Genomic DNA, 426299 nt, shown 5'->3' with positions numbered 1-426299 from the left:
TCTGTGCGTTCAGGTCGGGTTCGTCGACCTCCTGCACGTCGATCTGCGGGTCCTCGAGGTCGAATCGCTCCTCGAGTTCCGTCGTGATTTTCCGGATGTTCTTCCCGCCCTTCCCGATGACCATCCCGGGCTTCTCGGCCTTGAGGACGATCTGGATTCCCATCGGGGTGGGCGCGAGTTCCATACCACCGTAGCCAGCGCGCGCGAGCTCTTCACCGAAGAACTCGTCAATCTGAGAGCGCTGGAGGCCCTGTTCGATGAATTCGACTTCGTCTGCCATTATTCACTCACCTCTTCGAGGACGAGTTCGACGTCGACCTCGGGCGTGTTCCACGCGGTCGCACGCCCCATCGCGCGGGGCTTGCGGCCCTGCGTCTCCCCGACCTTGTGCGGGGCGACGTGGGAGATGACCATCGTGTCCGCGTCGAAGCCCTGCTGGTCGGCGTTGTTCTTCGCGTTCCCGATGAGGCGAAGGAACGCCTTCGACGCCTTCTCCGGGTAGCGACCGGCGTCCCAGCCGTCGATGTCGCTTCGGTGGCCGACGCCGCTGTTGTGCTGCTTGAACGGCACGGACTGTTCCTCCGCGATGACGGCGTCGAGGAAGTCTTCGGCCTCGCTCGCCGTCTTGCCCTTGATAGCCTTCGAGATGGCCTTCGAGTGCTTCAGGCTGATCGGCTCCTCGCGGAGCATCGCTTTCGAGGTCGTCTCCGGGTCCGTGTCGACGCTGTAGTTGATACCCATTGTTATTTGAGCGGCACGAACTTCGAGGAGCGGGTCGCGCCGATACCCGCCTGCCCGTGCTCGACCGAGGAGCGCGTGAGCTGGAACTCGCCGAGGTAGTGCCCGATCATCTCGGGCTCCACTTCGACGCGTTCGAACTCGTGTCCGTCGTAGACGGAGAACGTCAGTCCGACGAACTCCGGGAGGACGGGGAGGTCGCGGAGGTGCGTGCGAATCGGATTGTTCGCGGTTTCCTCCGGCGACTTCTCGCGCGCCTTCTCGACGACTTTCTCCTGTTCGTCGGTCAGGCCACGGGTGATACTTCGCCGCGTACGCGCGGGCAGCAGTTCCGCGACTTCGTCCAGGCTCATGTCCTGGAGTTCGTCGAGGTCGTAGCCGCGGTAGGTGAACTCACCCTCGCGGCCGGTGCGGTATTCCGTACTCATGTTAGTTGCCTCCTCGGCCGGTGCGCTTCGACGCGATGTCCCCGACCTTCCGTCCCGGCGGGGCGTCCCGCGAGACGGACTTCGGACGACCGGGGTGCTGGCGGCCACCGCCACCGAACGGGTGGTCGACGGCGTTCATCGCGACACCGCGGACGCGCGGCCACTTCGTGCCACGCGCCTTCATCTTGTGGTGCTTGTTCCCGGCTTTCACGAACGGCTTTTCCGTTCGACCGCCACCGGCGACCACGCCGATGGTGGCGCGGCAGTCCGGGGAGAGCCGCTTCATTTCGCCGCTCGGAAGCTGAACGACCGCGGCGTCACGCTCGTGCGTGATGAGGTCCGCGTTCACGCCGCTGGAGCGCGCGAACTTCCCGCCGTCGCCGGGCTGACGCTCGACGTTGCACACCGGAACCCCTTCCGGGATTTCGGCGAGCGGGAGCGTGTTCCCGGGTTCGACGGCCGCGGAGACACCGACTTCGAGGGTGTCACCGACGCCGACGCCCTCGCTCGCGAGGACGAGGCGCTGGTCGCCGTCGTCGAACTCGACGCGAGCGACCGGCGCACTGCGTGCGGGGTCGTGCTCGACGTCGACGACTTCACCGGACAGCACGTCGCTCTCGGGTTTCTTGTGCGACAGTTCGGCCTTGTATCGGTGCGACGGCGCGCGGAAGGTCGACCCGCCGCGCCCGCGTCGCTGACCCTGGATTCTTCGTCCCATTCTTAGAACACCCCGATGCGGGAGGCGACGTCCTGCGCGTCGTCCTCCTCGGAGAGCCGGACGATGGCTTTCTTCGTGCCTTCCATCGTCACTTGCGTGTTGACGGACTCGACGGTGACGTCGTACTGCTCCTCGACTTCCTCGCGAACGTCGGGCTTGGAGGCGTCGACGTCCACGATGAACTGGAGCTTGTTGTCGAAGTCCATGTCGTTCATCGCCTTCTCAGTGACGAGGGGGTAGTCGATGATGCCGCTCATCGGTCGGCCACCTCCTCGACCGCGCTCTCGGTCCAGACCGTCAGGCGACCGGGCTCCGTGCCGGGCGCGAGGTCTTCCGCGTTCACTTCACGCGCGGTTGCGACGTCGACGCCCGCGAGGTTACGCGCCGCCTTCGACGGCCCGTGCTCGCTGGACGTGACGAACAGGACGGACGTGGGTTCGCGGTACTTGCGGCCGCGGAGTTTCCCCTGACCGGCCCGCACCGTCTTCCCGTCGTCCGCGCGTTCGACGTCCGCGTACGCGCCGACAGCTTCGAGGAAACTCACGACCTCCTTGGTCTTCACGAGGTCCTCGAAGTCGTCGGAGACAACGAGCGGCAGTTCGAGGTCGTCGTCGAACGCGTGACCGCGCTCGGCGACGGTGTCGGCGTCCGTGGTCGCCGCGATGGCGCTCCGGACGGCCGACTTCCGCTCCTTGTCGTTCACGGAGAGCGAGTGGTCTTTCTCCGCCTTCGGCGGGTGTGCGCGTCGCCCACCGACCGCGAACGGAACGCGGGCGGCGCGACCGTTCGTCTGGGGGACGTGCGCCATCCCGCGACCGCTACCGGGCGACTCCGCGGACGTTCGCAGTCCAGCGAACTCGTCCGCTCCATACGACTGCTTTCGGTTGGCTTGGGCGGCGAGCACCGCACGCTTGATGAGGTCCGGCCGGTACGGCGTCTCGAAGACCTCCGGAAGGTCGAGCGTGCCGGCGTCCTCGCCGTCCAGGCCGCGTACTGTTGCCTGTGTCATCCTTGGTTCGAGCTATTGGAAACGTACCGAACCTCGGGGTCGAGGCGCGGTGATTCGTTCGGCCGGACGGCCGGACGGAAGCGCAGGACGCGCTTGTCCGGGCCCGGGAGCGACCCCTTTACGAGGGCGTACGGTCCGCTGACTTCGCCGTAGTTGACGAATCCGCCGTCAGCGTTGATGTCGTCTGCCGCGGCGTCGTCGCCGAAGTCGAGCAGACGCTTGTTGAGTTCCGTGCGCTGGTGGTAACCGGTCTGGCCCTGCTGGGGAACCGTCGAGCGAACGCGGCTCGGATTCCACGGGCCGAGGTTACCGATGCGACGCCGCCATCCCTGGCGGGCGTGCTTGCCCTTGCGCTTCTGGACGCCCCAGCGCTTGACGGGGCCCTGGGTGCCCTTGCCCTTCGTGACGCCCGCGGCGTCGAGGAACTCGCCGGCGCGGAACACGTCGCCGAGTTCGTGGCTGCCGTCGTCGAGGAGGGAGAGCGCGAAGTCGGCGCGGTCCTGAATGGAACCGCCGCCGACGCGCGTCTCCATCACGTCGGGGTCTTTCTTCGGGACGCTCGCGACCTCGGACGGCACGGTGTGCGTGATGACACGCACGTCCGCGATGTCGTTGGCTTCGAGCGCCTGCGTGAGTTCGTCCTCGTCGCCGGGTTCGTCCGGCGTCGAGAGCACGCGGTCGAGGTCCTCGTGGAGGTCACTCGCCCACACTTCCGTGAGCGGCTTCTGGCCGTACGGCGTGTCCTCGTAGAGGCGCACCGCGGCCGCGTGCATCGGTGGTGTTTCAACGAGCGTGACGGGGACGGACTGCTCCATGCCCTCCGTAGGAGAGTTGGCTTTGTCGTCAACCGTCACGACGTGAGTCATGCCTGCCTTGTATCCGGCGAAGCCCTGCAGGGCCGGCTGCCCGTCGTCGCTCGGCCAGCTGTTGAAGCGCGGCACTTCACTTGCTGCCCGCTTACGGGGTCCGTAGCCCATCGAGCCTTTTCGTGGTCGACTTGGTTGTGGCATCGTATCACTCCGTGAGCGTGAGACAGCTGAGAGCGGCGAACAGAGCTTCTTCCGTTCGCACTACCTCGCTGCCCTGACGCGGGATGACGTTGAGCCAGGTGTCGAACCCACCGGGGGCGTGGGTGGCTGAGTCGGCGGACGCCTCCTCGACCGTCGATTCGTCGATCCCGAGCATCGGGGGGAGGCCCCGAGCGGGAGCGCCGAACGCGACGGTCAGTCCGTCCTCGGTGACGCGGCGCGTGACGTCCGGCATCGACGACGCCGAGAGTGGCGTGCCGTGCCGTGATGTCGCCACGCGGTAGCCCGCGTCGGGACGGTCGAGTTCGTCGCCGAGGTTCGAGCGAACCACTTGAAACCCGGGTGGGGTTTCGTCGAGGAGTTTCGCTCGGACCGGTCGTCGCGAAGAGACCCTGATGGTCACGCGCTCTCCCTCACGGACCTCCATACCGGGAGGAGCGTGGAGGGAGATCGGGTGTTGCATGCCGCAATTGACCCGGACGCGCCCTTCAGGTCCGACCTGGGTCACGATTCCCTGTCGTTTCGACCCCGAACCGCTCGATTCGGAGCCGGTCCATGCCGACACGAGGAGCGGCGGCAAGATGCCAGCGTACTCCAGTTCGCTCCGCGTCCCGAACGCCTCCTTTCGGAGGTATGGCGGGGTCGCGGCGTACCGGAGAACGGTTTCGACGAACCCGCCGCCCCAGTTGTTCTCCCCCTCGGGGTCATCGAAGACCACGAGGCGGTCAGCCCGGAAGACCGCGGCCGCGCGGGCCACGTAGCCGAGTTTGCGAGTTGCCTCGCGTTTGTCCTCGGCTTCCCGGACGAGGGACGACGGCACGAGTACGCTGACTGTCATGCCGTATCGCTTCTTCGTCTCGACACGAGACTGTATCACGACTACCGACGGGATGCTTAAAAGGATGGCGTTCTCCCGGACAGGCTGAGACGCCTTCACACGGCCCCGTGCGACCGTTTCGACTGCTATCGAGCGCTGAAGTCGCCGCCCCCACCGGGTTCGGTTCGCAAGTCTTATTTGTAGCGCCCCCATCGATTGGAATGCGAAGAACGCGCGCTGGTAGTGTAGTGGTATCACGTGACCTTGCCATGGTCACAACCTGGGTTCAAATCCCAGCCAGCGCACTTCTACTGCGAACAAAGTGAGCAGTGAAATCGCTCACGGGATTCTGAACTAAGGAACGAAGCGAGCGACCGCGAGCGGAGTGACTGAAGTCCAAATCCCAGCCAGCGCACTTCTCTCTAACTCACGCCGCGAAGCGACTGCTGTGTTGCTTCGCGTGTGATTGCGGTCGTGAATGCGGCAGGTGGGCGTTGAGCCAGTCAGGCGACCAGCGGGAGTGGGACTGAGAAACCATTTAGGCGAGACGGGCGAACTCGCGGTGTATGGAGAGCGTCAATCGGATGGCCATCGAACTGGCGGACGAGGCTCTTGATTTCGCGGACGAACTCGATATCGGCGCGTTCGACTTGGAGAACGGCGCGACCGTCCTCGACTTCGGTGTGGACTTCGAGGGCGGGATGGAGGCCGGACTCCTGCTGGCGGAACTCCAGACCGCGGGGCTGGCGACGGTGCAGACGCGGATAGACGAGGTCGCGGGCGCGGCGTTCCCGCACGTCGAACTCACGTGCGACCGCCCGGGGCTCGGGCTGTTGTGCTCGCAGAAGGCGGGCTGGCAGCTCTCCCTCGACGGCTTCGAGGGGCTGGGGTCGGGGCCGGCGCGCGCGCTGGTCGCTGACGAGGCGGAGTTCCGCGCGCTCGGGTACACGGACGCGTTCGACCTCACCGTGCTCGCTATCGAGTCCGACGCCCTCCCGACGGAGGCGGTGGCGGAGCGTATCGCGAGCGAGGCGGGGGTGAACACGGACGGCGTCTACCTGCCCGTGTACGCGACGGCGAGCATCTCGGGGAGCGTCTCCGCGGCCGCGCGCCCGGCGGAGATGGCGCTGTTCCGATTGTTCGAGGCGGGCTACGACCCGCAGGACGTGCTGTCCGCGACGGGGAGCGCGCCGGTGGCGCCGGTCGCGGGCGACGAGCAGGAAGCCATCGCGCGCACGACCGACAGCGTCGTCCACGGCGGACAGGCGCACTTCACGGTGCGCGAGGACAGCGACGCGTTCGACGCGCTGCCGTCGACGGCGAGCGAGTACGACGCGCCCTCCGCGGACGTGTTCGCGGACGCGGACTGGGAGATGAGCGAGGTCGCGGAGGGCTACTTCGCGCCCGCGCAGGTGACCGTGAACGTCGTCGGCGGGCCGACGTACGCGCTCGGCGACACGCGCGAGGACGTGCTGGCGGAGAGCTTCCTGTAGTGCGACACAAACCCGTTCCGCCCGCGCCGGACGCGCTCGACGGACTGTGGGCGGTGCACGCGGCCGTGCCGGACGACCCGCGGACGGAGAGCGACTGCTGTGCGCGCGTCGTCGCGCGGACGAACGTCACGGAACGCGGGGACGCGTCCGATTGGCTCACCTTCCTGCGCGCGCTCTCGCTCGCGCGGGCGACCGACGAGGGGTTCGAGCGCGTGGACGACGACCCAAGTCGCGCCGCCCTCTCGCGGCGGTTCCGGGAGAACGTGTACGGTGCGCAAGAAGTACTCGAAGTGCTCGGTGAGCGCCCACAGAGCGCGGACGCGGTGTTCGCGGCGTTCGACGCGGTGCCGCGGTGGGAGCGGGAGACCGAGGGCTGGGCGGACGAGTGGCGCGAGCGCGTCCGCCGGCTGTTGGACTGGGCCGTCTTGTTCGGTCTGGCGGAAACGGAGTCCGGTGGTTATCGGGTGACGGCGACGAGCGACCCGGAGAGGTAGGTCGCGCCGACGACCGCCGGAACGCGCATCGAGTTGGGGACGAACCCGACGAGCACGGCGGCAAGGACGCCGACGACGAGCGCGGTCGTCGCGGTCTCCAGTCGGTCTCTAGGGGAGGGGTCGGTGAGTTCCGCGCCGGCGGCGAAGAAGGGGAGGCCAAGTGCAAGGCCGGCGGCGAGCGCGAACACGGCGGGTGCGACGATGGAGACGCCCGCGGCCACGGCGGCGGTGAGGACGAGTCCGGCGACGAGTTCGGCCGCGTCGAACGTGAACTCCATCAGCGGACGCTGGTGACGGTGCCGACGCCCTTGCTCGACCCCTCGCGGAAGACGAAGCGCTGGCCTTCCTCTACCAGGTAGGGCCGGAACTTGAATCGGACGCGCGCGCTCCCGGAGTCGCCGGGGAGGAGTTGGCCGTCTTCGGGTTCGACGCGCACGGCCTCGCTGACGGTTTCGAGGTGGACGACGGGTTCGTAGCCGGCGTCGATGCGCGTCGGGTGATTGAGCACCATCACGTCCGCGTCGAACTCGCGGACTGGAGCGGGGTCGGCGTCCCGCGGCAGGAGCACCATCCCGCGTTCGATGTCCGCTTCCTGCACGCCCTTCAGCGCGATGCCGACGATTCGCCCGGCTTCCGCGCGGTCGACGCGGTGGTAGTGCATCTCGATGCTCCGAACCTCGACTTCGGTGAAGGAGCCGTCGGGGAGCGGGCCGAGGAGGAGTTCGTCGCCGGCCTCGACGGTCCCGGACTTCACGGTCCCGGACGCGACCGCACCAACGCCCGTGACGCTGTACGTCCGGTCGATGTACATCCGGAAGTCCTCGCCGCCGTCGTTGGTCTTCGGGAGGTGTTCGAACAGGCTGTCGAGGGTGTCGAGGCCGTCCATCGTCACCGCGCTCGTCCGCACGAGCGGAACGACCGTGTCACTGATTTCGTCCACGGCGGCGGCGACGCCGTGGCGCGCGACGAGCAGCGGACTGCGACCTGCGTTCCGGAGGAGGCGTTCGACCTCGCGCTCGACCTCCAAGAGCCGGTCGTCGCTCACGAGGTCAGATTTCGTGATAGCGACGATGGTCGGGAGGTCGGTGGCGAGCAGGACGCCGAGGTGTTCGCGCGTGGTCTTCGTCGGGCCGTCGTCCGCCGCGACGGTGAGGAGTCCGTAGTCTATCTTCTGTCCGACCAGGCCCCGGATGGTCGTGCGGAGCCACGGTTCGTGGCCGACCGTGTCGACGAAGGAGACGACGCGGTCCGCGGACTCCACGACGGCCGCGCGGTCGGACTTCCGACTCGGGTTGTCCACGCGGAGCGGGCCCTCGGCGTCGAACCCGTACACGGCGTAGGAGAGGTCGGCGGACAGCCCGCGCTCAATCTCGTGCGGCTGTACGTCGAGGAAGCTCCGGGTGTCGCCGTCGCCGTCGTCCGCTCGTCCGGTGACGAGACTGCCGACGAGCGTGGATTTCCCGTGGTCGACGTGGCCGGCGGTGCCGACGATGATGTGGTCGTCGCCGCCGTCGAGCTGGCTGCCGTCGCGAATCGTCGCAACGCCGACGAGGCCGCCGTCGTCGGTGCCGCGCGTCACCACGTCGTCGATGTGGGCGTTCGCCTCCTCGGCGAGGAGGCTGAGTACGTCGAGCGACTCGGAGAAGGACTCCGGTGGGATTCCCGCGACGCCGCCGGCGTCGGTGACGCCGACGACGTAGAGGGCTTCGCCGTCCCCGGAGAGCACGCGGTGGCGAAGTTGCGCCACGAGGCTCTCCATTCGACCGTCCGCGAGGTGGACGTCGCGCGCGAGCCGTTCTTTGAACTCGACGTTCCCGCCCTCCTCCTCGCCGTGCTCGATGGCGCGGTCGAGGAGGGGCTGGTCGAGACCCATGAGAACGGATTAGGGACAACAGCTTATAAACTTTCTTCGCGGTAGAGCGCTCCTATCCCGCTTTCATAGGGACGGTACAGTATGTCACACAATCCGTTCGGGCCGGGGGTTGAAACCGGTGCGTTCCGTAGTTCGCGTATGAGCGTCACCGGCGTCTGTCAAGTATGTGAGAGCGCGGACGCGCGCCACGCCTGCGGCCAGTGCGGCCGCGTCGTCTGCAGCGACCACTACGACCGCGAGACCGGGCTCTGCACGGAGTGCGCGAGACAGTACGGTGACGGCCGCAAGCAGCCGGAAGCGAGCGACCGCGGCGGGTCGCCGGACGACTGGGATGAACCGCGCTAGCGGTACTCGTTCAAGCGGTTCTTGAGGCGTTTCGCGGCCTGGCCGGCGGCGGCCGCCCACTCGTCGGTGTTCTCGCCGGCGAAGATGATGCTGCGCGTGGAGTTCACGAGGCCGACGCCGTCGTCGTTCAGGCCGAACTCGACCGCCGCTTCGGGGTCGCCGCCCTGCGCGCCGACACCGGGAACGAGAAAGGGGAGGTCGGGGACGAGGCCGCGAACGGCTTCGAGTTCGTCAGTGCTGGTCGCGCCGACGACGAGGCCGACATTGTCGTTCTCGTTCCACTCGCTCGCGCGGCGCGCGACGTGCTCGTAGAGGTACTCGTCGAACCCCGCGAGTTCGAGGTTCTGGAAGTCCCGGCCGCCCTGATTGGAGGTTCGGCAGAGAACGAACACGCCCGCGTCCTCCCGCGAGAGGAACGGCTGGAGGCTGTCCTGTCCGAGGTAGGGGTTGACCGTGATGGCGTCCGCGTAGTCGAGGATGTCGGCGTACTGGCGGGCGGTGTTCCCGATGTCGCCGCGCTTCGCGTCCACGATGACGGGGACGCCCTTTCCGTGTGCGTACTCGACTGTTTCGCGGAGGCTCCGCCACCCGTTCGAATCCTCGTAGAAGGCCGCGTTCGGCTTGTAGCACGCCGCGTGTTCGTGCGTCGCGTCGATGATGCGGCGGTTGAACGCCCAGCGCGGCAACTCCTTCTCGCGCACGTCGTCGGGGAGGCGGTCGCGGTCGGGGTCGAGGCCGACGCAGACGACGCTGTCCGTGGCGTCGATGCGGGCGGCGATGTCGTCGAAGAAACCCATCACGCGCTACTCTCGCAGCAGTCGGGAAAAGCGTTCTTCCACAAGGGCAAAACTACTTTGCGTTCTGACTGTCTCGTTCGGGTATGACGGACGGCACGAACACCCAGGGGGGTGAGACGGGTGGCTGACGACGAGGACTGGTTCGAGCGAGCGTTCGCGGACGACGAAACCGAAGACGAACCCGAAGAGCCGTCCGAATCCACGGAATCCACAGAATCGTCCGACGAAGACAGCGCGGGGGACGCGGCCGGAACCGAGGAGTTTGAGGCCGCGTTCGGCAGCAGTGGCGAGGACGAAACTGACGAAACGGAGGAGGGGCCGAGCGCGTCGGACGCGTCGAGCGAATCGGCGGGCGGGTTTGAGGACACGTTCGGCGCAAGCGACTCGGAGACGGACAACGAGACCGAGGCCGAGACTGAGCCGACCACGGACGACTTCGAGGCCGCGTTCGGCAGCGGGGACGCCGCCGAAGCGGACGCCGACGACTTCGAAGGTGCCTTCGGCGGTGGTGGTGGCGGCGGTACCGCGGACGCCGACACGGACACGACGGACGACTTCGAAGCGGCGTTTGGCGGCGGCGGTGGCGGCGGTGGCGGTGGTGATTTCGGATTCGACCTCGAGAGCGGTGGCAGTGAGACGGACTTCGAGGAAGAAGAGTTCGAATCCGACATCCCCCGGGTCGAACTCGGCATCGAAGGCTTGGACAACATGGTCCAGGGCGGCGTCCCCGAACGCAGCCTCATCGTCGCCATCGGGAGCGCCGGGACCGGAAAAACCACGTTCGGACTCCAGTTCCTCAACCGCGCGCTCGAAAACGGCGAACGCGCCGTCTTCATCACGCTCGAAGAAACCCAGGACCGAATCGTCGACAGCGCGAACGAGAAAGGCTGGAACTTCGCCGAACACATCGCGAACGACGACCTCGCCGTCATCGACCTCGACCCCATCGAGATGGCGAACTCGCTCACCAGCATCCGGAACGAACTCCCGCGGCTCGTCGAGGACTTCGGCGCGACCCGCCTCGTCTTGGACTCCGTCAGCCTCCTCGAGATGATGTACGACGACCAGGCCACCCGCCGCACCGAAATCTACGACTTCACCAAAGCCCTCAAGAACGCCGGTGTCACCACTATGCTCACCAGCGAAGCCGCCGAAAACAACCCTTACGCGTCCCGCCACGGCATCATCGAATACCTCACCGACGCCGTCTTCGTCCTCCGCTACATCCGCCCCGAAGACTTCCGCGAAACCCGGCTCGCCGTCGAAATCCAGAAAATCCGGGACGCCAACCACTCCCGCGAAACCAAGCCCTACGAAATCACCGGCCAGGGAATCAGCGTGTACCGGCAGGCGAACATCTTCTAAGCGACTCACTGCGTTCGTCGCGGCGAACCGCTTCGCTCGCGCTCTCCGAGCGTCTCGCTCGCGGATGCTAGCGACGTGGACTGTGCAAAGTGACGTGAATGTTCAAATACGAGAACGGGACCAGTCGGTGGCGTGCTGTGAGAACGGCCACGGGGTTCGCGCGGTTGTGCGGCCCAGACTCCGTGGAAGGCGGCGGGTCGCCTGTACGCAAGAAAGAGCCGAGAAAGCCTATCGATCGAAGAGCGGCGTTATCGGACGATAGTGACGGGGACGGGGGAGCGTCGGACGATGGATTCGGCGACGCTGCCGAGGAGGATTCGGCTGACGCCGCTACGGCCGTGACTCCCCATCACGATGTGGTCGAATCCGTTCTCCTCCGCGTACTCCACGACGGTCCGGGACGGTCGGCCGACTTCGGTGACGGTGTCGAGGGTGACGCCGTACTCGTCGGCGGTCTCTTGGGCTTGCTCGAAGAGCGTGTCCGCGTCCTCCTGCGCCTGCTCGTACCACTCCTCGCTGTAGCCGGGAACCGTCGCCTGCGCGGTGTATCCGGCTTCGATTGGGTCGATGACGTGGATGAGCGTGATTTCGTCGCTCTGGAACTCCTCCAGTGCGTATTCGAGCGCTTCAGTGGATTGTTCGGAGCTATCGATAGGGACGAGTATCTTCGACATGTCCGGCGATTCGGCGGACGCCGGCAAAAAGATAGGGGCCGACTCAGTCCCGGCCGTGCCGGGTGAGACACGTGGGAAGACCGACAATTTCGACGGGTTCGGAGTTGTCGGGGGAGTAGACGACCATCTGTCCCTTCTCCATGTAGGGGACTTTTCCTTCCAGGTTGCTCGGGATGTTTACGCTCTTGATGGCGTCCTCGTCCCCGAGGTTGAGCACGACCGTCGTGTTCACCTGCTTGAACACGGGGTCCGCGATGTCCTGCGGGTCCTGCGTGATGAGGAACAGGCCGAGGCGTTCCTTCCGGCCCTGTTTCGCGGCTTCGGTGAACTTCCCGATGACGTTTCGCGCCTGCACGCTGTCGGCGTCCGCGAGGAAGTTGTGCGCCTCGTCCATCCCCACCAAGAGGGGCGTTTCCTTGATGCGGTCGAAGTCGGGGTCGTTCGAGAGCTTCTGGTCGACGAGGAGGCTCGCGAGCGCCAACACGACGGTTTCGGTCGCCCGGGTGTCGTTCACGTGGTAGGTCGGAACCACCGACAGGCCGCCCGGCCGCACGAACTCGTGCACGAGGTCCGTAATCGGCGGCGCGTCTTGGTCGAAGACGCCGCTCGGCATCCCGAGGACGCGCCGCAGCACGGCCTCGTAGGTGGCTTCGTGCACGCGTCCGGACTCGTCGAGTTCCTCCTTCAGCGCGGGGTCGTCGAGGAAGGACGTGAACTCCTCGTACGTTCCCTCGTTCCCGTACTGGCGGAAGAACCGCTTCAGGAGGAGGGTGAGCGCGCTGTACTGGTTGTCGTTCAGGTCGCTGGACGCGACGAGCCACGGCCGCGAGCGCACCATAGAGAACGGCACGGTGAACGCGCGCTGTTCGGCGTGGTGGTGGCTCGCCGCGTACGTGGCGTCCCCGACTTTCGGGACGAACGCGACGGTGTCGTCGTGCCCGCCGTGCGCGAGGCCTTCGGCCTCCCAGCGCCGCTCGTCGTCCCGGTCGGCGGCGGGGTTGTCGTCGTGCATCTGCGCGTACTCGTCCTGCGGGTCGAACTGCACGACCGCCATCCGCCGCTCCGCGCCGTCCGCCATCTCGTATCGGCGTTCCTCGTGGAGGTACTGTCGGAGGACGTTCTTCGACGTGTGCGTCTTCCCGGACCCCGTTCCGCCGGCGACCAAGGTGTGGCGGAAGGCGAGCGGGTCGCCGTCGGCGTAGTCGTCCTTCACGCGGTAGTCGATCGTCGGTGGCTCGGCGGCCGTCCGCACCTTCTCCCCGCCGACGGAGAGATGCCCTAGGAAGACGCCGTCTTCGGGAATCTTGAGTCCGGTCTTGATCTGTTCGGTCTCGGTGGCTTCGCTGACGACGGTCTCGGGTTTCGGGACGCGGTCGGGCATCCGGCGTTTCAGGTCGCCGTCGTCGGGGTAGAGGACGGCGAGCGGGTCGAGGTCGGCGAGGAATCGGTAGTCGTCCTCCTCGATTCCCTCCGAGCGCATCGCGCGGCGGGCGTGAATCTCGTTCGCGTCGTCCCCGTGGAACCGCTGTGCGTACTCCAAGCCCTTGATGCGACAGAACAGGGTTTCGGGGCCGGGGTAGTCCGCGAGCACGTACTTCCCGATGCGGATGTCCGAGCGGTTCTCGGCGGTGACGTACGCCCGCACGGTCGTCTCACCTTCCTCCTCGCTGATGCGGAGGCCCTGAGAGACGGCGAGCATCCCGATGCCGTCCCCGCTGCCAGCGGTATCGAGGTCGGGACGCTCGAACCCGTCGTCCGCGTCAGCGGTCGCGTTCGCGTCGTCACCGCGGTTCGCGGTCCGGTCGTCCGCTGACCGGTCGTCCGCGGTGCCGGACGGCGAGAAGTCCCCGAGGTCCTGGTCGCTCATGTCTCGGCGGTGGGCGGCCACGGGCTAAAACCTTCCCTGCCACGCGGTTTTTATCGCTCCCCCGCGTTCGTTCGCGTATGTTGCTCGTCGAAGGCTCCGCGGGCGGGACGACGTTGACCGGGACGCTCTACGAGCGCGGCGAGGACGCGCCGTCGTTCGAGGGGGCGCCGGACGAGGACGCCGCGTACGTCTGGGTGTGCGACGAGTTCTACACCGTGGAGAGCGGTGGCGTCACCCAGAAGATCGGCGGTGACGAGGTGCAGGTCGCGTTCGAGTCGCCGATGCCGCGCGGATTCGACACCCGGGAGCGCGCCTTGGACGCGGCCCGCGAGCACATCCGGACGCAGTTCGCGCGCGTCGGCGTCGACCCGGACACGGTCGAAATCTCGGTCATGCGGGAGTACAAGGCCTAACCCCAGCGTTCGTCGTCGTAGGTCGAGCGGCAGTCGGTGTCGAGCGTGTCTTCGAGCGCGCCGACGAGTTCGGTCTTCTCCTGCATGCCGATGCGCGCGAGTTCGTCTGCTTTCCCGATGGCTTCGGGCGGCCCGACTTCGCGCGCGACCTCGGCAAGTACGTGGTTCGTCACGCGTTCGCGGCAGTCGTCGTTCTCGGCGAACGCGCGCGGGAGTTCGGCCTTGAACAGCACGTCCGTCCGGGGGTCGTAGACGACGAAGAACGCGACCTCGTAGGATGCTGGGTCGAGATCGAGGTCGAGGCTGAGGCGGTCGCCGAGCGTGGAGAACTCGCGGTCGTAGCCGGTGCGGGAGACGAACCAGTTCGTGTACGTGAGGTCGTCCGTGTTCCGGTCGCGGCCGTCGCGGCGTTCGAGCAACTGCGTGAAGAACGCGGCGTCGTCCGTCCAAGGCGCGTTCGTCTTCTCCGAGAGCGTGGCGACGATGCCGCGGGATTGGACGTTCTTCACGAACCCGGCGAGCGGGACGCCGCGGTCGACGAATCGCTCGACGAGGTCGACGTAGTTCCCGATGACGGACTGAACGAGCGGGTCTTCGAGCGGGAGGTCGGAGAGCGGGCGGGCCTGGTCGAGCCAGTTCGCGATTATCTTCGGGTAGAGCGGGCCGTCGAGGACGAGGAGGTCGCCCACGCGGTCGGCGTGTTCGAGCGCGTGCTCGGACTCGGCGAGGTAGAGCGCGAGGCCGTGGACGACGGCGGTTTCGTCGCGTTCGACGCGCGGGGCTTCGAATATCTGGCCGCGCCAGTAGCCCTCGTCCTGTTTCTGCCAGTCGTCGGTCGTGCTGATGGCGACGCTGTCGTCGGTCGGGTGGACGGTGGTGATGACGGTGCGCGCGCGGTGGGTGTCGGTGTCGCTCGGGCAGACGCCCATCGCGGCCTGCGCGATGTCGAGCACGAGGCCGTTCTTGAACGTCCGCGGGTTCACCGTCCCCGAGTCGAGGCCGTGGACGGTGTCGAACTGGGCTGGCTGGTCGCCGGCGGCCGTGATGTCGACGGCGTACCGCCGGCGGTCGGAGAGCGGGGTGAGCACTTCCTCGCCGTCGCGGTAGAGCGGGTCGAAGTAGGCGTTCCACGCCCGGACGGCCTGGTCGCGGTGTTCGTCCTCGTCGATGTCGTGGCTGACGCGCCGGACGAGGTCCGTAATCCCGTCGAAGTGGACGGGGTCGAGGGTCATACTCGCGTTCCGTTCCTCGACGGCAAAAACCCCGCCGGTGCGCGGAAGGGAAAGACACGTGCCCGGGGAACGCGACTATCAGGTATGGATGCGGCGCTCGTCATTCTGGACGGCTGGGGGCTCGGCGACCACGACCGACTGGACGCCGTGAAGTCGGCGGACACGCCGAACTTCGACCGATTGGCCGATGCGGGAGCGTACGGGACGCTGGAGACGCACGGCCGGAACGTCGGGCTTCCCGGCGGCCAGATGGGGAACTCGGAGGTCGGCCACCTCACCATCGGCGCGGGCCGCGTGGTTCTCCAGGAGTACACGAAAATCAACGACGCCGTCGAGTCCGGTGAACTCGGCGAGAACGACGCCATCGCGAGTGCGTTCGACCACGTTGCAGAGCAGGGCTCTGCTCGCAGCCGGACATCGTCCGGCGACGTGGAGGAGACGGGCGGCCGCGTGCACTTCATGGGCCTCGTCTCCGACGGCGGCGTCCACTCGGACCACGAGCACCTGCACGCGCTCATCGAGGCCGCGGCATCTCGGGACATTCCGGCGACGACGCACGCGTTCACGGACGGCCGGGACACGAAACCCAAATCCGGCGAGTCCGTCCTCCACTCGCTCCAAGAGGCCGTTACGGAGTACGGAACGGGCGACGTAGCGACGGTGTCGGGGCGGTACTACGCGATGGACCGCGACCAGAACTGGGAGCGCACGAAGACGGCGTACGACGCCATCGTCGACCGCCAGGGGATGCATCGCGCGGAGTCGGCGGTGGCGGCAGTCCGCGAGTCGTACGACCGCGGCGACACGGACGAGTTCGTGGAACCCACGGTCGTCCGCGGCGGGGACGCGCTGAGCGAACGGGACGCGGTGGTGTTCTTCAACTTCCGCGCGGACCGCGCGCGCCAGCTCGTGCGGATGCTCGGCGACGTGAACCCCGAGTGGCCAGTGGAGACGAATCCGCCCGACGTGCCGATCGTGACGATGACGTCGTACGACGAGACGTTCGACTTCCCGGTGGCGTTCGAGGCGCACGAGCCGCACGACACGCTCGGCGAGGTCGTCGCGCACAACGGCCTGACCCAGCATCGGGTCGCGGAGTCGGAGAAGTACCCGCACGTGACGTACTTCCTGAACGGCGGCCGGGAGGTCGAGTTCGAGGGCGAGACCCGCGAAATCGTCCCGAGCCCGGACGTACCGACGTACGACCGCCAGCCGGAGATGAGCGCCGCGGGCGTGACGGACGCGGCGCTCGACCGACTGGACGCGGACGTGCTCGTCGTGAACTACGCGAACGCGGATATGGTCGGACATACGGGCGACTTCGACGCCGCCGTGGCGGCGGTCGAAGCCGTCGACGCCGAACTCGGACGGCTCGCGGCCGAACTCAACGACGCGGACGCGGACGTGCTGGTGACCGCTGACCACGGGAACGCCGACGACATGGGAACCCCGGGCGACCCGCACACCGCGCACACGTTCAACCCCGTGCCGTTCGTCTACCTCTCCCCGGACGGCGACGACGGCGGCCACGACGTGCGCGACGGGGGCGCGCTCGAAGATGTCGCGCCGACGCTGCTCTCGCTGCTCGATATCGATACGCCGGCGGAGATGACGGGCGAGTCGCTGCTTCGGTAGTCAGTGCGCGGGCGTGTAGGCGTCCGAGAACAATGCGAGGACGACGACACCCGCGATGATGAACGTGATTCCGGCGACGCCCGGGAGGTCGAGCGTCTCGTCGAACACGAGGACGCCGACGGTCGCGGTTGCGACGATGCCGAGCGCGGCCCACGTCGCGTACACGACGCCGACGGGGAGGTCGGTGAGGACGAGCGAGAGTGCGTAGAATGACGCACCGTAACCGAGGACGACGACGAGCGACGGTAGGGGGTCGGTGAATCCGTCCGAGAGCTTGAGCGCCGTCGTTCCAACGACTTCTGAGGCGATGGCGGCTACGAGGAGGAGCGGGGCACGCATACGTCGTTGTGCGACTGACTGGATAAAATCGGTTTCCGAACGCCGCACCACTTCCGGTTCGTTCATTGACACCGCCACCTACTTCGCGGCGGCGTAGAGTAGCGTGAACCATGTCACGGCTCACGGCGCTCGGCCTGTCCGCGTACGAGGAGAAAGCGTACCGCGGCCTGCTCGGACGCGGACCGCTCGTCGCCCGCGACGTCTCCGAGACGAGCGGCGTGCCGATGGGGCGCGTGTACGACGTGCTGAACGGACTCGTCGCCCGCGACCTCGTGACGACGCGCGGCGACGACCCGACGCGGTACGCCGCGGTGGACCCGGAGACGGCGGCCGACCGACTGCTCGCTGAGCGAACGCGGGAGTTAGACGAGCGCGCGGCGCGCTACGAACGCCTCGCGACTGAACTGGGGAACGAACTCACGGCGGTGCCGCCGTCGGGGGGCCAGTTCTGGCTCGCGCCACTGGGGAGTGACGCCGCGGTCTCCCTGGCGCGGAGCGTGTTCGGCGACGCGAACGAAACCGTTCGCTCCGCGATGGGGGAACCGTACGCGGGCGCGCCCTGGGAGCGGTATGCGCCCGAGATAGGCGCGTTCGACGAAACGCTGCCGAGCGACCACGACGTTCGCGTGCTCATCGACGAGCGCGTGCTCGCGGACGCACCGCAGGAAGTCCGCGAACGCTACCGCGACCGAGCGGGCGTCGACGTTCGCGTGACGACCGAGCTCACGGCCACGTTCGACCTCGTGGACGAGACGCGCGCGTACGTCCACATCCCCCATCCGCTCGACGACGGCGAACGACTCGGCGCGGTGGAGGTGCGGGACGACGACCTGCTCACGCGGCTCTCCGAACTGTACGAGCGGGCGTGGGAGAACGCGGACTCGCTCGACTGACCTACGCCTCGTAGACGGCCTCGCCGTCGACGATGGTGTGCGTCACGTCGATGTCCGCGATGGACGCGGGGTTCTCCCAGGGCGATTCGTCGAGGACGGCGAAATCCGCCTTTTTGCCGACTTCGATGGTGCCGAGCCGGCCCTCGTCGAACCCGGCGTACGCCGCGCCGCTCGTGTACGCGCGCAGCGCCTCCGTAACCGAGAGTTCCTGGGTGTCTTCGGGTGGGTTGACGGTCTGGTGGACGCCGAACAGGGGGTCGATGGGCATGGAGTCCGAGGAGAACGCGAGCGGGACGCCGGCGTCGAGGTAGGCGGGGAAGCGGTTATTCTCGTCGCGGCGCTCGGGGCCGAGTCGGGAGTCGTAGAGCCCGCCCTCGCGGGACCACTTGAGGAAGTTCGGCTGCATCGACGCGACGAGTCCGAGGTCGGCCATTCGCTCGATTTGGTCGTCGGTGGCGAGTTCGAGGTGTTCGATGCGGTGGCGCGCCCCCGCGGGGTCGTCGGTGCCGGCGAGCGCGTCGATAGTCTCCTCGATGGCTTCGTCGCCGATGGCGTGCACGGCGAGCTGGAACCCCGCGTCGTCGGCCTCGGGGACGATGTCGCGGAGTTCCTGCGGCGGGACGACCCACTGGCCGGAGCCGTCGCCGTCGGCGTACTCGTCACTGAGTTTGGCGGTTCGGCCGCCGAGGCTGCCGTCGGTGAAGGTCTTGATGGCGCCCGTGCGGACGAACTCGCTGCCGTGGTTGGTGCGGAGGCCGACCTCGCGGGCGGCGTCGAGGTGGTCGCTCCAGTAGTTCAGGCGCACTCGAAGACGGAGGTCGCCGGACGCGTCGAGTTCGCGGTAGATGCGGGGGGCGTGCGAGCGCCGCACCATGTCGTGGACGCTGGTCACGCCCGTCTCGTGGGCGTCGCGCTGGGCGGCCACGAGGAGCTCCGCGGTCTCCGCGGGCCCGGGTTCGACGGCCTCCCGAACGACCTCCGCGGCGTCCTCGACGACGACGCCGGTGGGGTCGCCGTTCTCGGTTTGCACGTCGCCGTCGGGGAGGTCGTCGCGGAGGCGGGAGAGGGCGACGCCGTTGAGCGCGGCGGTGTGGAGGTCTTCGCGGAACGCGACGACCGGTCGCTCCGTGCTCACCTGGTCGAGGTCGTCGCGGGTGAGGTAGCGCGACTCCGCCCAGGTGGATTCGTCGAACCCGAAGCCGAGAATCCAGTCGTCGTCACTATCGGAGTCACGGAGGATGTCGACGGCGTCGCTGGGGGAGGTCGCGTCGCGGAGGTCGGCGCGGAGGCGGTGGCGGCCGACGGTCTCCATGTGGACGTGCGCGTCGACGAATCCGGGGAGGAGGACGCGGCCGTCGAGGTCGATTTCGCGGGTTTCGACGCCGTTCAGGAAGTCGATTTCGTAGTCGGAGTCGACGCGGACGATGCGGCCGTCGCGGACGGCGACGGCGTCGTAGGTCTCGTCGGGGTCGGTGAGCGTGTGCACCTCGCCGTTCGTGAGGACGAGGTCGGCGGCGGCGGTCATACCTCGGAGTCGGGCGGCCGCGGGCAAAGACGTTCGGGAAGGCCGGCTACTCGCCGCCGCGCGCGGGCCGGCCGAGGTGGTGTTCGACGCGGTCGACTTTCTCCGCGGCCGCGAGCGATTCCTCTCGGTAGTGGTCGATTTTCAGCGTAGTGCCGACGCGGCTCGCGTCCACCGCTTCGTGCGCGGCCTGCGCGGCCGCGAACACCTCACTGAGCGAGTCGGACTCGATGGTGGTCTCCATCGGGTGCGTCTCGTAGCGCACGTCGAAGTCGTCGAGGGCGTCGACGGCTTTCGCTATCTCCGCGTCGAAGTCAACGTCGGGGCTGTCGACGGGCGACACCGATAGCATCGCGGTCACGGTCATACTAATACCGTGCAATTACCCGGTGATATACGTCACTGTTTAGGTGCGGAGTCCACGGGCGACAACGACGCCGGCGCTGACTGCGGTGACCGCGAGGTAGGCGACGCCCCACGCGAGCGCGCTCCAGTTCGGGTCGGCGGAAAACGCGGCGTCCATCGCGGCGACGCCCGCGTACCGACCGGGAAAGGCAGCCGCCCAGATCGGGGGGTCGGTGGCAAGCGGCGAGTGGAACAAGAACAGGTCGATAGCGGGCCCAAACAGCATCACGTAGACGCCCGCGGGCCGGCTCGTGAGGACGCCGACGACCGCGCCGAGAAGACCGTACGTGACGGCGAGCACGACGACGCTCGCGACGAACACGACCGGCTGATCCGGGACGACGTGGAGGCCGAGAACCGCGGACGCGCCCGCGGCGGCGAGCACCGCGGCGCCGGCGAGCGCGAGGGCGCGCGCGACGAACAGGGTTCGGGCGGGGAGACCGGCGAGCGAGAGCCATCCGTCCGCGTCAAGGGTGTCGACGGTGAGGAAGAGCCCGGCGATACCGGCGACCATCGCGGCCGCGAGCGCCGCCAGCATCGGGAGTGTTCCGTTCACGAGGGTCGTCCGGACGGTCATCCCCGGAACTTGAACCGTGATAGGCGCGTCGGGCAGGACGTAGCCGAGGAGGCCGACGAAGTACGCGGGGAGGGCGATGAGGAGCGCGAGCAGGACGGGCGTGCGGCCGAACTGCTTGACCGTCGCGGAGAGCGCGGTGGTGGTTCGGGTCACGCCGACCACCCCTGGCCGGTCGCGGCCGCGTAGCCGACGCCCGCGGCGGCGAACAGGATCGCAAGCGCGGCGAGCGCGCCGAGGGCGTTGTCGGTCACGATCGTACCGTCGCTGACCGCGGACGTGAACAGCGCGTGCGGGTAGTGGAGCGGCATCGCCTGAACGAGGGCGGTGTTCACCTCGAGGACATCGCCGGAGAGGAAGGAGTCCATGTCGGCGAGGAAGACGAGGACGAGCGATCCCTCGAGTTCGCGCGGAACGATGGCGCCGACGACGACGCCGAGGAGGCTGTAGAGCACGCCGGCGAGCACGAGCACGGCGAACGCGACGAGGGGCGCTGCTACCGTGGTTCCGAACGCGACTAATGCGGTGAGGGAGACGGCGGCCGCGGCCGCCGCGATGCCGACGGAGACGAGTACGCGCGTGCCGAACAGGACGGCCGGCGAGTAGCCGGAGAACGCCAGGTATCGGTCGGCTCGCGCGGCGCTGACGGTGCCGAACAGGCCGACGAGCCCGGAGAGGAACGCGGTGGCGAACAGCGCGCCGCCGATGCGACCGTAGGACGTCGCCGAACCATGGAGGAACGCGACATCGGGGAACGACGACATCGCGGCGCCGTAGACGTAGACGACGAACGGCGGTAAGAGTACGAGGAGCGCGAGCGTCGTCGGCTCCCGAACCGCCGTCTTCCCGTTCGCGCTCGCGCCGACGCGGAGACTACGCATGCTCGCCCTCCGTTCGCTCGCGCTCGCGTTCCGTCGAGTCGGCCGCATCGTCGACCTCCGTGAGTCGGCCGTCGGCGAGTTCGTAGATGCGGTCGAAGCGGTCCTGTTCGCTCACGAGATGGGAGATGACGGCGACCGCGGTGCCGCGCTCGGAGAGGTCGGCGGCGAGGTCCCAGAACGCGAGGTAGGTCTCCCAGTCGAAGCCCGTGTAGGGTTCGTCGAGAAGGAGCACGTCGGGGTCGTGCATCAGGGAGACAGAGAGCGTGAGTTTTCGGCGGTTACCGCCGGAGAGACGGTCGACGCGGCGGTCGCGGAACCGCTCGAAGTCGAGGCGGGCGGTGAGGCGGTCGGCCGCGTCCGCGATCTCGGCATCGGTCATGCCGTGGGCTTCCCCGAACAGGCGGAAGGTTTCGTCGACGGTGAGGCGGTCGTAGAGCCGGTCGTCCTGTGGGCACCAGCCGACCCCGCCGGGCCGGGACACCTCGCCGGCGTCGGGGTCGAGTGCGCCGACGAGGCACTGCATCAGCGTGGACTTCCCGCTACCGTTCTCGCCGACGATGCCGACGATTTCGCCCGCGTGGAGTTGGAGGCTCGCACCGGTCAGGACGTCGACCGACGGCTCCCAGGGGAGTCGAGAGTCGTACGTCTTCTCCAGGCCGTTCGCGTGTAGTACGACGTCGTCGTCCGCGTCACTTGCGGCCCCATCCAATATATTCGGCATATACCGAATATTCCGAAGGTTGTGATTTATGCGTTTTGGGAGCGTATCGATAGGTATGACTGACGCCGATCCGGACGCCGCCCGCGAGCGCGTCATCGAAGGCTTCGAGCGCTCCGCGGAAATATACGGTCTCAGCCGGAGCTACGGCCGTCTCTACGGACTTCTCTTCTTCGCGCACGAACCGCTCTCCCTGGACGACCTCGCCGAGGAGAGCGAGTTCGCGAAGTCAACCGTGAGCACGAAAATGCAGGACTTAGAACGCCTCCACATGGTTCATCGGCGCTCGCTTCCCGGTGAAGGGAAGCGAGCGTTCTTCGAGGCCGAACGCGACTTCTGGCGGATCGTCCAGGAGTTTCTCAACCGCGAAGTGCGACGGGAAATCGAGACGATGACCCGCAGGCTCGCGGACGCCGAAACCACCCTCGAGAACGCCGACACCGAGCGCGCCCAGCAGGATCTCGAACGCGTCCGCGAACTCAAACGCGTCTACGATCAATCCAAGCGGTTCGTCGACCTCGTCACCTCGATGTCGGGTAGCCGCCTCCAGACCGCGCTCTCGAAGTTCCTCGACGTCGTCCGCGGCTAACCACCGCCGACCGCGTGCGGGAGTTACTCGACGGGCAGAAGCGTTCAGTCCCAGTCCACGGAGAACGGCAACCTTGAGGGGGTTCGCCGTGGACTCGTGGGTATGAGTGACGTTTCCGACCTCGCGGACCGCGTGCAGTCCGGCGAGCTCCGGCTGTACGAACTCGAAGACCACGCGGACGAGGCGACCGCGGCGGCCGCTCGCCGCGAACTCCTCCGCCGGGAGACGGCGAGCGACCCGGACGCAATCGGCGAGTTCGCGTTCGACGCGGCGGACGTGCACGGCTCGAACATCGAGAACCTCGTCGGCGGCGTGCAGGTGCCCATGGGAGTCGCCGGGCCGGTGTTGGTGAACGGCGAGGCCGCGACCGGCGAGTACTATCTCCCGCTCGCCACGTCCGAGGGCGCGCTCGTCGCGTCCGTGAACCGGGGCTGTTCGGCGATTCGGGCGGGCGGCGGCGCGACCGCTCGCGTCCTGAAGAACGGGATGACGCGCGCGCCGGTGTTCCGCGTCGCGGACGTGGCGGAGGCGAAGACCGTCGCGGAGTGGGTGCGCGCGAACGAGGACGCTCTCGCCGAGGCCGCCGAATCCACGACGAGCCACGGCGAACTCCAGTCCGTCACGCCCTACGTCGTCGGCGACTCCGTCTTCCTCCGCTTTTCCTACGACACGAAGGACGCGATGGGGATGAACATGGCCACCATCGCCACCGGCGAGGCCGCCGACCTCGTGGAGGCCGAGACGCCCGCGGAACTGGTCGCGCTCTCCGGGAACCTCTGCTCGGACAAGAAGCCCGCCGCCATCAACGCCGTCGAGGGCCGCGGCCGCACCGTCTCCGCGGACGTGCGCATCCCCCGGGAGGTCGTGGAGGAGCGGTTCAACACGACGCCGGAGGCCATCGAGGAGGCGAACACGCGGAAGAACCTCGTCGGGTCGGCGAAGGCGGGCGCGCTCGGGTTCAACGCGCACGCCGCGAACGTCGTCGCCGCGATGTTCCTCGCGACCGGTCAGGACATCGCGCAGGTCGTCGAGGGCTCGAACACCATCACGACCGTCAAGGCGCGCGAGGACGAACTGTACGCGAGCGTGAACCTCGCGAGCCTCGAAGTCGGCACCGTCGGCGGCGGGACGAAACTCCCGACGCAGGCCGAGGCCCTGGACGTGCTCGGCGTGCGTGGCGGCGGCGACCCCGCCGGCGCGAACGCGGACGCGCTCGCCGAGATAATCGCGACCGGCGTACTCGCCGGCGAACTCTCGCTCGTCTCCGCGCTCGCCTCCCGCCACCTCTCCTCCGCGCACGAGGAGCTCGGCCGTTAAGTTTCACTTTCACCGCGCGTCCGGCGCGACTTTATTTCCCTGACGCGGCTAGCGGACGGTATGCCGGAGAAGCCACCCACCGACAGCGGCGGCACACCGCTCCCGGACACGCCGAGCGTCCGCTACCTCCGCGTGCTCAAACTCCTCCTCACCGTGCTCTTGCTCGCCGTGACGCTCTATCAGGCGGTCACCGGCGCGCTCCTATAGCAGCCGATAGACGCCGCGGCTCTCGGAGACCTCGCCCGTCCGCGCGAGCTTTTCGAGCGTCCGGCGCGCGTAGTCGGCGCTCACGCCGTGCTCGGCGCAGTACGCCACGATGTCGTCCTCCGTGGGTTGGTCGAGCGTGCGGACGGCCTCCCGGACGCGCTCTTTCTTGCTCACGGACCCGCCGCTCGACTCGGCGCGCTCGCCCGCCTCCGCGACCGCGTCGGGGTCGACGCCGACGGAGTCGAGGTACTCGTCGTCGGACACGACCGCCTCGTCGGTCGCGGCCTCCATCTCGCTGAACGAGTCGAGGTCCGCGAACGCGTCGCCGTACCCCGAGCGCGCCGCAAGCATCGAGGAGCGGACCTCGCGGGCGTGGTCCTCGTCCTCCGTGGTGACGAACTTCCGGCGTTTCGAAAACTGTCGCTGGGAGCCACAGCGCGGACACTCCGTGGTCTCGGGGCGTCCCTCGAGTATCCAGAGCGCGCTGCACTCGCTGCAGCCGACGACGGCGTACACACACCGCACTCCGCCCGCTCGGGATTTGAAGGTTAGGAGTCCCGTCGACGGCGGCGATGGGCGTCCACGGCCTCGATGTAGTTTGCGGTGAACGCGGGCGCGTCCGGGTGGTCGCGCACCTCGTCGGGCGTGAGCCAGTGCACGGCCGCGACCTCCTCGGGGTCGCGGACGCGCGCGGTGCCGGCGTCGTGTTCCGCGAGGAACACGGTGTTGACGACCTGGTCGTCCGGCGTCTCGAACGCGCTGCTCGTCACGTAGTCGAGACGCCCGAGGGCGACGCCGACCTCCTCCTCGACTTCGCGGCGGACCGTCGCTTCGAGCACGTCCCGGCCCTCAGTGATTTCGACCTTCCCGCCGACGAGCGCGAGCGCGCCCGCCGCGTGCTCCTCGCCGGCCGCGCGTTCGACGAGCAGGTACTCGCCGTCGCGGTGGACGGCCGCCTCCGCGTTCACGACGTAGTGGGGTGCGTCCATACGCGACACCGAGCGGGCGGGGACGTTAAACTGTTTAGTGCGTCGCGCGGCGAACCCGAGTATGGAGACACACGACCTGTCCGCCGAACGCATCGTCGAGGCCGTCGACGGCGTCTACCTCGCGGAACTCTCCGTCGGGGCGAACATGAGCGTCCAGCACTTCCACATCCAACCGGGCGCGAGCGTGCCCGAACACAGCCATCCCCACGAGCAGGTGGGGTTCGTGTACGACGGCGCGCTCACGTTCGAGGTGGACGGCGAGGAGCACGTCGTGACGACCGGCGAGTCCTACGTGATTCCCGCGGACGAACCGCACGCCGCGCACAACGTCGGCGATACGCCCGTGGACGGAATCGACGTGTTCAGCCCGCCGCGGGAGAACCCGGACTGGCAGGAGTAGCGGGCCGACAACGTTAACCGAGTATCAGTAGTCATCCGTCGTAATGCCGGACCTGCGGGGCGTCCCCGACGGGACGCCGACGTGAACCACGATGCGCGTAGTCACGAGCGATAGGAGGGAGTTAGCAGTATGATACGAATCCAACCGCTCATCGACGACGATGGGAACCGGAACTCGCTGGCGTCACTGCTCAGCCAACGCTATACCGTCGTCGGACGCGACGACCCGGATAGCATCGACGACGACGCGGACGCCGTCATCGTCGACGACCGCTCGCTCCCGAACCATCGCGGAGAGGTCGTCTCGTACAAGCAGGACGCCGACCCGGTGTTCGTTCCGGTCGTCCTCCTGCAGCGCGAGGACACCCCGAGTACCATCGAACTCCCGGACCCCCAGTCGGCCGACGACACGACCGTCGTGGACGACATCGTCTCCGCGCCCGTGGACGCGACCGTGCTCTTCCAGCGGCTGTCGAACCTGCTCGTGCGCCGCGAGCAGTCGCTCTCGCTCGCGCAACGCTACCGCCAGACCGAGGCCGAGTTCCGCGGACTGTTCCAGGCGATTCCGGACCCGGCGTTCGTCGTGGACGACGACGGCGTCGTCGCCGAGGCGAACGAGGAGTTCTGCGGGCTCACCCCTGAACCGCGGTCGGACATCGTTGGAACGGACCCGCTCGACCTCGACGTGTTCGCGGCGACGGACACGGACGCGCTCGCCGCCGCCATCGAGGGAACGGGGGACGAGCGGGCGGAGACGCGGTTCGCGTTCGAGGACGCGGGTGGAAGCGAGCGCTACGCCGAACTCCGGCGGCGCGAGCAGACCGTGGACGACACCACGCGCACCATCGTCGTGATGCAGGACGTCACCGACCTCGTGAAGAAGAACCAGCAACTGGAGGACTTCGCGAGCATCGTCACTCACGACCTCCGGAATCCATTGAGCGTGGCGTCTGCCCGCCTCCCCATCGTGGAAGATCGCCTCCCGGAGAACGCCGACGTGGACGAACACCTCGAGGTCATCGACCAGTCTCTCGACCGCATGAACGACCTCATCGAAGGCGTGCGCACGCTCGTCCGGGAGACCGGCGTAGACGACACTGACCCGGTCGGACTCGCCGCCGTCGCCCGGGACGCCTGGGAGAACGTCGAAACGGCGGACGCCACCCTCAGCATCGAAGTCAGCGACGACGTGGAGTTCCTCGCGGACCGCCAGCGCGCCCTCCAGTTGTTCGAGAACCTCTTTCGGAACGCCCGCGAGCACGCCGGCGACGACGCGCAGGTCGAGCTCGGCGCGTTCTCGGAGAACGCGTTCTACGTCGCCGACGACGGCCCCGGCATCCCCGAATCCGAACGCAGCCGCGTGTTCGACTCCGGCTACACCACGTCCCAGGACGGCACCGGTTTGGGCCTGCGAATCGTCCGCGAAATCGCGACCGCCCACGACTGGGGCATCGCCGTCACCGAGAGCGAATCGGGCGGCGCGCGCTTCGAAATCACCGGCATCCGACTCGTCTAATCCTCGACCGAGAACCCGCGCTCGGCCAATAGCTCGCGCACCCGCTCCGCGTGGTCGCCCTGCACTTCGATAGCGCCGTCGTTCACCGTGCCGCCCGCGCCCAGACTCGACTTCAACTCGGACGCGAGGTCGGTGAGGTCCACCGACTCGTCCTCGAACCCCTCCACTATCGTCACCGGCTTATCGTACGTCCGGCGCTCCACGCGCACCGTCAACCGCTGTTCGGCGCGCGCCAAATCCTCCTCGATACCCGGCACGCCCTCGAAGACATCATCGTCGCTCACACTCACAGCTACGCGAGCGAGACTCAAGAAAAACGGGGCCATCGTGTTCGACGCCGCTACGACGAGCGACCTACGAATCGATTATGCGAGCTCGTGGATTGCGCCGGAAGCGAGTTCCAGCTAACCCCCGAGTCGCTTACGCGAGCTCGTGGATCCGCTCGATGATTTCCTCTGCGTACTCGCTGGCCGCGAGTTTCTCGCCGCCTTCGACCTGGCGTTCGAGGTCGTAGGTGACGCGCTTCGAGGAGATCTGCTGTTCGACGGCGTCGTGGACGAGGTCCGCGGCGTCCTGCCAGCCGATGTGTTCGAGCATGATCTTCCCGGAGAGGATTATCGCGCTCGGGTTCGCCTTGTCCTTGCCGGCGTGCTTCGGCGCGCTGCCGTGCACGGGCTCCGCGAGGAAGCGACCGTCGCCGATGTTCGCGCCGGGCGCGATGCCGAGGCCGCCGATCTGGGCGCCCGCGGCGTCGCTGAGGTAGTCGCCGTTGAGGTTCGGCATCGCGAGCACGTCGTAGTTCGTCGTGCGCGTGAGGAGCTGCTGGAGCATGTTGTCCGCGATGCGGTCCTTGACGACGACCTTGTCCTCGGGCGCTTCGCCGTCGTACTCCTCCCAGAGGGTGTCCTCGTCGATGGTCTGCTCGGGGAACTCTTCGTCGGCGAGTTCGTAGCCCCAGTCGCGGAACGCGCCCTCGGTGAACTTCATGATGTTGCCCTTGTGGACGAGCGTGACGGAGTCACGGTCGTTCTCGATGGCGTACTCGATAGCCTGTCGGACGAGGCGCTTGGTGCCGAACTCGCTGATGGGCTTCACGCCGATGCCGACGGGGCCGTCGTGGATGGTGGAGTCGAAGCCCATCTGGTCCTCGACGAACTCGCGGACCTCTTCGACTTCGTCGGTGCCGGCTTCCCACTCGATGCCGGCGTAGACGTCCTCCGTGTTCTCGCGGAAGTTCACCATGTCCATCTCCTCGGGGTCGGAGACAGGGGAGGGAACGCCGTCGAGGTAGTACGTCGGCCGCATGTTCGTGTAGAGGTCGAGTTTCTTGCGGAGCGCGACGTTCAGGCTGCGGAAGCCCGCGCCGACGGGCGTCGTGAGCGGGCCCTTGATGGAGACGCGGTAGTCCTTGAGGGCCTGCACGGTGTCGTCGGGGAGGTTCTCGTCGTACTTCTCGCGAGCGGACTCGCCGGCGTACAGTCGGAACCAGTTGATGTCGCGGCCGGTCGCTTCCGCGGCGGCGCTCAGTACGTCCTGCGCGACGGGCGCGACGTCCTTCCCGATGCCGTCTCCGTAAATAATGGGGATGACGGGGTTGTCGGGGACTTCGAGACCGGATTCCTCGTCGTACGTGATCTTCTCTCCCTCAGTGGGAGCGTCGATCTGGTCGTAGCTCATCTCGCCTGAAATCTCCCGCGGAGCGCGTAAAAGGACTGCTGTTTCCGCGCGACACAGGGCTGTTCCGGAAGCCGACGGTTTATGCGGATGCTCGGGAAACCACCCCGCATGAAGGTCATCGTACACGGCGGCGCGGGCGGCGCACCCGACGACCCCGAGCCTCGGCAGGCGGTGCTGGACGACGCGGCGGCCGCGGGCGCGAGCGAGGACGACCCCGTGGACGCGGTGGAGGCGGCGGTTCGCGTCCTCGAATCCGACGAGCGATTCAACGCTGGTGTCGGTGGCGCGGTCCAGTCGGACGGCATCGTCCGCACCGACGCGGGCGTCATGAACAGCGAGAGAGAGGCGGGCGCGGCGGCGGGGATGCCGGGCGTCGAGCACGCGGTGTCGGTCGCGCGCGGCGTGATGGAGCGCACGCCCCACGTGTTCCTGAACGGCGTGCACGCCGTGGACTTCGCCGAGGATATCGGCGTCGAAACCGAGGTCGACCTCTGGACGGAGCGCTCGCGCGAGCAGTGGGACGACCTCGACAGCCATCCGGAGGGCAGCCCGCTGGAGCACGTCGAGTGGTTGGAAGACCGATTCGGCGGCGACCCCGACGAGCACGACCACGACACGGTGGGTGCGGTCGCGTTCGATGGAGAATGCTTCGCGACAGCGACGTCCACGGGCGGGCGGTGGCTCGCGCTCGCCGGACGCGTCGGCGACGTGCCCCAAATCGGGTCCGGGTTCTACGCCGCGCCCGCTGGCGCGGCGTCCGCCACGGGCGCTGGCGAGGACATCGCGAAGACGACGCTCACCCGGCGCGCCGTCCGCCACCTCGAATCCGGACTGGACGCGCAGGCGGCCGCCGACCGCGCCATCGAGGAGTTCGCGGAACTCACTGACAGCAGCGCCGGCGTCATCGTCCTCGACGCCGACGGCAACGCCGGCGACGCATACAACTCAGAAGCGATGCAGACGGCGAGCGATTCGGATTAGTCGGTGGTTTCGGGGTCGGGGTTGGCGTCGTCGACCATGTCGGTGATGGCGTCGAGAATTGCGTCGTCGAGAATCGCGTCGGCGCGCTCGTCGCCGTGAGTGTTCTCGGAGTCGAAGAGCGGGTCTTCGTAGTCGGCGATTGGGCCGGAGTCGGCGGGGTTGGGGGCGTTGCGGCGCGCGCGATCCATGAGCGCGGTCTGGGCGTCGACCTCGTCGCCGTCGGGGTGTTGTTGGACGTACGTGCCGTCGGATTGGAGTTCCCAGGCGCGGCGGTTGTCCGCGAAGAGCACGTCGAGGACGCTGTCGAGGTAGTCGCGGAGGCCGGGGTTGGTGACAGGCGCGATGGCTTCGACGCGGTTGTCGAGGTTGCGCTGCATCCAGTCCGCGGACCCGATGAAGTAGGCGGGCGTGGGGTCGTCGATGTCGCCGGCGCCGTTCTCGAAGTAGAAGACGCGGGAGTGTTCGAGGAACCGACCGACGATGCTGCGGACGGTGATGGTCTCGCTGACGCCGTCCAATCCGGGGCGGAGGCGGCAGATGTCGCGGACGACGAGGTCGATGTCGACGCCGGCCTGGGACGCCTCGTAGAGCCGGGAGATGATTTCGGGGTCTTCGAGGCGGTTCATCTTCGCGACGATGCGCGCGGTATGGCCGGCGTCGGCGCGTTCGATTTCGCGGTCGATGAGGTCGTGGAAGCGCTCGCGCATCGTGGTGGGGGCGACGAGGAGCGAGCGGTACTCGGTCGGCATCGAGTGGCCGGTGAAGAAGTTGAAGAGCGTGACGAGGTCGTAGCCGATGTCGGGGTCGGCGGTGAGGAGGCCGAGGTCCTCGTAGCGTTTCGCGGTCTCGGAGTGGTAGTTTCCGGTGCCGACGTGCGAGTAGAGGCGGACGCCGTCGTCTTCCTCGCGAACGACGAGGCTGGTCTTCGTGTGGGCCTTGTAGCCGAGCGTGCCGTACGCGACGTGGATGCCTTCCTCTTCGAGGCGGTCGACCCAGCGGAGGTTGTTCTCCTCGTCGAAGCGCGCCTTGAGTTCGACGGTGACGGCGACCTGTTTGCCGTTCCGCGCGGCCTCGATGAGTGATTCGATGACGCGGGAGTCGCGGGCGGTCCGGTAGATAGCGGCCTTGATGGCGAGTACGTCGGGGTCGTGTGCGGCCTCGTCGAAGAACCGCTGGACGGTCCCGGAGAAGGAGTGATAGGGGTGGTGGACGAGCACGTCGCCGTCGCGGATTTCGGCGAACACGTCGTCGGTGCCGTCGTGAATCCGAGGGTGTGAGTGGGGCGTCCACTCCTCGCGTTTGAGGGCGGGGCGGTCCAGGTCGAGGAGGCGGGTGAGCGCGCGGAAGTCGAGCGGCGCGGGCAGCGAGAACACTTCGCGGTCGTCGAGGCCGAGTTGGTCCGTGAGCACGTCGAGGATGGCGTCGGGCGCGCCGGATTCGACTTCGAGGCGGACGACGGTGGCGAACCGGCGCTGGCGGAGGACGCGCTGCATCTGGTTCACGAGGTCCTCCGCGACCTCCTGGTTCCGCCGGACTTCGGCGTTCCGGGTGACGCGGAAGGACGCGTAGTCGACGACCGTGGTGTCGGGGAAGAGGAGGTCGAGGTTCGTGGCGATGACGTCTTCGAGGAGGACGAACCGACCGTCGTCGTCGAGTTCGACCAGTCGCGGGCGGTTCCCGGGGACTTTCACGCGGGAGAACGTCGTCTCGTCGTCCGCCTCGTCCTTGGTGAGAACGGCGAGGGAGAGGCTCTGGTTCGAGATGAAGGGAAACGGGTGCGCGGGGTCGAACGTCAGTGGAGTGAGCGTCGGGAGGACGGACGACTGGAAGTACTCGCGGAGGTCGTCGCGTTCCGCGGGCGTGAGGTCGTCGCAGTCGAGGATTTCGACGCCGGCGTCCGCGAGCGCGCGCCGCACGTCGTCGTGATAGCACCGGGCCTGTTGTTCGAGGAGGGGGCGCGCGGTCTCCATCACGGTCTCCCACTGCTCGCGGGGCGTGAGGCCGTCGACGGACGGTTCGGTGAACCCGGCGTCTATCTGTTGTTTGAGGCCGCCGACGCGCTTCATGAAGAACTCGTCCATGTTCTGGGTGACGATGGCGAGGAACTTCGCGCGTTCGAGGACGGGGTTGCGGTCGTCCACGGCCTCGTTGAGGACGCGGCGCTGGAACGCGAGTTCGCTGAGTTCGCGGTTCAGGTAGCGGTCGGGGTCCGTGAGTTCCGTCATGTGACGATTTTCTCGTCGCTCCGGGATTGGTGGGTTTCCGCGGCGGGCACGCTCGCGAAGGAGTCGTCGCGGACGCTGTACGCGGTGAGGGTGCCGCCGTACACGCAGCCGGTGTCGAGGCCGACCGCCCACTCGCCCGCGACGGGGTCGTCGTGGACGGTGTGCCCGAAGAACACGCGGGGCGGGCCCTGGTAGTCGTCGTACCAGAACGGGCCGGCGTAGCCGTCGCCCTCGGGTGCGCGCATCGTCATGAGTTCGCCGGCGTGGTGGTCGGCGAGCGACCGGTCCGGGTGGACGCCGCCGTGCACGACGAGCGCGTCATCCCAGGAGATGGCGACGGGGAGCGACGTGAGGTAGTCGGTGGCGTCCGCGTCGAGTTCGGGGAGGTGGGCGTCGCCCGTCCGGAGTTTCTCCTCGTTGTTCCCGCGGACGCTCAGGAAGTTCTCTCGACGCCGGACGAGATCGACGACGCCCGCGCTGTCGGGGCCTTTCCGGACGAGGTCGCCGACGAACACGACGAGGTCGCGCTCGCCGGGGGCGATGCGGTCGAGGAGTCGGTCGAGGCTGGCGCGACAGCCGTGAACGTCGCCGACGACGTACATGTCGTCGTACGCCGTCGCGTCGACGCGGTGGTGGTGCGGTTCGACGTCGTCGCTGAGCTGGATTCCCGTTGACATGGCTGCGCGCACGCGGCGAGCGGCGTGCGTCACGAGAGAAAAGACGCTCACGCACGTAAGCGATTTATAATAGGTGTCGTGAGCGGTATATAGGCCTCAGTGGAAGCCGCGAGCGAGACCTCGGGACTGCGGTCGCGGCAGCGGAGGCGGCGTGGTGACAGTTCCGAGGCCGTACCGAGCGGCGAAGCCGCTCGGCTTTTTCCCTCCAGGTTTTTGCTCAAGCGGTCGCGCTCCGCGCGACCCGCAGAGTAAAAAGGTGGAGGCGCAACCTCTTTTCCCGTGTCACGCGAAGACGGAGGTATGACTGATTCCGTCGAGCGCGGGTCGGAGGCGTACGAGAAGTATCAGGAAGCGGGCGACATCCTCGCGGACGTGATGGCGGAGGCCGCTGAAATGGTGGAACCGGGCGCGACGCACCTCGAGGTGGCGGAGTTCGCGGAGTCCGAGATTCGGGAGCGCGGCGCGAAGCCGGCGTTCCCCGTGAACATCAGCGTGAACGAGGAGGCGAGCCACGCGAGTCCGGGCGCGGACGACGACACGGAGTTCTCGGAGGGTGATGTGGTGTGTCTGGACGTGGGCGTGCACGTGGACGGACACATCGCGGACTCGGCGACGACGGTGGACCTCGGGGAGAACCGCGAGCTCGTGGAGGCCGCGGAGGAGGCGCTGGACGCGGCGCTGGACGCCGTGGAACCGGGCGTGCACACGGGCGAGGTCGGCGCTGAGGTCGAGGACGTCATCGAGGCGTACGGCTTCAAGCCCATCGTGAACCTCACCGGGCACGGCCTGGAGGTGTACGACGCGCACACGGGGCCGAACGTCCCGAACCGCGGCGTCGACACCGGCGTGGAACTGCAGGAGGGCGACGTGCTCGCCATCGAGCCGTTCGCCACGACGGGCAACGGGAAGGTCTCCGAGGGGCAGGCGACCGAAATCTACGAGGTCGTCGCGGAGAAGTCCGTGCGGAACCGACAGGCCCGCCAGGTGCTTGACGCCGCCGACGAGTTCGAGAGACTGCCGTTCGCGGCGCGCTGGCTGGACACGCCGCGCGCGGAGATGGGGCTGCGCCGCCTGGAGATGAACGACATCGTCCGGAGCTATCCCGTGCTCAAGGAACAGGAGGGCGAACTCGTGAGTCAGGCCGAACACACCGTCATCGTCACGGAGGACGGCTGCGAGCGCACGACGGAGTAGGGACTATCCGTCGACTCGGTATGAATAATAAATGAGGGGGCTGCTGGGAGTTAAACGACGCCGTTAGGCGTTGTTCATTCGCTGGCTACTCGTTTCGCCACACGAACGGCATTCGGAAACCCGGTAGGGTTCGCGCGAGAACTCGGAGTTCTCGGACTTCGAACTTTCCGTTCGAAGTTCGATGGAGACCTCGTGAGGGGTCTCCTGCCCACAGCTCTCGCACAGTTCCGTCATGCCGTCGGAATGAGGTGTTTTACTCGCCATCGGAACCACCCTCTATTCCAAAGAATTCCCCGAGGAACTTAAAAACACACCCTTAGTATCGAACCACGGCGTCTTTCCGTCGTGACCCGACGGGCCGCTGGGAGCCGAATTGTTCTTCCCGACGGCGGCGAACTCTCGGGTATGGACCGTATGTTCGCGCCGTGGCGCATCGAGTGGGTGGAGCGCGAGGACAAGAACCCGGACGTCGAAGAGTGCGTGTTCTGCGAACTCCCCGAGCAAGAAACGGACCGCGAGAACCGCATCGTCGCGCGGTCCGAGCACGCGTTCTGTCTGCTGAACAACGCGCCCTACAATCCGGGGCACGCGATGGTGATTCCGTACGACCACGGCGGCGACTACGGCGCGCTCTCGGACGCCGAGTTGCTCGACCACGCGCGCCTGAAGCAGGCGACGTTCGACGCGCTCGACGCGGCGATGGGGCCGGACGCGTACAACGCCGGGCTCAATCTCGGGGGCGGGCCGGCGGGCGGGTCCATCGAGGACCACCTGCACACGCACGTCGTCCCGCGCTGGGAGGGTGACACGAACTTCATGCCGGTCGTCAGCGACACGAAGGTCGTCGTCGAAGCGCTCTCCGACACCTACGACGCTCTCCACGACGCCTTCGCGGGGCACGACGCGGCGTCGGGCGTGAGCGAGTCGGGCGCGGTCACGCTCTCATTCTAGGAGGTCGTACTCCCGCGGTTCGTTCTGCACGGAGATCCACTTCGGTTCGGTGAGTTCGTCGACGATCCACTCGCCGTTGTACCGGCCGAGGCCGGACGCCTTCATGCCGCCGAAGGGCGCGTTCGGTTCGTCCTGAATCGGGTGGTCGTTCACGTGCACCATCCCGGCGTCGATACGGTCGGCGAGGCTGCGGCCGTACTCGGTGTCGTCGGCGAACACGCCCGCGGAGAGGCCGTACTCGGTGTCGTTCGCGAGTTCGACGGCTTCGTCGTCGCTCTCGACGGGGATGACGGGTGCGATGGGGCCGAAGTGTTCGTTGCACGCGGCGGCGATGTCGTTGGTCGCGCCGGAGAGCACGGTCGGTTCGAAGAACAGCTCGTCGTAGTCGCCGCCGGTCTCCAGGGTCGCGCCCTCGTCGACGGAGTCCGCGACGAACGCGGCGAGGTCGTCGCGCTGACTCTCGTTCACGATCGGGCCGAAGTCCGTGTCGGGGTCGGTCGGGTCGCCCACGGTGAGGGACTCCGCGTGGTCGACCAGTCGCTCGACGTACTCGTCGTAGACGGACTCGTGGACGATGTGGCGGTTGACGGAGATGCAGACCTGTCCCTGGTGGGTGAACGAGCCGACCGCGCCCGCGGCCGCGGCCTGCTCCACGTCCGCGGACTCAGTGACGACGAACGGGCCGTTCCCGCCGAGTTCGAGCGCGGGCATCGCGATGTTCTCGCCCGCGTTCTTCCCGACCGACCGCCCGACGGCCGTGCTTCCGGTGAAGGAGAGCACGCGCGGCGTCGGGTGGTCGGAGAGCCGGTCGCCGATGTCGCTCCCGCGGCCGGTGACGACGTTCAGGACGCCGTCGGGGAGACCGACCTCGTCCGCGATGTCCGCGAGCAGGAGGCCGCCCGTGACGGGCGTGTCGCTCGCGGGTTTCACGACGACGGTGTTCCCGAGCGCGAGCGCCGGCGCGAGCGCGCGCGTCGTCAAGTGTAGTGGGTAGTTCCAGGGGCTGATGATGCCGACGACGCCCACCGGTTCCTGCACGATGTGGTGGTCTTTCCCGGAGACGAACTGGGAGTCGCGGACGTCCTCGCCCTCGGGTTCGACGTTCAGGGCGGTGCCGAAGTCCGCGAGGCTGATGCCGACCTCGCCGGTCGCCTTCCCCATCGCGCTCCCGCTCTCTCGCGCGAGCAGTCCCGCGACCTCCTCGTAGCGCTCCTGGAGTTCGTCCCGCATCGCCTCGACGTACTCAAGGCGTTCCTCGCGGGAGCGCGCCGCCCACGCGTCCTGCGCGGCGTCCGCGGCCTCGTACGCGGCGTCCACGTCCGCGACGGTGCCCGCTGGGACTTCCGCGAACTCCTCGCGGGTCGCGGGGTTCTCGACCAGGATTGTGTCGCCGCTCTCGGCCTCGCGCCACTCGCCGTCGACGTAGAGTCGGTTCCACGCGTCCGCGTTCGTCTGAGCCATGCGCGGAGATACGGAAGCTGGCAGTAAAGAGGTGGTGTCCGTCCTACACGGGGTCGGCGAACGCGTACACCGTCGAGTGCCCCGTCACTTCGACCGTCGCGAAGTCACCTGGTTCGAGGCCGTGGTCGGACGCGTTCTGCACGATTATCTGGCGGTACGCGCCGTCGTAGCACTTCACGGAGTCGCCCGTCCCGTGCTCGGTGACGAGCACGTCGCGCTCGGTGCCGACCATCGACTCGTACGCCTCCCCGACGACCTCCATCTTCGCGTCCGTCATCTCCTTCGAGCGGTCCTTCTTCACCTGCCCGCCGAGCCCCTTCATGTCGGCGGCGTCGGTGCCGGGGCGCTTCGAGAACCGCGTGACGTTGATCTTCTCGGGTCGAGTTTCGCGGAGGAGCGCCATCGACATCGCGTGGTCCTCCGGTTCCTCCGTCGGGAAACCGACGATGAAGTCCGTGGAGAGCGTCCACTCCCCGAGGGAGTCGTCGAACGTCTCGACGATGTCGAGGTACTGCTCGACGCGGTGCTGGCGGCGCATCTCTTCGAGCACGTCGTCCGACCCTGACTGCACGGGCGCGTGCAGGAAGTTGTATATTTCGTCGTGCTCGGCGAACACGCCCGCGAGTTCCTCCCGGATGCCGTGGACGCCGCCGGGGTTCGCCATCCCCACGCGAACGCGGAAGTCGCCCTCGATTTCGGTGCAGATTCGTTCGAGGAGTTCGGGGAGTTTGCGCTCGCCGTCGTCCCAGCCGTAGACGCCCGTGTCCTGGCCGGTGATGCGGATTTCCTTCGCGCCGGCGTGGACGAGCGACCGGGCCTTCCGAACGTTCTCCTCGACGGGCGGCGAATCGACGCGCCCGGTCGCCTGCTTCGTGATGCAGTACGAGCAGTTGCTCATACAGCCGCGGGCGATGGGGAGGATGCCGATGACGCCGTCCAGAATCGGTTCGGCGTCCGGCGTCGTCGTCGGACACTCGCCGTTCGTCACCGCCTCCGGCACCTCGTCCCAGTGCAGTACCTGGGCGTCCACGTCCGCCTCCCGGAACTCCTCGCCCTGCGCGAGCGCCATACAGCCCGTGACGAACAAGTCCGCGGTCTCCTCACTGAGTTCTTCCGCCCGGCGGAGCATGTTTCGCTCCGTTTTCTCGACGACCGTACAGGTGTTGAGGATGGAGACGTCCGCCGCTTTCGGCCCGTCGACCTTGTGGTGGCCGGCGTCCCGAAGCCGCTTCTCTATCTCCCGGCTCTCACCCCGATTCGACGTGCACCCGTAGGTCTCGATATGGTACCGGGCCATCACACACGAGTACTGTCGGAATCGTCAAAAGCCCCGCGCTTCGGGTCCCCGACGGAGACACGACTTTCTCGAATCCATCTACCCTCAAAATTATAATAGAATACTGGGACGTCCAGACATGAGCAATCCTCCCACGACGCGGTCCTGGTCGTTCTCCATCCTTGGATTGGTCGGGTCGGTCGCGAGTGTCCTGTTCAACCTCGGTTTCACCGTCTTCCTCATGGGTGTCGTAATGATTCTCGGCGGCGTCGTACTGGCCGTCGCACAGCGACTCGGAGCATCTCGAACCGTGCTGTCCGGGTTACTCAGCGGCAGTTTTCTTGCTCTCGCGGCAGTCACGTTCTGGGGGTGGACCGAAAACGGAATTGGAGGGTTTTGGTGGCTCACGGTCGTGTTCGTCACCGGAGCGGTTCTGCTTCCGCTCCAAAACCGCTATCCGATGCTACCCGGTGTACTCATCCCGGCCAGTTTCGGTCTCATTGTAGTGTACGCCGTCCTCCAGCAGTCTTGGCTTCTGGCGGCGGTTTCCGCTGTCGTGACCGCCGTGTTGGCCTGGCAGACGGTTCAGCAACGCCGCGAGCGCGCTGGATAGGACCCCCGGTTCACGGCGGGTCTGCGCCCATGTCCTCGGCGGTGTTCACGTCGCCCGTGACTTCGTCGCCGAAGACGAGCGGTTTGAGGAGGATGCGGACGGCCTGGACGGAGAGCACGAGGACGAGCGGGCCGAGGAACAATCCGTACCAGCCGAACACCATGGAGCCGACGATGTAGGCGAACATGACGAGGCCGACGTGGGTGCCGCGGCCGGCGATTTCGGGGAGGACGAACGTCATCGGGATGAAGTCGAGGAAGAGGAAGCAGACGACGAGCAGTCCGACGGGGAAGAGCAGGCTGAGTTCGGGCGTGGTGGCGGCGGTGTACCCGAGGTAGCCGACGAGCGGGAGGTAGACGATCTTCCCGACGACGAGCGGAATCAGTGCTGCGAGTCCGGTGGCGACGGCGAGCACGGTCGGGAACGGGATGCCGAGTGCGTGCGGTGCGAGCATGTTGTAGCCGTGGTAGACGACTTCGGCGGCGACGGCGATGACGAACACCATCAGGACGGTGCTGAAGTACATCGTTTCGAGGTCGCGGTCGACGGCGGTGGCGTACGCATAGGTCGCGGAGCCGTCGCCCGCGAACCCCGCGAACCACTCGCGGAGGCGTTTGCCGTCCTTGAGGAGGTAGAACGCGAACAGGGTCGCGAGCACGAGGTTCATCAGGATGCTGGAGAACAGGCCGAAGAACCGCTGGGCCTGGTCGATGATGCTGGTCACGGAGTACCGCGAGGGGTTCTGGAGGTACGCGACGAACTCGTCGACTGGCTGCTGGAGGAGCGCGTCCACGTTCACGTACGGCTGGAGGAGTGCCTGGTAGCTGCGGAGCCGCGGGAGGAGTTCGTGGAACCCCATGAGGGCGAAGTAGCCCGCGACGGCGAAGAACGGGAGCGCGGTGAGGAGGAGCGTGAGGATGGCCGCGGCGGTCTCGGGGAGAACGCGGTCGAGCCGCCGGAAGACGGGGCGGACGCCGTAGTAGATGAAGACGCCGAGGACGAACGTCCCGATGAAGGAGTAGACGGCGAACCCGACGACGGCGGCGAGTACGAGCACGACGCCCCAGAGCGGCACGCGCTCTCCACGGGACGGAATCCACTCGCGCGAACTCACGGCGGCCACCCGTGCATACGGACTGGGTCGGGAGCCGGCGAGAAAAAAGGAGGTGGCCGAACCCACCCGAAACGTTTAGTCGGAAGCCAGACAGGTTCCGCTATGCCCTCCCGCAGACGGTTCCTCGCCGCGACTGGTGCGAGCGCGCTCGCCGCGACGGCCGGATGCTCGCTGGGAGACGACGGAGACGAACTCGGGAACGACTATCCGGGCGTCGAGTTCGAGGACGGCTGGCGGTCGTTCGGCCACGACCACGCGAACACGCGGTTCGCGCGGGACGCCTCCCCGCTCGCCGACCCCGAGGCGGCGAGCGTTACGGAGCGTCCGCCGTCGTGGACCGGGACGACAGTGGCCGACGACCGCGTGTTCGTCTCGGACGACGAGTGGGTTCGCGCGTTCGACACCGCGTCGGGCGAACTCGCGTGGCGCGCGGAGACGGCGGGACGGTTCCCGCCAACGGTGCTCGACGGCGTGGCGTACGCGCCCCTCGGCTCCGAACTTCGGGGGTTCGACGTGAGTTCGGGCGAACTGGTCGCGTCGATGCAGTTCCCCGCAGAGGTGGTGACGCCGCCCGCGGTCTCCAACGAGCGGCGACGGCTCATCGTCGCGCTCGCGGATGGCCGACTCGCCGGAATCGGGCGATACGACCGCGATGTCTGGACGCAGTCGGTCTGGGGGAACGTACGGACGATGCCGGCAACACACATCGTCGTGACCGCCGTGGCGACCGTGACGGGCGAGGTATACATGTTCACGACGGACGGGACGCCCGTCTGGCGGACGAACCTCGGCGCGCGCGACCTCCAACCGCCGGTCATCGGGGACGAACGCGTCTACGTCAACGGCCACTACGGGACGCTCGCGGCGCTCGACCGCCGCACGGGCGAGGTCGTTTGGGAGCGCGACGACGTCTCGGGGTGGCGAGCGCTCGCGTTGGACGGCCCCCGCCTGTACAGCGGCACAGGCATACTCGACGCGCACAACGTCGAGACGGGCGAGGTGGTGTGGTCGTACAATCCGGAGAACGCGACCGTCCGGTGCGCGCCGGCGGTCGCCGGGGACACGGTGTTCGTCGGACGGGAGGACGGCGTGCTCGCGGCGCTCGACCGTGAGTCGGGCGACGAGAAGTGGACGCTCCCGCTCGGCGGCTACCTCGGGCCGTCAGTCGTCGCGACCGACGGCCTCGTCGTCGCGACCGGACAGGACGACGGCGGGACGCGAACGACGTTCGTGGTTCAGTCGTAGTCCTCGACGATTTCGACACCGGAGCTCGCGCCGATGCGGGTCGCGCCGGCGTCGAGCATCGCGAGCGCATCGTCCGCGGTGCCGATGCCGCCGCTGGCTTTCACGGGCAGGTACTCGCTGAGGAGTTCCACGTCGGGGACGGTCGCGCCGCCGTCCGCGAACCCGGTGGAGGTCTTGAGGTAGTCCGCGCCGGCTTCCTCGGTGAGTTTGCCGGCGGCGTGTTTCTCGGCGTCGGTGAGGAGCGCGGCTTCGACGATGACCTTCACGGGGAGCGGTGTGGCGGCGACGACGCCCTCGATGTCCGCGCGGACGGCGTCGTGTTCGCCGTTCTTCAGGCGGCCGACGTTGAGCACCATGTCGAGTTCGTCCGCGCCGTCGTCCCACGCCTGCTCGGCTTCGGCGCGCTTCGCCGCGGGGTGGTGCTGGCCGTGCGGGAACCCGACGACGGTGGCGAGCGTCACCTCGGGCGCGTACGCGGCGGCTTCCTCGACGTAGCACGGCGGGATGCAGGCGTTCATGCCGTACTCGCTGGCGTCGTCGAGCACGCGCTCCACGTCGCCGACGGTGGTCTCGGGGCCGAGAACGGTGTGGTCAATGGCGGCGGCGAGGTCCTCGCGGTTCATGGCTGGACGTTGCGGCCGCGAGCCATAAACTGCCGGTGTTCATTCGGACACGAGCGCGCGCCGGCTACGCCGTGTCGAACGTCCTGTCGCCCCTGCTCTTTTTCCGCTCGCGCCGCGAACGCTCAGTATGGTTAGCGACGCGGTCGCGGACACTGCGGAACGCATCGCGTCGATGGAGGTACGGGGCGCGGCGACCATCGCGCGCGCCGCGGCGGACGCGCTCGCCGTCGAAGCGCGCGAGAGCGACGCGGACACGCCCGCCGCCTTCCGAGCGGACGTGACCGCGGCGGCCGAACGCCTCCGGGAGACCCGGCCGACCGCCGTCTCCCTCCCGAACGCCCTCCGCCTCGTGCTCGGCGGAATGCACGGCGAGACCGTTCCCGAACTCCGCGAGAGTGTCATCACCGCGGTCGAGTCGTTCCGCGCGGAGTTGGACGCGGCGCAGGACGACCTCGGCCGCGTGGGCGGCCGGCGGTTCGCGGACGGCGACACCGTGATGACGCACTGCCACTCGACGGACGCGCTCGCGTGCGTCGAACACGCCGTCGACGCCGGGAAGTCCCTCTCCGCGTACGTGAAGGAGACCCGCCCCCGCAAGCAGGGCCACATCACCGCCGAGCGCCTGCGCGACCTCGGCGTGGACGTGACGCTCGTCGTGGACTCCGCCGCGCACCACTTCCTCCCCGCGGTCGACCACGTGCTCGTCGGCGCGGACGCCGTGCGCTCGGACGGCGCGGTCGTGAACAAGATCGGCACCGCCGGACTCGCCGCGAGCGCGAGCGAACGCGACGTTCCCGTGACGGTCGCCGCGCAGACCCTGAAACTCGCGCCCCGGACGCTCGCCGGCCACCCAATCGAAATCGAGGAACGCGACCCCACCGAGGTCCTCGACGCCGACCTCGACGTCTCGGTGGCGAACCCCGCGTTCGACGTGACCCCGTCGCGCTACATTGACGCCGTCGTCACCGAGCGCGGCCAGTACGCCCCCGAGAGCCTCGTCACACTCATGCGCGAGCGCTACGGCGACCAGCCGGACGACGTGTTCTCGGAGTAAGTCGTCCGGACCGAACAAGGGAGGGGTCCGGTCTTCGGGGGTCGGCGTGGAGCGGCAACGTTTTCCGGTCGGGCCGCGGGCGTCCGGTATGGTGTTGCCCGCAGGAGTCGAGGTTCCGCCGCTCCCCCACTTGCTGGTGGTCGTGGTGGGTGTGGCGGCGGTGGCGTACGGGCTTCGGGCGGCCCGAGTTCGCGTGACGCCGCGGAGCATCGTCGCGCTCGCGCCGTGGATGGCGGTCGGGTCGACGCTGTACGTCACCTATCAGCTAGAGGTGTTGCCGGAACTGGTCGCGCCGTTCGCGAGTTCGCCGGTCGTGTACGCGTCGACGTTCGTGCTCGCGGGCCTCTGCTGGATCGGCGCGAGTCGGACGGACGCGCCGTTACGGGTGCTCGCGGGAACCGGATTTCTCGCGCTCGCGGCCCCCGTTGGCGTGGCGCTCCAGTACGGGTCGACGCACGGCGGCCTGACGCTCGCGTGGCCCGCGGTGGGGCTGGCGGTCGGCGTGGTCGCGGCCGCGGTCGTGTGGACGGTGCTGCGGCGCGTCCGCCCGGGTGCGGCCCGGGTGACGTGGCCGGCGGGCGCGCTCGTGGTGCTCGGGCACGCGCTCGACGGCGCGACGACCGCGGTCGGCGTGGACGTGCTCGAGTTCGGGGAGCGCACGCCGCTCTCCCGACTCATCATGGAGTTCGCGGCGAGCCTCCCGACCGCGCAGTACCTCGGGAGCGGCTGGCTGTTCGTGCTCGTGAAGCTCACGCTCGCCGCGGCAATCACGGTCCTGCTCGCGGACTACGTCCGGGAGGCGGAAGTCGAGGGGTCGCTCCTCCTCGGCCTCGTGGCAGCGGTCGGACTGGGGCCGGGAATGCACAACTTCCTCCTGTTCGTGGTGACCGCGCCGTGACCCGGCGCGTGCTCGCGGCCGGGCACGTAAACTGGGACGTAACGCTGCGCGTGGACGCTCTCCCCGACCCGGACGGTGAGGCACGAATCGAGAGTCAGCACACCGCCGGCGGCGGGAGCGCGGCGAACGTCGCGGCGTCGCTCGTGGGCCACGACGTGGACGCGAGCATCCTCGGGAGCGTCGGCGACGACGAGAACGGCCTGCTCGTCCGGCGCGAACTCGCCGAGGTCGGCGTGGATACCGACCGCTTGCGCGTCGTCGACGACGGCGAGACGAGCGTGAAGTACCTCGTCGTCGCGGCGAGCGGCCAGGTGATGGTGCTCGGGAACGACGGCGCGAACGAAGCCGTCCACCCCGACGACGTCGACGCGGGGACGGTCGCGGACGTGGACCACGTCCACTTGACGAGCCAGCGCCCCGAAACCGCGGCGCGACTCGCGCGGTTGGCCGCGGACGTGGACGCCACGGTGAGCTTCGACCCCGGTCGCCGCCTCGATTCGCGGGACTTCTCCGCGACCATCGAGCGCGCGGACGTGTTGTTCCTGAACGGCCGGGAGGCCGCGTCCGTCCTCGGGTCGGAGTACGCGAACGCGCCGCCGACCCGCGGCGGCCTCGTGGTCGTGAAACACGGCGCGCGCGGCGCGACCGTCCACAAATCCACTGGAAGCTACGAGCACCCGGGGTTCGACGTGGACGCGGTGGACACCACCGGCGCGGGCGACGCGTTCGCCGCGGGCTTCCTCGCGGTCGTCCTCGGCGACGCCGGCATCAACGCCGACCGCATCGAGCGCGCGTTGGAGTACGCGAACGCCTGCGGCGCGCTCGCCGCCACCTCCGAGGGCGCACGCACCGCGCCGACCCGCCCCGAAGTCGAGGCCTTTCTCGAACAACGCTACTGACGCGAGGGGACGCACCCCGCTGTCGCGAACCGTTTTGGTGGATGCGTCCGTCTCTCCCGTATGTTCGCCGCACTCTCGGACCGCGTGCTCTCGCTCTCGAACGGCGTGACCGAGTTCCTCGTCAGCGAGGACGTGCAGTGCGTCGCGACCGGAGAACTCGGGGCGTTCGCGGGAACCGACGACGCTGTCTACCGGATTCGAGACGGCGAGACGGAGCGCGTCTTCGAACCCGACGCCGAGTTCGTCACCGCGCTCTGCGTCACGCCCGAGTTCGTGTTCGCGGGCACGGAACCGAGTCGCGTCTACCGGTCGCGCGACGGCACGACGTGGACGGAGTGCACGGGGCTCACCGCGCTCGATTCGAGCGGCGAGTGGTCGTTCCCGCCGCGACCCGACACCCACCACGTCCGCTGGATACAATCCGTCCCCGGCTCCGAGCTGCTGTACGTCGCCGTCGAGGCCGGCGCGCTCGTCCGCACGCCGGACGCGGGCGAGTCGTGGACCGACCGCGTCTCCGAACACCCGTTCGACACGCACACGATGGCCGTCCCCGCGAGCAACCCCGAGCGGGCGTACGCCGCCGCAGGCGACGGGTTCTACGTGACGCCGGACGGCGGCGAGTCGTGGATGCCGCGAGAGTCGGGACTGTCGAAGACGTACTGCTGGAGCGTCGCCGTCCGGGACGACGACGGGAACGCGCTCGCCGTCTCCTCCGCGAACGGTCCGCGGAGCGCGCACACGCCGGAAACCGCGGACTCGACCGTCTCGTTCTGGGACGACGGCTGGCACGAGTGGACTGACGGCCTCCCCGACCGCCTGCTCGCGCCCTCCCTGCTCGCCACGTCCGACGGCTGGTACGCGCTCACCGACGGCGCGCTCTACACCGCCGCGGCGCGCGGCGACCGCTGGCAGGCCGTCCGCGAGTGGGACGCGCCACGACAGCGCCCGAACGGCCTCGTTCACTGAGAACGCGGTACTTTTCTCTCCCCCCGCTGAACTCGGGATATGGCGAAGCAGCCCCACTTGCTCGTGGCACCGGGCGACGTGAACGACATCGCGCTGATTCCGGGCGACCCCGGTCGCGTCGACCGCATCGCGAGCCAGTGCGAGGACGCGGAAGTCGTCTCGGAGAACCGCGAGTACAAGGTCGTGAACGCGACCTACGAGGGAACGCCCCTCACCATCTGCTCGACCGGTATCGGCTGTCCGTCCGCCGCCATCGCCGTCGAGGAACTGGACGCGGTCGGCGTCGACACCGTCATCCGCGTCGGCACGACGGGCGCGCTCCAGGAAGGCATCGAAATCGGCGACATGATCGTCGCGACGGGCGCGGCGAAGGACGAGGGCACGTCGAAGCGCTACGAGTCCGAGACGCTGCCCGCAGTCCCGGACTACACCGTGCTGTCGGCGCTCGTCGACGCCGCAGAGGCGAACGACGAGGACGTGCACGTCGGCCCCATCGCGTCCGACGACGCGTTCTACGCGGAGACCGACGAGTACGTCTCCGCGTGGGAGGACGCGAACATCCTCTCCGTCGAGATGGAGGCCGCGGCCGTGTTCTCGCTCGCGCGCCGGAAGGGCATGCGCGCCGGCGCCATCTGCACCGTCGACGGCAACCTCGTCGAGGGCACGCAGAAGGGCGCGACCGAGGACGAGGAACTCCCGGAGAAGGCGAAGGACAACGTCGAGCGAGCCATCTCGCTCAGCCTAGACGCGGTCGCCGACCTCGCCTGACGCGAACGCGAAAGACGCAAAACCCCCGAGGAAATGGTGGGGTGTATGCTCGACCGGCTCCGTGAGCGCATCCGCGCGGCGCGCCGCCGAGCCGGCCGTATCGAACGCCGCGAGGTGAACGAGTTCCGGCGGTGGCTCGAAACGACGAGCAACCTCACCCGCGCCTCCGTCCTCCTCTTCGTCCCCGTCCTCATGGGGTTCGTCACGCTGCTCTCACAGCTCGTGCCGAACATCTCCTTCCTGCTCTTCCCGCCGCTCGCGTCCAGCACGTACACGCTGTTCGCGGACCCCGAGGGCCGGTACGCCGAACCCCGGCGGTTCGTCGGCGGCCTGACGCTCGGTGCGTTCTGTGGCTGGCTCGCGCTCGAAGCCACCGCGTTCGCGTACGGCGTCTCCCCGACGACGATGGACGTGCACGCGAGCGGCGCGGCGCTCGCCATCCTCTTCACGGGCATGTCGACGTGGCTGCTCGACCTCGAACTCCCGACCGCGTTCTCCACCGCGCTCCTCGTGCTCCTCACCGGGAACGCGCAGCTCGCGTACCTGGCGGGCGTGCTCGTCTCCTCGCTCGTGGTCGCGGGCGTGTTCGTCGCGTGGCGACGCCAGTTCTACAAGCAGCGCGCGCGCTACCTCTACCAGACGACGCAGGGCGACGACCACGTGCTCGTGCCGATGCGCGGCGAGCACGTGACTGAGACCGCGATGTTCGGCGCGCGCGTCGCCGCCGCGCACGACGCCGCGAAGGTCGTGTTGCTCGACGTGATGGACGAGCGGACGCTGGCGCGAGCGACTCGCGCGCGCCTCGACGAGGACGTGGAGAACCCCGATGAGTGTACGCGAGAGGAGGCCGCGGCGGAGGCGGCGCGCGAACTCGAACGGCACGCCGGCCACATCGAGACCCGGGTCGGCGTGCCCGTCGAAGTCGTCGTCGCTGTGGACCGCCAGTCGCCCGCGGAGACCGTCTTCGACACTGCAGAACGCACGAACTGCGACCTCGTCGTCACGCCGTACGAGGAGGAGGACGACGCCACGTCGCCGTTCGTCCGCACCATCCTCCGCGGCCCCGTGGACGCCATCGCGTTCCGGTCCGCGACCGGGAGTACGACGTGGAAGCGCGTGATGGTTCCCGTGCGAACGGCGAACGACATCGCGCACGCGATGATAGATTACGCGGGCCGCCTCGCCGGCCACGCCGGTATCGTAAGCGTCTGCACGTGCATCGACCACGAGCGCGAGCGCCGGGGCGCGGAGTCGATGCTCGCGAACCTCGTCGAGACCACTGACTGCCGCTCGGAGACGCGGGTGTCGCGCTCCAGCATCGAGTCGTTCATCGAGCGCAACGACGCCCACTACGACCTCGTGGTGCTCGGCGCGAGTTCGAACCGGTCAGCGGCGTCCCGAGTGGTGTCGCCCCCGACGTTCAGCCGCATCGACGACGTGGAGACCGACGTGGCGATCGCCCACCGCGCGTAACGTCAGTCGTCCTCGAGGAGTTCCTCGGCGACGCGCTCCGAATCGTCGTCCCCGAACGCGGAGCGGAGGAGGAGGTGGCCGCCGATGACGGCGGGACTGATGACGGCGTCCGCGCCGGCGCGGCGTAGTTTCGGTTCGTTCTCCTTCTCGGTGGCGGCGGCGACGATGCGCACGTCCGCGTTCATCTGCCGGGCGGTCAGGACGACGAGCGCGTCCTCGCCGTCGTTGTTGGTGGCGGCGACGACGGCGCGCGCGTGGTCGATGCCGGCGCGGTCGAGGACGGCTTCGTCGCTCGGGTCCGCGACCAGCACCGTCTCGTCGGGGAGTTTGTCCGAGACGGACGCGTTCGGCGTGACGACGACGAACGGCGTTCCGGTCTCGCGGAGTTCGACGATGAGCGGTTCTGTGAGGTCGCCGTAGCCCGCGACGATGACGTGGTTGTCGAGGGCTTCGAGTTGTGATTGAGTCATGCGTCCGAGTGCGTTCGCGAACCGGGCTTCGATGGCGGGACCGAGGAGCGCGCCGAGCGCGATGGCGAAGCTCGCGGTCCCGAGAACCAGCACGCTCAGCCCGAACAGGCGGCCGGTCTGGGTAGTCGGCGTAATGTCGCCATATCCGACGGTGGAGGACGTGACGAGCGTGAACCAGAAGGCGTCGAGAACGGTGTCGATGGCGGGGAAGTGCTCGCGGAGCGCGTACGCGCCGACCGTGCCGTAGATCTGGATGCCGGTGAGCGCGATGCCCGCGGAGAGTTGGGTGGTGGAGAGGGAGAGCGCGCGGTCGAAGCGCTCGCGGGTGAGGAGGACGACCGGGAGGGCGAGGAGAGAGAGCGCGATGAGTGGCGTGGAGTAGATGCTGGTCTGGACGACGCCCTGGACCGCCGTGAACGGGAGGAGGACGGCGGTGGAGTACCAGGCGGCGCGGAGGCCGCGGCGCATCCCGAGCGCGCTGAACACCATCAGGAACCCGGTGAGCGCGCCGGTGAAGCCGGCGGCTTGCTTCACGCTCTCCGGGAGGTAGGGCGCGAGCGGGCCGAACTGCCCGGGCTGGCTGATTTCGACGACGCCGGTGACGACCGAGAGTACGGCGACGAGCATCGTCAGCCCGACCGCGATACGCCCGGTCGCCACGGAGTCGCGCGAGACGACCATACCCGGGTACGCGAGTTCCGCGAGTATAAGCGGGGCGGTACTGGTAAGGCGACCGCGCGTCACCTCCCCCTATGGCAGTGGAGTCAGGGTTCGCGGTGCAGGTGCTCCGCGGCATCTACCTCGGTCTGTTGGCGGGCGTCGTGCCAGTGCTGGTGTCGTTCGGGTTCGGGTTCGCGTTCAAGTACATCACTGGGTTGACGATTCCCGGGCTCGGTGTCGTCGTGCTCGCGGTCGCCGTCGCGGGCATCAACGGCGGCCTGCTGGCGTTCAACGACCAGACTATCCTCCAGTCCGCGAACAGCACCACGATACTCACCGCGCTCATGGTCATTCTGTTGATGAGTTTTTACGCCCACGCGCAGGGGGACAGACTCGGCACTACGCTCCCGAAGCGCATCAGTCTCAAATCACTCCGCGAACGCACGTTCAGCAGGGATGTCATCGAACTCGTCGGGACGCGCGGCCAAGTCCGCGTCGAAATCGTCGGCGACCTCGCGGACATGGAGGGCTACCCGCCGCTCCCCGACGCCCTCCGCGCCGACATCCGGGAGACGGAGTGGACGTTCCCCGCGGACTTGCCGGTCGGCGAGATAGAGACGCGGTTCGAGGACCGCCTGCGGAGCGAGTTCGACCTCGCGGCGGCGGACGTGACGCTCGACGAGCAGGCGCGCGCGACCGTCGTCGCCGCACCGCCGGTGTCGGGCGTGTCGAAACGCGTTCCCTCGGGGAAGCGCGCGGTGTCCGTGCAGGCGCTCGTTCCGACCGGCGTCGCCCGCGGTGACACTGTGACCGTGTTCGCGGGCGCGACGGCCGCCACCGGAACCGTCGTGAGCGCGAAGTCGGGCGGCGAGAAGAGCGAGAAGAAACCGGACGCGGCGACGGACGGCGGCGCGGTGGCAGACGGCGGCGCGGTGGCAGACGGCGGCACGGACGCGGGCGGCGGGACGGCCGCGGGAACGACCGTCGGAACGACGTCCGGCGGCGCGGGCCGGGTGACGGTCGCCGTGGACCGCACGGACGCGACGGCACTCCTCGCTGCGGACGGCGGGACGGTCGTCGTTCGGTCGCGGGGCACCCGCCGCGAGTTCGAGCTCGTGAGCCTCCTGCGGCGTGCCGGCCACCGCCTCCGCCGCGTCACTGTCGGCGCGGAGAGCTCTCTCGCGGGCCAGACGCTCGCCGAGAGCGACCTCCGCGCCGAACACGGGGTCGTGGTGCTCGCGATACAGCACGACGGCGACTGGACAATGGCGCCCAGGGGAACCGCGAGCCTGACCGCGGGCGACGACGCGTTCGTCGTCGGGTCGCGGGACGCCCTCGACGCGTTCGCGGGGGTGGTGGCGTGATAGCCCAGACGACGCTGTTCGGGGTGTCCGCGGTCGCCGCCGTCCGGCTGTTCGGCCTCACCGTGCTCGCGGGCATCACCGCCGCATTCGTCTCGGTCGGCTACCGCTGGTACTTCCGGGACCGCGTTCCGGTCGGCCTCGCGATACTCGCCGCGGTCTCCGCGGTCGCGCTCTACCTGAACACGAAAACCGCCGTCACGCAGGTTCTCGCCGGGCAGTCGGAGCTGTTCGAGATGAACGCCGTGCTGTTCAACAGCGCGGCGTTCGCGCTCGCCACCGCCGTCGGCCCCCTCGGCCAGCGGACGGGCGACCGCGTCGCCATCTCCGCGTTCGCCGCGGCCGGCGCGCGAGAGGTGACTGGCGAGGTGAGCCAGCTCGTTCAGGCGGTCGGGCGCGTCGTCGCCGTCACGCTCCCCGAGGACGTGGCGGACATCGAGGAGTACGAGCGCGTCGAGGCGTCCGTGAAGGACGACATCGCGGGGAAGACGCTCATCTTTCCGCGACGGCTGACCGTCGAAGACCTCCGCGAGCGCGTGGTGAACCGCCTGAAGGACGACCACGATGTCGGATACGTGGACGTGGAGATGGAGCCGGACGGCACCGTCACCTACCTCGCGGTCGGCCGCCGACTCGCCGGCATCGGGCCGACGCTCGGCCCCGGAACCGCCGCCGTCGCCGTCACCGCGGACCCGCCGAACTCCGCGAGCGCGGGCGACGTGGTGCAAGTATGGACGACCGGCGAGGACCCCGAGCGCGTCGCGACCGCGGAACTCCGCGCGGCCGCCGGCGACACCGTCACGCTCGCGCTCGACGAGGCGGACGCCGAGCGGGTCGCGGGCGGACAGTACCGCCTCCTCACGCTCCCGTCGACGCCGAGCGCGGACCGCGAGTTCGCGACGCTCCTCCGCGCCGCCGACGAGACGATGGCCGTCATCCGCGTCGCGCCCGACGGCCCGCTCGACGGCACGCGCCTCGGCGACGTTGACGCCACTGTCGTCGCCGTCCGCCCCCAGGACGCCCCCATGGAGCCGATTCCGTCCCGGGACCGCCTGCTCGCCGCGAACGACTGGCTGTACGTCGTCGCGCGCCCCGAAACCCTCCGCCGCATCGAATCGGACGCCAGCGCGGGGTCGCCGGAGTCGGGAGGCTCTTACGCCTCGCCGTCCGACGGCCCGACATGAACGCCGAGTGGAAGCTGTTCGCGGACCTCGCGGAAGTCGCGGGCGACCGCCACCTCACCGTGACAGTCGACGGCGACACCGTCGGAGACGCCCTCAACGCCCTCCTCGACGACCATCCCGCGCTCGAAGACAGAGTGCTCGACGACGACGGCGACCTCCACGACCACATCAACGTCCTCCGGAACGGCCAGCAGGTCGACGACCTCGACACCCCGGTCGAACCGGGCGACGAACTCGCGCTGTTCCCGCCCGTGAGCGGCGGCTCAGAAGTCAGTAGTCGGCGGTGAGGTCGGCGGCGGTGACGAAGTCCGGTTCGTCGCCGATGTCGACGCGGGCGTACGCGGCGTCGCTGACGAACTGGGCGTCCTCGGGGATGAGCACGCGCACGCGGTCGATGTCGTTGGCGGCGGCGTCGCGGCTGACGGCGGCGAGGAGCGCCTCGCAGGCTTGGGCGTCGTGCCAGACGCCGACGCCGTAGTCCGCCCAGGTGGCGGTGTCGCCGTCGTCGGTCTCGCGGTCGTAGTCGCGGACGGGGTAGGCGGCGGCGCGCGCGCCCCGGTCGTCCGTGAGCGCGATGGTCCGCGGGGCGTCGCGGAGCGTCCCCGGCGTTATCTCCGTGAGCGCCCACGCCTCGTTCAGGTCGAGGCCGAGACCCGCGAGTTCGTCGAACGCGCGACTCGACTGGATGGCGCGCCACGCCGTGTTCACGTCGTCGGTCTCCGCGTAATCGTGGGTTGCGTCGGGGTCGGGCTCGGGGTGCACCCAGCGGAACTCCGTCTCGGGTTCGAAGCCCGCGGCGCGGGAGAGGCCGAGCCCCATGACGTTCCACGAGAACACCATGTTTCGAGCGACGGTCGCGCCGCGCTCGCGCGCCCAGTCGAAGCCCGCGTGCGTCATCCGTGTGCCGAGGGACTTCCCGCGGTGGTCGGGGTCGACGCGCATCCCCTGCGCCCACGCCTCGTGGTCGCTCAAGAGGACGATCTGGAAGACGCCGGCGGCGGTGCCGTCCACGTCCGCGACGAACGTGCGCTGGGCGTCGTCGTCCGATTCGACCCAGTCCTCGAAGACTCGCGGGATGTAGTCGCCGCTGTCCCGCTGGTCGCTCCACGTGTCCTGCGTGAACGCCGCGACCGCCTCGTGGTCGTCAAGGCGGGCCTGTCGTATCTCTACTGCCATGGCGTCGAGCGCTCGGTGAGTTCGCCGGCGACGGGCGCGCGGAACGCCTCGTCCACGCTCTCCTCGCTCGCGTTCGCGAGCGACCACATCAGTTTCACCTTCGCCGTGCCGGGGAGGGTGTCCTCGCCCTCGATGACGCCGGCGTCGAGGAGGTCGCGGCCGGTGTCGTACACGCGGTCGCAGACGCGGCCCTCGACGCACTGACTCGTCATCACGACCGCCGTGCCGTCGCTCGTGAGGGCGTCGATGCGGTCCACGAGATCCGAGTGAACGTGGCCGAGGCCCGTTCCCTCGATGACGACGCCGGCCTTCCCCTCGCAGAGGTCGAGGAAGCCCGGGTCCATGTTCGGCGTGAACTTCACGAGTTCCACGTCCTCCTCGATGTCGGGCGCGATGTCGAGGTCGACGCCATCGCGGTCGGCGGTCTCGCGGTTGAACTCGACCGTTTCGGTGTCGTAGTCGACGTATCCGAGCGGCTCCGCGCCGACCGTCTCGAACGCGTCGCGACGGCTCGTGTGGTTCTTGCGGACGCGCGTGCCGCGGTGGAGCGCGCAGCGGTCGTCGCTCTCGGAGGCGTGCATACACACCATCACCTCGGCGGCGTCGGACTTCGCGGCCTCCACCGAGCACACGGCGTTCATCACGTTGTCCGACGACGGCCGGTCGGCGGAGCGCTGACTGCCGGTGAAGACGACGGGAACGGGCGTGTCGAGCATGAACGCGAGCGCGGACGCCGAGAACTGCATCGTGTCCGTGCCGTGCATCACGACGACGCCGTCCGCGCCGGCCTCGATTTCGTCGTGCACCGCGTGCGCGAGATCCTGCCAGATGGACGGCTCCATGTTCTCAGAGAGGATGTTCGCGACGACCCGGCCCCGGTAGTTCGCGCGCCCGGCGAGGTCGGGGACGGCGCGCAGCACGTCCTCGGCGTCGAACTGCGCGGTCACCGCGCCCGTCCGGTAGTCGACGGTGGACGCGATGGTCCCCCCAGTTGAGATGAGCGAAATCGTCGGCAGGTCGTCGTCGAACTCGACCTCGGAGGCGCTGCCGGTGTCGCTCTGCTCGCGGTCCAGTTCGTAGGCGTCGGACTCGACGACCGACACGTCGGCGTCCTCGCGGCTGATGCCGACGTTGTAGCCGCTGTCGAGTTTCAGGACGAGCGTCTCCGGCGACGACGAGGGGAGGACGACACCCTCCGTCTCCTCGCCCGCGCGGTCGACGCGAACGCGATCCCCAGTGTTCATACCCGAACCCATCGGTGGCGCGGACTAAAAGGATTCTACTCCGTGATCTGCCAGCCGTCGCCGTCCTCCTCCACGATGCCGCGCTCGCGGAGGCGGACGAGCGTGCTCTCCACCACGGACGGCGGCGCATTCACGCGGTCCGCGAGCGTCCGCGTGTCGATCGGCCCGTCCACGATTTCCGCGAGCAGGTCCGGGACGAGATGGTCGTCGTCCTCCATCGCGGCGTCCGCGATGTCGGACTGCACGTCCGCCAGTCGGCCCTGCACCCAGCGCTGCGCCATCGAGAGTTCGCGCTCTAACTCTCGGAGGTCGCGGAGTTCCGCGGCGAGCCCGCCAACGTCGGACTCCTCCCCGATGTCGAGGTCGATGCTGAGGTGCGTACACCGCCCCAGGTCGAGCGTGGTGCTCGCGGGGTACGCGCTCTTCGCGCCGAACTGGTAGGGGCTGACGCTGACTTCGAGGCGGAGGTTGCGCGCGATGTGGAAGTACTTCCGGCGGCGGTCGTCGGTGTGACTCTCCACGAGCCCGGCGTCGTCGAGGCGGCGCAAGTGGTCGATGACGGCCTTCGGACTGACGCCGATGTACTCGCTTATCTCCGTGACGTAGCACGGCTTCTGCGCTAGCAGCCGCAGGATGCGGCGGCGGTTGGCGTTACCGAGCAGGTCGAGAAGCGCCCCGGAGTCCATTACCGCGCGAGGGTTAGGGACTCGCGTTCAAAAGGGTGACTCCCCGCGAGCGTCGACCGCCAACGTAGCGGACCGACCGCTCCCGCGGTCGCTCCCGCGTTCTCGCTCGGTTCCGTCCCCCGAAGCGGTGTTCCCGGCGTCCCCGCGAGTCGTCGTGGACTCACTCGCGTTCCCGGACCCGCCCTGGGTCGTTTCACCGCCCGACCCGCCAGCCGTCCGGTTCTCCGATGGGCCAGTCGTGTGGTTCTGCGGCGGGCCAGTCGTGTGGTTGTCGGGTGGTCCGCTCGTCCTATTCTGGGGTGGTCCAGTAGTCTTGTTCTCGGGGGGGCCGGTCGTGCGATTGTCGGGCGGACCGCGTGGCGCGTCGAGGCCGCGGCCGGGGATATCGCCGGGCGGGCCGCGGGTCCGGGCTGCGGCGGCAGATGCGTTCTCGACGAGGCGTTGGAGGCCGGGCGGGGTCGTGTTGTGGGCGTGGGCGACGGTCGCGGTGTCGTTCGCGGACGCGGCGAGTTGCTGGTACTGCGCGGACAGTTCGGCCATTCGCGCGCGGAACGCGAGCGGTGAGAGGGAGCCGTTCTGGCGGGCGTCGACGAGTGCCTGTCGACGGTCCTGAAGACGGTCGAGGCGCTCCTGGAGGGTGGTGACGCGGCGCGTCACGTCGTTGGTCGCGTTCTCGGAGCGGTTCACGGACGCCGCCCAGAGGCCCTGGTCGACGGTGCCGTTCGCGTCGGCGGCGTTCGACGCCATGAACGCGGAGACGCTCGCGCCGTAGCTCGCGTTCTCGGTCGTGTTGTTCGCCGCGGTGTCGTTCACGGCGGGTGCGACACCGGCCGCGCCGCCAGCCGCGACGACGGCAGCGAGGGCCGCGACAGCGCCGACGGCGACGACGAGGGCACGAGTCATCACTTGCGTGTTGGGCAGCCAGGGTAAAAACCCGGTCGTTCGTTCGAACCGTTTTCGTCCCGTGAACGGTCGTGTAGTCCTTCGATAAGAGGCTTCGCCGATGCGCTTAACTACTACCGTGGTAAATGGTAACATGTATGTTCGAGGTGTTTTCGAACGGCTACTACCTCGGTCGGCTCGTGGTCGAGCCGCACGATGGTGACTGCGCGGCGATGCAGCGCCGCCAACACGAGCGCGTGAACGAACAGCTCTACGCGTCCGGCGAGGGCGTGGAGCGAACCGACTACCCGCTCGTGATGAAACTCGACACCGCCCACCTCCGTGTCCACGGGAGCACCGACGTGCCCGCGGACACGCTCGCCATCCCCAGCGACCTCCTCGAACGCCTCTCCGTCGACAATCCGCCCGCGCTCCGCGAAGTCCTGCTCGCGAAGGCCGACCACGCCGAGCGCCTCGTTCGCACGGGCGCAGTTTGAAGGAGGAAGCCGGCGCAAACCGGGGGCGTGACGTGAGAGCGACGGGCGCGCGACCCGCGAAACCGACAGCCCACCGCGCGCCCCCAGCGAGGGCTGTCTGTTCGCCCATTCGCTACGTTTTTCCGGCCAGCGAGCGCGATTCCCACCGATGCTGGACAGAGTCCTCGGTCGCGCGCGCCTGAAAGACCGCATCGCGGAGCTCGAAGACGAGGTCGAGAGCCTGCAGGCGCAACTCGACGCCGAGAGCGAGCGGCGGCGGGACGCGGTCGCGGCGAAACAGGAGGCAGAGGAGGCGGTCAACCGGCTGGAGGACCGCGTCGAGGAGCTTCGCGACCGCGTCGAGCGCGCGGAATCGGGCGAGGAGGAACTCGACGTCCGCGGGACCGCGAACGTGTTCGGGGAGAGACTCGACCGCCTGCTCACTCGATTCGAAACCGTCGAAGCGCCCGGGGACGGCGCGCTGACCGCGATGATCGACGACCGCGTTCCCGAGTCCGTGAGCGACGCGTTCGGCGAGCGAACGCCGCTCGTGGCGAGCGGACGTCCCTGCCTCGCGGTCCGGGACGCCGACGGCGTGGTGAGCGCGACGCTCCGCCCGCCGGTTTCCCCGGAGCCGTTCGACGCGTGGAGCGACCGATTCAGAATCGACCGGGAGTGGTTCGAGCCGACCGGCGAGTTCGCGCTGGCGGTCGTGCGCGCGGACCTGTTCGCGCTCGGCACGTACGACGGCCGCGAGCGCACCGGCTTCGAGGGGTTCGAGAGCGACGTGAAGTCCACGCACTCGAAAGGCGGGTTCAGTCAGGGCCGGTTCGAACGCCGCCGGGACGAACAGGTCGCCGACCACTTGGAGAAGTGCGAGGACGCGCTCGACGCGCTCGACACCGACACGCTGTACGTGGTCGGGGAGCGCACGCTCCTCCCTGAGTTCGCGTCGCGGGCGGACGAAACCGCGCCATCCGACGCGACCGGCGACCCGGAGGACGCGCTGGCCGAGGCGTTCCGCGACTTCTGGACGGTGCGCCTCCGGTTGATTTAGGACGGGTGGCGTCCACGTGACGAGTATGCGTATCGCACTCCTCGCACACGAGAAGTTCCCGGACCGCGCGAAAACCGCGGTCGGCGTGCTCCGGTACGGCGACCACGACGTCGTCGCCGTCGTCGACCGCGACAACGCGGGCAAGCGCGTGAACGACCTCATCGACGACGTGCCGGACGCGCCCATCGTCGCGTCGATGAGCGACGTCGCGGACGAGGTCGATGGGTTGCTCATCGGTATCGCGCCCATCGGCGGCGGGTTCGACGAGTCGTGGCGGCCGGACGTCCGGAACGCGCTCGAACGCGGGCTCGAAGTGATTTCGGGCCTGCACTACTTCCTCGCGGAGGACGACGAGTTCGCGGACCTCGCGGCCGAACACGGCGGCGAACTCTGGGATGTCCGCAAGCCATCGCCCGACCTCACCGTCGCGGACGGCGTCGCTGACGAGGTGAGCGCGGAGGTCGTGCTCACCGTCGGCACGGACTGCTCGGTGGGGAAGATGACGACGACGCTCGAACTCGTCGCGGCCGCGGAGGACGCGGGGTACGACGCGGCGTTCGTTCCGACCGGCCAGACCGGTATTATGATCGCTGGCTGGGGGAACCCGATCGACCGCGTGGTGTCTGACTTCACCGCGGGCGCGGTGGAGGAGATGATCCTCGAAGTCGGCGACGACCACGACGTGGTGTTCGTCGAGGGGCAGGGAAGCATCGTCCATCCGGCGTACTCCGCGGTGACCTGCGGCATCCTCCACGGCTCGATGGCGGACAAACTCGTGCTCTGCCACGAACACGGCCGGGACTCCGTCCACGGCTACGACCAGGACCTTCCGCCGCTCCCCGAGTACGTCTCGCTCTACGAGTCGCTCGCCGCGCCCGTCAGCGAAACCGAGGTCGTCGCCGGCGCGCTGAACACGCGCGACGTTGCGGGCGACGACGCGGCTCGGGACGCCGTCGAGTCGTATTCGGAAGCCATCGGCGTGCCGGCGACCGACCCGGTTCGGTTCGGCATGGACGAGGTGCTCGGGGACGTCCTATGACGCTCACGACCGAGTTCGACCGGGTGGGCCTCCCGCTCGAACACGCGTTCACCATCGCGCGCGGCACCACGGCGACCGCGGAGAACGTCGTCGTCCGCATCGAGGACGGCGACGGCACCACGGGCGTCGGGGCGGCCGCGCCGTCCGCGCACTACGGCGAGACCGCGGGCACCGTCGAAGCCGTGCTCCCCGACCTTCTCTCGGTCGTCGAGGCGGTCGGCGACCCGCACGCGCTCGCCCGAATCGAGACGGGGATGCGGGAGACCATCGAGGGGAATCCGGCGGCGCGGTGTGCGGTGAGCATCGCGCTCCACGACCTCGCCGCGAAGCGCGCCGACCTCCCGCTCTACCGATACTGGGGGCTCGACCCCGAGCGGTCCGTGACCTCGTCGTTCACCATCGGGCTGGACGACACGGAGACGATGCGGGAGAAGACGCGAGAGGCGGTCGCGGCGGGCTACGGGACGCTGAAGGTGAAACTTGGCACGCCGCGCGACGAGGAAATCGTCGAGGCGGTGCGGGACGCCGCGCCGGACGCGACCATCCGCGTGGACGCGAACGAGGCGTGGACGCCCCGCGAAGCCGTCGCGAACACCGAGTGGCTCGCCGACTACGGCGTCGAGTTCGTCGAACAGCCCGTGCCCGCGGAGAACACCGACGGCCTGGAGTTCGTGTACGAGCGCAGCGCGCTCCCAATCGCGGCCGACGAGTCCTGTGTCACGCTCGCGGACGTCCCCGAACTCGCGGGGCGCGCGGACATCGCGAACATCAAACTCATGAAGTGCGGCGGGCTGCGGGAGGCGAAGCGGATGATTCACGCCGCGCGCGCCCACGGCCTCGAAGTGATGTTGGGCTGTATGGTGGAGACGAACGCCGCTATCGCCGCGGCCTGCCACCTCGCGCCCCTGCTCGACTACGCCGACCTGGACGGGTCGCTGTTGCTCGCGGACGACCCATACGAGGGCGTTCCGCTCCCCGGCGGGTACGTCGACCTCGCCGCCGTCGAGCGCTCCGGCACGGGCGCGCGGTCGGTCGAGTAAGCGGCATCACGTCACGCTTATGTGGGCTGTTGGCCGTATTCGGCCCATGAGCGAACTCACGGTCACGCTCCCCGACGGCTCCACGCTCAGCGCGGACGCCGGGGAGACGGTCGAGGACATCGCGTACCGAATCGGCGAAGGCCTCGGCCGGGACACCGTCGCCGGCGTCGTGGACGGCGACCTCGTCGCGAAGGAAGAACCGCTCTTCGAGGACTGCCGCATCGAAATCGTCACGGACAGCAGCGAGGAGTACCTCGACGTGCTCCGGCACTCCGCCGCGCACGTGTTCGCGCAGGCGCTCCAGCGCCTCCACCCCGACGCGAAACTCACCATCGGCCCCTCGACGGACGAGGGGTTCTACTACGACGTGGCGGGCGTGGACTTAGACGAGTCCGACCTCGACGACATCGAGGAGGAGATGACGGACATCGTCGAGGCCGACTACCCCATCGAGCGCGTCGAAGTCCCGCGCGAGGAGGCGTTCGAGTTCTTCGAGGACAACGAGTTCAAGCGCGAAATCCTCGACTCGGAAGCCGCGGGCGAGGACCCCGTGTCGTTCTACGAGCAGGGCGACTGGCGCGACCTTTGCCAGGGCCCCCACGTCGACTCCACCGGCGAAATCGGTGGATTCGAACTCCTCAGCGTCTCCGCGGCGTACTGGCGTGGCGACGAGGAGAGGGAGACGCTGACGCGCGTCCACGGCACCGCGTTCCCCAGCGAGTCCGAACTGGAGGACTTCCTGGAGATGCGCGAGGAGGCGAAGGAGCGCGACCACCGGAAAATCGGCCAAGAGATGGACCTCTTCAGTGTGCCCGAGCACAGTCCGGGCTGCCCGCACTACCACCCGAACGGGATGGCGATCCGCCGCCAGCTCGAGGACTACGTGCGGAAGAAGAACGACGACCTCGGGTTCGACGAGGTTCGGACGCCGGAACTGAACAAGGCTGAACTCTGGAAGCCCACGGGCCACTACGAGACGTTCATGGAGAACGACGAGATGTTCGCGTGGGAGCAGGACGACACCGAGTACGGCCTGAAGCCGATGAACTGCGCGAACCACGCGCACATCTACTCGGAGTCCACGCACTCCTACCGCGACCTCCCCGTGCGCTTCTCGGAGTTCGGGAACGACTACCGGAACGAGCAGTCCGGCGAACTCTCCGGGCTCCTGCGCGTCCGCGGGTTCACGCAGGACGACGGGCACGCGTTCGTGCGCCCCGACCAGATTCAGGGCGAAATCCTCGACATCCTCCAGGCCATCGAGGAGATTTACGGTCACTTCGGCCTCGAAGTGCTCTACAAACTGGAGACGCGTGGCGAGGGCGCGATGGGGTCCGAGGAGATCTGGGAGCAGGCGACGGACGCGCTCGTCGACGCGCTCCGCGAGGAAGACCTCGACTACGACGTCGAGGAGGGTGAGGCGGCGTTCTACGGCCCGAAGATCGGCATCAATGCGCGGGACGCGCTGGGCCGCGAGTGGACCATCGGGACGGTCCAGGTGGACTTCAACATCCCGCGAAACCTCGACCTCACCTACATCGGCGAGGACAACGAGGAGCACCATCCCGTGATGATTCACCGCGCGCTCCTCGGGAGCTTCGAGCGGTTCATGGGCGTCATCATCGAGCACTTCAAGGGCCAGTTCCCGCTCTGGCTCGCGCCCGAGCAAGTGCGCGTCCTGCCGGTCACGGACGACAACATCCCGTACGCTCGCGAGGTCGCGAGCGAACTCGGCGACTTCCGCGTGGAGGTCGAGGACCGCTCGTGGACGGTCGGGAAGAAGATTCAGCAGGCGCACGACGACAACGTCCCCTACATGCTCATCATCGGCGACGACGAGGAGGAGGCCGACACGGTCTCCGTCCGGGACCGCAAGGAGCGCCAGGAGGGCGACGTGGCGCTCTCGTCGTTCCGCGACCACCTCGAACTCGAAGAGGAACAGAAGCGCCGCGCCGTCACGTTCCTCGTCTAACTGCCGCAGCCGAGGTGGACGGCGTCGTCGGGCGCGTGGACGTAGATATCGTCCACCAGTCCGGGTTCGGCGAACGGGTACTCGCCGGCCATTCGCTCGGGCGTCGTCGGCGCGTACGGCAGTCCGGTCGGGGGTGCGAACTCGCCGAGCGGGTCGTCGGGTCCGGCGTCGTGCGCGTCGAAGAACTCGCTGTACTTCTCGCGGTAGGCGTCGCGTTCGTCGGGCGGGAATTCGAGGAGTTCGCCCCAGCCGTGGTTCTGGAAGTCCCAGGCGGCCATCACGTGCGTTATCTCGCGGGCTTCCGCCTCGGGGTAGCCCTCGTCGAGCGCGCGGAGGTAGACGTCGACTGTCGCGCCGAAGAGCGCCTCGAGGTGGGCGCGGCGCGCGTCGCCATCCGGCTCGGAGGCGTCGACCAAGAAATCGGTGTGGAGCGAGACGAGCCACGACCGCATCGCGTCGGTGAGGAGCGGGATGTCGCGTTCGAGCACGACCTGCGCGACGTAGTTCTTCGGCGTCTGGTAGAGCCGCATACCGGTACCTGCGGCGGCGCGGGTTAGTTCGTGGTGGCCGTGAGCAAGGGTTTTGGGTGCGGCGGGCGGACTGGGAGCGTGAACAGGGCGTTCGTGACGGGCGTGCACGCCGCGGGGTTGTTCTGCGTGCTCGGCGTGCTCGCGTGGGTGTCGGGCGAGCCGTTCGTGTTCCCGAGTCTCGGACCGACGGCGTTCGTGCTGGCGTTCGGCGGCGTCGACCGGGCGCGCAGGCGCGTCGTCGGCGGGCACGCGGTCGGCGCAGTCGCGGGCCTCCTCGCGTACACGGTGCTCGCTGGGGACGCGACGCTCACCGCCGGATTCGCGTCCGCCTCGGTCGATGGCGCGCGACTCGCCGCGAGCGGAACGCTCTCCGTCGCGCTGACGGCGTGGGGGATGCTCGCGCTGGACGCCGTCCACCCGCCCGCGTGCGCGACGACGCTCATCGTCTCCCTCGGCCTCCTCGCGACGCCGCTCGCGGTCGCCATCATCGTCGCGAGCGTCGCCGTCCTGCTCGGCGCGCACGAACTCGCGAACGCCTACCGGAAACCCGAGACTTAACCCGGTTCTCCGTGTTCTCCCGTCCGTGAATCGGAACGACCGGGCCATCGTCGGCGTCGCGATGCTCGCGCACGCCCTGGTCCACACGTACGAACTCTCCATTCCCATCCTCGTCACCATCTGGCTCACCGAGTTCTCCACGACGACGGCGGAACTCGGTCTCGTGGTGACGGTCGGGATGGGCTTGTTCGGGTTGGGCGCGCTCCCCGCGGGCGTGCTCGCCGACCACGTCGGGTCGAAACCGCTCATCGCCGCGTGCGTCGCGGGGATGGGCGCGTCATTCCTCCTGCTCAGCGTCGCGCCGAGCGTGCTCGTCATCGCGCTCGCGCTCGTCTGCTGGGGGGTCGCCGCGAGCGTCTACCACCCCGCCGGCCTCTCCCTCATCAGCACCGGCGTCACCGAGCGCGGACGCGGCCTCGCGTTCCACGGCATCGCCGGGAACGTCGGTATCGCCGCCGGCCCGCTCGCGACCAGCCTCCTCCTCTTGGCGTTCGACTGGCGGACCGTCGCCGTCGTGCTCGGCGTGCCCGCGCTCGTCGCCGCCGGCCTCGTCCTCCTCGTCTCCGTGGACGAGTCCGCGCACGAGGCCGGCGGGAAAGCGAGCGGCCCGCCGTCGTCGTGGAGAGCGTTCCTCGACACCTCGAAAACCCTGTTCGCCGGCGCGTTCGTCCTCGTGTTCGGTATCGTGATGATGAGCGGTCTCTACTACCGCGGCGTCCTCACGTTCCTCCCCGAACTGCTCTCCGACCTCGACTTCGTCCAGTCGTTCGCGGCCGACTCCGGCATCGACTCGCCCGCGCGCTACGTCTACTCCGGCCTGCTCGCGGTCGGCGTGCTCGGCCAGTACGCGGGCGGCCGCCTCACAGACCGGATGCCGCCCGAGCGCGGCATCGCCATCGCGTTCGGCGTGCTCGCGGTGCTCGCGGTCGCCTTCATGCCGCTCGCCGGCATCGGCGCGGTACCGCTGCTCGCGGTGAGCGCGGTGCTCGGGTTCTTCCTGTTCGTCGTCCAGCCGATGTATCAGGCGCTCGTCGCGGAGTACTCGCCGCCCGAGACACGCGGTATCTCGTACGGATTCACCTACCTCGGCGTGTTCGGCGTCGGCGCGCTCGGCGCGGCGGTCGCGGGCGGCCTCCTCACGTACGCCACGCCGTTCGCGCTCTTCCTCGCGCTCGCCGCGTTCGCCGCAATCGCGAGCGTGCTCGGGTTCCGACTCGTCACGAACTAACCCCCGCGTTTTCACGAGCGGGCCATCTTTTGGCGGCTTAGAGGTCGCGGGAGCGCTCCGTCTCTCGGAGGATGAACGGGCCGATGGAGAGCGTACGCTTTGTCACGGTGATGATGCGGAGGATGTACGCGAGCAGGATGGCGAACGGCGCGATGGCCACGGTGGCGGCGGCGGCGACGACGAGCACGAGCGATTCGACGCCGCCGACCGTACCGGGGAACAGCCGGGGTTCGAGGTAGAGGAGGGTGGCGATGGCGGTGGTGAGCGCGGGGACGGCGGCGTAGATGAGGGTGCGGGAGAGGTTCACCAGTTCCCACTGGAAGTAGAGCGTCTTGAAGTGCTCGCGCGCCGGCCCGAACAGTTCGAGGGACTCCACGAGGTCGTCGAACGCCGTCTCGGCGTCGGCGGTGAGGCTGTCGGCGTACTCGGCCTGGAGCTTCTTCGCGGCGTAAATCTTCCACGAGTAGTTGTAGTTCAGCGCCGCCCACACCACGTCGAACTCGCCGAACTGCGCGCCGTCGAGTTGGGACTCCACGGCCTGCGCGTTCCCGCGGAGGTTCGCGGCGTACTCGGAGACGGCGTCCTGAAGGTCGTCGTTCTCGATGTCCTCCACGGCGGCTTCGAGCGCGTCGACGCGGTCCTCGGTGAGGGAGACGAGCGCGCGGAGGAACGCGGAGGGCATCGCGGGGCTGACGGGTTCGTCGAGCAGATCGGAGACGTCCTCGCGGAAGTCGGTCGCGCCCTGCATGCGCTCGCGCTGGTCGCCGACCGCGCCGAGTTCCTGGCTGAGCACGAGCTGGCTGAGCGTCAGCACGAGCGTGACGCCCGTGATGATGGAGGTGAGGAGCCCCTGGAACAGCGTCTCCACGGGGTCTGCCTTCGTGAGGAGTTTCGGCGTGCCGACGGGGTGGAAGTGGCCGACGAGGACGAGCGCGACGAACACGATAGCGGCGATGCCGATGGCGAGCGCCCACCGGTTCGCGTCGAGGAGCAGCCAGAACTTCCAACTGCTCTCGGGGACGCGCTCGCGCATCGTGTCGCTCGGCCCCTCCTGGCCGGTTCGTTCGTCGGCCGAGTCGCTCATACGGGACGGTTCTACGGCCACCGTGAAAGGGGCGACGGCCTTATGTGACGGCGGTCGGACGTGTCCCGCATGCAGGCACGCGCCCTCCTCGCCGTCCTCCTTCTGCTGGTCGCGGGCTGTTCGGCCCCCACCGCGGACACCACCGTCACGACGACGAGCGGCCCGGCGGACACGACGGACGTGCCGCCGGACGGCCCGCTCGCGTACGAGGACGCGACCATCCCCTACGACGGCCCGCGCGTCTTGGAACGCGTCGAACGCCTCCGCGACCTGAACGCGACCGGGACGATTCGCGTCGAGGAAGCCATGCTGAGGTCCGGCGGCGAGCGCGACATTCGGGATAGCGCGCTCGGCATCGACCCCGCGGGCGCGGTGGCGCTCGGCCTCAAAACGAACGCGAGCGTCCCCGCCGGGAACGTGCTCGGCGTGACGTACAGCGGGCCGCGCGTCGTCCTGCGCGAGAACGTGGACGCCTACCCGCAGGAGTTGGTGCTCGCGCACGAACTCACGCACGCCCTCCAGTACCAGCACGACTTCACCGCCGTGCAGATCGGGACCTCGGGCTTGCTCGACACCGACCGCGCGCTCGCCGTTCGCGCCGTCATCGAGGGCGACGCGCAGGCGACCGCAGTCGCCTACCGGAACCGCTCCCTCTCGAACGCGTCCCTCCCGGTGGTTCCGTTCGGGTCGGTGACGCGCGAGCGCTGGCAGGCCGCGTTCTCGGGGGCCTACTACCACTACGGCTACGAATACATCCGTGAACGGGCGACCACGACCGCCGAGCGGAACGCGGTGCTCCGGTCACCCCCGAACAGCACGCGCGCGCTCCTCCATCCGGGCGTGAACGCGACGAAACCCGCGGTCGCGGACCCGCCGCGCACGAGCGATCTGACGCCGGTCCAGTACGACACCGTGGGTGAACTCGGGATTCGGCTCGCGCTCCGCGCGAACGGCGTCCAGACGGAAGACGCGGCGAGCGCGGCGTTCGGCTGGCGGAACGACCGCATGACGTACTACGACGGTCCGGACGCGCCGGTGCACTGGCGGACGGCGTGGCAGAACGAGAGCGAAGCCGGCGCGTTCGCGGCCGCGTGGCACGGACTGCTCGACTCCCGGAACGCAACGGAAAAAGACGGACTGCTCGTCGTTCCCGCGACGGACACGACCCCGCGGTTCTACACCGCCATCGCGAGCGAGGGCGAGACGGTGACGGTGGTCTCAGGCGTGAACGAAACGTCCGTGCGGGCGCTCGTTCAGGCGTCGTCCTCGCGCAACTCTTCGAGTTCCTCCTCGACCGCTTCCTCGGACACCTCGGATTCGGCGTCCTCCTCCGCCTCGCTCACGCTGCGTTCGCCCTGAACTTCCTCGCGGAGCGTCGCCAGTTCCGCGTCCACCTCGTTCTCGCTTCGCTCCGCGCGGAGTTCCGTCGTGATTTCGTCCTCGCCGGTCGTCGCTTCGAGCGCTCCCCGGTCTTCGAGTTCGTCCAGCGCGGCGGCGCGCGCCTCCATCTCCTCGGTGCGCTCGGTCGCGCGCTCGACCGCCCGATTCACTTCGCCCATCTCCCCGCCGACGCCCGTCAACGCCTCGTTCACCCGGCTCTGCGCTTCCGCGGCGTCGTGGCGCGCCTTCATCGTCTCCTTCTTCGTGCGGAACTCCTCGATGCGCTGGTCGAGCTGTTCTTTCTTCTCCTCCACGTCCGCCTGCGTGCGCTCCAGTTCCGCGAGCTGTTCGTCCAACTCCTTCATCTGCTGGACCTTCGCCTGCTTCTTCTCCAGCGCGCGGCGCGCGAGGTCCTCCCGGTCCTGCCGCATCGCCTCCTCCGCCTGCTGTGCGTGCTTCTCCACGTTCTCGTTCAATCGCGAGCGCTGGGCTTCGAGTCGTTTCTTCTGCGCGGTGAGGTCGGCGAGGCTCTCCCGGACGTTCTGGCGTTCGTCCCGCATCCGCTCGTAGGAGTAATCGAGGGCGTCCTGCGGGTTCTCCGTCCGCCCGACGAGCGCGTTCAGTTTCGACCGGACCGCGTACGAGAGTCGCGAGAGCAGTCCCATACCCCCTCGTTCGTCCTCCACGGTTAAAATTCTCGCCGGCGAACACCACCGCTAACCGTCCGGCCGTCGAGACCCCGCGTATGGGAGAAACCGTGTTCGTACCGGGCGCTCGGCGCGTCGAAGCCACGCTCGACGGCTCGCGGGACGCGGACGCGTGCGTGGTCGCGTGCCCGCCGCATCCACAGCACCGCGGCCACCGCGGCGACGCCCGCCTCAGCGCCGTCAGCGACTACCTCACCGAACGCGACATCGCGTGCCTCCGGTTCGACTACGGGCCCTGGGACGAGGGGCGGGGCGAGCGCGAGGACGCCCGGAACGCGCTCCGATGGGCCGCTGACGGGTACGAGCGCGTGGGCGTGTTCGGGTTCAGTTTCGGCGGCTCGATAGCCGCGCTCGCCGCCGCGACGACCGAAATCGAGGTGTTCGCGGTGAGCCTGCTCGCGCCGACCGCGGAACTCGAATGCGGCCTGAGCGCTGCGGACGCGCTCGACGACATCGTCGTGCCGACGCAGGTCGTGTACGGCGAACGCGACACCACGGCGGACTGGCGGCCGGTCGTCGAGCGCGCCCGCGAAAACGGAATGACCGTCGTCGAACTGTCCGCAGACCACTTCTTCGTCGGGAAGACCGACCAGGTCGCCGAGGCCGCGGGGGAGTTCCTGGTGGCGAGCGTTAGGGCGTGAGGACGGCGCGGAACCTGACCTCGCTCGCGAGCATCCGCTCGTAGGCGTCGCTCGCGTCCGCGAGGTCGAACGTCTCGATTTCGGGCGTCACGTCGCGGAGCGCGCTGAACTCAAGGGTGTCCTGGGAGTCGCGGGCGGTGCCGGACGCCCAGCCGGAGACCGACCCGCGCGTGCCGACGAGCGTGTTCACGTCCACGCCGACCGTCTCCGGCGGGATGCCGACCGCGACGACCTCGCCGTCCGTGCCGAGACCGCCGACCACGGACTCGATGGCGTCCGCGGACGGCGCGGTGGCGAGCACGACGCGCGCACCGCCGAGTTCCTGGAGTGCCGCGGCGGCGTCCTCGCTCTCGGTGTCGACGTAGTGGTCCGCGCCGAGGTCGAGCGCGCGCTCCTTCTTGTCGGTGCCGCGGGAGAGCGCGACGACCTCGAACCCGGCCTCGCGGGCGTACTGAATGCCGAGGTGGCCGAGGCCGCCGACGCCCTGCACGGCGACCAAATCGCCGGGGCGGGCGTCGCTGTTCCGGAGGGCGTTGTAGGTCGTGATACCCGCGCAGAGGAGGGGGGCGGCGTCGGTCGCGTCGAGGCCGTCCGGGACGGCGGCGAGCGCTTCGCGGGGCGCGACCGTGTACTCGGCGTACCCGCCGTCGAAGTCGAGGCCGGTCACGTCGGCGTTCTCGCAGTTGATGAAGTCGCCGCGGCGACACGCCTCGCACGTGAAGCAGTGGCCGCCGTGCCAGCCGACGCCGACGCGGTCGCCCTCGCTCCACTCGGTCACGTCGTCGCCGACCGCGTCGACGCGCCCGACGACCTCGTGGCCGGGCACTCGCGGGTAGTCGATACCGGGCGCGAGGCCTTCCTTCGCCATCGCGTCGCTGTGGCAGACGCCGCACGCGTCCACCGCGACCCGGACCTCGTCGGCGTCCGGGTCTGGCACGGCGGTTTCGACGACGTCGAACTCGCCGCCCGCCTCCGGCACCTGCACCGCGCGCATGGTGTTTTCTGACATCACTCCGAACGTTGTGCGGGCGACACAAAACCCTCCGCGTACCGGCGGCCGCGGTGTCGGCCCGAACCACTAACCGGGGGGCGCTCGCACGCCCGAGTGATGGTCTCGCTCGTGGCGCGCGCGACCGAGTGGCTCGTGTACCGGGGGAACCGGCTGACGGTCACGACCATCGCGGTCGTCCTGCTGTTCTTGCTGTTCGGCCCGGTCGGCCACCTGGTGACGGGCGGTCTCGGGCAGACGCTCTCCCGGCACCAGACGGTGGTGCCGCTCGTGACGACGCTGTTGAGCGGGAACTTCCTCCTCGTCTCCATCGTCGTCTCCGTGAACAGCCTCTTCGTCTCCGGCGAGCAGAACCCGCTCGGCCAGCAGTTCGGCCGCATCCGCTCCGTCTCCCAGTTCCGCCACCGCTTGGAGGACGTGACGGAGTTCGACCACGTGCCCGGGGAGCCGTCGGCGTTCCTGCGCGTGCTCACCGGCGACATCGTGGAGCGCGCGCAGTACCTCGAAGAGCGCATCCCCGCGACCGACCTCGAATTCCGGGAGGACTTCGACGCCTACCTCGACGACCTCGGCCGCGCGACCGCCGACCTGAACGCGAAACTGGACGACGCGGCCGGCCCGCTCGACGTGGTGCTCGCGACGCTCGCGTACGACTACGAGCGCCAAGTGAACGACCTCCAGCGGTTGCGGGCGGAGGGCGACGGCGACCTCCCGGAGTCCGTGGACGAAACCATCGGGGACATGCTCGACCTCCTGCAGTACCTCGCGACCACGAGAGAGTACTTCAAGACGCTCTACTTCCGCCGGGAGTTCGCGAACCTCTCCCGCGACCTCTTCCTCGTCGCGCTTCCCGCCATCGTCGCGATGTCCTTCGTCCTCCTGCACATCGACCAGCTCCCGCGGTCGCACTGGCTGGTCGTCGGCGTGCACGTCGCGTCGCTCGCGCCCATCGTCCTGCTCGGCACGTACATCATGCGCGTGGTCGCCATCGCGAAGCGCACGGAATCCGCGGGCCAGTTCGTCATCTACGACAACTCGAACACGCTCCAAGGAATCCCCCGGGACGCCGAGTAGGCTGTCAACACGGCCCAATCGCCCGGTCTCCGAAACGGTTTAGAGCGGGGATTGCGGACAGACAGTATGCCGACGGAGACCGGATACGACCCATCACTGGGCAACAAATTCGTGTTCGTTACCGGGGGCGTGATGTCCGGCCTGGGGAAGGGTATCACGGCCGCGAGTCTCGGACGACTTCTCTCGAACGCCGGTTTCGACGTGACCGCTGTCAAGGTGGACCCCTACCTGAACGTCGACGCCGGGACGATGAACCCATACCAGCACGGCGAGGTGTACGTCCTGAAGGACGGGGGCGAGGTCGACCTCGACCTCGGGAACTACGAGCGTTTCCTCGACGTGGACATGACCTCCGACCACAACGTCACCACGGGAAAGGTGTACCAGGAGGTCATCGAGCGCGAGCGTGCCGGCGACTACCTCGGGAAGACCGTGCAAGTGATTCCGCACGTGACCGACGACATCAAGCGCCGCATCCGGGAGGCGGCCGAGGGGAGCGACGTGTGCCTCGTCGAAATCGGCGGCACCGTCGGGGACATCGAGGGGATGCCGTACCTCGAAGCGCTCCGGCAGTTCAGTCACGAGCAGGACGACGACGACCTCCTGTTCACGCACGTCACGCTCGTCCCCGATTCGAAGAACGGCGAGCAGAAGACGAAGCCGACCCAGCACTCCGTGAAGGAACTGCGGAGTATCGGTCTCCAGCCCGACATCCTCGTCGGACGGAACCCGAACCGGTTGGAGGAGAGCGTAAAGGAGAAGATCGCGCTGTTCTGCGACGTGCCGACGGACGCCGTGTTCTCGAACCCGGACGTGGAGGACATCTACCACGTTCCGCTGATGCTCGAAGAGGAGGGACTGGACGAGTACGTGATGAGCGAACTCGCCATCGACGGCGACGCGCTTCCCGCGAGCGAGCGGTCGACCGAGTGGCGCGACCTCGTCACGCGCGACACCGAGGGCGACGTCGACATCGCGCTCGTCGGGAAGTACGCGCTGGAGGACGCCTACATCTCGATTCACGAGTCCCTCAAGCACGCCGGCCTGCACGAGCGCGTGGACGTGAACGTCCAGTGGGTGGACTCGGAGAAGATGAACGACGAACACCGCGAACGCCTCGAATCCGCGGACGGCATCGTCGTCCCCGGCGGCTTCGGGAGCCGCGGAATCAAGGGGAAGCTCGAGGCCGTGCGGTACGCCCGCGAGAACGGCGTGCCCTTCCTCGGCCTCTGTCTGGGGTTCCAGCTCGCGGTCGTGGAGTACGCGCGGAACGTCCTCGGACTGGAGGGCGCGCACTCCGCCGAAATCGAGGAGGACACGCCGTATCCGGTCATCGACCTGCTGCCCGAGCAGTACGACATGGAGGACCTCGGCGGGACGATGCGGCTCGGCGCGCACGAGACCGACATCGACCCCGGGACGCTCGCGCACGACGTGTACGGCGAAACCTCCTGTACGGAACGCCACCGCCACCGCTACGAGGTCAATCCCGAGTACATCGACGACCTCACGAGCGACGGCTTGACGTTCAGCGGGCACGCGAATAACCGCATGGAGATTGTCGAACTCGACTCGCACCCGTACTTCCTCGGGACGCAGTTCCACCCCGAGTTCCGGAGTCGCCCCGGCCGCGCCAGCCCGCCGTTCGTCGGGCTGCTGCAGGCGGTGCTCGCGGAGACGGAGGTGACCGCCTGATGGTGGACGTAGACGAGTTCATCGAGGAGGCCAAAGCCGAGATCAGCGACGAACTCGGTGACAGCACGGCCATCATCGCGCTCTCGGGCGGCGTCGACTCGTCGACGGCGGCGGCGCTCGCGTACGAGGCCGTCGGCGAACAGCTCGTGCCCGTCTACGTCGATACCGGCCTGATGCGGAAGGGCGAGACGGAGGAGATCGCGGACGTGTTCGGGTACATGGACAGTCTGCGCGTCGTCGACGCCGCGGACCGCTTCCTCGGCGCGCTCGAGGGCGTCACCGACCCCGAGGAGAAGCGGAAGGTCATCGGCGAGCAGTTCATTCGAGAGTTCGAGACCGTCGCGGGCGAGACGGACGCGGACTACCTCGTGCAGGGCACCATCTACCCCGACCGCATCGAGAGCGAGGGGAACATCAAGAGCCACCACAACGTCGGCGGTCTCCCCGACGCCGTGGACTTCGAGGGTATCGTCGAACCGCTGCGCGACCTCTACAAGGACGAGGTGCGGTCGGTCGCACGCGAACTCGGCCTCGAAGAAGTCATCTCGGAGCGCATGCCGTTCCCCGGCCCCGGACTCGCCGTGCGCGTCGTCGGCGAAGTCACCGCGGAGAAGGTCCGGGTCGCCCGCGAGGCGACGCACATCGTGGAGGACGAACTGGAGGAGTACGAGCCGTGGCAGGCGTTCGCCGCCGTGCTCGGCCGCGCGACCGGCGTGAAGGGCGACAACCGCGTGCACGGCCACGTCGTCGCGGTTCGCTCCGTCGAGAGCCGGGACGGCATGACCGCGCGCGCCCAGGAACTCGACTGGGAGACCCTCCAGCGGTTGCAGAGTCGAATCACGGGCACCGTCGAGGACGTGAGTCGCGTCGTCTACGACGTGACGCACAAGCCGCCCGCCACCATCGAGTACGAATAACAGCGCGGCCGAACCTTCTTCTCGCGGGGCGTTCGAGGCGGCGTATGGACGACCACACGCAGTCGAACCGTCGGCTGTGGAACGAGTGGAGCGACGCCTTCCAAGCGGCGTGGAACGCGGACACGGACGAGGACTTGCCGCCCGCGCCGTCGCCGTTCGAACCGGACGCCCCCGGGTTCGCCGAGCAGTCCCTCGTCGACGTGACCGACATCGAGGACGCGGACTACGTCGAACTCGGCTGCGGCGGCGGCCAGGGAACCGTCGGCGCCGCACGGATGGGTGCGGAGTCCACCGGTTTGGATCTCTCTGAGGAACAGCTCGGGCACGCGCGCCGCCTCCGCGACTTCTACGGCGTCGACGCCGGATTCGTGCAGGGCGACCTGACCGACCTTCCGTTCCCGGACGACAGCTTCGACCTCGCGTCCTCGGAGGCGGCGTTCCAGATGGTCGAAGACCTCGGCCGCGCGCTCGCGGAAGCCCACCGCGTCCTCCGGCCCGGCGGCGTGTTCGTGCTCAGCGTCCCCCACCCGCTGTACGAGGCGTTCGACGCCGAGACCGCGACCGTCGAGGACGACTACCTCGACCCCGGGCCGCGCGAACTCACCATCGACGAGGAGTACGCGACCCCGCTCACGGTGTTCAACCGCCCGATAGACGCCCGGTACAACGCGTTGGTCGACGCCGGGTTCAACGTGCATCGGTTGGTCGAACACCAGCACCCGCACGTCGCGGAGAACGAACCGGGCGCTCGCGACCTGCCGGAGGCGCTCTGGCGGATTCCGCGGAGCGTGCGGTTCTGGGCGGTCGCGTAGTCGACGCCAGATTCATATCTACCGGGCGCTGACTCCCGAGTATGAAGGCAATTCTCGTTGGCCCCGACCGCGGACTCGGCGACGCGCTCGCCGAACAGGGCGTGTCGGTCGAACGCATCGACCTCGGGAGTGCCGCGGAACTGGAGTCGGCGGGCGTCGCGGACGCGGACATGCTGATTCTCACCGACGTGGGCGAGTCGACCGCGGTGTCGGTCGCGCTGGAGCTGAACGACCGCTTGAAGACCGTCGTCTACTCGCCGGACACGATTCCGGAGTTCGTACGCGGCCAGCTCGACCTCGCGCTCGACACCGAACTCCTCGACGCGGACCTCGTCGCGGAGGAACTCGTCGGCGGCGTCGAAGCCTAAGTAGCTCCGCGCCCACGCGCCGGTATGGACGTACACGACCTCGACTTCGCGCCCGACGCGGGCGAAGTGAAGACCACGGAACTGTATTACTCAGAGGACGTTCTCGTGAAGGCGTTCGCGCTCGGCCCCGGTGGCGAACTCAGTCCGCACGAGCATCCCGGGCAGACAAACTCATTTCACGTCGTCGAGGGGTCGGTCGTCGTCGTACAGGGCGACGACGAGCAGTCCGTGGACGCGCCGAGCGTCGTCGTCCACGAACCGGGCGTTCCGCACGGCGCGCGCAACGAGAGCGACGACATCGCGGTGTTCACGGCGACGATGGCGCCGATGGGTTAGAGTCGGACCGCCGTCGGCCGGTCCTCTCCGGGTTCGTCCACGGCCGCGGCGTACGGGCTGACGTGCTCCCAGCAGACGAACTTGCTCACGCGTTCGGGTTCGTAGAGGAAGAAGTCGGCGTCGCTCGAACACATCTCGCAGGTCGGCGTCGCCTCGCGCTCCTCGAGGATTCCGGCGAGCACGGACTCGGCCTCCCGCGGCATACCACAGTGTTCGCCGCCACCTCCTATAAACGCTCGTCCGAGCGCAGGCGCTCCAGCACGGGAATTTCCGCGATTCGCTCCTCGCCCAGTTCGTCCCAGTCCACGCCCGCGGGCCGCTCGTAGGGCGTCTCGGTATCGAGGGTGCGCTCGGGCGTCACCACGAGGTCCATCGGCACGTCGTGCTCGTCGGGCGTGACGGCGTCGACCACCTGAAGTTCGTGGACGGTGGTGACGACGGTCGTCTCGTCGGCTGTGCTCGCGGTTTCACCGCTCGCCGTTCGGTCGCACCCGACGGGAGCCACCAGCCCTAGCTCGCGCAGTATCGCGTATTCGAGGTCGCTGTACCCCTCCCCTTTTCCGATGCGTGCGCCGTCCTCGGTGACGGCGACGCTCCCGGACACCACGAGGTCGATTTCGGGTACTTCGTCCGGGCCGACCTGGTCGGCGTAGTCGTCCACGTTCGAGAGTGCGGGCGCGCTGTCGTAGTTCTCGGGGTCGATGGCGTCGGGGTCGAGTTCGAGGAAACACTGCTCGTCCCGGAGTCGGGGGACGGCCATGTAGACGGTTTTGCCGTCGCGGAGCGCGCGCCGCCGAACGGGGAGCTGTGGGGCGTCCGGGTTCGCCTTCACCACGTCGGCGTCCCGCCACGCGTCGGTGTCGGCGAGGCGGTCGGCGGCGGTCTCCGCGCCCGCGAAGTTCGGGATGCGGCCGTGCGGCGGGAACGGGAAGCGCGCCACCCCCTGCTCGTCGAGGGCGTCCCAGACGCGCTCGCGAATCGCTTGCTTGTCGGTCACTCCTCGCCCTCCGCTTCGCCTTCCACCTCACCCTCGTCCTCCTTTGCGAGACCCGCGAGGTGCGGGGTTTCGGGGACGATGATTTCCTCCGCGCCGAGCGTGGCGGCGTTCTCGCTTCCGGGAAGACAGAAGACCGGGACGCCGTCCGCGACGCCGGCGAGCGCGCGCGTGCCGACGACTCGGGTGCCGATGTCGTCGTAGGAGAGTCGGCGGAACAGTTCCCCGAACCCGGGGAGGCGTTTCTCGAGGAGCGGCCGCACCGCCTCGACGGTCCGGTCGTCGGGCGTGACGCCCGTGCCGCCCGTGGTGACGACCACGTTCACGTCATCGCGGCCGACCAAGCGGTTCACGATGGCCTGCACGCGGTCGTAGTCGTCGCGCACCAGTTCACGGGTGACGACCTCGTGCCCGTCGGCCTCGAACGCCGCCGCGATGGCGTCCCCGCTCGGGTCGTCGTCCAGACTCCGCGACGACGACACCGTCACGACGCCCACGCCGACCGCGGCGAGGTCCCCGGCGTGATGGTGCCCGTGGTCGTGATGTTCGTGGTTGTCGCCGTGGTCGTCCTGTCCGTGCCCGTGGTCGTCGTGATGGTCGTTCTGTTCGCCATCGCCGTCTGTCGGTTCGGCGTCGTCCGCGTCGGTCGTGTCGGGGGACTGGGAGTCGGCCATACGGGCCGTGGGGGCGGGCGCGGCATAATACGTGCCATAGAGTTTTGATGCGATGGCGCGAAGACGCCGGGTGTGAAAGCAGTTCAGTTCGCGGAGCACGGCGATAGGGACGTCATCGAGTACCGCGACTTCCCCGACCCGGAGGCAGGCCGGGGCGAGATCGTGGTGGACGTGAAGGCGGGCGCGCTGAACCACCTCGATATCTGGACGCGAAAGGGGATGCCGGGCCTGGACCTCGACATGCCACACATCCCGGGGAGCGACTGCGCGGGCGTCGTCGCGGAGGTCGGGGAGGGCGTGACACGCTTTTCCGAGGGCGACCGGGTCGCGTTGCTCGCGGGCGTGAGTTGCGGGGAGTGCGAGTTCTGTCGGGACGGCGAGCACTCGCTGTGTTCGTCCTACCACATCATCGGCGAGCACGTCCGCGGCGTCCACTCAGAACAGACAGTCGTGCCGGAGGAGAACCTCGTGCCGGTGCCCGAGCACGTGGACTGGGAGACGGCGGCGGCCGCGCCGCTCGTGTTCCAGACGGCGTGGCGGATGCTGCTCACGCGCGGCGAGGTCAGTCCGGGCGAGAAAGTGCTCGTGCTCGGCGCGAGCGGCGGCGTCGGCCACGCGGCCGTGCAGGTCGCGAAGCACGCGGGCGCGGAGGTGTACGCCACCGCGTCCAGCGAGGAGAAACTCACGTACGCCGAGGAGATCGGCGCGGACCACACCATCGACTACGAGGCGAACGACTTCGCGAGTCGGATTCGAGACCTGACCGGGAAGCGCGGCGTGGACGTGGTAGTGGACCACGTGGGCGCGGCGACCTGGCAGGACAGCCTGAAGTCGCTCGCGAAGGGCGGGCGCGTCGTCACCTGCGGCGCGACGACCGGCGGCCGCCCGGAGACGGACATCAACCGCATCTTCTGGAACCAACTGAAAGTCATCGGCTCGACGATGGCGACCCTCGGTGAGGCCGACGACGCCCTCGAAAAAGTGTGGGACGGAACGTTCGAACCGCGGGTTCGGGAGGTCTTGCCGATGAGCGAGACGGCGCGCGCGCACGAACTGCTGGAGAACCGCGAAGGCTTTGGGAAGGTGGTGGTAAAACCCGATAGCGAATACTGATGGCGCACGAACCACAGGAGGCGCAGGCCGAGACGCCGCTCACGGACCGACAGTCGTGGGCGATAATCGCGATGCTCGTGTTCTGCCTGCTCGTTATACCCGGGGCCATACTGCTCGGCGGGACGCTCAGCCCGCTCGGACTGACGTGGATAGATTCGCTGGTCGCACTCCCGATGATTCCCGCGGTCTTGTTCGCGCTCGTGGGCGTCTGGACCGCCGTGCGGCGATAGCTACCAGTCGATGCGTTCTTTGTCCCGCCAGAACGCGCCCGACGGACCCTCGGGTTCGAGCGACGCGAGCCACACCGGCGTCTCCGCGCCCTTCTCGACGGACCGGTCGGCGTCCTCGCCGCCCATGTCGGTCCGGACGTAGCCGGGGCAGACAGAGTTTGCCAGCAAGCCGTTCTCGTTGTACTCGCCGTGCAAGTACGTGGTGAGGCCGTTCAGTCCCGTCTTCGAGACGCGGTAGGCGGGACTGGAGCCGTCCATGTCCGAGAGCGCACCCATTCCCGAGGAGATGTTGACGACGCGCCCGCCGTCGTTCTGGATGAGGAGCGGGACGGCGTGCTTGCAGACGACCATCGGCCCGCGGAGGTTCACCGCGAGCGTGCGGTCGATTTCGGGGGTCGGTTCCGCGACGATGTCGTTCCCGAACTCGCCGACGCCCGCGTTGTTCACGAGGATGTCGAGGCGGCCGACCTCGGAGTAGATGCCGTCGACGGCGGCCTCGATGTCGCCCTCCTGCGTCACGTCGAGGAGGACGCGTTCGGTGTTCTCCGGCGTTTCATTACCTGAACTCCGGGAGCCGGCGTACACTGTCGCGCCCTTCTCCGCGAGACGGCGCGCGATTTCCGCGCCGAGCCCGCGGTTCGCGCCGGTGACGAGCGCGACCTGTCCCGAGAGGTCGTCGTACGTATCGACCATACGGGAGGAGGGGCGGGCGGACACTACTCAGTTTTGGACTGTGACGGTCTCGCGCTCGAAGGCGTCGCCGGTCCACGTCCACGCGCCCACGAAGGGCGGGCGGCCGGCGAGCGACACGAGGAGATACCGATAGTCGGGCCACGCGGCCGCCTCGCGGTCCCGGTCGCTCATCTCGGCGGGACCGGCGGGATGCGAGTGGTAGAACCCCACGACCTCCCGGTCGTGGTCGGCGGCGGTCTCGAAGACGCGGAGCTGTTCGGTCGGATCCATCTCGTACGCGACGCGGGGTGCGTCGGCGACGTTGCGAACGCGGTGGGCGACCGACGCGGTCGCGGTGTCCTCTTCGACGGTGCCGACAAGGATGCCGCAGGCCTCGCGCGGAGCGTCCTCGCGGGCGTGCGCGAGCACGTCGTCGTAGACGCCGCCGCCGAGGACGAGCATACCCAAAGTAGGGGGTGTGGGTGGAAAAGCCTACTCGAAGTCGCGGCGCATCGCGATTTCGAACCACGGACAGAGGTCGATCTGGCGGTACTGTCGGGGGTTCTGGTGGAGGTCCTCGTAGTTCGCCCAGAGGATGCCGCCGACCTCGTCGGGGTCGGGGTCGAGGGTGGTGTCCGAGAGGGTTGCCTGAAGGACGGCGCAGACCTCCCACTCGACGCCGTCGTTCATGTAGTGGCGCTTGTACTCGAATCGGTCGGTGACTTCGAGGTCGTCGTACTGGTCGGGCGAAATCCCCAACTCCTCTTCGAGGCGTTCGCGCGTCGCCTCCTTCTGGCTCTGGCCGTCGACGGGGTGACTGGCGACGGTGCCGTCCCAGCAGGTGTCCCAGAGGCGTTTGCGGGCGGCACGCTGCGCGAGGAGGACGCGGCCCTGTTCGTCGAAGAGGATGCAGGTGAAGGCGCGGTGGCGGATGCCGTCGCCGGTGTGTGCGTCGAGCCGGTTCGCGAGGCCAGTTCGTTCGTCGTCGGGCGTGACCGTGACGACGTCTTGTTCCGCGTTCTCGACTTCCTCCGGCGTGCGTACGTCCGCGTCGGCCGCTGTGTCGCTCATACAGGGGACAGGGAGGGCAGCGGGAATAGAACTTCGGATGTTCAGCCGAGTTTCTCGTCGAGTATCAGGCGCGTCTTCGTCTCCACGACCTCGTCCTGCTCGCGGGCTTTCGTGATGAGTTGGTTCACGCGCGTGGTGTCCGCGGCGTCGACGACGAGGACGATGTCGAGTTCGCCGGAGACCTGCCAGACGAAGTCGACTTCGTCCCAGTCGGTCATGCGGTCGCCGACGGAGTGCGTGTCCACGTCCATCGCGACGGAAACCTCTATCATCGCCTTCACGTTCCCGGTGCGGGTGGAGACGGTGAATCGTTCGATGACGCCGTCGTCGCGGAGTCGGTCGACGCGGTTCCGGACGGTGCCCTCGCTCACGTCGAGCGTGCTCGCGATTTCCGTGTAGGGCGTTCGGGCGTCCCGTCGGAGGATGTCGAGTATCTCCCGGTCGAGGTCGTCCATACGAACGGAACCATCCCCACACCCAATAGATTTGCGAATTTCGTAACTGAGTTACGAAGGTAAGGACTAAGTGCCGTTGGTTCGTTTGAATCTCGTAATGCCGGACGCATACCTCGCGCTCGAAACGGGGGACATCGTCGAAGCCCGCGCCCGCTCACCGGGCCGCGCGCAGGGTGAACTCGTGTTCACCACCGCGTACACGGGCTACGAGGAGTCCCTGACCGACCCCTCCTACGAGGAACAGGTTCTCACGTTCGCCTACCCGCTCATCGGAAACTACGGGGTCCGAGCCGAGCGATTCGAGTCCGACCGCGTCCACCCGAGTTCCGTCGTCGCGCGCGAACTCACCGACGACGTGGCCGAGTGGCTTCAGTCCGAGAACGTGCCCGCCGTCGACCACGTCGACACCCGCGACCTCGTGCTCGACATCCGCGAGGGCGGCGCGATGAAAGTCGGTATCGCCGCCGGTCCCGACGCCAGCCCCGAGGCCGCGAAGGAGGAGCTCGCCGACTGCCCCGGGATGTCCGACATCACGGACATCGGCGCGCAGGTCAGCGTCACCGAACCCGAACACCACCCGGGAAGCGGGCCGAGCGTCGCGCTCGTCGACTGCGGCGCGAAGGGCTCCATCGTGGACTCGCTCGCCGCGCGGAACGCAGAGGTCCACGTCCTCCCCTACGACACGACGCCCGCGGAGGTCCGCGACCTCGACCCCGACATCGTCTTCGTCTCGAACGGCCCCGGCGACCCCGAGAACTTCGAGGCCGCCGAACACCTCGTGGACGACCTCGTCGGCGAGTACCCGTTCGCGGGCATCTGCCTCGGCCAGCAGGTCGTCGCGAACGCCCTCGGCGGGAGCACGGAGAAGATGGCGTTCGGCCACCGCGGCGTGAACCAGCCCGTGCGCGACCTCCGGACGGACAAGGTCGTGATGACGACGCAGAACCACGGCTACACGGTCGCCGAACCCGGCGACCTCGACGTGACCCAGGTGAACGTCAACGACGACACCCCGGAAGGCCTCGAATCGGACGAACTCGACGTCATCACGCGCCAGTACCACCCCGAAGCCCACCCCGGCCCCCACGACTCCCTGGGCTTCTTCGACGACGTGCTCGACCTCGCGGAATCCCGCGCGCCCGTCAGCGCCGACTGACTCGTTATTCGCCGTCGAGCGGGTCGCCGCGCCGGTCGATTCGCGTGGCCGGCAGTCCCGCGCGGTCGGCGTGTTCGCGAACTGCTGCTTCGTTCTCGGCCCGGTAGTGACAGAACGTTCCGGCGACGTTGCCGTCCTCGGTTTTCATCACTTCCGAGTCGACCCATTCGATGCCGACGCCTTCGTCGCGGAGCGCCTGCAGTGCCTCGCCGGACTGTTCGCCGGCCGCGTCGAGTTCTGCGTCCGTGATCGGTTCGTCGAGTTCGCGGAGGATGAGGAAGTCCTCTAGCTCCTGTTCATTCGCGGACATCCCATCGGATGGTGAAAAACGAGATATATAAATTGTCGGGTGGGTCCGGGCGGCAGGTCGTGAAAACGCGCCCAACACGACCGCACGCCGCTCGGAGCGGGGTCGTTGCTGTGGCGCGTCGAATCGTGAATCGGAGGACGCGGGGCGTTACTCGCGTGCGCCCCAGTCGGTGTGGGTGATGGGGCGGTCCGAGACGGGGAGGACGTCGAGGTCGTCGTCGCGGTGTGCGAGCGCCTCCACAGCGGCCGCGGCGGACGCGACCGTGGAGAAGTAGGGAACGTCCTCGCGGACCGCGGTGCGGAGGTGGTCGGGGTCGTCCGTGACGAGCAGGTCGATTTCGCCCGTGCGGAGCGCCTCGTTCACGTCCGCGAACGCGGTGACCTCGTAGTACTCCTCGAAGCCGTCGAGGTCGAGGTCGACGACGGCCGTCGCACCGGGAGCGGGGAGCGTGTTCCCGGCTGCCGACTGAGCCTTCTCGTAGGCCTTCCCGAAGGACCGCGCGGTCCCCATGACTTCGCCCGTGCTCTTCATTTCGGGGCCGAGGCGGGGGTCGCTGCCTTCGAGGCGGTCGAAGGGCAACACGACCTCCTTCACGCTGTACTGCTCGGGGACGCCCTCGTCGACGCCGAGGTCGCTGAGGGAGTGCCCGGCCATCACCTTCGCCGCGAGTTTCGCGATTGGGACGCCGGTCGCCTTCGAGACGAACGGCACCGTGCGCGAACTCCGCGGGTTCGCCTCCAGGACGTAGACTTCGCCGTCCTGAACTGCGAGCTGGACGTTCAGCAGGCCCACGGTGTCGAGGGCGTCCGCGATGTCCTCCGTGACCTCGCGGACGCGGGCGAGCGTGTCGGCGTCGAGGCTGCGGGGCGGAATCACACAGGAGGAGTCGCCGGAGTGCACGCCGGCCTCCTCGACGTGCTCCATCACGCCGCCGATGAGCACGTCCTCGCCGTCCGATACTGCATCGACGTCGAGTTCGACGGCGTCCGCGAGGAACTCGTCCACGAGAATCGGTTTCTCGGGGCTGACACGGACGGCTTCCTCGATGTACTCGATGAGTTCGTCGTCGTCGTACACGACCTCCATCGCGCGTCCGCCGAGCACGTACGACGGCCGGACGAGCACCGGATAGCCGATGTCGTGTGCGAGGTCGAGCGCCTCGTCTTTCGACGTGGCGCTCCCGCCGGTCGGCTGGCTGATGCCGTACTCGTCCATCAGCGCGTTGAACCGGTCGCGGTCCTCGGCGAGGTCCATCGCGTCCACGCTCGTCCCGACGATATCCGCATCCAATCCGCGGCGGTCGATTTCGTCCTGGAGCGGGTCCGCGATGTTGACGGAGGTCTGGCCGCCGAACTGCACCATCACGCCGTCCGCGTTCGTCGCTTCCACCACGTCCGCGACTTCCTCCGCGGTGATGGGTTCGAAGAACAGGCCGTCGCTCGTGTCGTAGTCGGTGGAGACGGTTTCGGGGTTGTTGTTCACGACGTGCGCGTCGATTCCCTCCTCGCGGAGCGCGCGCACCGCGTGCACCGAACAGTAGTCGAACTCGACGCCCTGGCCGATGCGGATGGGGCCGCCGCCGACCACCACGACGCTGCGCTCGTCCTCATCCACGACGAGTTCGCCCGCGGCCGCGTCGCCCTCGAACGGTCCGCTGAACCACTCGGGCTTCCGCGACGAGTAGTAGTACGGCGTCTGCGCGGCGAACTCCCCCGCGCACGTGTCCACCTGCTTGTAGGTGCGGCCGGGGACGTCCTGTTCGACGCTGTCGATGGTCGCGCCCGCGCCGTCCGTGACGGCGTCGTTCTCCTCCGCGGGAAGCCAGGACGCGTTCGCGTCCGCGAACTCGCCGCCCGCGAGCGCTTCGATTTCGTGGTTCGTGAACCCGGCGGTGGCGGCGCTCGTGAAGTCGCCGTTCTGCGCGTCCGCGGCGGCGTCCGCGATGTTCGCGTAGCGCTCCACGTACCACTCCGCGATGTCCGTCAGTTCCACGACGTCCGCGACGGTGTATCCGCGGTCGAACGCCTCAAACATCGCGTACGGCCGGTCGGGCGTCGGACGTTCGAGGTAGTCGACTTCGAGCGCGTCGTCGGAGAGGTCGGCCCAGTCCACGGCGGGGTCGTACTCCGAACTCCGCAGGGCCTTGAGGAGGCTCTCCTCGAACGTTCGTCCGATGGACATCGCCTCCCCCGTGGACTTCATGGCGGTGCCGAGTTCGAAGTCCACTTCGGGGAACTTGTCCTTGGGCCACCGCGGAACCTTCGTGACCACGTAGTCGATGGCGGGTTCGAACGCGGCCGTGGTCTGGCCCGTGATTTCGTTCGTGATTTCGTGGAGGCGCTTGCCGAGCGCGACCTTCGCGGTGACGCGCGCGATGGGGTAGCCGGTCGCTTTCGACGCCAGCGCGGACGACCGGGAGACGCGCGGGTTCACTTCCACGACCCGGTACTCGCCGCCCGGCGTGCCGTTGTCGTGCCACGCGAACTGGATGTTACACCCGCCTTCGATGCCGAGGTCGCGGATGACTTCGAGCGCGGCGTCCCGCATCTCCTGGTGGCCCTCGTCCGGGATGACCTGACTGGGCGTGACGACCGTGGATTCGCCGGTGTGGATGCCCATCGGGTCGATGTTCTCCATGTTGCAGATGATGATGCAGGAGTCGCCGGCGTCCCGCATCACCTCGTACTCCAGTTCCACCCAGCCCGAGATGGATTCCGTGATAAGGACCTCGGAGTTCCGGGAGAGGCGGAGGCCGCTGCGCACGCGCTTCTTGAGCTCCTCCATCTCCTGGACGACGCCGGACCCGCTCCCGCCGAGCGTGTACGTGGTGCGGGAGATGACCGGAAGCCCGCCGACTGCGTCCACGGCGTCCTCCACGCGGTCAGCGATGTCGTCCTCGTTCAGGGCTTGGAGGGATTCGCCCTCGTCGAGGCTGATGGTCGTTGATTTCGGGACTGGCTGGCCGAGGTCGTGCATACGCTGACGGAAGAGGTCGCGGTCCTCCGTCGCGTAGATGGTGTCGAGCGGCGTTCCCATGACGTCCACGTCGTACTCGTCGAGCACTCCCTCCTCCGCGAGTTCGGCGGTGACGTTCAGGCCCGTCTGTCCGCCGAGTCCCGCGATGACGCCATCGGGGTTCTCCTTGGCGATAACCTCCGCGATGGCCTCCGTCGTGATGGGTTCGATGTACACCGCGTCCGCCATCTCGGGGTCGGTCATGATGGTCGCGGGATTGGAGTTCACGAGGACGACTCGGGCGCCCTCCTCCTGAAGCGCGCGGCACGCCTGCGCGCCGGAGTAGTCGAACTCAGCCGCCTGTCCGATCTGTATCGGGCCGCTCCCGATGAGGAGCACGGTCCGGTCGTCACTCATACTACCCAAATTCAGTTCGGTCATCGTAATAAGTCCGACGAAAAACTACGCCACTCGAAATTCGATTACGAAAATCGAAACCGTTGGCGGAGCCGACGGTCGCACGGCTCTCCAACACGCGACCATCGAGAGAAGAACGCCGCGTTACGCCTCCCAGTCCCGCTCCGCCCGGTATTCGTCCACGAACGCGGCCACGTCGAACGACGCCATCTCCGCTTCGAACTCCGCTTCAGCCCCCTCGCTCTCGGCGTGGCTCACCGCGTGATCCATCAGTTCCACGACGAGTTCGACCACGTACTCGTGGAGCGTCCGGGAGTCGAAGTCGAACACCCAGAGCAGCGCGTACCCGACTTCGCCCTCCGCGCTCGCGTCGTACGTCGCCACCTCGTCCGGCACCTGCTCCATCACCGCGCCCATCAAGTGCGGAGTGCCGAACTCCTCGAACGCGTCGTCCTCGGCGGGTTCGACCGCGGTTTCGAGCACGTCGACGATGGACTCGGGGAGGAACCGGCCCGGCGGATGCATGTCCATCACGACCGCGTGCGAGTCGCCACAGGCGCAGTCGTACTCGCGCATCCCGAGGTCGAACGCCGTCGGCGGCACGCGCTCCCCACAGGGGAGCTCGACCAGTCCGTCGCTCGCGCCGCCGTCGCCCCCATCGCCGCCGTCGTCGTCCGGTACGCGGGGTTCAGCCATACGGGAGTGTGGCGCGCGAACGCGGGTAAGCCCTCCGCATGGCGGGCCGGGACAACCTTCATCCGCGCGTGCGGTGTCCTCCGAGTATGGCCGCCATCGAGATAGACCAACTGACCAAGCGGTACGGCGACCTCGCCGCCGTCTCCGACCTCACGCTCAGCATCGACTCCGGGGAGGTGTTCGGCTACCTCGGACCGAACGGCGCGGGGAAGACCACGACCATCCGCATCCTGCTCGGTCTCCAGTCCCCGACGACGGGCACGGCGTCCGTGCTCGGCCACGACATGACCGTCGAGTCCCAGCGCCTCGACGCCCTCGAACGCGTCGGCTACCTCCCGTCGAACCCGCGATTCGACGAGCAGAGCACCGGCCGCGAGGTGCTCGACCTCCACGAATCCATCAAAGGCGGGGAGCGCCGCGACGAACTCCTCGACCTCTTCACGCCGCCGGTCGAGCGCGAGATACGCGAGTACTCGACGGGGAACGTCCAGAAACTCGGACTGGTGCAGGCGTTCATGCACGACCCGGACGTGGTCGTGATGGACGAACCCACGTCCGGCCTCGACCCGCTTCTCCAGGAGCGGTTCAACGAGTTCGTCCGGGACGAGCGCGAGCGAGGGACGACGATGCTGTTCTCCAGTCACGTCCTCAGCGAAGTGCGGCGGGTGTGCGACCGCGTGGGCGTGCTCCGCGAGGGCGAACTCGTCACCGTGGAGGACGTGCACGACCTGCTCGACCGCAGCGGGAAGCACATCCGACTGCGGGTGGCGGGCGACCCGCCCGAGGACGCCTTCGACTTGGACGGCGCCTCCGAGGTGTCCCGGTGGCGGGACGGCGGAGAGACCGCGTTCTCCTTCACGTTCACGGGGGACGTGAACGACCTCGTCGCCGAGTTCGGGGCGTACGACCTCCGCGAACTCGACGTGGAGGAAGCACCCCTGGAGGACGTGTTCCTGACGTTCTACGGTGAGAGCGATGCTTGAGCTCGCGCGGTACGGCGCGCGAAAGCGCGTCCGCGGAGCGCTCGCACTCTCCGTCGGATTGTCGGCGTTCAGCGTGCTGTACGCCGCGTTCTACCCCTCCATCGCGACCGGGTTCGACGTGTCGGAGTACGTGGATGCGCTCCCGCCCGTGTTCGTGGAGGCGTTCGGCCTGCGCGCGTTCGGCACCATCGAGGGCTTCCTCGCGACCGAACTCTACCACTTCGCGTGGATAATACTGCTCGGCGTCTACCTCGCGTACAGCGCCGCCGGCCTCGTCGCGGGCGACGTGGAATCGGAGCGCATGGACATTTTGCTCGCGCTTCCGGTGTCCCGGGGGCGCGTCGTCACCGAGAAGTACCTCGCGGTCGTTCCCGATATCCTCCTCGTGAACGCCGTCGTCGCCGCCGTTACGTGGCTCGCGACGCACGCCATCGGCTACCCGGTCGCCGCGACAGACCTCATCGCCGTCCACCTGCTCTCAATCCCGTACCTCCTCACGTGCGCGGCTATCGGGCTGGCGTTCAGCGTCGCCGCGAGTCGCGCGAGCGTCGCCCAGCGCGGCGCGATGGCGACCGTGTTCGGCCTGTTCCTGTTCGAAACCGTGGTCTCCGCGACGGACTACGCGTGGCTCGGCGCGGTCGCGCCGATGCGGTACTTCGACCCGACCGCGATACTCGCAGAGAACACGTACGACTTCCTCGCGGCCGCCATCCTGCTCGCAGCCACCGTCGTCTTGGTCGCCGCGAGCGCCCAGTACTTCCGCCGGCGCGACGTCTAAGGCCAGTCGTCGCGCTCCTCGGCCTCGAACACGTCCTCCGATTCCTCCTCGTCAGCGAGCTCCCAGTCCGCGGCCGACGCGGCGTCCTCGACGGCGAGGTACTCCCAGCCGACCTCGGCGGCAAGCGCCTCGTCCGCGTCGCTCGTGCCGACGAACACGTGGCGTTCGGTGTCGAACTGGTCTTTCACGGACGCGAGGCTCTCCTCCTTGCCCTTCGGGCCGCTGAAGAAGTCCTGGCGGATGCGGCGTTTGCGCGTGAAGTTCGTGACGACGTACGTCGGTTCGTCGCTCACGACGCCGACGTACTCCGTCCACTGCCGGGCGTCCGCGAACGCCGTCCCGGGCTTCGCGAGTGCCTGGAGCGCGGACAGTTCGAAGGCGAGCGTCATGTCCCCGCTGCCGCCGCTCATGCTCATGGCGAAAACGTGGGGGGAGCGCGGGGAAAACGCCTTCGTTTCACTCCGCGACGGAGATGCGGTAGTAGCCGGTGTACTTCACGATTTCGCCGTCCTCCAGCGCGGTCGGGGCGTCGAGTGTGACCGGGTCGCCGTCGACCGCGCCGGGGAGTGCGTGCTGTACGTCGGAGTCGAGTTCGTCGAAGTCGCGGACGCGAGCGTCCTGCGGGACGCCGTCCGCGCGTTCGAGTCGCACTGTCGGATTCATGTTGGTACACCAGCCACCACGGGCTATGCTAGTCAATGACAGACAAGAATATAAGGATTACTGTAGTCGCAAAACCCGACCATAGACTCGAAGGACCGAACGCGAGAACTGAACCGTCGACAGCGCGGGAGAACGGAAGATAACGGAACGACAGAGCAGGGACGTTAGAAGTCGAGGTCGTCGAGGTCGAAGTTCTCCTCGAGGAGAACGTCCTTCTGGTCTGCGACCTGCGCTTCCTCGCGGATGAGCTGTTTGTACTTCGACTGCGGAGCGAGGTTGCCGATGAGGACGCCGCCGATGAGCTTGCCGTCCTTGAACGTGAGGCGGCGCCACTCCTGGTCGTCGTACGTGCGCTCGCACTCGTCGTCACCGAGTGCGGGGAAGCCGAAGGAGAGGAAGGGGAAGTCGAAGTGCGTGATGGAGTACGAGGACACCCAGCGGAACTCGTCGACGTCTTCTTCCACGTCGTTGGCGGCCATCGCCTTCGCCGCGACGGAGCCCTGCTGTTTCGCGGAGCCCCAGGAGCCGTTCTGCGCGTGGTCTTCCAGCACCACGTCGTAGAACTCCGTGATGTCGCCCGCGGCGAACACGTCCTCGACGCCGGTGCGCATGTACTCGTCCACGATGATGCCGGTCTCGATGTCGAACCCGGCGTTCTGGATGAACTCCACGTTGAAGTCCAGGCCGATGGCGACGCCCGCGAACTCGGAGTCGTAGCGCTCGCCGTTCGAGTCGATAGTTTCGACGACGTTCCCGTCGTCGTCCGTGACGAACTCGCTCGCGCCGGAGTCGAAGACGGGCGTGACGCCCTTCTCGTCGAGGGCGTCGTGGATGATGTCCGCGCCGTCCTGGCTGAGCGCGTACCGCCACCAGCGGTCGCCGCGCATCAGGTAGTGGGCGTCCACGCCCTGCGCGGCGCAGATGGCGGCGAGGTCGATGCCGAGCAGGCCCGCGCCGACGATGACGCCGGTGTCCGCTTCCTCGGCGTCCTCGCGGATGCGGCGCGCGTCCTGGAACGTCCAGAAGTGGTGGACGCCGTCCGCGTCACTCCCCGGAACGGGGAGCTGGACGGGCGTGCCGCCGGCGGCGACGAGGAGTTTGTCGTACGCCAGCGTCTCGCTCTCGTGCGTGTACACCTCGTGAGCGTCGGTGTCGATGTCCGTGACGAGCGTGTTCAGCTTCAGGTCGATGTCGCGCTCGTCGTACCACTCCTCGTCGTGGATAGAAATCGGTGCTTCCGGGAGTTTTCCCTTCGCGAACTCCTTGATGAGAATGCGATTGTAGAGGGGTTCGCCCTCGTCCGTGACGACAGTGATGTCGGCGTCCGGATCCGCCTCGCGGAGTGTCTCGGCGGCGGAACTCCCCGAAATCCCGTCCCCGATTATCACGTACGACTCGGTCATACCGAGAGTGTCGTATTCGGGGTTAAAGTGGGTTGCTATCCGCCTACGATGCCGGCACGAGTTGCCGGATACGGCCGTGCGTGGCGCGGAACCCCGCGATTTAGGTGTGCGTGCGTCCATGAGGGAAACATGAAGATAGCGCAGAACGTCCGGCACTTCGCGACGAAGCAAGCGCTCACGCTCCCCGTCGTCTCCGAGCGGATGCACGACTGGCTCGTCGACCTGCACGTCGACGTGTTCTTGGAGAAGGCGGACGACGACCGCACGGAGGAGCGCCGTGCGCACCTGGAGGCGTTCTTCGACGCGACCATCGACATGTACCTCGCGGCGCTGAACGCGGGCTACGCGGAGGCCGAGGCCCGCGAAATCACGCACGTCGTCGGGTCGTTCGACTTCTACACGAAGGGCTGGACGGAGATGATGGAGTTCCCGGCGAGCGAGGTCGAGGACCACTACGCGCGCTACAGGGAGTTCTTCGACGCGCACGACATCACGGTGGAGGACCCGCTCGGCGAGTTCGCGCCCGCGGACGGCCTGCCGGACGCGCCCGCGACGCCGGAGAAACTGGAGGGCGGCGAGTTCTCGAACGCCGAGGCCGGGTACGCTGACGACGTGTACGTGAAGACGGCGGACGGCGACGTGAAGAAGGGCGACCGAAGCGACGAGATAGACGCCTAGGCGAGTCGGCGGAGGGCGTCGCTTCCGCCGTCGACGAGCGGCGTGCCGTGGCCGGTGCAGGCGACGGCGAAGTCGGGAGCGCGGGCGGCGAGGTCGCGGATGCTCGCGCGAACGTCGTCCGTGTCGTGGCTGAGATACCACGGGCTCGGGTCGAGTTCGCCCCCGGATTCCCGGACGAGGTCGCCGAGGAACGCGACGTCGAGCGTTTCGCCGACGTACGCGACGTGGCCCGGGGTGTGGCCGGGCGTGTGGTAGGCGGTGAAACTACCGATTGTATCCCCATCCCGGATGGGTTCGACGTGCGCCGACGGCGGCGCGGTGAGCACGCCGGCGAGCCGCTGGAACGCCCCCTTCCGGTCGAGGAGGCTCGGTTTCTCGCGGCCCGCGACGAGGTCGGCGTCGCGTTCGCCCGCGTAAATGGTGGCGTCGAGGCCCTTGAGGTTCGGGAGACCGCCGACGTGGTCGATATCGTAGTGCGTGACGAGGACGTGGTCGATGTCGGTCACGGCGTGTCCGGCGTCCGCGACGGCGGTTGCGATGTCGTCGGCGTGCCACGGCATTCCCGCGTCGACCAGCGTGAGTTCGTCGTCCGCGACGAGGTAGGCGTTCGTGCCGGAGAGGTCGATGTGCCAGACGCCGTCCGCGAGTTCGCGCACCATACCACGGCTGGGGGCGCGAGGAGGAAAAGCCGTTCGCGCGTCCTACTCGACGCGGAGGTCGCTGAGGACGTGGTCGTCGAGGGCGTCCCGGACGACTTCGCGGGTGTCGTCGCCGAGCGTGATGTGCTGGGAGCGCGCGCCGTCCATCGTCGCGCGCAGGAGGCGCGCGGTGCGCTCGGGGTCGACGTCGTGGAAGACGCCCTGTTCGATGCCGTCCTCGATGGTGTCGGCGAGGACGGCGCGGAGGAACTCCTCGTTCGCCGCGAGCTGGTCGCGGTACGCGGGTTCGTGCGGGGCTTGCGCGCGGAGTTCGAGGAACGCGCGGCCGAAGTCGGTCTGGTCGCTGTCGTTCTGTCCGAAAAGGAGGCGGTCGACGATGAGGTCGAGGCGTTCGGCGGGGTCGTCGGCGTCGAGCGCGTCGAGTTTGTCCTCGAATCGCTCGGTGAACGTCCCGAGGAAGGACGTGATGAGGTCCTGTTTGGTGTCGTAGTGGTAGTGGAGGAGGGACTTGCTGACGCCGGCCTCGTCGGCGATGGCCTGCATGGTGAGGTCGGCGAAGCCGTGGTCGCAGAGCGCGTGGTAGGTCGCCCGCAGTATCTCCTCCTTCGTCTCACTCATTGACTGACCAGTTAGTCAGCCAGCGGGAAAAGTCCACCGGTCCGACCGCTATTTCTCGCCCACAATTCGGTCCGCGCATTCGTAGCCGGCAACGATACCGCCGTTGAGGCTGCGTTCAGGGTACTGGGCGCGACTCGCCATCCCCGCGTAGTAGACGCCGTCCGCGACCGCCTCGGAGAGGTCGTAGGGAACGACCATGTCGAGGTAGCCGCGCTCGTACACGGGTGCCGTCCGCGGGTTCCTCGTGGTTCGAATCCAGTTCACGGAGTCACGGTCGAACTCCGGGAACAGCTCCTCGATGCCGGAGAGCCAGCGCTCCTCGACCTCGTCGTCATCCATTCCCCAAATGTCTTCCTCGGGGCTCTGAATGTACTTCGGGACGTAGAGGAGGTGTTCGCCGCCGTAGTTCGACGCGGGGATGAAGTTCGTGTGCTCGATGAGCGCGCCGAAGGGCGCGTCGTCGCCGATGTTCAGCCAGTACGTGTCGGTGAGGGACTCGTCCATCGAAATCACCGAGCAGACGGTGCCCTGGAACTCGATATTGCACTCGTAGCCGGTGAGCGCTTCGAGCACGTTCGGCATCGCTGCCACGACCACGTCGTCCACGTCGTGCGTCTCCGCCTCGCCCGCGACGTCGACGGAGAGCGAGTCGACCGCGCCGTCCGCGAACTCGACGCCGGTGACGCGCGCGTTCGTCGCGATGTTCTCCCGTCCGACGTCCGCGACGAGGCGGTCGAGTAGTTGCCCGAATCCGCCGTCGAGGTAGCCGAGCGGTTCGCCGCGGAGGAGGTCGCGTTCGCCCCGGAATTTGATGCGGCCGAGCAGCCACGCGGCGGACACGTCCTCCTTGCGACTGCCGAACTTCGCGTTCAGGAGGGGTTCGAAGAAGTTCTCGTAAACGCCGCGAGTGGTGTGTTCGAGCAGGAACTCCTTTATCGGGACGTCCTCGAAGTCCTCCAGGTTCTCGTACGAGTCGAACGAGGGGATGCCGCCGCGCACGTCGACTTCGAGCGTGAGCATCGCGAGGCGGAACGTGTCGTAGAGGCTGAGGTGGGGATACGCGAGTATCTCCCATGGCTTGTCGAGCGGGTGGACGGTGCCGTCCATGTAGTAGGCGTTCTTCCCGATTGGCCAGTGGAGGTCGTCGGAGAGCCCGAGGTCGTCGATGAGGTCGACGATGGTCTCCTCGCTCGCGGAGAGGTGGTGGTAGTACTTCTCGATTGGGTCGCCGGCCGTTTCGTAGGTCGCGGCCAGCCCGCCGAGCGCGTCCGACGCCTCAAACACGCGCACGTCCTCGCCGTGCTTCTGGAGCCGTCGGGCGGCCGCGAGACCCGCGATACCGCCGCCGACGATACCGATCATGCCCCGTACTCCGCGAGGGGCGCGGTTTACGGTTACGGTTGGACCGGCGCGCCCGCCGCCCTGGAACACCCGCTAGTCTTTTCCCCCCGCCTTCGCTACTCCGTGCCATGATTACGGTACGGGCGCCCGCGACGAGCGCGAACTTGGGGAGTGGCTTCGACGTGTTCGGGGTGGCGCTCGACCGGCCCGCAGACCGCGTCACCGTCGAGCGCGCGGAGACGACGACGCTCGAAGTCGAGGGGTACGGGAGCGACTACATCCCGACCGACCCCGCGCGGAACACGGCGGGCGTGGTCGCGCGGGAACTCGACGCCCCCGCCCATATCACCATCCAGAAGGGCGTGCGCCCCTCCTCCGGACTGGGGTCGTCCGCCGCGAGCGCCGCCGCCGCCGCCGTCGCATTGAACGAACTCTACGACTGCGGGCTCAGCCAGGAGGAACTCGTCCGCGTCGCCGCCGAAGGGGAAGCCGCCGTCTCCGGCGAAGCGCACGCGGACAACGTCGCGCCCGCCATCCTCGGCGGATTCACCATCGTCCGCGACGACGGAATCACCAGCATCCCCACGGACGTGTCGCTCGTCGCCTGCCTCCCCGAAATCGTCGTCTCGACCCGGGACGCCCGGCGCGTCGTCCCCGACTCCGTCGCCATCGAAGACCTCGTCGACACCGTCGGGAGCGCCGCGACCCTCACCGCCGGCTTCGAGCAGGACGACCCCGTGCTCGTCGGCCGCGGCATGCGCGAACACGTCGTCACGCCCGCCCGGGCCGCGCTCATCGACGGCTACGCGCGCGCCGTCGACCACGCCAAAAAAGCCGGCGCGACCGGCGCGACCATCTCCGGGTCCGGCCCGAGCGTCCTCGCCGTCTGCTATCCCGGCCGCCAGCGCGAGGTCGCGTCAGCGCTCGTCGATGGCTTCGAGAGAGAAGGTGTGGACGCCCGTGCCTACCAGTCCGGCGTCGGCACCGGCGCGGAAATCTTGTAACCAAACCGACTCGACGTTTTTTATGCAGAGGTTTCGTATTCGGATTCATGTCCCTCCAGCGACGGGAACTACTCGCAACCGGACTGCTCACACTCGCCGGGTGTAGCGCGCTCGGCCGAACCGACGACGCCAGTGACGGAGTCGACGGAGCAGCAATGTGGGAGTCGTACGGCCGAACAGCGACGCATCGGGCGAGCTACGCCGCGGGTTCCGTTCCGTCACGTCCACCCGAAACTGAGCAGTCGTACAGCCTTCAGGGGTCGGTCGCCACGTCGCCGGTCGCCGACGAGAACCGTCTCGTCGTCGGTGACGAGGCAGGCGTGCGTCTCGTTCCATTCGAGGGAGGCGCGTTCGCGCGGCGAATCGAGACAGCGAGTGCGGTCGCCGCGACGCCGTGTCTCGACGGTGAAACAGTGTACGTCCCGACGGAAGGCAGGCAGGACGAGACGGATACGGCTCGCGTTTCAGCGATGACGGAGAGCGAGGGAACGCTGTGGGAGACGCCGCTCTCCGCTGACAGCGTGACGATGCCGGCGCTCGGGGATGACACGGTGTTCGTGCGGTCCGCGGAGGCGTACCTCGCGCTCGACGCCGACTCGGGCGAGGTGCGCTGGCGGAACACGGACGCCGACCGCATGCCGAAGGACAGCTTTCTGGAGTTCGAGAACGTCGGGCCGGCGGTCGGCGACGGCGTCGTGGTGTTCCCCGACGCGGCCGGGATTACCGCCGTGGACTCAACGAACGGGAACATCACCTGGCGGCAAACACTCCAGAAAGTCAGGTCGTGTCCCGTAATCGTCGACGAAACCGTCTACGTCTCCGACGTGCGGTCGGGCGTGCACGCGTTCGACGCCGCGACCGGCGACCGGGAGTGGCAGTGGCCGGCGACGGGGTGTTGGTCGCCGCCGGCGGTGGCGCACGGCCGCGCGTACGTGACAGACCCCTCCGACATCGTTGCGCTCGACGCGAGTACCGGCGATGTCGCGTGGCGGATGGGCGAACACGGACTGCACGGCTCGGTGCACTCGGGAATCAGCGTCGTCGGAGACGCGATTCTCGCGAGTTCTCGGGGATTCGGGCTGGCGAGCGTTCGAACGGAATCGAGCGACCGGGACGCCGGCACGATAGCGTGGTCGCTCGCGGGGGACGGCTTCAATACGCCGATAGCGGTCGGTGACCGACTCGCGTTCGTCGACTACGCCGAGGGAGAGCCGTCGCTCCGCGTGCTGCGGTGAACGCCGTCGCGAAAAGAAATTCGACCGCGTTAGTTCCCGCGGCCCTGCAGCTTCTCCTCCTCGGGGAGGTCGACGTTCGCCTCGCCCTTCATCCCGCTCCCGATGTTGGAGGCGATTTCCATGAGGCGTTCAGGGTCGTCGTAGTTGTTGACGGCGTCGACGATTGCGCGCCCCATCTTCTCGGGGTCCTCTGCGCCGAAGATTCCGCTGCCGACGAAGATACCGTCGCACTCGTGGTGCATCATCAGCGCGGCGTCCGCGGGCGTCGCGATGCCGCCCGCGGCGAAGTTCACGACGGGAAGCCGCCCCATTTCGGCGGTCTCGTGCACGAGGTCGTTCGGGGCTTCGTGCTCGCGCGCCCACATCTCGCGCTCCTCGTAGTTCATGCCCTCCAGCTTCCGAATCGCGCTCTTGATGGTGCGCTGGTGGTGGACGGCCTGATTCACGTCGCCCGTCCCCGCTTCGCCCTTCGTGCGAATCATCGCCGCGCCCTCGTGGATGCGGCGCAGCGCTTCGCCGAGGTTGCGCGCGCCGCAGACGAACGGCGCGGTGAAGTCGCGCTTGTCGATATGATACTTGTCGTCCGCGGGCGTGAGCACCTCGGACTCGTCGATCATGTCCGCGCCCGCGACCTCCATGATTTCGGCTTCCTTCCGGTGGCCGATGCGGACCTTCCCCATCACCGGGATGGACACCTCGTCGATGACCTCCTGAATCCCGCTCGGGTCGGCCATCCGCGCGACGCCGCCGCGCTTCCGGATGTCCGCCGGCACCGCTTCGAGGTGCATCACCGCGACCGCGCCCGCGTCCTCCGCGATGCGCGCCTGTTCGCGGTTCACCACGTCCATGATGACGCCGCCCTTCTGCATCCGCGCGAACCCGCGCTTCACGAGGTCGGTTCCTCGCTTCAACTCCTCGATGTCGGTCTCTTCGCTCATACACGGGACTTCCGCCGGGAGTGCCTTAACGAGTCTGGTTGCCCACACCACGGACCGCAAACCCACCACTTCGCTGGGCGCAGCCTCACGGCTGAACCAACGCAAACTAACGTTCGCTGGGTTCAGTCTGGCAACTGAACCGCAGATGCTTTGATGGCGTCCGCCGATTCCCCGGTATGACGATTCCGGCGCGCAACGACCTCCCGTGGTACGTCGCGCCACTCCCGGACGCCCTGGAGGATCTCGCGTTCCGCCTGCTCCCGGTTATCGTGCTCGTGAACCTCGTCGGGACCGCGTTCGGGTTCTGGTACTACCGCTTCCAGCTCGAAACCACGCCGCTGCTCGCGTGGGTAGTCGTCCCCGACAGCCCCGTCGCCACGCTCTTCATCGGGCTGTCGCTCGCCGCGTATCGGCTGGACTGGGACGCGGAGTGGCTGCACGCGCTCGCCTTCTTCGGCTGCATCAAACTCGGCCTGTGGACGCCGTTCGTCCAGTTGGTCGTGAACGGCCAGGGCGAACTCTGGTGGGCGATGTACTGGTTCCTCGTCCTGAGCCACGCCGCGATGGCCGTCGAGGCGTTCGCCATCCACCGCTACGCGTCCTTCTCGGTGCCCGCGGTCGCGGTCGCCGCGGGCTGGTACTGGTTCAACGACGTGGTGGATTACGTCGCACCCCTCGTGGGCGACTTCCACCACACGACGCTCCGCGCGGAGTACGTCGCCGGCGCTATCGACCACTCGGTTCGCGCGCACGACCTCGCCGCCGTCGCCGCCGTCACCCTCACGCTGCTCGCGACCTTCCTCGCGCTCGCGACGAGAGCCGAGAAGCTGAAACGGCGGAACTGAAACGAAGAAGCTGAATGAGAGAGTACCCGCGGAATCAGTCGTTTTCGTGGGCGCGCACCCAGAGTTCGCCGATGCGGGAGAGGCGAGTGCGGTGGGATTTGCCTTCGCGTTCCTGTTCGATGTAGCCCTTCCCGCCCGGCCCCAAGCGGTCGACGTTGTAGATGACTTTCGAGCGGAAGGAGTCCGTGTACTCCTCTCCTAGGTCGCTCGCGAGGGTTTCTGCGAGGTCGCTGACGCTCGCGAACTCGCCGTGTTCGCCGAGGGTGAACAGGACGAGTTCCTCGAACGGCTTGACGTTCGAGAACGACGCGACGGGGATTTCGACGACGTGCCGGCCGTCGATTTCCTTCGCGCCGATGGTGGTTCCGCGTTCGTCGAACTCGTCGAGGAGGGCGCGCGCGCTCTCCACGCGCTCCGCGATTCGACCGTCGTCCACGTCGCCGGCGTCGAGGTCGGAGAGCAGGTCGATTTCCTTCCGGAGTTCCTCCGCGAGTTCGGTTTCGAGGTACTTCTCGGGGGCCGTGTAGTAGGTGTGGATGCGCGAGCGGTCCTCCTCGCGTTCGACCGCGAGCGAGTGCGCGGCGGTCGCGAACGCGAAACTCACGGTCCGCGGCATCGACGCGATGTTCACCCAGACCTCGCCGCCGGCGTCGAGTTCGTCGGCGATGAGGTCGAACGCCTGCGCGAACGCGGCGTCGTAGTCGTACACGTCGCGCACCGACACGCGGTCGGTCTCGGCGCCGAGGAGGTTCTCGAAGTCCTGTTCGAGTTTCTCCGCGAGGTGCTGGGAGTACTCGACGTTCGCCTCGCTCCCGACCGCGCCCTCCAAGAGCACCACTCGGTCCACGTCAAGGCGGTCGCGGACGAGCGGCGCGATGAGCCGGTCGTAGTCGAACCCGACCGGGATGACGTGCGTCTGCATACTCTCGAGTGGGGTCGTGAACGGCAAAAGACTACTCGTCGGCGCTCGACGAGTGGGGTATGTCTCGGTGGTTGCAGTCGGGGTTGCGGCGGGACGTATGCATTACAATCGCCAGCCTGGACGACCCGACGGTGAGCGGGGTGAAGCGAGCGCTCGAAAAGCAGTACGAGACCCGGGTGCGGCCGAAGACGTTCCACGGCGCTATCGACGGTCTGGAGTCGCAGGGCGTAGTGGTGCGGACGGCGGACGGGGCGCGCGAGCGCATCCGTCTGACGGAGACCGGAGAGAACGGTATCCGCGAACAGTTCGAGTGGATGTCCGACGCACTCACGGATTGAAGAAAATTATTCTCCGACATCGACTATCGAACGTATAGACACAATCTTTTTGAGGTATTGAATCGTCGGGGTCGAGTACACGGATGTCCGAAAAGCGAAGTATCCCAGTATCGTCGGTGTTAGACAGGATTCCCGTCGGCAGGTTCCACCGCCGCCTCCTCGCCATCTGCGGGACGGCGTGGGCGTTCGACGGCATGGAAGTCATCCTCATCAGCTTCACCCTCCCCGTCCTCCTCGACGCGTGGAGCCTCAGCGGCCTCGCTGCCGGCTTCCTCGGCTCCGCGAGCCTCATGGGCATGGTCGTCGGGAACTGGGGCTGGGGATACATCGCCGACCAGTACGGCCGCAAACCCGCGTTCCAGTGGACCGTGCTCACCTACACGGTGTTCGCCGGCCTCACCGCGCTCGCCGTCGGTTTCTACAGCGGGTTCGCCCTCCGCTTCCTCACCGGCGTCGGGTTGGGCGGCGCGCTCGCCGTCGACACCTCCTACCTCTCCGAACACCTCCCGACCAACCGCCGCGGCCGCTACCTCGTCTACCTCGACGCGTTCTGGCCGCTCGGCTACGGGCTCGCCGTCGGCCTCGCGTGGTTCTTCCTCGCGTTCCTCCCGACGGGCGGCACCGTCTCGGTGCCCGTCTTCGGCGCCGTCGAGGGCTGGCGGCTGCTGTTCGTCGCCTCGGCGGTGCCCGGCCTGCTCGTCTTCGTCATCCGCACCCAGCTCTCGGAGACGCCGTACTACCTCGCACGCACGGGGAACGTCGACGCCGCGAACGACCGCCTGCGCGCCATCGCTGAAGAGAACGGTGAGGAGGTCGAACTCATCGACGCGGACGACGTGACGCCGATGGAGTCCCCCGGGTTCGGGCGGCTGTTCGAGGCCGACATCCGCGTGCAGACGGTGATGATTTCGGCGGCGTGGTTCGCTATCAACTTCGGGTACTACGGCGTGTTCATCTGGCTCCCGCAGACGTTCGGCGCGAGCGGCACCGTCCCCTCGTTCTCCGTCGGGGGTCTGACGTTCGGCAGCGTCTACGTCTACTTCCTCCTCATCGCGATTGTCCAATTCCCCGGCTACCTGAGCGCCGCCTACCTCGTCGAGAAAATCGGCCGAAAGCTCACGCTGGGGAGCTACCTGGTCGCGTCCGGCGTGTTCACGTTCGTGTTCGCGAGCGCGATGCCGGGCGCGGGCTTCGGCCTCGGCCTCAGCGGGTTCTGGCCTTTCTTCCTCGCGCTCCTCGCCTCCTCCTTCTTCACGCTCGGCGCGTGGGGCGCGATCTACGCGTACACGCCCGAACTCTTCCCCACCGAAGCGCGCGCGACCGGGAACGGGTTCGCGGGCGGCGTCGGGAAGATAGCGGCCGTCATCGGCCCGATTCTCGCGGGCGCGCTCGTCGACATCGGCTACCTCGTCGCGCTCGCGCCGCTCGCCGTGGCGTTCGTGCTCGGCGGCCTCGTCGTCCTCGCGTTCGGCCGTGAGACGAAGGGCGAACCCCTGACCTAGCGCCGACGACAGGTATTTCCATCGCCGACACAAATTTTTTCCCGACACTGCCGATGGAAGACACCTCGAAATACCTCATCCACGCCGAGTTCACCGCCGACGGCGTCATCGAACGCAGCGACGTGGTCGGCGCGGCCTTCGGGCAGACAGAGGGCTTGCTCGGGGACGGCCTCGATATCCCCGACCTCCAGAGCTCCTCGAAACTCGGCCGCATCGACGTGAGCGTCGAGCACACCGAGGGTCGCTCCACCGGCACCATCACCATCGCGTCCAGTATGGACCGCGTCGAAACCGCCGTGCTCGCCGCCGCCCTGGAGGCCGTCGAGCGCATCGGTCCCTGCCGTGCGAACGTCCACGTCGCCGACATCGAGGACGTGCGCGCGGCGAAGCGCCGCGAGGTGAAGGAACGCGCGAAGGAACTGCTCGCGACCGCGTTCGACGACGGCGTGCTGGACAGCGACGAACTCCTGGAGGAAGTCCGGGAGTCCGCGAAGGAAGCCGACATCACGGAGTACGAGGGATTGCCGGCGGGCCCGCACGTCGCGTCCTCGGACGCGGTCGTGGTCGTGGAGGGCCGCGCGGACGTGAAGCGCCTCCTCCGGTACGGCGTGAAGAACGCCATCGCGGTCGAGGGAACGAACGTCCCCGACGCCGTCGCCGACCTCACCCGCGAGCGCACGACGACCGTCTTCCTCGACGGCGACCGCGGCGGCGACCTCATCCGCCGCGAACTCGCGCAGGTCGGGAACATCGACTACGTCGCCCGCGCACCCGACGACGAATCCGTCGAGGACCTCTCGCGGGCGCAGGTGGACGCCGCGCTCCGGAACAAGACGCCGTACGCGAGCGGCGACACACCCACCGCGGTGACCGACGGCAGCACCGAAACCGTCCCCACACCCACCGACGGCGAACCCACTCCCTCCGACGACAGCGAGGACGCTGATGGCGAGGGAGATGTGGCGGGCGCATCCGCGGTGTCCACAACGGCCGGTAGCGAGACAGCCACAGAGGCTGCTGAAACGGCGACGGAGGCAGCGGAGACGGCAGCGGAAGCAGCGGATACCCGGAAAGAGTCAGCGGAAACGACGGGGAGCACCGAGGCAGCGGTGGCGGTCGAGTCGGTCGAGCCGGCGTCGCTCGCGGACCTCGCGGCGGACGTGGTGGAGTCCGGCGAGGCGCGGTTCCTCGACGGCGAACGCGTGGAACTGGAGGCCGTCGCCGCCGCCGAGGCGTTCGACGCGCTCGTCGACGCGGACCCGGTGCCGGCGGTCGTGCTGCTGGACGGCGCGGTGACGCAGCGGCTTCTCGACGTGGCGGCGCAGCGCGGGGTCGGCCGGGTCGTCGGAACGGAGCGCGGCGAGTACGTGAAACAGCCCGCAGCGGTCCGCGTGCACACTGTTTCTGAGTTAGAGTAAGAGAAGCGCGAGGACGGCGGCCGCGAAGCCGCCGCTCGCGGTGGCGGTGAAGTTCACCGACTGATTGCCGAACAGGCCGCCTTCGAGGGTCGCGCCGACGATGCTGTCGACCGTCATGCCGACGAGGCCGCCGGCGACGACGAGCAGCACGCCGAGCGGCGGGAGGGAGAACGCGACGAGGCCGATGAGCGCGATGAGTGCCGCGCCCGCGACGCCGGCGAGTTCGCCCTGCCAGGTGACGCCGCCGTCCGTTCCGGGTTCGACGGGTTCGAGCGTTGTGAGGAGGCGGGGCGGTCCGTAGAGGCCGCCGATTTCGCTGGAGAGCGTGTCGGCGAGTGCGGTGGCGACGCTGCCGAGGTAGGCGTAGAGGAACACCTGCGCGCTCCACGGGAGGTGGGCGGCGGACGCGAACAGGAGGAGCGCGACGAGCGCCGCGGCGGAGTTTCCGAGGACGTTCCCGCTCCCGCGTGCGCCCTCGTTCTCCTCGGCGACGCCGCGGGATTTCTTCTCCTCGTAGCGGTACTTGGTGGCGAAGCTCCCGAGGCCGAAGAACGTGATGAGCACGGCGAACCAGCCGTAGCCGCCGAGAACGACCGCGAGCAGGCCAAGGAAGACGCCGGTGAGGAGGCCCGGGATGGAGCTGGAGCCGACGACGAAGGAGAGCGCGCCGAATCCGAGGGTGAGCGCGAGCGCGACGGCGATGCGCGTCCAGGAAACGGGGTCGGCGACGGTCCAGAACAGCCAGAGGAGGAGGGCGATGACGGCGAGGAGGAGGGGGGAGTCGCGTTCGGTGAAGACGGCTCGGAGGAGCGCCGCGAGCAATGCCGCAGCAGTTGCGAAGAACGCGTACGTCGGCGGAGTGGCGGCGGTCGCACCGGCTTCCACGACCGCGAGCTGGCCGAGGAATGCAGCGAGTGTGCCGAGCACAGCGAACCCAGCGGTCGCGTACACGCGGGACTCTCGATAGTCGAGGACGGCGCGGTAGCCGAGGTCGCCGAACGCGAGCGCGAGCACGGTCGCGACGTACACGACGACGGGCAGCTCGAGCGCGGGCACGAGGACGGCGAGGCCGGCCGCGCCGCCCGCGAATCCGATGAACGTCCGGAGGCGTTCCGCGTGTTCGTCCCACGGGAACGCGAGCAATCGGAAGACGACGCCGTCCCGGACGACGTAGGCCGCGGCCGCCACCGCGGCGAACGGCGCGGCGGCGTACGGGCCGAGGAAGGGGGCGGTGAGCGCGAGGAGACTACAGAGCGCGTACGCCGCCGCCCGCCGAAGCGGGAGAGTCACGGTAACGCCGTTGCTTCACTTGCGCCGCACTTAAGGCTCCCGAACAGCGGAGGGGTTTAGGCCGCGCGTCGAGGAGACGGACTGTGGGCGTTTACGACTACTACCTCGCGCTTCGCGTGCGCCGGGACGACACGCCGACTCCCGACCACGTCGCGCTCGTCATCACGGAACGCGACCTCCTCGAGCAGGGCGCGTACGGCACGCTCAGCGACGCGTTCCGGTGGGCGTTCGACTACGGCGCCGAGCGCGTCACCGTGTACGTGAGCGTGCTCGACGAGACCGTCGTTCCGACGCTCGAACGCGAACTCGCCACCGTCGACGCGCCCCGCGAGGTCGCCGTGCGCGGCCCCAGCGACACCGAGCGCGCCGACGAACCCATCCAGATTTCGGTGGGGCTCGGCGGAAAGCACGAGTTCGCGGACGCCGTCCAGTCCATCGCCGAATCCGTCGACGCCGGCGACCTCTCGCCGGACGACGTGGACGAGTCCGAAATCGAATCCCGCCTCGTCTTCCCCGACGAACCCGACCTCGTCGTCAAAACCGGCGCGGAACGCCTCAGCGACTTCATGATCTGGCAGTCCGTCTACGCCGAACTCTACTTCACCGACGTGAACTGGCGGGACTTCCGGAAGCGCGACTACCTCCGCGCTATTCGGGATTATCAGAACCGTCAGCGGAGATTCGGGCGATAGCCCGAATTCAGTGACTCCTCGAATCGCGAGATTTCGGTTGGTAGGACAGCAGTCCGTCTAGTCCGCGGGTTCTTCGTCGGGGAGGTCAGCGGTGTGGCGGGGGCGGAGGCGGTCGATGATGGCGCGGGCGTCATCGAGTTCGGCGCTGCCGAACGCGCGGACGAGGGCGACGGCGCGTTCGAGGCGGGCGCGTTGCCAGGATTTCTCGCGGGCTTGGTAGGTGCGGATGCCGCGGAGGAAGTCGATTTTGGAGAATTCGGGCCAGTAGGGTGCGCAGAAGTAGACGGCTGCTTCGCTGCCGTTGGCGTGCCAGGGGAGGAAGTTGGAGGTGCGTTCGTCGCCGCCGGTGCGGATGATGAGGTCGACGTCGCGGACGCGGTCGGGGTGGAGGCGGGCCTGGATTTCGTCCACGGTCACGTCGTCGGGGTCGAGGTCGCCGGCGTCGACTGCGTGGGCGACGTCGCGGGCGGCGCCAAGGAGTTCGGCGCGTCCGCCGTACGCGAGCGCGACGTTGAGCGTGAAGCCGTCGTAGCCGCGGGTGCGGCGGTCGGCGTACGCGATTGCGTCCCGGACGCGGGGCGGGAGGCGGTCAGTTTCCCCGATGGCGCGCACGCGGACGTGGCGGTCGTGGACGCGTTCGGCGTCCGCGAACTCGTGGAGTTTCTCGGTGAGGAGGTCGAAGAGGTGTTCCTGTTGTTCCTCGGGGCGTTCGAAGTTCTCCGTGGAGAACGCGTAGAGCGTGAGTTCCTCGACGCCGAGGTCGGCGCACCAGTCCAGCATCTCCTCCGTGGTTCGTGCGCCGGCCTGGTAGCCGTCGGTAGCTTCGCCGCCGCGTTCGCGGGCGTATCGGCGGTTGCCGTCCTGGATGACGGCGACGTGTTCGGGTGCGCCGTCGACTTCGCGGGAGAGCAGTCGCTCGTAGCCCGCGCGGACGCGGCGGCGAAGCCAGTCTCGCATCACCAGTCCGTGGGCAGTGGAGGGGTATCAGCCTTCTGGAGTACGGGACGGGACCGTGAGACGTATGGTGCGCTCTATCCGAGTACGGGGTATGACGGAGACGCTGAACGCGGACCTCTATCGGCGCGCGGTCGAACTCCTCAAGCCCGGCGACATCGAGCTTCACGGCGCGGTCGTGCACACGAGCCTCGACGGCGAGGAGGAGAGCATGATGCATCAGCTCACGCTCGACGCGGGCGACGTCATCGCCGCCCATGTCACCGACGAGGACACGTACGTGTACTCGGGGAACGACAGCGACGAGTTCGGTGTGAACCAGCACCACGGCCGCACCATCGACGGCGACGAGTTCGTCTGGGAGTGCCAGCAGCTCATGCGGGACGGCGCGTACGACGTGGTGTTGTACTGGGAGGCGACGGACGACCACGAGGCCGTCCTCGACGACCTCCGTGACGTGGAGAACGCGGACGAGGTCGTGGGCGTGACGGAAGACGAGTACTTCGCGTAAGCGGAATTGGGACGGCGGAGCGGGGAACGGGTGGTCTTATCTGTACCCAACCCCCAATCGGATGTATGACTGAGACGGACCTCGACGACCGGGAGCGCGCGGTGATAAACGCGTTCCAGGGGGGGTTTCCGGTCGTTCGTCATCCGTTCGAACCGGCCGCGGAAGCGCTTCGCGGACGGGGTATCGACGTGGACGCCGCGGACCTCGTGGACCTCGTTCGGGAGTTGGACGAGGACGGCGTGCTGACGCGGTTCGGCGCGCTCATCAACGCCGAGGAGATCGGCGGGCAGGCGACGCTCGTGGCGATGCACGCGCCCGAGGAGGAGTACGAGGAGATCGCTGAGTTGGTGAACGACCACCGGGAGGTCGCGCACAACTACGAGCGCGAGCACCCGCATCTCAACATGTGGTTCGTGCTGTCGGTCGCGGACGAGGACCGCGTGGACGAGGTGCTCGCGGAAATCGAGGAGGAGACGGGGCAGGAGACGTACAATCTGCCGAAGCAACAGGAGTTCCGGGTGGAGGCGAAGTTCCTTCTGGACGGTCCGGTGCAGGACGGTGACGTGGACCTCTCGCACCTCGGGCCGAGTCCCGACCGGACCGACCGGGACGTGCTGACGCCGGCGGAGCGCGACCTCGTGCTCGCGATTCAGGACGGCCTCCCGGTCACGGCGACGCCGTACGCGGACGTGGCCGAGGACATCGGGCAGGACGCGGAGTGGGTCGTGGAGACGCTCCGACGGTTCAACGAGGAGGGGAAGGTGCGGCGAGTCGGCGTGATTCCGAACCACTACTCGCTCGGGTACACGGAGAACGGGATGACCGTCTGGGACGTGCCCGACGACGTGGTGGGCGAGGTCGGGCCGGCGGTCGCGAGCCTCGACTTCGTGACGCACTGTTACGAGCGGCCGCGCCACGACGACGTGTGGTCGTACAACTTCTTCGCGATGACGCACGGCCGCAGCGAGGACGAAAGCAAGGAGCGCATCCGGCAGGTGCGGGACGTGATGAGCGAGTACTGGGACGTGGGCGACGACGACTGGGACACGCTGTTCTCGACGCGAATCCTGAAGAAGACGGGGCTGCGGATGGCGGAGCGCGCGGACGCGAACACGGAGTCGGACTCGGAGGCGTAGATGGCGCTGCTGGCGCACGATTTCACGGGCGAGACCGTGCTGGTGTTCGGCGGCGGACGGGTCGGCGCGCGGAAGGCGCGCGGGTTCGCGAGCGAAGCCGACGTGATAGTGGTGAGTCCCGAGTTCGCGGACACCGAGTTCGGTACCGCTGAACTCGTTCGGGACGCACCCGACCCGGACGGCGTCCGTGCGTGGGTGGCGCGCGCCGACCCGGTGCTCGTCGTGGCCGCGACGGATTCCGCGGATGTGAACGACGCCGCGGCGGATGCGGCGCGCGAGCACGGCGCGCTCGTGAACCGCGCGGACGAATCGGGGAGTCGGCCGGCGGGGAGCGTGACCGTGCCCGCGACCGTCGAGGACGACCCGGTGACGGTGGCGGTTTCGACGGGCGGGTCGAGTCCCGCGCTCGCGAAACACCTCCGGGAGCGAATCGAGGACGAACTCGCGGGCGCGGGCGGGATGGCCGACCTCTCCGGGGCGGTGCGCGAGGACCTGAAGGCGGCGGGCGTCCCGCCGCCGGACCGACGGAGGGCGGTGCGTCGGCTGGTGCGAGCGCCGTCGGTTTGGAAGGCTTTACGTACGCGCGGGGTCAATCCTCGCCGAGAAGCCGAGGTCGTCCTGCGGGACGAACTCGGGGAGCAGTACACACCGTGAAGACGAACATGGGCGTCATCGCGGGCGTGCGGGTCTCGCACGACCACGCGACCCTAGACGACATCGAGTCCGCGCGGCTCGGGAGCGACGCGGACGCGGTGACCGCGTTGCTCGACGAGCCCGGCATCCGGGAGGCGTTCGTCGTGCAGACGTGTCACCGCGTGGAAGCGTACGTGGTGGCGGACGACGAGTCCACGGGCGACCGCGCGCTCGCCGCCGTCTTCGAGGATTCGCCCGTCGTCGGCATGAACCACGAGGCGAGCCTCCGCCACCTCCTCCGGGTCGCCGCCGGCCTCGAATCCGTCGTCGTCGGCGAGGACCAGATTATGGGGCAGCTCCGGGACGCGTTCGAGGCGGCGCGCGGCGCGGACGCCATCGGAACCGTGCTCCGGGAGGCCGTGACGAAGGCGCTGCACGTGGGTGAGCGTGCGCGAAACGAGACGAGCATCAACGAGGGCGTGGTGAGTCTCGGGAGCGCGGCGACCCGGCTCGCGGACCGGGAGACCGGACTCGACGGTGCGAGCGCGCTCGTCGTCGGCGCGGGCGAGATGGGCGCGCTCGCCGCGAAGGCGTTCGACGCGAGCGACGCGGAGAACCTCGTCGTCGCGAACCGCACCGTCACGCACGCCGAGTGGGTGCTCGAAGAGCTGGAGACCGCGAGCGCGGCGGTGAGCCTGGACGCGCTCTCGGAGCACGTCGCGTCCGCGGACGTGGTCGTCACCGCGACCGGGAGCGACGACCCGGTCGTGACGAAGAAGACCGTGCAGGGCGCGGGCGAGACGTTCCTCGTGGACCTCGGACAGCCGCGGGACGTCGCGCCCGCCGCTACGGCGGTCGAGGGCGTGTCGGTGCGCGACCTCGACGACATCGAGGCGGTGACGGACGCGACCCGGGACCGGCGCGCGGACGCCGCCCGCGAGGTCGAGCGCATCGTCACGGAGGAGTTCGAGCGGTTGCTCGCGCAGTACAAGCGAAAGCGCGCGGACGAGGTCATCGCGACGATGTACGAGAGCGCGGAGCGCCTGAAGGCGCGCGAACTCGATACCGCGTTCTCGAAACTCGAATCAGAGGGCGAGCTCAGCGAGTCCCAGCGCGAGAGCGTGGAGGCGCTCGCGGACTCCCTCGTCTCCCAGATTCTCGCCGCGCCCACGCGGAGCCTGCGCGACGCGGCGGAGGAGGACGACTGGCAGACCATCGCGACCGCGCTCGAACTGTTCGACCCCGACCTCGACGGCAGCAGTCCGCTCGTGGACGCCGACCCGAGCGCGTGGGCGGCCGCCGAAAGCGAAGACGACTAGCGGATACTGTTTTGAGGCTGGCGCGGAATTTTGACGTATGGCTGAACTACTCGACGACGAGGAGATAGCGGAACAGCTTCCGTCGGGCTGGACGCGTGACGGCGACGAAATCGTGCGCGTGTTCGAGTTCGACGACTACCTCGCGGGCGTCGCGTTCGCGTCCGAGGTCGGCGAGCTCGCGGAGGAGGAGTTCCACCATCCCGAAATCGTGATTCGGTACAAGGAGGTCGAGGTGCGTTTCACGAGCCACGAGGAGGGCGGTATCACGGGCAAGGACGTCGAACTCGCCGACGCGGCGAACGCGCTCCGATAGATGGACGCGCGCTACGTCTTCCACGTGCGGTTCCGCCTCGACACCGCCGAAGAGCTGTCCGTGGAGCCGGACGAGTTCGAGACGCGGCTGTATCGGGACGCGGCCGCCCCCAGCGAGCCGGAGTGGCTGTTCTTCCGAGACACCCTCTGGCGGGGCGAACTGGAGGATAGAAAGCACTTCCGAGAACGCACGGAGGACGCGCTGGGCGTGCCCGTGCTCTCCGTCGAGTACCGGGGGTTCGAGACGGACGACGAGTACTGGAGCGCGCTCACGGACGAAATCGAGCGCGACCTCGACGCGTTCAACGCGGACGACGTCTCCGAAGTCGTGAACAAGTACTTCGGAAGTAGCGTGGAGATGCAGTGACGGCTTCTTCCGTGTTCGCGCCCTCTCTCGGGTAGATGGCGGGTTCGGAGTACGAGTTCTGGCTGTTCGACCTCGACGGGACGCTGGTGGACGTGGAGTGGTCGTACGCACGCGGCGTGTTGGACGACGTTGGCGACCGCCTCGGCGTCGAGTTCTCGGACCGCGAGGCGGAAGTGCTGTGGCACGGTCTCGGCGGGAGTCGCGACGCACAGTTGGCGGCGTGGGGATACGACGCGGACGCGTTCTGGACGGCGCTCGACGACGTCGAGGACCCGGTGGCGCGCGCCGAAGCGACGTACCTGCACGAGGACGCCGCCGCGCTCGCGGACCTCGACCGGCCGACGGGACTCGTGACGCACTGCGCCGCGTTCCTCGCGGAACCGGTGCTCGACCACCTCGACATCGCGGACTGGTTCGACACCCGGCTGTGCTGTTCGCCCGAAACGGGCTACAAGCCGGACGCGCGACCCCTCGAACTCGCGATGACTGACCTCGGCGTTACTTCACGAGAGCGCGGCGTCTACGTCGGTGACGGACAGAGCGACATCGAAGCGGCGGCGAACGCCGGCCTGCACGGCGTGCACGTCGAGCGCCACGACCCCGAGGTTCGCGGGCGCTGCGTGCTCGGCGACCGCCGAACTCGTCGCGTCGACACGCTTCTACAGGACGCGGCGGAGTAGCCGCGCCCAGTTCTCCCCCAGTATTTTCGAGAGGTCAGCCTCGTCGAATCCCTCGTCGCGGAGCGCGTCAACGAGCAGCGGGAGGTCCGTCACGTCGTCGAGTTCGTCGACGAGCGATGCGCCGTCGAAATCGGAGCCGAGCGCGACGTGTTCGACGCCGACGGTGTCGGCGATGTGCGCGGCGTGCGCGGCGATGTCGTGGACGCTCGCGGACGCGTGCGGGTCGGGCCGGTCGGCGTAGCTGCTCGCGCCGAACGTCAGTCCGACGACGCCGCCGGCGTCGGCGACGGCATGGAGCTGGTCGTCCGTGAGGTTCCGCGAGTGCGGGCTGACGGCGTGCGCGGCGGTGTGCGTGACCGCCATCGGCGAGGCGAGTTCGGTGAGGGTGTCCGCGAGGGTCGCAGCGTTCATGTGCGCGCCGTCCACGAGGATGTCGCGGTCGTCGCACGCGCGGACGAGGCGGCGGCCGGCGTCGGTCAGGCCGTCGCCGGTGTCGGTGTCGCTCGGGTACTGGAAGGGGACGCCGTGGCCGAAGTCGTTCGGGCGGCTCCAGACGGGGCCGAGTGACCGGAGGCCCGCGGCGTAGAGGAAGTCGAGGTTCGCGAGGTCGGGGCTGACGGCTTCCGCGCCTTCCAAGTGGGGAATCGCGCCGACTACGGCCGAGTCAGCGCAGGCGTCGAGGTCTTCGGGCGTGGTGACGACGCGGAGGCCGTCGAGAGCGCGGTCGGCGCGGTGGAGGAGCGCGAACATTCGGTGGACGCTGTCGCGCGCGCTCTCGAAGCCGGGCGTCGGCGCGAACGGATACCGGTAGGAGTCGCCGTCCACGACCGGGTCGGGCATCTCGGGGCTCGGCGGGAACACGGCGAAGAAGGCGGCGTCGACGCCGGCGGCGCGTGCGCGTTCGATGTCGAGGTGGCCGCCGTCGCGGGCGCGGAGCGCGGCGACGGGGTCGTCCGCGTCCACGCACTGGAGGAGGACGTCGGTGTGGCCGTCTATCGTCATCGGTCGTACCCGGGCAGGTCGGCGAGCACGGCGTCGAGGTCGGCGAGCGCGGACGTGAGCGCCGCGACGCCTGGTTTCTCGCGGCGTTCGGGGTTCGCGAAGACGCGTACCGGTTCCTTGCTGAGCGGGACGAAGTCGAGGCCGAGGTCGTCGGCTGTCGCGCGCAGGCCGAGGCCGGCGTCAGCGCGGCCCTCCAGGACTTTCCGTGGGGGGCTGGCGTGTGCCTTCACGGTGAAGTCGTAGCCGTCGACGTCGTCGGTGAGCGAGTCGGTGTCGCGGTCGACGGCGAGGTCGGAGAGCGCGGCGTCGAAGGACGTGCGGAGGCCTGAGCCGGTGTCACGGTTGGCGAACTGATAGTCACTGTCCACGAGGTCCGCGAGGCTGTCGGGGCCGTCGGGGGCAGTGACGAGCCCCCACTCGCGGGTCCACGAGGCGAGTTCGTCGCCGGCGACGTCGCGGTCGAGCGGGCCGCTGGTGACGGCGATGTCCGGAAGGCCGTCTCGGAGCCGTCGGACGCCCTCGCGCGTGCCGAAGGAGAGGTAGCGCGGTCCTCGAACCCGGTCGAGGACGCGGGAGAGCGCGGGGTCGTCCTCGCCGACGCCGAGCAGCGCGGGTGGGCGCACGTCCGGCGAGAACAACTGCACGTCGACGTGTTCGCCCTCGTCGAGATAGTCGGTGTCGGCGTCAACGGTGACGACGCCGTCGGCCTCCACGAGACTGGTGGTCGCGCCGCTTCCCTTGTCCACCGGATACACCAGCGTCTCGCCGTCACCGTTCTCGACCAACCCGACCGGCATGAGGCGGGTTCGGCCCTCGCCGTAGCGCTCGCGCGCGCTCATCCGGCCCGTGACGGTCGCGGACGGCGGCGTGGGTTGTCCGGCGGCGTCCCGGATTTTCGGGGCGACGAACGTGCGGAAGATGGTGAGCGCGCTCACGGGATAGCCGGGGAGGCCGACGTACGCGCTCCCGCCGAGTTCGCCGACGAGCATCGGCTTCCCGGGTTTGACGGCGACGCCGTGCAGGAGGAGGCTGCCGCGGTCCTCGACGACGCGGTACACCACGTCGACGGCGCTCGCGCTCGTGGAGCCGGAGGAGAGGACGAGGTCGCACTCGTCGGCGGCCTCGCGGAGCTGGCGCTCCATCTCGGCCTCGCTGTCGCCGGCGTGCGGGTAGAGCACGGCCTCGCCGCCCGCCTCCTCGACGCCGGCGGCGATGGTGTACGTGTTCACGTCGTGGATTTCGCCGCGCGAGGAGTCGAGGGGTTCGCCGGGGCGGACGAGTTCGTCGCCCGTGGAGACGATGCCGACGCGGGGTTTCGCTCGGACGGGGACTTCGGCGACGCCGAGCGCGGACAGAAGGCCGATTTCACGTGACGTGAGTCGGGTTCCGGGGCCGAGCGCGCGTTCGCCCGCCGCCACGTCCGCGCCCGCGACCATCACGTCCTCGCCGGGCGCGACCGCCGTCCGAACCTCGATTCGCTCGCCGGACTCGACTTCGGCGGTGCGTTCGACCATCACGACGGCGTCCGCGCCGTCGGGGACGACCGCGCCCGTCGACACCTCCGCGCACTCGCCCGGGGAGACGGCTACGTCGGGTGTCTCGCCGGCGTGCACGATTCCCGCGCGGTCGAGGACGACGGGGTCGGCTTCGGTCGCGCCGAACGTGTCGCGAGCGCGCACGGCGTAGCCGTCCATGGATGCGCGGTCGAACCCGGGGACGTCGAGGTCGGCGTCAACGCGCTCGGCGAGTACGCGGCCGCGGGCGTCCGCGAGCGAGACGAGTTCGGTGCCGGGCGCGACGTCGAGGTCGTTCACGACCTCGCGAGCCTCCGTGAGGGAGGAGAGGTCGCGGAACTCCTTGCGGGTCATCGCTCGCCCTCCCAGAACTCGACGGTGACAGTCTCGCCCGCCGCGTACCCCTCCACGTCCTCGGGGACGGCGACCCAGCCGTCGGAGAGCGCGACCGACGAGAGGATGCCCGACCCGGAGGTTCGGACGGGCGTCGCGGTGCCGTCGTCGACGGTGACGCGCGCGAACGTCCGCGTGCCGGGTTCGCTCGCGAGTTTCCCGTCGAGCGTCGCTTGCCGGGTCGGGTGGGGCGCGGGGTCGAACCCGCCGAGAGCGGCGATGGCGGGGCGGAGGAACTGGACGGCGTTGACGATGCACGCGACCGGATAGCCCGGGAGCATCACGACGAGCGTTCCGTCGACGCGGCCGAACGCGACCGGGTGGCCGGGTTTGAGCGCGACGCCGTGCACGAGCACGTCGCCGATGTCCGCGACGACGTCGGGGACGAGGTCGCGTTCGCCGACCGACGACCCGCCCGTCGTCACCACCACGTCGGCGTCGAGGTCGCGCTCGATTGCCGCGCGGAGTTCGTCCGCGTCGTCCGTCACCACGTCGCGGTAGCGGCTTCTGGCGCCCCAGCGCTCGGCGAGTCGAGAGACCGTGAGGCCGTTCGTCTCCACCATCTCGCCCGGTCCCGGGTCGGCGTCCACGAGTTCCTCGCCCGTCGGTATCACGGCGACGGACGGGCGCTCGAACACGGAGACGGCGTCGACGCCGGTGCCGCGGAGGAGGCCTAAATCGCTCGGACGGAGGCGGTGGCCGGGGTCGAACAGCGCGGTTCCGGCGGCCACGTCCTCGCCCGCGGGCCCGACGTTCTCGCCCTCCGCGACGGCGTCGAACACCTCGATTTCGCTCCCGACCTCGGTGAGGTGTTCGATCATCACGACGGCGTCCGCGCCGTCTGGCATGGCGCTCCCGGTGTGGACGCGCGCGGCCTCGCCCGCCCCCACGTCGCCCTCGGTCTCCCGGAGGACGGCGGGCGAGCGGTCGCCCGCGCCGAAGGTGTCGCTGGCCTGCACGGCGTACCCGTCCATCGCGGCGCGGTCGTAGTGCGGCACGTCGCGGGCCGCGGTGACGGATTCAGCGAGCGCGCGGCCGTCCGCGTCGGCGAGCGGGACGCGCTCGACCCGACCGTGTGGCTCGACGACGCCCCGGAGGGTGTCGACGGCGTCCGCGAGGCGGGTGCGGTTCTTGAACCCGGCCTCGTGGCGGTCTGCGTTCATACCCACGGATTGGGTCGGTGGCCGTCTAAAGCCAGCGGGTCTCAGAAGCCAGCGAGCCACATAGCGCCCGTCGGTTTTTTCGACCCGGCGCGCGAATACGTGAGTATGACTGGCTTCCGTGACGCGCTCCGCGACCTGCCCGACGCCGTCTCCGTGGACCTCCTCGAAGGCGAGGACGCGTACCGTGTCGTCGTCGACGTTCCGGGCGCGACCGCCGACACCACGGACGTGCGCGTCGAGGACGGCGTGCTCCGCGTGGAGGCGCGCCGCGAGAAGGACGTGCCGGCGGGCTTCTCCTACCACCGGGAGGACCGCGCGCTCTTTCTCGACGCGGAACTCCCGCTACCCCCGGACGCAACGGACGCGGACGCGACCGCATCAATCGACGAGAGCGTGCTGACGGTGACGCTCCCGAAGGCCGGCCGCGGTCGTGAGATAGAGATCGAGGGCTGACGGTGGCGGTACTGCGCGCGTACCGACGGTTCGTCGTCGTGCTCTGGCAGTTCCTCCCGCTCATCGTCGCGTACCTCCGCGACCGCCGGAAGTACTTCTTCTTCGGCGGCCGACGGCGGGTGTCGAGCGAGATGCGAGTGCGCCGCGCGCGACGGTTGCTCGATAGCCTGCTCACGCTCGGCCCGACGTTCATCAAACTCGGCCAGCTGCTCTCCACCCGTCCCGACATCCTACCGCCGGAGTACGTGGACGTGCTGGAGGGACTTCAAGACCAGGTGCCGCCCGCGGACTGGGAGGACGCGCGCGCGGTGCTCGAAGCGGATGTGGGTGACGTAGACGAGGCGTTCGACGACTTCGACGCGGACGCCATCAGCGGCGCGAGTCTCGGACAGGTGTACACGGCCGAAGTCGACGGCGAACCGGTCGCAGTGAAGGTTCGGCGGCCGGGCATCGAGGACCTCGTGGAGGCCGACCTGCGCGTGATTCGGTGGTCGATTCCGCTCGTCGAGCGGTTCGTCGGGCAGGCGCGGGCGTTCAGCCTCGACAACCTCGCGGACGAGTTCGCGAAGACGATTCGCGAGGAGATGGACTACGCGCGGGAGGCCGAGATGCTCGCGGAGATTCAGGGGAACTTCGCGGAGAACGACAGTATCGCCATCCCCGACGTGTACGACGAGTACTCGACCGAGCGCGTGCTCACAATGGAGTACATTTCGGGCACGAAAATCTCGAACGTCGACGAACTCGACCGGCGGGGCGTGGACCGGCACGCGGTCGCGGAGACGCTGGAGCGCGCGTACCTCCAGATGATAATCGAGGACGGCGTGTTCCACGCCGACCCGCATCCCGGGAACCTCGCGGTGCAGGACGACGGCACCATCGTCTTCTACGACTTCGGGATGAGCGGGCGCGCGGACGAGTTCGTCCAGCGGAAGATAGTGGACTTCTACATCGCGGTGGCGAACCAGGATATCGAAGCCATCCTCGACACGCTCGTCGAACTGGGGACGCTGAGTCCGGAAGCCGACCGCGCGACGATGGCGGAAGTGATGGAACTCGCGATTCGGGACGCTCGGGGCGAGTCCATCGAAACCTATCGCGTCCAGCAAATCGTGGGGAAGGTCGAGGACACCATCTACGACTTCCCGCTGCGCCTGCCCGCGAACCTCGCGCTCGTCCTCCGCGTCGCGACAGTCGTGGAGGGCGTGTGCGTGACGCTCGACCCCGACTTCGACTTCATCTCGGTCGCGACCGACTACCTCGGGGACTCGGGCTACCGCGAGGAGGGCGCGCGCCAGTTCGTCGAGGAGACCGGCGAGGAGTTCGCGCGGGCCGCACAGTCCGCCGTCCGCGTCCCGCCGAAACTCGAACGCGCGCTCGACCGCATCGACCGCGACGACCTCTACGTCCGCGCCGACATCGAAGACTCGAACGACGTCATCGACCGCCTCGGCAGACGCATCGTCTTCGGACTGCTGCTCGCGGTGTCCGTGCTCTCCACGTCCTACCTGTACGCGGACGCCCACCTACAGGCGGCCGCCGTAACCGGCGGTCTCGCGGTCGTCACGGCGTTCTACCTGTATCGGTCGTTCCGGAAACGGAAGCGCCTGCAGGCGACCCCGCAGTTCACGCGGCAGAGCCTCCGCGAGCGCCGCGAGAAGTGACACCACCTCACCTTTGGGGTGGGTGCGCGTAGTCCGGATATGGACATCGCTTCGTTCGACCTCGAACGCTGGTTCGACGAGTACGAACACGACGCGGACATCATGCTCGCCGAATCGGGTATCCGGAGCCTCGACAGCGAGCGCTTCGACACCGATCCGGGCGAACTCGGGTACGTCATCCCGACGGACGGCGACCCCGACCTGCGCGCGGAGGTAGCGGGCCGACACGACCGCACGGCGGACGAACTCGCGTTCACGTGTGGCGCGCAGGAGGCGAACTTCCTCGCGTACCACGCGCTGATGGACGAGGGCGGACACGCGGTCGTCGTCACGCCGACGTACCAGGCGCTCACCGCCGTGCCCGACGCCATCGGCGACGTGACCGAGGTGTCGCTCAATCCGGCGACGTGGGAGTTGGACGTGGACGCGGTGCGTGAGGCGATTCGTCCGGAGACGGACGTGGTGGCGTTCGTGAACCCGAACAATCCCACGGGTCGCCACCACGACGCGGAGACGGTCGAAGAACTGTACGAGGTCGCCGCCTCGCACGACGCCTACCTGCTCGGGGACGAAGTGTATCGGCTCCTGGCCGAGAATCCGACGCCGCCGGTCGCGAGCCTGGGCGAGTACGGCGTCAGCACGTCCAGCCTCTCGAAATCCTACGGGCTGGCGGGTCTGCGGTTCGGCTGGCTCTGCGGCCCGCGGGAGGTCGTGGACGCGGCGGTCGAGTGGAAGGACTACACCACCATCTCGCCCGGCGTCTTCGGTCAGCACGTCGCGCGGCAGGCGCTCGGCGAGCAGGAGGCCGAGATTCTCGCGGAGAATCACGAGATAGCGACGAGGAATCACGACATCGTCGCTGACTGGCTGGACGAGCACGGCCTCGACTGGCACGACCCGACCGGCGTGAACGGCTTCGTCACCGTGCCCGATGCGTTCGCGGGGTCGCGGGAGTTCTGCCGCACCGTCGTCGAGGACGCGGGCGTCGTGCTCGCGCCCGGGGACTGCTTCGGGTACGACGACTACTTCCGCATCGGATTCGGGCTGCCGACCGAGAAACTGGAAGCGGGGTTGGAGCGCGTGAGCGCCGTCCTCCGCGCGTAGGGCGGTCGTCGCGTTCCAAACGGTTTATACTCGCACGTCGAGAATCCGGGTGCATGGCGAAAGAGCAGAAGCAGGTTCGCGAACTCCAGGAAGGGAACTACGTCATTATCGACGACGCGGCGTGCAAGATCGACGCGTACTCCACCGCGAAGCCCGGGAAGCACGGGAGCGCGAAGGCACGCGTCGAGGCTCGTGGCGTCTTCGACGAGAAGAAGCGGAGTTTCAGCCAGCCTGTCGACGCGAAGGTCTGGGTGCCTATCGTCAACCGAAAGCAGGGCCAAGTCGTCGCGAAGGAATCCGACAACGTCGTGCAGGTGATGGACCTCGACACGTACGAGACGATCACTATCGAACTCCCCGACGACGTGTCCGTCGACCCGGACGACGAGATCGAGTTCCTGGAGTGGGAAGGCAAGCGGAAGGTTCTCGAATAGATGTTCGCCGGTGCGACCGCCGACCGCGAGGACGCGGATTACGTGGTCGTCGGCGCACCGCTCGACGTTTCGACGTCTTTTCAGCCGGGGACGCGGTTCGGGCCGGACCGCGTCCGTCAGTTCGCGCGGACGTTCGAGGACTACGACCACCGGACTGACCAGTCGTTCTCCGTGCTCGGGGTGCACGACCAGGGTGACGTGCACGCGTGGGACGACACCGAGGAGTACCTCGACTACCTCCGGGGGACGCTCACGGATGTCCTGTGGGACGACGCGGTGCCGTTGCTCGTCGGGGGCGAGCACACGGTCTCTGTGGCGGGCGTCCGAGCGGTCGAGCCGGACGTGTTCGTCGCGCTGGACGCCCACCTCGACCTCCGCGAGTCGTACGACGGGAACCCGTTGAGTCACTCGACGGTGACGCGGCACGCGCTCGACATTGCGGACGAGGCGTACGTCGTCGGTGCGCGCTCGGGGAGCGACGCGGAGTGGGCGCGCGCTCGCGAGGCGGACGTGACCGTGGTGGAGCCGAGCGAGGCCGAGTCGTGGTCGCCGTCGCTCTCCGGCAACGTCTACCTCTCGGTGGACGTGGACGCCGCGGACCCGGCGTTCGCGCCCGGCACGGGAACGCCGGAACCCGGAGGGCTGTCCTCGCGGACGATGCGGCGGCTCGTTCGCGAGCTCGCGCCCGCGGCGTCGGCGTTCGACGTGGTGGAGGTGAACGACCGCGACGACGGGCAGGCCGCGGTTCTAGGGGCGAAACTCCTCCGGGACTTCGTGTTCGCACACGCCGATTCAGGGTAGGGCGGACAGGCGTCACTCGCACTACTCGGGGCGGTGTGACGCACAACCGCTGAGCGCCCCGAGACGACTATTACTGCACGCCCCCGGCTGGCTCGGGTTCGTATTTGAAGGTTCGCCGCATCTATGGCGAGCGCGCTCCGTGTACCGGTATGGATGTCTCCGAACTCGCGGCGCGGTACGACGAGGCGTTGCGGACGAGCGACTACGCGGACGTGGACGCGAGCGCGAACGGTCTCCAAGTCGGAAGCGGGGACGGGGAGGTCGAGCACGTCGCGTTCGCGGTAGACGCCGCCGTCGAAACCATCGAATCCGCGGTGTCCGTGGACGCCGACGTTCTCGTCACCCATCACGGGCTCTCGTGGGGCGGCATCGAGCGCGCGACCGGACGGGACTTCGACCGCATTGCACCCCTGATTCGGGAGGACGTGGCGCTCTACGTCTCCCACCTCCCGCTCGACGGACACACCGACCTCGGGAACGCCGCCGGGCTCGCGGACCTGCTCGGCCTCGCCGGCCGCGAACGCTTCGGTGCGATGGGACCGGAGTACATCGGCCTCGCCGGCACCGCCGACGCCCTCGACCCCGCGAGCGTGCGGGCGACTCTCGAAACCGAGTTGGACCACGGCGCGGGCGGCGTCCGCCACCTCGACTTCGGCCCGAGCGAAATCGAGGACGTGGCAGTCGTGACCGGGAGCGGCGCGGATTGGTTCGACGACGCCGTCGAACGCGGCGCGGACGCGTTCATCACCGGCGAAGGAAAACAGAAACTCTACCATCAGGCGAAGGAAGCCGGCGTCCACGTCTACCTCGCCGGCCACTACGCGACCGAGACGTTCGGCGTGAACGCGCTCGCCGACCGCGCCAGCGACTGGGGCCTCGAAACCACCGTCCTCGACGCACCCACCGGGCTCTAGGAAACCACTAAACCGCAGAACGCGCTATCTCCGACTGGCCGATGACGATACCACCGCTCCGACCCGGGCTGGCACCCGCGGAACGACGAGCCCTATGAGTGCCGAGGCCAAACTATTACCGACCCTTTCGCTCTCTCAGTTAGCGTGGAACAAGAGGCTGCAAGCAGCATGACACAAAGTGAATGAGGAGGTCGACCTATTACCGATCTTTCCTCTGCCGATCAATTTGAATTCGCGATAGAGCAGTCCCTTCACATTTAATTATCTCGCTACCATCCATCGGAGCAATGGCTGATAATTTTCAAGAGAAAGTCGACTTTATCTGGTCGGTCGCTAACCTCCTTCGAGGCGACTATAAGCAGTCTGAATATCAGAAAGTAATCCTCCCTCTCACGGTCCTTCGACGGCTCGACTGCGTCACGGAACCGACGAAAGACGAAGTCCTCCAGAAGTACGAAGAGCTCGAAGACCAGGGCGTTGAGAACGTAGCCCCGGCCCTCGAACGGGTCTCCGGTCAGAACGTCTACAACACGAGCGAGTACACCTTCGAGAAGCTCTGTGAGGAGCCCGAGCAGATCGATCCGAACCTCCGGTACTACATCAACTCGTTCGACGACGACACGCAGGAGGTCCTCGAGAAGTTCGACTTCGGCCACCAGATCGACCGGCTTGAGGATGCCGACCTCCTGTACCAGGTCGTCCGAAAATTCAGGGAAATCGATCTCCACCCAGACGAGGTCCCCAATGAGGAGATGGGCTACATCTATGAAGAGCTGATTCGGAAGTTCTCCGAACTCAGTAACGAGACCGCTGGTGAGCACTTCACCCCACGTGAAGTGATTCGCTTGATGGTCAACCTGATTTTCAACGAGGACGACGACGTGTTGACCCAGCCGGGTGTCGTTCGTACCCTCTACGACCCCGCATGTGGTACTGGCGGGATGCTGAGCATTGCCGAGGATTACATCCGGGGACTGAACCAAGAGGCGAACCTCCACGTATACGGCCAAGAGCTCAATCCTGAATCATACGCAGTCTGCAACTCGGACATGCTCATCAAGGGACAGGACCCGGACAACATCGTCTACGGGAACTCGTTCAGCAACGATGGGTTCCCTAGCCGTAACTTCGACTATATGCTCTCAAACCCACCTTTTGGTGTCTCTTGGGACAAGGTGGAGGATGTAGTCAAGCAGGAACATGAACAACAGGGCTTTGCTGGACGGTTCGGTGCTGGAACTCCCCGAAAGAGCGATGGCTCACTCCTCTTCCTCCAGCATATGCTAAGTAAGATGAAACCCCAGGATCAAGATGGCTCGCGTATTGCAATAGTCTTCAATGGCTCACCTCTGTTCTCTGGTGGTGCAAATAGTGGTGAATCTGCTATTCGACGGTGGATAATCGAGAATGACTGGCTTGAAGCGATTGTAGGGCTACCGGACAAGCTGTTCTACAATACAGACATCCATACTTACATTTGGATTCTATCGAATAATAAATCCGCACAGAGGGAAGGGAAAGTCCAGCTGATAGATGGCCGTGATCTGTATGAAAACATGCGTAAAAATCTAGGAGATAAAAGCAATAAGCTAAATGACGAACACATATCTAAAATCACGTCAATATTTGGGGAGTTTGAGAAGGGGGGCCGATCGAAAATTGTGGCTAATGAGGAATTCGGATACCGACGCATCGTTATAGATCGGCCACTGCGGCTATCGTTTAGCGTTACGCCCGAAAAGATCAACTTACTGGATGAAGAGCGCGCTTTCAGTAATCGGGAAGACGAAAAACAAGAAGCAATTAAAGATGCACTTGGAGACCTTTCTCAAGAAAAGGTTTGGAAAGATAGAAAATCGTTCCACGACGATCTCGAGCGTATTTTTGACAATGCTGGGATTTCTGTGACTAAAAGTGTCATTGGAAATATTGAAAATGTTCTAGGAGAACGTGATCCAGATGCAGAGATTTGTCGTGACAGTAAGGGGGAACCGGAATATGATCTAGACCTCCGGAGTAACGAACGAATCCCCTTGGGGGAAGATCCATATGATTACTTCAAGCGGGAAGTTGAGCCTCATGTGCCAAATGCTTGGATAAACGAAGAATCAAAACGATATGATGATAAAGATGGCGAACTAGGCGTTGTAGGATACGAAATCAATTTCGAAAGGCAATTCTACCAATATGAACCTCCCCGTTCGCTAGAAGAAATTGATCAGGATATCGAAGAAATAGAGGAAGAAATCGTGGAACTTCTAGAGGAGGTGGTCTAATTGGCATCTAATATTGAAGAATTTGGTCCGTATGAGGAGTACAAATCACCGCCCGAAGGCTGGATGGAAAAAGCTCCTAGTGATTGGGAGATAAAACGAGCGCGCTACTGCTTTGAAGAGGTAAATGAACGGTCTGAGACTGGAGAAGAAGTACTCTTCTCCCTTTCAAAGTATCAGGGGCTTGTTCCACGGAAGAATCTTACAGGTGAGGATCATAGGGCAGATTCTCTAGAAGGGTATAAAATTTGTAGAGAGGGTGATATCGTTATGAACAAAATGCAGGCATGGAATGGAATGTTTGGATTAGCAGACCAGAAAGGGATAGTGAGTCCAGACTATACTGTATTCCGCCCTCAGGCGAATATTCTCCCAGAGTACTACCTCTATCTCTTGAAGACACCCATGTATGTCGGTCAATTCAGATGCCGCAGCCGAGGTATTGGGACTGCATATCTCCGCCTACATACCCAGTATTTCTATGACATCCCTCTTTACCATCCACCGCTAGAGATCCAACAAAAAATCGTCTCTTTCCTCGACCACCACACCTCCCAAATAGATTCATTAATTGAAAGAAAAGAGAACCTGTTAGATCTACTGGAAGAAAGACGGCAAGGTCTCATAACACGTGCAGTAACGACTGGTCTTAATTCTGGATCAGAGATGGAGGACTCCGGTATTGAACCTTTTAGCAAGATTCCGGAGACATGGTCAACAACGAAGCTAAAGTTCGTTACTACTGCCATCATCGATTCAGAACATAACACGGCTCCCGAGGAACCCGATGGAGATTACCACATTATTCGTACATCGGACGTCCGCGATGGAGAACTGAAACTACAACAGACACAGAGAACCAATAGAGAGGTCTATGAAGAGTGGACAAAGAGAGGAACGCCTTCTCATGGCGATTTGATCTTTACTCGAGAAGCCCCAGCGGGAGAAGTAGGGCTGATCCCAAATGATGCAGAGGTACTTCTCGGGCAAAGGACGGTGCTCATTAGCCCCGATGAATCTGAAATAACGGCAAGATTTCTTTGCTATTATCTGCAAAGCGATGTAGTAAGCTGGTATATCAATCTAACGTCACAGGGATCTACCGTGGATCATCTAAACTTGTCTGACTTGAGAGATCTCCCTCTCTTCCTTCCTCCTAAGCAAACACAGGATGAAATTGTTGAGCAGTTATCATCAAAAATCACGAGAATCGATAGCCTAGAAGACTACGTGACAGATGCAATCTCCTATTTTAAAGAGAAGAGGGAATCAATCATCAATTCAGCGGTTACGGGTCAAATTGATGTCTCAGGCTGGGAGTTACCTCGTGAGGAGGTAGTTACGGCATGAGCCCTGGAATATATGATGAGAACACGTTTGAAGATGCGATAGAAACCCATTTACTTCAAGATGGTGGCTACGAGGCCATACCATCGAGTAATTTCGATCGAGAAAGAGCAATCTTTCCCGAAACGCTCATTTCCTTCGTCAAGAAGACCCAGCCCGACAAATGGGAAAAGCTCGAAACGGCTCACAAGGCAGGTGCTCGTAAGGCGTTCCTCCGGGATTTAGAGAGCGCTCTCGAACGCAAAGGGACCCTCGAACTCGTCCGCCATGGTCTCCGAACGACGGGGATGACAATCGACCTCGCTACATTCCAACCGTCGACCGGTCTCAACCCTGAAGTCCAGAAAAAGTACAACGCAAATACTCTCGGCGTTACTCGCCAGCTCTACTACTCCGATACGGACCCCAACAAGAGCATCGACCTTGCGCTCAGCATCAACGGAATCCCCGTCGCGACGGCGGAGTTGAAGAACCCCATGACGGGGCAGAACGTCGAAGATGCGAAGCAGCAGTACCAGTCAGACCGCGATCCCGCGGAACCACTTTTTAAATTCAAACGCGGGGCTCTGGTCCATTTTGCCGTCGACCCGAACGTCGTAGAGTACACGACGGAACTCGCCGGCGACGATACGCACTTCCTCCCGTTCAACAAGGGCCACAACCACGGTGCGGGGAATCCTCCACACGAATCCGGGCACCGAACTGCCTATCTCTGGGAAGATGTCTGGGCGAAAGACAGTTGGATGGAGATCCTTCAACGGTTCATCCACATCGATGAGGAGGAGGTCCGGAAGAACGGGATCGTCGTCGAGACGAACGAGACGATGATTTTCCCGCGGTACCACCAACTCGACTGTGTCCGCAAGCTAGTCCGGACGTCTCGAAAAGAAGGCGCTGGGAACAACTACCTAATCCAGCACTCGACCGGCAGCGGCAAGAGTAAGTCCATCGCGTGGCTCGTCCATCGGCTGGTCTCCCTTCACGACGACTCTGATGACCCGGTCTTCGATGGTGTAGTTGTCGTCACCGACAGGACGGTACTCGACGACCAACTTCGGAATACGATCTACGAGTTGGACCACACCACGGGTGTCGTTCATGGAGTCGAAGGCAAGCAAGGGTCCAAGTCGGAGGAGCTCGCCGACGCCCTCGAAAAGGGCAAACCCATCATCACGACGACGCTCCAGACGTTCCCGTACGTGATTGAGCACACGTCGGGGCTCCCCGATCGCAACTACGCTGTCGTCGTTGACGAGGCCCACAGCAGCCAGACTGGCGAGATGGCGAAGGAGATGAAGCAACTCCTCGCAGGTCGTGATATCGAGGATGATGACGACTGGGAGACGCTCCTCGCCAAGAGCGCGGAATCACGTGGGAAGCAGGATAATCTCAGCTTCTTCGCGTTCACTGCCACACCGAAAGCCAAGACGCTCGAAGTCTTCGGTCGCCTTCCTGAAGACGGTGATAAACCGGTCCCGTTCCACCTCTACTCGATGCGGCAGGCCATCGAAGAGGGATTCATTCTAGACGTCCTCCAGAACTACACGACCTACAAGACCTTCTTTAACCTCGCGAAGGCCATCGAGGAGGACCCGCAAGTCCCCGAAAAAAAGGCGGTGAAGGCGATCACTCGCTACGTCGAACTGCACCCCCACAACATCTCGCAAAAGGTCGAGATCATCGTCGAACACTTCCGAGAACACACGCAGAACAAGATCGGTGGCAAGGCTAAAGCGATGATCGTAACCTCGTCGCGTGAGCATGCGGTGCGATACAAGAAGGCCATCGACCAATACTTGGAGGATCACGAGTACGACGATCTCAAAGCTCTCGTTGCGTTCAGCGGCTCAATCGAGGTAGACGGAATCGAGTATACGGAGCCGAGGATGAACGACGGTATCAAGGAATCGGAGCTACCGAGCAAGTTCGATACATCCGAGTACCAGGTGCTCGTCGTCGCCGAGAAGTACCAGACAGGCTTCGACCAGCCGCTTCTCCACACGATGTACGTGGACAAGAAGCTCTCCGGTGTCCAAGCAGTCCAGACGCTCGGTCGGCTAAACCGGACCCACCCAGGTAAGGAAGACACGTTCGTCCTCGACTTCAAGAACGACGAGGAGGATATTTACGAGGCGTTCCAGCCCTTCTACGAGCGGACTACGGTGGAGGAGACTTCTGACCCACAGCACATCTATCAACTTGAGTCGGAACTCAATGCGTTCCAGGTCTACACCCAACAGGAAGTCGACAAATTTGCTGAGGCGTTCTTCAGCCCAGAAAACCGCGGGACAGAGAAGTCACACGCAAAACTGGAGTGCCAGATTCAGCCTGCCCGTGACCGGTTCATGACGCTCCCGGTTGAGACGCAAGACGAATTCCGATCCAAACTTCGGTCGTTCCTTCGTCTATATAAATTCCAGTCTCAGGTGGTGAACTACGCCGATACCGAACTCGAGAAGCTCTACACGTTCGGGCGGTTCCTGTACAAACAGCTCCCCAGGGACCCACAGGGGCCGAGCGTCGAGTTCAACGATGAGCTAGCGCTCCAGTACTATCGAATCGAAAAAATCAACGAGGGACGTATTGAGCTTGATCAGAAAGGAGGTGAGGTCTCAGGGCCTACCGCAACGGGCACGCGGAGCCAAGATGAGGACGAAGTCGAGCTCTCAACAATTGTCGACAAAATGAATGAGGCGTTGGGGACCGATTTCACTGGAGCCGACCAACTCTTTCTTAACCAGCTCAAGGAAGACGCGCTTGAGGACGATCATCTTCGACGTTCCGCTCAAGTGAATTCAGAGGAGAACTTCGCGCTGGAATTCGACGATACACTAACCGACTTATTCGTCGATCGGATGGACCAGAACGAAGAACTGTTCGCCAAGTTCATGGACAATGAAGAAGTACAGCAAATTGTTACAGAACACCTCCGTCAAGAAGTCTATCAGGAAAGTCAGGAATCTGAGGCCTAAATGAGCATACATAGGAGCACAAATATCCTCTCCTCATCTCACGGTGTTGTTTTATTGACAAACTTGCAAAATGAATTGGCAAACTGAATGGTCAAGATAGTAAACGTCGTTGCCTCGGGCGCTCTGAATGTCGAACTCGATTTAGAACGCCTCGCTGGCGACATCGGGGGGCCAGTTGCTCGCTATGATCCTGACAAGTATCCGGGGATGTACCTCCGATTCGAGGAAGACGCGCCGCTGATAACGGTCTACAGAACGGGGAAATTCATCATCACCGGCGCGGACTCAAAAGAGGACTCCTACTCGCTCCGAGGGCGATTCCTGAACCTGTTCTCCGATATGGACGTCATCGAGGAACCGGAGGACGAGTGGTTCACGGTCCAGAATTACGTCTGTACCGCAGAATTAGGACAGGATCTCAATCTGAATGCGCTCGCCATTGGGCTGGGTCTCGAGAAGACTGAGTACGAACCGGAACAGTTCCCCGGTCTAATTTATCATCCTGAGGGCGCTGAAGGAGTGGTGCTGCTCTTCGCTACAGGTAAGGTTGTTATCACCGGATGTCGGAGCGTCGAATCAGCCGAGGAGATTTTTACGGGCTTGACAGAGACGGTCTCTGAATTTCTCTAACCGGTGAGTCTCTGATAACTGCCTCTGTTGGTCTCAGACTGTACGGAGGGTAACGGGACTTAGACGCTAACCCATCGCTCCCGAATCTGAATACCAGTCATCCTCTGGACGGGGGACTCGGTCAGCAGGCGAGAGACTGTACGCTGAGTAACGGTGAGGATGCCACTCACGGGAGGAAATCCTGCAAAATTTGGCCAGATGTGATTTGACCAACCGTCAGAGGCTCGATGAACAGGCGAATCCCAGTCACAATCAAGATGAGTAGTGCGAGACTGATTGCTGGTGAGAGGAGGGCCCCAATGATGCGCATCTCGGTTGTTTCGGGGTAGTAGTCGGCGTTCTTGTGTCTGACCCAGATTATTCCTGTAATCACTACCGAGGTTGCTGCGATAAGAAATTGTCCTGAAGAGCGCGGGTAGCCGAGAATCGAGATTATCGCTAATCCTCCCCAGACGACAATGAGTAGCCAGAACGCTAGTTGTAGCTTCTCGACAGCCCACTTTCGACGCTTTTCGGCGTACTCAACGTAGCTCCCTCGTCGGTCATCGAATCGGCTAAAGTCGAACAGATGGCCCGAGAAATCCTGAATTGTCTCAGAGTAGACCTCGAAGTCATCATTGCTCTCGCTTATCAGGTCGTCCAGTTCGTCGATTCGGGTTTGGATTGTTGGGAAGTAGAACAGGAGGACGCCGGAGATGACGAATATCGAGAACGGGAGCACCATATCCACGTTGGACCACCGGACGACGAGAAAGAGATTAGCGAATACTGCTCCGAGGAGCGCCAGCACCACTTTCTGAATCTCTGAAGTTAGGCTCCGTGTCGTCTCTGAGACAGTACTCGTAACGTCGGCGGTGAATACGTGGGCGTCTTGGATAGCATCGTTGAGGTCATCGAAATTCTTCTCGATGGCCTCCTCTTCCAAGAACGTGTAGAACTCACGAATCTGCGCCGTTTTCCGGGGCAGGTCCTCGAACGAATTACACTCCTCAACGATGCTATGGTGCCAGAAGTCTCGATACGTGTTCCGTGTGCCCTTCTCCACAAACGACTCATAGAACTTGTAAAGCGCCGCTAGTTCATCTACTGAATATCCTTGAACGGCATCGGTGAATGTCTCCCCGTCGATTTCGTCGCTGACGGTTTTACGGCGTGTTTTGATTTCGAGTTCCAAGACGTCCTCAGTCAATCTCACTCGCTTTGAGACTCCGGCGAAGACGCTGTAGACGAACACTGACGAGAACAATTCTCTCGCCTTAGGTGTGCTAAAGAGCGAAGGAGACACTACCGACAGTTCGGGTCCGGCTTGGAGCATATCACGGTCTCGGTCCATGAGCGTTCGATACTGGCTCACGTTGAAATCGAGGTCTTCCGGCTCCGAGTTGAGCAAGGAGCTAACGGAGTGGAACTGAAGCAGTGATTCGTACTCTGGTTCGATTTCTTCGTAGAATACAAAGACTGGAGGATTTCGTTCATCGAAGAACTCGTCGGCGACTGTTGCGTAATCTGAGGTATGCTGGTCTAGCCAACTTCGAAGCCGCTTCTCCTCCGTCCAGAATGAAATTGAGATGGAGGGCGTGTTATCTAACTCCGATTCGAGCCGGTCCCCAATCTCTGATTTGTCTATGATACAATCTACGTATAGGGATATCGACGCCGTCCCAGACCATTCAAGCAGAAAATCAGCTAATCTCCCAGCTTCGTCATCACGGAGGATGTCCCCGACGACTCGACGCCAGTCTTGAATATCTACGTCTTCGGTATCGTACGCTCTTTCGAGGGTGTCGAAACCAGAGTTGTGTATTCGAAGGCTCCCACCAGATTGGATAATCGGCTGCTCTCCGGTTCTATCCGTGTGGAATGTCACTTCAAAATCGTCGAAATAAGCTCCCTCCTCGTGGGCTAGCTGAAGGATTCCACTAAGCGCATCCTCAGAAAAATCGGAGACGGGGCTATCGATATCGATTATCCGAGACTCTTCTGTAATCTCTCGACCTTCCCACATCGGGGAAAGCTGAGAGAGGTGCTCTTCTATTTCGGTCATTACTGAATGTCATCGAACGAATCGTACTCAGACAGGTTCTCTAGAATCTCTTTCCGGTAATCTCCGCCACCGTGCCCTGTAACCGCGACATTAGGTTCGTTTCCGGGGATGACGACGTAGTACGACCCATCGTTGACGAGGAAGATTTTGCGCTCAAGTACGTCCCGAAGAGGCACACGAATATCGATGCCTGAGATAGTGATTGTAACTTGGCCTTCCAACTTCTCATCATCGAGGTCTCGTCGGATGTCATCGAAGTCATCGACGCTCTGAGCTTCGGATAAGGGGTTCTCATCGTCGCCTTCCTCCACGTCTTCGACTATCCATTCGTTCAGAACCTCGTTATTGGTCTTTGTGTCTTTGAGTCCAAGGAATTTCCACCAGTGCTGTGCATAGTAGCTTTTCTGGTAGATTCCGGCCTCGTCTGGCCGTGCTTCGTCAAGCGAGTAGTTGACTCTGGGATAGATGACGCCCTTCTTCAGTTCGTCTTCGATAATCTCGCTGATTTGGGAAAGTCCCACCTCATCATCCGGTTCGTAGACGTCCTCGTATGGTGCTTTGATTATCGCAAGCAACTCGTGGCCCTTGTGAGAGAACTGGACTGCGATGAGGATTCCTGGTTCCGAATTTGCCGCTCTGAGATACCGTTCTGCTAATTTACGTAGGTTGGATTCAAACTCGTCGCCGTCCTTGAGTTTCGTCAGTAGTGATTTTGCGGGATGCTCATCGTCCTCGGCAACATCGCTGAAGTCAAACTCGTGAAGTCGAGCAGTCGGCTTGTTTGCTGAGAAGCTCTTTTCGGCGAGCGAGCCGAGCATGCTTTGTGTCGCCTCTGTGGCGTCCTCGAAGTCCCCGTCGTCCATGTCGGACTGACTGATGTTCGAGAGGATGTCGTAATCGCCGTCCTCCTTGCATTGAACGACGCCAATTTGGGCGGCATCTACCATGTTGAATGTAACCACTCAATTAGAGCTACAAATATGTTCATATCACAGACGTAATTAGACAAAACTCGCCCCACCAATTAAAGTAAGTAATTTGATATTATTTCCCGGCGTCACTCTGAATAGGTCCTACTGCCGCCGCTAGTTCTAGCAGCGACGGCGTTGGCCAGAGATTACTATGACTGATTCAGACAGCGACAAGCAAGGCGAATCGAGCGGCATTCAGATAGGCGGTATCCATATCGGCTCAATGGAGTACCGATTCCTCAAACTCGTCGTCTATGCCGTCATCGGACTATTTCTCTGGCCGTATCTCCTCCTGCTGTACATCTATCTCTCTATCCGTCGATTCAACAAGGGTATCATCAAGGTCTCAAAGAAGGCGTCGGAGACGCTACGCGAAGAATACGAAGCTGGCTACGAGGAGGGGAGTTCTGAGGACTGATTCACGCTTCGAGGGTCGAAGACTGTACGGAGGTCCCCGTACACGGCGCTGAAGCTCTGTTTCTACCTGACTGAATCATCTCTATCGAATGCTGCGAGGACCGCGTGAGAAGACGACTGATGAAGACCTACAAGAACCAACAGACTCGGCATTAGGTCTATTAGGTTTGCTCGGTTCGGTGGTCAGTCATCACCATATCCCCGATTAGTCGGTCGCGCTCAGCTTGGTCAATGTCATATTGCTCAAGGTGCCTATCCAGTTCGTCTTTGAGCTCGATTTTATCACCAATTTCCCTAATAGGTATCTTATAGGTCTTATTGGTGATACTGTTGAGGTCGACTGCACCATACTTGTTAGCGCTAGATAACCCATCGTCGTGCCACTGGGTGCCTTTGTTGTTCCCGGTCTTACGGACTACGCCTTCTTTCTGGAGGGTACGGAGATGAGAGCGAACCGTATTCGGGTGCTTATCGACTTTTGTGGCTATCTCGGTTCCTGAGACCGTACCCATCCTCGATAGTACATCAATTATGTCTCGTTCGGTGGACTTCCGAGTACGTGAGACACCTAATGCTATCTCTCGGGGAAGCCAGGGTGGGATTGCTCCAGTATTCACATAGACGGTCGCTCCCGACCCATCCCGAGCAAATCGGAATATCGCTTGTAGCACCTCATTTTCTCGCATATGCTGGAGGAGTTCATCACCGAAGGCTCCATACGATTTTGCGGTACCTGACTTACTGCCAGACGCCTCGAATCCGAATAGAGCGGCCCACCGTTCGATAAATTCGTCCCCATAGTGGGGACTGCCGAGAATCACACCGACATCTTCCTTAGCTAATTTATTTGAACCTCTGAGATTCCCATAGTGGGTGCTGTTCGGAGACATCGGGATGTTTCTAGCTTTGAGCTTCCCCAGAGCTCTGTCTGAGCTAATTACTGCTGGGTCATCGCCATGGACCGCAATCACTTCTCGAAGAAGGGCTTCATCACGGTCGACATTGACGTTATTTCCGCTTGTGTATGGGCGGATATATTTGAGTTCGGTCTGGACAATCTTCAGGTTCTGCGTATTCCGGATGTATTCTTCCCGCTCTGAGTCACTAAGAACCTGCTTTTGCTCAAATCCGACATTGAACATCAAGTCATAGAGACGTAGTGTAGGTGTTCCATCTAATGCGATTACATTCTTGGCGTTTGTCAGAGTTGGCGGAGTGAGAACAGACATCTCGTTCCCGTTCTGGTTGTGAGCAAATACTTGACCGCCTCCCAAGGAGGCTCTACTCCAGTTGTTTCCGAGGGGTTCAGAGACGAGGATACCTAAGACAAGGAGTGGCGCGTGAATATGGTAGTCCGTAGTGGTCGGGTCAAGAATCTGCTTCGAACCACCAATGTTGATTCCTCTGTTTTCGAACCAGTTGAGTGCTAGTTCTGTGTTTTTGCTGTCGTTGTTGGAAATTAGACTGAAGTAGTTCGGGAATGGGATACCGCTTGTTTGTTGAAGGAAATTAGTGATAGTGGTTTGCAAATCTTCGAATTTAGTAAGAAAGGCATCCGACGGTATCTCATCACTGACCACTACTCTGTTCTCTATGACTTTCTCGACGTATGCGTGGGTGTAGTGCCCTATGATGACGTCGTAGTTTTCTGGTTGGAAGTTCCACGCAGCCTGGTAGGGGCAGGCACTCCCATTCTGACATGGAGGGTTCCAATGAGCGTGTAGGTCTGAAACTGTAATCCCCAACTCACGATATTTCTTGAATCTCCTTTTTAACTGGGGGCCGTGCTTTCCATCAAAGGTTGGGCAATCCTCGTCAGCGTTAGGTAGAATTTTGGAAGATAGCCCGTGCGTCTGACACCAAGACTCGATTTCAGCGTACCTGCCCTTTCGGCCTCGGGAAGTGAGTATGGTGATTGGTGTCTCTGTGGCTGAGGCCGCTTCTACCGCAGCATAGCTTTTCCCAGTCCCAGGTAGAGCATCAATTAGAACTGGTTGGGTTTCCGCATATGCTTCCTCAATCGCTTTAAGGCATTTATCCCGAACTTGAGAAAGGGAGAGAGACGCTGAGGCAGAGATTTGTGACTTCTGAGACTGTCGTCCACTCGGTAACTTATTGGACTGAGTATTTTGTTGCTTGTTCTTTGCTGGCTGCTCAGAACTCCCATCAATTGAATCAACCTCAATTGTGTCTGCTGGCCGCTTTGTCCCACCGGATTGCTGACGCATCTGCTCCTCAAACGAAGTCGGAGCATCTTCTGGAGCCTCCGCTTCTCGGTCTTCTGCTTCTGCTTCTAATTTTTTGAGCTTCTGCTCCTGGTCAACCTCAAATCCAGAAAGACCATACCGGTTCATTATCTTCTGTTTGTTTGATTGATATGTGGCGGTATGGTCTATCTCTCCAACCCAGTCATCTATGCCGGCTTCGTCGCATAGCCGTTTCAGCATCTCAAAACGGTCATTCTGAATCATAGGACGCTTCCCACCAAGCGCCTCTCCATCTTTCAGTTCATCATATTCCTTGGTACGTTGAGAAGACACGGTCTCCCAATATTGGAAGTAATATTCGGAAGTCATTCTTGTCTTGCGTTCTCTCTCGCGTAAGGAGTAATAACAACTCGGGGATGAAGGTAAAAACCAGAATTTGATTTAGGAATGGAGAGCACGCAAGATGAGGTTAGCGAACGTGGAGCGTCGTAGGTTCCCCTATTTATACTATATCAATAGTTGTCACTCGTCGATTACTCTTGCAATTAGGTGTGGTCCCTCATACGCTTCCAAAATTTCATCAGAGTCATCGATATCTGGAGTCGCCGGCTGACTCAACTCCCATCGAATCCAGTCCTCAAACCCCTCCTCGATGCTTTCGACCACGTCGCCGTCTTCGATTATACCGAGGTTGTGTAGCTCGCCGGCGTGGTACATCTGAAAGAGAATCTGCATCGGTCTACTCCTCGTCCTCTGCCAGCGGGACAGCGTTGATGTAGTGGTTATTCAATGCCCGTCTTAGGTGGTCCTCATCATCCAAATCATACTCTCCTTCTATTGTCGCCTCCAGTTCGCCAGTTGGGTCCTCGACTATTTCACCGTCAGCAATCTTCCCGAGGACATCCCAGTCGTCCCTCTCTTCGTTGAGTCCAAAAATGAGCAATGCCACGTCAAATCACCGTATCAATAATCGCTCTGTTTCATCATAAGACTCCCGAGCAACAGACTGAATCGGTCTCTGTTGGTCTGTAACGGCGTGGAGGTCCTAGCTGAGAGAACTGAGAACGCGTTCATCAGCAATCGAATACCAGTCATCATCGAGAGCAACAATCCGTTCTCTGGAGCAATCACGTACACTAAGGAGCAGCCACTGATTGATAGAGAAAATGTCAGGACGTCCAGGTCAAAGATAGCATCGGACTGAGTGTTACTTATCAGGAGTAGAGAGCCGTTCGATGACGATTAAGAGTCAATCTATTCGGTTCGCTCAGAAATACGTGAGCAGTCGAGGGACTACTACCAGCGTACACTCTTTGGGATTCAGAGCGAGGTGTCGAGCCCTGACTCTTCGACCCAGTCGAGGTATTCGGCGTCGTTCAACTCCTCAACGACTCGCCGGGACTCTTCGCTATCGTAGCCAGCCATAACATACCCATTCGAGTACGAGGCAGCCAGATACCGGAGCAGTTCTCGTCCATCCGTGTACTCGCCGATGATTGGGTCGCGGTCGTCCTGAATCCGGTCTCGGAGAGATTCTGCTGTTGGCGTCTCCCCCGATACCTCACCCTCAATCGTAACGCGTGCTACCTCCTCAGGGTCTTCCCACGGGTTTCGATAAATAATGACTTCGACCAACTGTCCATCCTCGTTAGAGTCCAATTTCCTTGATGCAGCTCAGGTACTCTTCTTTCGCCTCGTCCCGGTCGACGCGAGTATAGATATCCATTGTCTCGGTCTTGGCGTCCCCACGGATATATTTCAGAATGTACGGCTTCATTCCCTGTTTCCGCATTAGCGTCGTGAACACCGTGCGGAACGTGTGAGGTGTGAATTTCTTCTCGAACCGTCGTTCTTCTTTGGGGGCGACGCCGGCGCGGTCGGCGGCGGCTTTCACTTCCCGTCGAATCCGCTCTTTCGAGAGCCGTCCTCCTTTGTTGCTTGTGAAGAGATATGACGAATCTGAATCGGCGTTGACGAACTGATAGCGTTTGATTGCGTAGATGGTCTCGTCATCGATTGGGACGACAGTCTGTTTGCCGCCCTTGCGTTCTCGGAGTCGAATGAATCCCTTCTCGAGGTCGACGTCGTCCTCTTCGATGGAGAGAACTTCCAGCAGTCGAGCACCGGTCTTTGCGAGGATGATGGTGACGGTCTTGTCTCTCGGGTCTGGGATGGCGTTGATGAGTTTACAGGCATTCTCCCACGTCGCGCAGTCTGGCCGGTCTGGGCGAATCCGGGGAATTTCCTCCATCACGACCGCAGCGGGATTGCTGGTGATTCCCTCGAACTGCGGCCGTTTCATCGTATAGCCGTAGAAGCTGGAGAGGACTTCCAGGTACTTCTTTTTCGAGTTCTGGGAGACGCCGCGTTCTGTGAGCGCCATTAGATAGTCCTCGACGTGGCGAATCTCGACTTCGCTAGGTGAGAGGTCCGGGAATTGGTCGTGGAAGAATTCACGCAGGATGCGACTGTACGAGTTGAGCGTTCTTTCGCTCCGACCAGTCGCGTGCTTTCGAGTGATGAAGTAGTTGACCTCGTCGTGCTTGTTGTCGTAGACTTTCGAGGAACCGGGTTCGGCTCCCATGTTAGTTCCCCTCCTTGAGCCGCCAGCCGTGTCCACGCTGGAATTCAACCTGCCCGTTCTCGGCTAAGGCGTACAGCCGGTTCTCGATTTGTCGTTGGAGGTGTTGGGCGACATCGTCACTAGCAGAGACGCGCTCTATGAGTTCGTCTAGTGATTGGTACTGCTGGTCTAGTACCCGAGTGACGAGGTCATCGATACTGAGGTGGGTTCGACCACCGCCGCCTTGTCGAGCCTCTTCAAGTTGCGTTTGGAGGTCGTCGATTTTGTTTTGGAGTTGCTTGACTGTCTGGTCCTGTGTTTGGATGAAGGGTGCGCCGCTGTCCCGATACATCCGGGCTTCCTGAATCAGGTCGTAGAGGTACCGGCTGAGGCTGGACCCTTCGTGTTCGGCTTCTTCCCACCATTCCTCTTTGTGCTGTTTGGCGGGGAAGAGTTCGGCTCTGGTCGTATTCTTGTGGAGCGTTTGGAAGTCCCGTTCGTCGCTGGGGCTGTCCACAGATGTCTCTGTCATACTAGAACCTCCGAATAGTCATTGGGTTGTTAGGTTAATGATATTACCGGTAAAAACGCGGTCTATGTCCTGATTTCGTGGGAGGCGGACTTGGGGATTTCGTCGTCTCAGTCGTCGTTATGTCTCTGCCATCGAGCTTCTTGAACGAGTTCGACCAGATAGCGACTCAGGCTGATTCCTTGTTCGTCGGCCTCTTGCTGCCATTGGCCTTTATGCTGGCGGTGACAGTAGACATCTACGCTGGTCATCCCCTCGCCTAATCCCTTGTTGTCGTCCATCGGCCGACGGGGCGCTAATGGTACATCAGTCATCGAAAATCACCATCTAATCGGATGGCTGTCAGGATATTAATGATACTGCTGGACGCTATCGGCTCCGATTATGATGAGGACAGAGTACCCGTGCGTTTTCGAGAACAGTCTGGCCGCCCTGTGAGTGCTCCTCGATGTGGTCGGCGTCCCAATTGCTCCACGACACTTTTGCCTCCTCTTCGGTTTTCCCTTCGTCTACGCACATCTCGCAGATACGGTCACTCTCGATGAAGAGCTTAATTCGCTGCGCTCGGGAGAATGCTCGTTGACTGTCGGTTTCTTGAATATCGGGTTCTGTCTCCCAGAAGGCGTTTTCGAGGATGTAGTGTCGCTTGTTGACTGCTCCTCGGTTCTGCTGGCGAGCCTCCTTGAATTGGAGCATTTCGCTGTCGTCTGTATCCTCAACTTCGAACCGCTTGAACCACTCTTCGGTGAAATCCCGGACCTCGTCGTAGTTGTCTCGCCCGAAGTTGTAATCTCCAAACTCCAACTCGCGGATGAGCGAATACAGGCTGAGGATGAAGTACTCCTTGTTTAGGAACTCTATCTCTCCGTTCCCGTTCTTCAGGTCGGTATCGCGGTAGAGCTCCGTGAGGAGGTCAAGCATCCGCTGAACGCGCTGAATCTCATCGCGTTGTTTGAACTCCTCTAAGTCCTCGTGGACAGTGAACCCCTCTCGCTTGCAGTCGAATAGTTTGGTAACCTCTTTTCCGGTGACTTTCGTCGGGCCTTCATCAATTTCAATCAGGATGAAGCGAGCGAGGAGTGAGAGTTGCTGGAGTCGGTCGTTGTTCCGAGCGAGAAGCGTAAAGAACTCGTGGCGGTTCGGGTTGTCGTCGCGGCTTTCGTAGTTCTCTCGGTCGAAGCTGATGTCGTCGGCTGTCTGGACGATGAAGTTCCGAACGGGGCTGTAGGTCTTACTGTGGTTCTTCTCGATGTTGGTCAGATGTTCGCCCTGCTGGAGTCGCCAGAATACTTTCGTCGCTAACTCCTGATGGCGCTTGTCGTCGGGGTCGTCGATACCCCGCAGCTTGATGACTTTGAGCGAACACTGAGAATCGATATACTCCTGGACGTCCTCGCTAAGTTCGGAGTATCGTTTCCCCGCAATCTCGTGTTCGGGGTTTAGTTCGCGGAGTTCGGGGGTATCGGGGAGTGCGAATTCGTCCTCGAAGAATTCTTGAATCGCGGTGATTCGCTGTTGGCCGTCGACGACTTCGAGACGGAGGTCGTTACCGTCGAGGACAACTTGTCGGATTACAACAGGCGGGACGTAGAGTTGGCGAACGAAGCTGTCGATTAGTTCCTTCTTCTTTCCGGTATCCCAGACGGTCTTTCGCTGGTAGGGTGGTCGCTTGACGAAGTATTCGCTATCGCTGTGGAACTTACTGATGTCCCAGTCTTCGTCGTTCGAATTGAGAGGGTCATCGACGTAGATTGCCATACTATTGCTGTACAGACATTACCAATATAATAGTGTCCTGTCGCTACGATGGCGGTCGATTCTTAGACTCGCGAAGTTTCCTCTATCTGGTCACGGAAGAGGTCGAGAAATTCAGGGTCGTAATCCTCGTCGACATGGTCCACATTCCACAGTCCGGATTCGCGGATTTTCTTGCTCCGACTATGATGGCCCAGCCAATCACCTGAACGAGCGTCAACGGCCTCTCGATGGTAGTTACTGAGGAGCGCAATCGTGTTTCGTTCGATGAAGGCTCGTTGGCTCTCGGCACTTGGTTCGTCGTCGACGTTCAGCCAGAGGAACGGCAGGTCCCGAAGATAGTCGCTTACTCGCCGCTCCATCTCGAGTTCATCAAGTCGGCGTTCCCGCTTCGCGCTTGAGCCCTCTCCCCAATGCGGATACTCATCGTGTCGGTCGTCACGTTCGACGAATGCCTCACCAACTCGTTTCCGGAAGACGGAGCCTCGGTGGTTCCCGCCACCTTCGTAGGTTCCCCGTTTTGCTCCGCGATGCGTTCTGAGTCGGTCCCAGAGCGAGGTACTGCTCCCCTCAGAGACAGCGTGAGTCCCGATGCGAGTAATTCGGTGTTGGTCGCCGCCGTCGCGGCATTCGTCTGATGCAAAGAAGAAGTAGACGCCTCGGTCGGGCCAGTCCATATAGCCGGTGCAGTCCTTGAGTTTCTGTTTTCCGCCGACTGTTTGCTCTAACTCGTCAAGGAGTCCATAGAGTCGGTTAATATCCTCACGTCGTACCATCGTTGTCCCTTAGCATATGCTACTCCGGTACGTCCACAAAGAGTTTCGTTCTCTGAGTAGTCATTCAGAACAAGAATACACCGATGGGATTGGATGTGCTCGTTATCTCACCTTGTTCCGGAACGAAGCGATTTGATGCCGTCATCGGTCCTAATGAGATAGATTCGAGAGAGCGGACTGAGTTACTGAGAGAATATCCTGATGCTGTCGCTTCGGCGGCTGAGATGTACACGGGACGCGAACACGAACATATCGAATCAGCCGTACAACAGCTTTTGAAGGTTGCCAATGTTGATTGGCGTATCATCTCTGCCGGGTTTGGTGTCCTCTCTGCTGGGACAGAGATTCCGTCCTACGAGTGTACGTTCAGCGAGATTGAGCAGGTTCGTCAACGGGCAGAACGGATGAACCTCGACGTAGATACGATGACTAATAACGAGTTGGTAGCGGCTGTTAGCCGGGAGAAAAACATTCCTCAGGACCTCCGGCAAATTCTTGCCGAAGGCTACGACTTGGTCTTCGTCATATTGGGGACCAAGTATCTGATTGCCGCTCAGGAAGCGTTAGCCTCGGTGCCGGAGGAGACTACTGCATTCGCGTTTGCGTCCAAGGGTAGCAAGAAGTTCATCGGAGATTGTTACTGGATTCCGGCGACTGAGGAAGAGCGGAGTCGCCTTGGGACAACGTGGCTTGAACTGAGGGGGAGAGAACTACTCACCTTAGCACAGAATATCAGGAACGAGGAGCATTTTGAACAATTGAGAGACGCGCCTGAGAAGGCAAAGAAACTGAGTATGTCATAGCGTGCCTCAGTAACCTATCAAATTCCACTGAGGTACGGAACATCTACGATAGAGGCCAATAAGAGGAGAGTCCCAATTAGTATTATACCTCCAATCCGAACCGGTCTCGAGTATCCACTTTCCTTATCAGGCAGCATAAGACTGAAACCGCCAAATGAAACGAGTATTCCACCGATTAGTGTGATAATGAGCGACCTCGCTTCGGAAACTGAGCTCGTTATTTCTGTAACTTGGACAGAAGTCACTACGACAGCGAGAAGGGCTGTAAAGAAGCCAATAAACTGTAACGTCTGAGTGCGATATTTTTCTACTGCATCCTCAAGTTTAGATTCTATACTATCGTATTTCCCATCCAGAGATTCGTATTGCTTTTCGAGGGAGTCGTGCTTCTCTGAGATTTCCTCAAGTTGGTCTTGGGCCTCCTCGTATTGGGATTCTATCTTCTGTATCTGCCTTTTCGACTTGATTGTTCTCAGGATACTTCTAAAGGAGGCCGTATTGGGTTGTCCTTGTGTTTCTTCATCCAGTCGGAGTTCGATAGCTCGTTGAACATTTCGCTCAGCTTCGTCCAACTCTCCACGAAGAGAATATACCCGACCCAGTGTCGCATAGTATTCGGCTTCGGTAGAATCCTGCCGAACGGCTTTCTCGGCGTACTCTAATGCGAGTTCACTAACATCACTATCGCCAATGTCTAAATCGAGGGATTCGATTCCAAATTGCTCGTCGACTTCAACTATCTGAGCTGCGAAGTTGTCGTAAATAGACGGATTCTCAATTTGCGCATCTACCGCTTCGTGTGCTAACTGAAGCCCTGTCTGTCGATGCTCACGCTCATACCCGTAGCGATACAGTAATGAGCGGAAATACGGCTTTGTTGGTCTATCGGGTACAGAGTCTCTGTACTCTTCATCAAGCTCTGAAAGGGTGTTAAAATCAGAGGGATTTGGGAGTATTGAACGCTTGGCCATCAAGACGAACAGGCCAAATCTGATATCGTCTGGGTCGGCATCTGTTTCAATAGAATCTGCACTTAGCAGGTCGTCTATAGTGTGCCAAAACGTATCGCTAGCGAATCTAGTGAGATAGTCCTCATATTCGTATCCACCCTCTTGCAGCGTACCCTGTTCTACGTGCTCGTAAATATCTTCGAGAAATTCGATGATATCATCCGGATTGTCCCGAGCGACAACTCCAAAATCATCGAAATAATCGTCCTCCAGTTGTTGGATGGGCCTAAGTGACATATGTTCACTCGTGCTAACTCGACAAATTCACCGTAGTATGATTATTCTATGGATGAACGACGATTCCAGTCCTGTCCAGTAAATCGCGGCCTGCTTATTCGTAGCGGGGATAGTCGCCTTCAGCCTGAAAGTATTCCGCTACATAGGGCGCATCTCGGCGTGTATCCCTACGCAGTCTATCGATTTGGTGAGAATCGATTTTTCCCGTAAATAGTTTCGTAAGTCGGTAATATTCACTGGTTCGAGTGCCGAGGCCGTTTTCGCTGGACGCGTGGCTACGCGGTCGTGAACGAGTGTGAAGAGTAAAGTTAGTCGATGTGGCCTTCTTCGCGGAGCTGCTCGGCTGCCTGCTCGTCGTATCGCCATTCGACGTTGGCTTTTTCGTCCTGCCAGTCCCACGGTTCGGCGAGGACGACGTCGCCCTCGTTGATCCAGACCCGGTACTTCATGCGGCCTGGGATTCGGCCCATTCGCGTCTTTCCGTCGGCACACTTGAGTTCGACGTGGTTGCCCCCGTTGTGTTGGGAGACCACGGCGAAGACCTCATCGTCGTTTGGCATCCGGAGGTTCCGGCGGCCACTTTCTTCACTCACAGCGTTATTTGGTGGGGGAGACGGTAAAGTCATCCGATATGTGTGGTACCACGGGGCAGCCGACACCGCGGTAGAGCATGAACATTTATGATAGTCTCGCGTATTGGCCTACTTGTGATGCTATCCGTATCCAAACTCGCACGCCAGCACGCCCCAGCCAGCCCCGTCCGCTATCCACCCGAATCCACACCACCCAGATGAGCCAGAGCACGACACGACCCGCCGCATCGCCCACCGACCACCCGACCATCGAGGACACGACCCCGTGGGTCGAGCGCTGTCAGCGACAGTTCAGTTCCTCCGACCGCCGCCTCCACAACCTCGTCGACGACGAAAATCACGCGATGCACGGCGGCGTGTAGGTCGTAAAAGCCTAAGGTCGTCGTGTGACGAGAACCGAGTGATGCGTCGTCGCGCCCTCCTCACCTCGCTCGCCTCCGGCGCGCTCGCCGGGCTCGCCGGCTGCGCGGACACCAGTACGCCGCCAGAAACTGTGCGAGCGGGCGCAACCCGTGAGTTCGTCGCGTCCAGTCCGGACGCCGAAATCGCCGGGAACTGGCTCGCCGAGGAGTTTCGGGCGCGCACGGAAACCGCGCTCACCTGGGAGACGCCGCCGGGCGCGCTGTCCGCGTACGTCGCGCGCCACCTGCAGGGCGCGGCGGTCGACGCAGACGCCTTCCTCGGGGTGACGCCCGCGACGCTCGCCACCGCACGCGAGCGCACCGACGACCTGTTCGCGCCCGCGAGCGGCTACGACGAGGTTCCGGACGCCTACGAGTTCGACCCCGACGCGCGCGTTCTCCCCGTGACGCGCTCCGACGTATGTCTCGTGTACGACGAGACGAAGGTCGACCCGCCCGAGACGTTCGGGGAGTTCTTCTCGCCGGCACACGCGCCGCTGACGCTCGTCCCCGACCCGCGGACGGACGCGCTCGGCCGCGCGTTCTTCACCTGGTCCGTCCGCGAGTTCGGTATCTACGACGCCTGCGAGCGCTGGCGGAAGTTCCTCGACGCGGGCGCGCACCTCGTCACGTCGAGCACGGACGCGCGGACCGCGTACCGGAACGGCCTCGGCGGCCTGCTCGTCGGCACGTCCACGACGCCGCTGTTCGCCGCGCGGGACCGCCTCAACCTCGAACGCTACCGCGTGCAGTTCCTCGACGGCGCGGCGTACCGACACGTCGAGGGCGTCGGGCGGTTCGCGGACGCCGTGAACCCGGAGAACGCCGACGCGTTCACGAGATTCCTCCTGAATCCGAACGTCCAGGGCCGGATGGCCGTCCTCACCGGCTCACTCCCCGTCATCGAGGACGCGGCGCTCCCCGAGGACTTCGACCAGTACGTTCGAACGCCCGACACCACCGTCCGCCCCCACTACGACCTGCTCGCGGCGTCCCTCGACGACTGGCTCGCGGCCTGGCAGCGCACCGTCACCGCCGCACGCGCCTGAAACGGCACAACCGACTTATCCCGGGGTCACATTCTGACGCGTATGGCGAAAGAGAACACCCTCATCAACGCCCTGATCGGTGCCGCGGTCACGGTCATCCTCTCGTTCACGGGCGTCTCACCCCTCCTCGGCGGCGCGGCCGCCGGCTACCTCCAAGCGAACGGTCCCCAGGACGGCGCGCGCGTCGGCGCGATTTCGGGCGTCATCGCGTCCCTCCCAATCATCCTCGTGCTCGCGCTGTTCTCCGCCGCGCTCCCCTTTGCCCCCATCGAGTTCGCCGCGCTCGGCGTCGTCGCGGTCATCTTCGTCGTCGTGTTCGCCGTCGGGTTCACCGCCGCGATGAGCGCGGTCGGCGGCTACCTCGGCGGCTACATCGAAGAAGAGTACTAGGCGGCGACCACCGAGAACGACACGTCCCGCGCACGGATATCCACGATAAGTCCGGACGAATCGCTCGCCCACTCGTCCCAGTCACGCGTCCCCTTCGGTCCGTTCTCGACATCGACAGTGACGCGAACCGTCGATGAATGGAACGGGGTTTTCGTACGTCTGAGTTGCCCCCGCGACTATCGAAACGGTGTCGTCGAGTACTCGCGTGCCGTCCTCGCGAACGACCCGAACAGTAACCGCCACCTCGTTCGCGGTGTGGTTCGTCACGACGATGTCGCTAACGCCGGTGTCCTGCGACGACGTACAGCCGGCAAGTCCGAGCGCGGCGAGCGTCACCGTCCGGGCGACCCACCGACGAGTGACTGCCATCACTGGAAAGAGAGAGCGCGACGAAGAGCTTTCGGGGTTACTGGTTCGTGGAGACGACTTCGACCACGTCGCCGGTTTCGAGTTCGGTGTCGGCGCCGATCTGGCGGTCGGTCCGGCAGTCGATGGCGTGGAGGAAGCCCTCGCCGATATCGGAGTGGAGGTGGTACGCGAAGTCCTCGGCGGTCGAGTCGGCGGGGAGGACGAAGCAGTCGGGGAACGGGCCGTTCGTCCAGTTCCCGCTCGCGCTCCCGGGGAAGACGGCGACGGCGTCGAGTTCCTCGAACAGCGCGGCTTCGAGCGCGCGCTGGACGCCGGACCCGTCGAACTCGCCGATGAAGTCCCGGATCTGTTCGAGGCCCGCGGACTGCTCGTCGGAGATGTCGCCCGTGATGTCGAAGTCGCCCGCGCCGGGCGTGTACTCGACGACGTCGTTCTCCTCCGCGGTCTTGAGCGCTTTCTCGGCGTGCGCGCTGCACGGGACGATGGTGAGGTGGTCGTAGTCGGGGTCGTTCGTGATTTCTTCGTAGTTCTCGCGGGCTTCGGGGGTGTCCATCTTGTTCGCCGCGACGACCATCGGTTTCGTGCGCTTGCGGATTTCGCGGGCGAGTTCGAGTTCGTCCGCGTCGTCCCACGTTTCGGGGTCGAGTTCGAGGCCGAGCGAGAGAATCACCTGCTTGATTTCGTCCTTGTTCGTGCCGAACGCGCTCATCTGTTCCGCGAGTTCGACTTCGAGTTCCGTCTCCGCCATGTGCCGGGTTTCGAAGCGCTCGATTCCCTTCTCCAGAATCCCGAGGTACCACTGGTCGAGTTCTTCTTCGAGGAAGTCGATGTCGTCGCGGGGGTCGTGGCCCTCCGTCGGTTCGCCCTCCATGTCCGTCTCCCCGGAGAAGTCCACGACGTGCACGAGCACGTCCGCCTCGTTCAGGTCGGTGAGGAACTGATTCCCGAGACCCTTCCCCTCGTGCGCGCCCGGAATCAACCCCGCCACGTCCACGAGTTTTACGGGGACGAAGCGCTTGTCGTTCCGGCAGTAGCCCGTGTTCGGTTCGCATTGCTCGTCGAAGTCCGGGGCCGCGCAGTCCACGCGGACGTACGCCTCGCCGAGACTCGGGTCGATGGTCGTGAACGGGTACGCGCCCTCCGGCACGTCACCCATCGTCGCCGCGTTGAAGAACGTGGACTTCCCGACCGAGGGCTTGCCCACGAGACCGATTTTGTAACTCATTACCCGATGGAGGCGATTCGCGCCTAAACGGGTTCTGAAAGCCCCGGTAGCGTGTTACTCGTTGGCAGAACGCACTGCGTGGAGGACGATGCCGTCCGCGAACTCGCCGCGCTCCTTGCGCTTTCGCTCGCGAGCGTCCCGCACGTCCTGCCCGGCGATAGATTCGGCGCTCTGGAGGGCGTCGAGGACGGCGCGCACGTCCGCCAGTTCCTCGGGTGAGGGGTCGTCGTGGAACTCCGCGACTTCCTCGTCCAGTTTCTCGTGCAACCGCGCCCGATACTGCTCGCCGGACACCCGGTCGGTCTCGGGCGTTTCGCCGTCTGCTCGAATCAAGTCGGGGATATCGTCGCGAACCAGTTTGTCGTACGTCTCGCGCACGACCGAAAACGAACGCTCCGGGGCCTTATTCTTCGTCGCTTTCTTTCATGTCGCTGAGCGCGTCCACGAGCGCGTCGGTGTCGTCGCCGCCCTCCAGCGCGACTTCGCCCTCGTGGTCGTTCTCGTGGACGTTCACGCCCGCGCTCTCGTCCACGTCCGCGCTCTGGTCTTTCTGCTCGGATTCGTCGTAGCTACCGAAGCCCATTGGGTTCGAGTAAATGGTGGGAGGACGGAAGAACCTCCCGGACACGTCCGGCCGTGCTATGCCTCCGCGTCCCGAACGCTCATCGGACCCGACACCCATCGATGGGTATGGAGAAGGTCAGTCTCGACTCGGCGTTTGCGTCGTTCGACGAGCAGTGGAGTCCGCGCGTGCTCGCGGAGGCGAACGACCAGCACGTGAAGGCCGCGCGGCTGGAGGGCGAGTTCGTCTGGCACGCCCACGACGACGCGGACGAACTGTTCTACGTCCTCGACGGCAGCCTCACCATCGAACTCCGCGACGAGGACGCGATAGAATTGGACGCGGGCGAACTCGTCGTCGTGCCCGCTGGCGTCGAACACAAGCCCGTCGCGGCCGACGGCGAGGCGAAAGTCCTGCTGGTCGAACCCGCGGGCACGCTGAACACGGGCGACGCCGACGACTCGGAGCGAACTGTCGAAGAGCCCGAGCGCCTCTAGCGCACGGTGTTGCGGAGGGTGCCGACGCCCTCGTAGGTGATGGCGACCTCGCTCCCGGGTTCGATGGTGCCGGGATTGGCGGGGCTGCCGAACGCGACCACGTCACCGGGCTGGAACGTGAAGCGCTCGCTGAGGAACGCGATGGTTTCGTGGGGGTCGAACAGCATCAGTTCGGTGTTCGACTCCTGGCGGCGCTCACCGTCCACGACGGTGTGCATGTCGATGCCCGTGGGGTCGAGGTCGGTCTCTATCCACGGGCCGAGCGGCCCGGAGCCGTCGAACGCTTTCCGCGCCGTACGGCCGGGTTGGTCGAGCGCGTCCACGTCGTTCATGATGGTGTAGCCGCGCACGACCTCGGGAACCTCGTCGACATCGAGGTCGGTGCAGGTCTCGTCGATGACGGCGGCGAGTTCGCCCGCGTACGTCACCTCCTCGGAGAAACTCGGGTACGGGATGGCGTCCCCGGGGCCGATGACGGAGACGGGCGGTTTGATGAAGAAGTCGGGCTGGTCGGGGCGCTCGTACTCCATCTGGTCGAGCGTCGCGGCGTAGTTCCGGCCGACGCAGTAGAGCGCGGACGGCGAACACGGCGCGAGCAGGTCGTCACGGGCAACGTCGTACGTGGCGTCGTCGGTAACGAGCGTGCCGTCCTCGTAGCGTCCCTCGACTGTTCCGTCGTCGACGGCGGCGCGAGCGAGCTTCATGCGCCCGGATTCACGCGACGGTGTGGTAGGCGTTTCCCTCCCGACACCGCCTTGCCAGTGCGCGCACTCTCTTCCAGTATGAGCCTGAACGAACACGCGAAGCGCGTGCACAACGTCGCACCCGACCCCGTGCTGTTGACGTTCGAGGACGGGGACGCGTACGAGTTCGAAATCGAGAGCGCGGAGTTCTTCCAGGAGGACTTCCAGGGGGAAGCCCGGCGGGTGGACGACGACGCGGCCTACCGGCTGGTGACGGACGGCGACGACCTCGTGGTCGGGCGGAACGCGGGCGACGGCTGGGCGACGTTCGGCGTCGTCACCGATGTCTCGCGGGCGTAGCCGGCTGCGTCAACCCTAACTTACCGGAGTCCCTGCTTCGGGTATGAACCGACGCGCGTTCCTCGGCGCGATGGGTGGCGCGGCCGCCGCCGGTCTCGCCGGCTGTCTCGGCGGCGGCGGTGCCGCGAACGGCACCGGCTCGTCCGCGCTCTACCATCCGGGGAACCTGGAGACGGCGTTCGTGCGGAGCGGCGACTATCCCGACGACCCCGACCCCGCGGACGGCCTGCCCCCCGAGTTCGGCGACCCGCCAGCGGAGCGCTCCATCGACACGTCCGCGTTCGAGACGCTGGACGTGGACGGACAGACCGTGAAGCTCGCGCCGAGTCAGGTGGCGAAGTACTGGTACGATCGCGGAGAGGCGCGGTTCGTGGACGCCCGCCCGAAGACCCAGTACGAGCACTCCCACATCTACGGCGCGGTGAACAGCCCCGCCCAGCCACAGTCCGCGGGCGGTCCCGTGGACGGCTGGCCGACCGACGACCGCGTCGTCGCCTACTGCGGGTGTCCCCACCACCTCTCCTCCATCCGCGCGTCCAGCCTGCAGGCCGCGGACTACACCGACGTGTACGTTATCGACGAGGGGTTCTGGGTTGGCTGGCACGACCAAGGATACCCGATGGCGGGCACGGACTTCGAGAAGCCCGCCGCCTACCACATCAACGGCCGCGTCGACCCCGCGTACAGCGGCGAGTACGCGTGGGCGACCGCCGTGGAGTCCGGCCAGCAGGAGGCCGCGCCCATCGGCGACGACGGGCGGTACGAACTCCACGTGCGGTTCAGCGACATCACGGACGCCACGACGATGCGCGTGGACACGCCCGCGTACAGCGTCACCGGCGAACTCGCCGACCTCGTCGCGGGCACGGTCACCGGATAGACCGCCCTTTTTCGGGTCGGCGGGCGAAGACGGGGCGTGCTCGCGACCGTCGCATCGCTCGTCGTCGCCGTCGGCATGCTCGTGTTCGGCGGCGACCGCGCCGTCGACGGTACGAGCGCGCTCGCCCGCCGGTACGGCGTCTCCACGTTCTTCGTCGGCATCACCGTCGTCGCCGTCGGCAGCAGCCTCCCCGAGATAGCGACCGCCGTCTACGGGTCGCTGTACGGCGCGGGCGACCTCGTCGTCGGCCACATCGTCGGGTCCGCCACGTCCCAGATAACGCTCGGCATCGGCGTGGTCGCGCTCGTCGGCCCGCTCGTCGTCTCCCGGGGAAAGGTCGCGGCGTACGGCGGCGGGATGCTCGCCGCGATGGCCGTGATGGGCGTTCTCGTCGCGACCGGCGGCGGTGTCACCCATCTCGAAGGCGTGGTCGCGGTCGCGCTCTACGTCGTCTTTCTCGCCGTCCTCTACGAACACGAGGACTACGAGGGCTTGACCGAGCGCACGAGAGACACGACGCGCGCCCGCGCCGCACTCCGCACCGTGGTCGGGCTGGCGCTCGTGGTCGCGGGCGGACACGTCCTCGTCTCCAGCGGCCGCACGCTCGCCGTCGAGACCGGCGTCCCAACCTACCTCGTCGGCGTCGTCACCGGTCTCGGCACCACGCTCCCGGAGATTACGGTCGCGGTGCTCGCGGTGCGCCGCGACAGGGAGGGCATCGCCGTCGGCACCCTCCTCGGGAGCAACATCACCGACCCGCTGTTCTCGCTCGGCGTCGGCGCGGCCGTCGGCGGCCTCACCGTCTCCGACGGCCTCTTCCTGCCCATCGCGTACATGACCGCGGCGTCCGCGGTCGTACTCGCGCTGCTCGCTCGGGAGGGCGCGGTGACTCGACGGGGCGCGCTCGCCTGCCTCGTTCTCTACCTCCCGGCCGTCCTCCTGTAGCGGCCTCCGGACTTTTGAGCGTCCGCGTTCTCGTGCGAGTATGACGGAACGCGTGGTCATCATGGGCGCGGCGGGCCGCGACTTCCACGACTTCAACACCGTGTTCAGGGGCGACGACGCCGTGGAAGTCGTGGCGTTCACGCGCGCGCCCGGCCAGAACCTCGGGGAGACCGACGAGGGCCACGAGCGCTACCCGCCCGAACTCGCCGGCCCCGGGTATCCGGACGGCATCCCGATTCGACCCGAAGCCGACCTCGAAGCTATCGTGCGCGAGGAAGACGTGGATACGGTCTGTTTCTCCTATTCGGACGTGTCGCACGAACACGTGATGCACGCGGCGGCCCGCGCGCTCGCGGCGGGCGCGGGGTTCCGGCTCGTCGGGCCGAAGGAGATGCAGGTGTCGGTGGACGTGCCGGTGGTGGCGGTGGACGCGGTGCGTACGGGCTGTGGGAAGTCACAGCTCTCGCGGGCGTTCGCGGACGAACTCGGGTCGCGCGGCCGGTCGGTGGCGGTGGTGCGCGAGCCGATGCCGTACGGCGACCTCGCCGCGGACCGCGTGCAGCGCTTCGACTCGATGGCGGACCTCGACGCGGCGGGCGTGACCGTGGAGGCGCGCGAGGAGTACGAACAGCACATCGAGCGCGGCCACACGGTGTACGCGGGCGTCGACTACGGGGCGGTGCTGGCGCGCGCGAGCGACGAGCACGACGTCGTGGTCTGGGACGGCGGGAACAACGAACTGCCGTTCGTGCGGCCGGACGCCCACTTCGTGCTCGCCGACCCCCTGCGGCCCGAAGACACCGACACGTACCATCCGGGGGAGGCGAACCTCCGGGCGGCGGACGCCGTCGTCGTGAACAAGGAGGACGCGGCGACCGACGACCAGATAGCGGAGACTGTCTCCCGCGTCCGGGACGCGAACCCCGACGCAGCCCTGTATCACGCGGACTCCGTGGTCACGGTGGACGACCCCGACCTCGTTCGGGACGCGTCGGTGCTCGTGGTGGAGGACGGCCCGACGCTCACGCACGGCGACGCCGAATACGGCGCGGGCGCGGTCGCCGCCGACGAGTACGGCGCGGTGGAACGCCTCGACCCCCGGGACGCAGCGGTCGGGTCTATCGCGAACATCCTGGAGACGTACGACCACCTCGACCGCGTGTTGCCTGCGATGGGGTACTCGGACGCGCAGCGCGCCGATCTCGAAGCGACCATCGACGCGGTCGACCCGGACGCGGTGGTCGCGGGGACGCCCGTGGACCTTTCTCGACTGGTGGACGTGGACGCGCCAATCGTGGACGTGTCCTACCGCATCGAACTCCACGACGCGACGCCCGGCGGCCTGCTGGACGCCCACCTCGACCTGTAACTCTATAGGCGAACAGGCTTATCACGAGAGGACTGCAACGGCATCCATGAGCGTTCTTCTCACGTTTCGTGTGCCCGCCGACACGGTCGCGTTCGGCCGGGCGGCGCGCGCGGCAGGCGTGAGCGTCACCGTCGATCCGCTCGTTCCGGTGGAAACCGGGACGCGGTCCCTGCACGTGGAGGGAACGACCGGCACGGACTTCTCCACGTTCGAAGGTGAACTCCGGGGAGCGCGCGCCGTCTCAGACCTCGAACTGCTCGACGACTACACGGACAGCCGCCGGTACTCGCTGTCGTGGACGGACGAGAACGAGGACGTGTTCGGCGACCTGCGGAGCGCGGGCGCGCACGTCCTGTCCGCGGGCGGGAACGGCGACCACTGGACGTTCGAGACGCGGTTTCGCAGCGAGGACGACCTCGCGGCGTTCAGCGACGACTGCCAATCGAAGGACGTGTCGCTCGAAGTCATGAGCCTGCAGAAGGACGGCCGCCCGACGGACGGCACGTTCGGACTGACCGCGGAACAACACGAGACCCTGCTCGCCGCGCTCGACGCCGGGTTCTACGACGTGCCGCGGAACACGACGACGGTCGAGCTCGCGGAGACGCTCGACATCTCCGACCAGTCGCTCTCCGAGCGGTTGCGGCGCGCGCACGCCGCCCTCGTGGAGAACGCGCTCCGATAGCCCCGCACAACTAAGTCGCAGGCGGCCGTCTATTCGAGGTATCTATGGTTTCCCGGGAGCAGGTCGCGACGGCGAAGTCGATACACCGACGCACGGGGAAGACGTTCTACCTCGCGACGCGACTCCTCCCGGAGCGTGTACGACGCGGAACGTACGTCCTCTACGGGTTCTTCCGGGTCGCGGACGAGGTCGTGGACGGCGACAAGGACCTATCGCCGGCGGAGCAGCGCGCGGAACTCGAACGCATCCGCGAGGGCGTGCTGGGTGACCGGACGCCCGACGACGACGTCATCGCGGCGTTCGCGGACCTGAAGGAGGAGTACGGCATTCCGGACGGCGAGGTCGAGGTGTTCCTGGACGCGATGGAGTCCGACATCGACACGCAGCGGTACGAGACGGCGGCCGACCTCGACGAGTACATGCGGGGGTCGGCGGTGTCGGTCGCGCACATGATGGTCGCGCTGATGGACCCCGAGGGGGAGAACGCGGACGCAGCATTGCCGCACGCCGGCGCGCTCGGGAAGGCGTTCCAGCTCACGAACTTCATTCGGGACGTCCGGGAGGACATCGACGAACTCGACCGCGTGTACGTGCCGATGGAGCGCTTGCGGGCGAACGGCGTTACCGTCGACCAGCTCAGGAACCACGAGTCGTCGAAGGGGTTGACGACGGCGCTCCAGTCTGAGCTGTCGCGCGCGGAGTCGCTCTACCGGGAGGGCGTCGCGGGCATCAAGTACCTCCCACGGGACTGCCAGTTCCCCGTCCTGCTCGCGGCCGTGTTGTACGCGGAGCACCACCGGCTCATCCGCCGACAGGGGTTCGACGTGCTCTCCGAGCGCCCGAGTCTCGGGCTCCCGCGGAAGCTGTACGTGGTGGCGAAGACGAGTTGGCGGTGGTGGCGGAGCGGCGACCCGGAGGCGGTGTTCGACGCGGTGAGCGCGGTGCCGGCCGACCGGACGAACACGTCCGAGGACCGGGAGCGCGAGGAGGGCGTGGCGACGCTCTAGGCGCGGACGCGGAAGTCGAAGCGGTCGGTTCTGACGAGCACGACCACGCCGAGCGCGGCGAGCGCCGCGGGAACCCAGTTCGCGTACACGAGGTTGACCGCGCCCCAGAGCAGGACGAAGCTCACGAGGTCGTCGAGCATGAACTCACAGTGCGCGAGGCGTTCGGCGAGCGCGCGCGGACTGAACGCGTACTCGACGAACCCGATGGCGACGGTGGCGGAGAGAATCCAGCCGAGGTAGTTCGAGAGCGGGACGCCGTAGTACGCGCCGCCGTCGGCGTACTGCCAGAACCCGAGGCTGACGGCGGCGGGGTCGAGCACGAGGTCGCCGAGGACGACGACGAGCACGGCGAGCGCGACGCGCACCCAGCCGGGCGTGTTCTCGCGGAGCAGGAGGAGGACGAGGAGGTAGGCGTTCAGGACGAGCGGGAAGAAGAAGACGGGGAGGCCGACGGGGACGCCGGCGAGCATCGGGCCGAGGCTGACGAGGTACTCGAACTCGCCGTAGGGGAAGCCGGTGTGGACGCCGACGTACTCCACGAGGTACGTGTACGCGGTGAGGCCGACGAGCGCGACGGCTTCGCGGCGGCCGACGAGGGGGAGGAAGCCGGCGACGAGCGGGAGGCGCATGACGAGCGTCCCAAATAGCACGAACACGGGGTTGAACGCGAGCGGCGGCGGGAGAAGGCCGAGTTCGCTCGCGACGAGCGTGACCGCGCCGACCAACGGGAAGACGACCGCGATGGTGAAGCGGTTCTCTCGGACGAGGCTCTCCAGTCGCGTTTCGGCGTCGCGTCTATCCATAGAGCCTCCACAGGCCGCCGAGGGTGAGGAGCATCCCGGCGAGTGCGTTCAGGTACGGGAACCACCAGTAGGCGCGGTCGACCGACACGTCCGAGGCGGCGACCCACGCGCAGAACGCGGGGTAGACGCCGAACACGACGAGGAATCGGAGGTCGAGGAGGGCGAACCCGGCGGCGGCGAGCGCCCACACCCCGATGCAGTAGGCGAAGGTCGTGGATTCGCCGAGCCACGTCGCGGTGGTGCGGATACCGGCCTCCCTGTCCGGCTCGATGTCGGGAATCGCGCTGAACGTGTGCATTCCCATCGTCCACAGCCAGCCGCCGAGCACGGCGAGCGCGGGCGGGTGGGTGCCGGCGACGGCGGCGTACGCGGCCGCGCCCGGGAGGACGTAGAGGCCGTTCGAGACGGAGTCGAGGACGGGCGTGGTCTTGAAGCGGACCGGCGGCGCGCTGTACCCGACGGCGAGCGCGAAGAACCCCGCGAGCCACGGCCACGACACGGGTGGGGTGATTGCGAACGTCCCGAGACCCAGCACGCCCGAAACGGCGAGCGCGACGAGCACGTCCCGAGACCCCCGATAGCGCGCTTCCCGCTCCTCCTTCTTGGGGTTGTGTTCGTCCACGTCCCGGTCGAACACGTCGTTGACGCCGTAGAGGAGGACGTTCGCGGGCACGAGGAAGTACGCGGCGAGCGCGAGCACGACGGGCGCGGCGAGGTCGCTCACCCCGGTCGCGGCGTACGTCGCGCCGACGAGCACGGGGCCGGCGAGGTAGAGCCAGAACCGCGGCCGGGAGAGCGTGAGGAGGTACCGGTAGTCCATCTACAGGACGTAGTCGGCGGTGAGTTCGCCCGAGATGAGGCACATCGGCACGCCGATGCCGGGCGTGGTGTTCGCGCCCGTGAAGTAGAGGCCGTCGCAGGACTCGCTCGCGTGCGGCGGGCGGAACAGTGCGGTCTGCGTGAGCGTGTGCGCCATCCCGAGCGCGGTCCCCTGATAGCTGTTGTAGCGCTCCGCGAAGTCGGAGACGGAGAAGGACTCCTCGACGCGGATGCGGTCGCGAACGTCGACGCCGGTGTTCTCGGCGAGGTCGGCGAGCACGAGGTCGCGGTACTCCTCGCGAATCTCGGGTGTGTCTTCGAGGCCGGGCGCGATGGGGACGAGGACGAAGAGGTTGCTGTGGCCGTCGGGCGCGACCGAGTCGTCGGTATCGGAGGGAACGCAGACGTAGTAGGCGGGGTCGTCGGGGTACGCCGGGTCGTCGAAGATTTCGGCGAAGTGTTCCTCCCAGTCGGTGGGGAGGACGAGCGTGTGGTGGGAGAGCGGGTCCACGTCGCCCTCCACGCCGAGGTAGAGCAGGAACGCGGACGGCGCGTAGGTGCGCGAGTCCCAGTAGCCCTCGTCGAACTGGCGGTACTGAGCGGGGAGGAGTTCGAGTTCGGTGTGGGCGTAGTCGGCGTCGCTCACCACGGCGTCGGCCTCGTACTCGGCGTCGGCGGTGGCGACGGTGAATCCGGGTTCGTGGGGCTGAATGCGCTCGACGGCCGCGTCCGTGTGGAAGGTCACGCCCAAGTCCTCCGCGAGGGTGACGATGCCGTCGACGACGCCGCGCATCCCGCCTTCGGGGTAGTGGACGCCGAGGTTGAAGTCGACGTGCGTCATGAGGTTGTAGAGCGCGGGCGTGTTGCTCGGACTGCCGCCGAGGAACACGAGGGAGTACTGGACTATCTGCTTGAGTTTCTCGTGGTCGAAGTAGTCGTCGACGTGGTCCTCCATCGACCCGAGGAGGCTGAGGCCGCGGGCGTTCCTGGCGACGTCGAGCGAGAGGTAGTCGCGGAGGCGGGGGCGGTCCTCGTAGACGAAGTGCTCCATCCCCACGTCGTAGTTCCGTTCGCTCTTCGCGAGGTAGTCCTCGAAGGCGTCGCCCGCCCCCGCTTCGTAGGATTCGAAGACCGAGCGGACGTGGTCGAGGTCGCCGGTCATGTCCACGCGGTCGCCGTCCTTGAAGAAGATCCGGTAGTGCGGGTCGAGCGGTTGAAGGTCGTAGAAGTCCTCGGGGACGTGCCCGAAGTCGGCGAAGAAGTTCTCGAAGACGTCCGGCATCAGGTACCACGAGGGCCCCATGTCGAACCGGAAACCGTCGGTTTCGAGGACGCTCGCGCGGCCGCCGATCTGGTCGTTCTTCTCGAGCAACGTGACGTCGACGCCGGCGTCCGCGAGGTAGCAGGCGGTGGAGAGACCGCCGAATCCGCCACCGACGACGACCGCGGACGTGGGGGAACTCATACCAGAGAGAGGGGGCGCGCGGACAATAAAACGACAGGCAGCGCGACGGCCGGCTTAGACGGGGCGGAGGTGGTGGGCGGTGACGGGGACGCCGGGACTGTACGCGACGTGCGGGTCGCCCGCGGGGTGGTCGAAGCCGTTCGCGGCGAACAGTTCGTTGTCGTCGAACGCGATTTCGGCGTCGGCGGTTTTCCACGAGGGGTGTTCCACGTCGCCGTACCAGAGCCGCTGACGGCCCTCGGTGTAGAACCGGTAGCGTTCGACCAGCCACTCGGTGAGGCTGCCGGGGTCGGGCGTGGTCGGTTCCTCGGTTGGGCGGTAGGTCGCGGCGAACTCGCAGGGCGGGACGCCGTCGTGGGTGCGCGTGGACTCGAAGCGGGTGCCGTCGTCGGGCGCGCGTTCGACGTGGGTGTCGGCCCGGTAGTAGGGGAGGCTGAAGAGCGCGCGGGCGAGCGCGACGCCGACGGGGTCGGCGGCGTCGAGGTTGTAGAAGTAGATGCCGGGGTCGCCGTCGACTTCGACGTACGTGCGGAGGTTGAGTTCCGCGAAGTCCAGGCCGACCCGGCGAGGGGCGTAGCGAGGGCGAACGCGACCCATGAGGAAGGGGACGACGGAGAGGTAGGCGCGGCCGTCGTAGGTGTCCACGTCGACGCGGTCGGGGAGCGAGCGCTCCACGAGCGCGGGGTCGACGGGCCAGCTGGCGAAGCAGACGCGCTCCCAGTCCATGTCGATGACGCGCATACGTCCTCTCCCGTCGCCAGCGCCTTCTACCCGACGGCCATCGACAAAGTTAATAACTCCACCAATAATTTTGTTAATGAATGAGTTTCAGTCCCGATTCGAATCACAATAATCGGGCGGCCATTGCGCTCGGCGCGCTCACCGTCGTCGCGTTCCTCGGCGCGTCCGCGTACGCCGTTCTCGACGGTTCGTACAAACTCCTCGGCATCTCCTGGGCCGCATTCGTCGGGATGCTCGGGTTCGCCGTCGTCGGCTACCGCGACCCCACCAGCAACCCCACCGCGCTCGTCTGGGGGTACGGGCTCTCCGCCGGCGCGATGATAGCCAGCGCCGCCGCGTTCATCGTCCCGCAAGCCATCGCCCAACATCCCAAGTTCGGCGGGTTCGGCATCGCCGCCGGCGTCCTCGCCGGGTTCGCCGCGCACACCGTCGGCCACGAACTCACCCACCGCGACCTCCCGCTCGACACCACCACCGCACAGATCGCCGCGCACGCGCTCTCCGCCGGCGCCATCATCGGCATCGTCTACGGGTCGATGCCCGACCTCGGCCTCCTGCTCGGCCTCGCTATCGTCTCCCACAAAGGCCCCGCGGGCTACGCCGCCGCCGGTCGCCTCCGCCGCAACAACCGTCCCCTCAGCATGCTCCTCCTCCCCGCCGCCGGTGTCGGATTGGCCGCCATCACCGCGAGCGCCCTCCAGATACCCGCCAGCCCCGAATTCAGGGGCATCGTCTTCGGGTTCGCCGCCGGCATCTTCCTCCACATCGCCATGGACTTCCTCCCGCGCTGCGAGGTCGGGAGCGAAATCCACGAAGCCGCCGACCTCGACGACCATGCCCACCACACCCTCGACCGTCTCCGCAAACACGCCGTCGTGAGCGTCCTCATCGGCGGCCTCGCGGTGTTCGCGGCGTGGCTCCTCGTCGCCTAACTGTAACTCCGCCAGCGGTGCCCACACTCGGTGCACTTGAAGAAGCGCGTCGGCGGTTCGTCCGCCGACCCCGTCTGTTTGATCGTGTACCACGCGGTGCCGTTCCCGCACGCGTCGCACTCGACTTCCGCCGTCGGTTTTCCCTCATCCCCGCTCTCGGGGTCGGACTCGATGACGTCGGAGGTGTCCTGTGCGTCGGTCGAGACGAACGCCTCCGCGAGCGCCTCGTCCTGCGCCTCGCTGTGCCCGCACGAGGAACAGACCATGGCGCCGTCTTCCTTTCGCATCATCGACCCGCACTCGTCGCAGAATTGCATACGCCGACTAGCCGCGCGCCGCGAAAAAACCCCTCGCCCGGCGTCTACTCCGTCTCGGGGAGTTCGAACTCCTCCTCGTCCACAACCATCGGACAGTCCACAACCTCGTAGTGGTCGGTGTCCACGACCCGCCGGATTTCGGTGCCCTCGTGCGTGCAGTGGAGGGTCGGCGGTTCGCCGAAGTACTGGCAGTTGTGACAGGTGCGGTTCTCGATGCGCCGCACGTCCCGGTTCTCGTCGGTCTGCACGCGTTCGCCGACAGCGAGCGGTTCGCCCTCCTCCTCCGCGAGCAGGTCGCGCCACGCCTGCTCGCCGTCCACGCCCTCCACGTCGACGGCCTCGAACAGTTCGTCGAAGTCGGGGTCGCTCTCCCGCTCCCGTTCCGCCTCGCGCTCTCGCACGCCGGTCGCGAGGTCCGAGAGCGGCGCATCCCGCTCACCGGGTTCGTCGTCCGTTACGGCGTCCGGAGCGTCGCCCGACGCGTCACTCGGCGTATCGTCCGTCACGTTCCCCGACGCGTCATGCGGCACATCGCTTTGTTCGTCGCTCGGCGCATCGCGTCGCGCGTCGTCCGCGTTGTCCTCACTCATCGACGAGTTCCTCCAGTTCGTCGTCCAGCGACTCCTCCACGGCGGGCGCCTCCAGCGCGGGGCGTTCGCCCGTGGTGAGCGTCGCGGACTGGAACAGGCCGAAGCGCCGCGAGGCCTCCACGCCGGAGAACGTGCTCTGGCAGAACGGACACGTCGCGTCCGTGAGGAGCGCGACGTCCACGGCGTTCTCGCACTCCTCGCAGACGCCCTCGCGGACGCCCTGTTTGTTCGCCATGTGCTTCAGCGCGTCCGCCGCGGCGCGTTCCTCCTCGGCGGCCGCGAGCGCGCGCGTCGACCGGCGCACGTCCACGAGCACGCGCGCCAGCGTTCCGACCTTCTCGTCGAGGTCTTCGGTGGTCTCGGTGAGGTATTCGAGGACGTCCTCGTAGTTCTCGAACCCCTCGGTCGCCCACTCCCGGAGGTCGTCGACCTCCTCGGAGACGGCGCGCGTGTCCGCGCGGAGTTGCTGGACCGTCTCCGCGGCCATGTCCATTCGTTCCGTCAATTCGGGATGGTCGTGCTCCGCGTCGGCCGCCCCCTCGACGGCCTCCGCGACCTGCACGACGCGCTCGCGAACGTCCTCGATGTCGTCTTCCGTCTCGGTTCGGAGCGCGTCGATGTCGTCCTCGAGGGCGTCCACATCCGTTGCGAGGTCCTCGAAATCGCCCTTCGTCGCGAACGACACGTCCCCCGTCTCCTCGACGGTGCGGAACGCGGCGACCAACCGCATCAGGAACGTGTCCGGGTCCAGATTTGACTCCTCAGCCCGGGCTTCGAGCCACTTCGCCGCCCCTCCGGAGACGGCTACTTCCCCCGTCGTCTCACTCGTCCCGTCCGGCATTCGTCCCTATTTCGGGTGCGGACGCCTTAACGTGTTTGACCGCTAGAGTAAAATTCGCTCCGTTACGTGTCAACCCGAGTCAACGAATCTTGCGGACGTTGCTCACGTCGAACCCGGCCTCGTGGAGCTCCGTCTCGAACCGAATGATGTCCTCGTCCTCCAACTGGGAGAGCACGCCCCGGAACTCCCGGACGAACATCGTTCGCACGCGCTCGTTTCCACCAGTCTCCCACTCGAACTGGATGGTGCCGTCCACGCTCGTCACGAGGTTCCCGAGTTGCACGTCGGTGAGCGCCTCCTGGCTCACGTGGATGAGGATGAGGCCGTTCCACGACCGCGCCGCCTTCCGCAAGCCCTTGAGCGCGTACACGATGTCGCTGAACTGGACGCCGCCCGTCTCCGCGCCCACGAGGTCCGTGAGTGAGTCCACGACCACGAGGCTGTTCGAGGCGTTCGCGTCCAGGTAGTCCGCGAACGCCTCGATGACGTCGCGGCGGTCCGTCTCCTTCCCGAGTTCGGTGATGGAGCGCGTCTGTCCGACGTACCACTCGCGGGGCACCGGACTCAACTGGAAGAACTCGGGGGAGAGGTCCTCGAAGGCGACCGAGGTCAATCCGGCGTCCACGATGGTGTCGTCCATCGTCAGCGACACCTCGCGGTGGAGTTCGTCGGCGCTCGCCGTGAAGGAGACGTAGTGGACTTCCTCGGGGAGTTCGGCCGCGCGGCCGACCTCGCCGTAGTGGAGGTCGAAGAGGTCGGGGTCGTTGTACGCGAGGCCGTTCATCACGGCGCTCGTGAACAGGAACTCGCGCGCGCCGGCGCCGGCCTCGCCCGCGAGCAGGACGACACTCCCGCCGGGCGCGCCACCCCCGATCTGGTCGTCCAGCCGGGAGATACCGAACGGTATCCGAGCCATACAGGCGAGAGGACGGGGGCGTGCTTACGAGTTGGGGTTGTGCTCGTACCCTGCACCCGTGTTGTCGGGGCGGACGACGCGGACGCGGCCGTCGCAGTCGGCGTCGTCGAGCGCGTCCCGCGCGGCGAGTCGGACTTCCGCGGCGTGTGTGGCGTCCGTGACCGCGTACACCGCCGGCCCCCACGAGGACTGGCCGGCACCGGAGACGGCGGGCGACTCGCGGAGGCTGTCGACCACCGCGCCCGCGGGCGGCCGGTAGACGCCGCCCTGTTCGTCCGCGTACCACTGGCCGTTCAGCCGACCGAGTTCCGCGACGGCGCGCCCGAATCGGCCGCGGTCGCCCTCCGCGGCGGCGGGGAGGACGCGGCGGACGACGAGGCCCGCAATGCTGTCCGCGACGCCGGGGTCGGCGTCCTCCACGGCGGCGCGCATGCTCGACTCCTCCGCGTCGCCGTGCCGGCCGGGGTCGGCGTCCGGGAGCGCGAGCACGAACCGCCAGTCGTCGGGGAGTTCGTGGCGCGCGGCGATCTCGGGGACTGTCCAGCCACCGGGTTCCGGTGCTCGTGCGGTGAATCGCTCGGTGGGGTGGCCGGCGTCCAGCACGAACCCGCCGCGTTCGAACCCGGCGACGCCGACGCCGGAGCGGCCGCCGCGGCCGAGCGCCGGCGCTCGCTCCCGGACGTGCGGGTCGCAGTCGTGCGCGCGGGCGACCGCTTTCAGCACGGCGAGCGCGAGCTGAGTGCCGCTCCCGAGGCCGACGTGCCGCGGGAGTTCCTCCTCGACGGTCACGCGAACCCCGGGCACGTCGAGGAGGTCGACGGCGCGTTCGGCGTGCTCGCGGGCGTCCGGGTGGTCGCAGACGACGGAATCGGCGGGTGCGGCGGTGACGACGGTTCGGGGTTCGGCGAGCGCGACGCCGAGGCTGCCGTAGAGGCGCTCGTGGGAGAGCGAGAGGTTGCAGAAGCCGAAGTGGAGGCGGGCGGGCGCGGAGACGCGAACGGCCATACGGGACGGTCGACGGGAACGAGCAAGCCGGTTTCGGCACCGGTAACGCCTACGAGAGCACGGCGTTCGCGACGACGCCCGCGCCGTTCTCGAACGCGGGCGGGTCGGGCGGGTCGGCGGCGGCCGCGACGACCTCGTCGGGCGTGGTGACGGTGCGGAACCCGGTGGCGCGCGCGGCGAGTCGGGCGACGCCGCGCTGCTCGCTCGTGAATGGGTAAATGAGTGTCGGCGTGCCGGCGACGGCGGCCTCCATCACCGTCGAGTAGCCGGGACAGACCACGAGGTTGGCTGCGCGGAGCGTGGGAAGCATCGACGCCACCGGCTCCCAGTCGTCGCCGCCGACGACGGTGACGTGTCGGCCGGCGTCGCGGAGGCCGTCGGCGGCCGCGTCGAGTTCGTCCGAGTACGTGCTCGGCACCATCACCACGTCCGGGTCGCCGACGACGGGTGCGTCCACGTCGAGCGCGAGCGGCGGGATTCGCGAGACGCCGATAGGGTCCTCGTCGCCGGGCGGCCAGACCGCGGGGAAGAGGAAGTCGCGGGCCGCGGCGACTTGGTAGGCGGTGAGCGCCCACGCGCCAGCGCGCTCGACCGTGTCGTCGTAGAGGCCGGGCGCGTTGTGCGTGCAGACGTAGAGCGGGACGCGCGCCAGCGGCGCGGCCATCGCCGCGAACATGTCGTCGGTCACGAGCGCGTCCGGGTCCTCGCGTCGAAGCCAGCGGTAGAAGTCGCGGACGCGGCGCGCGCTGTCCGGGAGGCTGCCGGTGAGAACGTCGGTGAGGCCGCCGCCGTCCTGGTAGTCGCCGATGAAGTCGACGCGCGTGGGGACGTACTCGTCGTAGCCGAGGAGGGCGGCGAAGCGCTCGCCGGGACCGCCGCCCGCGAGCGACACCGTCGCGCCGCGCGCTTCGAGTTCGCGCGTGACGGCAAGCATCCGGGTGGCGTGGCCCGCGCCCTCCGGGTAGTGTGCGACCGCAACGTGCATACCCGGAGTCGGACCTCGGGGTGGGTGTAGCTTCCGGTCGCGCGGCAACGTCTGTTCGGTCGGGTGGGTTTATTCGTCCCGAGCGCCAGTTCGTGGTATGAGCGACCACCCCACGAAAGACCCGGGGCTGCGGAGCACGGAAGTCACCGAGGGCCCCGAGCGCGCCCCCCATCGCGCGATGTTCTACGCGATGGACTACGACCGCGACGACCTCGCGAAGCCGATGGTCGGCGTCGCCAATCCCGCGGCCGACATCACGCCGTGTAACGTCCACTTGGACGACGTGGCGGACGCGGCGTACGAGGGCGTCAAGGAGTCCGGCGGGATGCCCATCGAGTTCGGCACCATCACCATCTCGGACGCCATCTCGATGGGGCACGAGGGCATGAAGGCCTCCCTCATCAGCCGCGAGGTCATCGCGGACTCGGTGGAGCTCGTGTCGTTCGGCGAGCGCATGGACGCGCTCGTCACCGTCGCGGGCTGTGACAAGAACCTCCCAGGGATGATGATGGCCGCCATCCGCACCGACCTCCCCACGGTCTTCCTCTACGGCGGGTCCATCATGCCCGGCGAGCACGAGGGCCGCGACATCACGGTGCAGAACGTGTTCGAGGCGGTCGGCGCGGTGTCCTCCGGGAAGATGGACGAAGACGAAATCGAGGAGATGGCGTGTCACGCCTGCCCCGGCGCGGGCTCCTGCGGCGGGATGTTCACCGCGAACACGATGGCGTCAATCAGCGAAGCGCTCGGTCTCGCACCGCTCGGGTCCGCGAGCGCGCCCGCCGAATCGTCGGAGCGCTACGACGTGGCGCGGGACGCCGGTGACCTCGTGCTCGACGCGGTGGAAAACGACCGGAAGCCGAGCGACATCCTCACCCGCGAGTCGTTCGAGAACGCGGTCGCGCTCCAGGTCGCGCTCGGCGGATCCACGAACGCCGTCCTCCACCTGCTCGCGCTCGCCGCCGAAGCCGGAATCGACCTCGACATCGAGGACTTCAACGTCATCAGCGACCGCACGCCGAAGATAGCGAACCTCCAGCCGGGCGGCGAGCGCGTGATGAACGACCTCCACGCCGTCGGCGGCGTCCCCGTCGTGATTCGCCGCCTCGTCGAGGCCGGGTACATGCACGGGGACGCGATGACCGTCACCGGCCGCACCATCGCGGAGGAACTCGACGAACTCGACCTGCCCGACGACGAGGACATCGAGACGGACTTCCTCTACAGCACGGACGACCCGCTCCACGAGGAGGGCGCAATCAAGGTGCTCACGGGGAACCTCGCACCGGACGGTGCGGTTCTGAAGGTCACGGGCGAGGACGAACTCTACCATCAGGGCCCGGCGCGCGTGTTCGAGAACGAGGAGGACGCCATGGAGTACGTGCAGACGGGCAAAATCGCGAGCGGCGACGTCCTCGTCATCCGGAACGAGGGCCCGCAGGGCGGCCCCGGGATGCGGGAGATGCTCGGCGTCACCGCCGCGGTCGTCGGGCAGGGTCACGAGGACGACGTGGCGCTCCTCACCGACGGTCGGTTCTCGGGCGCGACCCGCGGCCCGATGATTGGGCACGTCGCGCCGGAAGCGGCGGCGGGCGGCCCCATCGCGGGCGTCGAGGACGGCGACACCGTGACGGTGGACATCCCGAACCGCGAACTCTCCGTGGACCTCGACCGCCACGAGATAGAAGAGCGCGTCCGTGAGCGCGAGGAACCGGAACAGCAGTACGACTCGGGCGTGCTGCGGAAGTACGGGGACTTGTTCGGGTCCGCCGCCCAGGGCGCGGTGACGAACCCGGCTGTTCGGCGGGACTAGGCCTCGTAGCCGTGGCCGAGGAAGAGCGCCACGGCGTGCGCGAGGACGAGCGCGACGAACGCGATTTGGGCGTCCGTCGACGGGAGTCCCGCCACGAACAGGGGGACGTAGAGGAAGGGGAGGGCGACAGCGCTCCAGAACCCGACGGCTTCGAGGGCTCTCGGGACGCCGAGGGGGAGGGTTTGCGACCCGACGCGGCTGTTCTCGTGAGCGGTTGGAGGACTCGACATCACGATTACGTCTACACCACCCATCCCCATATAACGGGCCAACCGTTGGCGTGGTTTCAGGACGTTTCACGCGCTCCGCGAGCGCGACACGGGATGTTTTATCGAATTATTAGAAACCCCGAGACGTTTTATCGAGCGTTTTGAGCGACTGAGACGAGTGCGTGTGTTCGGGCCAGTAGTGGTTTAGTGAAGCCGCGCGAAGACCAAAACATGTCTGATGGGTTGACCGTTCCGCCGAACTGGCGACACGCCGACCCCGAGTACGAGGAGGACGTGGGACGCAAGTACGACCCGCACCCTGTAGTCGAGTACGAGCACATCGACCGCGACATCTGGGTCGTGCTCGCGCCCGGCCGCGTCCCGGACCGCGTGGACGAGTCGAACAAGGGCTACCGGGTCGACCTCCGGCACGGCAGCGGCCCCGAGGACGTGACGACCATCCAGATCGCCGCGGTGCCGTCGCTCGGCGACGCCCACCACGTCGCGGAAGACCTGATGCGGTTGTTCACGGAGTTCCACACCGGGAGCACGCGCGTCGACCGCGTCGTCGACGACATCGCGGAGTCGAAGGCGGACGCGTGGCGCGAGGAAGCGGACGCGGTGCGGCCGGCCGCCGCCGCGGCCCCGCTCTGAACTCCGGACCGCTTTACTCTCCGGAGCGCGAACCTCGAGTATGGCTACGCGAGCGTCCAGCGTTCTCGACCGCGTCGACCCGCAGACGCTCGCGGTCTGGGCGGTTGTCGTCTGGTCCGAACTCACGCTCGTCGTCTTCTACACCGCGCTGACGCCGGGGTGGGTGACCGAACCGCGGTACGTCGTCTACCCGTTCGTCTGGATCAACCTCGGCCTGCTCGCGGTCGTCCACACCCGCCGTTGGGTCCGCGAACGCGACCCCCAACCGCGAACCAGACTCGCATCGGGACTGCTCGCCACGGGCTACGTCGTCGTGCTCGCCGCCGTCGGCGGCCTGCTCTTCCTCCCGGTCGTCAATCCGCCGCACGGCGGCACGGCGTTCTCCGTCTCGTGGGTGATGCCGGGCTGGGGTCCCATCGTCACCGCCCGCGGACTCGGCGTGCAGCTCACTCTCGTCCCGTTCAAAGCGATCGGCTATCTCGCGCTCGCCTACGTCCTCTACGCGCGCCTGCTCGACGCCACCCGGATGGTCGCGTCCGCCGTCCTCGGTCTGTTCTCCTGCGTCGGCTGCACGATGAGCCTCCTCGTTCCCCTGCTCGGCGCGAGCACGTTCGCGGGCGCGACCGCCTACACGTGGGACGCCTCCACGCTCGTCTACGTCGTCGCGCTCGCCACCCTCTACTGGAGCCCGCAAATAGAAACGGCTATCCGGCGGCGCGTCGCCGCGCTCCGCTAGTCTATCTGGGTCTTCACGACCGTCACCGGCCGCGACGCGATGCGGACGACGCGCTCCGTGACGCTCCCGAGAAGGTTCCGGTACGCCGCCGAGCGCTCACGCGTCCCGACGACGATAAGGTCCACGTCGTGCTCGTTCCCGTACGCCAGAATCTCGTCCGACGGCGTCCCGTGCACCAACTCCGTCACCACGTCGACACTCCCGTCGGCGGCCGCCGCGACCTCCGCGAGCGCGTCCTCGCCCTCCTCCTCCAGGCCGCTCTCCAGTCCCTCGTGTTCCTGCACGTACTCGTCGCCAGAGTACGCCGAGTACACGTCCTCGTCCACCACGTACAGCGCGTGCAGCGTCGCACCAGTGGCTTCCGCCAGCGCCACCGCGTGCTCGGTCGCTTCCGCAGAAGCCTCGCTTCCGTCCGTCGCCAAGAGGATACTGTCGTACATCACCTCAACCGACACATCCACGGCAAATAAAAACACCCGCCGGGGACCACCCGACGAGACCGCCCCGACAATTTCAGGGCGCTGTCGCTCGCCAGCGCGAGCGACGATTGTGAAAATGCCCGGGAGGGGGTTCTGCACGCTCACTCCGTTCGCGTGAACCACGTCGAGACGGTCGGCCTCCCACGGGTCGGCCGCTGCGACTCGTCTCGTTCGAACCCTCTCGGGGCGTTTCGACGAACGTCTCGCTGACGCTCGTCGATTCGTCAGAAAATGCCCGGGGAGGGGTTCGAACCCTCGGCCTCCGCATGTCCCAGGTTCGAGGCTCGGCGGGCCTCGGGGGACACGCACAGCCACCGAATGGCTGCCGCACCGAATCTCGGAACCCTATGAGTGCGGCGCTATGACCAGACTAAGCCACCCGGGCTCGGTTTCGGGTAGACGGCTGTCGCCTATTAAGGTTCTCATCTGTTTCGGGTGACCCGCCGGGTTTATGTCTGCAGGTGCGTTTTTCCGGGGTATGGACGTACCTGCGGCCGTGGACGCGGTGCTCGACGGTGAGAGCGTCGCGGCGCGAATCCCGCTCCGGGGCGAGGACGCGTTGTTCGTCACGGCGACCCGCACGCTCGCGTACCGGGCGGACGGCCTGCTGAGCGACGAGTCGGTGACGGAGTACCCGCACGCCGCCGAGCGAATCACGGTGTCGGAGGGGCGGCGGAAGTCGAAGATAACGCTGGATTACGGGCTGGAGGGCGAGGAGACGCTGACGGTGCCGGCGGGGAAGCTGGACGACGCGCTCCATCCGATTATCGCGGGCGTGCTGAATCACGCGAGCGTGACCGCGGCGGGCGAGACGGTGAAGCGAACGTATCGGTTCAGCGAACTCACGCTCATCGTGACGAGCGACCGCCTCGTGAAGCACGTCGGCGCGGCGGTCTGGGACGAGGACTACGAGGAAATCGTCTTCGACGAAGTAACGGATATCGACACGGAGGAGGGGAACGTCGCGAGCCAGCTCGTCCTCGAAACCACGGGGCGCACGCAGCGCATCAAGGCGCCGAACGACTCCTTCCGAGACGTGCGGGAGACCGTTGAGGACGCGCTGTTCGCGGCGCACGACGCGGACAGCTATCAGGAGTTCCGACGCGCGGTGGCGAGCGACCGGCCGGTCGACGAGTCGGCGGGCACGGTGGCGTTCGACAACGACGACCTCGAACCGCTCGGCGGCCGCGACGACGCCGAAGACCGCGAAGCGGACGCCCCGGCGGAGTCGAGCGCGCCCGGCGGTCAGGCGACCGCACAAGTGGCGGCGGAAGAACCAGAGTCGGAGCCGGAACCGAGGGCGGAACCGGAATCCGAGTCCGAATCCGAATCCGGGCGGGAATCGGCCTCCGAGCCGTCAGTGGATGTCGAGGCGCTGCGTGAGGACGTGGACGACCTCGCGGAGACGGTGGAGCGCCAGGCGGAGTACATCGCGGAGCAGGAGGAGTTGGTCGCCGAGCAGTCGGCGCTCCTGGACGAGCAGCGCGAGCGCATCGAATCGCTGCGGGAGACTATTCGCGACCGGTGACTTTGCGGACGCACGACGACCCGAACGGCCCGAGTTCGCCCGTGTCGAGGTCGAGGAAGTAGCCCGTGGAGATGTCGGTGCCGCAGCGCCGGCACGTGAACTCGCCTTCTTTCGTGACGATGTCGGGTTCGAAGCCGCCGTAGCCGCCCTTGCTGAATCGGACTTCGCTGCCGTCCCGGTCGATGATGCCGCGTGATTCGGCTTCGTCGAGGATGCGACGGGTCTTCTCGGGGTGGGTGGTGACGGCTTCGAGGCGGTCTACCGCGTCGGCGACGGAGAGCGCGTCGTCGTCCATCGCGGCGAGGAGTTCGACGCCGGCGTCGACCGCGTCCATACCGTAGAACCCGGCGCGGAGTACAAGACATTTAGCGTTCGCCGCCGGACTCGACGTATGGTGTCGGTGTCGCGGCGGACCGTGTTGGCGGCGGTGGCGGGCCTGGGCGTGCTCGCGCTCGCCCTGTTCGTGCCGGACAGCGTGCTGGCGCGGGTTCGGGGCGTCGTGGCGAGCCCGTGGTTTCCCGTGATACTCGTGGCGCTGTACGCCGTGCGGCCGTTCCTCGCGTGGCCGGTGTCCGCGCTCTCCGTGCTCGTCGGGTACAAGTACGGGCTCGTGCTCGGCGTGCCGGTCGCGCTCGTGGGCGCGGTCGGAACGAGCCTGCTCCCGTACTACGTCGGCGGCCGCCTGCCGACCACGGGCAGCGTGCTCGGCAGCGTGCGGTCGGGCGGCGAGCAGTACTTCGCGGCCGCGGGCGACACTCGCGGCGTGATTGCGGCGCGGCTCGCGCCGACGCCCGCGGAGGTCGTGTCGACGGGCGCGGGCATCGCCGGCGTCCCCGTCCGCGCGTTCGTCGTCGGGACGCTGGTTGGCGAGTTCCCGTGGACGGTCGCGGCGGTCGGTATCGGTGCGTCCCTCGACTCGTTCAGTCTCCAGAACGCGTTCGACCCGATGCTCGTCGGCGCATGCGTCCTCTTCGCCGTCCTGTTGCTCGCCGGGCCGCTGTATCGTTCGCGCCGCCGCTAAAATATATTTTAGCTAACATATTTGCGTGGGTCGGCCCAAGCAGGCGTATGGAGACACCACAGGAACCCGACCCCGTCGGTCGGCGAGCGCTCCACGAATCGAACCCCGGCCTCGTCTCGCCCGACCCCGGAGAGGGCGCGGAGACCGGAACCACCGTCGTCGGCGTCGTCGCTGACGAGGGCGTCGTGCTCGCGGCCGACCGGCGCGCCAGCATCGGCGGTCGCGTCGTCACCAACAAGCACGTGCGGAAGGTCGAACCCGTCCATCCGACCGCCGCCGCGGCGCTCTCCGGCACCGTCGGCCACCTCCAGCAGTTCGTGCGCGTCCTCCGCGCCGAAACCCGCCTGTATGCCGACCGCCGCGGTACCGACCCGTCGATAACCGCGCTCTCCACGCTCGCAGGGAACGTCCTCCTGAACTCCGGTCTGCAGGTCAGTCCCCTGCTGGGCGGCGTCGACGACACGGGCGGCTACGTCTTCGAAATCGACGGCGCGGGCGGCGTGCTCCGCGACACGTACGCCGCCGGCGGGAGCGGAATGCAGCTCGCGTACGGCGCGCTCGAAGACACCTACCGCGGCGACCTCACGACCGAGGACGCGCGGTCCGTCGCGGCGTCCGCGGTCGGAAGCGCGAGCGAGCGCGACACCGCGAGCGGGAACGGCGTCGCCGTCGCCACCGTCACCCAGGAGGACGTGCAGGTCGAAGAGTACGCCGACCCCGGGGAGGTGGTCTGAGATGGAGAATCAGCAGGCGTACGACCGCGGGACGACCATCTTCTCGCCGGACGGCCGGCTCTATCAGGTCGAGTACGCCCGGGAGGCCGTCGGGCAGGGCGCGCCCGTCGTCGGCGTCCGCGGCGACGACGCGGTCGTCCTCGCCGCCGCGCCCGATGGCGGGTCGCCGCTCGTCGAGACGGACAGCATCGAGAAGCTCCACCGCGTGGACGACCACCTCGCCGTCGGCACCGCCGGGCACGCCGCGGACGCCCGCCGCCTCGTCGACATCGCTCGCCAGACTGCCCAGGAGGAGCGCGTGCGATACGAGGAGCCGATGCCCGCGGACGCGCTCGCCACCGCGCTCGCCGACCACGTCCAAGAACGCACGCAGTCCAGGGGCGCGCGGCCGTACGGAACCGCGCTGCTCGTCGCCGGAGACGGCGACGGCCCGACGCTCGTCGAAGTAGACCCCTCGGGCGCGACCCGCGAGTGGCGCGCGAACGCCCTCGGGAACGGCGCACCGAACGCACAGGACTACCTCGAAGAAACCTACGAAAGCGGACTCGACACCGGAGAAGCCGAAAAGCTCGCGCGTGAAGCGCTCGACGCCGCGGCCGGCGACGACCACCCCACGGAGACCGTCACCGTCACCGCGACCGGCGCGACGTTCGCGGAGCAGTAGCCGGACGGGAAAGTCCGAGAAACGAAGATACCTGCAATAAAAACCGCTTCTCAGAATCTGCGGTAAATATTTCACATTATATCCCAAACAGGTATACTGTCGCGTCCGCGGACGCGGCGACTGATACCATGAAGGGAATACAAGACGGCGTTGCGGTCGTTACTGGCGGAGGCTCGGGAATAGGGCGGCAGTCGTCGGTCCGGTTCGCCGAGGCGGGAGCGAAGGTCGTCGTCGCCGACGTTGACGCGGACGGCGGTCACGAGACAGTCGAGATGATCGAAGGAGACGGCGGTGAAGCGACGTTCGTCAACACCGACGTCACCGATTCGGACGACGTAGCCGCGATGGTGCAGACGGCGCTCGACGAGTACGGCGGGCTCGACTTCGCGCACAACAACGCGGGCATCGCGGAGGAAGGCGCTCGCCTCGCCGACTACGACGAGGACGAGTGGGATCGGATGATCGACGTGAACCTGAAGGGCGTCTGGCGGTGCCTGAAAGCCGAAATACCGGAGATGATCGAACGCGGCGGCGGCGCAATCGTCAACACCTCGTCGGTCGCCGGCGTGAGCGCGAACGGGAGCGCGCACTACGCCGCGAGTAAACACGGCGTCATCGGGCTGACGCGGCGCGCGACCGTCGATTACGCCGACGACGGAATTCGATTCAACGCCGTCTGTCCGGGCGTCATCGACACGCCGATGGTCCAACAGGCGGGCGAGGAAAACGCGGACGAGATGGACCGCATCACGGCAGGAATCCCTGCTGGCCGCCTCGGAGATCCGCGGGAGATAGCTAACACGGTCGTCTGGCTGTGCTCCGAGGAGTCCTCGTACGTGATGGGTCAGCCGATCATCGTCGACGGCGGACTGCTGGTGCAGTAGAATCGCGCGACGACCCCACAGCAATTATTTGACGGACGGGCACACGACGACCAGTTCGACCACCGGGAAGCCGGCTTGCGTGTTCGTACTCGTTAGCTCGCGCGCCGCGCGCCGTCCTTGTCGAGGAACGCACCGGAGAGAACCGCGTCGGCCGCGCGCCGCCCCGCGTCGGTCAGCACGTAGCCGTCGGGCGTCTTCTCCACGAACCAGCCCGTCAACTGTCGGAGGTGGTACGCGAACCCCGCCGAACTATCCGTGTCGGCCGCCGCGTGCAGGTCCGAGAACGGAACCGGTGTCTCGCCGTCGCGTTCCGCACGCACCAACCGCACGAGCACGGTGACGCGGACCTCGTTCGCGAGCGCCCCGAACGCCTCGCTCGACGCACCAGGGTCGGGCGATCGCTCGCCGTCCACGGCGGCCGACGGCGACCACGACTCGCTCCACTCCTCCATACCCGTCAGTTCGACCCTCTCCCGCAAAAGCAGTCGGGTGCCGGCAGAAGTCAGGGCGTGAACGGGTCGCTGCAGTCCGCGAGCACGCCGTGCTGGGGACAGACGTACTTGCAGTGACGCTTCAGGAGTTCGGACTCACACATCGGACACGTCGGCAAGTCCCGTCCACTCATGTCCGTGTGTGGGTCGGCGCAGTGTATAGATGTGTCTCTCGACCACACCGCGAGTTCGCCGCGATGGGGGCGCCATAGCACGACAATTTATGAACTCGGAGGGAGGCGCTCTAATGAAATGCGTGACATGTCTCGTCGGCGCGCGCTCCGGTTGTCGAGCGCCTCGCTCGTGGCCGCACTCGCTGGTTGCTCGTCGACGCAGTCTGACCCCACTACGTCATCCGCAACCACGGCAGCGTCGACTCGAACCGAGACGACGGGGGAGACAACGACACCCGAGCAGACGACTGAGACGAATCCGGACACTGTCTTCGTGTCCGCCGACGCCGCCGAGGGAACCGGTTCGGGAACTAGCGACGACCCGTTTGGGTCCATCCAACGAGGAATCGTGGCTGCACGGCCGGGAGAGACTGTAGAGGTGCAGTCCGGCGAGTACCGACTCGATGCACCTGTCGGAACGGTCCGACCTGGCGAGACTGACGCCCCGATAACAATCACCGGGCCAGCGGACGCCGTGCTGCGGCCGACGAAAGAGATGGTCGTGTTCAACCTCAATCACAGCCACGTCCATCTCACCGGCTTGACCATCGACGGACTCACGGACCTGTCTCGGCCGCAGGACCTCGACGCCTACGGCGGCGTCGTACTCGTTCGCTGTACCCCACGACGGGACACCGACGAGTACCTGACCGACATCGCGATTCGGCCCGCGCGCCTCGGGCACTCCATCCGCCCGCTGGTCGTGGTCAAGCGGTCACGAAACGTCGACGTCGGCGAGTTCGAGGTCACTGGACTGGCCGGCGCGAGCTACGTACTCACCGGAACCAACCAGAGTCACGCCGGTGAGTTCGTCTACCTCGGGACTCCGCCCTCGGCCTACGGCACCCGACACCACCCGTGGACAGACATCGACAAGACGAACGACATCCGCGTCCACCACATCGACAATAGCGCCGGGCACCCGCATTCGGAACTGGTGAACCCGAAGATGGGGACCCACGACCTGGTCGTCGAGTACTGTACGGACGCCGGCGGCTCCCAGAACAACGAACCGTATCCCGCGGCGAGCGCGCACATGCAGAGCATCGACTCGACCGTCCGTTGGTGCAAATTCGGGGGCGGCCAGGGGTACGGTATCCACGTCAACGCGGGCGCCAAGGGAGCGCTCAACGAAATCGACGGCCACGATCTGACCGCGGACCAGATCGGAAGCGGCCACCGCATCTACGGGAACGTCGTTGAGGAATACGACGACCAAGCAATCAAGTACAGCGCCACGTCCGCCGACGCACAAGAGACCGTCTGCGGGAACTCGGTTTCAGGGACGACCGACGGCACGCCGGCCGACTCCTGTGGCGACGACGTTCCGTCCGGCGACGGTGTCGGACATCTCGGTGGGGACAGTCCCTGGTCGTAAGCGAGGCGTAGCTCACGCTTGGTCCCGAGTTCGACAGAAGGAAGTGCGGAGACGCGAATCCGACACGCCCTGCGTTCACGGGGAGCAGGTTTGCGGAGGGATTCGAAGCAGGACGCCGAGAGAAGCGTTAGATAGCCGGCGTCAGCACTCGCTCCAGCCGCAGTTCTGGCACGTCTTGCAGCCTTCGGAGTAGTAGAGGTCCATCGTCCCGCAGTCGGGACATTCCGGCATCTCGCCGGCCTCGATGAGTTTCTTCGTCATGTCTTCGTCGTCGCTCGGCGTCGCCTGCTCGGTGTCGGGCGTCGCGCTGCCGACGGGTTCGGTGTCCGCGTTCGGACTATCCGCGGTCGCGCCACCGTCGAGTTTCGCGACGTCCTCCGCGGACTCCTCCTCTTCTGCGAGTTCGGTGAGGTTCTGCTGTTTCGGCACCTGTTTGTCGATGTCGCCGTCGAGGTAGCGCCGCATCGCCGTGCCGATGGCGTCCGGGATGCTGTTTATCTGCTCGCCCTTGTCCCAGGCGACCTTCGGACTGCGGATGCCCTGGAGTTCGCTCGCAATCTCGTCGGGGTCGACGCCCGCGCGGAGCGCCGTGGAGACGGTCTTCGCGAGCGACTCGGTGAAGGACGCGGTGAATCCGCCGCTGTTCCCGATGTTCGCGAACAGTTCGAACGGCCGGCCCTGTTCGTCCTCGTTGATGTTCACGTAGAGCTTCCCGTAGCCCGTGTCGATGCGCTGGGTGACACCGTACAGCACGTCGGGGCGCGGGCGCTTCTGCGCGCCGTCGACATCCACGTCGACGAGGTCGTCCGTGTCGCCGCCGATGGCGTCGCGCACGTCCTCGTTGTCGAGGAAGGTTTCGAGGTCGCCGAACGTGTCCTGAATCTGTTCGAGGAGGACTTCCGCGGCCTCGTCCTCGTCCGAGAACTCGGCGTTGTCGGCGCGCGTGGTGAGCACCTGCTTCGAGCGCGTGCCGTCACGGTAGACGGTGACGCCCTTCCCGCCGTGCTCGTAGATGTAGCGGTAGACGTCGTCCATGTCCTCGACGCTCGCCGAGTTCGGGAAGTTACACGTCTTCGAGATGGCGGAGTCCACGCCGTTCTGGCAGGCGGTCTGGACGGCGGCGTGCTGCTTCCCGGAGAGGTCCTCCGTCACGACGAACAGTTCGCCGATGGGGTTCGGGACCGTGGAGAGTCCGGTGACGCCGTCGAACTCGTTGTTCGCCATCTGCTCCTGCGCCTCCTTCTTCACGGCGTCGACGTCGATGTCGTTCGCCTCCAGCGTCCGGAGGAAGTAGTCGTCGAACTCCACGAGCATCTCGTCGCCCTGCACGTCGTCGCTGACGTTCTTGTAGTACGCGACGTTGTAGATGGGTTCACAGCCGCCCGTGGTGTTCCCGACCATCGACGTGGTACCCGTCGGTGCGATGGTGGTCGTGTTGTGGTTCCGAATCGGGTAGCCGTCTTCCCAGTCGTCCGCGGACTCGCCCGTGTGGTGCTCGAACCACTCGCGGTACTCCGTGGGGTTCGCGTACTTCGACTTGTCCCACTCGTCGAAGCTCCCGCGCTCCAGCGCGAGTTCGTGGCTCGCGGTCTTCGACCCGTGGTTGATGTGGGTCATGACCTGGCTCGCGATTTCGTTCGCCTCCTCCGAGCCGTACTTCACGCCGAGCTGGATGTAGAGCTGCGCTAGCCCCATCACGCCGAGGCCGATCTTCCGCATCTCGCGGACCTTCTCCTCGATCTCCTCGACCGGGAAGTCCGACATCGTGACGACGTTCTCCAGGAAGCGCGTGCCCTGTTCGATGCGGTGGTCGAACTCCTCGTGGTCGAGCGCGTCGTCGAGGAACTGACTGATTCCGTCTTCGAGCGTGTCGTAGTCGTTCTCCTCGCTCCAGACACGCCAGTCGGGTGCGTCCTGCGCGGCGAGCGTGGAGAGGTTGATGTGCCCGAGGTTGCACGCCTCGTACTCCTCGAGCGGCTGTTCGCCGCAGGGGTTCGTCGCGAGGATGCGGTGGTCGGGGTGTTCCTCCACGTCGAAGGAGTGCTGTTTGTTGACGCGTTCGAGGTAGATGACGCCGGGTTCGCCGTTCTCGTGTGCGCCTTCGACGATTGGGTCCCAGACCACGTCGGCAGGCATCGAGAGCGGTTCGCCGACCTCGACGTGATGGCCGAGGTCGTACCGGTCGTACATCTCCTTCGTCTCCTCGGTGGCGATGTGCGGCTCGCCCGTGCGGGGGTTCGTGAACGTGAACTCCTCGCCGTTCTGGAGGGCGTCCATGAAGTCGTCCGTCACGCCGACGGAGATGTTGAAGTTCGAGAGGTGGCCCTCGACGGCGTTCCGGAGGTGCTTCGGGACCTTTCCGTCCTCGTCGATGAGGGAACGGGCTTCCTCGAGCGCCTCGTTGAACGTCGTGTACGTGTAGTCGTCGGGGTCGTTGAGCTTGAGGCAGTGCGCGAGGCTGACGTCCTTGTTCTTCGAGTGGATGAACTCGATGACGTCCGGGTGGCTGATGCGCATGACGCCCATCTGCGCGCCGCGGCGCGCGCCGCCCTGCGCGATGGTTTCGCACATCTGGTCGAACGTCTCCATGAACGTCATCGGGCCGCTGGCGATGCCGCCCGTGCTGCCGACGGGGTCGCCGTACGGGCGGAGCTGCCAGAACGCGTACCCCATGCCGCCGCCGGACTGGAACACTTCAGCGGCTTCCTTCGCGGTCTCGTGGATGTCCGTGATGTCGTCGCCCGGGGAGTCGACGAAGCACGCGGAGAGCTGCTGGAGTTCGTCGCCCGCGTTCATCAGGGTCGGACTGTTCGGCATGAAGGAGAGCGACTCCATCAGGTCCTGGAACTCCTCGGCGGTATCCTCGACGTGCGTGCGAACCTCGTCGGGGAGTTCGGGGACGACGGTGTCGTACGCGAACTTGTTGACGTTCTCCGCCGTCAGTTCGGTCTCCACGTCGTCTTCGGTGGTGACGCCGTCGCCGAACACCTCGGCCGCGAGTTCGTCGCGGCGCGGGTGGTCGGGCTTGAGCTGGTCGGGCGTAACGAGCACTTCGACGCCCTGCTTCTCGGACTCGTAGACGGCTTCGGCGAGCGCGATGTTCTTCGCGACGCGGTCGAAGAGGTCCTCCTGCGTCTCGACGAGGTCGCCCTCGGCGTTCTTCTTCAGGTAGCGCGCGGGCAGGATGTTGTTGTACGCGTTCGCGGTGAGGCGGTCCTCAAGCGTGTCACCGGTGACGCGCTTGATTGGGAGCGTAAGGTCGCCCGCGGATAGGTCGTTTGAACTCATTGTCTGTACCTCCGGGATTCGGCGTGTAGGGGAGTCGGGTCTCGTTTCATGGGTAAATTCCGCGAGTCAGGTGACGACGATGTATTACTGTAGCCCGAACCATATACCTAGTGGATTCGGCGACCGGGTGTCGTCACCGCACCCGGCTGGGTGTCACGTTCGTAGAACCGCCGCGAGTATAACCGTACCCAAAGGGGAGTGAAAGTGGAACCCGGGGTGTGTCCGGCGCGTCGTCCGTTCGGGACGCGGTCCAGTTTCACGCCTGGGTCGGTCGGCGCGGACAGCCCACACGCTTTTTGCCGTGGTCGTCCGTCCTCAGGGTATGCTCGCAGCAGCACTCGCCGCGATGGGGCTCGGGTCGCCGCTCGGCAATCTCCTCGTCGCCATCGTCGCGCTGCTCGTCATCGTGCTCGTCGGACGCTTCCTGTTGAGCGTCGCGTGGAAACTCCTGCTCGTCGCGGGCATCGTCGTCGCCGCGCTCTACGTGCTCAGCGTTCTCGGGCTGTCGTGAGGAAGTTCCCGACGATGTCGTGGCCGACCCCGGTGAGCACGCTCTCCGGGTGGAACTGCACGCCTTCGAGCGGATAGGATTCGTGGCGGACGCCCATCGCGAGCGTCTCGCCGCCGTGGTCGGTCGTCGCCGTCACGTCGAAACACTCCGGGATGTCGGTGCAGACGAGTGAGTGGTAGCGGCCGGCCTGAAACCCCTGTTCGAGGCCGCGGTAGACGCCGTCGCCGTCGTGCTCGACGGGGTAGGCCTTCCCGTGGACGGGTTCGGGCGCGTGCCCGACCGTCCCGCCGAACTCGTAGACGGCGGCTTCCATCCCGAGGCAGACGCCGAGCGTCGGCACCGTCGGGGAGAGTTCGCGGAGGACGGGCATCGTCACGCCCACGTCGCGCTCCGTCGCGGGGTGGCCGGGCCCGGGACTGACGACGATGGCGTCCGGGTCGGCCGCGCGAACCTCGTCGAGCGACGCCGTGTTCTTCAGGACGGTGGTGTCGTGGCCGCGCTCGGAGACGTACTCCACGAGGTTGTACGTGAACGAGTCGAAGTTATCGACGAATACGACGTTCATTCGGCTTCCTCCGTGATACCCGCGAGCGCGTCGAGCACGCCCCCCATCTTCTTCTCGGTCTCCTCGTACTCGGCGTCGGGGTCGGAGTCCGCGACCACGCCCGCACCCGCCCGAACGCGAACCGTGTCCCCGCCAGCACCGCGTTTCTCACGGCTCTCCCCGTTCGCTCGGTCCGGCGAGCGGTGCTCGCCATGCTCGACGGTGGCGGTGCGGATGACGATGGCGAAGTCGGCGTCGCCCGTCCAGGAGACGTAGCCGACGCCGCCGCCGTACGCGCCGCGCGGGCCGTTTTCGAGGTCGTGGATGAGTTCCATCGCCCTGACTTTGGGCGCGCCGGAGAGCGTGCCGGCGGGGAAGGACGCGCGGACGGCGTCGAACGCGTCGTACTCGTCGGCGAGGTGGCCGGTGACGGTGGATTCGATGTGCTGGACGTGGCTGTACTTGAGGACGCGCATGAACTCCGGCACCGCGACGGACCCGGGGTCGCTGACGCGGCGCACGTCGTTGCGCGCCAAATCGACGAGCATCGTGTGTTCGGCGCGCTCCTTCTCGTCCGCGAGCATCTCCCCGGCGAGCCGCCGGTCCTCGACGGGACTCGTTCCGCGGGGGCAGGTGCCGGCGATAGGGTTGTTGAGAACGGTGCGGCCGCGGACGGAGACGAGCGTCTCGGGGCTCGCGCCGACGACGGTGCGGTCGCCGGTTCGGACGACGTACATGTAGGGCGAGGGGTTCACGTCCCGCAGGCGCTCGTAGAACCCGAGCGGGTCCACGTCACCGTGGAGTTCGCGCGTGCGGGAGATGACGCCCTGGTAGATTTCGCCGTCCAGCACGGCGTCCTTCGCGCGTTCGACGGCGTCCGTGTATTCGTCGCGCGGGCCCGCGGACTCGCCGGTCTTCCGGAAGCCGCCCGTGTCGGGGTCGTCGGCGTCCGCGAGTTCGTCGGCGACGCGGTCGGCTTCGGCGGCGAGCGAGTCGTACACGTCGCCGGGGTCGGCGTCCGGGCCGACGACGGGCGTGAACACGAGCGACACGTCGCCCGTGGTGTTGTCGAAGACGAGCGTCTGCGTGGTGAGGACGAACTGGGCGTCGGGCAGCGGCGTCTCGGGGCGCTCCACGCCGACCTCGTCGAGCCAGAGGTCGTAGACGGCGTCGTACGCGAGGAATCCGACGAGGCCGCCGTCGAGGAGTTGGCGGTCCGCGTCCGGGAACCCGCGGCGGGTGGCGTCGGGGAGCGCGGTGCGGAGCGTGTCGAGCACGTCGTCGCCGCGTTCGGGCGTGACGTACTCGGCGGAGCCGGTGCCGGCGAGTGGTTCGACGGTCGCGCCGTCGGGGTCGACGGTGACGAGCGCGTCCGGGTCGTAGCCGACGAACGAGTAGCGGGCGTGCCGGTCGTCGGACTCGTGCTGGAAGGCCCCGTCGGGGTCGCTCGCGGCGGTCTTGCTCGCGGATTCGAGGAGGAAGGAGTGGTCGCCGTCGGCCAGCGCGGCGTACGCGGCGAGCGGGGACGCGTCCGTGTCGAGGCTGGCGCTCGCGTACGCGACCACGGGGTCGTCGCCCGCGCAACGCTCGACGAACTCGGTGCGCGAGACGTTCACGCCACCACCTCGTCCGTCGCGGCGGCGACGAACGCCGCGACCGCGTCGTGGTCCTTCACGCCGCCGGCGGCTTCGACGCCCGACGCCACATCGACGGCGAACGGTTGGACGGTTTCGACGGCGTCGGCGACGTTCTCGGGGGTGAGGCCGCCCGCGAGCACGACCGGCGAGTCGAGACGCGCGGCGAGGTCGCGGGTGACGGTCCAGTCGTGCGTGCGGCCCGTGCCGCCCGCGCCGGACGCGTCCGTCGAGTCCACGAGGAGCGCGTCCGCGGCGTCGTCGTAGCGCGCGGCCGCCTCAGGGTGGTCGGCGTCCACGGTCTTCACGAGTTTCGCGTCCACGTCGTCCGCGAGCGCCCCGAGGGCGTCCGCGGAAAGGTCGCCGTGCACCTGGAGGGCGTCCGGGCTGACGCGGTCGGCGAGCAGGGCGGCGTCCGCGGGCGAGTCCGGCATCGTCACGAGGACGGTAGTGACGAACGGTGGGACGGCGGCGACGAGGTCGGCCGCGCGCTCGGCGTCGAGTTCGCGGGGCGTGTCGACGGGTACGTCTACGATGAAGCCGAGGGCGTCCGCGCCCGCGTCGACCGCCGCGGCGGCGTCCGCTTCGTTCGTGATGCCGCAGACTTTCACGCGCGTCATTTCGACGCCTGCAGGGTCGCGAGCGTCTCCGCGGCGGCGCCGGAGTCGATGGCTTCGCGTGCGCGGTCGACGCCCGCTTCGATGCTGTCCGCTTCGCCGGCGACGTAGATGGCCGCGCCCGCGTTCGCGAGAATCACGTCGCGCTTCGGACCGGTGACGACGCCCTCGACGATGCCGCGGAGGTCGTCTGCGTTCTCCGCGGGCGTTCCGCCCTCGATGGACTCGATGGGCGCGCGGTCGAGGCCGATGTCGGCGGGCGTGAGCGTGTACTCCTCGACGGTGTCGCCGTCGACCTCGGCGACGACGGTCTCGTCGTGGATGGCGATTTCGTCGAGGCCGTTCCCGTAGACGACGAGCGCGCGGTCGGTCGGCATTCGAGTGAGTGCGTTCGCGAGCAATGGGACGAGGTCGGGGTCGTAGACGCCCATGAGCTGGGCGTCCGCGCCCGCGGGGTTCGTGAGCGGTCCGAGGACGTTGAAGATGGTGCGCATTCCGAGTTCGCGGCGCGGGCCGATGACGGCCTTCATCGCGGGGTGGAACGCTGGCGCGTGCATGTAGCCGATTCCGTCGTCCTCGATGCGGTCCTCGACGGCGTCGGGGCTGACGTCGAGGTCGACGCCGACCTCCTCCAACACGTCGGAGCTTCCGGAGGAGGAGGAGACGGAGTAGTTGCCGTGTTTGGCGACGGGGACGCCCGCACCTGCGACGACCAGCGCCGTGGTGGTGGAGACGTTGATGGTGTCGTAGTCGTCGCCGCCCGTGCCGCAGGTGTCGACGAGCGGGCGTCGGTCGGGGTCGATGGTGCGCGCGGCGTCCCGCATTCCCTGCGCGAACCCCGCGATTTCGTCCTCGGTCTCGCCCTTCGAGCGGAGCCCGGCGAGCAGCGCGCCGATCTGGGCGTCCGTCGCGCCCTCGAACACCGCGGACGCGGCGCTCCGCGCGTCGTCGAGGGAGAGGTCGTCGCCGTCCGTCACGCGTCGAATGTAGTCCTGCATAGTGGCCACCAATGTCCGATTGTGGGTTATGATGTACAAGTGTGTACGTAGACTTAAGCCTGTCGCGCCCCGCCGCCGATGCCGAGTCGAAACCGTCAAGTGTAGCGCCGGCATACGAAAAATCGCAGGCGGGTTGGTGGTCTAGTCAGGCTATGACACCTCCTTGACATGGAGGAGGCCGGCGGTTCAAATCCGCCCCAACCCACTTCTACCGAAACCAAGACCGCGAGAGACCTCTGTGTCTCTCGGGCCGGTCGAGGGTGACGTGGACAGGCGGATTTGAACTCAGCGAGGCGAACAGAGTGAGTCTCGCGTTAGTTCACAATCCGCCTAACCCATACAGTCTGTTGCGGCCCATCTCGGGAGCGATTAATCGGTGGGGACGATGCAGACGTGTGTGGTCAGTTCGCGAGGGCGCGGTAGCCGCCGTAGCAGGCGACGATGCAGCCGGCGAGGAGTGAACCGAATCGGCCGAGGACGGCGGTGTCGCTGGGTGGGTCGGAGAGTCGTCGCACCTGGAGCGCGTCGTAATCGTTCTGATACTTGACGTTATAGAGGGTGATGGCTTCGCGGTCGGGAGTGATTCGGCCGGGGGCGTTTTCGGGGTCGGTGACGTAGGTGTTGTTCCGGTTGGCGAGCGCGGCGTCGAAGACGCGGCGCTCGTTCTCGGAGAAGTTCGCGTACGCGAGGTTCGGATTGGCGGACTGGTCGCCGAAGTCGTCTTCGACGTAGTATTCGACGGTGTCGGGCGGTCCCTGCGGCGGCGCGACGAGCGGGAACGCGAACAGGACAACGCCGGCGACGACGAGCACAGCGCTCAGCGTGGAGGGCGGGCGCATAGCGGGCGTTCAGTTGGAAGCATGAAATAAGTTCTCAGTCGGCGTCGTATTTCTCGCCGGCTTCGATGCGGGTGTCGAGGTGGTTTTCGAAGGGGACGAGCGGGCATTCGTAGGCGTCTGAGTACGCGCAGAAGGGGCTGTAGGCGCGGTTGAAGTCGAGGAGCCAGACGCCGTCGCGTTCGGCGTCCTCGTCGAGGTCGAGGTAGCGGCCGGCGGGGTAGGTGGTGTCGCCGTTCGTCTCGTCCTTGAACGGGACCCAGAGCTGTTTCTCGTTGGGGTCGCGGCGGTACGCGGTGAGGGTGTGGGTGTCGCCGTCGAGTTCGAACTCGAACTCGCCCCAGCGGTAGTAGGTCTGTTCGCCGTCCTGCGTGGTCTCCACGCTGATGGTGTCGTGGTCGTCGAACTCGCGGAGTTCGAGTTCAAAGCGGTACGTCGGATCGGGGTCGTAGTAGTCGAGGCCGTCGAAGTCGTCGCGCTCACCCATCGGTATCGGCGACCGCGGGTGGTCGGCGAAGTACTCGTCTTTCTCGGCGCGTTCGCGCTCGACGCGGTCCGCGTAGTCCATACCGGTGGGTCGGGCACGCGGCGTGAAAAGCCCTCGTCAGTCCGTGGATTCCTCCTCTAGGTCGAGGTGGTCCGCGAGGCGGCGGTGGGCGTCGCGTTTGCGTTCCTCGCGGTCGTCGGCGTCGACGTACTTCGCGAAGCGGTCGTCGATGTAGCGCTCGCGGAGGTCCTCCTCGTCGGGGGCGTCGGGGGCGTCGTCGAGGTGTTCCTGCCAGCGCTCGCGGGTCGCCCACTCGCCGGTGAGGTTCTCCTCGCGGCGGAGCCAGTCGTAGTGTTCGGCGAACCGGCCCTCGTAGCCCTCGGCGCGGCGGACGTCCGCGATGATGGCGCGGCCGACCTGCGCGCCGTGGCCAGCGGCGATGAGCGCTTGGTCGGCGACGCCGGCGTTCGGCCCAGCGATGTACAGGCCGTCGAGGGCTGTTCCGCCGTCCTGGTCGACGAGCGACGAGTCGAACTGCTCGTACTCGCCGTCCTCGACGAAATCGACGGGGAGGCCGTCAAGGTACTCCCAGTCGTACTTCGTCGCGGCGACGACGAAGTCGGCGTCGAGCACTCGGTCGTCCTGCGTCTCGACCCGGAAGCCAGCGTCAGTTTCGGAGACCGCGGTGACCATGTCGTCGACGACGTCACAGCCGGCTTCTCGCGCGTGGTCGTGCGCGAGGTCGTAGAACGTCTCGGGGTCGATGCCGGCGGGGAAGCCGAGGTAGTTCTCGACGAACGCGGCGCGGCGGAGCGACGAGCTTCCGCGGTCGAACACCGTCGTGTCGAGGCCGTATCGTGCGGTGAAGACGCCGGCCGCGGAGCCGGCGGGGCCGCCGCCGACAACCACGACGCTGGGCGTGGAACCACTCATAAATTTAGGTTTGCCTAAAACAATATGGGTGTTTCGGACTACAGCGACGCGCCGCAGTCCGGACACTCCTCGTCCATGCGCGTGACACGGCAGTCACACTCCGGACAGAAATCGAGATAGCACGCCGGGTCCCCCATGCGGTTCTGTACCACGTCCGGGCGTATCACTCCTTCGGCGACCCGCCGAACCGCCGTACATTCTCGCGGGCCGCAACAAGGTTTTAGACTGTCCCCCTCGACTTTCCGCTAGACTCATGGATATCTCCGACATCGCGACCCAGGACTACATCTCGGTTGACGCAGAAGAACGCATGGGGAAAGTACGCTCCATCTTCGACGACGAAAACCCCAAAGGGATCATCGTCACGCGCGCAGGCGGCGCCGACTACGAGGGCGTCATCACCCAGAAACAGCTTCTCTCCTCGCACATCGAGGACGACACTCGCGTCGTCTCTCTCACCAACCCCTCCAGCCACAGCGTCCCCAAACTGAACCGAACCGAGAACGTCCGGGACGTCGCGCGCAAACTCGTCGAGGGTAACACGAAAGTCGCGCCCGTCTTCGAATCCGACAAACTCTGGGGCGTCGTCACCGAGGACCTTATCCTCGACGCCGTCCTCGACAACCTCGACGCGCTCACCGTCGACCAGATCTTCAGCGAGGACATCGTCACCGTCGACGAAGACGCCAACATCGGCACGGTCATCAACCGCCTCCGCGAGAACTCCATCAGCCGCCTCCCCGTCCTCGACGAAGACGGCTTCCTCACCGGCATCGTCACCGTCCACGACCTCGTCGACTTCATCGTCCGCGACGTCGACAAGACCACGCGCGGCGACCGCCGCGGCGAAATGGAACGCCTCCTCGACCTCCCCGTCTACGACGTCATGTCCAGCCCCGTCACCACCATCCACCCCGGTGACAGCGTCGAAGACGCTGTCCGCACCATGCTCGAAGACGACATCGCCGGCCTCGTCGTCACCCCCGAAGACGACGACCGCGTCGTCGGCGGCATCCTCACCAAAACCGACGTCCTCCGCGCGCTCTCCTTCACCAAAGAAGAACACATGGACGTCCAAATCACCAACATCGACCTCCTCGACACCATCGGCCGCGAGGACGTCCGCGAAGGGATCCAGAAGATCACCAAGAAGTACAGCGACATGCAGGTCCAGCACGCCCACGTGCGCTTCCACGAACACAAAGAACGCCTCCGCGGAACCCCCCTCATCTACTGCCAGATCCGCCTCCGCACCAACAAGGGTCAGGCCGCCGGCACCGGCGAAGGCTACGGCGCCGACAACGCCCTCAACCTCGCCCTCGACCACCTCGAACGCAACGTCCTCGAACTCAAAGGCATCCAAGCCGACGAAGAGTACAAGGGCCAACTCCTCCGCAAACTGAACGAGCTTTAAACACCCACCTTTTTCCGGGTCGGGGTGCGCTTCGCGTCGTTCGAAACGGCTTCGCCGTTTCGTGATGACGAGAGAGCTCTGCTCTCTCGAACCACACCTCTCCCCGCAAAAATCTGGACCAAAAAGGCCGAGCGCGCCGGCGGCGCGCTCGGTACTGCCCGCAGGCCGTTCTTCCGCGACCGCATCCGCGCCGCACAGCTACGGTGTCGCAACCGCGCCGCACCGCGACGGCACCCACCCCGCGCGGCCACGGCTGGCGTGTTTTGCGGTGTCGTTAGAGATTTCGTCGGTAGAGGGCGGTTTCCAGTTCTTCGTCGGCGAATTCGGCGGTGCGGCTGCCGGCGTGGACGAACCCGCGGCGGGTGTAGAAGGTTTGGGCGCGTTCGTTCCCGGCGAGCGCTTCGACAACGAGCGCGTCCGTGTCCTCGGGAAGGCTGTCGAGACCGCGTTCGAGAAGTCGAGTACCGACGCCCTCGCCCCAGCGGTCGGGATGCACGTAGAGTTCTTTCAGGCCGGCCTCACTCGGGTCGACGAAGGGCTTCGTGTCGCCCCAGCGGACGCGAGCGTACCCGACAATATCGTCGTCCGCGGCGACGAACACGCGGCCGTCCGCTTCACGGAGTTCAGAGAAACGCCGTTCCGCGGCGTCCTCGGCCACGTCGCTGGAGAGCGAGTCGAGCACGCTGTCCGGCACGAGGCCGCGGTAGGCCGCGCGCCACGCGAGCGCGTTCACTCGTTGCACTTCCGCGAGGTCGTCGGGCGACGCGAGTCGGCGGACCTCCATACGTCCGCGTGAGCGGCGAACGCGAAAAACCGTTGTGCTACGCCTTGAGCTGAAGCCAGAGGTAGGCGAACACGACGAAGAGAACCGCACAGCCTCCCGCGCCAGCGAGCACCCAGACGTTCGAGTTCATGTGACGTTCTCGATGCCGTCGCCCGTGATTCGGAACTGTGCGCGGTCGCCCTCGGGCTTCGCGCGGTGTTTTTCGAGGGTGGCGCGGCGGCGGTCGCCCTTGAATCGGTCGAGGCGAACCACCGTTCCGGTCCAGTGCTGGAGGGTGTGGCCGCCGAGCGGGCGGCTGGTGTCGGACTCGGGGTCCGTGTACACCTGATTGGTGATGACGACGGCGAGGTCGTGTTTGCGCGCGAGCGACAGCAAGTGCGTCACCTGTTTGGCGACCTGACGGAGGGCGTCCCCTGCCTCCTCGTCGTCGGCGCGGCGAAGCCGGTAGAACCCGGTCGCGGAGTCGAGGACGACGAGGCTGGCATCGGGCGCGAACTCGCTCGCGTCCCGCACCGCCTCCGCCTGTTCGTCGAAGTCGTGGGCTTCGGAGATGACGATGCGGGAGGACGCGGCGTCCGGGTCGCTCGCGTTCCCCGCCAGCACGTCCCGGAACCGGTCGACGGAGAGGCCTTCGGTGTCGACGTAGACGACGGTGTCGCCGTCGTCCGCGGCCTCGACGGCGGCGGAGAGCGCAACGTTCGTCTTTCCAGCGCCCGGCGGGCCGTAGAGCTGGGTGACTGTTCCGCGCTCGAATCCACCGCCGAGGAGGTCGTCGAGCGCGCCGCACCCGGTGGTGAGAGGGGTATCGGTCACTACCCGTCTCTTACGCGCTATCCGGGAAAAACACACCGAACGGCGGAGTGCTTTTACTCGCCGCCGTCCGAGTCGGGGGCGTGATAGTCGTCGCGACCGCGGACTTCGAACTCTACCACGAACTCCTCGCGGAACTCAGGGACCGGGACGTCGCCTTCACGACCATCGAACCCGGCGACCCGATTCCGGAGGACGCGGCGGTACTCGTGACGGGCGCGGACGACGACGTGGACGCCGACCTGGACACCGTCGTGGCGGACGCCGACGACGCGCGGAAGGCCGTGGACGAGGCACTCACCGTGCTCCGCGGCGGCGCTGGACGAACCATCGTCGGCGTAGACCCGGGGCCGAATCCCGGTATCGCGGTGCTGTCCGGCGACCTCGTCGTCGCGGCGTTCCGCGTGCCCGTCGAGGACACCGTCGACGTGATTCTAGACGAAATCGAAGGTGCGCTCGACCCCGTGGTTCGTGTCGGGGACGGCGCGAGACTGCACGGCGCGCGCATCGTGGACGGCCTTGCGGAGGCTGGCGTGACGGTCGAACTCGTGGACGAGACGGGAACGACGCCCTACCTCGGCGCGGGCGTCCGGGGATTGGACGACGTGCTCGCCGCGGCGAACATCGCGCGGCTGGAGGGCGAGGTCGTCACCTCCCGTTCGTTCGAGCCGACGGCGGGCGAGTTACAGGTCATCAAGAACCGGTCCCGGGAGCGCTCGGCGGAGAACCGTACGATTCCGGAGTCGCTCGCGCGCCGGGTCGCCCGCGGGGAGTTGACGCTGGACGAGGCCATCGAGGAGCACGGGGAGTAGGCGACGAACGGGGGTGACCGTCACCGCTATACGCGTCCGTGACATACGTTGGCATACGTCTGTCGTCGGAAGGTTCTTCGGGCGACAGGGCGCACCTTCACCCAACTAACGATGAACGAAGTCCAACTCGAGGTCGCGAAAGCCTACCCGAACGACTCGGGCCGGGGTATTGCGCGCCTCGACCCCGACACGCTACTCCACTTGAAGCTCAGCCCGGGCGACATCATCGAAATCGAGGGCGCGGAGACCACCGCCGCGAAGGTCTGGCGCGCCGACCGCCAGGACTGGAACACCGACACCGTTCGCATCGACGGGTTCACCCGGCAGAACGCGGACGTCGGTATCGGCGAACGCGTCAAGATACGGAAGGCCGAGGCCGAGAAGGCGGACAAACTCGTGCTCGCGCCGCCCGAGGAGGCGTCGGTGCAGTTCGGCTCGGACGCCGCCGGCATGGTCAAGCGCCAGATCCTGAAGCGCCCGGTCGTCGCGCGCGACATCGTCCCCGTGATGAGTTCGACGAACCACCCGTTCATGCGCTCGCCGGGACAGGCCATTCCCCTGATCGCTGTCGAAACCGAACCCGAGGGCGTCTGCCTCGTCACCGAGGACACCGAGGTCGAACTGCGCGAAGAACCCATCAGCGGGTTCGAGCGCACCGGCGGCGGTATCACGTACGAGGACATCGGCGGCCTCCAGAACGAGATTCAGCGCGTCCGGGAGATGGTCGAACTCCCGATGAAGCACCCCCAGATATTCCAGAAGCTCGGCATCGAGCCGCCGCAGGGCGTGCTCCTGCACGGTCCGCCGGGAACGGGGAAGACGCTGCTCGCGAAGGCCGTCGCGAACGAGACCTCCGCGAGTTTCTTCTCTATCGCGGGGCCCGAAATTATCTCGAAGTACTACGGGGAGTCCGAACAGCAGTTGCGGGAGATATTCGAGGACGCGAAGGACGACTCGCCGTCCATCATCTTCATCGACGAACTCGACTCCATCGCGCCGAAACGCGAGGACGTCACGGGCGAGGTCGAACGCCGCGTCGTCGCCCAACTCCTGACGATGATGGACGGCCTCGAAGGCCGCGGGCAAGTCATCGTCATCGCGGCGACCAATCGGGTGGACGCCGTCGACCCCGCGCTCCGCCGGCCCGGCCGGTTCGACCGCGAAATCGAAATCGGCGTCCCCGACGAGGTCGGCCGCGAGGAAATTCTGAAGATTCACACGCGCGGCATGCCGCTGTCGGACGACGTGAACCTCGGGAACCTCGCGGACGACACGCACGGGTTCGTCGGCGCGGACATCGAATCCCTCACGAAGGAAGCGGCGATGCGCGCGCTCCGGCGCTACCTCCCCGAAATCGACCTCGACGAGGAGGACATCCCGCCGAGCCTCATCGACCGCATGATCGTGAAACGCCAGGACTTCCGCGGCGCGCTCAACGAGGTCGAACCCTCGGCGATGCGCGAAGTCCTCGTCGAACTCCCGAAGATATCGTGGGACGATGTGGGCGGACTGACGGACGCGAAAGAACAGGTCCAGGAGTCCATCGAGTGGCCGCTGAACGCCCCCGAGAAGTTCGGGCGGATGGGCGTCGAACCGCCGAGCGGCGTCCTGCTCTACGGCCCGCCCGGCACGGGGAAGACGCTGATGGCGAAAGCCGTCGCGAACGAGACGAACGCGAACTTCATCAGCGTGCGCGGCCCCCAACTCCTCTCGAAGTGGGTGGGTGAATCCGAGAAGGCCATCCGGCAGACGTTCCGGAAAGCCCGACAGGTCAGCCCGACCATCATCTTCTTCGACGAACTCGACAGCCTCGCGCCCGGCCGCGGCCAGAACGCCGGAAACAACGTCAGCGAACGCGTCGTCAACCAACTCCTCACCGAACTCGACGGCCTGGAGGACATGGAGGACGTGATGGTCATCGGCGCGACCAACCGCCCCGACATCATCGACCCCGCGCTCATCCGCTCCGGCCGCTTCGACCGCATGGTGATGGTCGGTCAGCCCGACGTCGAGGGACGCGAACGCATCCTCCGCATCCACACCGACGACACGCCGCTCACGGCCGACGTGAGCCTCCGCGAGCTCGCGGAAATCACGGACGGCTACGTCGGCAGCGACCTCGCGAACATCGCCCGCGAAGCCGCCATCGAAGCGCTCCGCGAGGACGACGACGCCACCGAAGTCGGCATGCGACACTTCCGGAAAGCGATGAAGAACGTCCGCCCCACCATCACGGACGACCTCCTCGCCTACTACGAGGACGTCGAAGAACAGTTCAAGGGCGGACAGACGCCCGAAACCGGCCGAGAAGGCGGCCACATCGGCTTCCAATAGTACCTTTTGCTGCGCGCCCGCTTTGCGGGCGCTTGCAAAAGCTACGACAAAAGCCTGCGTCACCCCCGTTGGGGGTTCCTCGGCCCGCGCCTTCGGCGCGGTGAATCGCCTCGCTCGGGTTCGTTCGAACCGCTCGCTCGGCGAATGCTTCTACGTCTGGAGAGCGATGAGAAACGGGAGAGTGGAGAGGTCGTGTCGGTAGCGAAGCCGGTTATTCGTCGTCGACGATGACGGCGTTAACGTGGGCTTCCTGGCCGGGGCGGGAGGTGACGCGGGCAGTGCCGGCGTCGGTCTCGATGAGCGCGCCCTTGGTGATGATGTTTCGGCGGACGTAGTTCGGGTTCGCCTGGTTCTCGACGACGTCCTCGATGGTGGCGTGCGTGGTTTCGCCGTCCTCGGTGACGTTCGCGACGTTCGTGGAGAGCGTGCGGACCTTCTCCTCGCCGCCGCGGGAGTCGACGGTGCGGAACTTGGGTTCGCCGACGGTGGTCTCGGTCGGGGTGCGGCCGAGTTCGTTCTTCTTCTTCTTGCTGTGCGGTCGGCTTCGCCCACCCGTTTTGGTGCGCTTGGAGCGGCCCTGGTATTGCATACCTGTACTGTGGCTCAGCGCGTACTAAAAAGGCTCGGAACCGGACTCACGGGAAACCACGCGATTTACGCCCCGCCGGCGTGGAGTAGAGGTGATGAGTCTGCGCGTGACGGTCGCGGCCCCGTTCAAGCAGACGGGGAAGGCCCGTATCGGCGAGCACGAGTTCGTGGTGGCGCTCTCGCTGGACCGGGATTGGCTGTCGCCCGACCAGGCGAAGCGCGTCATCGACATCGCCACCGGGGAGGGGTTGGTGTCGCGGGACGACGGCGACCTCATCGCGGACTTCGACCTCGATTCGGTGGACGTACCTGAAGATTTCTCGCCGGACGAGTCGGTGTTCCGGGAGCGCTCGGCGTTCGAGCGCGCGGTGGACGCGCTCGAAGCGGAGGGCATGGAGAAACAGGAGGTCGTCGCGGCCGTGAACGAACTCCAGCAGGAACTCGGAATCACGGCGGACGCGGCGGCGGTGGTGTACGCGCGCCGCGAGGGCGTGGATGTGGACGACGCGGCCGCGAAGGCCCGGGAGGGACTCTGATGGTCGCGGAGTCGCTGAACGACGGCGTGCGCATCGCGCAGTTGCTCGCCTCGGAGCTGACGGGGCGGCAGGTCGGCGCGTTCGCGGAGGTCTCGGTGGAGAACTCAGTGCAGGACGTCGAGCCGACGGCGGACGGCGTGCGCGCCTACGACGTGCATCACGGCGGCGAGCGCGTGGCCAGGGTGTTCGTGCAGCCGGAGCGGGCGCGCGTCGAATTCGAGACGGGACTGGACGCGGCGCGGGAGGCCGCAGCGGAGCGCGGGATGCGAACGCGGCCGGTGGCGGCGGAGCCGCCGCGACTGGTGGTGTTCGTGACGGACGCGGCCGAAGTGAAGCGCGTCGTGGACGCGTTCGACGCGGCGCTCGCGGGCGAGAGCGAGTAGTCGGCTGTCGTCGCGAACAGCCGGCTCGCAGCGGATATCGGGCGGGCGCGTTCGGGTGAACGGGGTTTTTTATTCGCGGGCGTTCTCGGGCCGGGTATGCGTGTGGGAATCGTCGCGCAGCGCGGGAACGCGCGCGCGGCCTATCTCGCGGCGGACATCGCGGACGCGCTCCCCGACGAGGTCGAGGTGTGGGTGGACGAGGCGAGCTCGGACGCCGCCGAACTGGAGGGCCACGAGGTCTCCGAGTTCTCGACGTGCGACCTCGTGGTGAGCATCGGCGGGGACGGCACGTTCCTGTTCGCGGCGCGGGGCGCGGGGAGCGTGCCCGTGCTCGGCGTGAACCTCGGTGAAGTCGGGTTCTTGAACGCGGTCGCGCCGGACGACGCGGTCGCGGCGGTGAAGCAGGAGGTGGAGCGCTACCTCGAAACGGGCGCGGTGCGCTCGCGGGACGTGCCGCGCATCGAGGCGTCGGGCGCGGACTGGGTGCTCACGCCCGCATTGAACGAAGTCGTCGTGCAGGGTCCGCAGCGCGGACACGGGCAGGGCGTGACCGTCGAGGTTCGGGTGGACGGCTCGCTCTACACGGCGAGTCACGCGGACGGAGTGCTCGTCTCGACGCCGACCGGGAGCACGGCGTACAACCTGAGCGAGGGCGGGCCGCTCGTCCAGCCGGGCGTCCACGGGTTCGTCGTCACCGGAATGTGCGCGGAGGACGCGATGCCGCCGCTCGTCACGCGGACGGGGAGCGAAGTGACGGTTCGCGTGGACGACGCCGAGCACGCGGTCGTGTCGAGCGACGGGTCGAACACGCGCGAGGTCGAGACGCCGAGCGAGGTAACGCTCCGGGAGGCCGACGAACCCGCGCGGGTCGCCGGTCCGGCGAGCGACTTCTTCCAGGCGCTCGGAAAACTGGAGTAGCTCTCCGATACCGAAAGTAGTTCCGTACTTCCACGGGAAACGTTGTGTAATGAGCGAGCAACTGCCGGACGTGCAGGCGTCGACCCCGGACGTCTCCGTCGGACTGAGCCAGGTGGGCGTGACGGGCGTGGAGAAACTCGTGAAGATTGCGCGCCCCGAGAAGCGCCCCCTCGTCCTCGCCGCCGAGTTCGAGGTGTACGTCGACCTGCCGAAGGAGCGCAAGGGCATCGACATGAGTCGGAACATGGAAGTCATCGACGAGACGCTCGAAGCCGCGGTGAGCGAGCCCGCGTACCGCATCGAGGACGTCTGCGGTGACGCCGCGGACCGCCTCATCGAGAAACACGACTACACGTCGCGGGCGGTCGTGGAGATGGAGGCGCAGTACGTCACGCAGGACGAGACGCCGGAGTCCGGGAAGCCGACGCAGGGCACGATGGACTTCCTCGCGGCCGCGACCGCGCAGGAGGGCGAGCGCACCCGCGAGGAGGTCGGCGTGCACGTCACCGGGATGACGGTGTGTCCGTGCAGCCAGCAGATGATGAGCGCTCGCGCCCAGGAGAAACTCAGCGACCTCGGCGTGGAGAGCGAGGACGTGAAGGAGTTCCTGCGAGAGGTGCCGCAGGCCGGGCACAGCCAGCGCGGGCACGCGACGCTCACCATCGAGACGGCGGGCGAGCCCGACGTGGACCTCATGGAGCTCTCGGAGCTCGCGAAGGACTCGATGAGCGCCCGCATCTACAACATGGCCAAACGCCCCGACGAAGACCACATGACGTACGAGGCGCACGCGAACGCCCGGTTCGTCGAGGACTGCGTGCGCGCGATGGCGGAGAGCGTCGTCGACGAGTACGACCATCTCGCGGACGACGCCGTCGTGACGATGAAGCAGTCGAACGACGAGTCCATCCACCAGCACAACGCGCACGCCGAGCGGATCGCCACGCTCGGCGACCTGCGCGACGAAGTCGAAGAATAGGACCGAACAACGCGCACGACCGCGTTCCGTCGCGGGGACCGGCCTCCGTCCGACTTATCGTTCGAGAGTGTGCCTCACGAGCTTCGTCCGTATTTTGTGCCGAGCCAGAAGGCCGCGACCGGAACGACGACGAACGCGAACAGGGTTGCGGCTGAGCTGTAGAGGAGGACGGTTTGGCCGACCGTGCCGACACGCGGAATCCACGACCCCGTGCCGGCCACTATCGAGTCCGCGAGCCACTGCGTCCCGGCGTCGAGGAGAAACGCGGCGACGATGAGCGCGGCGACACCGACCGGGAACCGGAGTGTGCTGGCTCGATTCCGTATCGACATACCGCTCAATCATCAGTCCACCAACATAAGTGTACGGCCGCGTCCGGCTGTTCCAACAGAATCGGGACGGACGGCGTCAGGCGTCGGCAGCGTCAGGCGTCAGTGGCGAGTTGGTTCGCGCGCACGACGACGTAGAGCAGGACGAACGCGGTGCCGACCGCGAGGACGAACTGGGTGACGAGCGTGAGCGGAACGACGAACAGCGGGGTAAACGCGAGCGATTCGACGAGGGCGATCTGGAGGAGGAACGGAATCGCGGCGGTCACGCCGACCGCGACCACGAGTTTTGCGAGCGGAACGACCTCGGCGACGATTCGCGGGGTATCGAGTTCACCGTCGGGTGTGAAGAACGGCTTGGAGGGCGCCATACCGGGAGAGTGACCGAGAAGCGACAATAAGCCTTGCTCCTTATTCGAGCGTGGTGGCGTCCTGCCAGCTCTCGTCGAATTCGGCGGTCACGTCGTTGGCGAACTCGGGGTCCTTGAGCGCGACGAGCGCGAAGGATTCGTCGGGCTGGACGGGGTTCGGCATCTCGATGCAGACTTCCTCGCCGTCCACGACGACGACGTTGCTGTCCACTGTGTCGCCGATGCGGACGCTGAACGCGTCGTGCTGGGCGAGTTCGGAGACGTAGACGGCGTTGACTTCGTCGGGGAGTTCGTGGGAGAGGTCGCGGGCGAGGAGGACTGAGACGGTGACGCCGCGGTCGAGCGCGTCGAGGAGGTGATTCGTGATTTTGCTGGAGACGTCGCCGATGTCGAGGCCGGAGGAGGGCGCGGACGAGAAGAGGACGATGCGGTCGTCGGCGGTGTCGAGGCGTTCGAGGAGCAAATCAACGGTCTCGTCGGGGCCGACGGCGGCGGTCCAGAACCCCGCGTCGGGCGCGGTGGGGGCTGTGAGGTCGCCCGTGAGTTCGTCGACGACCGACTCGTACTGGTCCGCTTTCTCCTGGAGTTCGCGTTTCCGGTCGTCGAGCAGGCGGTCGAGGGCGTCCTCGGGGTCGACGGCGGCGTACTTCTTCGGCCTGCTCGCGGCTTGACTGCGGACGAGGTGCTGGGATTCGATGCTCGCGAGCACGTCGTAGATGCGACCCATGGGAACGCCGCTCGCCTCGGACAACTCCTTCGCGGTTGCCGGACCGGTTTCGAGGAGCGCGCGGTACGCGCTCGCCTCGTAATCAGAGAGTCCGAGGTCCTTCAGGCTGGCCATGCGTGCGACTTCAGCGTGCGCTCGCAAAAACCCTGGGGAAGTTTACAGCGACTCCTGAACGAGGTCGGCGAGTTCCGCGGGCGTCTCCGCGCCCGCGCGGGTCGCGTCCGCCGTGACGACGCGGGCGGTGCCCGAATCGACAGCCGGGGCGTCGGGGACGACGACCTTCTCGTGGTCGGCGAGGCGGACGGCGGCGCGGTGGAGGTCGCTCCCGGCGGGTGCGCCGACCTCGATGGTGAGCGGGCGCGTGACGAGGCGGGACGCGGCGGTGGCGTACCCGGCGACCTGCACGCCCATTCGTTCCGCCGCGCCGGCGAACGCGCCGACGGCGTCGGTCGCGGCCTCCCGGTACGTGGGGTCGTCCGCGAGATACCGGAGGTCCACGAGCGCGTTCGCGAGCAGGGCGTTGTCGTCGATGGGATGCAGAGGTTTGTCGAGGAGGCCGACGCCGTCGCGGGGGCCGTCGTCGAACGCGCCGCTCTCCGACTGGAGGCGGTCGAGGGCGTCCGACGCGACGGCTTCCGCGCGGTCGAGGTAGTCGCGGTCAAGGGTCTGCGCGGCGGTGGCGTACGCCCGGGTCGCGGCGGCGTGGTCCGCGAGCAGGCCGGATTCGCTGTTCGGGTCGTCGAAGTGCACCAGGGTGCCGTCGTCGACGAGCGTGTCGAGGAAGTCGAGCGTGCGTTCGGCGTACCGGCGCGCGGTGTCGTCGTCGGCGTACGCGGCGTACCACGCGAGCGCGTCGGCGGCGCGGGCGTTCCCGGTGACGAACGCGGTGTCGTCCACGGGCGTTCTCGCGTCGGCCTCCGCGAGTTCGGCGTTCCCGAACGCGTCGCCCGTCCAGAGCGTGCCCGTGAGGTAGTCCACGAGGTCGGACGCGATGGATTCGTAGGACTCGTCGCCCGTGACGAGGTAGGCGTGACTGTACGCGCGGAGGAGCGCGGCGTTCGTTTCGAGGAGGTACTCGCGCTGCGGGTCGCTCCAGTCCCGGCCGTGCGCGAACCGGCCGAACGCGCCGGAGTCCGCCTGGAGGTTCCGTTCGAGCACGTCGAGCGTCTGGGTCGCCTGATGGCGCTCGCGCTTCAACGCGAACTCGATGGTGTCCGGGAGCGGGAACTTCTCGCTCGACCCCCAGCCAGCGAAGTCGGAATCGAACTTCTCGTCCAGCTGGCCCGCGACCAATCGTTCGATTTCCGCGGTGACCTCGCCCGCGGGCGGCTCCGGCTCCCTGAGCGCGCGCGGAACGCGGGCGGCGTCCGCGCCCTTGTCCTCCCAGACGCGGTGCACGCGCTCGATGACCTGCCGGAAGCCGTCCGTGTCGAGGTAGGTCGCGCCCGCGATGTGCGCGCCCGACGGCGTCAGGAACACCGTCGAGGGGAATCCGCCCATGTTGTACCGCTCCCGCACGCGCGGATGGCGGTCGGCGTCCGCGCGCACCGGCACGAACTCCTCGTTCAGGTTCGCGGCCACGCGGGGGTCGGCGTACGCGCCCTCGTCCATCTCCCGACAGCGCCGACTCCACCGCGTCACCAGCGACAACAGGAGCGGTTTCTCCGCCTCGGCGGCCGCCTCGAACGCTTCCTCGCCCCACTCGCGCCACTCCACCTTCGTCGCGTCCGCGGACTCGTCCATATCCGGGAGAGACGCCGTGTTCGGGAAAACGCTTCGAACCCGGCGACCCGACCCAACCGTTAAACCCACCGAGCGGGTAGTAGCACGCGATGAAACGGCTGCTCGCGGCACTCCTCCTCGTGCCCTTGCTCGACATGCTCTTCCTCGTGTTCCTCTCCACGATGCTCTCGTGGGAGGTGCTCGTCGCGCTCGTCGTCCTCACCGCACTCCTCGGCATGCTGTTCGTGCGCGCCGAGGGCCGCCACACGATGCGGCGTATCCAGAAAGCCCTCGCCGAAGGACGCCCGCCCACGGACGAACTCGTGGACGGTGGACTGCTGCTCGTCGCCGGCGCGTTCCTCCTCACGCCCGGCCTCGTCACGGACTTCATCGGCCTCCTGTTCGTCGTCCCGGTGACCCGCGCCCCCATCCGCTGGGCGCTCAAGAAATACGTCATCACCCCCAAACTCGACGAACGCACCGGCGGCTTCGCCACCGGCCAAGTCTACACGTTCGGCTTCCCCGACGACGGGCCCACCAACCAGAACACGCCCGGCGGGAACGCCAATTCCACCGAGAACACGTACGACCTCAGCGAGGACGCCTACGACGTGGAGTTTGACGACGAAAACGAGACGTAACCACCAGACAGCGACACAACCGCCGAAAGGAAACCCTTAAACAAACCACGCAGTATAGAGGAAAGTGAGCGGGTCAGTAGCTCAATTAGGTAGAGCGCCACTCTGATAAGGTGGAAGTTTGCGGTTCAAATCCGCACTGACCCACTACTTCTGTCACGAACTCGTGAGCGACTGAGTAGTCAACTGTGCGGATTTGAACGCAGTCAGTCGCAGCCCGCGCAGCCGAGGGCGAGCAGGACCGTCTGGCGCGAGTTCAACAGCCGCACTGACCCACTACAGTTTCTTCGTGTTCTCAGTCGTTAGCCCTGCGTGTTCCCGCACTCTGTGCAGGTGAGTTTGAAGCCGGCGTCGGCGAGTGCGAGGTCGTGTTCGCGTTCGTCCTCGCAGTTGGGACAGTAGACGTAGGAGCGGATGTCGTCCCAGTCGTGCTGGCTGCCGGGGGCGCCGAGCGCCCAGCCGGTGACGCGTTCGTCGGTGTCGTTGTACCCGGTCTGGAACTCGCCGGGTTCGAAGCGGATGAGTTCGCGTTCGCTGACTTCGATCTGGTCGCGGTCTTTGCCGACGTCGAAGGTGGCGGTGCCGGATTCGACGTAGAATACTTCTTCCTGGTCGTGGTGGGTGTGGAGGCCGCCGGAAAAGCTGTCGCCGGGGGCGAGTTCGAAGTAGTTCATGGCGAAGTCGGTGGTGCCGAGCGCTCGCGAGACGGGTTTGCGGATTTCGTGGACCTGGAGGGGGTTGACTTCGGTGTCGACGTCGTCGATGGCGACATGTTTCATGGGTGGGCTTCGACGGGGTGCGTGAAAACCGTGGGGGTGCCACAACGTTGATACGAGGAGCGGCGGTAGGCTCGATACGCGAGTTACGTACGATGGGTCAGGCGCACTCCTCGGGGGACGGGCACGTCTTCAAGTCGGTGTCGGGTGTGTCGAGCGTCCTCGTACTCGGGCCGGACGGGGACGGCGTGACTGCCTCGGGATGTCGGCAGTTGCTCGCGACGCCGAGCGAGCGCGCGGAACACGTCGTAGGCGTGACGTACGACGCTGACGCGGAGTTCCGCGAGCGCATCGCCGACCAGGGCGGGGCGGACGCCACCCGAACGGTTCTCACGACCGACGGGGCGAGCGACGCGTCCGTGGAGTGCGTGTGCGTCGCGGACGGCTCCTGTCTCCTCTCACGCGTCCGGGAGCGAGTGCGCGACATCGGCACGGACCCGGGTGTGGTGTGTTTCGACGCTCTCCCTGACCTCGTCGACGACATCGGGTTGACGCGGACGTTCCGGTTCGTGAACCGCCTGCTTCCGGTGGTTCGCGAGCGCGACGTGACCGCGCACTTCCACTTCGACCCCGCGTCGAGCGACCGCCAGACGCTGAACGCGATGACGACGGTGTTCGACGCGGTCGTGCGCGCGGACGGCGACGACTGGGAGCTCGTGTGGAAGCGCCACACCGAGTGATTCAGGTAGCCCGCCGCCCAAGCCAAGAACATGGCTGATACGCCACCGTGGCCGGTGTTCCTGCTCGTCGTCGCCGCGGGCATCGTCCTCCCCGGCATCACGCGCGGCCTGCTCGCCGGCACCGCCATCGGCGAAACCGCGCTCGTGTCGTTCGCGGGGAACAACTTCACCGTCGGGATGCTCGTCTGGGTCGTCGGCTACGGCTCCGCGCTGTTCGTCCTCTGGTACGGCTGGCTCCGCCCGCTCGACCTGGAGGGCGCGACCGGCGAAGGCGAAACCTAGCGCGGGCTAGACGAGTCCTTCGTACTGCGCGCCGGAAAGCCCTCACTCGCTCACGCGGTTCGCTCGTTCGCCCTTTTCATGTCCACCAGGAACCGCGCGGGCTAGACGAGTTCTTCGTACTGCGCGCCGGTCTGCTTCAGTTTCTCGGTGGAGTAGAGGCGTTCGTGGTCGACCGGGAGGTAGTCGGCGGCGAGTTCGTCGATTTTCTCGTCGACGGCGTCGGGTTGGCGGCCGTGAACCATCGTGAAGAGGTTGTACGGCCAGTTCTGGTCGGGACGGCGGGGGCGGTGATAGCAGAGGGTGACGTAGGGGAGTTCGCCGACCGCTTGCCCGTACTCGTCGAGTTCGTCGTCGGGCACGTCCCAGACGACCATGCAGTTGTTCGTGAACCCGGTGACGACGTGATTGACGACGCAGCCGACGCGCTTGATGCAGTTGTCGTCGAGTAATCGGTCGACGGCCGCGAGCACGTCGCTGGTGTCGGCGTCGGCGGCGTCCGCAATGTCGGCATAGGGCGTCGCGGTGAGCGGGAAGCCGTCCTGGATTTCGAGGATGACGCGGCGCTCCAGTTCGGAGAGGTCGCTGCGCGCGGTCTCGCTGAGCCGAGTGGCCGTCGCGTCGGTCGCGTCCAGCGTCTCGCCGACTCGCGGGTCGTCCCTCCCCGTTCGTCCGTTCGGAGGCGCTTGCAGCGCCTCCCGCGCAAATCGGTCAGTATTGACGACGGGGAATTCGAGGTCGATGTAGTAGTCCGTGAGCATCGGGAGATTGAGGACGTCACAGCCGGTCTCATCCTCGATGTCCGCGAGGATGCGGTCGCGGACCTCCTTGGACGCCGCGGTGACGACGAACCACATGTTGTACTCGTGGTCGCGGCGGTAGTTGTGGTTCACCTGTCGATGGGCGTTGATTGCGTTCGCGACCTCCTCGAAGCGGTCGTCGGGCGCGCGAACCGCGGCGAGCGTGGAACTCCCGATGACGGGTGGATTGAGAACCGCGCCGAACCGTCGGAATACGCCCATCTCGCGGAGGCGCTGGACGCGTTCGAGGACGTCGTCTTCGGTGGTGTCGAGCGCACGCCCGACCGCGCGGAACGGCCGTTCTTCGACCGGGAACCCGCTCTGGAAGCCGTCCACGAGTCGGGCGTCCGTGTCGTCGAGGCGGTCGCGCCAGTCGCCGTCGAGTGCCATACCCCAAGAAGGGCGTGGACGGTTATCAGTCGTCGGATTGAACCGCGTGAATTTAGGGTGGGTCCGTCCCTATTCTGGAGTATGAGCGAGAGTTTCGGCGAGTGGCCGTTGAAGCGGCTGATGACCGAAGTCGTCGGCTCCGGACACAAGTCCGCGGAGGACATGACGCGAGCGCAGGCGACCGAGGCGTTCGAACGCATCCTCGCGGACGAACCCGACCCGACCACGCTCGGCGCGTTCTGGCTCGCGAACCGCTGGAAGCGCAACAGCGCGGAGGAACTCGGCGCGTACACCGACGTGATGCGGCGAGAGTCCGTCGAAGTCGCCGAACCCGACGTGGACCCCGTTGACTGCGGCGCGAACTACGACGGAAAGCTCCGCACCGCCCTGCTCGGCGTCGGCGCGGGCGTCGTCGCCGCGGCCGCGGGAACGCCCGTTGTCGCGCACTCGGGCGACCGCGTCCCCACCCAGAAGGGCACCGCGTACAAGCACGTGCTCGACGAACTCGGAATAGAGACCGACCTCAGCCCGGCGGAGTCCGCGGAGATGACGGACACGACCGGATTCGGGTTCTACTACCAGCCGAACTTCAACCCCGGCATCGACGCCATCGAGAACCGGCGCGACCAGATGGGCGTCCGCACGTTCGTGAACACGGTGGAAACGCTCGCGAACCCCGCGAACGCGAGCGTCCACCTCGGGAGCTTCTACCACCTCGCGTTCGCGAAGAAAGTCGTGAACACGTTCGCGGAGAGCGAGGAGAGTTCGGTCGACCGCGTCATCATGTTCCAGGGAATGGAGGGCTACGACGACATCCGCCCCGGCTCCACCACCGTCGCAGAGTGGGACGGCGGCGACCTCGACGACTTCACCATCGAAACCGACGAGTACGGCATGGACTTCTCGAACGAGACGCTCCAGGTAGACGACGTGACCGCCGACTCGGCCACAATCACGAAAGAAGTCCTCGCCGGCGAACGCGACGACGACTTCGCGGACGCCATCGCGCTCAACGCCGCGTTCCGCATGTACGCCCGCCGCGACGCCGACACCATCCGTGACGCCCTCGAAACCGCCCGCGACACCATCGCCAGCGGACAAGCCGCGGAAACCCTCCACGACCTCCGGGCCTTCTGAACGCACCTTTTTCCGGCTCGGGTCGGCGAAGCCGACCACTCGCCGCAAAAATCTGCACCAAAAATGCCGCGAACGCTCCGCGTTCGCGGTGGGTGTCGGTGCCGCCGCGGTGGTTGGTGTCGAGGTCGCCGCGGCGGACGATGTTGCGTCGTTTTATCGACTTCGAACCGTCGGCGCCCGGAACCGTTAACGCCCGCGGGTTCAAGGAGTGGATATGGACGAGCGCGACGTCGTCGTCGCCGATTCGCTGGAGGGGGACTCGGAGTTCCTCCGAGAGTTGTTGGCGCACACGTCGGAGGGGATGCTCACGATAGACGCGGAGAGCGTGGTGGTCGCCGCGAACCCGGCGATAGAGCGGATTCTCGGATACGATCCGGAGGAGTTACTGGGGAGTTCGAAACTCACTATCATCCCCGAGCGCCTGCAGGACGCCCATCTGGCGGGAATCAATCAGTACGTGGAGACGGGCGAGAAACACATCGATTGGACGGGCGTCGAACTCCCCGCCCAGCACAAGGACGGTCACGAGGTCCCGGTGTCGGTGAGCCTGCAGGAACACGAGTACGAGGGACGGCGGTTGTTCACGGGTATCTTCACGGACATCACCGAGCGAAAGCGCCGGGAGCGCGAACTCCGGGAGCGAAACGAGGACCTAGAGGAGTTCGCGAGCGTGCTCAGCCACGACCTCCGGAATCCGCTGTCGGTCGCGCAGGCCCAGGTTTCGCTGGCGCGCGAGTTCGGGGACGAGGAGTACTTCGATAGCGTCGAGGACGCGCTCGCCCGCATCGACAGTCTCGTGGACGACCTGCTCGCGCAGGCGCGGGAGGGCCGGGCCGTCGAGACCGAGTCGTGTTCGCTCCAGAGCGTCGCGGAGGACGCGTGGGATGGCGTTGTCACCGCGGACGCTTCCGTGGTGTTGCCGAGTCGGACGTGGCAGGTGGAGGCGGACGCGAGCCGGCTGCGCCAAGCGCTGGAGAACCTCGTTCGAAACAGCATCGAGCACAGCGGCGAGGACGCGACGGTAACGGTCGGCGTGCTGGAGGACGAATCGGGGTTCTTCGTGGCGGACGACGGCCCGGGGTTCCCGACCGACGTGCTGCGGCGGGGCGCGCCCGGTCCCGAGGAGGGACACTACGGATTGCACGTCGTCGAGCGGGTGGCGGACGCCCACGGCTGGACGGTGCGGTTCACGAACGCAGCGGACGGCGGCGCGCGCGTCGAGTTCCGGGACGTATCGTTGTCGCGGGCCTAATCGAGGGTGTCCGCCCAGTTCACGAACGCCTCGAAGCCGTAGGTGACGACGAGGAAGAAGACGGCGAACATCACCCAGCGAAGCAGATAGAGTTCGCCCGTGTACGCGAGCGACACGAAGATGTATGCGAGCGAGGCGGAGACGAACGCGGCCACGTAGAGGTTTCAGCGAGCCGACATACTACTGGCTGGGTCGCGTGGACTATTCAAGATAGCGGCGGAGGACATCGTCGTGCAGCGCGTCGGGAACCTCGTCGAACCACCGGGCAGCACGGATTTCGTCGGATTCGAGACCGAGTTCGGTCGCGTCCGGTATTCGGCCGTCCGCGCGGGCGTCGAACACCACGAACTCCGCGTCGAACGACTCGTCGTCCGTGGTGAACGTCTGGTCGAGCACGACGAGTGGCCGCCCGATGTCGGCGTCGAGTCCCGTTTCCTCGCGGACCTCGCGCCGGGCCGCGTCGCTCGGGGTTTCGCCGGGTTCGACCGCGCCGCCGGGCACCACCCAGCCGTCCGACCACCGGTTCTTCACGAACGCGAGACGGCCGTCCGGGTCGCGGACGCGCGCGGCGGCGGTGAGCGCCGTTCCGTCCGTCGCCCACTCGCGGAACGACCCGGAGACACCGCCGGCGAGACGAACGGTCTGGGGTTCGCGGGGCGTGTCCGGGAACACGACCGAGGGGACGGCCGCGAGCGACCTAACTCCAACGGGACACCAGCAGCGTTTTCCCCCGGACTCGCGTTCCGACACGTATGACGATAGAAGCGACCCTGCACACGAGCGAGGGCGACATCGAGGTCGAACTCTACGACGAAAAAGTCCCGAACACCGTCGAGAACTTCGTCGGACTGGCGACCGGTGAGAAGGCGTGGACCGACCCCGAGACGAACGAGAAAGTCGAAGGCGAACCCTACTACGAGGACGTGCCCTTCCACCGCGTCATCGACGACTTCATGATTCAGACCGGCGACCGCACCGGCACCGGCCGCGGCGGCCCCGGCTACGAGTTCGACGACGAGTTCCACGAGGACCTCAACCACGACGACGCCGGCATCCTCTCGATGGCGAACTCCGGCCCGAACACGAACGGCAGCCAGTTCTTCATCACGCTCGACGCCCAGCCCCACCTCGACGGCCGCCACGCGGTCTTCGGGAAAGTCACCGACGGCATGGATGTCGTCGAGGACATCGGCAGCGTCCCCACGGACCGCAACGACGAACCGATGAAGGACATCGTCCTCGAATCGGTCGAGGTCCACGAGGAGTGAAGTGACTCGTGGGTGAGTCAGTCCGTAAGGACTGACGCAATTCACGAGGAGTAAGACGAGTCGTGTGCCAGCCAGCGCCTCGCGCTGGCGTTGTTCACGAGGAATGAAGCGGCTCGTGGAGCAGTCAGGTCGGACGACCTGACGCACTTTCTGAGAAGGCGGGGTTTTGCGCGCGGAGAGCGATACGCGTTAGTCCCCGGGTGAGAGTTATTGTAATATGAGTGAGGACGAGGGGTTCGACCCGAGCAGCGTCGGGGAGACGGACGCCCCGGCGGTGTCGGAGAAGCCCTACAAGCTGATTTTCGAGGCGAACAAGTGCATCGGCGCGGGGAAGTGCGCGAACGTCTCCGCGAACTGGGAGATGAATCTCGATTCCGGAATGGGCGAGCCCGTCTCGTACTTCTTCGACGAGTCGGAACTCGACCACAACGTCGAGGCCGCGGAGGTATGTCCCGCGAAGAAAGACCGGGGCGTGATTCACGTCATCGACCGCCGGACGAACGAGGAGCTCGCGCCGGACCCGCACGGCGACGGCACGGTCTCGGTCGACTGGTAGTCGTCAGATTCAGGTAGACCCCCCGATTCCTTTCGGGTGCGCGAGGGTGGCTGAGCCAGGCCAAAGGCGGCGGACTTAAGATCCGCTCCCGAAGGGGTTCGTGGGTTCAAATCCCTCCCCTCGCAGTTTTCCGAGTGAAACGAGGATAACTGCGTAGAGAGGGATTTGAATCAGGGAGTGAAGCGTAGCGAAACGACAGAGGTTCAAATCCCTCCCCCCGCACCTGCGACGAACGAAGGTGAGGAGTGGTGACGCGAAACGCCCTTTTCCGTGAGTCTCGTGGTGTGGGGTATGAGTGTTGAGTCGGAGTTCGAGGCGAGTGAGCGGTTCGAGCGCGCGGATGGTGTGTTCGAGGTTGTGGGGTCGGATTGGGATGCGTCGGTGGTTCCGGGTGATGCGGAGTATCGGGTGCGGGTGGAGGTGCCGTCGCTGGATGCGGTGGTGGAGGGGGAGGTCGGAGATACTGTGTCCGAAGGATGGTTCGAGACGTTCTCGTTGCGTGTCGAGGACGTGGGCGGGGTGACGTACGCGGAGTTGACGGCCGAGCCCGTGGTGGTTCGGGAGGGCGAGCGTGTGACGGTGGAGGCTGAGGTGGAGGCGCGCGAGGGGAGCGTCGCGGACGACGCGCTGGCGGTGGTGAACTTCGTGGAGGGGACGTGGTTCGAGGGTATCGTGCCGGGGTACGAGTACGTGGAGAAGGTCCAGGAGATGCGGGAGCAGGCGCACCAGCAGGGCGGGGATACGCCGCTGTAGTCGTGCGCCGCTGGGTTCTCGGGTGGGCGGTCGTGGTGCTGGTGGCGTCGGTGCTACCGGCGGGGCCGCCGGACGCGGGCGGGTTTCCGGTGGACAAACTCCTGCACGTCGCGGGGTACGCGGTGCTGGCGTGGCTGGTGGCGCGGGAGGCGTCGATTCCGGTGGCGGTCGTCGCGGCGTTCGCGTTCGGACTGTGCGTGGAGGGCGTGCAGTCGCTGGTGGCGTGGCGGACCGCGAGCCTGCTGGACGCGGCGGCGAACCTCGCGGGCGCGCTCGCCGGGGGCGCGGTCGCGGCGGTGACGAAGCGGCTTTACGCGCCGGACGGCTACGACGGGTAATGAGTCAGCCGAGCCCCGAGGTGTACGAGTCCGGTCGGGGGATGGACGCCCACAACAAGGTGATGCGGGAGTTGCGGGGCGAGCGCGACGAGACGTACGACCCCCACGAACCCACGAGGGTGTGGTTGGACGAGGACAACACGCCGAGCGGCGTCTACCAGAGCCTGACCATCATCCTGAACACGGGCGGGTGTCGGTGGGCGCGCGCCGGCGGCTGTACGATGTGCGGGTACGTCGCGGAGTCCGTGGAGGACGGGAGCGTCGAGCACGAGGCGCTGATGGACCAGATTCAGGTCTGTCTCGACCACGAGGCCGAGGAGGCCGAGGAGAAGTCGGGACTCATCAAGATCTACACGAGCGGGAGTTTCCTCGACGAGCGCGAGGTCCCGGCGGAGACCCGGGCGGCCATCGCGGAGACGTTCAGCGACCGCGAGCGCATCGTCGTCGAGTCCCTTCCGGACTTCGTGCAGGAGGACCGCGTGCGGGACTTCGTGGACGTGGGACTGGAGACGGACGTGGCGGTCGGGCTGGAGACCGCGAACGACCGCGTGCGCCACGACTGCGTGAACAAGTACTTCGACTTCGCGGACTTCGAGGACGCCGCCCTCGAAGCGAAGGAAGCGGGTGCGGGCGTGAAGGCCTATCTCCTGATGAAGCCGCCGTTCCTCTCGGAGGGCGAAGCCGTTCAGGACATGAAGGACTCGATTCGGGCGTGCGCGGACGTCGAGGGCTGTCACACGGTCTCGATGAACCCGTGTAACGTCCAGCGGTACACGATGGTCGACCAACTCCACTTCCGCGGCGGGTACCGGCCGCCGTGGATGTGGAGTATCTGTGACGTGCTCGAATCGACCGCGGACGCGGACGCAATCGTCGTCAGCGACCCCGTCGGTCACGGCAGCGACCGCGGGCCGCACAACTGCGGGGAGTGCGACGATCTCGTGCAGGAAGCCATCAAGGACTTCGACCTCCGGCAGGACCCCTCCGTCTTCAGCGAGGTCTCCTGCGAGTGCGAGCACACGTGGGAAGAGGTCGTCGAGCGCGAGACGAGTTACAACCTCCCGCTCGCGAAGTAGCCACCAGCGGAGTTTTTTGTTCGTTCAGTGAGGAGTGGCGATAATGCGTCGAATCGTCGCCGTCGCGCTGGTGTTCTGCGTGCTCGCGCTCACCGCCGGGTGTCTCGGCGACGCGCGGAGCGGCCACATCGAAGGCAGCACGGTCTCCGACGCGCCCGCGAACGCGACCGTCGTGGACTACGGGGAACTCGGGACCGAGGAACTCAAGCAGGTGGTGCGGGACGCCGCGGTCGCGGGCGAGGCGTCGGTCGAACTGGAGGGCGGCGAGTACGAGCGGGTGCGTGACGCCTACGAGTCGCTCGACGGGCGGTTCGTGCGGTACGACGGCGTCCTCGTGGAAATTGTCCTGCTGACCGAGCAGTAGTCAGTCGAACGCCCGCAGGACGCCTTGACCGTCCGTGCCGCCGATGTCGGGGAGGCTGGCGCGTTCGGGGTGTGGCATGAGGACGGCGACGGTGTCGCGCTCGCCGAGCACGCCCGCGACGGCGTGTTTCGAACCGTTCGGGTTCGCGTCGGGCGTGACGTTCCCGTGTTCGTCGCAGTACCGGAACAGAACCCGATTATCGGCTTCGAGTTCGTCGAGTCGGTCGTCGTCGGTTTCGAAGCGGCCCTCGCCGTGCGCGATGGGGATAGAGAGCACGTCGCCCTCGTCGTACGCGCGCGTCCACGGCGTCTCCGGGTTCTCGACGCGAAGGTGGACGTGCTCGCACTGGAAGCGCGCGCTGGCGTTCGTGGTGAACGCGCCCGGCGTGAGGCCGGACTCGCTCCCGATCTGCGCGCCGTTGCACACGCCGAGGACGGGCACGCCCTCGCTGGCGAGGTCGCGGACGTCGTCCATCACGGGCGATTGGGCGGCCATCGCGCCGGCGCGGAGGTAGTCGCCGTACGAAAACCCGCCAGGGAGTACGACGCCGGACGTATCGCTGGGAAGGCCGTCCTCGTGCCAGACGATTTCCGCATCCACGTCGAGGTGCTGGAGCGCGCGCAGGGCGTCGCGGTCGCAGTTCGACCCGCCGAAGCGGACGATAGCGACTGTCACCGCGAGACACCTCCGTGGACTCGCAGACAGGCGGTATCGGTGATTGCGACAGTCATTCGCGTTGGGTGACGTCCACGGTGTAGTCGTGGATGGTGGGGTTGGCGAGGAGGCGTTCCGCCATCTCGTCCGCGCGTTCCGCGGCGTCCGCTTCGCTGTCGGCGTCGAGGTCGAGTTCGAAGCGGTCGGCGGAGCGGAGGCCGTCGAGGTCGAACCCGAGGCGTTCGAGCGTGCGCTTGGTCGTCTCGGCTTCGGGGTCGAGGACGCCGCGCTTGAGGCGGACGGTCACCGTCGCGGTGTAGGCGGTCATCACGCGGAGAAGCGCGTTCGTGCCCAAAAACGATTGTGGTTACGCGACGTGTTACACGAACGTGTGGTGAACGGAGTGGTCGGGATTGCGCGGAAGGCTATCCTTTTGGCCGTCCCCGTCCTTCTACGGGTGATGACTCGACTACGGCGGTGGTGCGCGTGACCGAAGAGTACACCGAGATCACGGTGGTCGGCGACGACCGGACCGGACTCGTCGCGAACGTCACCAGCCTGCTGTTCGAGCGCGGAATCAACATCGAGGACATCGACCAGGCCGTTCGGGAGGGCGTGTTCCGGATGACGCTGCGCGCGGACACCCGGGAGATGGTGTGTACGCGCGAGACTCTCACGGACGCCCTGGACGACCTCGCGGACGACCTCGGCGTCGACATCCGGGTTCGGTTCCCGGACGGCCGCGAGACCAGCGGTATCGCCGTGCTCGTCACCCGAGAGTCGCACTGCTTGGAGGACTTGCTGTCCGCGGCGGGGTCGGGGAACCTCGACGGCGAGGTTCGCGTGGTGGTGGGGAACCACGACGACCTCGAACCGGTCGCCGAATCGGCGGGCGTTCCCTTCCACGACATCGGTGACGGGAGCGGCACGCCCGACGAGTCGGAGTTGCTCGATATCCTCGACGAGTACGGCGTCGACCTCGTGGTGCTCGCGCGGTACATGCGCATCCTCAGCCCGGACGTGGTGTTCCGGTACGAGGGCCGCATCATCAACATCCATCCGAGCCTCCTGCCGGCGTTCCCGGGCGCGCAGGCGTACCGGCAGGCCGTCGAGGAGGGCGTGCGCGTGGCGGGCGTGACCGCACACTACGTCACGACGGACCTCGACCAGGGGCCGATTATCACGCAGCGAGCGTTCGACGTGCCGGACGACGCGACCGTAGAGGAAGTGAAGTCGCGCGGCCAGCCGCTGGAGGCGGACGCGCTCCGCGAAGCCGTCTCACTCCACCTGAACGACGACGTGAGCGTTCACCGCGGCCGCACTCGAGTGCGGGACGGCGCGGACGACTACCAGCTCGGCTTGCCCGACCCCGCGAGCGACGCCAACCCCGAGGCGCCCGTGGACGAGGCGCTCGACGACTAGAGGTCGCGGACGGCGTCGACGGCGGCGTCGAGCGCGGGCGCGTCGAAGAAGTCGACGCCCGTGTAGGCGTTCGCGCCCGCCCGGTAGAGGTCGCTCGTCGCGCGAACCACGGACTCGGGGAGCGGGTCGGGTGTGCGGTCGCAGAATCCTTTCCAGTCCGCCACGTCCTCTTCGTCGGCGCGCGCCTTCGCCGCCGACACGGCCTCCACCCAATCCGGCTGCGTTCGCTTGTAGTACTGCCGGACGACCTCCTTCGACACCTGCTGGCCGTCGTAGGAGAACCGATTTTCGTCGAACGTTCCGACCGCGTCCGCGACCCGGACCTCGCCGTCCGCGAGCACGCACTCTATCTTCCCGTCCTGGTGCGTGAGCCCGACAGATTCGGCGCGCTGGGTGACGAGGTCGTTCACGTCGAGCGCGACCGATTCGAGTTCGTTCAGGTCCGCCGGCCCCGCGATACGCTCGGCCTCCTCGCGGTCGAGGTAGCGGTCGCCCTCCTCCAGTTTCGTGGAGAACTCCACCACGGGGTTCGGGAGCGACACCGGTTCGTCCGGCCAGCTATCGGCATCGAGGCCGCACTCGCCGGGCGTGGCGCGCGACCGAATGCTCGACCCGACGGGAACCGAGTTCCGGAAGACGATTTCGAGCGGGACGAGGACGTTGTCGCGGGCGGCGGCGTAGTAGTCGTCGTAGTCGTAGTCGCGGCCGTCGTGCGGCAACTCGGGGACGGTCGCGAGGTCGACCGCCATCTCGGCCGGTGCGTCTGCGTCGGCATCGAGTCCGTCTAGGTCGGTGGTTTCGCCGTCGGCGACGACGCCCCGGTAGTGGGTGGGAATCCCGCGGGCTTCGAGGCGTTCGAAGTTGAACGCGCTCATCGTGCAGAGGCTCGCGCCCTTCCCCGGGATCTCGTCGGGCATCTTCCCCCAGTCGAAGACGGAGTAGTCGTCCGTGAACGAGAAGCGGCCGCGGCCGAGTCGGTCGGCGGTGGCGGCGCGGTCGACGTGGAGGTCCTTGACGCTCGTCATACCCGGGAGAGCGGACGCGACTCACAAAGCGGTTTCCATTACCCTGCCCAAACTCTACCGCTCCGAGGAGGGAAGTATGCGTGTTCGTGCATCTCCGGGACCGGCCTGCTTTTCACGTCCTACCGACATCTATGGGTATGTCGCGCGCCGCCTCGCTCTCGGCGGACGAGTTCGACTACGAGTTCGTCCCCGAGACCGACCAGTCGTTCGAGAACGCCCTCGCGAACGCCCGCGACGGCCGCCGCCTCTCGGTCGCGGACGGCGTCGAACTCATCACCACCGGCACCGACACGCCCGGCATCGACCCCGAGCGCAAGGAACTGGTGCTGGAGGCCGCCGACCGCCGACGCGCCGAGGTCGTCGGCGAGGAGGTGACGTTCGTCGCGAACGTCAACAACAACGTCACCACCGCCTGCAACACCGGCTGCCTGTTCTGCAACTTCAAGGACACCGCCCACCAGTTCGAGTCCGAGCACGACCAAGAGCACGCGGGATTCACGAAGACGCCCGCCGAGTCGAAGGAAGTCGTCGCGGACGCCGTCGAGCGCGGCGTGTACGAAGTGACCTCCGTGTCCGGTCTGCATCCCGGCCTCGCGCTGAACGACGTCCACCACGAACTCCTCGACCCGGACGACCCCGAACACAACTACAAACCACCGGAGACGTACGACACGCCGCCAGCGACCTACGAGGAGTACATTCGAGGGATGGCGGAGACGGGCGCGCACGTCCACTCGATGACGCCCGAGGAAGTCGAGCACGCCCAACGCGGCGCGGACTGGGACTACGAGCACGTCTACCGCGAACTCCACGACGCCGGATTGGACACCGTGCCCGGAACCGCCGCCGAGATTCTCGTGGACGAAGTCCGAGACGTCATCTGTCCCGGCAAAATCAACACCGAGGAATGGGTGGCGTCGATGGAGGCCGCGGCCGCGGTCGGCCTGCCGATGACCGCGACCATCATGTACGGTCACGTCGAGAACGCGATGCACCGCGTGAAACACCTCAACGTGGTGCGCGACCTCCAGGACCGAACGGGGAACATCACGGAGTTCGTCCCGCTCTCCTTCGTCCACCAGAACACGCCCCTGCACGAGCACGGCGTCGTCGAGAGCGGCGCGAGCAAGGAGGAGGACGAACTGATGATCGCCGTCTCCCGGTTGTTCCTCGACAACATCGAACACGTTCAGTCGTCGTGGGTGAAGTACGGCGACGAACACGGGATGAAACTCCTGAACTGCGGCGCGGACGACTTCATGGGCACCATCCTCTCCGAGGAGATTACGAAGCGCGCGGGCGGCGAGTACGGCGAATTCCGAAGTTTCGACGATTACGTCGAGATGATAGAGGCCATCGGGCGCGTGCCGGTCGAGCGCTCCACCGACTACACCGAACGCCGCCGCGTCACCGGCGACGGTCCGCACGGCCCGGAATTGGGGCCGAACGCCGACGGAACCCCCCTCCTGTAGGACCGTGATGGCGACCACGCACGCCGTTCTCGGCGTGCTCCCCGCGCTCGTTCTGCTGCCGTTCGACCCCGCGCTCGCCACGCTCGCCGCGTACGCGGGCTACGCGGGCGGCGTGTTCCCCGACCTCGACCTCTACCTCGAACACAGAAAGACCCTCCATCATCCCGAACTCTACCCCGCGCTCGCCACGCTCGCCGTCCTCGGCGCGCTCACGTGGCCGACGGCGCTGAGCGTCGCCGTCGCGTGCTTCCTCGTCTCGGCTGCTTTCCACTGTCTCACCGAAGTGCTCGGCGGCGGCCTCGGTCGGAAACCCTGGATACAGGACGACCACCGCGGCGTCTACTCGCACCTCGGCCAGCGCTGGCTCCCGCCGCGCCGCGTCATCCCCTACGACGGCTCCCCGCGAGACCTCGCGCTCTGTATTCTCGTCACGCTCCCGCTCCTAGCGGTCTTCGGGACGCGAGTGCGCTGGCTGTTGCTCGGCGGCCTCGGTATCTCCGTGCTCTACACGGTGTTCAGGAAGCGCCTCGTGGACTGGGTTTAGTCCAGCACGGCGCGGTAGCGCTCGCCCGCCGCGTCGTCGGCGTCGATGGCCGACCGGATTCGCTCGGACACCCAGTCGTCGGTCAAATAGTGCTCGTAGACGGGAAGGCGTTCGCGGAGCGGGACGCCGGCGTCGTCCGCGATGGACTGGAGTTCCCGGACGGCCGGCCACTCGTAGTCGGGGTTGATGTAGTCGTCCGTCACCGGAGAGACGCCCCCCAAATCGTCGATACCGCAGTCGAGCACGTCACGCACCGGCGCGAGGTTCGGCGGCACCTGCACGCTCACGGACTCCGGGAGCACCGCGCGCGCCATCGCCACGGCGCGCCGCAAGGCCTCGACGCTCGGCGACCCGCCTTGCCAGCGCTCGTTGTTCGACACCGGTTGCACGATGACCTCCTGGATGTGGCCGTATCGCTCGTCGAGTTCGCGAATCGCGAGAAGTGACTCGGCGCGGTCGCGCCACTCCTCGCCGATGCCGACCAGGATACCGGTCGTGAACGGAACCCCGAGTTCGCCCGCCGTCCGAAGCGTGTGCAGGCGCTGCCCGGGGACTTTGGCGCGCGGCCCGCCGTGCGCCTGCACGTCCGCCGTCGTCTCGAGCATCACGCCCATCGAGGCGTTCACGTCCGCGACGAGCTCCATCTGCTCGCGCGTCTGGTCGCCCGGGTTCGCGTGCGGGAGCAGTCCCTCGTCGAGCGCGATTTCGCAGGCGCGCCGGAGGTAGTCGTGGATGGAGTCGAAGCCCCACTCGTCCAGTTGGCCGTACACCTCGGTGTAGCGGTCGTCGGGGTCGTCACCGAACGTGAACAGGGCCTCCGTACAGCCCGCGTCCGCGCCGCGACGAACGGCCTCTCGGATGTCGTCGGGACTCATCAAGTCGGCCTGTCCGGGCGGGTCGTAGAACGTGCAGTACGTGCACGTGTACCGGCAGGCCGTGGTGAGCGGGAGGAAGACGTTCCGGGCGAACGTGAGTTCGGACGCGGAATCGACGTCGTCGGGCGTGACCGCGAGCGCGTCCTCGATGTCGCTGTCGGGGATGGAGAGCGAGATGTCGTACTCCTCGGCGCCCGGAATCATTCGAGAAGGGGTTGCGGGTACGCGGTAAAAGCGCTTGCGCTACCGGGCGGCGTACTCCTCGACGTAGCGAATCACGAACGACAGGTAGCCGACGGCGAGCGCGCCGCCGATGCCGATCCAGTCCGTGTACCCGGCGGTTCCGAGCACGAGACCGGCGACGAGCGCGACCAGCGCGGCGAGCGCCGCGTCGACGGCGTTCTCCACGGGCGGGCGGTTCCGCAGCACGTCCGTGCGCGGACCGCCGCCGATGGGGAGGTAGACGTCGGAGACGACGAGCACGAGCGCCGCCGCGGCGGCGGACGCGGCGGTCGCCGCGACCGCGCCCTCGACGACGAACACGAGCACGGACTGGAGGACGAACCAGACGGCGACCGCGAGCGCGATAGCCCCGGCGAGCGCCGCCGCGGCGCGCCCGAGCCGCGAGAGGAACGACGACATACCCGCAACTGGCGGCGGCGCGTGCTTAGGGGTGTCGCTCGACGGCGACGCGACCGTCGCCCGTCGAGAGTTGGAAGCCGGCGTCGCGGAGCCAGCGAGCGGCGCGGCCATCGCTGTGCAGGAGGAGTTCGGCGAGATCGCCGGGTTCGTCGATGTCGGTGGCGAGCCGATGGGAGTCGAGTTCGCGGAGGGTTGCGCCGACCTCGTGCGCGCGCCGGCGGTGGTCGCGGCAGGACGCGCCGTGGTAGTCGACGCGAAAGTCGGGATGACGGACGACGAGCGCGTTCGTCCCGCCGCCGCGCCCGGGCGCGATGACGACATCGCCGGACGCCGTGAACAGTCGAGAGAGTGCGCGCGGCGTCGCGAGCGCGAGGTCAGCCATCACCACCGCCGTCGGCTCCCCGGTGAGCGCGGCGTTCACGGCCGCGGAGAGCGAGCGGTCGTCCACCGTCACCGACACGCCTACATCGACTGGTTCGGTGGCAAGGAGTTCGGGACGGCCACCGGCCGCGCGTACCGCGTCGAGCACGTCGTCGCGGAGGCGCGTGGCGAGCGCGCGTCGCTCCTCGCTATCGAGGACTGGGGCGAGGCGAGAACAGGGAGTTCGGCCGTCGAACGGAACGAGGACGCGCACTACGCGAGCTTGTCCTGCGAGCCCTGGTTCCGCCGGTAGAGAATGTAGCCACCCGCGGCGAGCAGGACGACGACGAGCGCCGCCGCGCCGTACATGATGTACTGCGTCGTCTGCTCGGACGACTCAGCCGCTTCCAAGCTGGACTCGGCGTTCTCCTCGGCCTGCTCGGCGAGGTCGACCGCGTTCGGGAAGTTCGCGCTGTTGTACGCCGAGATGGCGTTGTCGAGCGTCGCCTGCGCCTCGGAGACATCGACGTTCTCCGACTGCGCTTCCTGAATTGCGGCCTGTGCGTCGGTGATAGCCGAGCGCGCCTCGTTCGACTCCTGCGTGTACGGCCGCGTCACGTACTCGTCGATGGTCGTGCTGGAGCCGCCCTGCTGGGCCTGGGTGAACGAAGCGACCGTGTACTGCTGGGGCGGGTCGAAACTCCAGAGCGAGTCCGACACTTCGGTCACGGTCGCCTGCAGGCGGACGGTCGCGCGGACCGCGCCGTCACTCGCGGCGAGCGCGTGTTCGAACGACTGGCCCGTGTACGTCTCCTGGTCTATCTGCTGGCCGGTGTTGTCGTACGTCGTCACCGTCCACGTCACCTCGGAGAGGTCGGTCTCCCCGGTGAGCGTCCACTCGTTGTACTCCGTGAACAAGTCGGTGAGTTCGTACGTCTGGTCGACGGTCGTCCCGACCTCCGCGTTCTCCGGCGCGCTCCCGTCTATCGACGGCACAGCGGCCGCCGCAGGTGCGACTGCCGCGACGAGAAGTACGAGACCGAGGACGGCGACGAACGCTCTAGAAGAGCGATTCGAGTTCATCGTCGTCGTCTTCGACGAGGTTCTGCAAGTTTTCTTCGCTCTCGTCACGGATCTCGTCGATGTTCTCCTGCGCCTCGATGGCGACCTGCTGGAGCTCCTTGATGCGGGGGACGTTCGTCACGCCCGAGAGCAGGACGACCGCCGCGACGCTTCCCGAGTCCGGCACGGGGTAGTCGCCGCCGCGGACTTCCATCGAACCGGTCTGCTCCTCGAGCCACTTCCGCCCGCGCTCGATGCCTTTCCGGTTGAGGAAGGCGGGCGGACCGGCGGTGACGAGGAGCGCGCGCTCCGCACCGTCAATCTCGCAGGGGAGCGTGAGGCGGCCGAGCGCCGCTTTCCGCACGAGGCTCGTGATGCGGTTCGTCGTGTTCGCCGAGTCCTCGGGCTGACTGTTCGAGCCACCGGTGAACTTGGAGAGCAGGCCGCCGCCGGAGCTCCCGGAGTTCTCGACGGTCTCGGAGGCGTACCCGACGGTGGAGACGCCGCCGCCCGCGAGCGTGTTGATAATCTCGGAGGAGTCCACGACGGACTCCGCGACCTCGCCGCCCTGGTCGACTTCGCCCGCGCCGAACAGGACGCCGAAGCGCTTGACAATCTCGTCGTTAATCTCGTCGTACCCACCTTGTACGGACTCGCCGGTCTTCCGCCAGGCGTCGTTGTCGAACACGAGGAGGTTGTCCACCTCGCGCACGAACGTCTGGAAGCTACGCGCGGCGTTGAGCGTGTAGATACCGCCCTCGTCGCCGCCCGGCAGGATGCCGAGGCCGTAGACGGGTTCGGTGTAGATGCGCTTGATGTGCTTCGCGAGCACGGGCGCACCGCCGCTCCCCGTGCCGCCGCCGAGACCGGCGATGACGAGGAAGGCGTCCACTTCGTGGACGGGGATGCTGTCGATCGCTCCCTGGACTTCGTCGATGTCCTCCTCCGCGATTTCCGCGCCGAGTTCGTTGTCCGCGCCGACGCCGTGACCTTTCACGCGGGACTGCCCAATGAGGACGCGATTCTCTTCCGGAACGTGGTCGAGCCCCATCAGGTCGGCTTTCGCGGTGTTGACGGCAACAGCGGCCCGAACGATGTTGGAGCCGTGTTTGTCGTCGTACTCGAGGAACTTGTCGAGTACTTTCCCACCGGCTTGGCCGAACCCGATCATTGCGAGTTTCATGGTGGCTACCTTTGCCAATAAGAGAGCAAAGGCCGAGATAAGCCTTTTGATGGGGTAAACGATACTAACGGCCTCAAACAGCCGATTTCGGGCGCCTCAACGGGTTTAAACGTGACGTTTACGCGGGTTAGGCGCCGAGGCGTTCGCCGAGCGAGCGCGCGAGGAAGTACGCGCTACAGAGTCCGCACGCCGCGGCGAACAGACCGACCGTGACGGCGAACGCGACCGGGAGGGCGAATCCGGCGGCGGGCGCGCCGACGAGGAACGCGTAGAGGACGGCGGTGCTGACGCCGAACGCGACGCCGCGGCGTTCGTGGGGCCTCACGCGACGCCGAGGTAGTCCGCGAACGTCCGGAGGTCGTCCTCGGAGACGCCGAACGCGCCCACGTCGTTCTCGGAGACGGTGTTGTCGAACCGCAGCGAGCGGTACTGGTCCGACCCCATCGGCGCGCCCGGCACCACGTCCGCGACCGACAGCCCGATTTTCGCGAGCGGCATCGGAATCGGGAGGACGCTCGTGGATTTGCCGTCCGCGCGGTAGACGAGGCGGGTGACGTCGGCGAGCGTGAGTTGCTCGGGGCCGCCGAGTTCGTACGTCTCGCCGTCGTGCTCATCGCCGAGCGCGTCCGCGAGCATCGGCACGAGGTCGTCCACCCAGATGGGCTGGAATCGCGTCTTCCCGCCGCCCGGGAGGCCCGTGACGTACGGCGTCGTGAGGAGTTTCGTGAACGAGACGAACTCGCCGCCCTCGCCGAACACCACCGACGGCCGGATGATGGTGTAGTCGAGGGCGGAGTCGTGGACGGCGTCCTCCGCGAGGCCCTTCGCGCGGATGTAGGCGGTCGGGCCGGTGGGGTCCGCGCCGAGCGCGCTCATCTGCACGAGTTTGTCCACGTCGTGTTCTTCGGCCGCCTCGACGACGTTCTGCGTGCCGCCGTAGTGGACTTCGAGGTGGCGTTCGTCGCCGCCGGACGGCTTGAACAGCGGGCTGAGCGCGACGAGGTTCACGACCGCGTCGACGCCGTCGAACGCGCCACGGATGGAGTCGAGCGCCGTCACGTCACCGACGTAGGTGTCGACGCCGTCGGGTACCTCGCCCTCGGGAGAGCGCGAAAGCGCCGTCACGTCGTGTCCGCGCTCCGCGAGTTCGGCGCAGAGTCGCGTTCCGATGAACCCCGTTCCGCCCGTGACGAGTACGTGCATACGAGGAGTGAGAACGGCCATCGCCCTAAATGGTGCGCCCGTCCCGGAAGCCGTTTAGGCCTCCCCTACGCAGTAGCGGTGAATGCTCATCACGCTGGAGGGAATCGACGGTAGCGGGAAGACGACGGTCTGGGAGGCCCTCCGCGCCGACCGCGAGGACGCCGTGTTCACGTGCGAACCGACGGACTCCTGGTACGGCGACGCCGTCCAGCGGTCCATCGGCGACGACGACGCGGACGCGGTCGCGGAGGCCTTCCTCTACACCGCCGACCACGCCGCCCACCTCTCCCGGGTCGTGCGGCCGGCGCTCGACGACGGCGACCTCGTGATTTCGGACCGGTACTCGGACTCCCGGTACGCGTATCAGGGCGTCGCACTGGACGACCGCGTCCCGCGACCGATGGAGTACCTGCGGGGGATTCACTCGCCGTGGACGCGCGAACCCGACCTGACGTTGTACTTCGACGTGGACCCGGAGACGGGCGCGGCGCGAGCGGGTGCGACGAACAAGTTCGAGCAGGTAGAGTTCCTCTCGCAGGTGCGGGAGAACTACGAGACGCTCATCGACTGGGAGCCGGAGCGGTTCGTCCGCATCGACGCGACGCGACCGCCGGAGGACGTGCTGGACGACGTGGAAGCCGCGCTCGCCGACGCCGTCTAGGCGGACATCGAGACGTACGTCTTCGTGTCCGCCACGCCCTCCAAGCCCTGAATGCCCGTGGACGCCGTGTTGAGAACGTCCCCGACCGCGTCCCCGTCCGCTTCGACGATGACGTCGTATTCGCCGGCGACGACGTGCGCGTCCACGACGAATTCGAGGGCGAGGATGGCGTCGCGGGCGTCGGCGGACGACCCGGTGGTCGTCTTCACCATGATGAAGGCGTGTACCATACGTTCGGGTTCGCCGGGAGTCCGCAAAAAGCTTGCCGCGTGTTCACAAACCTATATGGGTCGGGGCGGCCTATCTCGCGGTATGCGCTTCGTCATCATCGGTGCCGGACGCGTCGGATTCCGTACGGCGCGCGTCATCGCGAACGAGGGCCACGACGTCGCCCTCATCGAGAACAACCACGACAAGGTCGAGAAAGCGCGCGCCGAGGGGTTCGAGGTCATCGAGGGTGACGGCGCGAGCGAGGACGTGCTGATGAACGCCGACCTCGACGCGACGGACGCGGTCGGCGCGCTCACCGGCGACCTGAACGTGAACTTCGCGGCGTGCATGGTCGCGAACGCCCACGGCTGTCGGACCGTCCTCCGCATCGACGAGGACTACCGGGAGAACATCTACCGGAAGTACGCGGACGAGGTGGACGAAATCGTTTACCCCGAACGCCTCGGCGCGATCGGCGCGAAGAACGCGCTGCTCGGTGGGAACGTCACCGCCATCGCGGACCTCGCGGAGAACCTCCAGGTGGTGCAGTTCACCGTGACCGAGGACGCGCCGATGGAGGGATACACGGTGACCGAACTCGAACTCCCCTCACGGAGCCGCCTCCTCGGGTTCGGGAAGAAGGAGGGCGCGCTCGGCCTCCCGCTGCCGGACGACACCCTGGAGGTCGGCGACCGCATCGCCGTGCTCGCGGAGTTCGGCGCGCTGGACGACGTGCGCCAGATATTGGTCGGCGAGGAGGCGTCCCGGGCGTCGGAGGTGAACTGAGATGGTGGTCGCGTACGTCCTCATCAAGGCGAACTCGGGCGAGGCGGACCGCATCCTCGGCGAGATAGCCGACCTCGACGGCGTCGTGGACGCACACATCGTCGCGGGCGACGTGGACTTCATCGCGAAACTCGACGTAGAGTCACCCGCGAACGTGAAGGACGTGAGCGCGAACGGCATCCAGCGCATCCGCGGCGTGGAGAGCACCGAGACCTACCTCTCGATGGAGTAACGGGAGTACGTTTTTGCGGTCGGCGAGCGTATTTCGGGGTATGAACGACGACAGCAAGCCGTGGCTGCTCGGCCGGCTGGCGCTCGGTCTCGGACTGGCGCTGCAAGCGAGCGAGGACTTCCGCGACCCCGAGGACCACGTGGAGTACGCGGAGTCCGCGGGCGTTCCGTTCCCGTCGGTTCTCGCGCCGCTCGCGTCCGGCGTGATGGTGGCCGCGGGGCTCGGTATCGCGCTCTGGCGGCTGCCGCGGCTCGCGACGACGGCGGCCGCGGGGTTCCTCGTGACGGTGACGGCGACGATGCACGACTTCTGGAACGAGGAAGGGGATGCGAGCGGCGAGCGCCTCGCGTTCTTCGGGAACCTCGCGATGCTCGGCGGCGTCCTGATTGCGCTCCGGCGGGCGTTCGACTAGACGAGGAAGCGCAGCGTCCAGAGCGCGAGCATTCCGGCGAGGATGGTGGCGAACATGTTCTCGGTGTACCACGCGACGAGCGCCGCGGCGATGCCCGCGCCGAGTTGGTCGGGGGCGACGTGGAGGACGCCGTCGTAGCTGACGAACTCGGGGACGACGAGCGCGGCGAATACGGCGGGCGGGACGAACGCGAGCGCACGTTCCAGGCGTGGCGGGAGGTCGCCGGTGCGGCCGACGAGGTAGATGAAGGAGTACCTGATGAGGAAGGTCGCGATGCCGATGACGAGCACGAGCGCCCAGAGCGTGGTGTCGTTCACGCGTCCCCACCCCCGATGGTGAGCGCGGCGGTGACGCCGAGCACCGCGCCGAGGAGCAAGCCGAGGTTGAGCGGGAGGCCGGCGCCGAGCGCGGCGACGCCGCCACCGACGGCCGCGGCGAGCGTGCTCGGACGGTCCTTCATCGCGGGGACGAGGAGCGCGAGGAAGACGAGCGGAACGGCGAACGTCACGCCCCACTCGTCCGGAATGCCCGCACCCGCGAGCAGGCCCGCGACGGTCGCTATCTGCCAGACGATCCAGAGCGGGAGGGCGACGCCGAGGTAGTAGCCGCGGGGGTCGCTCGGCGGGTCGTCGCCGTAGTGGCTGATGGAGAGCGCGTACGCCTGGTCGGTGAGGAGGTAGGCGATGCCGGCGCGCCATCGCTCCGCGAGCGCGTCGAAGTAGCTCGCGATGGACGCGGAGTACATCATCATCCGGAGGTTGATGACGACCGCGGTGAGCACGACGACCGCGACTGGGGAGCCCGCGTCGACGAGTTCGATGGTCGCGAGCTGGCTCGCGCCCGCGAACACGAACACGGACAGTCCGACCGCTTGCGCGAGGCTGAACCCCGCGTTTCCGGCGGCGACCCCGACGACCAGCCCGAACCCGCCGATGGCGGGGACGAGGGGGAGGACGGCGCGCGCGCCGCGCCGGAACTCGGTCGTGTCGGGAACGTTCATACCGGGTGGTTCGCGGGCCGGAAGTAAGACCCGTCGATTCCAGACGCGGGACGCACAGAGAGGCCACTCTGTCAGGGAAATAGTTATATCGGAGTTCCGACTATTTCCTGGCAGAGTATGACACACACGGAACGGCGGCGGTTCGTGGCTGGCGTCGTAAGCGGAGCCACCATATTGGGTGCCGGCTGTAGCGGGGGAGTTCCAGGGTCGGACGCGTCGCAGCCGCCGCTCGACGAGATGACGGTTCGACTCGTCGACATCCGACAGCCCGAAGTAGGGTTGACGAGCGCGACGTTCCCCCTCATCCTCGGATTCAAGAATCCAACAGACAGAGAGATACCGTCGATATCGGGCGACCTGGACGTGTTCCTGAACGAAACCAGAATCGGATCCGACGAGCCGGTCGTAAATGCGCTTGAACCCGGTGAAGAGTCGATGTACGACATGGATATCTTGGTGGAGTTTGCGGACGTGAGCGCCGCGGTTGTCAACGCGATTAAATCAGGGACGTTCGATATGATGGTTCGCGGAGAACTGAACTCGGGTGGAGCGTCGAAGCGCGTGAGCCTGGGCGAGTGAACACTAAGCGCCTGAGTAGGTAGAGTCGCCTCGGTAGAACTACTGGACACGCCACTAACACGACGAATAACCAACGGGTTTTATGACATGCAACTGTGTCGAGCCGCGTGTATGAGTGACTCTAGCGAAACGCGAGACGGTGAGTCAACGCAGGCCGAACCACGACCCGCAACGAGTGGGAGTACCAAGTCTGTCGGAGAAATCCTGAACCGAGACTTGCCGCAGAAGTACGTGAAGGGGATCGCCGGCGCGATGGCGGGCCTCGGAATCAGTCTCGGTATCCTCGTGATGCTGCTCGGGGCGTTCGGTAACGTGGAGTTTACAGCCGGCTCAGCGACGATTTCATCACAACGGTACAAGCTCAGTCTCGTGAACAACGTCATCGGATACACTCCGTTTCTCGCGTTCCCCCTCGCTGTCCTCTTCGGCCTCCGCGTCGCGGATGTATTCGATACCGACCGCCGAAAAGGGATCGTCACGGCCGTGACCGGCGTATTCGTCGGTACCGTCCTGCTCGTCATGATCACTGAGATGCTCGCGACAACACAGGCACCAACCGTGCAGGGAACGTCGTACTCCCTCGATTACGCCACCGCGCTCGTGAACAGTCTCGTCATCGGCGTGGCCACCTCAGTAGCCGCGGCCGCCACCGTGTACTCGTCAAGCCGCTTCAGCCTGTAGGGCGGTAACAAATTCGGTCGTGTCGGATGCGTTCACGGGGGTTGTTCGCGCGTCGATTCTCGAATCGGACACTGAGGTGGGGGACGCGAACGCTTTTGGGCGCTCACGATGATTCACGCCCGTGACAACTCCTGTCGAACTCGAAGAACTCGCGAGCCTTCCCGAGTTCTACCATCCGCGCGTGTCGCCGGACGGCGACCGGGTGGCGTTCTACTACGACGAGACCGGGCGGAACGAACTGTACGTGCAGGACCTCGCGTCGGGCGAGCGCACGCAGGTGAGCGACGGGAACGTCCCGCGGGCGGCGCGCTGGCCCATCGCGTGGGACGCGGACGGCGAGCGCGTGTTCTTCCATCAGGACGAGGGCGGGGACGAGCAGAACGACATTCACGCGCTGACACTCGACGGCGAGGTCGAGGTCGTCGTCGAGGTGGACGGCCAGGCGGCGTTCCACGACGTGACGAGCGACGGCCGATACGTGCTCTACGGAAGCGACGAGGGCGAGCAGATGAACCTCTACCGGTACGACACCCGCGAGGGCGAAACCGAGCAGTTGACCGCGTACGACCAGCCCGTCCACGGCGGGCAGTTCGGGCCGGACGAGGAGCGAATCGCGTACGTCGCGAACGAGACGGACGCGCTGGAGAACCGGGACGCGTACGTGATGAACGCGGACGGCAGCGGGAAGCGAAAGCTCGACATCGGCGAGGTCGGCGCGGAGGCTTACCCGAACGACTGGCATCCGGACGGCGACCGCCTCCTCGTCTCCGACAACACGACCGACCTCGGCCGCGTCGGCGTCTACGACCTCGACGCCGACGAGGCGGAGTGGCGCTCAAGCGGCGAGTACGAGGAGTCGGGCGCGGCGTTCGGCCCCGACGGCGACACCGTCGTCGCGTCGCGCGTGCGGAACGCGGCGACGATGCCCGTCGAGTACGACCTCGAATCGGGCGATGTGACGGCGTACGACCTCGACGAGGGCGTCGCCGGTCTCGCAGGCGACGAGCACTTCGACACCGACGGCCGGGCGGTGCTCGCGCACACGACCTCGGACGAACGCAAGACCCTGTACGCGTACGACCGCGAAACCGGGGAGACGAAGACGCTCATTGCGCCCGACTACGGCGACATCGACCCGGACACCTTCGTCGAGTCCGAATATGTTACCTACGAGAGCGAGGACGACCTGGAAATCGGCGCGCTCCTCTACGACTCCGGCGAGCGCCCGAGTCCCGCGGTCGTGATGGTGCACGGCGGCCCGCACGCGCGCTCGATGCCGCGCTTCGACCTGTACGCGCAGTTCCTCGTCTCCCGCGGCTACACCGTCCTCCAGCCGAACTACCGGGGGTCGACGGGCCGCGGCCGGGAGTTCAAGCACCGCATCCACGGCGACTGGGGTGGTGGCGAACAGGCGGACGTGGCCGCGGGCGGCCAGTGGCTCCAAGAGCAGGACTGGGTGGACGAGGACCGCGTCGCCGTGATGGGCGGGTCGTACGGCGGATATTCGGCGTATTGGCAGATGGTGCAGTACCCCGAGATCTGGGCGACCGGCATCGCGCAGGTCGGTATCACCGACCTCCTCCAGATGTACGAGAACTCGATGCCGCACTTCCAGTCCATGCTCGAACAACAGCTCGGCGACCCCGAGGAGAACGAGGAGTTCTGGCGCGAACGCTCCCCGCTCACGCACGTCGAGAACATCCAGAACCCCCTCCTCATCGTGCACGGCGTCAACGACCCGCGGTGTCCGGTCGACCAAGCGCGCGTCTTCCGGGACGCCCTCTTCGACCTCGGCTGGACGGCTGGCGAGGACGGCGACTTCGAGTACGAGGAACTCGGCGCGGAAGGCCACGGCTCCACCGACATCGACCAAAAAATCAGACAGTTCAAACTCGTGGACGACTTCCTCGATCGACGGCTGTAAGCGATTTTTCCTCCAGGTTTTCCGTCCGAACGACCGTGAGGACGGAAAAAGTGGACCAGAAAGTCCGACAGTTCAAACTCGTGGACGACTTCCTCGACCGCCGGCTCTGAGCGGTCGCGGGGGCCGAACGTTATTTTCGGGATGCCGCCGACTGTTCGGGTATGGTGAACGAACTGCGGGAGACGCTCGATTCGGACGGCGTGGCGCTCGGCGTACTGGATAACACGTACAGTCCGACGCTGGTGGAGTTCTACGGCGAACTCGGGATGGATTTCGTGTGGCTGGACTTCGAGCACGGCGGGCCGGACCCGTGGGACGCGAGCAAGGTGGAGGACCTGTTGCGGGCGGCCGAGGGCACGGACGTCGACCTCCTGGTTCGCCTCCCCGACACCGACCCGACGCTGGTGCGGAAGGCGCTCGATTTGGGGGTGCGGAACGTCTTCCTGCCGCGGGTGAAGACCGCCGACGATGTGGAGGAGGCGGTGCGGTCCGCGCGCTTCACGTACGACGGCGAACCCGGTGAGCGCGGGCTCGGATCGCCGCGCGCCCGCCGCTGGGGGCTGAAGGACGACTACGTCGAGCGCGAGGACGCGGAGACCGTCGTCGGCACTACCATCGAGACCAAGGAGGCCGTGGAGAACATCGACGACATCCTCTCCGTCCCCGAACTCGGGTTCGTCTTCCTGGGGCCGCTCGACCTCTCCGTCTCCTACGGCCACCCCGGCAAACTCGACCACCCGGACGTGCAGGACGCGCTGGAGACCGTTCGCACCGCCGCCATCGACGCGGACGTGCCGGTCGGCGGACTGGGCTTCGGGATGGACGACGTGAACGAGAAAGTGGACGCTGGCTACCAGATTCTCAACCTCGGCAGCACCACGGGCGCGCTCAAGGGCGCAGTCCAGGGCTGGCTGGACGGCTACGACGGCGAGCGCTAGAGTTCCTCGGAGTGCCGGACGTCCACGGCGATGCCGCGCGTGCTCTCCGACATCTCTTTTCCATTCATCTCGGCTTTCCCGACGGCGAACGCGCTCGGTCCCTGGACGACGACTTCGTCGCCGACGCGGATGTCGTCGTCCGCGTTCACGATACCGGGCGCGAGCACGGAACCGCGCGGCACGAAGTCGTCGATTTCGACGGTGTTCGTTTCCACTGGGGAGTCGACCCAGCGGCGCGCACCGTGGATGGTCAGTGAGAGCAGGCCGTACTGGGGAACGAGCGCGGCGAGCTGTTCGCCGTCCGCGTCGAGCGCCTGGAGTTTCGGGTAGCGGCCCTGGACGGTGATGTCGCCGAGGAGGTCGTCGCCCGCGCCGCGCCCGAACTGGTAGTCGGCGACGGCGCGCAGCGTGCGTTCCTCGCGCTCGGACACCCATATCTGGTCCTCGTCCGAGAGGGCGTCCCGGAGGTTCGCGAGGCTCTCGCCCGTCGTCGGGTGGTCCTCGACGGTGTACTCCACGGGAACGTCGAGGTCGGATTCGACGCGTTCGACGATGTCGCGGTAGCCCTCGGGCGGGACGTGCGCGATGACGCGCGGGTAGTCCGTGTTTTCGAGGTAGCGCCGGAGGACGCGCGCGACGAACTGCTTCTCGTCCTCGCTCCAGCGGCCGGTGACGACGGAGTCGTAGTGCTGGGCGGGATACGTGAGTTCGAGGTCCTGCGGGACGACGCCGATGGGCGAGGTCATGGAGACGACGTGCGCGCGGTACTTCGCGGCGTCCTGGAACTGGCGGTGGCTCTGACTGTCGCTGTAGGGTTTTCGCGCGCTGCACGGCACGAGGAGGAGCGGGCGGTCGTCGCCGTACCGGTTCACGTACCGGCTGGTGACGCGGTCGGCGAACCGCTGGATTTCGACGCGGCGGAGCGTGTCCTCGGACGCGGCGAGGAGGAGGTTGTCGCGCTGGACGGGCGTTCGTTCTTCGAGGTAGCTCCAGTCCTGGTCGAGTTCGCGGAACGCGGCGGTGAGCCAGGCTTCGTGGCGCGCCTGTCCCTCGACGTAGTCGCGGAGGCGGCCCTGCCGGATGCGGGTGCGAACCCGGGAGAGTTCGGCGCGTAGCGCGTTCAGGTTGTGTTCCTTGCAGTGTTCGCGCGTGAACTCCGCGAGGGGGCGCTGGCAGGCCGGGCACGCGCAGGGGAGGTCGTCCAGTTCGGCGAGTTCGTGTTCGCCGTCCGTGGTGAGGTACGTGCCCTGGGTGCCGTAGACGGCGGCGCGGTGGCCGTCGAGGAGGTCGACGCCGGCGTAGGCGAGGACGGCGGCGTTCGCGGGCGTGGCGACGCCGGAGAGGTAGAGCGCGCTGTCCGCGGGCAGTCGCTTCTTGGCTTCGACGACGGCGTTGACGAACGCGCTCGCGTGCCCGACGAATCCGGGTGCGTTCGACAGCACGTAGGCGTCCGCGCCGTAGTCCTCGGCGGTGCGGGGCGTGACGACGGCCGCGCTCGGGTAGTCCACGTCGGGGTAGTCGGGCGCGAACGACTCCTGGACTTCCTCGCGCGTCCCCGCGGGGAAGCCGCGGTAGGGGAGGATGGTCAACTGGGAGTCGTCGCCCGTCGGGAACTCCTGGGACTGGAACCACTCGCTGCCCGCGTCGTCTACCACATCGTCCACGAGCGCGGGCGTCGTGACGGACTCCGAGAGTCGGAGTTCGCCGAGTCGAGCGGCCGAGTCCCGCTCGTGCACCTCGAAGTAGTCGGTCATGCGTCGTCCTCCGCGCCGGAGTCAGTAGTGTGTCCCGTTTCGAGGTTCACCAACTCCACGCGAGGCGGCACGTAGTCGAGCGCGCGCGCCGGCCAGTCGCGGTGCGCGAGCGTGAACTCGGTGTCGGGGTTGAGCGCGACGAGTCGGCTGACGCCCTTCGCGGCGGACTCGTAGCCCGCGTCGTCCATGCGCTCCGGAACTTCGGCAGTGAAGGGGTAGCTGGTGGCGAGTTCGCGCGGGTACGGGCCGAGCGGCGGGCGGACGCGCCACGTCTCGTCGAAGTCGTCGTCCGTTCCGGATTCCGCGAGGAGGACCGTGTCGGGGAGCGAGAATCGCTCCAGGCGCTCGCGGTGCCGAACGACCTCGGGGCGGCGCGCGGACTCGGGCGAGGTGTAGTAGAAGGTGTCCTTGCTCACGGGGTCGGACGCCTCGTACTGGTCGGCGTGGTCGAGGAACGCGCGGTAGCCGTCGAGGACGCGGGGATGGGCGTGCGCGCGCGCCTCCACGAGTTCGAGCAGGCTCCCCTGGCGAATCGCCTGTTTCACGCGGCGGAGTTCGGTGAAGGAAACGTGGAGGTTGTGCTCGGCGAGCAGCTCCTCCTGTGCGGCGTCCGGCATCCGCTGGACTTCGTCGGGCGTGTGGTCGGCGCAGACGGGACAGCCGCAGGGGAAGTACTGGAGGCTGTCGAGGTGTTCGGTTCCGTGGACGGTGAGGTAGCGGCCGTCGCGGGCGTAGAGCGCGTACGCGGCGGAGTCGAAGAGGTCGCAGCCGAGCGCGGCTGCCAGCGCGAACATCATCGGATGGCCGGCGCCGAACAGGTGGACGGGGGCGTCCCGGCCGAGGCCGCGCTTCGCGGCCGCGACCACGTCCGCCATCTCGCCGTATCGGTAGTCGTTCATCAGGGGAACGACCGCGCCGATGGGGAACACGTCGAGGGACGTGTTCTCGGCGTGTCGGCCTGCTCGCTCCCGGAGGTCGGGGTACGTCGACCCCTGAACGGGCGCGTTCACGAGCATCTCGCCCGTGTCGACGGTCTCCGCGAGTTCGAGGCGGCGCTGGGTCTCTTCGAGTTCTTCCTCGGCGCGCTCGCGGGGCACGTCGGGCGGCGTCGGGATGTCCACGGGCGTGCCGATGTCGCTCCCGATGGCGTGCTGGAAGTCAAGAATCTCCTCGGTGTCGGTGTCGATTTCGCCGTACTCGGCGAGCTGGAAGCTCCCGGAGTCCGTCATGATGGCGCCGTCGAAGTCCAGCATCTCGTGGAGGCCCTCGTCGAGCGCGCGCTCCCGGAGGTCGGCGTCGTTCTTGATGATGTAGGAGTTCGTGATGAGGATTTCCGCGCCGAACTCGCGGAAGCGGGCGGGGTCGACGGTGATGATGTTCGGGTTCACCACCGGCATCAGCGTCGGCGTCTCCACCGTCACGCCCGCGCGGGGGACGGTGAGGTCGCCGATGCGCCCCCCGGCGTCCTGGGCGCGCACCTCGAAGTGGTCTCTCATTAGTCGGTTTCGGGGAGCGCGCGCATTGAGGGTTGTGTATCGCCGAACGTTCTTGTCGCTGCGCGCGAACGTAGCGGGTGTGCCCGTGACTCGACGCGCGTTCCTCGGCGCGGCCGCCACCGTCCCCGCGTGGTCGCTTCCGGGAACTACCCTCCACCACGACTGGACGTACCGCTCGCCCGGCATCGTCTATCCACCACGAGTCACCGAGAACACGCTCATCACGTCCACACAGGGCGAGAACGGCGACCGCGTCGTCGGCCTCGACCCCAAAAACGGCGACGAGCGATGGAGCCGGGCGGGGTCGGTCGGCTGGCAGACCCGGCGCGTCGGCGCGCGAATCGTCGTGCAGGGCGCAGACCAGAGAACGCTCACCGGCGTCGACCCCGCGAGCGGCGCGGTCGCGTGGACGGAGGCGTTCGGCAACGAAGGGGAGACGGTGCTCCGGGAGACCGCCGTGGACCCCGACGCGGGGACGGCGTACGCGGTCACGGGTTCGGGCGTCGTCGCGGTCGATATCGCGTCGGGCAACCGGCGGTGGCGGGTCGGCGGCGCGACCGGGTACGTCGCGGGAACCGCGGAGACGGTCGTCCTCGAAGACGACGACACCCTCGTCGGCCTGTCGGTCGCGAACGGCCGGGAGCGCTGGCGGCACGAGAACGTGGGATGGACGAGGATGCACGAGTCCGCCGGTCACGTTGTCGGCGGACGGCGCGACAGGGTCGTGGCGTGGGACGTGGAGACGGGCGATGTCGCGTGGTGGCGCGAGACCGGTGCGCCGCTCGGAACCATCGGTGACCGCATGCTCCTGCGGACGCAGGCGAATGCGGACGGGATGGAGATCGTCGCGGTCGACCCCGACGGCGCGGTCGCGTGGCGGTACGACGTCCCGGACAGCGCGGGCGTGAGCGTGGCCGGCGACGCTCTCCTCGTGTTCACGGACGGGAGCGGGGAGCTACGCACGGTGACAGTCGTCGCGGAGGGCCAGCCGCGGTGGCAGGACGAGTTCGACTACGCGTTCGGGCTCGTCACGACCTCCAGGGGCGAACTCCGCCTCCCGACCGCGGACGGCGTGGAGGCGCGGTCGCTGTCGGACGGCCTGGTTCGCTGGCGGTACGAGACGCCGGGACGCGGCGTGTACGCGGTGGAGCGCGACGGCCGCGCGTACGTCGGCGCGGAGTCGGCGGACGGCGATTCGTTCGAACTGCACGCGGTTCGGCCGCCGTGGGGCGGGCTCGCGGCGGCGACGCGGTGGGGCGAGCGGAACGCGGGCGTGCTCGCCGCGCTCTCCGGTCTCGGTCTCGTCGGGGCGGCCGTGGCGGGCGTTCGACGGTGGCGCGACCGACGGCGCGTCGAGGGGCACGTGGAGACCGTCGAGCGAGCCGACTACTGGACGACCGCGCGCGTGGAGAACGGAGGCGTCCGCACCGAATACCGGGACGTGGACGAGGCCGCGTTCCGGGACGCGTGCGAGTCGTGGGCGGCGGCGAGCGACACCGAGGGCGTGCTCGCGCTCCGCGAGTGGGGCGTCGACCCGCGGCCGTGGGTGGAGACCGCGCCGTACGCGGAGACGCTCGCGGACGTCCACGACCGGGAGCGCGGCCTCCGCGCGGTGTCGAGCGCGGCGGACACGCTGGCGCGCCTCGACCGACCGCACGGCTTCCTGCGGCCCGCGACAGTCGCGTTCACCGACGACGGTCCGCGAATCCGAGACATCGGAGTCGGCGCACTCGCGGCGGACGCGTGGCCGGACCGGGAGGACGCGTACGCGCCGCCCGAACCCGAACCGACGCCCGCGGGCGACGTGTACCGGCTCGGCGCGCTCACCCACCGCGCGCTCACCGGCCAGCCACCGGAACGCGGAGGGTTCGACGACACCGGGGTCGACAGACCCGTCTCGGACGACCTCCGTGAGGTCGTGGAAACGGCGCTCGCGGCCGACCCGGACGACCGGTACGGGACGCCGCGGCGGTTCTCCGAGTACCTCTCGTGGGCGGCGTTCGCGCAGGAACCGTGGTAGTCAGCAGACGTGGTACGTGAGCACGCCGACGACCGTGCGCGCGTCCCGCACGTCACCGGCGGCCGCGGCCGCCACGAGGTCGTCGAACGACTCGGTGTCCACGCGGATGGTTTCGTCGTGGTCGAGGTCCTGTTCGGCGGTCGGCGTACAATCGTGCGCGACGAAGTGGTGATGGACGGAGTCCGCGTAGCCGTTCGCCGGTTCGACCGTCGTGAGCGGTTCGAGCGACCACGCCTCGTATCCGGTCTCCTCGCGGAGTTCCCGGCGCGCCGCCGCTTTCAGGTCGTCCGCGTCCGCGGGCTCCGTGCCGCCCGCGGGGAGGCCGCGGTTCACGCGACCGACCGCCTCACGCCACTCCTCCACGACGACGACCTCGCCGTCCTCGGTGAACGGCAACACCACGACCGCGGGCGGTTCGCTCAAGTAATCGAAATCGGTCTCCGTTCCATCGGGAAGCCTCACGTCCTCGCGAACCACGTCGAACCCGGGACACGAGTACGCGACCTCCCGCGAACGAGTCTCCCACGCCAACTCTTCCATGTTCGCCCGCAGTCGGACGCGCGTCAAATCGGTTGTGGTGTCAGAGCGAGACCGTCTCCAGGGAATCGCTCAGCTCCCGGACGTGCTCGTTGTACGCCTCCACGAACAGCGACACGTCGGGCGCGTGCCGGCGCACGTCCGGCGCGGACGGCGGCCCGTACTGACCCACGAGGTACACGTCGCCCGCCCGCAGGTAGGACGCGCGACCCTCCGCGTACTTGAGCTCCCAGCGCGTCCCGGCCACGCGGGACGCGAACGACCCGTAGTCGCCGCCGTCGTACCGATGGAGTTCGCCCGCCATGCGGTTCGCCACCTCCCGAATGTCGGAGACGATGCGGTCGCGCTCCGCGACGATGTCGCTGGTGGACGCCGGCTCCGGGAACTCGGTGGAAATTTCGTCCAGCGTCCCCCGCATCGACGACACGTAGTCGTTGAACGCCCGCACGAGCCCGTCGTACTGCTCCATCGCCCGCGCCAACGGCTCCGGCTCCGGGTCGCGCTTCGTCGACACGACGTAGACGTCCAGACCCGCCTTCCCCTCGAACCGCAGGAAATCCAGCCCGCCGTCCTCGTACTTCACCGTCCACTCGCCCTCCCCCACCCGGAACGACCGCCGCCCGTACTCCCCGCCGTCCAACCGCGCGAGCGACCGCGCCAACTCGCCCGCGTGCTCCCGCACCGCCGCCACGACCTCGTCCCGACGCTCGACAGCAGCGTCAGCGCTCAAAAGCTCCGAATCCATACCCCACACTCCGCCGCCATCCCGGATAAACAGACCGCTCCCGTGGAGACGCACCGCACAGCGCCACCCAGCTCAACGAGAACGGAAAACGCGAGTTGGGACTGAGGACGAGTCGTGGCGGCCTCCACGACGGCCCCTGGGTTTTGTCAGAGTCTAACATTCACATCCAGAACCCACACCAACACAGTCACGTCCCATCCAGCAACGGAACGATTCGTAACGAACCAAAGACGAGAACCGCGTCGCACCACGACGAACGCAGTAATGAGAACAGATTAGTGTCACTACACCAGTATCCCAAGTGGAATGAGTTCGTCACCGCGAGCCGTTTCACCGGTTATCGGGAACATCCTCTTGGTCGCTATCGTAGTGATCCTCGCCGCGACAATCTCGATGTTCGCGCTCGGCGTTACTGACGAACTCACCCAACCCAGTCCGACCGTCGGCCACGCGAGCGCCGAACTTGTAATGCAAGATGGATACGAGGGAGGGACGGTCAGAATCAGGCATATCGCCGGGGACACCCTCTCGGCGTCCGACCTCGAAATCGCGGTCAACGCGCAGGACGCCTGCGGAAAATCCGGTCGATTAGTCAACTTACCGGCGAGCGGGGGCGACCCCGTACCGACGAGCGAGTACGTCCGTGGAAACGACATCTTCGACAACTCGTATAATTCGGTCAGCGGACCAATCGGCGAAACAAGTGGCGAATGGAGCGCAGGCGAAACTGCGGCGTTCCGAATAGCCGGAACAGAATGCCAGCTAAACCATGGTGATACAATCGTTGTTCGCGTCGTTCACACCCCAACGAACTCGGTCATCATCAAACAAACACTGACCGTGACGTAAGAACCCACAACAACGACCACAACTACCTACGCGAGGGACTCACCAGTCGAAATTGCGCGATAACCGATAGACGGCCGTCCCGCCAACCGAGAACAAGCGTGGAAAACGCGAAATCGACGTGAATCGTGAAGTAACTATGGACGGTCGACCCACGTCACTCAACACTACGACCCCACCGATTCAGAGCCGGTCAATGAGTTCCCCACCGACCACGAGAGCCTCGCGGTCGCTCGTGGGTGTAGATTGCGGGAGAAGTGGGCCGGCGCGAATTACTGAATCACGGTCGTTCCGCTTTGCTCCACTCCCTGGTTCAAATTCGCTTGGTGCAGTTGTAACCCCCACTACGGACTCCTCGCTATTGCTCGTCGTGTCGTAGTGGGGTGAAAATGGGCCGGCGCGAAATTGATTTGCGGCGGCTCAGGCCCTTCCCATCGGCTGTGCTGTTCGGGTGGGGGGTTCGGTTACTCATCGTCGAGGTCGAGGTTGTCGAGGTAGTTGCGGCGCTGTTCCATCTGCTGACGGCGACGCCGCCAGAGTTCTTCCGGGGAGGGTTTGTCGTAGTACTCTTCGATGACATCAACGCCGGCGTTCACGCGCTGGCTGACGACTTCGATGGGGATGCCGGAGTTCAGTTGCCACGTAATCGAGCCGGTGCGGATGTGGTGGGGTGCCCGGCTCGACGGGCACTTGCTCGCGTGATTGCGCTCGGTCCACTCGCAGACCGGCGGCTCTTTCCCGTGCGGGCATGAGCCGGCCGTACAGGGGAGCGTGGCGAGGTAGCTCCAGACGCGGACGGTGTTGCCCGTCGGGCGGCCGTAGCGGCTTGCCAGCAGCGGCTGCCGCCCGTTCTCGTCGTGAACGTCGTAGCGGTTGCGCTGGATGTAGAGCTGGACTGCGTTCATCGTCTGAGAAGGGACGCCGACGGCGCGCTCGCCGTGGAACTTGTTTTTCAGTGGCGTTCCCGTGCTCGGCCGATGACGGACCTCGACGTAGTTGCCGTCGGGGTACACGTCGCGGATGTCGAGGGCGCGGAGACCGCCCTGTCGAGCGCCCGTGAACCAGGCGAGTTCGAGCAGGACGTGGGCGCGAGTCCCGAACGTTTCGGGGTTCTCGCGGTGGAAGGTGATGAGGTTGCGAGCGGCCTCGGAGTCGAGTTTCGTGTCGCTACTGCGGGCGTCCTCGGGAACGTCGGGAATCGGGACTTTCTCGGCGAGACCGTCGTCGGTGGCACCGAGTTGTTCGAGGAACTCGCAGAATTTTTTCAGCGTGTACATTTCGCCTTCGACGGTCGACGGGGCGACATCACCGCTACGGAGGTCGAAGTATTCGTTCAGGTCGTAGGGCTGGAGGTCGCCGACGCTGGTGATGCCGACGCCTTCACACCATTCAACGAAGAGTTTCAGGCGGCCGTGGAAGCCCGCGACGCTCTTCTCGGTGGCGTCGGTGCGGCGACGCCGTAGGTAGCGCTCTTTCGCCTCGCGCGGTGTGAGGTCGCTGGGGTCGCGACGACGCCTAGGCATCGCCGCCCTCCTCGTCGCCGCTCACCGCTGGGCACCTCCGGCGTGCTTGGCGAAGATGTCCTCCGCCATCCGCACGATCTCGGGTTCATCCTCGCTGACGGCGTCCAGGAACTCGCGGGCGTCGTCGCGCGCGACGATAGCCGCGGTAAGGCAGGAGGCAGTCGCGTCATCACCGGAGTTCGTGGTGTCGCGGTAGGTTCCCCAGTCGCCATCTTCGGTTTCGGCGACGACGAAGAGCGTGTCGGCGTCCTCGACGATGTCCGCGAGTTCGCCGCGGGACAGCTCCTCCTCACTCATGGCTGAACCGCCTCCACGGCCGCGAGTTCCATGCCGTCGTGGACGAGGCCGTTGTGGATCGAAGCGTCGCCTTCAGCGGCAGAACGGAGTCGGTGCGCGCTCCAGGCCCGGCCACAGGTGCGGCAGCGGGCCTGGTAGACGGTGTCGGCGTCCGCGAACCGATTACTCGCGCAGTCGGCGCACGTGGGTTCGTGCGTGAGCGCGTCGAGGCCGGCGGCGGGCGCGCCACACTCGCAGTAGGTCGCGTCGGATTTATCGGGAGTCAGTGCGTCTGTCGACGTGCGGGCTTTGCCCGCAGTGGTTTCAGCGAACATTCTAGGTCCGCGAAACCGCCTTACGGGACGCGTTGCACCGCGTCCCGGCCTTCACAAACCAACCAGAGTCTTCTTCGACCAGCGCAGGGGTCTCGCATCCACACCCAAACACCGGCATTAGATATATCTAACGGTGGTTGTCTCAGACACCAGTAGTCTGTAGAAACTCAGTTGGTTCTAAAAGGCTATATTCCCGCCCCATAGGGACTGGTGGTGCTAATTTAGACCATAATGAGATACAGCGGTTCGTGGCAGTCTGTGTGGGATGACCGGATTCTCGAAATAATCAACGAGCAAGGCCCCAGCTCTCCGAAAACCATCAAGGACACTGGTCTAATCCACGTCTCAAAGCCCCACATCTCGACGCGTCTGAGTAAGCTCGCTGACCACGGTCTCCTTCACCGACTCCCGAACGGCGTCTACGCGATGACCGAGAAAGGCGAAGCCTACCTCGACGGCGAATACGACGCGGAAGCCGAGGAGTTCATCGAGAACCCCGAAGAGTACGAACTCGGCTCGACCGAACAGGAGGCAAACGGAGCGTGATGGCGCGACGAACCGGTATCTGGATGGAAGTCCTCGACGACCGCATCCTCGAATACCTCGCGACGGACGCCGCCGCCACACCCGAGACTATCGCCCGATCTCGGCGGCGGCCCGTGAGCACGCGGAAGATTCGCGAACGCCTCCGCGTTCTCAGTCAAGCTGGCTACGTCAAGCCGTTGAGCGACGACTACGAAGTCTACGAGCTGACGATTTGGGGGCGGCTATACTTGGACGGGGAAGCACGGGCGGATCAATTAGTTCCCGAGCCGGACGAACGGCGGCCGGGTCACGTACTAGGCTGATGTGGTTTGAGCTAGCGGCCTGTAGCGTAGTTATTGTGTTCCTTTTGGAGGTCTGGCTGTTTTATCGGAAGAAGGCTGAGATCATAGAGACCTACGAGATAGATCGGGAACTGAACCCGATTGAGTCGGCAGTCTCAAAGCGCATGCTTCGAGCCTTTCTTCGCTTGCAGAAGTTCGAACTCTCTTTCATTTACTACCGAATTCGGTCGCTACTGATGATTCGCGTTATTTTCGGGAACCTACGAATAATCGAGAGTGCGTTCGCGCTGGTTGTAGCTGCTGGCGTCTATCACTTCGCTGAATCTTCCGCTGTCGTCGGAGCAGCGACTGCGTTCTATGCCTCAATGATTTTCTTCGAATTTCAGAAAGATTACGCCGCTCTATGGCCCCAATCAGTTACGGCATCTCGATTCAGCCCAGAAGAGGTTATGGATGGTGTTAGCGGGAGTGCTGAGATACAAAACTTGGGATCTTCCGAGGCTCGGCAAGTACAGGTGGAATTTCGAGTGACAGATCCGGTTCGAGGATGCCACGTCAGTGTCGGCCCCAAGGAAACCACGAAGACTACGATAGGTGTCCGCTTGGTCGAAGACTACAGTTTCATTTTGGCAGATGAGGCGAATACCGCTAAGTATACTCATCATAGGGCAGCCATGCACGGGTTTTTGGGAATTAATCCGATGGGTGCGGTCGTAGTTCGTTCCCCCGATATGGTCGCGGATTCTCGGAAGTTCATTCGACTTGAGCAGTCGGAAGCAACAACTGAAGCAGAGGCAGAGCAGATGTTTGACTCAATTGGAGACGCGCTTCCATACCTTAACAAATATTCTCTGTCCAAGTCAGACGAGGGTAGCGAGGAGACAGAAGAACAGACGTAGATGTTTGATAGATGGGAAAGCACTCGATTATTTGATACGGGACGCCAACGCTAGCTTTACATTCAATCTCCTGGCGGTCAAAATCGGGGATATCTTTGCGTGAGTTCTGCTTTTGACGCCTACCCGCATAGGTATTTTCTTCGCGTCGTGCGACAGATCGTCACGGTTCACGGTCGGATATGGCGACTTGAAATAATATTCGGACTACCAAGGTTTATAGAAAGTCTATGCATTTAGTCGTCTATGTCTATTCCAGTCCCCCGGAAAGCATCGCTTGAAACTCTTCTTGATATCATTCAAGGATGGTATTCAGCAGGAGCGGAAAAAGAGAGTACAAGTAACTCTGAGGTCGCAAACCGCGTTGGTATCTCGAACGGCTCTATTTCCCGCCAAAACGCCTTTCTTGTCGAGTGTAATATACTGGAAAATGATGGGCGGGGTAAGAAATTAACCGAGGCCGGTGCAACCTATGCACAGGCCCTTCTACAAGAAGAAGAGTTAGCCGGCGAACAGTTAGCGCCTATCCTCTTCGAATACGAGACGACTGATGCGTTTGTAGATTTTCTCTCTATTCGGAACCCGTCTCGTTCAGAGGCTGTTTCTCAACTTGAGGAGATTACTGGACAGGAGGCAGATTCCGACTCCTCTCTCGAAACGCTCCTTGAGTTCTATATTCACTCGAGAATCGTTTTTGAGCGGGACGACGGCAAATTGGACGCTGTTCATGAAGCGGATTTTGAGACAAATCAGGGAGAAGAAAAAGCTGATATCCCAGAAGATTCGAGTATATCTTCAGACGAGCTAATACCTGACGAACCGGGTTACGAATCCGATACGCCTGGGGCGAGTGATCAGCGCAACTCAGCCGAAGGGAGCGATATCTCCGTTGAATATTCTGTTAGCATTTCTTGCGAAATAAGTGGCGACGAGAACCCTTCCCAAGTATATCGAGTAGTACGAGCGATTTCTGAGGGATTGAACACCCAGGCGTCGATTTCGGACGGGTTCGAGGAGGAGTGGTCAACGGATACGGTTACCGATCAGTCCAAAGAACCTGACCACAACGCGTCAAAAACGAATTCGGAGCCAGGTCAGTCTGAACAATCAGATAATCACTCGACGGACACTAAGAGTGATGATATCGACGAAGAGTTGGATTCTTATTTCTAATCATAGAACTTGTCGGTCTTGCACTACGAAAGCGAATACGCTACGGATATAGTGAATTGAAGCAAGAATATAGCCAAATGCCACTTCTTCCGAGACCTCCCATCTTTTGAGAGTCTCTGCATCTTTCCCATGACCCCCACTTGGATTACGCATACCGCCGAGGTATTTACCAGCGTGTAAGTGTCGGGAATTAATCAATTCGTCACTACTGAGACAGTCGGCTAATTCAGTGATTCCGTTTGCATTTGAATATTTCTCGTATCCGTTGCCGTAGTCATTTCCAAGGTCTCTCTGAACGTCTCCTACAGCTCTACCTGCAGCCGCTATCGCACTCCGAGGACGTTCCCAAAATAATTCTAACGCAGTGGTCAGTTCACCGACGGTGTCATCATCCAAGTAGTCGATTATCTCTTCGTCAAGTCTTTTTTGTAGAAATAATCGTGCAAATGGAGGAGACTTAACTGCATCAGCCACTCGCTTGATGAACTCTTCTGTGATTACTCGGGTATCAATACTGAATTCAAAATCACCGTCTGAGGCCTGTTGATCAAAAATGCCCGAATATACCCCGAGTTTTATGAATTGTTTTTCTATATGCTCAGCAGTCACTTCGAACTCGAATAGTACACTTACTTGACTTGCTGAACGGGCTGGATCAGTATCTTGGACTAAGCTTGATACAAAAGATATGAACGGCCGGTACTGCTGCAATCTACTTCGAAGTAGGATTTGTTTTTTCTCTACGGAAGATTGGCGAACTTGCATTCGGAAGTCTCGATTAACTCGATAGCCGTCTTCCTCGCTATCTTCTATAATCAGACGTAATTCTTCACCTAACGTCACTACTGCAGAAGTATAGGTCGAGCCATATTCGATTAATTCACTCAATTCATCCACTGTCAACGGTCGTGGAGCATCTGCAAGCCTCCCAGCAGCATCCATCAGAACCGCTGGATCCACGACCGTAGCGCGGAGTGCATATTCGGACATCTATGGGACTTTACTCCCCGTCCGAATCCGGGTCAAGTGCGTTCTTTACCGCGGTAATGACCTGCTCCACGTTTGCAGGATCGTCGCTGCCGCTAATTTCAATCTGGATATTGACATTCGCAGTAGATTCCTCAACTGAGGCCTCTGTTACGTTAGGCGTGTATGCCGTCGCAGTCTCCTCTGTAGCTGTCTCTACCTCGGTTGAACGGTCAGTTTTTGAGTTAGTATCTTCGGACTCTTTGACCTCGTCAGAGTCTTCCTCACCTCCTCTTTTAGAGAGTTCGTAGCCATCCTCAGTATTCTTAATTATCTGGCACCACTCTAGAAGATTAATGAGCGTCTTTCTACCCCGTTTGTCTGAAGAACTAGAGTTAGCAGATATGTATTCTAGTAGACGGTCACTTTCCACGGGTTCAGGTCGCTGCATACGCAAGAATCCCGTGATTTTAGATGTAAATTCCCACTCCGACAGGGTATCGCTCATCAACGATTTTGCGAGAGTTTCGTTACCAGCCATCAGCGCTTCCGCGATGTCTTCCCCATCCTCAGTCAGAATCCGACCTGACCGCCCCTCTTTTTTGAGTAATCCGATTCCCACTAAGAATTTGGTCTGACGGCCGACCTTATCACTCATATTAGCCGCATTCTCAACGGCGTTTGTACTAACTGGTTCTGAATGGGCTCCCTCCAAGTAGTACGCTTTCAGTATGTCTTTGATATCATCAAGCGACGCACGTTTCGGGATGGGGTAATCGGTCATTATCCCATACTTGAATTGATTATTGATAATTCTTGCTCACCGGTAAGACTACACGGAGCTGAACCGCACGTAGGGCCAAATCAAGATCGGCGTTCGAACTGCAGATTCATTCCTTTCTCCTCAAGGCTGTGTAATCTCTCGCTGAATTTCGCCATCTCACTATCAGTTAATTGAATAATGTGTTGAGGGTTTTGAGAATTCGTATGCATGATTCGTCCAGTTCGCTGTAACTCCTGCCTTCGGGAACTACCATGGAATTGGTATTCAATTGTCCAGTCAAGATCTTCGATAGACAGACCCTCGTCACCAACACGAGAAACTATTGAGATCCGGTTTTTGTCAATGATTTTACGGCGTTTTTGTTTTGCTGTATCACCACTCACGAAGGGTATCTCCAACTCATCGGCGAGTGAGGCCCCCTTCTCAAGAGAGTCACAGAAGATTAGACCCTTCCCCGGGCGCTGATTGACTAATTCCAGAAGATCGTCTCTCTTCTGTCGTGCATCTTGGTAGAGATAGACCCGGATGTCCGGATAATCAACGACCCCTAGTTCAACTAAACTCTGCCAGTCAATACCCACTGGAAATCCAGTTAGTGCGAATATATAGTCAGTCCGTTCGTCTTCACGATAGGGTGAAGCCGATAGGCCAATTCGATACGTTGAGTTAATCGTGGCTAACTTACTGAATGTGTCTGCTGGCAGCCTATGGCACTCATCTGCGATGAAGAGAGAGGGGGCATCAGAGCCCATATACTCCTGAATATTATTTCCGTAAGTTAGGTATTGATACGTCTTAACACTCCACTCTTCAGGAGCCTCACAAAATTTCCTGATTCGATCTTCCCACTGTTGCTCAAGTGTAGCTGTAGGAACAACAACCAACTTTTCTCCCGCGATACGTTCCCCTGCATAGAGTGCTAGAAATGTCTTTCCAGTACCAGGAGGCCAATAGATCCCCACCTTCCCGTACTCAGTAAATTTTTCCCAGGCCGTCTGTTGATACGACCGAAGGTCAACGTTCTCCGGCTCGCCACGCAAGTCTGAGTCCACGATAGGATCCGCACTAAATGGTAAATTCCCGTGTTCGATGAGTTCTGCTATAATTTTGAATTCGCTCCCCTTCTGGATTTGAATCTTGTTATCCCCTACCCGCTTATGCAGCCCACCTTCTCGCCCACCAAGGACTGACCAAGCGTCTTCACGCTCTTCTTCACTACTGAGAGTCAGGATATTATTTTTGATTTCCGCCTCATCAAATCGCTGACCAACGTCGACTTGATCGAGGATTTCGTCCGGGAGCTCTTCGATCCACGAGACATACTTATTTATGATGAATACTTGCCATGCGCCATCCTGTTCATGCAGATGTCCGACATGAAACGGTATAAACTTCGGAACTACAAGATAGTACTCGTTATTAGATTTTGGCAGGAGTTTATATGGATTCTCAGCAAAGGCTTCCAAACTATCAATGTCGAGGCCAGTTAAGTCTAGATGCTTCCTTAGCCCTGTAACCAAATCATTTGCAGCCCCGTAGTCAGTACGAAAATATAGGGTCCGACGGTCGTCAAGCCGGTACTTGTCTATCTCCCCTTGACCAACTAGCCCATCTAACACTTTCCGGGCTGTCGCAATGGAACAGCCTTCACGCTCCGCAACCAGATGAGTGGTTACAAACGGAACCTCAGTGTCATCAAATGCTGACAATGCGTCCGATTCAGTCAGTGCTCGTGGACGCCCAGGTGAATCGCCACTCATCAAACGCTAAGCTCCATTGTTCCCCTATAACGAATCTATTACTTGTTATTGTTTCGCTATACCGAGTTAAAGTATTACAACCACTCCACCTTCCCGCGTTCTCGTTTTTGCGCATCTGGTGAGTACGTTCCGCGGTAGTGTTCTAGGAACGTTTCGAGGTCGTCCCAGCCGCCCCAGTCACAAACCAGGAGAGAATCGACTTCGGCGCTCTTGAGCGCGGTCGCCCACGTCCGCCGGAGATCGTGGAAGGTGAGATAGTTCCAGCCGGGTTCCTCGATCTCGCCGGCCAGCTCGCCCGCGGCACGTTCGACCCACCGGCGGAGCGTCCTGGTCGTCGTGATATCGAGAAGTGGGTCACTGCTGTCGGCGTCGCGGAACTCGTCAAGGGTTCGGATCGTGGTGTAGAGGTCGCGCGGAATCGGCGTCTCACGGAACTTATCGCCTTTCCCATGCCAGACGCGAAGCATCGCGCCGGCTTCAGTATCGACGACGTGTTCGGGAGCGACATCGAGGACTTCGTGACTGCGGAGGCCGCAGCGCGCGCCGAGTGCGAGCGCGATGCGCTGCTGTTGGGTGTCGGCCGCGTCGAGGAGATCGTCGACTTCGTCTTCGCTGAGCCATACCTTCATGTCGTCGCGGGAGTCGTGCGCTTGGAGATTCATGATGTCCGGGTTCCCCGTATAGGAGACAAATTCACCCGTCCATCTAGTTCTATCGGTGGTGTGAACGCGAAAATCGGCCGTGAAATGTCCGACTCTCAGTGTCTAATCGGACAGCGCTTCGAGACCGAGTACATACAGGAGGGGGATTTATTCTTGAGGGAGGAGTATGGATCTTCTATGATATGAGGGGTTTTGGGGTAGATACTGACTCGGCTATTGTTATATTCATCAGTACAATTAGTGGCCTGATGGGCATTGGGTCGATGTACGTTTTTCTTATATCTCTCCAGATGAATCCTCGTAGTAGAGCAACGGTAATAGCGACTCTCTTGGGGGCGATTGGGACATTTCTATTGGCAGTTGTCACCGTCTACAACATCACCCAGACAAACCGCACTCTACGGCTCCGAGAGAAAGAAGCGGAGAAGCCGCTGATAATCGACGAAATTTCGAACATACTCGAGCCGTCGATTACGCAGTTGGAACAGAATCTGGACGCCTTCGAAAATACAGAGGGAGAGGGCTGTGCTTTCAATTGGATTCATGCCACGCCGAGTCCGCAATACGGAGGCGCAAACGGTCCAGGTTCAATCGAGTTAACCGATCCAATTGGACTTGCGCGTATCCAGCAGGATAATCAGAAATTGTACAAAGACTTGGAGCGCCACGAATTGTTCCTCAGAGAACTATCCGAGGATGGAGATCAATTTTATGAACAGATTCGGCCGAAGATACAAGAATTACTCAAAGAGGCTGATATTGAGACTGGAGACGAATCAAACATAGCTATAGCAGTACTCAAGCGTGAAGGGTTCGCTCCAGACCATCGCTTAGAACCCTTCTGGAAGGAGTATAGCGAAGAACTCATTCAGTTCGCTGAGAATCAAGTAAGCCCCTGTTTAACCGATATTAAACAGAAGGAGTGCGCCTATCAGGAGCATTCACGAAACCTTCTGCGCGAGTGCCGATCGAGAAAAGCACACCTCAAGCAGAAATATAAAATATCAGATAATGAAGTTGAGGATGGAGAATCGGATATTCTCCGGGCCTCAATGTGAGTGGAACTTATCTCATAGGTTCGGTTAGTGGTTACGCGTCGCTTCTCGAACGGTGTCGGCGACCTGCTTGATACTACGGGAGTAGACGTTGATGTTCACGCCGCCCGTGTGTACTTCGACGTAGCCGCCGCCGAAGAGGTAGGAGATCGTGGAGATGCTTCGAATACTACTCAGCGGAACCTCGTCGCTGCGCGTATGGAGGGGTGTCGCGTGGGTTTGGACGATTCGATCCTCGGTAATGACGCTCCCGCTCTTCTGTTTCGCACGGTACGTCAGGTAGAGCACGACGATTCCAACCAGGACGGGGAGAAGAACGATTCCGAGCAAGAGCCAGGGCCACCAGCTTCCCCAGCCGGGTTCGACGTTTCCGAGGATTGTTTCTTCCTCGTCGATTGATGCTGCGCGTGCTTGACGTTCGTTGACTGCCATACGTTTCGCTCTCGCTCTCCAGTTAAAAAGCCCAGTCCGTCGCGGAATCTGTCCGCTATACTAGTACGTCTCGGTGATGATAGCCGCGGCGTCGACATCGCCGTGATGGGTCACGCTATCACCGGAATCAAGAACGCACGCCAGGCGGCGTCGACAGGCGTCCAGACGCCGAACGCGTGGCTGACCGCGTCGTCGAGTGCGACTACGGCCCCCACGAAGGCGAGCACTCGCCACCGAAGCGGATACGCGGCCCACACGCCGCCCGGATAGAGGATGCCCGCGAACGTCATCGTGACGCCCGTGAGCGCGAGCGCCGCACCGGCCGCCGGGTAGAACCGCCACACGAAGAGAAACGCGAACAGCGCCAGGCCAGCGCCCGCCATTGCGAACAGAGGTTCGCGGCGCGGGTAGTTGTCCGACACAATCCACGCCGCGAACACGACGACGAGCACACCCCACGTCAAGTGGTGGGGCGCGAACACCGCGCCGTCCGGCACGTGTTCGGCCGGAAAGGTCACGAACTCCCCTCGCCGCCACTCCCTCCGCCGCCGTTACGGAAGTTGCTGATCGCTTGGAGCGTCGACGGCCCAAACGCCCACGTGGTCGCGAGCAACGCTTCGAGGACGAACACATCCCAGACGCGGCCCGGAACCTGGACATCGACGACGAGTGTCGACGCGATGAGCGTGACGTGCGCGGCGACGATGACGCCAGCGAGGACGTCATTCGTCCACCGCCAGCGAGTCTTCGCCGATGTGGTCTCGGCGTCGCCTGTGGTGTCGTTCCGGGTCACGGTTCGAGGAGATCCTTTTGGTGGAGCGCGCGCTTCACTTCGCCGACCTCGCGCTCCGTCTCTTCAGCGAGCTCTTCGACATCGTCGAGGCGGCCGACGACGCCCTGGTCGGTCTCGACATCGTCGTCGCCGGTAAGGAGGCGGTGGCTCGCGCGGGCTTCTTGGAAGCCGCGGCGCGCGTATCCGGCCGCGAACGCTGCTCCGCCGGCGGTGATCGTCGCGGACACACCGACGACATACTGCATCAGCGGATCCATTCTTAGACGAGTCCGCCGACGAAGTCGCCGGCATCGTCGACCACATCGGCGGTGCCGCCGAGCGTCTCGTTCACGATGTCGCTGGTCGCGTCGGTGACGTTCTCGACGTTGTCCGCGGTGCCGCCGAGCGTCCAGTCTGCAGCGTTCTCGACGGCGTCTGCGCCGCCACCGAGCCACCAGTCCATCCCGTCGCTCGTCACGTCGCCCGCGCCTTCCGCGACATCGACGCTGCCCTCGGCGACATCGTCGCCCGTCCAGTTCGAGAGACCACCGAGCCAGTCACCGGTCGCGCGGCCAGCGCCGCCGACGCCTTCGGACACGCCGTTAATCGTCCGGTAGCCGATGTAGACGGCTCCCGCAGCGACGAGGACGAGCATGATGTTGAAGCCCGTCGACTCGCTCGCCGCGTCCGCGACATCGCCCGCGGAGTCACCGGCGAGCGCGCCAGCAGCAGCGCTCATCAGCGACCCCCCGCGTAGAGGGCGATGCCGGCGACCGCCGCGACGGCCGCGATGGTGCGCGGGTCACCGAAGTTGATGTTCGAGAGCGCGCCGCTCTCGGAGCCGGTCGCGGACTCGTTGTCCGGATGCTCGACGTTCGGGGTGGTGTCGCCGCCGGGTTGGACGCCGTCGGCGCCGTGCTCGATCTGTTCGTTCGCGACATCCTCGACGACATCACCGACCGCCTGCTCGCTCGTCTGGTCGATAGCGTCGTCGACGGTCTCCTCGTCGACGTCGAGGAACCGGGCGGCTCCTCCGGTGAAGCCGCTTCCGCCGGCGGGACTGGAGTCGTCGGGGTCGCTGGTGTCTTCGACCTGGATGTCGGTGTCGCCGCTGCCGGTGTCGACGAGCGAGGAGTCCTGGTCGTCCGTGCCGGTCGTGGTGCCGAGACTGGTCGTTCCGAGGGTGTCGCTGCCGGTCTCAAAGGTGGTGTCTTCGCTGCTCGATGCGTCGGTCGCGTTGGGAACGGCAGGCTCGATGGTGACCGGCCCGCCGCCGCCCGTGTTAGGTGCAAGTAATCCCATTTAGAGTCTCCGGCAGGAGTCGGCTCCGAGGCGCACGCACGGACACGCGACGGCCTCGACCTCGCTGACGGCCGTGAACCCCTGCCGGAGGTCGCTGGCCGCCGTCGACGCCGCCGCGGTCACATCGTCCGCGCTCGCCTCGCTTGGTCGGTCGCTCTGTGCGGCGGTCAGCAAAAAGTCCCTGCACGCGCTGATGTAGGCGCGGCGCTGAACCTTCGCGGTCGTGATTTGTGGACGCTCAGCCATCAGAGCACCCTCCGCGCTGTCGTGGTTATGTTGCTATCCCGGACATAAGCGGTGTACCCACCGTCCTCTTGCCGCGCCTGAATCTCTATCTCGTACTCTAGGTCCGCGCGGAAGTACGCGCCAATGGTTTGCGTGCCTGTTTGGGTGTCGTAAGATTCGCCGTCGGGCGAGTTGTCGTCTGAGTTCACGCTTATCGTCCACGTGTTGAGGACCGCCCCGCTGTGCGGGTCTCGCTCCCGGACAACCGCCCGCGCGAACGCGGTGTACGAGTACGACGCCGAGGAGGACCGCAACTCGATTGCGGCGATGAGCCGGTCAGCGTAGTGGAGGGCGTCGTCGCCCAACTGGAGCGTTTGCTGTGCGACGGTCTGCCAGCTCGTCGAACTCGTCGAGAACTCCACGGAGTTCGCGAGCGCAAACTGCGACAGCCCCACGGTCATCCTGCGAACCCGGGCGCGAATCCCTCACTCCATATGAGACTCTCGTTCTGTACCTCTTCCTCCGATTTCGAGTTGTTAGGCCATTCTGCCATGTTAGACTACTTCTCTTAGTTGTGCTCGCACGGGCGTCGAGTTCAACCCGGTCACGCGAACGTGCGTCATCTTGTACGCGATATTCGTCGCCGAATCCCCCGCCTCGGAGAACTCGATAGGCGACTCATCCGCCTCGTACCAGTTCTCGCTGTCATCCGGCGAGAACTCGACCGTCACCGTCACCGCGCCTTCTGCGTGGAGGTAGAGGGTGAACGCGCTGACGTTGCCAATCTCCGCCACGACACCACCGCTGATGTCGTCGGCAGGCACCTGGAGGGAGTCCTCATCGCTGCCTCGGCCCGCGATTTCGCTGACGCGGGAGTTCGTTCCGAGAGGCATCTTAGCCCTCCCACCCGATGACCTGGACGAGATACTCGCGCTCGCTCCCCGTCGCCCGCACGTCCTTCACCGTCACCGTCAGCTCCCTGCGGAGCTGGAGACATGGCAGGAACGTGACCTGGGCGTTGTCGGGGTCGGTCGGCGGCATCGCCGCCGGGCCGAACCGACTCGTACCGTCGACGGCGACCGCGTAGGTCGCGCCCGAGTACTTCGAAACCGCGATGGTCGGGATGTAGTGGAGGTTCCCGCTCGTCGACGGCGACATCGTGATGGTTGCCTTCTGCCCGGGTTCGAGCGCGACGGATTCCGTCTCGTGGACGGGCGCGTCGCTCGGATCCGGCTTCGGTACCGGGTCCATCAGTCTTCCTCGTCGTCGCGGAGAAGGCCGGCCTCGCGGGCCGCCCTCTCGCGCTCTTCGTCGTCCATCTCGTCGATGTCGACGCGGTCCGTGTTCACCGTTCGGACACCTCCAGGTAGAGGAGTGCCATCCACATCAGAATCTGAATCCCCGCGGCGACGACCATCACGTCCTCGCGCGTCCAGCCGGACGCGTCGAAGAACGAATCGAGATGACTGTCAAGACTCGCGGCGTCGACATCCACATCGGTCGCGAAGCTCGCAGTAGCCTGGTTGCTGTTACCCCCATCGAGGCCACTATCGTTCGCATTCGCGTCCGACGCTGTCGACATGATGTGCATGCCGCCGGCGGTTTCGCTAACCAATCCGCCCTGCATTGCGGGTTACTGGGTCGCCGCGACCTGGGCGATAACGTCTTCTACCCAGTCGGGGATCTCCCGCTCGCTGCGCTCAATGGGAATGGAGACGAGCTGGTTCGTCGCGCTCGCGCCGTTGTCCATCGACCACACGACCTCGTAGGGGCCGTCGACGTAGATGTCGAGACTCCAGTCGGTCGGAATCACGCCCTGAAGGGGGTGATCGAAGTCGAATCGGAGCGGCGTCTTGTTCTGGTTCCGGCGGTTCGCGAGACCGATGTCGGACTCGTCAATGGTCTCGAACGTGCCGTTCGGCGCGGTCTTCCGAATCTCGAGATGCGCCTGGTCGCCGCTGACGTAGAAGATGTCGATGTCGCTGTTCGCGTTCGCCGGGGTCACGGACACCGTGTCCGCGTCGTAGTCGACGGAATCGACGGTGAGCCGACTGCCGCCCTCGAACGCGACGACATCGACCGGAATCGACGGCGACTCGATGAGGTTGTGCGAAAGCGTGAACTGCTCCTGGGTGCCGGTGGTGCCGTCGCTCGTCCGGCGTTCGTGCGCGATGAGGTCGATGTTGTACGTCTCGTCGTCCTTGACGGCGACCGGCCGATTGAACTGATGAGACGCGACCTTCGTGCGTTCACCGGCAACCACATCCGCGGTCTCGAAGTCGGACGCGGAGAGCGTGTTGTGGGCCGTCGGCACCTGCTCAAGCTGGCGGACGGCCTTCTGAACCGGATTCGCCATTTTACGAGACGTACCGAACGGCGTTCTTGTCGACGTAGAGCGCGCTCTGCGTCCAGTCGATCTGCGTGTCGCCCTTCAGACTGACGTAGAGGTTGTCGATGTCGCGCACCTGGACGGCTGGGAAACGGTCGTCTTCTTTCGCTTCCTTCGTGCCCTTGAGAACGTGTTTGATGGCGTCGATGTTGTCGACGTTCTGCTGCTCGTCGATGCTGAGGCTGTTGTACGAGCGGATGTTGTCCTGAACGTAGGAGACGGTGTCCGCCTTGTCCATCGAGGGTGCTTCGTACTCGAGGGCGATGGCGGTGTTCGTCGGGAGGGGGTCACCGTTGGAGTCACGGAGGTCGGCGTAGATGGGGATGCCGTCCTCGCTTCCCTGCGCGACCTGCCCGCGGATGACGAGCGCGCGGCCGTCCTCGGGACTGATTTCGAGAACGGGCGTCAGCTGGCCGGTGACGTTCTGCTTCTCGGTCGCGATGTTACTGATGTTGCTGAGCTGTTTCGTCATCAGTTAGGCCCCCAGGTTGGTGACCGTCTGCTTGAGACCGAAGCGCTCCATCGCCTTGTCGGCGGTGTAGAGGCCGCCGCCGACCTGGATCTCTCGCGTGTACATCGGCGAGTATCCAGCGCCGAACATCACAGCGAGGCCGTAGGCTTCGTCGGGGATGTCGAACGGCGCGGAGCCTTCGATAACGTTGCGTGCGACCGTCGGGGCGAGATAGCCCGCGAGGGTCGCGGCGATGCTCTCCCACTCGTCTGCGTCGAGTAGGGTGTCGAACTGCGTGGTCAGGTTGGATGCCATTCCATCCGACTCTAGTCGCGTTGGCTTCGTGACGGCTCAAGCGGCCCAGCACGGCGGTACCGGGCCGCGACGGGTCACGGGTGGCGTGGGGTGGCTATGGGTTGCCGACCGCCGTCAGAGGTCTGACTCCCCGAGGATATAGGCGACTACCTGCGACTTCGTCGGCTCGAACCCCCAGCGGTCTTCCAGTCGAGAGCGAGCGTCCCGGAACGCCTCCGCGGGTTCGCCGTAGAGCGTGATGTCCTCGCGTTGCTTCGGCATCAGGGGTCTGCGAGCTTGTGGCCCTCGGGGCCGTAGTGAGTCGATTGCATGGACTTATCGCGGGTGTCGACGCGCTCGAAGTCGCCGTCGTCGCTTCGAATCCACTCCGAGCCGACCGTGTGGTCGGCGTCGTCCGTGAATCGTCGAAGTGCGAGTGGTTCGCCATCAACGCGGAGGTCGTCGGGGACGGGCCCGGAGACACGGCGCGTGTTCGCGTTGTGGAACTCCTTCGGATACTCGATGTAGCCGGAGATCTTGTCGAGGTCGGCGTCACTCTTGAAGCCGCCGAGAACGGTGCGATCCATCTGCGCGAGGATGGTTTCGTCGAGCTTCGCCGGACGCTGGGTCACCCAGAGCGAGGAGACGCCTTCCCCGCGGCCGGTCGTCGCGAGACCTTCGACTTCTTCCGGAAACCCGCCGCGTTGCGGGGCGACGAAATGTGCTTCGTCGATGACGACGAGCGCCGTACCGTCGATCTCGCGGGCGGCACGGACGACGTTCGCGGCGACCTCCTGCCAGGTCTCCGAGCGGAGTCCGGCGCGCGCGAGGATGAGCTTCCGGTTGTCTTCGAGCGCTGTCGTCCACGCGCTCGCGTCGAGCGTGGCTTCGTGGTCGCCGACGCCCATCCAGCGTGCGAACCCGGATTTCGCCAAGCCGCGATACTCGTCCTTGTAGTCGAGAACGACGGCGTACTCGACGGACTGGAGGTTCGCTTCCGTGTACACCTGACAGAACCAGGATTTCCCCCAGCCCGTCTTCGCGGCGAGCACGGCGTGCGTCACGCGTCAGCGCTGTCGGTGTCGTCGCGTTCGAGGTGTGCTGCGACCTGGTGGATGGTTCCGACCGCCGCCTGCAGGTTCTTCCGAGCGAGGCCCTCGGCGTGTTCGACGCGATCCCATTCGACGACTTCGTCGCTGAAAGTGTCGAGATCGACGCCGAACGTGTCCTCAACATGGAACGCGGCGACCTGCGCGTCGGTCATCGACTGGACGGCGTGTTCGGGGCCGGCGCGCTCACGGTAGGTCTCTGCCCATGTCGACATCCGGTCCTGCCACTGGTCTTTCGAGAGGCCAGCGCTCTGCCGTGCTTTCTGGGGGTTGTCGAGGAAGTCCGGGGCGACGTTCTCCCACCACCAGGTGTCGAACTCGCCGTCGGAGAACGCATCGGCCATCGAGAGTAGTTCGTCCCGGCGCGCTTCAGCGGTTTGACTGACGCCGAACTCGCCAGCGTCCGCGGCGTCGACGAGGCGGTCGATAGCTTGGAAGAGCTGGTACTCGCTCGCGGAGAGGATGCTGGCGAGCGCCTGGGCTTGCGGCATCTCGGAGGGAGTGACGGACTTGAGCGCCCTCTTCATCATGGATTCCCTAAACATCGTCAAGGAGACGTTCGAGAACGTCCGTCTGCGCGACAACGTTGCCGACGACGAACATCGCGGTTCCCATGAACACCCACTGCTGGGGTGGCACGTCCTCGGGACGGCCGCGTTCGGCCATCATCTCGTTGAACGCGTCGTCGACGTCAAGGTCGCGGAGGTCGTCACCGGAGACTTCGGCGTCGCCGTCAAGCCCCTCGATGAGAGATTCGGTAGCGGTGACGGCGATGTTGCAGTACATGTCGCCCCACTTCCGCCGGTCGCCGGACGGCGTCGACTCGCTCGATTCGCCAGCCGACTCGATTTCGTCGCTTGTCTCGTCGCCGTCGTCGGGTTCGGCGTCGTCGAGGTCGTCCTCGATCTCCTCGCCGATACCGGCGAGGTCGGCCATCTCGTCGTCGTCGAGCGCGGGCTGTTCGTCGGCGTTCTCGGCGTCCGGTTCGACATCCGAGTCGTCGGTGTCGAGCGATTCCGGGCCCGGTGCGTCGTCGCTTGGGGTGTCTGTGTCGGTTGTCATACAAGGAGTTCGTCGCGGGTGGAATCGTCGAGTTCAGTCACGCTGTCTCGAAGAATCGCCGTCAGAAGTCGGTCGTTCTTCTCGCGACGGTCGTAGCCGCTGTAGCCGCCCGGCGGTTCGGTCTCGTCGAGGAGTGAGAGTCGAAGAACTTCGACGTACGCCGGCGGTACGTGCCAGGAGACGTTGCCATCCGGTGTGGCGGCCCAGACGACCGGCCACTCGGCGCTCTCGTCGGATTCATCCGGAAGATACCAGCCTGAGTTCGGATAGCGGTAGGTGGCGAAGGCGACGGCGAGGAGGTTCCGGTCGGTGTACGCGCGCTCTTTCTGCCCGCGGAGGTCGGCGGCATCGGTGAGACCGTCGACTGCGCCCTTCGCGACCGCGTGCAGGAGCTTGTCGGCTGCGTCCGCCATTCAGACTAGCCCTCCATCCATATCGTCGGGGCTCTCGATAGACTCGTCGTCTTCGTCCTCGACGCCCGATGTGGGTTCGACGACTTCCGTCTCGTCGTTCGAGCGCTTGCGGAGCGCGAGATAGATCGTGAGGAAGGCGACGAGCAGAAAGGCTCCCCAGAGGAGGGTCGTGGTGTCGACGCTTGGCATCGAGAAATCGGGCGACGGCGTCGAATCGGGAGTGCCGTCGGGCGGGTCTTCGTTGCTGGTGTCGTTCGTTTCGGTGCTCGGCGTCGTGTTCTCGCGTTGCCGGGCTAGTTCTTCCTGTGTCGGCATCTCGTCGCTTTCCTGGGATTCGTCGTCGCTTTCGTCAGTCGATTCGTCGGGCGTCCTGGAAGCGTCAGCGGGAGCGGTGGTACTGTCGGATTCATGGATTTCGTCGCCTGTCTCCGTCGATTCGTCTTCGTTTGTGGTGTTGTCGGGTTCGTCGTCGGTATCGGCGTCTTCGAGTGGTTCGGGAGAGAGTTCGTCGAGGTCGTGGACGCCGTCGTCGGTCATCCGGATATGCTGGGTGACCTGGGCGCGGCTTTTCTCGACGCCCTCGCCGAATTCGCAGTCGTCGACGGGACAGGTGTAGGGGTCGGTCATTCGGGGCAGATGTAGCGGAAGACGTACTGGCCGTCTTCCTGGCGGGTACGCTCGCGTTCGTGTTCGTAGGCGGGCCGGCCGCAGTCGTCACAGGGTTCGTCGGCGATGCGGTCGCTCATACGTCGATGACGGTGTCGATTGGGAGCTTGTGCTGGTACTCGAACTCGGCGTGCCCGGCGTGGTTCCAGCCGCCGCGCTCCTCGACGAGGCGGGTCACGGTGGACGGGCGACGGCGCTGGAGTGTGATCTGGTTCTCGTCTTCGTCGAACAGGACGAAGATATACCAAGCGGTCGCGTGTGCGTTCGAGACGGTGAGACTGCGATGCTGGTCGCGACGAACGCGGAAACGACCGGCTTCCGGGTAGGTGTCGCCGATAGTACGGTGACACGACTTCACTTCGCCCTTCGTCGCGCGGTCGTCGTGGTCGTAGGCTCGAACGTCTGGGTTTGGGTCACGATTCGACGGCGTCGGTGACGGTTGTGGCGAGCTGGCGGACGTGCGATTCGGAGCGAAGCGCCGCGCACGGCACCTGGACTTCGTGAACGAGGTGTGAGCCGTCGGGTGTGCGTCCGAGGCGAACGCGCGCTCCCTGCGCGACGTTCTGGACGCGTTCGGGTGCGATGTAGTCGTCCTCGATGGTCTCGAAGTCGTGTTCGTAGCGCACGGTAGCCGTCCAGAAGGTGTTGCCCTCCTGGGTGCGTTTCACGTCAGGCATCGCGAGCGCGGGTAACGTGTGTGGTTGTAGGGTGCATCACACGCCGTAGAGGGGGTTCGTGGAATCTAGTCCCTCGGAATATCGAGACGGGGGTCTGGGGATGTTGTGACAGAACGGGGTTTTATGGTATTATATCGGGAAAGAACGGCTGTAATGGCGATTAACTGCCTCGTGAATGTGGGGTCGAACTCGGCAGGGGTGACGCTGCCGAAGGACGATCTCCGCGAACTCGGTTTGATCGCGGAGGACGGCTCCATCGAGAGTTGTAGTCTACGTGTTGAATCAGTTGGAACCGGGGCGTGGGTCGTGACGGCGACGAACGAGGTCGGCCTCGACGAGTTCGCGCGATTACGCGCGGCCGCCTCGATGTCCCTGCTTGACGAACCGGGTCACGAAAAACAAGAAGCCGCCGTCGTCTAAGGTTAGGAACCGATCTGGAGCCGACACGAACGCTGATACGTGTCGGCCATCCTGGAATTTTTATGCGGTGTCCGTGATTGATGCCGTATGCAAAAACGCCAGTTCTTGACAGCCGTTGGCGGGACGCTCGCAGCATCGTCACTAGCCGGGTGCCTGGGGTATACCGTTAAGAGCACTAGTGAAATCGAGGATATGGAGAACCAGCTGGAGAAAAAGTCCGGAGAAATCGCTGAACTCGAAAATCAGATCGAGAACCAGTCGACCCAAATTTCGTCCCTGGAATCGGAGGTGTCCACTCAGTCAGACGAGATTGAGGGTCTGCGCTCTGATTTAGACGGTTCGAAGGATCGGCAAGTACTGTACCTCTACAGTTACGGACTTACAAGCTATAACAACGGAGTTGACAAATACAACAGTGGACTATCCTACGCCCAGGAAGAGAGCTACTCTTCTGCTCGCGCAGAGTTCAACGTAGCAGCAGGCTATTTTGATTCCGCTGCTACAAATTTCGAGGCGGCAAAGTCACGTGCAGAGGAATTGAATGAGACTTCGGTTTCGAACTGGTGCGATGACACCTATCAGAACGCCTACGCGCTCACATCAGCTGTCGGCGATTATCAAGTGGCGATGGCCGCCTACGCCCGGAATCGCGATAGCACTGCGCAAGACTACCTTGACCAGGGCGATTCCCACTATCAAACAGCGCAAAGTTACGAAGTTCGTGACCGGAGTACGTTAGAAAACGAATTGGGGATCAGCTTAGACGACGCGTAATCTCAATCTGGGCAAGTTTAGCAGCGTCAAGAAGTTCCTGCAACGGATTCGATACCAAAATGAGAGAAAGAACGGTTCAGTCGTCGGCCTGGCTTCGCGCGGGTTCGGCGCTTTCGAGGCTGTCGAGCGTTTCCTCGGGGGTCATCGCTTCGAGTTGTGCGACGTACTCGGGGTCGTAGACCTCGGAGTACCGCCATGCGCGTGGGTTCGCGCAGAGCGGCTTGATGCGCCAGAAGTCGGCGTCTGAGCCGGAGCCGAGCGCGTCGCCCATCTGGTGTTTCACGTAGCCCTCGCGCTGGAGGGAGACGAGATACCCGCGGAGCGCAGTGGCGGGGATTCCGGTCTCGGTCGCCATCTTGCTCTTGTGGAGGTCGAACCGGAGCTGGTGCTGTTTCGCGTGGTCGACCGCGACCGAGTAGACGGTGTTCAGCGACGGGTCACTCGGTCGGTACTCGTCGTTGTCGTCCGGGAGGCGTTCACCGACTTCGGCCTCGATGAGTTCGACAATCTTCTCGCTCCGGCTCTTGTCTTCGGCCTCGGCGAGCGCGTCGAGTTCGTCGAGAGTGTCGTCGGGGATGCCGGAGACACTGACGCGGGAGGTCGGCGCGGAGTTCATACGACCCACGCTACAGACACCCCCGATTATTACGGTCGTAACACAGGGACGGGGCGGGGTTCGACAGTATGTATGAAGCCCCCTCCCCTGTCGTGCTGCCAGACTCGTGCGCGGGCAGGTGTGCGCGTGCGAGGCCAGTCATCGGCCCGTCCACCTCGGTTCCATCTGCAGGTCAGCGGGCCGCTCGACGGGCTCGGGTTCGACGATGCGGCCACCGTCGGCGCGAGCGGCGGACGCGGTGGGGTCAGTGTCGTCGAGGTCGTCGCCGGCGTCGGGGATGTGGACGTGGTTGCCGTAGGTGTCGCGGCCGGCGGGGTCGGTGGGTTGGTTCTCGGCCGTCCAGTGGGCGCGTCGGAGCGCGCAGAGGTGGGCGCAGGGGGAGCGATGGCTGTCGCGGTACTCCCAGCCCTTGCAGTCGCACGTGCCGCTCCACGCGCCGCGTTCACGACGGATGTGGACTTCGTGCCAGTCGCCGCCGGGGAGTTTCACGTCCCAGGTGGCTCCGTTGTGGGGGCGGATGACGGCGTGGAGTGGGTCGCTCCGCGTCCAGGACTCCGTCTCGTCGTCGCGTTCGCTGATGAAGTCGAGCGGAATCATGGCCCCCTCCATGCGTCGTTCGTTGCGCTGGTGAGCATCGCGCCACAGCGGCCGCAGTAGGGGTTGTTGCGTTCGTCGTGCTGGCGGACGGGTGGGCCGTCGCAGTAGCACGTCACGGGCGGCACACCCCGTTGTCGAGTGCGGGGCAAAGTTGCCCGCGGTGTCGGATGTAGCCGCCGCAGTAATCGCAGATGGGTGTGTCGTCGTGAGCCTGAGTGCTCACGCGGACCACCTCGTAGAGCGGCCGCTACGTGTCAGTGAATGCGGGAAAAGGGGTATATGTGTAGTGGGCCGGCGCGAATTTGAATCGCGGTTACGGCCACCCGAAGGCCGAAGGATACCAAGCTACCCCACCGGCCCGCGTTTTCTCGTACGGTCTGGTTTGCCTTTAACCCTTCCGAAGCGGGCTAGTAGGTGGTGTAGGCGTCGGTGTCGAGGTAGTTGTTCGCGACGGCGATTGTGTGGTCGGCGTGGATTGCGTGCGGGCCGACGCGGACGCGTTGGTCGGCGTGCTCGGCGATGAGGTCTGCTTCTGTGGGGGTGAAGTCGTTGTGGTCGGAGAGGACGAACGCGGGGTGTTCGGGGGGTTCGGCGTCGGCGAGTGGCTGGCCGTCCTCGTGGAGGTGGGCGACGGTAGCTCGGTCGGCGATGCGGTCGAGCGTGGGTTCGAGGCCGCGTTTGGAGAGGAACACGCCGGGGCTGGGTTCGGCTTCCCGGTGGCCGATGGCCTCGTTCTTGTGGTCCAACGCGTTCCGGACGAGCCCGGCGAGGTTGCGTTCGTCGGGCCGGGCGTTCCGGAGGTCGCGGGAGTCGAAGCGCACGGTGAGTTCGTCCTGGAGGACGAGGTGGACTTGGACGGCGTCGCGGATGTCGTGACTGAGGAAGAGACCGGAGCCGATGCAGCGACAGAGGAGGTCGAGGCGGCCGGCGTTCGGGAGCGAATCGAGGGAGAACTCGGCGTCCGTGGGGGCGTCGTGGCCGAGGACGATGAACTCGCGCATACCCGTGGGTTCGGGCGTGCTCGCAAAGGTGCGTCGAAAGGGCTACGTGGGCGTCCGGCCGAAATCGAGGTATGAGTGTTATCGAGGACGCGCGCGCGGTCGTGGCCGAAGGCCCGGTCTGCGACCCCTGCCTGGGGCGGTGTTTCGCGGAGCGGAGTTTCGGGTTGACGAACCGCGAGCGCGGACGTGCGCTGCGGACGGCGGCCGCCATCGACGACGACGACCCCTACGAACCCGGGGAGGACTGCTGGGTGTGTGAGGGCTTGTCGAGCGAGTTCGACGAGTGGGCCGAGCGCATCGCGGACGAACTCGGGGACACGGAGTTCGCGTCCTACCAGGTCGGCACGCGGACGCCGCCGCTGGTCGAGGAGAACGAACGCCTCCTCCGGGAGTCCGCGGGCCTCGATGCGGACGCGGGCGAGGCGTTCAAGTCCGAGTTCAACCGCGAGGTCGGCAAGCGCGTCGGGCAGCAGACGGGCGCGGACGTGGACTTCGACCGGCCGGACGTGCTCGCGGTCGTCGACCTCGACGACGGCGCGGTGGACGTGCAGGTGAACCCCGCGTTCGTCTACGGACGGTATCGAAAGCTCGCGCGCGGCATCCCGCAGACGGAGTGGCCCTGTGGCGACTGCGGCGGCGGCGGGTTGCGCGACGACACGGTGTGTCCGACCTGCAAGGGCACGGGCTACCAGTATCCGCTGAGCGTCGAACAACTGACCGCGCCCGTCGTGGAGGACGCGATGGACGGCACGGAGTCGAAGTTCCACGGCGCAGGCAGGGAGGACATCGACGCGCTGATGCTCGGGACGGGCCGGCCGTTCGTCGTCGAAGTGAAGAACCCCGAGAAGCGACTGCTCGACGCCGACGACTTGGAGGGGGAAATCAACGCGTTCGCGGGCGGGAAGGCCGAAGTCGAGGGGCTGCGGCTCGCGACCTACGAGATGGTCGAGCGCGTGAAGGAACACGACGCGGACAAGACCTACCGGGCCGAAATCGAGTTCGACGCGCCCGTCGACCCCGAGGACTTCGCGGCCGCGCTCGACGACCTCGACGGCGCGACCGTCGAGCAGCGCACGCCCGAACGCGTCTCCCACCGCCGCGCGGACAAGGTGCGGGAGCGCACGGTGCTCGACATCTCCGGCGACCTATCGGACGAGACGCACGCGACCGTCGAGGTGCTCGGCGAGGGCGGTCTCTACATCAAAGAACTCGTGAGCGGCGACGACGGCCGAACGACCCCGAGCCTCGCCGGACTCCTCGACACGCCCGCGGTCGTGACGGCGCTCGACGTGGTCGCCGTCGAGGGCGAAAACGAGCCGTTCGAGCGCGACGAGTTCTTCCTCGATGTATAGGTTCGGCGTGGACGAGGCCGGGAAGGGGCCCGTGCTCGGGTCGATGTTCGCCGCGTGCGTCGTCGCCGACCCCCGAGACCTCCCGGACGGGCTCCGGGACTCGAAGAAACTCAGCCCCGACCGACGCGAAGAACTCGACGCCGCGCTCCGCGCTCGCGACGGCGTCCGAATCGGCGTGGCCGAAATCCCGGTCGACCGCATCGACGACCCCGCGACCGACATGAACACGCTCACCGTGAACGCGCACGCCGCGGCTATCGACGCCGCGAACGCCGCAGACGCCGCGAGCGCGGACGGCCGGGGAATCGTGGACGCCGGCGACACGTCCGAGGAGCGGTTCGCCGCGCGCGTTCGCGAGACGGCCGACGACGAGGTGTCGGTCGACGCGGAGCACGGCGCGGACGACGCCTACGCGCTGGTGGCGGCGGCGAGCGTCGTCGCGAAGGTCGCGCGGGACGCGCACGTCGAGACGCTCGCGGACGAGTACGGCGACGTGGGAAGCGGCTACCCGAGCGACCCGCGTACCAGGGAGTTCCTCGCCGAGTACGTCCGCGAACAGGGGGACCTCCCGGCGTGCGCGCGGTCGTCGTGGAGCACGTGCGAGGACGTGCTCGCGGCGGCCGAGCAGTCCGCGCTCGCGGAGTTCTAGGCGTCGTACTCGGCGCGCGTGATGGAGAACCGGTGGTGGTCAGCGGGTTCGTCGAAGCGACCGGCGTGGTGGCGGAGTCTGCCCTCGTAGCGGCCGCCGTGGCGCTCGACGTATCGCTCGACCGCGCGCCGCGACTTCTCGTTCTCGCCGTGCACGGGAATCGCGACGCAACCCACGTCCAGCGCGTCGAACGCGATTTCGAGGAGGGCGTCCGCGCGCTCGCCGGAGTACCGCCGCCCCCAGAACGGTTCGCGCAGCCAGACGCCGAGGACGGCGAGATCTTTCTCCCACTCGGTGATGATGGTCGCGGTGCCGGCGAACGCGCCCGCGCCGTCCTCGCCCGACCGTGGGCGAATCACCCACTCCGCGCGCTCGCGCGCCCGCCACTGCTCCGCGAAGTCGTCGATGCGGGCGGCGGCGTCCCCCATCGTCGCGACCGGGTTCCACGGCAAGTACCGGGTTTCGGGCTCGATGCTGGGGTTCCGGTGGGAAGCGTGGTCGTAGTACTCGCGAACGTCGACGCGGTCGCGGCAGAGTCGCTCGAACCGCAGGCGGTCCGTCTCGAACGTTTCCGGGAACATACCCGTGAACGCGCACGAACCGAGAAATAACGCGGGGTCAGCGCGCTCCCTCGTGTTCGAGGAGGCGGCGTTTCGCGTCCGTGCCGCCGGACGCCGAGTACCCGCCGAGGCCGCCGTCCGCACCGACGACGCGATGACACGGCACGACGACGGCGACGGGGTTGCGGCCGCAGGCTTGGCCGACCGCGACCGCGGCGGTGTCGAGTTCGCCGGCGAGGTCGCCGTACGTCCGGGTTTCGCCGTACGGAATCCGTTCCATCGCCCGCATCACGTCGCCCGTGAACGTATCGGGATAGTCGATATCGACATCGAAGGAGCGGCGCTCGCCGGCCTCGTACTCGCGGAGCTGCTCGCGGACCGCGGCCTCCGAGGCGTCCACGGACGCGTCGTCGAGCGCGAACTCGTAGCCGAACAGCGTTATCTGCACGACCGAGTGGTGGACGCGGACCGAGTTACGTGTAGCGTTCGAACGCACTCCTTAAGCGGGCCGCGCGCCATCACTCGAGAGATGGCGGCCGAGCACTACGACAGCCCGGACGCGGAGACGCTCGCGAACGTCGTGGAGACCGGACTCCACGAGGGCGCGATAGTGACGCTGCAGGCCGAGTGCGAGGTCGAATACGACGGCCGCACCTCCGGCTATCTCGGTCCCGGCGACCGCCTGCTCGTGTGTAAGCCCGACGGCACCCTGCTCGTGCATCAGCCGGACGGCCACAAGCCCGTGAACTGGATGCCCGCCGGCGGCACCGTCTCCGCTCGGGAGTCCGACGGCGACCTCGTCGTCGTCGCGCGCCGCGTCAACCCCCGCGAGCGCGTCGAAGTCCGACTCATCGACGCCTACGGTGTCACTCGCTACGACGCGGACGACGCCGCCGAGTACGAGGAATCGGGCACCGAGGACGAGATGCACGCCTACATCGAAGCCCATCCGAACGAACTCGAAGACGGCTTGCGAATCGTCGAACACGAACGCGAGACCAAGTACGGCTTCATCGACTTCTTCGCCACCGACGCGGACGGCAACCCCGTGGTAATCGAGGTGAAGCGCATCCAGGCGACCCTCAACCACTTCGACCAACTGAAGCGGTACGTCTCGCTCTACGAGGACAACGACGAAGTTCGGGGAATGCTGGTCGCTCCTTCCGCGTCCGAGCGCGTGCGGCGGGCGCTCCGGGATTCCGGCCTGGAGTTCGTGGAGCTCGCGGAGTTCGACCGGGACGCCACCGGCACGACGGACGCGAAGCTCAGCGACTTCTGAACCGCAGGCGGACGACGCCGTCGTCAAAGGAGAGGTCGCCGTCGTAGGCGTCCGCCACCCACTTCGCCACCCAGAGACCCAGCCCGCTCGCGTGCCGCAACTGCGTCACCTCGCGCTCGCCGAGCACGATTTCGCGCTCGCTCTCCGGCACGCCGGCGCCCTCGTCCTGCACGGCGACCGACACCCAGCCGTCCTCGCGGGTGACGGCGACCGAAACGGGGCCGTCCGTGTGCTCTATCGCGTTCTCCACGAGTTCGCGCACGGCGCTTTCGACGTACTCGCCCGCGACCGCCGGCGCGGACTCCGGCGCGTCGAGGTCGATACTCGCATCCGGGTAGTCCTGGCGTGCGCCGATGACCGCGTCACCGACGAGGTCGACGATATCGACGTGTTCGGCGTCCGTTCTGTTCGTTTCGACGAGTTTGCGGAGCGTCTGGAGGTTGTCGTGCAGGCCGCCCAAATCGGCCGCCGTCTCCTCTAGGTCGTCCGCGACCGCGTCGCGCTCTTCGGGGGTGTCCGCGTGGCGGGCGCGACTCGCGTCACCGTACAGGTACTGGCTGATTGTGCGGAGGTCGTGGCGCACCAGCCGCGAGAGCACGGAGAGCTTCTGTCGTTCGCGTTCGAGCGCGCCGGCGCGGATGCGGCGCGCGTCGTTGATACCGATGAGGACGTGCGCGAGCGAGCTGATAGCGACGAGGACGGTGCCGGTGAACACGGGCGCGGCGGGCGGCGACCCGAGCGCGTCCTGATAGCCGTAGATGAGGACGAGCGCGAGCGTGATGACGACGACGCCGAGCAGGTTCCAGGCCGCGATGCGGACGGTCTGTCGGACCGTGAACTCGAATCGGTAGACGACGTAGCCGAGCGCCGCCACCGCGAGGCCGACGGCTCCGCCGAGCCCTGCCACTGCCAGACCCGCGAGCGACAGTTCGACCCGGAGGACTTGCGCGACGACGACAGCGACGACGACGAGGCCGGTGGAGCTAATCGTGGCGCTGGCGGCGGCGCGACGCACATACATGGGCGACCGTAAGCGCGCGTCGAAGAATAGGCGTTCGGGTTAGCGGTTGTCCGTGAGGAGGCGGCGGAGGATGTCACCGTACGCCGGCCGCGTCACCAGCACCCCGATGAGGACGCCGAGGATGGTGACGATGGCGAACCCGCGGAGGTCGCCGAGGCTCAGGAACGCGAGCGGACTCATCGCGATGATGGTCGTCGCGGCCGCGGCACCGATGATCCAGAGCGCCTTCCGGAACCGACTCTGGAACACGCGACTGGAGGACACCTCCTCGGTCATCACCTCGTCGGCGATGATGATGAGGTCGTCCACCCCCGTTCCGATGACCGCGATGAACCCCGCGATGTGTGAGAGGTCGAGCGCTAACTGCGTGAGCGACGCGAACCCGAGCAGGACGACGACCTCACAGAGCGCGGTCGCGACCATCGGCACCGCCACCCGCGCCTCACCGTAGCGGAGGTAGACGACGAGTCCGACCGCGAGCGCCGCGATGAGTCCCGTCAGGAAGGACAGCGGCTTGAACCGCTCCGCGAGGCTCGGCGAGATGTAGTACGTCGTCCCCTTATCGAGGTTGAGCGTCGAGGGGAGCGCGCCGGCGCGCAGGTCGATCTGGAGCTGGCGGGCGTCCGCGAGCGAGTCCGCCTGAATGACGAACTGCGGGTTCTTCACGAAGTCACCGTTCTCCATGCTCCGCGCGAGGTCCGACCCCATCGAGGACGAGTAGACGACCTCGCCGTCGTTCACCGTGAGCAGGCAGTACTGGGTCGCGTTCGGACTCGACCGGTACTGACAGTTACTGATGCCTTGGCCGGACGTGAAGCCGTACTCCTGCATCGCCGCCGCGAAGTCCCGCGCGACCGGTTCCGTGAGCGTCACCGGAACGACGGGACCGAGCGTCTGACTGCGGTACGGCGTGCCGATGCTCGCCGATTTGAGGTCGCTCGACGTGAGCACCGTCTCGTTCACCATCGAGCCGTTCCGCGGGAAGTACGCGTCCTGGCGCACGCTCCCGCGCTCGGTGACGAGCTGGCGGACGTTCGAAACGTTCTGGCCAGGGACCTCGACGAGGATGTAGTGCTCGCCGGTCTGCGAGGACTCTATCTGCTGGACGGTCGTTCCGCCGAGTCCCGTCTGGTCGAGTTTGTCCTGCAGGACGTCCACGATGGTGTTCCGGGTCGGCTGCGTGACCCCGCTGCGAACGCTCTCCACGCTGAGGTTCGTCGCGGCGAGCGCGTTCCGGAACGGCGTCTCGTTCACGTCAGCGTACACCTCGACCGTGTCGAGATTGGTGCGGGCGCGAACCTGGCTCTGTTCGAGGCCGAGTTCGCTCGCGACGGTGTTCTGTACGTCGAGTTGGTTGTCTGCGGTGACGTTGTCGACGCTGGCGGTTAGTCCGGTGACGGGCGCGCGGATGCGGGTGCCGCCGTCGAGCTGGATGCCGTACTGGAGGTTCGTCGGCTGCGCGGCCGCGGTGCCGGCGTCGTTCCCCGCGACGCCAGGCGCGAACAGCGCGATACCGCTGGCGACGACGAGCACGCAGAGGAGGACGACGCGCCAGTTCTCGCGAATCATCGCGCCACCCCCTCGTACTTGTACCAGCGCAGCAGGCTGAGGTTCAACATGTAGGTGTTCATCAGGTCAGTCGCGAGGCCGAAGGCGAGTATCATCCCGATGGAGGTCAGGAGTTCGATGCCGAACGCGTACGCGACGATGGTCATCACGATCATCGCGATGAGTGACGTGGTCGTCATCGTCGCGCCGGTCTTGAACGCGCGGTCGACGCTCTCGTAGAAGCTCCCGGAGCGCCTGAGTACGTGGTTCGTGAGGAGGATGTCGGAGTCGACGCTGTACCCGATGAGCATCAGGAGCGCGGCGACCGTTCCCAGGGAGAGCGAGATACCGAAGAGGTTCATGAGGGCGAGCGGAATTACGATGTCGCTGAACGCGGACGCCACGACGGCGAGGCTCGGGATGAACGAGCGAAAGAGGATGAAGACGATGGCGCTCATACCGCCGAACGCGATGAGGAGGCCGATGAGCGCGAACTCTTGGTTGTTCGCGCCGAACGTCGCGGACGTGGTGCGGAGGCCTTCGAGACTCATCTGGACGGACGAGGAGTCGACGCGCTGACGGATGTAGTCCTGGAGCGCGGCCTGCGTCTGTCCGGTCTCCGCCTGGAACGTCAACACGTACGTGTCGGGCCGCGAGGGGATGGAGCGAACGGCCTCCGGCGGGTGCTCGCTGAACGCCGAGACGACTGCTGATTGCGATGCGGGGGACGTGACCGTGAGTTCGGTCCCGCCCGTGAACTCGATTCCGAGGGGGACCGGTGTCCCGGTGAGGGCGAACGCGCCGGCGAGAACCACCAACGCCACCAAGAGCGCGGCGAGCGGTGGCACGAGGAGTTGGCGGTTCGAGTACCGGCTGAAGTCCACCTCCGGGACCTCGAACGATGGCATACGTTCGGTTTGCGCAAGCCCCGTGGATAAGGGTTGAGTTTTCGGGACGGCCTAGAGGTCCTGAACGAACCGCTCCGGGACGTAGTCAAGGACGGTCGGCGGCGTGCGCGCGACCAGCCACTCGGCGACGGCGACCATCGGTTTCCGCACGAGGACATAGCCGGCGGAGACGGCGAGCGCGCCGACCGCGAGGAGTTCGAGGCCGCCTGACAGCGCGAGGACGACGGGGACTGCGGCGACGGCGGCGAGGCCGAGGTCTTCGGGCGCGCCGTCGTAGCGAACCCAGCGCTGCGGCGGGAGCCAGCGGCCGTTGAAGTGGTCGTAGACGGCGCGGTCGCTCGTGCCCTCCCACGGCCGGAGTTCGAGGCCACCACCGAAGGCGTCCATCGCGGAGTGAACGGCGGCCGCGACCACGAACAGGACGGCGCCGAGCGTCCACGGCCCGGGCGCGAACGTGGCGAGCAGGCCGAGCGGGAGCGCGAGGAGCGCGTAGTACACCGGGAAGTGCAGGGTCTTCCGGTGGCCGGCGTAGAGGTCGAGGTCGGGGAACGCGCCGCCGGCGAATCCGGCGGCGAGGACGGCGGGCGCGGCGTCGGGAGCCACGAGTACCGCGATTGCGAACCCGATGAGCGCGTGCGTCGTCGCCATCATGATACTGTCGCTTAGGAGAGAACAGAACTTAGCGCTTTCGCGGACACTTAAGTGAGGGTCGGTGCAAATCGAGGGTAGTGGTTCGAACCGCCCGCTCGCTCGTGCACGCCCTCCAGGCGGCCGTCGCGCTCGTGTTCGTCGTCGGCGTCGTGACGCGGAACCCCAGCGTCGCCGTGAACGCACTCCTCGGCCTGCTCGTGACGCTCGTCCCGAACGTCCTCGAACGCGACTACGGCGTCGTGCTCGGCCCGCTGCCCGCGCTCTGGGTGACGCTCGCCGTCCTTCTGCACTCGCTGGGGATGCTCGGTCTCTACGACACGCTGGTGTGGTGGGACCACCTCACGCACACGTTCTCCGCGGGCGTCGCCGCCGGCGCGGCGTACGCCGCCGTCCACGCGGTCGACCTCCACACGGACCGCCTCTACCTGCCGCCGCCGTTCATCGGCGTCCTCCTCATCATCGTGACGCTCGGGTTCGGCGTGCTCTGGGAGACCGCCGAGTTCGTCGCGCGCGACCTCGCAATCCTGTTCGGCTTCCGCCCCGTCCTCGTCGTCTACAGCCTCGAGGACGCCATCGTCGACCTCGCGTACGACGCGCTCGGCGGCCTCCTCGTGGCGTGGTTCGGCACGACCCGCCTCGACAGCGTCTCGCGAGAACTAGAAGCGCGCCTTCAGGGGAGGTAGCGCACGCTCACCACGCCCTCGTCGGCATCGAACCGGATTTCGACCCGATTGACCCCGAGGCGCGCGGCGCGTTCGAGCGTCGCCTGGTCGTCTTCGACGTCCGCGACCGCGTCCTCAGTTTGTGCGGGCGGCACCGCGAGCACGTGCACTTCGCCCGTCCCCGCTCGCTCGGTAGTCGTCACGTCGCCCTCCGCGAGGTCGTCGTGGAGGTCGTACGCCTGCGTCGTCGGGCGCTCCTCGCTTCGCTCCACCGGGATTTTCGTTCGGTCTTCGACCGCCGTCACCGACCACGTCACCTCCATCGGCGGGTCGGGGCTCACCGTCGCCTCCAGGACCTCGCCGGCCTCGACGCCTGGGTTCGAGGAGAGGGTGTGAACGTGGGTGTCGCGGACGTCCGCGAGCACAGCGGAGTCCTCGTCCGCGTGCGTCACGAGGAACGTGCCGGACTTCTCACTCATACCCGTACTGGGGGCCGGCGGCTTTTCGGGGTTTCGCTCGCGGCCATCGCGGGCGTTAAGGCGGCGGGCGCCGGGGATGCGAGTATGAACGTCGACGTGGGCAGGGCACTCTCCGAGGTGGCGACGCCGGGCGTCCCGCGGGACGCGCTCGACCGACTGGACGACCGGGTGGCGGACGCGCACGACCGAATCGCCGCCGGCATGGACGACGACGCGTTCGGGTACGCCGCGCTGAACCTCCCCGAGACCGTCGACACCGAACGGATTCGGACGGCCGTCGAACCGTTCGCGGACGCCGACACCGTGCTCACGGTGGGAATCGGCGGGAGCGCGCTCGGCGCGGCCGCGCTCTGTGACGCGCTCGGCGACGACACGGACACCCACTTCCTCGACAACGTCGACCCCGCGGCCGTCACCGACCTCCTCAACGACATCGACCTCTCGGAGACCGTACTGGACGTGGTGTCGCGGTCGGGGACGACGGCCGAGACGCTCGCGAACTTCCTCGTCGTCCGCGAGGCGATGGCGGATGAAGGCGTCGACTGGACGGCGCGGACGTTCGTCACCACCGGCCCCGACGGGAACCTCCGCGACCTCGCGGACGCCCACGACCTCCCCGCGCTCGACGTGCCCAAGGGCGTGCCGGGGCGGTTCTCCGCGCTCTCCACCGTGGGGCTGCCGGTCGCGGCGCTCGCCGGCGTGGACATCGAAAGCGTCGTCGCGGGCGCACGCGAGGAGCGCGAAACGCTGTCGGGCAGTCTGTTCGACTGTCCGGCGTACGCGTACGGCGCAACTGCGTACGCGCTCGACGTGCGGGGCGCGGGCGTGAACGCCGTGATGCCGTACGCCGAAGGCCTGGAGACGTTCGCGGAGTGGTTCGCGCAACTCTGGGCGGAGTCGCTGGGGAAGGACGGCCTCGGGCAGACGCCGGTGCGGGCGCTCGGCGCGACCGACCAGCACAGCCAGCTCCAGCTCTACCGCGCCGGCCCCCGCGACAAGCTGGTGAGCCTCGTCACGGTGGGCGACCGACCGAGCGTGCCGATTCCGGCCGCCGACCTGGAGGACCTCGACTACCTCGACGGCGAGAGCCTCGGGAGCCTGCTCGACGCGGAGTTCCGCGCGACGGAGGCGAGTCTCGCTGAATCCGGCTGTCCGAGCGTCCGCGTGGAACTGGACGCGCTCGACGCGGCGAGCGTCGGCGGCCTCCTGTTCGGGATGGAGGCGGCGTGCGTGCTCGCCGGCGAACTCTACGGCGTCGAGACGTTCACGCAGCCCGCGGTCGAATGGGGGAAGGAGGCCGCGCGCGGCCTGCTCCGCGGCGACGAATCGCTCCCGGAGACGCCGTCGTTGCGCGTGGAATAATGGCGGGGTTCGACGCGTACGCGGCGACGACGCGCGTCGCGCTCGTCAGCCTCGGCGCCGTCCTCCTCGGGTCCGTCGCGGGCGCGGTCGGCGCGGCCGCCACGTCCGGTCTCCCGGAGAGCCTCTCGTACGGCGTGCAGTCCGCGCTCGCGAGCGTCGTCATCGGCGCTGTCGCGGTCGCGGCGGTTCGCGTGCGCGGCGAGAACCGCGTTCGCGGCGGACCGCTCGACTTCTTCGACCTCGCCCGGCCGAGCGCGCGCACCGTCGGTGTCGGCGTCGTCGCGGGCGTCGCGATGCTCGGCCTGCTCTGGGCGTTCGGCGTGCTCACCACAGCGCTGGACGTGCCGTCGGCGAGTCACGGCGTCCAAGAGCGTATCGAGGCGAACCCGACCATCGCGCTCGTGATGAGCGTCGTCTCGCTCGTGTTCGTCGCGCCGGGCGAGGAACTGCTCGCGCGCGGGTTCGTCCAGAAAACGCTCTACGACCACTACTCGCCCCGGCTGGCGGTCGTGGTGGCGAGCGCGGTGTTCGCCGGCGTGCACGTGTTCGCGTACGCGACCGCGCCGGCGCTCGCCGTCGCCGCCTCGCTCACCCAGCTGTTTTGCGTCTCGCTCGTGCTCGGCGCGGTCTACCTCTGTACGAAGAACCTCGTCGCGCCGATAGTGGCGCACGGCGTCTACAACGCCGTGCAGTTCCTCCTCATCTATATAACCGTCTGACGCGGGGCGGACGACCGGCTGACCGAGACTTATATTCCCACGTCATTAATTCACATTTATGGGTCGGAAGCTGTCCGCCGTGTACGACGAGGAGGTGGTCGCGGAGATAGAGCGTCTCGCGAGCGAACACGACCTCACGGAGCAGGAAGTGCTCCGGCAGCTCGTCTATCTCGGGCTCGACTCCCGCTAGCTCGGATTCTTTCGCGTCAACGAACTCCCACAGACCGGACAGCGCTCGCGGTCCTCGTCGAACGTCCGCCCGCAGCCCTGACACTGGAACACCCACTCGCGAGTCTCCGTGATTCCCTCCTGCTGGACCACGTCGACGGGGACGCCGAGGTCGGACGCGACGTTCTGCATCGCGTAATCGTCGGTGACGAGCGTCGCGTCGAGTTCGTGCGCGGCGGCGACGAGGCGGAGGTCGGTGTCGGAGAGCGTGTCGAGGTCGCCGGTGCGGCGGGCGGCCTGCCGCGCCGCGTTCACGGCAGCTTCGTCCGGCACGTGAACGCGCATCCCGCCGCCCTCCATCGCGTCGAAGCGGTACATGGAGGCGTCCGTGAGTTCCTCGCGGACGAGCGGAATCGTGGCGATATCGTCGTCAGTCTCGTAGCCCGCGATGAACGCCGACGAGTCGAGGACGCGCACTATCGCCGGACGACGATGTAGTCCTTCACCGCCTGCACGCGACCCACCGGAATCTCGTAGTGCCCGCGGTCGTCCCGGGAGAAGTCGAGCGCCGTGGTGAGTTCCTCGTTCGGTTCGACGAGCAAGTCCACGAGTTCGCCCGTCTTGAGGTTCATCGTGATGTTGTACAGCATTCCCAGTTCGGTTCCGTCCGACCCCATCACGGCTTTCCCGGAGAGGTTTTCGGCGAGAATGTCGGCCATAATCCTCGCTGGTTGCCGAATCCACATAAAGCCCGCGGGGCGGCCGAAGTCCCGGATTCCGGGAGCCTTAAACCGACGAACGCGCTTCTCACACGTAACAACCGTTTTCGGGGTTACATCATGTCTCAGGAACACTCTGCGTCCGAACCCGGCGACCTCCGCACCCCCATCGTCGCCGTTCTCGGACACGTCGACCACGGAAAGACCAGCCTCCTCGACAAGGTACGGGGGTCCGCCGTCATCGAGGGCGAAGCCGGCGCTATCACCCAACACATCGGCGCGACCGCCGTCCCGCTCGACGTGGTGTCGGAAGTCGCGGGCAGCCTCATCGACCCGGAGAGCTTCGACCTCCCCGGTCTGCTGTTCATCGACACGCCCGGCCACCACTCGTTCACCACGCTGCGCTCCCGCGGCGGCGCGCTCGCCGACATCGCCATCCTCGTCGTGGACGTGAACGACGGCTTCCAGCCGCAGACGGAGGAAGCCATCCGCATCCTCCAGGACACCCAGACGCCGTTCGTCGTCGCGGCGAACAAGATAGACACCATTCCGGGCTGGCGGCCGCACGAGGACGCGCCCGTCCAGGAGACGTACGAGGCGCAGTCCGACCGAGTGCGCCAGCAGCTCGACGAAGCGCTCTACGAACTCATCGGGGAACTCTCCGACCACGGGTTCTCGAGCGACCTCTACTGGCGGCTCCAGAACTTCCAGAACAACGTCGGCGTCATCCCCGTCTCCGCGGAGACCGGCGAGGGCGTCCCGGACCTCCTCACCGTCCTGATGGGGCTCGCGCAGCGCTACATGAAGGAGGATATGGAGGTCGACATCAGCGGCCCCGGCGCGGGAACCGTGCTGGAGGTGAAGGAAGAGCAGGGGTTCGGGACGACCGTCGACGTCATCCTCTACGACGGAACCATCCGCGAGAACGACACCATCGTCGTCGGCGGGATGAACGACACCATCGTCACGGAAGTTCGCGCGCTCCTGAAACCACAGCCGCTCGCCGAAATCCGTACTGAAAAGCGATTCGAGAACGTCGACGAACTCTCCGCCGCGACCGGCGTGAAGATCGCCGCGCCCGAATTGAGCGATGCGATGGCCGGCGCGCCCGTCCGCGTCGTCCGCGACCGCCCGCTCCAAGACGTCATCGACGAGGTCGAAGCCGAACTCGCGGAAATCGCCGTGGAGACCGAAGAGGAGGGCGTCGTCGTGAAAGCCGACACGCTCGGCAGCCTCGAAGCGCTCGCGAACGCCCTCGAGGACGCCGAAATCCCCATCATGCGCGCGGAAGTCGGCGACATCGCGCCCCGGGACATCTCGATGGCGACCACCGCCGACGAGGACATCCACCGCTGCATCCTCGGGTTCAACGTCGACGTGCTCGCGGACGCCGAACAGCGCGCCGAACAGGACGGCGTCGAACTCTTCGAGAGCGACGTCATCTACCAGCTCGTCGAGAGCTACGAGGACCACGTCGACGCCATCGAACGCCAGCAGAAGGAAGCCGTCTTCGACAACATCCGCCGCCCCGCGCGCTTCCGCATCCTCGAAGACCACGTCTTCCGGCAGTCCGACCCCGCCGTCGTTGGCGTCGAAGTCCTCTCCGGCACCCTCAAACGCAACACGCCGGTCGGGAAGTTCGACGGCAACGAACTCGAACGCGTCGGCGTCGTCAAAGGCATCCAGGAACAGGGCGAGGACGTCGACGAAGTCCGCGCCGGAAACCGCGTCAGCGTCTCCATCGACGGCCCCACCGTCGGCCGCGACGTGAAGGAAGGCGACGAACTCTGGGTCGACCTCCCCGAGAAACACGCCAAAGTCCTTGAACAGGAACTCGCCGAAGAAATCCCCGCCGACGAACGCGAAGCCCTCTCCATGTTCGTCGACAAACGCCGCAACCGCGACCCATTCTGGGGGAAGTAGGCGGACGCTTCGCGTTCGCCGAACCAGCGAACGCGGAGTGAAGCGACGCGTGAGCAGACAGGACGCTCCCCGTCCGCCGAACCAGCGAGCGCATTACTTCTGTTTCGCCATTCCTAGTCGGAATCGTACTGGTGACAGTCGGGAATAGTCGCCATAACGTTTAGAATTTCGTGGTGCATACCGTTGGGTGTGATGTATCGACCCGATACGAGTACTGGCGAGGCTGTACCGTCCGGTGAGGGACCGTCTCCGCTGGACCGCGTGCTCGGTTCTGCGGTCCGGTTGTCCGTCTACGACCTCCTCTTGGTCGGGGTTCCGGTCCTGTTGCTCGCGGGGGTCGTGGTCGGGCAGTCCGTCGGCGTGTCCGTGACGGCGGGCGTGAGCGCTGGCTGTCTGGGTGCGCTCGCGCTGGTCGCGTACGGACTGTTCGGCGTGCCGCCGCGCGTCGGCTAAAAGACGGTTATCGGGCTGGCGGGTCGATGTCCGCGTTCGCGAGCGCGGCCTTCACCTGAAGAGCGGCGCTCGCGGCGAGTCCGCGCGCGACCTCGTCGCGTTCCGCGGACGGGATGAGTTCGCTGTCGTCCTCCTCGAAATCGGGCGTGAACCCCGCGGAGACGGGATTACCGATTGGGGGACGGACGGCGACGGTTGCCTGTGGTCCGTTCGACCCCTGATTCACTTCGGATCCGACGGTGTACTCGTCCGGCAGGAACTCTCGGGTTCGGGACGCGATGCGGGAGAGGCTCTCGCGGAGCGCGCGGTGCTGCGCGGGCGAGAGGTCCGCGGCGGGCGTGTCGGGCGTGGTCGGCCCGGCGTACGGCGTGTTCCCGTTCATAGTCTGAGTAGGGCTGGATGGGGGATAAGCCTTCGTCCCGGGGCGAGCTAGTTGATGTACTCGTTGCCGCGCCAGTCGACGCCGCCGTTCCCGTTGCCGTTCCCGTTCGCCTGGGACTGCTCGACGACTTCGACGGCGGCGCGTCGCGCTTCACCGTCGACGACGCGGGTCGCCTGCAGTTCCTCCTCCTCCTCGTCCGCCGTGATGGCGGTGAGCGTGCCCTCCACGTCGAGCAGGGCGATGTTTCGCAGCAGGACGAACATCGGGTACCGCACGGCGGTGTTCTGGAGGACGGTTTCGAGGTCGCCGGAGAAGCTCGCGTACTCCACGAGTTCGGACGTGATTTCGTCCTCTTCGTCGTTTCGGCGCGCCCACTGGCGTTCCTCCTCGTCCTGGTCGTAGATGCGTTTCTCCTCGACCTTCGCCTTCAGCTGCGCTGTCGGCGTGTACTTGCTGAGGGAGTCGTCGGCCGCGACCGCTTTGATGAAGAGCATGCGGTTGCGGCGGTCGATTTCGAGGTCCTCGACTTCCGCCGGAAGGTCGGGGTTGTCGAGATAGTCCTCTAGGTCCTCGAGCGGGAGGTCGAAGTTCGCGGAGAGCTGGTATACGTGGCCTGTCATGAGTGTGCGATTACTGGCGTGGTTCGCGAGCGACTCACAGCAATCTACTCGATAGTAGGAGGTGCGTGCATAAATGGGCAATGCTCGGCCGTCAACAAATCGGGGTCGCGTGGCCGTACGCCGCGAGAACCACGGCAGACGCGTACTCGCCCGCGTCCGCGGTCACCGTCGCGGTCTCCACTCGTTCGCCCGCGAACGCCCAGTCGCGGAGGTCGCGGCCGGCGTCCAGTCCCTCCCGAACCACGTGCGCGATCTCGTCCGCGTCCGTCTCCCCGGCGGCCTCGTAGAACAATCCGGGGCCCAGATTCTCGCTGCGGCTCCACGCGAGCCCCGCGCTCGCCCGACTCGGTCCGGCGACGCTCGCGTGCGCTTCCACGACCGTCAAGCGGTTCCCGGCGGGTCCGAGGTCGGGCGCGGTCCCAACCACCTCGACGGGCACGTCCGCGGGAATGACGGACGAGACGCTGACGAGGTTGTAGTTGTGGAGGTTCGCGTCCGCCAGCGCGGCGTCGTACGCCGCCATCTCCGTGGGCGCCGTGCCGGTCCCCCACGCGATGCGAATGCTGCTCATACGAACGAGAGCGCCCGCGCGAAATAAGGCGTGTCGATTACGGGAAGCGCCGAGTAGAGAAGTCGGTTACTGGACGTAGACGGAGTGGCCGGGCGAGTCGTCCTCGGCGTTCCGCTTGATCTTGTCGAGCGCGTCCTCGAAGTCGGCCATGGTGACTTCGTCGCGGCCGTCCCGAATCGCGAACATGCCGGCTTCGGTGGAGAGGCTCTCCAGTTGCGCGCCGGAGAAGCCCTCGGTGCGGTCCGCGAGCGCGGCGTAGTCCACGGCTTCCGCGAGGTTCATCTCGTCCGTGTGGATGGAGATGATGCGCGAGCGCGCTTCCACGTCCGGGTTCGGCACCTCGATGAGGCGGTCGAACCGGCCGGGGCGGAGAATCGCCTCGTCGAGCATGTCGAAGCGGTTGGTCGCGGCGATGATGCGCACGTCGCCGCGCTCGTCGAACCCGTCCATCTCGCTGAGGAGCTGCATCATCGTCCGCTGGACCTCGGCGTCCCCGGAGGTCTTCGAGTCCGTGCGCTTGGAGGCGACGGCGTCGATTTCGTCGATGAAGACGATGGCGGGTTCGCGCTGCTCCGCGAGGTCGAAGAGGTCGCGGACCAGCCGACTCCCCTCGCCGATGAACTTCTGGACGAGTTCGGAGCCGGCCATCTTGATGAACGTCGCGTCCGTCTCGTTCGCGACGGCCTTCGCCATCATCGTCTTCCCCGTGCCGGGCGGGCCGTGCAGGAGCACGCCGCTCGGCGGTTCCACGCCGATGTTCTCGAACTGCTCCGCGTTCAGAAGCGGGTCCTCGACGGCCTCCCGGACCTCGCGGAGTTCCTCGTCCAGTCCACCGATGTCCTCGTACTCGACGGTCGGGGACTCGTCGACTTCCATCGCTTGCGCGCGAGCGTCCGTCTCGTCGTCGAGCACGCGCTGCACCGCGAAGGAGTCGTTGATGGCGACGCGGTCACCGACCTCCAGTTTCTGGCGGAGGCGGTCGCCGACGTCCGTGAGGACTTCCTGATTGTTCCCGTGCTGCTGGAGGATAGCGCCGTCGTCGTTCAGGTCCTCGACCGTCGCGATGTAGAGGGACGCCGTCTTCAGCGTCTCGTTCTCCCGCTGGAGGTCCTCCACGCGCTCCCGGAGCTCCTCCTGGTGGTCGCGGACCGACGCCAACTGGTCTTCGAGCTGGTCGTTCACCGTCAGAATTTCCTCGTAGTGAGCTCTGAGGGCGTCCAGCCGTTCCTCGGGGGTCGAATCGGGGTCGACATCGAGGGTCGGCCGGTCGGGTAGAGATGGGCTGCGGGACATCCTGTTGGCCGCCAGTATGGCCCGCGCGTAGAAGTCCCTTTGGGTCGTTACACCAGGTCGTCCATCTCGTCCAGGTAGTCGCCGTACACCGAAATCGCGGACTCGATGGGGTCGGGCGACGTCATGTCGACGCCCGCGTGCTGGAGGGCGTCGAGCGGGTACTCGCTGTTCCCCATCGCGAGGAACTCGCGGTAGCGTCGCGCGGCGTCGTCGCCCTCGCCGAGGATGTCCTGGCTGAGCGCGACCGCCGCCGAGATGCCCGTGCTGTACTGGTAGACGTAGTAGTTGTAGTAGAAGTGCGGGATGCGCATCCACTCGCGGCGGATGTGGTCGTCGAGGTCGGCGGGCGCGTAGAACGACTCCTTCAGGTCGCCGTACACCTCGTCCATCCGGTCGGGCGTCAGGGCTTCGCCCTCCTCGGAGAGCGTGTGAATCTGGTGTTCGAAGTCCGCGAACAGCGTCTGGCGGTAGAGCGTGGAGCGGAAGCGTTCGAGGTACTCGCTGAGGACGTGCCGTCGGAACGCGTCGTCCTCGACGGTGTCGAGGAGGTGCTGGGTGAGCAGCGCCTCGTTCACGGTCGACGCGACTTCCGCGACGAAGATGTCGTAGTGCGAGTAGACGTACGGCTGCTCGTCGGCCGTGTACTGGCTGTGGAGCGAGTGCCCGAGTTCGTGGGCGAGCGTGTACATCGAGGAGATGTCGTCCTGATAGTTCATCAGGATGAACGGCTGGGTGTCGTACGTGCCGCCGGAGTACGCGCCGGAGCGCTTCCCGCGGTTCTCGTACACGTCAACCCAGCGGGAGTCGAGGCCGTCCGCGACCCGGTTCTGGTAGTCTTCGCCGAGCGGCGCGACCGCGTCCACCACGTGCTGCTTCGCCTCCTCGTACGTGATTTCGGGGCTCTCGGTGTCCGCGAGCGGCATGTAGAAGTCCCACGGCTTGAGTTCCTCGACGCCGAGCTGGCGCTGCTTGAGCTCCGCGTGATGGTGGAGTTTGTCGAGGTTGTCCTTCACCGTGTCGACGAGGTTGTCGTACACCGTGACGGGGACGTTCGTGTCGTCCAGCGCGGCCTCCCGCGCGGTGTCGTAGAACCGGGCCTGCGCGGTCTTCACGTCCGACTTCACGCTGTTCTTCAGCGTGGATCCGATGGTGTTCCGAACTGATTCGAGTTCCTCGAAGTAGGACTCGTGGACGGTCTGGCGGAACTCCCTATCCGAGTTCTTGAGGAGGCTGGTGAAGTTCCCCTGACTGATTTCGACGGCGTCCCCGCTCGGCTTCTCGACGGTGGGGAACGTCATGTCCGCGTTCGTCAGCATCGAGTAGATGTCGCCGGGCGCGCCCGTCACCTCGCCGAGTTCGGAGAGGAGTTCCTCGATTTCGGCGGAGCGCGTGTGCTCCTTCTGCCGGAGCACGTCGTCGAAGTAGTGCTCGTACTCGTCGAGGCCGTCGGTCTCCGCGACCATCGCGTCGATTTCGTCCTCGGTGAGGTCCTGAATCGCGGGCTCGATGAACGACGCCGCGCTCGACGCCTGCGAGACGAGACTGGACGCCCGCGCGGAGAGCGCCTGGTACTCCTGGTCGCGCGTGTCCTCGTCGGAACGCATTCGAGCATACGAGGACACCTTCGCGACCTCCCGCATGATTTCGTCGCGTAGTTCGAGCACTTCGAGGAGGGTGTCGCCGTCCTCGGTGGCGTGACTCTCGTAGTTCGAGAGGTCGTCGAGGCGGCCTTTCACCGTCTCGAACGCCTCCTCCCACGCCTCGTCCGTGGCGTAGATGCTCTCCAGGTCCCACTTGTACTCCTGCTCGATATCGCTTCGTTCGGGAACGCTACTCATGGTCGACATCTCCTCGCGAACGCCGTTAAGCGTTCGCAAACCGGAGCGACGGGGACAGTAGTTTTCGGGCGGGCGCGAAATACTCGAACTATGGTCGACTCACCGGACGCGTTCGGACGACTGTGGGCGGACGACTACCCCGGGGACTTCCTCCGGGACCTCGCGGAACTCGGCGACCGGATGAGCGGCCGGCCGGGTGAACGTCGGGCCGCCGAACTCGTCGCCGACGCCTTCCGGGACGCCGGTGCGCGCGAGGTCGCGGTGGAGCCGTTCGAGATGAACGCGTGGAAGCGCGGGAGCACCGAGTTCGGCGTCACGAATCCCGTGGAGCGGTCGTTCGAGGCGCTCGCGCTCCCGTACAGTCCGAGTGGAGACGTGCACGGCGACATCGTGGACGTGGGCCACGGCACGCCGGAAGAGATCGAGGCGGCGGACGTGGCGGGTAACGTGGTGGTGGCGTCGACGGAGACGCCGCCGGGGATGGACCGGCTGTATCATCGGATGGAGAAGTTCGGGCACGCGGTGGCGGCGGGCGCGAGCGCGTTCGTGTTCGCGAACCACAAGCAGGGCCAGTTGCCGCCGACGGGCGCGCTTCGGTTCGACCGGGAGGCCGCGGTCCCCGCGGTCGGCGTGTCCGCGGAGACCGGAACGTGGTTGCGAGAGTACGCGGACCGCGACGGCGAGGTGTCGCTCTCCGTCTCGGCCGACACCGTGCCCGGCGAGGGCCACAACGCGACCGGCGTGTTCGGCCCCGAGACCGACGAGGAGGTGGTGGTGCTCGCGCACCACGACGGCCACGACATCGCGGAGGCCGCGCTGGACAACGGCTGCGGCGTCGCAACCGTCGTCGCGATTGCGCGCATACTCGGGGACATCGACCTCGACACGCGGGTTCGCGTCGTCACGGTCGGCGGCGAAGAAGTCGGGTTGCTCGGCGCGAGCGCGCTCGCCGATACCATCGAGTCGGAGCGCATGCGGTCGGTCGTGAACGTCGACGGCGCGGGCCGCTACCGGACGCTGCGCGCGTTCACGCACGGCACGCCCGCGTTCGAGGGCGTGCTCGACTCGGTGTCTGACGCGGCGAGCCGCGAGGTCAGCGTCGATGACGCGCTGCATCCGTTCAGCGACCACTGGCCGTTCCTCAAGCGCGAGGTTCCGGCGGTGCAACTGCATTCGGTGACGCCGGAGCGCGGCCGCGGCTGGGGGCACACGCACGCCGACACGTGGGACAAGACGGACGCGCGGAACGTCCGCGAGCACGGGATGCTCGCCGCGCTCCTCGTCCGGGAACTCACCCGGAAGTCGGTGCCGCGGCCGGACGCGGACGCGCTCGCCGCCGACCTCGAATCGCGGGGGCTGCGTCCGGGGATGGAGGCCGCCGAAATCTGGCCCGCTCACTGGGAGTAGAGGGAGTCGGCGACGCGGGCGCGCGTGCGGCGCTCGACCGCGAGCGACTCGAAGACCTCGCGGCAGTTCGCGGCGGCGCGGTCGTCTACCTCGAAATCGAGGTCGTAGCCTACGTCTGCGAGCACGAGCGGGTGGGCGGGCGCGGCCGGCACGCCGAGCGGGCCGTCGAGCGGTTCCGGGGAGAGAACGCGTGAGAGGCGGTCGAACGACCCGCCCGTGGCGACATCGTGGAGTAGGGCGACGAGGCGGCGCACCAGACCGCGCGGGAACCCGCCGGCGCGCGCCGTGACGACGAGATACTCGTTCTCGCGTTCGAGCGAGAGCGAGACGTCGCGCTCGGTGTTCTTCGAGTCCGTGGTGAGGTTGTGGAAGTCGTGGACGCCGGAAAGCCGTCGAGCGGTCTCGCGGGCGCGGTCGTCGTCCACGTCGGGCGCGTGGAGGTGGTAGACGTACTCGCGGTACTGAGCGTGGTGGGTGGCGTGGAAGCCGTCGGGGGCGTCCGCGAACGCCCACGCCCGCACGGACTCGGAGAGTTCGGCGTTGAGCGCGCGCGGCGTCAGCCACTCGGGGCTCTCGAACCCGACCGTCTGCGCGCGAGCGGAGACGCCGGCGTCCGTCCGCCCCGCCGCCGCGTATCCCTCGGGTTTCTCGCCGGAGAACGCGTCGAGCGCGCGGAGCGCCGCGAACAGTTCGTCCTCCACGGTGTCGCCGTGCGGCTGGCGCTGAAACCCCCGATACTGGGTGCCGTCGTAGGCCAGCCGGAACGCGCGCATCTACGCGAAGTCGTCGTAGCGCGGACTCGAATAGTCGCCCGGGAAGTCCTCGACGGGGGCTTGCGTCTGGTCGCCCGACGTCATGTCCTTCACGGTGACGTTACCGTCCTTGAGGTCGCGCTCGCCGACGATGACGACGGTGTCGGCGTTCACCGCGTCGGCGTAGTTCATCTGCGCGCCGAACGACCGGTCAGACACGTCGGACTCGACGACGTTCCCGCGTTCGCGGAGGTCGCGGGCGACGCGCGCGGCCACGTCCCGGGTGTCGCCCACGGAGAGGACGTAGTAGTCGGTGCGGAGTTCCTCCTCGGGGTGGACGCCCGCGCGCTCCAGGAGGAGCGGGAGCGTGGAGTGCCCGGGCGCGAACCCGACCGCGGGCGTGGGCTGGCCGCCGACGGACTCGATGAGGTCGTCGTAGCGCCCGCCGCCGAACACGCTCCGGCTCACTTCGCCCGTGCTGTCGAAGCACTCGAAGACGACGCCCGTGTAGTAGTCGAGGCCGCGCGCGGTTTCGAGCGAGATGTCGCAGTACTCGCGCACGCCGAAGTCCTCGGCGGCGGCGAGGACGTTCCGGAGGTTCTCGACGGCGTCCGCCACGTCGTCGCCCGCGAACGCCACGAGTTCGTCCAGGTCGTCGGAGTCGAGGAGGTCGGCGAACTGCTCCGCCTCGCCCCGGGAGAGCCCCGCGGCTTCGAGGTGGTCGAAGAACTCCACCCGCGAAATCTTGTCCGACTTGTCCACCGCGCGGATGGCGGCCGTGGTGTCCACGTCGCCGCCGAACGCCGCGAGGAGGCCGGAGAGGATGTCGCGGTGGCTCACGCGGAACTCGAAGTCGTCGGGGGAGAGCCCGAGGCCCGTGAGCGCGTCCGCCGCGACCGCCAACACCTCCGCGTCCGCCGTCGGCTCCGACGACCCGAAGATGTCCACGTTCGTCTGCGCGAACTCCCGGTACCGCCCCTGCTGGGGTTCCTCGTACCGCCAGAACGAGCGCGTCGAGTACCACTTGATGGGCTTCGAGAGCTCCTGCTGTTTCGCGACGACCATCCGCGCGACGGTCGGCGTGAGTTCGGGCGTCATCGCCACGTCCCGCCCCCCGCGGTCGGTAAAGGAGTAGAGTTCCTCCTCGATTTCCTCGCCAGATTTGTCCACGTACATCTGCGTGCGCTCCAGCGCGGGCGTCCCGACCTCACGGAACCCGTAGCGGGCCGCCACGTCCTCGACGGTGTCCATGATTTCGCGGCGCGCCCGCATCTCCTGCGGATAGAAGTCCCTGAAGCCCTTCAAGCGGTCGTACATGTCCCGGGATTCGGCGCGCGCGCGCTTCAAACCATTGCCTTCACCGCACCGCTCCCGCCACCGCTACCGCACGTCCCGCACCCGGGTCTGGGTGTGCTCGGGGAACACGTCCGAGACGGACGCGTCCTCGAACTCCGTCCGGAGCAGTTCGCGCAGTTCGGACTCGTAGTCCGACTTCTCCAGAGTTTCGCTCGGCCCGGACTTCACGTCCAGCGACGCGGCGACCATGTCGTCGATTGCGCCGCGGCCGAACCCGGAGAGCGGGGAGAGGTAGTGCACGTCGTGGCGGTCTTCGAGGCTCTGCGCTTGCGCGCGCGACACCGTGGGGACGCGGTCGTCACGCCGGCTGCCGTCCGCCACCGCGTCCACGTCCAGGTCCGCGACCACCTCCAGGGCGTGTTCGTGGACTTTCTGAATGCCGTTCCGCGGGTAGCCGTCCGAAATCATTTGCTCGACCGCATCGAGCGCGACGTCGCGGTCGAGGTCCACGCGCTCGAAAGCGAACGGCGTGCGGTCGGCGGCCTCGCGGGCGTGCTGCCAGTCGTCCGTCACGCCGAACGACCCCGTCACCAAGGTCACGTCGTAGAAGCGTTCGAGAACCAGCGCTGCGAGCGTCGAGTCCTTCCCTCCGCTGTAGAGGAGCGCCAGCTCCATCTACCGGCGCGAGATGTTGAAGGACTGCTCGTCCGGCTTCAGCTCGCGGAGCAGGCTCTTCATCTGCTCCTCGTCGAGCTGGTCCTGAATCCGGCCGGACCGCCCGAGCGCGACGACCTGCTGTTCGACGCGTTCCGCGAGGTCGGGCTTGCTCATCCGCACCGAGTTCAGCCGGCGGCGCGCGCCGTCCGAGAGGTACTGGCGGAGCATCGCCTGCTTTTGCTGCTCGGCCTGCTGTTGAGCCTGCTGCTGGGCCTCCGGGTTCCCCTGACCGCCGCCGCCCTGCTGTTGTTCCTTGAGCTTCTCCATCTTCTGCTGTCGAAGCTCCTCCAAGCGTTCCTCGTCGTCCTGACTCATACTCGAACCTAATCGCCGAAGCATCAAAGAGCTTTGTGGACCCGCGAATCCCACTGGCGTCAGGTGCGGCGGAGGCGAGGGGAGAGGACGAACTCGGCCGCACCGTGGCCGTCGTCGAACTCGTAGTCGAGTTCGACCGGGAGGTCGTCGCCGAGCGCGAGTGACACCGGCGCGCCCGGGAGGACAGAGACGATTTCATCGAGGTAGGAGAGCGAGTAGATGGCGCTCGCCTCGCCGGGGTCGAACTCGTGGGCGTCCGCGGCGTCGTGCGCGAGGACGGCGGTGTCGGTGTCGCCGTCCGCGACCGAGCGGAAGCGCTCGTCGTCGAGTTCGAGGGTGACGTGGTCGGACACCATCTCGGACGCGTCGACGACCCGGGAGAGGAACCGCGAATCGAGGGTGAGGCCGCCGGCGTGCTCGAAGTCGAGTTTCTCGGGGTCCGGGGGCGCGCGGATGGCGTCGGGGTCGATGAGGGCGAGCGTGTAGTGGAGGTCTGCGTGTTCGACGTGGAGGAGTCCACGGGAGTCGTCGACGGTGAGAGAGACGAGGTCGTCGGGGTCGCCGAGTGCGAGCACGTCCGCGAGTCGGGCGAGGTTCACGCCGACGGTCGTTTCGCTGGCGTCGTACTGTTCGAATCCGGCGGTGTCGAGGCGGGCGCGGACGGATGCGACGGTCGCGGGGTCGGTCGCGGCGACGAGCAAGCCGTCAGAATCGAGGCGGAGGCGGCACTCGGAGACGAGGCTGCGAGCGGTGGCGACGACGGTGCGGAGCGCGTCGGCCCGGACGACCGCGCGAACGCTCGGGTCGGCGGGCGTGGTGGCTGCCTGGGACATACTCGAACGCTCGTCGGCGGGGAAGAAAAGATTTCTCCAGCCACAGAAAGGTCATAATCCTAAATCAGTTATTTATATACGTGTGTGTCGTATTTCGTAATCTGTAATGGATTATGTCTGAGTTAGAGCGACCGCGCGGACTGCTGTCCGCGGCCGACCGCGCGTACCTCCGTGGCGACGCCGAGCTGGGAAGCACGCAGGCGGAGCGGAACGCCCGCGGGAGAATCAGGGACCGCGTCGAGCACGCCCTCCTCGACTTCGAAGCGTTGCTCGACGGCTTGAGCGAGCGGGACCGCGAACTCGTGTTCGAGAAGCGGTTCGGGGAGCGCGACGGCGTCGAGGCGTTCGACGCGCTGGTGGCCGCGATGGCGTTCCTCTACGCCGGCGTCGAGGAAACGGACCTCGACTTCGACACCGTCCTCAGCGAGGGCGTCAACCTCGCAGAAGCCGAGAACGACCGCGCCGCCAGCGTCACGTTCGAACGCACCTACCACGCGCTCGACGCCGACACACTCCTCCGCAAACTCCGGGACGGCGAGTCGCTGTCGCTCACCGAACTCGCGTTCCTGCACGCGAGCGACGACGTGAGTAGAGACGAACTGACGCGGCACCTCGACGACGAGGACGACTTCGACGACGGCCGCATCCAGTCCAAAGTCACCGAGTTCTAGACCACGGGGAGAAACGAGAAACCGCGAGCGTCCGCAGGAAAATTACGCGTAGCGTTCGAGTTCGGGGCGGTCGAGCTGTTCGAGAACGTCGCCGGCGGTGTCGTCGAGGAGCGCGCGACCGTCGCCGCTGACGATGCGGCCGTCACTGCCCTGCTTCTGGACGAGACCTTCGTCTTCGAGCTGCTGGAGGATGGTGCGGATGACGTTCTTCGAGGCGTCAGCGGTCTTCGACGGGGCGACCTGGTAGCGGTTGGAGCCGTCGCGGGTGCCGCCGTACTCGGTGCTGAGGCGCTCGACGCCGACCGGGCCGTCGGTCGCGACCTTACGGAGGAGGCTGGCGGCGCGGCGCGCCCAGAAGTCCTCCTGCTCGGGGGGGAGTTCGCGGTCCGCGCCGGTCTTAGCGAATTCGGCCCAGTCGGGTTCGTCGAGTCGCTCGTCGAGTTCCGCGGCGAGCTCGTCGATGAGCTCGTCAGCGGGGGCGTCGTAGAGAGTTACCATGCCCGGTGTTTCTCGTCCGCGAAGTAAAACGCTTGCTTTCTACGCTCGGCTTTCGAGGAGGAAGGCGGCGACGCCGCCGATGGCGGTGGGTATCCAGTAGGTGGCGGCGCGGAAGACGAGCGCTGCGCTGGTGGCGGTGGCGGCGTCCATCGACGTGGTTGGGACGAGAAGGAGGACGATGGCGAACTCGACGCCGCCAGCGCCGCCGGGGAGCGGGGTGACGGACGCGATGGTGGCGACGGGAACGACGACGAAGACGATGGCGGCGGGGAACGCGACGGTCACCAGTCCCTGGAGCGTGAGGTAGAGCGCGAGACACATGACGAGCCAGCCGAGCGTGCTGTAGGCGAGGGCGAACGCGAGGTCGCGGCGGTTCGCGGCGACGCGGCCGATGGAACGGTAGAAGGAGGCGATGCGGTCGCGGAGGACGCCCGCGCCGGGCGCGCTGAACCCCGGGACGACGCGGGCAACGAGACCGAGGAGGGGGGCGAGCGTTGACGCGAGCGCGGCCTTGAGCGGGTTCCGGTACCGCCAGACGAGGTAGCCGGTGACCGGGATGGCGACCGCGAGCGCGACGACGGCGGCGGAGACGAGCTGAACGCGGTCAGCGACGGCGTACGTGAGCGTGTAGTAGGTGAGGCCGAGGATGGCGAGCACGAGGCTGGGGATGAAGTTGAGGGTGTCGACGCTCGCGATCGCCGCCAGTCCCTCCTCGTAGTCGCTGCCGGTGGCCCGGGAGATGAGGAGCGCGCTGAACGGTTCGCCGCCCGCCTGCCCGAACGGCGTGATGTTGTTGGCGAACGCGGCGGCGGCGTAGAGGAGGAAGGCGTCGAGCGCGCTCGCGGCGACGCCGATGCTGTCGAGGACGCGGCGGAGCGCGAGCCCCCACGCGGCGAGCCAGACGACGCCAAGTGCGACGATTCCGAGGAAGGCGGCGGGGTCGAGGAGGCGGAGCGCGGCGAGGATGTCGTCGACGCCGACGAACCACAGCAGGCCCGCGAGCACGGCGATCGCGCCGAGAAACCCGAGGACGATGCCGCGTTCGTCGAAGTCCATGGTTGCGAGCGAGACGTGGACGGGGGGTAAATCCTCCGACCGAGCGGCGACCCGCGGCGTTTTTCCCGGCCGGACGCGACCCCCGGGGTATGGACGAACGGGCGGCGCTGGCGCGCATCGCGGACCTCGTGCCGGCGGCGGGCGACGACGCCGCGGTTCTCGGGAGCACGGTCGTGACCATCGACATGCTCCACGAGCGAACGGACTTCCCGCCGGGGACGACGCGGTACACGCAGGGCTGGCGGGCGGTCGGCGCGTCCCTCTCGGACGTGGCGTCGATGGGGGCGGACGCGACCGGTGCGGTCGCGGTGTACGGCGCGCCAAATTTCGACCCGGACGCCCTCGAAGGGTTCGTGCGGGGCGCGCGGGACGTGTGCGAGCGCGTCGGCGCCGAGTACGTCGGCGGCGACCTCGACGACACGGACGAGTTCACCACCGCCACGACCGCTGTCGGCGACACCGACAGTCCGGTGTTTCGGTCGGGCGCAAACCCGGGCGATGTCGTGTGCGTGACCGGCGAACTCGGGCGGAGCGCCGCCGCGCTCGACGCCTTCGATACCGGCGACTGCGAGCGCGGAAACGAGCTGTTCCGGTTCACGCCCCGGGTCCGCGCGGGGATGGCGCTCGCGGAGCACGCGACGGCGATGATGGATTCGAGCGACGGCCTCGCGCGCTCGCTCCACCAGCTCGCGGAGGCGAGCGACTGCGGGTTCAGCGTCGACTCGACGGCGGTTCCGGTCGTCGATGACGTGGAATTCGAGCGCGCGCTGACGTTCGGCGAGGACTTCGAACTCGTCTGCACGCTCCCCCCTGGTGCGGTCGACGCGGTCGAGTCGATCGACCTGAACGTGTCGCTCTCCGTTCTCGGAGAAGTCACTGATAGCGGCGTGTTACTCGACGGCGACCCGCTGGCGGACGAGGGGTACACGCATTAGCCGATGGTGACGGGAACGGGGACGAAGCAGAGCGCGCCGAGCACGAACGTGAACGCGCCGACAGCGATGCGGTTCCGGTCGAGCGGCGTGTCGTCGAGGGGGACGGCGGACCCGCGGAAGACCATGTAGGCGGCGATGAACCCCCAGAGAACCCAGAGGAAGACGGCCTGACCGGCATCGGTGAGGACGTAGAGCGCGCCCGCGAGACCGAACAGCGCGAACGGAACGAGGGGGGCGACGCGTTCGTGCGCCGGCCCCAGCATCGCGCGGAGGATGTGCCCGCCGTCCAACTGGCCGACGGGAATGAGGTTGAGGACGGTGACGAACGCGCCGATCCAGGCGGCGACGACGAGCGGGTTCGCGACGACCGACGGGTCGTTCGGGTACTGGAGCGGCGCGTCGAGCAGCCAGGAGAGGCCGTGGAGGAGGAGCGGGTAGTGGAACTCGATGGTGAGGAGGTCGCTAGCGGGCGCGTTCAGGATGTAGTCGGGTACCTGGAGCGGCGGGAGCAGGAGGCCGATAGCGCCGACGACGGTAGTGGCGACGAGGCCGGCGAGCGGGCCGGCGACGCCGATGTCGAAGAGCGCGTCCCGGTCAGGTATCTGTCCCTTCATGCGGATGAGCGCGCCCATCGTCCCGAACAGGGTGGGGACGGGGATGAAGTAGGGGAGGCTCGCGTCCACGTCGTGGTACTTGGAGAGGACGTAGTGGCCGAGTTCGTGCGTGCCGAGCACGCCGAGCACGCCGAGCGTGAACGGGAGCGCTCGCAGGAGTTCGGGCGACAGCACGTCCTGCACGTAGTACCAGCCGGTGCCGGCGTACAGCGTGGAGAGTACGGTGAGCGCGAACAGGACGAGGTTCGTCGTCGGGAATCCCGGTTCGCGCTCGGGGGTGGCGACGAGGACGTACTCGCCCGTGCGTTCCTCGAGTTCCACGTCGTAGCCGGATTGGTCGAAGCGCGGCCACACCTCGCGCATGAGGGTCTGGTAGTCCGCGAGGGGCGCGCCGTAGTAGTGGAGGGTGTCGCCCTCGCGTCGGACCTCGTACACGCGGAACACGTCGCTGAACGCGTCCGGCGCGGGACCGGCGTCGGGCGGGTCGGCCGACATCACCAGCGCTTCGGCACGGACGCGGTTAAACTCCCGGAAGCGTGAAGCCGCCGCTGGGGACGGCGGGAAATGCGGCGATTAGAAACGAGTCGTCGGTCGATAGTGAGCGGGGCGAGACGCGGGGAGGACGGCAGGGGCCGTGTCGCGTTAGGCGTCAGCAGGGGCGACTCGCCACGTGGTCGCGCTCGTGTACGACCACTTCTCGATTTCGAGGTCGGAGACGGAGTCCTTCAGGTTCACCATCAGGGCGCCGATCTCCTTCGGGGAGAGCCCGACCTCGTCCGCGATGAACTTCCCCTTGAAGTAGAGCTCGCCGTCGCGAGCCTTCTCGCGCAGGTAGTTCGCGAGACGCGTTTCCTTGCTGTCGGCCGTGGAGGGTTCGGCAGTAGCGCTCATTTGTGATCGCCTCACTCACCCGTAGAACCCGACACATCATATAAAGGGGAGAACGTTGGGGTGTATTCGACACGTTTCACGCCGACACGACGTTTTACGAACACAGAAAGAACGTTTTACGGCGCTACGAGAACCCTCGAAACGTTTTATAGAGAGTTCTAATCGTTTCGTAGGGTTTGCTTACTGGGTGGGTTCGGGACGTGGTGAGTGCGCCTACGCGTCGCGTTCGTGCGTCCAGAACTCGTCCTCGACGGTGAGTTCCTTCTTGAAAATCGGGACTTCGTCCTTCAGTCGGTCGATGCCGTCCTCGACGGTTTCGAACGCCTCGCGGCGGTGGCCGGCGAGCACGACGACGAACACGATGTCTTCGCCGGCTTCGATGCGGCCGGTGCGGTGGTGGAGGCGGACCTCGTGGACGCCCTCGCGGCCTTCGAGTTCGTCGCGGATGCGGGCGAGGCGCTCGGCGGCGACGCCCTCGTACTTCTCGAACGTCAGCGACTCCGTCCGGTCGTCCTCGGGGTGTTCGCGCTCGCGGACGATACCGGTGAACGTGGCGATCGCGCCCGCGAACTCCGCGCTCGGCTCGCGAGTGACCTCGGTGACGAGCGATTGGAGTGACTCGTGTTCGTCGTGGTCGTCGAGCGCGCGGACGACCGCCGCGGTGTCGAGGTCGGCGGGCGTCGAAACGCGGACGAGCGCGGTTTCGGCGTCCGCGTCCCCGACAACGACGTGCGGGACGTTCACGTCCGCGAACCCGACGAGGACGGCATAGTCGTGGTCGCGGGCGAGGTCATCGAGCGCGCCCAGGAAGTCGCCGTTCGGCCGGGAAACGGTGGCGCCGTCGGGGCCGAGTTCGTAGCGGGTCCGCTCTCCGCCCGCGTCCGCGCTGCGTTCGAGGACTGCGACGCTACCGGGCAGATCCGCGGTGAGCCTGTCCGCGACCGCGTCCGCGGGGACGCCGGGACCCGTCGCGAGGCCGAGCACGTGCATACCCGAGTCGTAGCGTGCGCGTGGCTTGTGCCTGTCGCCGGGGAGTTGACAACCCTTAAGGCCGCATCGGGGTTATCCCCGGTAAGAATGCGAGTAGTCGTTTCTATCGGCGGGAGCGTGCTCGCTCCGGACCTCGCGCACGAGCGAATCCGAGCGCACGCCGCCGCCATCGAACGGTTGGTCGACGAGGGGTGTTCTGTCGGCGTGGTCGTGGGTGGCGGCGGTATCGCCCGCGAGTACATCGACACCGCCCGAAACCTGGGCGCGAACGAGATCGAACTGGACGACATCGGTATCTCCGTCACCCGACTGAACGCCCGTCTCCTCATCTCGGCGCTGGACGACGCGGCCCCGAGCCCCGCGGAGGACTACGAGACCGCGGGCGAGGCGATGCGGCGCGGCGACGTGGCCGTGATGGGCGGCGTCACCGCCGGACAGACGACGGACGCGGTCGGCGCGGCGCTCGCGGAGTACACGGACGCTGACCTCCTCGTGTACGCGACGAGCGTGCCCGGCGTGTTCAGCGCGGACCCGAACGAGGACAGTTCGGCGCAGCGCTTCGACTCCATGACCGCGAGCGAACTCGTGGACGTCATCGGGAACATCGAGATGAACGCGGGGTCGAGCGCGCCCGTCGACATCCTCGCGGCGAAGCTCATCGAACGCTCCCGGATGCGCGTCGTCGTGCTGGACGGCACGAACCCGGAGAACATCGTCGACGCCGTGCTGCGCGGCGAGCACGACGGCACCGACATCCGGCCCGACAGCGCGACCGAGACGCCCGCACTCTGGCAGGAATGAGCAGTCCACACGTCCTCAGCGACGCCGAGTACGTCTTCTGGGCGGACGAAATCGCGGACCGCATCGAGGCCCGCGACCCCGACGACCCCATCGTCATCAAGGGCGGAATCTCGCCGTCCGGCGTCCCCCACCTCGGGAACATGAACGAACTCGCGCGCGGCTACTTCGTCGCCGCGGTTCTCCGCGAGCGCGGCCACGAGGTCCGGCAGCTATTCACGTCGGACGACCGCGACCCGCTGCGGAAGCTCCCGCGGAAGCTCGCGGACCTCGACGGCGAAATCGTGGACCTCGGGGACGTGAACGCGGGCGCGCTCGGGAAGAACCTCGGCCATCCCTACACGGCGATTCCGGACCCGTTCGGGTGCTGTGACTCCTACGGCGCGCACTTCTCCAGCCTCATCGAGGACTCCGCAGAGCTCATGGGCATCCCGGTGGAGATGGTGTCGAACACCGACCTCTACGAGTCGGGCGACCTGGAGGACGCGACCCGGCACGTGCTCGCGAACGCCGACCTCGCGCGCGGGGTGCTCGGGAAGTACCAGGACAAGGTCGACGAGTCCTACGTCCCGTTCAATCCGATCTGCGAGAACTGCGGGAAGGTCACGGAGACCGTTCACGCCATCGACGCGGAGAACGGAACGGTCGAGTACGAGTGCACGGACCTCGACGCGGGCGACCGCACCATCGAGGGCTGCGGGCATCGCGGGACCGCGAGCCTGCGGGACGGAAAGCTCCCGTGGCGGTTCGAATGGCCGGCGCAGTGGCAGGTGCTGGGCGTGGACTTCGAGCCGTTCGGCAAGGACCACGCGGAGGGGTCGTGGCCGTCCGGCGTCGACATCGCGGAAACCGTCTTCGACGAGGAGCCACCGGTGCCAATGGTGTACGAGTGGTTCACGCTGAACGGCGAACCCTTCAGTTCCTCGGAGGGGAACGTCATCCTCGTGAGCGACGTGCTCGACCTCGTGGAGCGCGACGTGCTCCGGTACTTCTTCACGAAGGACCCGAAGAAGGCCCGGGACTTCAGCACGGAACGAATCGACCTGCTCGTGGACGAGTTCGACCGGTTCGAACGCATCTACTTCGGGGAGGTCGAGGACGCGAGCGAGGACGAACGCGAACTCGCGGACCGCGTGTATCCGCTCGTCGTGGACGAGGTGCGCGAGGACCGCATCCGCATCCCGTACACGTTCGCGGCCGTGCTCGGAATGACGGACGACCCCGAACTCAGGGAGGAAATCGCGCGACGCGAGGGCCATATTCCCGACGACGCGCCCGAGTGGGCGGTCGAGGAGGCGCTCGCGCGCGTCGACCTCGCGCGGGAGTGGGCCGAGCGCACGGACAACGAGTACAACTACCGCATCAACCGCGACAGCCTCCCGGCCGTCGACCTCGACGCGGAGACCGAAGCGGCGCTCGACGAACTCGCGGACTTCGTCGCCGACGGTCACGACGGCGAGGAGATACAGGGAGAAATCTACGAGACTGCGAAGCGTCACGACATCGACATCGGCGAGTTCTTCTCCGTCGGCTATCGGCTGTTCTTCGAGGAAGAGGAGGGTCCGAAGCTCGGGCAGTTCCTCGCCGCGCTCGACGAGGACTTCGTCGTCGCGCGCCTGCGCCGGGAGCGGTAACCCAAACCGCTTACCGTCCCGCGCCCGGAGGGTAGCGTGATGAACGAGTGGACGTGGGTGATCGCCGGCGTGCTCGCGTACTGGGTGGCCGTCGCGGTCGCCCGCAATCGCGGGCTCCTACCGGACTACGTGAACACGATGGGGCCGCTTCTGACGGTGCACACGAAGCGCGGGAAGCGACTGCTCGACCGGCTCGCCGCGCCGAAGCGCGCGTGGCGGGCGTGGGGTAACTTCGGACTCGGCGTCGCGCTCGTCGTGCTCGTCGCCGCGTTCGCCCTGCTCGCGACGACGGCGATAGCGCTCGTGCAGAACCCGCCGACGGCGGCGTCGCCGGTCGGGAATCCACGGAGCGCGCTCGTCGTCCCGGGCGTGAATCCGTTCCTCCCGGTGGCGGTCGCGCCCGAAATCGTGCTCGGGCTGTTCGTCGGGCTGGTGGTGCACGAGGGCGGTCACGGCGTGATGAGTCGCGTCGAAGGCATCGGCGTGGAATCGATGGGCGTCGTCCTGCTCGCGATACTCCCGATGGGCGCGTTCGTGGAACCGGACCAAGAGGACCAGCGCCTCGTCTCCCGCGGGAGCCGCGCGCGGATGTTCGCGGCGGGCGTGACGAACAACTTCCTCATCGCACTCATCGCCTTCGGGCTGTTGTTAGGTCCCGTCGCGGGCGCTATCTCGGTCGCACCGGGCGCGGCGGTCGGCGGCGTGACCGAGCAGTCGCCGGCCGCGCAGGCGGGAATCGAACCCGGCGACCGCATCGTCGCCGTCGGGAACGAGTCCATCGAGTCGAACGAGGAGTTCGAGGACGTGCTCGCGAACCAGACCGCGCACTCGGTGTCGATGACGCTCGCGAGCGGGGAGACGGTCACCGTGAACAGGTCGGTGCTGGTGACTGGCGTGCCGGCGGCCGGGAGCGCGCTCGCCGCCGCAACGCCGTTCAGCCCCGATAACGGTGTCTACACGGGGGACACCATCGTCGCCGTGAACGGCACGAGCGTCGAGACCGAAGCCGGGTTCCGCGACCGCGTGGCGAACGCGACAGTCGCGACCGTCACGACCGGAAGCGGGAACACGACGACCGGTCCCGTCGGCGCGCTCACGACGCTCGTGGGCGGGGAGCCGTTCGCGGACCAGACGGACCTCGCGGGCGGTGACGCCGTCGTCGTCACCCACCTCGACGGCGAGCGCGTCGTCACCTACGAGGGCGTGAGCGACGCGCTCGCCGACACCTCGGCCGGCGACAGCGTCACAGTCGAGTATTACGCTGACGGCGAACACCGGGAGGCGACCGTGACGCTCGGCGAGAACCCGAACAGCGACATCGGATTCCTCGGCGTGCAGGGGTCGCCCGGCTACTCCGGGATGACCGTGAGCGACGCCGGCATCGAACTCTACCCCGCCGGGTTCTATCTCGACGTGCTCGGCGGCGACCTCACCGGCGTGAGCCTCACGCAGTCCGCGATGTTCCTCGTGTTCCTGCCGTTCCTCTCCGTCGTCGGCCTCGGCGTCCCGTACAACTTCCCCGGGTTCGTTCCGGACAACGCCGCGTTCTACACGACCACGGGCGTTCTCGAACCGTTCGGCGGAACCGGGTTACTGCTCGCGAACGCCCTGTTCTGGATCGGGTGGGTGAACGTCAACCTCGGCTTTTTCAACTGCATTCCCGGGTATCCGCTCGACGGCGGCCACCTCCTCCGAACCGGCGCGGAGTCCGTGGTGTCGCGACTCCCCGTCGAGGACAAGCGGAGCGCGGTCAGGGCGGTGACGACGAGCGTCGGACTCGCGATGCTCGCCTGCCTCGTCCTGATGCTGTTCCCGAACCTACTCGTCTGAGACGCCCATCCGGTCGTTGAACTCCTCGGGCGTGTCCGTGATTCGCTCGAACGTCGTGTCGAAGTAGTGTTCGTGGTGGCGGACGACCTGTTCGACGATCCACGCCGAGAACTGTTCGCCGAACTGCCAGCCGTCCTCGGGGTTCTCCACGCCGAAGCGGTTGTCGATGCCGAGCACGGCGTACATGTGGTAGAACCCGAGGATGATATCGGCGAAGTCCTTCGCGGTGCCGCCGACCTCCTCGCGCTTCTCCGCGAGTTCCGCGCGGCCCTCGTCGGTGAGTTCGAAGTACTTCCGGTCGGGTTCGTCCTCGCGCTCGATGCGCTCGGCCCAGCCGTTCTCCTCGAACTTGTAGAGAATCGGATAGACGGAGCCGTAGGATGGCTCCCAGTGACCGCCGCTGAGTTCGGTTATCTCCTTGAGGAGTTCGTACCCGTACCGTGGCTGTTCCGCGAGGAGTTCGAGGACGAGGTACGAGACGAGTCCCTTCGGCGGTCCGCTCTTACGCATTCTCTCGTCGTTTTCCCGGGAATGAGGGAAAGGGTTTCGGTCGGGGCGATACGGGCGAGCGAGAGCGCGAACGCGAAAGTTGCTTGTCGGAGGTCGCCCAACTCCCGCGTATGGTTGACGCGCCCGAAACGGACGAGGGCTGGTTCGCGCTGCACGACTTCCGGACCGTGGACTGGGACGCGTGGCGGGACGCGCCCGAACGCGACCGGGAGGCCGCCATCGAGGACGCGGCGTCGTTCCAGACGCACCGGGAGGCGCTCGCGCGCAGCGACGCGGGCGACTCCGCGGTATTCAGCGTCACCGGGAGCAAGGCGGACCTCCTCTTCCTCCACTTCCGGGAGAGCCTGGACGAACTCGACCGCATCCAGCGGTCGTTCGAGCAGACCGAATTCGCCGCGTACACGGAGCGCGCGCACTCCTACGTCTCCGTGAGCGAGGTGTCGGGGTACGTGAGCGACGAGTACTTCACGAACCCCGAGGAGGTGGACGACGGCCTGAAGAACTACATTGAGGGGAAGCTCACGCCCGAGATTCCCGACGACACGTACGTCTCGTTCTACCCGATGAGCAAGCGCCGGCAGCCCGGACAGAACTGGTACGACCTCGACTTCGAGGAGCGCGCGGACCTCATGGCCGGCCACGGCGACGTCGGCCGCGAGTACGCCGGGAAGATCAAGCAAGTCATCGCGTCCTCGGTCGGCCTGGACGACTGGGAGTGGGGCGTGACGCTGTTCGGGGACGACCCGACGGACATCAAGGACATCGTGTACGAGATGCGCTTCGACGAGGCGTCCTCGAAGTACGGCGAGTTCGGCGACTTCTACGTCGGCCGACGGTTCCCGCCCGCGGACTTCGACGCGTTCCTCGCCGGCGAATCCGTTCCGACGCCCGAGGGCGACGACGCACACGGCCACGCGCACGGCAAGAGCGCGCACGGCGGTGACGGCCACCACGACCACGAGGGCGAGACCGCTCACCACGGAAGTGAGTCGAACAATGCCGGAGACGGCGACGGGGACGCGCTGCGTGAGGAACTCGCGGACCTCGACGTGTACGCCGGGAAGCCGCACGGCGAGGACGTGTACGCCGTCGGCCTCTACTCCGACGCCGACCTGGACGAACTCGAATCCGCGGTCGACGAACTCGCGGAGAGCTTCGACCACTACGACACCCACGTCCAAACCACCGTCTACGAACCCACGACCGAGGGTTCGGCCGCCGTCGTCTCCCTCTGGGACACCCAGAGCGCCGCCGACACCGCCGCCGGCTTCCTCAACGACCTCCCCGGTATCACCGACAAGGTCGCCGAATCCGACGACGGCTGGGGCACCATGGGCATGTTCTACACCGTCAAACCCGAACACAGAGACGACTTCGTGGAGAAGTTCGACGCCGTCGGCGACGCCCTCGCCGGTATCGACGGCCACCGCCAGACCCGCCTCCTCCAAGACACGAACGACGAAAACGCGTTCTTCATCGACTCCCGCTGGGACTCCCAGGAAGCCGCAACCGAGTTCTTCCGCAGCGACGCCTTCCGCGACACCGTCCAGTGGGGCCGCGACGTCCTCGCAGACCGACCCCGCCACGTATTTTTGGCGTGACTCACGCGCCGTAGGCGCGCTTTTTTGGTGCAGATTTTTTGGCCGAGCGGTGCGCCTCCGGCGCACCCGAGGCGAAAAAAGGTGCGTTGTGACGCCCTCGCAGACCGACCCCGCCACGTCTTCCTCGCGTAAATTTTTGCGAGCGGGGTTCGCGGAGCGAACCCCCGCTCGCAAAAAGTAACATAAAAAGGCCGCGCGCCGACGGCGCGCGGTCGGCGTCAGGACCGCACCGTTCCCCGGCCGCTCAGCACCGCGACGCTCCCGTTCCGTTCCCAGCCCGCTTCTGTGTCCTCTCGCTGGGGCGAACACGTTTTTCTGGAGGGCGTTCGTGGCGTCGCGTATGACCGGGAAGTACGAGGGGTTCGTGGCGTTTCTGGAGGAGCGCGTGGGGGATGGGTTGGAGATAGTGATGGAGTTCGACAGGGACTCCTACAGGATTCTATACGGAGAGGACGCCGCAGACGAGTACTTTGCGGGCGCCGAGGACCGGTCGGCGGAAGGCGTGTACGAGGAGGCGCTGTTCGAGGCGGAACAGGCGTACCTCGATAGCATGGCGTACGAACATACCACGTACGCGGACGTGATGGTGACGGACATCGGCGTCGGCTATCAGGTGTTCCTCTCGGAGAGACGGAGCGTGCTCATCTGGACGAACGGCGAGACGGACCTGAGCGTTCCGTCGTTCGTCGACGACTGCCGCGACCGTCTCCGAGAGTGCGGAGTGAAAGTGAAATAGCGCCACGATACGTCGGCGGAGTCACCGGGTTTCGACCGGAAACAAGGGGGTTCGGTGAAATCGAAAGCGTATAAGTGAGGTTAGTCCGCGAGCAGGCCGGCGTCACGGAGGTCAGGTCCCGGAAAGTTTCCTCGGCGGACACTGTCCGCCTCGAAAAGTTCCATAAAAGCGTCGTCGTTCAGTCCGCGAGCAGGCCGGCGTCACGGAGGTCGTCCCCGCCGACGCTCGTCCGGAAGTCAGCCGCCTCCATGCCGTCGAAGCGGTCGACACCGAAGTTCGACGTGTAGAGGTCGGCGACGCGTTCCTGCTCCTCGTCGCTGAGCGCGGGCGTGTCGGGCGCGGCCGCCCACTCCGTGATGTCCTTCTTCGAGCGGAACGTCGGCGTGACGGACGCGACCTCGTCGAAGGAGAGCAACCACTGAATCGACGCCTGGCCGAGCGTGCGCTCGCCCTCTCGTTCGAGGAATCGGAGTGCCTCCACTTTCTCCCAGCCGGTCTCGTACCACTCGTCCGGCCGGAACCCGCGGTGGTCGTCGTCCGCGAGTTCGGTGTCGGGCGTGACCTGTTCGTTCAGGATGCCGGAGGAGTGCGGGACGCGAGCGATGAGGGAGGTGTCCGAACCCGTCTCGCGGACGGTGTCGACGAAGTGCTGGTGGACGTCCTGCTCGAGGAGGTTCCCGACGTACTGGACGCCGTCGAACTCGTTCTCGATACCGAAGTCGCCCTCCGCGAGCCAGCCGATGGACGGCCCGAGCGCGATGCCGATAGCGTCCGTCAGGCCTTCCTCGCGGACTTCGTCGAGGACTTCGAGCACGTCCGGCGTCATCTCGGAGACGTTCGGATTGTGGAGCTGGAGGTACTCCACGCGCTCGACGCCGAGGCGGTCGAGGCTCTTCTCGATGGCCTCCCGGAGGTAGTCGGCGTCCATCTCCTTCGGGAGTTCGCCGTGGCCGGCCTGCGGGTTGTTGTAGAAGTCGTAGCCGATCTTCGTCGCGAGCGTCACCTCGTCCCGGTAGGGCGCGAGGAAGTCCCCGAGGTACTCCTCGCTCTGCCCGTGCCCGTAGACGTCGCCCGTGTCGAAGTACGTGATGCCCTGTTCGACGGCGTGTTCGACCATCTCGCGCTGGTCGTCCTCGTCGCGGTCACCCCACCAGTCGGTGCCGACGACCCACGCGCCGAACCCGACTTCGCTCACCTCAACGCCGGAGTTACCGAGTTCGCGGTGCTGCATGTGTGAGCGTACTGCCGGCGGCCACTTAGCGGGTGCGGTTCCTCCCACGCGCCGGGAACAAGCGCGACCGAGCGGACGACGCCGTGGTGGGGCCGCGAAGCCGTGGTGGAGTAACGGCAGGCGGCGTCGGGACGGAAACCCCTATCAACGTCCCACTCGACGCTCAGAGTATGACGAAACGCCACGTCTCCCTCCCAGACGACGCGGAGGCGACGCTCCGCGACTTCGTGGGTGAGGTGGACGACCGGCTCTCGACGGAGGACACCTACGAGGTCGTCGAGGACGTGCTCGTGGACCTGAACGGCGACCGGGAGGCCTACGAGGCCTGGCAGAACGGGAACACCGTCTCCAGCGTCGAGGAGGCCCGCCTGCAGTCCTACGACCCGCGGAACGCCACCCTGGAGTCCGAGTACTACGCTGAGAAGGACGAGGAGAAGTTCGCGGAGTCGAAGCCGCTGCAGTGGCTGTGGCGGCAGTTCGACAACACGCCTGTCGCGGACAACGTCGACTTCGCGCTGGAGTTCCGGCAGATGCTCGCCCGCCACCTGTTCGCGGACGCCGGCGAGGGATTGCGCATCTTCAAGGGCGTCTCGATGACGTACGGCCACAACATCGAACTCGGGGACAACGTCGTCATCCACGACGACGTGCACCTCGACGACCGCGGCGAACTCGACATCGGCGACCGCGTGAGCCTCAGCGACGGCGCGCACGTCTACACGCACGACCACGACGTGGTCGACCAGACCGAGGTGACGAACTACCGCACGACCATCGAGGACGACGCGCGCGTGACGCAGGGCGCGCTCGTTCGCGCGGGTGTCACCGTCGGCGAGAACAGCCTCGTCGGGTCGCGTGCGGTCGTCCAGCAGGACGTGCCCGCGCACCACGTCGCCGTTGGGATGCCCGCGCGGAGCGTGCGCGTCAAACCCGGATTCGAGGGCGACGCGATTCCCGTCGAGGACGCCGAGTCGGCGGCGGGCGACCGCGAGGACCGCCGCATCCCGTACACGCTCCCCGACGACTTCGAGGGGTTCGACGAGTTCCAGCGAGACATCTGATGGACGCGCTCGCCATCAACGTCGCCGCGAACACGAACCAACCCGGCTTCCGCGGCCCGATCCACGAGGACGGCCGGTTCGAGTACGTCCCTATCCCGGAATCCGAACCCACGCGGGAAGCGGTGCCGACGTACGGCGAGCTCGAACTCGACATCGACACGCCCGACGACACGCCGGTCCACCTCGACCCGACGTTCGCGGAGTACCCGACGTGCGACGCGTACACGTACGGCGACCCGCACGGCGTGAAAGCCCGCCCGATCAGCGAACTCCGCGCGGGCGACCGCCTCTACTTCTACGCCACGCTCACCAGTCACGGCGACGGCCCCGAACCCTGGGTGACGCCCGACTGGGGCGCGTACCTCATCGGGGAGTTCACGCTCGCACGCGACCCACTCACCGAGGAACCCGCGTCGTTCCCGTGGAACGCCCACCTCGCCCGCGAGGAGTTCGACGCCGCCGTGCTCGTCGAGGGAACCGACGAGAGCCGACTGTACGACACCGCCGTCCCCCTGAGTGGTGAGCGCGGCGTCGACGCGAACCGCGTCGTCACCGACTACTCCGAAGACTCCGGGAAGGGGCCGTGGTGGCGACGCCCGCTCCGCTTCGACGCCGAGGGCGCACGCGACCTCCGTGAGTGGATAGCTCGTGCCACCTATCCGCCGGTTCGCTAACGTTTACCTCGCTTCCGCGAGACGTCCCGGTGTGCTCGAACTCTACCAGTCCGAAGGCTGCCCGCACTGTGCGAAAGTCCGCGAGAAACTCAGCGAACTCGGCGTCTCCTACGTCATCCACAACCCCCGGCTCCCCGGCGGCATGGGCGGCGACGTGACCAACGAAACCACGTACGACGAACTCACGGCCGGCGGCGAAGACCAGATTCCCTACCTCGTCGACACCGCCCGCGAGGAGACGCTCTACGAGAGCGACGACATCGTCGACTACCTCGACGAACACTACTGAAGAACGCCCTCGGCGCGCTCCGCGCGCCTCGCCCGTTTCAGTTCCGCCAGACTGCACGTGTCGGAGTGCGTGACCGGCGAAAGCATGAGGAGGCCGGGGCCTCCTAAGACGAAGTGTGCAATATCGACGCCAGCGCACCGCCGCCCTCCTGTTCGTTCTCGCGGGGGTCGCCGCGAGCGCGGTCGTCTACCCCGACCTTCCGCGGGAGATGGCGACGCACTGGAACGCGAGCGGCGACGTCGACGGCACGATGTCGCGGACCGTGGGCGCGTTCGTTCTCCCCGCCATCACTGCGCTCGTCGTCGGCGTGATGCTCGTCGCGCCGAGTATCGACCCGCGAAAAGACCACTACGAGGCGTTCCGCGGCGTCTACGAGGGGTTCGTCGCCGGGACCGCGGGCTTTCTGACGTACGTCCACGCGATAACGCTCGCGTGGAACCTCGGCTACGAGATTCCGATCGGACAAGCGCTCACGCCCGCGTTAGCCGTACTCCTCTACGCCTGCGGCGTCCTCCTCGAACGGGCGGAACCGAACTGGTTCGTCGGCATCCGTACCCCGTGGACGCTCAGCGACGACGACGTCTGGCGCGAAACCAACGAGCGCGGCGCGCTCGCGTTCAAACTCGCGGCCGTTCTCGCGCTCGGCGGCCTCCTCCTCCCGGCCTACGCCATCGTCTTCGTACTCGTCCCGACCCTGCTCGCCGCCGGCTACACCGTCGCGTACTCCTTCCTCGCATACCGCCGCAAGGAAGCGTGAAGCGCTACGTTCAAGTGTCGGAACCGGTAATTCGGAAGCGAGCGCGCTGGTGTTGAGCGGACTCGTCCGCGATGCACGGGGCGCGACCGAAGCGCGCGCTGGTGGTCTAGTGGTAGGACATGAGCTTCCCAAGCTCATAGCCCGGGTTCAATTCCCGGCCAGCGCATGGCTGTTCCACAAACCGCGAAGCAGTTGCGCTGTCGCGTGCTGCACGAGAACTCGGGGGGTGTCGTGTTCTCGGTGACTGTGGGTGTGGGAAGTGGACAGCCGTCCACGATTTTGCGGGTGGCGAGTGGCTTTTTGTCGGGTGCGTGGGAACGATACGTATGGTCGAGGACGTCATCGAGCCGATGGACCTCCGGTTCTCGGAGGACGAACTGGAGGAGCGCCGCGAACACATCACGTCGTTCATTTCCGAAACCGTGGCGGCGGCGAACGCGGACGGCGTCGTGCTCGGATTGTCCGGCGGTATCGATAGCACGACGGTCGCGCATCTCGCGGTCGAAGAGCTGGGTGCGGACGCCGTGCACGGGCTGGTGTTGCCGGCGTCGGTGTCGAGCGAGGAGAACATGAGCGACGCGGAGCGCGTCGCGCAGATGCTCGAAATCGAGTACGACGTCATCGAAATCGACCCCGTGGTGGACGTGCTGACCGACGCGTACCCCGAGGCCGAGGCGGACCAGCTCGCGGTCGGGAACGCTCGCGCTCGGGTGCGTGGCGTGCTGAACTACATGGTCGCGAACCACGAGTCCCGGGTCGTCTTGGGGACGGGGAATCGCGCGGAGGCGATGGTGGGGTACTTCACGAAGTACGGCGACCAGGCGGTGGACTGCAACCCCATCGGGAACCTCTACAAGCAGCAGGTGCGTCAGCTCGCGAGCGCGCTCGGCGTGCCCGACGATCTCGTGGAGAAGACGCCGACGGCGGAACTCTGGGCTGACCAGACCGACGAGGCGGAGATGGGGGTCGGATACGACACTCTGGACGCGGTGCTCGCGCTCCACATCGACGGCGACCTGTCGACGGCGGCGACGGCGCGCAACCTCGACATCGACGAGACAGTGGTGGAGACGGTACACGACCTCCACGAGGCGAGCGCGCACAAGCGCTCGATGCCGCCCGCGCCCGACCCGCTATAGGCCGTCCCGGGTTACAGGCCGTCTTCGAGGAGCGCGCCGAACGCCTCCTGTTCTCTCGCGTCCTGTTCCTCGCGGTCGTGCTGGTCCCGGAGGAGTCGTTTGAGGTAGTGAATCGCGTCAGGGTCGTTGCGCGCGAGTTCGTCCGCGACCGCGCGCGGCGTGTCGGTGACGCGGGAGACAAGTCCCATTTCTCGGGCGGTTTCGGCGTCGGCGGTGCGTCCGGAAAGCGAGAGGTCGAGCGCGTGCGCCTCCCCGACCGCGCGCGGGAGGCGTCGAGTACCACCCCACGCGCCGAAAATCCCCATCGAGACGCCGGGTTCCGCGAACGTCGCGTCCGGCGTCGCGACCCGCACGTCACAGGCGAGCGCGAGTTCCACGCCGCCGCCGCGTGCCGCGCCGTCCACGCCCGCGACGACCGCGGCCGCGGCGTCCTCAATGGCGTTCATCGCCGCCTGTCCGTGCTCGGCGAACTCGGGTGCGGACTCCCCGTCCAGCGTCCGCACGACATCGAGGTCCGCGCCCGCGCAGAACGCCGACCCCGCACCGTGGACGTACACCACCGACTGTTCGGCGTCCTGTACCGCGTCCGCGAGCGCGTCCAGTCCGTCCGACGTCAGCGCGTTCCGGCGGTCCGGCCGGTCCAGCGTCACCACCCGAACGCGGTCCTCGTCGCGAATCGAGAGCATACACGTCCTCCGAACAGCCACGGCAAGGAACTACCGCTCGCGACCGAACGCGACACCGCCGCCGATGGTTCGTTTCCAAAGGTCTTTGCCGCTCGCACCCCTTCTTTCGGGCGATGGACGAGGCCGAACTGGCGCGCACCGCGGCCCGCGAGGCAGTCGCGGACATCACACCGCGCGACCTCCGGGACGTCATCGACGACCTCCTCAGCGACGCCTCAATGGTCCCGGGCGCGCTCACCGTGCTGAGCGCCGACGCGCTCACCGGACCGACCGACGACGACGCCGTCGCGGAACGCGCCGCCGGCGTCCAACTCATCTACGAAGGCCTCCGACTCACCCGCCACCTCGTCGAAACCGAACCCTGGCAGCACGCCGACCCCGACACTGACCTCCCCGCCGACCTCGACGTGCTCGCCGCGGACATCCTCGTCGCCCGTGGCTTCCGCCTGCTCGCCCACACCGAAGCCGCGAGCGACGCCGTCGCCACCGTCCGCGAGTTCGGCCGGAACGAAACCGCCCGCCAGCACGACCGCGCGACCGACGCCCGCACCCTCGAAACCACCGTGTTCGAACTCGGCGTCGTCGCCGGCGCAACCGCCACCGGCAACGACACACCACTCGACCTCCGCCGGTACGCCATCGGCCTCGCGCGCTCTAACAGCCCGCCCCCGCTCGCGTCCGCCGACGACCTCCTCCCCGACACCATCGAGGACGTCCTCCAACGCGTCAGCACCCCCCGCGCCGACGACACCGCAAAACCCCGGTCCGCCACCGACCCGTAATCGAAGCCCTTTTAGATGAAACCCGACTACCAGAGAGTGCTTGCCTGGGTAGCTTAGCGGTAAAGCGCGTCCTTGGTAAGGACGAGACCCCGGATTCAAATTCCGGCCTAGGCTTCCGGTGTTTCACGGCTTCTCGCGTCATTTTACGATTCTCTATGGAGAGAATAAAATATGCGCAAGAAAGCCCGAAAACGCTACACGGCAACCCCGACGCCATCTTGCGATTTCGTTAGTTATCAGGACACTATAACGAACACCCCCGCGCAGTCACCCGATTCGGGGGTGAACCCGCGTGACTAACCGCCCCGACCCGCTCGACAACATCCCCAACGACCTCCCCGATGACGGGGACGACCTCGGGAGTCCACCCGCGCCCGAACCCGTGGAGTTCAACTTCCCGCTCGTCAGCGAACGCTCCGAAGCAGACCTCGAAGGCTTCGGGCTGAATATGGTGGACGACTACCGCGACTTCAAAGAGGAAGTGCTGACGTGGCTGGCTACCTACGGCAAGCATCCAGAGAAAGGTGAAGGGCTGTCGAAGACGACCCTCAAGAGTACACACTACAAGCTGGAAACGGTGTTCCGCTGGCTCTGGAAGTACGAAGACAAGTACACCACGGAGTTCACGCCCGAACACGCAGACCGCTTCATCGACCTCCTGAACCAGACGGACTCGATGATAGACTCTACCGTCCTCCATCACGCGAAGGACATCAAGCGGTTCTTCAAGTTCACCAACCATGTCTACGGGACGGACTACGAGTGGGAGCCGAAGCCGCAACTGAGTCAGTCGAACGGTGACGAACGCGCGTACCTTCGCCGGGCCGCATTCCAACCCCTGTACGAAGCCGCGCTCGATTACGGCTCGATGAAAAGCTACCACACCGATATGTCCTCGGAGGAACGCGAGCGGTTGAAGCTCTACCTGTCGCAACGGTTCGGCGTTCCGAAGGAGAAGGTCGGGCCGGAAGACTTCAAGAAGGCGAACTCGTGGAAGATTCCCTCGATGATTGCGGTGACACTCGACACCGGACTTCGACCCATCGAGGTGGGGCGAGCAAAGGTGTCGTGGGTGAATCTCAAAGACAACGAACTCAACGTCCCGAAGGAGGAGTCCACGAAGAACGAGGGGCATTGGAACTGTTCGTTGAAGAAGCGAACCGCGACGGTGCTGGAACGCTGGTTAGACGAACGCGCGTCCTACGATAAGTACGCCGACCGCGACGAACTCTGGTTGACGAAGCGCGGGACGCAGTACGGAAAGGACTCGTGTAACTACCTGCTGGACACACTCATCGAGCGGGGGAACGTCCCGATACCGGCTCACCAGAATATCTCGTGGTACGCGATACGGCACGGGGTCGCCACATATTGGGCGAATCACGTCGGGCCGCATCACGCGAAGGAACAGCTCCGGCACAAGAGCATCAACACGACGATGAAGTACCTCCACTCGGACGCGGAGACGCGGAACGACGCCGTCGAACAAATCTGGTAGTGAGTCGTCGTCACGGGTGACTCCGTGACGGCGGAGGAGCTATCGGGGTTCACCTTCATCGAGGGGGGTATCGCGGGCGGGTGGAGTACGATTTCGAGCCGGAGTCATATTTCTGGCCCTCATCGGAATTTAGCTGATGCTTCGAGGGACTCCCTCGTAAGACTTAACGCGCCGACTCTAAGACTTAGGTAATAAGTTTGATAAGTTATATGGTGGTGCAACCCTTACGAGGATACAAGCGACTTTCTTCAGGCCCATGGCGACGCACACTCCCCCCGATTCAGGTGACGACGAGAGGACGATAACATCCGACTTCGAGCCGGTACTCGATTTGGATGACGACTGGTGGGTCTCCTACGAGAAGACCTACGGCCTCTATTGTCGGTACGAGGGAGACGGATGGGGTGACGACAATCTCGAACTGGCGAGCGTCGAATGGCCACACGAGTTCGAGCGCCGGGGATTCTACGACGCGCGTAGCCACCCATACCTCCTCTACGAACGGGAGTCAGACGACCACGACTACTGCGCGCATCTCGTACAGGGTGGGACGACAATCTGTCACTTTGACGTGGCTGTCCCGACCTCAACGGTCGTGACGGGCGAGAAGCGCTGTAGTATCATCCCGCGCGAGGTTTCCCATCCATCGTTCGACCAACTCACTCCGCTTTCGGAGGTTCCGGAGGAGTGGTGGGAGTCCGTCAACCTCTGCTCGGGGTGCGCACGCCTATCACGGGCTGGAGGTCTTCTTCCGGGCCACCTCACAGATTCATAACGAGCGGAGTTTCGATTCATCGAGCGGGGGAATCGCGGGCGAGTGGATTCCGTCCCTCCCGAGCGAGAGTTGCGAGCTTGTCCCGTGGGACAACAGCTACGTCTGCTCGCCCAAGACCTCCGCTGGAACGGGGTACAAGTGACCTTCATCGAGAGGATTGACGCCGTCGGAGACAGCCCGAAGCGGTTCAACGCATCGAGGGTGTCCATTCCAACCCGATTTCTCACCTATTCCCCTCGGAGTTGCGTGGTCAAAACACCGTTCCAGATTTTGATTTCGTATCCCCCTCGATGCGGTGAACTGCGAAGTTCGAAATCGTGCGAACAGAACCGCATACGCCAACAGAAACGGTTAATATGGATGTTCGCGTCTATAAGAGTGAAGGCAGTTGGCTGGTTCTCTGGTGGCTTCACGGCGAGCCCGTTCTCCACACCACAGTACGCCGCAGAACTGAGCTACTGCCACGGAGCAACTTATGTCAACCACTACTGCATCTACCTCTGGAGCGCCGAGCTACGACCTGAATCTACCCCCGAACCCGCTGGACAATTTCACAACGGCGGAGCGTCGAGCGCACGAACAGACGTTGAACACACCGAATCGAACCACGGTCGGGCCATTCAAGGGACGCGAAACACGGGATTATCCGTGGAACAAGCTTGACAGGCACAATCGGGATACTTGGTGGAAATACCGTGAAGATGTGACCCAATGGCAGAGCTACGACGCTCAGTACAAGATTGGGATGGTATCCGCGTTCGGCCTTCAACTCGGGATGAGTAATCTCTTGATTCAAAAATCAATCAACTGTCTTATGGAAATTGATGTGCCGAAGCTCGGCCTCAATCTCGAAGAAGTGGCATTCTGCGTGTGCGGGGTCGTGGTCAACGAGAACGCTGAGGAGAGATACCGTGACGATGGCGAGAAACCGTTTCGGGACGAAAAAGAACCGCTCTACAACCCATACAGAAAGGATGAGAACAACCCGGAGGAGTATGTTCAACTGGCGAATCGAATCATCGAGCGGTTTGAACGCGCCTCGATGAAACGAATACGGTCGTGCTGGCAGAAGTTGACGCAGACTGACCCACCCGAACGAAAGGCACAGCATTGGCGACCAGCGGTGAAGAACGACCCACTCGTCCCGCTTAATCCACCCGCAGTACGCCAACACTTTACAGATGATGAACTCCGGGCATAGCCGCTTCCCCACCCCCCTATATAAATCCTTGAACACTATATGGGGTAAGAGTGGTGTTCTACTGGTGAAGTACATCAGTAGTAGCAACCCTATGGTTCGACTCTGTGTCTCTGTTAACCACTTGTAGGTAGCAGAAGTTGACGAAAACCCCTCGATGAAGTGAAACAAAGAGAGTCAAACACACAGAGTAAATCTCGGAGATAGAAATCTACCAGCCACGAGTATCGACCGCGTTCCGTACCCCTACGTTTATCACCATTTCCGAACCAGAATCGAGTAACCGACGCCGGATTCATCAATGTCCTCCGACTCATCATCTGTTCCCACCGAGTTCGTCGCCGACGCCTTCGAGACGACCGTCACCGACGACGAAGCAGACCGCTTCATCCAGACGATTGATGATGCCGTCTCGAACCTCCGCGACCAGATAGACGACGACACCCTCGAACGTATCCTCCGGGCCGACGCCGGCTCCTACCAGCTCAAGAGCGGAATGACCAAGGACGGCCTCCAACCCGAATCATTCACCCAAGACGCCGTCATCAATCCCCTGCTCGATGCGTTGGGACACGAGTATTCGACCGAAGCCGGCGGACTCTCCGGCGGCCAAACACAAGTTGCGGACTACACCGTCTCTCTCCGCGACCACCCCGAAATCGACTCTACCCGCCTGCTCATCGAAGCCGAACCCATCAACAAAGACCTCGATAGCCGCAAGCACGGCGTCGGCCAAGTGCGGGACTGGCTCAGTCAACGCGAGTTCGAGTCCGACTTCGGGTTTGCTACTGACGGCCTCCGGTGGGTGTTCGTCCGGTACGACCCCGACGCCTACACGCTCAACGTCATCGAGGAGGTTGACCTACAGCCCGTTTTTCTCGCGCTGTTCGAGAATCAGGTCGGCAAACGCGACGACCCCACGGACGCTCTCTTCGATGCCGACCGCGACCGCGTCGTTCGACTCATCCGTACCTTCGAGTACGAGAACTTCGTCTCCATCGCGGGGGACGCCCGCCGCGTCATCAAGGAGACGAAGGAGGAAATCACGGACGAGTTCTACGACGACTACATTCGGTACGTCTTCGGCATCGTCAGCGACGACGAGGAGACCGCCCGTTCACTCGTCGGTGACGGCGTCGTCGTTCCTGAGGCGGCGACCGAGGAGAACGCTCGGCTCTTCGCGGTCGAACTGATGAACCGGCTCGTCTTTATCAAGTTCCTCGAAGACAAGGCGCTCGTCGAACCCGACCTCCTCAGTACGCTCAAGGACACCTACGAGAACGGGATGTACGCAGGGTCGTTCTACGAGTCGTTCTGTCAACCGCTGTTCTACGACGTGATGAACAACAAGCCGGACGACCGTCCCGAAGAGGTACAGAACATCGACCTCTTCGAGAACATCCCGTACCTCAACGGCGGTCTGTTCCGACCCACGATTAGCGGGGACGACTTCGAGGAAGCAGACTTCGACGTGCGGAACTCGGTGCTGTTCTCCATCATCGACCTCTTGGAGCGATACAGTTTCTCTGCCGAGGGTGCGCCGACCGACCTCGACCCGAGCGTTCTCGGCAACGTCTTCGAGAAGACAATCAACTACGTCACAAGCGACAACGCGGACACGAACAAGGAACTCGGAGCGTACTACACGCCGAGCGAGATAACGCGGTTCTCCGCCGAAGAGACTGTCCGCCCGGCTCTACTTGACCGCTTCCAGACGTATCTGGTCGAGGAGCGTGATTGGCCCGAGCCGGAGGTAGAGAAACACGATTCTGTGTACGGACTAATTGAGGATTTGCCGGAGAGCGAGAACCTCCTACTCTCCCTTCTGGACGAGGTTGACGAGTTCCGCGTCGTAGACCCTGCGTGTGGGAGTGGTCACTTTCTCACCTCCGTTCTTGAAGAAATTGTCAATATCCGGAAGGCCCTCTTTGCGCAGATGGAGTCCTACCCCGACGAGTACCGGCTGAAGAAGACGACCGTACTCAACAACATCTATGGGGTTGACCTGATGGGGCCGGCAGTCGAAATAGCGAAGCTTCGATGCTGGCTGTCCGTGATTTCGGAACTGGAAACGGAGAACGTGGACGACCTCGCGCAGGACGACGCGCTCGCCCTCCCCAATATTGCGTTCAATCTACGGGAGGGGAACAGCCTCATCGGGTACACGGGCTTCCCTGAGACGAACGGCGACGACCAGTACCGGCTCGGGAGTTTTAGCGGGGACAGTGTCCGCGACCGCTATCAGGATATTATCGAGGAAATCGAGAAGCACGAGAAAGCCATCGACAGCGAGATGGCGGAGAAACACCGCCGCCGCGCCTTCGAGAAATTGCGAGACGCTCGGGAGGGGTTGATTGACGACATTCACGCGGACTTCGTGGAGGCCGGTATCAAGGATATTACGTCTGAAGAGGTTGCAGAACTGGAGCCGTTCAATTGGGTTCTTGAGTTCGCCGAGGTGTACGCAGAAGGAGGGTTCGACGTTATTGTTGGAAATCCTCCGTGGGATGTTCTTAGTGCCAGTATTGATGATTTCTTCACCCGGTACGAGCCACAATTCAGAACCTTCTCACAAGACCGAAAACAGGAGTTAAAAGACGAACTGTTGGAGGATGACTCGATACGCGAAGGTTGGGAACAGTATCAGCGCCAAGTCCAACTCCTTTCGGACTACTTCAAGGATAGCGACGAGTATGAACTTCAGACCCCAACTGTAGCCGGGGATACGGCAACCTACAAAAACGACCTCTCAAAACTATTCTTTGAGCGGGTGTTCCGAATCGCCGACGATGGGGGCTATGTCGCGCAGGTGCTTCCCGGTGCGATATTCAACGGGCAGAGTTCCAAAGACCTCCGTATGCAGATGCTCAACGAGGCCGAACTGGATGCCCTCGTTGAGTTCGAGAATAAAGGGATTTTCAAGGGGATTGATGACCGGTACCGATTCGGGATAGTCGCCTTCGAGAATGGAGGGTACACGGAGGAACTGAAAGGCATATTCGACCAGCGCGATACGGCCGTTCTTCAGAACTTCGAGGAGCAGGCAGTACGAATCCCGCGTCGGGTGTTAGAAGACTATTCTCCTGAGGCCAGAATCTTTCCTGTAGTCACCTCGCAGGACGAAGTTGATGTGTTGAATCAGATTCTCACTTTCCCTTCCTTAGGAGACGATATTGGTGGGGCGTGGAAGGCGAATCCACTCCCTGAAGAATTGAACAAGACCCGAGACTCGGACAGGTTCATCCACGATAAAGATAAGGCGGACTACCCTATTTACACCGGCGAGAACATCCACCAATTCCACTACAACGACACGGTAGAACCCGGAATTGAGGAACTATCCTTTTGGAGTGTGGCAGAGGAACGGAACCCCGAGAAGAGCGCGAAACGGCGGGTGCGAGAGAAGCGATTCAACAAGGGCGAACCGAAGAAGCCCATTTATACTGCCTTCGGGGGAGAGGATTCCAGCAAGTCACAGAAGCAGTTCGTCAACGACCTACTCGAAGACCACAGAGGACAGCCCCTTTCGGAAGATGACGTTCTTTTGGATTGCACAGAGTATCGAATCGCATACCGTGACGTTGCACGGACAACAGATGAGAGGACGTTAATAGCGACCGTTCTCCCCAAAGGCGCACCAGTTGTCCATACTGTACAGACTCTCAGGCCGTACTCTATTGAACCAACAGAGGATGACTTGAACCATACTCCACTCCATAGTGCCTACCAGAGGGTCTTTTCCGACAGAGAACTTTTCTGTGCCGTTGGGCTTCTCAACAGTCTTCCGTTCGATTTCCTTATGCGAACCAAGGTGGACAGCCATATTGTCAAATATAAGTTCACAGAGTCGCAAGCCCCGCGCCTAACCGAGGGCGACGAGTGGTTTGACTACATCTCGACTCGGGCCGCTCGGCTCAACTGCTACGGGGAGGAGTTTGAGGAGATGCGTGACCGACTCAGTGGTATCGAGCCGGCGACCGAGATGGACGAACGCCGCGAGATACAGGCCGAACTTGACGCCGCCGCGTTCCACGCCTACAGTCTTGACCGCGAGCAAACGGCGTTCGTACTGGACGACTTCCACCGCGTCCAGAACCCCCGCCTGATGGACGAGGACTACTTCGAGACAGTGTTAGAGAAGTACGACGACCTCGCGTAAGACCTACTCGGGGAGTTCCTTTTTCCCGTCTCTCACGCACGGCCAACACGGGAAGTGGTCGGAGAGTTCCGCACAGTCACACTCCTCGCGTTCCTCCGCATCGAGGGGTGGGGACTCCCCGCCGATTCCCTCGGTCGTTGCCCCGCCGTCTGCCCGGAGCTTGTCCGAAAGCGTCGATGCGTTCGACCGCTCGGGGTTCCCGCTCGGCGTCGGGTAGTTCACGGCGGCTTCGAGGACGACCGGGCCGCCGACCGTGGCGAGCGCGACTTTGTGCTTACAGTCGTACTCCTCGTTGTACTTGTCTGCCGGGCACTCACACTCCGCCGGAACGAGGACGCCGTCGCGGGCTTCGACGCCGACGAGATACGAGTGGTCGGCCTTCTCGAAGCCGTAGGAGGCGTTGGTCACGCGAACCAGATACGGGGCTTCGACCGCGAACTCCCACGATTCCCACGAGACGCGCTTCGACGTTTTCGAGCCGAAGTTCAGGTATTCAACAGCGTTGCGCTTATCTTCCGCAGGGGCATTAGCGTTCATTGCTTCTGTGTTCCAGAAGCGCGGTCGGTGTTCCAGCACCGGCCATTTCTGCGACGGCGACACCGCGCTTCGTACTCAGTAGTCTATCGGCCACTCTCTTAAAGACTCCCAAATACTACAACGTTGTAAATGATAGGAACTACTAACCCCTCGCACGCAGGAGACACTATATGGTCTTTCGCCGCGCCCTGATGACGAAACGAGAGCGCGAACTCATCGAGGGAGACGACGACGCCGACGACGACCTCCGGTATCAGGCAGTCTCCCGAGTTCGTCGGAAGATAGAGGACGAATTGACGACCGACGCGGAGATACTACGGGAACATCACCCGGAACTGTACAACGAACTACAGGACGCCGTCTGTTCCGAGAAGCCCGAGTAGTTCGACAATCAACGTACCAACTGCGGTATTCTCGAAGGTGTCTCTCCTACTGTGTATCTCCTATGCCACCTACTATAGGAGACATACTGTAGGTGAACTACTGAGTGTTCTACTGTTGTAGTGTACTGGTCTACTACAACCCCTCGATGCGGTTAGTCACAAGTAGTTAGACGGGAAGTGGTGAGACACCTACTGTATATACATAGTAGGAGGCCCCCGTTCCCCGCCGGCAGACGACCACCCGCCGAACCCCGACCACCGATACCCCACCCATTTCCCACCAGACGCCACAGCAAGCTCGCTACGGGATTCTTTTTTCGACCGAAGGGGAATCATCATCTCGAAGAACAAACGCCCCGAGAAAGCGCGAGAGAAGCCGCACGAATAATCGGCGTAAGATTGCCACAACCACCACGAAACCAACGACAATTGTCGAAACAAACACCCCGGTTAGAACATTCATCCGGACACCGCGCGCGAGTGTTAGTAAGTCGCTCCGAGAATTTTCCCGTCTGAGGTCAGGAAAATGGAGTTGCCGAACCCGCCGATTTCGAGGGGTTCAGAATCCCAGAAAACAGGGCGTATGGGCGCTATCCGGTGGACAAAGAAAACCGATGGACGGTAGTTCAGCCAAACAGTTCTTCGGCGTCGACCTTCGAGAGAGTAGCCACCTCGATGTGCTGAATCCCTCTTGGGATACGTCAATCACCTCTTTCACTATCGGAGTCTGTCTCCTCATTGGACTGGGTTTGGTGTTCACGTAGTTTATCGGCAAATCCACCAGTTGTACTCTCTTGTGATTCCCGGTTAGCTGGAGGTGATGAGGAATCACGCCCGATAGCGAAGATTCCAATTCCGCCGATAATGCCCAAAACACCTACGCCGATTGCTGGGCCTTTCATCGGATTAGCAGTAGTGACTGAGCCTGTAACGCAATCCTGCCCATATCCGGTGAAACTGTCCACGCAGGTTTCTGAGGTGTGTGTGGAGGTCGCCGGCATCGCAATACCAATCAGCAGGCCAATAATTCCGATGAGGAGAACCATTCCACCAAGTGCGGTGACACCTTGTGTATCAGTCATACTTAGGGCATCATCATTGAGGTCATCATCACACCAAAGAAGAGAGTAAACAGCATCATAACGACGAAGATGATGATGAATCGCTTACCCATCGTAGATTGAGCATCACCAAAACTCGCTGAGCTTGTCACCTCTTTCGATTGTTCTGGAGAAACATCCTTACTCATCTCTTCCAACAGGGTGTCAATATCATTATCCCTGAGGTTGTTCAGTATATCGAGAAATTCGGATTTTATGTCCTCAGGATTGGTTGCCATATCAATGGCAACTTCTTTTTCAACGTTAACTTCCACGACGGTTTTGCTCTCATTCTCCTGCATCTCAGGTATATCAACAGTTAGCCGAGCGCCGTTTCCACCCATAAGGGAGGCTTCCTGTTGCCCCACAATTCGCTGACCTTCGTCTGTGTAAGCGTCAATTGACGACATTCGTTCGATACTGGCCTTGATGACCGTTTTCGCATCTTCACGTGGATGTTCAAGAGCGATAGTTGTCATATTGTTAGTCGATTAATTCAGCCCACATATAACTTCTCACCATCCCCGCTGTATAGTGGTCTTCCCGATTGCCGACCTCGATTCACGGCGTTGGTTCCAACCCCCTCGATGCGGTGGGCCGCTCAAGACGACCACCGGAATCACGCATCCTTAGGCAAGAGTCGGGTTTCGGTCATTAGCCCGAAGTACACTTATAAATGAGCGCGGAGTATGACCGGGAAAGTGAGAGACGTGGTGGGGATTTGAGGCGGAAGCCGTGTAGCGTTTCCGGGTGATACTGGCACGACACGCCGGGGAGTACCCGTTAACTATATAAAAGTAAGTGTAGTGTTTTCTGACATAGAGAGTCAGAAGTGGGCGAAAGCCGGCAAAGGTAGCCTCTTTCCGCCGCTGAAAGCGGCGGGGTAAAGCGCGTCCTTGGTAAGGACGAGACCCCGGATTCAAATTCCGGCCTAGGCTCTCTGTGAAGAACAACGCGAAGCCAACGGCTTCGCGTCCGTGACGAACGCGAGCCGTCCCGATTTGAGCCAGTCAGGCGACCAGCGGGAGTCTGGCGCTGTTCAAATTCCGGCCTGGCTCTTCCTGAATTACACTCCGAGGCCGTCGGCTTCGCGTCCGTGACGCGGCTTCCGTAGCAGAATCAGTCAGGCGTTGGTCGGGCTTTGAAGGCTGACGCGGTGGGTGAGTGGAGGATGGTGACGCAGTGGCTCACGAATCCGGTCAGTTGTCGTGCTGCGTCCGGGTCGAGTGAGACTAAGACGCCTCGGTGGTCTTCTTCGGGAAAGTGGATGATGACGCCGGACTCGTGGACTTCGGTCGTCGCGGTCGTCTCTCCGAGTGTCTCGTAGTCTTCTTCTCTCACGAGTGCCCGCGCCTCTCGTGTTCGCTCGATGATTTCCGGGACGGTGTCTCGCAGGTGGTCAGTCGCGACGTCGTCGCGAACGTAGATGGTCTCCCAGTCGTCCGCTGTGTAGTAGAACATCGTCCGGTACGTGTCCCCCGCTCGTTCCTCGACAAAACGGTGTAATTGCCGATGCGCGTCCCCCATTGATGAGTGTTCACACGCCCCGTCAATTCACCTTTGGGGCCGCCTGCGTCTAACGTCGGACAAAACGCGTGCGGCGACGATTCGCGGAAATCAAAGGCGTGGTCGGGGTTAGCCGCCGAGGAAGCGCTGGCGGACTTCGGGGTCGTCGAGGAGGTCGCGTCCGGGGCCGTCGTAGGCGTTTTCGCCGTTGACGAGGACGTACCCGCGGTCGCAGCGGCGGAGGGCGGCTTTGGCGTTCTGTTCGACCATGAGGATGGCTGTGCCTGCGTCGTTGATGTCGTCGATGCGGTCGAACATCTCGTCGACGAGGTCGGGCGCGAGGCCCGCGGATGGCTCGTCGAGGAGGAGGAGGTCGGGGTCGGCCATGAGCGCGCAGCCCATGGCGAGCATCTGGCGTTGCCCGCCGGACATGGTGCCGGCGCGTTGCTGTTGGCGTTCTTCGAGGATCGGGAAGTGCTCGAAGACCTCGGCGAGGACGTCCTCGGGGACGGTGTCTTCGACGTAGACGCCCATTTCGAGGTTCTCGCGGACGGTGAGGCTCGTGAAGATGTTGTCGGACTGGGGGACGTAGGTGATGCCGCGGTCGATGAGTGCGGCGGTGTTCGCGGTGTGCACGTCGTCGCCCCGGAACCGAATCGTGCCGCCCATGTGAGTGGTGAGGCCGAACACGGACTTCATCGCCGTGGACTTCCCCGCGCCGTTCGGGCCGACGATGGTGACGTACTCGCCGTCGTCGACGTGGATGTCCACGTCGGAGAGTACCTGGAGGTCGCCGTAGCCCGCGTCGAGCTCGGTGATTTCGAGAAGCGGACTCGTCATTCGCCGTCACCTCCGTCGTCGGCGTCGCCGCCGAGGTAGGCGTCGATGACGCGGTCGTCGGACCGAACGTCCTCGGGGTCGCCGGCGGTGAGCACGCGGCCCTGATGCATGACGATGACTTCCTGGCAGTGTTCCATGATGACGTCGATGTCGTGTTCGATGAAGAGGAAGGAGTACCCCTCCGATTCGAGGTCTTGGAGGTGGTCGAGGATGCGGTTCTCCAGCGTGGGGTTGACGCCGGCGAGCGGTTCGTCGAGCAACACGAGGTCGGGGTCGGTGAGGAGCGCGCGGGCGAGTTCGAGGAGTTTGCGCTGCCCGCCGGAGAGCTCGCCCGCGGGCGTGTCGAGCACGTGGTCGATGTCGAAGCGCTCCGCCATCTCGACGGCGCGCTTCTGGGCGTTCCGTTCGTCCTGCTCGTAGCCGCTGCCGCGCGTCCACGTGTTCAGGAGGCTCTCGCCGCGCTGGTCGCGGGGCGCGAGCGCGAGGTTCTCCCGCACCGTCATCTCGGGGAGTTCGTGCGGAATCTGGAACGTCCGCACGAGCCCGCGGTCCGCGACCGTCGACGGCCGCATCCCCGTGATGTCGTTCCCCCTGAATTCGACGGTTCCCGCGTCGGGTGACAGGAAGCCCGTTATCACGTTGAACATCGTGGACTTCCCGGCGCCGTTCGGGCCGATGAGGCCCGTGATGCCTGGTTCGACGTCGAAGGACGCGCCGTCGAGCGCGGTGATGCCGCCGAAGCGCTTCTCAACGTCGTCGACGGAGAGAATCGGGTCAGTCACTTGACTCACCCCGTGGGCTGACGCCGGTGTCGTAGGTCTGCTCGCCGAGCAGTCCCTCCGAGCGGTAGTAGAGGATGACGATGAGGAGCGCGCCGATGAGCATCACGCGGAGCGCGGCGAGCTGGGTCGCGTACTCCGCGGGGAAGTAGTCGTCGAGGAACCGCGTGCCGGTGCGGAGCGTCCAGAACACGGCGGTTCCGAGAATCACGCCCTTGTTGTTCGCGGTGCCGCCGATGATGACCGCGGTGAAGGCGAAGAACGTGATTGAGGACGTGAACTGGCCGGGGTCGATGAAGCCGATGTGGGTCGCCCAGAGGCCGCCGGCGGCGGCGGCGAGCGCGGACCCGAACATCATGCTGTGAACCTTGTACTTGAAGGTCGGTTTCCCGAGCGCCTCGGGCACGTCCTCGTCCTCGCGGATGGAGCGGAGGACGCGGCCGTACGGACTGTTGACGGTGCGTTCGCACCACAGGTAGGCGAGCGCGACGAACGCGCCCGTGAGCAGGAGGATGAACCGACTGTAGGTGACCGCGCCGTTCGCGCCCGTCGTCGGGTCAAACAGCCAGACGAGGTTCACGACGACCGCGGCGGGGCTGTCGGTGACCGCGGGCATGACGAGGTACCAGAGCGCGAACACGAGCGCGGCGAACAGTGCGAGCGGCCGGCCGAACCCGCCCGCGACGCGGACGCCGCGGGAGACGGCGTACACGCCGGCCGCGATGACCGCCGCGCCGGCGGCGACGACCGCGCCGCCGCCGAGCGTCGTGACGCCGAACCCGACCACGGTCAGCACGACGCCCGCGACCGTGAACAGCGCGGCGTCACGCGAGACGGGGCGGACGTACCGCACGACCCGATACGCGACGTAGCCGAGCGCGAGCACGGACGGCAGGCCGAACACGACGAGGTTCACGGTGAAACTCCCGAGCGAGAGCGGGAACGCGCCGCCGAGCGGCTGGTAGACCTCGCGAACGCCGAACGGGCCGTTGAACAGCCATTCCTCGTCGTTCACGACCGAGTGCAGGATGGTCGCGACGCCGAGCGCGGTGATAGCGAGGTAGTCCTCGCGCAACCGCAACGTCGGCACGCCGACCAGGAGCGAGAGGAGGGCGGCGGCGGTCATCGCGACCGCGACGGCGAGCAGCCACCCGATGAAGCCGCCGAGCGGCAGGGCGGAGAGGAGTTCGGGGAGCGCGAACCCGCCGATTCCGGCGTAGTCGGCCGCGCCGGACGGCATCGCCACGACGACCGTGACGTACGCGCCGATCATGAAGTAGAGCACGTGCCCGAAGTCCACGAGGCCCGTGAAGCCGTACTTCACGTTCAGTCCGAGGCCGAACAGCGTGTAGACGCCGACCACGGTGAGGAGGCTGACGAGGAAGTCCGAGAGCGCCATCAGGCGTCACCCCACAGGCCCTCGGGTTTCACGAGGAGGACGACGACGAGGATGACGAACGCGATGGCGGTGCGGTAGGTCGCGAACTCCGTCGGCAGCAGGAAGACGCCGACGTCCATGCTGATGCCGATGAGCAGACCGCCGAGCGCCGCGCCGTACGGCGAGTCGATGCCGCCGACGATGACCGCGGCGAACACCGGCAACAGGAGCGAGAAGCCCATGTTGGGGTTAAGGCTGGACGAGTACCAGCCCAAGAGCGCGCCGGCGACGGCGGCGAGGACGGCGGCGAGCACCCAGACGACGAGCTGGACGCGGTCGATGTTGACGCCGCGGATGCGGGCGAGCGATTGGTCGTCGGCGGTCGCACGCATCGCGCGACCGGTCTTCGTGCGCTTGAGGACGTAGTTGATGCAGAACATGGTTGCGAGCATGACGGCGAGGATGAGGCCGTACTTCCGGCTGACGCCGACGCGCGTGCTGTACGCGGCGTCCGCGACGCCGAACGCGCCGCCGCGGAGCGCGAACGCGAGCGCGGCGGCGACGAGCGCGAATCCGGCGACACCCCAGATGCGGGGGTCGACGAAGTGGACCTCGTCGAACCCGGCGTCGCCGCGCCGCCATCGATAGACGGCGTAGCCCGCCGCGAAGGCGAGCGCGACGATGGCGACGAGCGCGGGCCACCCGTATCCCCACGCGTCGAGCGTCTGAATCGACCCCCGGACGCGCCGGGTGAGTTCGACAGCGAGGCCGTTCCCGGTGAGGTAGAGGTCGACGTTGAGGTTGACGCCGCTCGGCGTGTCGTACGTGACGTTCTTCGACCCGACGAGGAACAGCACGAGGTTCCTGAGTATCAGGGCGAGGCCGAGGGAGACGATGACCATCGTGATGAGGTCGGCGTCCTTCCCGCGGAACCGCCGGAAGACGGCGAACTCGTACGCGCTTCCGAAGACGCCCGCGGCGGCGATGCCGACGACGGCCGCGGCGGCGAACGGGAGCGCGACGAGGTTCGGGACGAGCGCGAGTTCGGCCGGGTTGTTGAGCGCGAGCACGAGGTACGCGCCGACGGTTATCATGTCGCCGTGCGCGAAGTTCGGGACGCCCGCGATGCTGTACACCAGTGAGAGGCCGAGCGCGCCGGCGGCGATGATGCCGCCGGTGACGAGGCCTTGCGCGAGCGCGTCGACGAGTCCGGCGCTCACCATGGCTGGCCTCCGTGAGTCGTGGAGCGTGTTGTCTGTGTCATCGTGTCTGTCTGGCTGCGAGTGACGCGGCGACGAGCAGGCCGGCGAGCACGCAGAACACCGCCGCGTACCCGCCGGTTCGCGCGCGAACGACGCCCGTGAGCGTGGGGAGGACGACGGCGGCGACGTTGCCCGCGGCGACGACGAACGCGAGCGCCGCGGTCTCCTGTGCGGTCGCGGCCGCCGCGAGGTTGTACACCGCGCCGAACGGCAGCGACACCGCTATCATCGCGACGAGCGGGCCGGCGAGCGCGACGAGGCGCGCGTCCACGAGCAGGCCGAGGAACGCGAGCGCGCCCACCAGCGTCGTGAGGGAGACGACTCGGGCGTCCGAGACGCCCCAGCGCGCGGAGACGACGCCGCCGACGGCGCGGCCGGCGGTCGCCGTGACGAGCACGACGGCGTTCAGCGGGCCGGTGACGCCGAGGTCGTCGAAGTACGACGTGATGAACGTCGAGAGCGTGATGTACGCGCCGATGGTGGCGACGTAGCAGAGCGCCGCGACGAGCACGACGCGGTTCGCGAGCACGGCCCGGAACCCCCCGGAGGCGGCCGTTCCTGCCGTGCGCGTGCCGTGGCGGTGCGGCCAGAGCATCGCGAGCGCGGGGAGCGCGAGCGGCGCGCCGAGCGCGTGCACGCCGAACCCGCCCGTCAGCGACACGACCGGTTCCGCGAGCAGGAAGCCGAACGCGCCGCCGAGCGTGAGCATCCCGCCGTAGACGCCCTGCTGGCGGGTGGCGGCGCGGCCCTCGTGGAGGCGCGCGACGTGCGTCGCGCCGATGCTGAGCAGCAGGCCGCCCGCGAGCCCCCAGAGCGCGCGCAGGACGAGCAGCGAGGCGAGAGACGGCGCGAAGTCCAGCGCGACCGCGAGCACGGCGTGCGCGACCACGAGGCCGACCAGGACTTGCGTGGTCGTCCAGCGCGACGCGAGACGGTCCGCGACCGCTTGCGCGAGCACGAACGAGAGCAGCGCGGCGCTCATCAGCAATCCGACGGTGGTGATGGTCGCGCCGTACCGCGCCGCGACGTACCCCGGGACGGCGGAGTACGTGAACGTCACGTACCCGACCGCGAACACCGCGACGTGCGGCGCGTACCGGAGGGAGCGCGGCGTCACTCACCGTCGCCCTCCGCGTGGTACTCGGCGGCGTAGTCGTCGGTTATCTTCCCGAGGCGGCGGTCGCGTTCGACGGCGTCCGGGTCGCGGTCCGATGGGTCGCCGTACCCGCCCGCGCCGGGCGTCCGGATGCTCACGAGCGTTCCCGGCGGGAGGTCGTGCACGGACTTCTGCGGGAGTTTCTCGCCCGCGTCGTCGTCCGTGTCGTCCGCGTCCGAGTCGAAGACGTACGCCGCGCCGGGTTCGCCGGGTTCGCCGCCGAGCAGACCGTAGGGCGCGTGCTGGTGGCGGTCCGCGAGCAGGCTGAACCGCGCCGTGTGCCCGCGGACTTCGATGTCGCGCCGGAGGCCGAGGCCGCCGCGGAACTCGCCCGCGCCGCCCGAGTCGGGGCGGTAGGCGTACCGCCGCACCCGGAGCGGGTAGGCGGTTTCGAGCACTTCCGCGGGCGTGTTCATCGTGTTGCTCATGTGGACGTGGACGCCGTCCATGCCGTCCTTGCCCTCGCGTGCGCCGAACCCGCCACCCTGTGTCTCGTAGAACGCGTACGGACTGTCGCTGCGCGGGTCGGTGCCGCCGAACGTGACGTTGTTCATCGTCCCCTGGCCCGCCGCCGTCACCCGTTCGGGGGCTTCGGTGGCGAACGCGCCGAGCACCACGTCGGTGACGCGCTGGCTGGTCTCAAGGTTCCCGCCGACGACCGCCGCCGGGGGTTCGGGGTTGACGATGCTTCCCTCGGGCGCGTCGATGGTGATTGGGCGATAGCAGCCGTGGTTCGGCGGGATGTCGGGGTCGGTCACGCACCGAATCGCGTAGTACGTCGCCGACGACGTGACCGCGAGCACGGCGTTCACCGGACCCTCGGTCTGCGGTGCGGTCCCCGAGAAGTCCACGGTGACCTCGTCCCCGGAGACGGTGACCGCCGCCTTCACGGGGAGGTCGGTGTTCCCGCGGCCGTCGTCGTCGAGCACGTCCTCGAAACTGTACGTGCCGTCGGGGAACGCCTCGATTTCGGCGCGCATCCGGCGTTCCGAGTAGTCCTTCACTTCACCGAACGCCTCCGCGAGGTCGTTCGCGCCGTGCTCCGCGACGAGTTCGTGCACGCGCTCTCTGGCCGTCTCGTTCGCGGCCTCCTGCGCGCGGATGTCGCCCCGGCGCTCGTCCGGCGTTCGGACGTTCGTCAGAATCATCTCCATCACGTCCTCGACGACCTCGCCGCCCGCGAACAGCTTCACGGGCGGAATCCGCAGGCCCTCCTGGTAGATTTCAGTGGAGTCCGCGGCCACCGACCCGGCGGTGCTTCCGCCCACGTCGGCGTGGTGCGCGCGGTTCGCCGCGTACGCCACGAGTTCGGGGTTCTCGCTCTCGGGGTCGGCGAATATCGGGGAGACCAAGGTGAGGTCGGGGAGGTGTGCGCCGCCCCGGAACGGATCGTTCAGGAGGACGGCGTCCCCGGGTTCGAGGTCGCCGCCGTACGCGTCCACCGCCGCGGCCACCGAGAACGGCATCGCGCCGAGGTGGACGGGCATGTTCTCCGCCTGGCTTATCATCTCGCCGTCCGCGTCGAACAGCGCGCACGAGCAGTCGCGGCGCTCCTTGATGTTCGGCGAGTAGCCGGTGCGGATGAGGTTCGCGTTCATCTCCTCCGCGATGGCGATACAGCCGTTCCGAATCACTTCCAGGGTGACCGAGTCGACCATCAGGCGTCACCTCCGGTCTCGACGATGAGGTTCGCGTCCGCGTCGACGGAGACGGTCTGGCCGGGATGGACGACCACGGTGGACTCGGGGCCTTCGACGACCGCCGGGCCGTCGAACGTCGCGTCCGTCGGCAGCCGCGTTCGGTCGTAAATCGTGGTGTCGTGAACCGTTCCGTCGTACGTCACGTCCCGGACCTCCCGAATCGCGTCCTCCACGCTCCCGTCCGTCCGGGGCGCGCTGAGGTCGGGCGTCTCCACGAGGCCGCGTGCCCGCAGGCGGAGCGTCACCAGTTCGACGGGTTCCTCGGGGTCGGCGTGGCCGTACCGGCGCTCGTGGCGCTCGTGGAACTCGCGTTCGACCGCAGCGAGCGCGTCCGCGTCGAGGTCGCCGTCGGGCAGCGGAACCGAAATCTCGAACGACTGGCCGACGTACCGAAGGTCGGCCGTGCGCTCGTACACCCGGTCCGACTCGGGGACTCCCTCGTTCGCGAGGCGGTCCGCGCCCTCCGCGTGGAGGTCGTCGAGGGCGTCCGCGATGGTGGCGGGCGTGACCTCGCTCCACTCGCGGACGCGGGAGACGCTGTAGTCGTAGAGCACGTCGCTGATGAGGAGGCCGAGCGCGGACAGCACGCCCGCGGTCCGCGGAACGATGACCTTCGGGATGTCGAGTTCCTCGGCGAGTCCGCACGCGTGCAGGGGGCCCGCGCCGCCGAACGCGACGAGCGCGAACTCACGGGGGTCGTAGCCGCGCTCGACGGAGACGACGCGGAGCGCGCGCGCCATGTTCGCGTTCGCGACGTCGAGCACGCCCTGCGCGGCCTCCGCGGCCCCCATGCCGAGTTCGTCGCCGAGTTCGGCCTCGAACGCGCGCTCCACGTCCGCGACCTCCACGTCGAGCTCGCCGGAGAGGAAGCGGTCGGGGTCCAGCCGTCCGAGGAGGAGGTGGGCGTCCGTTGTCGTCGGTTTCGTGCCGCCGCGGCCGTACGAGATGGGGCCGGGGTCCGCGCCCGCGGAGCGGGGGCCGACGCGGAGCGCGCCGCCGTTGTCCACCCACGCGATGGACCCGCCGCCGGAGCCGACGGTGTGGATGTCGATCATCGGGACGCCGACCGTGTAGTCCCCGACCTGTACGTCGGTGGAGACGAGCGGGTCGCCGCCCTCCACGAGGGATACGTCGCAGGACGTGCCGCCCATGTCCATCGTGATGACGTCCTCGACGCCCGCGCGCTCCGCGACGTACGTCGCGCCCTGCACGCCCCCGGCGGGCCCGGAGAGCAGGGTGTTGACGGGGCGGGTGCGGGCGGCGTCGGCGGTGATGAGGCCGCCGTTGGACTGCAGTATCTTCAGTTCCGCGCCGATGTCGTGGTCGCGGACGTGGCCTTCGAGGTTCCCGATGTAGTCGTCCATCACGGGTTTCAGCGCGGCGTTCAGCGACGTGGTGAGCGTGCGCTCGTACTCCCGAATCTCGGGGAGCACGTCGCTCGACAGCGAGAGCGACGCGTCGAGTTCCGCGTCGAGCAACTCGGCGACCCGGCGCTCGTGGCTGTCGTCCTCGAACGCGAACAACAGCGAGATGGCGACGGAGTCCACGCCGCGGTCGTCGAGGGTGCGCGCGAGGTCGCGGACCGCGTACTCGTCCAGGTCTTCGAGGACGCGTCCGCGCTCGTCGAGTCGCTCCGGCACCTCGAAGCGGCGGTCGCGCGGGACGATGGGCGCGGGTTTCTCCGCGTCGAAATCGTAGATGTCCGGCCGGTCCTGTCGGCCGATTTCGAGCACGTCCCGGAACCCTTCGGTGGTGACGAGCGCGGTGTCCGCCCACGTGCCTTCGAGGACTGCGTTCGTCGCCACCGTCGTGCCGTGACTGAGGAAGCCGACGTCGTCGAACGCGAACCCGGCGTTCTCCGCGCTCTTTTCGAGGCCGTTCACGACGCCCTTCTCGGGGTCGCTCGGCGTCGACGGCGTCTTCGTGACGTGGACCTCGCCGTCGCGGAGGCTGACGATGTCGGTGAAGGTGCCGCCGATGTCGACGCCGACCCGAACGTCGTCGTCGCTCACGGCTCCGCCCTCCCGTGCTGTGCGTGCGAGGCGACTATCGAATAGTGAGAGAGTGCGAACATGAAAACGGGGTGTGCGTTAGGTGAGGTCTTCCGCGGGGATGGTCTCTTGGTCGACGAACTCGCCGTCCTCGACCTGCACGATGACCATGTCGCTCGCCACGTCGCCGTTCGAATCGTAGTTCACGTTCCCGCTCGGTCCGCTGTAATCTATCTCGGTGTCGTCGTCGAGCAGGCTCACGCCGGACTCGAAGCCGTCGTACCCGACCGCCTCACCGGGCGGGGTGGCGACCGGGCGGAGCTGTTTCTTGACCTCGGGCGACTCCGGCGTGCCCGCGGCGTGCGCGGCGAGCGCCCACGAGATGAGCGCGTCGTAGGAGTTCCACGAGTACGGCGAGAACAACTGCGCGTCCGGATACGCGGAATTGTAGTCGCTCACGAAGTTCTCCGTCGCGCTCCCGCTCGGCGGTTTCGTGCGAACGCCGTACATCCCGTTCATCACGTCCGCGCCGACGTTGTTGATCACGTCGTCCGAGAGCAGGCTCGTGTGGAGGATCCAGTTCCCGCCGTAGCCCTCCTCCTCCCACTGGGAGAGAATCGTCGTCCCGGACTCGGGGTAGCCGGCGAACGCGACGAACTCGGGATCGTCCGCGAACAACTCGGAGAGGAGCTGCTGGTAGGAGGACTGCCCGGACTCGTACCCGACTTCGGCGGTGACCTCGCCGTCGAACGACGAGGAGAACACGTCCGCGAGCGCGGACCCGAAGTCGTTGTTGATGTAGAGGACGGCCGCCTTGCTGGCGTCGTTCTGCTCCGCGATCATCGCCATCACCTTCGCGACGAACCGGTCGTTCGTCCGAGTACGCCAGACGTAATCGTCGTCGTCGAGCGTGCTGATGACGGGCGACGAGGACGCGGGCGTGATGTGAACCGTCTCCTTCGGAATCGAGACGGACTGCGCGATACTGATGGTGACGCCGGACGACACCGCGCCGAACAGCGCGTTCACGCCCGTGGTGTCCACGAGTTTGTTCGCGGCGTTCACGCCCTCCGTCGAGGACGACGTGGAGTCCTCGAAGTGGAGTTCGAGTTCGCGGCCGAGCGGGCCGCCCGCGGCATTGATGTCCTCGCGCGCCATCCGGAGCGCGTTCTGCATCGGCGTGCCGAAGTCGCTGAGGTCCCCGCTGAACGGGATGACCGCGCCAACGTCGATGGTTCCGCTGCTGTTGTTCCCGCTGTTCTGGAGACTGTCGAGACAGCCCGCGAGTCCCGTCAGACCGGCGGCTCCGGCGGCGCCACCGAGACGCATTGCCCGGCGACGGGTCAGGCGGTCGGCGAACGAATCGTCGTCGTGTGCCATAGAGTACCACTGCCAAAGCACCCACTTAGTGGTACTTGTGAGGACTGCACACACCACGCACCGTTCGTGTGAACGGGTGCGAACCGAGTATGAGACGGTGCGAAGACAGTACGAAAACTGCTCGGACCGGCAGAGAAATGACCGTTCGTCCAGACTACTCCTCGACGAGCAGGACCTTCGCGACACCGGGATTGATCGTCACGTCGAACGGGAGCGGTTCGACGCTCCGCTCGATGAATCGCGTCATGAACCACCGGATATCCGCCGACGGGAAAACGATGTGGTAGGTGTTCTCCGTCGTCCGCCGAACCGTCAGAAACCCGCAGAGCGACAGCCACTCTAGGAGTTCGTCCAGCGAATCGAAGCGGTCCACGTACTCCTGCGCGTGATAATCCGAGACCTGGTCCGCGTCCGCGACGAACTCCGGCATCGGCTCCCCGTCCTCCTGAACGTGGTCGAGGAAACAGTGGAGGAAGTCGATGTCGAGCAGGACGTGCTCGCCCCCGGTGAGCATCTTGTAGTACTCCTCCAGTTTCTCCGAACTGTCCGTGCTCGCCGCCTCGTAGTTCGCGGCGTAGAACGTGAGCGCCCGCCGCACCAGTTCGCTCTGCGAACGGTCAGTCTTACTCGTAATCGTGTCGAGCGCCTCCCGGGCGTCCTCGTCGAGCGATACGGTCAACCGGTCTGAACTCATCGGTACGCCATACCACACCGAGGGGTTAAACTCCGTCGCTCACCCGAACACTCACGTACCCGGTCGGGAACAGCGGCCGTCGAACAGACTTAGGGTATGGGCGTCCTACAGCGAGTATGGACCGCCGAACGCTACTCGGGACGACCGCCGGCCTCGGTCTCGCGGGCCTCGCGGGCTGCTCGACGCTCGCGAAAGCCTCGGTCTCGCCGCCGGACGTACCCGCGGACGCGATGCAGAACGCGGGCTGGGAGCAGACCGATTCGAACCAACGCACGCTCATCGAGCAGTCGTACGGCCCGGTGACGTTCACCGCGAAGGGCTACACGACGACGTACACGGACAGCGCGCTGAACTCCCGGATACAGGACGCGACGCTCGGCCGGGTGTCGGGCCGACTCGCGCTGTTCTCCGCGACGCGCATCGACTTCAGTCCGGACGTCGCGGAGCTCCCGGGGGGCGTCGGCCGCGAGGAAGTGCTGAACGAAGTGGAGGCGAGCGCGCGCGAACAGTTCCGCGACCGCCTCACCGAGGCCGGACTGACGGACGTGCAGCGCGCCGGCACCGAGTGGTTCGACGTAGACACTGGGGAGTCCGCGAGCCTCACCAAGTACGAGGCCGCCTACGAGGTGCCGACGTTCGAGTTCCCCATCGAGAACGGCGACACCGTGACCATCGACGGCGGCACTCTTCCCGTTCGGGGCGACCTCGCGGTCTGGCACCACGGCGACTACGCGCTCGTCGCGGGCGGCGCGTGGGTCGACGAGAACTTCGCGCGCTCCGTGAGTCAGGACGTCTCCGAAGCGATCACCGTGTCGGTGGACGTGGACCTCGGCCTCGAACCCGAGACGTACCGAGAGGAAATCCACGGGTTCATGCGCCAGACGTCATGACGTGGCGGGAGCTGTTCGACGCCGCAGACCCGTACGCGGTCAGCGAGCCGGAGGTGCGCGCGGCGCTCGACGACCAGCGGGATGAGTGACGAGCCGGACCCCGCGACCGTCGTCGCGGACGCGGACGTGCTCGCCGCTGACCTGCTCTGTGGCGGCGCGGCGCGGGACGCGCTCGACCACGTGCGCGCGCACTCGTGGACGACGCTCGTCGTGAGCGACCCGCTGCTGGACGACGCCGAAGCGGTCATCACCGACCTCGCGGACGCCGACCTCGCGGACGCGTGGCGCGACCGAATCGGTGAACTCGGCGAGTTCGTCGAGCACCCCGAGGGCGACCATCCGGCGCTGGCGTGCGCGTACCACGGCGACGCCGCGCACCTCGTGACGTTCGACGACAGCCTCCGAACTGTGTCGGCGAACGCGTCGCTGAAGAAGTACGTGACGACGAGCGTGAAGTCCCCGGACGCGTTCGCCCGGCTGTTCGACCCCGAGCGACTCTACCCCGTCGTCGGGGACGGCGAGTACCCCGGCCCCGACCGCGACCCGCGGGCATAAGGCTACCACGGCGGCACATCGCGTCGGACGGGGAGCGTGCCGCCGGGTTTCGCGTCCTCCCCGTCCACGGGCGTTACTGCACGCCCGGTCTGGTCGCGGCTTCCCGTATGAATCCTCGGCAACCCCAGTTGGGGCGAAATAGCAAAACAGTCACGTATCTAAGTAGTCGAACATGCGGAGACGGCACCTTCTGTCCGCGACGCTCGGCGCACTCGGGCTCGCGGCCGGCTGTCTCAGCCGGGACCCGAATCCGACGGCGTGCGGGGAGCGATATCACCGCCTGGACGCGTTTTCGGGGGAGTTACGGGAGTCCGTGGCGGGAGTGGCGACTGACGACGAACAGCGATTCGCTGCAGTACGGCGACGAGGTACGAGTGACGCTGACTAACGAGAGCGCGCAGGAAGCGTACACGGGAATCGCGGCGAAGTACGACGTTCAGGAGCGGACCGAGGAGGGCTGGCGGTCGGTTCTCTGGATGGACGGGACGGTCGCGTTGACCGACCAGGCGCTCGTTCACGAACCGGGCGACGGCCTGACGTGGACGTTCACGGTCAGGGAGGAGACGATGGAGGGCGTCGAGGACGACTACCACATCTGCGACGGCGTTCGGCCGGGGCGCTACCGGTTCGCCTACTACGGCATTGGTGACGAGAGCGCCGCGATAACGACGCCGTTCGAAGTCGTCGCATAGCGGCGGGGTCTCGCGTCGCGTTTCAGTTCTCGGCGAGCCAGTCGGCGAGTTTGGCGAGCGCGCGGCCGCGGTGGCTGAGCGCGTTCTTCTTCTCGGTAGCCATCTCCGCGAACGTCTCGCCGTCGTGCTCGAAGATCGGGTCGTACCCGAACCCACCCGACCCGCGCGGCGCGACGACGGTTCCCGAAACCGCGCCGTCGAACGTCTCCACGGTGTCGCCATCGGCGTACGCGACCGTACAGCGGAAGGCGGCGCGGCGGTCGTCCAGCGATTGCGCGAGCGTCCAGACGCGGTCGATGCCGAGTGTGTCCTCAACGTAGGAAGAATACGGCCCGGGGAAGCCGTCGAGTTCCTCCACGAACATCCCGGCGTCGTCCACGATGACTGATTCGTCGCCGCCCGCGGCCTCGAACGCTTCCTCCGCGCCCGCGGCGGCGATGTCCGCGAGGCTGTCGCTCTGAATCTCCGTGTAGTCGTAGTCGAACTGCTCGACTGTCGTGATGTCAGCGAGGTACTCGCGGGCCTCCCGTACCTTCCCCGGGTTGGTCGTGACGAACTTCATACGCCTCCTGGACGGGCGGGGAGAAAAACGCCGTCGGTTACTCGTCCACGACGACCTCGACCGCCTCGTCCACGACGCCGTCCTCGCTCTCGTCGCCGGACTGCTGCTGGTAGAGGAGGACGCCGGCGACAGCGAGCACGACCCAGGACCGCCAGTTCGCGAGGTTCAGCGTGTACCCGATGCCGAACGGTTTCTCCACGAGCATCCCCTCGCCGGGCTGCCAGTACGCGGACAGGAGGTTGGAGAGCGACGGACGGTCGAAGTTGTACGGCACGCCGAACAGTTCGCCGGACGACGGTTTCTCAGACATACCACAGGATACGGAGAGGCGGACTAAATCAGTTTGGGGAGCGATAGCGGCCGCGGCCCAGAATCTCGTCGAGTTGGTCGAGAACGTCGGGGTCGCCGTGGTCGCGGTACGCGTCCTCCGTCGCGGCGAGGAGCGGGTCGGGGTCGGTGGCGGTGCCGGCGAGGCTCTGCTGGAACACGTGGACGTCCATCGCGTAGTCCTCCACGTCGTCCGTGTAGTACCCGAGGCCGAAGTCGATGAGATAGACACGGTCGCCGTCGGGAGTGGTCGCGACGCGCGCGTTCCGCGTGGTCGGGTCGCCGTGCACGAACCCGGCGTCGTGAATCGCGGCGAGGTGGCGCGCGGTCTCGCGAACGGTGTGCTCGGTGAGTGCGTCCCGGAGGTCGGCACGGCCGACGTGTTCGAGTTCGATGGTGCTCTCGGGCACGTCCACGTCGAACACGACGGGCGTGGGGACGCCGACGCGTCGCGCCTCGCTCGTCAGTCGGGCCTCCAGAACGGTTCGGTCGCGGCGGAGGCGAGCGTCGAGTGCGGCGTGCCGGTACGCTTTGGGCTGGCGGTGTTTCGTCACCGTGTCGCCGAGGGAGACGACGGCTTCCGCGCCCTGCACGTCCGCTGCGCCTGCTGGCTGGAGGACGCTCGTTTCGCGGTCGCGCCACGTGACGGGGACCTCGTCCGGTCGATAGTTCGAGTCCACCGCCGACTCCGCGATGGGAAGGGTGTCGCCGGCGTCGTACATTTTCGCGCCGAGCACGGCTATCATGCCGGCGTTGTCCCGGAGGAATCGGGGTCCGGGCGCGTAGAACTCCGCGCCGCGTTGCTCGCACATCGATTCGAGCATTCGGCGGAGGCGGGCGTTCTGGCCGACGCCGCCGCCGAGGACGAGTTCGTCGCGGCCGGTGAGGCCGAGCGCGCGCTCCGCGACCTCGGTGAGCATCCCGAACACGGTCTCTTCGAGGCCGCGGCAGACGTCGTCGACGGGCGTGCCGTCGTCCACCTCGTCCTTCGCCGCGGACATGATGCCGGAGAAGGAGAAGTCCATGCCCTTCACGACGTACGGGAGGTCGACGTACTCGCCCTGTTTCGCGTGTTCCTCGACTTTCGGGCCGCCGGGGTGGCTCCAGTCGAGGTGGCGCGTGAACTTATCGAGGGCGTTCCCGACGCCGGTGTCCATCGTCTCGCCGAGCACGCGGTATCGGCCGTTGTGGAAGCCGAGCACGTGCGCGTTCGCGCCCGAGGCGTTGAGGCAGACGGGCGCGTCGAACCCCGCGTAGTGCCGGCCGACTTCGAGGTGCGCGACCATGTGGTTCACGCCCACCAGCGGCACGTCGAGCGACTGCGCGAGCGACCGTGCGGCCGTCGCGACGATGCGGAGACACGGGCCGAGTCCGGGGCCGCGCGAGAACGCAACCGCGTCGATGGGGCCGTCGGCGGTGTCGAGCGCGTCCGCGACGACGCCGGGAATCGCGTCCCGCATATGTTCGGCGGCCTCGCGCGGATGAATACCGCCTTCCGCGGGCTGGTAGGCGTCCGAGTGAATCGTCACCGACCCGGCCGACGAGTCCTGCAGGTCGGTGGTCTCGTACACGGCCGCGCTCGCACACCACGCGGTTCCCTCGACGCCGAGAACGCGCATCGAAAACGAGTTACCTCAGTTCCACTCGGTGTACCCGCACTTCCCGCAGTGCTGGCGGTCACCGTGGTCCGCGAGGAACGTATCCCCGCAGCGGGGGCACTCTTCCTTCGTCAGCTCGCCGTCCTCGTAGTACTCGTTTCGCGCCATTACTCCTCACCCTCGGCTTCCGCGGCGTCCGCGCCGTCCTCGGACTCGGCGGAGATCTTGTTCCGGTCGAGCATGTAGTCCTGCTCGACGTCCACGGCCGACTCGGCGGAGTCGTACACTTTCGCGTACCCGACGGTCTTCCGCATCCCGAACTTCGTGTCGAGGCTGTGCACGACGACCTCGTCCGAGTTCTTGTCGAGCTGCGCCGCGAGACTGTCGCGAACGGAGAGACGGGAGGGAGACGCGTCCTCGTGAGTGATTTCGAACGAGACCTCGGTCCGGTGGAGCAGGGGGTTGTCGTCCTGCTCCAGAATGTCGATTTCCATGGTCAGTTGTCCCTCACTTGTCTCGGTTCGCTCAAAAGGATTTCGAAGCCCCCTACGAGTCCAGCAGCCGCCAGAACGCGTCCTCGGTCTCCAATAGTCCGAGAAGCTCCCGCACTTGCTCCTTGCGCTCGCTGTCCACGTTCACGAGCACCATTCCCTCGCCGGGCTGGCCGTACACCACGCTCGCGCCGACGGGCGCGGCGACGACGGCGGGGAGCGACGCGAGGTCCTCCTCGCCGTCGACGACGAGCAGCGTCGTCTCGTTGCGGCCGATGGCGGCGACGAGCGCCTCGACGAGGTCGTGAGAGAGCGTCCCCGGGTCGGACGCCGCGTGCACGTCCGTGTCCGCGTCCGGAAGCCCTTCGACGATTTCCTCGTCGACCGCCTCGCGCTCGGTCCGGCCGTCCACCACGGAGACGTGCGGCGTCGCTCCCGCGCGTTCGAGGTGATAGGTGACCACGTCGCCGACGGCGATAACGGGACTCCCGGCGTCCGCGAGCAAGGCCTGCGTGTCCGTGTAGATGCGGCCGAGCGGCTCTTTGAACTCCGCGCGCGCGGACTTCGGGAGTCGAGCGACCGTTCGGGGCACTATCGGACCTTGAGCGCGTACTCGCCCGCTTCCGTAACTTCCATCTTCTCAGCGATTTCGGACTGCTCGGGGTGCGTGATGACGACGTAGCCCGCCCAGTCCTCGGTGAGCGAGTTCGACCCGCAGTAGGGACACGTCTCCTCGTCCGGCTCCACGATGCGGTGGCAGTCGTGGCACGCCAGTCGGTTCGACGCCATCTACCGGCCCTCCTCTTCCTCGCGCTTCTCCTGCAGCCAGCCGTGCTTGCCCAGCCCGGGCTGCTTCGCCGTGAGCCCGATTTTGGACTCGCGGGGGTTGCGCTCGTCGATGCTCTTCGTGACGATGCGCGCCCGAACGGAGTCGCCGACGCCGAGCACCTGATTCGACTCGCGGGACGCGAGCTGCTGGTTCTCCTCGTCGTACGCGAGGTACTCGTCCGAAATCTGGCTGACGTGCAGCAGGCCGTCGACGGGCCCGATACCGACGAACGCGCCGAAGTTCACGACCTCGACGATTTCGCCGTCGATGACTTCCTGCATCTCGGGGTCGAACGCGAGCGCGTCGAACTCGGCCTCGTAGTAGACGCCCGGCCGGTTCGGGAGCACCGCGCCGTCGCCGATGTCGTGGACGTCGGTGACGGTGACGATGCTGCCGAGGTCCTCGTCCATCCGGCCCTCGAGTTTGTCCTGTAGGAGTCGTTTCACCAGGTCGGGCGTGACGTCCGCCAGGTGTTCTGGGGGAACTTCGATCGTGTCCGTGAGGCGTGCTCGCTTGTACATCTATGGTTGAGTGCGTGTGAGTTGATTCCGGCCCCGTAAATGAATTACTGGCACGCCCGCGTCCAGCAGGCGTTCCTTCAAGGGGGCGTCGTTCGTGACGACCGCGTCGACCGCGCCGGACTCGCCGAGCGCGTGGAGTGCGTCGTCCGCGTACGGTTCCGTCGTCGCTATCGTACTGCAGCGGGCCGCGAGGTCCGCGCCCACGCTGGCCGCCCGCCCCTCCTCGCCGCCCGACTCCGAGAGGGAGTCGAGTTCGGCGAGCACGGGTTCGGGGACGACCGCGTCGTACGTGCCGACGAGGCGGTCGAGTTCGTCGAACAGCCGAACGCCGGCTTCGACGGGCATCATCAGCGCGTTCGCGTCCACGGCCACTCGCGTCATCCGTCCAGCGTTCCGACGCCGATGAGCCGCCAGCGCGCGCCGACGCGGCGGTTGATGGCGATCTTCGAGCCCTCTTTCGCGCAGACGGGGCGTTTGAGTTGGACTTCGCATTCGCCGTCCCGGGCGCTCGTGACCGCGCCGACGGTGGTGGCGGTGCCGACGGTGAGCATCAGGGGTTCGCCCGTGTTGATGGGGTCAACCGTCTCGCCTTCCTCCGCGCCGACGAGGCGTTCGAGGAGTTCGACGCTCATCGTGAAGTCGTTCCAGACGGGCGGGAGCGCGTCGGGGTGGCCGGCGACCTGGCCGGCGAGCGCGTCGCCCTTCGTCAGCGAGGGGTCGAGACCGGTTCCGACGCCGAGGAGGCCGCCGGGGGTCGCCGCGTCCACCATCTCGCCGCCGGCCTGAATCGACCGGACTTCGGTGGTGATTGGGCGCCACTCGGTCTCGCCGCCCTCGTCCACTTCGCGGCCGGGCCGAATCTCGAAGTCGTCGCCCGCTTCGAGTTCTCCCTCGACGAGGCTGCCGCCGACGACGCCGCCCTGGAGGCCCTCCCAGGTGGTGCCGGGGCGGTTGATGTCGAAGGAGCGCGCGACGAACATCTCGGGGTCCGCGTCCGGGTCGCGCTCGGGCGTCGGAATCTCGCGCTCGATGGCGTCGATGACGAGGTCCGTGTTGATGTCCTGTTCGGCGCTCACAGGGACGATGGGCGCGTCCTCGGCGACGGTTCCCGAGACGAACTCCTGAATCTGTTCGTAGTTCTCGCGGGCCTGTTCGGCGTCCACGAGGTCGACCTTGTTCTGCGCGATGACGACGTTCTCGATGCCGATGATGTCGAGCGCCATCAGGTGCTCTTCCGTCTGCGGCTGCGGGACGGGTTCGTTCGCGGAGACGACGAGCACCGCGCCGTCCATCAGCGCCGCGCCGGAGAGCATCGTCGCCATCAGCGTCTCGTGCCCGGGCGCGTCGACGAACGAGACCGTGCGGAGAACGTCGGTCTCCACGTCGTGTTCGGGACAGGTCTCCTCGACGGTGAACGCCTCGGGTTCATCGCATTCGGGGCACTTGCGGAACGTCGCGTCCGCGTACCCGAGTCGGATGGAGATGCCGCGCTTCATCTCCTCGGAGTGCTGGTCGGTCCATTCGCCGGACAGCGAACGCACGAGCGTCGTTTTCCCGTGGTCGACGTGTCCGACGAGGCCGATGTTCACCTCCGGTTGTCGATTGTTTTGGGCCATTGAGTAATCTTGCGTGATTTTCGCCCCGAGCGCCTGATAAACCTACTGTTACAGTTCGACGCCCGTCAGCTACATCCCGCCGCCGTCCCCAGACGGGGGCGTGGACACTCCCGTCGAAACCAGGTCGGTGGTCGTCGGCTTCCTCGCGGGAGCCCTCGTCACCGCCCTCCTGCTGTGGGTCGTCGGCGTCGGAACAGTCCTCGACGCACTCTCTCGGACGCGCCCGCGCCGCCTCCTCCTCGTCGCGGCGGCCGCGGCGTGCTGGCTGGTCGCGTGGGCGCTCAGCCTCCGCACCGTCCTCCGCGTGCTCGGCCGGGACGTGAGCGTGCCGCGCGCGGTCGCGGTGTACGCCTCGACGGCGTTCGCGAACAACGTCACGCCGTTCGGGCAGGCCGGCGGCGAGCCGTTCAGCGCCTACCTCATCTCCCGAGAGACGGACGTGGAGTACGGCACGGGGTTCGCGGCGATTTCGAGCGTGGACGCCCTCCACTTCGTTCCCTCGCTCACCCTGGGCGTCGCGGGGTTCGGCTACCTCGCCGCGACCGCGACGCTCGGCGACCGACTCACGCTGGTCGCGGCGGCCGTCGCCGTCCTCGCGGTCGGCCTGCCCGTCCTCGTCTACCTCGCGTGGACGAATCGCGAGCGCGTCGAGCGCGGCGTCGCCCGCGCCGTCGCACCCGTCGCGCGCCTCGTCGGCCGCGTCGTCCCCCGAATCAGCACGCCGGACGCGGACGCGGTGGAGGCCCGGGTGGCGGAGTTCTTCGTCGCCATCGACCGCGTCGCCGCCGACCGCCGCGGCCTCCTGCTCGCCGTCGGGTTCTCCGCGCTCGGCTGGCTCGCGCTCGCCGCCTCGCTCTGGAGTTCGCTCTACGCGCTCGGCTACACGATACCGTTCGTCGTCGCGCTGGTCGCGATTCCCGTCGGCGACCTCGCCGCCGTCGTCCCAATCCCCGGCGGTCTCGGCGGGCTCGAAGCCCTGCTCGTACTCGTCGTCTCCACGCTCGCGCCCGTCCCCGCGGGCGTCGTCGCCGCGGCCGCGCTCGTCCACCGCGTCGCCACCTACCTCTTCCCGATGATACTCGGCGGCGCCGCGGCCGCCGTCATCGCCGACTAGCTTTTCCGCCGCGACGAGGTACGAGAGGGTATGCGCGAGTTCGCGTTCGAACTCCGGCTCTGCGCCCATCTCGAAGCACGCGAAGCGGTCGTGAGCCGGCAGCTCGGCGCGAGCGTTCACGGGACCGGAAACAGGATTCTGGACGTGGTGACGGTCGCGCCCGGCCCCGCCTTCGACGACCGCGTGGCGTTGACACCACATGAAATCCCGGCGGGCGTGCTGGACGCGGACGTGGGCGTCGGGCGGTGGCGGCGCGTCGCGAACGCGTTCGACGGGCCGCCGGAGCGCGCGCACCGGCTGGCCGAAGCTGGCGCTGACGCGGGCTTCCTCGAACTCGACCGGAAGAACGGACAGCGGGTCGTGCGGCAGGTCGCGCGCTACCCCGACGACTGGCACGGGCGACTCGTCGGTATCGAGAACAAGCCGGACCTCGGGACGCCCGGCGACCTCGACTTCCAACTGCGGCACGACGCCGCCCTCGCCCTCCTCGACGAAGTCGTGCTCGCGACGGAGTCCTACGTGACGCGCGCGCACCTGAACCGGATTCCGCCCGCCGTCGGGGTGTGGCGCGTGGACTTCGAGCGCGACGACCCCGTGGAAGTCGTGCGGGAGGCGACGCCGCTCGACCCCGACGCGCCGGGCGTCGAAATCCTGGATGAGCGCGGACTCGAAACGAGGGTCGAGTTCGTGTCTCCCGAGGAGAAGGCGGCGAAGCGGCGTCGGCTGGCGGAGCGCGCGTTCGGGAAGGGCTGGCGGACGTACGGCCTCCCGGCGTGCGCGGAGAGCCGACTCGGCCACGAGGCAGGTGTCGAGACGCTCCCGTACTGCGCGTTCAAGGACCGGCTGGTGGACGCCGCGAGCGAGTGCGGCGCGGACTGCCCCGGCTACGAACCGGGGGACGCGCCCGACGCCGACCTCGACGGGGAGCGCGCGGCGCGGACGGCGTGGACGCCCGACGCGGGCGAGAAGCGCACGCAGGCCGGCCTCGACAAGTGGGGGTGAACTGGATTACGCGGCCGTCCACGGCGTGGCTCGGCTACGCCGTTGGAGCCGCCCAGTCCGAGCGGAGCAGTCCGTAGACGTACATGTCGTGGTAGTCGCCGCGGTACCACGCGGCCTCCCGACGCGTCCCTTCCTGTTCGAATCCGAGTGATTCGAGGAGTCCGCTCGACGCGTCGTTGAACGCGCCCACGTCCGCTTCGAGTCGGCGGAGGTTGCGGTCCTCGAACGCGTATCGGACGAGTTCGCGCGCGGCGTCGCCCGCGTAGCCTTCGCCGTGGTGGGCGGGCGCGAACCAGTACGCGAGTTCGGCGGAGCGGGCGCGGGAGGTCTCCGACGGCCCGTACTTCGACGTCGTGAGTGAAAGGATTCCGAGCGGGTCGTCGCCGTCGCACGCGAGCACGTGTACGTCCGACTCGTTCGAGAGCACCGTCTCGAAGAACTCTGTCACCTGTTCGTCGTTCGTCGGGGTCACGTCGAGCGCGGGCCGCCACACGCGAGGGTCGTTCATAGCGCGCTTCACGAACGCGAGGTCGTCGCGTTCGGGCGGTCGGAGGGTCACGGCGTCGCCGCGGAGGAAGACGGGGCCGGGCATACGCGGACATCGATGCGCCGCGTGAAAAAATCTATATATCGAACGTTTCGCCGTCGATAGCGAGCGCGTCGTCGAACGCCTCGTCTTCCGGATAGAAGTGCGAAACGTGCACCAGGCGGGTCTCGTCCGCGTCGAGTTCGTCGGCGAGCGAGAGCGCGCCCTCCCGCGTCATGTGTTTCGTACCGAACGTCCGCGGAACCCCGTCGCCGTCCTCGTGCCGGCCGCCCATCGGGTGGTGGTCGCAGAGCGCGGCGGGGACGATCGCGTCCGCGAGCAGGAGGTCCGCGCCCCGCAGCGCGTCCCGAGACTTCGTCGGCACGTCGTAGCTCGTGTCACCCGTGAGCGAGAGTTTCGCGCCCGTCTCCGGGTCCTGCACGACCACGCCGTAACACACGAGCGGCGGGTGGTCGACGGGGACGAGCGTCACGTCCAACCCCGCCGCTCGGAACGTCTCACCGGGCGCGTGTCCGTGGACGGTGACTGGGTCGAGGTAGTCGTACTTCTCGCGGACGGTGCCCGCGACCGAGGTCCCCGTCTCGGGGTCGCGTTCGGTCGCCGCGTGCACGGGGAGGCTGTCGACGAGTCGGTACGCGTTCCCGAGGCCGTCGAGGTGGTCGAAGTGCACGTGGGTGATGACAACTTCGTTCGGGAGCGACACGTCCTGCGTGAGGAACTGGTGGCGGAAGTCCGGGCTCGCGTCGAGGAGGAGTGATTCGCCCGTGCGTTCGTTCTCGACGTGCACCGAAAACCGAGTTCGTTCGACGCCGCGCTCCCGTGCCGCCTGGCAGGTGTCGCAGTCACACCCCGGGGTGGGCGTGCCGGTCGTGTCGCCCGTCCCGAGGAGTGTGACGCGCATCTAGTGCGTGTGCACGTGGTCGTGTGCGTCCCCCGATTCGGTCGCGTCCTCGCTCCCGTCGGGGTCGTCGCCGTGCGTGAGCGCGTCCTCCAGGTTGTCGAGGTTGCGGAGGTGGTCGCGCTCCTCGAACTGTTCGACCGCGCCCAGCAAGTCCGCCTGGGTGAGCGTCGTCCGGTCCTCCGTCAGCGCGTCGAGCACGGCCTCGCGCATCACGAGGCGGAGGTCGCTCCCGGTGAGGCCGTCGGTCTTCGCCGCGATTTCGTCGGGGTCGAAGTCCTCGATTTCCATGTCGTGCGTGATGAGGCGGAGGATGTCCGCCCGCATCGGCTCCGAGGGGTTCGGGAACGCGAGAATCTCGTCGAACCGCCGCCACACCGCGGAATCCAGGTCGTCCGGGTGGTTCGTCGCACCGATGAGGAGGACTTCGTCCCGAATGAGACTGATCTCGTCGATACTCTTCAGGAGCGTGTTGACGGCGCGCTTGATGGCCGCGTGCTCGTCCGAACTCCGGGTTTTCGCGACGAAGTCGAACTCGTCGATGAAGAAGATGCAGGGCGAGAGCCGGCGCGCGACCTCGAACACCTTATCGACGTTCTTCGCCGTCTCACCGAGGTACTGGCTCGTTATCATCGAGAGTTTCACCTCGACGAACGGGAGGTCAAGGCTGTGCGCGAGCGCTTTCGCCGTGGAGGTCTTCCCCGTGCCGGGCGGGCCGACGAAGAGCAGTTTCCCGATCTCGTACAGGCCGACCTCGGCGAGGAAGTCGCGGTGCTCGATCGCCTTCCCGACCTTCCCGATTTCGGCCTCCTGCTCCGGCGTGAGCACGAGGTCGTCCATCGTCACGTCGATCTCCGAGGGCGCGCGGACTTCCACGAGGTCGAGCATCTCCTCGTCCTCCTCGTCGAAGAACTCGGCGAGCAGGCCGTCGATCCACTGCGGGTCCGCGCGCACGGGCCGGTTCTCCTCGCGTGCCGCCTCGTAGTCCACGCCCTCTCGGTCCTCGAACTCGTGTGCGAGCGCCGGGTTCCGGTTCAATCGGTCGGCGTCCGCCCGCTCGTCGTACCACTCGCGCGCCATGTCGTCGTTCACGAGGTTCAACCGCCCGCTGAACGTGTCGCGGTCGGTGAACATCAGTCCCGAAATCTCCTCCCACGGCTCGCTGATGCCCGTGGCCTCGCGAACGGTTTCCTCGTTCACCGTCGGGGAGTCCGGAACGCCGTCCTCGGCCCAGAACGCCTCCCGGAGGTGGGGTGGGAGGTCGTCCTCGTCGAGACTCGGCGTCCGCCCGTAGACGCGAGCGGTGAGGAGAACTTCGATGACGTCGAGCGCCCTTTCGCTCATCGCCTACCCTTGCCGTGCGACCCGCTTAAGACCGTCGCCGGGAGCGTCACTCTTCGCGGACGTAGATGGCGAGGTCGCCGTGCCCGGACGTGAGGTAGCGCGGGAACGTGTAGCGCGCGTAGCCGTCGAGGCGCTCCTCGATGTCGTCGCTGTCGCGGTCGAGCGTGATGACGACCGGCGGCGGCGAGTCGGGGAACCCACTGACGGACTGGACGCTCGTCACGTTCGACCCGTACTGGTCGAGGTACCACGGGAGCGGGAGGCGCTCGAACCACCCGGGGTACGCGCCGCCCGTGTCACCGGGGACGTCCCAGTCGTTGATGGTGAACTCGTGGCTCCCCGTGGGGTTGTGGAACTTGTCGCCGTAGAACAGCACGTCCACGCCGTCGTTCGACTGGGAGGCCTCGCGGATGTCGTCGAGGACGGGTTTCATGTCGCCGCCCGGCTGGGCGTACTGGACGAGCGGGTTCTCCGTCGACTGGTCGTACGTGAAGGACGCGCCGGCCGCGACGCCGCCGGTCATCGCGGCGCTGAGCGCGAGCGCGGCGACGACGCCCGCGGCGAGCGACGGCCGGTCAGTGGCGAACGCCGTCCGGCCCATCCGGTAGAGCGCGGCGAGCGCGACGGCGGCGGGGACGGCGAGCGGGACGACCGCGTGAATCGCCGTCCAGCCGGCCATGATGTCCGTGATGGCGGCGTACCCGAAGATGGACGCGAACCCCCAGTACGCGCAGAAGGAGACGATGTCGCGGGGCGACGCGTCGGTGTAGCGGTCGTAGACGAACCCGACAATCGCGAGCGGGAGAAGGGACGGTGCGCCGAAGATAGTGAGTTCGATGAGCAGGCCGAGGAACTGGACGACGGAATGCGCGTGCATCTCCGCGCCGCCCCACGTGCCGAGGAACTCGAACCAGACGCCCAGGGTCGCCTCACGGAGAACCGGAATGAGGGGGCGGCCGCCGGAGAGCGCGGTCCAGAGGTCGGGTTTCGGCGCGTAGAACAGGACGACGACGAGCAGGGCTTCCGCGACGAGGAAGAGCGCGAGCGGGACGTACCGCACCACCGGGTTCCGGAGTGCGGCGCGCAGGCCGCCGCGGACGTGCGCGGTGAGTCCGTGGTCGGGGTCGCGCGGGCCGCCGACGAGCACGTCGACCAGTGCGAGGACCCAGCCGTAGACGCGGCGTGCGCCCGCAACGGCGCGGCCGGCCCAGCCGCGGTCGCCGGTGACGACGCGGGCGTCGGCGACGAGGACGAGCGCGCCGAGCCACGCGACCGGATAGAGCAAGGCGTTCTCCTTCATCGTGAACCCGAGCGCGAAGAGGAACGCGGCGACGGGGAGCCAGCGCAGGCGCTTGGTGTCCCACGCGCGGACGAAGCAGCCGACCGCCGCGAACATCACGGCGGCGAGCATGAGGTCGTTCCGCATGAAGCGGCTGTAGTAGAGGAGGATCGGGTTCGCGGCGAGCAGGAGGCCGAGCGCTATCGTCTCGTCGTCCCGCAACCGCGTGCGGTAGAGGAGCGCCGCGAGCGGGAGGAGCGCACCCGCGAGTGCGGGGAGGAGGCGCATCACGAAGTCGGAGGGCCCGAGCAGGTCGAACAGCACGCCGTTCGCGTGCGGGAGGAACGGCCCGTGGATGATTGGGCGGTACTCCCAGGTTCCCATCGCCATGTACTGGAGGATCCAGTCCGCGACCCGGGACTCGTCCTGGTGGGCGACTCGATGTCCGAGGTCGTAGAGGCGGACCGCGAGCGCGAGCGCGCTCACGGCGAGGAGGGCGGGGAGCGGGCGGGAGAGACGGCGGAGGGACCGACGCATGCGTTCGCGTAACGCGGCGCCCGATAAACCGTTTTTCCTCTGCGTTCGACCGCCTGCGGTCCGGGCGACCGAATTCTTATGGGAGCGGTCGGTGAGGGCTCCGTATGGCGACGCTCGAAGACTGGACGCTCTGGATTCACATCGCCGCGGGAGTCGTCGCGGTCGCGGCGGGAGCAGGCGCGATAGCGACCACGAAGGGCGGACGACGACACCGCTTCGCGGGACGGGCGTTCGTGCGGTCGATGGCGGTGGTCGTCGTCACTGTGTTCGCGCTGCTCGCGGTCGCTCCGAGCGCGTTCAGGGTGTTTCTCGCGCTCGTCGCCGTGTTCAGCGGCTACCTCGCGTTCTCCGGCTATCGCGCGCTCTCCCGGAAGCGCCCGAGCGACGACGCGCACGCCGTCGACTGGACCGCCGCCACGGGCGTCGTCGTCGCGTGTCTCGCGCTCGGCGGCTGGGGGGTCGTCAGGCTCGCAGACGGGGACGCGTTCGGGGCGGTGATGGGAGTGTTCGGCGCCATCGGCGTCGGATTCGGCGTCGCGGACGCACGGTCCTTCCGCGCGGCCGAGGGACACGGCGAGTGGCGGGTGGCACACCTCCAGCGGATGCTCGGCGCGTTCGTCGCGACCGTCAGCGCGGTGTCCGCGGTGAACCTCACTCCGGCCCTCGGCGTGCTCGCGTGGCTGTGGCCGACTATCGCGGGCGTCCCGGTCATCGCGTACTACTCGCGTGCCTATAGTCGGTCGCCGTGACCGCAGCGAAGAAACGTCTCGGAACTCACGGCCCGTTGTGGCAGGCTTAAGGCCCTGTGGGAGCGAGACGGAGGCATGGGAGAAATGCCCACGCCAGTCGTCGCGAAGGCCGTCCGAACGCCACAAGGCAAGGAGGGCGGCGTGTTCGCGGACACGCGCAGCGAAGACCTCTCGGTGACGCTCATCGACCACATCCTCGACGAGACCGGACTCGAGTCCGAGCACATCGACGACCTGATGTGGGGGGTCGCGCAGCAGCGCACCGAGCAGGACAACAACGTCGCGCGCGTCATCGCGTTGCTCTCCGAACTCGGCGAGGGCACGCCCGCGACCACCATCAACCGCTGGTGTGCGTCCTCGATGCAGGCCGTCATCAGCGCGAGCGACGCCGTGCGTGCGGGCCAGCGTGACGCCATCATCGCGGGCGGCGTGGAGAACATGAGTCGCGTCCCGATGGGCGGCGACTCCTACAACGACCTCCACCCGGAACTCGCGGAGAAGTACAACGTCCCCGACCTCCAGATGGGGATGACCGCGGAGAAGGTGTCCGAGGAGTTCGATGTGTCCCGCGAGGAGCAGGACGAGTACGCGCTCCGCAGCCATCAGCGCGCCGCGGAAGCCACCGAGTCCGGTCGGTTCGACGACGAAATCGTTCCCGTCGAGACGCCGGACGGCGTCGTCTCCGAGGACGAGGGCATCCGCCCCGACACCGACCTCGAAACGCTCGGCGGCCTCCCCACCGTGTTCAAGAGCGACGGCACGGTCACGCCCGGGAACGCGAGCCAGATTTCGGACGGCGCGGCCGCGACGCTCGTGACGAGCGAGGAGTTCGCGGAGGAACACGACCTCGACATCCTCGCGTACGTCGGCGACAACAACGTCGCGGGCGTCGATCCGACCATCATGGGCGTCGGTCCCGTCCCCGCCACGCAGGGCCTCCTCGAACGCACCGGCGAGGATATCGAGGAGTTCGACCTCGTGGAACTGAACGAGGCGTTCGCGTCCCAGACGCTGTACAGCCAGCGCAAACTCGGCGTGGACGACGACAAGTTCAACGTGAACGGTGGCGCGATCGCCATCGGCCACCCGCTGGGTGCCTCCGGTGCGCGCCTCCCCGTCACACTCATCCACGAGATGCAGAAACGCGATGCCGAGAAGGGACTCGCCACCCTCTGCGTGGGCTTCGGGCAGGGCGCGGCAATCACGTTCGAGCGCAAGTAATCCGAGCATCCGCTGCGAACGGGGTTTTTCTGGATTTCTGAGAGGGGGCACGTACACTCACCTCGGGAACCAGCCCTGTCACACGCACCACATATCAGGAACGTTTAGATTGTAGGCCGTCTGTGGTTTCGACAGATGGGGCAGTACGAGCTAATTACTGTGACCGCGGTGGTGTTCGGTACAGTGTGGACCGGCGTGAACTTCTATCATCTCTATCCGTTCGTCCAGTTCTACATCGCTGCCCCCGTCGTCGGCGCGTCTCGCGACGTGTACGCGCGTCCGCCAGCCGCGTGGCCGCCCGCCGACGCCGACCTCCCGAGTATTGACGTGCTCATTCCCGCCTACGAGGAACCCACCGTGATATCGCAGTCGGTTCGGTCGGTGCTGAACGCCGACTATCCCGGACGACTGACTGTGACTGTTCTCCTCGAACCTGATGACAACGAGACGATGCGCGCGCTTGACGACATCAAGGGGGCGTTCGACCGACTGGTAGTGCCAGCGGACTATCCGGGCGAACCGAACAAGCCCCGCGCGCTCAACTACGGGTTCGCCCACACTGACGGCGACGTGGTGGGGGTAGTCGACGCGGAAGACATCGTCGACCCGGACGTGTTTCGCGCCGCGAGCTACGCGTTCGTCACGACGGGCGTGGACTACGCCCAAGGGAAACTCGACATGGTGAACGAGGGCGACGGTTGGCGTAACCTCGTGTTCCGCGCGGAGTACGCCTACTGGTACCGTCTCCTGCTGCCGGCGTTCCACTACGTCGGGTATCCTGTTCCGCTCGGTGGAACGACGAACTTCGTCCGACGAACCGTCCTCGAAAACGTGAGCCACCGGCGACAAGACATCTACGACGACGTGCTTGGAGAGAACGCCCCAAAGTGGGTTCCGTGGGGGCCACAGAACGTCACCGAAGATTTCGAACTCGGGTTGTTCCTCTGGCTGGAAGGCTACGACCTCGCGCTCCTTGACGTCACGACCCGGGAAGAGTCCCCAGTGGCCGTGAACGCCTGGGTTCGACAGCGAACCCGCTGGCAGAAGGGGAAAGTGTACACGTTCGTTCAGTACATCCGGAATCCACCGTCGGGGCTTCGGGCACGCATACACACGACAACGCAGTCAATCCTCCCGCATCTCGCCCCCGTGAACATCGCCGGCATTGTCATTCTCGCGATGGTCGCGAACGCTGTCAGCCACCGTCTCAGCCTCGGTATTGGAGCCGTTCTCTCCCTCTCGCTCGCGTTCGCCATCGAGATGCTAGCGGTGTACGTTCTCGGGTACGTGCTCGTGTCTGAGCGGAGGACTACTATTCGCGCGGCGCGCGCACCAGTCGTCGCGCTCGCGACCTTGCCGTACTGGGTGCTGTTGTGGGGCGCGGAACTCCGCGCGATGAAACAGACGTACCTGAACGACCATACGTGGGAGAAGACGGCACACCAGGGCCGGAACCGATAGGTCAGTCCACGTCCAGCGTGACGAGCGGGCCGAGTTCCGTCCAGTCGTCGTCGGGGTGCTGGAGTCGGTGGACGGTCGGTGGCGTCCACTCGTCGTCGGCGCGGGTCGCGCGGAGTTCGAGCCACTGGTCGCCGGATTCGGGGACGGCGGTCACGCGGACGGTCGCGTCGTCGCGTTCGGTGGCGGTGACGACGGCGGTGTAGCGTCTGCTGTCGGTGGTGGCGTGTGCGCGGTCGCCGGGCCTGACGCGAGTGAGCGCTCGCGCGAGGTCGTCCGACACGAGCGATAGTACCCGGGAGAACGCCCTAAATCTAGGGTTGGTCGCGCGGGTGGCACATGTCGAGCGCCTCGCGCACGGCCTCCTTCCGGCCGAGGAAGGTGAGGTGGTCGCCCTTCTGGAGGGTGCGGTCGCGGTCCGGCACCTCGTTCTCGCCGCCGCGGCCGACGAGGGCGATGATGCAGCCGTTCGGGAGCTGTTCGTCGAGTTCGTCGATGGTCATGCCGACGAGGTCGTCCGCGGTGACCTCGATCTCCTGCACGTCGCCGGAGCGGCCGATTTCGGTCATCCAGTTCGCGAGCGCGGGACGCTCAATGAGGTTGTCGATACCCCACGCAGTCGCCATCGCGCTGGAGACGGTGCGGACGCCGAGGTCCTCGAACGCGTCGACGTTGTCGGGGTTGTTCGCGCGAGCGATGACGGTCTCGATGTCGAACTTGGAGTCCGCGAGCTGGCTGACGAGGAGGTTCGCGTCGTCGTCGCCGGTCGCGGCGACCATGATTTTGGCTTTTTCCGCGCCGGCCTTCCGAAGGACGTCGGTGTCGGTACCGTCGCCCTGGTGGACGGTGAAGCCGTCGTTGCGTGCGATTTCGATTATCGATTCGTCCGATTCGATGATGACGACGTTCTCACCGCGGTCTTCGAGGCGCTCCGCGAGCGCTCGACCGACGGTGCCGCCGCCGACGATGATGACGCGCATGGGTATGATGTCGAGTACTTCAGCGATCTGCCGGGCCGGGCCGCCTTCGAAGACGACCGTGAGGAGGATGACGAGGAAGACGGTGCCGACGAGCGTGCTCGCCGCGAGCTCCTGGCCGGCGTTCTGGAGTTGGACGGCGAACAGGGTCGCGACGGACGCGGGAATGATGCCGCGCGGGCCGACCGCGCTCATGAACGCGCGCTCGGAGACGGTGTAGCGGTCGCCGTACGTGGATGCGAACACGGCGATCGGCCGGATGACGACCGCGACGAGGACGGCGACGCCGATGCCGCCGAGCCCGAGCCGGAGGAGGTCCTCGAACTGGAGGAGCGCGGCGAGCGCGATGAAGACGAACGACAGCACGATGAGCGTGATGTCGCCCTTGAACGTCTCTATCTCCTCCTCGTAGGGGAGGTCGGCGTTCCCGAGGATGATGCCGGCGGTCGCGACCGCCGCGATACCGGCTTCGGAGAACAGGTAGTTGGCGGCCGCGTACGCGACGAGCGCGCCGGCGAGTACGAGCAGTCGGGCGTTCTGCACCGCGCCGCCCGCTGAGAGATCGACCTGCCGGAGGAGATACCAGACGACACCGGCGACGAACACGCCGATGGCGATACCGGTTCCGAGACGGGACGCGAACGACTGCACGAGCCCCATCGACGCGTGGCTCGGGTTCACCACTTCGAACACGACGATGGCGAGAATGGCGGCGGTCACGTCGTTCACGACGCCCTCGGTCTCCATCGCCGCGCCGACGCGGTCGCGGACGGGGACGACTTCGAGTATCGGCGTGATGACCGTTGGGCCCGTCGCGACGAGCAGCGCGCCGATGAGGAAGGAGAGGTCCCAGCCCACTCCGAGCAGGAAGTGCACGGCGATGGCGGTGCCGACGAGCGCGATAGCCGCGCCGATAGTCACGAGCCGTAAGGTCTCCCCGGGGGCCTCGCGGAGTTTCTCCCACTTCAGGTGGAACGCGCCCTCAAAGACGATGATGGCGACTGAGAGGCCGACGATGGCGGAGAGGGCGTCGAGGCCGAACGCGCTCGGCGTGATGAGTCCCGCACCTTCCGGCCCCAGCACGATGCCGGAGAGGATGAGGAACAGGACACTCGGTACCTGGAACTTATCGGACAGTATCTGCGACCCGACACCGAGTGCGATGATAGCCGCGACCAGTGGGATGACTTCCGACCCTGACACTACTCAAAAACATGTGCCAGACCGTCATAAAAGCATGCGTTTTCCCTCAGTGGAATGTTGAACTCTCAAATTTCCCCGGAGCAAAACCACACATAGTCGGAAAATATCGCCTCGACTGCGTTACTCGTAGAGAGACTCGATTTCGTCCGCGTAGCGCGCCTCGATGTTCCGGCGCTTCTTCTTCAGCGACGGCGTGAGCATCTCGTTCTCCTCCGTGAACTCTTCCGGAACGAGCACGAATTGCTTGATGGTCTCGAAATCCTCAAATTCCTCGTTCACGGCGTCGACCTCCCGCCGGATGCGCTCGTGCACGCGGTCGTCCTGGCAGAGGGCCGCGTCCGAATCGGGGAGGTCGATGTCCTCGCGGTCCGCCCACTTCCGAATGCCCTCCACGTTCGGCACGACGACCGCGCCGACGAACTTCCGGTCGTCACCGACGACCATCACCTGCTCCACGAGCGGCGACTGCGCGAACGCGTCCTCGATGGGGCCGGGCGCGACGTTCTTCCCCGTGGAGAGCTTGAGGAGCTGTTTCGCGCGTTCGAGAAACTGGATGTAGCCATCCGGCCGGAGTTCCACCACGTCGCCGGTGCGGAAGTACTCGTCTTCCGTGAACGCCGCCTCGGTCGCGTCCGGAAGTTCCCAGTAGCCCGAGAACACCTGCGGCCCCCGCACGAGCAGTTCGCCCGCGGTGCCGTCGGCGCGCTCGCGTTGCTCGGGTGTCGCGACCGACTCGTCTATCTCGACCTCCGTATCGACCACCGTCGGCCCGATGGTTCCGACCGTCGGGTTCTCCGGCGGATTGACGGCGACCACGGGGCTCGTCTCAGTTAGTCCGTAGCCTTCGAGCATCGGGAGCCCAATCCCGTGGAACACCCGCGCGAGCCCTGGGTCGAGGCTGCCGCCGCCGCTGATGAAGTAGTCGATGTTCCCGCCGAGCGCGTCCCGGACCTTCGAGTAGACGAGTTTGTCCGCGAGCGCGTGCTTCGTGGAGAGCACGAGCCCCGGATTCTCGGCCGTGTAGTGGTCGCGCGCGACGCCGACCGCCCACTCGAAGATGCGCTCGCTGAGCGCGGAGTCCGACGCCTGCTCGCGCACCGCGTCGTAGAGTTTCTCGTACACGCGCGGGACGCTCGTCCCCGTCGTCGGCTTGACGAGTCCCATGTCCTCCTGGAGCGTGTCGGAGGACTCCGCGTAACAGACGTGACTGCCGCTCCCGAACTGGAGGAAGTGCCCGGAGAGCCGCTCGAAGACGTGCGAGAGCGGAAGGTAGGAGACGAGGCGGCTCTCCTCCGTGATGGCGGGGACGTCGCCCTTGTCCGGCCGCGGGCCGAAACGCGCTCGGCACTGATTGACGTTCGACCGGAAGTTCCAGTGCGTGAGTTCCACGCCCTTCGGCTGGCCGGTCGTCCCGGACGTGTAGATGAGGCTCGCGAGGTCGTCGGGGTCGCGCTCGTCCAGCCACCCGAGATACGCGTCCTCGTCGTAGGCTTCGCGGCCGCGCTCGTGGACATCCGCGAACGAGTACACGTCGTCGCGCTGGCTCTCGAATTCGTCCATCACGACCACCCACTCCACGTCGAGGTCGTCCTCGACGGCGAGCACGCGGTCCAGGAGTTCCTGGTTCTCGACGACGACGCCGGTCGCGCCGGAGTCACCGAGGAGGTAGGAGACCTGGCGCTCGCTCGAACTCGGGTAGACGGTGGTGATGACGCCGCCCGCGGCAAGTACGGAGAAGTCGGTCTGCGCCCACTCCATCCGGGTGTGCGCAAAGACGCCGACGCGGTCGTCGGGTTCGACGCCGAGGTCGCGGAAGCCCGCGGCGAGGTTCCGCACGACCGACCGCATCTCGTCGTACGTGAGGTGGGCGTACTCGCCGGCGGGCGCTTCGGGGAGCACGTCCGGCGTGAGCGTCCGGTCGTAGACGCCGCCCTTGTAGCCCTGCGCGGGCCGGTCGGCGTGTCGCTCCGCCGCGTCCTCGAAGAGCCGCGGGAGCGTCGTTCGGCCGATGACCTCGTCGTCGTACTCGCGCTCCGCGTCCTGCCAATTCATACCATGGGGTTAGTCCTGGGAGTGCTTAAGGTATCGCAACACTCCCCGCACGTTCATGGCCGTTTCTTCGCGGGCCTTCAGCGACCCCCAGACGCCCGTGACTTCGGCGTTGGCCGCGAAGTACTCCTGCACCGCCTCCTCGTCGCCGAGTTCTTCGTATTTCTCTTCGACCGCCTCGACCCACTCGGTGAGCGTGTCCGCGTACCCGGCGAGTCGGTCGTCCACGTCGTCCGCGACCGGCCCGAAGTGCGGGTAGAGGAGCGTGTCGGGCGCGAGGTCGCGGAGCATCGCCACGTCGTCGCGGCACTGTTCGAGGTCGAAGTTCGGCGGCGGACTGGTCTCGCGGACGGCGTCGAGGTCGGGGACGTAGATGCCGGCGGCGTCCGCGACGAACGCAGCGTCGTCCAGGTCGTCGTGGAACACGACCTGGTGGGGCGCGTGGCCGGGCGCGTGATGCACGTCGAGCGCGCGCGACCCGAGGTCGATTCGGTCGCCGTCGGTGAGTTCGACGACGCGTTCCTCGGGGACCGGGGTGGGTTCGACGTAGAATTTCCACTGGTCGCCGACCGCGTTCTTCGTGCCGGCGACGAGGCGACCCGGGTCGACGAGGTGGCGCGCGCCGAGTTCGTGGACGTACACGTCCGCGTTCGGGCAGGCCTCCGCGAGCAGGCCCGCGCCGCCCGCGTGGTCGAGATGGACGTGCGTCGGCGCGATGACTTCGATGTCATCGCGGGCGAGTCCGACCTCGTCGAGCGCGTCGAGGATGCGCTCGTAGTTCGTGCCGATGCCCGTGTCGACGATGGCGGGGCGCTCCGCGTCCACGATGTAGACCGCGCCGTACTCCGCGGTGTCGTACATACCGGTGTCCACGTAGTGAATGTCGGTACAGGAGGGAACCGTGGCGACGTCTCCGGGTTGCATACTCGAAGCGCGGTGGCGCGCACGCAAAAACGTTGATACCCCGGTTGTCACGTCGTCGTCCGCGTCCCGGAGTTCACGGTTACCTGTAACTCGGTGCGTCGCGGTGGCTCGGTCTCCCCGAGGAGCCAGGTTTCGAAGACGTACTCCCAGTTCGGCCCGCTCGTCACGGGCTCCTGCGGTTCGAGGTCGACCGTCACCGAGTACGTCCGCCCGTCGAGGCGGCCGCCTCCCCCCAACACAGTTCGGTCGGCCGGAAGTTTGAGCGCGGTAACCCCCACGAACCGGTCCTCGTAGTCCATCCGGACGTACCGCGAGTACGCCCGCGAGAACGACTCGATATCTCGAAAGACGTCGCGTGCGTCGTCCTGACCGTGTACCAGCGCCTGCGCCGACGGAAGGATATCGCTCGAATCGACCGAGAGCGTGGTGAGATTCTCGTGGCCGAAAAAGAACGATAGTCGGTACGCGCGCGGCGGTTGCGTGTCGGGGTCCGTGTAGGAGCCACAGCCGGCGAGCGCGGCCAGTCCGCCGACGGTGCCGGCGACGAACGCGCGTCTATTCACGGCCTAGCATCCATTCTAATCACTCACAAATGTTGTGGAATATCGAGGAGTTCGTGGGTTGGACGCGGGAACTCGAATCGGAACGCGCGTCGCGGTGGAGGGACCGACCGAGGAACTGTCGCGGTTCGATGCCGCGCACTAAATTGAACGGGGTAGCGGCGACGGGGCGACTCTTATGGGCGCGCGCCCCAAACCTCTGTGTGAGACGATGGACGATGGACGACCCGGGCGGGAGCGCCCGGCGGAAGTTGCGCCACCGGCAGGGTTCACAGCGGACGCGAACGTCACCGACCCGCTGCGCGACGAGTTCGACGCGAACTGGCCCGAGTGCTGGGCGGCCGCGGGCGACCTCCTCGACTGGAACAGCGAGTACGCCGACGTGCTGGACGAGGACGGCGACCGCGCGACGTGGTTCGCGGGCGGGAAATTGAACGCCGCGGCGAACTGCGTCGACCGCCACGTCGAGGCGGGACGGAAGAACCGCGCGGCAATCAAGTGGGAGGGCAAACGCGGGGAGACGCGGACCTACACGTATCAGGACCTCTCGCGTGAGGTGAACGCGTTCGCGGCCGCGCTCCGCGACCTCGGCGTCGGCGAGGACGACGTGGTGACGCTCTACCTCCCGATGGTTCCCGAACTCCCCATCGCGATGCTCGCCTGCGCGCGCATCGGCGCGGTGCACTCGGTCGTGTTCGCGGGGTTCTCGAAGGACGCGCTCGCCACCCGCCTCGAACACACCGGCTCGACGCTCCTCGTGACCTGCGACGGCTACTACCGCCGCGGCACCGCGTACGACCTGAAGGGGAAGGCGGACAACGCCGCGCTCGCGGTGCCGCAGTCCGTCCAGCAGGTCGTCGTGGACCGCCTCGGGAACGGCCGCGCGCTCGACGGCGACTACGCCTACGACCGCCTCGTGGACGACCACGCGGGCGCGGAGGTCGAGCCGGTGCCGCGGGACGCCGACGACACGCTGTTCGTCATCCACACGTCGGGCACGACGGGCGAACCGACCGCCGTCCGCCACGCGACCGGCGGGTATCTCGCGCACGTCGCGTGGACGAGCCGGAACGTCCTCGACCTCTCCCACGAGGACACGCACTGGTGCAGCGCGGACGTCGGCTGGATCACCGGCCACTCCTACATCGTGTACGGCCCGCTCGCGCTCGGCGCGACCACCGTGATGTACGAGGGGGCGCCCGACCATCCCGAGCGAAACCGCATCTGGGAGATTGTGGAGAGGAACGCCGTCGACGTGTTCTACACCGCGCCCACGGCCATCCACTCCTTCATGAAGTGGGGCGCGGAGTACCCCGACCAGCACGACCTCTCCAGCCTCCGCCTCCTCGGCACGGTTGGCGAACCCATCGACGAGACGGCGTGGTGGTGGTACTACGAGCACATCGGGAACGAGGAGTGCCCGGTGGTGGATACGTGGTGGCAGACCGAGACGGGCGGCATCCTCCTCTCGACGCTCCCGGGCGTGGACGAGATGCGGCCGGGCGCGGCCGGACCGCCGATTCCGGGCGTCGACGCGGCGGTGGTGGACGCGCGCGGCGACCCCGTCGACCCGGGCGAGTCGGGGATGCTCGCGGTGACGCGGCCGTGGCCCGGGATGGCGGACTCACTCCGCGAGGCCGCGACTCGCGAGGACTGGACGTACGACACCGGCGACACCGCGACCGTGGACGACGAGGGCTACATTCGGCTGCTCGGGCGGCGCGGCGACCTCCTGAACGTCGCGGGCCGTCGGCTCGGCACGGCGGAGGTCGAGTCCGCCATCGTCGGCGTCGAGGGCGTCGCCGAAGCCGCCGTCGTCGGCGGGTCGGGCGAAGCGGGCACGTCGCTGTACGCGTACGTCAGCCCGCGGAAGAACGTGAGCGCGACCGACCCGCTCCGCGAGCGGGTGCGGGAGGCCGTCGCGGACGCAATCGGATGGTTCGCCGCGCCAGACGTGGTCGTGTTCACGCCCGACCTCCCGAAGACGCGCTCTGGGAAACTGATGCGGCGCTACCTCGAACGCATCACGAACGGCGACGCCATCGAGGACACCTCGGCGCTCCGGAACCCCGAAATCGTCGGCGAACTCGAATCCATCGTCGACGACGTTTCGGAATCCTCGTAGAAGCCGAAACGTGCTCGTTCCGTTTCGACGGCTGTCGAGCGAATCTGAAACGAGCGGGCTGTAGTCACCCCAACACTTATTCGGGAGACTGGGGTTTTCCGAAACAGTATGAGGGGGGCGCTGACGGTCGCGGAGTACGAGCGCGTCGCGCGGGCAGCGCGGACGTATCGGGAGGCGCTCGTCGTCGCGCTCTGCGGGCGCGTCGGCCTGCGGTCGGGCGAACTCGCGGACGTGAAACCAGCCCACCTGACCGAACGGTCGTTCGACGGACGGACGCACGCGTTCCTGCGCGTGCCGAACGACGGCCGGCGCGCGTACGTCCCCGACGACGTGGCGCGCGAGTTCGAGCGGTACGTGAACGCGAACAACGTCGGGGAGGACGAGCGCGTGTTCGACGTGACGCCGCGGCGACTCCAGATGCTCGTCTCCGAGGTCGCGACCCGGGCGTCCGACGGTGACGACCGACTCGCTGACGCCGCGGCGCGCGACCTCCGTGGCGGGTTCGCTCGCCGCCACCTCGCCGACGGCGTGGACCCGCGCGTGGTGCGCGCGACCGGTGGCTGGGCGAGCCTCGACAGCCTCGAACCGTACCTCGAACACCCGACCGACCGCGAAATCGCGGCCGCGATGACCGACGACGGGGACGAAACGGCGGACGACGCGGTGGCGTTCGCGGGCGCGTCGCGGCGGTTGGGCGCGGCGCTCGCGGACGTGTCGACCCGGGACGCGGTGGACCGCGCGGCCTGCGAGGCGCTCGCTCCCTCGCTCCCGGCGGTCTGGACGTGCGACGAGCACGGCGACCTCCGGGAGTGCGCGGGCGTCGACGCGGAGACGGCGCGCGCGACGCTCCGCGAGAGCGTGCAGGAGACCGGGCTGCTGGGCCGCCACGGCGTGGACGAGCAGGGCGCGTTCGCCCAGCGCGCGCTCGACGCCGAGCGCTGGGGGCGAGACGCCGTCGTCGCGGTGAGTTCGATACGGTCGAACGGCACCACCCACGGCCTCCTCTGCACCGTCACCGAGACCACCGAAACCGAGGGACTGCGGGAATTCCTCGTGGACGCGGGCCGTCGAATCGGCTGGACGACCGCCGCGGTCGAGCGCAAACGCCTGCTCGTCGCGGACACCGGCGTCGAACTCGCCTTCGACATCACCGCCGGGTCCTTCTTCGTCGCGGCGTCCCGCGAACTCGACTGCGCGTTCGACCTCGACGGCCTGGTGCCCGTGGAGGACGGCGACCTCCTCTGTTTCGTCACCACGAGCGGCGCCTCGGTGGAGGACATCCTCGCGCACGCGGGCGAGGACGACCGCGTGCGGGACGTGCGCCTCATCCGCGACCACGGCGACCGCGCGCACCTGGAGTGCGTCGTCTCCGCGGACACGCCGACGGGCGTCGTGGTGGACCGCGGGGGCGCGGTGGAGTCGCTCTCGGTCGCGGACGGCGACGCCGACCTCACCGCGGTCTTCCCGAAGGCCGTGGACGTGCGTGGCGTCGTCGAAGCCGTCACCGACCGCTTTTCCGGCGTGGAACTCCACTCGAAGCGCGAGACGGAGCGCCGACCGCAGACCACTGACCTCCGGCAGACCCTCCAAGAGGACCTCACGGAGAAGCAGCGCGCGACCCTGCGCGCCGCGTACTTCGGCGGGTACTTCGAGTGGCCGCGCGGGAGCACGGCGGAGGAGTTGGCGGACGCGATGGACGTCTCGGCGCCGACGCTCCACAACCACCTCCGGAAGGCCCAGCAAAAGTTGCTGACCGCCGCGTTCGCCGACGACGCGTAGGATGACGGCTTCAGTTCCCCGCGTCGAATTACGATAATTAGCGAGTGTGCTTTTTATGCCTATTATCAACTATTACGCTACACCATGTCAGGCGACGACACGGATGTCGAACTGGAAGCGCGGCTCGAAGAACAAGCCGAGTTCGAGCCGCCGGAGGCGTTCGTCGAACAGGCGAACGTCGCTACGGGGGATATCTACGATGACTTCGACGAGAACTGGCCCGAGTGCTGGGAGGCCGCCGCGGACCTCCTCGACTGGGACTCGGACTACGACCAAGTACTGGACGACTCGAACCCGCCGTTCTTCGAGTGGTTCACGAACGGGAGCCTGAACGCCTCGGCGAACTGCCTCGACCGCCACCTCGACGAGCGCGGCGACGAGGCGGCTATCGAGTGGGTCGGGGAACCCACCGACGAGGCCGACCGGACGTACACGTACGCGGAACTCCACCGCGAGGTCAACGAGTTCGCCGCGGGACTCCGGGAGATGGGCGTCGGCGAGGGCGACGTCGTGACGCTCTACATGCCGATGATTCCCGAACTCCCCATCGCGATGCTCGCCTGCGCGCGCATCGGCGCGCCCCACTCCGTCGTGTTCGCCGGGTTCAGCGCCGACGCGCTGGCGACCCGGATGAACGCCGCGGACTCCGAGTACCTCGTAACCTGCGACGGCTACTACCGCCGCGGCGACCCGCTCGACCACCTCGACAAGGCGAACGAGGGACTGGGCGGCGTCGACCACGAGGTCTCTGACGTGGTGGTCGTCGACCGCCTCGGCGACGACGGCTTCGGCCACGACCTCACCGACACCCAGCGCGACTACGACGACGTGGTCGCCGCGAACGAGGGCGCGACGGTCGACCCCGTCGAGCGCGACGCGGAGGACATGCTCTTCCTGATGTACACCTCGGGAACGACCGGGGAGCCGAAGGGCGTGAAACACACGACCGGAGGGTATCTCTCGTGGGCGGCGTGGACGAGTCAGGCGGTCCTCGACATCAAGCCCGAGGACACCTACTTCTGCAGCGCCGACATCGGCTGGATCACCGGCCACTCCTACATCGTGTACGGCCCGCTCGCGCTCGGGACGACGACGATGATGTACGAGGGAACGCCCGACTATCCCGAGCGCGACCGGCTCTGGGAGATAATCGAGGAGTACGAGGCGACCCAGCTGTACACCGCGCCGACCGCGATTCGGTCGTTCATGAAGTGGGGGTCGGAGTACCCCGACCAGCACGACCTCTCCAGCCTCCGCCTCCTCGGAACCGTCGGCGAGCCGATCAATCCGCGGGCGTGGAAGTGGTACTACAAGCACATCGGGAACGAGGACTGCCCCATCGTCGACACGTGGTGGCAGACCGAGACCGGCGGGATGATGATAACGACGCTCCCCGGCGTGAAGAAGATGAAACCCGGGAGCGCCGGCCCGCCCCTCCCCGGCCTCGACGTACAAATCGTAGACAACGCGGGCGACCAGATCGAACCCGGGCGCGCGGGCTACCTCACGGTACAGAAGCCGTGGCCCGGAATGCTGCGCACGCTCTACAAGAACGACGAACGCTACATCGACGAGTACTGGGCCGAGTACTCGGACACCGAGAGCGACGACCCCGACGACTGGGTGTACTTCCCCGAGGACGGCGCGAAAATCGACGACGACGGCTACATCACCGTGCTCGGCCGCGTGGACGACGTCATCAACGTCTCCGGGCACCGCCTCGGCACGATGGAGATCGAGTCAGCCATCGTCGGCGTCGAGGGCGTCGCCGAAGCCGCCGTCGTCGGCGGCGACCACGACATCAAGGGTGAAGCAGTCTACGCGTACGTCATCACCGAGGACGGTTACGAGGGCGACGACGACCTCCGCGCGCGCATCGTCGAAGGCATCGAGGACGCCATCGGCCCCATCGCGCGCCCCGAACAGGTCGTGTTCACGCCCGAACTCCCGAAGACGCGCTCCGGGAAGATAATGCGCCGCCTCCTCGAGGACGTGGCGAACGAGGACGAGCTCGGCGACACCTCGACGCTCCGCAACCCCGAAATCGTCGAGACGATCCGCGACCAGGCACGCAACTAACCACCAACGAACGCGATTCCACCATATTCACGTGAGACACTATGACAGAAAATGACAGGCACGATTCGGACGGCGAACGAACCGCTCCCGACGGCGGCACCACCGCGGCGCAACGCCACCGGGAGACGAACTACCTCGAAGAGGAAGTGAACCTCCTCAAACCCAGCACGGAGTTCATGCGCGACCACCTCCGACTCATCTGGACGGGGTTCGTCATCTGGGCGGTGCTCGTGTTCGGACCCGTGACCGCGACCGCGCTCGCGCCCGAGACGATGACGATGACCATCCCCGGCGGGTTCCCGCTGCACTACTTCCTCGTCGCTATCGGCGCTCCCGCGGGCGCGCTCATCCTCTCCGTCTGGTACGCGCGCCGCCGTGACGCGCTCGACGAGAAGTACGGAATCAGCCACGGAGGTGACGCCTGATGAGTCTCCTCCTTCCGATGCAGAGCGGGCTGCTCCCCGAGGGCTTGAACGTCTCGTTCAAGCTCATCCCCGCCATCCTCGTGCTGGCGATGCTCGGACTGTTCCTCGTCATCGGCTTCGTGTTCAAGGTCGCCGACACCGAGGGCATGTGGGTCGCCGGACGCTCCATCGGGAACGTCGAGAACGGCATGGCCATCGGCGCGAACTGGATGAGCGCAGCGTCCTACCTCGGCATGGCCGCGCTCATCGCACTGAGCGGGTTCTACGGGCTCGCGTTCGTCGTCGGCTGGTCGACCGGGTACTTCATCCTCCTCATCTTCATGGCCGCCCAGATGCGGCGGTTCGGGAAGTACACTGCACCCGACTTCGTCGGCGACCGCTACAACTCCGACACCGCGCGCGCCATCGCCGCCGTCACCACGTTCCTCATCGGGTTCGTGTACGCCATCGGGCAGGCGCGCGGCATGGGCCTCGTCGGCCTCTACATCTTCGGCGACCTCGGCATCCTCGGCCTCACCGGCTACCAGTCGATGGTCGTGTTCATGATGACGATAACAGTCGGCTACCTGAGCATCTCCGGTATGATGGGCGCGACGAAGAACATGGCCGTCCAGTACGTCATCCTCATCGTCGCGTTCCTCGCCGGCCTCTACGTCGTCGGCTACGTGAACGGCTACTCCACCGTCCTCCCGCACATCGAGTACGGCGAGATGTTCAGCGTGCTGAGCAACGAGTTCAGCGAGCCGTTCGTCCACCAGAGCTACTACCTCTGGATCGCGACCGCGTTCTCTCTCGTGGTCGGCACGTGCGGCCTCCCGCACGTCCTCGTGCGGTTCTACACGGTCGAGTCCGAGCGCACGGCGCGCTGGTCGACGGTGTGGGGGCTCGGCTTCATCTGCCTCCTCTACCTGAGTTCGCCCGCGTTCGCCGCGTTCGGCACCGACCTCTACTCGAACCAGATCGGTGACGTGTACGGCGACCCCGGAATGACGAGCGCGGCCGGTGACGTCATCGTCGTGCTCGCTGCACAGCTCTCGAACCTCCCGACGTGGTTCGTCGGCCTCGTCGCCGCGGGCGGTATCGCGGCCGCAATCGCGACGGTCGCCGGCCTGTTCATCGCCGGGTCGTCCGCCATCTCGCACGACATCTACGCGAACATCATCAACCCCGACGCGACCCAGCGCCAGCAGGTGCTCGTCGGTCGCCTGAGCATCGTCGCGCTCGGCGTCATCACGACGCTCGCCGCGCTCAACCCCGCGGCCCCCATCGCGGCGCTCGTGTCGTACGCGTTCTCGCTCGCCGGTGCAGTGTTGTTCCCGATGTTCTTCCTCGGTCTCTGGTGGGAGAACACGAACCGTCAGGGCGCGCTCGCCGGCATGACCACGGGCCTCATCATCTGGATAATCCCGATGATCAACGAAGTGCTGCCGACGTACGTCTCGTCGCTCGATAGCACCATCTCACCGGTGCTCGCGCAGTGGGTGCCCGCCATCGGCTCCGCGCTCGTCGCGGTTCCGGTGGTGTTCATCGTCACCATCGCCGTGTCGCTCGCGACCGAAGAGCCGGACATGGAGACGAAACGCCTCGTCCGGCAGTGTCACAGCCCCGAGCCGATGGACCGCATGGAGTCCGCGGAAGAAGTCGTGTCCACGGACGGCGGCGAGGACGTCGAGGGAGGTGACGCCTGATGTACGACCGCATTCTCGTCCCGACCGACGGCAGCGACGTCTCGGAGGTCGCCATCGAGCACGCGGTCGACCTCGCTGAGAAGTACGACGCCGAGATTCACGCGCTCTACGTCGTCGACGTGGACGCCGTGAGCTTCGGGCTCGGCGCGGAGCAAGTAGACCGCATCCGCCAAGGCCACCTCGGCGAGATGGAGGAAGTCGAGGAGAAAGCGAACGACGCGACGGGCGCGGTCGCCGACGCCGCGAGCGCCCACGGCATCGACGTCGTGGAAGCGGTGCGGGTCGGGCAGCCGCACGCGGTCGTCTCCAAGTACGCCGACGACGAGGACATCGACCTCGTCGTCATCGGCAGTCACGGCCGCAGCGGCGTGCGCCGCGCGCTCCTCGGGAGCGTGACCGAGCGCGTGCTGCGCTCCACCCGCAAGCCCGTGCTCGTCGTGGACTTCGAGCCGGAGGACTGACCATGGGCGTGCTGGACTCCGTCCGCGAGCAGAAGTCCGGGATGATGGCGGACCTCGTGTTCGCCGTCGCCTGGGTCGTGGGCGTGAACGTCCTGTTCGACCTGACGAACGGCCCGGACTGGGCGTACTACCTCTGCATGTTCGCGGGGGTAATCGCCTACTTCGGGTTCTTCACGTCGCTGAAGATGGCGCGGGCGCAGCAGTAGCCCGCGCCCCCGCACTCCGACACGATTTTGGCGGCCCCGACAGAAGCGAGAGTATGCTCAGCCGCCAGTTCGTCCGGGAGAACCCCGAGACGGTGCGCGAAGCCCTCGACAACAAGGGCGTCGACGTCGACCTCGACCGCATTCTGGAGGTCGACGACGAGTGGCGCGACCTCAAGGCCGAGGGCGACGACCTCCGCCACGAACGCAACGAAGTCAGCTCGAAGATCGGCCAACTCAAACAGGAGGGGAAGGAGGAGGAGGCCGAGGAAGCCATCGAGCGGTCGAGCGAACTCAAGGAGCGCATCGAGGAGGTCGAGGAGCGGGCGGACGACCTCGAAGCCGAACTCGAAGAGCGCCTGCTGGAACTCCCTCAGATTCCGCACGAGAGCGTGCCGGTGGGCGAGGACGAGTCGGAGAACGTCGAGCGCCGCCGCGAACTGTTCGACGACCGCCGCGACCTCCCGGAGGACGTGGTGCCGCACTACGACCTCGGCGAGGAACTGGACATCCTCGACTTCGAGCGCGGCGCGAAAGTCTCCGGTGGCGGGTTCTACTTCGCGAAGGGCGACGGCGCGCGACTCGAACACGCGCTCGTCCAGTTCATGCTGGACGTTCACCGCGAGCAGGACTACGTGGACGTGTTCCCGCCGATTCCCGTGAACTCGGCGTCAATGCGCGGCACCGGCCAGTTCCCGAAGTTCACGGAGGACGCGTACCGGCTCGGCGGGTCGAACGAGGAAGAGTACGACGACGACGACCTCTGGCTCCTCCCGACCGCCGAAGTCCCGGTGACGAACATGTACCGGGACGAAATCCTCCTCAGCGAGGACCTCCCGCTCAAGCACCAGGCCTACTCGCCGAACTTCCGCCGGGAGGCGGGCGAGCACGGCACCGAGACGCGCGGCATCGTGCGCGTCCACCAGTTCAACAAGGTCGAGATGGTGAACTTCGTCGAACCCGAGGAGAGCTACGAGCGCTTCGAGGGGCTCGTCGCGGAGGCGGAGGAAGTCCTCCAGCGCCTCGAACTCCCCTACCGGATTCTGGAGATGTGTACGGGCGACCTGGGGTTCACGCAGGCGAAGAAGTACGACCTCGAAGTGTGGGCGCCCGGCGACGACATGGAGGACGGCCCCGCGGTGGGCGGGCGATGGCTCGAAGTCTCCTCGGTCTCGAACTTCGAGGACTTCCAGGCACGCCGCGCCGGCATCCAGTACCGGCCGGAGAAACACGAGAGCGCCGAGTACGTCCACACGCTGAATGGGTCGGGGCTCGCGGTGCCGCGCATCGTCGTCGCGATTCTGGAGTACTACCAGAACGAGGACGGAACGGTGGACGTGCCCGAGGCCCTTCAGCCGTACATGGGCGGCCAGGAAGTCATCGAGGGCGGTGAGAAGGTCGGTGAGAGCGCGCTCGGCGCGCAGGACTAGTCGGCGTACGTCCGCAGTTTCGCTATTCTCTCGTCGGTTTCGAACACGTCGACGAACGCGAACATGAGTTCGTCGGGCGCGAACAGGTGGCCGTGCGCGACCGCGCCGTCCACGCCCGCCGTCACCGAGTCCACGACGTGTTTGGTGTCGGTGCGCGGGCGGTCGTCGCGCATGAAGGAAACGAACTCGTCGCGGCCCGCGAGCGTGCGGTCGGGGCGGACGTGTTCGAAGTCGGGCGCGAGCACCGCTCGGAGCGCCTCGTAGTCGCCCGCGTCGATGGCGTCGTAGTAGGCGTGCGCGAGGTCGACCGAGTCCATACCCCGGCGTGAGTGCTCGACGGACAAGAAACGTGTGGGGCGAACGCGGTGTTTTTGCCCGCCCGTGGCGAAGCAGCGGTGTGGAGTTACACGTTCGGTACGAGGGCGACGACGACCCCGCGAAGTGCACGGCGCGAAAGCTCGCGCGCTTCGACCTCGCCGCCCTCCACCGCACGAACCGCGAGACGCCGTACGGCGTCGTCCTGAACCCGCACGCCGACACCGCACTCAGTCCCGCGGACGCCGCCCACCAGCGACTCGTCGCGCTCGACTGCTCGTGGGAGACCGCCGAAAAGGCGATGTTCGAGATGCCGGGCGACCACCGCGCGCTTCCGTTCTTGGTCGCCGCGAATCCCGTGAACTACGGCCAGCCGTTCCAACTCAACACCGTCGAAGCGTTCGCCGGCGCGCTCTGCATCCTCGGCCACCGCGAGCACGCCGAAGAAATCCTCGCGAAGTTCACCTGGGGCCACACCTTTCTCGAACTGAACGAGGAACCGCTCAGGCGGTACGCGGAGTGCGAGGACTCGACCGAGGTCGTCGAAATCCAGCAGGAATACCTCGACGCGGGCGAGGAGTGAGTGGGTCCGCGAGCGTGGCGCTCACGGGCGAGGGAAAACGAACGAAAACGGTCGAGAATTACGTGGAGCGGCGTTCGCGGGCCTTCGGGCGAAGCTTCCCGTAGCCGCACTTCCGACACCGGGCGGCTTCCTGGGGGTTGCGGGCGTTGCAGCGCATGCAGACCTGTTTGCCGAGGAGTCGGTCCTCGATGGAGATTTCCTTGCTCATACGGGAGTTCTCGACGCCGAGGCGTTTAAACCTTGAGAAACACGCCCACTCGCCGCTCCGCCTACTCGTCGGGGTACTTCGGTTCGCGGCGGTCGGCGCGTTCGAGCGCGCGCTCCACGACGGCGCGTACGTCGCCGTGGAAGACGCTGCCGTGGCCGCTATACATGTGTTCGACGGTGTCGGGGAGGCGGGCGAGGAGGCGTTCGATGCTCTCGACGAGCGTGCCGCGGTCCTGGCCGGGCATGTCGGTGCGGCCGAAGCTCCCGTCGTCGAACGCGCCGTCGTCGTGCACGACCACGTCGCCGCTGAACAGGCTGGTGTCGGAGACCAACGAGACGTGGTCGTCGGCGTGACCGGGCGTGTGCACGACTTCGAATGTTTCGTCGGCGATGGTGAGGGTGTCGCGGTCGGCGAGTTCGTGGGTTCGATGGGGGTGGTCGGCGTACGCGTACACGTCGGGGTCGAAGGCGTCGACCACCGCGTCGAGTTCCGCAACGTGGTCGCCGTGCTGGTGGGTGATAACGACGCGATCGAGCGTGTCGGCGTGCTCGCGGACGACGTCCGCGACGCCCGGCATCGCGCCCGCGTCCACGAGCGTCGGCGTGCCGTCGAGCGCGAGGTAGGCGTTGCACGTGAAACTCTCCGCGTCCGCGGTGACGGTCGTGACGTCCATAGTTGAGGGAACGAACGGCGGTGACAAATAGGCGGGGAATTTTTGAATCCGTCGTCCGTAGGAACATACATGGGCTTCGGTAGTTACGACGAGTCCGAACAGGAGAATCAGAACCTCGACTCGGACATCGACGAGAGCGCGAGCGTCGATACCGAAGAACACGCACACAGGGGGGAGGTCGACTACGAGATAGAGGCGTCGAACGACGAACTCCTCGACAAACTCAAGGACATCAAGAGCGAGTGAAACCGGGGACGCGCGCGCTCGGCGTCGCGGAATCCTACACCGGAGAGCGCTCGACGCTCGCCGGCACCGTCGTGCGCGCCGACCGCGTCGTGGACGACGTTTGTTTTGCTTCGTGTACCGTCGGCGGTCTCGACGCCACCAGCCGGATTATCGACCTCTGGAGCGACCTCGACCGGCCGGACGTCCGGTACGTCGTGCTCGCGGGAATCGCGCCCGCGTGGTTCAATATCCTCGACCTCACGCGGATTCACGACGCCGTCGAGCGACCCGTACTTTCCATCTCCTTCGAATCGAGTCCCGGACTCAGCGAGGCCATTCGCCGGGAGTTCGACACGCCCGGGGAGCGCCTCGAACGCTACGAGCGCCAGCCCCCGCGGGAGCGCGTGTCCGTGAACGACGAGTCGGTGTTCGTGCGGTCGATAGGATGTGACGACCCCGCGGGCGTGGTTCGGGCGTTCACACCGGAGGGCGGCCGTCCGGAGCCGGTGCGGGTGGCACGGCTCGCGGCGCGCGCCGCGGACGACTACCGCACCGATTAATTTCCCCGGCGAGCCAGAGGTTGGTATGGAGAACATGGACGGCCTCGACGTGACCGCGTGCGAGCGCTGCAGCGACCTCGTGTCGTCGCGGTCGCGCATCGTGAACGGCACGGGGCCCGCGGACGCGGACGTGGTGTTCGTCGGGGAGGCGCCGGGCGAGCAGGAGGACCAGGAGGGCGTGCCGTTCGTCGGACGGAGCGGTGACGTGCTCGACTCCGCGCTCGGCGAGCACGGCCTGCCGCGCAAGCGGGTGCGCATCACGAACTGCGTGCGGTGTCGGCCGCCGGACAACCGCGACCCGAGCACCGAAGAACTCGCGAACTGTCGGCCCTATCTCGAGGCGGAAATCGACCAGCTCGACCCGGCGGTGATAGTGACCCTAGGGAAGGTGCCGAGCGAGCACCTGCTCGAGCGAGATGTGGCGGTGACCAACGAAGCCGGCACCGTCGAAACCATCGACATCGCAGGGACGCGGCGGGACGTACTCGTCTGCGTGCATCCCGCGGCGACGCTCTACGACCGCAGCCAAGAGGCGACGTTCGACGCGACCATCGAGAAGGCGGCGACCATCGCGGGCGTCGAGGGCGGGCAGGCGACGTTCGACGACTACTGACCGCGGAGTCGAGCGCCGGAGGGGAAAACGACTTGCCCGCGGTCGGCGTATCCTCGAACATGAGCACTACGGACGCCCAGCGGCAGGCGGCGGCGGCGGTCGTCGTCGTTGACTACGGCCTGGGGAACCTCCGGAGCGTGACGCGCGGCCTCGAACGCGCGGGCGCCGACGTCACCATCACCGACGACACCGACGAAATCGTGGACGCGGACGGCGTCGTCCTCCCCGGCGTCGGCGCGTTCAGCGAGGGTATGGAGAACGCGGGGCCGTTCCGTGACACGCTCCTCGACGTGGCGGACGCGGGAACGCCCTTGTTCGGCATCTGCCTCGGCATGCAGATGCTCCTAGAGGGGAGCGAGGAAGCTACCCGCGACGGCGAGGGCGACGTCGACGGACTCGGTCTGATTCCGGGGCGGAACGTCCGGTTCAGTCAGGGTCAGAAGGTCCCGCACATGGGCTGGAACGAACTCGACGTACAGCGTGACCACCCGCTCGTCGACGGCGTCGACAACGTCTCGTCGGAGACGCGACTGGCCGACGGAACCGGGGGCGATTCCGTCGATGGAGAGTACGCGTACTTCGTGCACTCCTACTACGCCGAACCCGAGGACGAGGTGAACGTCGTCGCGACGACTGACTACGACGTGGAGTTCGCGTCCGTCGTCGCGAACGAGGCGGGGAACGTGTTCGGCACGCAGTTCCACCCGGAGAAATCTGGAGAAACAGGATTGACGATTCTCCGGAACTTCGTCGATATCTGTTCTGAGCGCTAGCGGCGCATCGCGACGCTGTACATCCGCCCCGTGGAGTTCGGCGCGCGCTCGGTGAGTTCGCGTGCGCGGTCGAGCAGCGGGTCGGCGAGGTGGTCGGGGACGCTGGCGGCGGTGTCGCGGGCGGCGTCGAGGTGGGCGTCGAAGAGGTCGCGGGGCCACGGAACCGGTTCGAGGATGTCGCGGGTTCGCTCGTGCGTCCACCCGCGCGCTTCGAACAGCGCCCGAAGTTCCGTGTCAGGGTGAAAGACGTACGCGGGACGGCCGTCAGCGAGTTCGGCGAGCGCGTTCTCGACGCCGAACAGCCGACGGATGGGTTCGTCGCGTCCGACGGGCGCGTAGTCGTCCACGACCAGCCAGGCGTCGGGGGCGGCGACGCGCGTGAGTTCGTCCGCGATAGCGGTAGCTTCGGCGTTCGTGAGGACGTTGAAGAGCGCGTGCGCGAACACCACGTCCACCGTATCGTCGGGGAGCGGAATCGACCGGAGGTCGGCCTGCAGGACGGCGGCCGCCGGAATGCGCTCGCGGACGCTCGCGGCGTGGGCGCGGTCGGCGGTGACCGCGTAGACGGCGGCCGCGCCCGCGTTCCGGAGGCCCGCGGTTCCGTTTCCGACGCCCGCGCCGGCTTCGAGCGCGACAGCGCCGTCGACCGGAACGTCCGCGAGCGCGTCCGTAACCGTGTCTGGAACGTCCGTCATAGGCGGAACTGTCGGTCGAAGTGTCGAAAAGCCAGCGACCGCGAATCGGTCGCGGGTTCGAAGGGCTCCCAGCGCGGTTGTCGTGGGTCGTCCGGAATCAGGCGGGCGTCCTGCGGTCGGCGACGGCGTTGACGCCGATGCCGACGAGCGCGAGGAGGACGGAGGCGGCGGCGAGGTAGGCGAACATGTTCTGGACGCCGACGGCGTCGGTGAGCCAGCCGGCGACGATGTGGCCGAGCGCGCCGCCCGCGCCGACGCCGACGCTCGTGAGGAGGGTTTGGGCGGTGGAATGGAGGCCGTCGGGCGCGCAGTCGTGTGCGAGATTGACGAGCGCGAAGAAGAGGAGCGCGAGGCCGACGCCGAGGCCGACGTTCGCGAGGAGGACGGAGCCGAGCGTGGGGAAGACGGCGAGACCGGCGTAGCCGGCGGCGAACCCGAGGCCGCCGAGGGAGACGAGGCCGCCGTAGGAGAGCGCGGTGCGGCCGACGGCGAGGAAGACGACGGTTTCGGCGACGGTTTTGGCCGCCCACGCGGCGCCGGTGTAGCCGTCGCCCAGGCCGACCGCGCGCATGTAGACGGAGAAGAACGCGTCGCCGGACCGGGACACGAACCCGAGGAGGAACGCGGCGACGAGCACGACCTGGAACTGGCGGCGGGCGAGCAGTCCGAGCGCTTGCGTGCCGAGGCCGCCCTGGAGGACAGAGTCCTCGTCGTCGGGGATGGTGAGCGCGAGCGCGACGAACACGACCATGCCGGCGATGTAGAGGTAGACGACGAGCAGGGTGGTGGTGTACGCGAGGAGGAAGCCGATGACGAGTACGGCGATGCCGAAGGAGGTGGAGCCGAAGCTTCGGGCGAAGCCGTAGTCGAAGCCTTCGCGGAGGACGAGCGCGTTCGACAGCGGGACGATTGGGGCGCGGCCGACGGCGAAGAGCGCGGTGCCGGCGGTGATGAGGAGGAAGGCGCCGCCGGACAGACTCGCACCGAGCGGGTACGCGAGGAGCGCGACCGCGGAGACGGTGGCGGCGGCGACGAGAACGCGAGCGGGTGAGCGCGTGTAGTCGGCGACGAACCCCCAGAGGGGTTGGACGACGACGCCCGCGACGATCATCACCATTCCGACGAAACCCATCTCGACGCCCGACATCCCCATCTCCTCGAGGAGGACGTTCCGAAAGGCGGCGAACCCGCTGAACGCCGCGAAGAACACGAAGTAGAGCGCGGGGTAGCGATAGCGACTGTCCACCCGTCGAGTCAGGACGAGCAGCCACCTGAACGTGATGATTCGCGAGAACTGTGAGGAAAATAAACACGGAAATTGGGTGGTAGTCGCGGATGCGGAGCGTGGCGGCGCGGATGCGGAGCGTGGCGGAGGCGGAGGCAGCGCGGGACGACAGTGGTTCCGGGGATGCCGCGGCGGCCGGTAGGCCGCCGTCTGCGTGAGCCGACGGCAAGGGTTGGGAATCTGCAAGGTCGCGCAGAATCGAAGATTCTGCTGGATACAGGAAGACGCTTCGCGTCTTCCTTTGAGGTTTTGCCGGCGCAGAGCGCCGGCAAAAGGGCTTGCTAGAGGAAATCCCGGACGTCCGAGTAGTACATGTCGTGGTGGTCGAGTTCGTCGATGGCGTGGGCGATGTCGGCGGCGAGGGCGTGCCAGCAGCGTTGGCCTTGGTCGGTGTCGATGTTGTAGGTGGAGTCTTGGCAGTGACAGCCGCCGTTTTCGATGACGTATTCGTCGTGGTGGCCGACGACGACTGTGAAGTCGTTGTATTCTTTGACGCGGCGTTCGCTGACGGCTTCGATTGCGCGTTGGCCGCGGTCGCCGTGTTCGGCGAGGATTCGTTGGACGATGCTGGGCGTGAGTTCTCCGGTGTCTTGGAGGGTGTCGCGCCAGTCGTCCGTCACGGGCGGTTTTGGTGGGGGCGTGGTTTAGCCGGTTCGATTGCCCCACCACTGTGACCTTAATGATTATTAATGCGTATCCAGCCATATTACATTATCAATCATTAACTTTATCGTGGTGTTTCGCACCTGACTGAACGCAATGGCAGTACACCACCGCGCCTCCGACGCTCGCACCGCTTATCGACCATCGCCAGCCACCACGACACAATGCCCGAATACACCGACATAGACAACACCGGCGCGCCGGCCGTCCCGGACCTGACGAACACCACCGACCCCCGCGAGGACTACGACGAATCCGTCCTCAGCCACCGCATCCAGACCAATGAGTGACTACAAGGACTACACCTACCGCGACATCGACAACCCGGCCGGCCGCGAGTTCCGCGAGAAGCTGGAGAACCAAGACTACGTCTTCGCGCCCGGCCTCTACCACGCGCTGGACGCGCGACTCGCCGAGCGCGCCGGATTGGACGCCGCCTACATGAGCGGCTACTCCACCGTCCTCGGCCAGTTCGGCTTCCCCGACCTCGAAATGGTCACGATGACCGAGATGGTGGAGAACGCGAAGCGAATCGTCGAAGCCACCGACCTCCCCGTCGTCGCCGACTGCGACACCGGCTACGGCGGCACGCACAACGTCCGGCGCGCCGTCCGCGAGTACGAGAAGGCCGGCGTCGCCGCCATCCACATCGAGGACCAGACCACGCCGAAGCGCTGCGGCCACATCGCCGGCAAGCAAGTCGTCTCACAGGAGGACGCGCGAGCCCGCATCGAGGCCGCCGTGGACGCGAAGCAGTCCGAGGACACGGTCATCATCGCCCGCATCGACTCCTACGGCTCCGCGAACGGCGACTGGGAGGACCACCTCGAACGCGGCCGCCTCTACGCGGACGCCGGCGCGGACCTCGTCTGGCCCGAGATGCCGGACCCGAGCCGCGAGGACGCCGTCAACTACGCCGAGACCATCCACGAGACCCACCCCGACCTCGATTTGGCGTTCAACTACTCGTCGTCGTTCGCGTGGAGCGAACAGGACGACCCGCTGACGTTCCAAGAGCTCGGCGACCTCGGCTACACGTACCAGTTCATCACGCTGTACGCCCTCCACTCCGGCGCGCACGCGGTGTACGAGGACATGAAGAACATCGCGGAGAACGACGAGCAGGCCCAGTTCGACCTCGAAGACCGCTATCTCGGCCACGAGACCGAGAGCCACCACGAGATGTCGCTCGTGCCGCGCTACCAGGAGATCGAGGCGCAGTTCGACCCGGACGCGAAGCGGCGGATGGAGGAGTCCGCGGGGTTCACCGAGGACGAGTCCGACCCCATCACGTCCGACGGAGACGCACCGGAGCCAACGCAGGATGACTGACCCGACCGACCGGCACTACGACCGCGCGTTCGTGCGGTCGTTCTTCACGAGCCCGACGGCGGTGGACGGCGAGGACGACTCCGCGAAGATGCTGCGGCGCGCCGCACAACTCCGCGGGCTGGAAGCGCCCGACGTGTGGGTGCCGGACAACGAGGACGCGACCGCGCCGTCGATGCGCGACGAGGGCGCGCGGAACATCACGGACGTCGTTTCGGAGCACGGCGCCGACTTCCCCGGCGAAGTCCATCCGCGGGTCGTCTGGCACCGCGACAGCCCCGAAACCCGGTATCGAGGGTTTCAGCACATGCTCGAAATCGCGGACCCCGAGAACGGCGCAGTCGACGACATCGACGGGTTCGTGATTCCCGAGGTCGGCGACCTCGACGACTGGAAGAAGGCGGACGAGTTCATCACCATCGTCGAAACCGAGCACGGCCTCGACCCCGGCAGCCTCTCGATGTCCGTCATCATCGAGTCCGGGGAGGCCGAACTCGCGATGAGCGACCTCCGCGCCGAAATCGGGAACCCGAGCAACAACCTCGAACGCATGTTCCTGCTCGTGGACGGCGAGGTCGACTACACGAAGGACATGCGGGCGATGACGCCGACCGGCGAACTCCCCGAGTGGCCGGAGTTGCGGCACAACACGTCGCGGGGCGCGAGCGCCGCGGGACTGGTCGCCGTGGACGGTCCCTACGACGACATCCGGGACGTGGCGGGCTACCGCGACCGCATGGAGGCGAACCGCGCGAAGGGCATGACCGGCATCTGGTCGCTCACGCCCGGACAGGTCGTGGAGGCGAACACCGCCCCGCTCCCGCCCGAGTCCGGCCAGTGGCTGCTCGACGACGGCAGCGGCGAGGTCGAACTCGACGAGTCGGACGGCCGCTGGACCTACCCCGGGGACTCCCTCTGGATTGAGGAGACCGCGGACGGCTACCGGTTCCAGGCCGGCACCGAGACCCGGGAGTGCGACGGCGAGGAGCTCCGCGAGGAACTGCTGTCGCGGGCGTCCTACGTGCCGAGCATGGACGACATCGTGGACTCGATGGAGCAGTTCGAGGCCGCGAAGGAAGCCGGCACCGGCGCCATCGCGATGACGCGCGAGGCGACCATCGAGGTCGACGGCGTCACCGTGGAGATACAGAACGACCGGATGTGGGACGAAGCCACCTATCAGGCGGCGAAGACGCCCATCACGCTGTTCCAGGACGTGTACGAGCACCGTCCCGACCAGCACGACGAACTCGCGAAGCGGTACAGCGAGGACGTCGTGGAGCGCGCGGCCGCGGTCGGCGAGTAACCGATTCGCGGGGCTTTTTTCGGCGGGTCGCGGAGTCAGCGTATGCTCGTAGAGGAGGGTGCGGTGACGGTGGAGGTCGAGTCCGAGTCCGGCGGCGGCGAGGGCGCGGCGGAGGGCGTGTTCTTCAACCCCGGTCAGGAGCTAAACCGCGACATCACCGTCGCCGCGCTCCGCGCGTACCGCGAGCGCACCCCGGAGGCCGACAGCTACCTCGACGCCACCGCCGCGAGCGGCATTCGTGGGGTTCGCGCGGCGAACGAGGGCTGGAACGTCACGCTCGCCGACACCGACCCCGACGCGGTTTCGCTCGCCCGTCGGAACCTCGGCCGGAACGACCTCGACGGAACGGCCGTGCATCAGGACGCGAACGCCGTTCTCCACGACAAGGACGCGTACTTCGACGTGGTGGATATCGACCCGTTCGGCACGCCGATTCCGTTCGCGGACGCCGCGCTCGCGAACGCCCGCGACCTCGTCTGCGTCACCGCGACCGACACCGCGCCCCTCTGCGGCGCGCACTTCGAATCCGGCGTCCGCAAGTACTCGACCGTCCCCCGGAACACCGAGTACCACGCGGAGATGGGTCTCAGGGTGCTTCTGTCCGCGTTCGCCCGCACCGCCGCGCGCTACGACGTGGGCGTCACGCCGATTCTGAGCCACGTGAGCGACCACTACGTTCGCACCTACCTCGACCTCTCCCACCGCGCGACCGACGCGAACGCCGCCATCGACGAACTCGGCTACATCCACCACTGCGAGGCCTGCCTCCACCGCTGGACGGAGAAGACGCTCCTCCCGGAGTCGCCGGACGCCTGCCCCAACTGCGGGGAGGGCGTGCAGACCGCCGGCCCCGTCTGGCTCGGCGCCGCGCACGACGCCGAGTTCGTCGGGGACGTGGTGCGAGAGCTCACGGGCGAGATGGGGAGCGCGGAGCGCGCGGAACGCCTCCTCGAACGCATCGCGGGCGAACTCCACGAACCCACGCACTACGACCAGCACAAGCTCTACAAGCGCTGGAACGAACCCGCGGTCGGGATGGACGAGTTCCTCGACGCCGTCCGCGACGGCGGGCACGAGGCGTCACGCGCCCACTACGGCGGCACGACGTTCAAGACGACCGCGTCCGTCGCGGAACTGCGCGACCTCGCCCCGTAGGTCTTTTTCAGGCGGGGGACGAAGTTCGCGTGTGTCACGAAGCGCCGTCTCGGTCGTCCGCGAGGTCGTCGCCGAGGCCCAGGACAGCCAGATAACGTTCCTCGCGGCCGCCGTCGCCTACTACGGGTTCGTCTCCCTCATCCCCCTCCTCCTGTTGACGCTCGCCGCCGCGTCCTACCTCGGCGTCGAGTCCGTCGGCGAACAGATAGTCGAACTCGTCGGCAGCCTCCTCACCCCGGAGGGGAGCGCCGCCGTTCGGAACGCCCTTCGGGGCGCGAGCGGCCGCGGGACCGCCACCGTCGTCTCCCTCGTCGTGCTCGCGTGGTCCGGTCTCAAGCTCTTCCGCGGACTCGACGTGGCGTTCGCGCACGTCTACGGCGTGGTCGGCGCACGCCCGCTCGCCCACCAACTGAAGGACGGCGTGCTCGTCCTCGGTGCCATCGCCGCGGGCGTCGTCGCCGCCACCGTCGCCGCCGTCGTCGCCGGGTTCGTCGCCACCGGCCCGTTCGTCGGCGTCGTCGCGTTCTGCCTGCTCGTCGTCACGCTCGGCCTCGTCTTCTATCCCGTCTTCTACATCTTCCCCGACGCCGACCTCACCCCGCAGGAAGCCGTCCCAGGTACCCTGCTCGCCGCCGGCGGCTGGACCGTCCTCACCGTCGCGTTCGAGGCGTACGCGCCGCTCGCCGGGAAGTACCAGGCGTACGGGATTCTCGGCGCCGCGTTGCTCCTCGTGACGGTGCTGTACGTTGGCGGTACGATTATCATGGTCGGGGCGGTACTGAACGCCGTGCTCGCGGGACGAACCGACGAAACCGACGTACACGACGAGGTCGACGAACCGCACTCCGCTCCGGACATCACGGAGATGGAGCGGGAAGTACGCGCGCTCCGCGCCGAACTCGACGCCAAGACGGTGTCGAAGGACGACCTCGAATCGGACCTCAAGACGTACGTCCGCACGCGGATGCGGCGCAACCACGCTCGCGGCTGGGGCCCCTATCTCGTCCTTCTCTACGGGACGTTGATGACGCTCGGCGGGTTCTACTTCCTCTCCGGCGGCTGGGCCATCCTCGCGATGCTCGTCATCTGGCTGTCGACGCTCGGCCTCTACGCGCTCATGTTGCTGTTCGGCGTCGGCCTCAACGCCGCCGGCATCCCCGGCCGGGTCGCGGGCTGGGTGAAGAACCGCCGATAGATGCACGGCACCGGCGTCGCCGACGCGCTCGCTGGAACCGTCCCCGAGGGACTCGTTCCCGTCCTCCGCGCGCTCACCGCGCTCGGCGACCCCGTGCTGTTCCTCGTCGCCGCACCCGTCCTCTACTGGCTCGGCCCCCGATACGACCTCCTCTCGCCCGACCGCGCCGCGCGCCTGCTCGGCGTCGTCGTCGGCGGATTGGCGCTCGTCGTCGCGCTCAAGACCCTATTCGGAGTTCACCGTCCACCCGCCTCGGTTTCACTCGTACACGCGGACGGCTACGGGTTCCCGAGCGGCCACGCGACCGGCGCGACGGTGTTCTACGGTGCGCTCGCTGCCCTCCTCACCGTCGGGCGTCGCAGAACCCGATACGCCGCAGCCGCCGTCGTTGTCGCGGTCATCGCGGTCACGCGGCTCGCGCTCGGCGTGCACTACCTCGCGGACGTTCTCGCGGGCGTCGTCGCCGGAGGTCTCTACATCGCGCTCGCCCTCGAACTCTCGCGCTCCCGAACCGGGAACGCGTTCGCAATCGCGCTCGGCGTCGCCAGCGCCGCAGTCGTACTCGCCTGGACGATGGAGGCCGTAACCGTGTTCGGCGCGGCCGCCGGCGGCACTGTCGGCTGGCAGGTCGCCCGGCATCGAGCGAACCGCCTCCAGAACGTGTCTCCGTCGAGCGTGCTCGCGCTCGCGCCGCTGCTCGCTGTCGGCGGCCTCCCGCTCGCGATAGCGCTCCCGCTCCCGGTCGCGACAGCGGCAGGAATAGTGTTAGGGTTCGGCGTGGTGTGGGTGCCGACGCGCCTCTAGAACGTCTCGAGGTAGCGGTCGAGCTCCCAGTCCGACACCTGAATACGGTAGCCGGTGTGCTCCTCGCGCTTCGCTTCGACGAACTTCTCCGCGATGTGGTCGCCGAGCGTGTCCAGCACGACATCGTTCGACTCGAGGGCGTCGACGGCTTCGCCGAGGTTCGACGGCAGCGTCTCGATGCCGTACTCCTCGCGCTTCTCCTCGTCGAACTCGTAGATGTTCTCCCGAACGGGGTCGGGCGCGTCCAGACCCTTCTCGATACCGTCGAGTCCGGCGGCGATGAGCGCCGCGAACGCGAGGTAGGGGTTACAGGACGGGTCGGGGAACCGCGCCTCGATGCGGGACGCCGCGGGGACGCGGGCCGCGGGCTTCCGGATGAGCGCGCTGCGGTTCCGGTCGGACCACGCGACGTACACGGGCGCTTCGTACCCGGGGACGAGGCGCTTGTAGGAGTTCACGGTCGGGTTCGAGACGGCCGTGATGGCGGGCGCGTGCTCGAGGATGCCCGCGAGGAACTGGTGGGCGGTCTCGGAGAGGTTGAACTCGTCGTCCTCGTCGTGGAACGCGTTCTCGCCGTCCTCGAACAGCGAGAAGTGCGTGTGCATCCCGGAGCCGTTGATCTCCGCGATGGGCTTCGGCATGAATGTCGCGTGCAGGTCGTGTTCGGCGGCGATGGCGCGAACGACCGTGCGGAACGTCGCGACGTTGTCCGCCGTGGTGAGCGCGTCGTCGTACTCGAAGTTGATCTCGTGCTGGGACTCCGCGACCTCGTGGTGGGACGCCTCGATTTCGAAGCCCATCGACTCGAGACCGTTGATGATGTCGCGGCGCACGTCGGACGCGGGGTCCTTCGGCGCGAGGTCGAAGTAGCCGCCGAAGTCCGAGAGTTCGGTGGTGGCGCGACCGCGTTCGTCCTCCTCGAACAGGAAGAATTCGGGTTCGGGCGCGGCGTTCACCGTGTACCCCATCTCTTCGGCGCGGTCGAGGACGTTCTTGAGGACGCGGCGCGGGTCGCCCTCGAACGGCTCGCCCGTCGACGTGTCGATGACGTCACAGATGAGACGGGCAGACGCCGTCTCCTCGCGCTGACGCCACGGCAGGACGGCGAACGTCTCGGGGTCCGGCTTCAGGCGCATGTCGGACTCCTGAATGCGGACGAACCCCTCGATGCTGGAGCCGTCGAAGTAGATACCGTCGGTGAAGGCTTTCTCCGCCTGGTCAGCGGGGACGGAGACGTTCTTCACCGTGCCGAGGATGTCCGTGAACTGGAGTCGGAGGAAGTCGACGTTCTTCTCCTCGATTTCGTCAAGGACGTCCTGTTCCGTCTCGCTCAGCCCGCCGTCCGGAGAAAGGTTCCCTTTTGTCATTGGTTTCGACAGTAAGTGGAGAAAGGTGCCACCATATTAGCGGTACCGGTTGGCGCAATCTCCACCACCCGAGCTCGAACTGGACATTCGTTAAATTCTAAACCCCGGGTGACGTAGTCGGGTTCGATGACGTACGAAAACCTCGACGCGAAACTCATCAACGCACTACTCGGGGACGGTCGCGCCAGCCTCCGCAGTCTCGCGGACGACCTCGACGTCTCCGTCACGACCGTCTCGAACCACCTCAAGGACCTGGAAGACGCCGGCGTCATCGACGGCTACACGCCCATCGTCGACTACGACGAACTCGGCTACGACGTCACCGCCGTCCTCCAGCTCAAGGTTGAGGGGAACAGCCTCCCCGACATCACCGACCGCCTGCGCGCCCACAAGCAGATGGTCTCCGTGTACGAAGTCACGGGCGACTACGACATCTTCGCCGTCGGGAAGTTCCGCGACACCGACGACATGAACAGCCTCATCAAGACCCTGCTCGGCGACGCCGACATCAAGGAATCCAGCACCAGCGTCGTCCTCAACGCCGCCGCCGAACACGAACAGTTCGAACTCGACATCCAGGAGTAACCGAGCGCGTCGCTCTCCAGTTCTCAAAAAACGCGAGAGATAGTCGTCGAGCGGTGCGAACGCGGTCGTGGAGTGGGCTATGGGCCGACTTTTACATCATGCCGCCCATGCCGCCGCCCATGCCGCCCATGCCGCCGGGCGCGCCACCTTCGTCGTCGCCCTTGTCGGTGGAGAGGTCGCCGGCGGAGATGATATCGTCAATTTTGAGCACGAGGTTCGCTGCCTCGGTGGCGCTGCTGAGCGCCTGCTCCTTGGCGTGCGCGGGTTCGACGACACCGGACTCGTAGGTGTCGTCGAGGTCGCCCGTGAGGACGTTCAGACCGGTGTTCTGCTCGCCGGTCTCGTGGGCCGCGCGGAGGTCGACGAGGATGTCGATGGGGTCAAGGCCCGCGTTCTCGGCGAGGACGCGCGGGATGAGTTCGAGCGCGTTCGCGAAGGACTCGACGGCGAGCTGCTCGCGGCCGCTGACGGAGTCCGCGTAGGAGCGGAGGCGGTCCGCGAGTTCGACTTCGATTGCGCCGCCGCCGGGGAGGACGCGGCCGTCCGTGATGGTCTGGGCGGCCACGTCGAGGGCGTCCGTGACGCCGCGTTCGAGTTCGTCGACGACGTGGTCCGTGCTGCCGCGGAGGAGGAGCGTGACGCCGTGCGCCTCGTCGGCGAGGCCTTCGACGTAGAAGAGGTCGTCTTCCGCGTCACGACGGATGCTGCCGCGGCCGAGGTCGGCTGCGGTGAGGCTGTCGAGGTCCTGGACGACGCTGCCGCCGAGGACGTTCTTGAGGAAGCCGATGTCGGACTTCTTCACGCGGCGGAGCGCGAGCACGCCCTCCTTCGCGAGGTAGTGCTGGGCCATGTCGTCGATGCCCTTCTGGCAGAACACCACGTCGACGCCGGTCTCGACGATCTTGTCGACCTTCTCCTGAAGCTGTTTCTCCTCCTGGTCGAGGAAGCTCTGGAGCTGGTCGGGGCTGTCGATGCTGACGGAGGTGTCGGCGTTCGTCTCCTCGACCTCGATGGGTTCGTTGAGGAGGAGCGTGTTCGCGTCGTCGAACTCGCTGGGCATCGAGTCGAGGACGGGGTCCTTGTCGATGGCCGCGCCCTTGAGGAGTTCGGACTCGCCGACGGAGCGACCGGTCTGGGTCTCGATGTTGATGTTCGCCACGTCGACGACGGTGGAGCCGTCCTCGGCGTCGACGGACACCTGATTGAGCGCCTCGTAGAGGAGACCGCTGAGGAGTTCCTTGTCGATTTCGGCGCTCTTGCCCGTCATGGAGGTCTCGGCGACGGAGCGGATGAGCGCTTCGTCGTCGGAATCGACGTCGACGGCGATGTTGTCGACTTCCTCGCGGGCCTTCTCGGCGGCCTGGTTGTAGCCCTTGATGATGGCCGTCGGGTGGATGTCCTGTTCGAGGAGGTCTTCGGCCTCCTTGAGGAGTTCGCCCGCGATGGCGACCGCGGTCGTGGTGCCGTCGCCGGCCTCGTCTTCCTGAGTCTCGGCGACTTCCACGATCATTTCCGCGGTGGGGTTGTCGATGTCCATCTCTTCGAGGATGGTGACGCCGTCGTTCGTGATGGTCACGTCACCCATCGAGTCGACGAGCATCTTGTCCATGCCTTTCGGTCCGAGGGTGGACCGTACGGCGTCCGCAACTGCGCGTGCCGCGGAGATGTTGTGTTCTTGCGCGTCCTTGTCCTTCACTCGCTGGGCGTCATCTCCCATGATGATCATGGGCTGGCCCTGCATACGCTGTTGCTGCGACATAGCTACTCGAATGATTGTTTGTCCTTCTATATAAAACCTTGCCCATGGAGAAGTGAGAACGGCGGCGAGACGCCCCGAGACCCCGAAATTCGTGTTGTGTGTTCACACAGTACACTCGGCGTTTCGGCCGTCCGACCCACCCATCAGTCCTTTCACCGTGCTGTGAGAAGAGCCGGTATGGCGACACTCACGCCGGAGGACGAAGGGAAGTTCCTCGTCGACATCGAGGGAGAACAGCTCGGCATCGTCACCGCCGTCGAGGACAACACCGCCTGGGTCGACCCCGAACCCGGCCTCGGCGAATCCGTGCTCGCGGCCTTCGGCTGGACCGAAAAGGGCGACGACGACTACACCGTGAGCGGGGACGCCGTCGACACCGTCACCGACGAGGAAGTCCGCGTCCACGCGGACATCTGAGCGCGACGACCCGACAGACCGGGAATTTTTCCGCTGCCAGTCACGTCGTACACGTATGGGAACGCGAACGCTCGCTGAGCGCGCCGACTCCCGAGCCGAACTCGCTGTCGCGCTCGTGTCCCGTGTCGCCGCGGGCGCGCTCGCCTGGCTCCTCGTCGGAGCCGGCATGCTCGGCCTCGGATACAGTCTCCTCCGCACGCTCGGTTCCGCACCGCAGAGCGCGGTCGGAACGGCGATTGCGCTCGCAGCATCGCTCGCCGCCGTCGCCATCGGTATCTACGGCCATCCCGGGCTCCGTGAGCGGCTCCACGCCCGCGATAACTGACCGAGCCCCCGGGTTTTACGTCCAGACGCAGACTACCGCCGGACAGACATGTCTGCCCTCCTCATTGTCGTCGGCGTCGTCCTTCTTCTCATCGCCGCGTTCGTCGGCGTCTACGGCCGCCGCCAGCACCGCCGGAGCGCGCTCGTCACCGGCACAGACACGACCGACGTCCGGGACATCCGCGACGAAGGCCGCGTCGAACTGAAAGGAACGATTCGAAGCGAGAACGCGTTCGACTCCCCGATTCGCGGCGACCCCGCGGTGCTCTCCGCGTGGGAAGTCGAGGAGTGGGACGAACGCGGCAGCTCCGACATGTGGGAGACGCGCGCCGAAGGCGTGTACGCGACCGAATTCTCGCTCGACGACGGCACCGGCAGCGTCACCGTCGACATCGGCACGCACGTCGACGACACCTCCACCGGAACCGGCATCGACGAAATCCAGGTGAGCGCCATCGACATCGACCGCTTCCTCTCCGGCGGCGTCACCGTCGACGACATCGTCGCCGACCTCGCCGGCTTCTCCGTCGAGACCTCCGTCCCGCCGGACGCGGAACCGCCCGAGCGCATCGCCGAGTTCATCCGCGGCGAAGGAAGCGTCGGCGAACAGTCCGACTCCATCACGAACGTCATCGACATCGGGAACGCCCACGGCGAACGCCGCTACTACGAAGGCACGCTCGCGCCCGGCGACGACGTCTACGTCCTCGGCCACGCCCGCGCCGCCGCCGACGCCACCCACCCCCTCAAACCCGAGGATGTCGTCGTCGAACCAGCCGACGGCGAGCCCTTCATCGTCTCCGACAAACCCGAAGACGAACTCGCCGAGACCTTCGGCCGCTACAAGTACGCGTACGCCATCGCCACCGTCCTCGCAATCGCCGGCGCTGTCGCCATCGCGTACGGCGCGGGCTTGGTGTGAACGCCTAGCCGAGACTGGGCGTCTCGGTCTCCGGAGAAAACGCCGGGACTGGGATTTGAACCCAGAACCCCGTAAGGGGACACGCTTTCCAGGCGTGCGCTTTGCCATTCGGCCATCCCGGCTTACACCACTTCGTAGCCGACTCCGGCGTTTAAACCCTTCTCATTCGGGCGGCGACGGCGGGGACGGTGGCGGTGGTGACGAGGAAAACCGCGACGGCGACGCCGAGCAGAACGGGGAGGCCGAGGCCGTCGCCGGTGGCGAGGCGATAGCCCTGCGCGAGCACGAGGAACGAGAGCGCGCCGACGAGTCCCCAGACGGCGGCGGCGCGGTTCATCTAGTCGCGGGTGGCGATGGCTTCGATCTCGACGCCGACGCCCTTCGGGAGCGCGCCCGCCTGCACGGCGCTGCGCGCGGGCGGATTGTCCTGGAAGTACTCCTCGTACGTCTCGTTCATCTCGTCGAAGTCGTCGATGTCCGCGAGGAACACCGTCGTCTTGAGGACGTCCTGGGTGGTGAGGCCTTCCTCTTCGAGGATGGCTTTCACGTTTTCGAGGCTCTGGCGGGTCTGCGTGGCGATGGGTTCGTCGTCGAGGAGGTCGCCGTCCGGCGTCATCGGAATCTGGCCGGCGGTGAACACGAGGTCGCCGTCCGTGGTCGCCTGACTGTACGCGCCGACGGCGTCCGGGGCGTCACCGGTGGAGATGATGCGCTTCATACCCGAGAGGACACCGCGAGGCGACTTAAGTTCCCGCGACTAGTCGCCGACCTGATGCCGGCCCGGCACGAACCGTGGGTATGGACAGGTGGAGCGCGGGCGGCGTTCTCGCGGGACTCGTCGGACTGGCTGGCGTCGCGGGGTCGCGCGAGCGGGCGCGCGGAATTCCGTTCAGTCCCGTCGACGGCGGCCGACGCATCGGTTCTGACTTCCCAACTCGCGCGGGCCTCGTGGACGACGACGCGCCCGTTCCCGACGGCGAGATGGACGACTTCCACGGGTTCGCGCGACCCGACTTCGACACCGACCGCGTCGCGCCCGGAATCCGCGCGTTCTACGAGGAGACCGCCGACCACGCGATGACCTACCGCGCGCGATGGCACCGGCCGTTCCGCACCGGCGCGCGCCTCGCCGCGCCCGTGACGACCCGCATCCAGCAACTGAACCTCCCCGCACCTGGCGACGACGAACCGAGGAAACTGGAGAGCCACTTCGTTCCCATCGACCCCGAGCGCGACCCGCGGCCGGGCGCGCGAGCGTGGGTCCGAACCGACCCGGACACCGGCGAAGCGGTGTTCGTCGCGCTCTACGCCCACCACGCAGACCACGGGCCTGCTGGCTCACGAACCCCAGAGCGCTACGTGAACATCGCCGCACCGCTCCCGGGCGGAAACCTCTCGACCGTACTCCACCTCGACGCGTTCGCGACGGACAGCGCGCGGGGCGACGGCCTGCGGTTGACGACGCGTGCTTCCGGCGACCCCGGTCTCTACTGGGTGCGGGACGGCACGGGGTTCTGGCTGCCGATGGAACAGACGTTCACGGTATGGCCGGCGGACGCGTCGGGCGCACCGGACGCGCCCGGGGAAGACGTGGGCGTGGTGGCGACCCACGAGATGTGGTTACTCGGCGGGAAGTTCCTCACCGTGACGTACGGAATCGCGCGGCGTTAGACGAGGATTTCCACGTCGTAGCCGCGGTCTCGGAGGCTGTCGAGGAGTTCCTCGACGTGGTCTTCGCCGCGGGTTTCGAGGTCGAGTTCGACTTCGGCGGCGTTCATCGCGATGTCGCGGTTGGTGCGGTCGTGCTGGATGGCGTAGATGTTCGCGCGCGCGTCGCTGAGCACTTCGATGAGGTCGTCGAGCGCGCCGGGGCGGTCCTTGAGCACGGTGCGAATCTTGATGTAGCGGCCGCTCGCGACGAGGCCGCGCGTGATGACGGTGGTGAGGAGGTTGAGGTCGATATTCCCGCCGCAGAGCGCGGGGACGATGACTTCGTCTTTCTCGTAGACGAACTTGCCTTCGAGGAGCGCGGCGAGCGGAACCGCGCCAGCGCCCTCGACGAGCGTCTTCCCGCGTTCGAGGAGCATCGTGACGGCGCTCGCTATCTCGTCGTCGGTCACGGTGACCACGTCGTCCACGCGCTCGCGGATGACGGGGAACGTCTTCTCGCCGACCCGCCGTACGGCGATGCCGTCCGCGATAGTGTCGACGGAGTCGATGGCCTCGGGACCGCCTTTCCGGAGGGAGTCCGCGACGGTCGACGCGCCCTCGGCCTGCACGCCGATGATGCGCGTGTCCGGGCTTCGGGCCTTGATGGCGGTGGAGATGCCGGAGATGAGGCCGCCGCCGCCGATGGGGACGACGACGGTCTCGACCTCCGGGAGGTGGTCGAGGATTTCGAGGCCGATAGTGCCCTGGCCCGCCATCACGCGCTCGTCGTCGAACGCGTGGACGTACGTCCGGCCCTCTTTGGCTTCGAGTTCGTGCGCGCGCTCCTGGGCGTCGTCGTAGTCAATACCGTGTAGGACGACTTCCGCGCCGTAGCTCCGCGTGGCCTTGATCTTCGAGATGGGGGCGGTCTCGGGCATCACGACCTTCGCGTCCACGTCGGACCTGCTGGCCGCGAGCGCGACGCCCTGCGCGTGGTTGCCCGCGCTGGCGGTGACGACGCCCGCGTTCGCTTCCTCGTCGGAGAGCGTGCGGATGCGGTTCGCGGCGCCCCGGATCTTGAACGACCCGGTGCGCTGGAAGCACTCCAGTTTCAGGTGGACCTCCGCGCCGGTGATGTCGGAGAACGTGTGCGAGTAATCGAGCGGTGTGTGGCGGGCGACGTCGCTCACGCGGTCCTCGGCTTCGAGGACGTCCGCGAGTTCGAGCATACCGGGGAGAGAGCAGGGGCTACAGTAAGAATAGCGGTATAGGGGAGAGGAGCGTGTGACTCCACTCGACCCGAGGACCGCTCGACGCATAAACCCGTGGGAAGCGGAGTGAAAGTGAAACTGGTGGGTGGTGGACGCGGGTGCCGGTTCCGGTAGCGTAAACACCCTCGGCGCTGTCGCTGGACGTAGTGCGTTCGCATCGCGCGGTCTGGAAGCGCGTCCTCTCGCTCGCGTGGCCGGTGATGACGGAGCAGACGCTCCGCACGCTGATGCGGACCGTGGACATCGTCGTCACCGCGACGTTCAGCCCGGTCGCCGTCGCCGCCATCGGCCTCGCGGACCTCTACGCGCGCTTCCCGCTCCGCGTCGGCCTCGGACTGGGCGGCGGCGCTATCGCGCTCTCCAGTCAGGACACGGGCGCGGGCGCCGACGCGAACCGCGACGAAGCCATCAGTCAAGCCATCCTCATCGGCGTGCTCACCGGCCTCCCGTTCGTCGCGTTCGGCGTCCTCCTCGGCGCGCCCGCCATCGCCGCGCTCAACGCCCCCAGCGAGGTCGCGCGACTCGGCGGCGCGTACCTCGCCATCGTCCTCGCCACCGCGCCCGCCCGCCACGTCGCGCTCATCGCCGCGCGCGCCCTCCAGGGAACCGGCGACACCCGCACCCCGATGTACGTCAACGTCGTCGCGAACACCCTCAACATCACCGGCTCCGTCGTGCTCGGCCTCGGCCTGTTCGGCGCGCCCCGCCTCGAAATCGTCGGTGTCGGCGTCGCCACCGCCGCCGCGAACGTCCTCACCGCCGCCAGCCTCGTCGGCATGCTCGCCAGTCCGTGGACGACCGCGAGCCTCGTCCGACCGCGGGGGTGGATAATCACGAAACAACTCCTCGTCGTCAGCGCGCCGAAGGTCGCCGAAGGGTTCGCGTCCGCGCTCGCCGAGTTCCCCTTCAACGCCATCCTCCTCGGGTTCGGCACGCCCGTGAACGCCGGGTTCCAGATCGGCCGCCGGATGTACCAGCAGGTGACCGGCCCGCTCTCCCGCGGCTACAACGTCGCCGCGAACGTCGTCGTCGGCCAGTCGCTCGGGGACGGCCGTCCCGACGACGCGCGCTTCCAGGGATGGAGCGTCGCCGCGCTCGGTCTCGTGACGGTCGGCGCCATCGGCCTCGCACTCGTGGTTCTCGCGGACGCCTTCGTCCGCCTGTTCGCGAGCGACCCCGAGACCGTCCATTACGCCGTCCGGTTCGCGCAAGTGTACGGACTGACCGCGGGCTTCCTCGTGGCGTTCAGCGTGCTCTCCGGCGCGCTCCAGGGCGCGAGCGAGACGCGCGTCCCGTTCGTCGCGCGAACCACCGGAATGGTCGGCGGGTTCCTCGGCGTCACCTACGTCTTCGGCGTCCTCTTCGACTACGGCGCGCTCGCCGCGTACGCGGGCGTCGGCGTCGCCTACGTCTGGATGGCCGCCGTCGTCGCCTGGGGGTTCCGGGACGGCGACTGGGCCGCCCGCGCCGCCGACATGATGGACGAGCGCGCCACCGCCGTCGACTGAACGTTTATACGGTGAGGAGCCCCAGATGCTGGTATGGACGTACTCTCTCGCGTCGGCATCGGCGCAGCGACCGTCGACACAGTCTTCCCCTCCGACACCGTCACCGCGGGCGACTCCGTGGACGTCGAGGTCCGCGTCAGCGGCGGCGACAGCGAACAAGAAGTCGAAGGCATCTACTTCGCGCTCGAAACCCGCTACCACACCGAGGACGGCTACGACACCGGCGTCGTCTCGAAACAGCGCCTCACCGAGTCGTTCACCATCGACCCCGACGACGACCGCACGTTCGACGCCACCATCGACATCCCGTACGACACGCCGGTGACGCTCGGCCGCACCAAGGTCTGGGTGGAGACCGGTCTCGACATCGACTGGGCGCTCGACCCGGACGACACCGACCACCTCCAGGTCGAACCCGGCGACCGCCTCGGCGCAGTTCTCGACGCCTTCGACGCGCTCGACTTCACGCTCCACGAGGCCGAACCCACCGCCGCCGGCCGCGGCGTCTTCAGCCACCACTTCGTCCAGGAGTTCGACTTCCGCCCCCGCGGCGGCGACTTCGCCGGCGACGTGGACGAAGTCGAAGTCACTGCCCGCCCGAAAGCCGACAGCCTCGACCTCATCGTGGAAGTCGACCGACGAGGCAGCGCGTTCGCCGAACTCGCCGACGCCGACGAGCGCTACGAGCGCCTCACCGTCACCGACACCGACGGCCTCGAAACCGAACTCCACGACATCATCCAGCGACTCGCAGAATAGCCGCCTCGCTCCCTCTTATCGAAGATTGAGAAAATACCGCGAGTACCTACGTTACCGTTCGTCGATGGGCGTCCAGTCGTTGTCCTCGTCGCCGATGTAGCGACCGCGGGGGCGAATGAGGCGGTTGTCCTCCTGGTATTCGAGGACGTGGCCGACCCAGCCGCCGACGCGGCTCATGGCGAAGATGGGCGTGTAGAGGTCGAGCGGGATGCCGAGCTGGTAGTAGACGGTGCCGGAGTAGAAGTCGACGTTGGGGGCGAGGCCCTTCTCGTCGAAGTTCTTCTCCTCGATGAGGTACTGCTCGATGTCGTGGGCGATGTCGTACCACTTCTTCGCGCCGCTCGCCTCGCCGAGGTCCTTGGACTTGCGTTCGAGGATGACGGCGCGCGGGTCTTTGACGTTGTAGACGCGGTGTCCCCAGCCGGGGACGCGGAGGCCGTCCGCGATGGCGTCGTCCACCCACTTGAGGGGGTCCTTGCCGGACTCCTCGACTTCCACGAGGAGTTCCATGACGTCCTGGTTCGCGCCGCCGTGGAGGCTGCCGGAGAGCGCGCCGATGCCGCCGGTGACGGAGGAGTACATGTCGGCGAGCGTGGACGCGATGACCATGCTCGTGAACGTGGAGGCGTTCAGGCCGTGGTCGGCGTGGAGCGTGAGCGCCATGTCGAACGTCTCGGCGGCCACGTCGTCGGGTTCCTCACCGGTGAACATGTAGAGGAAGTTCGCGGCGTGCCCGAGGTCTTCGCGGGGTTCCACGACATCCTCGCCGCGGCGGAGGCGGTCGTAGGCCGCGAGGATGGTCGGAATCTTCGCGGTGATGCGGCGGCCCTTCCGGAGGCTCGCATCGAGGTCTTCGGGGTCGGCGTCCGCTTCGGGTTCGAACGCGGACAGCTGGCTGACGGCGGTGCGGAGCGCGTTCATCGGCGCCTCGTCCGCGTTCACGAGGTCGCGGAGGAGGTCGACGACGGCGTCGTCGATATCGCGCTCGGCGGCCATCTCGGACTCGAACTCGTCGAGTTCCTCGCGGGTCGGGAGTTCGTCGTGCCAGAGGAGGTAGAGAACTTCCTCGTAGCTCGCGTTCTCTGCGAGGTCCTCGATGGTGTATCCACGATAGACGAGTTTGCCCTCGTCACCGTCGATGTAGCTCAACGAGGACTCGGCGACGAGCACGCCCTCGAGCCCCTTGTGGAGTTCGTCTGCCATAGCCACGGGTTTTTCGCGGTCTTTCAAAAGGATTGTCTATTAGGGAGCGCGCGAGGGTTTTTATCCGCGGACGCTGAATCCGGGGATATGAGCGGACGCGTCGAGTACGAGCCCGCGAGCGTGAAGGACCTCCTCGCGGAGATGAAGGACACGGCGGAACTCCTCATCGACCTCTCGTACTCGGCAGTCCTCCACGGGAGCGACGACGTGGCCGAGGAAGTGCTCGCGCTGGAGGAACGCATGGACGTGCTGCAGATGCGGGCGCGGATGAGCGTGATGCTGGCGGCGCGGAACCCGGAAGAGGTGGAGTCGCTCGCGCCCGTACTCGGTATCACTGGGGCGGCGGAGAAGGTGAGCGACGCCGCCGGAGATATCGCGAAGGTCGTGCTGGAGGACATCGGACTGCCGGAGGCGATTCGCGCGGCGCTCCCGGAGGCCGTGGAGACGCTGGTGCGCGCGGAATTGACCGCGGGGTCGGCGTACGCGGGCCGGACGCTCGCGGACGTGAACCTCGAGACGGAAACCGGCGTGCGCGTCATCGCCGTGCGGCGGGGCGGCGACTGGATTCTCAACCCCGACCGAGAGACGACGCTGGCGGCGGGCGACGTGCTCCTGCTGCGCGGCCCGGAAGAGACCATCGGCGACGTAGTCGAGACCGCGACGGGCGAGCCGTACGAGCCGCCGGAGCCCGTGGAACCGGAGATAGCGGACCTCGAACGCGCCGTGGACTCGCTCGTGTTGATGAAGAACATGAGCGAACTCGCGGTGGACCTCGCGTACGGGAGCGTGCTGTTCGACTCCACCGAGATAGCCGGGGAGGTCGTGGAACTCGAAGCGGAGGTGGACGCGCTGAAGTCGCGCTTCGAGGCGTGGACGCTCCGCGCGGCCGCGGACGTTCCCGACCCGGTTCAGTTGCGCGGGCTGGTGCACCTCGCAACCGCGACGGAGGTCATCAGCGACGCGGCGCTCGAAATCAGCGAGGGCGTGCTCAGGGGACTGGACACGCACGTCGTCGTGCAGGAGGCCGTCGAGGAGTCGGACGAAGTTATCGTTCGACAGCCAGTCAACGCGGGGAGCGCGCTCGACGGAACCACGCTCGGCGAGCGCGCGGTGAAGACCGAGACGGGGATGCGCGTCATCGCGGTGCGCCGCCCGAACAGGGAGGACGCATGGGTGGTGCAGCCCGGCCCAGATACGCCGCTCCACGCGGGCGACGTGCTGCTCGCGAAGGGCACCCGTACCGGCGCGGAACGCCTCGACGCGCTCGCGTCAGCGTAACCGCGCTCTCCGGGGATTCTCCGGGACCGAACCAATCAATACCTTCCAGCGGCGGATTGTAGGTAATGACTACGCTGGGCTCCGCGAGCGCCGAGCCGGGGGAGGCCGGGTTCGGCCGCCTCGATGTCGGCGAGACGCGGGACGGAACAACGGTCGGGCTTCCCGTCGCCGTCATCAACGGCGCATCCGATGGAAAGACGCTGTACGTGCAGGCGGCGAGCGACGGCGACGAACTCAACGGCGTCGGCGTCGTGAACCGCGTCGTCCCCCAGCTCGACCCCGCGGAGCTCGCGGGGACGGTGCTCGTCGTCGGTATCACGAACTGGCACGCGTTCCAGGTCGCGGAGCACCGCAATCCCGTCGACGACACGAAGATGAATCGCGCGTACCCCGGCGAATCGAACGGCTCGTCCTCGGAGCGCATCGCGCACGCGACGTTCAAGGCCGCGAAGCGCGCGGACCTCGTGCTCGACCTCCACCAAGGTTCCACGAGCCGGATGCTGAACGAGGTGCGGGTGCGGTGCGGCCGCCGCCATCGCCTCCACGACGAGTGCCTGACGCTCGCGAAGGTGTTCGATTGCGGGCACGTCCTCGACCAGAAGGGACCGGACGGCCAGCTCGCGCGCGCCGCGCCCGACGAGGGCATCCCGACCATCGACCCCGAACTCGGCGGCGCAGTGGGCTGGGACGAGGAATCCATCGAGTACGGCGTCACGGGCGTGTTCAACGTCCTCGAACACTACGGCTTCCTCGACGGTGACGCGGAGCCGGAGTCGCAGACGCGCGCGAAGCGCTTCGACCGCTACGGCGCGCCCGCGGGCGGTATCGTGAACTTCGAAGCGGAACTGGGGGACGACGTGTCGACGGGCGACGTGTTGTTCCGGGTGACGGACGTGTTCGGGTCGCTGAAGGCGGAGGTCGCGGCGCGCAGCGACGGCGTGTTCTGGCGGTCCCGACGGCTTCCGCAGGTCGCGACCGGCGAGTACGTCTGCTCGGTCGGCACGACTATCGACACCGTATGACTCTGGAGTGCCGGTCGTGCGGTCGAACGTACGCGGCGGGCGCGGACGAGCCGTGGCGCTGCGACTGCGGACACGCCCTCGACTTCGCGAACCGCACGCTCCCCGACCCCGGCGAGGTCGACGCCTCGCGCGGCCTCTGGGCGTTCGCTGACTTCCTTCCAACGACGCCCGAGGTGACGCTCGGCGAGGGATTCACACCTCTGACCGACGCAGCCGACTGGGACGCCGAGTTCAAACTCGACTTCGTCTTCCCGTCGGGGAGTTACAAGGACCGCGGCGCGACCGTCCTGCTCTCGCGCGCCGCGTCCCTCGGCGTGGAGCGCGTGCTGGAGGACTCCTCGGGGAACGCGGGCGCGGCGGTCGCGCAGTACGCCGCGCGCGCCGGCATCGACGCGGACATCTACGTGCCGGCGGACGCGAAACCCTCGAAACTCCGCGCAATCGAGGCCGCGGGCGCGACGCCCGTGAGAGTCGAGGGGTCGCGGGGCGACGTGACCGACGCCTGCATCGACGCCGTGGAGGCGGGCGAGGGCTGGTACGCGAGCCACGCCTGGAATCCGGGATTCTACGCGGGCACCGAGACGTTCGCGTACGAACTCGCCGTACAGCGCGACATGGACGTACCGGACGCCGTCGTCCTCCCGCTCGGCCACGGCACGCTCTTCCTCGGTGCCTACCGGGGGTTCCGGCGACTCCGCGACGCGGGCTGGACGGACTCCGTTCCGCGGCTGTACGGCGTGCAGGCCGCGGGCGTCGCACCCATCGCGAACCGCCTGCACGCGGACGAGGGCGGCGAGAACAGCGTGGCGGACGGCATCCAAATCGCTGACCCCGCACGTGCCGGCCAATTACTCGACGCCATCAAGGCCACGAACGGCGACGCCATCGCGATGGACGCCGACACCACCCGCGAGGAACTGGAGCGCCTGCACGACCACGGGTTCTACTGCGAACCGACGAGCGCCGTCGCGCCCGCCGGCCTCCGCGCGTACCGCGAGCGCGGCGACATCGGGGCGGGCGAGGACGTGGTGGTGCCGCTCACGGGGAGTGGACTGAAGACGTGATTCCCGCGTACTGTCCGCGCTGCGGAACGGAACTCGGCGAGCGGCGCGTCGACGGTCGGAGCCGGAAGTGGTGTCGGAACTGCGAGCGCCCCGTGTTCCGGAACGCCGTCCCGTGCGCGGACGTGACGGTTGTGGACGGCGACTGCGTCCTCCTCGTGGAGCGCGCAGTACCGCCGGACGCGGGGTCGTGGACGATACCGGGCGGTCACCTCGAAGTCGAGGAAGACCCCCGGGAGGCCGCGGTCCGGGAACTCCAGGAGGAGACCGGTCTCCGGGTGAATTCCGCGGCGTTGGCGCTGCTCGAAGCAACACAGCTAGATGTCGTCGACGGGAAACACGTCGTCTCGACGGCGTACGCCGCGCGCGCCGCGGACGTCTCGGGAACGCCGACCGCTAAGGACGACGCCGCGGCCGTCGAGTGGGTGGACCGCGACCGCGTCGAGGACCGGTGGACGCGGCCGCACGTCGCGCGGCGGGTGGCGGCCGCGGTCGAAGAAGTGCGCTAGCGGCAGTTGGCGAGCGAGACGAACGCGTCTCCTTTCGCGGTGAGCCACGTCGTCACGTCGTCCTCGGGGGCATCAGCGGGAGATACGGTACACTCGTCGCCGCCCGGGTAGGACTGGACGCGGCAGACGAGGTCGAACCGCGGCCAGCGCTGGCTCGCCCGGGGTAGTTCGCCGCGTTCGGCGCACGTCGTAGCGTCGTCGGCGTCGGCGCCGCTCATGCGGCCACCTCCGCCGTGGGTGCGACAGTCGAATCGCGCATCAGCTACCCGATGTTTCACGCCCCCAGTATTTACACCCACCTATTCAACCGCGAAATTAAAATCGAAAGCCTACAAAACCCGTCCGGAATCGGCCCGAACGCATATATGTGGAAACGAACGCGACGAGGAGTCCTCGTTCGTCAAATCACCGCTACCCTTCCGGATGTGTCGGCGCGTCGAACCCGCCGCGCACGAGCGGTTTGGCGACGTGGCGGCGCGCACAGGGCGGGACCTCGTACCAGCCGGGCGCGAGGTCGCGGCGCAGCGGCCGCTCGACCTTCCCTGGGGCAGTAGTGTCGCAGTCCCGACACCGATAGCCCTGGTCGCGGCCCGCGGACTTCATCCGGTTCCCGCAGTCGGGACACGTCGGCGTCACGCGCTCCACGGACACCAAGGCGTCCACGCGGAGCTTTTCGAGTTTGAGCGTGCCGTCGCTGACCTCACCACAGGCCAGCACGCGGTCACCGGGTCGGAGCGCGCGCACTCGGTCACGGAACCGCTTCGTCGGCTCGAACGCCGCACACGACAGCGTCTCACCGCCGTCCTCGAGCGTAACGAAGACGTGGCCGCCGCGTCGGGTCTCCGGGTCCGACGCGACGGTTCCCGCCACGCGGTACGCGCCGCCGTCCTCGATTTCCGAGAGGGGCGCGTCCCGGAGGTGAACGTCCGTTCCCTGGTTCGTGACGAACGTCCGCGCGGCGTGCACGGGTTCGGACTCGATGGGTTCGGAGACTTCGCGGACTGCTTCGGGGCTGTCGCCGCGAATCCCGTGGAGGACGGGGCCGGGCGTGTGCGGGACGCAGACCGCCTCGCCCTCACCCCGGTCGACGGTGTCCCAGACTGCGGGGTAGCCCGCGTCCGCCGCAGTGAACACGGACTCGTGGGAGAACTCCCGCGGGGTTCCCCAGCGGTCGGGCCGACGGTACGAGATGCGCTCGTACGTCCAATCGGGGAACGCGCGCCACGAGCCGATTGCGGCGAGCGCGCCGATACGACCGCGGCCGCCCCGCCAGCCCTCGTGGCGATAATCGAGGTCGTCGGCGAGCGCGAGCGCGTCTTCCAAGTCGAGGAGGTCGTGGACGGCGTTCCACGCGAACTCGCTCGCGGGCGCGCCGTCGTCGGGCGCGACCACGACGCCCGGTTGGGTGTTCGGGTCGTCGACCTCGGCCGCGGCGCTCACCACGTCACGGGCGGCGTCGAACGCCCGGTCGGGGTTGGCGTCGGTGTGTATCGCGAGCGCGGCGTTCCCCCGCGTCTTGTGCGGCGCGGCGGGGTTCAGACGAACGAGGAGCACGCGCTCGACGGGGAACCCCGCGGATTCGAGGCGCTCCGCGACCTCGTGGGCGGCGTACGTCGTGCACATCCCGCGCTCCCGGGAGTCCGTGTCGTCCAAGCCGACGATTGTCACACGTTCCGTTCTCTCGCGGCGGATTAACAGCTTTCGGACGCTCTCCCGGCGGCACAACGCATAAATGCGCAGAACGGCTTATTTCAGGGTATGTCACGGTCGGCTCTCATCGAGAACGTTACCGCGATGCTCGCGGACGCCGGGTTTTCGGTGAGCGACCGCGCCACCATCCGACCGAAGAGCTTCGACATCGCCGCCCGTCGCGGCGAGGACGTCGTGCTCGTCAAGATACTCGCGAACATCGACGCGTTCGACGCCCCCACCGGCGCGGAGATGCGGCGGCTCGGCCACTACCTGAACGCGACACCGCTCGTCATCGGCCTGCGCAGCCGCGACGAGGAACTCGAACACGGCGTGGTCTACTTCCGGCACGGCGTTCCCGCCATCAGCCCGGACACCGCGCTCGATTACTTCCTCGAGGGCGTCCCACCGCTCATCTACGCCGCACCCGGCGGTCTCTACGTGAACATCGACGGCGACGTGCTCGCCGACGAACGCGAAGAACAGGGGTTGAGTCTCGGCCAGCTCGCGCAGGAACTCGGCGTGTCCCGCCGAACCGTCTCGAAGTACGAGGACGGGATGAACGCAAGCATCGATGTGGCCGTCCAGCTCGAAGACCTGTTCGGGGATTCCCTCACCAGTCCCGTGAACGTGATGGACGGCGCAGAAGACGTTCGGGACGCCGAACCGACGCCCGAGGACCCCGAGGTCGACCCCGCCGACCAGCCCGTTCTCACCGTTCTCACCCGGGTCGGGTTCGACGTGCATCCGACGACGCGCGCGCCGTTCAAGGCCGTGAGCGAGGACGAACGCGAACCCAGCCTCCTCACTGGGAACTCCGACCTCACCGAGGCCGCCGTGAAGCGCGCGCGCATCATGGCGAGCGTCGGCCGCATCACACACACGCGCTCCGTTTACTTCGTGGATAAGTCCAAGCAGACGTCCATCGACGGCACCGCCATCATCGAACGCAGCGAGGTCGAGGACATGGACGACCCCGAGGAGTTCCGCGACCTCCTCAAGGACCGCGGCGAACCCAACGAAGCATAGACCTCTCGTTCGCGCGGCTTACTGGCCGTACTGTTTCTCCAGGTAGTCGACGATATCGTCGCTTTCGGGCATTCCGTCGATTCCGTTGGCCTCGTCCACGAGGACGGGGACGCCGGTCTGGCCGCTGACTTCCTCGACTTCGGTGCGCTCCGAGTGCGAGGAGGGGACGTCGATCTGTTCGTAGTCCAAATCGAGTTCGGCGAGCTTGTCTTTGACTTTCGCGCAGTACGGGCAGCCGGGAAGGTTGTAGAGCACCAGTTCGCTCATATCGGGGAGAAGGGCGTGGAGGACTAAGAGCGGTGGGGTAGGGGCGTTACGCGACGGTGCTCTGGAGGATACCACTAGTACGGACGAAGAAGTAGACGACGAAGGCGGCGGCGAGCAGCCACTGGCCCAGGCTGACCTCGTCGTACTCGCCGACGGCGGTCTTGACGATGGGGAAAGAGACGATGCCGGCGGCGATGCCGTACGCGATAGAGTAGGTGAAGGGCATCACGAGGATGGTGAGGCCGGCGGGGATGGCGTACGTGAGGTCGTTCCAGTCGATGCCGGTGACGTTCCCGAGCATGATGACGCCGATGACGACGAGCGCGATGTGGCTCGCGTACTGGGGAATGATGGCGGCGAACGGCACGAACACCAGGCTGACGAGGAAGAGGATGGCGATGACGAGCGCGGTCATCCCGGTGCGGCCGCCTTCCTCGACGCCCGTTGCGGATTCGATGTAGGCGGTGACAGTGGAGGTGCCGAGCATGCCGCCGACTGTGGTGCCGACTGCGTCCGCCATGAGGGACTTGTCGGCGTCGGGGAGGTCACCGTCCTCGTTGAGGAAGCCGCCGGCCTGACCGACGCCGACGAGGGTGCCCGCGGTGTCGAAGAAGTCGACGAAGAAGAACGTGAAGACGATGAGCGCGAAGCTCAGGGCTTCGACGTTCTGGAAGCCCTCGATGAACGCGCCGGCGAGCGGCGTGATGTCGTACTGGGCTTCGGGGAGTTGGTTCCACTCGAAGCCGGAGGTGGTGACGAAGTCGGCCGCGAGGTTGCCGCCGCCGTAGCCGGCGAGGGTGAGGGCGACGCCGGCGACGGTGGTGCCGATGATGCCGAAGATGATGCTGCCGGTGACGCCGCGGGCGTAGAGCGCGAACGTGAAGAAGAGGCCGACGATGGCGAGGACGGCGACGGGGTTCTGCGCGAGGTTGCCGAGCGAGACGGCGGTCGCGGGGTCGGTGACGACGACGCCCATCGCCTGGAAGCCGATGAGCGCGAGGAACAGCCCGATACCGGTGCCGACGGCGAACTTCACGGGTTCGGGGAACAGCTGGATGACGTACTCGCGGGCGCCGATTGCGGTGAGGACGATGAAGAGCACGCCCTCGGTGACGACGGCGGCGAGCGCGGTCTGCCAGGGGACGCCGAGCGCACCGACGACGGTGAACGCGAAGAAGGCGTTCAGGCCGAGGCCGGGCGCTAAGCCGAACGGTCGGTTCGCGTAGAACGCCATCACGAGTATCGCCGCGGCGGACGCGAGGATGGTGACGACGGCGAGCATCTGCACCGTCTCGGCGTACGTGTAGCCCTCGACGACGAACCCGCCGAACTCGTCGCCCTTCTTGGCGAGCGTGGCGGGGTTGACGACGATGATGTAGCTCATCGCGAGGAACGTGGTGATTCCGGCGATGGTCTCTGTCCTGAGGTCCGTGTCGTGTTCGTCGAACCCGAAGTAGTCGGCGAGGGTATCAGCGAGTCCCATGATGCACGTTCGGGGATACACGACAGACTTTACTTAAACGTTACCACACAGTTGTGCTAGACGTGCAATAACTGGCTTCTATCGAACCGAAAACAGCACGTTCGTGATTATTTCTCGAACTCGGTGAGGGTGCCGACCGGCGCGTCCGTGCGCTCGCGAGCGCGCTCGACGCCCTCGTCACCGACCGCGATGAGCGTGAACACGCCCGCCACGTCCGCCTCCGCGGTCGCCGCGATGTCGAGGAGGAGTTCCTGCGTCTCGCCCGACCGAATGAGGTCGTCCACGACCAGCACCGACTCGCCCGCGGAGAGCGCCGACGCCGGAAGGTAGTAGGTGAGTTCGATGCCGGAGTCGAGTCGCTGGCGCGCCTCGATGAACTCGTCCACCGCCGTCTCCTTCGACTTCTTCGCGTACGCACACCGCGCGTCGAAGTAGGACGCGAGCGCCGCCGCGAGCGTGATGCCGTCCGTCGCCGCGGTCAGCACCACGTCCGGCTGGCCGAAGTCGTACGACTCCGCCGCGACGGGCGCGACGAGGTCGAGGAAGGACTGGTCGAACACGACGCCGGAGTTGTCCACGTAGCCCTCGTCGTCCACGGAGACGCGGGCTTCGAGTTCGTCGCGGAGCGTCTCCGTCCCGACGCCCTCGACGACATCGCGGGCGCGGTCCGCGCTCGGGAGGACGTGGCCGTTCACGTACCGGTTCAGGTCGCCCGCGGGGAGTCCCGTCTCCGCCGCGAGTTCGTCGTACGTGCGCGTCTCCTTGAGGGTTCGGAGAACCGATACCGCCTGCAACTGGAGGGTCGCCTTCTCGGCGCGATTCATACCCCTATTCACGATTCCACAAGTATGAATAACTCGGATTCGTTCAGCCGAAAAAGCCGCACGTCCGCGCGCTTATCGGTCCGCGTCCGCGAGCAGTTCCTCGGCCGTCACCAGCGCTTCGAGTTCGAGGTCGTGTTCCGCGAGCAGGTCGTTCCCGCCCTCCTCGCGGTCGACGACGACCAGCACGCGGTTCACTTCCGCACCCGCGTCGCGGAGGGCTTCGGCGGCGTCGAGCGCCGACTGGCCCGTCGTCGCGATGTCCTCCACGATCACGACTTCCTCGCCCTCGGAGAGCCGGCCCTCGATGCGGTTTCCGGTGCCGTACTCCTTCGCCTGCTTGCGCGCGATGACGTACGGGTTCCCGGTTTCGACGCTCGTCACCGCCGCGAGCGGCACGCCGCCGAGCGCGACGCCGCCGAGTTTCTCGTCCTCGACGAGGGCCGCGAACTCCTCCGCGATGAGGCGGAGACAGCCGGGGTCGGTCTCGAACAGGTACTTGTCCACGTAGTATTCGGAGGTGCCGCCGTGCGACAGTTCGAACTCCCCGAATTTCACGGAGTCCGCGTCCCGCAGCGCGCGAATGAGGTCGTCGTTCGCCATTACCGAGAGAATCGGGAGGACGGGTGAAAAGCGGTTCGCGTTTGCACTACCAGGGTTCGTCCTTCAGTCCCAGCTGGTAGGCGATGCCGTTGGTGGCGAGGTGGAGGAGGGGTGTGAGGACGAGGATGGCGAGGAGGACGTCGAGCGTGAAGTTGTCGCCGAACCACGCGGGGTCGAGGACGGCGGTGAGCGCGAGTGCGACGACGACGAAGTCGAGTTGGTCGAGGAGCGGGAAGGAGGCGCCGCGTTCACGGCCGGTGCGGCGCTTCACGAACGACGCGAGGATGTCGCCGAGCATCGCGCCGGCGGGAAGCGCGATCATGGCTTCGAAGGGAAACCAGGGGAGGGAGACGCCGAGCGCGCTGATGGCAGCGGGATGGAGGACATCGAGCGCGGCGGCGACTGCGAACCCGGCGAGGATGCCGAAGACGGTGCCGCGGTACGTCTTCCCGTCGCCGAGAATCCGGCGGCCGCCCCAAGTGCGGCCACCGTCGATGGGCGCGCCGCCGCCCGCGAGCACGGCTGCGTTGTTCGGGACGTACGCGGGCAGCATCACCCACATCGCGGTCACGACGGTCGCGTAGAGACTCACAGGGCCTCCTCGGCGCGCGCGAGCCATAAACGGTCGGGGTCGAGAGCAGGAAAGTTAAGCCACCCACCGGCAAATCTTGTGGTATGATTCCGCCCATCGCGAGCCGGTTCGTCGCGGGTGAGACGCCGGCGGAAGCCCTCGACCACGTCGCCGAGCTGAACGACGGCGGCGTGAAAGCCATCGTGAACCTCCTCGGCGAGCACTACCACGACCGCGCGCCCGCGGACGCCGACGCGGACGCCTACGTCGACCTCGTCGAGGACATCGCGCACAGCGACGTGGACGCCTGCATCAGCGTCAAACCCTCCCAGATAGGCCTGGGCGTCGACGACGCGGCGTTCGAGGAGAACATCGAACGCATCGCCGCGGCCGCCGCCGAACACGATGTCTTCTGCTGGATCGACATGGAAGACCACGAGACGACCGACGTGACGCTCGACGCCTACGAACGCCTCGCGACCGAGTACGGCGGCGGCGTCGGCGTCTGCGTGCAGGCGAACCTCAAACGCACAGAGGAGGACCTCGAACGCCTCGCGCCGCTCCCGGGGAAGGTCCGGCTCGTGAAGGGCGCGTACGACGAACCGAGCGAACTCGCGTACAAGAAGAAGGAGCGCGTGAACGAGGCCTACCGCGAGTACCTCGAATACATGTTCGAGCACTTCGACGGCGGTGTCGCGGTCGGCAGCCACGACCCCGCGATGATAGAGTACGCGACCGAACTGCACGACGAATATGGGACTGACTTCGAACTCCAGATGCTGATGGGCGTGCGGGAGGACGCCCAGTTCGACCTCGCGGAAGAGTACGAGACCTACCAGTACGTGCCGTACGGCTCGAAGTGGTTCTCCTACTTCTATCGGCGCGCGATGGAGCGCAAGGAGAACCTCCTGTTCGCCGTGCGCGCAGTCCTTGGACGGTAGGAGAAGGCTGATAGTCGCTCGCCGTATTGGTTCTGGCGATGGCAACGTGGAAACGGGACGCCGCGAGCGGCCTCATCGTACTAGTTCCCCTCCTCTTGACGCTGTTCGTGGTGTACTGGATTTACTCGCAGATAGCGAACTTCGGCCTGCTCGCCAGCATCGAGTCACCGCCGCTGCGCGTGGGCTTGGCCATCGTCGTGTTCGTCGGCCTCGTGTTCGCGGTCGGCTACCTGATGCGGACCGCGGTCGGGAGCGTCGCCGAGACCTACATCGACGACGCCATCAACCGCCTCCCCGGGCTGCGCGTCGTCTACAACGCCTCCAAGATGGGCGTCGAGACCGTGCTCGCGGGCGGGAGCGGGGAGTTCCAGAAACCCGTGAAGGTCGAGACGTGGGACGGCCTCCGCATGACCGCGTTCAAGACCGGTAAATCGACGGATGACGGCCGCGAAATCGTCTTCATCCCCACCAGCCCCAACATCACCACGGGGTTCGTCGTCGAAGCGGAACCCGACGAAATCCAGGAACTCGATGAATCCACGGAGGACGCCCTGACGCGCGTTCTGTCCGCCGGATTCGGCGAAGCGCACGACAGAGAAGTCGAAGAATTAGTCGACTAGACGTAGGTGAACCACTCGTCGTGGTCGTCGGTCTTCCGTTCGACGAGGTCGAAGAAGGCGGTCTGGAGTTCTTCGGTGACGGGGCCGCGAGAGCCGTTCCCGATTTCGACGTTGTCGACCTGACGGATGGGCGTGACCTCCGCCGCGCTCCCGGTGAAGAACAGTTCGTCGGCGGTGTTGAGTTCGCCGCGACTGATGGAGACGTTGTCGTGGACCTCGTAGCCGCGTTCTTCCGCGAGTTCGATGACGGTGTTCCGGGTGATGCCGTCGAGGATGGATTCGCTGAGCCCGGGCGTGAAAATCTCGCCGTCGCGAACCATGAAGATGTTCTCGCCGGGGCCTTCGGCGACGTTCCCTTCCTTGTTCAGGACGATGGCTTCCGCGTAGCCGTTCCGCCGCGCCTCCTCGCCGGCGAGCAGGCTGTTCACGTACAAGCCCGTGGTTTTGGCGTTCGTCGGGACCTGACTGGACGCGTGCTTGCGCCACGAGGACACCATCACCTCGATGCCGTTCTCGAGCGCGTCCTCGCCGAGGTACGCGCCCCACGGCCACGCCGCGAGCGCCACGTCCGTCGGGCAGTCTTTCGGGCTGACGCCGAGGGAGTCGTAGCCGTAGTAGGCGAGTGGCCGGATGTACGCGGATTCGAGGTCGTTGCGGTCGAGGAGTTCGAGCGTCGCCTCGGTGAGTTCCTCGCGCGTGAAGTCGATATCCATGTCGTAGGGCTTCGCGGACGCGAAAAAGCGGTCGAGGTGTTCCTCCCAGCGGAAGATAGCCGTCCCCTCGTCGGTGTCGTAGGCTCGAACGCCCTCGAAGATGCCCGTGCCGTAGTGGAGGCCGTGCGTGAGCACGTGAATCTGGGCGTCGTCCCAGTCCACGAACTCGCCGTTCATCCAGATGGTGCCGGAGCCTTCCATCTCGTCGAAGCCAGCCATACGTGAGAAATCGAAAGCCCCCGTTATAGAGGTTGTCAGTTCGAAACCGGGAAGAATCGAACGCAAGACGCGGGAACGGTCGTCAGGCGAGTTCGTCGACGAGCGCGGCGCCCTCAACGAACACGAGGTCGTGGCGGTCAGCGTACGCACGGGCGTCCTCGACGGAGCGCGCGCCGCCGGTTTCGTCGTCCAGCATCTCGCAGACGACGGCGGCGGGTTCGCGGTTCGCGGCTGCGGCGAGCGCGACACCGAGTTCGGTGTGGCCCTTGCGGTGGGCGAGCGACGGCGCGGCGCGGAGGACGTGCACGTGGCCGGGCGCGCGGAACTCCGCGGCGAAGTCGGTGTGGTCGGGGTCGGCGGCGGCGTGGCCGAGTTCGGTGATGGTGCGCGCGCGGTCGTCGTCCGTGATTCCCGTGTACGTGTCGCGGTGGTTGACGGACAGCGAGAACGACGACCGGGAGTCGTAGCCGAGGTCGCCGCCGTCCGCGGCGGGATGGTCGAGTTCTTCCACGAGGAAGGGGAGGTCGAAGGCGGCCGCGACCTCGTGGGAGAGCGCGACGCAGATGAGGCCGCCGGCGTCGGTCCGCATCCGCACCACGTCCGCCGGTGTGACGGAGCGCGCGGGGTAGACGAGGTCGACTTCGCCCTCGCGGTCCGCGAAGTCGTGGACGAGCACCGGGTTTCCGTCGCGGAACGCGTCGATGGCGGCGTCCACGGAGGTGTCGAGCGCGGGCATCACTCGTCCTCCACGTGTACGACCACGTCGTCGCCGTCGTCGAGGTCGAGTTCGTCCCGCAGGCGGTCGGGCGCGATGAGTTCGATTTGGTCCTCGTCGTGGTGGGTGCGGTCGGGGACGATGACGTGGACGGGTTCGTACGTGCCGGAGTCGGCTTCGAGCACGCCCGAGTAGCAGGTCGCGCTCCCGTAGGTGCGCTCCTCGTCCTCCCAGGAGTCGATGGGGATGCCGTCGAGGGACTCCATCGCGGCGCGCTCGCGCTGGCTCTGCGCGGATAGCGCGACGTTGAGCGTGCCGGGGAACGGCTCGTAGCCGAGTTTGTCCGCGAACTGGCGCTTGTAGCCGGGGAGGTTGATGTAGTGACGGCCCTCGCCCATGCCGCCGGTGACGGTGCCGGCGAGCGAGAGGTCGGTGGATTCCTCGAAGATGCGACGGTAGTCCTCGTATTCGCTTTCGAGGAGGCGTTCGCCGTCCTCGGTGACCTGGACCCACTGGCCGTCGCTGACGAGGTCGCGGTCGACGAGGCCGTCGTCGTCGAGGGACTGGAGGCGTCGGGACGCGGTCTGGCTGGAGGCGTCGAGCCGGTCCGCGAGGTTCGCGCAGGACACCTTCACCTCGCCGCGGCGCGCACCGTCGAGCGCGAGGAGTTTGAGGACGGCGAGCTCGTCGGAGCCAACCGCCGCCCGCGTGGTGTTCGACATGGAATCCACTAACCCACCACAGGCTATAATGGTTTTGGGATGCCTCTCAAATTTGCTACGGCCTACGTGGAGTGCTTGAGGGAGTCCACCCACGTGTCCTCCTCGCGCGCCAGCAGCGCCACCGACGACTGCTCCTGGTCCTTGAGCACCGAGTGCTCGGGCAGATGTGACTGGATCTCTCGCGCGAAGTCGAGCACGTCCTCGTGGCGCGGCATCGCCGAGCGGTCCAGTCGGCCTCGGGAGTGCCCGACGTGCATGTACGCCTTCAGCTCCACGAAGTCCGGGTCCGCGCGCTCGTAGAGACCCGCGTACCAGTCCGGGTTCGCCATGTTCTCGCCGTTCACAAGCGTCGTCCGCAGCGTCGTCCGACAGTCCTTCTCGTACAGGACATCGAGCGTTTCGACCAGTTTCTCCCAGGCGTCCTCCTCCATCGCGCCGACTACGTCCTCGAACGTCGCGCGCTCCGGCGCGTCCACCGAGACGTACAACTGGGTCGGGTCGCACTCCCGCAGCACGTCCGGGCGCGTGCCGTTCGACACGAGGAACGTCGTCAGGCCGCGGTCGTGGAACGCCTCCACGAGTTCGGGGAGGTGCGGATAGAGCGTGGGTTCGCCGTCGAGGCTGATGGCGACGTGCTGGGGGTCCATCGCCTCCTCGAAGCGCTCGCGTGGGACCTCGTTGTTCCCGCCGAACCCGGAGAGAAGTTTCTTCTGCAGGCGAATGGACGCGTCCACGACTGCCTCGGGGTCGTCCCACTCCACGCCGTCGAGTTCGTACGTGTGGCCGGCGTGGTCGCGCCAGCAGAACACGCAGCGCTCGTTGCACCGGACGACGGGCGTCATCTGGATGCAGCGATGGGAGCGAATCCCGTAGAACGCGTACTTGTAGCATGTGCCCTCGCCGCGCAGCGAGTTCGCCGTCCAGCCACAGGTCTGGGCGGCCGTGTGGTTCTCGCTGTGGTACTCCGGCGAGGACACCTGCTTCGGCCCGTCCGACTCGCTCATTACCGGGAGTCCACACGCTCCCGGGTCAAGTAGTCGTTGCTCCACACGCCGGAGTTTCGCGCCGCGAAACCGGGAGGAACGCTCTTCCGGGCCGGGCGCGTCGGGACGCGTATGGTAGAGTTCACTCGTGAGAACAAGGTGATAACGGGGTGTGCCGTCGTCGCGCTCACCGGCTGGTACCTCGTCACGGAGTTCACGACATCCGACGTCGGGGCGGCCGCCGTCCTGTTCGGCGTCGGCATCGTCCTCCCACTCCTCATCAACGGCTACCTCGACGACGAAGAAGAGTAGGCGAGCGCTTTAGGCAACTGCGTCCGTTTCCCTCGGTATGAGCGACCCGACCGTCGTCTCCCTTCTCCCCGCCACGACGGAGATACTGTACGCGCTCGACTGCGAGCCCGCAGCCGTCTCCCACGAGTGCGACTACCCGCCCGCGGCGACCGAGAAACCGGCGGCGAACCGCCTCCGCATCGACCCGGACGTGTCGAGCGAGGAGATAAACGACCAACTGGAGAGCGCGAGCGACGTGTACGAGATTCGGCGCGACGTGCTCGAAGACATCGACCCCGACATCGTCGTGACGCAGGGCGTCTGCGACGTGTGTGCGGTGGACGAAGTCCTCGTGGAGGACGCCGTGCGCGACCTCGGACTGGACTGCGAGATACTGACCACGGACCCGCACCGCCTCGACGACGTGTTCGGCGACATCGAGCGTATCGGCGCGGCGGTCGGTCGCGAGGACCGCGCCGCCGACCTCGTCGCGGACCTCCGCGAGCGCGTGCGAGCGGTTGAGGACCGCGTTCCGGACGGCGAGCGCCCGCGCACGCTCGTCTGTGACTGGATGAGCCCGCCGATGATAGCGGGGCACTGGGTGCCCGAACTCGTCGAGAAAGCGGGCGGCGAGTACGGCCTCACGGACGCCGGCGCGTACAGCGCGCCCGAGGACTGGGCGGACGTCGTCGCGTTCGACCCCGAGGTGCTCGTCGCCGCGCCCTGCGGGTTCGGGATGGCGCAGACGCTCGACAACCTCGACGAACTCCGCGACCGCGAGGGCTGGCAGGACCTTGCGGCGGTCGAATCGGGTCACGTGTTCGCGGTGGACGGCCACCACTACGTCAATCGGCCGGGGCCGCGGCTGGTGGACACGCTCGAACTGCTCGCGTGGTGTCTCCACCCCGACGCGTTCGAGACGCCCCCGGAGTCGGACGCGCGCCGCGTCGCAGAGCGGGTGGCGGAGCGGTCCGCGTAACTCACAACGCCTTTAGGCGGCGCCACCCCACGAATCCGTATGTTCCTGGCCTTTCGCGCGGAGGTCGAGGACGCCCTGTATGGGGCGCTCTCGGCGCTCGACCTCCCGACCGACGACCTCGGTCTCGAAGAACCCCCCGAGGACGTGCCCGCCGTGCTCGCATCGAGCGTCGCGTTCCGCCTCGCCAGCGAGGCGGGCGCCGCGCCCGCGAGCGTCGCCGCGGACATCGTTGACGAAGTAGACACGTCGGAGTACGACTATCTCGGCGACGCGACCTCGCAGGGGCCGTACGTGAACTTCGAGGTCACTCGGCAGTACGACGCGGACACGCTCGCCGCGACGCAGTCGGACGGCTTCGGCCGCCTTCCGGACACAGGCGACAGCGTGGTCGTCGAGCACACGAGCGCGAACCCCACCGGCCCCGTGCACGTTGGGCGCGCCCGCAACCCCATCATCGGCGACGCGACCGCTCGCGTGCTCGACCACGCGGGCAACGACGTGACTCGCGAGTACTACGTGAACGACGCGGGCCGCCAGATGGCCGTGTTCACGTGGGCGTACGAGACGTTCGACGAGGACGACCTCCCCGAACCCGAGCGCGAGAAACCCGACTACGACCTCGTCCGGTACTACCGGAAGGGGAACGCGTTCCTCGACGACGGCGACCCCGAAGCCGTCGAGGCCGCGGAGGAGGAAATCGCGGACATCATCGAAGGGCTGGACGCGGGCGACGAGGAGACGTACGAGCGCGTGAGCGAAGTCGTGGACCAAGTGTTGGACGGGATGACGGACACGCTCAGTCGGCTTCCCGCGGAGTTCGACGAGTTCGTGAAGGAGACCCGGTTCCTCCAGAACGAGTCCACGCGCGAGGTTACGGAGCGCCTGAAGGAGTCGGAGTACGCGTACAAGGAGGAGGGCGCGTGGCAGCTCGACCTCGACGACTGGGATATCGAGCAGTCGTTCGTCTTCCTGCGCTCAGACGGCACGACGCTCTACACGACCCGCGACCTGGCGCACCACGAGTGGAAGTTCAGTGAGTTCGACCGCGCCGTCACCGTGCTCGGCGAGGACCAGGAACTCCACGCGAACAAGCTCCGCGCCGCACTCGACATCCTCGGAAACGACACCGACCAGCTCGAGGAACTGTTCTACGGCTGGGTGAACCTCCCGGGCGGCGAGTCTATGAGCACGCGCGCCGGGACGGGCGTCGACATGGACGACCTCTTCGACGAAGCCGTCTCCCGCGCCCGCGACGAGGTGGAGAAACGCCTCGACGACCGCATCCGCGAGGACGACCTCACCGAGGACGACATCGACCGCATCAGCCGCCAAGTCGGCATCGGCGCGGTGCGCTACGACATCGTCGCGAAACAGCCGCAGAAGGCGATCACGTTCGACTGGGACGACGCGCTCGACTTCGAGGGGCAGAGCGCGCCCTACGTCCAGTACGCCCACGCCCGGTCCTGCGGGATTCTCGACGGTGAGACCGTCCCCGACGACATCGACGCCAGCCACCTCACCGAGGACGCCGAAATCCGGCTTATTCGGTCGGTCGCCCGCCTCCCCGTGGTCGTCGAACGCGCCGCCGACGAACTCGAACCCCACCAGGTCGCGACCTACGTCCGCAACCTCGCCGACGACTTCAACACGTTCTACCGCGAGTGCCCCGTCCTCGCCGACGACGTGGACGACGACGTTCGGGACGCCCGCCTCGCCGTCGTCAACGCCGCCCGCGAAGCCCTCGACACCGGCCTCGGACTGCTGGGTGTGGAAGCGCCGGAGTCGATGTAGGACGCGAAGCCGAGTGAAACGAGGTTTCGCGGAATTAGCGAACGGGGAGTAGGCGGACTCTGTGAGTCCGCCGAACGAGCGAACGCCGAGAGGCGTGAGCGAAGCGACCCGTGAGCAACAAAACGGACACTCCGTGTCCGCTGAACGACCGAACGGCGAACGGAGTGAGGCGTGAGCAGAACGAACGGCGAGCGGGGCGTGCTGTGTTTTCGGGCGCTCAGCGGCCGCGCGCGGGCGTGCTGGGTGTCAAAGGTTACTTACCGTCTCACGGGCTAGTTTGGCGTAATGAGTGAACAGCAGGAGGAGCAGTCCGAGGACCGGAAGAAGTACGAGTTCCGGAAGCTCATCGAGGAGCTGAAGGAGCACTCCGGTTCGGGGACGCAGCTCGTCACTATCTACATTCCGCCGGACCGCCAGATTTCGGACGTGGTGGCGCACGTCACGCAGGAGCATTCGGAGGCGTCGAACATCAAGTCGAAGCAGACGCGGACGAACGTCCAGGACGCCCTGACCTCCATCAAGGACCGCCTGCGGTACTACGATACGTTCCCGCCGGACAACGGGATGGTGTTGTTCTCGGGTGCGGTGGACTCGGGCGGCGGGCAGACGAAGATGGTGACGGAGGTCTTGGAGAATCCGCCGCAGCCGGTGGAGTCGTTCCGCTATCACTGCGACAGCGAGTTCCTGACGGAGCCGCTGGAGCACATGCTGGCGGACAAGGGCCTGTACGGCCTCATCGTACTCGACCGACGGGAGGCGAACGTCGGGTGGCTGAAGGGCAAGCGCGTGGTGCCCGTGAAGTCCGCGAGTTCGCTCGTTCCCGGGAAGCAGCGGAAGGGAGGACAGTCAGCGCAGCGGTTCGCGCGACTCCGCCTAGAAGCCATCGACAACTTCTATCAGGAGGTCGCGGGGATGGCGGACGACCTGTTCGTTCCGAAACGCCACGAACTCGACGGCATCCTCGTGGGTGGTCCGAGCCCGACGAAGGACGAGTTCCTCGACGGCGACTACCTCCACCACGAACTCCAGGACAAGGTGCTCGGGAAGTTCGATGTCTCGTACACCGACGAGTCCGGGCTGAGCGACCTCGTGGACGCTGGGTCCGAGGCGCTCTCCGAGGCGGAGTTGATGCAGGACAAAGACGACATGAGCGAGTTCTTCTCCGAGCTCCAAGGCGGCGGCCTCGCGACCTACGGGTTCGAGCCGACCCGCCAGAACCTCGTGATGGGGTCGGTGGACCGCCTCCTCCTCAGCGAGGACTTGCGGAAGGACGTGGTCGTCTACGAATGCGAGAACGAGCACGAGGAGTACGAGGTCGTGGACCGCCGCGAGAAGACGCCGAGCCACGACTGCACCGACTGCGACGAGACGGTCGCAGCGGAGGACGGCGAGCGCGAGGACGTCATCGACTTCCTGATGGAGATCGCGGACCAGCGCGGGACGGACACGCACTTCATCAGCACGGACTTCGAGAAGGGCGAACAGCTTCTCACGGCGTTCGGCGGCATCGCGGGTCTTCTCCGGTACGACACCGGTATCTAAACCATCGCGTCCGAGTCGATATCGGGGTGTTCTCTGACGTAGTCGACGAGCGTGTCGACGTAGCTCTCGAACGGCGGACAGCTCGCGTGTTCGAGGTCGCGGCGCGTGTTCGGACAGACGTACGTCGTCGGATGCGTGAAGTAGTCCACGGACTCCGGGAGGATACCGGTTTTGCGGCCGAGGCTCGTGCGCAGGAGGCGTTTCGTGAGGCCGCGCGTGCTCGGCACGGGCAGCGTCCGCGTGTCGGCGGCGTCCGCGAGCAGCCGCGTGAGCTCCGGAATCGTCGGCGGGTTCGGGTCGCACAACTGATACACCCGACCGGAAGACCGGTCGGGTCGGCTGAGTTCGTCGATGGCGTCCACGACGAAGTCGCGGGGGACGACGTTCAGTTCGGTGTCCATCGACCCTGGGAGGAACGGAACGGGCGCGAGGCCGGGACAGCGCAGGAGCCAGCGGAGGATGAAGTAGGGGCCGTCGTACTTCTGGGTCTCGCCAGTCGTCGAGTCGCCGACGGCGATGGCAGGCCGGTAGATGGTCGTCGGAATCTCGTCCATCCGGTCCTGCACGGCTTTCTCCGCGAGGAACTTCGTCTCCTCGTAGTGGTTGTTGAACGACTGCCCCACGTCGAGGTCGGTCTCGCGGAACACGCCGTCGTGGCGGCCGGAGACGTAGCACGTGCTCACGTACTGGAGGCGGCGGAGGTCCGCGCCCGCGGCGAAGTCGAGGACGCGCTCGGTGCCGTCGACGTTCACCGCCATCCCGACCTCGCGGTCGACGGCGAGGTCGTAGACTGCGGCGAGATGGAACACCTCGTCCGCGTCCTCTTGGAGGGCGTCGTAGGTATCGGGGTCGAGGCCGAGGTGGGCCTGCGTGATGTCGCCCTCGTGGAGCGCGATGGTGTCGCGCCAGTCCTCGCCGGCGATGGCTTCGGCGCGCGCCTCCGCCTGGTCGCGGTACCGGGATTGAATCAGGCAGTCGATGCGGTCGGTTCGGTCGCGGAGGCGCTCTGCGAGCGCGGACCCGAGGAATCCCGGGAACCCCGTGAGGAAGACGCTCACGGCAACCACCCCGCGACCCGCTTCAACGCACGCAAGCCGAGCGTGAGCCCGGACGCCCAGAGCGACTGCGGGAGCGGGCCGGGGTCGATGCGCGCGCCGCGCTGGGTGGCGACCGTCTGGGACTCCGTGTACTTCAGGAGGCCCTCGTCGCCGTGCCGTCGGCCGACACCGGAGTCCTTCATCCCGCCCATCGGCGCGTCGATGGACGCCCACGCGGCCGCGTACCCCTCGTTCACGTTCACCGTCCCGCACTCGATGCGCTCCGCGACGTGCTCCCCGCGAGCGGTGTCACTCGTCCAGACCGACGCGTTCAATCCATAGGGAGAGTCGTTCGCGCGCTCGACTGCTTCCTCCACGGAGTCGACCTCGTAGAGCGCGACCACCGGCCCGAACGTCTCCTCCGAGGAGAGCGTCATCTCCGAGGTGACATCCTCCAGAATCGTCGGCTCGTGGAAGTACGGGCCGAGGTCCGGGCGGGTGCGGCCGCCGGCCAGCACGGTCGCGCCGCGCTCCACGGCGTCGTCGACGTGCGCGACCACCTTCTCCAGTTGTTGGTCGGACTGCAGGCTCCCCATCTCGGGGCCGTACTCGAATCCCGCGCCGAGCGCGAGGTTCCGGGTTTCGCGGACGAACGCGTCCACGAAGTCGTCGTAGGCGTCGGTGTGGACGTAGAGGCGTTCCGTGGAGATGCAGAGCTGGCCGGCGTTCGCGAACGACGCGCGGACCGCACCGGCGGCCGCCTCGTCGGGGTCGGCGTCGTCCAGCACGAGCAGGGGGTTCTTCCCGCCGAGTTCGAGCGATACGTCCGTGAGGTGTTCGCCGGCGAGCGCGCCGACCTCGCGGCCGACGGCGGTCGAGCCCGTGAAGCCGACGTGGTCGACGCGCGAAATCAGGGGTTCACCGAGGTCCGCGCCGTCGCCGGAGACGACCTGCAGGAGGCCGGGCGGGAGGCCGGCGTCCTCGAGGAGGTCGCGCGCGAGCAACGCGGTGTGCGTCGTGGACTCGTCGGGCTTGAGGACGACGCCGTTCCCCGCGAGGAGCGCGGGGAGCGCGTCCGAGACCGCGAGCGTGAGCGGGTAGTTCCATGGCGAGATGAGGCCGACGACCCCGACGGGGTGGTGGTGGACGACCGCCTTTGTCAGCCCGGGGAACGCGCCGGTTCGGCGCTCCGACGCGAGAAGGTCGGTGTGGGTCGCGTAGTGTCGGGCCGTCGACGCCACGTCCAGCACTTCCTCGAACGCGTCCCGCCGCGTCTTCCCGGTTTCGAGCTGCATCAGGTCGAGCAGGTCGTCCTGCCGGTCGAGCACGAGGTCGTGGAACTCGGAGAGGACGGCGGCGCGCTCGTCAACGGGGCGCGCGGCCCACGCCGCGCCCGCCTCCCGCGCCTGCTCGACGGCCGCCGCCACGTCCGCCTCGGTGCACGCGGGGACGTCCGCGATTCGCTCGCCAGTGAACGGCGCCTCGACCGGGAACGTCGGCCGGTCGTCGACGCGCGTGATGCCCTCGCGCAGCGCCGCCAGCCGGCTCGGGTTCGCCCAGACAGTATCCATGACTGGGAGTCGTCGCGAACCGGAATAAGTGTCAGGGACGCGTTAGTCGTAGAGGAGCTGTTCGAGTTGGCGGCTCCGCCGCGACACGTCGAAGTACGGCTCGACGCCGTCCGTGCTCGCGAGTCGATCGATGAGGAGGAGGACATCCACGCCCCGGCGCTCCGCTTCGCTTGCGAGCGCCGACACCTCGCTTCGGTAGAGCGCGAGCGAGTCAACGAGCGCGAACACGCACGCGACTATCGCGCCCACCTCACCGTCCGGAAACCCCGGAATCGCCTCGGAGAACGCCGGATACTCCGCGGGCGGGCTATCGACGGGTTCGACCGCGAGACAGCGCGTGCAGAGCGCCGCGCCCGGCCGGTCGTCCGGCAGGTGCTCGCGCGCTACACCAGGCACTGGAAAGGATAGCTGGTCGCCGTCACAGAGAGAACACGCCATACGTCGAGAAGACGGGGAACGGGGATGTAGGTGGCGACCGCGCGGCTACGTCTCGGCCTCGCGCGCCTGCTTCTCCTCCGCTTCCTTCTTGTTCTTCACCTTCTTCATGCGGAACGTCTCCTCGCGCTCCTGCTCTTCGAGTTTCTGCTCGATGTAATCCTGGTTCTCCCGGAGTTCGGGAAGGATGTTGAACTCGAGGGCGTTCACGCGGCGCTTCGTCTGCTCGATCTCTTCGAGCATCTTCTTCATCGCCGTCTCCACCTCGGCCGCGAGAATGATGGATTCGAGGAGTTCCTCGTAGGCGTCCGCGGCCTCGTCGATGCGCGCGGACGTCCCGATGACGCCGTACCCGCGCTCGTCGAGGTTCTTCTTCACCTTCGAGGACTCAATTTGGGGGACGACGACGCCCATGATGTTCTTCGACTCCACGCTGAGCTCCGGCTCCTCCTTCAAGGCGGCCGCAGCACCGCGGACGGCGACGTCGCCCTCCATCGCGCGCGCCATGTTGATCTTCTTCTGCGCGTCCTCGTAGTCGGCTTCGAGGTCGGAGCGCACGTCTTGGGCGGTGTCGAGGATGTCCATGAACTCCATGATGAGGCCGTCACGCTTCTGTTCGAGCGTGTCGTGCCCGCTCTCGGAGAACTCGATGCGCTCCTCGATCTCCATCAGGTTCTTGCGCGTGGGTTTGACGTCTCCTGCCATCGTTTTCAGTCGGCGCTAACCGGCGAGTCGTCGGACTCCTCGGAGTCCGTCTCGACCTCGACGTCCTCGGTGTAGTACTGTTCGATGTGCTCCTCGTCGAGGCGGTTGAGTTCCTCCTTCGGGAGCATCGACAGCACGTCCCAGCCGATGCTGAGCGTTTGCTCGATGCTGCGGTCGGTGTCGAAGCCCTGGTCGACGAACTCGGACTCGAAGGCGTCCGCGAAGTCGAGGTACTTGTTGTCGCGCTCGCTGAGCGCTTCGCGACCGACGATGTTCACGAGGTCGCGGAGGTCCTTCCCCTCCGCGTACGCCGCGAACAACTGGTCCGCCACGTCGCCGTGGTCGCCGCGGGTGAGACCCTCGCCGATACCGTCGTCCATCAGCCGGCTGAGGCTGGGGGAGACGTCCACGGGCGGCGTGACGCCCTGACTGTTCAGGTCGCGGTCCATCATGATCTGGCCTTCCGTGATGTACCCCGTGAGGTCGGGAATCGGGTGCGTCTCGTCGTCACCCGGCATCGTCAGGATGGGAAGCTGCGTGACTGTTCCCTCCCGGCCCTTGATGCGGCCCGCGCGCTCGTAGAGCTGCGCGAGGTCCGTGTACATGTATCCGGGGTAGCCACGGCGGCCCGGAACCTCCTCGCGTGCCGCGCCGATTTCGCGCAGCGCCTCACAGTAGTTCGTCATGTCCGTGAGGATGACGAGGACGTGATAGTCCTTGTCGAACGCGAGGTACTCGGCGGTAGTGAGCGCGAGACGCGGCGTGATCGTCCGCTCCACGGCAGGGTCGTCGGCGAGGTTCGTGAAGACGACGGAGCGTTCGAGCGCGCCCGTGCGCTCGAAGTCGTCCATGAACTCGTTCGCCTCCTCCTTCGTGATACCCATCGCGCCGAACACGACCGCGAACTCCGTGTCGTCGTCCTCGTCGCCCTCCTCCGGCACTTCGGCCTGGCGCGCGATCTGGAGCGCGAGGTCGTTGTGCGGGAGGCCGGACGCGCTGAAGATCGGGAGTTTCTGGCCGCGCACGAGCGTGTTCATCCCGTCGATGGACGAGACGCCCGTCTGGATGAAGTCCTCGGGGTACTCGCGAGCGTGCGGGTTGATTGCGGCGCCGATGATGTCGCGGCGCTCGTCGGGGACGATGTCGGGACCGCCGTCGATCGGGTTCCCGGAGCCGTCGAGCACGCGCCCGAGGAGGTCCTCGGTCACGGGCATCTTCATCGTCTCGCCGAGGAACCGCACCGAGGCGTCCTGACCGATACCTTCCGTGCCCTCGAACACCTGAATCGCGACGAGTCCGTCGCTGGATTCGAGGACTTGACCGCGCTTGATCTCCCCACTCGGGGTTTCGATCTCGACGATCTCGTCGTATCCGATCGGTTCGTCGGTCTCGACGTAGACCAGCGGGCCGCTGACTTCGGTGATGGTCTGGTACTCTTTCATTAGTACTTCTCCCGGAGCTGTTCGGTGAGCTGTTCTTTGATCTCCTCGACCTCTTCCTCGGCCTCGTCGTCCGGCGTCGTGCCGAGCCGGTTCAGCCGGGGCGCGGCGTCGACGTCCGTGATTTCCTCCACGGGGACGCCCGCTTCGAGCGCGCGGAACGCCTCCTCGCTGTAGTGGTGGATGGCGGTGATGATGAGGTAGGTCTTCTCGGGCGGACAGTACGTGTCCACGTCGTGGAGCGCGTTCTGCTGGAGGAACGCCTCCCGGATGTAGCGCGCCACGTCGAGCGTGAGGCGCTGGTCGTCCGGGAGCGCGTCCTCGCCGACGAGCTGCACGATCTCCTGGAGGTCGGCTTCCTCGTCGAGCACGTCGACGGCCCACTGGCGCTCGTCCGGCCAGTCCTCGGCGACGTTCTCACGCCACCAGTCGTCGAGCTGGTCCTTGTAGAGCGAGTAGGACTCGTTCCAGTTAATCGACGGGAAGTGTCGGCGTTCCGCGAGGTCGGAGTCGAGCGCCCAGAACGTCTTCACGATACGGAGCGTGTTCTGGGTGACCGGCTCCGAGAAGTCGCCGCCCGGCGGGCTGACCGCGCCCACGACCGAGACGGAGCCCTCGCTGCCGTTCAGGTTCTCGAACAGGCCCGCGCGCTCGTAGAACTGCGCGAGACGGCTCGCGAGGTAGGCGGGATAGCCCTCCTCGCCCGGCATCTCTTCGAGCCGGGAGCTGATTTCGCGCATCGCCTCCGCCCACCGGCTGGTGGAGTCGGCCATCAGCGCGACGTCGTACCCCATGTCGCGGTAGTGCTCCGCGATGGTGACGCCCGTGTAGATGCAGGATTCGCGCGCCGCGACCGGCATGTTCGAGGTGTTCGCGATGAGGCACGTGCGCGCCATCAGCGCGTTCCCCGACTTGGGGTCTTCGAGTTCGGGGAAGTCCTCGATGACTTCCGTCATCTCGTTCCCGCGCTCGCCGCACCCGATGTAGACGACGATGTCCGCGTCACTCCACTTCGCGAGTTGCTGCTGGGTGACGGTCTTCCCGGACCCGAACGGCCCCGGAATCGCGGCCGTCCCGCCCTTCGCAAGCGGGAACAGGCCGTCCTGGACGCGCTGGCCCGTGACGAGCGGCGTCTTGGGCGTGTGCTTGTCCACGGTGGGTCGGGCCTCGCGGACCGGCCACTCCTGGTGCATCGTCACCGTCTCGCCCGAGTCGAGTTCGACCACGGGGTCCGTAACGGTGTACTCGCCCGCCTCCACGCTGGTGACCTCGCCACCCTCGTGACGGGGCGGAACGAGGACCTTGTGTTCGATGCTCTCAGTTTCGTCGACCGTGCCGACAACGTCGCCGGGTTCGACGACATCGCCCTCGGAGACGGTGGGAGTGAACTCCCACTCCTTCTCCAGGTCGATGCCGGGCGCGTCGACACCACGGTCGAGGAAGGCGCCCATCTCGTCTTCGAGGACGTCGAGCGGGCGCTGGACACCGTCGTAGATGGAGTCCAACATACCCGGTCCGAGGTCCACGGTCAACGGGTCGCCCGTGTTCTCGACGGGTTCGCCGGGCGCGACCGCGGACGTCTCCTCGTAGACCTGGATGGTCGTCACGCCGCCTTCGATTTCGATGACCTCACCCATCAGCCCCTCTTCACCGACGTACACGACGTCGTTCATCTGGGCGTCGAGGTCCGTGGCAGTCACGACGGGACCGCTCACGCTCTCGATTTCGCCGGAATCAGTGATTGTTTCTGCCTGACTCATTCGTTCTCACCGTCTTCTTCCGCCATCAGGTCGATGCCGATGGCGCGCTTGATTTGTTCGCGGAGGCCGCTCCCACCCGCTTCGCCGCTACCGATAGTGACGACCGTCGGTTCGACGCTCGTCTCGACGTCTTGGCGGGTCTTCCGGGAGAGGTAGTCGAGGTCGTCCGCGTGCATCACGACGATACCGATCTCGTCGTTCGCGAGCACGGATTCGACGGCCTCGTCGAGCTCGTCGGATTTCTCGTCGTCGGGGACGTTCTCGAACGTCTGTACGCCAGCCAGCCGGAAACCCGTGGTGAATTCGGCGCTCCCGACGACGGCTATTTTCTGACTCATAGGATGACGAGTTCCTCCTCGATCTCTTCTTCCGTGAGACCGACCTCACGGCCGCGCGCGATGGCACGGACGTTGTCCACTTCACGCTCCTTCGCCAGCACGTACCCGAGCACGGGACACACGGACAGCGGAAACACGTGCGAGAGGTGTTCCGAGTAGGAGAGAAGCGCGGCGTCGAGCGCGTGCTCGAACGCGATGAGGCTGCCCGCCTCGTCGAGTTCGTCCAGTTCGTCCGCGAGTTCGTTCCCGTAGTGGCTGTCGCGCAGCCGTGCGACGAGTTCGTCCCAGTTGTCCGCGAGCGCGTCGAGCTCAGTGGGTTCGAACAGTCGCCCGCCCTCGATGTAGTACTCGGCGGGGTCGAGGTCGGCGCCGCTTCGCGCGAGCCGAACCGCGTTCCGGACGTTCCGGAAGTCGATGTCGGCCTGCAGGAACTTCACGAACTCGCGGGTGCCCGCGGACGTACTCCGCACCTGCTTCAGGAGGCGGTCGTAGAACGCGAGGTCGACCGCGTTCTCCAGCGGGACGAGCGAGTTCGTCTCCTCGTACTCGCCGTACACGTCGTCGAGCGCCGGTCCGAACAGCGTGTCGGACAGCAAGTCGACGACCGTTCGGATTTCGTCCGCGTCGGCGAGCAGCGACAGCGTGTCGTCGTCGAGCTCGCCAGCGCGAATGAAGTCCTGTTCGATTTCCGCCGGCTCCGTGTCCGCATACACGCCGCGGAGCGCCGTCTTGACGTTCCACGCGTCGAACTTCCGGAAGTAGCGGACGAGAAGGTCGCGGAGCGTTCCCTGCGACCACTGGAGCAGGTCGTCGAAGTGCTTCGCGAGGTTTCGGTTGAGCGCGTACTCGACGAGGTCGACGCCCGAGAACCGGGAGCCGAGCTCGTTCACTTCCGCCTCGTACTCGGACTCCTCAAGGAATCGAGCGATCTCGCTCGTTCCCATCCGCATCAGCGTCCGGTAGTCGTCCTCGTCGAAGAGGACGGCGCGCCGCGACTTCACGCGAGCGTTGACGTACGCGTAATTCGATGCGTCGCGGCTGATGACGTTCATTGTTCGTCGAAGAGCCGGTTACTGATCTGTTTGAGGTCGTCCTCCCAGACGTCGTCGAGCACCGAGTCGAACGTGTTCTTCACGCGCACTCGTGACGTCTCGCTCTCCACGATGACGCCGCCGAGGCAGTCGTATTCGCCGGCAATCGAGACGTTCGTGTAGTCGTCGAGGATGTCGGAGAGGAGCGTCTCGTCGCTCGGCGCGTAGTGAACGGCGAGCTGCGCGTCCTCGTCGAACGACTCGATCGCGTCGTTGAGCAGGGCCCGCGTGAGTTCCTCGCGGTCCTCACCGTCGAGGCTCGCGATGCGGTCCTCGACGTCCTCGCGGACGGATTCGAGGGCGTCGCGGCGCGCGCTCATTCGCTCGTGTTTCGCGTCGAGCTTCGCGCTGGAGACCGCCTGTTCGCGCTCGCGTTCGATTTCACGCTCGACCTCCGCCTCGGCCGCTTCGAGAATGTCGTCGGCCTCGGACTCGGCGGCCGACACGATGTCGTCGGCGCGGTCCTCGCCCTCTTGGCGGATTTCGTCGGCCCGTTCCCGGGCGTCCTCGCGGATCTCTTCGACTACCGTGTCCAGACTCATCTTAGATGATGAAGATGACGACGATCGCGAGGATGACGAGAGTCTCGGGGAGGACCGTGAACAGGATCGCGTTCCCGAAGAAGTCCTCGTCCTCGGCGAGAGCGCCGACGGCCGCGGCGCCGATTCCGCCTTCCGCGACACCAGCACCGAGCGCGGCGACACCGACGCCGAGCGCGGCGCCAGCGGTGGCGATGTTACCAGTGAGTTCAGCGGGGGCGAGAGCGGCGTTGTTCAGAATCGGTGCGAGAGCGTTGACGAACGCGATAACGAATTCAAACATGACTAATTAGTCTTGGGTCGTGTAGGATCGGTCGTAGCCGAACGGTTCGTATTTCGTCCCACCGCCTTCATAAAACTTCCCAAAGAACTCGACGTATTCCAGGCGAACGGCCTGTAGGCCGGCGCTCGTGACGCCGAGGGCAAGCACTAAGAGGTGGCCGAGGACGAAGATGAGGATGCCGCCGAGCACGGCCGTAATCGGGCCGTGCACGAGGCCGCCGAACATCAGTTCGGCCTCGGGGTGGTGTGTCTGTACGTAACTCCAGTCGTGTTCGAGCATGAAGTGGAACTCCCCGCTGTCCGGGTCGTTCGGGTGGGTCTCGTACGCGCCGAAGAAGAGGAGGTTGACGACGAACGCCATCCCCGCCTTCGCGAGCATCACGGCGGCGAGCCGCGTGTACGAGAGGACGTGCGTGAGCGAGTTCAGCGCGCCCTCGATACCGCCGACCGCGCCCTCGGCGTAGATGAGGAGCGCGTACCCGACAAGACCGATGACGAGCGCCGCCCAGCCGACCGTCGCGCTGAACCCGGTGAATCCGAGCGGCTGACCGGAGAGCGCGGTGAACAGGAGTTCGGGCTTCGCGCCGGAGAGCGCGTGGCTGAAGATCCACGTCCAGAGGCCGACCATCAGAATCGCCCACGACGCGCCCTCGGTGAGCGCATCCCAGACGCCGTGGCGCATGCGCTTGTATGTGTCAATGCCGTACCCGAGCGTGAGGTGGCCGAGCGCCACGAGCACGGAGACGACGAGCCAGAGGCGCGCCCACTCCGCGTTCCCCGGCATCAGGCCCTTGTGGATCGGCGGGCTGCCGTTCCAGAGGTACTCGCTGATGAGGTGGAAGCCGAATATCTCGCCGTACAGGAACCCGAACACGATAGTCGCGATTCCCGAGAGGACTGCGACGCCGCCGAGCGCGGCGAGCGCGTCCGAGTCGAGGCTGGTGTACATCCACCAGCCGGCCGCGGTGTAGAGGACTCCGTACCCGACGTCCCCGATCATGAACCCGTAGAACGCCGGGAACGTGAGGAACAGGATGATGGTCGGGTCGAGGTCGTAGTAGTTCGGGCGGTTGATGACGCGGACGAGCATCTCGAACGGCTTCACCGCGCCGGGGTTGTCCTGCACGACCGGCGGCTGTTCCGCGGTGCCGCCGTCGGTCGCGGCTTCCTGCTCGCCGTGACCGATTTCGTGCTCGGGCGGTTCGTACTCCGCGCGTTCGAGTTCCTCGACGTCGACACCGTCACCGCCTGCGTCCTGCACCGCGGACGCGAACTCGGCGTACTCCGTGGTCGGAACCCAGCCCTCCGCGACGAACGCGTGTTCCGTGGTCGCGAAGTTGAGCGGGGCTTCGGCCTTCTGCACCTCGATGTTGAGCTTCTCCTCCGCAGCGAGGAGAAAGCCCGCGTGTTCGAGACGGAGCCCGTCGAGTTCGTTCTCGACGGTCGCGAGTTCGGATTCGAGCTTCTGACGCTTGTGTTCCAGCGAGTCGAGGTAGTCCTCGGGGCTACCGTTACCCGACGGAATTTCGTGCTGGACGAACTCCACGCCGACGAGCGCGTCCTCCAGAACGTCGGTCGCGTCGCCGCTCGGGTACGCGAAGACGGCGACGACGCCGTCCTCGCTGAACGTCTCGAACGACCGCACGTCGCCGTCGTCCGCGAGCGCGTGCTCTATTTCGGCGGTATCACCCTCGCCGACGGCGACCTCCACGGTGTCGTACCCCTGGAGGAGGTCGAGGTCGATGCCGAGCGTGACGAACGGTTCGGCCGCGTCGATGCGGTCTTCGAGTTCGCTCAGTTGGTCCTCGACCTCGTTGTAACGCTCGTCGAGTTCGTTGACTTCGTCCCGGATGTCCGCGAACTCGTTTTCGAGCGCGTCGTCGGTGACGATGCGGGTCGGGCCGGCGTCCTCCTCCTCGATGCCGAGAATGGAGAGGAGCGACCGAACCGTCACCAGTTTATCCGAGGCGTCGTCCGCCCCGTCCAGCGGACTGCCCGCGTCGAACCCGTCGACGCCGACGTCGCCGCTGGAGTCGCTGAAGTGGAGAACGTTCTGGTCGTGCGCCGCCTCGATGACGTCCTGCACGACTCGGTTGGTGCCCACGACGGACACCTTGCTCATTCGCTCAGGTCTGAGCATGCACCGCCTCCGTGAACCGTTCGAGGGCGAACTCCACCGCGTCATCCTCGTTCTCGGCGGCCGTCGCGAGCAGCGCCTCGCGCTCCGCCTCGCCCTCTTCGAGGATGCGTTCTTTCTCGTGTGCTATCTCCTCCCGGGCTTCGGAGAGGCGCTCTTCCTTGAGCGCGGCCGCCTCCTCCTCGGCCTCCTGGCGGATGTCCTCCGCGGTCTCGCGGGCCTCGGAGATGCGTTGTTCACGCTCCTCCTTCGCCTCCGCGATGATGTCGTCGGCGTCGGACTCCGCCTCCTTTAGTCGTGTGAGAACCTCTGGCCTCGCCATGGGCTAACGGGCGAAATATTGAGCGAGCGCGTATAAGGTAGTTGCGAAAGAACCGAGCGAACTATGGCGCGTCCGACCGAACGCGAATCCAATGGGAGTCCTCGAAGACAAGGCCAGAGCGCGCGTCTTCTACAAGTACCTCTCGAAGGTGTACGACGAGGTGAACGCGTTCATCTGGACGGAGGCGATGCGGGACGAGACCCTGAAGTGGTTCGACCTCGATTCGAGTGCGTCCGTGCTCGACGTGGGCTGTGGCACCGGGTTCGGAACCGAGGGACTCCTCCGGTACACGGACGACGTGACGGGACTCGACCAGTCCGAACACCAGTTGGAGAAGGCCACCGCGAAACTCGGCACGGAGAACGTGGATTTCACGCGCGGAGACGCCGAACGCCTCCCGTTCGCGACGAACTCATTCGACGCCATCTGGTCGTCAGGCTCCATCGAGTACTGGCCGAACCCCCACCTCGCGCTCCGCGAGTTCCGGCGCGTCGTCCGCCCCGGCGGGAAGGTGCTCGTCGTCGGCCCCGACTACCCGGACTCCACCGTGCTGCAGAAGGTCGCGGACGCCATCATGCTGTTCTACGACGAGGACGAGGCCGACCGGATGTTCCGGGACGCCGGGTTCGTCGACGTCGAGCACCGCGTCCTGCAGGCCGAACCGAACCGTCCGCGCGCCATCGTGTCGTTCGGCCGCGTCCCCGACGACGGCTGACGCGACCGCGACGACTCCGCGATTCGTTTTGAGCGTCACTTCCACGTCGTCCCCGGCCGCCGGTACGGGCGTGTTCGTCCCCGCCACCTGAATAGACGCGCGCTCGCCGGCCGACCACCGGGCGTCGGCGGCGCTGTTGAACGGGCCGGTGGGGCCGCTGCGGAACCCGGTCGCGGCGAAGAACGGTACCGGCGGCTGGTGGGCGAGCGCGCGGCCGTTCACCGTCACCGAGAGGTCGAGATCGCTGGCGTCGAGCGACCCGGAGACGAGAAGGAACGTGAGCGTGCCGTCCGCGTCCGCGTCGAGGGAGACAACTGCCGGCTCCGCGGGCGTCACCGACACCGCGAGCCCCGCGACGGCCGCGGCGAGGAGGACGGTGAGCAGGGCGAACAGCGCGACGCCGACGACGGGCGCGAGCGCACGACGTGACACGCCACCTGCTGGCGGCGGCTTCCTACTTCAAGTCGTGGTCGCGTTCACGCGCAGTTCCTCGCCGTCGACTGTCGTCGTCACCGCGAACTCGCCGCGCGGTGCGAGCGTCCACAGCACGCCGTCGTCGACGCCGGTGGTCCCGACTTGCTCGCCAGCTATCGATATCGGCGCGCTCACCGCGCTCCCGTTGTGCGTCACGCTCACGCGGAGCGGGCCGCCGGGGTAGGAGCGGTTCACCGCGAGCGTGTAGTTCCCGCTGGTGTTCGTCCAACCGGGGTCCGTCGCGACGACGGAGAGAGCGGTCTCGCGGGTCTCGTGGTAGGGCTGGCCGCTGCTCGCGTCGAGATAGGAGAGGATGGTGCCGTCCAGGTGGGTGATTCGAGCGCGATAGGCGTAGCCGCCGAACTGATACCGTCCGGAGCTAACGAACCCGTTCCCCTCGCGTGCCCACGGGTAGAGAGTGTCGAGAATGCCGTCGAGCGCGGAGGAGCTGATTTCTCTCGCACCGTTCTCGTCGAGCATATCAGTTCGGTAGACGGTACGCTGGTAGATTCCGTCGGTTATCGTGGAGAGCGCGAATCCGCTCGGTGCGACGAGCACCGCGAAACGACTGTCTGCCCCGCCGCGAACAGCACTCGCGGCACGGGCGCTGGGTTCGGTGACGAGCGGTGTCAGTTCGGCCTGGAGGGCGAACAGGGTCGCGCGGAGGTCGGAGCCGCGTGCCGCGAACGAGAGCAGTGAGTTCGGGGTCGGGTCGTTTCGCGGACCGATGTAGGAGAGGAGTTGGTCGGCCCGGCTCTGAAGTTCCCCGAGCGTGGTGGCGTACTGTTCGGCGGTCGTGTCGCCGTCGAGGTAGGCCTGGCGGGCAGCGCGTTCGCGTTCGAGGAGTCTATCGACCGCGGACGCGGCGTTCTCGGTGGCGTTTTCGAGAACGCGTTGGCGTTCGGCCCCCGTCTCGGCGGCGTCGAATGTGCGCGCGAGAGCGTTGCGGGAGAGCGTCCACGTGGCGGCGGCGGCGTCCATCCGAATGGACGCCATCACGGACGCGTCGGGCGTGGTGAAGTTCGAGTGCTGTGCGCCGGGGAGGGCGAGGACGCGGCTCGTGTTCTCGGAGAGGCCGACGACCGTCGCGGCGCCCTGCACGTCCGACACGGACGACTGCGTGGACGAGGGGTCGTCCGCGGCGGCGACGGCGAGCGGCGTCGTGAGGAGGAGGAGCGCGGCGAGCGCGAGCGGGACCGAAACGCGGGACATACCCGAGTCGTAGGGCGCGGCGTACAAAAACCTACTCGGGACGTGTCCGAATGATGGAAAGCGTTTTGCCGTCACGACAACCACTCGGGAGTGTTCATGCGGCAGGCCGCCCTGATACTCGCCCTCGTCTCCCTCCTCGTCGCGCCTGCGGCAGTCAGCGGTGTCGCCGGCGCACAGCCCTCGACGCCGGACCCCGCGGGAACCACTGTCACCATTCAGCTTCAGGCCGACGGGGACGCGCGCTGGAACGTCTCCGTGCGGTACGCGCTCGACGGCGCGAACGAGACGGCGGCGTTCGAATCGCTGCTCGCCGACTACCGGAGCGGTGCGGATGTCGGACCGAAAGCGGACGTGTTCGAGACCGTCGCGGCCCAGCAGTCGGAGCGCGTCGGCCGCGAGATGGCGGTCCAGCAGGTAGAGCGCGGCGGACGGCTGGACGCGACGAACGGGAACGCGACGGGCGTGCTCACGCTCACGTTCACGTGGACGAACTTCGCCGTGGTGGAGAACGACAGCATCCGCGTCGCCGACGCTTTCGAGGGCGGCTGGTTCGGGAGTCTGGAGGCGGGTGAAGAACTACTCGTCTACCCACCGGAGGGCTACTCGCCTGACACGGCGACCCCCCAGACGGGGTTGGTGAACGGCGCGCTCCAGTGGGAGGGCCCGCAGTCGTTCGACGACGGACCCGCGATGACGTTCATCGAGGGCGCGTCGGGCGCTGGCGTCCCGTGGATGCTCGTCGCGGGCGCGGCGGTGGTCGCGCTCGTCGTCGGGGCCGCGGGCGTCTACGTCTGGAAGGACGGCGACAGCCTCCGAGAGACCGTTCCCTCGGTCGGACACGACGAAGGCGACAGTGTCGGGGAGACTGTAGAGCGCGACCGGGAAGCGCAACCGACCGCGGAGCACGACGCGACCGCCGAGTCTGAAGCCGACGCCGACGCGGCGACTGCGCCGCCGTCGGACGAGTCGGGCGACGCTGCCGTCGGGGACGAGGAGTCCGAGGAGTTGTTGAGCGACGAGGAGCGCGTGGAGCGACTCCTCGAAGAGCACGGCGGGCGGATGAAGCAGGCGAAAATCGTGGAGGAGACGCGGTGGTCGAACGCGAAGGTCTCCCAACTCCTCTCGTCGATGGCCGACGAGGGCCGCGTGGAGAAACTCCGCATCGGTCGGGAGAACCTCATCTCGCTCCCCGAAGAAAACGGCGAGTCGTAGGCGACGCGTTTCGAAAGCGTTTACGTCGATGCGAAAGCAGTGATTGACGATGAAAGTTCTCGTCACCGTCAAAGAGGTAGCTGAAGTCGAGGAGGACTTCGAGATCTCGAACGGCGAGATCGAGGAGACCTACCTGGACTACGACCTCAACGAGTGGGACGACTACGCCGTCGAAGAGGGCGTCCAGCTACAGGAGGCCGGCGACGACGTAGAAGTCGTCGCGGTCACTATCGGCCCCGAGCGCTCCGAGGAGACGATTCGGATGGCGCTCGCGAAGGGCGCGGACCGCGCGGTCCGCGTGTGGGACGACGCGCTCGAGGACACGAACCTCCTCGACGTCGAGGCGAAGGCCGACATCCTCGCCGCGGTGGTCGAGGAGGAAGACCCGGACATCGTGCTCTCAGGCGTGCAGGCCGCCGACGACGCGTTCGGCGGCACGGGCGTCGCGCTCGCCGAGGAAGTCGGGTTCGAGTGGGCCGCGGTCGTGAACGCGCTCGACACCGAGGCGGTGCTCGACGAGGGCGTCGCGTCGGTCCGGCGCGAACTCGAGGGCGGCGTCGAGGAGCTCACGGACGTGGAGCTCCCCGCCGTACTCACCATCCAGACCGGTATCAACGAACCGCGGTACGCGAGCCTCCGCGGCATTCGGCAGGCGCAGTCGAAGGAGATCGCGCCGAAGGCGTTCGACGACCTCGGTCTCGACGCGAGCGTCGCGGACAGCGCGCTCGAACTCACCGACATGTACGAGCCCGAGAGCGAGAGCGACGCGCAGTTCATCGAGGGCGACGCGAGCGAGCAGGCCACGCAGTTGGCTGACGTGCTCCGCGAGAAGGGGGTGGTCGACGGATGAGCGACGTTCTCGCCGTCGCCGAGCACCGCCGCGGCGACCTCCGCGACGTGTCCTTCGAACTCGTGACCGCGGGCCGCGAACTCGCCGACGCCACGGGCGGCGACCTTCACGTCGCCGTCGTCGGCGGGAGTACGGAGGAGTTCGCGGACGCGCTGAACCGCGAGGGCGTCGACCAGCTCCACACCGTCGACTACGGCGAGGAGTTCAACCACGACGTGTACGTGCAGGCGACCGAAGCCCTGTTCGGCGAGCTCGACGCGGAGTTCCTCGTGCTCCCGAACAGCGTGAACGGCCTCGACTACGCGCCCGCTATCGCGAACAAGCTCGGCCTCCCCTACGTCTCCGACGCGGTCGGCGTCGAGTACGACGGGAGTCTCACGGCGACCCGCGAGATGTACGGGTCGAAGGTCGAGACGACCATCGAAGTCGCGGAGGGCCCGTACGCCGTGTCCGTGCGGAGCGGCGAGTGGCCGGCCGCCGAGGGCGTCGGTGACGCCGACGTCTCGGCGTTCGACGTGGACTTCGACGAGGACGCCATCCGCTCCGACGTGACCGGGTTCGAGGAGGTCGGCGCTGGCGACGTGGACATCAGCGAGGCCGAGTTCCTCGTCTCCATCGGCCGCGGTATCGAGGAGGAGGAGAACCTCCCGCTCATCGAGGCGCTCGTGGATGCGACGGACGCGACGCTCTCGTCCAGCCGCCCCATCGTGGACAACGGCTGGCTCCCGAAGAACCGCCAAGTCGGCCAGTCCGGCAAACAGGTCACGCCGACGGTCTACCTCGCAATCGGTATCTCCGGCGCGGTGCAGCACGTCGCCGGGATGAAGGGCGCGGAGACCATCATCGCCGTGAACACCGACCCCGACGCCCCCATCTTCGACATCGCAGATTACGGCGTCGTCGGGGACCTCTTCGACGTCGTCCCCGCCCTCATCGAAGAATTCGGCGGCGACGCACCCGACATCTAAGTCGAGCATTCGCGGCCGCGGGCCTTCGCTGCTCGAACGCAGTGAGAGCAGGCTTTTTCGTTCTGAGTTTCGAGGAGCGGTCCGCTTCGCTACTCCGAAGCCAGTTGGAGTTCGTCGTCGAAGAGGCTGCGGAAGCGGGCGTAGACGGTGTCGCTGAGGGCGGGCCGGTAGAACTCGTAGACTGCGCGGAGGTCGCGGGCGCGGGCGGCGTGGGTGAGGAAGTCGAGGAAGCGGTAGAGGCGGTCGGGGGTGACGTACATGAGGGCGGCGGAGAGGCCGCGGACGTACAGCCAGTCGCCGGCGTCGAGGTCGTCGAGGGCGGTGCTGAGGCGGATGCCGAGGCCGGTGAGGTCGCTGGGGGCGACGCGGTCGATGACGGTGAGCGGTCCGGTGTACGCGAGGTCGGTTCCGGTGACGGGGATGACGGTGACGGCGGCGGGGTCGATGTCGCGGTCGTGGAGGCGGCGTTCGAGCCGGTTCGGGGTGTCGCGGTACGTGACGACGAGAACGCGAGTGCCGTCGGTGGGAATGGGGAGGAGGTCGGCGGACTGGCTGGGTTGCGGGACGACGAGCTGGGTGCCGGGTTCGACGCCGGCGAGCAGTGTGTCGTCACTCATCGGTGGCCTCGTCGAGGGCGGCAAAGCGGTCGTCGCGGTCCGCGGTGAAAGTGTCACGGACGAGGGTCCAGGTTCCGATGGCGAACGCGAGCGCGGCGAGGGCGTGGACGAGGTAGGACGCGATGACGAGGAGGTCGGTTCCGACGCCCGCCCAGAAGTGGAGGGTTTGGAGGACGGCGGACGCGGTGAAGAGGAGGACGCCGTAGCCGATGGCTTCGATGCCGTCGCGGTAGTGGAGGGTGTCGCGGTACCGGATGCCGACGTAGATGCCGACGCTGCTCGCGGCGACGAACACGGTGATTGCGACGCCGAGGAGGACGCGGGCGACTGTGTCGAGGACCGTCATCGGACGACCACCTGTTGGGTGCCGATGCGGTAGTACTGGAGGGCGGCGTACGCGACGGTGAGCGATGCGGCGAACCACGCGAGCGCGCTGAACACGAGGGCGTCGACGAACTGACTGCCGAACGTCCACACGAGGAGAACGGTGGAGAAGCCGGCGACGGCGGCGACGACGCGGCCCCAGGGAGTGCCGCGGTACTCGCGGTAGGCGAGCAGGGCGAATGTGGTGCTGAGCGTGTAACAGACGAGTTCGAAGTGAAGGACCACCTCCCTGAGGAGGTCGACGAGCGCGGCCATACGTCGAGAGGCGGCCGCTGGCACGTAACGTTGACGGGGCGTTCCGAGGGAGTGAAATGCGTGAAGCCCCGACGAGGTGGTAATGGAGTACGTCGAGGCGCGTCGCGAGCGGGTCGAGGAGCGGCTTGCTGAGGTCGTGGCGCGCGTCGACCCCGTGGAGCTCTCGGACCAGCTCGCGGACGCGGTGCTCGCGGGCGGGAAGCGGGTGCGGCCGACGTTGACGATACTGGTGTGTGAGGCGATGGGCGGCGACCCCGCGGACGCGCTCGACTTCGCGGTCGGCATCGAACTCGTGCACAACGCGTCGCTGGTGGTGGACGACATCATCGACCGCTCCGAACTGCGGCGGGGGGAGCCGTCGGCGTGGGCGGCGTCCGGGTACGGTCCGGCGCTGGTCGCGTCGGACGGCTTGCTCGGCGAGGCGTTCGCGCTGTTCGACGACCCGCGCGCGATGAGCGCGGTGGCGGACGCGATGGTGGAACTCGGCGAGGGCGAGGCGATGGAGCTCGTGGACCGCCCGGAGACGGAGGAGGAGTACATGACGCTCGCGCGCCGGAAGACGGGCGCGCTGTTCCGCGCGGCGGCCGAGCTCGGCGCTATCGCGGCTGACGCCGACGAAACCGCGGTCGAGACGGTCGGGGAGTACGCGGAGCACGTCGGCGTGGCGTTCCAGATTCGGGACGACGTGCTGGACGCGACCGGGGAGACGGCGGCGCTCGGGAAGCCCGCGGGCCAGGACGAGGTGATGGAGCGGCCGTCCGTGGTGCGGGTGACCGACCGTGCCGTGGAGGACGTGAACGCGCTCGCGGAGGCGGAGAGCGCGCAGGCGCGGGCGGCGCTGGAGAGCCTCGACCTCGTGGACGGCGACGCTCGCGAGTACCTCGAGGAGCTCGCGGAGTTCGTCGTCGAACGCGAGCGCTAACCCCGTTACGACCCGTTACGCGGGGTTTCTGCGGCTCTCGATGACGGCGAACGTGAGCGTGCTGGCGACGCTGAGGAGGGTGCCGGCGGTGAGCACGAGCGCGAGCACGGGGAGGGTGACGTAGCCGAGGACGTACGCGCTGAGCGTGTGGAGGACGGCGGTGATGGCGAGCACGTAGAACGGCGCGTTGAGGTAGCGCCACTTGAAGCGACCGGCGAGGTACTCGTCCGTGATTTGGCCGAAGCTACTGGTGAGGCCGGCGGCGGCGAACCAGCGGACGGCGCCGAAGAGGAGGGCGGCGACGATGGTCGCGGCGTCGGGGTCGGCGACCGATTCGCGGACCGTCTGGAGGTGGGTGACGCCCTGCATGCCGCCGACGGCGAGGAGGGCGGCGGCGACGACGTACGTGATGATGGTGACGCGGCCGGTGTAGAGGACGTTGCGCGCGCGGTCGACCGCGGAGTCCACGGCGTCCTCCAAGCCGAGGCCGCGGAAGAGGACGTAGAGGCCGAGCACGGCGGAGGCGAGACCGAGCACGGTCCCGGGGAGGCCGACCGCGTTTGCGAGCACCGTCAGGGGGTAGATGAGGAGGAGCACGCCGAGCGGAACGAGGAGCGTTCCCCGGGTTTCGGGGTCGTTCAGGACCTGTTTGATGGTGTAGTACATGGATTCGAGGTCCTGGGCTTGCCGGACGACGACGCGGCGGACGCCGTCGATGGTGACGCGCGAGCGGATGACGGGGACGACGGACTCGTCTTGCGCGCCGTCGGTAACGACGATGGCGCGGACGGGCTCGGCGGTCTGGAGGCCGGCGAGGATTTCGTCGACCTCGCGGCCGACCTCGCGGTTCGCGGCGACGCCGCCGGACTCGACGCCCGTGACGGCCGCGACCTCCACGCGCTCGTCTGCGGTGAGGCGGTCGTAGAGGTGGACGCCCTCGAAGAGGACGTTCACGTCGGAGTCCTCGGGGTCGGCGGTCGCGAGGGAGACGGCGGCGTCCTCCACGGCGTCCCGGCCGACGACGGGCGTGTCGAGCCCGGTCTTCCGGCCGAGGTCGTCGTCGAGGTCGACGCAGAGAACGAGCAGCATCAGCGAGTGGTACACCGTAGAGGGTTAAGGGCCTTCGGGAGCGCGGGAGGCGGTGGCACGCGCGAACCGGGAGCGCACGGCTTTTGACGCTTCACGCAGTAACGTGGGTAACGAATGATCTCGAAGGGCTGTGAGCAGTGCGCGAAAGGAGGGAAGATGGTGCTGTTCGTCTACGGGTACTGCGACCAGCGCGACTGCTTCTACTGCCCGCTCGGGGAGAACCGGAAGAACGTCACGCAGACGTACGCGAACGAGCGTCCCGTCGAGAACGACGAGGAAATCATCCAGGAGGCGAAGAAGATGGACGCGCTCGGGACGTCCATCACGGGCGGGGAACCGCAGGAAGCGCTCGACAAGACGTGTCGCTACCTCCGCCTGCTCAAGGAGGAGTTCGGCGAGGACCACCACACGCACCTCTACACGGGCATCACGGGCGGCCGCGAGAACATGCGCCGCCTCAGCGAAGCGGGTCTGGACGAGATTCGGTTCCACCCGCCGTACGAGCAGTGGGGCGACCTCCACGGCACCGAGTGGGAGGACATCCTCTACATCGCCCGCGAGGAAGGGCTTACGCCCGCGTTCGAGATTCCCGGCATCCGCGCCGAGGAGGAGTTCCTGGAGTTCCTCGACGAGGGCGCGGCCGACTTCTGTAACGTGAACGAGTTCGAGATGAGTCAGGGGAACTACGAGCGCATGCAGGACGCGGGCTACGAACTCCAGGAAGGCCACATGAGCGCCGTGGACGGTTCGAAGGACGCGATTCTGGAGGAGATGGCGGGCCACGAGAAGGTGTACTTCTGCACGAGCGTCTTCAAGGACGCCGCCCAGCACCGCAACCGCCTGAAGCGGATGGCCGAGAACATCGGCCGCGAGTTCGACGAAGTCACCGACGACGGCACGCTCGTGTACGGGAAGACGTACACGGACCGCGAGCGCTTCGAGGACCTCGGCGTCCCCGACGAGTTCTACACCGCGAAATCCGACCACGTCGAGGTCGCCTGGTGGCTCCTGGAGGAGATGATCGAAGACGGCGACGTGGACGACGGCGAAATCGTCGAACAGTACCCGACCTACGACGGCCAAGTCGTCGAACGGACGCCGCTGGCGTAGGGAGCGTTCGCGGCCGCAGGCCGCGATTCACTCGCCTGAACAGTCACTTTTGCTGAAGTAGTCGGGTCAAGGGCAGGTGTCGCGGACGGCTTCGCAGGCTTCGTCGGGGTTGATTTCGTAGATGGTGACTTCTTCGTTCTGGTAGGCGACGGTGACGCCGGTGCGGTTGTCGTAGATGCTGGGGCCGTAGGCGTCGCGTTCGGTCGGGCCGTAGTAGACGTACTGGACGTCGTAGTAGTCGAGGAGGAGCGCTGCGGACTCCCAGTCGGCGTCGAGCATGTAGGCGGCGTCGGTGGCGCGGGTGTTGTAGGTCTCGGCGCCGCGGTAGCCTTTCTCGTGGGTCCAGCCGGCGACGGTGGGGATGCCGGTGAGGCTGGACGGCGCGTTGACCCAGGTGTAGGTGGTGCGGCCGGGTTTCGCGAGGAGGACGGGCGTGCCGTCGACGTGGCTGTCGAGCCAGTCGATGGCGTCGGCTTCGTAGGGATGCGTGGTTTCGACGTACCGGGTGCCGTCGAGGCTGGGGTCGTCGCCGGCGAGTTCGTGGTGTTGGGCGAGCGCCGCGGCGGGGAAGACGGCGGCGCCGACGAGGAGGACAGCGACGGCGACGGCGGCGGCGGGTGCGAGCGCGCGGGCGGTGCGGAGCGAGGGCGCGCGGTCGCTGACGCGGGCGGCGGCTCGCTGGAGGACGGCGGTGGCGGCGACGGCGGCACCGATTCCCCAGAGCACCCAGACCTGCATCGAGACCTTGTAGACGGTGTTCCAGCGGGGGACGGCGGGGCTGAACGGGTAGACGCGGGCGTACGCGAACTCTACCGCGAGTACGAGACCCGCGCCGGCGACGAGGAGCACCAGCCAGAACGCGGGCGTGCGGCGGCGGAGGACGTACCAGCCGACAGCGAGGAGCGGGGCGACGACGGCGACGGCCGCGAGGTCGAACGCGAGGAGTGCGCCGGCGACGAGAGCGGCGAGGACGCCGAGCGCGAACGCGGCGAGCGGGCTGGGGAGCGGGAGGTCGTATCGGCGGACGGCGAGCGCGAACGCCGTGAGGAAGGTGCCGTAGGCGAGGACGAGCGGGCCGAGGCCGGTGCGGGGCGGGAGGAAGCCGACGCCGCGGTTGACGGGCGTGTGGAACAGGAGGAAGGGCGCGGCGACCGTGACCGCGAGCGCGGCGACGCAAAGCGCGCCGATGACGGCGGCGGCGTACCGCGCGAGTTCGTCGGCGACGGGGGATTCGAACTGCCGGGGACTGGGCGTGTGCGGGGAGAACGCGAGCGCGAGCGTCGCGAGGCCGATGGTGGTCGGGAGGCCCCACGTGTTGACGAGGGTGAGGAAGCCGCCGGCGACGCCGAGGCAGGCGAGGCGGAGGAGGCGGGCCCGGCCGCGCGTTCGGAACACCGTGTAGGCGAGTGCGGCGACCAGGACGAGGAAGGGCGCGGCGACGACGTGCGCGTGCAGGTCGCCGTTGAGATACGCCCAGAACGGCGAGACGGTGAGCGTGCCCTCGATGACGTAGCGGCCGAGCCAGAAGGACCAGTCCGCGGCGACCGATTCGACGGCGTTCGGAATCGTGGTGCGGATGCCGGTGAAGGCGAACGCGGCGTGGTCGGCCGCGAACCCGGGCGCGAGGTTCGCGAGGACGAGGCGGACGGGGGTGGCGAGCGTGCCGGCGAGGCCGACGAGGAAGGCGGCGAGGCCGCCGGCGAGCGTACCGTTCCAGCCGGCGTTGGCGGCGGCGGCGCGCGCGAGGCCGAACGCGCCGGTGACGAGCGTGGCGTAGAACGTGGCGAGCGCGAGGTTGTACGCGACGCTCGGCGTGACGCCGGTGAGGTGGACGAGCGTGGCGGTCGCGAGCTGCGCGCCGTAGTAGTACCGGAGGCGTTCGCCCGCGAACCACACGTCCTCGGGCGGGAGGACGTCGGCGCGCAGGATGGCGTTCAGGAGGCCGAAGTCGAGGAACTTCTCGCCGCCCGCCGGATGGATTCCGGGGTCGTACGCGCGCACGACCACCAGGAAGGTGAACGCGAGGAGGAACACGGCGAGCGGGCGGCGGACGCGGTCGAGGCGGGGGCGACGCCACCCCCAGAGCGCGACGCCGACGAGGACGAAGCCGCCGGCGGCGGCGATGCTGACGAGGCGGCCGTATGCGAGGTGGCCGAGCCAGTACGCGAGGACCGTGACGGTGGCGAGGGCCGTCGCCGGAGCGAGCGATGCGCCGCTGTCGGAGAACCCGCGGAACACTCGGTCCGCGATGGGGAGGGCAGCGGCGGCGAGTGCGAGGACGACCCCCAGCCACGCGACGACTGGGGCGAACTCCACGCCGTGGGCGTGGTTCGGCGCGCGTATGAGTCTTGTGTCGTGTCAGCGGACGAGACGAACACGGGTCGGAGGCGGAGCGGTGCGGAAGCGGGGCGGTACGGGGCGCGGCGGACAGAGCGTCCTCGCGCGGAGCGCGAGGTTCACCGCTCGCCCGTGGCGAGCGGCTTTTTCCCTCCAGGTTTTTACTCAAGCGGTCGCCTCCGGCGACCCGCAGAGTAAAAAGGTGGGTGAGGAACGCTTTTAGAGCGTCCGGCGCCAGTATGTTGTATGGCCGATTGTCCAATCGCGGACGAGTGCCCGAGCTTCTCGGAGCGCATCGAGGGGATGGGGTGTCAGTATTACGGGGACCGGGGCGGGAAGGAGTGGTGTAATCACTACAGTCAGCCGATAGAGGAGATGAAGACGGCGCCGGTGGTTCCGGGGGAGGAGATCGTCATTGACGTGGATGACATGCACGAGTCGGGTGCTGGTGTCGGCCGGCAGGAGGACTCTGGCTTTATCGTGATGGTGGACGGCGTGTTGCCGCCGGCGCGGGTGCGGGCGAAGGTGACGCACGTGAAGTCGAATTACGCTCGTGCGGACCTCGTGGAGAAGCTTCCCGAGGAACCCTCGGAGGACGACGAGACGGAGGTCGAGGATGCGGATGAGGGCGACGAGGACGATCCGCGGCTGGGGAGTCGGGAGAACTTCTGGGGGAGTTGAGCGACATCGAGGACGCGCTGGCGCGGGCGGGGTTCGACGCGTCGGAGAGCGTGTTGACGCGCCGGCAGGCGGAGGTGTTGGCGCTGCGCGAGCAGGGAGTGGCGCAGGCGGACATCGCGGAGTCGCTCGGCACGTCACGCGCGAACATCTCGAAGGTGGAGTCGGCGGCGCGGGAGAACGTCGCGAAGGCGCGGGAGACTGTGGCGTTCGTGGAGGCGCTGGAAGCGCCGGTGCAGGTGGAGTTCGAGGCGGGGACGGACCTGTACGACGTTCCCGACGACGTGTTCGACGCGTGCGACGACGCGGGCGTGAAGGTCGCGTACTCGGGTGTAGATATGATGACGCGCGTGAGCGAGGCGGCGGGGGACGCGGTCGTGGGGCGCGAAGTAAGAACGCCGATTCTCGTGGGTGTGACGCGGGAGGGCGGCGTTCGAGTGCGGGTCGCGCCGGACTAGAACAGGCCGTCCTCGCGGAGTTCGCGCACGGCGTCGCGGACGCGCTGGCTGTCCTCGCGGGGGACGACGAGCACGCGGTCGTCGTAGGCGGCGACGACGAGGTTTTCGACGCCGATGGTCGTGATGTGTGCGTCGTCGCTCGCGAGCACCGAATCCGCGGTGTCGATTGTGAGCGCGTCCCCGAGCACGGCGTTCCCGTCGCTGTCAGTGTCGAGGACGCGGGCGAGCGCGTCCCACGACCCGAGGTCGTCCCAGTCGAAGTCCGCGGGCACGACGACGGCGTTGTCGGTGTCTTCCATCACGGCGTAGTCGACGCTCACCGCGTCCACGCGCTCGAATCCGCGCTCGGGTTCGCCGTCGTCGAGCGCGTCGACGAGCGGGCGGAGCGGGCCATCGCGCGCGGCCGCGAGGAACGCGTCGGGCGTCCACGCGAACATCCCGGCGTTCCAGAGCCAGCCGCGTTCGACGTAGTCTCGGGCGGTGTCCGCGTCCGGTTTCTCGCGGAACGCGGCGACCTCGCGGTAGCGCCCGTCGTCGAGGTCGCCGCCGGGTTCGATGTAGCCGTAGCCGGTGGCGGGCCGAGTGGGTTCGACGCCAACGGTCGCGAGGAAGCCGTCGCGGGCGGCGTCAAGCGCGACGTTTGCAGTCGGTTCGAACGCCCCCCGGATGGAGTGGTCGCTCGGGAGGCAGAGAACGGCGCAGGACCCGACTTGGTCGCGGATGCGGTGTGTCGCGTACGCGAGCGCGGGGCCGGTGTCCTTCGCCGCGGGTTCGACGAGCACGCCGACCTCCGGGACGATGTCGCGGACGCGGTCGGCGTACGCCTCGCGGGTGGCGACGTAGACGTGGTCGGCGAACCCGACGCGGTCGGCGGTCCGTCGGAGGAGCGAGCGCTCGCCGTTCAGCTCGAGGAACTGTTTCGGGCGGTCGCTCCGACTCGCCGGGTACAGTCTGGTTCCCGTGCCGCCCGCGAGCAGGAGCGCGACAGTGTCCATACGCCCCGCTCTCCCGCCATCTCCTAAACTCTACTTTCACCGCGGTGGACGAGGGTTTATACGGAAAGACGGCGTATCTCCGGTTGTCTCCCACTGAAACACACGCGGAGACAGGAACCAACGATGAGCGACATACAGCAGACAGCGAGCGACCTGTACGAACAGTTCTCCGACCACGTCGATGTCACCGAAGACGAGATTGAGGAACGCCTCGACAAACTCGTCTCCGAGTACAAAGTCCCCCTGAGCGAGGCGCGCCGGAGCGTCGAGAGCCACTACCTCGAAGAAGCCGGGCTCGAACGCGACGACATCGGGAGTCGCGGCGGGAACGAGACGGTGCAGGTCGAGGACGTGGACGAAGCCGAACAGTGGGTGGATATCACGGCGAAGGTCGTGGACCTCTGGGAACCCCGGAGCGACTCCGTCGGCCAAGTCGGCCTGCTCGGCGACCCGACCGGCACCATCAAGTTCACGAAGTGGGCGAAGTCCGACCTCGCCGAACTCGAAGAGGGTGGCGTGTACCGGTTCGGGAACGTCGTAACGGACGAGTACCAGGGACGGTTCTCCGTGAAACTGAATCGGACGACGACCATCGAGGAACTCGACGAGGACATCGAAGTCGGGGATAACGACGAGACCGTCGAGGGCGCGCTCGTGGACATCCAGTCCGGGAGCGGCCTCATCAAGCGCTGCCCCGAGGAGGACTGCACGCGCGTCCTCCAGAACGGCCGGTGTAGCGAACACGGCGAGGTCGACGGCGAGTTCGACCTCCGCATCAAGGGCGTGCTGGACGACGGCGAGGACGTGCACGAAGTCATCTTCAACGACGAGTCCACCGAGTCCCTCACGGGCATCGGTCTGGAGGAGGCGAAGCAGATGGCGAAGGACGCGCTCGACACCACCGTCGTCGCCGACGAGATGCGCGACCTCGTGCTGGGCCGGTACTACCGCGTTACGGGTCCGACGCTCGGCCGGTACGTGCTCGCGAACGATATCGAGGAACTGTCCGCGCCAGCTGACGCCGAAGCGATTCTCATCAAAGCGAGGTCGATGTAAATGAGTCAGAGTGCCCCCACGCGCGAGGTCGCCCGCCGCGTCTTCGCCACCGAGTTCAACGACGCCACGTTCAGCTTCAAGGAATCCGACGACGAGCGCGCGCCCGTCTACAGCCTCCTCCCCACGGGGGAGCGCGCGAACCGCGTGTTCATCGTCGGCACGCTCACCGAGACGGAGGACGTGGGCGAGGACTCGGAGTACTGGCGCGGCCGGGTCGTCGACCCGACCGGGACGTTCTTCGTCTACGCCGGCCAGTACCAGCCGGAAGCCGCGTCCGCGCTCCGCGACCTCGACACGCCGAGCTACGTCGCCATCGTCGGGAAACCACGGACCTACGAGACCGAAGACGGGTCCGTGAACGTCTCCGTGCGGCCCGAATCCATCACCGAAGTCAGTTCCGCGGTACGGGACCGCTGGGTGGTGGAGACGGCCGAACGAACGCTCGAACGCGTCGAAGCGTTCGAGGAGGAGGGCAACGAGTACGCCCGCCGCGCCGAGGAGGAGTACGACCTCCCGCTGTCGCGGTACACCCAGGGCGCCATCGAGGCATTGGAAAGCCTCGACGAGAACGAAGAAGTCGAGCAGCCCGCCTGAACCGGGGAATCAGTTAAGTAACTGGACGCGCCAGTTACGCGGGAGATGGGGAACAAGAACAAGACCGTCTCCTTCCGCGTGAACGAGGACACGTTCGACGCCCTCCGCGACATCGCGGAGGAGCGCGACCTCTCCCTATCGGCCGTCTTCCGGGACTACGTCGACCAGCTCGTCGCCCACGACGGGAAGGTCCGCGTCGTTCCCGAGGACGAGGCGACGGAGGTCGATTCGGAGTTCCCGCCGACGGTCGAGGTGTCGAAGAGCTTCGTGCGCGAGCACGAACGCCTCGAACTCGAAGCGAAACACCTCCGCGACCAAATTGAGGAGCACAAGCAGTACATCTCCCAACTTCGCGCGGAACTCGAAGACAGAGACGGCGTGGCTGACGTCGTCCACCTCGACGACCTCGACGACGACGAGGACGACGAACAGTTCCAGTTGGGTTAACCGGAGAGTTCGCGCTTCTTCTCGCCCGCACGCCGTTCGGCTTCGGAGTTGCCGTCGACGGCCGCGAGTTCCTCGACCGCCTCCAGCGTTCGGACGGCGTTGTCGAGGAACGAGTACACGTCACCCGGGTACGCGTACACCATGTAGTCCTCCGTCATCACGTCCACGATGGATTCGGGGTCGAGTCCCTGCGCGCGGAGTTCGAGCACGTACTGGATGAACTTCCGCTCCGGATGCCCACAGTAGGGGTTCGAGTCGCAGTTGCAGTCGAGGAAGTCCTTCGCGAAGTCCAGCACGCGCTCCTGGGTCGCCTCGTTCAACTGGTCGAGGTTGCTCCCGCTGAACAGCACGTCGAGGGTCGCGCCGTGGAACGCGCCCTTCGGGAAGTTCGCGTCCAACTGGCTCACCACCTGCCGGTGGTTCTTCACGTAGATCTTATCCGGGAACGCCACACTCCGAGTAGGCGGACGCGAGCAAAAAGCGTACTGCCTCGGCACAGGGTTTTCGGGGCTTCGACCCACACGTCCGGTATGGCGACGACGGAGTACGCGCAGTGTCCGACCTGTGGCTGGACCGGGCGCGAAACCGACCTCGACGACGCCGGCGACACCGCCGCCTGCCCCGTCTGCGATACCGCCGTCACACCCGGCTGATTCGTAACGCATATTTGCACACGGCGAGTACGCCAGAGTGCAGTGTCCGGGTTGGGGTAGTGGACTATCCTTCAGCCTTGTGGAGGCTGAGACGCGGGTTCAATTCTCGCACCTGGACCTTCTCTACGAACTAACGCGACGAGCCGATAGCTGGCAGTCCGTTTGTCGAGCGTCGCGGTTTCGAGTAGTGAGTTTGAACTGTTCGGGGGTGTGAGGAGGGGTATGGACGTGTGGGCGCTGGGGGACGCCGGGTTGGCGGCGGTTCTCTGGACGGTGTTCGTGTTGTACGCGGTGTCGGTCGTGTCGTGGATTTTGGAAGTCGGCTGGTTCTCGCGGGGGTGGCAGACGGAGGAGTTCCCGTACGACGCGTCGGACGCCCGAGTGCGAATCATGACGGTGAACGCGACGGAGGTGGTGCGGCGGACGGTGGATGCGGTGCCGGCGAAACTGGGGCGTCCCCAAGTAATTACGGAGGAGGACATCGACGTGCCGGGCGCGGACGTGTTCGTGGTGCCCGAGGAGTTCGAGTGCGTGGCGGAGCGGAAGGGGCGGGCGCTCGAATGGGCGCGCCAGAACGTTCCGTGTAACCGCGAGTTCGTGCTCTATCTCGACGAGGACACGCTGATTACGGACGTGGAGGGGTTTCCGGACGCGGACATCGTGCAGTTCTCGGAGCGCCCGGTGAACACGGGGTCGCGGCTCGCGTACCTCACGGACGTCTTCCGGTTGGGGTACCATCTCGAACAGCGCGCGTTCCATCGGTTGTCCGCGCCGTTGTACGCGTGGGGCGGCGGTATCGCGGTTCGCCGGGAGTTCGAGGACGCGGTGACGTGGGACCGCCGAACGCTCATCGAGGACACGAAGTTCGCGTGGCAGGCCACGAACGTTCCCGATTTCGACTTTCGACTGCTCCGCCGACAGTTCGTGAATCAGGCGCCGCCGTCGCTGACGGCGCTCGTGAAGCAGCGCCGTCGGTGGATGTCTGGGTCGCGCGAGGACGCGCACGGACTCCCGCGGCGGTACTGGCTGTTCTACGGCCTGCGGAACGCCGCGTGGGGACTCTCGCTCGTCATGCCCGTGTTCGCCGTGCTGTCGTACCTGCGGCCGGGCGCGCTCCCGTATCCCCGTCTGTACACGCTCGGGACGATGTGTCTGCTCGTCTTCCTGTTCGCGTGGAGTTTCCTCGGCGCGCGGGCGGTCGGCGCGAGCGCGAAGACGACGGTGCTCGCGGTGCTGTTGACGCCGGTCACGAACCTCCTGCACTCGGTCGGGGCGGCGTACGGCGTGCTGTTCCCGCCGCGGACGTTCGAGGTGACGGAGAAAGTGGCGTTCGACGACATTCCAGAGGACGAGGAGCAGACCGTCGACCTCGAGGACGTCATCGCCGAGGACCACGGACTGGACGTGGAGCTGGACGACTAGGCGCGCAGGGACGGCGAGTCCGCCCGCCGGCCCGTGTTCTGAATGATGTTGAACGCGGTCATGAGGTCGGTGCGGGAGACCAATCCGACGGTGTTGCCGGTCGCGTCCACGACGATAAGACGGCCGACGCCGTGTTCCTGCATCGATTCGAGCGCGGTCATCGCGTCGTCGTACTGCGGAATCGTGTAGACGTCGTGCGTCATCACGTCCGCGACGGTGTACGCGTCACGCTCGACTTCCTTCACGTTCCGCGCGTCCTCCAGCGTCACCATGCCGACGACGTCGTCGCGTTCGACGACGGGGTAACCGGTGTGGCGTTCGTCGAACATGCGTTCCATGAGTTCGGCGACCGTGGTGTCCTTCGAGACGGTTTTCAGGTCGCGCTCGGGCGTCATCACGTCCGCGACGCTGACGCCTTCGAACGCGGCGTTCATCGTGGTGCGCTGGCTCTCGCTGGACGCGCCGATGTAGATGAAGAAGGCGATGAGGATGAGGAAGAGGTTCACGAACAGGCCGAGGATGCCGAGGACGATGGCGAACATCTTCCCGACTTCGGCGGCCATCTGGGTTGCGCGCGCGAACGGCCGGTTCCGGGCGAGGAGGGAGCGGAGGACGCGGCCGCCGTCCATCGGGAACCCGGGGAGGAGGTTGAACGCGGCGAGCGCGAAGTTCATCAGCGCGAGGTAGCCGAACACGAACCGCACGAGTTCGAGGCTCGGCGGGAACAGCGTGAGCACGACCCAAGAGAGCGCGCCGAGCACGATGCTGACGAAGGGGCCGGCGATGGCGATGGTGAACTCGTGCTTCCAGTCCTCGGGTTGTTCGCTGAGGCTGGCGATGCCGCCGAGTATCCAGAGCGTGATGGAGTCGATGGGGTAGCCATAGCGTATCGCGACGAGTGAGTGGCCGAGTTCGTGGAGGACGACGCCGGCGAACAGGCCGACGGCGGCCGCGAGTCCGAGGAACCACTCGCGGTTGCCCTGCGTGAGTACGGCCTGGTCGAGGCTCGTGCCGAACACGCCGTTCAGGATGGTGACCCAGTCCCCGACCTGCGTGCCGATGATCCACGCGAGGATTGGGAGGATGAGGAGGAACGTCAGATCGACTTTGATTGGGATGCCGAACGCGCTCCCGATTTTGAAACTGCGCATATCAAGGGAGTTGGGCGAGACGGGTTTAAATTCCGGTGGCCGGCGAAGCCTTTACTCGCGGGAACGCGAACCGCCGGGTATGACTGATTCAGTGGTTCGCCGCGCGGGCGACGTATCGTACGAGACCGTGGACGCCGCGGAGGGGATGCGCAAGGGCGTGCTCGTCGGCGAGGACGAGGGCGCGCCGAACTTCGCGATGCGGCGGTTCGTGCTCGACGCGGGTGCGAGCGTTCCCGAGCACACGAACGAGGTCGAACACGAGCAGTACGTGCTCTCCGGGGAGTACACCGTGGGTATCGGCGACGAGGAGTACGAGGTGTCGGCGGGCGACAGCCTCCTCATTCCCGCGGACGCCGTCCACTGGTACCGGAACGACGGCGACACCGAGGGGTCGTTCATCTGCGTCGTCCCGCACGGGGAGGACGAAATCCACCTCGTGGAGTAAATAGAGAGTTCGGGTGTTTCGGACGGTTGATGGCGGGATGGTCGGCGTGCGGGATGTCCGGCTTCCCGAGTTTTTTGGTCGGGGGTTGTCGAGTACTGGCATGGAATCTCCGGAGACGCGGCGAGACGCGGTCGTGGAGGAGTTACACGGCGAGCGAGTGGAGGACCCGTATCGGTGGCTGGAGGGCGACGGCGAGGAAGTCGAGGCGTGGACGGAGCGCCAGAACGAGTACGTGGATTCGGTGCTGGACGACGACGTCCGGGAGTCGCTGGAGCCGAAGTTCGAGCCGTTGGCGGACGTGCCGTCGTTCGGGTCGGTGACGGCGCGGGGCGGGCGGGCGTTCCAGTCGGTTCGGGACGCGGACCAAGAGCGGCCGGTGTTGACGCTGCGCGGCGGCGGCGGTGACCGGGTGGTGCTCGCGGACCCGAACGAGTGGGAGGGCGAGGCGTCGATGGACTGGTTCACGCCGTCGCCGGACGGCGAGCACGTCGCGTACGGCGTCGCGACCGGCGGAAACGAGCAGTACGACCTCCGCATCGCGGACGTGCCGTCGGGCGAGGTCGTGCACGAAGTGGCGGAGGTCGGGCGAACCAATCCGGGGATGT

At 66.3% G+C, this 426299-nt stretch carries 487 protein-coding genes and 10 tRNA genes (2 of these 497 cut by a window edge); 227 read left to right on the top strand and 270 right to left on the bottom strand.

Going from position 1 to position 426299, the window contains the following annotated elements:
* The 8 genes in view from ACOZ4O_RS11115 to ACOZ4O_RS11080 are tightly spaced (at most 4 nt apart) and all read right to left on the bottom strand, a layout consistent with a single transcriptional unit that may run on beyond the window.
* On the bottom strand, window positions 1-280 hold the 5' portion of the coding sequence (locus tag ACOZ4O_RS11115) for a 30S ribosomal protein S3 (protein ID WP_424525380.1). It extends 704 nt beyond the left edge of the window; the window shows 280 of its 984 coding nt (coding positions 1-280); its start codon is at window positions 278-280; its stop codon lies off the left edge, out of view.
* Window positions 280-741: a 50S ribosomal protein L22 gene (locus ACOZ4O_RS11110; RefSeq protein WP_424525379.1), complete on the bottom strand. Its 462-nt coding sequence runs from the start codon at window positions 739-741 to the stop codon at window positions 280-282. The genes ACOZ4O_RS11115 and ACOZ4O_RS11110 overlap by 1 nt, the downstream gene beginning before the upstream one ends.
* A 2-nt stretch (window positions 742-743) precedes the next feature.
* Window positions 744-1166 (bottom strand): 30S ribosomal protein S19, encoded by a 423-nt coding sequence (locus ACOZ4O_RS11105; RefSeq protein ID WP_227261839.1) that lies wholly within the window; start codon window positions 1164-1166, stop codon window positions 744-746.
* Window position 1167: 1 nt separating this feature from the next.
* Window positions 1168-1884, bottom strand: a complete 717-nt coding sequence (locus ACOZ4O_RS11100; RefSeq protein ID WP_424525378.1) for a 50S ribosomal protein L2 — start codon at window positions 1882-1884, stop codon at window positions 1168-1170.
* Window positions 1885-1886: 2 nt separating this feature from the next.
* Window positions 1887-2141: a 50S ribosomal protein L23 gene (locus ACOZ4O_RS11095; RefSeq protein ID WP_424525377.1), complete on the bottom strand. Its 255-nt coding sequence runs from the start codon at window positions 2139-2141 to the stop codon at window positions 1887-1889.
* The gene (gene rpl4p / locus ACOZ4O_RS11090; RefSeq protein WP_424525376.1) at window positions 2138-2893 is read right to left on the bottom strand and encodes a 50S ribosomal protein L4; all 756 of its coding nucleotides are present in this window, start codon (window positions 2891-2893) and stop codon (window positions 2138-2140) included. Before rpl4p ends, ACOZ4O_RS11095 begins: the two co-directional genes overlap by 4 nt.
* Window positions 2890-3903, bottom strand: a complete 1014-nt coding sequence (locus ACOZ4O_RS11085; RefSeq protein WP_424525375.1) for a 50S ribosomal protein L3 — start codon at window positions 3901-3903, stop codon at window positions 2890-2892. The genes rpl4p and ACOZ4O_RS11085 overlap by 4 nt, the downstream gene beginning before the upstream one ends.
* Window positions 3904-3907: 4 nt before the next feature.
* The gene (locus ACOZ4O_RS11080) at window positions 3908-4759 is read right to left on the bottom strand and encodes a putative RNA uridine N3 methyltransferase (RefSeq protein ID WP_424525374.1); all 852 of its coding nucleotides are present in this window, start codon (window positions 4757-4759) and stop codon (window positions 3908-3910) included.
* Between the two features lie 213 nt (window positions 4760-4972).
* Here ACOZ4O_RS11080 and ACOZ4O_RS11075 point away from each other — a divergent pair.
* The 3 genes from ACOZ4O_RS11075 to ACOZ4O_RS11065 all read left to right on the top strand — a co-directional run bounded on the left by ACOZ4O_RS11075 (window position 4973) and on the right by ACOZ4O_RS11065 (window position 6725).
* Window positions 4973-5043 (top strand) — tRNA-Gly (locus ACOZ4O_RS11075).
* Window positions 5044-5304: 261 nt separating this feature from the next.
* Window positions 5305-6231 (top strand): methenyltetrahydromethanopterin cyclohydrolase, encoded by a 927-nt coding sequence (gene mch / locus ACOZ4O_RS11070; protein ID WP_424525373.1) that lies wholly within the window; start codon window positions 5305-5307, stop codon window positions 6229-6231.
* Window positions 6231-6725: a hypothetical protein gene (locus ACOZ4O_RS11065; protein WP_424525372.1), complete on the top strand. Its 495-nt coding sequence runs from the start codon at window positions 6231-6233 to the stop codon at window positions 6723-6725. Before mch ends, ACOZ4O_RS11065 begins: the two co-directional genes overlap by 1 nt.
* Here the strand turns inward: ACOZ4O_RS11065 and ACOZ4O_RS11060 are convergent.
* On the bottom strand, window positions 6689-7003 hold the full coding sequence (locus ACOZ4O_RS11060; protein ID WP_424525371.1) for a hypothetical protein: 315 nt from the start codon (window positions 7001-7003) through the stop codon (window positions 6689-6691). The genes ACOZ4O_RS11065 and ACOZ4O_RS11060 overlap by 37 nt on opposite strands.
* Entirely contained in the window at window positions 7003-8598 is a 1596-nt protein-coding gene (locus ACOZ4O_RS11055) for a GTPBP1 family GTP-binding protein (protein WP_424525370.1), read from the bottom strand. The genes ACOZ4O_RS11060 and ACOZ4O_RS11055 overlap by 1 nt, the downstream gene beginning before the upstream one ends.
* Window positions 8599-8736: 138 nt before the next feature.
* Here ACOZ4O_RS11055 and ACOZ4O_RS11050 point away from each other — a divergent pair, with 138 nt between their 5' ends.
* A complete protein-coding gene (locus ACOZ4O_RS11050) occupies window positions 8737-8943 on the top strand; it encodes a hypothetical protein (RefSeq protein ID WP_424525369.1) in 207 nt (68 codons plus the stop codon).
* On the opposite strand, the gene pyrF is transcribed toward ACOZ4O_RS11050, so the two are convergent.
* Complete coding sequence (gene pyrF / locus ACOZ4O_RS11045) at window positions 8940-9740, bottom strand: orotidine-5'-phosphate decarboxylase (RefSeq protein WP_424525368.1); 801 nt, start codon at window positions 9738-9740, stop codon at window positions 8940-8942. The genes ACOZ4O_RS11050 and pyrF overlap by 4 nt on opposite strands.
* A 120-nt stretch (window positions 9741-9860) precedes the next feature.
* Here pyrF and ACOZ4O_RS11040 point away from each other — a divergent pair, with 120 nt between their 5' ends.
* The gene (locus ACOZ4O_RS11040; RefSeq protein ID WP_424525367.1) at window positions 9861-11105 is read left to right on the top strand and encodes a KaiC domain-containing protein; all 1245 of its coding nucleotides are present in this window, start codon (window positions 9861-9863) and stop codon (window positions 11103-11105) included.
* 248 nt (window positions 11106-11353) lie between these two features.
* On the opposite strand, the gene ACOZ4O_RS11035 is transcribed toward ACOZ4O_RS11040, so the two are convergent.
* Both ACOZ4O_RS11035 and ACOZ4O_RS11030 read right to left on the bottom strand, forming a co-directional pair.
* A complete protein-coding gene (locus tag ACOZ4O_RS11035) occupies window positions 11354-11779 on the bottom strand; it encodes a universal stress protein (protein ID WP_424525366.1) in 426 nt (141 codons plus the stop codon).
* 43 nt (window positions 11780-11822) lie between these two features.
* Entirely contained in the window at window positions 11823-13646 is a 1824-nt protein-coding gene (locus tag ACOZ4O_RS11030) for an ATP-binding protein (protein ID WP_424525365.1), read from the bottom strand.
* Between the two features lie 77 nt (window positions 13647-13723).
* Here ACOZ4O_RS11030 and ACOZ4O_RS11025 point away from each other — a divergent pair, with 77 nt between their 5' ends.
* Window positions 13724-14059, top strand: coding sequence for a DUF7113 family protein (locus tag ACOZ4O_RS11025; RefSeq protein ID WP_424525364.1), 336 nt, complete (start codon window positions 13724-13726; stop codon window positions 14057-14059).
* Here the strand turns inward: ACOZ4O_RS11025 and ACOZ4O_RS11020 are convergent.
* A complete protein-coding gene (locus tag ACOZ4O_RS11020) occupies window positions 14056-15291 on the bottom strand; it encodes a DNA double-strand break repair nuclease NurA (protein ID WP_424525363.1) in 1236 nt (411 codons plus the stop codon). The genes ACOZ4O_RS11025 and ACOZ4O_RS11020 overlap by 4 nt on opposite strands.
* Window positions 15292-15375: 84 nt before the next feature.
* Between ACOZ4O_RS11020 and gpmI the strand changes: the two genes are divergently transcribed.
* The gene (gene gpmI / locus ACOZ4O_RS11015) at window positions 15376-16926 is read left to right on the top strand and encodes a 2,3-bisphosphoglycerate-independent phosphoglycerate mutase (protein ID WP_424525362.1); all 1551 of its coding nucleotides are present in this window, start codon (window positions 15376-15378) and stop codon (window positions 16924-16926) included.
* On the opposite strand, the gene ACOZ4O_RS11010 is transcribed toward gpmI, so the two are convergent.
* Window positions 16927-17265: a DMT family transporter gene (locus ACOZ4O_RS11010; RefSeq protein ID WP_424525361.1), complete on the bottom strand. Its 339-nt coding sequence runs from the start codon at window positions 17263-17265 to the stop codon at window positions 16927-16929.
* A gap of 110 nt (window positions 17266-17375) precedes the next feature.
* On the opposite strand from ACOZ4O_RS11010, the gene ACOZ4O_RS11005 reads away from it, so the two are divergent.
* On the top strand, window positions 17376-18158 hold the full coding sequence (locus ACOZ4O_RS11005) for a TrmB family transcriptional regulator (protein ID WP_424525360.1): 783 nt from the start codon (window positions 17376-17378) through the stop codon (window positions 18156-18158).
* A gap of 1 nt (window position 18159) precedes the next feature.
* Here the strand turns inward: ACOZ4O_RS11005 and ACOZ4O_RS11000 are convergent, their stop codons facing one another.
* From ACOZ4O_RS11000 to ACOZ4O_RS10980, 5 genes are read right to left on the bottom strand one after another with little or no spacing between them, the layout of a single operon-like run.
* The gene (locus ACOZ4O_RS11000) at window positions 18160-19683 is read right to left on the bottom strand and encodes an amidohydrolase (RefSeq protein WP_424525359.1); all 1524 of its coding nucleotides are present in this window, start codon (window positions 19681-19683) and stop codon (window positions 18160-18162) included.
* 46 nt (window positions 19684-19729) lie between these two features.
* Window positions 19730-20047: a thiamine-binding protein gene (locus ACOZ4O_RS10995; RefSeq protein WP_424525358.1), complete on the bottom strand. Its 318-nt coding sequence runs from the start codon at window positions 20045-20047 to the stop codon at window positions 19730-19732.
* Window positions 20048-20086: 39 nt separating this feature from the next.
* On the bottom strand, window positions 20087-20815 hold the full coding sequence (locus tag ACOZ4O_RS10990) for a hypothetical protein (RefSeq protein ID WP_424525357.1): 729 nt from the start codon (window positions 20813-20815) through the stop codon (window positions 20087-20089).
* Entirely contained in the window at window positions 20812-21540 is a 729-nt protein-coding gene (locus ACOZ4O_RS10985; RefSeq protein WP_424525356.1) for a hypothetical protein, read from the bottom strand. The genes ACOZ4O_RS10990 and ACOZ4O_RS10985 overlap by 4 nt, the downstream gene beginning before the upstream one ends.
* The gene (locus ACOZ4O_RS10980; RefSeq protein WP_424525355.1) at window positions 21533-22261 is read right to left on the bottom strand and encodes an ABC transporter ATP-binding protein; all 729 of its coding nucleotides are present in this window, start codon (window positions 22259-22261) and stop codon (window positions 21533-21535) included. Before ACOZ4O_RS10980 ends, ACOZ4O_RS10985 begins: the two co-directional genes overlap by 8 nt.
* 55 nt (window positions 22262-22316) lie before the next feature.
* Here ACOZ4O_RS10980 and ACOZ4O_RS10975 point away from each other — a divergent pair, with 55 nt between their 5' ends.
* The 3 genes from ACOZ4O_RS10975 to ACOZ4O_RS10965 all read left to right on the top strand — a co-directional run bounded on the left by ACOZ4O_RS10975 (window position 22317) and on the right by ACOZ4O_RS10965 (window position 24371).
* The gene (locus ACOZ4O_RS10975) at window positions 22317-22847 is read left to right on the top strand and encodes a GbsR/MarR family transcriptional regulator (protein ID WP_424525354.1); all 531 of its coding nucleotides are present in this window, start codon (window positions 22317-22319) and stop codon (window positions 22845-22847) included.
* A 102-nt stretch (window positions 22848-22949) separates the two neighbouring features.
* Window positions 22950-24164: a hydroxymethylglutaryl-CoA reductase (NADPH) gene (hmgA, locus tag ACOZ4O_RS10970; RefSeq protein ID WP_424525353.1), complete on the top strand. Its 1215-nt coding sequence runs from the start codon at window positions 22950-22952 to the stop codon at window positions 24162-24164.
* Between the two features lie 60 nt (window positions 24165-24224).
* A complete protein-coding gene (locus ACOZ4O_RS10965) occupies window positions 24225-24371 on the top strand; it encodes a hypothetical protein (protein ID WP_424525352.1) in 147 nt (48 codons plus the stop codon).
* Here the strand turns inward: ACOZ4O_RS10965 and ACOZ4O_RS10960 are convergent.
* Both ACOZ4O_RS10960 and ACOZ4O_RS10955 read right to left on the bottom strand, forming a co-directional pair.
* The gene (locus ACOZ4O_RS10960; RefSeq protein WP_424525351.1) at window positions 24366-24887 is read right to left on the bottom strand and encodes a DUF5817 domain-containing protein; all 522 of its coding nucleotides are present in this window, start codon (window positions 24885-24887) and stop codon (window positions 24366-24368) included. The two genes, ACOZ4O_RS10965 and ACOZ4O_RS10960, sit on opposite strands and share 6 nt — an antisense overlap.
* 32 nt (window positions 24888-24919) lie before the next feature.
* Window positions 24920-25360: an NUDIX domain-containing protein gene (locus tag ACOZ4O_RS10955; protein WP_424525350.1), complete on the bottom strand. Its 441-nt coding sequence runs from the start codon at window positions 25358-25360 to the stop codon at window positions 24920-24922.
* Window positions 25361-25421: 61 nt separating this feature from the next.
* Between ACOZ4O_RS10955 and ACOZ4O_RS10950 the strand changes: the two genes are divergently transcribed.
* Together ACOZ4O_RS10950 and ACOZ4O_RS10945 are read left to right on the top strand one after the other, a co-directional pair.
* The gene (locus ACOZ4O_RS10950) at window positions 25422-25760 is read left to right on the top strand and encodes a cupin domain-containing protein (protein WP_424525349.1); all 339 of its coding nucleotides are present in this window, start codon (window positions 25422-25424) and stop codon (window positions 25758-25760) included.
* A 129-nt stretch (window positions 25761-25889) separates the two neighbouring features.
* Window positions 25890-27275: a PAS domain-containing sensor histidine kinase gene (locus ACOZ4O_RS10945; protein ID WP_424525348.1), complete on the top strand. Its 1386-nt coding sequence runs from the start codon at window positions 25890-25892 to the stop codon at window positions 27273-27275.
* Here ACOZ4O_RS10945 and yciH read toward each other — a convergent pair.
* Both yciH and icd read right to left on the bottom strand, forming a co-directional pair.
* The gene (gene yciH, locus ACOZ4O_RS10940; RefSeq protein WP_424525347.1) at window positions 27272-27559 is read right to left on the bottom strand and encodes a stress response translation initiation inhibitor YciH; all 288 of its coding nucleotides are present in this window, start codon (window positions 27557-27559) and stop codon (window positions 27272-27274) included. The genes ACOZ4O_RS10945 and yciH overlap by 4 nt on opposite strands.
* Before the next feature lie 136 nt (window positions 27560-27695).
* Window positions 27696-28952 (bottom strand): isocitrate dehydrogenase (NADP(+)), encoded by a 1257-nt coding sequence (gene icd / locus ACOZ4O_RS10935; protein WP_424525346.1) that lies wholly within the window; start codon window positions 28950-28952, stop codon window positions 27696-27698.
* Window positions 28953-29060: 108 nt separating this feature from the next.
* On the opposite strand from icd, the gene ACOZ4O_RS10930 reads away from it, so the two are divergent.
* Window positions 29061-29933, top strand: coding sequence for an isoaspartyl peptidase/L-asparaginase (locus ACOZ4O_RS10930; RefSeq protein WP_424525345.1), 873 nt, complete (start codon window positions 29061-29063; stop codon window positions 29931-29933).
* Here ACOZ4O_RS10930 and ppk1 read toward each other — a convergent pair.
* Window positions 29930-32158 (bottom strand): polyphosphate kinase 1, encoded by a 2229-nt coding sequence (gene ppk1 / locus ACOZ4O_RS10925; RefSeq protein WP_424525344.1) that lies wholly within the window; start codon window positions 32156-32158, stop codon window positions 29930-29932. The two genes, ACOZ4O_RS10930 and ppk1, sit on opposite strands and share 4 nt — an antisense overlap.
* Window positions 32155-32835, bottom strand: a complete 681-nt coding sequence (locus ACOZ4O_RS10920; RefSeq protein ID WP_424525343.1) for a metallophosphoesterase family protein — start codon at window positions 32833-32835, stop codon at window positions 32155-32157. Before ACOZ4O_RS10920 ends, ppk1 begins: the two co-directional genes overlap by 4 nt.
* Window positions 32836-33135: 300 nt before the next feature.
* Here ACOZ4O_RS10920 and map point away from each other — a divergent pair, with 300 nt between their 5' ends.
* On the top strand, window positions 33136-34029 hold the full coding sequence (map, locus tag ACOZ4O_RS10915; RefSeq protein WP_424525342.1) for a type II methionyl aminopeptidase: 894 nt from the start codon (window positions 33136-33138) through the stop codon (window positions 34027-34029).
* A gap of 63 nt (window positions 34030-34092) precedes the next feature.
* Here map and ACOZ4O_RS10910 read toward each other — a convergent pair whose 3' ends face one another.
* Entirely contained in the window at window positions 34093-34293 is a 201-nt protein-coding gene (locus ACOZ4O_RS10910) for a hypothetical protein (RefSeq protein WP_330990054.1), read from the bottom strand.
* Between the two features lie 141 nt (window positions 34294-34434).
* Here ACOZ4O_RS10910 and ACOZ4O_RS10905 point away from each other — a divergent pair, with 141 nt between their 5' ends.
* The gene (locus ACOZ4O_RS10905) at window positions 34435-34980 is read left to right on the top strand and encodes an HIT family protein (protein ID WP_424525341.1); all 546 of its coding nucleotides are present in this window, start codon (window positions 34435-34437) and stop codon (window positions 34978-34980) included.
* On the opposite strand, the gene ACOZ4O_RS10900 is transcribed toward ACOZ4O_RS10905, so the two are convergent.
* Window positions 34972-36441: an aldehyde dehydrogenase family protein gene (locus tag ACOZ4O_RS10900; protein ID WP_424525340.1), complete on the bottom strand. Its 1470-nt coding sequence runs from the start codon at window positions 36439-36441 to the stop codon at window positions 34972-34974. The genes ACOZ4O_RS10905 and ACOZ4O_RS10900 overlap by 9 nt on opposite strands.
* A gap of 43 nt (window positions 36442-36484) precedes the next feature.
* Complete coding sequence (locus ACOZ4O_RS10895; RefSeq protein WP_424525339.1) at window positions 36485-37738, bottom strand: tRNA (N(6)-L-threonylcarbamoyladenosine(37)-C(2))-methylthiotransferase; 1254 nt, start codon at window positions 37736-37738, stop codon at window positions 36485-36487.
* A 118-nt stretch (window positions 37739-37856) separates the two neighbouring features.
* On the opposite strand from ACOZ4O_RS10895, the gene ACOZ4O_RS10890 reads away from it, so the two are divergent.
* Window positions 37857-38330, top strand: a complete 474-nt coding sequence (locus tag ACOZ4O_RS10890) for a hypothetical protein (protein WP_424525338.1) — start codon at window positions 37857-37859, stop codon at window positions 38328-38330.
* Window positions 38331-38340: 10 nt separating this feature from the next.
* Here the strand turns inward: ACOZ4O_RS10890 and ACOZ4O_RS10885 are convergent, their stop codons facing one another.
* Window positions 38341-39444 carry an AI-2E family transporter gene (locus ACOZ4O_RS10885; RefSeq protein WP_424525337.1) on the bottom strand — a complete coding sequence of 368 codons (1104 nt, stop codon included), beginning with the start codon at window positions 39442-39444 and terminating at the stop codon, window positions 38341-38343.
* A 102-nt stretch (window positions 39445-39546) separates the two neighbouring features.
* On the opposite strand from ACOZ4O_RS10885, the gene ACOZ4O_RS10880 reads away from it, so the two are divergent.
* Window positions 39547-40689, top strand: a complete 1143-nt coding sequence (locus tag ACOZ4O_RS10880) for a PQQ-binding-like beta-propeller repeat protein (protein ID WP_424525336.1) — start codon at window positions 39547-39549, stop codon at window positions 40687-40689.
* Here the strand turns inward: ACOZ4O_RS10880 and deoC are convergent.
* A complete protein-coding gene (gene deoC, locus ACOZ4O_RS10875) occupies window positions 40680-41312 on the bottom strand; it encodes a deoxyribose-phosphate aldolase (RefSeq protein WP_424525335.1) in 633 nt (210 codons plus the stop codon). The two genes, ACOZ4O_RS10880 and deoC, sit on opposite strands and share 10 nt — an antisense overlap.
* 127 nt (window positions 41313-41439) lie before the next feature.
* On the opposite strand from deoC, the gene ACOZ4O_RS10870 reads away from it, so the two are divergent.
* From ACOZ4O_RS10870 to ACOZ4O_RS10845, 6 genes are all read left to right on the top strand, one after another.
* On the top strand, window positions 41440-42366 hold the full coding sequence (locus ACOZ4O_RS10870) for a ribose 1,5-bisphosphate isomerase (RefSeq protein ID WP_424525334.1): 927 nt from the start codon (window positions 41440-41442) through the stop codon (window positions 42364-42366).
* An 88-nt stretch (window positions 42367-42454) separates the two neighbouring features.
* Entirely contained in the window at window positions 42455-43264 is an 810-nt protein-coding gene (locus ACOZ4O_RS10865; RefSeq protein ID WP_424525333.1) for a DUF63 family protein, read from the top strand.
* Complete coding sequence (locus tag ACOZ4O_RS10860; protein WP_424525332.1) at window positions 43261-44163, top strand: carbohydrate kinase family protein; 903 nt, start codon at window positions 43261-43263, stop codon at window positions 44161-44163. Before ACOZ4O_RS10865 ends, ACOZ4O_RS10860 begins: the two co-directional genes overlap by 4 nt.
* Window positions 44164-44223: 60 nt before the next feature.
* Entirely contained in the window at window positions 44224-45129 is a 906-nt protein-coding gene (locus tag ACOZ4O_RS10855) for a WD40/YVTN/BNR-like repeat-containing protein (RefSeq protein WP_424525331.1), read from the top strand.
* A gap of 39 nt (window positions 45130-45168) precedes the next feature.
* A complete protein-coding gene (locus ACOZ4O_RS10850; RefSeq protein WP_424525330.1) occupies window positions 45169-45897 on the top strand; it encodes a nucleoside phosphorylase in 729 nt (242 codons plus the stop codon).
* 45 nt (window positions 45898-45942) lie between these two features.
* Window positions 45943-47370, top strand: coding sequence for an HPP family protein (locus ACOZ4O_RS10845; protein ID WP_424525329.1), 1428 nt, complete (start codon window positions 45943-45945; stop codon window positions 47368-47370).
* Window positions 47371-47372: 2 nt separating this feature from the next.
* Here the strand turns inward: ACOZ4O_RS10845 and ACOZ4O_RS10840 are convergent, their stop codons facing one another.
* On the bottom strand, window positions 47373-48521 hold the full coding sequence (locus ACOZ4O_RS10840) for an NAD-binding protein (RefSeq protein WP_424525328.1): 1149 nt from the start codon (window positions 48519-48521) through the stop codon (window positions 47373-47375).
* A gap of 71 nt (window positions 48522-48592) precedes the next feature.
* Here ACOZ4O_RS10840 and ACOZ4O_RS10835 point away from each other — a divergent pair, with 71 nt between their 5' ends.
* The 3 genes from ACOZ4O_RS10835 to ACOZ4O_RS10825 are packed head-to-tail and all read left to right on the top strand — an operon-like array spanning window position 48593 to window position 51332.
* On the top strand, window positions 48593-49864 hold the full coding sequence (locus tag ACOZ4O_RS10835) for a potassium channel family protein (RefSeq protein WP_424525327.1): 1272 nt from the start codon (window positions 48593-48595) through the stop codon (window positions 49862-49864).
* A complete protein-coding gene (locus ACOZ4O_RS10830) occupies window positions 49861-51045 on the top strand; it encodes a potassium transporter TrkA (protein ID WP_424525326.1) in 1185 nt (394 codons plus the stop codon). Before ACOZ4O_RS10835 ends, ACOZ4O_RS10830 begins: the two co-directional genes overlap by 4 nt.
* Complete coding sequence (locus ACOZ4O_RS10825; RefSeq protein WP_424525325.1) at window positions 51042-51332, top strand: ubiquitin-like small modifier protein 1; 291 nt, start codon at window positions 51042-51044, stop codon at window positions 51330-51332. Before ACOZ4O_RS10830 ends, ACOZ4O_RS10825 begins: the two co-directional genes overlap by 4 nt.
* On the opposite strand, the gene ACOZ4O_RS10820 is transcribed toward ACOZ4O_RS10825, so the two are convergent.
* The 4 genes from ACOZ4O_RS10820 to ACOZ4O_RS10805 are packed head-to-tail and all read right to left on the bottom strand — an operon-like array spanning window position 51316 to window position 55054.
* Window positions 51316-52221: an N-acetyltransferase family protein gene (locus tag ACOZ4O_RS10820; protein ID WP_424525324.1), complete on the bottom strand. Its 906-nt coding sequence runs from the start codon at window positions 52219-52221 to the stop codon at window positions 51316-51318. The genes ACOZ4O_RS10825 and ACOZ4O_RS10820 overlap by 17 nt on opposite strands.
* On the bottom strand, window positions 52212-53465 hold the full coding sequence (gene gatD / locus ACOZ4O_RS10815) for a Glu-tRNA(Gln) amidotransferase subunit GatD (protein WP_424525323.1): 1254 nt from the start codon (window positions 53463-53465) through the stop codon (window positions 52212-52214). Before gatD ends, ACOZ4O_RS10820 begins: the two co-directional genes overlap by 10 nt.
* A gap of 35 nt (window positions 53466-53500) precedes the next feature.
* On the bottom strand, window positions 53501-54151 hold the full coding sequence (locus ACOZ4O_RS10810; protein WP_424525322.1) for an ArsR family transcriptional regulator: 651 nt from the start codon (window positions 54149-54151) through the stop codon (window positions 53501-53503).
* Window positions 54152-54178: 27 nt separating this feature from the next.
* Window positions 54179-55054, bottom strand: coding sequence for a hypothetical protein (locus ACOZ4O_RS10805; protein WP_424525321.1), 876 nt, complete (start codon window positions 55052-55054; stop codon window positions 54179-54181).
* A 137-nt stretch (window positions 55055-55191) separates the two neighbouring features.
* On the opposite strand from ACOZ4O_RS10805, the gene ACOZ4O_RS10800 reads away from it, so the two are divergent.
* The 5 genes from ACOZ4O_RS10800 (at window position 55192) to thrS (ending at window position 60617) form a co-directional block, all read left to right on the top strand.
* Window positions 55192-55530 carry a DUF5802 family protein gene (locus tag ACOZ4O_RS10800; protein ID WP_424525320.1) on the top strand — a complete coding sequence of 113 codons (339 nt, stop codon included), beginning with the start codon at window positions 55192-55194 and terminating at the stop codon, window positions 55528-55530.
* 148 nt (window positions 55531-55678) lie between these two features.
* A complete protein-coding gene (locus ACOZ4O_RS10795) occupies window positions 55679-56566 on the top strand; it encodes a Vms1/Ankzf1 family peptidyl-tRNA hydrolase (protein WP_424525319.1) in 888 nt (295 codons plus the stop codon).
* Between the two features lie 25 nt (window positions 56567-56591).
* Window positions 56592-57605, top strand: coding sequence for a DUF1611 domain-containing protein (locus ACOZ4O_RS10790; RefSeq protein ID WP_424525318.1), 1014 nt, complete (start codon window positions 56592-56594; stop codon window positions 57603-57605).
* Window positions 57602-58645, top strand: a complete 1044-nt coding sequence (locus ACOZ4O_RS10785; RefSeq protein ID WP_424525317.1) for a dipeptide epimerase — start codon at window positions 57602-57604, stop codon at window positions 58643-58645. The genes ACOZ4O_RS10790 and ACOZ4O_RS10785 overlap by 4 nt, the downstream gene beginning before the upstream one ends.
* Before the next feature lie 46 nt (window positions 58646-58691).
* Complete coding sequence (thrS, locus tag ACOZ4O_RS10780; protein WP_424525316.1) at window positions 58692-60617, top strand: threonine--tRNA ligase; 1926 nt, start codon at window positions 58692-58694, stop codon at window positions 60615-60617.
* Here thrS and ACOZ4O_RS10775 read toward each other — a convergent pair.
* Window positions 60614-61147: a DUF6149 family protein gene (locus ACOZ4O_RS10775; protein ID WP_424525315.1), complete on the bottom strand. Its 534-nt coding sequence runs from the start codon at window positions 61145-61147 to the stop codon at window positions 60614-60616. The two genes, thrS and ACOZ4O_RS10775, sit on opposite strands and share 4 nt — an antisense overlap.
* Window positions 61148-61225: 78 nt before the next feature.
* On the opposite strand from ACOZ4O_RS10775, the gene ACOZ4O_RS10770 reads away from it, so the two are divergent.
* Both ACOZ4O_RS10770 and ACOZ4O_RS10765 read left to right on the top strand, forming a co-directional pair.
* Window positions 61226-61705 (top strand): HPP family protein, encoded by a 480-nt coding sequence (locus ACOZ4O_RS10770; RefSeq protein WP_424525314.1) that lies wholly within the window; start codon window positions 61226-61228, stop codon window positions 61703-61705.
* 25 nt (window positions 61706-61730) lie between these two features.
* Window positions 61731-62933 (top strand): MFS transporter, encoded by a 1203-nt coding sequence (locus ACOZ4O_RS10765; RefSeq protein ID WP_424525313.1) that lies wholly within the window; start codon window positions 61731-61733, stop codon window positions 62931-62933.
* 37 nt (window positions 62934-62970) lie between these two features.
* On the opposite strand, the gene ACOZ4O_RS10760 is transcribed toward ACOZ4O_RS10765, so the two are convergent.
* A complete protein-coding gene (locus tag ACOZ4O_RS10760) occupies window positions 62971-64017 on the bottom strand; it encodes a hypothetical protein (RefSeq protein ID WP_424525312.1) in 1047 nt (348 codons plus the stop codon).
* Between the two features lie 69 nt (window positions 64018-64086).
* Here ACOZ4O_RS10760 and ACOZ4O_RS10755 point away from each other — a divergent pair, with 69 nt between their 5' ends.
* Window positions 64087-65376, top strand: coding sequence for a hypothetical protein (locus tag ACOZ4O_RS10755; protein ID WP_424525311.1), 1290 nt, complete (start codon window positions 64087-64089; stop codon window positions 65374-65376).
* Here ACOZ4O_RS10755 and ACOZ4O_RS10750 read toward each other — a convergent pair.
* The gene (locus ACOZ4O_RS10750; protein ID WP_424525310.1) at window positions 65271-66062 is read right to left on the bottom strand and encodes a PspA/IM30 family protein; all 792 of its coding nucleotides are present in this window, start codon (window positions 66060-66062) and stop codon (window positions 65271-65273) included. The two genes, ACOZ4O_RS10755 and ACOZ4O_RS10750, sit on opposite strands and share 106 nt — an antisense overlap.
* Before the next feature lie 80 nt (window positions 66063-66142).
* Here ACOZ4O_RS10750 and ACOZ4O_RS10745 point away from each other — a divergent pair, with 80 nt between their 5' ends.
* The gene (locus ACOZ4O_RS10745) at window positions 66143-66745 is read left to right on the top strand and encodes an alpha/beta hydrolase (RefSeq protein WP_424525309.1); all 603 of its coding nucleotides are present in this window, start codon (window positions 66143-66145) and stop codon (window positions 66743-66745) included.
* Here the strand turns inward: ACOZ4O_RS10745 and ACOZ4O_RS10740 are convergent.
* Entirely contained in the window at window positions 66735-67739 is a 1005-nt protein-coding gene (locus tag ACOZ4O_RS10740; RefSeq protein WP_424526168.1) for an alcohol dehydrogenase, read from the bottom strand. The two genes, ACOZ4O_RS10745 and ACOZ4O_RS10740, sit on opposite strands and share 11 nt — an antisense overlap.
* Before the next feature lie 114 nt (window positions 67740-67853).
* Here ACOZ4O_RS10740 and ACOZ4O_RS10735 point away from each other — a divergent pair, with 114 nt between their 5' ends.
* The 6 genes from ACOZ4O_RS10735 to ACOZ4O_RS10710 all read left to right on the top strand — a co-directional run bounded on the left by ACOZ4O_RS10735 (window position 67854) and on the right by ACOZ4O_RS10710 (window position 72956).
* Complete coding sequence (locus tag ACOZ4O_RS10735) at window positions 67854-68828, top strand: hypothetical protein (RefSeq protein WP_424525308.1); 975 nt, start codon at window positions 67854-67856, stop codon at window positions 68826-68828.
* Between the two features lie 66 nt (window positions 68829-68894).
* Window positions 68895-70523 carry a CTP synthase gene (locus ACOZ4O_RS10730; RefSeq protein ID WP_424525307.1) on the top strand — a complete coding sequence of 543 codons (1629 nt, stop codon included), beginning with the start codon at window positions 68895-68897 and terminating at the stop codon, window positions 70521-70523.
* Complete coding sequence (gene guaA, locus ACOZ4O_RS10725) at window positions 70523-71440, top strand: glutamine-hydrolyzing GMP synthase (RefSeq protein ID WP_424525306.1); 918 nt, start codon at window positions 70523-70525, stop codon at window positions 71438-71440. The genes ACOZ4O_RS10730 and guaA overlap by 1 nt, the downstream gene beginning before the upstream one ends.
* Before the next feature lie 44 nt (window positions 71441-71484).
* A complete protein-coding gene (locus ACOZ4O_RS10720) occupies window positions 71485-72252 on the top strand; it encodes a class I SAM-dependent methyltransferase (RefSeq protein WP_424525305.1) in 768 nt (255 codons plus the stop codon).
* 41 nt (window positions 72253-72293) lie between these two features.
* The gene (locus ACOZ4O_RS10715; RefSeq protein ID WP_424525304.1) at window positions 72294-72620 is read left to right on the top strand and encodes a DUF7126 family protein; all 327 of its coding nucleotides are present in this window, start codon (window positions 72294-72296) and stop codon (window positions 72618-72620) included.
* Window positions 72621-72644: 24 nt separating this feature from the next.
* Complete coding sequence (locus tag ACOZ4O_RS10710) at window positions 72645-72956, top strand: cupin domain-containing protein (protein ID WP_424525303.1); 312 nt, start codon at window positions 72645-72647, stop codon at window positions 72954-72956.
* Here ACOZ4O_RS10710 and ACOZ4O_RS10705 read toward each other — a convergent pair.
* Genes ACOZ4O_RS10705 through ACOZ4O_RS10695 form a run of 3 tightly spaced genes read right to left on the bottom strand, consistent with a single transcriptional unit; the run spans window position 72953 to window position 74624 of the window.
* Window positions 72953-73159, bottom strand: a complete 207-nt coding sequence (locus tag ACOZ4O_RS10705; RefSeq protein ID WP_424525302.1) for a hypothetical protein — start codon at window positions 73157-73159, stop codon at window positions 72953-72955. The two genes, ACOZ4O_RS10710 and ACOZ4O_RS10705, sit on opposite strands and share 4 nt — an antisense overlap.
* A gap of 23 nt (window positions 73160-73182) precedes the next feature.
* Window positions 73183-73953 carry a 5-formyltetrahydrofolate cyclo-ligase gene (locus ACOZ4O_RS10700; RefSeq protein WP_424525301.1) on the bottom strand — a complete coding sequence of 257 codons (771 nt, stop codon included), beginning with the start codon at window positions 73951-73953 and terminating at the stop codon, window positions 73183-73185.
* Window positions 73950-74624, bottom strand: a complete 675-nt coding sequence (locus tag ACOZ4O_RS10695) for a MogA/MoaB family molybdenum cofactor biosynthesis protein (RefSeq protein WP_424525300.1) — start codon at window positions 74622-74624, stop codon at window positions 73950-73952. Before ACOZ4O_RS10695 ends, ACOZ4O_RS10700 begins: the two co-directional genes overlap by 4 nt.
* Before the next feature lie 72 nt (window positions 74625-74696).
* On the opposite strand from ACOZ4O_RS10695, the gene ACOZ4O_RS10690 reads away from it, so the two are divergent.
* Together ACOZ4O_RS10690 and ACOZ4O_RS10685 are read left to right on the top strand one after the other, a co-directional pair.
* Window positions 74697-75737, top strand: coding sequence for a zinc-binding dehydrogenase (locus tag ACOZ4O_RS10690; RefSeq protein WP_424525299.1), 1041 nt, complete (start codon window positions 74697-74699; stop codon window positions 75735-75737).
* Entirely contained in the window at window positions 75737-75967 is a 231-nt protein-coding gene (locus ACOZ4O_RS10685) for a hypothetical protein (protein WP_424525298.1), read from the top strand. Before ACOZ4O_RS10690 ends, ACOZ4O_RS10685 begins: the two co-directional genes overlap by 1 nt.
* Here ACOZ4O_RS10685 and ACOZ4O_RS10680 read toward each other — a convergent pair whose 3' ends face one another.
* From ACOZ4O_RS10680 to ACOZ4O_RS10665, 4 genes are read right to left on the bottom strand one after another with little or no spacing between them, the layout of a single operon-like run.
* Window positions 75968-76660: an SDR family NAD(P)-dependent oxidoreductase gene (locus ACOZ4O_RS10680; RefSeq protein WP_424525297.1), complete on the bottom strand. Its 693-nt coding sequence runs from the start codon at window positions 76658-76660 to the stop codon at window positions 75968-75970.
* A 27-nt stretch (window positions 76661-76687) separates the two neighbouring features.
* Entirely contained in the window at window positions 76688-77101 is a 414-nt protein-coding gene (locus ACOZ4O_RS10675; RefSeq protein WP_424525296.1) for a desampylase, read from the bottom strand.
* A 30-nt stretch (window positions 77102-77131) separates the two neighbouring features.
* Window positions 77132-77710: an isopentenyl-diphosphate Delta-isomerase gene (gene idi / locus ACOZ4O_RS10670; protein WP_424525295.1), complete on the bottom strand. Its 579-nt coding sequence runs from the start codon at window positions 77708-77710 to the stop codon at window positions 77132-77134.
* A gap of 41 nt (window positions 77711-77751) precedes the next feature.
* Window positions 77752-78165 (bottom strand): Lrp/AsnC family transcriptional regulator, encoded by a 414-nt coding sequence (locus ACOZ4O_RS10665; protein ID WP_424525294.1) that lies wholly within the window; start codon window positions 78163-78165, stop codon window positions 77752-77754.
* 97 nt (window positions 78166-78262) lie between these two features.
* On the opposite strand from ACOZ4O_RS10665, the gene carA reads away from it, so the two are divergent.
* Entirely contained in the window at window positions 78263-79321 is a 1059-nt protein-coding gene (gene carA / locus ACOZ4O_RS10660) for a glutamine-hydrolyzing carbamoyl-phosphate synthase small subunit (RefSeq protein ID WP_424525293.1), read from the top strand.
* A gap of 4 nt (window positions 79322-79325) precedes the next feature.
* Here carA and ACOZ4O_RS10655 read toward each other — a convergent pair whose 3' ends face one another.
* The 3 genes from ACOZ4O_RS10655 to ACOZ4O_RS10645 form a co-directional block, all read right to left on the bottom strand.
* On the bottom strand, window positions 79326-79631 hold the full coding sequence (locus ACOZ4O_RS10655) for a DUF4242 domain-containing protein (RefSeq protein WP_424525292.1): 306 nt from the start codon (window positions 79629-79631) through the stop codon (window positions 79326-79328).
* 147 nt (window positions 79632-79778) lie between these two features.
* Window positions 79779-83003: a carbamoyl-phosphate synthase large subunit gene (gene carB / locus ACOZ4O_RS10650; protein WP_424525291.1), complete on the bottom strand. Its 3225-nt coding sequence runs from the start codon at window positions 83001-83003 to the stop codon at window positions 79779-79781.
* A 144-nt stretch (window positions 83004-83147) separates the two neighbouring features.
* A complete protein-coding gene (locus ACOZ4O_RS10645) occupies window positions 83148-83699 on the bottom strand; it encodes a DUF5815 family protein (RefSeq protein ID WP_424525290.1) in 552 nt (183 codons plus the stop codon).
* 86 nt (window positions 83700-83785) lie between these two features.
* Between ACOZ4O_RS10645 and ACOZ4O_RS10640 the strand changes: the two genes are divergently transcribed.
* The gene (locus ACOZ4O_RS10640) at window positions 83786-84682 is read left to right on the top strand and encodes an ABC transporter ATP-binding protein (protein WP_424525289.1); all 897 of its coding nucleotides are present in this window, start codon (window positions 83786-83788) and stop codon (window positions 84680-84682) included.
* Window positions 84675-85460, top strand: coding sequence for an ABC transporter permease subunit (locus ACOZ4O_RS10635; protein WP_424525288.1), 786 nt, complete (start codon window positions 84675-84677; stop codon window positions 85458-85460). Before ACOZ4O_RS10640 ends, ACOZ4O_RS10635 begins: the two co-directional genes overlap by 8 nt.
* On the opposite strand, the gene ACOZ4O_RS10630 is transcribed toward ACOZ4O_RS10635, so the two are convergent.
* The 3 genes from ACOZ4O_RS10630 to ACOZ4O_RS10620 all read right to left on the bottom strand — a co-directional run bounded on the left by ACOZ4O_RS10630 (window position 85457) and on the right by ACOZ4O_RS10620 (window position 87526).
* Complete coding sequence (locus ACOZ4O_RS10630; protein WP_424525287.1) at window positions 85457-85876, bottom strand: DUF7124 domain-containing protein; 420 nt, start codon at window positions 85874-85876, stop codon at window positions 85457-85459. The genes ACOZ4O_RS10635 and ACOZ4O_RS10630 overlap by 4 nt on opposite strands.
* A gap of 40 nt (window positions 85877-85916) precedes the next feature.
* On the bottom strand, window positions 85917-86123 hold the full coding sequence (locus tag ACOZ4O_RS10625) for a hypothetical protein (RefSeq protein WP_424525286.1): 207 nt from the start codon (window positions 86121-86123) through the stop codon (window positions 85917-85919).
* Between the two features lie 164 nt (window positions 86124-86287).
* A complete protein-coding gene (locus tag ACOZ4O_RS10620) occupies window positions 86288-87526 on the bottom strand; it encodes an NAD(P)/FAD-dependent oxidoreductase (protein WP_424525285.1) in 1239 nt (412 codons plus the stop codon).
* 129 nt (window positions 87527-87655) lie between these two features.
* On the opposite strand from ACOZ4O_RS10620, the gene ACOZ4O_RS10615 reads away from it, so the two are divergent.
* Window positions 87656-88204: a DUF6149 family protein gene (locus tag ACOZ4O_RS10615; RefSeq protein ID WP_424525284.1), complete on the top strand. Its 549-nt coding sequence runs from the start codon at window positions 87656-87658 to the stop codon at window positions 88202-88204.
* Here the strand turns inward: ACOZ4O_RS10615 and ACOZ4O_RS10610 are convergent.
* The 3 genes from ACOZ4O_RS10610 to ACOZ4O_RS10600 are packed head-to-tail and all read right to left on the bottom strand — an operon-like array spanning window position 88201 to window position 90843.
* Entirely contained in the window at window positions 88201-88863 is a 663-nt protein-coding gene (locus ACOZ4O_RS10610) for an MBL fold metallo-hydrolase (protein WP_424525283.1), read from the bottom strand. The two genes, ACOZ4O_RS10615 and ACOZ4O_RS10610, sit on opposite strands and share 4 nt — an antisense overlap.
* A gap of 42 nt (window positions 88864-88905) precedes the next feature.
* Complete coding sequence (locus tag ACOZ4O_RS10605; protein WP_424525282.1) at window positions 88906-89481, bottom strand: TetR/AcrR family transcriptional regulator; 576 nt, start codon at window positions 89479-89481, stop codon at window positions 88906-88908.
* A 48-nt stretch (window positions 89482-89529) separates the two neighbouring features.
* Entirely contained in the window at window positions 89530-90843 is a 1314-nt protein-coding gene (locus ACOZ4O_RS10600; protein WP_424525281.1) for an NAD(P)/FAD-dependent oxidoreductase, read from the bottom strand.
* Between the two features lie 107 nt (window positions 90844-90950).
* On the opposite strand from ACOZ4O_RS10600, the gene ACOZ4O_RS10595 reads away from it, so the two are divergent.
* Both ACOZ4O_RS10595 and ACOZ4O_RS10590 read left to right on the top strand, forming a co-directional pair.
* Window positions 90951-91826: a homoserine kinase gene (locus ACOZ4O_RS10595; RefSeq protein WP_424525280.1), complete on the top strand. Its 876-nt coding sequence runs from the start codon at window positions 90951-90953 to the stop codon at window positions 91824-91826.
* Between the two features lie 47 nt (window positions 91827-91873).
* Window positions 91874-93061: a PQQ-binding-like beta-propeller repeat protein gene (locus ACOZ4O_RS10590; RefSeq protein ID WP_424525279.1), complete on the top strand. Its 1188-nt coding sequence runs from the start codon at window positions 91874-91876 to the stop codon at window positions 93059-93061.
* Window positions 93062-93090: 29 nt separating this feature from the next.
* On the opposite strand, the gene pdxS is transcribed toward ACOZ4O_RS10590, so the two are convergent.
* Window positions 93091-93999, bottom strand: coding sequence for a pyridoxal 5'-phosphate synthase lyase subunit PdxS (gene pdxS, locus ACOZ4O_RS10585; RefSeq protein ID WP_424525278.1), 909 nt, complete (start codon window positions 93997-93999; stop codon window positions 93091-93093).
* Window positions 94000-94175: 176 nt separating this feature from the next.
* Here pdxS and ACOZ4O_RS10580 point away from each other — a divergent pair, with 176 nt between their 5' ends.
* Window positions 94176-94844 (top strand): DUF1405 domain-containing protein, encoded by a 669-nt coding sequence (locus ACOZ4O_RS10580; RefSeq protein ID WP_424525277.1) that lies wholly within the window; start codon window positions 94176-94178, stop codon window positions 94842-94844.
* A gap of 34 nt (window positions 94845-94878) precedes the next feature.
* On the opposite strand, the gene ACOZ4O_RS10575 is transcribed toward ACOZ4O_RS10580, so the two are convergent.
* A complete protein-coding gene (locus ACOZ4O_RS10575; RefSeq protein WP_424525276.1) occupies window positions 94879-95766 on the bottom strand; it encodes a DUF6293 family protein in 888 nt (295 codons plus the stop codon).
* Between the two features lie 59 nt (window positions 95767-95825).
* Here ACOZ4O_RS10575 and ACOZ4O_RS10570 point away from each other — a divergent pair, with 59 nt between their 5' ends.
* The 3 genes from ACOZ4O_RS10570 to dnaG all read left to right on the top strand — a co-directional run bounded on the left by ACOZ4O_RS10570 (window position 95826) and on the right by dnaG (window position 99024).
* The gene (locus tag ACOZ4O_RS10570) at window positions 95826-96104 is read left to right on the top strand and encodes a PadR family transcriptional regulator (protein ID WP_424525275.1); all 279 of its coding nucleotides are present in this window, start codon (window positions 95826-95828) and stop codon (window positions 96102-96104) included.
* Window positions 96105-96220: 116 nt separating this feature from the next.
* Window positions 96221-97606 (top strand): MFS transporter, encoded by a 1386-nt coding sequence (locus ACOZ4O_RS10565; protein WP_424525274.1) that lies wholly within the window; start codon window positions 96221-96223, stop codon window positions 97604-97606.
* Between the two features lie 53 nt (window positions 97607-97659).
* Window positions 97660-99024, top strand: coding sequence for a DNA primase DnaG (gene dnaG, locus ACOZ4O_RS10560; protein ID WP_424525273.1), 1365 nt, complete (start codon window positions 97660-97662; stop codon window positions 99022-99024).
* Here dnaG and ACOZ4O_RS10555 read toward each other — a convergent pair.
* Complete coding sequence (locus tag ACOZ4O_RS10555) at window positions 99016-100314, bottom strand: DUF92 domain-containing protein (protein WP_424525272.1); 1299 nt, start codon at window positions 100312-100314, stop codon at window positions 99016-99018. The genes dnaG and ACOZ4O_RS10555 overlap by 9 nt on opposite strands.
* An 83-nt stretch (window positions 100315-100397) precedes the next feature.
* Between ACOZ4O_RS10555 and ACOZ4O_RS10550 the strand changes: the two genes are divergently transcribed.
* On the top strand, window positions 100398-101006 hold the full coding sequence (locus ACOZ4O_RS10550) for an undecaprenyl diphosphate synthase family protein (RefSeq protein WP_424525271.1): 609 nt from the start codon (window positions 100398-100400) through the stop codon (window positions 101004-101006).
* Window positions 101007-101063: 57 nt separating this feature from the next.
* Here ACOZ4O_RS10550 and uppS read toward each other — a convergent pair whose 3' ends face one another.
* A complete protein-coding gene (gene uppS, locus ACOZ4O_RS10545; protein WP_424525270.1) occupies window positions 101064-101963 on the bottom strand; it encodes a polyprenyl diphosphate synthase in 900 nt (299 codons plus the stop codon).
* A gap of 91 nt (window positions 101964-102054) precedes the next feature.
* On the opposite strand from uppS, the gene ACOZ4O_RS10540 reads away from it, so the two are divergent.
* From ACOZ4O_RS10540 to ACOZ4O_RS10510, 7 genes are all read left to right on the top strand, one after another.
* Window positions 102055-102471, top strand: coding sequence for a DUF5778 family protein (locus ACOZ4O_RS10540; RefSeq protein WP_424525269.1), 417 nt, complete (start codon window positions 102055-102057; stop codon window positions 102469-102471).
* A gap of 65 nt (window positions 102472-102536) precedes the next feature.
* Window positions 102537-103607 (top strand): Lrp/AsnC family transcriptional regulator, encoded by a 1071-nt coding sequence (locus ACOZ4O_RS10535; protein ID WP_424525268.1) that lies wholly within the window; start codon window positions 102537-102539, stop codon window positions 103605-103607.
* Window positions 103608-104261, top strand: a complete 654-nt coding sequence (locus ACOZ4O_RS10530) for a precorrin-2 dehydrogenase/sirohydrochlorin ferrochelatase family protein (RefSeq protein WP_424525267.1) — start codon at window positions 103608-103610, stop codon at window positions 104259-104261. It abuts the gene before it with no gap.
* Entirely contained in the window at window positions 104258-105559 is a 1302-nt protein-coding gene (gene hemA / locus ACOZ4O_RS10525; RefSeq protein ID WP_424525266.1) for a glutamyl-tRNA reductase, read from the top strand. The genes ACOZ4O_RS10530 and hemA overlap by 4 nt, the downstream gene beginning before the upstream one ends.
* A 37-nt stretch (window positions 105560-105596) precedes the next feature.
* Window positions 105597-105872: a 4a-hydroxytetrahydrobiopterin dehydratase gene (locus ACOZ4O_RS10520; protein WP_424525265.1), complete on the top strand. Its 276-nt coding sequence runs from the start codon at window positions 105597-105599 to the stop codon at window positions 105870-105872.
* A complete protein-coding gene (gene lwrS, locus ACOZ4O_RS10515) occupies window positions 105873-106238 on the top strand; it encodes an LWR-salt protein (RefSeq protein WP_424525264.1) in 366 nt (121 codons plus the stop codon). It abuts the gene before it with no gap.
* Window positions 106239-106273: 35 nt separating this feature from the next.
* Window positions 106274-106918 carry an HAD family hydrolase gene (locus tag ACOZ4O_RS10510; protein ID WP_424525263.1) on the top strand — a complete coding sequence of 215 codons (645 nt, stop codon included), beginning with the start codon at window positions 106274-106276 and terminating at the stop codon, window positions 106916-106918.
* Here the strand turns inward: ACOZ4O_RS10510 and ACOZ4O_RS10505 are convergent.
* Genes ACOZ4O_RS10505 through glp form a run of 3 tightly spaced genes read right to left on the bottom strand, consistent with a single transcriptional unit; the run spans window position 106898 to window position 110990 of the window.
* Window positions 106898-107920 (bottom strand): dipeptidase, encoded by a 1023-nt coding sequence (locus ACOZ4O_RS10505; RefSeq protein ID WP_424525262.1) that lies wholly within the window; start codon window positions 107918-107920, stop codon window positions 106898-106900. The genes ACOZ4O_RS10510 and ACOZ4O_RS10505 overlap by 21 nt on opposite strands.
* A complete protein-coding gene (locus ACOZ4O_RS10500) occupies window positions 107917-109788 on the bottom strand; it encodes a molybdopterin biosynthesis protein (protein WP_424525261.1) in 1872 nt (623 codons plus the stop codon). The genes ACOZ4O_RS10505 and ACOZ4O_RS10500 overlap by 4 nt, the downstream gene beginning before the upstream one ends.
* Window positions 109785-110990 (bottom strand): gephyrin-like molybdotransferase Glp, encoded by a 1206-nt coding sequence (gene glp, locus ACOZ4O_RS10495; RefSeq protein ID WP_424525260.1) that lies wholly within the window; start codon window positions 110988-110990, stop codon window positions 109785-109787. Before glp ends, ACOZ4O_RS10500 begins: the two co-directional genes overlap by 4 nt.
* A 105-nt stretch (window positions 110991-111095) precedes the next feature.
* On the opposite strand from glp, the gene ACOZ4O_RS10490 reads away from it, so the two are divergent.
* The 10 genes from ACOZ4O_RS10490 to ACOZ4O_RS10445 all read left to right on the top strand — a co-directional run bounded on the left by ACOZ4O_RS10490 (window position 111096) and on the right by ACOZ4O_RS10445 (window position 123582).
* A complete protein-coding gene (locus tag ACOZ4O_RS10490; protein WP_424525259.1) occupies window positions 111096-111443 on the top strand; it encodes an Hsp20/alpha crystallin family protein in 348 nt (115 codons plus the stop codon).
* A gap of 2 nt (window positions 111444-111445) precedes the next feature.
* Window positions 111446-113107 carry an ABC1 kinase family protein gene (locus ACOZ4O_RS10485; RefSeq protein ID WP_424525258.1) on the top strand — a complete coding sequence of 554 codons (1662 nt, stop codon included), beginning with the start codon at window positions 111446-111448 and terminating at the stop codon, window positions 113105-113107.
* Window positions 113108-113146: 39 nt separating this feature from the next.
* Window positions 113147-114211, top strand: a complete 1065-nt coding sequence (locus tag ACOZ4O_RS10480) for an aminotransferase class I/II-fold pyridoxal phosphate-dependent enzyme (protein WP_424525257.1) — start codon at window positions 113147-113149, stop codon at window positions 114209-114211.
* A gap of 53 nt (window positions 114212-114264) precedes the next feature.
* On the top strand, window positions 114265-114645 hold the full coding sequence (locus ACOZ4O_RS10475) for a translation initiation factor IF-5A (protein ID WP_424525256.1): 381 nt from the start codon (window positions 114265-114267) through the stop codon (window positions 114643-114645).
* The gene (gene speB / locus ACOZ4O_RS10470; RefSeq protein ID WP_424525255.1) at window positions 114646-115446 is read left to right on the top strand and encodes an agmatinase; all 801 of its coding nucleotides are present in this window, start codon (window positions 114646-114648) and stop codon (window positions 115444-115446) included.
* A gap of 149 nt (window positions 115447-115595) precedes the next feature.
* The gene (locus ACOZ4O_RS10465; protein WP_424525254.1) at window positions 115596-116360 is read left to right on the top strand and encodes a Nif3-like dinuclear metal center hexameric protein; all 765 of its coding nucleotides are present in this window, start codon (window positions 115596-115598) and stop codon (window positions 116358-116360) included.
* Window positions 116361-116647: 287 nt separating this feature from the next.
* Window positions 116648-118636: a type I restriction-modification system subunit M gene (locus ACOZ4O_RS10460; protein ID WP_424525253.1), complete on the top strand. Its 1989-nt coding sequence runs from the start codon at window positions 116648-116650 to the stop codon at window positions 118634-118636.
* A complete protein-coding gene (locus ACOZ4O_RS10455; RefSeq protein ID WP_424525252.1) occupies window positions 118637-119983 on the top strand; it encodes a restriction endonuclease subunit S in 1347 nt (448 codons plus the stop codon).
* On the top strand, window positions 119980-122952 hold the full coding sequence (locus ACOZ4O_RS10450; protein ID WP_424525251.1) for a type I restriction endonuclease subunit R: 2973 nt from the start codon (window positions 119980-119982) through the stop codon (window positions 122950-122952). The genes ACOZ4O_RS10455 and ACOZ4O_RS10450 overlap by 4 nt, the downstream gene beginning before the upstream one ends.
* Before the next feature lie 87 nt (window positions 122953-123039).
* Window positions 123040-123582: a TATA-box-binding protein gene (locus ACOZ4O_RS10445; protein WP_424525250.1), complete on the top strand. Its 543-nt coding sequence runs from the start codon at window positions 123040-123042 to the stop codon at window positions 123580-123582.
* Between the two features lie 166 nt (window positions 123583-123748).
* On the opposite strand, the gene ACOZ4O_RS10440 is transcribed toward ACOZ4O_RS10445, so the two are convergent.
* On the bottom strand, window positions 123749-125626 hold the full coding sequence (locus ACOZ4O_RS10440) for a hypothetical protein (protein ID WP_424525249.1): 1878 nt from the start codon (window positions 125624-125626) through the stop codon (window positions 123749-123751).
* A complete protein-coding gene (locus tag ACOZ4O_RS10435) occupies window positions 125626-126573 on the bottom strand; it encodes a hypothetical protein (RefSeq protein ID WP_424525248.1) in 948 nt (315 codons plus the stop codon). The genes ACOZ4O_RS10440 and ACOZ4O_RS10435 overlap by 1 nt, the downstream gene beginning before the upstream one ends.
* Window positions 126574-126748: 175 nt before the next feature.
* On the opposite strand from ACOZ4O_RS10435, the gene ACOZ4O_RS10430 reads away from it, so the two are divergent.
* A complete protein-coding gene (locus tag ACOZ4O_RS10430) occupies window positions 126749-127015 on the top strand; it encodes a hypothetical protein (RefSeq protein WP_424525247.1) in 267 nt (88 codons plus the stop codon).
* Between the two features lie 160 nt (window positions 127016-127175).
* Here ACOZ4O_RS10430 and ACOZ4O_RS10425 read toward each other — a convergent pair whose 3' ends face one another.
* From ACOZ4O_RS10425 to ACOZ4O_RS10390, 8 genes are all read right to left on the bottom strand, one after another.
* Window positions 127176-129485 carry a winged helix-turn-helix transcriptional regulator gene (locus ACOZ4O_RS10425; RefSeq protein WP_424525246.1) on the bottom strand — a complete coding sequence of 770 codons (2310 nt, stop codon included), beginning with the start codon at window positions 129483-129485 and terminating at the stop codon, window positions 127176-127178.
* Window positions 129486-129743: 258 nt separating this feature from the next.
* Window positions 129744-129956: a hypothetical protein gene (locus ACOZ4O_RS10420; protein ID WP_424525245.1), complete on the bottom strand. Its 213-nt coding sequence runs from the start codon at window positions 129954-129956 to the stop codon at window positions 129744-129746.
* A 4-nt stretch (window positions 129957-129960) separates the two neighbouring features.
* Entirely contained in the window at window positions 129961-130170 is a 210-nt protein-coding gene (locus tag ACOZ4O_RS10415; RefSeq protein WP_424525244.1) for a hypothetical protein, read from the bottom strand.
* Between the two features lie 371 nt (window positions 130171-130541).
* Window positions 130542-130856, bottom strand: a complete 315-nt coding sequence (locus tag ACOZ4O_RS10410; protein WP_424525243.1) for a hypothetical protein — start codon at window positions 130854-130856, stop codon at window positions 130542-130544.
* A gap of 13 nt (window positions 130857-130869) precedes the next feature.
* On the bottom strand, window positions 130870-131805 hold the full coding sequence (gene xerA / locus ACOZ4O_RS10405; RefSeq protein WP_424526166.1) for a site-specific tyrosine recombinase/integron integrase: 936 nt from the start codon (window positions 131803-131805) through the stop codon (window positions 130870-130872).
* A gap of 1 nt (window position 131806) precedes the next feature.
* Complete coding sequence (locus ACOZ4O_RS10400; RefSeq protein ID WP_004042144.1) at window positions 131807-132316, bottom strand: hypothetical protein; 510 nt, start codon at window positions 132314-132316, stop codon at window positions 131807-131809.
* 366 nt (window positions 132317-132682) lie between these two features.
* Window positions 132683-134071: an HNH endonuclease family protein gene (locus tag ACOZ4O_RS10395; RefSeq protein WP_424525242.1), complete on the bottom strand. Its 1389-nt coding sequence runs from the start codon at window positions 134069-134071 to the stop codon at window positions 132683-132685.
* Between the two features lie 62 nt (window positions 134072-134133).
* Window positions 134134-134844, bottom strand: coding sequence for a hypothetical protein (locus tag ACOZ4O_RS10390; RefSeq protein ID WP_424525241.1), 711 nt, complete (start codon window positions 134842-134844; stop codon window positions 134134-134136).
* Window positions 134845-134939: 95 nt separating this feature from the next.
* Here ACOZ4O_RS10390 and ACOZ4O_RS10385 point away from each other — a divergent pair, with 95 nt between their 5' ends.
* On the top strand, window positions 134940-135647 hold the full coding sequence (locus tag ACOZ4O_RS10385) for a hypothetical protein (protein WP_424525240.1): 708 nt from the start codon (window positions 134940-134942) through the stop codon (window positions 135645-135647).
* Between the two features lie 17 nt (window positions 135648-135664).
* On the opposite strand, the gene ACOZ4O_RS10380 is transcribed toward ACOZ4O_RS10385, so the two are convergent.
* The gene (locus tag ACOZ4O_RS10380; protein WP_424525239.1) at window positions 135665-136894 is read right to left on the bottom strand and encodes a tetratricopeptide repeat protein; all 1230 of its coding nucleotides are present in this window, start codon (window positions 136892-136894) and stop codon (window positions 135665-135667) included.
* 308 nt (window positions 136895-137202) lie between these two features.
* Window positions 137203-137487, bottom strand: a complete 285-nt coding sequence (locus tag ACOZ4O_RS10375; protein ID WP_424525238.1) for a translation initiation factor eIF-1A — start codon at window positions 137485-137487, stop codon at window positions 137203-137205.
* 197 nt (window positions 137488-137684) lie between these two features.
* Between ACOZ4O_RS10375 and ACOZ4O_RS10370 the strand changes: the two genes are divergently transcribed.
* From ACOZ4O_RS10370 to ACOZ4O_RS10360, 3 genes are read left to right on the top strand one after another with little or no spacing between them, the layout of a single operon-like run.
* On the top strand, window positions 137685-137849 hold the full coding sequence (locus ACOZ4O_RS10370; protein WP_424525237.1) for a hypothetical protein: 165 nt from the start codon (window positions 137685-137687) through the stop codon (window positions 137847-137849).
* A 41-nt stretch (window positions 137850-137890) separates the two neighbouring features.
* Entirely contained in the window at window positions 137891-138937 is a 1047-nt protein-coding gene (locus ACOZ4O_RS10365; RefSeq protein WP_424525236.1) for an extracellular solute-binding protein, read from the top strand.
* A 42-nt stretch (window positions 138938-138979) separates the two neighbouring features.
* Window positions 138980-139327, top strand: a complete 348-nt coding sequence (locus tag ACOZ4O_RS10360) for a DUF5518 domain-containing protein (protein ID WP_424525235.1) — start codon at window positions 138980-138982, stop codon at window positions 139325-139327.
* An 81-nt stretch (window positions 139328-139408) separates the two neighbouring features.
* Here the strand turns inward: ACOZ4O_RS10360 and ACOZ4O_RS10355 are convergent, their stop codons facing one another.
* From ACOZ4O_RS10355 to ACOZ4O_RS10340, 4 genes are read right to left on the bottom strand one after another with little or no spacing between them, the layout of a single operon-like run.
* Entirely contained in the window at window positions 139409-139696 is a 288-nt protein-coding gene (locus tag ACOZ4O_RS10355) for a hypothetical protein (RefSeq protein ID WP_424525234.1), read from the bottom strand.
* Window positions 139697-139733: 37 nt separating this feature from the next.
* A complete protein-coding gene (locus ACOZ4O_RS10350) occupies window positions 139734-140921 on the bottom strand; it encodes a redox-regulated ATPase YchF (protein WP_424525233.1) in 1188 nt (395 codons plus the stop codon).
* Between the two features lie 54 nt (window positions 140922-140975).
* On the bottom strand, window positions 140976-141299 hold the full coding sequence (locus ACOZ4O_RS10345; RefSeq protein WP_424525232.1) for a nucleoside triphosphate pyrophosphohydrolase: 324 nt from the start codon (window positions 141297-141299) through the stop codon (window positions 140976-140978).
* Between the two features lie 25 nt (window positions 141300-141324).
* On the bottom strand, window positions 141325-141504 hold the full coding sequence (locus tag ACOZ4O_RS10340) for a DUF5786 family protein (protein ID WP_424525231.1): 180 nt from the start codon (window positions 141502-141504) through the stop codon (window positions 141325-141327).
* A 107-nt stretch (window positions 141505-141611) separates the two neighbouring features.
* On the opposite strand from ACOZ4O_RS10340, the gene ACOZ4O_RS10335 reads away from it, so the two are divergent.
* Window positions 141612-141980, top strand: coding sequence for a cupin domain-containing protein (locus tag ACOZ4O_RS10335; RefSeq protein ID WP_424525230.1), 369 nt, complete (start codon window positions 141612-141614; stop codon window positions 141978-141980).
* Here ACOZ4O_RS10335 and ACOZ4O_RS10330 read toward each other — a convergent pair.
* Window positions 141977-142684 (bottom strand): fumarylacetoacetate hydrolase family protein, encoded by a 708-nt coding sequence (locus ACOZ4O_RS10330; RefSeq protein WP_424525229.1) that lies wholly within the window; start codon window positions 142682-142684, stop codon window positions 141977-141979. The genes ACOZ4O_RS10335 and ACOZ4O_RS10330 overlap by 4 nt on opposite strands.
* Before the next feature lie 78 nt (window positions 142685-142762).
* On the opposite strand from ACOZ4O_RS10330, the gene ACOZ4O_RS10325 reads away from it, so the two are divergent.
* Genes ACOZ4O_RS10325 through ACOZ4O_RS10300 form a run of 6 tightly spaced genes read left to right on the top strand, consistent with a single transcriptional unit; the run spans window position 142763 to window position 147909 of the window.
* Entirely contained in the window at window positions 142763-143023 is a 261-nt protein-coding gene (locus tag ACOZ4O_RS10325) for a transcriptional regulator (RefSeq protein WP_424525228.1), read from the top strand.
* A 43-nt stretch (window positions 143024-143066) separates the two neighbouring features.
* Entirely contained in the window at window positions 143067-143903 is an 837-nt protein-coding gene (locus ACOZ4O_RS10320; protein ID WP_424525227.1) for a rhodanese-like domain-containing protein, read from the top strand.
* A gap of 36 nt (window positions 143904-143939) precedes the next feature.
* Window positions 143940-144848: a sodium:calcium antiporter gene (locus ACOZ4O_RS10315; RefSeq protein WP_424525226.1), complete on the top strand. Its 909-nt coding sequence runs from the start codon at window positions 143940-143942 to the stop codon at window positions 144846-144848.
* Window positions 144849-144888: 40 nt separating this feature from the next.
* Window positions 144889-146217: a GTPase gene (locus ACOZ4O_RS10310; RefSeq protein WP_424525225.1), complete on the top strand. Its 1329-nt coding sequence runs from the start codon at window positions 144889-144891 to the stop codon at window positions 146215-146217.
* A 46-nt stretch (window positions 146218-146263) separates the two neighbouring features.
* Window positions 146264-146902 carry a helix-turn-helix domain-containing protein gene (locus ACOZ4O_RS10305; RefSeq protein ID WP_424525224.1) on the top strand — a complete coding sequence of 213 codons (639 nt, stop codon included), beginning with the start codon at window positions 146264-146266 and terminating at the stop codon, window positions 146900-146902.
* A gap of 44 nt (window positions 146903-146946) precedes the next feature.
* Window positions 146947-147909 carry a phytoene/squalene synthase family protein gene (locus ACOZ4O_RS10300; protein WP_424525223.1) on the top strand — a complete coding sequence of 321 codons (963 nt, stop codon included), beginning with the start codon at window positions 146947-146949 and terminating at the stop codon, window positions 147907-147909.
* Here the strand turns inward: ACOZ4O_RS10300 and cruF are convergent.
* Genes cruF through ACOZ4O_RS10280 form a run of 4 tightly spaced genes read right to left on the bottom strand, consistent with a single transcriptional unit; the run spans window position 147906 to window position 151737 of the window.
* Window positions 147906-148712 (bottom strand): bisanhydrobacterioruberin hydratase, encoded by an 807-nt coding sequence (gene cruF, locus ACOZ4O_RS10295; protein WP_424525222.1) that lies wholly within the window; start codon window positions 148710-148712, stop codon window positions 147906-147908. The two genes, ACOZ4O_RS10300 and cruF, sit on opposite strands and share 4 nt — an antisense overlap.
* Window positions 148705-149532: a prenyltransferase gene (locus ACOZ4O_RS10290; protein WP_424525221.1), complete on the bottom strand. Its 828-nt coding sequence runs from the start codon at window positions 149530-149532 to the stop codon at window positions 148705-148707. The genes cruF and ACOZ4O_RS10290 overlap by 8 nt, the downstream gene beginning before the upstream one ends.
* Window positions 149533-150996 (bottom strand): phytoene desaturase family protein, encoded by a 1464-nt coding sequence (locus tag ACOZ4O_RS10285; RefSeq protein ID WP_424525220.1) that lies wholly within the window; start codon window positions 150994-150996, stop codon window positions 149533-149535. It lies immediately after the preceding gene.
* A gap of 54 nt (window positions 150997-151050) precedes the next feature.
* Window positions 151051-151737, bottom strand: a complete 687-nt coding sequence (locus ACOZ4O_RS10280) for a YqjF family protein (protein WP_424525219.1) — start codon at window positions 151735-151737, stop codon at window positions 151051-151053.
* 80 nt (window positions 151738-151817) lie between these two features.
* Between ACOZ4O_RS10280 and ACOZ4O_RS10275 the strand changes: the two genes are divergently transcribed.
* Window positions 151818-152669 carry a ZIP family metal transporter gene (locus tag ACOZ4O_RS10275; RefSeq protein WP_424525218.1) on the top strand — a complete coding sequence of 284 codons (852 nt, stop codon included), beginning with the start codon at window positions 151818-151820 and terminating at the stop codon, window positions 152667-152669.
* Here ACOZ4O_RS10275 and ACOZ4O_RS10270 read toward each other — a convergent pair.
* The 6 genes from ACOZ4O_RS10270 to ACOZ4O_RS10245 all read right to left on the bottom strand — a co-directional run bounded on the left by ACOZ4O_RS10270 (window position 152666) and on the right by ACOZ4O_RS10245 (window position 157323).
* A complete protein-coding gene (locus ACOZ4O_RS10270; RefSeq protein ID WP_424525217.1) occupies window positions 152666-152986 on the bottom strand; it encodes a transcription factor S in 321 nt (106 codons plus the stop codon). The genes ACOZ4O_RS10275 and ACOZ4O_RS10270 overlap by 4 nt on opposite strands.
* 44 nt (window positions 152987-153030) lie before the next feature.
* Window positions 153031-153576 carry a hypothetical protein gene (locus ACOZ4O_RS10265; RefSeq protein ID WP_424525216.1) on the bottom strand — a complete coding sequence of 182 codons (546 nt, stop codon included), beginning with the start codon at window positions 153574-153576 and terminating at the stop codon, window positions 153031-153033.
* Window positions 153569-154417 (bottom strand): hypothetical protein, encoded by an 849-nt coding sequence (locus ACOZ4O_RS10260; RefSeq protein ID WP_424525215.1) that lies wholly within the window; start codon window positions 154415-154417, stop codon window positions 153569-153571. The genes ACOZ4O_RS10265 and ACOZ4O_RS10260 overlap by 8 nt, the downstream gene beginning before the upstream one ends.
* 79 nt (window positions 154418-154496) lie before the next feature.
* Window positions 154497-155333: an RAD55 family ATPase gene (locus tag ACOZ4O_RS10255; protein ID WP_424525214.1), complete on the bottom strand. Its 837-nt coding sequence runs from the start codon at window positions 155331-155333 to the stop codon at window positions 154497-154499.
* 24 nt (window positions 155334-155357) lie between these two features.
* Entirely contained in the window at window positions 155358-156338 is a 981-nt protein-coding gene (locus ACOZ4O_RS10250) for a beta-ribofuranosylaminobenzene 5'-phosphate synthase family protein (protein WP_424525213.1), read from the bottom strand.
* 49 nt (window positions 156339-156387) lie between these two features.
* A complete protein-coding gene (locus ACOZ4O_RS10245) occupies window positions 156388-157323 on the bottom strand; it encodes a glycosyltransferase (protein WP_424525212.1) in 936 nt (311 codons plus the stop codon).
* 97 nt (window positions 157324-157420) lie between these two features.
* Between ACOZ4O_RS10245 and ilvD the strand changes: the two genes are divergently transcribed.
* Window positions 157421-159136, top strand: a complete 1716-nt coding sequence (gene ilvD, locus ACOZ4O_RS10240; RefSeq protein ID WP_424525211.1) for a dihydroxy-acid dehydratase — start codon at window positions 157421-157423, stop codon at window positions 159134-159136.
* On the opposite strand, the gene ACOZ4O_RS10235 is transcribed toward ilvD, so the two are convergent.
* Complete coding sequence (locus ACOZ4O_RS10235; protein ID WP_424525210.1) at window positions 159133-159366, bottom strand: hypothetical protein; 234 nt, start codon at window positions 159364-159366, stop codon at window positions 159133-159135. The two genes, ilvD and ACOZ4O_RS10235, sit on opposite strands and share 4 nt — an antisense overlap.
* A gap of 210 nt (window positions 159367-159576) precedes the next feature.
* Here ACOZ4O_RS10235 and ACOZ4O_RS10230 point away from each other — a divergent pair, with 210 nt between their 5' ends.
* Together ACOZ4O_RS10230 and ACOZ4O_RS10225 are read left to right on the top strand one after the other, a co-directional pair.
* Window positions 159577-159999 carry a hypothetical protein gene (locus ACOZ4O_RS10230; RefSeq protein WP_424525209.1) on the top strand — a complete coding sequence of 141 codons (423 nt, stop codon included), beginning with the start codon at window positions 159577-159579 and terminating at the stop codon, window positions 159997-159999.
* A gap of 40 nt (window positions 160000-160039) precedes the next feature.
* Window positions 160040-160735 (top strand): DUF7546 family protein, encoded by a 696-nt coding sequence (locus tag ACOZ4O_RS10225; protein WP_424525208.1) that lies wholly within the window; start codon window positions 160040-160042, stop codon window positions 160733-160735.
* Here the strand turns inward: ACOZ4O_RS10225 and ACOZ4O_RS10220 are convergent.
* Complete coding sequence (locus tag ACOZ4O_RS10220) at window positions 160732-161175, bottom strand: universal stress protein (RefSeq protein ID WP_424525207.1); 444 nt, start codon at window positions 161173-161175, stop codon at window positions 160732-160734. The genes ACOZ4O_RS10225 and ACOZ4O_RS10220 overlap by 4 nt on opposite strands.
* Window positions 161176-161446: 271 nt before the next feature.
* Window positions 161447-161599 (bottom strand) — tRNA-Met (locus ACOZ4O_RS10215).
* Window positions 161600-161692: 93 nt separating this feature from the next.
* Here ACOZ4O_RS10215 and ACOZ4O_RS10210 point away from each other — a divergent pair.
* Window positions 161693-162742: a DUF7115 domain-containing protein gene (locus tag ACOZ4O_RS10210; protein WP_424525206.1), complete on the top strand. Its 1050-nt coding sequence runs from the start codon at window positions 161693-161695 to the stop codon at window positions 162740-162742.
* Here ACOZ4O_RS10210 and ACOZ4O_RS10205 read toward each other — a convergent pair.
* Entirely contained in the window at window positions 162726-163076 is a 351-nt protein-coding gene (locus ACOZ4O_RS10205) for a DUF5830 family protein (RefSeq protein ID WP_424525205.1), read from the bottom strand. The genes ACOZ4O_RS10210 and ACOZ4O_RS10205 overlap by 17 nt on opposite strands.
* 57 nt (window positions 163077-163133) lie before the next feature.
* On the opposite strand from ACOZ4O_RS10205, the gene ACOZ4O_RS10200 reads away from it, so the two are divergent.
* From ACOZ4O_RS10200 to ACOZ4O_RS10185, 4 genes are all read left to right on the top strand, one after another.
* Window positions 163134-163763, top strand: a complete 630-nt coding sequence (locus tag ACOZ4O_RS10200) for a TVP38/TMEM64 family protein (RefSeq protein WP_424525204.1) — start codon at window positions 163134-163136, stop codon at window positions 163761-163763.
* A 47-nt stretch (window positions 163764-163810) separates the two neighbouring features.
* Window positions 163811-164497, top strand: coding sequence for a proteasome subunit beta (locus ACOZ4O_RS10195; RefSeq protein WP_424525203.1), 687 nt, complete (start codon window positions 163811-163813; stop codon window positions 164495-164497).
* A gap of 1 nt (window position 164498) precedes the next feature.
* On the top strand, window positions 164499-165161 hold the full coding sequence (locus ACOZ4O_RS10190) for an archaeal proteasome endopeptidase complex subunit alpha (RefSeq protein WP_424525202.1): 663 nt from the start codon (window positions 164499-164501) through the stop codon (window positions 165159-165161).
* A 128-nt stretch (window positions 165162-165289) separates the two neighbouring features.
* On the top strand, window positions 165290-166045 hold the full coding sequence (locus ACOZ4O_RS10185) for a glucose 1-dehydrogenase (protein ID WP_424525201.1): 756 nt from the start codon (window positions 165290-165292) through the stop codon (window positions 166043-166045).
* 92 nt (window positions 166046-166137) lie between these two features.
* On the opposite strand, the gene ACOZ4O_RS10180 is transcribed toward ACOZ4O_RS10185, so the two are convergent.
* The gene (locus ACOZ4O_RS10180; protein ID WP_424525200.1) at window positions 166138-166497 is read right to left on the bottom strand and encodes a DUF7347 domain-containing protein; all 360 of its coding nucleotides are present in this window, start codon (window positions 166495-166497) and stop codon (window positions 166138-166140) included.
* 50 nt (window positions 166498-166547) lie between these two features.
* On the bottom strand, window positions 166548-166670 hold the full coding sequence (locus ACOZ4O_RS10175; protein ID WP_424525199.1) for an HVO_2523 family zinc finger protein: 123 nt from the start codon (window positions 166668-166670) through the stop codon (window positions 166548-166550).
* A 388-nt stretch (window positions 166671-167058) separates the two neighbouring features.
* On the opposite strand from ACOZ4O_RS10175, the gene ACOZ4O_RS10170 reads away from it, so the two are divergent.
* Window positions 167059-168087 (top strand): hypothetical protein, encoded by a 1029-nt coding sequence (locus ACOZ4O_RS10170; protein WP_424525198.1) that lies wholly within the window; start codon window positions 167059-167061, stop codon window positions 168085-168087.
* A 141-nt stretch (window positions 168088-168228) separates the two neighbouring features.
* Here ACOZ4O_RS10170 and ACOZ4O_RS10165 read toward each other — a convergent pair whose 3' ends face one another.
* On the bottom strand, window positions 168229-171375 hold the full coding sequence (locus tag ACOZ4O_RS10165) for an adenosylcobalamin-dependent ribonucleoside-diphosphate reductase (RefSeq protein WP_424525197.1): 3147 nt from the start codon (window positions 171373-171375) through the stop codon (window positions 168229-168231).
* A 322-nt stretch (window positions 171376-171697) separates the two neighbouring features.
* On the opposite strand from ACOZ4O_RS10165, the gene ACOZ4O_RS10160 reads away from it, so the two are divergent.
* Window positions 171698-171886 carry a hypothetical protein gene (locus ACOZ4O_RS10160; RefSeq protein WP_424525196.1) on the top strand — a complete coding sequence of 63 codons (189 nt, stop codon included), beginning with the start codon at window positions 171698-171700 and terminating at the stop codon, window positions 171884-171886.
* Here the strand turns inward: ACOZ4O_RS10160 and trpG are convergent.
* From trpG to trpD, 4 genes are read right to left on the bottom strand one after another with little or no spacing between them, the layout of a single operon-like run.
* Window positions 171864-172451 carry an anthranilate synthase component II gene (gene trpG / locus ACOZ4O_RS10155; protein ID WP_424525195.1) on the bottom strand — a complete coding sequence of 196 codons (588 nt, stop codon included), beginning with the start codon at window positions 172449-172451 and terminating at the stop codon, window positions 171864-171866. The two genes, ACOZ4O_RS10160 and trpG, sit on opposite strands and share 23 nt — an antisense overlap.
* On the bottom strand, window positions 172448-174046 hold the full coding sequence (gene trpE, locus ACOZ4O_RS10150; protein ID WP_424525194.1) for an anthranilate synthase component I: 1599 nt from the start codon (window positions 174044-174046) through the stop codon (window positions 172448-172450). The genes trpG and trpE overlap by 4 nt, the downstream gene beginning before the upstream one ends.
* The gene (locus ACOZ4O_RS10145) at window positions 174043-174684 is read right to left on the bottom strand and encodes a phosphoribosylanthranilate isomerase (RefSeq protein WP_424525193.1); all 642 of its coding nucleotides are present in this window, start codon (window positions 174682-174684) and stop codon (window positions 174043-174045) included. The genes trpE and ACOZ4O_RS10145 overlap by 4 nt, the downstream gene beginning before the upstream one ends.
* Window positions 174681-175679 carry an anthranilate phosphoribosyltransferase gene (gene trpD, locus ACOZ4O_RS10140; RefSeq protein WP_424525192.1) on the bottom strand — a complete coding sequence of 333 codons (999 nt, stop codon included), beginning with the start codon at window positions 175677-175679 and terminating at the stop codon, window positions 174681-174683. Before trpD ends, ACOZ4O_RS10145 begins: the two co-directional genes overlap by 4 nt.
* Before the next feature lie 130 nt (window positions 175680-175809).
* Between trpD and ACOZ4O_RS10135 the strand changes: the two genes are divergently transcribed.
* Window positions 175810-175884, top strand: a tRNA-Val gene (locus tag ACOZ4O_RS10135).
* 196 nt (window positions 175885-176080) lie between these two features.
* Here the strand turns inward: ACOZ4O_RS10135 and ACOZ4O_RS10130 are convergent.
* The 3 genes from ACOZ4O_RS10130 to ACOZ4O_RS10120 are packed head-to-tail and all read right to left on the bottom strand — an operon-like array spanning window position 176081 to window position 177935.
* The gene (locus ACOZ4O_RS10130) at window positions 176081-176518 is read right to left on the bottom strand and encodes a hypothetical protein (RefSeq protein WP_424525191.1); all 438 of its coding nucleotides are present in this window, start codon (window positions 176516-176518) and stop codon (window positions 176081-176083) included.
* Window positions 176519-176552: 34 nt separating this feature from the next.
* Window positions 176553-177083: a DUF1684 domain-containing protein gene (locus ACOZ4O_RS10125; protein ID WP_424525190.1), complete on the bottom strand. Its 531-nt coding sequence runs from the start codon at window positions 177081-177083 to the stop codon at window positions 176553-176555.
* A gap of 36 nt (window positions 177084-177119) precedes the next feature.
* Window positions 177120-177935 carry a thioredoxin reductase gene (locus ACOZ4O_RS10120; RefSeq protein WP_424525189.1) on the bottom strand — a complete coding sequence of 272 codons (816 nt, stop codon included), beginning with the start codon at window positions 177933-177935 and terminating at the stop codon, window positions 177120-177122.
* Window positions 177936-178188: 253 nt separating this feature from the next.
* Here ACOZ4O_RS10120 and ACOZ4O_RS10115 point away from each other — a divergent pair, with 253 nt between their 5' ends.
* On the top strand, window positions 178189-179349 hold the full coding sequence (locus ACOZ4O_RS10115; RefSeq protein ID WP_424525188.1) for a CBS domain-containing protein: 1161 nt from the start codon (window positions 178189-178191) through the stop codon (window positions 179347-179349).
* Window positions 179350-179623: 274 nt separating this feature from the next.
* Here the strand turns inward: ACOZ4O_RS10115 and ACOZ4O_RS10110 are convergent, their stop codons facing one another.
* Together ACOZ4O_RS10110 and radB are read right to left on the bottom strand one after the other, a co-directional pair.
* Window positions 179624-180133 (bottom strand): N-acetyltransferase family protein, encoded by a 510-nt coding sequence (locus ACOZ4O_RS10110; RefSeq protein WP_424525187.1) that lies wholly within the window; start codon window positions 180131-180133, stop codon window positions 179624-179626.
* Window positions 180134-180259: 126 nt separating this feature from the next.
* The gene (gene radB / locus ACOZ4O_RS10105; RefSeq protein WP_424525186.1) at window positions 180260-180946 is read right to left on the bottom strand and encodes a DNA repair and recombination protein RadB; all 687 of its coding nucleotides are present in this window, start codon (window positions 180944-180946) and stop codon (window positions 180260-180262) included.
* Between the two features lie 80 nt (window positions 180947-181026).
* Between radB and ACOZ4O_RS10100 the strand changes: the two genes are divergently transcribed.
* Window positions 181027-181755 carry a hypothetical protein gene (locus ACOZ4O_RS10100; protein ID WP_424525185.1) on the top strand — a complete coding sequence of 243 codons (729 nt, stop codon included), beginning with the start codon at window positions 181027-181029 and terminating at the stop codon, window positions 181753-181755.
* Window positions 181756-181866: 111 nt separating this feature from the next.
* Window positions 181867-184089: a CDC48 family AAA ATPase gene (locus ACOZ4O_RS10095; RefSeq protein ID WP_424525184.1), complete on the top strand. Its 2223-nt coding sequence runs from the start codon at window positions 181867-181869 to the stop codon at window positions 184087-184089.
* A 211-nt stretch (window positions 184090-184300) separates the two neighbouring features.
* Here the strand turns inward: ACOZ4O_RS10095 and ACOZ4O_RS10090 are convergent, their stop codons facing one another.
* The gene (locus ACOZ4O_RS10090; protein ID WP_424525183.1) at window positions 184301-184678 is read right to left on the bottom strand and encodes a 30S ribosomal protein S8e; all 378 of its coding nucleotides are present in this window, start codon (window positions 184676-184678) and stop codon (window positions 184301-184303) included.
* Window positions 184679-184772: 94 nt separating this feature from the next.
* On the opposite strand from ACOZ4O_RS10090, the gene ACOZ4O_RS10085 reads away from it, so the two are divergent.
* The 4 genes from ACOZ4O_RS10085 (at window position 184773) to mptA (ending at window position 187493) form a co-directional block, all read left to right on the top strand.
* Complete coding sequence (locus tag ACOZ4O_RS10085; protein WP_424525182.1) at window positions 184773-185213, top strand: DUF2240 family protein; 441 nt, start codon at window positions 184773-184775, stop codon at window positions 185211-185213.
* Entirely contained in the window at window positions 185213-185596 is a 384-nt protein-coding gene (locus ACOZ4O_RS10080; protein ID WP_424525181.1) for a hypothetical protein, read from the top strand. The genes ACOZ4O_RS10085 and ACOZ4O_RS10080 overlap by 1 nt, the downstream gene beginning before the upstream one ends.
* A 96-nt stretch (window positions 185597-185692) precedes the next feature.
* On the top strand, window positions 185693-186514 hold the full coding sequence (locus ACOZ4O_RS10075; RefSeq protein WP_424525180.1) for an NAD(+)/NADH kinase: 822 nt from the start codon (window positions 185693-185695) through the stop codon (window positions 186512-186514).
* Window positions 186515-186563: 49 nt separating this feature from the next.
* On the top strand, window positions 186564-187493 hold the full coding sequence (mptA, locus tag ACOZ4O_RS10070) for a GTP cyclohydrolase MptA (protein WP_424525179.1): 930 nt from the start codon (window positions 186564-186566) through the stop codon (window positions 187491-187493).
* A gap of 74 nt (window positions 187494-187567) precedes the next feature.
* Here mptA and ACOZ4O_RS10065 read toward each other — a convergent pair whose 3' ends face one another.
* From ACOZ4O_RS10065 to ACOZ4O_RS10050, 4 genes are all read right to left on the bottom strand, one after another.
* A complete protein-coding gene (locus ACOZ4O_RS10065; RefSeq protein ID WP_424525178.1) occupies window positions 187568-187825 on the bottom strand; it encodes a hypothetical protein in 258 nt (85 codons plus the stop codon).
* Window positions 187826-187917: 92 nt separating this feature from the next.
* A complete protein-coding gene (locus ACOZ4O_RS10060) occupies window positions 187918-188193 on the bottom strand; it encodes a hypothetical protein (protein ID WP_424525177.1) in 276 nt (91 codons plus the stop codon).
* A gap of 40 nt (window positions 188194-188233) precedes the next feature.
* Complete coding sequence (locus tag ACOZ4O_RS10055) at window positions 188234-189034, bottom strand: TrmB family transcriptional regulator (RefSeq protein ID WP_424525176.1); 801 nt, start codon at window positions 189032-189034, stop codon at window positions 188234-188236.
* 42 nt (window positions 189035-189076) lie between these two features.
* Window positions 189077-190663 carry a DUF255 domain-containing protein gene (locus tag ACOZ4O_RS10050; protein WP_424525175.1) on the bottom strand — a complete coding sequence of 529 codons (1587 nt, stop codon included), beginning with the start codon at window positions 190661-190663 and terminating at the stop codon, window positions 189077-189079.
* An 89-nt stretch (window positions 190664-190752) separates the two neighbouring features.
* Here ACOZ4O_RS10050 and ACOZ4O_RS10045 point away from each other — a divergent pair, with 89 nt between their 5' ends.
* The gene (locus ACOZ4O_RS10045; RefSeq protein WP_424525174.1) at window positions 190753-191283 is read left to right on the top strand and encodes an FxsA family protein; all 531 of its coding nucleotides are present in this window, start codon (window positions 190753-190755) and stop codon (window positions 191281-191283) included.
* Window positions 191284-191353: 70 nt separating this feature from the next.
* Window positions 191354-191427 (top strand) — tRNA-Ile (locus tag ACOZ4O_RS10040).
* Window positions 191428-191582: 155 nt separating this feature from the next.
* Here the strand turns inward: ACOZ4O_RS10040 and ACOZ4O_RS10035 are convergent.
* Window positions 191583-192059, bottom strand: a complete 477-nt coding sequence (locus ACOZ4O_RS10035; protein ID WP_424525173.1) for a cupin domain-containing protein — start codon at window positions 192057-192059, stop codon at window positions 191583-191585.
* A 92-nt stretch (window positions 192060-192151) separates the two neighbouring features.
* Between ACOZ4O_RS10035 and ACOZ4O_RS10030 the strand changes: the two genes are divergently transcribed.
* Together ACOZ4O_RS10030 and ACOZ4O_RS10025 are read left to right on the top strand one after the other, a co-directional pair.
* Window positions 192152-192736, top strand: a complete 585-nt coding sequence (locus ACOZ4O_RS10030) for a DUF7504 family protein (protein WP_424525172.1) — start codon at window positions 192152-192154, stop codon at window positions 192734-192736.
* Between the two features lie 30 nt (window positions 192737-192766).
* A complete protein-coding gene (locus ACOZ4O_RS10025) occupies window positions 192767-193018 on the top strand; it encodes a hypothetical protein (protein ID WP_424525171.1) in 252 nt (83 codons plus the stop codon).
* A 101-nt stretch (window positions 193019-193119) separates the two neighbouring features.
* Here the strand turns inward: ACOZ4O_RS10025 and ACOZ4O_RS10020 are convergent, their stop codons facing one another.
* The gene (locus ACOZ4O_RS10020) at window positions 193120-194205 is read right to left on the bottom strand and encodes an Lrp/AsnC family transcriptional regulator (protein WP_424525170.1); all 1086 of its coding nucleotides are present in this window, start codon (window positions 194203-194205) and stop codon (window positions 193120-193122) included.
* An 81-nt stretch (window positions 194206-194286) separates the two neighbouring features.
* Here ACOZ4O_RS10020 and ACOZ4O_RS10015 point away from each other — a divergent pair, with 81 nt between their 5' ends.
* Both ACOZ4O_RS10015 and ACOZ4O_RS10010 read left to right on the top strand, forming a co-directional pair.
* A complete protein-coding gene (locus tag ACOZ4O_RS10015; protein WP_424525169.1) occupies window positions 194287-195342 on the top strand; it encodes an anthranilate phosphoribosyltransferase in 1056 nt (351 codons plus the stop codon).
* A 214-nt stretch (window positions 195343-195556) separates the two neighbouring features.
* On the top strand, window positions 195557-196594 hold the full coding sequence (locus ACOZ4O_RS10010; protein ID WP_424525168.1) for a PAS domain S-box protein: 1038 nt from the start codon (window positions 195557-195559) through the stop codon (window positions 196592-196594).
* On the opposite strand, the gene ACOZ4O_RS10005 is transcribed toward ACOZ4O_RS10010, so the two are convergent.
* Together ACOZ4O_RS10005 and ACOZ4O_RS10000 are read right to left on the bottom strand one after the other, a co-directional pair.
* Complete coding sequence (locus tag ACOZ4O_RS10005) at window positions 196591-196749, bottom strand: hypothetical protein (protein WP_424525167.1); 159 nt, start codon at window positions 196747-196749, stop codon at window positions 196591-196593. The genes ACOZ4O_RS10010 and ACOZ4O_RS10005 overlap by 4 nt on opposite strands.
* 46 nt (window positions 196750-196795) lie before the next feature.
* Window positions 196796-197266 (bottom strand): NUDIX hydrolase, encoded by a 471-nt coding sequence (locus ACOZ4O_RS10000; protein ID WP_424525166.1) that lies wholly within the window; start codon window positions 197264-197266, stop codon window positions 196796-196798.
* 80 nt (window positions 197267-197346) lie between these two features.
* Between ACOZ4O_RS10000 and ACOZ4O_RS09995 the strand changes: the two genes are divergently transcribed.
* From ACOZ4O_RS09995 to ACOZ4O_RS09965, 7 genes are all read left to right on the top strand, one after another.
* On the top strand, window positions 197347-197862 hold the full coding sequence (locus ACOZ4O_RS09995) for a peptidylprolyl isomerase (protein ID WP_424525165.1): 516 nt from the start codon (window positions 197347-197349) through the stop codon (window positions 197860-197862).
* 217 nt (window positions 197863-198079) lie between these two features.
* Window positions 198080-198418: a ferredoxin gene (locus ACOZ4O_RS09990; protein WP_424525164.1), complete on the top strand. Its 339-nt coding sequence runs from the start codon at window positions 198080-198082 to the stop codon at window positions 198416-198418.
* 40 nt (window positions 198419-198458) lie between these two features.
* Window positions 198459-198543, top strand: a tRNA-Leu gene (locus ACOZ4O_RS09985).
* A 166-nt stretch (window positions 198544-198709) separates the two neighbouring features.
* Window positions 198710-199171 (top strand): DUF5813 family protein, encoded by a 462-nt coding sequence (locus tag ACOZ4O_RS09980; protein WP_424525163.1) that lies wholly within the window; start codon window positions 198710-198712, stop codon window positions 199169-199171.
* 41 nt (window positions 199172-199212) lie between these two features.
* On the top strand, window positions 199213-199509 hold the full coding sequence (locus ACOZ4O_RS09975) for a VanZ family protein (protein WP_424525162.1): 297 nt from the start codon (window positions 199213-199215) through the stop codon (window positions 199507-199509).
* Window positions 199509-200585 (top strand): archaeosine biosynthesis radical SAM protein RaSEA, encoded by a 1077-nt coding sequence (locus tag ACOZ4O_RS09970; RefSeq protein WP_424525161.1) that lies wholly within the window; start codon window positions 199509-199511, stop codon window positions 200583-200585. Before ACOZ4O_RS09975 ends, ACOZ4O_RS09970 begins: the two co-directional genes overlap by 1 nt.
* 43 nt (window positions 200586-200628) lie before the next feature.
* Window positions 200629-200949 (top strand): hypothetical protein, encoded by a 321-nt coding sequence (locus ACOZ4O_RS09965; protein ID WP_424525160.1) that lies wholly within the window; start codon window positions 200629-200631, stop codon window positions 200947-200949.
* On the opposite strand, the gene purQ is transcribed toward ACOZ4O_RS09965, so the two are convergent.
* Window positions 200950-201624 carry a phosphoribosylformylglycinamidine synthase I gene (gene purQ, locus ACOZ4O_RS09960; RefSeq protein WP_424525159.1) on the bottom strand — a complete coding sequence of 225 codons (675 nt, stop codon included), beginning with the start codon at window positions 201622-201624 and terminating at the stop codon, window positions 200950-200952.
* Between the two features lie 52 nt (window positions 201625-201676).
* Entirely contained in the window at window positions 201677-201931 is a 255-nt protein-coding gene (gene purS / locus ACOZ4O_RS09955; RefSeq protein ID WP_424525158.1) for a phosphoribosylformylglycinamidine synthase subunit PurS, read from the bottom strand.
* A gap of 158 nt (window positions 201932-202089) precedes the next feature.
* Between purS and ACOZ4O_RS09950 the strand changes: the two genes are divergently transcribed.
* The gene (locus ACOZ4O_RS09950) at window positions 202090-203025 is read left to right on the top strand and encodes a formyltetrahydrofolate deformylase (RefSeq protein ID WP_424525157.1); all 936 of its coding nucleotides are present in this window, start codon (window positions 202090-202092) and stop codon (window positions 203023-203025) included.
* Here the strand turns inward: ACOZ4O_RS09950 and ACOZ4O_RS09945 are convergent.
* On the bottom strand, window positions 203022-204050 hold the full coding sequence (locus tag ACOZ4O_RS09945) for a phosphoribosylaminoimidazolesuccinocarboxamide synthase (protein WP_424525156.1): 1029 nt from the start codon (window positions 204048-204050) through the stop codon (window positions 203022-203024). The genes ACOZ4O_RS09950 and ACOZ4O_RS09945 overlap by 4 nt on opposite strands.
* A gap of 137 nt (window positions 204051-204187) precedes the next feature.
* On the opposite strand from ACOZ4O_RS09945, the gene cofH reads away from it, so the two are divergent.
* The gene (gene cofH, locus ACOZ4O_RS09940) at window positions 204188-205522 is read left to right on the top strand and encodes a 7,8-didemethyl-8-hydroxy-5-deazariboflavin synthase subunit CofH (protein WP_424525155.1); all 1335 of its coding nucleotides are present in this window, start codon (window positions 204188-204190) and stop codon (window positions 205520-205522) included.
* Window positions 205523-205529: 7 nt separating this feature from the next.
* Entirely contained in the window at window positions 205530-206066 is a 537-nt protein-coding gene (locus tag ACOZ4O_RS09935) for a metal-dependent hydrolase (protein ID WP_424525154.1), read from the top strand.
* Here ACOZ4O_RS09935 and cofG read toward each other — a convergent pair.
* The 7 genes from cofG to ACOZ4O_RS09900 all read right to left on the bottom strand — a co-directional run bounded on the left by cofG (window position 206063) and on the right by ACOZ4O_RS09900 (window position 211391).
* A complete protein-coding gene (gene cofG, locus ACOZ4O_RS09930) occupies window positions 206063-207145 on the bottom strand; it encodes a 7,8-didemethyl-8-hydroxy-5-deazariboflavin synthase subunit CofG (protein WP_424525153.1) in 1083 nt (360 codons plus the stop codon). The two genes, ACOZ4O_RS09935 and cofG, sit on opposite strands and share 4 nt — an antisense overlap.
* Before the next feature lie 39 nt (window positions 207146-207184).
* Window positions 207185-207583 carry a hypothetical protein gene (locus ACOZ4O_RS09925; protein ID WP_424525152.1) on the bottom strand — a complete coding sequence of 133 codons (399 nt, stop codon included), beginning with the start codon at window positions 207581-207583 and terminating at the stop codon, window positions 207185-207187.
* Between the two features lie 25 nt (window positions 207584-207608).
* Window positions 207609-208217, bottom strand: a complete 609-nt coding sequence (gene cofC, locus ACOZ4O_RS09920) for a 2-phospho-L-lactate guanylyltransferase (RefSeq protein ID WP_424525151.1) — start codon at window positions 208215-208217, stop codon at window positions 207609-207611.
* Complete coding sequence (locus ACOZ4O_RS09915) at window positions 208217-209026, bottom strand: hypothetical protein (protein WP_424525150.1); 810 nt, start codon at window positions 209024-209026, stop codon at window positions 208217-208219. The genes cofC and ACOZ4O_RS09915 overlap by 1 nt, the downstream gene beginning before the upstream one ends.
* Window positions 209004-210188 carry a tubulin/FtsZ family protein gene (locus tag ACOZ4O_RS09910; protein WP_424525149.1) on the bottom strand — a complete coding sequence of 395 codons (1185 nt, stop codon included), beginning with the start codon at window positions 210186-210188 and terminating at the stop codon, window positions 209004-209006. The genes ACOZ4O_RS09915 and ACOZ4O_RS09910 overlap by 23 nt, the downstream gene beginning before the upstream one ends.
* Window positions 210189-210315: 127 nt before the next feature.
* A complete protein-coding gene (locus tag ACOZ4O_RS09905) occupies window positions 210316-210513 on the bottom strand; it encodes a hypothetical protein (RefSeq protein WP_424525148.1) in 198 nt (65 codons plus the stop codon).
* Window positions 210510-211391 (bottom strand): complex I NDUFA9 subunit family protein, encoded by an 882-nt coding sequence (locus ACOZ4O_RS09900; RefSeq protein ID WP_424525147.1) that lies wholly within the window; start codon window positions 211389-211391, stop codon window positions 210510-210512. The genes ACOZ4O_RS09905 and ACOZ4O_RS09900 overlap by 4 nt, the downstream gene beginning before the upstream one ends.
* 82 nt (window positions 211392-211473) lie before the next feature.
* Here ACOZ4O_RS09900 and tmk point away from each other — a divergent pair, with 82 nt between their 5' ends.
* Window positions 211474-212052, top strand: a complete 579-nt coding sequence (gene tmk, locus ACOZ4O_RS09895) for a dTMP kinase (protein WP_424525146.1) — start codon at window positions 211474-211476, stop codon at window positions 212050-212052.
* Here tmk and ACOZ4O_RS09890 read toward each other — a convergent pair.
* Window positions 212049-212282 carry an Lrp/AsnC ligand binding domain-containing protein gene (locus tag ACOZ4O_RS09890; RefSeq protein ID WP_424525145.1) on the bottom strand — a complete coding sequence of 78 codons (234 nt, stop codon included), beginning with the start codon at window positions 212280-212282 and terminating at the stop codon, window positions 212049-212051. The genes tmk and ACOZ4O_RS09890 overlap by 4 nt on opposite strands.
* Before the next feature lie 82 nt (window positions 212283-212364).
* Here ACOZ4O_RS09890 and ACOZ4O_RS09885 point away from each other — a divergent pair, with 82 nt between their 5' ends.
* Genes ACOZ4O_RS09885 through ACOZ4O_RS09875 form a run of 3 tightly spaced genes read left to right on the top strand, consistent with a single transcriptional unit; the run spans window position 212365 to window position 213692 of the window.
* The gene (locus ACOZ4O_RS09885; RefSeq protein ID WP_424525144.1) at window positions 212365-213048 is read left to right on the top strand and encodes a potassium channel family protein; all 684 of its coding nucleotides are present in this window, start codon (window positions 212365-212367) and stop codon (window positions 213046-213048) included.
* A 1-nt stretch (window position 213049) separates the two neighbouring features.
* Window positions 213050-213280 carry an Lrp/AsnC family transcriptional regulator gene (locus tag ACOZ4O_RS09880; protein WP_424525143.1) on the top strand — a complete coding sequence of 77 codons (231 nt, stop codon included), beginning with the start codon at window positions 213050-213052 and terminating at the stop codon, window positions 213278-213280.
* A 40-nt stretch (window positions 213281-213320) separates the two neighbouring features.
* Window positions 213321-213692 (top strand): DoxX family protein, encoded by a 372-nt coding sequence (locus ACOZ4O_RS09875; protein ID WP_424525142.1) that lies wholly within the window; start codon window positions 213321-213323, stop codon window positions 213690-213692.
* On the opposite strand, the gene ACOZ4O_RS09870 is transcribed toward ACOZ4O_RS09875, so the two are convergent.
* Both ACOZ4O_RS09870 and ACOZ4O_RS09865 read right to left on the bottom strand, forming a co-directional pair.
* Window positions 213689-214009, bottom strand: coding sequence for an AzlD domain-containing protein (locus ACOZ4O_RS09870; protein ID WP_424525141.1), 321 nt, complete (start codon window positions 214007-214009; stop codon window positions 213689-213691). The two genes, ACOZ4O_RS09875 and ACOZ4O_RS09870, sit on opposite strands and share 4 nt — an antisense overlap.
* Window positions 214006-214692, bottom strand: coding sequence for an AzlC family ABC transporter permease (locus ACOZ4O_RS09865; RefSeq protein WP_424525140.1), 687 nt, complete (start codon window positions 214690-214692; stop codon window positions 214006-214008). The genes ACOZ4O_RS09870 and ACOZ4O_RS09865 overlap by 4 nt, the downstream gene beginning before the upstream one ends.
* A 117-nt stretch (window positions 214693-214809) precedes the next feature.
* Here ACOZ4O_RS09865 and ACOZ4O_RS09860 point away from each other — a divergent pair, with 117 nt between their 5' ends.
* The 4 genes from ACOZ4O_RS09860 to ACOZ4O_RS09845 all read left to right on the top strand — a co-directional run bounded on the left by ACOZ4O_RS09860 (window position 214810) and on the right by ACOZ4O_RS09845 (window position 218814).
* A complete protein-coding gene (locus ACOZ4O_RS09860) occupies window positions 214810-215271 on the top strand; it encodes a hypothetical protein (RefSeq protein WP_424525139.1) in 462 nt (153 codons plus the stop codon).
* A gap of 111 nt (window positions 215272-215382) precedes the next feature.
* The gene (locus ACOZ4O_RS09855) at window positions 215383-215952 is read left to right on the top strand and encodes a hypothetical protein (RefSeq protein WP_424525138.1); all 570 of its coding nucleotides are present in this window, start codon (window positions 215383-215385) and stop codon (window positions 215950-215952) included.
* Window positions 215953-216073: 121 nt separating this feature from the next.
* The gene (locus ACOZ4O_RS09850; RefSeq protein WP_424525137.1) at window positions 216074-217876 is read left to right on the top strand and encodes a prolyl oligopeptidase family serine peptidase; all 1803 of its coding nucleotides are present in this window, start codon (window positions 216074-216076) and stop codon (window positions 217874-217876) included.
* Window positions 217877-218037: 161 nt separating this feature from the next.
* Window positions 218038-218814: an HpcH/HpaI aldolase family protein gene (locus ACOZ4O_RS09845; RefSeq protein ID WP_424525136.1), complete on the top strand. Its 777-nt coding sequence runs from the start codon at window positions 218038-218040 to the stop codon at window positions 218812-218814.
* Here ACOZ4O_RS09845 and arcS read toward each other — a convergent pair.
* Window positions 218811-220568: an archaeosine synthase subunit alpha gene (arcS, locus tag ACOZ4O_RS09840; RefSeq protein ID WP_424525135.1), complete on the bottom strand. Its 1758-nt coding sequence runs from the start codon at window positions 220566-220568 to the stop codon at window positions 218811-218813. The genes ACOZ4O_RS09845 and arcS overlap by 4 nt on opposite strands.
* Entirely contained in the window at window positions 220565-222064 is a 1500-nt protein-coding gene (tgtA, locus tag ACOZ4O_RS09835) for a tRNA guanosine(15) transglycosylase TgtA (protein WP_424525134.1), read from the bottom strand. Before tgtA ends, arcS begins: the two co-directional genes overlap by 4 nt.
* A 79-nt stretch (window positions 222065-222143) precedes the next feature.
* Between tgtA and ACOZ4O_RS09830 the strand changes: the two genes are divergently transcribed.
* The gene (locus ACOZ4O_RS09830; protein ID WP_424525133.1) at window positions 222144-224084 is read left to right on the top strand and encodes a PQQ-binding-like beta-propeller repeat protein; all 1941 of its coding nucleotides are present in this window, start codon (window positions 222144-222146) and stop codon (window positions 224082-224084) included.
* On the opposite strand, the gene ACOZ4O_RS09825 is transcribed toward ACOZ4O_RS09830, so the two are convergent.
* Complete coding sequence (locus ACOZ4O_RS09825) at window positions 224085-224624, bottom strand: NUDIX domain-containing protein (protein WP_424525132.1); 540 nt, start codon at window positions 224622-224624, stop codon at window positions 224085-224087. It abuts the gene before it with no gap.
* Window positions 224625-224664: 40 nt separating this feature from the next.
* Window positions 224665-225366, bottom strand: coding sequence for a hypothetical protein (locus ACOZ4O_RS09820; protein ID WP_424525131.1), 702 nt, complete (start codon window positions 225364-225366; stop codon window positions 224665-224667).
* Between the two features lie 306 nt (window positions 225367-225672).
* Here ACOZ4O_RS09820 and ACOZ4O_RS09815 point away from each other — a divergent pair, with 306 nt between their 5' ends.
* Window positions 225673-226215 (top strand): type IV pilin, encoded by a 543-nt coding sequence (locus ACOZ4O_RS09815; RefSeq protein WP_424525130.1) that lies wholly within the window; start codon window positions 225673-225675, stop codon window positions 226213-226215.
* A 461-nt stretch (window positions 226216-226676) separates the two neighbouring features.
* On the opposite strand, the gene ACOZ4O_RS09810 is transcribed toward ACOZ4O_RS09815, so the two are convergent.
* Genes ACOZ4O_RS09810 through ACOZ4O_RS09800 form a run of 3 tightly spaced genes read right to left on the bottom strand, consistent with a single transcriptional unit; the run spans window position 226677 to window position 228346 of the window.
* Window positions 226677-227735, bottom strand: a complete 1059-nt coding sequence (locus ACOZ4O_RS09810; RefSeq protein ID WP_424525129.1) for a tyrosine-type recombinase/integrase — start codon at window positions 227733-227735, stop codon at window positions 226677-226679.
* A gap of 21 nt (window positions 227736-227756) precedes the next feature.
* A complete protein-coding gene (locus ACOZ4O_RS09805) occupies window positions 227757-228032 on the bottom strand; it encodes a hypothetical protein (RefSeq protein WP_424525128.1) in 276 nt (91 codons plus the stop codon).
* The gene (locus ACOZ4O_RS09800) at window positions 228029-228346 is read right to left on the bottom strand and encodes a hypothetical protein (protein ID WP_424525127.1); all 318 of its coding nucleotides are present in this window, start codon (window positions 228344-228346) and stop codon (window positions 228029-228031) included. The genes ACOZ4O_RS09805 and ACOZ4O_RS09800 overlap by 4 nt, the downstream gene beginning before the upstream one ends.
* A gap of 545 nt (window positions 228347-228891) precedes the next feature.
* Here ACOZ4O_RS09800 and ACOZ4O_RS09795 point away from each other — a divergent pair.
* The 3 genes from ACOZ4O_RS09795 (at window position 228892) to ACOZ4O_RS09785 (ending at window position 231242) form a co-directional block, all read left to right on the top strand.
* A complete protein-coding gene (locus tag ACOZ4O_RS09795) occupies window positions 228892-229194 on the top strand; it encodes a repressor phrH2 (protein WP_424525126.1) in 303 nt (100 codons plus the stop codon).
* Window positions 229194-230072 carry a hypothetical protein gene (locus ACOZ4O_RS09790; RefSeq protein ID WP_424525125.1) on the top strand — a complete coding sequence of 293 codons (879 nt, stop codon included), beginning with the start codon at window positions 229194-229196 and terminating at the stop codon, window positions 230070-230072. The genes ACOZ4O_RS09795 and ACOZ4O_RS09790 overlap by 1 nt, the downstream gene beginning before the upstream one ends.
* Before the next feature lie 243 nt (window positions 230073-230315).
* Entirely contained in the window at window positions 230316-231242 is a 927-nt protein-coding gene (locus ACOZ4O_RS09785) for a hypothetical protein (protein ID WP_424525124.1), read from the top strand.
* Here ACOZ4O_RS09785 and ACOZ4O_RS09780 read toward each other — a convergent pair whose 3' ends face one another.
* From ACOZ4O_RS09780 to ACOZ4O_RS09765, 4 genes are all read right to left on the bottom strand, one after another.
* A complete protein-coding gene (locus ACOZ4O_RS09780; protein WP_424525123.1) occupies window positions 231243-232232 on the bottom strand; it encodes a hypothetical protein in 990 nt (329 codons plus the stop codon). It lies immediately after the preceding gene.
* A 10-nt stretch (window positions 232233-232242) separates the two neighbouring features.
* Window positions 232243-232992, bottom strand: coding sequence for a hypothetical protein (locus tag ACOZ4O_RS09775; protein WP_424525122.1), 750 nt, complete (start codon window positions 232990-232992; stop codon window positions 232243-232245).
* 80 nt (window positions 232993-233072) lie between these two features.
* Complete coding sequence (locus ACOZ4O_RS09770) at window positions 233073-234752, bottom strand: DEAD/DEAH box helicase (RefSeq protein WP_424525121.1); 1680 nt, start codon at window positions 234750-234752, stop codon at window positions 233073-233075.
* 74 nt (window positions 234753-234826) lie between these two features.
* Complete coding sequence (locus ACOZ4O_RS09765) at window positions 234827-235414, bottom strand: tyrosine-type recombinase/integrase (protein WP_424525120.1); 588 nt, start codon at window positions 235412-235414, stop codon at window positions 234827-234829.
* A gap of 248 nt (window positions 235415-235662) precedes the next feature.
* Between ACOZ4O_RS09765 and ACOZ4O_RS09760 the strand changes: the two genes are divergently transcribed.
* A complete protein-coding gene (locus tag ACOZ4O_RS09760) occupies window positions 235663-236472 on the top strand; it encodes a hypothetical protein (protein WP_424525119.1) in 810 nt (269 codons plus the stop codon).
* A gap of 24 nt (window positions 236473-236496) precedes the next feature.
* Here the strand turns inward: ACOZ4O_RS09760 and ACOZ4O_RS09755 are convergent, their stop codons facing one another.
* The 23 genes from ACOZ4O_RS09755 to ACOZ4O_RS09645 form a co-directional block, all read right to left on the bottom strand.
* On the bottom strand, window positions 236497-236901 hold the full coding sequence (locus tag ACOZ4O_RS09755; RefSeq protein ID WP_424525118.1) for a hypothetical protein: 405 nt from the start codon (window positions 236899-236901) through the stop codon (window positions 236497-236499).
* Between the two features lie 110 nt (window positions 236902-237011).
* Window positions 237012-237419 (bottom strand): hypothetical protein, encoded by a 408-nt coding sequence (locus ACOZ4O_RS09750; RefSeq protein ID WP_424525117.1) that lies wholly within the window; start codon window positions 237417-237419, stop codon window positions 237012-237014.
* The gene (locus ACOZ4O_RS09745) at window positions 237416-237694 is read right to left on the bottom strand and encodes a hypothetical protein (protein ID WP_424525116.1); all 279 of its coding nucleotides are present in this window, start codon (window positions 237692-237694) and stop codon (window positions 237416-237418) included. The genes ACOZ4O_RS09750 and ACOZ4O_RS09745 overlap by 4 nt, the downstream gene beginning before the upstream one ends.
* Complete coding sequence (locus tag ACOZ4O_RS09740) at window positions 237691-237939, bottom strand: hypothetical protein (protein ID WP_424525115.1); 249 nt, start codon at window positions 237937-237939, stop codon at window positions 237691-237693. The genes ACOZ4O_RS09745 and ACOZ4O_RS09740 overlap by 4 nt, the downstream gene beginning before the upstream one ends.
* 14 nt (window positions 237940-237953) lie before the next feature.
* Window positions 237954-238412, bottom strand: coding sequence for a hypothetical protein (locus ACOZ4O_RS09735; protein WP_424525114.1), 459 nt, complete (start codon window positions 238410-238412; stop codon window positions 237954-237956).
* On the bottom strand, window positions 238412-238975 hold the full coding sequence (locus ACOZ4O_RS09730; protein ID WP_424525113.1) for a hypothetical protein: 564 nt from the start codon (window positions 238973-238975) through the stop codon (window positions 238412-238414). The genes ACOZ4O_RS09735 and ACOZ4O_RS09730 overlap by 1 nt, the downstream gene beginning before the upstream one ends.
* On the bottom strand, window positions 238976-239221 hold the full coding sequence (locus ACOZ4O_RS09725; protein WP_424525112.1) for a hypothetical protein: 246 nt from the start codon (window positions 239219-239221) through the stop codon (window positions 238976-238978).
* Complete coding sequence (locus ACOZ4O_RS09720) at window positions 239221-239661, bottom strand: hypothetical protein (protein WP_424525111.1); 441 nt, start codon at window positions 239659-239661, stop codon at window positions 239221-239223. The genes ACOZ4O_RS09725 and ACOZ4O_RS09720 overlap by 1 nt, the downstream gene beginning before the upstream one ends.
* A 93-nt stretch (window positions 239662-239754) precedes the next feature.
* Entirely contained in the window at window positions 239755-240093 is a 339-nt protein-coding gene (locus tag ACOZ4O_RS09715; RefSeq protein WP_424525110.1) for a hypothetical protein, read from the bottom strand.
* 1 nt (window position 240094) lies between these two features.
* Window positions 240095-240451 carry a hypothetical protein gene (locus ACOZ4O_RS09710; RefSeq protein ID WP_424525109.1) on the bottom strand — a complete coding sequence of 119 codons (357 nt, stop codon included), beginning with the start codon at window positions 240449-240451 and terminating at the stop codon, window positions 240095-240097.
* Window positions 240452-240545: 94 nt separating this feature from the next.
* On the bottom strand, window positions 240546-240782 hold the full coding sequence (locus ACOZ4O_RS09705) for a hypothetical protein (protein ID WP_424525108.1): 237 nt from the start codon (window positions 240780-240782) through the stop codon (window positions 240546-240548).
* 51 nt (window positions 240783-240833) lie between these two features.
* Window positions 240834-241556 (bottom strand): hypothetical protein, encoded by a 723-nt coding sequence (locus ACOZ4O_RS09700; RefSeq protein ID WP_424525107.1) that lies wholly within the window; start codon window positions 241554-241556, stop codon window positions 240834-240836.
* 1 nt (window position 241557) lies between these two features.
* Window positions 241558-242061 (bottom strand): hypothetical protein, encoded by a 504-nt coding sequence (locus ACOZ4O_RS09695; RefSeq protein ID WP_424525106.1) that lies wholly within the window; start codon window positions 242059-242061, stop codon window positions 241558-241560.
* 3 nt (window positions 242062-242064) lie between these two features.
* Window positions 242065-242355: a hypothetical protein gene (locus ACOZ4O_RS09690; RefSeq protein ID WP_424525105.1), complete on the bottom strand. Its 291-nt coding sequence runs from the start codon at window positions 242353-242355 to the stop codon at window positions 242065-242067.
* 114 nt (window positions 242356-242469) lie between these two features.
* Window positions 242470-242616: a hypothetical protein gene (locus ACOZ4O_RS09685; RefSeq protein ID WP_227261378.1), complete on the bottom strand. Its 147-nt coding sequence runs from the start codon at window positions 242614-242616 to the stop codon at window positions 242470-242472.
* Window positions 242616-243398, bottom strand: coding sequence for an ATP-binding protein (locus ACOZ4O_RS09680; protein WP_424525104.1), 783 nt, complete (start codon window positions 243396-243398; stop codon window positions 242616-242618). The genes ACOZ4O_RS09685 and ACOZ4O_RS09680 overlap by 1 nt, the downstream gene beginning before the upstream one ends.
* Window positions 243395-243970, bottom strand: coding sequence for a hypothetical protein (locus tag ACOZ4O_RS09675; protein ID WP_424525103.1), 576 nt, complete (start codon window positions 243968-243970; stop codon window positions 243395-243397). Before ACOZ4O_RS09675 ends, ACOZ4O_RS09680 begins: the two co-directional genes overlap by 4 nt.
* A gap of 10 nt (window positions 243971-243980) precedes the next feature.
* The gene (locus ACOZ4O_RS09670) at window positions 243981-244505 is read right to left on the bottom strand and encodes a hypothetical protein (RefSeq protein WP_424525102.1); all 525 of its coding nucleotides are present in this window, start codon (window positions 244503-244505) and stop codon (window positions 243981-243983) included.
* A complete protein-coding gene (locus ACOZ4O_RS09665) occupies window positions 244502-244918 on the bottom strand; it encodes a hypothetical protein (protein ID WP_424525101.1) in 417 nt (138 codons plus the stop codon). Before ACOZ4O_RS09665 ends, ACOZ4O_RS09670 begins: the two co-directional genes overlap by 4 nt.
* Window positions 244919-245545: a hypothetical protein gene (locus ACOZ4O_RS09660; protein ID WP_424525100.1), complete on the bottom strand. Its 627-nt coding sequence runs from the start codon at window positions 245543-245545 to the stop codon at window positions 244919-244921.
* The gene (locus tag ACOZ4O_RS09655; protein ID WP_424525099.1) at window positions 245542-245664 is read right to left on the bottom strand and encodes a hypothetical protein; all 123 of its coding nucleotides are present in this window, start codon (window positions 245662-245664) and stop codon (window positions 245542-245544) included. The genes ACOZ4O_RS09660 and ACOZ4O_RS09655 overlap by 4 nt, the downstream gene beginning before the upstream one ends.
* Window positions 245661-245942, bottom strand: coding sequence for a hypothetical protein (locus ACOZ4O_RS09650; protein WP_424525098.1), 282 nt, complete (start codon window positions 245940-245942; stop codon window positions 245661-245663). The genes ACOZ4O_RS09655 and ACOZ4O_RS09650 overlap by 4 nt, the downstream gene beginning before the upstream one ends.
* A 55-nt stretch (window positions 245943-245997) precedes the next feature.
* A complete protein-coding gene (locus ACOZ4O_RS09645) occupies window positions 245998-246261 on the bottom strand; it encodes a hypothetical protein (RefSeq protein ID WP_424525097.1) in 264 nt (87 codons plus the stop codon).
* 153 nt (window positions 246262-246414) lie between these two features.
* Here ACOZ4O_RS09645 and ACOZ4O_RS09640 point away from each other — a divergent pair, with 153 nt between their 5' ends.
* A complete protein-coding gene (locus tag ACOZ4O_RS09640) occupies window positions 246415-246681 on the top strand; it encodes a hypothetical protein (protein ID WP_424525096.1) in 267 nt (88 codons plus the stop codon).
* A gap of 87 nt (window positions 246682-246768) precedes the next feature.
* The gene (locus ACOZ4O_RS09635; RefSeq protein ID WP_424525095.1) at window positions 246769-247455 is read left to right on the top strand and encodes a hypothetical protein; all 687 of its coding nucleotides are present in this window, start codon (window positions 246769-246771) and stop codon (window positions 247453-247455) included.
* A gap of 76 nt (window positions 247456-247531) precedes the next feature.
* Here the strand turns inward: ACOZ4O_RS09635 and ACOZ4O_RS09630 are convergent, their stop codons facing one another.
* The 4 genes from ACOZ4O_RS09630 to trmY form a co-directional block, all read right to left on the bottom strand.
* Window positions 247532-248071 carry a CopG family ribbon-helix-helix protein gene (locus ACOZ4O_RS09630; protein WP_424525094.1) on the bottom strand — a complete coding sequence of 180 codons (540 nt, stop codon included), beginning with the start codon at window positions 248069-248071 and terminating at the stop codon, window positions 247532-247534.
* A gap of 138 nt (window positions 248072-248209) precedes the next feature.
* Window positions 248210-248668, bottom strand: a complete 459-nt coding sequence (locus tag ACOZ4O_RS09625) for a hypothetical protein (RefSeq protein ID WP_424525093.1) — start codon at window positions 248666-248668, stop codon at window positions 248210-248212.
* 287 nt (window positions 248669-248955) lie between these two features.
* Window positions 248956-249028, bottom strand: a tRNA-Pro gene (locus ACOZ4O_RS09620).
* A gap of 47 nt (window positions 249029-249075) precedes the next feature.
* Entirely contained in the window at window positions 249076-249669 is a 594-nt protein-coding gene (gene trmY / locus ACOZ4O_RS09615; protein ID WP_424525092.1) for a tRNA (pseudouridine(54)-N(1))-methyltransferase TrmY, read from the bottom strand.
* Window positions 249670-249740: 71 nt separating this feature from the next.
* On the opposite strand from trmY, the gene ACOZ4O_RS09610 reads away from it, so the two are divergent.
* Window positions 249741-251021, top strand: a complete 1281-nt coding sequence (locus ACOZ4O_RS09610) for a tRNA pseudouridine(54/55) synthase Pus10 (RefSeq protein ID WP_424525091.1) — start codon at window positions 249741-249743, stop codon at window positions 251019-251021.
* Window positions 251014-251670 (top strand): ribonuclease HII, encoded by a 657-nt coding sequence (gene rnhB / locus ACOZ4O_RS09605; RefSeq protein ID WP_424525090.1) that lies wholly within the window; start codon window positions 251014-251016, stop codon window positions 251668-251670. Before ACOZ4O_RS09610 ends, rnhB begins: the two co-directional genes overlap by 8 nt.
* Here the strand turns inward: rnhB and ACOZ4O_RS09600 are convergent.
* Both ACOZ4O_RS09600 and ACOZ4O_RS09595 read right to left on the bottom strand, forming a co-directional pair.
* Window positions 251667-252251, bottom strand: a complete 585-nt coding sequence (locus ACOZ4O_RS09600; protein ID WP_424525089.1) for a GNAT family N-acetyltransferase — start codon at window positions 252249-252251, stop codon at window positions 251667-251669. The two genes, rnhB and ACOZ4O_RS09600, sit on opposite strands and share 4 nt — an antisense overlap.
* A 37-nt stretch (window positions 252252-252288) precedes the next feature.
* The gene (locus ACOZ4O_RS09595; protein ID WP_424526164.1) at window positions 252289-252666 is read right to left on the bottom strand and encodes a methylated-DNA--[protein]-cysteine S-methyltransferase; all 378 of its coding nucleotides are present in this window, start codon (window positions 252664-252666) and stop codon (window positions 252289-252291) included.
* A 93-nt stretch (window positions 252667-252759) separates the two neighbouring features.
* Between ACOZ4O_RS09595 and nucS the strand changes: the two genes are divergently transcribed.
* Window positions 252760-253509 carry an endonuclease NucS gene (gene nucS, locus ACOZ4O_RS09590; protein WP_424525088.1) on the top strand — a complete coding sequence of 250 codons (750 nt, stop codon included), beginning with the start codon at window positions 252760-252762 and terminating at the stop codon, window positions 253507-253509.
* On the opposite strand, the gene ACOZ4O_RS09585 is transcribed toward nucS, so the two are convergent.
* Genes ACOZ4O_RS09585 through ACOZ4O_RS09570 form a run of 4 tightly spaced genes read right to left on the bottom strand, consistent with a single transcriptional unit; the run spans window position 253496 to window position 257634 of the window.
* Complete coding sequence (locus ACOZ4O_RS09585) at window positions 253496-254530, bottom strand: sensor histidine kinase (RefSeq protein WP_424525087.1); 1035 nt, start codon at window positions 254528-254530, stop codon at window positions 253496-253498. The two genes, nucS and ACOZ4O_RS09585, sit on opposite strands and share 14 nt — an antisense overlap.
* 39 nt (window positions 254531-254569) lie before the next feature.
* Window positions 254570-256099, bottom strand: a complete 1530-nt coding sequence (locus ACOZ4O_RS09580; RefSeq protein ID WP_424525086.1) for a preprotein translocase subunit SecD — start codon at window positions 256097-256099, stop codon at window positions 254570-254572.
* On the bottom strand, window positions 256096-256986 hold the full coding sequence (secF, locus tag ACOZ4O_RS09575) for a protein translocase subunit SecF (protein ID WP_424525085.1): 891 nt from the start codon (window positions 256984-256986) through the stop codon (window positions 256096-256098). The genes ACOZ4O_RS09580 and secF overlap by 4 nt, the downstream gene beginning before the upstream one ends.
* A gap of 51 nt (window positions 256987-257037) precedes the next feature.
* Window positions 257038-257634 (bottom strand): metal-dependent hydrolase, encoded by a 597-nt coding sequence (locus tag ACOZ4O_RS09570; protein WP_424525084.1) that lies wholly within the window; start codon window positions 257632-257634, stop codon window positions 257038-257040.
* An 80-nt stretch (window positions 257635-257714) separates the two neighbouring features.
* On the opposite strand from ACOZ4O_RS09570, the gene ACOZ4O_RS09565 reads away from it, so the two are divergent.
* The gene (locus ACOZ4O_RS09565; protein WP_424525083.1) at window positions 257715-258320 is read left to right on the top strand and encodes a hypothetical protein; all 606 of its coding nucleotides are present in this window, start codon (window positions 257715-257717) and stop codon (window positions 258318-258320) included.
* Here the strand turns inward: ACOZ4O_RS09565 and ACOZ4O_RS09560 are convergent.
* Window positions 258308-258778 carry a DUF5812 family protein gene (locus ACOZ4O_RS09560; RefSeq protein WP_424525082.1) on the bottom strand — a complete coding sequence of 157 codons (471 nt, stop codon included), beginning with the start codon at window positions 258776-258778 and terminating at the stop codon, window positions 258308-258310. The two genes, ACOZ4O_RS09565 and ACOZ4O_RS09560, sit on opposite strands and share 13 nt — an antisense overlap.
* An 84-nt stretch (window positions 258779-258862) precedes the next feature.
* Between ACOZ4O_RS09560 and ACOZ4O_RS09555 the strand changes: the two genes are divergently transcribed.
* From ACOZ4O_RS09555 to ACOZ4O_RS09545, 3 genes are read left to right on the top strand one after another with little or no spacing between them, the layout of a single operon-like run.
* A complete protein-coding gene (locus ACOZ4O_RS09555; protein ID WP_424525081.1) occupies window positions 258863-260140 on the top strand; it encodes a glucose-6-phosphate isomerase in 1278 nt (425 codons plus the stop codon).
* Window positions 260140-260859, top strand: a complete 720-nt coding sequence (locus tag ACOZ4O_RS09550; protein WP_424525080.1) for a lysostaphin resistance A-like protein — start codon at window positions 260140-260142, stop codon at window positions 260857-260859. The genes ACOZ4O_RS09555 and ACOZ4O_RS09550 overlap by 1 nt, the downstream gene beginning before the upstream one ends.
* Before the next feature lie 58 nt (window positions 260860-260917).
* On the top strand, window positions 260918-261049 hold the full coding sequence (locus ACOZ4O_RS09545) for a CopG family transcriptional regulator (RefSeq protein WP_424525079.1): 132 nt from the start codon (window positions 260918-260920) through the stop codon (window positions 261047-261049).
* Here the strand turns inward: ACOZ4O_RS09545 and ACOZ4O_RS09540 are convergent.
* Window positions 261046-261504, bottom strand: coding sequence for an NOB1 family endonuclease (locus ACOZ4O_RS09540; RefSeq protein WP_424525078.1), 459 nt, complete (start codon window positions 261502-261504; stop codon window positions 261046-261048). The two genes, ACOZ4O_RS09545 and ACOZ4O_RS09540, sit on opposite strands and share 4 nt — an antisense overlap.
* Window positions 261504-261746, bottom strand: coding sequence for a PRC-barrel domain-containing protein (locus ACOZ4O_RS09535; protein WP_424525077.1), 243 nt, complete (start codon window positions 261744-261746; stop codon window positions 261504-261506). Before ACOZ4O_RS09535 ends, ACOZ4O_RS09540 begins: the two co-directional genes overlap by 1 nt.
* 120 nt (window positions 261747-261866) lie before the next feature.
* On the opposite strand from ACOZ4O_RS09535, the gene infB reads away from it, so the two are divergent.
* On the top strand, window positions 261867-263669 hold the full coding sequence (gene infB / locus ACOZ4O_RS09530; protein ID WP_424525076.1) for a translation initiation factor IF-2: 1803 nt from the start codon (window positions 261867-261869) through the stop codon (window positions 263667-263669).
* A gap of 192 nt (window positions 263670-263861) precedes the next feature.
* Complete coding sequence (locus ACOZ4O_RS09525) at window positions 263862-264122, top strand: hypothetical protein (RefSeq protein WP_424525075.1); 261 nt, start codon at window positions 263862-263864, stop codon at window positions 264120-264122.
* A gap of 7 nt (window positions 264123-264129) precedes the next feature.
* Here ACOZ4O_RS09525 and ACOZ4O_RS09520 read toward each other — a convergent pair whose 3' ends face one another.
* The 5 genes from ACOZ4O_RS09520 to pepF form a co-directional block, all read right to left on the bottom strand.
* Window positions 264130-264504, bottom strand: a complete 375-nt coding sequence (locus ACOZ4O_RS09520; RefSeq protein WP_424525074.1) for a DUF5811 family protein — start codon at window positions 264502-264504, stop codon at window positions 264130-264132.
* A gap of 47 nt (window positions 264505-264551) precedes the next feature.
* Window positions 264552-265124: a DUF7110 family protein gene (locus tag ACOZ4O_RS09515; RefSeq protein WP_424525073.1), complete on the bottom strand. Its 573-nt coding sequence runs from the start codon at window positions 265122-265124 to the stop codon at window positions 264552-264554.
* 91 nt (window positions 265125-265215) lie between these two features.
* Complete coding sequence (locus ACOZ4O_RS09510; protein WP_424525072.1) at window positions 265216-265695, bottom strand: pyruvoyl-dependent arginine decarboxylase; 480 nt, start codon at window positions 265693-265695, stop codon at window positions 265216-265218.
* 66 nt (window positions 265696-265761) lie between these two features.
* Window positions 265762-266988: a proteasome-activating nucleotidase Pan2 gene (pan2, locus tag ACOZ4O_RS09505; protein WP_424525071.1), complete on the bottom strand. Its 1227-nt coding sequence runs from the start codon at window positions 266986-266988 to the stop codon at window positions 265762-265764.
* A 47-nt stretch (window positions 266989-267035) separates the two neighbouring features.
* On the bottom strand, window positions 267036-268826 hold the full coding sequence (pepF, locus tag ACOZ4O_RS09500; protein ID WP_424525070.1) for an oligoendopeptidase F: 1791 nt from the start codon (window positions 268824-268826) through the stop codon (window positions 267036-267038).
* A 90-nt stretch (window positions 268827-268916) separates the two neighbouring features.
* On the opposite strand from pepF, the gene ACOZ4O_RS09495 reads away from it, so the two are divergent.
* Window positions 268917-270233, top strand: coding sequence for a M28 family peptidase (locus ACOZ4O_RS09495; RefSeq protein ID WP_424525069.1), 1317 nt, complete (start codon window positions 268917-268919; stop codon window positions 270231-270233).
* On the opposite strand, the gene truA is transcribed toward ACOZ4O_RS09495, so the two are convergent.
* The 5 genes from truA to ACOZ4O_RS09470 all read right to left on the bottom strand — a co-directional run bounded on the left by truA (window position 270221) and on the right by ACOZ4O_RS09470 (window position 274146).
* Window positions 270221-271006 carry a tRNA pseudouridine(38-40) synthase TruA gene (gene truA, locus ACOZ4O_RS09490; protein ID WP_424525068.1) on the bottom strand — a complete coding sequence of 262 codons (786 nt, stop codon included), beginning with the start codon at window positions 271004-271006 and terminating at the stop codon, window positions 270221-270223. The two genes, ACOZ4O_RS09495 and truA, sit on opposite strands and share 13 nt — an antisense overlap.
* Entirely contained in the window at window positions 271007-272302 is a 1296-nt protein-coding gene (gene hisS / locus ACOZ4O_RS09485; protein ID WP_424526162.1) for a histidine--tRNA ligase, read from the bottom strand.
* A 63-nt stretch (window positions 272303-272365) separates the two neighbouring features.
* Window positions 272366-272956 (bottom strand): DUF7411 family protein, encoded by a 591-nt coding sequence (locus ACOZ4O_RS09480; RefSeq protein ID WP_424525067.1) that lies wholly within the window; start codon window positions 272954-272956, stop codon window positions 272366-272368.
* Window positions 272957-273313 carry a DNA-binding protein gene (locus ACOZ4O_RS09475; RefSeq protein ID WP_424525066.1) on the bottom strand — a complete coding sequence of 119 codons (357 nt, stop codon included), beginning with the start codon at window positions 273311-273313 and terminating at the stop codon, window positions 272957-272959.
* A gap of 59 nt (window positions 273314-273372) precedes the next feature.
* Window positions 273373-274146: a hypothetical protein gene (locus ACOZ4O_RS09470; RefSeq protein WP_424525065.1), complete on the bottom strand. Its 774-nt coding sequence runs from the start codon at window positions 274144-274146 to the stop codon at window positions 273373-273375.
* A gap of 113 nt (window positions 274147-274259) precedes the next feature.
* On the opposite strand from ACOZ4O_RS09470, the gene ACOZ4O_RS09465 reads away from it, so the two are divergent.
* Window positions 274260-274817, top strand: coding sequence for a hypothetical protein (locus tag ACOZ4O_RS09465; RefSeq protein WP_424525064.1), 558 nt, complete (start codon window positions 274260-274262; stop codon window positions 274815-274817).
* Between the two features lie 42 nt (window positions 274818-274859).
* Here the strand turns inward: ACOZ4O_RS09465 and ACOZ4O_RS09460 are convergent, their stop codons facing one another.
* Window positions 274860-275315 carry a 30S ribosomal protein S19e gene (locus ACOZ4O_RS09460; RefSeq protein ID WP_424525063.1) on the bottom strand — a complete coding sequence of 152 codons (456 nt, stop codon included), beginning with the start codon at window positions 275313-275315 and terminating at the stop codon, window positions 274860-274862.
* Window positions 275316-275354: 39 nt separating this feature from the next.
* Window positions 275355-276371 carry a lysylphosphatidylglycerol synthase transmembrane domain-containing protein gene (locus ACOZ4O_RS09455; protein ID WP_424525062.1) on the bottom strand — a complete coding sequence of 339 codons (1017 nt, stop codon included), beginning with the start codon at window positions 276369-276371 and terminating at the stop codon, window positions 275355-275357.
* An 89-nt stretch (window positions 276372-276460) separates the two neighbouring features.
* On the opposite strand from ACOZ4O_RS09455, the gene thiL reads away from it, so the two are divergent.
* A complete protein-coding gene (thiL, locus tag ACOZ4O_RS09450; protein WP_424525061.1) occupies window positions 276461-277306 on the top strand; it encodes a thiamine-phosphate kinase in 846 nt (281 codons plus the stop codon).
* Here the strand turns inward: thiL and ACOZ4O_RS09445 are convergent.
* From ACOZ4O_RS09445 to ACOZ4O_RS09435, 3 genes are all read right to left on the bottom strand, one after another.
* Entirely contained in the window at window positions 277303-278415 is a 1113-nt protein-coding gene (locus tag ACOZ4O_RS09445; RefSeq protein ID WP_424525060.1) for a site-2 protease family protein, read from the bottom strand. The two genes, thiL and ACOZ4O_RS09445, sit on opposite strands and share 4 nt — an antisense overlap.
* Before the next feature lie 147 nt (window positions 278416-278562).
* The gene (locus ACOZ4O_RS09440; protein WP_424525059.1) at window positions 278563-278811 is read right to left on the bottom strand and encodes a DUF7123 family protein; all 249 of its coding nucleotides are present in this window, start codon (window positions 278809-278811) and stop codon (window positions 278563-278565) included.
* A 213-nt stretch (window positions 278812-279024) separates the two neighbouring features.
* On the bottom strand, window positions 279025-279801 hold the full coding sequence (locus tag ACOZ4O_RS09435) for a molybdopterin synthase (protein WP_424525058.1): 777 nt from the start codon (window positions 279799-279801) through the stop codon (window positions 279025-279027).
* An 87-nt stretch (window positions 279802-279888) separates the two neighbouring features.
* Here ACOZ4O_RS09435 and pyrH point away from each other — a divergent pair, with 87 nt between their 5' ends.
* The 3 genes from pyrH to ACOZ4O_RS09420 are packed head-to-tail and all read left to right on the top strand — an operon-like array spanning window position 279889 to window position 284063.
* Window positions 279889-280602, top strand: coding sequence for a UMP kinase (pyrH, locus tag ACOZ4O_RS09430; RefSeq protein WP_424525057.1), 714 nt, complete (start codon window positions 279889-279891; stop codon window positions 280600-280602).
* Window positions 280599-282233, top strand: coding sequence for a lysine--tRNA ligase (gene lysS, locus ACOZ4O_RS09425; RefSeq protein ID WP_424525056.1), 1635 nt, complete (start codon window positions 280599-280601; stop codon window positions 282231-282233). The genes pyrH and lysS overlap by 4 nt, the downstream gene beginning before the upstream one ends.
* Before the next feature lie 39 nt (window positions 282234-282272).
* Window positions 282273-284063, top strand: coding sequence for a site-2 protease family protein (locus ACOZ4O_RS09420; RefSeq protein ID WP_424525055.1), 1791 nt, complete (start codon window positions 282273-282275; stop codon window positions 284061-284063).
* Here ACOZ4O_RS09420 and ACOZ4O_RS09415 read toward each other — a convergent pair.
* Entirely contained in the window at window positions 284052-284573 is a 522-nt protein-coding gene (locus ACOZ4O_RS09415) for a PadR family transcriptional regulator (RefSeq protein ID WP_424525054.1), read from the bottom strand. The genes ACOZ4O_RS09420 and ACOZ4O_RS09415 overlap by 12 nt on opposite strands.
* Before the next feature lie 110 nt (window positions 284574-284683).
* Between ACOZ4O_RS09415 and ACOZ4O_RS09410 the strand changes: the two genes are divergently transcribed.
* Both ACOZ4O_RS09410 and ACOZ4O_RS09405 read left to right on the top strand, forming a co-directional pair.
* Window positions 284684-286174 carry a heme-binding protein gene (locus ACOZ4O_RS09410; RefSeq protein WP_424525053.1) on the top strand — a complete coding sequence of 497 codons (1491 nt, stop codon included), beginning with the start codon at window positions 284684-284686 and terminating at the stop codon, window positions 286172-286174.
* Between the two features lie 340 nt (window positions 286175-286514).
* The gene (locus ACOZ4O_RS09405) at window positions 286515-286910 is read left to right on the top strand and encodes a hypothetical protein (RefSeq protein ID WP_424525052.1); all 396 of its coding nucleotides are present in this window, start codon (window positions 286515-286517) and stop codon (window positions 286908-286910) included.
* A 178-nt stretch (window positions 286911-287088) separates the two neighbouring features.
* Here the strand turns inward: ACOZ4O_RS09405 and ACOZ4O_RS09400 are convergent, their stop codons facing one another.
* Window positions 287089-288141 carry an aldo/keto reductase gene (locus ACOZ4O_RS09400; protein WP_424525051.1) on the bottom strand — a complete coding sequence of 351 codons (1053 nt, stop codon included), beginning with the start codon at window positions 288139-288141 and terminating at the stop codon, window positions 287089-287091.
* 170 nt (window positions 288142-288311) lie between these two features.
* Here ACOZ4O_RS09400 and ACOZ4O_RS09395 point away from each other — a divergent pair, with 170 nt between their 5' ends.
* From ACOZ4O_RS09395 to ACOZ4O_RS09370, 6 genes are all read left to right on the top strand, one after another.
* The gene (locus ACOZ4O_RS09395; protein WP_424525050.1) at window positions 288312-289202 is read left to right on the top strand and encodes an acyltransferase; all 891 of its coding nucleotides are present in this window, start codon (window positions 288312-288314) and stop codon (window positions 289200-289202) included.
* Window positions 289202-289876 carry a hypothetical protein gene (locus ACOZ4O_RS09390; RefSeq protein ID WP_424525049.1) on the top strand — a complete coding sequence of 225 codons (675 nt, stop codon included), beginning with the start codon at window positions 289202-289204 and terminating at the stop codon, window positions 289874-289876. The genes ACOZ4O_RS09395 and ACOZ4O_RS09390 overlap by 1 nt, the downstream gene beginning before the upstream one ends.
* Window positions 289877-289907: 31 nt before the next feature.
* Window positions 289908-290165 (top strand): glutathione S-transferase N-terminal domain-containing protein, encoded by a 258-nt coding sequence (locus tag ACOZ4O_RS09385; protein WP_424525048.1) that lies wholly within the window; start codon window positions 289908-289910, stop codon window positions 290163-290165.
* A 115-nt stretch (window positions 290166-290280) separates the two neighbouring features.
* Window positions 290281-290922 (top strand): SdpI family protein, encoded by a 642-nt coding sequence (locus ACOZ4O_RS09380; protein WP_424525047.1) that lies wholly within the window; start codon window positions 290281-290283, stop codon window positions 290920-290922.
* A 95-nt stretch (window positions 290923-291017) separates the two neighbouring features.
* Window positions 291018-291088, top strand: a tRNA-Gly gene (locus ACOZ4O_RS09375).
* A 160-nt stretch (window positions 291089-291248) separates the two neighbouring features.
* Window positions 291249-292061 (top strand): NAD+ synthase, encoded by an 813-nt coding sequence (locus ACOZ4O_RS09370; RefSeq protein WP_424525046.1) that lies wholly within the window; start codon window positions 291249-291251, stop codon window positions 292059-292061.
* Between the two features lie 11 nt (window positions 292062-292072).
* Here the strand turns inward: ACOZ4O_RS09370 and ACOZ4O_RS09365 are convergent, their stop codons facing one another.
* Window positions 292073-292747 carry an enoyl-CoA hydratase/isomerase family protein gene (locus ACOZ4O_RS09365; protein ID WP_424525045.1) on the bottom strand — a complete coding sequence of 225 codons (675 nt, stop codon included), beginning with the start codon at window positions 292745-292747 and terminating at the stop codon, window positions 292073-292075.
* A 113-nt stretch (window positions 292748-292860) separates the two neighbouring features.
* Between ACOZ4O_RS09365 and ACOZ4O_RS09360 the strand changes: the two genes are divergently transcribed.
* The 6 genes from ACOZ4O_RS09360 (at window position 292861) to ACOZ4O_RS09335 (ending at window position 301159) form a co-directional block, all read left to right on the top strand.
* On the top strand, window positions 292861-293529 hold the full coding sequence (locus ACOZ4O_RS09360; RefSeq protein ID WP_424525044.1) for a DUF7114 family protein: 669 nt from the start codon (window positions 292861-292863) through the stop codon (window positions 293527-293529).
* Between the two features lie 42 nt (window positions 293530-293571).
* Window positions 293572-293643 (top strand) — tRNA-Thr (locus tag ACOZ4O_RS09355).
* Window positions 293644-293821: 178 nt separating this feature from the next.
* The gene (locus tag ACOZ4O_RS09350) at window positions 293822-295027 is read left to right on the top strand and encodes a tyrosine-type recombinase/integrase (RefSeq protein WP_424525043.1); all 1206 of its coding nucleotides are present in this window, start codon (window positions 293822-293824) and stop codon (window positions 295025-295027) included.
* 256 nt (window positions 295028-295283) lie between these two features.
* Window positions 295284-295802 (top strand): hypothetical protein, encoded by a 519-nt coding sequence (locus ACOZ4O_RS09345; RefSeq protein ID WP_424525042.1) that lies wholly within the window; start codon window positions 295284-295286, stop codon window positions 295800-295802.
* Window positions 295803-296505: 703 nt separating this feature from the next.
* Window positions 296506-297003, top strand: coding sequence for a hypothetical protein (locus ACOZ4O_RS09340; RefSeq protein WP_424525041.1), 498 nt, complete (start codon window positions 296506-296508; stop codon window positions 297001-297003).
* Between the two features lie 298 nt (window positions 297004-297301).
* On the top strand, window positions 297302-301159 hold the full coding sequence (locus ACOZ4O_RS09335) for an Eco57I restriction-modification methylase domain-containing protein (protein ID WP_424525040.1): 3858 nt from the start codon (window positions 297302-297304) through the stop codon (window positions 301157-301159).
* Window positions 301160-301162: 3 nt separating this feature from the next.
* Here ACOZ4O_RS09335 and ACOZ4O_RS09330 read toward each other — a convergent pair whose 3' ends face one another.
* The gene (locus ACOZ4O_RS09330) at window positions 301163-301696 is read right to left on the bottom strand and encodes an SWIM zinc finger family protein (protein ID WP_424525039.1); all 534 of its coding nucleotides are present in this window, start codon (window positions 301694-301696) and stop codon (window positions 301163-301165) included.
* 170 nt (window positions 301697-301866) lie between these two features.
* Here ACOZ4O_RS09330 and ACOZ4O_RS09325 point away from each other — a divergent pair, with 170 nt between their 5' ends.
* Window positions 301867-302079 carry a hypothetical protein gene (locus ACOZ4O_RS09325; protein ID WP_424525038.1) on the top strand — a complete coding sequence of 71 codons (213 nt, stop codon included), beginning with the start codon at window positions 301867-301869 and terminating at the stop codon, window positions 302077-302079.
* A gap of 701 nt (window positions 302080-302780) precedes the next feature.
* On the opposite strand, the gene ACOZ4O_RS09320 is transcribed toward ACOZ4O_RS09325, so the two are convergent.
* The 12 genes from ACOZ4O_RS09320 to ACOZ4O_RS09265 form a co-directional block, all read right to left on the bottom strand.
* Window positions 302781-303161: a hypothetical protein gene (locus tag ACOZ4O_RS09320; protein ID WP_424525037.1), complete on the bottom strand. Its 381-nt coding sequence runs from the start codon at window positions 303159-303161 to the stop codon at window positions 302781-302783.
* 2 nt (window positions 303162-303163) lie between these two features.
* Window positions 303164-303658, bottom strand: a complete 495-nt coding sequence (locus ACOZ4O_RS09315; protein ID WP_424525036.1) for a hypothetical protein — start codon at window positions 303656-303658, stop codon at window positions 303164-303166.
* Between the two features lie 640 nt (window positions 303659-304298).
* The gene (locus ACOZ4O_RS09310; protein ID WP_424525035.1) at window positions 304299-304706 is read right to left on the bottom strand and encodes a DUF7522 family protein; all 408 of its coding nucleotides are present in this window, start codon (window positions 304704-304706) and stop codon (window positions 304299-304301) included.
* 108 nt (window positions 304707-304814) lie between these two features.
* Entirely contained in the window at window positions 304815-305525 is a 711-nt protein-coding gene (locus ACOZ4O_RS09305; RefSeq protein ID WP_424525034.1) for an ABC transporter ATP-binding protein, read from the bottom strand.
* Window positions 305522-306316, bottom strand: coding sequence for an ABC transporter ATP-binding protein (locus tag ACOZ4O_RS09300; protein WP_424525033.1), 795 nt, complete (start codon window positions 306314-306316; stop codon window positions 305522-305524). Before ACOZ4O_RS09300 ends, ACOZ4O_RS09305 begins: the two co-directional genes overlap by 4 nt.
* Entirely contained in the window at window positions 306300-307703 is a 1404-nt protein-coding gene (locus ACOZ4O_RS09295; protein ID WP_424525032.1) for a branched-chain amino acid ABC transporter permease, read from the bottom strand. Before ACOZ4O_RS09295 ends, ACOZ4O_RS09300 begins: the two co-directional genes overlap by 17 nt.
* Window positions 307703-308905 carry a branched-chain amino acid ABC transporter permease gene (locus ACOZ4O_RS09290; protein WP_424525031.1) on the bottom strand — a complete coding sequence of 401 codons (1203 nt, stop codon included), beginning with the start codon at window positions 308903-308905 and terminating at the stop codon, window positions 307703-307705. Before ACOZ4O_RS09290 ends, ACOZ4O_RS09295 begins: the two co-directional genes overlap by 1 nt.
* 37 nt (window positions 308906-308942) lie before the next feature.
* Complete coding sequence (locus ACOZ4O_RS09285) at window positions 308943-310061, bottom strand: MFS transporter (RefSeq protein WP_424525030.1); 1119 nt, start codon at window positions 310059-310061, stop codon at window positions 308943-308945.
* On the bottom strand, window positions 310058-311758 hold the full coding sequence (locus ACOZ4O_RS09280; protein ID WP_424525029.1) for a hydantoinase B/oxoprolinase family protein: 1701 nt from the start codon (window positions 311756-311758) through the stop codon (window positions 310058-310060). The genes ACOZ4O_RS09285 and ACOZ4O_RS09280 overlap by 4 nt, the downstream gene beginning before the upstream one ends.
* Window positions 311758-313812: a hydantoinase/oxoprolinase family protein gene (locus tag ACOZ4O_RS09275; RefSeq protein ID WP_424525028.1), complete on the bottom strand. Its 2055-nt coding sequence runs from the start codon at window positions 313810-313812 to the stop codon at window positions 311758-311760. Before ACOZ4O_RS09275 ends, ACOZ4O_RS09280 begins: the two co-directional genes overlap by 1 nt.
* Window positions 313813-313890: 78 nt before the next feature.
* Entirely contained in the window at window positions 313891-315171 is a 1281-nt protein-coding gene (locus ACOZ4O_RS09270; protein ID WP_424525027.1) for an ABC transporter substrate-binding protein, read from the bottom strand.
* A gap of 154 nt (window positions 315172-315325) precedes the next feature.
* A complete protein-coding gene (locus ACOZ4O_RS09265) occupies window positions 315326-315865 on the bottom strand; it encodes a ribbon-helix-helix protein, CopG family (RefSeq protein ID WP_424525026.1) in 540 nt (179 codons plus the stop codon).
* A 116-nt stretch (window positions 315866-315981) separates the two neighbouring features.
* Here ACOZ4O_RS09265 and ACOZ4O_RS09260 point away from each other — a divergent pair, with 116 nt between their 5' ends.
* The 3 genes from ACOZ4O_RS09260 (at window position 315982) to ACOZ4O_RS09250 (ending at window position 318002) form a co-directional block, all read left to right on the top strand.
* On the top strand, window positions 315982-316755 hold the full coding sequence (locus ACOZ4O_RS09260) for a hypothetical protein (protein WP_424525025.1): 774 nt from the start codon (window positions 315982-315984) through the stop codon (window positions 316753-316755).
* Between the two features lie 81 nt (window positions 316756-316836).
* Window positions 316837-317310 (top strand): DUF7384 family protein, encoded by a 474-nt coding sequence (locus ACOZ4O_RS09255; RefSeq protein WP_424525024.1) that lies wholly within the window; start codon window positions 316837-316839, stop codon window positions 317308-317310.
* Between the two features lie 374 nt (window positions 317311-317684).
* Window positions 317685-318002: a hypothetical protein gene (locus tag ACOZ4O_RS09250; protein ID WP_424525023.1), complete on the top strand. Its 318-nt coding sequence runs from the start codon at window positions 317685-317687 to the stop codon at window positions 318000-318002.
* Between the two features lie 22 nt (window positions 318003-318024).
* Here ACOZ4O_RS09250 and rdgB read toward each other — a convergent pair whose 3' ends face one another.
* The 10 genes from rdgB to ACOZ4O_RS09200 are packed head-to-tail and all read right to left on the bottom strand — an operon-like array spanning window position 318025 to window position 323946.
* Window positions 318025-318564 (bottom strand): RdgB/HAM1 family non-canonical purine NTP pyrophosphatase, encoded by a 540-nt coding sequence (rdgB, locus tag ACOZ4O_RS09245; RefSeq protein ID WP_424525022.1) that lies wholly within the window; start codon window positions 318562-318564, stop codon window positions 318025-318027.
* A gap of 37 nt (window positions 318565-318601) precedes the next feature.
* A complete protein-coding gene (locus ACOZ4O_RS09240; RefSeq protein ID WP_424525021.1) occupies window positions 318602-318874 on the bottom strand; it encodes a DUF5808 domain-containing protein in 273 nt (90 codons plus the stop codon).
* A 28-nt stretch (window positions 318875-318902) separates the two neighbouring features.
* Window positions 318903-320510 (bottom strand): bifunctional N(6)-L-threonylcarbamoyladenine synthase/serine/threonine protein kinase, encoded by a 1608-nt coding sequence (locus ACOZ4O_RS09235; protein ID WP_424525020.1) that lies wholly within the window; start codon window positions 320508-320510, stop codon window positions 318903-318905.
* A 15-nt stretch (window positions 320511-320525) separates the two neighbouring features.
* Window positions 320526-320657, bottom strand: coding sequence for a 30S ribosomal protein S27ae (locus ACOZ4O_RS09230; RefSeq protein ID WP_424525019.1), 132 nt, complete (start codon window positions 320655-320657; stop codon window positions 320526-320528).
* Window positions 320657-320983, bottom strand: coding sequence for a 30S ribosomal protein S24e (locus tag ACOZ4O_RS09225; RefSeq protein WP_424525018.1), 327 nt, complete (start codon window positions 320981-320983; stop codon window positions 320657-320659). The genes ACOZ4O_RS09230 and ACOZ4O_RS09225 overlap by 1 nt, the downstream gene beginning before the upstream one ends.
* A 52-nt stretch (window positions 320984-321035) precedes the next feature.
* Complete coding sequence (locus ACOZ4O_RS09220; protein ID WP_424525017.1) at window positions 321036-321572, bottom strand: GTP-dependent dephospho-CoA kinase family protein; 537 nt, start codon at window positions 321570-321572, stop codon at window positions 321036-321038.
* Window positions 321572-321769: a transcription elongation factor subunit Spt4 gene (gene spt4, locus ACOZ4O_RS09215; RefSeq protein WP_330990493.1), complete on the bottom strand. Its 198-nt coding sequence runs from the start codon at window positions 321767-321769 to the stop codon at window positions 321572-321574. The genes ACOZ4O_RS09220 and spt4 overlap by 1 nt, the downstream gene beginning before the upstream one ends.
* The gene (locus ACOZ4O_RS09210) at window positions 321770-322330 is read right to left on the bottom strand and encodes a DNA-directed RNA polymerase (protein WP_424525016.1); all 561 of its coding nucleotides are present in this window, start codon (window positions 322328-322330) and stop codon (window positions 321770-321772) included.
* Window positions 322331-322711 carry a twitching motility protein PilT gene (locus tag ACOZ4O_RS09205; RefSeq protein WP_424525015.1) on the bottom strand — a complete coding sequence of 127 codons (381 nt, stop codon included), beginning with the start codon at window positions 322709-322711 and terminating at the stop codon, window positions 322331-322333.
* Window positions 322708-323946 carry a translation initiation factor IF-2 subunit gamma gene (locus ACOZ4O_RS09200; protein ID WP_424525014.1) on the bottom strand — a complete coding sequence of 413 codons (1239 nt, stop codon included), beginning with the start codon at window positions 323944-323946 and terminating at the stop codon, window positions 322708-322710. The genes ACOZ4O_RS09205 and ACOZ4O_RS09200 overlap by 4 nt, the downstream gene beginning before the upstream one ends.
* Before the next feature lie 100 nt (window positions 323947-324046).
* Here ACOZ4O_RS09200 and ACOZ4O_RS09195 point away from each other — a divergent pair, with 100 nt between their 5' ends.
* Complete coding sequence (locus ACOZ4O_RS09195; protein ID WP_424525013.1) at window positions 324047-325060, top strand: lysylphosphatidylglycerol synthase transmembrane domain-containing protein; 1014 nt, start codon at window positions 324047-324049, stop codon at window positions 325058-325060.
* A gap of 30 nt (window positions 325061-325090) precedes the next feature.
* On the top strand, window positions 325091-326062 hold the full coding sequence (locus tag ACOZ4O_RS09190; protein ID WP_424525012.1) for a DUF5787 family protein: 972 nt from the start codon (window positions 325091-325093) through the stop codon (window positions 326060-326062).
* Between the two features lie 34 nt (window positions 326063-326096).
* On the opposite strand, the gene ACOZ4O_RS09185 is transcribed toward ACOZ4O_RS09190, so the two are convergent.
* From ACOZ4O_RS09185 to ACOZ4O_RS09170, 4 genes are read right to left on the bottom strand one after another with little or no spacing between them, the layout of a single operon-like run.
* Entirely contained in the window at window positions 326097-326654 is a 558-nt protein-coding gene (locus tag ACOZ4O_RS09185; protein ID WP_424525011.1) for a GNAT family N-acetyltransferase, read from the bottom strand.
* Window positions 326655-326685: 31 nt separating this feature from the next.
* Window positions 326686-327510 carry an MBL fold metallo-hydrolase gene (locus ACOZ4O_RS09180; protein WP_424525010.1) on the bottom strand — a complete coding sequence of 275 codons (825 nt, stop codon included), beginning with the start codon at window positions 327508-327510 and terminating at the stop codon, window positions 326686-326688.
* Window positions 327511-328851, bottom strand: a complete 1341-nt coding sequence (locus tag ACOZ4O_RS09175) for an ATP-binding protein (protein WP_424525009.1) — start codon at window positions 328849-328851, stop codon at window positions 327511-327513. It lies immediately after the preceding gene.
* Between the two features lie 46 nt (window positions 328852-328897).
* Window positions 328898-330667 (bottom strand): flippase activity-associated protein Agl23, encoded by a 1770-nt coding sequence (locus tag ACOZ4O_RS09170; protein WP_424525008.1) that lies wholly within the window; start codon window positions 330665-330667, stop codon window positions 328898-328900.
* Window positions 330668-330771: 104 nt separating this feature from the next.
* Between ACOZ4O_RS09170 and ACOZ4O_RS09165 the strand changes: the two genes are divergently transcribed.
* The 3 genes from ACOZ4O_RS09165 to ACOZ4O_RS09155 all read left to right on the top strand — a co-directional run bounded on the left by ACOZ4O_RS09165 (window position 330772) and on the right by ACOZ4O_RS09155 (window position 334098).
* Window positions 330772-331416: a hypothetical protein gene (locus ACOZ4O_RS09165; RefSeq protein ID WP_424525007.1), complete on the top strand. Its 645-nt coding sequence runs from the start codon at window positions 330772-330774 to the stop codon at window positions 331414-331416.
* Window positions 331417-331491: 75 nt separating this feature from the next.
* A complete protein-coding gene (locus ACOZ4O_RS09160) occupies window positions 331492-332637 on the top strand; it encodes a thiolase family protein (RefSeq protein ID WP_424525006.1) in 1146 nt (381 codons plus the stop codon).
* A gap of 135 nt (window positions 332638-332772) precedes the next feature.
* Window positions 332773-334098 (top strand): glycosyltransferase, encoded by a 1326-nt coding sequence (locus tag ACOZ4O_RS09155; protein WP_424525005.1) that lies wholly within the window; start codon window positions 332773-332775, stop codon window positions 334096-334098.
* Window position 334099: 1 nt separating this feature from the next.
* Here the strand turns inward: ACOZ4O_RS09155 and ACOZ4O_RS09150 are convergent, their stop codons facing one another.
* The 5 genes from ACOZ4O_RS09150 to ACOZ4O_RS09130 form a co-directional block, all read right to left on the bottom strand.
* The gene (locus ACOZ4O_RS09150) at window positions 334100-334378 is read right to left on the bottom strand and encodes a hypothetical protein (RefSeq protein ID WP_424525004.1); all 279 of its coding nucleotides are present in this window, start codon (window positions 334376-334378) and stop codon (window positions 334100-334102) included.
* A gap of 31 nt (window positions 334379-334409) precedes the next feature.
* Complete coding sequence (locus ACOZ4O_RS09145) at window positions 334410-336275, bottom strand: cation:proton antiporter (RefSeq protein ID WP_424525003.1); 1866 nt, start codon at window positions 336273-336275, stop codon at window positions 334410-334412.
* A 120-nt stretch (window positions 336276-336395) separates the two neighbouring features.
* The gene (locus ACOZ4O_RS09140; protein WP_424525002.1) at window positions 336396-338327 is read right to left on the bottom strand and encodes an AMP-dependent synthetase/ligase; all 1932 of its coding nucleotides are present in this window, start codon (window positions 338325-338327) and stop codon (window positions 336396-336398) included.
* A gap of 9 nt (window positions 338328-338336) precedes the next feature.
* Window positions 338337-339248, bottom strand: a complete 912-nt coding sequence (locus ACOZ4O_RS09135; RefSeq protein WP_424525001.1) for an MBL fold metallo-hydrolase — start codon at window positions 339246-339248, stop codon at window positions 338337-338339.
* A 47-nt stretch (window positions 339249-339295) separates the two neighbouring features.
* Window positions 339296-339811 (bottom strand): hypothetical protein, encoded by a 516-nt coding sequence (locus ACOZ4O_RS09130; protein WP_424525000.1) that lies wholly within the window; start codon window positions 339809-339811, stop codon window positions 339296-339298.
* Window positions 339812-340019: 208 nt separating this feature from the next.
* On the opposite strand from ACOZ4O_RS09130, the gene ACOZ4O_RS09125 reads away from it, so the two are divergent.
* From ACOZ4O_RS09125 to serS, 8 genes are all read left to right on the top strand, one after another.
* A complete protein-coding gene (locus ACOZ4O_RS09125; RefSeq protein ID WP_424524999.1) occupies window positions 340020-341933 on the top strand; it encodes an acetate--CoA ligase in 1914 nt (637 codons plus the stop codon).
* Window positions 341934-342041: 108 nt separating this feature from the next.
* The gene (locus ACOZ4O_RS09120; RefSeq protein ID WP_424524998.1) at window positions 342042-343712 is read left to right on the top strand and encodes a bacterio-opsin activator domain-containing protein; all 1671 of its coding nucleotides are present in this window, start codon (window positions 342042-342044) and stop codon (window positions 343710-343712) included.
* 84 nt (window positions 343713-343796) lie between these two features.
* Window positions 343797-345791, top strand: a complete 1995-nt coding sequence (gene acs / locus ACOZ4O_RS09115) for an acetate--CoA ligase (protein ID WP_424524997.1) — start codon at window positions 343797-343799, stop codon at window positions 345789-345791.
* A gap of 41 nt (window positions 345792-345832) precedes the next feature.
* A complete protein-coding gene (locus ACOZ4O_RS09110; RefSeq protein ID WP_424524996.1) occupies window positions 345833-346216 on the top strand; it encodes a DUF4212 domain-containing protein in 384 nt (127 codons plus the stop codon).
* On the top strand, window positions 346216-347904 hold the full coding sequence (locus ACOZ4O_RS09105) for a sodium:solute symporter family transporter (protein ID WP_424524995.1): 1689 nt from the start codon (window positions 346216-346218) through the stop codon (window positions 347902-347904). Before ACOZ4O_RS09110 ends, ACOZ4O_RS09105 begins: the two co-directional genes overlap by 1 nt.
* Window positions 347904-348365, top strand: a complete 462-nt coding sequence (locus tag ACOZ4O_RS09100; RefSeq protein ID WP_424524994.1) for a universal stress protein — start codon at window positions 347904-347906, stop codon at window positions 348363-348365. Before ACOZ4O_RS09105 ends, ACOZ4O_RS09100 begins: the two co-directional genes overlap by 1 nt.
* 2 nt (window positions 348366-348367) lie before the next feature.
* Complete coding sequence (locus tag ACOZ4O_RS09095; RefSeq protein ID WP_424524993.1) at window positions 348368-348571, top strand: hypothetical protein; 204 nt, start codon at window positions 348368-348370, stop codon at window positions 348569-348571.
* Between the two features lie 53 nt (window positions 348572-348624).
* On the top strand, window positions 348625-349998 hold the full coding sequence (serS, locus tag ACOZ4O_RS09090; RefSeq protein WP_424524992.1) for a serine--tRNA ligase: 1374 nt from the start codon (window positions 348625-348627) through the stop codon (window positions 349996-349998).
* Here serS and ACOZ4O_RS09085 read toward each other — a convergent pair.
* Entirely contained in the window at window positions 349995-350315 is a 321-nt protein-coding gene (locus ACOZ4O_RS09085; protein ID WP_424524991.1) for a nuclear transport factor 2 family protein, read from the bottom strand. The two genes, serS and ACOZ4O_RS09085, sit on opposite strands and share 4 nt — an antisense overlap.
* An 80-nt stretch (window positions 350316-350395) precedes the next feature.
* On the opposite strand from ACOZ4O_RS09085, the gene ACOZ4O_RS09080 reads away from it, so the two are divergent.
* Window positions 350396-350896: a DUF367 family protein gene (locus ACOZ4O_RS09080; RefSeq protein WP_424524990.1), complete on the top strand. Its 501-nt coding sequence runs from the start codon at window positions 350396-350398 to the stop codon at window positions 350894-350896.
* Between the two features lie 58 nt (window positions 350897-350954).
* Here the strand turns inward: ACOZ4O_RS09080 and ACOZ4O_RS09075 are convergent, their stop codons facing one another.
* Window positions 350955-351104, bottom strand: a complete 150-nt coding sequence (locus ACOZ4O_RS09075; RefSeq protein ID WP_424524989.1) for a 50S ribosomal protein L40e — start codon at window positions 351102-351104, stop codon at window positions 350955-350957.
* Window positions 351105-351165: 61 nt separating this feature from the next.
* Entirely contained in the window at window positions 351166-351777 is a 612-nt protein-coding gene (locus ACOZ4O_RS09070; protein ID WP_424524988.1) for an MBL fold metallo-hydrolase, read from the bottom strand.
* Window positions 351778-351846: 69 nt separating this feature from the next.
* Here ACOZ4O_RS09070 and ACOZ4O_RS09065 point away from each other — a divergent pair, with 69 nt between their 5' ends.
* From ACOZ4O_RS09065 to hisH, 4 genes are read left to right on the top strand one after another with little or no spacing between them, the layout of a single operon-like run.
* Window positions 351847-352023 carry a DUF5786 family protein gene (locus ACOZ4O_RS09065; protein WP_424524987.1) on the top strand — a complete coding sequence of 59 codons (177 nt, stop codon included), beginning with the start codon at window positions 351847-351849 and terminating at the stop codon, window positions 352021-352023.
* Window positions 352020-352562, top strand: a complete 543-nt coding sequence (locus ACOZ4O_RS09060; RefSeq protein WP_424524986.1) for a DUF99 family protein — start codon at window positions 352020-352022, stop codon at window positions 352560-352562. Before ACOZ4O_RS09065 ends, ACOZ4O_RS09060 begins: the two co-directional genes overlap by 4 nt.
* A 25-nt stretch (window positions 352563-352587) precedes the next feature.
* Window positions 352588-353175, top strand: coding sequence for a uracil-DNA glycosylase (locus ACOZ4O_RS09055; RefSeq protein ID WP_424524985.1), 588 nt, complete (start codon window positions 352588-352590; stop codon window positions 353173-353175).
* Between the two features lie 59 nt (window positions 353176-353234).
* Window positions 353235-353948: an imidazole glycerol phosphate synthase subunit HisH gene (gene hisH, locus ACOZ4O_RS09050; RefSeq protein WP_424524984.1), complete on the top strand. Its 714-nt coding sequence runs from the start codon at window positions 353235-353237 to the stop codon at window positions 353946-353948.
* Here the strand turns inward: hisH and ACOZ4O_RS09045 are convergent.
* From ACOZ4O_RS09045 to ACOZ4O_RS09035, 3 genes are all read right to left on the bottom strand, one after another.
* Window positions 353945-354643, bottom strand: coding sequence for a class I SAM-dependent methyltransferase (locus ACOZ4O_RS09045; RefSeq protein ID WP_424524983.1), 699 nt, complete (start codon window positions 354641-354643; stop codon window positions 353945-353947). The two genes, hisH and ACOZ4O_RS09045, sit on opposite strands and share 4 nt — an antisense overlap.
* A gap of 97 nt (window positions 354644-354740) precedes the next feature.
* The gene (locus ACOZ4O_RS09040) at window positions 354741-355889 is read right to left on the bottom strand and encodes an MFS transporter (protein WP_424524982.1); all 1149 of its coding nucleotides are present in this window, start codon (window positions 355887-355889) and stop codon (window positions 354741-354743) included.
* 320 nt (window positions 355890-356209) lie between these two features.
* Window positions 356210-356548 (bottom strand): hypothetical protein, encoded by a 339-nt coding sequence (locus ACOZ4O_RS09035; protein WP_424524981.1) that lies wholly within the window; start codon window positions 356546-356548, stop codon window positions 356210-356212.
* Between the two features lie 207 nt (window positions 356549-356755).
* Here ACOZ4O_RS09035 and ACOZ4O_RS09030 point away from each other — a divergent pair, with 207 nt between their 5' ends.
* Genes ACOZ4O_RS09030 through ACOZ4O_RS09005 form a run of 6 tightly spaced genes read left to right on the top strand, consistent with a single transcriptional unit; the run spans window position 356756 to window position 362380 of the window.
* Complete coding sequence (locus ACOZ4O_RS09030) at window positions 356756-356881, top strand: hypothetical protein (protein WP_424524980.1); 126 nt, start codon at window positions 356756-356758, stop codon at window positions 356879-356881.
* On the top strand, window positions 356874-357923 hold the full coding sequence (locus ACOZ4O_RS09025; RefSeq protein ID WP_424524979.1) for an isocitrate lyase/PEP mutase family protein: 1050 nt from the start codon (window positions 356874-356876) through the stop codon (window positions 357921-357923). Before ACOZ4O_RS09030 ends, ACOZ4O_RS09025 begins: the two co-directional genes overlap by 8 nt.
* Window positions 357916-359226, top strand: coding sequence for a malate synthase AceB (gene aceB, locus ACOZ4O_RS09020; protein ID WP_424524978.1), 1311 nt, complete (start codon window positions 357916-357918; stop codon window positions 359224-359226). The genes ACOZ4O_RS09025 and aceB overlap by 8 nt, the downstream gene beginning before the upstream one ends.
* A 42-nt stretch (window positions 359227-359268) precedes the next feature.
* The gene (locus ACOZ4O_RS09015) at window positions 359269-360381 is read left to right on the top strand and encodes a tRNA (guanine(26)-N(2))-dimethyltransferase (RefSeq protein ID WP_424524977.1); all 1113 of its coding nucleotides are present in this window, start codon (window positions 359269-359271) and stop codon (window positions 360379-360381) included.
* Window positions 360382-360412: 31 nt separating this feature from the next.
* The gene (locus ACOZ4O_RS09010; RefSeq protein ID WP_424524976.1) at window positions 360413-361576 is read left to right on the top strand and encodes a YihY/virulence factor BrkB family protein; all 1164 of its coding nucleotides are present in this window, start codon (window positions 360413-360415) and stop codon (window positions 361574-361576) included.
* Window positions 361577-362380 carry a phosphatase PAP2 family protein gene (locus ACOZ4O_RS09005; RefSeq protein WP_424524975.1) on the top strand — a complete coding sequence of 268 codons (804 nt, stop codon included), beginning with the start codon at window positions 361577-361579 and terminating at the stop codon, window positions 362378-362380.
* Here ACOZ4O_RS09005 and glnA read toward each other — a convergent pair.
* Complete coding sequence (gene glnA / locus ACOZ4O_RS09000; RefSeq protein WP_424524974.1) at window positions 362377-363747, bottom strand: type I glutamate--ammonia ligase; 1371 nt, start codon at window positions 363745-363747, stop codon at window positions 362377-362379. The two genes, ACOZ4O_RS09005 and glnA, sit on opposite strands and share 4 nt — an antisense overlap.
* 126 nt (window positions 363748-363873) lie before the next feature.
* On the opposite strand from glnA, the gene lrp reads away from it, so the two are divergent.
* On the top strand, window positions 363874-364332 hold the full coding sequence (lrp, locus tag ACOZ4O_RS08995; protein ID WP_424524973.1) for an HTH-type transcriptional regulator Lrp: 459 nt from the start codon (window positions 363874-363876) through the stop codon (window positions 364330-364332).
* A gap of 91 nt (window positions 364333-364423) precedes the next feature.
* Here the strand turns inward: lrp and thsB are convergent, their stop codons facing one another.
* A complete protein-coding gene (thsB, locus tag ACOZ4O_RS08990; RefSeq protein ID WP_424524972.1) occupies window positions 364424-366091 on the bottom strand; it encodes a thermosome subunit beta in 1668 nt (555 codons plus the stop codon).
* A gap of 177 nt (window positions 366092-366268) precedes the next feature.
* Between thsB and ACOZ4O_RS08985 the strand changes: the two genes are divergently transcribed.
* Genes ACOZ4O_RS08985 through ACOZ4O_RS08975 form a run of 3 tightly spaced genes read left to right on the top strand, consistent with a single transcriptional unit; the run spans window position 366269 to window position 367754 of the window.
* Entirely contained in the window at window positions 366269-366508 is a 240-nt protein-coding gene (locus ACOZ4O_RS08985) for a hypothetical protein (RefSeq protein WP_424524971.1), read from the top strand.
* A gap of 55 nt (window positions 366509-366563) precedes the next feature.
* On the top strand, window positions 366564-366833 hold the full coding sequence (locus ACOZ4O_RS08980) for a hypothetical protein (RefSeq protein ID WP_424524970.1): 270 nt from the start codon (window positions 366564-366566) through the stop codon (window positions 366831-366833).
* A gap of 48 nt (window positions 366834-366881) precedes the next feature.
* Window positions 366882-367754 (top strand): GIDE domain-containing protein, encoded by an 873-nt coding sequence (locus ACOZ4O_RS08975; protein WP_424524969.1) that lies wholly within the window; start codon window positions 366882-366884, stop codon window positions 367752-367754.
* A gap of 40 nt (window positions 367755-367794) precedes the next feature.
* Here ACOZ4O_RS08975 and ACOZ4O_RS08970 read toward each other — a convergent pair.
* From ACOZ4O_RS08970 to ACOZ4O_RS08960, 3 genes are all read right to left on the bottom strand, one after another.
* A tRNA-Ser gene (locus tag ACOZ4O_RS08970) sits at window positions 367795-367876 on the bottom strand.
* Window positions 367877-367905: 29 nt separating this feature from the next.
* Entirely contained in the window at window positions 367906-368091 is a 186-nt protein-coding gene (locus tag ACOZ4O_RS08965; RefSeq protein ID WP_424524968.1) for a hypothetical protein, read from the bottom strand.
* Window positions 368092-368472 carry a Rid family detoxifying hydrolase gene (locus ACOZ4O_RS08960; RefSeq protein ID WP_424524967.1) on the bottom strand — a complete coding sequence of 127 codons (381 nt, stop codon included), beginning with the start codon at window positions 368470-368472 and terminating at the stop codon, window positions 368092-368094.
* Between the two features lie 80 nt (window positions 368473-368552).
* On the opposite strand from ACOZ4O_RS08960, the gene ACOZ4O_RS08955 reads away from it, so the two are divergent.
* A complete protein-coding gene (locus ACOZ4O_RS08955; RefSeq protein ID WP_424524966.1) occupies window positions 368553-369425 on the top strand; it encodes a hypothetical protein in 873 nt (290 codons plus the stop codon).
* Here the strand turns inward: ACOZ4O_RS08955 and ilvA are convergent.
* Window positions 369422-370633, bottom strand: a complete 1212-nt coding sequence (gene ilvA / locus ACOZ4O_RS08950; protein ID WP_424524965.1) for a threonine ammonia-lyase — start codon at window positions 370631-370633, stop codon at window positions 369422-369424. The two genes, ACOZ4O_RS08955 and ilvA, sit on opposite strands and share 4 nt — an antisense overlap.
* Before the next feature lie 242 nt (window positions 370634-370875).
* On the opposite strand from ilvA, the gene ACOZ4O_RS08945 reads away from it, so the two are divergent.
* On the top strand, window positions 370876-372183 hold the full coding sequence (locus tag ACOZ4O_RS08945) for an MATE family efflux transporter (RefSeq protein WP_424526160.1): 1308 nt from the start codon (window positions 370876-370878) through the stop codon (window positions 372181-372183).
* 33 nt (window positions 372184-372216) lie between these two features.
* Entirely contained in the window at window positions 372217-372942 is a 726-nt protein-coding gene (locus ACOZ4O_RS08940; RefSeq protein WP_424524964.1) for a sporulation protein, read from the top strand.
* 51 nt (window positions 372943-372993) lie between these two features.
* On the opposite strand, the gene citZ is transcribed toward ACOZ4O_RS08940, so the two are convergent.
* The gene (citZ, locus tag ACOZ4O_RS08935) at window positions 372994-374145 is read right to left on the bottom strand and encodes a citrate synthase (protein ID WP_424524963.1); all 1152 of its coding nucleotides are present in this window, start codon (window positions 374143-374145) and stop codon (window positions 372994-372996) included.
* An 87-nt stretch (window positions 374146-374232) separates the two neighbouring features.
* On the opposite strand from citZ, the gene ACOZ4O_RS08930 reads away from it, so the two are divergent.
* The 4 genes from ACOZ4O_RS08930 to ACOZ4O_RS08915 all read left to right on the top strand — a co-directional run bounded on the left by ACOZ4O_RS08930 (window position 374233) and on the right by ACOZ4O_RS08915 (window position 378015).
* Window positions 374233-375423, top strand: coding sequence for a potassium channel family protein (locus ACOZ4O_RS08930; RefSeq protein ID WP_424524962.1), 1191 nt, complete (start codon window positions 374233-374235; stop codon window positions 375421-375423).
* A 65-nt stretch (window positions 375424-375488) separates the two neighbouring features.
* Complete coding sequence (locus tag ACOZ4O_RS08925; RefSeq protein WP_424524961.1) at window positions 375489-376445, top strand: succinylglutamate desuccinylase/aspartoacylase family protein; 957 nt, start codon at window positions 375489-375491, stop codon at window positions 376443-376445.
* Entirely contained in the window at window positions 376442-377509 is a 1068-nt protein-coding gene (locus ACOZ4O_RS08920) for a pyridoxal-phosphate dependent enzyme (protein ID WP_424524960.1), read from the top strand. Before ACOZ4O_RS08925 ends, ACOZ4O_RS08920 begins: the two co-directional genes overlap by 4 nt.
* Entirely contained in the window at window positions 377506-378015 is a 510-nt protein-coding gene (locus tag ACOZ4O_RS08915) for an NUDIX domain-containing protein (RefSeq protein ID WP_424524959.1), read from the top strand. Before ACOZ4O_RS08920 ends, ACOZ4O_RS08915 begins: the two co-directional genes overlap by 4 nt.
* Here the strand turns inward: ACOZ4O_RS08915 and ACOZ4O_RS08910 are convergent.
* Together ACOZ4O_RS08910 and ACOZ4O_RS08905 are read right to left on the bottom strand one after the other, a co-directional pair.
* The gene (locus ACOZ4O_RS08910) at window positions 378012-378233 is read right to left on the bottom strand and encodes a DUF7511 domain-containing protein (protein WP_424524958.1); all 222 of its coding nucleotides are present in this window, start codon (window positions 378231-378233) and stop codon (window positions 378012-378014) included. The genes ACOZ4O_RS08915 and ACOZ4O_RS08910 overlap by 4 nt on opposite strands.
* A 193-nt stretch (window positions 378234-378426) precedes the next feature.
* Window positions 378427-379683, bottom strand: coding sequence for a TiaS agmantine-binding domain-containing protein (locus ACOZ4O_RS08905; RefSeq protein WP_424524957.1), 1257 nt, complete (start codon window positions 379681-379683; stop codon window positions 378427-378429).
* Window positions 379684-379773: 90 nt separating this feature from the next.
* Between ACOZ4O_RS08905 and ACOZ4O_RS08900 the strand changes: the two genes are divergently transcribed.
* Entirely contained in the window at window positions 379774-380733 is a 960-nt protein-coding gene (locus ACOZ4O_RS08900; protein ID WP_424524956.1) for a transcriptional regulator, read from the top strand.
* A gap of 18 nt (window positions 380734-380751) precedes the next feature.
* Here the strand turns inward: ACOZ4O_RS08900 and ACOZ4O_RS08895 are convergent, their stop codons facing one another.
* The 5 genes from ACOZ4O_RS08895 to ACOZ4O_RS08875 form a co-directional block, all read right to left on the bottom strand.
* Window positions 380752-381000: a glutathione S-transferase N-terminal domain-containing protein gene (locus ACOZ4O_RS08895; protein WP_424524955.1), complete on the bottom strand. Its 249-nt coding sequence runs from the start codon at window positions 380998-381000 to the stop codon at window positions 380752-380754.
* A gap of 46 nt (window positions 381001-381046) precedes the next feature.
* Window positions 381047-382483, bottom strand: coding sequence for an NCS2 family permease (locus ACOZ4O_RS08890; RefSeq protein ID WP_424524954.1), 1437 nt, complete (start codon window positions 382481-382483; stop codon window positions 381047-381049).
* Between the two features lie 107 nt (window positions 382484-382590).
* Window positions 382591-383307, bottom strand: a complete 717-nt coding sequence (locus ACOZ4O_RS08885) for a phosphoribosyltransferase family protein (RefSeq protein WP_424524953.1) — start codon at window positions 383305-383307, stop codon at window positions 382591-382593.
* Between the two features lie 72 nt (window positions 383308-383379).
* Window positions 383380-383907: an orotate phosphoribosyltransferase gene (gene pyrE / locus ACOZ4O_RS08880; protein WP_424524952.1), complete on the bottom strand. Its 528-nt coding sequence runs from the start codon at window positions 383905-383907 to the stop codon at window positions 383380-383382.
* A gap of 46 nt (window positions 383908-383953) precedes the next feature.
* Complete coding sequence (locus ACOZ4O_RS08875) at window positions 383954-384499, bottom strand: CDP-2,3-bis-(O-geranylgeranyl)-sn-glycerol synthase (protein WP_424524951.1); 546 nt, start codon at window positions 384497-384499, stop codon at window positions 383954-383956.
* Between the two features lie 83 nt (window positions 384500-384582).
* Here ACOZ4O_RS08875 and ACOZ4O_RS08870 point away from each other — a divergent pair, with 83 nt between their 5' ends.
* Together ACOZ4O_RS08870 and ACOZ4O_RS08865 are read left to right on the top strand one after the other, a co-directional pair.
* On the top strand, window positions 384583-385419 hold the full coding sequence (locus ACOZ4O_RS08870; RefSeq protein WP_424524950.1) for a proline dehydrogenase family protein: 837 nt from the start codon (window positions 384583-384585) through the stop codon (window positions 385417-385419).
* Between the two features lie 38 nt (window positions 385420-385457).
* Complete coding sequence (locus ACOZ4O_RS08865) at window positions 385458-386039, top strand: DUF502 domain-containing protein (RefSeq protein WP_424524949.1); 582 nt, start codon at window positions 385458-385460, stop codon at window positions 386037-386039.
* Here ACOZ4O_RS08865 and ACOZ4O_RS08860 read toward each other — a convergent pair.
* The 4 genes from ACOZ4O_RS08860 to twy1 form a co-directional block, all read right to left on the bottom strand.
* Entirely contained in the window at window positions 386036-386971 is a 936-nt protein-coding gene (locus ACOZ4O_RS08860; RefSeq protein ID WP_424524948.1) for a branched-chain amino acid transaminase, read from the bottom strand. The genes ACOZ4O_RS08865 and ACOZ4O_RS08860 overlap by 4 nt on opposite strands.
* An 82-nt stretch (window positions 386972-387053) precedes the next feature.
* The gene (gene ribB / locus ACOZ4O_RS08855) at window positions 387054-387707 is read right to left on the bottom strand and encodes a 3,4-dihydroxy-2-butanone-4-phosphate synthase (protein ID WP_424524947.1); all 654 of its coding nucleotides are present in this window, start codon (window positions 387705-387707) and stop codon (window positions 387054-387056) included.
* Window positions 387707-388408, bottom strand: coding sequence for a DUF120 domain-containing protein (locus ACOZ4O_RS08850; RefSeq protein ID WP_424524946.1), 702 nt, complete (start codon window positions 388406-388408; stop codon window positions 387707-387709). Before ACOZ4O_RS08850 ends, ribB begins: the two co-directional genes overlap by 1 nt.
* A 62-nt stretch (window positions 388409-388470) precedes the next feature.
* Window positions 388471-389412: a 4-demethylwyosine synthase TYW1 gene (gene twy1 / locus ACOZ4O_RS08845; protein ID WP_424524945.1), complete on the bottom strand. Its 942-nt coding sequence runs from the start codon at window positions 389410-389412 to the stop codon at window positions 388471-388473.
* 111 nt (window positions 389413-389523) lie between these two features.
* On the opposite strand from twy1, the gene ACOZ4O_RS08840 reads away from it, so the two are divergent.
* The 4 genes from ACOZ4O_RS08840 to prf1 all read left to right on the top strand — a co-directional run bounded on the left by ACOZ4O_RS08840 (window position 389524) and on the right by prf1 (window position 393994).
* Window positions 389524-389703 (top strand): hypothetical protein, encoded by a 180-nt coding sequence (locus tag ACOZ4O_RS08840; RefSeq protein WP_424524944.1) that lies wholly within the window; start codon window positions 389524-389526, stop codon window positions 389701-389703.
* A gap of 37 nt (window positions 389704-389740) precedes the next feature.
* On the top strand, window positions 389741-390661 hold the full coding sequence (locus tag ACOZ4O_RS08835; protein ID WP_424524943.1) for an ABC transporter substrate-binding protein: 921 nt from the start codon (window positions 389741-389743) through the stop codon (window positions 390659-390661).
* Between the two features lie 39 nt (window positions 390662-390700).
* Entirely contained in the window at window positions 390701-392452 is a 1752-nt protein-coding gene (argS, locus tag ACOZ4O_RS08830) for an arginine--tRNA ligase (RefSeq protein ID WP_424524942.1), read from the top strand.
* A 285-nt stretch (window positions 392453-392737) separates the two neighbouring features.
* Window positions 392738-393994, top strand: coding sequence for a peptide chain release factor aRF-1 (gene prf1, locus ACOZ4O_RS08825; protein WP_424524941.1), 1257 nt, complete (start codon window positions 392738-392740; stop codon window positions 393992-393994).
* On the opposite strand, the gene ACOZ4O_RS08820 is transcribed toward prf1, so the two are convergent.
* The 12 genes from ACOZ4O_RS08820 to ahaH are packed head-to-tail and all read right to left on the bottom strand — an operon-like array spanning window position 393991 to window position 405650.
* Window positions 393991-395052, bottom strand: coding sequence for an SDR family oxidoreductase (locus tag ACOZ4O_RS08820; protein ID WP_424524940.1), 1062 nt, complete (start codon window positions 395050-395052; stop codon window positions 393991-393993). The genes prf1 and ACOZ4O_RS08820 overlap by 4 nt on opposite strands.
* On the bottom strand, window positions 395049-396602 hold the full coding sequence (locus ACOZ4O_RS08815) for a succinic semialdehyde dehydrogenase (protein WP_424524939.1): 1554 nt from the start codon (window positions 396600-396602) through the stop codon (window positions 395049-395051). Before ACOZ4O_RS08815 ends, ACOZ4O_RS08820 begins: the two co-directional genes overlap by 4 nt.
* A gap of 42 nt (window positions 396603-396644) precedes the next feature.
* Window positions 396645-397040 carry a DUF6276 family protein gene (locus ACOZ4O_RS08810; protein WP_424524938.1) on the bottom strand — a complete coding sequence of 132 codons (396 nt, stop codon included), beginning with the start codon at window positions 397038-397040 and terminating at the stop codon, window positions 396645-396647.
* A gap of 45 nt (window positions 397041-397085) precedes the next feature.
* Window positions 397086-397742 carry a V-type ATP synthase subunit D gene (locus ACOZ4O_RS08805; RefSeq protein WP_424524937.1) on the bottom strand — a complete coding sequence of 219 codons (657 nt, stop codon included), beginning with the start codon at window positions 397740-397742 and terminating at the stop codon, window positions 397086-397088.
* A 5-nt stretch (window positions 397743-397747) separates the two neighbouring features.
* Window positions 397748-399184, bottom strand: a complete 1437-nt coding sequence (locus tag ACOZ4O_RS08800) for an ATP synthase subunit B (RefSeq protein ID WP_424524936.1) — start codon at window positions 399182-399184, stop codon at window positions 397748-397750.
* Window positions 399184-400941, bottom strand: coding sequence for an ATP synthase subunit A (locus ACOZ4O_RS08795; protein WP_424524935.1), 1758 nt, complete (start codon window positions 400939-400941; stop codon window positions 399184-399186). The genes ACOZ4O_RS08800 and ACOZ4O_RS08795 overlap by 1 nt, the downstream gene beginning before the upstream one ends.
* The gene (locus tag ACOZ4O_RS08790; RefSeq protein WP_424524934.1) at window positions 400938-401279 is read right to left on the bottom strand and encodes a V-type ATP synthase subunit F; all 342 of its coding nucleotides are present in this window, start codon (window positions 401277-401279) and stop codon (window positions 400938-400940) included. The genes ACOZ4O_RS08795 and ACOZ4O_RS08790 overlap by 4 nt, the downstream gene beginning before the upstream one ends.
* The gene (locus ACOZ4O_RS08785) at window positions 401276-402331 is read right to left on the bottom strand and encodes a V-type ATP synthase subunit C (protein WP_424524933.1); all 1056 of its coding nucleotides are present in this window, start codon (window positions 402329-402331) and stop codon (window positions 401276-401278) included. The genes ACOZ4O_RS08790 and ACOZ4O_RS08785 overlap by 4 nt, the downstream gene beginning before the upstream one ends.
* Entirely contained in the window at window positions 402328-402912 is a 585-nt protein-coding gene (locus ACOZ4O_RS08780; protein WP_424524932.1) for a V-type ATP synthase subunit E, read from the bottom strand. The genes ACOZ4O_RS08785 and ACOZ4O_RS08780 overlap by 4 nt, the downstream gene beginning before the upstream one ends.
* A 1-nt stretch (window position 402913) precedes the next feature.
* The gene (locus tag ACOZ4O_RS08775) at window positions 402914-403192 is read right to left on the bottom strand and encodes a F0F1 ATP synthase subunit C (RefSeq protein ID WP_424524931.1); all 279 of its coding nucleotides are present in this window, start codon (window positions 403190-403192) and stop codon (window positions 402914-402916) included.
* Window positions 403193-403198: 6 nt separating this feature from the next.
* Window positions 403199-405331, bottom strand: a complete 2133-nt coding sequence (locus ACOZ4O_RS08770) for a V-type ATP synthase subunit I (RefSeq protein WP_424524930.1) — start codon at window positions 405329-405331, stop codon at window positions 403199-403201.
* Window positions 405318-405650 carry an ATP synthase archaeal subunit H gene (gene ahaH, locus ACOZ4O_RS08765; RefSeq protein ID WP_424524929.1) on the bottom strand — a complete coding sequence of 111 codons (333 nt, stop codon included), beginning with the start codon at window positions 405648-405650 and terminating at the stop codon, window positions 405318-405320. Before ahaH ends, ACOZ4O_RS08770 begins: the two co-directional genes overlap by 14 nt.
* 91 nt (window positions 405651-405741) lie before the next feature.
* On the opposite strand from ahaH, the gene ACOZ4O_RS08760 reads away from it, so the two are divergent.
* Together ACOZ4O_RS08760 and ACOZ4O_RS08755 are read left to right on the top strand one after the other, a co-directional pair.
* Window positions 405742-406365: a methyltransferase domain-containing protein gene (locus ACOZ4O_RS08760; protein WP_424524928.1), complete on the top strand. Its 624-nt coding sequence runs from the start codon at window positions 405742-405744 to the stop codon at window positions 406363-406365.
* 198 nt (window positions 406366-406563) lie between these two features.
* Window positions 406564-406794 carry a hypothetical protein gene (locus ACOZ4O_RS08755; protein ID WP_424524927.1) on the top strand — a complete coding sequence of 77 codons (231 nt, stop codon included), beginning with the start codon at window positions 406564-406566 and terminating at the stop codon, window positions 406792-406794.
* A 30-nt stretch (window positions 406795-406824) separates the two neighbouring features.
* Here the strand turns inward: ACOZ4O_RS08755 and ACOZ4O_RS08750 are convergent, their stop codons facing one another.
* The gene (locus ACOZ4O_RS08750; protein ID WP_424524926.1) at window positions 406825-408051 is read right to left on the bottom strand and encodes a DUF7094 domain-containing protein; all 1227 of its coding nucleotides are present in this window, start codon (window positions 408049-408051) and stop codon (window positions 406825-406827) included.
* 96 nt (window positions 408052-408147) lie between these two features.
* Here ACOZ4O_RS08750 and ACOZ4O_RS08745 point away from each other — a divergent pair, with 96 nt between their 5' ends.
* The 3 genes from ACOZ4O_RS08745 to ACOZ4O_RS08735 are packed head-to-tail and all read left to right on the top strand — an operon-like array spanning window position 408148 to window position 411081.
* Window positions 408148-409263 carry a helix-turn-helix transcriptional regulator gene (locus tag ACOZ4O_RS08745; protein WP_424524925.1) on the top strand — a complete coding sequence of 372 codons (1116 nt, stop codon included), beginning with the start codon at window positions 408148-408150 and terminating at the stop codon, window positions 409261-409263.
* Window positions 409264-409312: 49 nt separating this feature from the next.
* A complete protein-coding gene (locus ACOZ4O_RS08740) occupies window positions 409313-410113 on the top strand; it encodes an electron transfer flavoprotein subunit beta/FixA family protein (RefSeq protein ID WP_424524924.1) in 801 nt (266 codons plus the stop codon).
* Window positions 410110-411081, top strand: coding sequence for an electron transfer flavoprotein subunit alpha/FixB family protein (locus tag ACOZ4O_RS08735; RefSeq protein WP_424524923.1), 972 nt, complete (start codon window positions 410110-410112; stop codon window positions 411079-411081). Before ACOZ4O_RS08740 ends, ACOZ4O_RS08735 begins: the two co-directional genes overlap by 4 nt.
* Before the next feature lie 89 nt (window positions 411082-411170).
* Here the strand turns inward: ACOZ4O_RS08735 and ACOZ4O_RS08730 are convergent, their stop codons facing one another.
* From ACOZ4O_RS08730 to ACOZ4O_RS08720, 3 genes are read right to left on the bottom strand one after another with little or no spacing between them, the layout of a single operon-like run.
* On the bottom strand, window positions 411171-411698 hold the full coding sequence (locus tag ACOZ4O_RS08730) for a DUF7504 family protein (RefSeq protein ID WP_424524922.1): 528 nt from the start codon (window positions 411696-411698) through the stop codon (window positions 411171-411173).
* Entirely contained in the window at window positions 411691-412044 is a 354-nt protein-coding gene (locus ACOZ4O_RS08725; protein WP_424524921.1) for a hypothetical protein, read from the bottom strand. Before ACOZ4O_RS08725 ends, ACOZ4O_RS08730 begins: the two co-directional genes overlap by 8 nt.
* Entirely contained in the window at window positions 412041-412337 is a 297-nt protein-coding gene (locus ACOZ4O_RS08720) for a hypothetical protein (protein WP_424524920.1), read from the bottom strand. The genes ACOZ4O_RS08725 and ACOZ4O_RS08720 overlap by 4 nt, the downstream gene beginning before the upstream one ends.
* 82 nt (window positions 412338-412419) lie before the next feature.
* Here ACOZ4O_RS08720 and ACOZ4O_RS08715 point away from each other — a divergent pair, with 82 nt between their 5' ends.
* The gene (locus ACOZ4O_RS08715; protein WP_424524919.1) at window positions 412420-413259 is read left to right on the top strand and encodes a polyprenyl synthetase family protein; all 840 of its coding nucleotides are present in this window, start codon (window positions 412420-412422) and stop codon (window positions 413257-413259) included.
* A 15-nt stretch (window positions 413260-413274) separates the two neighbouring features.
* Here the strand turns inward: ACOZ4O_RS08715 and ACOZ4O_RS08710 are convergent, their stop codons facing one another.
* Window positions 413275-414348: a DUF373 family protein gene (locus tag ACOZ4O_RS08710; protein ID WP_424524918.1), complete on the bottom strand. Its 1074-nt coding sequence runs from the start codon at window positions 414346-414348 to the stop codon at window positions 413275-413277.
* A 114-nt stretch (window positions 414349-414462) separates the two neighbouring features.
* Here ACOZ4O_RS08710 and ACOZ4O_RS08705 point away from each other — a divergent pair, with 114 nt between their 5' ends.
* Window positions 414463-415458: a radical SAM protein gene (locus tag ACOZ4O_RS08705; protein WP_424524917.1), complete on the top strand. Its 996-nt coding sequence runs from the start codon at window positions 414463-414465 to the stop codon at window positions 415456-415458.
* 66 nt (window positions 415459-415524) lie between these two features.
* On the opposite strand, the gene ACOZ4O_RS08700 is transcribed toward ACOZ4O_RS08705, so the two are convergent.
* Complete coding sequence (locus ACOZ4O_RS08700; protein WP_424524916.1) at window positions 415525-417774, bottom strand: DUF2298 domain-containing protein; 2250 nt, start codon at window positions 417772-417774, stop codon at window positions 415525-415527.
* A gap of 267 nt (window positions 417775-418041) precedes the next feature.
* Here ACOZ4O_RS08700 and ACOZ4O_RS08695 point away from each other — a divergent pair, with 267 nt between their 5' ends.
* Both ACOZ4O_RS08695 and ACOZ4O_RS08690 read left to right on the top strand, forming a co-directional pair.
* The gene (locus tag ACOZ4O_RS08695) at window positions 418042-418476 is read left to right on the top strand and encodes a TRAM domain-containing protein (RefSeq protein WP_424524915.1); all 435 of its coding nucleotides are present in this window, start codon (window positions 418042-418044) and stop codon (window positions 418474-418476) included.
* Window positions 418473-418931, top strand: a complete 459-nt coding sequence (locus tag ACOZ4O_RS08690; protein WP_424524914.1) for a Tfx family DNA-binding protein — start codon at window positions 418473-418475, stop codon at window positions 418929-418931. Before ACOZ4O_RS08695 ends, ACOZ4O_RS08690 begins: the two co-directional genes overlap by 4 nt.
* Here the strand turns inward: ACOZ4O_RS08690 and ACOZ4O_RS08685 are convergent.
* Window positions 418928-419926, bottom strand: a complete 999-nt coding sequence (locus ACOZ4O_RS08685) for a mannose-1-phosphate guanylyltransferase (protein WP_424524913.1) — start codon at window positions 419924-419926, stop codon at window positions 418928-418930. The two genes, ACOZ4O_RS08690 and ACOZ4O_RS08685, sit on opposite strands and share 4 nt — an antisense overlap.
* Before the next feature lie 123 nt (window positions 419927-420049).
* Between ACOZ4O_RS08685 and ACOZ4O_RS08680 the strand changes: the two genes are divergently transcribed.
* The 3 genes from ACOZ4O_RS08680 to ACOZ4O_RS08670 are packed head-to-tail and all read left to right on the top strand — an operon-like array spanning window position 420050 to window position 422023.
* Complete coding sequence (locus ACOZ4O_RS08680) at window positions 420050-420982, top strand: replication factor A (protein ID WP_424524912.1); 933 nt, start codon at window positions 420050-420052, stop codon at window positions 420980-420982.
* The gene (locus tag ACOZ4O_RS08675; protein WP_424524911.1) at window positions 420983-421576 is read left to right on the top strand and encodes an RPA family protein; all 594 of its coding nucleotides are present in this window, start codon (window positions 420983-420985) and stop codon (window positions 421574-421576) included. It begins immediately after the preceding gene.
* Window positions 421577-421621: 45 nt separating this feature from the next.
* The gene (locus ACOZ4O_RS08670; RefSeq protein WP_424524910.1) at window positions 421622-422023 is read left to right on the top strand and encodes a CopG family transcriptional regulator; all 402 of its coding nucleotides are present in this window, start codon (window positions 421622-421624) and stop codon (window positions 422021-422023) included.
* Here the strand turns inward: ACOZ4O_RS08670 and ACOZ4O_RS08665 are convergent.
* Window positions 422020-422475: a DUF5814 domain-containing protein gene (locus ACOZ4O_RS08665; RefSeq protein WP_424524909.1), complete on the bottom strand. Its 456-nt coding sequence runs from the start codon at window positions 422473-422475 to the stop codon at window positions 422020-422022. The genes ACOZ4O_RS08670 and ACOZ4O_RS08665 overlap by 4 nt on opposite strands.
* Window positions 422476-422553: 78 nt before the next feature.
* Here ACOZ4O_RS08665 and ACOZ4O_RS08660 point away from each other — a divergent pair, with 78 nt between their 5' ends.
* The 3 genes from ACOZ4O_RS08660 to ACOZ4O_RS08650 all read left to right on the top strand — a co-directional run bounded on the left by ACOZ4O_RS08660 (window position 422554) and on the right by ACOZ4O_RS08650 (window position 424098).
* Complete coding sequence (locus ACOZ4O_RS08660; protein WP_424524908.1) at window positions 422554-422676, top strand: hypothetical protein; 123 nt, start codon at window positions 422554-422556, stop codon at window positions 422674-422676.
* A 45-nt stretch (window positions 422677-422721) separates the two neighbouring features.
* Window positions 422722-422794 (top strand) — tRNA-His (locus tag ACOZ4O_RS08655).
* A gap of 104 nt (window positions 422795-422898) precedes the next feature.
* Entirely contained in the window at window positions 422899-424098 is a 1200-nt protein-coding gene (locus ACOZ4O_RS08650; protein WP_424524907.1) for a glycosyltransferase family 2 protein, read from the top strand.
* On the opposite strand, the gene ACOZ4O_RS08645 is transcribed toward ACOZ4O_RS08650, so the two are convergent.
* Window positions 424095-425249 carry a CBS domain-containing protein gene (locus ACOZ4O_RS08645; RefSeq protein ID WP_424524906.1) on the bottom strand — a complete coding sequence of 385 codons (1155 nt, stop codon included), beginning with the start codon at window positions 425247-425249 and terminating at the stop codon, window positions 424095-424097. The genes ACOZ4O_RS08650 and ACOZ4O_RS08645 overlap by 4 nt on opposite strands.
* A gap of 79 nt (window positions 425250-425328) precedes the next feature.
* On the opposite strand from ACOZ4O_RS08645, the gene ACOZ4O_RS08640 reads away from it, so the two are divergent.
* Both ACOZ4O_RS08640 and ACOZ4O_RS08635 read left to right on the top strand, forming a co-directional pair.
* Window positions 425329-425694, top strand: coding sequence for a cupin domain-containing protein (locus tag ACOZ4O_RS08640; RefSeq protein WP_424524905.1), 366 nt, complete (start codon window positions 425329-425331; stop codon window positions 425692-425694).
* A gap of 100 nt (window positions 425695-425794) precedes the next feature.
* On the top strand, window positions 425795-426299 hold the beginning of the coding sequence (locus tag ACOZ4O_RS08635) for a prolyl oligopeptidase family serine peptidase (protein WP_424524904.1). Its footprint extends 1475 nt past the window's final position; 505 of the gene's 1980 nt are visible here — the first part of the coding sequence; its start codon is at window positions 425795-425797; its stop codon lies beyond the right edge, outside the window.

The organism is Salarchaeum japonicum (assembly GCF_049705945.1).
In the GTDB taxonomy this organism is placed as follows: Archaea; Halobacteriota; Halobacteria; order Halobacteriales; family Halobacteriaceae; genus Salarchaeum; species Salarchaeum japonicum_A.
The sequence above is the reverse complement of the archived record's forward strand: the minus strand, read 5'-3'. Positions and strand labels throughout refer to the sequence as shown.

Coding starts and splice junctions, on each gene's coding strand:
- ACOZ4O_RS09655 (WP_424525099.1), bottom strand. CDS start 245,664: ATGAGCGACCGCATCGCCGACGAACCCTGTGACGACTGCGGCCGGCCC.
- ACOZ4O_RS10435 (WP_424525248.1), bottom strand. CDS start 126,573: ATGGTAGATGCCGCCCAAATTGGCGTCGTTCAATGCAAGGAGGACGGC.
- ACOZ4O_RS09535 (WP_424525077.1), bottom strand. CDS start 261,746: ATGGCCGACATTCTCGCCGAAAACCTCTCCGGGAAAGCCGTGATGGGG.
- ACOZ4O_RS09645 (WP_424525097.1), bottom strand. CDS start 246,261: ATGCCTGACGTGAAACGCACCCAGGAGGGCAACACCTTCTGGACGGCT.
- ACOZ4O_RS09700 (WP_424525107.1), bottom strand. CDS start 241,556: ATGGCGAATCCGGTTCAGAAGGCCGTCCGCCAGCTTGAGCAGGTGCCG.
- ACOZ4O_RS08865 (WP_424524949.1), top strand. CDS start 385,458: ATGGCAACGTGGAAACGGGACGCCGCGAGCGGCCTCATCGTACTAGTT.
- ACOZ4O_RS10130 (WP_424525191.1), bottom strand. CDS start 176,518: ATGCGCCCGCCCTCCACGCTGAGCGCTGTGCTCGTCGTCGCCGGCGTT.
- ACOZ4O_RS11025 (WP_424525364.1), top strand. CDS start 13,724: ATGTTGCTCGTCGAAGGCTCCGCGGGCGGGACGACGTTGACCGGGACG.
- ACOZ4O_RS08850 (WP_424524946.1), bottom strand. CDS start 388,408: ATGTCGAACACCACGCGGGCGGCGGTTGGCTCCGACGAGCTCGCCGTC.
- ACOZ4O_RS10370 (WP_424525237.1), top strand. CDS start 137,685: ATGAGCCAGAGCACGACACGACCCGCCGCATCGCCCACCGACCACCCG.
- ACOZ4O_RS09480 (WP_424525067.1), bottom strand. CDS start 272,956: ATGGAGCTGGCGCTCCTCTACAGCGGAGGGAAGGACTCGACGCTCGCA.
- pan2 (WP_424525071.1), bottom strand. CDS start 266,988: ATGTCCCGCAGCCCATCTCTACCCGACCGGCCGACCCTCGATGTCGAC.
- ACOZ4O_RS09015 (WP_424524977.1), top strand. CDS start 359,269: ATGCTCGTAGAGGAGGGTGCGGTGACGGTGGAGGTCGAGTCCGAGTCC.
- ACOZ4O_RS11110 (WP_424525379.1), bottom strand. CDS start 741: ATGGGTATCAACTACAGCGTCGACACGGACCCGGAGACGACCTCGAAA.
- ACOZ4O_RS09810 (WP_424525129.1), bottom strand. CDS start 227,735: ATGCCTAGGCGTCGTCGCGACCCCAGCGACCTCACACCGCGCGAGGCG.
- ACOZ4O_RS09360 (WP_424525044.1), top strand. CDS start 292,861: ATGGACGAGGCCGAACTGGCGCGCACCGCGGCCCGCGAGGCAGTCGCG.
- ACOZ4O_RS10090 (WP_424525183.1), bottom strand. CDS start 184,678: ATGCAATACCAGGGCCGCTCCAAGCGCACCAAAACGGGTGGGCGAAGC.
- ACOZ4O_RS09175 (WP_424525009.1), bottom strand. CDS start 328,851: ATGAGCGAAAGGGCGCTCGACGTCATCGAAGTTCTCCTCACCGCTCGC.
- ACOZ4O_RS09315 (WP_424525036.1), bottom strand. CDS start 303,658: ATGACAACTATCGCTCTTGAACATCCACGTGAAGATGCGAAAACGGTC.
- ACOZ4O_RS08795 (WP_424524935.1), bottom strand. CDS start 400,941: ATGAGTCAGGCAGAAACAATCACTGATTCCGGCGAAATCGAGAGCGTG.
- ACOZ4O_RS10955 (WP_424525350.1), bottom strand. CDS start 25,360: ATGGACGCACCCCACTACGTCGTGAACGCGGAGGCGGCCGTCCACCGC.
- pyrF (WP_424525368.1), bottom strand. CDS start 9,740: ATGGGTTTCTTCGACGACATCGCCGCCCGCATCGACGCCACGGACAGC.
- ACOZ4O_RS09255 (WP_424525024.1), top strand. CDS start 316,837: ATGAGTGACGAGCCGGACCCCGCGACCGTCGTCGCGGACGCGGACGTG.
- lwrS (WP_424525264.1), top strand. CDS start 105,873: ATGGACGCGCGCTACGTCTTCCACGTGCGGTTCCGCCTCGACACCGCC.
- ACOZ4O_RS10390 (WP_424525241.1), bottom strand. CDS start 134,844: ATGGTACGACGTGAGGATATTAACCGACTCTATGGACTCCTTGACGAG.
- ACOZ4O_RS09280 (WP_424525029.1), bottom strand. CDS start 311,758: ATGGTCGACTCGGTCACCCTGGAAGTGATTCGGAACGGCTGTATCGCC.
- ACOZ4O_RS09710 (WP_424525109.1), bottom strand. CDS start 240,451: ATGGACCCGGTACCGAAGCCGGATCCGAGCGACGCGCCCGTCCACGAG.
- ACOZ4O_RS08720 (WP_424524920.1), bottom strand. CDS start 412,337: ATGGCCGCGCTCGTCGACCTCCTCAGGGAGGTGGTCCTTCACTTCGAA.
- ACOZ4O_RS09705 (WP_424525108.1), bottom strand. CDS start 240,782: ATGTCGACAGCGTCGGACGCGAATGCGAACGATAGTGGCCTCGATGGG.
- ACOZ4O_RS10575 (WP_424525276.1), bottom strand. CDS start 95,766: ATGCAGACGCACGTCATCCCGGTCGGGTTCGACTACGACCGGCTCATC.
- ACOZ4O_RS10365 (WP_424525236.1), top strand. CDS start 137,891: ATGCGTCGTCGCGCCCTCCTCACCTCGCTCGCCTCCGGCGCGCTCGCC.
- ACOZ4O_RS09030 (WP_424524980.1), top strand. CDS start 356,756: ATGCCCGAATACACCGACATAGACAACACCGGCGCGCCGGCCGTCCCG.
- arcS (WP_424525135.1), bottom strand. CDS start 220,568: ATGACCGACTACTTCGAGGTGCACGAGCGGGACTCGGCCGCTCGACTC.
- ACOZ4O_RS09585 (WP_424525087.1), bottom strand. CDS start 254,530: ATGTATGTGCGTCGCGCCGCCGCCAGCGCCACGATTAGCTCCACCGGC.
- tmk (WP_424525146.1), top strand. CDS start 211,474: ATGCTCATCACGCTGGAGGGAATCGACGGTAGCGGGAAGACGACGGTC.
- ACOZ4O_RS10225 (WP_424525208.1), top strand. CDS start 160,040: ATGGCTACGCGAGCGTCCAGCGTTCTCGACCGCGTCGACCCGCAGACG.
- ACOZ4O_RS09670 (WP_424525102.1), bottom strand. CDS start 244,505: ATGACAACCGACACAGACACCCCAAGCGACGACGCACCGGGCCCGGAA.
- ACOZ4O_RS09545 (WP_424525079.1), top strand. CDS start 260,918: ATGGGTCGGAAGCTGTCCGCCGTGTACGACGAGGAGGTGGTCGCGGAG.
- ACOZ4O_RS10095 (WP_424525184.1), top strand. CDS start 181,867: ATGAACGAAGTCCAACTCGAGGTCGCGAAAGCCTACCCGAACGACTCG.
- ACOZ4O_RS08715 (WP_424524919.1), top strand. CDS start 412,420: ATGGAGTACGTCGAGGCGCGTCGCGAGCGGGTCGAGGAGCGGCTTGCT.
- ACOZ4O_RS10200 (WP_424525204.1), top strand. CDS start 163,134: ATGGTGTCGGTGTCGCGGCGGACCGTGTTGGCGGCGGTGGCGGGCCTG.
- ACOZ4O_RS10720 (WP_424525305.1), top strand. CDS start 71,485: ATGGACGACCACACGCAGTCGAACCGTCGGCTGTGGAACGAGTGGAGC.
- ACOZ4O_RS10845 (WP_424525329.1), top strand. CDS start 45,943: ATGCTCGACCGGCTCCGTGAGCGCATCCGCGCGGCGCGCCGCCGAGCC.
- ACOZ4O_RS10850 (WP_424525330.1), top strand. CDS start 45,169: ATGGCGAAGCAGCCCCACTTGCTCGTGGCACCGGGCGACGTGAACGAC.
- carB (WP_424525291.1), bottom strand. CDS start 83,003: ATGAGTGACGACCGGACCGTGCTCCTCATCGGGAGCGGCCCGATACAG.
- ACOZ4O_RS09510 (WP_424525072.1), bottom strand. CDS start 265,695: ATGAGCAGCATTCGCATCGCGTGGGGGACCGGCACGGCGCCCACGGAG.
- ACOZ4O_RS08965 (WP_424524968.1), bottom strand. CDS start 368,091: ATGAACCGCGCCGCCGCCGTCTGGGGACTCGTCGGCGCGCTCTCGTTC.
- ACOZ4O_RS10400 (WP_004042144.1), bottom strand. CDS start 132,316: ATGACAGAGACATCTGTGGACAGCCCCAGCGACGAACGGGACTTCCAA.
- ACOZ4O_RS10010 (WP_424525168.1), top strand. CDS start 195,557: ATGGACGAGCGCGACGTCGTCGTCGCCGATTCGCTGGAGGGGGACTCG.
- ACOZ4O_RS10640 (WP_424525289.1), top strand. CDS start 83,786: ATGGCCGCCATCGAGATAGACCAACTGACCAAGCGGTACGGCGACCTC.
- ACOZ4O_RS08680 (WP_424524912.1), top strand. CDS start 420,050: ATGAGCGACATACAGCAGACAGCGAGCGACCTGTACGAACAGTTCTCC.
- ACOZ4O_RS10595 (WP_424525280.1), top strand. CDS start 90,951: ATGATTACGGTACGGGCGCCCGCGACGAGCGCGAACTTGGGGAGTGGC.
- ACOZ4O_RS08675 (WP_424524911.1), top strand. CDS start 420,983: ATGAGTCAGAGTGCCCCCACGCGCGAGGTCGCCCGCCGCGTCTTCGCC.
- trpD (WP_424525192.1), bottom strand. CDS start 175,679: ATGCAGGACTACATTCGACGCGTGACGGACGGCGACGACCTCTCCCTC.
- ACOZ4O_RS09890 (WP_424525145.1), bottom strand. CDS start 212,282: ATGGTACACGCCTTCATCATGGTGAAGACGACCACCGGGTCGTCCGCC.
- ACOZ4O_RS10635 (WP_424525288.1), top strand. CDS start 84,675: ATGCTTGAGCTCGCGCGGTACGGCGCGCGAAAGCGCGTCCGCGGAGCG.
- ACOZ4O_RS10975 (WP_424525354.1), top strand. CDS start 22,317: ATGACTGACGCCGATCCGGACGCCGCCCGCGAGCGCGTCATCGAAGGC.
- ACOZ4O_RS08735 (WP_424524923.1), top strand. CDS start 410,110: ATGAGCGACGTTCTCGCCGTCGCCGAGCACCGCCGCGGCGACCTCCGC.
- ACOZ4O_RS11010 (WP_424525361.1), bottom strand. CDS start 17,265: ATGCGTGCCCCGCTCCTCCTCGTAGCCGCCATCGCCTCAGAAGTCGTT.
- ACOZ4O_RS10050 (WP_424525175.1), bottom strand. CDS start 190,663: ATGGACGAGTCCGCGGACGCGACGAAGGTGGAGTGGCGCGAGTGGGGC.
- uppS (WP_424525270.1), bottom strand. CDS start 101,963: ATGCGAGACTGGCTTCGCCGCCGCGTCCGCGCGGGCTACGAGCGACTG.
- ACOZ4O_RS10035 (WP_424525173.1), bottom strand. CDS start 192,059: ATGAAACATGTCGCCATCGACGACGTCGACACCGAAGTCAACCCCCTC.
- ACOZ4O_RS09085 (WP_424524991.1), bottom strand. CDS start 350,315: ATGGACTCGGTCGACCTCGCGCACGCCTACTACGACGCCATCGACGCG.
- ACOZ4O_RS10920 (WP_424525343.1), bottom strand. CDS start 32,835: ATGTCAACGGGAATCCAGCTCAGCGACGACGTCGAACCGCACCACCAC.
- ACOZ4O_RS10610 (WP_424525283.1), bottom strand. CDS start 88,863: ATGGTGCGCGAACTCGCGGACGGCGTCTGGCACATCGACCTCTCCGGC.
- ACOZ4O_RS09055 (WP_424524985.1), top strand. CDS start 352,588: ATGGAGAACATGGACGGCCTCGACGTGACCGCGTGCGAGCGCTGCAGC.
- ACOZ4O_RS11095 (WP_424525377.1), bottom strand. CDS start 2,141: ATGAGCGGCATCATCGACTACCCCCTCGTCACTGAGAAGGCGATGAAC.
- ACOZ4O_RS09165 (WP_424525007.1), top strand. CDS start 330,772: ATGGCGACGCTCGAAGACTGGACGCTCTGGATTCACATCGCCGCGGGA.
- ACOZ4O_RS09455 (WP_424525062.1), bottom strand. CDS start 276,371: ATGGACTTCGACGAACGCGGCATCGTCCTCGGGTTTCTCGGCGCGATC.
- ACOZ4O_RS10625 (WP_424525286.1), bottom strand. CDS start 86,123: ATGAATCCGACAGTGCGACTCGAACGCGCGGACGGCGTCCCGCAGGAC.
- ACOZ4O_RS08645 (WP_424524906.1), bottom strand. CDS start 425,249: ATGCGCAGTTTCAAAATCGGGAGCGCGTTCGGCATCCCAATCAAAGTC.
- ACOZ4O_RS10695 (WP_424525300.1), bottom strand. CDS start 74,624: ATGGCCGACTCCCAGTCCCCCGACACGACCGACGCGGACGACGCCGAA.
- ACOZ4O_RS09415 (WP_424525054.1), bottom strand. CDS start 284,573: ATGCGTAAGAGCGGACCGCCGAAGGGACTCGTCTCGTACCTCGTCCTC.
- ACOZ4O_RS09855 (WP_424525138.1), top strand. CDS start 215,383: ATGAGTGACTCTAGCGAAACGCGAGACGGTGAGTCAACGCAGGCCGAA.
- ACOZ4O_RS10950 (WP_424525349.1), top strand. CDS start 25,422: ATGGAGACACACGACCTGTCCGCCGAACGCATCGTCGAGGCCGTCGAC.
- ACOZ4O_RS10590 (WP_424525279.1), top strand. CDS start 91,874: ATGTCCCTCCAGCGACGGGAACTACTCGCAACCGGACTGCTCACACTC.
- ACOZ4O_RS08910 (WP_424524958.1), bottom strand. CDS start 378,233: ATGAGCGGCGCCGACGCCGACGACGCTACGACGTGCGCCGAACGCGGC.
- ACOZ4O_RS09155 (WP_424525005.1), top strand. CDS start 332,773: ATGGGGCAGTACGAGCTAATTACTGTGACCGCGGTGGTGTTCGGTACA.
- thrS (WP_424525316.1), top strand. CDS start 58,692: ATGAGCGAACTCACGGTCACGCTCCCCGACGGCTCCACGCTCAGCGCG.
- ACOZ4O_RS10185 (WP_424525201.1), top strand. CDS start 165,290: ATGAAGGGAATACAAGACGGCGTTGCGGTCGTTACTGGCGGAGGCTCG.
- ACOZ4O_RS08885 (WP_424524953.1), bottom strand. CDS start 383,307: ATGAATCGCGCCGAGAAGGCGACCCTCCAGTTGCAGGCGGTATCGGTT.
- ACOZ4O_RS09105 (WP_424524995.1), top strand. CDS start 346,216: ATGAGTCTCCTCCTTCCGATGCAGAGCGGGCTGCTCCCCGAGGGCTTG.
- ACOZ4O_RS09990 (WP_424525164.1), top strand. CDS start 198,080: ATGAGTGAGGACGAGGGGTTCGACCCGAGCAGCGTCGGGGAGACGGAC.
- ACOZ4O_RS10985 (WP_424525356.1), bottom strand. CDS start 21,540: ATGCGTAGTCTCCGCGTCGGCGCGAGCGCGAACGGGAAGACGGCGGTT.
- ACOZ4O_RS08710 (WP_424524918.1), bottom strand. CDS start 414,348: ATGCTGCTCGTTCTCTGCGTCGACCTCGACGACGACCTCGGCCGGAAG.
- ACOZ4O_RS09295 (WP_424525032.1), bottom strand. CDS start 307,703: ATGGCGCTCTCGGACTTCCTCGTCAGCCTCCTCACCGTGGTCGGCGTC.
- ACOZ4O_RS09770 (WP_424525121.1), bottom strand. CDS start 234,752: ATGAGTGGCGATTCACCTGGGCGTCCACGAGCACTGACTGAATCGGAC.
- ACOZ4O_RS09100 (WP_424524994.1), top strand. CDS start 347,904: ATGTACGACCGCATTCTCGTCCCGACCGACGGCAGCGACGTCTCGGAG.
- ACOZ4O_RS09875 (WP_424525142.1), top strand. CDS start 213,321: ATGAACGACGACAGCAAGCCGTGGCTGCTCGGCCGGCTGGCGCTCGGT.
- gatD (WP_424525323.1), bottom strand. CDS start 53,465: ATGAACACTGGGGATCGCGTTCGCGTCGACCGCGCGGGCGAGGAGACG.
- ACOZ4O_RS09910 (WP_424525149.1), bottom strand. CDS start 210,188: ATGAAACTCGCAATGATCGGGTTCGGCCAAGCCGGTGGGAAAGTACTC.
- ACOZ4O_RS09725 (WP_424525112.1), bottom strand. CDS start 239,221: ATGGCTGAGCGTCCACAAATCACGACCGCGAAGGTTCAGCGCCGCGCC.
- glp (WP_424525260.1), bottom strand. CDS start 110,990: ATGAACGCAGACCGCCACGAGGCCGGGTTCAAGAACCGCACCCGCCTC.
- ACOZ4O_RS08730 (WP_424524922.1), bottom strand. CDS start 411,698: ATGAGTGACGACACACTGCTCGCCGGCGTCGAACCCGGCACCCAGCTC.
- rpl4p (WP_424525376.1), bottom strand. CDS start 2,893: ATGACACAGGCAACAGTACGCGGCCTGGACGGCGAGGACGCCGGCACG.
- ACOZ4O_RS09730 (WP_424525113.1), bottom strand. CDS start 238,975: ATGGGATTACTTGCACCTAACACGGGCGGCGGCGGGCCGGTCACCATC.
- ACOZ4O_RS08800 (WP_424524936.1), bottom strand. CDS start 399,184: ATGAAAGAGTACCAGACCATCACCGAAGTCAGCGGCCCGCTGGTCTAC.
- ACOZ4O_RS10065 (WP_424525178.1), bottom strand. CDS start 187,825: ATGTCGATACGGAATCGAGCCAGCACACTCCGGTTCCCGGTCGGTGTC.
- cofG (WP_424525153.1), bottom strand. CDS start 207,145: ATGATTCCGGGCGCCGAGGAGTACGACATCTCGCTCTCCATCCCCGAC.
- ACOZ4O_RS08705 (WP_424524917.1), top strand. CDS start 414,463: ATGATCTCGAAGGGCTGTGAGCAGTGCGCGAAAGGAGGGAAGATGGTG.
- ACOZ4O_RS09935 (WP_424525154.1), top strand. CDS start 205,530: ATGGCGACCACGCACGCCGTTCTCGGCGTGCTCCCCGCGCTCGTTCTG.
- ACOZ4O_RS09780 (WP_424525123.1), bottom strand. CDS start 232,232: ATGTCCGAATATGCACTCCGCGCTACGGTCGTGGATCCAGCGGTTCTG.
- ACOZ4O_RS09005 (WP_424524975.1), top strand. CDS start 361,577: ATGCACGGCACCGGCGTCGCCGACGCGCTCGCTGGAACCGTCCCCGAG.
- ACOZ4O_RS10120 (WP_424525189.1), bottom strand. CDS start 177,935: ATGAGTGGTTCCACGCCCAGCGTCGTGGTTGTCGGCGGCGGCCCCGCC.
- ACOZ4O_RS09365 (WP_424525045.1), bottom strand. CDS start 292,747: ATGCTCTCGATTCGCGACGAGGACCGCGTTCGGGTGGTGACGCTGGAC.
- pdxS (WP_424525278.1), bottom strand. CDS start 93,999: ATGAGCGAAGAGACCGACATCGAGGAGTTGAAGCGAGGAACCGACCTC.
- ACOZ4O_RS10805 (WP_424525321.1), bottom strand. CDS start 55,054: ATGACTCGTGCCCTCGTCGTCGCCGTCGGCGCTGTCGCGGCCCTCGCT.
- ahaH (WP_424524929.1), bottom strand. CDS start 405,650: ATGGCGAGGCCAGAGGTTCTCACACGACTAAAGGAGGCGGAGTCCGAC.
- ACOZ4O_RS09880 (WP_424525143.1), top strand. CDS start 213,050: ATGGTGGTCGCGTACGTCCTCATCAAGGCGAACTCGGGCGAGGCGGAC.
- ACOZ4O_RS09520 (WP_424525074.1), bottom strand. CDS start 264,504: ATGAACGGGAACACGCCGTACGCCGGGCCGACCACGCCCGACACGCCC.
- ACOZ4O_RS09475 (WP_424525066.1), bottom strand. CDS start 273,313: ATGAGTCAGGACGACGAGGAACGCTTGGAGGAGCTTCGACAGCAGAAG.
- ACOZ4O_RS09465 (WP_424525064.1), top strand. CDS start 274,260: ATGTCTGAGTTAGAGCGACCGCGCGGACTGCTGTCCGCGGCCGACCGC.
- ACOZ4O_RS08780 (WP_424524932.1), bottom strand. CDS start 402,912: ATGAGTCTGGACACGGTAGTCGAAGAGATCCGCGAGGACGCCCGGGAA.
- ACOZ4O_RS10420 (WP_424525245.1), bottom strand. CDS start 129,956: ATGCAGATTCTCTTTCAGATGTACCACGCCGGCGAGCTACACAACCTC.
- ACOZ4O_RS10210 (WP_424525206.1), top strand. CDS start 161,693: ATGGACGTACCTGCGGCCGTGGACGCGGTGCTCGACGGTGAGAGCGTC.
- ACOZ4O_RS10760 (WP_424525312.1), bottom strand. CDS start 64,017: ATGAGCGACTCGGCCGACGAACGAACCGGCCAGGAGGGGCCGAGCGAC.
- ACOZ4O_RS09325 (WP_424525038.1), top strand. CDS start 301,867: ATGGTCTTTCGCCGCGCCCTGATGACGAAACGAGAGCGCGAACTCATC.
- ACOZ4O_RS08815 (WP_424524939.1), bottom strand. CDS start 396,602: ATGGATACTGTCTGGGCGAACCCGAGCCGGCTGGCGGCGCTGCGCGAG.
- purS (WP_424525158.1), bottom strand. CDS start 201,931: ATGACCGCCTACACCGCGACGGTGACCGTCCGCCTCAAGCGCGGCGTC.
- ACOZ4O_RS10685 (WP_424525298.1), top strand. CDS start 75,737: ATGGCGCACGAACCACAGGAGGCGCAGGCCGAGACGCCGCTCACGGAC.
- ACOZ4O_RS09135 (WP_424525001.1), bottom strand. CDS start 339,248: ATGCAACCCGGAGACGTCGCCACGGTTCCCTCCTGTACCGACATTCAC.
- ACOZ4O_RS09900 (WP_424525147.1), bottom strand. CDS start 211,391: ATGCACGTACTCGTCACGGGCGGAACGGGGTTCATCGGAACGCGACTC.
- ACOZ4O_RS08895 (WP_424524955.1), bottom strand. CDS start 381,000: ATGAGCGAACTGGTGCTCTACAACCTTCCCGGCTGCCCGTACTGCGCG.
- ACOZ4O_RS09075 (WP_424524989.1), bottom strand. CDS start 351,104: ATGAGCAAGGAAATCTCCATCGAGGACCGACTCCTCGGCAAACAGGTC.
- ACOZ4O_RS09790 (WP_424525125.1), top strand. CDS start 229,194: ATGTGGTTTGAGCTAGCGGCCTGTAGCGTAGTTATTGTGTTCCTTTTG.
- ACOZ4O_RS10425 (WP_424525246.1), bottom strand. CDS start 129,485: ATGATTCAGAATGACCGTTTTGAGATGCTGAAACGGCTATGCGACGAA.
- ACOZ4O_RS10945 (WP_424525348.1), top strand. CDS start 25,890: ATGATACGAATCCAACCGCTCATCGACGACGATGGGAACCGGAACTCG.
- ACOZ4O_RS10755 (WP_424525311.1), top strand. CDS start 64,087: ATGCAGGCACGCGCCCTCCTCGCCGTCCTCCTTCTGCTGGTCGCGGGC.
- ACOZ4O_RS09665 (WP_424525101.1), bottom strand. CDS start 244,918: ATGGCGGACGCAGCCGACAAGCTCCTGCACGCGGTCGCGAAGGGCGCA.
- gpmI (WP_424525362.1), top strand. CDS start 15,376: ATGGATGCGGCGCTCGTCATTCTGGACGGCTGGGGGCTCGGCGACCAC.
- carA (WP_424525293.1), top strand. CDS start 78,263: ATGCCGGACGCATACCTCGCGCTCGAAACGGGGGACATCGTCGAAGCC.
- ACOZ4O_RS09885 (WP_424525144.1), top strand. CDS start 212,365: ATGCGCTTCGTCATCATCGGTGCCGGACGCGTCGGATTCCGTACGGCG.
- ACOZ4O_RS09440 (WP_424525059.1), bottom strand. CDS start 278,811: ATGAGCGCTACTGCCGAACCCTCCACGGCCGACAGCAAGGAAACGCGT.
- ACOZ4O_RS10490 (WP_424525259.1), top strand. CDS start 111,096: ATGACTGGCTTCCGTGACGCGCTCCGCGACCTGCCCGACGCCGTCTCC.
- aceB (WP_424524978.1), top strand. CDS start 357,916: ATGACTGACCCGACCGACCGGCACTACGACCGCGCGTTCGTGCGGTCG.
- ACOZ4O_RS10505 (WP_424525262.1), bottom strand. CDS start 107,920: ATGACGATAGACGGCCACACCGACGTCCTCCTCCAGTGCGTGGACGCG.
- ACOZ4O_RS09965 (WP_424525160.1), top strand. CDS start 200,629: ATGCGTCGAATCGTCGCCGTCGCGCTGGTGTTCTGCGTGCTCGCGCTC.
- ACOZ4O_RS08695 (WP_424524915.1), top strand. CDS start 418,042: ATGGCCGATTGTCCAATCGCGGACGAGTGCCCGAGCTTCTCGGAGCGC.
- ACOZ4O_RS09775 (WP_424525122.1), bottom strand. CDS start 232,992: ATGACCGATTACCCCATCCCGAAACGTGCGTCGCTTGATGATATCAAA.
- acs (WP_424524997.1), top strand. CDS start 343,797: ATGTCAGGCGACGACACGGATGTCGAACTGGAAGCGCGGCTCGAAGAA.
- ACOZ4O_RS08930 (WP_424524962.1), top strand. CDS start 374,233: ATGAGCGGACGCGTCGAGTACGAGCCCGCGAGCGTGAAGGACCTCCTC.
- ACOZ4O_RS10735 (WP_424525308.1), top strand. CDS start 67,854: ATGGTCTCGCTCGTGGCGCGCGCGACCGAGTGGCTCGTGTACCGGGGG.
- ACOZ4O_RS10220 (WP_424525207.1), bottom strand. CDS start 161,175: ATGTACGACAGTATCCTCTTGGCGACGGACGGAAGCGAGGCTTCTGCG.
- ACOZ4O_RS10440 (WP_424525249.1), bottom strand. CDS start 125,626: ATGACCGAAATAGAAGAGCACCTCTCTCAGCTTTCCCCGATGTGGGAA.
- ACOZ4O_RS10350 (WP_424525233.1), bottom strand. CDS start 140,921: ATGAGTTACAAAATCGGTCTCGTGGGCAAGCCCTCGGTCGGGAAGTCC.
- ACOZ4O_RS10710 (WP_424525303.1), top strand. CDS start 72,645: ATGGACGTACACGACCTCGACTTCGCGCCCGACGCGGGCGAAGTGAAG.
- ACOZ4O_RS10705 (WP_424525302.1), bottom strand. CDS start 73,159: ATGCCGCGGGAGGCCGAGTCCGTGCTCGCCGGAATCCTCGAGGAGCGC.
- ACOZ4O_RS10620 (WP_424525285.1), bottom strand. CDS start 87,526: ATGACCGAGTCGTACGTGATAATCGGGGACGGGATTTCGGGGAGTTCC.
- ACOZ4O_RS08980 (WP_424524970.1), top strand. CDS start 366,564: ATGGGAACGCGAACGCTCGCTGAGCGCGCCGACTCCCGAGCCGAACTC.
- ACOZ4O_RS10460 (WP_424525253.1), top strand. CDS start 116,648: ATGGCTGATAATTTTCAAGAGAAAGTCGACTTTATCTGGTCGGTCGCT.
- ACOZ4O_RS09805 (WP_424525128.1), bottom strand. CDS start 228,032: ATGAGTGAGGAGGAGCTGTCCCGCGGCGAACTCGCGGACATCGTCGAG.
- ACOZ4O_RS08955 (WP_424524966.1), top strand. CDS start 368,553: ATGGACAGGTGGAGCGCGGGCGGCGTTCTCGCGGGACTCGTCGGACTG.
- ACOZ4O_RS10835 (WP_424525327.1), top strand. CDS start 48,593: ATGGCAGTGGAGTCAGGGTTCGCGGTGCAGGTGCTCCGCGGCATCTAC.
- ACOZ4O_RS09210 (WP_424525016.1), bottom strand. CDS start 322,330: ATGTACAAGCGAGCACGCCTCACGGACACGATCGAAGTTCCCCCAGAA.
- serS (WP_424524992.1), top strand. CDS start 348,625: ATGCTCAGCCGCCAGTTCGTCCGGGAGAACCCCGAGACGGTGCGCGAA.
- ACOZ4O_RS08985 (WP_424524971.1), top strand. CDS start 366,269: ATGGCGACACTCACGCCGGAGGACGAAGGGAAGTTCCTCGTCGACATC.
- ACOZ4O_RS09405 (WP_424525052.1), top strand. CDS start 286,515: ATGACCGGGAAGTACGAGGGGTTCGTGGCGTTTCTGGAGGAGCGCGTG.
- ACOZ4O_RS10300 (WP_424525223.1), top strand. CDS start 146,947: ATGGTTTCCCGGGAGCAGGTCGCGACGGCGAAGTCGATACACCGACGC.
- ACOZ4O_RS08660 (WP_424524908.1), top strand. CDS start 422,554: ATGGCGACGACGGAGTACGCGCAGTGTCCGACCTGTGGCTGGACCGGG.
- ACOZ4O_RS09065 (WP_424524987.1), top strand. CDS start 351,847: ATGGGCTTCGGTAGTTACGACGAGTCCGAACAGGAGAATCAGAACCTC.
- ACOZ4O_RS11005 (WP_424525360.1), top strand. CDS start 17,376: ATGTCACGGCTCACGGCGCTCGGCCTGTCCGCGTACGAGGAGAAAGCG.
- ACOZ4O_RS10250 (WP_424525213.1), bottom strand. CDS start 156,338: ATGGCCGTTCGCGTCTCCGCGCCCGCCCGCCTCCACTTCGGCTTCTGC.
- ACOZ4O_RS11085 (WP_424525375.1), bottom strand. CDS start 3,903: ATGCCACAACCAAGTCGACCACGAAAAGGCTCGATGGGCTACGGACCC.
- thiL (WP_424525061.1), top strand. CDS start 276,461: ATGGACGAACGGGCGGCGCTGGCGCGCATCGCGGACCTCGTGCCGGCG.
- rdgB (WP_424525022.1), bottom strand. CDS start 318,564: ATGAAGTTCGTCACGACCAACCCGGGGAAGGTACGGGAGGCCCGCGAG.
- ACOZ4O_RS10310 (WP_424525225.1), top strand. CDS start 144,889: ATGACGGAACGCGTGGTCATCATGGGCGCGGCGGGCCGCGACTTCCAC.
- idi (WP_424525295.1), bottom strand. CDS start 77,710: ATGAGCGACACAGCGGCCGACGCGGACGTACGCACGCCGGAGGAAGTC.
- ACOZ4O_RS09735 (WP_424525114.1), bottom strand. CDS start 238,412: ATGAGCGCTGCTGCTGGCGCGCTCGCCGGTGACTCCGCGGGCGATGTC.
- guaA (WP_424525306.1), top strand. CDS start 70,523: ATGGTGGACGTAGACGAGTTCATCGAGGAGGCCAAAGCCGAGATCAGC.
- ACOZ4O_RS10145 (WP_424525193.1), bottom strand. CDS start 174,684: ATGACGCGCGTGAAAGTCTGCGGCATCACGAACGAAGCGGACGCCGCC.
- ribB (WP_424524947.1), bottom strand. CDS start 387,707: ATGCCCGCGCTCGACACCTCCGTGGACGCCGCCATCGACGCGTTCCGC.
- ACOZ4O_RS08750 (WP_424524926.1), bottom strand. CDS start 408,051: ATGTCCCGCGTTTCGGTCCCGCTCGCGCTCGCCGCGCTCCTCCTCCTC.
- ACOZ4O_RS09070 (WP_424524988.1), bottom strand. CDS start 351,777: ATGGACGTCACGACCGTCACCGCGGACGCGGAGAGTTTCACGTGCAAC.
- ACOZ4O_RS10015 (WP_424525169.1), top strand. CDS start 194,287: ATGAGCGAGAGTTTCGGCGAGTGGCCGTTGAAGCGGCTGATGACCGAA.
- ACOZ4O_RS09190 (WP_424525012.1), top strand. CDS start 325,091: ATGCGCGAGTTCGCGTTCGAACTCCGGCTCTGCGCCCATCTCGAAGCA.
- ACOZ4O_RS08940 (WP_424524964.1), top strand. CDS start 372,217: ATGGACGTACTCTCTCGCGTCGGCATCGGCGCAGCGACCGTCGACACA.
- ACOZ4O_RS09715 (WP_424525110.1), bottom strand. CDS start 240,093: ATGCCTCTCGGAACGAACTCCCGCGTCAGCGAAATCGCGGGCCGAGGC.
- ACOZ4O_RS09290 (WP_424525031.1), bottom strand. CDS start 308,905: ATGGTGAGCGCCGGACTCGTCGACGCGCTCGCGCAAGGCCTCGTCACC.
- ACOZ4O_RS09240 (WP_424525021.1), bottom strand. CDS start 318,874: ATGTCTGAGAAACCGTCGTCCGGCGAACTGTTCGGCGTGCCGTACAAC.
- ACOZ4O_RS10335 (WP_424525230.1), top strand. CDS start 141,612: ATGGAGAAGGTCAGTCTCGACTCGGCGTTTGCGTCGTTCGACGAGCAG.
- ACOZ4O_RS09695 (WP_424525106.1), bottom strand. CDS start 242,061: ATGACGAAACAGCTCAGCAACATCAGTAACATCGCGACCGAGAAGCAG.
- lysS (WP_424525056.1), top strand. CDS start 280,599: ATGAGCAGTCCACACGTCCTCAGCGACGCCGAGTACGTCTTCTGGGCG.
- ACOZ4O_RS10645 (WP_424525290.1), bottom strand. CDS start 83,699: ATGGCTGAACCCCGCGTACCGGACGACGACGGCGGCGATGGGGGCGAC.
- ACOZ4O_RS09795 (WP_424525126.1), top strand. CDS start 228,892: ATGGCGCGACGAACCGGTATCTGGATGGAAGTCCTCGACGACCGCATC.
- ACOZ4O_RS10785 (WP_424525317.1), top strand. CDS start 57,602: ATGACGCTCACGACCGAGTTCGACCGGGTGGGCCTCCCGCTCGAACAC.
- ACOZ4O_RS09460 (WP_424525063.1), bottom strand. CDS start 275,315: ATGGTAACTCTCTACGACGCCCCCGCTGACGAGCTCATCGACGAGCTC.
- ilvA (WP_424524965.1), bottom strand. CDS start 370,633: ATGCTCGAACTCGCGGACGTCCTCGAAGCCGAGGACCGCGTGAGCGAC.
- ACOZ4O_RS10930 (WP_424525345.1), top strand. CDS start 29,061: ATGAAGGTCATCGTACACGGCGGCGCGGGCGGCGCACCCGACGACCCC.
- ACOZ4O_RS09095 (WP_424524993.1), top strand. CDS start 348,368: ATGGGCGTGCTGGACTCCGTCCGCGAGCAGAAGTCCGGGATGATGGCG.
- ACOZ4O_RS10195 (WP_424525203.1), top strand. CDS start 163,811: ATGGAGACACCACAGGAACCCGACCCCGTCGGTCGGCGAGCGCTCCAC.
- ACOZ4O_RS10775 (WP_424525315.1), bottom strand. CDS start 61,147: ATGCGGCTCTACCAGACGCCGAAGAACTACGTCGCGCAGGTCGTGCTC.
- ACOZ4O_RS09560 (WP_424525082.1), bottom strand. CDS start 258,778: ATGAGTGAGAAGTCCGGCACGTTCCTCGTGACGCACGCGGACGAGGAC.
- ACOZ4O_RS08870 (WP_424524950.1), top strand. CDS start 384,583: ATGATTCCGCCCATCGCGAGCCGGTTCGTCGCGGGTGAGACGCCGGCG.
- ACOZ4O_RS08890 (WP_424524954.1), bottom strand. CDS start 382,483: ATGGGACTCGCTGATACCCTCGCCGACTACTTCGGGTTCGACGAACAC.
- ACOZ4O_RS10740 (WP_424526168.1), bottom strand. CDS start 67,739: ATGCGCGCGGTGCAGGTGCCGGAGGCGGGCGGCGAGTTCGACGTCGTC.
- map (WP_424525342.1), top strand. CDS start 33,136: ATGACTGATTCCGTCGAGCGCGGGTCGGAGGCGTACGAGAAGTATCAG.
- ACOZ4O_RS09630 (WP_424525094.1), bottom strand. CDS start 248,071: ATGAACTCCGCGCCGACCTCCCGCGTCAGTGTCTCCGGCATCCCCGAC.
- ACOZ4O_RS09635 (WP_424525095.1), top strand. CDS start 246,769: ATGCAAAAACGCCAGTTCTTGACAGCCGTTGGCGGGACGCTCGCAGCA.
- nucS (WP_424525088.1), top strand. CDS start 252,760: ATGGCGGCCGAGCACTACGACAGCCCGGACGCGGAGACGCTCGCGAAC.
- ACOZ4O_RS09765 (WP_424525120.1), bottom strand. CDS start 235,414: ATGAATCTCCAAGCGCACGACTCCCGCGACGACATGAAGGTATGGCTC.
- ACOZ4O_RS09760 (WP_424525119.1), top strand. CDS start 235,663: ATGGGCATTGGGTCGATGTACGTTTTTCTTATATCTCTCCAGATGAAT.
- ACOZ4O_RS10680 (WP_424525297.1), bottom strand. CDS start 76,660: ATGGTCGATACGTACGACGACCTCTCGGGACAGGTCGCGCTCGTCACC.
- argS (WP_424524942.1), top strand. CDS start 390,701: ATGTTCCTGGCCTTTCGCGCGGAGGTCGAGGACGCCCTGTATGGGGCG.
- ACOZ4O_RS08840 (WP_424524944.1), top strand. CDS start 389,524: ATGGTAGAGTTCACTCGTGAGAACAAGGTGATAACGGGGTGTGCCGTC.
- ACOZ4O_RS10450 (WP_424525251.1), top strand. CDS start 119,980: ATGAGCCCTGGAATATATGATGAGAACACGTTTGAAGATGCGATAGAA.
- ACOZ4O_RS08740 (WP_424524924.1), top strand. CDS start 409,313: ATGAAAGTTCTCGTCACCGTCAAAGAGGTAGCTGAAGTCGAGGAGGAC.
- ACOZ4O_RS09820 (WP_424525131.1), bottom strand. CDS start 225,366: ATGGATTCGGAGCTTTTGAGCGCTGACGCTGCTGTCGAGCGTCGGGAC.
- ACOZ4O_RS10045 (WP_424525174.1), top strand. CDS start 190,753: ATGAAACGGCTGCTCGCGGCACTCCTCCTCGTGCCCTTGCTCGACATG.
- ACOZ4O_RS09690 (WP_424525105.1), bottom strand. CDS start 242,355: ATGGCATCCAACCTGACCACGCAGTTCGACACCCTACTCGACGCAGAC.
- ACOZ4O_RS10810 (WP_424525322.1), bottom strand. CDS start 54,151: ATGGACTCCGGGGCGCTTCTCGACCTGCTCGGTAACGCCAACCGCCGC.
- ACOZ4O_RS09640 (WP_424525096.1), top strand. CDS start 246,415: ATGGCGATTAACTGCCTCGTGAATGTGGGGTCGAACTCGGCAGGGGTG.
- ACOZ4O_RS09610 (WP_424525091.1), top strand. CDS start 249,741: ATGAGTGTTATCGAGGACGCGCGCGCGGTCGTGGCCGAAGGCCCGGTC.
- ACOZ4O_RS10865 (WP_424525333.1), top strand. CDS start 42,455: ATGGTGTTGCCCGCAGGAGTCGAGGTTCCGCCGCTCCCCCACTTGCTG.
- ACOZ4O_RS09230 (WP_424525019.1), bottom strand. CDS start 320,657: ATGGCGCGAAACGAGTACTACGAGGACGGCGAGCTGACGAAGGAAGAG.
- ACOZ4O_RS10910 (WP_330990054.1), bottom strand. CDS start 34,293: ATGGCGAGTAAAACACCTCATTCCGACGGCATGACGGAACTGTGCGAG.
- citZ (WP_424524963.1), bottom strand. CDS start 374,145: ATGGCAGACGAACTCCACAAGGGGCTCGAGGGCGTGCTCGTCGCCGAG.
- ACOZ4O_RS08790 (WP_424524934.1), bottom strand. CDS start 401,279: ATGAGTCAGAAAATAGCCGTCGTCGGGAGCGCCGAATTCACCACGGGT.
- ACOZ4O_RS09170 (WP_424525008.1), bottom strand. CDS start 330,667: ATGCGTCGGTCCCTCCGCCGTCTCTCCCGCCCGCTCCCCGCCCTCCTC.
- ACOZ4O_RS10980 (WP_424525355.1), bottom strand. CDS start 22,261: ATGCCGAATATATTGGATGGGGCCGCAAGTGACGCGGACGACGACGTC.
- ACOZ4O_RS10340 (WP_424525231.1), bottom strand. CDS start 141,504: ATGGGCTTCGGTAGCTACGACGAATCCGAGCAGAAAGACCAGAGCGCG.
- ACOZ4O_RS10085 (WP_424525182.1), top strand. CDS start 184,773: ATGAGTCTGCGCGTGACGGTCGCGGCCCCGTTCAAGCAGACGGGGAAG.
- ACOZ4O_RS08685 (WP_424524913.1), bottom strand. CDS start 419,926: ATGGACACTGTCGCGCTCCTGCTCGCGGGCGGCACGGGAACCAGACTG.
- ACOZ4O_RS10530 (WP_424525267.1), top strand. CDS start 103,608: ATGGCGCTGCTGGCGCACGATTTCACGGGCGAGACCGTGCTGGTGTTC.
- ACOZ4O_RS08770 (WP_424524930.1), bottom strand. CDS start 405,331: ATGCTCAGACCTGAGCGAATGAGCAAGGTGTCCGTCGTGGGCACCAAC.
- ACOZ4O_RS10055 (WP_424525176.1), bottom strand. CDS start 189,034: ATGGCCAGCCTGAAGGACCTCGGACTCTCTGATTACGAGGCGAGCGCG.
- ACOZ4O_RS09435 (WP_424525058.1), bottom strand. CDS start 279,801: ATGCACGTGCTCGGCCTCGCGACGGGTCCCGGCGTCCCCGCGGACGCG.
- ACOZ4O_RS10175 (WP_424525199.1), bottom strand. CDS start 166,670: ATGAGTGGACGGGACTTGCCGACGTGTCCGATGTGTGAGTCCGAACTC.
- ACOZ4O_RS10750 (WP_424525310.1), bottom strand. CDS start 66,062: ATGGGACTGCTCTCGCGACTCTCGTACGCGGTCCGGTCGAAACTGAAC.
- ACOZ4O_RS10535 (WP_424525268.1), top strand. CDS start 102,537: ATGACTGAGACGGACCTCGACGACCGGGAGCGCGCGGTGATAAACGCG.
- ACOZ4O_RS10165 (WP_424525197.1), bottom strand. CDS start 171,375: ATGAGTTCAAACGACCTATCCGCGGGCGACCTTACGCTCCCAATCAAG.
- pyrH (WP_424525057.1), top strand. CDS start 279,889: ATGCGAGTAGTCGTTTCTATCGGCGGGAGCGTGCTCGCTCCGGACCTC.
- hmgA (WP_424525353.1), top strand. CDS start 22,950: ATGAGTGACGTTTCCGACCTCGCGGACCGCGTGCAGTCCGGCGAGCTC.
- mch (WP_424525373.1), top strand. CDS start 5,305: ATGGAGAGCGTCAATCGGATGGCCATCGAACTGGCGGACGAGGCTCTT.
- ACOZ4O_RS09800 (WP_424525127.1), bottom strand. CDS start 228,346: ATGTTCGCTGAAACCACTGCGGGCAAAGCCCGCACGTCGACAGACGCA.
- ACOZ4O_RS09420 (WP_424525055.1), top strand. CDS start 282,273: ATGAACGAGTGGACGTGGGTGATCGCCGGCGTGCTCGCGTACTGGGTG.
- ACOZ4O_RS10330 (WP_424525229.1), bottom strand. CDS start 142,684: ATGAAGCTCGCTCGCGCCGCCGTCGACGACGGAACAGTCGAGGGACGC.
- ACOZ4O_RS09550 (WP_424525080.1), top strand. CDS start 260,140: ATGGCGGGGTTCGACGCGTACGCGGCGACGACGCGCGTCGCGCTCGTC.
- deoC (WP_424525335.1), bottom strand. CDS start 41,312: ATGAACCGCGAGGACCTCGCCGCCGCCATTGACCACACCGTTCTCGGC.
- twy1 (WP_424524945.1), bottom strand. CDS start 389,412: ATGAGCGAGTCGGACGGGCCGAAGCAGGTGTCCTCGCCGGAGTACCAC.
- pepF (WP_424525070.1), bottom strand. CDS start 268,826: ATGAGTAGCGTTCCCGAACGAAGCGATATCGAGCAGGAGTACAAGTGG.
- ACOZ4O_RS10465 (WP_424525254.1), top strand. CDS start 115,596: ATGGATGTCTCCGAACTCGCGGCGCGGTACGACGAGGCGTTGCGGACG.
- ACOZ4O_RS09660 (WP_424525100.1), bottom strand. CDS start 245,545: ATGACCGACCCCTACACCTGTCCCGTCGACGACTGCGAATTCGGCGAG.
- ACOZ4O_RS09180 (WP_424525010.1), bottom strand. CDS start 327,510: ATGCGCGTCACACTCCTCGGGACGGGCGACACGACCGGCACGCCCACC.
- pyrE (WP_424524952.1), bottom strand. CDS start 383,907: ATGGCGAACGACGACCTCATTCGCGCGCTGCGGGACGCGGACTCCGTG.
- ACOZ4O_RS10430 (WP_424525247.1), top strand. CDS start 126,749: ATGACTGATTCAGACAGCGACAAGCAAGGCGAATCGAGCGGCATTCAG.
- ACOZ4O_RS09390 (WP_424525049.1), top strand. CDS start 289,202: ATGGACGCGCTCGCCATCAACGTCGCCGCGAACACGAACCAACCCGGC.
- ACOZ4O_RS09320 (WP_424525037.1), bottom strand. CDS start 303,161: ATGACTGATACACAAGGTGTCACCGCACTTGGTGGAATGGTTCTCCTC.
- ACOZ4O_RS11000 (WP_424525359.1), bottom strand. CDS start 19,683: ATGACCGCCGCCGCCGACCTCGTCCTCACGAACGGCGAGGTGCACACG.
- ACOZ4O_RS10995 (WP_424525358.1), bottom strand. CDS start 20,047: ATGACCGTGACCGCGATGCTATCGGTGTCGCCCGTCGACAGCCCCGAC.
- mptA (WP_424525179.1), top strand. CDS start 186,564: ATGAGCGAGCAACTGCCGGACGTGCAGGCGTCGACCCCGGACGTCTCC.
- ACOZ4O_RS09330 (WP_424525039.1), bottom strand. CDS start 301,696: ATGAACGCTAATGCCCCTGCGGAAGATAAGCGCAACGCTGTTGAATAC.
- ACOZ4O_RS09915 (WP_424525150.1), bottom strand. CDS start 209,026: ATGAACTCGAATCGCTCTTCTAGAGCGTTCGTCGCCGTCCTCGGTCTC.
- ACOZ4O_RS10500 (WP_424525261.1), bottom strand. CDS start 109,788: ATGACCCGCAAGGAGTTCCGCGACCTCTCCTCCCTCACGGAGGCTCGC.
- ACOZ4O_RS08640 (WP_424524905.1), top strand. CDS start 425,329: ATGACTGATTCAGTGGTTCGCCGCGCGGGCGACGTATCGTACGAGACC.
- ACOZ4O_RS09945 (WP_424525156.1), bottom strand. CDS start 204,050: ATGACGAGCGTCAAGGACCTCCACGTCGACCGCGCCGCCACCGCCGAC.
- ACOZ4O_RS10890 (WP_424525338.1), top strand. CDS start 37,857: ATGAGCAATCCTCCCACGACGCGGTCCTGGTCGTTCTCCATCCTTGGA.
- ACOZ4O_RS09370 (WP_424525046.1), top strand. CDS start 291,249: ATGGTCGAGGACGTCATCGAGCCGATGGACCTCCGGTTCTCGGAGGAC.
- ACOZ4O_RS09445 (WP_424525060.1), bottom strand. CDS start 278,415: ATGTCGGCCGACCCGCCCGACGCCGGTCCCGCGCCGGACGCGTTCAGC.
- ACOZ4O_RS08745 (WP_424524925.1), top strand. CDS start 408,148: ATGCGGCAGGCCGCCCTGATACTCGCCCTCGTCTCCCTCCTCGTCGCG.
- ACOZ4O_RS10880 (WP_424525336.1), top strand. CDS start 39,547: ATGCCCTCCCGCAGACGGTTCCTCGCCGCGACTGGTGCGAGCGCGCTC.
- ACOZ4O_RS09675 (WP_424525103.1), bottom strand. CDS start 243,970: ATGAAGAGGGCGCTCAAGTCCGTCACTCCCTCCGAGATGCCGCAAGCC.
- ACOZ4O_RS08900 (WP_424524956.1), top strand. CDS start 379,774: ATGTCACGGTCGGCTCTCATCGAGAACGTTACCGCGATGCTCGCGGAC.
- cofH (WP_424525155.1), top strand. CDS start 204,188: ATGTCGCGCGCCGCCTCGCTCTCGGCGGACGAGTTCGACTACGAGTTC.
- ACOZ4O_RS09580 (WP_424525086.1), bottom strand. CDS start 256,099: ATGATTCGCGAGAACTGGCGCGTCGTCCTCCTCTGCGTGCTCGTCGTC.
- ACOZ4O_RS09785 (WP_424525124.1), top strand. CDS start 230,316: ATGTCTATTCCAGTCCCCCGGAAAGCATCGCTTGAAACTCTTCTTGAT.
- ACOZ4O_RS11060 (WP_424525371.1), bottom strand. CDS start 7,003: ATGGAGTTCACGTTCGACGCGGCCGAACTCGTCGCCGGACTCGTCCTC.
- ACOZ4O_RS11020 (WP_424525363.1), bottom strand. CDS start 15,291: ATGACCCTCGACCCCGTCCACTTCGACGGGATTACGGACCTCGTCCGG.
- xerA (WP_424526166.1), bottom strand. CDS start 131,805: ATGGGAGCCGAACCCGGTTCCTCGAAAGTCTACGACAACAAGCACGAC.
- ACOZ4O_RS10510 (WP_424525263.1), top strand. CDS start 106,274: ATGGCGGGTTCGGAGTACGAGTTCTGGCTGTTCGACCTCGACGGGACG.
- ACOZ4O_RS08835 (WP_424524943.1), top strand. CDS start 389,741: ATGAGCGACCCGACCGTCGTCTCCCTTCTCCCCGCCACGACGGAGATA.
- ACOZ4O_RS10630 (WP_424525287.1), bottom strand. CDS start 85,876: ATGAGCATGAGCGGCGGCAGCGGGGACATGACGCTCGCCTTCGAACTG.
- ACOZ4O_RS10190 (WP_424525202.1), top strand. CDS start 164,499: ATGGAGAATCAGCAGGCGTACGACCGCGGGACGACCATCTTCTCGCCG.
- ACOZ4O_RS09310 (WP_424525035.1), bottom strand. CDS start 304,706: ATGGGGGACGCGCATCGGCAATTACACCGTTTTGTCGAGGAACGAGCG.
- ACOZ4O_RS10270 (WP_424525217.1), bottom strand. CDS start 152,986: ATGCAATTCTGCGACGAGTGCGGGTCGATGATGCGAAAGGAAGACGGC.
- ACOZ4O_RS09305 (WP_424525034.1), bottom strand. CDS start 305,525: ATGACGAGTCCGCTTCTCGAAATCACCGAGCTCGACGCGGGCTACGGC.
- ACOZ4O_RS10160 (WP_424525196.1), top strand. CDS start 171,698: ATGCTCGCAGCAGCACTCGCCGCGATGGGGCTCGGGTCGCCGCTCGGC.
- ACOZ4O_RS10795 (WP_424525319.1), top strand. CDS start 55,679: ATGCTGGACAGAGTCCTCGGTCGCGCGCGCCTGAAAGACCGCATCGCG.
- trmY (WP_424525092.1), bottom strand. CDS start 249,669: ATGCGCGAGTTCATCGTCCTCGGCCACGACGCCCCCACGGACGCCGAG.
- ACOZ4O_RS10480 (WP_424525257.1), top strand. CDS start 113,147: ATGGACATCGCTTCGTTCGACCTCGAACGCTGGTTCGACGAGTACGAA.
- ACOZ4O_RS10600 (WP_424525281.1), bottom strand. CDS start 90,843: ATGATCGGTATCGTCGGCGGCGGTATCGCGGGTCTCGCGGCCGCCCGA.
- ACOZ4O_RS09970 (WP_424525161.1), top strand. CDS start 199,509: ATGAGTCAGCCGAGCCCCGAGGTGTACGAGTCCGGTCGGGGGATGGAC.
- ACOZ4O_RS11105 (WP_227261839.1), bottom strand. CDS start 1,166: ATGAGTACGGAATACCGCACCGGCCGCGAGGGTGAGTTCACCTACCGC.
- ACOZ4O_RS10840 (WP_424525328.1), bottom strand. CDS start 48,521: ATGGTCGTCTCGCGCGACTCCGTGGCGACCGGGCGTATCGCGGTCGGG.
- ACOZ4O_RS09200 (WP_424525014.1), bottom strand. CDS start 323,946: ATGGCCCAAAACAATCGACAACCGGAGGTGAACATCGGCCTCGTCGGA.
- ACOZ4O_RS08960 (WP_424524967.1), bottom strand. CDS start 368,472: ATGAAGCGCATCATCTCCACCGGTGACGCCCCGGACGCCGTCGGCGCG.
- ACOZ4O_RS09495 (WP_424525069.1), top strand. CDS start 268,917: ATGGTCGACTCACCGGACGCGTTCGGACGACTGTGGGCGGACGACTAC.
- ACOZ4O_RS10360 (WP_424525235.1), top strand. CDS start 138,980: ATGGCGAAAGAGAACACCCTCATCAACGCCCTGATCGGTGCCGCGGTC.
- ACOZ4O_RS08810 (WP_424524938.1), bottom strand. CDS start 397,040: ATGGCGTGTTCTCTCTGTGACGGCGACCAGCTATCCTTTCCAGTGCCT.
- ACOZ4O_RS10605 (WP_424525282.1), bottom strand. CDS start 89,481: ATGAGTGAGACGAAGGAGGAGATACTGCGGGCGACCTACCACGCGCTC.
- ACOZ4O_RS10180 (WP_424525200.1), bottom strand. CDS start 166,497: ATGGAGGAGTGGAGCGAGTCGTGGTCGCCGTCGGCCGCCGTGGACGGC.
- ACOZ4O_RS09925 (WP_424525152.1), bottom strand. CDS start 207,583: ATGTCGTCGTTCCTCTCGCGGCTCGGGCGCGCCGCGGCGGCGCTCGCC.
- trpG (WP_424525195.1), bottom strand. CDS start 172,451: ATGAACGTCGTATTCGTCGATAACTTCGACTCGTTCACGTACAACCTC.
- ACOZ4O_RS10205 (WP_424525205.1), bottom strand. CDS start 163,076: ATGGACGCGGTCGACGCCGGCGTCGAACTCCTCGCCGCGATGGACGAC.
- ACOZ4O_RS09515 (WP_424525073.1), bottom strand. CDS start 265,124: ATGACAGGCCACGTATACCAGCTCTCCGCGAACTTCGACCTCCCGCTC.
- ACOZ4O_RS10025 (WP_424525171.1), top strand. CDS start 192,767: ATGGCTGATACGCCACCGTGGCCGGTGTTCCTGCTCGTCGTCGCCGCG.
- ACOZ4O_RS10260 (WP_424525215.1), bottom strand. CDS start 154,417: ATGCCGGACGGGACGAGTGAGACGACGGGGGAAGTAGCCGTCTCCGGA.
- ACOZ4O_RS09260 (WP_424525025.1), top strand. CDS start 315,982: ATGGACCGCCGAACGCTACTCGGGACGACCGCCGGCCTCGGTCTCGCG.
- ACOZ4O_RS10825 (WP_424525325.1), top strand. CDS start 51,042: ATGAACGCCGAGTGGAAGCTGTTCGCGGACCTCGCGGAAGTCGCGGGC.
- ACOZ4O_RS08805 (WP_424524937.1), bottom strand. CDS start 397,742: ATGGCAGGAGACGTCAAACCCACGCGCAAGAACCTGATGGAGATCGAG.
- ACOZ4O_RS10265 (WP_424525216.1), bottom strand. CDS start 153,576: ATGAGTGAGGACAACGCGGACGACGCGCGACGCGATGCGCCGAGCGAC.
- spt4 (WP_330990493.1), bottom strand. CDS start 321,769: ATGGCGTCGAACCGACTGGCGTGCCACGACTGCCACCGCATCGTGGAG.
- ppk1 (WP_424525344.1), bottom strand. CDS start 32,158: ATGACGGAACTCACGGACCCCGACCGCTACCTGAACCGCGAACTCAGC.
- ACOZ4O_RS10715 (WP_424525304.1), top strand. CDS start 72,294: ATGAAGGCAATTCTCGTTGGCCCCGACCGCGGACTCGGCGACGCGCTC.
- ACOZ4O_RS09600 (WP_424525089.1), bottom strand. CDS start 252,251: ATGTTCCCGGAAACGTTCGAGACGGACCGCCTGCGGTTCGAGCGACTC.
- ACOZ4O_RS11035 (WP_424525366.1), bottom strand. CDS start 11,779: ATGTCGAAGATACTCGTCCCTATCGATAGCTCCGAACAATCCACTGAA.
- ACOZ4O_RS10475 (WP_424525256.1), top strand. CDS start 114,265: ATGGCGAAAGAGCAGAAGCAGGTTCGCGAACTCCAGGAAGGGAACTAC.
- icd (WP_424525346.1), bottom strand. CDS start 28,952: ATGAGCTACGACCAGATCGACGCTCCCACTGAGGGAGAGAAGATCACG.
- ACOZ4O_RS10655 (WP_424525292.1), bottom strand. CDS start 79,631: ATGTCCGCGAATGAACAGGAGCTAGAGGACTTCCTCATCCTCCGCGAA.
- ACOZ4O_RS09225 (WP_424525018.1), bottom strand. CDS start 320,983: ATGGAAATCGACATTCTGGAGCAGGACGACAACCCCCTGCTCCACCGG.
- ACOZ4O_RS09815 (WP_424525130.1), top strand. CDS start 225,673: ATGAGTTCGTCACCGCGAGCCGTTTCACCGGTTATCGGGAACATCCTC.
- ACOZ4O_RS10800 (WP_424525320.1), top strand. CDS start 55,192: ATGTTCGAGGTGTTTTCGAACGGCTACTACCTCGGTCGGCTCGTGGTC.
- ACOZ4O_RS08925 (WP_424524961.1), top strand. CDS start 375,489: ATGACTACGCTGGGCTCCGCGAGCGCCGAGCCGGGGGAGGCCGGGTTC.
- ACOZ4O_RS09110 (WP_424524996.1), top strand. CDS start 345,833: ATGACAGAAAATGACAGGCACGATTCGGACGGCGAACGAACCGCTCCC.
- ACOZ4O_RS09525 (WP_424525075.1), top strand. CDS start 263,862: ATGTATCGACCCGATACGAGTACTGGCGAGGCTGTACCGTCCGGTGAG.
- ACOZ4O_RS10520 (WP_424525265.1), top strand. CDS start 105,597: ATGGCTGAACTACTCGACGACGAGGAGATAGCGGAACAGCTTCCGTCG.
- ACOZ4O_RS09555 (WP_424525081.1), top strand. CDS start 258,863: ATGAACGTCGACGTGGGCAGGGCACTCTCCGAGGTGGCGACGCCGGGC.
- ACOZ4O_RS09025 (WP_424524979.1), top strand. CDS start 356,874: ATGAGTGACTACAAGGACTACACCTACCGCGACATCGACAACCCGGCC.
- ACOZ4O_RS10325 (WP_424525228.1), top strand. CDS start 142,763: ATGAGCCTGAACGAACACGCGAAGCGCGTGCACAACGTCGCACCCGAC.
- ACOZ4O_RS08650 (WP_424524907.1), top strand. CDS start 422,899: ATGGACGTGTGGGCGCTGGGGGACGCCGGGTTGGCGGCGGTTCTCTGG.
- ACOZ4O_RS08785 (WP_424524933.1), bottom strand. CDS start 402,331: ATGAACGTCATCAGCCGCGACGCATCGAATTACGCGTACGTCAACGCT.
- ACOZ4O_RS10290 (WP_424525221.1), bottom strand. CDS start 149,532: ATGGACTACCGGTACCTCCTCACGCTCTCCCGGCCGCGGTTCTGGCTC.
- ACOZ4O_RS08775 (WP_424524931.1), bottom strand. CDS start 403,192: ATGTTTGAATTCGTTATCGCGTTCGTCAACGCTCTCGCACCGATTCTG.
- ACOZ4O_RS10675 (WP_424525296.1), bottom strand. CDS start 77,101: ATGCTCGTCCTCGGCGGCGGCGTCTACGACGACGTGCTCGCGCACGCC.
- glnA (WP_424524974.1), bottom strand. CDS start 363,747: ATGACAAAAGGGAACCTTTCTCCGGACGGCGGGCTGAGCGAGACGGAA.
- ACOZ4O_RS10230 (WP_424525209.1), top strand. CDS start 159,577: ATGTCTGATGGGTTGACCGTTCCGCCGAACTGGCGACACGCCGACCCC.
- ACOZ4O_RS09685 (WP_227261378.1), bottom strand. CDS start 242,616: ATGCCGAAGCAACGCGAGGACATCACGCTCTACGGCGAACCCGCGGAG.
- ACOZ4O_RS10030 (WP_424525172.1), top strand. CDS start 192,152: ATGGGTCAGGCGCACTCCTCGGGGGACGGGCACGTCTTCAAGTCGGTG.
- ACOZ4O_RS08920 (WP_424524960.1), top strand. CDS start 376,442: ATGACTCTGGAGTGCCGGTCGTGCGGTCGAACGTACGCGGCGGGCGCG.
- lrp (WP_424524973.1), top strand. CDS start 363,874: ATGACGTACGAAAACCTCGACGCGAAACTCATCAACGCACTACTCGGG.
- ACOZ4O_RS09860 (WP_424525139.1), top strand. CDS start 214,810: ATGACACACACGGAACGGCGGCGGTTCGTGGCTGGCGTCGTAAGCGGA.
- ACOZ4O_RS10395 (WP_424525242.1), bottom strand. CDS start 134,071: ATGGCAATCTACGTCGATGACCCTCTCAATTCGAACGACGAAGACTGG.
- ACOZ4O_RS10020 (WP_424525170.1), bottom strand. CDS start 194,205: ATGGCACTCGACGGCGACTGGCGCGACCGCCTCGACGACACGGACGCC.
- ACOZ4O_RS10580 (WP_424525277.1), top strand. CDS start 94,176: ATGACGATTCCGGCGCGCAACGACCTCCCGTGGTACGTCGCGCCACTC.
- ACOZ4O_RS10870 (WP_424525334.1), top strand. CDS start 41,440: ATGGTTAGCGACGCGGTCGCGGACACTGCGGAACGCATCGCGTCGATG.
- ACOZ4O_RS10275 (WP_424525218.1), top strand. CDS start 151,818: ATGAGTTTCAGTCCCGATTCGAATCACAATAATCGGGCGGCCATTGCG.
- ACOZ4O_RS10235 (WP_424525210.1), bottom strand. CDS start 159,366: ATGTCGAGTCCTCCAACCGCTCACGAGAACAGCCGCGTCGGGTCGCAA.
- ACOZ4O_RS08975 (WP_424524969.1), top strand. CDS start 366,882: ATGTCTGCCCTCCTCATTGTCGTCGGCGTCGTCCTTCTTCTCATCGCC.
- ACOZ4O_RS10820 (WP_424525324.1), bottom strand. CDS start 52,221: ATGGCAGTAGAGATACGACAGGCCCGCCTTGACGACCACGAGGCGGTC.
- ACOZ4O_RS10320 (WP_424525227.1), top strand. CDS start 143,067: ATGAACCGACGCGCGTTCCTCGGCGCGATGGGTGGCGCGGCCGCCGCC.
- dnaG (WP_424525273.1), top strand. CDS start 97,660: ATGGAAGACACCTCGAAATACCTCATCCACGCCGAGTTCACCGCCGAC.
- ACOZ4O_RS10115 (WP_424525188.1), top strand. CDS start 178,189: ATGGATATCTCCGACATCGCGACCCAGGACTACATCTCGGTTGACGCA.
- ACOZ4O_RS09270 (WP_424525027.1), bottom strand. CDS start 315,171: ATGGCACACGACGACGATTCGTTCGCCGACCGCCTGACCCGTCGCCGG.
- ACOZ4O_RS08670 (WP_424524910.1), top strand. CDS start 421,622: ATGGGGAACAAGAACAAGACCGTCTCCTTCCGCGTGAACGAGGACACG.
- tgtA (WP_424525134.1), bottom strand. CDS start 222,064: ATGAGAGACCACTTCGAGGTGCGCGCCCAGGACGCCGGGGGGCGCATC.
- ACOZ4O_RS10905 (WP_424525341.1), top strand. CDS start 34,435: ATGGACCGTATGTTCGCGCCGTGGCGCATCGAGTGGGTGGAGCGCGAG.
- ACOZ4O_RS10110 (WP_424525187.1), bottom strand. CDS start 180,133: ATGGAGGTCCGCCGACTCGCGTCGCCCGACGACCTCGCGGAAGTGCAA.
- ACOZ4O_RS09740 (WP_424525115.1), bottom strand. CDS start 237,939: ATGCAGTATGTCGTCGGTGTGTCCGCGACGATCACCGCCGGCGGAGCA.
- ACOZ4O_RS10080 (WP_424525181.1), top strand. CDS start 185,213: ATGGTCGCGGAGTCGCTGAACGACGGCGTGCGCATCGCGCAGTTGCTC.
- ACOZ4O_RS09825 (WP_424525132.1), bottom strand. CDS start 224,624: ATGGAAGAGTTGGCGTGGGAGACTCGTTCGCGGGAGGTCGCGTACTCG.
- ACOZ4O_RS09845 (WP_424525136.1), top strand. CDS start 218,038: ATGGTGAACGAACTGCGGGAGACGCTCGATTCGGACGGCGTGGCGCTC.
- cruF (WP_424525222.1), bottom strand. CDS start 148,712: ATGGATAGACGCGACGCCGAAACGCGACTGGAGAGCCTCGTCCGAGAG.
- ACOZ4O_RS09185 (WP_424525011.1), bottom strand. CDS start 326,654: ATGCCCGGCCCCGTCTTCCTCCGCGGCGACGCCGTGACCCTCCGACCG.
- ACOZ4O_RS09865 (WP_424525140.1), bottom strand. CDS start 214,692: ATGAACGTTCCCGACACGACCGAGTTCCGGCGCGGCGCGCGCGCCGTC.
- ACOZ4O_RS08725 (WP_424524921.1), bottom strand. CDS start 412,044: ATGACGGTCCTCGACACAGTCGCCCGCGTCCTCCTCGGCGTCGCAATC.
- ACOZ4O_RS10745 (WP_424525309.1), top strand. CDS start 66,143: ATGGGAGAAACCGTGTTCGTACCGGGCGCTCGGCGCGTCGAAGCCACG.
- ACOZ4O_RS09410 (WP_424525053.1), top strand. CDS start 284,684: ATGGTTGACGCGCCCGAAACGGACGAGGGCTGGTTCGCGCTGCACGAC.
- ACOZ4O_RS10305 (WP_424525224.1), top strand. CDS start 146,264: ATGAGCGTTCTTCTCACGTTTCGTGTGCCCGCCGACACGGTCGCGTTC.
- ACOZ4O_RS10855 (WP_424525331.1), top strand. CDS start 44,224: ATGTTCGCCGCACTCTCGGACCGCGTGCTCTCGCTCTCGAACGGCGTG.
- ACOZ4O_RS11100 (WP_424525378.1), bottom strand. CDS start 1,884: ATGGGACGAAGAATCCAGGGTCAGCGACGCGGGCGCGGCGGGTCGACC.
- ACOZ4O_RS09625 (WP_424525093.1), bottom strand. CDS start 248,668: ATGATTCCGCTCGACTTCATCAGCGAACGCGACGACGAGACGGAGTCC.
- ACOZ4O_RS11030 (WP_424525365.1), bottom strand. CDS start 13,646: ATGAGCGACCAGGACCTCGGGGACTTCTCGCCGTCCGGCACCGCGGAC.
- ACOZ4O_RS10570 (WP_424525275.1), top strand. CDS start 95,826: ATGTCTCGGTGGTTGCAGTCGGGGTTGCGGCGGGACGTATGCATTACA.
- ACOZ4O_RS10125 (WP_424525190.1), bottom strand. CDS start 177,083: ATGGACTACGCGGACCGCGTCGAGCGCGAACGCGCCGAGAAAGACGAG.
- ACOZ4O_RS10895 (WP_424525339.1), bottom strand. CDS start 37,738: ATGGCCCGGTACCATATCGAGACCTACGGGTGCACGTCGAATCGGGGT.
- ACOZ4O_RS09160 (WP_424525006.1), top strand. CDS start 331,492: ATGGGAGAAATGCCCACGCCAGTCGTCGCGAAGGCCGTCCGAACGCCA.
- ACOZ4O_RS10790 (WP_424525318.1), top strand. CDS start 56,592: ATGCGTATCGCACTCCTCGCACACGAGAAGTTCCCGGACCGCGCGAAA.
- ACOZ4O_RS10965 (WP_424525352.1), top strand. CDS start 24,225: ATGCCGGAGAAGCCACCCACCGACAGCGGCGGCACACCGCTCCCGGAC.
- ACOZ4O_RS11050 (WP_424525369.1), top strand. CDS start 8,737: ATGAGCGTCACCGGCGTCTGTCAAGTATGTGAGAGCGCGGACGCGCGC.
- ACOZ4O_RS11080 (WP_424525374.1), bottom strand. CDS start 4,759: ATGACAGTCAGCGTACTCGTGCCGTCGTCCCTCGTCCGGGAAGCCGAG.
- ACOZ4O_RS09125 (WP_424524999.1), top strand. CDS start 340,020: ATGGACGATGGACGACCCGGGCGGGAGCGCCCGGCGGAAGTTGCGCCA.
- ACOZ4O_RS09395 (WP_424525050.1), top strand. CDS start 288,312: ATGACGAAACGCCACGTCTCCCTCCCAGACGACGCGGAGGCGACGCTC.
- ACOZ4O_RS10900 (WP_424525340.1), bottom strand. CDS start 36,441: ATGGCTCAGACGAACGCGGACGCGTGGAACCGACTCTACGTCGACGGC.
- ACOZ4O_RS09470 (WP_424525065.1), bottom strand. CDS start 274,146: ATGTCCCAGGCAGCCACCACGCCCGCCGACCCGAGCGTTCGCGCGGTC.
- ACOZ4O_RS11055 (WP_424525370.1), bottom strand. CDS start 8,598: ATGGGTCTCGACCAGCCCCTCCTCGACCGCGCCATCGAGCACGGCGAG.
- ACOZ4O_RS09345 (WP_424525042.1), top strand. CDS start 295,284: ATGGCGACGCACACTCCCCCCGATTCAGGTGACGACGAGAGGACGATA.
- ilvD (WP_424525211.1), top strand. CDS start 157,421: ATGAGCGACCACCCCACGAAAGACCCGGGGCTGCGGAGCACGGAAGTC.
- ACOZ4O_RS10615 (WP_424525284.1), top strand. CDS start 87,656: ATGAAGATAGCGCAGAACGTCCGGCACTTCGCGACGAAGCAAGCGCTC.
- ACOZ4O_RS08760 (WP_424524928.1), top strand. CDS start 405,742: ATGGGAGTCCTCGAAGACAAGGCCAGAGCGCGCGTCTTCTACAAGTAC.
- ACOZ4O_RS10075 (WP_424525180.1), top strand. CDS start 185,693: ATGCGTGTGGGAATCGTCGCGCAGCGCGGGAACGCGCGCGCGGCCTAT.
- ACOZ4O_RS09335 (WP_424525040.1), top strand. CDS start 297,302: ATGTCCTCCGACTCATCATCTGTTCCCACCGAGTTCGTCGCCGACGCC.
- ACOZ4O_RS09400 (WP_424525051.1), bottom strand. CDS start 288,141: ATGCAGCACCGCGAACTCGGTAACTCCGGCGTTGAGGTGAGCGAAGTC.
- infB (WP_424525076.1), top strand. CDS start 261,867: ATGTCTCAGGAACACTCTGCGTCCGAACCCGGCGACCTCCGCACCCCC.
- ACOZ4O_RS09980 (WP_424525163.1), top strand. CDS start 198,710: ATGAGTGTTGAGTCGGAGTTCGAGGCGAGTGAGCGGTTCGAGCGCGCG.
- ACOZ4O_RS10245 (WP_424525212.1), bottom strand. CDS start 157,323: ATGCACGTTGCGGTCGCACACTACCCGGAGGGCGCGGGCCACGCCACC.
- ACOZ4O_RS09140 (WP_424525002.1), bottom strand. CDS start 338,327: ATGAATTGGCAGGACGCGGAGCGCGAGTACGACGACGAGGTCATCGGC.
- ACOZ4O_RS09720 (WP_424525111.1), bottom strand. CDS start 239,661: ATGACCGTGGGGCTGTCGCAGTTTGCGCTCGCGAACTCCGTGGAGTTC.
- ACOZ4O_RS09120 (WP_424524998.1), top strand. CDS start 342,042: ATGAGGGGGGCGCTGACGGTCGCGGAGTACGAGCGCGTCGCGCGGGCA.
- prf1 (WP_424524941.1), top strand. CDS start 392,738: ATGAGTGAACAGCAGGAGGAGCAGTCCGAGGACCGGAAGAAGTACGAG.
- ACOZ4O_RS10285 (WP_424525220.1), bottom strand. CDS start 150,996: ATGAGTTCCCCCACGTCCGCGGTCGTCGTCGGTGGCGGATTCGGCGGT.
- ACOZ4O_RS09755 (WP_424525118.1), bottom strand. CDS start 236,901: ATGGCAGTCAACGAACGTCAAGCACGCGCAGCATCAATCGACGAGGAA.
- ACOZ4O_RS10060 (WP_424525177.1), bottom strand. CDS start 188,193: ATGGCGCCCTCCAAGCCGTTCTTCACACCCGACGGTGAACTCGATACC.
- ACOZ4O_RS08860 (WP_424524948.1), bottom strand. CDS start 386,971: ATGGCTGGCTTCGACGAGATGGAAGGCTCCGGCACCATCTGGATGAAC.
- thsB (WP_424524972.1), bottom strand. CDS start 366,091: ATGTCGCAGCAACAGCGTATGCAGGGCCAGCCCATGATCATCATGGGA.
- ACOZ4O_RS10355 (WP_424525234.1), bottom strand. CDS start 139,696: ATGGCAGTCACTCGTCGGTGGGTCGCCCGGACGGTGACGCTCGCCGCG.
- ACOZ4O_RS09205 (WP_424525015.1), bottom strand. CDS start 322,711: ATGACGCGAGTGGCCGTGGACGCGAACGCGCTGATGATGCCCGTCGAA.
- ACOZ4O_RS09995 (WP_424525165.1), top strand. CDS start 197,347: ATGACGATAGAAGCGACCCTGCACACGAGCGAGGGCGACATCGAGGTC.
- ACOZ4O_RS10665 (WP_424525294.1), bottom strand. CDS start 78,165: ATGGACGACCTCGACCGGGAGATACTCGACATCCTCCGACGGGACGCC.
- ACOZ4O_RS10380 (WP_424525239.1), bottom strand. CDS start 136,894: ATGTCACTTAGGCCCATCCAACAACTGGAGGACGATTATTTCGATGAT.
- ACOZ4O_RS09265 (WP_424525026.1), bottom strand. CDS start 315,865: ATGAGTTCAGACCGGTTGACCGTATCGCTCGACGAGGACGCCCGGGAG.
- speB (WP_424525255.1), top strand. CDS start 114,646: ATGTTCGCCGGTGCGACCGCCGACCGCGAGGACGCGGATTACGTGGTC.
- ACOZ4O_RS10280 (WP_424525219.1), bottom strand. CDS start 151,737: ATGCGCGTCATCGACATGGACTGGGAGCGCGTCTGCTTCGCCAGCTGG.
- secF (WP_424525085.1), bottom strand. CDS start 256,986: ATGCCATCGTTCGAGGTCCCGGAGGTGGACTTCAGCCGGTACTCGAAC.
- ACOZ4O_RS08945 (WP_424526160.1), top strand. CDS start 370,876: ATGACGGAGCAGACGCTCCGCACGCTGATGCGGACCGTGGACATCGTC.
- ACOZ4O_RS09045 (WP_424524983.1), bottom strand. CDS start 354,643: ATGACGGACGTTCCAGACACGGTTACGGACGCGCTCGCGGACGTTCCG.
- ACOZ4O_RS10730 (WP_424525307.1), top strand. CDS start 68,895: ATGCCGACGGAGACCGGATACGACCCATCACTGGGCAACAAATTCGTG.
- ACOZ4O_RS10445 (WP_424525250.1), top strand. CDS start 123,040: ATGGTCAAGATAGTAAACGTCGTTGCCTCGGGCGCTCTGAATGTCGAA.
- ACOZ4O_RS09570 (WP_424525084.1), bottom strand. CDS start 257,634: ATGGCGACGACGCACGCGCTCATCGGGTTCGCAATCGCGGTACTCGTG.
- truA (WP_424525068.1), bottom strand. CDS start 271,006: ATGCGCGCGTTCCGGCTGGCCTACGACGGCACCCAGTATCGGGGGTTT.
- hisH (WP_424524984.1), top strand. CDS start 353,235: ATGAGCACTACGGACGCCCAGCGGCAGGCGGCGGCGGCGGTCGTCGTC.
- ACOZ4O_RS10540 (WP_424525269.1), top strand. CDS start 102,055: ATGACGGAGACGCTGAACGCGGACCTCTATCGGCGCGCGGTCGAACTC.
- ACOZ4O_RS10255 (WP_424525214.1), bottom strand. CDS start 155,333: ATGGCTCGGATACCGTTCGGTATCTCCCGGCTGGACGACCAGATCGGG.
- rnhB (WP_424525090.1), top strand. CDS start 251,014: ATGTATAGGTTCGGCGTGGACGAGGCCGGGAAGGGGCCCGTGCTCGGG.
- ACOZ4O_RS09235 (WP_424525020.1), bottom strand. CDS start 320,510: ATGCGCGTTCTCGGCGTCGAGGGAACCGCGTGGTGTGCGAGCGCGGCC.
- hisS (WP_424526162.1), bottom strand. CDS start 272,302: ATGTACGACCGCTTGAAGGGCTTCAGGGACTTCTATCCGCAGGAGATG.